Raw genomic sequence first — 456,096 nt, forward strand, 5'->3', positions numbered from 1 at the left:
GCCAACGCCACAGAAAGTGTGGCATTGGGGCCCCGTGCCGTGGCCAACGCATGGGGATGCGTGGCCGTGGGCGCCAACACCACGTGCGATGAAGAAGACACTGCAGCCTTTGGCAACCGCCGCTTGACCCAAGTTGCCTTGGGCAAAGCGGACGACGACGCCGTGGCCGTCAGCCAACTGCGGACCGCCGTGGAAACCTTGGGCGCTGGCGCCTCCATGGTGAACGGCTTGATCGTGGCGCCGAACTACCAGCTGAGCAGCGGTAACAACTACACCACCGTGGCCGGTGCCATCTACGATCTCGATGGGCGCGTTCACCAGCTGGAACAAAACCCTGGCGGCGGTGGTGGCACCCCCGGTCCACAGGGCCCCACCGGTCCGCAAGGCCCAGCAGGCAAGGACGGTAAGGACGGAGGAAGCAGCACCACGGTGGCCGGGGCCAACATCGAGGTCACTGACAACGGGGACGGCACCCAAACCGTTGGCTTGAAAGACAACGTTGGACTGTCCGAAAAGGGCTCGGTCCAGGTGGCCAAGGCCATCCACAACAGCGACGGCTTCACTGTCCAGGGCGGTCCATCGGTCACCAGATCCGGGATCAACGCCGGCAACCAGCGGGTAACCGGGGTGGCAGCGGGGGCGATCGCCGCAGGGTCCACGGACGCGATCAACGGTGGCCAATTGTGGGATTACCAGCGGCAGCAAGACGACCGCTGGAACCTGACGGACCGCCGTTTCCGCCAGCTCGACAAGCGGGTGAGCGGTATCTGCGCCATGGCCCAAGCCAACGCCCAGATGGCCACCTCGACGTCGGCCATCCATGGGGAGAACCGCAACCGCTTGGCCGTAGGCGTAGGTGGCTGCAGCGGCCAAGCCGCCATTTCCATCGGCTACACCCGCGACGTGACCACCCCACGCGGATCCCCATCGGCCTTCTCGATCGGGGTTTCCCGCAGCGGGCAGGACACGGCCGTGGGCGCAGCCTGGGCCATCGGTTGGTAACGAATATCAGCAGCGAAAAGGAGGTGATCGTGTCTCGGCAAGGGCCCTTCGGGGCCCTTGTTCGTGGCGTCAATTTATTGAAATTGTATCTATATACAATAACTTACGATTTACCAAGGCATTGGAAGCTGGTAGCATCTGCACCGCTAAGCAGTGTAGGAGCCGGACTGACAATCCCGCCTGCAGTGAATCGCCCAGGGTTCCGTAGACACCTCGCAGCCATAAACTATGGCTTAGGCGGAGGTGGTTATGAGCACGAAGCGGTACACCGATGAGTTCAAGATCGAGGCGGTCCGACAGATCGTTGAGTACGGCCGTCCGGTAGCGGAGGTTGCCGAGCGACTGGGCGTGTCGATCCATAGTCTTTACGGCTGGAAGCGGCAACAAGGCAAAGGCGATGTTGGCCGGCGTGTCGAGCAGGACCAGAACGCGGAAGTGCGCCGCCTCAAGGCTGAGCTACGCAGGGTCACTGAAGAGCGAGACATCCTAAAAAAAGCCGCCGCGTACTTTGCAAAGGGGTAAGAGCAAAGTACGCCTTCATGAAGCAACACGCAGATGAGTTCGGCCTCGCGGCGATGTGTCGGATGCTTGGCGTCCATCGCAGTGGCTACTACGCCTGGCTAAAAGAGCCGGCAAGCGCTCGCGACAAGGACGATCAGCGGTTGCTCGGCCTAATCAAGCACAGCTGGCTGGAAAGCGGCTCTGTGTATGGCCACCGCAAAGTGACCACAGATCTGCGCGAGCTTGGCGAGACGTGTAGTCGTCATCGCGTGGCACGCTTGATGAAGAGCGAGGGGCTGCGGGCAATGGTCGGCTACGGTCGGCGACCACGCCCATTGAGCGGCCCTGTTGGATCAGTCGCCAAGAACGTTCTGGCTCGCGGCTTCAAAGTCAGTGAGCCAAATCGCGCGTGGGTCACGGACATCACCTACATCCGCACGTACGACGGCTTCCTGTACTTGGCGGTAGTGCTTGATCTGTTTTCGCGTCAGGTCGTTGGATGGGCAACCCGACCAACTCAACATACGGACCTGGTTTTGCAGGCGCTATTGGCTGCAGTGTGGCGGCGCAAGCCAAGCCCCGGGCTTCTGCTTCACTCCGACCAGGGAACCCAGTTCACCAGCGAAGACTGGCAGAGCTTCCTGCGCGAGCACGACATCGTGTGCAGCATGAGTCGACGAGGAAACTGCCATGACAACGCAGCGATGGAGAGCTTCTTCCAGCTACTGAAGCGGGAGCGTATTAAGCGGAGGATCTACAGCAATCACGACGAGGCACGGGCCGACGTCTTCCAGTACATCGAGATGTTCTACAACCCAAAACGGCGGCACAGTTCCAACGACGGGCTGTCCCCGGTAGAGTTCGAGAAGCAGTACGCACTAAACGGCTGACGACTGTCTAGAAAACCCTGGGCGATTCAGACGCGCACTTGGCTTCTCGCACATTCATCGTCGGCTCAGCACCTACGATCGCTGACATCTCGATGGTTGGATATCTCTACTACGACGAAGAGACTCGTTTCGACCGCACCAGCTTTACGAACATCCAGAGTTGGGCGAAGCGCATTGCTGAGTTGCCAGGGTGGGCGCATCCATACGACTTGATGCCTCGGGCGATCACGGCAGATCAACCCACGGCCCAAGTCCCAGAGGCGGGTCGCTGAATCTACATTTCTGTTCTGTAAGGCGATTCAGTCGCCAGGCCTGAAGAAAGTTCTTTAAGATCAGGAGCCATCGAGATGGTAATGAAGTCACGCACTGCCAAGTCACTCGGTCTGATCTCAGTCCGGCGCTGGCGCCGGCTGCCGCCTCGCGCGACGCCGTTTGCCTTCGCTTTCTACATGTCCACCATCATGGCCCTGGTGATGTGCACGGCCATTGTCGGTACCGCCAACGAATTCGATGCTGAACTACCCATCAAGGTGCTTAGTGCGTATTCGCGAGCAATGCCAATTGCCTTCGTATCTTTATTAGCTGTCCGTCCGGTGGTCTTTTGGTTAGTGCGACACACAGTAAGGCAAAGCTGAGCACAATTGGATTCTATGCGATTAATAATAACGAACTGGAATATTCCCGGGTTCTTTAGCTACTTCTGAGTCGCGGCGGTCCTAGCAAAGATATTCATCCGCTCACAGGCTTAGATCGACGTGACGGTGCCCGCTTCTGCCGCATGAGTACCGGGCTTATCAGATGGAACTACGTCATTTACGTTGTTTTCTTGCCGTGGCCGAAGAACTCCATTTTGCTCGCGCGGCTGAGAAACTGCATATCGAACAGTCGCCGCTGTCGCGCGCCATCAAAGAGTTGGAGGAAGAACTGGGCGTGGTGCTGTTTGCACGCACCACGCGCAGCACCCGACTGACGCGCGCCGGCAAGCTGTTTCTGAAGCATGTGCCACGGGTCTTCATAGCGATACAGCAGGCACGCGACAGCGTGAAGGCAGCGGCCAATGGTTTCCACGGTCAGTTGCGTATCGCCTTATCCGACGGCATTACGCCGTCGCGCCTGCCGGCTCTGTTGGCGCTGTGCCGGCAGGAGGAACCGGAAGTCGAAATCCGACTGTCCGAGGTGCCGCTGTCGCAGCAGATCAAAGGACTGCATGACGACTTTTACGACGTGGGCTTCGCCCAGTCTGATGAGGTCGGCGACGGCATCGCGGCAGAAGCGGTTTGGAGCGATCCACTGATGGTGGCAGTGCCGGCACGGCATGACTTGCTCAAGTACAAGCGGATTCCGCTGGAGGAAGTGCTGCGCTTTCCGCTGGTACTGTGCGACCCGCAGGTGTGCGAAGGCCATGCGCGGCAAATTGAGCGCGTGCTGCGCCGGGTGGACATGGAGCCGCTAGTAGCTGAGCGGGTGGCTTCGTGCGACCTGATGATGGCGCTGGTATCGGCAGGTTTCGCTCTCGGCTTTACAGGCGCGGCCCACATCGCCGCCAGCCGGGAACCGGGCGTGGTGGCCCGGCCTCTGGCGGGGCGCTCGCCGCTGCTCACCACCTATTTGCTGCGTCCGGCAGGCGAACCGTCGGAGACGCTGGCGCACTTCATCGAGCGGGTGCAGGCCATCGAATCTCCCGAAGCCAGCGGGCCCGTGTCGGGCCGTCATTCCCATCGTGCGGAGGAACCCAAGCCATGAAGAAGACCATCCCGCTTCTGCTGGCCGTAGTCCTGACGGCCTGCGGCCAGTCCGAAACACCTCAACAGGCGAACCTGCCAACCGTCGAAGAACTGGCATCCAACCCGGAGCGGCTTAAAGAGCTGCGCCAGCAATGCCGGCAGGAACGCGCGAAGCTGGGCGACGAGCTATGCAACCGGGTCGCCGAGGCCACACGCAAGCGGTTCTATGGCGATGGCACGGTGCCCTATACGCCGCCGGAGAATCCGCCCAAGTTCTGATCGTAGGCGCTTCGCCACGAACATTCCGATTTCTTGCTCGACACGCCGCAACGCGCTATCGCTTGCGGCTTTCTTTTCGTCTTCGCCCCTGCGCGAAATCTTGCTTCTTACGCGACCTTTCTTCCGATAACGGTCTTTGACCGGCACCGACCCGGCACTGATCCTCAGGCTCTGCGGCACGTCCTTGTGCCGCGTGTGAGCGAGGAATCAGCGCAGGAGAAATCGGAGGCCAGTCATGCAAGGTCAGGGCGTGCTGTTCGGGCAGATCGCCGCTGTTTTCAGCATCGTGATCGCCGGCGTATGGAGTGCAACGCAATGGACAGCGGCAGCCCTCGGACATCAACTACGCCTTGGCTCGCCCTGGTTCGACTTCTTTGGCACGCCGGTATATCACCCCTGGCGGCTCTTTGAATGGTGGTTCTTCTTCGATGCCTACGCGCCGCATGTCTTCGACATAGGCGGTGCGATTGCGGGCGGCAGCGGTCTTCTTGCCGTGGTGGTCGCCATCGCCATGTCGGTATGGCGTTCGCGACAGTCGCGCCTCGTCACGACCTACGGCTCGGCGCGCTGGGCTGAAACCGCCGACATCCGCAAGGCTGGGCTGACCCAGCCGGCCGGAGTCTTCCTCGGCCTGCACCGCGACCAATACCTGCGCCACGAAGGGCCGGAACACGTCCTGACCTTTGCACCGACGCGCAGCGGCAAAGGCGTCGGCCTGGTGGTTCCCACCTTGTTGAGCTGGCCCGCGTCCGTAGTGGTTCACGACATCAAGGGCGAGAACTGGACTCTCACGGCCGGCTGGCGTTCGCGGTTCAGCCATTGCCTGCTGTTCAACCCCACCGATGCGAAGTCGGCCGCCTACAACCCGCTGCTGGAAGTTCGGCGCGGCGCGCATGAAGTGCGCGACGTGCAGAACGTGGCGGACATTCTGGTCGATCCCGATGGCGCGCTCGAACGCAGGAACCATTGGGAAAAGACCAGTCACGCGCTGCTGGTCGGCGCCATCCTGCATGTGCTCTACGCCGGCACCGACAAGACTTTGCGCGGGGTGGCTAATTTCCTGTCCGATCCAGCGTGCCCGTTCGAGCTGACGCTGCACCGGATGATGACGACCGCGCACCTGGGCGATGCGCCGCATCCCGTCGTCGCATCCGCCGCGCGCGAAGTGCTCAACAAGTCGGACAACGAACGCTCCGGCGTGTTGAGCACCGCCATGTCGTTTCTCGGCCTGTACCGCGATCCCACGGTGGCCGAGGTCACGTCACGTTGCGACTGGCGCATCGCCGACCTGATTTCTGCCGAGCATCCCGTATCGCTGTACCTGGTGGTGCCGCCTTCGGACATCAGCCGCACCAAGCCGCTGATCCGGCTGATCCTCAACCAGATCGGGCGGCGGCTCACCGAATCGCTTGACGGCTCCGATGGCATCGCCCGCCGCCACAAGCTGCTGCTGATGCTCGACGAGTTCCCTGCGCTCGGCCGCCTCGACTTCTTCGAGACGGCGCTTGCCTTCATGGCCGGCTACGGCATCCGCAGCTTCCTCATCGCGCAGTCGCTCAACCAGATCGACAAGGCGTATGGGCAGAACCATTCCATCCTCGACAACTGCCACGTCCGGGTGACGTTCGCCACCAACGACGAACGCACCGCCAAGCGCATCTCCGAAACGCTCGGCACCGCCACCGAACTGCGCGCGCAGCGCAACTACGCCGGCCATCGGCTTGCGCCGTGGCTCGGGCATCTCATGGTGTCGCGGCAGGAGACAGCTCGGCCGCTGCTCACCCCCGGCGAGGTGATGCAGCTTCCGCCCGATGAATCGGTGGTGATGGTGTCCAGCCTGCCGCCGATCAAGGCGAAGAAGCTGCGCTACTACGCCGACGCCAACTTCAAGCAGCGCGTATCGCCGCCGCCCGCGCTCGCGGCCGGGTGCTACGCCGATGCGCCGCCATCGCGCCCTGACGACTGGAGCGGCCTGGCGATTCCCGCCGTCCCCGCCGCACCGGCCACGGCATCCGCCGATGGCCTGGGCGGCACCGACGATGGCGGCCCGCGCCGGCAGCCGGAGCTGTCCGAGGTTGCCGAGTACCACCCCGAACAAGCGCCAGCCGCCAATGACCTGGCGCTGCTCGATGACGACGACGACCTGCCGCTGCCGCTTCCCGGCCAGCTCGATCCGGCCATGCAGCGCACGGCCCGGCTGGCTTCCCTCGACCCCAACGACGGAATCGAGCTATGAGCCAATACCGCCTCAATCTGTTCATCCAGCACGAGCACGCCAAGCGCCTGGAAGAACTGGCCGCCAAGAACGGCGTCTCGAAGTCCAGCATCGTCGCGGCGGCGTTGGCGTCCTGGCTGTCGCCGGACGCGGACGATCAGCGCGAAGCGGCCATTGCCAAGCGGCTGGATCGGCTGTCGCGGCAGACCGAGCGCCTGGAGCGCGACCAGAACATCCAGATCGAAACGCTGGCGCTGTTCGTCCGCTACTTCCTGACCGTGAGCACGCCGGTTCCCGAAGCGCATCAGGAGGCAGCACGCGCCCAGGGCAAGGCGCGCTTCGAGCAGTTCGTCGAACAGCTCGGCAGGCACCTGCTGCGCGGCCGCAGCCTCGTGCGCGACGTGGTGGAAGAACTGCACCCGGACACCGCGCGGATGGATGACGCGGCGGCGCTGGCCGAAGCCCAGGAGCGTGCCTCATGAGCGCCGTTCCGCAACTTCCGCCCGAGCCTCGTTCATCCGCGGCGGCTTCGCTGGATCGCCGCATCCAGATGCTGCGCACGGCAATGGGGCCGCTGATCGCCGCCGCGCTGGCAGACCCGGACGTGGTGGAAATCATGCTCAACCCAGACCGCACCCTATGGGTGGATCGGCTGTCTTCGGGCCGTGCGCCGCTGGGCGTGGAGCTGTCCGAGGCCGATGGCGAACGCATCATCCGCCTGGTCGCGGCCCACGTCGGCGCGGAAGTGCATCGCGGCCAGCCGCTGCTGACCGCCGAGTTGCCGGAGACGGGCGAACGCTTCGAGGGCATCTTGCCGCCGGCCGCGCCCGGCCCGGCGTTCGCGCTGCGCAAGCGCGCCGTGAACATCATCGGTCTGGATCAGTATGTCGCCGACGGCATCCTGACCGCTGGACAGGCCGAGTTACTGCGCCGCGCCGTGCGCGAGCGGCAGAACATCCTGATCGCCGGTGGCACAAGTACCGGCAAGACCACGCTGGCGAACGCGCTGCTGGCCGAGATCGCGGCCACCGGCGACCGCGTTCTGGTTCTCGAAGACACCATCGAGCTGCAATGCGCGGCCCGCGACCATGTGCCGCTGCGCACCCGCGCCGGCGTCGTGTCCATGACGGAGCTGGTGCGCGCCACCATGCGCCTGCGTCCTGATCGCGTGATCGTCGGCGAAGTGCGCGGCGGCGAAGCCCTCGACCTCATCAAGGTGTGGGGCACGGGGCATCCGGGCGGTATCGCCACGATCCACGCCGGTTCCGCGCTGGGCGCGCTGCTGCGCCTCGAACAGTTGATTCTCGAAGTCGCGGTGAACCCGCCGCGGGCGCTGATCGCCGAAGCGGTCAACGTCGTCATCCACATCGCTGGCCGTGGCCGCAAGCGCCACGTCGAAAGCATTGCCCGCCTCAATGGCTTCGACGCCGCCGGTTATCGCCTGGCGGACGCGATGGAAACGCCGTTTCCCGCGCTGGCGCCGCCTTCCTCCCCGTCCCCTGACCACTCTGGAGAACTGCCATGACGCAGATGAACGCTGTTGCTTTCCGTTTTTCCGTAAATCCGGCCTCAATCCTTGCGCGCCTGCGGCGCCTGGCCGCGCCGGCACACCACGGCCTGCTGCTGGCCGCCGTCATGCTGATGACGGCCGGCACGGCGAAGGCCGCCGGTTCCTCGATGCCGTGGGAAGGCCCGCTGCAATCCATCCTCGATTCCATCCAGGGGCCGGTCGCGCGCATCGTCGCGGTCATCATCATCATCGCTACGGGCCTGGCGCTGGCCTTCGGCGACACGTCGGGCGGCTTTCGCAAGCTCATCCAGATCGTGTTCGGGTTGAGCATCGCGTTCGCCGCGTCCTCGTTCTTCCTGTCGTTCTTCAGCTTCTCCGGCGGGGCGGTCGTATGAGCACGGCCAGCGACCTTCCGGGCTTCGAGGTGCCGCTGCACCGCTCGCTGACCGAACCGATCCTCATGGGCGGTGCGCCGCGCACGGTCGCCATTGCGAACGGCACGCTCGCCGCTGCCGTGGGCCTGGGCCTGCAACTGTGGATTCCGGGGCTGGTGCTCTGGCTCGTCGGCCATTCGCTGGCAGTGTGGGGCGCGCGCGTTGATCCGCAGTTCATGCAGGTCTTCGCCCGGCACATCAAGCACAAGCCGCTGCTGGACGTGTAGGGGGATGCCGCGATGCTGAACCTTGCTGAATACCGCCAGCGCCCGGCCTTGCTCGCCGACTGGCTGCCGTGGGCCGGGCTGGTCGCGCCCGGCGTCGTCTTGAACAAGGACGGCAGTTTCCAGCGCACGGCACGATTCCGTGGCCCCGATCTGGACAGCGCCACGCAAGGCGAGCTGATCGCCGCGTCTGCACGGCTCAACAACGCGCTTCGCCGGCTGGGTTCTGGCTGGGCCTTGTTCATCGAGGCAGAGCGCCAATCCGCCGCCGACTATCCGCATTCCGACTTCCCCGAACCGTTGTCCTGGCTCGTCGATGAAGAACGCCGCGCCGCGTTCGAGGAATCGGGCCATCACTTCGAGAGCGCCTATCACCTGACGGTGGCGTTCCTGCCGCCGGAGGAATCCCGCGCCCGCGCCGCCAAGCTGCTCTACGAGAACTCGCCCGGCGATGGCGTGGATTGGGACGGCCGCCTCGATGCCTTCGTGGCGGAAACCGATCGCGTGTTCGACCTGCTCGACGGCGTGATGCCGGAAATCGCCTGGCTGGACGACAGCCAGACGCTGACCTACCTGCACGCGACCGTCTCGACGCGGCGCTATCGCATCGGCGTCCCCGAAGTGCCTTTCCATCTGGACGCGCTGCTGGCCGACTCCGCGCTGGTCGGTGGCCTGGCGCCCATGCTGGGCGACCAGCACCTGCGCGTGGTGTCGGTGCGCGGCTTTCCGACCTCAACCTGGCCGGGCCTGCTGGACGACCTCAACCGCCTCGGCTTTGCCTATCGCTGGAGCACGCGCTTCCTGTGCATGGACAAGGCCGAGGCGGAAAAGGAGCTGGGCCGATTGCGCCGCCAGTGGTTCGCCAAGCGCAAAAACATCATCGCGCTGCTGCGCGAAACCATCTTCCAGCAGGAAAGTCCGCTGGTCGATACAGACGCCAGCAACAAGGCGGCCGACGCCGATGCCGCCTTGCAGGAGCTTGGCAGCGATCAGGTCGCCTTCGGCTACCTGACGGCGACCGTCACCGTCATGGATGCGGACGCCGCCGTGGCCAACGAGAAGCTGCGCATGGTGGAGCGCGTCATCCAGGGCCGGGGCTTCGTGACCATCCCTGAAACCTTGAACGCGGTCGATGCCTGGCTGTCGTCCATCCCCGGCAACGCCTACGCGAACGTGCGCCAGCCCATCGTCTCGACGCTGAACCTGGCGCACATGATGCCACTGTCGGCGGTGTGGGCCGGGCCGGAGAAGAACGACCACCTCGACGGCCCGCCGCTGATCGTCACCCGCACCGATGGCGCGACGCCGTTCCGGCTGGTGACGCACATTGGCGACGTGGGGCACACGCTGGTCGCTGGCCCCACCGGCATGGGCAAGTCGGTACTGCTGGCGACGCTGGCCTTGCAGTTCCGCCGCTACTTCGGCTCGCGGATCTTCGCCTTCGACATGGGCCGCTCCATGCGCGCCACCATCCTCGGCCTCGGCGGCGAGCACTACGACCTGGGCGCCGATGGCGACATCGCGTTCCAGCCGCTCGCCCGCATCGACCACGAGGGCTACCGCTCCTGGGCCGCCGAATGGGTGGAAGGCCGCCTGCTGCATGAGGGCGTGACCGTCGGCCCGGACGAGAAGGTGGCCATCTGGTCGGCGCTCGGCAGCCTCGCCGGTGCGCCGCAGGAACAGCGCACGATGACCGGGCTTTCCGTGCTGCTGCAATCGAACGCGCTGCGCCAGGCGCTTTCGCCCTACGTGCTCGGCGGCGCCCACGGCAAGCTGCTGGACGCCGACCACGACCGGCTGGGCATGGCCGACGTGCAGGGCTTCGAGATGGAAGAACTGATGCACAGCCCCGCCGCCGTGCAAGCGGTGCTGCGCTACCTGTTCGCCCGGTTCGATGAGCGTTTCGATGGCGCACCCACGCTGCTGATTCTCGATGAGGCGTGGCTGTTCCTCGATGAGCCGTCCTTTGCCGCCCGCATCCGGCAATGGCTCAAGACGCTGCGCAAGAAGAACGTCAGCGTCATCTTCGCCACGCAGTCGCTGGCCGACATCAAGGATTCGAGCATCGCGCCAGCGATCATCGAAAGCTGCGCGAGCAGGATTTTCTTACCTAACCCGCAGGCCACCGAGCCGCAGATTCGCACGATCTACGAGGGCTTCGGCCTCAACAGCCGGCAAATCGAAATCGTCGCCACCGCGCAGCCCAAGCGCGACTACTACTACCAATCGCGCCTCGGCAATCGCCTGTTCGACCTCGACCTGGGGCCGGCCGCGCTCGCGTTCGCGGGCGCATCCACGCCGCAAGACCAACGCGACATATACCGCGTGCTGACGCAGGCCGGCGCACCCGGCTTCGCCGGCGCGTGGCTGCGCCATCGCGGCCTTGATTGGGCCGCCGACCTGCTGCCGTCCGCACCGGCGGCCGCTTCGTTCCTCAACGCCCAACCACTGGAGGTTTCACCATGAAGACCAAGCCCCGTTTGCTGTCCGCCTCGCTCGCTGCCGCGCTGTCTGTCTCGCTGATGCTCGCACAGCCGGCGGCCGCCATCACTGCGTTCGATCCATCGAACTTCGTGCAGAACACGCTGACCGCCGTTCGCACGCTTGAGCAGATCAACAACCAAATCAACCAGCTCCAGAACGAAGCACAGATGCTAATGAACCAGGCGCGCAACCTGGCGCGTCTGGACTTCAACATCGTCAACCGCCTGCGCTCGACGCTCGCCACCACCGAACGCCTGATCGCCGAGGCGCAGGGGCTGGCCTACGACGTGACGAGCATGGATCGGGAGTTCGCGCGCCTGTATCCCGAGCAGTACGCCGCCACCGTCAGCGGCGACCGCATGGCGCATGACGCCCGCGAACGCTGGCAGAACAGCCTGAACGGCCTGCACACCGCCATGCGGATGCAAGCCCAGGTGTCGCAGAACCTGACCCAAGACGAAAGCGCGCTGGCCGATCTGGTCAGCCAGAGCCAGTCCGCCACCGGCGCGCTGCAAGCCATGCAGGCGACGAACCAGCTCCTTGCCTTGCAGGCCAAGCAGTCCATCCAGGCGCAGCAGCTCCAGATCACGCAAGACCGTGCGGCCTCGCTGGAACTGGCGCGGCAGGCGGCGGCCACCGAGCGCGCCCGCGAAGTGCGGCGGCGCTTCCTCGGCACCGGCACGCCATACACGCCGCAGCGCGTGGACTTCTACGGCAACTGACGGGAGACAGCCATGCGATGCGTCCTCGCCCTGTCGGCTTCGCTGCTGGCCCTGCTGCTGACCGCGTGCGGCCAGCAGCAGGCCGAAGACCTGGCCGATGCCTTGGCCGCCGATCCCGCGCGGCTCAAGGCGCTGCGCGCGCAATGCGCGGCCGACCGGCAGGCCGTGGGCGAGGACGCCTGCCGCGCTGCCGCCGAAGCGTTCCGGCGGCGCTTCTTCGCCGGCCAGACCGGGCCGGACGAATACCGGACGCTGGCCGATCTGCCGCCCATTCCGCCGAGCTTCGATGAACCCGCCGATGGCGGCGAAACGCCGGCTTCGCCTGCACCCGAGGACACGCCATGAACGACGTGACCATCATCGACCGCTTTCTGGATACGTTCTCGCGCTACATCGACTCCGGCTTCGGGCTGCTGCAAGGCGAAGTGGCGTTCCTGACCGCCACGCTCATCGTCATCGACATGACCATCGCCGGCCTGTATTGGGCCATGAGCCACGCCACCGGCCAGGGCGAAGACGTGATCGCCAAGCTGCTGCGCAAGGTGCTCTACGTCGGTGCCTTCGCCTACATCATCGGCAACTTCAACTGGCTGGCCGGCATCGTGTTCCGCTCGTTCGCCGGCCTGGGCCTGACGGCCACCGGCTCGGCCATCACGATGGAGAACTTCCTGCAACCGGGGCGGCTGGCGAAGACCGGCATCGACGCGGGTGCGCCGATTCTGGAGCAGATCGGCGACATGGCCGGGTTCCCCGAGGTGTTCGTGAACCTCGACCCCATCGTGGTGATGTTCCTCGCCTGGCTGGTGGTGATCCTCTGCTTCTTCGTGCTGGCGGTGCAGCTTTTCATCACGCTGATCGAGTTCAAGCTGACCACGCTCGCCGGCTTCGTGCTGGTGCCGTTCGCGCTCTGGAACAAGACGAGCTTCCTGGCTGAAAAGGTGCTCGGCAACGTGGTGTCGTCTGGCGTCAAGGTACTGGTGCTGGCCGTCATCGTCGGCATCGGTTCGGGCCTGTTCGCCGAGTTCCAGACCGTGCCGGATGAACCGTCCATCGACCATGCCCTGGTCGTGATGCTGGCCTCGCTCGCGCTGCTGGCTCTGGGCATCTTCGGGCCGGGCATCGCCACCGGCCTGGTGTCCGGTGCGCCACAGCTTGGCGCGGGCGCGATGGCCGGTGCCGCTGTCGGCGCTGTCGGCACGGGCGTTGCCATTGGTGCCGCCGCGACCGGCGTAGGCGGTGCCGTAGCCGCCGGGGCGCGTATGGCGCCGGCCGCCGCCAAGCTGGCCGGCAGCGGTGCGCGTGCCGCTGCCTCGACGGCCGGCAGTGCCCGGTCGGCGTTCCAGGCCGGTTCCGCCGCAGCCGGTGGCGGGGCCAAAGGCGCGATGGCGGGCCTGGGCAAAGTCGCCAAGACCGGCGCGCAGGCCGCCGGCCATAAGGCCGCCGCCGGGGCGCGTTCGCTCAAAGACCGGACAGCCGCCGCTTTCCGCGCCGACGGCGCGGCACCTGCTTCTGGCGGCGGTGCGGCAGCGACCAGCGGCGCCGCCCAAGGGAGCGCGGCCGAAGGCGATGCCCCGGCCGCCGCCGGGCAGAAGCAACCGGCCTGGGCCAGGCGCCTGCACCGCCGCCAGCAGATGACCCATGCCGCGACTACCACCGCCCACACGCTGCGCGGTGGCGATGGTGGCGGCTCAGGGCAAGGCCCGAGCCTGCGCGATTCCGATTCATAAGGAGAGACGACCATGCGATTCAAGCGACCGCAGGTGCGCTATGCCGATACGCCGCAGCCTGCCACCCCATACCAATCCGCCGCGCAGGTGTGGGACGAGCGTATCGGCTCGGCCCGCGTGCAGGCGAAGAACTGGCGGCTGATGGCCTTCGGCTGCCTGGTGCTGGCGCTGCTGATGGCTGGCGGCCTGGTCTGGCGTTCGGCGCAGTCCTTCGTGACGCCCTATGTGGTGGAAGTGGACAACGCCGGCCAGGTACGCGCAGTGGGTGAAGCGGCCACGCCGTACCGGCCCAACGACGCGCAGACGGCGCACCACATCGCGCGCTTCATCACGCTGGTTCGGTCGCTGTCCATCGACCCCATCGTGGTGCGGCAGAACTGGCTGGATGCCTACGACTACACCACCGACAGGGGCGCGGCCGTGCTCAACGACCACGCCCGCACCAACGACCCGTTCGCACGCATCGGCCGCGAGTCGGTGACGGTGCAGATCACCAGTGTCGTGCGCGCCAGCGACACGTCTTTCAACGTGCGCTGGACGGAACGCCGCTACGTCAATGGCGCGGCCGCCGGGCTGGAGCGGTGGACGGCCGTGGTGTCCATCGTGCTGCAAACCCCGCGCACCGAGGAACGTCTGCGCCACAACCCGCTTGGCATCTACGTCAACGGCCTGTCGTGGAGTCGCGAGCTGGATTCTTCCGAAGGAGCCAAGCCATGAACCTGCCTTTCCGCTTTTACGTTTTGTCGTTGTTGCTTCTTGCCCTGTCGGGCTGCGCCACGCAGGGCAAGCCGCCGCCGACCATTTCGCTCGATGAACCCGTGCAGGCGCAGCCGCTGCCCGAACCGCCCATGCCGGTCGAAGTGGTGGAGGTGCCAACGGTGCTGCCGATGCCGGCGCAGTTGAAGCCGCTGCCCGAGGTGGACGAAGCGCCGCCGGCGCCGGAGCCGGCTGACGAAACCGTGCGCGTATCGAAGGCCAACGCCGAGGCGCGCATCGCGCCCACGCGCGAGGGCTACGTCAACGCGATTCAGGTCTGGCCGTACACCGACGGCGCGCTGTATCAGGTCTATGCCGCGCCGGGGCGCGTGACCGTGATTTCGCTCCAGCCCGGCGAAGGACTGGTGACAGTCGCCGCCGGCGATACCGTGCGCTGGATCGTCGGCGACACGTCCAGCGGCAGCGGCGACGAACTGCGCATCAATGTGCTGGTGAAGCCGATCCGCTCCGGGTTGAAGACGAACCTGGTCATCACCACCAGCCGCCGGACGTACCTGCTGGAACTGACTTCGACCGAACGCGCCTGGATGGCGTCGGTGTCCTGGGACTACCCGAGAGATCGGATGCTGGCCTTGCAGCGCCAGGCGCAGGCCGCGCAGGCGACCGCGCCGGTCGATACCGGCCTGTCGCTGGAGCGCATCCGCTTCCGCTACGCGATCAGCGGCAGCAATCCGCCGTGGAAGCCGCTGCGCGCTTTCGACGACGGCGAGAAGGTCTATATCCAGTTCCCGCCGGGCATCGCCCAAGGCGAGCTGCCGCCGCTGTTCGTCATCGGCGCGCAGGGCGACGGGCAACTGGTGAACTACCGCTTCCGCTCCCCGTACTACATCGTCGATCGGCTGTTCGGTGCGGCTGAACTGCGTTTGGGCGGGGACGGTGGCGACGTGGTGCGCATCGAGCGCACGGATGGCACGCGGAGGAACTGACCATGAGCCAGGACGACACTCCCGACGTTGCCGTGCCGCAGGCGGGCAAGGTCGAACCCGAGACGGTGGCGCTGCGCGCCCAGCCTCGGCCGGTCACACGGCTGAACCGGCGCACGCTGGCCATCCTCGCCGGCGGCCTGTCGGTCGCCGTGCTGGGCGCGCTGATGTGGTCGCTGCAACCGCAGCGGCGCGGAGCCAACGCGCAGACCGAGCTTTACAACGTGGATCGCGTTTCACGCTCCGAAGGACTCGACCAGCTTCCGGCTGACTACTCGAAGCTGCCGCCGACGTTGCCGCCAGAGGTGCCCGAGCTGGGGCCGCCGCTGCCGGGCGACCTTGGGCCGGCCATCGTGAATTCGCAGCAGCCGGCCGTGGCCGCCTACGCCACACCCGGTCACGACCCGGCCGAGGCGGAACGCATGGCCCGCTTGAAGGAGGCCGAGGAAGCGGCTGCATCGTCGGTATTCTTCCGCACCGGCACCCAGCAGGCCGCGCCGGCGGCGCAGTCGCAGGTGGCCGCCGCGCCGGGCTTCGCCGCCAATGGGGACTTCGACCCGATGGCGGCCGGGCCGGCTTCGACGGCGGCCCAGCCTGCCGACCCCACCGCCGTGCAGAACCGGCAAGACCAGAAGGAGGCGTTCCAGCAAGCTGGAACCCCGAAAACCCGTAATTCCGGCAATCTGCAAATGCCCACATCGCCGTATCAGGTGATGGCGGGAACGGTGGTCGCCGGGGCGCTGGTCACGGGCATCAAGTCGGACTTGCCCGGCGACGTGATCGCCACAGTGACGGAGCCGGTCTATGACACGGCTACCGGGCGCTTCCTGCTGATTCCGCAAGGTTCGCGCATCCTCGGCCGCTACAACAGCCAGGTCAGCTACGGGCAGAGCCGCGTTCAAGTCGTCTGGAACCGGATCATCCTGCCCGACACGTCATCGCTCACGCTCGACAACCTGGCCGGCACCGACCCGGCCGGCTACGCGGGCCTGGAGGATGGCGTCGATTGGCATTGGGATCGCATCTTCGCCGGTGCGGTGCTGACCACGCTGCTGGGCGTCGGCGCCGAGCTGGCTGCACCCGAGAACCGCCAGGATGGCGACCGCATCATCATCGCCGGGCGCGACAGCGCGCAGGACAGTATCAATCAGGTCGGCCAGGAGATGACCCGGCGCAACCTCAACATCCAGCCCACCTTGACCGAGCGGCCGGGCCTGCCGGTTCGCATCATCGTCAACCGGGATCTGGTGCTGCGGCCGTACCAGCCGCTGTTCTTCAATCGGGGGACTTCACGATGAGCACGACCAAGAAGCTACGGCTCGGGCCGCTGCCCAAGACCGAGAGCGTCAAGCTGACCTTCGCCTGCCCGGCCAGCCTGAAAGCCGACCTCGACCGCTACGCCGCGCTGCACGCGCAGGCGTATGGCGAGACTGTCGATGCCGCGACGCTGATCCCGCACATGCTGGAGGCATTCATGGCTGGGGATCGGGGATTCAGGAAGGGAGGCGCGGGCAGAGCCGCGCCGCTCACGCCAAGCTGATAAGGCGGGTTTCCGCTGACAGTAGCAAGATCCATGAAGACCGCGTTTGATGCGCTGGCCTTCGGGCCGTCCGGTCCTATTGTCAATATGGCTTCATACTTATCTACAGCTGCTGTTTGAGGACTAAACCGCAGCGGCACCGCCATCGACAAAAAGTTCATGTCCAGCGATAAAACTGCTTTCGCTTGATGCCAGGAAGAGGACCGCTCGTGCTACCTCGTTCGGTTCCCCCAATCGCCCAAGCGGAACGCTTTTATTCAGCGCGTCTTCGACTCCCGGTTGTGAGTCGAGGTAGCTCCGTATCAGGCGTGTTTCTGTACCGCCAGGCGAGACCACGTTCACGCGGATGCCCCGCTCCTTAAGGTCATTTGTCCAGCTGCGGGCGAACGAGCGCACCGCTGCCTTGCTGGCGTTGTAAAGCGATTGGCCTGGCAAGCCTTTACTGCCGGCAATGGAGCCGTTAAGGACGACAGTACTTCCCTCCTTCATCAACGGTAGTGCTTTCTGCACAGTGAACACCATGCCTCTGACATTGACGTTGAAGATTGAGTCAAAATGCGCATCGTCTATCGCATCAAGTGGAGCAACTTCGTAAAAGCCCGCATTGGCGAACACGACATCGACTTTTTGGTGATCACGCTGGATCCGTTTGTAAAGCCGAGCGACGTCGGCCGAGTCGGTGACGTCACCTTGCACGCCCACCGCGCCATGGCCGATCTCTTTCACGGCCTCGGCGAGTAGTTCTTGGCGACGCCCTGTGACGTACACGTGGGCCCCTTCAATGGCGAAGAATTTCGCCGTTGCGAGGCCGATGCCGTCGCTGCCTCCCGTTATCACCACAACTTTGTTTTCGAAGCGTTTCATCATTTCCTGGTACCTTTTAGATAAGTGGAGGCTTGCTCCGATTATGATATGGAGGCATCCTCCACTTGACAAGCAAAAGAGGAAGAAATTTGAGTGATGAATCAGGCCTTCGGGCTGATGCGCAGAAGAACCGCGAACGTATCCTTTCCGCTGCCGAGGCGCTTTTCCTGGAAAAAGGAGCGAGTGTTCCGCTGGAGGAGGTGGCCAAGCGCGCAGGTGTTGGTATCGGTACGCTTTATCGTCGCTTTCCCACACGAAAGGCACTTTTTGCCGCTGCTAGCAATGAGCGTTTCCTGTCGCTAGCGGAGAGCAGTCGTGTGCGCGCCTCATATCTCACTTCAGGCGACGCGGTACGTGCTTATCTTGAAGAGTTTGCCAGGTACACGAGCACCTATCGGAGCCTTGCTGCGTCGATTGGGACTGTTATCCAGTGCGGGACACCCGGATGTAATGCGATTACCGCAGAAGGGCGGCGGCTACTTCAGCGTGGACAAGAGACAGGCAGCATCCGTAGCGATGTCACTTACGATGATTTTATCTACGTGGTAACTGCCATCTCCATCGCAATCGAGAATGACCACTCATCGAAATCGCGCATCGGACATCTGGTAGATTTATTTCTGAATGGCATCAGTACAGATTAGCCGCCGATATCCTTCGCCGTTGCTTCTGGCCATAGCTGCTTACCCGGGTAGTCACGCCCGGTGAATCCCAATCCGTTTTCGGCGCCTGCGACCCTGGGCCAAACAGTGCCACCGGCGAATATCGCCGATGGCACTGTTTGGTAACGCACGGACGGAGAATGCTTCAGTTGCTTTGGGTCGATGGGGGCTTCAATATTCCGGGCCGTGTCAGCCGAGGAAGCGCTCGAACCAGTCGAGCATCGGCTTCGGATTTTCAGGCAGGTAGTTGTAGCCATCAAAACGGCGGTGAGTGCCCTCAATCCAGAGCAGCTCTTTCTCGGTTGCCGGCATGGCATCGAAGATGGCCTGCACATCCGCTGGCGTCGTCAGCGCATCGTCGCGAACCTGCAGCAGCAGCGTCGGGATATCCACCGCTGAGGCGTAGGGCGGCATGTCCATGTCCTTCAGTTCCATGCTGGTCGCGCGGCGCAGGGCATCGGCCACTTCGGGCAGGGCATCCGGCATTCCCATGTGGCCGAGGATGGTGCGGTAGAAGGAGCTGAGCGAAATCGGCTGCGGCGCGACGATCGCTCGCACACCGTCGAACTCCTCGCGGTGCCTGGACATGCCGACCAGGGTCGCGTTCATGCCGCAGCAGCGGCTGAGCAGGCCGATCTTCATAGCCTTCAGGTCGGGTCGCGAGCGAACGTAGCGGAGCGAGCCGATCACGTCACGATACTCGCGGATGCCATTGCCGATCACACCACCGCTACCAGCGCCGCTCTGACCGAAGTTACGCAGGTCGTAAGCCAGGATGTTGTAGCCCGCCTCGTGCAGGTGCTTGTAGTCGGGCATAAAGTTGACTTCGATGTTGTTGCCGCTCGATTCCCACGCGTCGCTATAAGGCTTCAGGTGGCCGGGAAAGCCATAACGGTTGGCCCAGATCGGGTGGTTGGCGATGATCAAACGATCACTGTCGCCGGGAATGAACCAGCCTTCGAGTGTCACGCCGTCCATTGCCGGAAAGAAAACGTCCGAGAAGGCGATGCCATCGTCCGCCGGGGAGCGCAGGATTGGTGAGCGCGCCGGGTTCGCCATGGCGGAAACGAGGCCAGCGACGAGTTCGGCGCGGGTCGGGTGGGCTGCTGCAGTGTTTTTTACATGAGTCATGAGTGTTTCCTTGGAAGGCTCCGCCAGATGGATAGTTGGCTGAGTTCGATCATGCTATTCATTGCGGATAGTTTTGATAATGCGCTATAGTCGATACAGGTTGTACGGAAAACTGGACATTGGTTGCCAACATCGACGATTTAACCGTTTTTGTCGCCGTCGCAAGGGCGAGGGGCTTCCGCGAGGCTGGTCGTGTGCTCGGCGTCAGCCCGACGACGCTCAGCGAAACCGTGCGCCGCCTGGAAGAGCGTTTGGGCGTGCGCCTGCTGCACCGCACGACCCGCAGCGTCTCGCCGACCGAGGCCGGCGGGCGCCTGGTTCTGCAACTGGCTCCGCTCCTGGCGGAAGTGGATGCAGCGCTGGCCAGCCTCAATGACCTGCGCGACCGGCCGGCGGGCACATTGCGGCTCAATGTTCCGGTCGGAGTCGCACGGCTGGTGCTTCCGGGACTCCTGCCGGAGTTTCTGAGTGTTTACCCCGATATTCAGGTGGAGGTGATCGCCGATGACACCATCGTCGACGTGCTGGCAGCGGGTGCCGATGCAGGAATTCGCTATGACGAGAAACTCGAGCAGGACGTAATTGCGGTGCCAATTGGGCCGCGGGTGCAGCGGTTCGCGCTGGCGGCCGCGCCGGTTTATCTCGCATCGGCAGGTCATCCGAAGCATCCGCAGGATCTGCTGCAGCATCGATGCCTTCTCGGCCGGTTCGGTAACGGCGCGCTGTTAAGCCCGTGGGAACTTGAGTGCGGCGGTGAGACCATCCGGGTCGAGCCGAAAGGACCACTCATTGTCAGTGTCAGCGGTGCCATGGATCTGGCCGTCGACATGGCGGTGGCCGGCGCCGGGATCATCGGTCTGTTCGAGGAGTGGTTGCAGCCGTATCTCGAAGCAGGCCGTTTGGTGCCCGTTCTCCACGAATGGTGGTCCGCCTTCCCGGGGCCGTTTCTCTACTACTCGGGCCGACGCCTCGTGCCGCCGCCGTTGCGCGCATTCGTCGACTTCGTCAGGTCGGCGCAGCGGGGGCGCTCTGGCGAAGGCAACGTAGATCCGCAACGCAGTGGCTGAATTCCCTCGCTGACCATGGTGGCAAGTTGAGGGATTCAGTGCCTCTCGTAGGCGGTCAGGAGCTACTTTTGGACGGGTGCATCGAGTGGCCTTGACCCATCCCCTGAAAGCCGGACCAATCTAAAGTAGAGACTTCGACCACATGAATCCCGTGGCAAACGAGGAGTCAGGCGATAAGGAAGTCCCGTTTTACCGAGGATCAGATCGCGTGGAACAAGAGACGTAGCGATGCTTCTATAACGAGGAGCGCCCCCACAGTGCGCCGAATGGAAAACCCCTGCAGAACTTGCCCGAGAACACGCTAAGCAAACTTGCAGGCACCTAAAATGGGGAATTGCCAAATGAGTTTCACGGTCGTCAATGGTTTTGCGTTAGAACGCTGCATTTCAAGCATGGCCAAGTAAAGTGGGCTTGGGCACCGCTTGGCAATTGTCACCGCTACAGCGCGCCACGGTTTCCTTTCCCAAGGCTCTTATGCGGCTCCCAGCCCACAATTCCGCATCTCCTACAAGCTGCATGAAACAGAGCTAACCCATTGCCCCATATATGGTTTCAAGTCCCGCGTGATTCGCACGAAGGGCTTGACGCCGGCCATTTTTTGCTTCGCTTTGTCAATGGAGAACTGACCTCCGACGGCGCTCTGGCGCGTCTGCATGCTGTTGAGGCCACTTGTAGCAGCTGTGGTCTCACCTCGCTGCTAGCACCGGGCGAGGGCCTGACGGACTTGGAAGGCGCCGGTGTGATGGTGTGCCCACACTGCCAGAACCACCAAGCGGTGAGCCGGATGAGGTTGGAAGAGTTCATGAAGCGAATGGCCGGCACGAACGCTACAGCCACCGCTAACCCATCGTCTTCGGACGACGGGCAGGTCTTGTCAGAGTGAGGCCCTTGGCCTGCCAATCTGAACGCCTCGGATTTCCTAGGGCATGAATTGCCACGGTGGACACATTAAGGGCATGATGCGATCGCCCTTTGGCCTTTGCCCACAGAAACCATGACCGTTCCCCTGCCTTATGATCCATTTCTGCAGGCCTCATCAGAGCCATTGCTGGAGCTGGTGATTGTGCGTGTGGGCTGCGATTTGTTCGGTGTGGATGTCGAGTCGGCCGTGGAAATACGCGGACCAGAGACGCTGACCCGAACCCGGGACCGCCAGTTTGTAGTCTCGATCAGAGGGCAAGACGTCCCTGTGGTTGATCTGGGCTTGATCACCGGAGGCGATGCAGTCGGGACGGGTTGTCCAGCAATGCTGTTGGTTCAATCCGCGGTTCAGCTGTTCGCCCTTGCAGTGGACGAAGTCTTGGTCATCGAGAGCCTGTCTGCCTGGCGTGCCGAGCCTGCCGCTCACAGCGACCGATTCGCTGAGCTCTGCCCGCAGGGCGTGCAGCTGGGGAACGGCAAACGCGTCGCCGTCATTGACCCTGGTCGTGCCCTATCCATTCAGCAACGGCTGGAGATCGATTCAGGTTGATTGCCCAATGCTGCACGGTGCTGCCGCTTTCAGTTGCAACCGATTCGCGCGCGTTCCAAGTTCCACGCTTTGCGGTAATCTCTGGCTGACAACGCGATTCCGTGCATGGGGCGCTCGATGGAGAAATTCGACGGAGCAACGTGGTTCCCACTGGACAGGTTTGAAGTCGGCATTGACGCCGAAACAGCAGTGGTTGCACTCGGGCTTTACCAAGTTCGCAACGCGGCCGGTGACTCGACCATGTGCGGCTCGACGATGACTCCGACGCAAGCGGAGCGAATTGGCAATGCCCTTCTGATCGCCGCCAACCGTGCTCGCCTGACGATCCCGGGCTCAAGCAGCAGCCACTGATCCTCTTCTGTGTTGATGTGCCTGCTCGCGGAGGGCTTGGTGAACGACGAGGTCAGGGACGCATTTTTGCGTCTTCAAGAAGCAATGAATCGCATGCATATACGTGTTGCGGCGCTGGAAGCCGCCACAGTGCTCCTGCTTCGCACGAACGCCGGCAACGCCAACGTCGCAGACGAGTTTGAGCGCAGCATTCGGCACTACCTCCAAGGGATGGACCAGCACCGGGACCATGTCTTCGCGTTCGAGGAGATCGTCGAGCCATGGCTGGGCATCCTGAGGGAACCATTGGCTGGCATTCCCCCGTCTCCGAGCCGCTGAACTGCCAAAGCGGAGCGGCCATCGGGCGGCCGTAACCTCGGCCAATGCCATTGCCGCCTCGCCGCCTCACGGCGCAAGGCGCCGAGCTTTCGGCGCGCTTGCGGGTCTGAGGCCGCCATCCAGGCGGCCTCACCCACGGTGACTTCAGCGGCAACTTCGGTCAACCATGCCCTGCGAGCGACCATGCGTTCGCACTGGCCTTGGAAGGGCGGTTAGAACTCCTGCCAGTGCGCTGCGTCCGCAGATACCTGCCGTGCGGGACGAGCTGGCAATGCCTTCGGCGGGGTTGGCTTGCCCGCGTAGGCGGTTTGAGAAAGGCGGGAGCCGTCCACAGCACCTGGCTTGGCCAAGCTTGCACTGGCCGTGGCTGGCGTCTTTCCCTGCGCGCGTTCATTCACCTTGAAGACCGCGACGGCGGTTGCCAGCTGTACCGACTGGTCTTCCATGGATCGGGCAGCGGCGGTCGCTTCTTCCACCAACGCGGCGTTCTGCTGGGTCGTTTCGTCCATCTGAGAAACAGCCTGGTTCACTTGCTCGATGCCCGACGCCTGCTCCTGAGAGGCGGCAGATATCTCACCAATGACGTTGGACACGCGCTCAACCGAGCTGACAATCTCAGACATCGTCTGGCCAGCCTGGTCAACCAGCGCCGATCCTTGAGCGACCTTGGCCACAGAGTCCTCGATTAGCCCCTTGATCTCCTTGGCTGCAGAGGCAGAGCACTGTGCCAACGTGCGCACCTCGGAGGCCACCACGGCGAACCCTCGACCCTGGTCCCCGGCTCGAGCCGCCTCCACGGCCGCATTGAGTGCGAGGATGTTGGTCTGGAAAGCAATGCCATCGATCACGGAGATGATGTCCCCGATGCGGCGCGACGAGGCTTCGATACCCCCCATCGTCTCCACTACTTTCCCGACCACTCCACCGCCCTGCCCGGCCACGCGCGAGGCCCCACTGGCCAACTCGCTGGCCTGGCGTGCATGCTCGGCGTTTTGGTGCACGGTGGAGGTAAGCTCCTCCATGGACGCCGCCGTCTCTTCCAAGTTGGCCGCTTGTTGTTCGGTGCGTCGCGACAAGTCGCCATTGCCCGCGGCAATTTCCGTCGACGCGGTATTGATTGCCGTGGATGCCTGCTGGATGCGGGAGACGATATCGGTCAGCTGAGCCACGGTCGCGTTAGCGTCTTCGCTCATCGTCGCAAAGACGCCGCGGAAGTCGCCTTCCATGCGGTGGGTCAAGTCGCCAGAGGCAATGGCCTGAAGCAAGGTGGAGACGGCGCTGAGGCTGTGGTCAGCTGTCTCCATCAGACGGTTGAGGTCCGAAACCATCAATTCAAAGTCGTGCTGGAACGCAGACGTGTTACCGCGGGCGGAGAAGTCGCCGTCGGCAGCCGACACTGCCAACCGCTTGATCTCCGTGTTGATCGCCAGCAGACTTGCTTTGGCAGCGTCCATCGATTCGTGGAGCACGCCCGGGAGCCGGGCAGGCGTCGCGCGTCACGCCGCAGGTCACCGGCCGCATACTCGTTGAGCACTTGGATGGCATCCAGGATGGCCTCAAGGTGCTCGAACACCATTGTGTTCATGCCCTTGGCCAGCTCGCCGTAGACACCGGGCAGGTCCTCCGGAATCCGGTGCGAGATGTCTTCGGCCTCGTGAAGCTTGACCATGACCTTGGTGTCGTTCGAAAAACGCTCCAAGGTGGCAACCATTTGACGGAGGGAGAGCAGCATCTGGCCCGCCTCATCGCGGCTCTGGTAGTCGGTTCGCACGTTGAGGTCGCCATTGGCCACGCTGCGGATAGCGGGCAACGCCTCACCAATGGGCCGGGTGACCGAACGGCTGATCGCCCACCCCAGCACGCTTGCGACCAAGTACAGCACCGCCAAGACCAAGCCTGTGATCGACATCAGGTTGTTGAGGCTTGCTGCGTTGGTTGCGAGTTCAGCCTTCATGCCGCGAAGGCTGTATTCGCTGACTTTATCCATGGCGTCGAACAGCGCCACGCGCTTTGCCCTGGATTCTGTCACCGAGATCGTCTGCGCGGCCTCGGCATCGCCAGCGAGGAGCGCAGCGTGAAGCTGATCGTGGATGACAAAGTAATCGCTCAACGCAGCGCTGACCGGCTTGAACAACGCGGCATCTTCGCCATCGGCGAAGGACCGCAGGTATTGCTTCACCAGCTCGTTGATCTTGGCCTTGCCCGCCACGATCCGCTGTTCGTATTGCTTGACGGCCTCAGCGGAAGTGGCTTCGCTGACCTGGGAGGTTTCGTAGATGCGGAGATCGCCGAACTGCGCACGCATCTCTCCGATGGCATAGCTGCCAGGCGCCCAGACGGACTCAATCCTGGACAACTCCTGCTTCGAATGTGACGCGCGGACAATAGTGAAGATGCCCAACGCCAAGGTCATGCTGGTCGTTATGGCGAATGCCAGCATCAGTTTTTTGGAGATGCTTCCGACGTGGCTTCGTCGGCGCACAGGAAGAACACGGCGTCGCCGTGGCTTGAAGCACTCAACGCGCTATGAATGGAGATAAGCGCGGCGAAAGGAGACCTGACGAAGGCCTCCTGGTAACTGTGGCCTTTGATCTCGCTCGCCGTGGCCAACAGCGCGCGCTTGGCCTGCTCCGCTCGATCAGAAAGCGGCCGATTGCTGGAGTCGGGAAATCCAATGGCGAACGACGTATTCAGGAGCCAGTTCTTGAACGCTGTCTGCAGGACAACGATCTGGTCGCCGTCTTGAAAGTGACGGTGCTGAACGACAGTGCTTCTGATCATGCAAGTAGCGCGCATTGATGGGCAGCAGCGACGTTCGCTTCCAGCGTATCCACTGTAAAGAGGAAGTCTTGCGGTCCAATGCACTCCAAAGGGCGGATGCATGTTGCCAGTCAGCTAGCGCACGTGCGCGCCTGCCGGTTCGCCTCTGCAATCTTTGCCAAGCGCCTCGATCCAGGAATCGATCTGTTTGACGCCGTAGGGCTTGGACAAAACACCCCGATCCCGGTGCCGGCTGATCACATCGTTCGGATGAAGCGTGGAGGTAAAGAAGAAAGCGATGCCATCGCGCCGAAGTTCGTCTGCCAACTTGTATGCACTGCGCCGGGCGTCAGGGCTGGCGGGCACATCCAGAATGACGACGTCGACGTGCCCCGCTTGCGCTGCGCGCAAGGCTCCTGAGCTGAATTCCAAGCATTCGACGTCATAGCCGAGCTCTCTTAGTTCGACTCCAACCAACTCACAGATGGAGGTTTCAATGTCCACGAAGAGAACGTTCATGTGGATTGCCGTTCCACAAGGTCGGGTCAAATTTTCCACACGGTCAGCAGCTGGTTCAAGCTAGTTGGGACGACTTCTGCTTTCGGCAAAGCGCACAAGGAGATCCATCGCCGTTGAATTCATTGCGTCCGCATCGCCCCGCTGAGAGAAGCTGGCCCAGTCTGCCATCGCGATGCTCTGCAGCTGGCCCTCCTTGGCCAAAAACAGCCGCATAGGCCACCGCGGCAGCCGACGTTGCGAGACACGCCCGCGTGCCAACTCGATGAAGTTCAGGTGGCTGCGCACTTCGGATGCCCTGGCGTAGGCAACGCGAAGGCCATCCGGTGGACCCTCCAGGTAGGACAGGAACCGGGCCCCGTCGTACAAGGTCACCCCGGTCACGCCGGCCTGTCTGTTGAACCGCTCCGCGTCGGCTATCAACTCAACCAGCCGCCCAAGGCTAAGGTAGGGGCTGGCCTCACTCACAAAAACCACCGCACGGTTTGGCATGACACGCTCCTAAGATTGCTTCAGACCCAACAACCTGACGGGTCGGGAAGAGCAGCAAGTGCTACACGGCAACCTTTGATTTTGCCTTCCAGGCGCCTGTTTCCAGATCCTTCCGCAGCACCCAGTCCTTCGCCGGAATCTTTGCCCCACGGGCGGTCAGGTAGTCCGGCATGAATAGCATGATCTCCCCCCCTTGAATCAGACAGCTGGTCGAGAGGACCACGCCGTCACTGAGCTCGACCAAGCAGGTGGTTCTCTCGCCCAGTTCAGCCTGCTCGCCTGTCAGGGACGCGGTGGCCCCTGGGTAGATGTGGCTGTGAGTAAATTCCAACCGCATGGCATGCCCCTGTCGAATGCCTCAAATTCATGACTCCCCTGCTTCCACTGTGCAACGTGAATCGGGCGGCCTACAGAGGAAATCCGTTACCCATCACTGCGGAACGTCATCGAGACGATTGCCGACCAATGCGGCAAGCCGCTCCATCCCCGTTTCTGGGATGAATTTCCCTCCGAAGCGTTGGGAGAAATTCACCCAGTTCGACCTCATCAGTGCTTTGAGCTCGGCTTCTGAAATCCGCAGGAAGAGCAATGCATGCGCAGGGAACCGCAACTGCTGGATGGATCCCCGCGCCAGCTCAACGATTTCGGTATGCAGGGTGAAGGACTGGGTGTAAACGGAGCTCGCAGCCACCGCACTCGCTGTGCCTTCCAAATACGTTAAAAACCTGCTGCCGTCGAAGCATACAACTGCACGCGAGCCGCACTTGGCATTGAACTCTCGGCCTGCACGCATGACTTCGGGCAAGCGCTCCTCACCGATCTCTTCCACAGCCGCGCTTACGAACACCACCGCACACTTAGACATTACGGGCTACCTTTCACTCGGCACCAGTGCAAGCCGGCCAACGTGGATCAGCTGTGTACAAAACGCAGGCCAGCTTGAATTTCAGTTTTCAGTTGCGCTATTCCTGAACCTTTAAGAGTGCACCATGGCTAGCCCCGTCCCCGACTCAAGTTGGCTGCAAGAGCGATGACCTCGCTAGGGATCACTGCCCCGAGGTGCGCGAGAACCGCGGCTTGGACGACCTCTGTGTTGCAGAGGAAGAATATCCCGTCTCGCGGCCCAGCCGACGTCAGAGACCGGTTGACACTGATCACCGAAGCTGGCACATCGCTCACGAACACTTCGTGAAACTTCGACCCCGCAAAGCGCGCTTGGAGGGCTCTCCGACTTGCTTTCGTGTCCTGCCGTAGCTCCACACCGTATTTTCCAGACAATCCGATGCCACTGGCGGTAAATACGTAATGATTTTTAAACGAGGTCAACCACACCAGAATCGGTCCGCCCTCGGCGAGAACGCGTCTGTGAGCAAGCTTGCTACGTATCATCGGGCTGCTCGTTGTTGGCCTGATTGATCGATTCGTCCCTCTTGTGGCTCCGTGGGCGGCGCGAATTGCGAGCTACGAACGATGGACAGGATCAGTATCCGACAGCGGCAGCGGTGAGAGCAACGCCTGCGCGCCGCCCGTCATTCTGGCCGTCCGGGTAGATGGGCTCCACGCACCACAAACGGCCGATCTGTAAGCGAAACAAACCGAGCGGGCTGTGTAGGGCTTAAATCCTTTGGCGGCCCGACAGGCTCAGCCGAAGCGATCATTGCTCCGCCGATTCAGACCCCCGGTGCACGCAAGACAGACGCCAGCCACCGTGCGACTTGAAATAGCCGGTGTCGCCCGTCAACGAATAGCGGACTCCGGCCCAAATCGATGTCGCTACGGAGCTGTGCCAAGCGCGAGCCTTCTGGTAGGCGTAGTGAAACGAACGCATCATCTCGCTCTCCTGCGGCGCAACCATTCCCGGCAGGACGGCGCCTTGAAGAGCGCGATTACAAGCTGGAGCAGCGCCAGACCAGTTGCGGAAGCCAAGATAACCATAGCAAGAGACAAAAGTAGTTCCATGATGGGGTCCTACAGTCCCACGGGTTGGCAGCAAGTCATAGCGCGCGGGCCATTGGCGCTCAGCGGCCCCCTGTCCGCTTGGGGGTGAAGATCGCCGCAACCGCGTGACATCGGCGTGAAAGTCATCTGCCGATCGTTTGCCTATGAATCCACCCAAAGGTACCCCTGCATCGGCGCTCTACCCCAGCCAAGTCGAGTTGATTGAACGGTTCAGGCAATGTGCCTATTCCCATCAGTTAGCCTTGCCAATCTTTCGGAAGAATCATCCGACACTGGCCGCTACGTTACCGATGGGTCAACTCCCGCACGTTGACCGTTCGACACAGTTTCCCCGCCGCTTCTAAAATCAACCGAGTAGATGCGGCGCTGGTGCGCAATCGATCGCGGATGAGGCGCCAAGAAAAAGCCTCCGGCGGACATCTACGCCCGATCAGCTTTAGCCGCTGAGGCCAATGGCAGGCAGCAGCTAGCTTCAATTCCCTCTGCCGCACCACACCCTCACCCATCAGTTTCGATATCAAGACTTAGGCCTTTACCGCTGCATCCTGATTTGATCGCATGCAGGACCAGATGCAACAGCAAGCCAGACGAACCAAGGCCCTTCGCGTGTGACCGCGGTGATCTGCGCTTGAATGGGGATTCTCGCCCCCGTCCCCCGTTGCCGGGTGAGATGGCCTCGACGGCACACCCACGGTAACCAAAGCTCTTCGGGCCACCATCAGGGGCCCATGGGCATCCGGTGTCAGACTTCTTCCCGGAACACGTCGAATTTCTCGGCCAGCCACTGCTCCACGGTTTTCCCTTTGAGCTCTTGGGCCAAGTAGCTGGCGCACAACGAGCTGCCGTCCGAACGCAGGTTGGCCACCGTGTGCGCAGCCATGACTGCAGCCCCAAACAGGTGCCCCTGGGTGCGCCCGTTTTCCTCCCACCCTTTGGGCAGCGATTCAATGGCCGCCAAGGCTTCTTGCCCTGACAGGTATTGGATGCAAGTCAGGTAGGACCATTGGAGGCCCACTTCCTCGCGCAAGCGCCTGCCGGCGGCCTTCTCGTCCAATCGGCCCTCGGCACTGTCCAGCAGCACGTGGGCGGCCGCGATGGCTTTGCCTTGCGGCGAGAGCCGGCTCTTCTTCTTGGGGCACAGGCCGCGCATGATCAGGCCTTCTTGCCGGCCTTCTTGGCGACGGCTTTCTTCGCAAGTTTCTTGACGGCCTTCTGGGCGGCCTTCTTCACCGGCTTGCCCGCCTTCTTGACCACCTTGCCCGGTGCCTTCTTCGATGCGCCATGGGCCGGGGGAACTTCGCTCCGGGGTTGGCCTGAGCCCACGCCTTGCCCTCGGCGGACTTGGCCCACGCGGTGAAGGCCTTGGGGGCCAAATCCCGACCTGCCCACGTCTCACCGGTTGGGAGGCGATACTTCGGCGCGACCTTGCCCAGCTTGCGGCCCTTTCGGGGTCCCGGGGCAGCATTGGCGGCGTGCGCCGGCTTGGCGTCGATCGTTTCTCCGATGAGCTTGGCCACCTGCCGCCGCTGGGCCGGACTGAGGACCTTCGCATACTTCTGCAGGACCGCCAGGGCTTTGGGCACCTCGCCGTCGCGCTTCTCCACCAGTTTCTTCTGGGCTTAGAGCTGTTTGATTTCGGCGTTGAGGGATTTCAGGGTGGTCAGGGCCAAAGGAGCGCTCCGGTAGGGAATCCAACGGTTATAGCCCATCGTTCCTAGCATGGCCACCCGAACGGGCCCCATCTTGACACCCACCACCCTGGGGCGCGATAACTCCCTTGCCGCGAGGGGAAATGCCCCCGGCGTATTGCCTGCTTAGCTCAAGGCAACAGGTTCCCGATTCGATCGCACAAGCGACGACGGGATGGTTTTTCCTGTTTTTTGAGATCTAAGCATGCCCAAACTCCAACGGTTGAGAACCGAGGCTTTCCTCGCCCAGAAGGGCCGGTGCTGCTATTGCAGCCTGCCGATGTGGAACGCCTCTCCCGATGAACTAAGGCCGTTCGGCCTGAGCGCCAAAACGGCCACGCCGCTCCGTTGCACCGCTGAGCACCTGGTGGCCCAGCAAGAGGGCGGCAAGGACGTGGTAGGCAACATCGCTGCCGCCTGCTGGCTCTGCAACATGCGCCGGCACAAACGCAAGTCGCCGCCCTCCCCCGAGGCTTACCGCGCGTTCGTGCAGAAACGCTTGGCGAAGGGCAAGTGGCACCCGCCGAGCGTGGCCAAGTTGCGCCTCAAAACGCGTGGAACGCAACCACCCGACGGATGAGTTCCGCCACGCTCACGTGCTGCCGCTGCGCCTCGCGGCGGACGCGGTCGGCCAGGTCTCGGGAAGCCCGGATAGGCGGCAAGCGGTCGTCCCTGGGGCCGGCAACGGGAGAGCGCAGCAGTTGGGGGCGCGCCAGGTAGGCGGTGAGCCATTGGCGCACGGCTTCGCTCTCGCTCACCCGGCTGCTCTAGCGCGTGCGGCCAATGCCTGGCGCAAGGTTGAAGAAAGGGACACTTTCGGCAGCACGGCCGTCAAGGGAGGCTTGGACGTCAGCGTCACAGCCTCTGCCTCAGTCGGCCCACGGGGGCTGGGCGGAAGAAGCGCTCCAATCGTTTGGTCTCCAGCAACGCTTCCATGAAGGCCCCCATGGCGTGGGTATAAGCGTCCTCGCTGGCCGCCAACCGCAAGCTCAGCGCAAGCCGTTCCCACTTTCCGTTCGGTGCGCATGCGATGGCGAACAACCAGTGGTGCGTCCAGTCATCCTCCAACCGATCGGATGCAACGAAGAGCACCCGGTGATCACGCTGGAACGGCAGGAACGACAGCGCCTGGTCAACCGCATGGCGGTGGGCAGCCTGTAGCCGTGCCCTCTCCTCGCCGTCGGTGTCCAGTAACGCCGCGAACCCTTTGGGCAGGCGCAACGAAACGCGGTAGCCCGCCGCCCGGGCGTGGTGGCCCTCGCCTTCGCACAACCGCTGCTGCCCATCGAAATCCTGGCCCATAGCGAAGCGCCGCATGGCCTCCTCGGTCACTGGCCCACCGGGCTTCAACTGGGTCAACCACGCACCACCCCAGCGCAACGCGGCCAAGGGCGCCTCCAGCAGTTCTGCGAAGGCGAACCCATCGGCGAACACGTCCTCCCGGCAGAGGCAGGTGAGTTGCAGGTTCATGGGATCACCCTCATAGCCGTGCCCTACTATTAGGAACGGCTTTCGTTGCGCCAGGGAGAGTCGCATCCAAACGCAGGGCCTCTTGTTCCGTTTCCCATCTGCATAGGCGATCGCGTATTTCCGGACGTTGCTGTTCGAGCCACGCATCGGGACGTGGCTCTGCATTGACAAACTGCAACCAAGCCTTCGAACGCGGATTGGCCCCTGCCTGCAACAACAGGTCGAGCAGCTCCACGTTGCCCGCCAGATAGGCGAAATAGATAGGTGACCGCCTTATCTCGCCACAGTCGTAATCCGCGTCCGGATCTGCGCCAGCTTCGAGCAGCACGCGACAAACCTCGAGCCACCTTCGCCCATTTTCTTCCCATGGACTGTCCTGCATAACAGCAAGAATAAGTGGCGTTTTTCCATCTTTTCGCTCCCGAGCGTTCACATCAGCGCCATCTGCAATCAACTACTCAAGCTCCCTCAGCTGGAACCCTCCTTCGCGGTCGAATAGCTGAAAGATGGGTGGCATCCGGCGATGCCTTCTCCATTTACCCATGCGTTTCTCAATGACATAGCGGGGGATCAGGATTGGAGACAGCAGCGTCAATACAAGGAACTCCACGCGAACCTTCCAGATCGGCTCTTGAAATAGATTTGGTGGGTCACGCAAATCCTTTAACCATCCCCGCACACCCTTTTTTATACTTGCCACGAAATTCATGTCAGCCCCCATGGAATACATTTGTATCCCTTCAGATCCATGCAAGCAGAAAGGGACATCCTGTCCAGAGGGCTTTACTGACTAAAGCGGAAAAACGCTGGGGTTGCACGACAGTTTGCCAAACTGTCACCCTCCCCTTGCGCGTTTCCGCTACAGCGGAAAATCAGTGGGTCAGGAGGACGCATGGCCAACACCGACTTACTCGCTGCAATTCAACAGCGCAACCCCGCCCAGGTGGCCCTGGCGATCGGGCGCGGGGCCCAACCCAACGCGCAAGGCCTCAGTCAGGCGCTCCCAGGTTCCGTCGGGGGCGCAGGCGGTGGCGAACAGCCAGTGATGCGTCCAGTCGCCCCCCAAGCGATCGGACGCGACAAACAGCACCTGGTGATCCCGTTGGCATGCCAGCGACAACAACGCACGTCCAACGGCTCGAAGGTGGGCGAACCGCAGCAGGTCGCGTTGTTCCGCGTCAGCCATCGCCAACTCATCGATAAATCCCTCCGGCAGGCGAAACCCCACCCGGTAGCCCGCTGCACTTTCGTAATGAGCGGCGCCCTCCCACAATTGCTGAATCCCATCGAAGTCCTGGCCCAACGCGAAGCGCCGCATGGCTTGCTCGGTCACCTGTCCGCGCAACTTCAACACAGACAGGCACGAACCGCCCCAGCGAAGCCTGTCCAAAGGTGTCCCCAACAGCGCACTGAAAGAAATGCCGTGGGCGATGATGTCCTGGCGACAGAGGCACGAGAGATCAATCACCAGAGGCCTTCCTTCTTGCACGCCTCAGGGTATTGGCTGGAATGGCTGCAAGGACGTTCCAGAATGTTCTTCGAAAACTCATAAGCGCCAAGCGCGTAGTCGGCCTCCCAATCCACCAACTCCTTGTTGTCGCCTTTCAGGCAAACCGCCCATTGGTAGCGCTTAACCTCATCCTCTCCCCTCTGGAAGAGCTTGTAAGCCTCTATCTTCTCAGTGCCCGGCACGTTCATCCGGTAGAGCACCTTAAAATTGTCGGCTGCCGCCACACGCGCCTCGTTCAGCCTGCAAGTCAGCCCATCTTTTTCCCACGTTCCATCGGAGCATTCTTTGGGAACGCCCTCGTCGGCCACGGCAATGATCTCGGCAGCCATGGGCATCGCCTCCTCGATCGCCTGCGCCCTCTTGGTTACCGCATCCTTCTTTTCCAGCTTCTCCGTCAAAACGGCGATGGTGAAGAGGACGCAAAAAAGCGCCGACATCCCCAGGGTGAACTTACCAACCTCGCTCAGGATGTCCCACGCCCGGTCCCAACCCTTCATGCACCCTCCTTTCTGGAATACGTTTGTATTCCTTCTCCCCCATGCAAACAGAGAGCGGCGCGGTGTCCAGGGCTTCGGGACGGCTAAACTCAGAATGTGCGGCCTCTGGCCGACAGATTCAGAAGCCCGCATCCTCCACCGACCTTGAAGGCACCCATGCCCGTCTCTGATCCCCTCGCGTTCGACCTGCTGCGGGCGTTCGCGCAGTTGGAGTTTCGCCTCAAGAGCGACCCAGGCTTTCTTCGGGCCGGTCCCTACCGAATGGCCCAGGTGAACTGGCCTGCGGTGGATGAGGCGGTGTCACGGCTGGACGATCCACTCTTCTTCGATCGGGTGTCGGACAGCACGCGCGAGCAAATCCTCACACCTCCACGTGATCGCCCGATGGTCCAGGAGGTGGCGGTGATCAACGGCCTCAACCACGCTGTCTTCCAGCGCCTGCCCCTTCATCAATCCAATGCCCGCGCTTTGATCGAAGCGGCACGCCGCGTGCGCAACAACCTCTTCCACGGGGGCAAGGAGGAGCCGCATTTGGGCGATGATGACGAGTGGGCCGCCGCCGCACTGGACGTGGCCGAGTGCCCGCTTCACCTGCTGAACTATGGCACGCTTAGATCGGGGGTAGGCCCGTGGGGGAGATGGGACGCCCATGCTTTACCTGAAGACCGAATAGCTTGTCGCCGGCAGACACCGGCCGACCGGTAAGCTGCTGTGCGCGCGGCAGCAGATCCAAGAGCACGCATCATAGGATGATAAAGTCCGCCCCAGCTGGACAGCTGATCTGACATTGGAGTTGCAATGGACCTAGAAGTGATCGAAGCAGTGCTGCTGAAATGGGCTCGCCAAGAACCTATCATCGCGAAGATCCACTTGTTCGGGAGCCGGCTAAGAGGCGATCATCGCCCCGACAGCGACATTGACATCGCGGTGGAGCTTGATCTTTCAGCGGCACCAGGAGTCGACTTTAGCGATGGGTTCGCGACCTTCAGCCGATACTCCGAGCACTGGGAGGCCGAACTAGCGCAACGACTGCCCATCCCGGTTGACTTGGAGTTCTACCATGGCCCCGAGGAAACCCCGATCCTCCATGCGGGGCTCGAACGGTCGGGAAAGCTCATCTACGAAAAGTTTCGTTAGAACATCGCGCTCCGGAGCACCTAACGCCGCCGCCCCAGCCCCGACTTCCGCCCTGAGCCACGAGCGCTTCGATTCCACCATTTCACTATTTCGATGGAACCAAGCGCTCACCCGGGCTACTCAAAGAGACAACACCGGTTAAATGTCGTGCTGTTTGACAAAGCGAGATACCTTCTGCGCCTCAAGGTCTTTGTTCCAGGCCTTTGCAAAATCGTCTGGAACATCTAGGTTTGCCTCGTCGAACTTTACGGTAGCCGGCAATTCACGCCAGAACAGTTCAATAGACGCAGCAAAGTCATCGACGTGAACATCCGACACCTCCATGTCGGTGTCGTCGAACAAGTTCCATCCGTGAGAACTTGCTCGCAAGAACTCCGGGTAGCGCAGCTGGAGATCGTCCAATGACTTCCCCTCCCCGTGCTTGAACACATTGACGACCAACCGCATGGCATCAATGCGTGGGTAACAGGCGAGAGCAGAAAGGTCCAAGCCGATGGCTTCAAGCAACCTCTCCAGCTTCGCGCTATCCAGCTTCCAAAGAGTGAATCGCCCAGGGTTTTCTAGACAGTCGTCAGCCGTTTAGTGCGTACTGCTTCTCGAACTCTACCGGGGACAGCCCGTCGTTGGAACTGTGCCGCCGTTTTGGGTTGTAGAACATCTCGATGTACTGGAAGACGTCGGCCCGTGCCTCGTCGTGATTGCTGTAGATCCTCCGCTTAATACGCTCCCGCTTCAGTAGCTGGAAGAAGCTCTCCATCGCTGCGTTGTCATGGCAGTTTCCTCGTCGACTCATGCTGCACACGATGTCGTGCTCGCGCAGGAAGCTCTGCCAGTCTTCGCTGGTGAACTGGGTTCCCTGGTCGGAGTGAAGCAGAAGCCCGGGGCTTGGCTTGCGCCGCCACACTGCAGCCAATAGCGCCTGCAAAACCAGGTCCGTATGTTGAGTTGGTCGGGTTGCCCATCCAACGACCTGACGCGAAAACAGATCAAGCACTACCGCCAAGTACAGGAAGCCGTCGTACGTGCGGATGTAGGTGATGTCCGTGACCCACGCGCGATTTGGCTCACTGACTTTGAAGCCGCGAGCCAGAACGTTCTTGGCGACTGATCCAACAGGGCCGCTCAATGGGCGTGGTCGCCGACCGTAGCCGACCATTGCCCGCAGCCCCTCGCTCTTCATCAAGCGTGCCACGCGATGACGACTACACGTCTCGCCAAGCTCGCGCAGATCTGTGGTCACTTTGCGGTGGCCATACACAGAGCCGCTTTCCAGCCAGCTGTGCTTGATTAGGCCGAGCAACCGCTGATCGTCCTTGTCGCGAGCGCTTGCCGGCTCTTTTAGCCAGGCGTAGTAGCCACTGCGATGGACGCCAAGCATCCGACACATCGCCGCGAGGCCGAACTCATCTGCGTGTTGCTTCATGAAGGCGTACTTTGCTCTTACCCCTTTGCAAAGTACGCGGCGGCTTTTTTTAGGATGTCTCGCTCTTCAGTGACCCTGCGTAGCTCAGCCTTGAGGCGGCGCACTTCCGCGTTCTGGTCCTGCTCGACACGCCGGCCAACATCGCCTTTGCCTTGTTGCCGCTTCCAGCCGTAAAGACTATGGATCGACACGCCCAGTCGCTCGGCAACCTCCGCTACCGGACGGCCGTACTCAACGATCTGTCGGACCGCCTCGATCTTGAACTCATCGGTGTACCGCTTCGTGCTCATAACCACCTCCGCCTAAGCCATAGTTTATGGCTGCGAGGTGTCTACGGAACCCTGGGCGATTCAGCCTTCAGACGCGGCGGACTGCCATGTTTTCCGCTCTCGAAGTGCCCTTGCGGGCACCTCAAGACGGAGTTACCCCTGTGCCGCCAACAGCTTCCGGCGCACCATCCACAGGTTGGACAGCGCGAACAGGGTGAGCACCTGTGCCGTGTTCTTGATCAAGCCGAGATAGCGCACCTTGGTGTAGCCGAACTGCCGCTTGATCACCTGGAACGGATGCTCGACCTTCGCGCGCAGACTAGCCTTGCAGCGCTCCCAGCGCTCAACCTGTTCGAGCTCACGCGCGTTGCCAATGGGGAATTCAACCGGAGGATTGAAGAACGGGCTTGAAGGCTTGAGGATGAGCTACCTGGACCCGCAAACCGTCACGAGACCCCGATGGACTACCCTGACCTTGCCCCCCCCTGGAGGAAATCTCCGGTCCGTTCGCCCTTCTTTCGAAGGGCCCAAAATTCATCGCCGCCTGGCTTGCCAAGCGCACTGAGGAGCGCTACCGGGAGTTCACCCGTGCCGCGCTTGAGGGTCAGGTGTTCCCCGAGAACGCGGAGGCCATGACCTCGGAAGATTTTCTGGCCATGCTGCGGGCATTGGAGATGGACATCGAGGCCGAGAAGGCCACCGTCTATGGCCGCCTTGCCTGTTCAATCGCTACCGGCAAAACCGCAGGCCATCTCAAGCGCCACTTCATTAAGGCGCTGAGCGACCTGTCGTTTGGCCAGGTCGATCTTCTGCGACGCGCTTTAATCACCGAGCGTCACCACGTGTTTCCTGGCACCGGCGGGGGTAACCTGGACCCAAAAGAATTCCTTGGACTGCAGTCGAAAAGCAGCATCAATCGCCAGACCTTTGAACGCTGGGGCCTGATCGAAGAGAAAGGACTGAGCCTCGCAGGCCGACGGTTCGTGGAGGCTTGTTTTACCAGCGATGAGTTGGCGCCCTCCTCAGTGGGCTTTCAGGAATGGGCCAAGGGTCGCATCCACATCGTTTGCAACGAGATGGGCGCGCCGAGCTGCCACAGCGTCCTGGTCCAACTGACCGAAGATGGGCACCGCCGGGCCATCCATGTCCACAACAGCGCAGCACTTCGGGGACGCTCCAACCGCCTGCTGACACCCGGCCCCGTCATGGTGGTCCTTCTCACCGATAAACCCCAGCGTCTCGCCGACGAATGGACCACGGTGGAAGACACCATCCGAGGAAGAGTCCTGGCCGTGGTGGCCACGACCGATCCGAATGCGCCGTTGCCCGTCGCCATGACGGGCTTGGAACGCATAGATGCGTCACCGGACCGTGCCGCAGAAGCCGTGACGGCGATACTGGAGCGCTTTGAAGCAAAAGGGTTACGGGGCACCTGAGACCGCGATGTTAAACCCGATTCGACCGGTCATTGGAAGTGGCCGCCAACTTTATGGCGGCCAACGAGCACTACTTACAGACCAAACGAGGCTTCACGGACAGCGACTTGCATGCCGGACAGAAGAGCCCCAAGTTGATCTTCCGCTGAAAGTGATGACTGCACTTCTCGCAAACAAAAAGGTAAGGCGCCCCTGGAACGAAGCCGGGCATCACTTTCCTTCCTTGCGCTTGAAAATGACCTTTCCGCCAGCCTCGTATTCCACATCGTAGCCTTTGTAGATTGCGAGGATCAAAGAGAGACCAAGGCTTGCGGCGGTGATGATGCCGATGATCTCGACTCCAGTGACTGTCGCGACCGCCCCCAGGCTGAGCGTGCTGAGCCCAGCCGTTACTGGAGCGAGCCCAACTGCAGCAACGATTGCTGCAACACCGACGGCACCAAGCTTGGCGAACTTGCGCGTCTTCTTCAGGTCGTCTGCCAACTTGCCCACAACCACAATCTGCTGCGCCTTTGCATTCTTGGCCGCTTCCAGCTCATCCCGCGTCCTTACTGTCACGCTTGCCATAACGCCCCCTGTTGTTAGCAATACCAGTGATGGATACCCTGGGCAGGATAGCCGAAGGGAACACCGTGTTCCTAGCAGCAATGATGGTGCCCAACTGTCTCTCCAGCTGAGACACGAACTCAACGCATCCGCTGCCACGGGTCGTCCTTGGGAGCCTCCACCGTAACCTCGGCAACGTCGTCTTCAGCGCGCCATGCCTTCCCTTCGAGCACCATGGTGGGACCCCTGGAACGTGCGATGGCGGCCTCTTTGGCGGTCGGCGGGTTCCATGACCGATGCTCCTCTAGGTAGCGCTCCGTGGACGGCCTCAACGGCAGGCCACCGCTCGGCAATGGCAACGTCCGATCATGGCGTTCGTCTTGCTGACGGGCATAGGCGACTTGCTCGGGCTCCCCAAGCGCCTCTCGGTGGGCATCCAGCAAGCGATCGACAGCGTCCACGTCCCCGCGGGCATGGAGCGATTCGGTGTAAAGCGCTTGAAGCAACGGGTCACGCTCTTCGTGAATCTCTTCGCCTGTGTCTTCGCCTTGGAACAGCCCATCGTGGCGTGGGCGGGCGTCGACGGGGTCTGGGCGCAACCGACCGTGACTCGTTCTCATGCCCGCCTCCGCGCCAGCCCGCTGCCGTGAAGCAGCCCGCATGCGATCGAATAAACGACAAGAGCCAGCGTGGATGACAGGTATAGGTTGGAAGGATCCAACCAGACTTGGCTCACCACGTGCTGTAGCTGGTAAGCCAGCAGTGCCAAGCACGCGTAGAACACGGCCAAATGCCACATCAACGCAACCACGGATGGGGCGTCCTCTTGGCCGGCTTGGAACGCCTCCCAGCCCCTGCGTGCGCTGCGGGCTTTGGACGCGCACAGCCACGCGATTCCGAAGGTGATCGCAAACATGGCGAGCTCAAACAGCACGACCACCAGAATAACGGTCATGGGATCCTCCTCTGGGTTGGGAGCAGGCCATGGGCCTGCAGGTAAGCGTGGACTGCCTGTCGGGTCACGCCCAGGCGCTTGGCAATTGCAGGGCCGTTGTTCCCCTGCTCCAGGAGGCGCACCACCAGAGCGTGTTGGTCAGCCAGTGGGCGCCGGGGCTTTTGACGCAACCCCAGGTGGGCCAGATCGGCGCTCACCACGGGCGATGGAACGCCCAGGGCTTGGGCGATGGCGGCGCGGCCGTGTCCCTCTCGGACCATCCGGGCGACTTCGGAGCGGCGGTGGGCAACGGATGGCCGCTTCATGAGCTCAACCAGAAGCCCGCAAGCCGTGCCTTCGCAATACACGCCTCCACCAACGTGTTCGCTTTTGTGCATCCTTACGGCCCCACGCGCACGCGAGCGCTGTTGTTGTCCGACCGGGCATTGATGCCAATGGCACAAGGGCTTCCGCACGAATAATCGCCAATGCGCACCGGCGAAGCATCAAGCGGCACCACCCGGGTCTTCTTACCCTTCCCCACCAAGAAGACCCGATCACCTTCGCGCACATCCACATCGGCGTCTTGGACCACCGCGAGGACGCGCTGGCGGCGATCGGACAGATCGCGCACGTAGATCTCCACCGCACGCCGGCCGCTGAGGCCCTTTTGAACCGCGGTTCCGGCAGCCGCACCGATGACGCCACCGGTCACCCGGGCTGCATTGCGGTATTCCCGGTTCTTGACCTGGTTAGCAGCCCCATAACCAACGGCCGACCCGATGGCGGAGCCGGCGTTCAGACGCTGGTCGGACGTCAGTTGAACCGTGCGAACCATCAGGACCTCGCCCAGTCGGGCGTCCTGGACGGATAGGGCCTCGGACGAACCGTAACGGCGAGCGGAGGTGGAATCGGCGGCAAAGGCGGCCGGAGCAGACAACGCCAATGCAAGGGCCAGAACGATGGGTTTCAAGGTGCACCTCCATTTCGTGAGTAGGTTCACCTATGCATAGATCGATTCTGGGAATGCGCAAGGGGGGGGGGGCTTCGGAGCGCGGTTACACAGACTGCAGTCCGCGTCATTAAATTGACGGAAAAGCGACAAAATGAAGCATATGGACAGAGATTGATGCTCAGGCGATGATTCTGCCCACAACTCAAAACCAACAGGGAAATGTATGGCAAGGAAGAAGAGTTCATCGGCCGCAGGTGCCGCGATTTCGACCGGCGGCGGAGCCGTCGCTGGCGCAACTTCTGCGATCCTCGGCGTAACCAGTGGTGCAGCGGCCGGGACCGCCGGTGCAGCCGCCGTGACCTCCGGCTTGGCAACCGTCGGGAGCGTTGTGGGCGGTGGCATGCTTGCTGGACTGGGGGTGGTCGCGGCTGCACCAATTGCGGGTGGTGCGGCGATGTTCGGCGTCTACAAGCTCTACCAGCGCATGGCATCCAAGAAGTAACCGCTCTGCCTGGCCCACTGCCACAAGCGGTTTCCCTCTACGTCGCGCAGGCTTCGTCAATGTCTGCAAGTGGCCATCCAAGCTAGCAACCTTGGTGGCCGCTCTTACCAACTTGTGGCTCAAGCCCTTGGACCAAAAGGCCACGTTGACCTCAATGCCCCGCTGGCGCAGCCAGAGTGCGGCGTGACGCTCAAACCCGAGCGCACTGAGGCCGTTCATGCAGGGCTAGCAGCCGGCGGAGTGCGGTGCAGTCCGCGCCTACACGTTGGGATGCACGATGGGTTCGCGCATGCTCGATAGCACACGGATCGGAATTTCTGTTACTGCACGTAGATCAGACTGGCCATTTCTTCCCCTTTCTCTCTCGCCCCTCCGCGTCTGGCAAGGAATCTGAAACCGGCAAGCTCTCCTGTCGTGCAATGTTCCTGATCGACATTCAACCTGTGATGATGTGGGAACGCTCTCCCTCAACCTGCCAAACCGTCTACGGAACTGGCAAAATTGCAGGATCACTCACAGGGGGAAATTGGATGTCCGACACAACCTACAGCCACCGCATCCTCAAGACTTATGGCCTGCTGGTGGACTTCGAAGGTAAACCACGCCTCAAGAACGTTCCGTCGCCTCTAACCGGTCAAAAGAAGGCAAAGGAGACGATGGAAAAGTGGACGCAGCGAGTGCTGGGGGATGAGGTCAGCAAGGTCCGCGTCTACCGACCGGCACGCGTTAAAAGTGACACACTCATTGCCAGCCTTACAGACACGCACGACGCCAAGCTGGTGCGTGACATTGTTCGCGGCGCCGTTCGCAAGAAGAGCAAATCAGCGAAAGCAAAGATTGAAGAGATCAAGGTGGAGCACGCCGCCGAGCTTAGAAAGCGCGGAGCCACCGCGAGAGAACTTCGGAAGGCACACGAAGAAGACCTGTCGGGAAAGCTCGATGATATCTTGGCTGCGACGGCCTATCTGCCGTTAGACGACCTTCAGGACTTGGTGGTGGAACTGGGAGAGGACTTGAGCCCATCGGTCCGCAACTGGGCACTTGCCCTGGCTCCGGCCAAGGATGCTGACGAGGTTTCCGTCATCGACGTTCTCAAGCAGATGCTCCTGCGCATGGACGTGCTGTCGAAGAATAAATAACCAGAATTTGTCAGCCACTGTCGCGCACCCTGCTGCCTCCCGACAGGCGGGTGCGCGTTCAGTCGCTTGTTCACGAATCAAACTGCCAAGTTCAGGCGCGCCCCTCTTGCCTTGAAGCGCGATCGAGACCGGTCGTTGGCAGCATGTTTTTCGATCTCATGCAGATTGGCCGCCACGGACTGCCGCTGCTGCTCAACCTTCTGGAGCGGCTCTCGAACCAACTCGGGCACCTTCAGGAACTCCACCACCCGCTCGGCCGCCGCCGCGGCTCGGAAGAGCTCCCGGGGATCGTCCCGGAGGATTTGGATCCACGACTTCACGTAAGCCGCGTGCTGGGTGGGATCGTGGCCAATGCCCAGGCGTTCGCCCATCAGCATGGATGACACCTCCGCGACCAGTTCTTCCTTGGCGTAGTCGATGCTCCCAAAAGCCCCTTTCTGATCGCGGTTGAGGCGGGTGGGAAAGCCGGTCCAGTGGCCCAGTTCGTGCAACGCGGTGGCGTAGTAGCCGCTGGCCGAGTGAAAGGTGTTGCGCTGGGGCAAGTGGATGCTGTCGGTCATCGGACGGTAGAACGCTTGGTTGCCCCCGTCGTGGTGGATCTCGGCTCCGCTGTCTCTCAGCACCGCTTCGCAGGCCTGGTGAATGTCGGGCTCTGGGCGCGCGGCTGGCAGGACCAGTGCCGGCAACCCATCGATCTGCATCGCGTTGAACACGCGTGGGAAGAAGACCTTGGGGTGGGCCTTGGCGATGAGGTCGGGGTCCCCGCTCTTCTTGGCCTCCTCCACCCGCGACCAATCCCAATACTCAATCACGCTGGCCTTCTCGCCCTTGCGCACCTGAGCGCCCACGGCCGCGGCTTGCTTGTAAGTCATCCACCGGTTGTCCTGGGTGTCCCAGGCGCTCTGAAGGGCCCACAGGTGGAGCAGGTTTCCGCCCCGGTAGCTCTTGCCAGTCGTGGGGTTCATGGGCAACCCGAGGTCCACGCGGGCGTCCCAGGGTTTGAGAAAGGGACCGGTGCCCTCCTCCATCTGGCGGATCAAGCGCTCGACGACGTCGCGGGAATGGCGCTGAAGGAAGCTTTCGTTGGGGGTGGCATCGGACACGGGCAGGCTCTCCTGGAAGGCAAGGAAAGGCGCCTGTCGGCAACGCCAAGGGGGTTAGGCTGGAAACTTCAATCGTGAATGGTGACGGCGCGTCCCTGCTCCAACAGGTTCTCCAGCAAAGCCAAGGCCCGTTCGATGGTCAAAGCGGTGCCGGGGCCCCCGTCGCCCTCCTGGAGCTGCACGCGGATGCCCTCGGGGGTTCGTTGCACGGTGAAACGGGGGGACGCCGCCAGGGAGTCCTGGCGGTCCATGCTGTCGTCTACAAAGGCATCGGAAGGGGTCATGGTTTCAGCATGCGACAGGATACGGATTTGGCAAGTCCGGGCTGGACCGTTAGCGTCACCGACCAATCCATTGGCTAGAGCTGATACGGAAGATGGGAACACGGATTTGGCCCCGCCTTTACGACCGCCGTTGGCGCGCATCCCCATCTCCCACCTTTCCGCCACCTTGGGTTTCGATGCTTTCTCGGCCCGCCAACGGCTCACCGAACAGCGCACGAATCTCCAGTTCATTGATACGTTCCTGCAGCTGGAGTTGGATTGCCTTGGCTCTGGTGCGCCCTGCCTCCTCCCTCAACGCATCGGCATGGAGAGCTCCCATCTCAGCCGCCTGCTGCTGAGCGCTCAAGCGGTCGAATCGACGCTCCATCTCTTCCTGCCGAGCCCCTTGCTGTTCGAGGGTGGGCGTCACATCGGTTTCCCAAGGCTCCAAAGACTGAGAGCGCTCCTGCGCCACGCGCAGTGCTGTCACGGTCGCCGATGATCTCAACGGCAGATCGCCACAGGCCTCGCCGACGGTGGCTGCTCCGTTGATTCGCAGGCGCACGCATTCTTCCTGTTTGCCATTGATGCGACGGTTCGAGCGGGCGCCGTCGTCCAGGCCCATCTCTTTCAAGCCTCGCCAGAACTGGCGACCGGTGAGGAGATCGATGTCCGCCAGCCCTTGTCGGTAGCCCCAGTTTTTGTAGTTCTCGTAGACCTGCCGCATGGAAAGCGTGCACTCATCCGTCTCAATGCGCACCACGCGCTCGGCTTGAGCCCAAGCCATGACCTGGTCGCTGCCATGGCGGGCGGCCAGCTTCGCTGCGCGCACGGCTTCGGGCATGTCGGCGTCGGTGTCGGACAACGCCCTACCACGGGCCACGATGCGTCGGGCGCCTTCGAGCATCCAGTCCAGCACAAGCTGGCCTTCCTCTGCCAGGATGTTCTTGACCAGATCAGGGTCGTGCTGGTTGACCGGTACCGCCTTCTTCCAGTGCACGACGGTGAGGCGGCGCCACACCCCGTTGCTCTTGTCGCGGATGAAGGGGGCCGAATTGGACGTGATGATCCACTTGGCCGTGGAATGGTAGTTCGCCAGCTGCTTCTGGTTCTTCCGGTCGATGCCAATGCCATTGCCAGAGACCATCGTCTTGAACCGACCTTCGGCCCACTTCTCGCACTCCACTTCGTCCACCAGGATCAGGCTGGCGCCAATCATGGGTTCCAGGCTGAAGCGGTCGCCCAAAGTTTCAAGGTTGCAGCGGGCCACCTGACGGTGCATCGCTTCCACGATTTCCGCCAGGGTGGATTTGCCAGAACCTGCGACGCCGTGCCACCAGGCGGCCTGGCTGTAGACACCCGGCAACAGGGTCATGCCGCACTGCTCCTGGAGCAGGTCGATGACGCGCGGGTCGTCGTGGGCTTGGCGGAGGAACTTGGCGAATCGCGAGTCAGCCGGCAAAGGCTGGGGCTTGTATGCATGGCCCTGCCTGCCACCACAGGCCACCCTGACCGCGTGGGTCATGCCCAAGGCGGGATCAGGAGCGAGCACATGGAAACCGCCGGGAAGGATTTCCACGTAGCCGTCTGCCACCGGCACGATGGCCCGCTTGGCTTGGGCTGGCATGGGGTTTTTCTGGCGCAACCGAAGGGAAGCCATGTCCCAGCAGTCCTTGGCGAGCTTGGGGCTGCCCGCGAAATCGGCGTTGCGGTCGATCCAATCGGATGCCACACCCACACCTTCCGCGTCGCTGATCGCTTGCCAGTAGGTACCGTTCCAATGGTGTACGATCTCGCCGGTGCCGCTGGTGGCTTGGCACGCCCACAAGCGATCGACGCATTCGGTGGTGCGGCGGGCAAACAGGATGGGGAGCGACGGTGGCTTGCGCTGGCCCTCTCGATCAACCGAGTGGCGGTAGAGCTGCTTGTGCTCCTCTGCCTCCAGGTTGACCTTGCGGGCGGAGGCTTCCGCACCCAGGAAACGCGACGCTTCGAATGGCACGATGTTGCTTGGCTCTTCCGTCGTCGGGTTGACAGCCTTCCCTTTTGGGGACACATTGGTTGTAGACATTGTTGTTGGCTCCTCTCAAACCCTCGCCCTGGCCGGTGGGGGTTTGTCGTTGTGGGGGGACAGGCTTGCTCAGGCAGCGCGCGGGAGAGCGGTTTCCAAGGCGCGGCGAATGAACTCGCTCTCTGTCATCTCGTTTTCGGCCGCGGCGAGACGAAGGCGTTCGGCCAAGGGGCGTTTGATCCGAACGTGCTTTTTCACGCTGGCGCGGATGCTGTAAGTCGGCGGCGACGAGGGATGGGTGGCGGCGTTCACGGTGGCAACTCCGAAGGTGAAAGGTTTGGTGTGTCCCACATGGGGGACACTTCCACTCAACCACTCCAGGAGCTTTCCGCAACCCACGGTTTTTGACTAAACACGAAAACTGCGGAATCTCTCGCACTTTTTCCGGAAGCCCTGTTCTGCTGGCTTTCCCTTCCCTGCTGGTCTTCCATTAGCCAGCAGAAAGAGAAGACCAGCAGGAAGACCAGCAGCTACAAACCCTTGATTCCAAAAGCTTTGCATTCATAGAAAACCGTTCCGCTGGTCTGCTGGGTCAAAAAAGAATCGGTTTTGAAATTTGAGATACCAACACTTTCCATGCGATTTGGACGCATTTGCACAGGGGAGTTGAATCGAAAGCCAGCAAGCCAGCAGCGCACTTTTAGTCGCAGAAATCCCTTGGGATTCAACGACCTTGCACTACTGGTCTTCCTGCTGGCCTTCGATCGCTGCTGGCTAGTGGAAGACCAGCAGCCGGAAGTTCCTACTCATTTTCGGCCAAACACTCCAGTTGCTCGCGCTTGCGATCGGTCAAGAACGGATGCTGAAACTCCCTCCCGCTTTCCACCTCCGTCACCACCACGTGTTCTTCAATCGTAAGGGCGCCATGGTGCCAATCGATGGCATCCAACTCCGCCAAGGACAGTCGCGCGAATGCCTCCATTGCCTCGGACTGGGTCTGGGCAAAGACCTCAATCACCTTGCTCACCAAGTAGTCACCCCGGACGACGAATTCGTAAGTTCCCATCGGCTCCTCCTAATAGTTGAGGTGGTGGCGCATGGTTGGACAAGGCCAGTTGAGATCTTCGCGTTCGGAACCATCGGGGCTGATGACCTCCACAAAGCCGTAGATCTCCTCCAACTCGGTACGCCAGCCACCGGCATGAATGTCAGCCACTCCCATCGAGTTCAGAATCTCCAAGGCTGCCGCCTCTGAGTCCGCGTCGATTCGGATTTCCAATTCGGCCGTCGCGCGGCCCAAGACAACAACGTTCCAGCGATCAGCCATTGGAGCTCTCCTGGTTCGCCGTGGCCACCTGCCCTACCCGCTGGATGGCAAAGAACTTCCCGTGCAACGCACCGCTCGCCTGCGCTTGCTGAAGGTGATCGGCGGCGCGCTTGCCGTAAGTCACCACCAACGATCCCGACGGCGCTGCCGTGCCGGTGGTTCCGTCGGGACGCACAAACCTCAGCCTCCCACGGGTGAACAGGATCGCCGTCGCGTTGGGGTGGGAAAGCACGCAGTCGTGCATCCATCCCGTCTCCATGTTGACCGGCACCAGGGCGATACCGCCGCCGGGGTGGTTGGCCAGCTTGCTCAACCACTTCTCAATCCCTTTTCCGTAAGGCGGATTCATCCACACGAATGCCTGCTTGGGCCACGGCGTAGCCAAGCCGTCCTGGCTCGGCGGGATCATCCGGCTGGCCGTGGGTGCGGGCAGCCGCGACGGGTCTTCGGGCGTGCAAGGATCGAGGTCAAAGCCGCGCCTTCCCCCCAGCGCCCTGACGATGGCAGGCGGGGTATACCAATCGACGCTCGTGTGGGCCTTGTCGCTTGCCTTGTAGCAAACGGAGGTGAGCCGGGTGGGTTTAGCCGCTACGAGGCGCTTGGAGCGGGTTGCTGCGTTGAACGGCAGAACGTTGGACTTGGGCTGCATGAGGATTCTCCAGGCAAGGCTCCGTCAGCACGGCTGCGTTGCCGCGTTGAAGAATGGGTTTTGGGAGTTGGGCTTGAACCAGCCCGAGAGGCGCTGCTGGCGGCGGGTTACCACCAAGAGTTGTAGAACACGTCCCAACCGTCGTTGATCAATGCGCGGGCCTGCGCAATGAAGTCCAGATCTTCTTCAGCTCGATCGGGATCCGATTCACCGAAGAAGAAGCCTTGGGTATAAGGCAAATCATCGTTCAGCACAGCCTGTTCCAACGCATCAAGATCGTCCAATCCAAGGAATACGGGAACTTGGTTGAAATCGAAGGGATCAACCTGCCCCGTCCTAGCACTGTGCAACTTGAACATCCAACCATGAAGGTTCGGATGCTTTCGCCAGTAGAAAAATAGTTCTTGAGTGCGATCTCGCACATCAGTGCGGGTCTTGACCGCATACATATCGAGGCCCATCGGCTTGCTCCATCGCCCCGACCACCGAGGCGTTGGAGTAATCATCCGAACTGAGAGCCTCCATCGATACGGATATTGGAGGCCTCCAATATCCGTTAGCAGCCGTTACATTCGCCCATTGCGCTTGTCGGGCATCTTTGGAGGCGCCGGCTGCAGGCGTTCGTGCAGCGCTTGTTCGATCACCCCAGCTCGCGAGGCGTCGAGCTGCTGAGCCAGGTCCCGCAGACGGCTGGCCTGGGCTTGGGCTGCGTTGTTGAATGCGTCCACCCACTGGCGCTTGACGTCAGGGTTTTGCCAAGGCTGGGCGAAGGCCTCGGTCAGCGTGCAGACCCGAATCCCAAGCCCGATTTGCACGCCCAATGCTTGGAGCTGGCGAATTAACGCATCGCTGATGGGTTGGTCAGTCAGTGGCTCCAGGAAGAACTGCTTAGCCTTGGACCCTTTGGCCACCAGAAACGGCAGTTCTGCAGTTAGGAGGGTGTCGATCGCAACGCCCCGTTCGCTCAACGGCTTCCACAGGCCCTTAGCCTTGAGCTCGGCTGCCCAGGCCATCAACGGAACAAGGGTGGTCGAGCGCTTGCGAGTTCCCTTCACCGTGAACAGCGTCCCTTTTGGGGAGTGTTCCTTCAAGAGGTGTTGCAATTGGGCCGTGCTGATCGCCAACACCCCAGCGGCCTCATTGAAGCTCAACGCCACGTCCACCTTGGGCCGCTGTTTCGCTAGGCGCAAATGGTCTGCGATCTTCTTCTCCATCTGGCCCACGTTTTCGGTGCCAGAGAGCTTGCCGAGAAAGCGATCGATGGCGCGGCGGTAAGCATCAGCAGCAGTAAGGGCCATTAGTTCGGCTCGCTCCCCTTACGGCCGACCTTTGAAGAGCGCGCGGCAGCATTGCTGCTTCGCCGCCCGACCTTGCGCGCCGGCAGGGTGCGCAGCGCCTCCAGGTCGATTCCGTAATCTAGGACACCCAAAGCTGGCGTTCCTCCGGCACCGTTGAGCTTCTCACTCACCGTAAAGGGCCTGCTGTAAGTCGCGTGGTGTTCGTCGTCCAATTCGTGGCCGACGATTTGGGCTCGCATCTCAGAGGCCACACCGCTGCCCTGCATCTCCTGAATCACGGTCTTTCGGAGACTATGGAAACCACGTTTCGCTTTCGACCACCCACCACTGTGCTTTTGGAGGTAGTAGCTGAACGCCTTCGATATCCAGTTCCCCGCACCATTCTTCGCCTTACTGTCAGCCTGCGGAAACAATCGCCAGTCCCCGCTCTCCCTTCGTTCGGCGACGTAGTCCAAGAAACCAAGCTTGATCAGGTCGGGATGCAACGGGACGACCCGATTGGAAACATCGGTCTTCAATCGCTGATCCTCCCCCTCATCGGTAAACCGTATGCACGGGATTCCCTCCTCTTCCTTGACGTCGAGGGTAAACAGCTGCCCCACCTCACCTGCCCGGGCGCCCGTATACAGGCCCAACAAAGCCGCCCAGCGCGCTCCCGTTGAAAGCTGCTTGAAGCTATCAGGCGCGAAGAGTTGATGAACCTGATCCAAGGTAAAGGCTTGGAAGCCAAATTTTCTGCGCTTGCGCTTCTCCGCCATCGAAACGCTGACGTGACCTGCGGCGACATTGTCTCCCTTGAGCACGTAGCCTGAAGCCATTGCCCAAGTGAAGAATCCTCTCTTTCCTGCGAGGTAGCTCTGGCGATTGTTGAGCGTAGAACGCGTTAACCCGCGCTTGGCCAAATGGTCGTAGAAGCGGGCCATCTCAGGCCGCGTGATGGTGTGCAGCTCGCGCTCGGCGCCCAAGAACTCGATCAGCTCTGTCACGGGAAGCAGTTTGATGCCGACCGTTTTGACCTCGATGTCCTCGGCGGCGACTTTATCCTGCCAGATTCGCTTCGCATCGATCAGGCTGATGGTCTCAGATGGCAGGGGCTGCGCCGCCGCTGATTCCAACGGGTTTGGCCCAGCCGCCGCCGGAACTGCACCCGCATCACGGAAGTGGAACTTGCCGATTTCTTCCAGCGCCTCCATTGCTCGAGCATGGTCGGCCGCATCCGTGGTCCGAAGACGGAAGCCCGGCAAGTCAATTTCATAACGCCGGGAGCCGTTCTCCGCGACGCTGCGCAGAACATCCTCAACCGTGAGTCCCTTCTTGGTCATGCACCCATCCCTGATGGCATCGAATGCTTGAGCATAACGCTGCGCGATGGCCAAGGCAGCCACTCTTGCGCTATGCAGTTGGATGCCCAAGGGATGCTTGACGAAAGGTTTGCCGACGATACCGCGCATGTCCGTCGGAACGCGCATGCGAAACTGGTAACGACCTGTGGAAGAGCGAGTGAGATAGCTTGGTAATCGCATCGGAGTTGTGCCCCGATTTGTGCCCCAAGCCGCCCTTCAAGACCTTAAAAAATGTCGTTTAAAAACAAACACTTACTAAGGATTGGCGGAGAGAGTGGGATTCGAACCCACGGAAGGTTTAACCCTTCGCCGGTTTTCAAGACCGGTGCCTTAAACCGCTCGGCCATCTCTCCAATGGGGTCCCGGTCGCCCGGGCAGCGCCGTATTCTCGCACGTGAAGGGCATTTGCCCAAGACCACCTTGCCCCTGCCCTCCGCATCCGGCACGGTGGGGGCCTTCACCGCACTCGGAGCCGCCATGGCCCATCTCGATCTGGCCAACCTGCGCACCTGCCTGCTGGACGATACCCAGCTGGCCGCTGTGGCCCTGCACCGCACCTTCGCCGGGCACCTGCCGGTCAGCAGCGGGCATCTGGTGGTCTGCGATCCGTTGGTGCAGGCCGAGGCGCCGGCGCTGGCCGACTACACTGCCCCACAGGGCCGGCATCCGGTCGAGATCATCGTGCACAGCGGCCGCCCGGCGTTGGCCGTGGTCTGGTTCAAGCCACGCGAAGCTCTCACCGCGACCGCCCTGCACTGGCAGATGGCGCGCTGGACCACGCAGGACCTGACCGGACTGGATGAGGACAGCTTCATCGGCTACCCGGTCGACGCTGGCATCGGTTGCTTCATGGACACCGACACCCAGCAGGCGCTGCTGGCCCTGATCGAACAGGCCGATGGCGACGAAGACAGCGAGTGGTCGGATGCGCTGATCGACCACGATGGCCTGGATGAAGGCGCCGAATATCGCCCCTGGGGCGAGGACTCGCCGCACGGCCTGGTGGTGTTCACCAGCGGCTGGGGCGACGGTGTCTATCCCAGCTACTGGGCGCTGGATACGTCCGGCATTCCGGTCGCCCTGGTCACCGATTTCCTGTGCATCCAGGGCGGCGATGGGCGCGACGAGCGCGAGATTGCCGACCAGGCCTATCGCGACAACCTGCCAGCTGCGGAAGCCGAGGCGCTGGCGCGGCTGGTGGCTGCAGTAGAACGAGACGACGCGGAGGCATTGCAAACCCTGTTGGAGGATGCGCCGCAGCGCGCCAACCTGATCGAACCGGGCTGTGGCGGCACCGCCCTGTACGAGGCGATCCGCCTGGACCGTCCGCAGGCATTGCGGGTGCTGTTGCAGGGCGGCGCATTGCCGGCAATGCCCGAACGCCTGCACATGAGCAAGGTGACCAGCTATCTGGACTATGCGCGATTCCTGAAGAAGCCACGCAGCGCGGAGCTGATGGCGGTGCTGGAAGCGCCCGTCGTTGCAGCCGGACCGCCAGCGGCCGCACCGCGACGCCGTAGTTTCTGGGACCGGCTGTTCGGCCGGAACTGATCGGCGCCGGAATACAGCAACGCCGGGCATGGCCCGGCGCTACCTTCGCGCCTTCTCAGCCGGCATCCACCGCCAGCGCACCCAGTGCACTGGCCTTGATCCGCTCCTTGGCCTTTTCACAGGCGCCACCGCAATCCAGGCGCGAGGCCTCCAGCTGCGGCGGCAGGTGCTCGGCCAGGAAGTCGATGAACACGCGCACCGCCGGCAGCAGGCCGCGGCGCGAGGCGAACACGGCGTGGCACACGCCCTGCGGCAGCGACCAGTCCGGCAGCACCACTTCCAGCTCGCCATTACGCACGGCGTCGGCGCACACGGTTTCCGGCAGCATGGTGATGCCGAAACCGTCCTTCACCATGCTCTGCAGCAGCGGGAAGTCGAAGCCGGCCACGCGCGGCTGCAGGTCGACCCGGCGCACTTCGCCTTCCGGGCCATGCAGTTCCCAGCGCTGGCGGGCTTCGTCTTCGCTGATGCTGAGGGTGACGTGCTGGGTCAGCTCTTCCGGGTCCTTGGGGCGGCCGGCGCGGTCGAGGTACTTCGGGCTGGCCACCAGCAGTTCCTGCACCTGGCCGAAGCTGCGCATCACCAGGCTGCCGTCGTCGTCCAGGCGCGAACGCACGCGCAGGGCCACGTCGTAGCCTTCGTTGATGATGTCCACGCGGCGGTTGCTGATGTTCAGCTGCAGCCGCACCTTCGGATACTGCTCAAGGAACTTGGGCAGCAGCTTGGGCAGCTGCATCTGCGCCAGTGACACCGGCACGCTGGCGCGCACCACGCCGCGCGGTTCGGCGCTCAGGCGGTCCACCACTTCGCGGGCGGCCTGGGCCTCGGCCAGCATCGTCTGCGCATGGCGGTGCACGCTGGTGCCGACGTCGGTGACCGCGAAACGGCGCGTGGAGCGCTGCAGCAGGCGCACGCCCAGGTCGGTTTCGAGCTGGCTGATGCGGCGGCTCAGTCGCGACTTGGGGATGCCCAAAGCGCGCTCGGCGGCGGCGAATCCGCCGTGGTCGACCACCATCGCGAAGTAGTACAGGTCATTCAGGTCATGCATGCCCGAGTTCCATATCTAGAACAATACGTGGCATTCAATCATCTTTATTCCGCCCTTGCAACAACCTATCGTTCTCTCCGTCGGCGGGGCCACCCCGCCCCTTCCTCCCAGAACATAGGTGACTGCCATGAAGCTTCTGCATCTCGACGCCAGCGTGCTTGGCGACAACTCCGTCTCGCGCCAGCTGTCGGCCGCCGTGGTCGCCCGCCTCGCCAGCCAGATCGACGGCCTGCAGGTCGATTATCGCGATCTTGACGCCAATCCGGTACCGCACCTGCGCAGCAGCTCGCTGGCCAAGACCGACGCCGCTGAAGCGACCGATGCTGAACAGGTGATGCAGCAGTTCCTGGAGGCCGACATCGTGGTGATCGGCGCGCCGATGTACAACTTCAGCATCCCGTCCACGTTGAAGGCCTGGATCGACCGCGTGGCCGTGGCCGGCCGCACCTTCAAGTACACCGAGAACGGCCCGGTGGGCCTGGCCGGTGGCAAGCGGGTGATCATCGCCAGCAGCCGTGGCGGCATCTATACCGACTCGCCGGCCGACTTCCAGGAGCCGTTCCTGCGTCAGGTGTTCGCCTTCATGGGCATCAACGAAGTCGAGTTCGTGCGCGCCGAGGGCATCGCCTACTCGCCGCAGCACCGTGAAGACGCCATCGCCGGTGCGCTGGCGGCGCTGCCGTCGCACGACGTGGCCGAAGCCGTCGCGGCGTAACGCGTTCCAACGTTCGGCGCCCCTCTCTCCTCGTCTGGGCGCTGAACGCGGGCCGGGATCCCCTCCCCCTCCCGGCCCACCCTGGCGGCCCCGCTGTGCGGGGCCGTTTTCTTTTGCGGCGCGCTAGGCTGGGGGCATGAACTACATCGTGACGGCTGCGCACCGCAGCGAATTTCCGCACCCGATCATCCTGCGCCGCGGCCAGGCGCTGGTGGTGGGCGAACGTTATGAAGGCCCGGAGGGCTGGGACGACTGGTTCCTCTGCGAGGCCGAGGGACAGCAGCCCGGATTCGTGCCGACGCCGGTGATCGGCCGCGATGCGCAGGGTGGCGCGTTTGCCACGCAGGATTACTGCGCGCGCGAACTGGATGTGGACCCCGGGCAGACGCTGCGCGGGATGCGCACGCTCAATGGCTGGGCATGGTGCGTGCCGGAGAACGGCGAACCGGGATGGGTGCCGCTGGAGAAGCTGCGGCCCATAAAGGAGAGCCGAGCATAGGCTCGGCTCTACACAGATCTGTAGCGCCCGAGCCCATGCTCGGGCGGCGGCGCATTGCGCCGGCTATCAGCCAATGGTTTCCAGGCCACCCATGTACGGGCGCAGGGCCTCCGGCACGGTGATGCTGCCGTCGGCGTTCTGGTAGTTCTCCATCACCGCGATCATCGCGCGGCCAACGGCCACACCCGAGCCGTTCAGCGTGTGCGCCAGCTCCGGCTTGCCGGTGGCCGGGTTGCGCCAGCGCGCCTGCATGCGGCGGGCCTGGAAGTCACCACAGTTCGAGCACGAGGAAATCTCGCGGTAAGTTTCCTGCGACGGCAGCCAGACTTCCAGGTCGTAGGTCTTCACCGCCGAGAAGCCCATGTCGCCGGTGCACAGCAGCACCTTGCGGTACGGCAGGCCCAGCTTTTCCAGCACCACTTCGGCGCAGCGGGTCATGCGCTGGTGTTCGGCGTCGCTGTCTTCCGGGCGGCTGATCGAGACCAGCTCGACCTTCTCAAACTGATGCTGGCGGATCATGCCGCGCACGTCGCGGCCACCGCTGCCGGCCTCGGCACGGAAGCACATCGAGTGGGCGGTCATGCGCAGCGGCAGGCGCTCGGCGTCGACGATCTCGTCGCGCACGATGTTGGTCAGCGGCACTTCCGAGGTCGGGATCAGGTAACGCGTGGAGTCGCCCACGGCGGTCTTGAACAGGTCGTCCTCGAACTTCGGCAGCTGGCTGGTGCCGCGCAGCGAGTCGGCGTTGACCAGCAGCGGCACGTTGGTCTCCTCGTAGCCGTGCTCGCCGGTGTGCAGGTCGACCATGAACTGGGCCAGGGCGCGGTGCAGGCGCGCGATCGGGCCACGCAGCACGGTGAAGCGCGAGCCGGACAGCTTGGCCGCGGTCTCGCCGTCCAGCCAGCCGTTGCGGGCGCCCAGTTCGACGTGGTCGAGCACCTTGAAATCGAACTGGCGCGGGGTACCCCAGCGCGCCTGCTCGACGTTGTCGTTCTCGTCGGCACCGGCCGGCACGTCGTCGGCCGGCAGGTTCGGAATGCCCATCGAGATCGCTTCGATCTTCTCGCGCAGCTCGTCCAGCGCCACTTCCGAAGCCTTCAGCTCGTCGGCGAAGGCAGCGACCTCGGCCATGATGGCCGAGACGTCCTCGCCCTTGGCCTTGGCCTGGCCGATGGCCTTGGAACGGCTGTTGCGCAGGCTCTGCAGCTCCTGGGTCCGCACCTGGATGCGTTTGCGATCCGCCTCCAGGGACTCCAGGGCAGACACGTCGAGCTCGAAGCCGCGGCTGGTGCGCAGGCGTTCGGCGAGGTCGGCGGGCTGGTGGCGGAGCAGGGCTGGATCAAGCATGGCAGGTGTCGTGGTGGGTATCAGGGATGGGATTATCGCTTGTTATACGGATTTCTGCCGCCCGGTTCATTCCTGGCGTGGCAGAATCGGACTATTCCGTACTGGTCCGGTCCATGTCTGCACCCCGCTCGTCGTCCGCCAAGTCGTTCACTGTGCATATCCCGCGCAACGCCCTGAAGATCGCCGGCATCGCCTTCGGCGTGGGCGTGCTGTTGTTCGTGCTGGTCTGGTTGACCGGCCGCGACAAGGAGTTCTTCCGTGCCGATCCGGCCGCGCAGACCCCGCAGGAGACCGCGCAGGTGGAACCGCTGCCGGAACCGCTGGCCGCCGCCGCAGGCTCCAGCGACATGCCCGATGCCAAGCCGGCCCCGGTAGAGGACGACGCCCCGAAGCTGGTCGAAACCGCCCCGACGCCGCCGGCGCCCATCGCTGAACCGGCCCCGGCCACGCCGGCCCCTGCGCCAGCCGCCACCGGCAACAGCCAGCCGATGCCGATTGCCGGCCAGTCGCCGCCGCCGGCCTACCCGGCCGCGGCCCTGCGCGCGGGCGAGACCGGCAGCGTGGTGGTGCGCGTGGACGTGGATGCCACCGGCTACCCGAACAATGCCACGGTGATCCAGCGCAGCGGCTCACGCGAGCTCGACCGTGCCGCCACCGACGCCGTGCGCCGCTGGCGTTTCACCCCGGCGCAGAGCAACGGCCAGGCCGTACCGGGCAGCATTGAAGTGCCGTTCGACTTCAAGACCCAGTAACTGAACGTTTCCCGGCAGGCAACCTGAACCCTGCCGGTGACGTTGACGCAACGCTGACACTTCCCGCCACTGGCCCGCGCAACACTCTCCCCGTCGTCCATTGACGGAAGGAGTTTGCGATGACCGCCACCACCCACGAAGACCTTCATTCGCCGCAGCTGCAGCAAGACGCCAGCGAACAGCACAAGCCCACGTCGCCCTGGATGTGGATCGCGCTGATCGTGGCGATGTTTGCCGCCGCGCTGCTCTGGCTGCGTCACTCGAATCAGGAAGACGTGGCGCCGGCACCGGTCGGCGAGCGCATGCTGCCCGCCCCCGAGCAGGCGCCGGTGGCCGACGCGCAGGAGCCGGCGGCCCGCCAGGCCGCACCGGTCGGCAACCAGCGCAAAGCCGCCCCTGCGGTACGCAATCGCGAGGCGCGCCCGCTGGCAGGCAACATCAAGCCGACCTACCCCGCCGCCGCGCTGCGTAATGGCGTACAGGGCAGCGTGATCGCCAGCCTGAATGTCGATAGCCGCGGCCAGGTGACCAATGCCGCGATTGTTTCGCGCAGCGGCGAACGCAGCCGTGACCTTGATCGCGCGGTGCTGAGCGCCGTGCAGAACTGGAAGTTCCAGCCGGCGATGCATGAAGGCCGTGCAGTGGCCAGTGTGGTGCGGGTCCCGGTGGATTTCCGTACCGAACAGCGTTGATCGCGGACGAGGGGTTCGTGATGTTTAGACGGAGGCTTCGGCCTCCGTCCTTTTATCTGGAGAGGCGTGCCAACCAGGGTTGGCACCTGCCGGGTGATGTGAGCGTGCCAACCAGGGTTGGCACCTACCGGGTGATGTGAGCGTGCCAACCAAGGTTGGCACCTACCGGGCGATGTGAGCGTGCCAACCAAGGTTGGCACCTGCCGGGCGATGTGAGCGTGCCAACCAGGGTTGGCACCTACCGGGTGATGTGAGCGTGCCAACCAAGGTTGGCACCTACCGGGCGATGTGAGCGTGCCAACCAGGGTTGGCACCTACCGGGTGATGTGAGCGTGCCAACCAAGGTTGGCACCTACCGGGCGATGTGAGCGTGCCAACCAAGGTTGGCACCTACCGGGCGATGTGAGCGTGCCAACCAAGGTTGGCACCTACCGGAAAACGCGATCCGCCGATCAGGCCAGGTTGAAGCCGGCGCTGCGCGCCAGGCCATCGAAGTCCGGGAAGGACGTGGCGACGTTGGCGATGTCGTTGATGCGCACTTCGCCGTCGCTGATCTGGCCGGCAATGGCGAATGCCATGGCGATGCGATGGTCGCCGTGGCTTTCGATGGTGCCACTCCCCAGCCGAGCCCCGCCATGCAGGGTGGCGCCATCCTCGGTCTCGTCCACCTGCATGCCCAGCGCGCGCAGGCCAGTGGCCATCGCCGCAAGACGATCGGATTCCTTCACCCGCAGTTCGGCAGCACCGCTCACCACGGTCTGGCCTTCGGCGGCGGCGGCGGCCACGAACAGCGCCGGGAACTCGTCGATCATGTCCGGCACCAGTGCTTCGGGAATACGCGCGCCCTTCAGCGGAGCGTAGCGCACCACCAGATCGGCCACCGGCTCACCGCCCTGCTCGGCCGGATTCTCTTCGGTGATATCCGCCCCCATCAGGCGCAGCGCGTGCAGCAGGCCGGTGCGACGCGGGTTCAGGCCGACCTGCTTCAGGCGCAGCTCGGAGCCGGGAATGATGCTGGCGGCGACCAGGTAGAACGCCGCCGAGGAAAAATCGGCCGGCACTACGATGTCCGTGGCGCGCAGGCGCTGGCCGCCCCGCAGGCGCGCCTTGCCCGGCGAGAACTCGATGTCCACGCCGAACGCGGACAGCATGCGTTCGGTGTAGTCGCGGGTCGGGTGGGGTTCCACCACGCGGGTTTCGCCCTGCGCGTACAGGCCGGCCAGCAGCACGGCCGACTTGATCTGTGCGCTGGCCACCGGCGAGGCGAAGTCGATGCCATGCAGCGTCTGGCCGCCATGCACGTGCAGCGGCGGCGTGCCGTCGTCCTGGGTATCGATCCTTGCACCCATCTGCGACAGCGGGCCGGTGACACGGCGCATCGGGCGGCCGGACAGTGACTCATCGCCGATCAGCGTGCAGTCGAACGCCTGGCCCGCCAGCAGGCCGGCCAGCAGGCGCATGCCGGTACCGGCATTGCCGCAGTCCAGCGGTGCCTCCGGCGCTTTCAGGCCGTCGATACCCACACCATGCACGATGCGCTGCGACGGACTGGGAGTTTCGATGCGCACACCCAGCTGGCTGAAGATGCGCGCGGTGGCGCGGGTGTCCTCGCCTTCCAGGAAGCCTTCGATATGCGAAGTGCCATCGGCCAGCGCGGCGAACATCACCGAGCGGTGCGAGACCGACTTGTCGCCGGGAATGGTCAGGCTGCCCTGCAGCGGCTGGCCCTTGCGGGCGATCCAGTGTTGCGCGTTGCTCATCGTTCGATCGTTCCGTAAACGCCGGCAGCGCCGGCGATGCATCAGGGAGCGGCGGCCAGGGCCGTCACAGCAGTACTCAGGGCACGGCCACGGGGTAGGAACCCAGCACCTTGATCTGCGCCGAGTGCGCCTCCAGTTCGGCCAGCGCCGCCTGCATCGGCGCGTCGTCGATGTGGCCGGCCAGGTCGATGAAGAAGCCGTATTCCCACTTGCCGTGGTGCGACGGCCGCGACTCGATGCGGTTCATGCTGATGCCGTGGCGGGCGAACGGGCTGAGCACATCGAACAGCGCACCGGGCTTGTCATGGATGAACACCAGCACCGAGGTGCGGTCGTGACCGGAGGTCGGGAAGATGTTGCGGCCCACCACCAGGAAGCGGGTGGTGTTGTCGGCATCATTCTGGATCGGCTTGGTGACCACCTTCTTCAGGCCGTACACGTGGCCGGCACTCTCGCCGCCGATGGCCGCCGCGTCGTCGGCGTTGCGCGCGCGACGCGCACCCTCGGCATTGCTCGACACCGGAATCTTCTCGGCCTTCGGCAGGTTGGCGCGCAGCCACGCCGAGGTCTGCATGAACGACTGCGGATGCGCGTAGATGCGCTCGATGTCCTCGATGCGGCCGCTGCGCGACATCAGGAACTGCTGCACGCGCAGTTCCACTTCGCCACAGATCTTCAGGTTGGAGGTCAGGAACATGTCCAGGGTGATCTGGATGGTGCCCTGTCCCGAATTCTCCACCGGCACCACGCCGAAATCGGCGTTGCCTGCTTCCACTTCCTGGAACACTTCCTCGATGCTGGCCATCGGCAGGCCCAGCGCGGAGCGGCCGAAGTGCTTGAGCACGGCCTGCTGGCTGAAGGTGCCTTCCGGGCCGAGGTAGCCGATCTTCAGCGGCTCCTGCTGGGCCAGGCAGGCCGACATGATCTCGCGATAGACATGCACCAGCAGCTCGTCGCTGAGCGGGCCTTCATTGCGGTCCACCACCATGCGCAGCACCTGCGCTTCGCGCTCGGGGCGGTAGTAGTCGACAGCGGCGGCCAGCTTGCCCTTGGCCTTGCCGACCTGGTGGGCGAAGCGCGCGCGCTCGGCGATCAGGCTCTGGATGTCACGGTCGATCTGGTCGATCTTCGAGCGCACATCGGCCAGCGCCAGCGGTGCCAGGGTGGGTGCCGGGTTCGAGGCGGCCTTGGCCTTGCCCTTCGCCTTGCTGGGCGCGCTGTCCTTGGCCGGTTCGGCCTTCTTCGGCGCCTTCTTGCTGGATTTGCTGCTTGCCATCGGAATTCCTTGTTGCGGGACCCGCACCCGACGGTGCGCGCCGTTCATTGCTCAGCCGTGACGCTGCTGGAAATCGGCCATGAAGGCGACCAGCGCCTCGGCCCCGGCCAGCGGCATGGCGTTGTACAGCGAGGCACGGATGCCCCCGACCACCTTGTGTCCCTTCAGCGCCAGCAGGCCGGCAGCCTTGGCTTCGGCGACGAAGCGGGCATCAAGCCCGGCATCGGGCAGGAAGAACGGGATATTCATCCGCGAGCGTGCCGCATGCGCGACCTCGTTCCGGTAGAAGCCGCCGGAGCCATCAATGGCGCCGTACACCAGTGCCGCCTTGGCGGCATTGCGCCTGGCGAATTCGGCCACGCCGCCTTCGGCCAGCATCCACTTGAACACCAGGCCGGCCAGGTACCAGTTCCAGGTCGGCGGGGTGTTGAGCATCGAATCGCGGGCGACATGCGAGCGGTAATCGAAGATGTCCGCGCGCGGCTGGCCAGTACGCTCGAGCAGATCGCGGCGGACGATCATCACTGCGATGCCGACCGGGCCCAGGTTCTTCTGCGCGCCGGCATAGATCACACCGTAGCGGCGTACATCCAGCGGCTCGCTGGCGATGGATGAGCTGAAGTCCGCCACCAGCGGCACATCGCCGGTATCCGGCACATCACGGAACTCGACGCCGTGGATCGTCTCGTTGGCGGTGATGTGCACATAGGCGGCGTCGGGCGAGAGCTGCCAGTCGGCGCGGGGCGGCAGCGTGCGATAGCCGTCGGGCTCGCTGCTGGCGGCAATGTTGACGTCGACGTAGACGCCGGCCTGCTTGACCGCAGTCTTTCCCCAATGGCCACTGACCACGTAGTCGGCGCGCTGGCCGGGGCTGGCGAAGTTGAGCGGGATCAGCGCCTGCTGGGTGGTGGCGCCACCGGACAGGAACAGCACCGCGTAGTCGTCGGGGATATCGAGCAGGCGGCGCAGGTCGGCCTCGGCCTCGGCGGCCACGGACATGAATTCCGCGCCGCGATGGCTCATTTCCACGATCGAGGCACCACTACCGTGCCAGTCCAGCATTTCCGCCTGCGCCTGGCGCAGGACCGATTCCGGCAAGGTCGCAGGGCCGGCACTGAAGTTGAACGCGCGCGTCATGTCACACCTGTGGGGCAAGACCCCTAGTATGCCGCAGTGCACCAGCCTTGCGGCCTAGCGCGGCAAGGGAAATTTGGTTTCATTGGAATCCATTCGCCGCAGGCGTGGCGCCGGTAGTCGCCGACCTTGGTCGGCGTACGCCGTCAGGCGTCATGCCCGCCGAAAAAGCGTGCCGACCAAGGTCGGCACCCACCAAAGCCGTGTGCTGCCAGGCGTCAAGCCCGCCGACGGAGCGTGCCGATCAAGGTCGGCACCCACCAGGGCGCGGACCCAGCGGATTCAGATCAGCAGCAAAGCCCCGGTAGTCGCCGACCTTGGTCGGCGTACGCCGTCAGGCGTCATGCCCGCCGAAAAAGCGTGCCGACCAAGGTCGGCACCTACCAAAGCCGTGTGCTGCCAGGCGTCAAGCCCGCCGACGGAGCGTGCCGATCAAGGTCGGCACCCACCAGGGCGCGGACCCAGCGGATTCAGATCAGCGCGCGCCGAACCAGAGCAGCAGGCTGAGCAGTGCGGCCAGCAGCAGCGCACTCACCAGCAGCCACGGCCAGCGCCGGACCCTGCGCGGCGCGGCCGGCAGCACCGGCGCCTGCTCGGCCTCGTGGCTGGCGTCGTCCTCGGCGGGCAGCGGCCGCCGGCGCGGATCGTGCGGCACTTCCAGCACGAACCGGTGCTGGCCATCGAACACGACCTGGTCGCCGGCCTGCAGCCAGCAGTGGCGCACGGCCACGCCGTTGACCCGGGTACCGTCGGCGCTGCCCAGGTCGCGCAGCAGCACGCGCTCGCCGTGCACTTCCACGCGGGCATGCTGTTCGGCGAAGGCCGGGTCATCGATGGCGATGTCGGCCTCGTTGCCGCGGCCGATCAGGCGGGCCTGCGACAGGGTGAAACTGCGGCCATGGTGCAGGCCACCGACACCGCGCAGCAGTCGTTGCTGCTCGTCGCTGCCATCCTCGTTCTTCGGCGCAGGCGCCTGCAGCAGGCTCTCGACTTCGCCCTGCAGCACCATCTCCACGCCATCCACGTATACCGCATCGCCCGCGCGCAGCAGGGCCATCCGGCGCACCGGTCGACCATTGACGTGGATGCCGCGGATGCCATTGCCGACCTGCAGCCAGAGGCCGCGATCGTCCATGCAAAACTGGGCCAGCAGCAGGGCGCCGTGGCCGGCATCACCGAGCCGCACGCTGCCGTTGGCCTGGCGCACGATGCGCTGCACCCCGGGCCGCAGGGGCTGGTCGGGCTGTTGTTGCTGACTGAAGTGAACTAGCAGGTTCTGCACGCGGCGCAGCCTAGCAGGTTGGTCGCCAACGAAGAAGAACCCACGATGAGTGCTTGGCGCGGCGGCCCTTGATGCGCACAATGCTCGCCCTCTTTGATCATCCCCGCCCTGCGCCAGGAGCCTGCATGTCCACCATCGATGTCCGCCACGCCCACGCCCTGCCCGACGCACAGGCGCGCGCCGCGATCGAACAGGTCGCTGCCAAGCTGTCCGAGCGCTTCGGCCTGAAGTCGTCCTGGACCGCCGACGTCCTGAACTTCTCCGGCAGCGGTGTGGACGGTGCGATCGAACTGCAGCCGGGCGCCGTGCGCGTGACCGCCAAGCTCGGTTTCCTGCTGTCGGCGATGAAGGGCATGGTCGAAGGCGAGATCCAGCGCGTGCTGAAGGAAAAGCTGGGCTGAATCCTGGCGGCGGCCATCACGGCCGTGCAACGCTACCGCGCGCTACTCTCGGGGCAGGCCCAACTCCCACGGGAAGTGCGATGAACCACTACGAGAACGACGACCGCCGCAACGACGACGCCTCTTTCGGTGACCAGGCCGAGCGCTTCTCGCGCAAGCTCAGCGATTCGGCGCAACAGGTCTGGCTGGCCGGGCTGGGTGCGCTGGGGCGCGCGCAGGCCGAGGGCAGCCGCTTCTTCGACGGCCTGGTGAAGGAAGGCGAAGCCTGGGAAGCCCGCCGCCGTGAACGCAGCGGCGAACAGGGGCCGGGCTGGCGTGACAACGTCGAATCGTCCCTGGATGAAGCCCGCGAGAAGGCCTCGGGCACCTGGAACAAGGTCGAGAAGGCGTTCGATGACCAGGTGCAGGGCGTGCTCAAGCGGCTGCATGTGCCCACGGCCGACGAGGTGACCGCGCTGGAAGCCCGCATCGATGCCCTGCACGCGCGCCTAGCCAGGCTGGAAAACCGGGCGGCTTCGGGTGCAGATGCCCCCGCACCGGGCAGCCATCAATCGCCGGACAGCATTCCCTGAGCGCAATTGTTGCAATGCAATAAATTTTGATTGACAATCGCGAGCAACCCGCCAATCGCTTCGGCTGCCGTTTGTTCCCTCCCCTCACGGCTTCAGGATTGGCGGGTTTTTCGTGTCCGTCGTATACCGTTCTGCGCGCTCCATCACGCTTCCTGTCAGGAACATCCTGACCCAGCCGGGCACCGCGACCTTTACACTGTCGCTCTCCGCTTTCGCCCCTTCCGCCCTACTCCTGCATGCTCCCTTGGATCCTGGCCCTGCTGTCGGCCCTGCTTACCTGTTCCCTGGCCGTTGTCTATCTGTGGTGGATCAAGCGGCGGCAGAAGGAGATGCAACTCGGCCTGCAGGCTCTGGCAGGCATGCACTGGCGCGAATTCTCGGTTCTGGTCAAGCGCATGCTGCGCGAACAGCGCGGCCTGCGTGAGCTGATCGATCCGGCCGAAGATGCCCGCGAGCCGAGCAGCGACTTCCTGCTCAGCGATGGCCCCAATCAATGGCTGGTGTCGTGCAAGCACGGCCTGGCCTACCGCATCGGCACCGCCGCAGTGAACGAACTGGGTGCGGCCGCGCGCCTGGCCGGCGCCAAGGGTGGCGTGCTACTGACCGAAGGCCGGATGGAACGCGACGGGCGCAGCGCTGCCGAGAAGCAGGCGGTCGAGGTGCTGGACGGTCCACGCCTGTGGCCGCTGCTGCAGCCCTACCTGCCGGCGGAAATCGAAACCCGTGTGCGCGCCAGCGCCCGCCATGAAGCCCTGCGCCGGATCGCCATTGCCGCGCTCGGCGCGGTCACGCTGGGCCTGCTGGTGGGATTGAGCCTGCAAGGCTTGCATGTGCAGGACACCGCGCCTGTTGCCGAGGTGGCGGATACCCCCGCGCCGGTTGCGCCTGTGGTTGAAGCGGCACCCGAACCGGCGCCGGCCCCCGCCACCACGCCGCCGGCCGCTGCGCCTGCACCGGCCGCGCCCTCAGCCGACGCGCGCAGCAATCCCAACCCCGATGCCGCCACGCTGGAGCGCTTCCAGGCCGATCTGGCCCGCGCCCTGGCCGGCAAGCCCGGCATCGCCAGCGGTGTCTGGCTGACCCGGCAGACACTGGCGATCAACCGCACCGGCGAACTGGACGCGGTGTGGCCGCTGGTCTGCGAGGAAGTGCTGCACTACCCCGCGCTGCGCAACGTGCGCATCCAGCTCAACGCCCGCCCCGGCGTGGATGAGCCGGTGCGCTGGCGGCAGTGCGCCACGTACTGATGGGGCCGCATCCACGCGTGGCGTGGATTTACTGAACCCCGATGCGCGACCCCTTGGTAGATCCACGCCACGCGTGGATGCCTTTGCAGAGTTGAGCCACGCGCGAACAGCAGCCGAGCATGGGCTCGGCTCCACATGGCGCCTGCTCAGCCCAATGCCGCGAGATGGGCGATGTAACTGGAGCGCGATTCACCCGCCGCTCTGGCCTGCGCATCCAGCCTCGCCAGGATCCGGCGTGGCAGGCTGATATTGACCCGCTCGATGGTGTCGTCCAGCAGAGCCGGATCAATGCAGATGTACGCAAGAATCCAACAGATGTCCTTGGATGCCTCGGCGGCGATCTTCTGCGGCGCGGAAGGTGTCGGAATCGAGCGCCCCTCATCCAGGGCCACATCAATCCAGGCGAGCGCCGCCTCTTCCGCCGCAGTGAGCGCATCATCAAGCGTGTCGGCCGCTGAGAAGCACCCCGGCAGATCTGGAACGACCACACCCCACGCGGTGCGCTCATCGCCCGCCTCGATCAAGACTGGATATCGCATGGGCCCTCCTACGTCAGTCCTGCGAGCGTCCGCAACGCCTGAACCAGCCCTTTCCCCAGATCCTTCCTTGGGTGAGGAACGGTGATGATGTGAGGGTGCTGCGAGTGCACGAATACATGATGGGATCCGCGGATCCGGCGACAGATCCAACCTGCCGCTTCCAGATCCCGGATGAGGTCCCTGCTCTTCATGCAGGGATGATACACATCGTACACACGCCCCGACAGAGTTCAAGGCGACAGCCGTTTCGGCAGAGTAGATCCACGCCATGCGTGGATGGAATCCCTATCGCGCGCCCGGCGCGAAGCGCGCCACCAGGTCCCAGGCATCCCCCAGGAACACCTGGCGAACGCGGGTGATCGGCTGTTCGCCACGCCAGGTCAGGCGTTCGATCACCAGGCAGGCGGTACCGGGCTTCACATCCAGCAGCCTGGCGGTGGCAGTATCCGCGCCCCAGGCACTGATGCGATGCTGGGCACGGGTCCAGGACACGTTCTGCAGCAGCCAGCTGCCCGGGGCGGTGGTGCTGAAGTCGACCTCCAACACCTCGGGCACGCCCACCGGGCTGATCAGGCGGTGCTCCAGTGCCAGCGGGCGGCCATCGGCCAGGTGCAGGCAGCGCATCGCCAGCAGCATTTCGCTGCCGGCCAGCTCGACTTCGCCGGCATTGCCGGCATCGGCCAGGCGCAGGTCGCGCTGCAGCAGTCGATAGGCGTACTGATGTCCCCGCGAGCCGACTTCCATCGCGATATCGGGAATCTCCAGCGCCACCTGCTCCAGGTGCGGTGGCTGACGCGCCACGAACGAACCCGCGCGACGGCGGCGCTCGATCATGCCGCTCTCGGCCAGTGCGGTCAGCACCTTGTTCACCGTCATCCGCGAGCATCCGTACTGCTCCATCAACTCGTGCTCGTACGGAATCCGGAAGCCCGGCGCCCACTCTCCACTGAGGATGCGGCTTTCCAGATCGCTGCGGATACGCTGGTTGAGCGTGGCGGACTTGCTGGCCTTCACGTAATGGGGTCTCGGTGGCGGGAGGCGATCAGCCCAGCACGCCGCGCAGGGCGGCAGCGAAGGCGCTGGTGATCGCCTCGCGCTGCAGGTGGCGGCCCTCGGCCACGCACTGGCGGCCATGGCGCCAGACCGATCGCAGCGCGCCATTACGTGCGGCGAACACCCAGCTGTCAAGCCATGCGTCATCCTGTCGCGCCTGCAGCGCCGGGTGTGCGGCGTCCAGTTCAACCAGGTCGGCACTGGCGCCGACCTGCAGGCCGGCGGCCACGCCCAGCGCCTGTGCGCCACCGTGCAGTGCACCTTCAAACAGGAAACGACCGCTGCTGCGGGTGGCATCCGGCGCCAGCACGTTGCGCCCGCGCAGGGTAAGCCGCTGGCCGTACTCGAGCAGGCGCAGTTCTTCGGCCGCGTCGATCAGCACATTGGAATCGGAACCGACGCCGAAGCGCCCGCCCTCGCGCGCGAACGCCTGCATCGGGAACAGGCCGTCGCCCAGGTTGGCCTCGGTGATCGGGCACAGGCCGGCCACGGCCTGGCTGGCGACGATGGCCGCGCGCTCGTCATCAGTGATATGGGTGGCATGCACCAGGCACCAGCGCGCATCCACCGGCGCATGGTTGCACAGCCACTGCACCGGGCGCTGGCCGCTCCAGGCCAGGCAGGCCTCCACTTCGCGCACCTGCTCGGCGATATGGATGTGCACCGGGCCGTCGGTCAGCGGCAGCAACGCACTCAGTTCCTCGCCGATGACCGCACGCAGGCTGTGCGGTGCGATGCCGAGCACCGCGTCGGGCAGCGCGGCCAAGGCCGGCTTGGCGGCCTCCAGCAGCTGCGCGAAGCCGTCCACGTCGTGGATCAGGCGCCGCTGCGCTGGATTCGGCGCCGCCCCGCCGAAATCGGCATGTGCATAGAACACCGGCAGCAGGGTCAAGCCAATGCCGGTCTGGTCGGCGGCGGCGGCGATCCGCGCACTCATCTCGGCGCGGTTGGTATACGGCCGGCCGTCGGCATCGTGGTGCAGGTAATGGAATTCGCCGACGCGGGTGAAGCCGCTTTCCAGCATTTCCATGTAGGCCTGGGCGGCAATGGCCTGCACCGCGTCTGGGCGCAGGTGGGCCAGGAAACGGTACATCAGCTCGCGCCAGCTCCAGAAGCTGTCACCGTCGACGCCGCCGATCTCGGTCAGCCCGGCCATGCCGCGCTGGAAAGCATGGCTGTGCAGGTTGGGCAGGCCCGGCACCAGGATGCCGACCCGGGTGTCGCCCGCCTGCGCGCACTGCCCCGTGCTGATGGCCGCGATGCGACCGTCCTGCACCTGCAGGCGGACATCGCGGACCCAACCCTCGGCCAGCAGGGCGTGGGCGGCATGGAAACTGTGCGGGGAACGCGAATCGGACATGGCTGGACAACCCGAAATGGACGCCTATATTGTATAGACATATAAGCACAGCCGCGTTGTGGATGCCATGCACGTCGATACCCTCTGGTCCAACGTCCACCTGATCACCCTTGATGGCGAAGGGCTGGGTGTCATCCGCGATGGCGTCCTGGCCTGCGCCGACGGCCGCATCGTCCATGTCGGCGCGGCCGGCAGCGATGCCCACCTGCAGCCGACCACCCGCATCGACGGCGAAGGCCGTTGGATTTCGCCCGGCCTGATCGACTGCCATACCCACCTGGTCTACGCCGGCAACCGCGCCAACGAGTTCGAGCAGCGCCTGCAGGGCGTCAGCTATGCCGAGATCGCCCGTGCCGGCGGCGGCATCGTTTCCACCGTGCGCGCCACCCGTGCCGCCACGCCGGAACAGCTGGCCCGCGAAAGCCGGCCACGCCTGCTGGCGATGCGCGCCGAGGGCGTGACCACCCTCGAGATCAAGTCCGGCTACGGCCTGACCCTGCCCGACGAGCGCAAGCAGCTGCAGGTGGCGCGTGCGCTGGGCGAGGAATGCCGGGTCAACGTGGTGACCACCTTCCTCGGCGCGCACGCGGTTCCGCCAGGCCGCGAAGCACAGGAGTACACCGACGAAGTGTGCGAGGTGATGATTCCGGCCATCGCCGCCGAAGGCCTGGCCGAAGCGGTGGATGTGTTCTGCGAGAACATCGCCTTCTCGCCGGCGCAGGCGCGCCAGGTCTTTGAGGCGGCGCGCGCCAACGGGCTGTCGGTGAAGATCCACGCCGAGCAGCTGAGCAACCAGCATGGCGCCGAACTGGCGGCCCGCTTCGGGGCACTGTCGGCCGACCATATCGAACATCTGGACGACGCCGGCATCGCCGCGATGGCCGCTGCCGGTACCGTCGCCGTGCTGCTGCCCGGCGCCTTCTATTTCACCCGCGATACCACCCTGCCGCCGATCGCCGCGCTGCGTGCGGCCGGCGTACCGCTGGCGCTGGCCACCGACAGCAACCCGGGCACTTCGCCGCTGACCAGCCCGCTGCTGGCGATGAACATGGGCGCCACCCTGTTCCGCCTGACCGTGGACGAGTGCATCGCCGGCTTCACCCGTGAAGCGGCGCGCGCACTGGGCCATGGCGAGCGCATCGGCCGCCTGGCGGTGGGCATGGACTGCGACCTGGCGATCTGGGACATCGATGCCCCCGCCGACCTGGTCTATCGCATTGGATTCAACCCGCTGCACGCGCGCGTGGTGCGCGGACAGCCCGACCTGCCTGCCTCCTGGAGCAACACATGAGCAACACCCTGGTTCTTCGCCCCGGCCATGTCACTCTCGCCCAGTGGCGGCAGGTCTATCGCGGTGCGCCGCTTGCACTGGACCCGGCCGCGCTGCCGGTGGTGCGCGCCAGTGCGGCGGCGGTGGCCGCCATCGTCGCCAAGGGCGCGCCGGTGTATGGCATCAACACCGGCTTCGGCAAGCTGGCCAGCGTGCGCATCGAGCGCGAAGATCTGGCCACGCTGCAGCGGAACATCGTGCTCTCGCATGCCGCTGGCGTGGGCGAGCCGATGCCGGCCAGCGTGGTGCGCCTGATGATGGCGCTGAAGCTGGTCAGCTTGGCGCAGGGTGCTTCGGGCATCCGCGAGGAAACCCTGCTGCTGCTGGAAGCGATGCTGGTCAAGGGCGTGCTGCCGGTGGTGCCCGCGCAGGGCTCGGTGGGTGCCTCGGGTGACCTGGCGCCGCTCTCGCACCTGGCCAGCGTGATGCTGGGCGTAGGCGAAGCCTTCATCGGTGACGAGCGCCTACCGGCAGCCGACGCACTGGCACGTGCCGGCCTGCAGCCGATCGAACTGGGCGCGAAGGAAGGCCTGGCGCTGCTCAACGGCACCCAGTTCTCCACCGCCTATGCGTTGGCCGGCCTGTTCGAGATCGAGACCGTGTTCCAGGCCGCACTGGTGACCGGCGCGCTGTCGGTGGAAGCTGCCAAGGGTTCCGACACGCCCTTCGACCCCCGCATCCACGCCATCCGCGGCCAGCGCGGGCAGATCGCCACCGCCGCCACCCTGCGCACGCTGATGCAGGGCTCGGACATCCGTGAATCGCACCGTGACAACGACGTGCGCGTGCAGGATCCCTACTGCCTGCGCTGCCAGCCGCAGGTGATGGGCGCGGCGCTGGACATCCTGCGCCAGGCCGCTACCACGCTGGAAATCGAAGCCAACGGCGTGTCCGACAATCCGCTGGTGTTCACCGACACCGGCGAAGCGCTGTCCGGTGGCAACTTCCACGCCGAGCCGGTCGCCTTTGCCGCCGACATGCTGGCGATGGCGGTGTGCGAGATTGGCTCGATCAGCGAGCGCCGCCTGGCGATGCTGGTCGATCCGGCGCTGTCCGGCCTGCCCGCCTTCCTGACCCCGCGTCCCGGTTTGAATTCCGGTTTCATGATTCCGCAGGTGACTGCTGCTGCACTGGTCTCGGAAAACAAGCAGCGCGCCTACCCGGCCAGCGTTGACTCGATCCCGACCTCGGCCAACCAGGAAGACCATGTGTCGATGGCCGCGCATGGCGCACGCCGGCTGATGCAGATGGCCGAGAACGCCGCCAACGTGATCGGCATCGAGCTGCTGGCCGCTGCGCAGGGTTGCGACTTCCACGCCCCGCTGCGCTCCAGCGCCGCGCTGGAAACCGTGCGCGCCACCCTGCGTGCGCAGGTGCCGACGCTGGAAGAAGACCGCTACTTCCATCCGGACATGGTGACCGCCACGAATCTGGTGCGCAGCGGCGCGCTGGCGCAGGGCCTGACCGACCTGCTGCCAACCGTGGAACCGCAGGCATGAATACCCATCCCGAATGGCTGACGGTGCACGAGGGCGATGCCCCCCTCATCGTCAGCTTCCCGCATACCGGCAGCGAGCTGCCGCACGACCTGATCGGCGACTACCACTCACCGTGGCTGGCCCGCCGCGACGCAGACTGGTGGGTACACGACCTGTACGACTTCGTGCGTGGCATGGGCGCGACCACGGTGCGCTCGGCGATCTCGCGTTCGGTAATCGACCTCAACCGCGATCCCAGCGGCGTCTCGCTGTATCCGGGGCAGAACACCACCGGCCTGTGCCCGCTGACCACCTTCGACAACCAGCCGCTGTATCACGCCGGGCGCGAACCGGACGAAGCGGAAATCGCCCGTCGCCGCGACACGTATTTCCTGCCTTACCACGATGCGCTGGCGGCGCAGATCACGCGCCTGCGCGCACACCACAGTACCGTGGTGGTGTACGACGCGCACTCGATCCGCTCACACATCCCGCACCTGTTCGAAGGCGAGCTGCCGCAGTTCAACCTGGGTACCGCCGGCCCCTCCGGTGCACCGGACACCTCCTGCGACAACGCCTTGAGCGATGTGGTGGAGAACCTGCTGGCGCTCAGTGGCATGAGCCAGGTGCGCAACGGCCGCTTCAAGGGCGGCTGGATCACCCGCCACTACAGCAACATCCCGGGCGGCGTGCACAGCCTGCAGATGGAACTTGCCTGCCGCGGCTACATGCACGAGCCGCTGCCCGGCCAGGTGGACGAACACAGCTGGCCCACCCCGCTCGACCCCGCCCACGCCGCACCGCTGCGCCACACCCTGGCGCAGGTGCTCAACGCCTGTCTTGAATTCGCTACGAACCGGAGCGCCGCATGACCCGCAACGACCCGTCCCGCACCATTGCCGCGCCGACCGGCACCACGCTCAACGCCAAAAGCTGGCTGACCGAAGCGCCGCTGCGCATGCTGATGAACAACCTGCACCCGGACGTGGCCGAGCGCCCGCAGGAACTGGTGGTGTACGGCGGCATCGGCCGCGCCGCGCGCGACTGGGAAAGCTTCGATGCCATCGTCGAGACGCTCAAGCGCCTGGACGACGACCAGACCCTGCTGGTGCAGTCGGGCAAGCCGGTAGGCGTGTTCCGCACCCACGCCGACGCGCCGCGCGTGCTGATCGCAAATTCCAACCTGGTGCCGCGCTGGTCCAACTGGGACCACTTCAACGAGCTGGATAGGAAAGGCCTGGCCATGTACGGCCAGATGACCGCCGGCAGCTGGATCTACATCGGTGCGCAGGGCATCGTGCAGGGCACCTACGAGACCTTCGTGGAAATGGGGCGCCAGCATTTCGGCGGCGACCTGACCGGGAAGTGGCTGTTCACCGGTGGCCTCGGCGGCATGGGTGGTGCACAGCCGCTGGCTGCCGTGATGGCCGGCGCCTCCTGCCTGGCCGTTGAGTGCCGCAAGAGCAGCATCGACATGCGCCTGCGCACCGGCTACCTCGACACCTGGACCGATAATCTGGACGAAGCGCTGCGCCTGATCGACGAGTCGTGCAAGGCCGGCACGCCGAAGTCGGTGGGCCTGCTCGGCAACGTTGCCGATGTGCTGGCCGAACTGCTCAAGCGCGGCGTGAAGCCGGACCTGCTGACCGACCAGACCTCCGCGCACGACCCGGTGAACGGCTACCTGCCGCAGGGCTGGACGGTCGAACAGTGGGACGAGAAGCGTGTGAGTGCACCGAAGGAAGTGGAGAAGGCTGCGCGTGCATCGATGGCCAACCACATCCGCGCCATGCTCGGCTTCCACGCGCTGGGCGTGCCGACCGTGGACTACGGCAACAACCTGCGGCAGATGGCACTGGAAGAAGGCGTGGCCAATGCCTTCGATTTCCCGGGGTTCGTGCCGGCCTATATCCGTCCACTGTTCTGCCGCGGCATCGGCCCGTTCCGCTGGGCTGCACTGAGCGGTGATCCGGAAGACATCGCCAAGACCGATGCAAAGGTGAAGGAACTGATTCCGGACAACCCGCACCTGCACCGCTGGCTGGACATGGCCGCCGAGAAGATCAAGTTCCAGGGCCTGCCGGCACGCATCTGCTGGGTCGGCCTGGGTGATCGTGATCGACTCGGCCTGGCCTTCAATGAAATGGTGGCCAACGGCGAACTGAAGGCACCGGTGGTGATCGGTCGCGACCATCTGGACAGTGGCAGCGTCGCCTCGCCGAACCGCGAAACCGAAGCGATGGCCGACGGCTCCGATGCGGTGTCCGACTGGCCGCTGCTGAACGCCCTGCTCAACACCGCCAGCGGCGCGACGTGGGTGTCGCTGCACCACGGTGGCGGCGTCGGCATGGGCTTCTCGCAGCACGCCGGCATGGTGATTGTCTGTGATGGCACCGAAGCGGCGGCGAAGCGGATTGGCCGCGTGCTGTGGAACGACCCGGCCACTGGCGTGATGCGCCATGCCGATGCGGGGTATGGCATCGCGATCGACTGCGCGAGGGAAAAGGGACTGGATCTGCCGGGCATTCTCGGCTGATCGAGGTCTGGGTAGTGCCGGCCGCTGGCCGGCACCGCCCAAGCATTGCCCGTGCCGCCGGCCGCCGCCCGCCCCCCCCCTGGTGCGGGGACGCTCTGGTAGATGCCGACCTTGGTCGGCGCTCACTCCGCTACATCAGTGCCGAAGCGACCACCGATGCCTTTGCTCGAATACAGTCCGACGTATCAGCCTTGAGCGCTTCGATCAAGGAGACGACTTCTGCTGCACCCTTCGTCGAGGCCATGCTCTTCAAGTAAGCAATCAACATATTTCTGTGTAGATCACTGTTAAGCAATCTGCAGATGAAAGTCTCCAACCATTCTGGTGCCACGCGAAGCATGTACGGAGCTGATTGGACAAGCGCGGAAACCATGCTGTCGCCGTCACTTGCCTCGACAAGATGAAGAAGGCCCCACATGACGTCATGATGCGGAGTGTCATCGGCGAACATCGAGAAGAGAACTCCTAGCTCCCGACCGGAAAACTTCAGACCTGATAGCGCCTGAACCGTGCGGTCAAATACCGCAACCTCTTCTGAAGTGAGCATTTGCGAAGCCCGCAACAGCTCGTCCAGAAGTTGGCTCTTGATCAAAGCGTCGTTGGTGGCAGTTGGCACTGCTTGCACCTGTCCATCAATGGAGTGGCATTCGATTGTACGCGCGCACCAGGACAACTCTGATACTGGAGTGAAATGCCGCCGGGCGTCGATCGAATCGATGCTCAAGCCAGAGCCTGAAAGTTCGCCGCATGGGTGGAGCCGTCTAAATCCACTTAAGGCTATTACGTCGGTGTGGGCTGAGGCGCTCTTACATCTGATGCCTCATCAGTCGCAAAGAGCTGTTTACGACAGGTCATTGGGAACTCACGCATTCACATAGGTGCTCGCCCCGCTTGACCCAGTGCCCGCCGCTGACCAACATGCGCCATCACCGCTGATGGATCGCCGCGATGTACCGCACCTTTGTTGCTGCATTGCTCTGCGCCCTCTTCGTCGTTCCGATCGCTTCGGCGCGTGGCCTCACCCCTGACCTCTCCACTCAGCTCGACGCCCAGCTGCAGGCCAACCGCGACCGCTACGGCATCGCCGGCCAAGCGGTACTGGTCGCACACAACGGCCAGGTGCTCTACCAGGGCGCCAGCGGTGAACGTGATCCCGCTGCCCATGCCCCTGCCACCGTCGAGACCATCTTCGCCGCGCAGTCGATGGCCAAGCTGCTGACCAGCACGCTGGTGATGCAACTGGTCGATCAGGGCAAGGTGGATCTGGATGCGCCGGCCAGCCGCTACGTGCCGGGCCTGCCGATTGCATGGCAGGCGATCCACGTGCGTGATTTCCTCAACCACAGCTCCGGCATCGGCGAGTACTACGACCGGGTGGATAACCGCTGGGTGAGCAAGGGCTACCCCGGTGTAGCGCCTGGCCTTGCCGCTGCGCTGAAAGTCGCCGGCGCGGCACCGATGCAGTTCGCCACCGGCAGCCGCATGCAGTACACCCAGGCCAACTACCTGGTACTGACAGCGCTGCTGGAAGCACACTACCGCACGCCCTACCCGGCCATCGCGCGCGAACGCATCCTGCAGCCATTGAAGATGACCAGCACGTCATGGGGCATCGCCAACGTGCCGGTCGAGCGCGCGGCGGTGCCGTACATCGGCAAGGATGGCGCGTTGCAACCGGCCAATGAAGATCCCTGGCCCAACTACGGCTGGGGGCATGCCGACCTGCAGACCACCGTGGGCGACATGAACCGTTTCCTGCAGGCGCTGGCGACCGGCAAGCTGGTGCGCACGGCGACCCTGGAAAAACTCTGGCAGCCGCAGAAGCTGAGCGGTGGCGGCAGCAACTTCTTCTCCACCGGCTGGGACACCACCCGCAGCGACGGCTACACCCAGGTCGGCCACGATGGTGGCACCCGTGTACGTGCGCGATTGGCCTACAAGGGCACGCTGGCCAGCGGCTACTGGGTGTTCGTGTACCTGACCAATGGCAGCGCCCGCAATGTCTGGTCCAGCACGCTGGTGGAGAGCACGATGGCGGTGGTTGCGCCCGGGGAGTTTCCGCATGCGGTGTTGTCCGAGCGGCTGATCGGCTATGCGCTGGATGACAGCACCGATGCGAAACCGCAGATGCGTAGCTGGCTGCGCGACAGCAATGGCGTTCCCACCGGCGAACTGGAGCGTGCGATCAACGGTGATGGCTATGCCATCCGCGAGAGTCTTGGTGCCAACAAGGCACTGAAAGTGTTCGCGCTCAACGCCGAGCTGTATCCGGATTCGGCCAACGCGTGGGACAGCCTGGCCGGGTGCCATGCGGCATTGGGCGATAGGGAAGCGGCTGATCGGCTGTACGCGAAGGCCAAGAAGCTGGCGAAACCCTCGCCATAAACCCTGCTGTAGCGCCGAGCCCATGCTCGGCTGCTCTTCGTTGCGATGGCAGACAACCCGCGCTGCGCGCGATTAGCCGAGCGTGGGCTCGGCTCTACAGGAACACGGCGGGCGGCCATACGCCGCCGGCGGGTGACGCGGCGCTGCCGACCTGTTAACTTGCGCGCCACTTTCGTGGTTTACAGCATTCCCGCATGTCGCTTCCGTCGTACCGCCCTCACCCGTCGCTGCTGTTCCTGGCCGTTTCCCTTGGCCTCGCCTCCGCCGCCGCTGCAGCCCCGCAGGCCACCACGCTGGATGCCGTACAGGTCACCGCCGCCGGTACCAGCGCGCAGGCGCGCGAAGCGCTGAAGCGCATCCCCGGCGCCAGCAACGTCATCGACGTGGCCAAGGCCGACAGCCGACTATCCACCAGCGCCGATGTGCTGGCCTACCAGCCGGGTATCAGCGCGCAGTCGCCGGGTAATGAGGGCACCAAGATCTCGATCCGTGGCTCGGGCATCAACCGGGGCCCGGGCGCGCACGCCTCGGGCATTGCGGTGTCGATCGACGGCCTGCCACTGACCGGCCCGGGCGGCACGCCCTACGAGCTGCTGGAACCGCTGTGGCTGTCGCGCGTGGAAGTGCTGCGCGGCGCCAACGGCTTCGAGCGTGGCGCGCTGGCGCTGGGCGGTGCCATCGACTACGTCAGCCGCAGCGGTCGTGATTCGGCGGGCGTGCAGCTGCACTACGAAGCCGGCAGCCGTGGCTACCAGAAGCGCGGCATCAGCTGGGGCGGCGTCAGTGGTGATGTCGACTACTTCCTGGCCTACACCGATACCGAATTCGACGGTTACCAGCGTCATTCGCGCGGCGACGGCAAGGGTGCGATGGCCAACATCGGTTGGCAGATCACGCCCGACCTGCAGACACGCTTCTTCGTGCGCTACCGCGAAACAAATCACGAAACACCCGGTCGCCTGACCCGCGACCAGATCCGCAACGATCCGCACGCCGCGAACGCGGCCAACCTGGCCATCGATGCGCGCCGCCCGCAGCCGGGCAGTACCTGGGTGGGTAACGTCACCACGCTGCAGATCGATGAGGATTCCTCGCTGCAGGCCGGGCTGGTCTACCACACCTACCCGATGGACTTGAACGAGAGCCTGTACCGGCAGCAGCTGGACTACGCCAACCTCAACGCCACGCTGGACTACCGCCATCGCCACCAGCTGTTCGGCCTGGACAGCGAAACCACGGTCGGCCTGCGCGTCACCCACGATCTGGACGCCGATGTGCGCGAGTCGCTGCGCTTTGCCAGCAACGGCTTCGCTGCCGGCACGCGCACGCGTGACTTCCGCCACCACGGCACCGACAGCACGCTGCACGTCAGCAATACCCTCGCCTTCAATGACCGCCTGCGCATGCAGGCCGGGCTGGCACTGATCAACACCCGTCGCGATGTGCAGGTGACCTGGCCGAGCAGCGGTGGCCGCCTGCGCGACCACGACTGGGACCATGCGCCGCGACTGGGCTTCACCTGGCAGCACAGCGCCCAGACCCAGTGGTTCGGCAACCTCAGCCGCTCGGTGGAGGCGCCGCACCCGTGGTCGATGATCTGGGGCTCGAACCAGTACTTCGGGCCAGGCAATGGCCCGTCTACCGGCCGCCAGCGCGCTCCGGTGCCGATGCAGAACCAGACCGCCACCACGCTGGAACTGGGCGCGCGCGGTGACGCGGCGCTGGGCCGCTGGGAACTGACCGGCTACTACGCGCACGTGAACCACGAACTGCTGAGCGTTGAACTGCAACCGGTGCCGAACCTGTTCATCGCCGAGAACAACGCCAGCCCCACCGTTCACCGCGGCATCGAGGCCGGACTGGACAGCACGCTGTGGCAGGCTGCACCGGGCCGGCTGTCGCTGCGCCAGGCCTATACCTTCAGCGATTTCCGCTACCGCCACGACACGCGTTTCGGCAGCAACCGCCTGCCCGGCCTGCCGCGCCACGCCTACCAGGCCGAGCTGCGCTTCGATCATGCGTCCGGCCTGTACGCTGCGCTCAATACCGAATACGCCTCGCGCATCGCCGTCGACTACGCCAACAGCTACTGGGCCGACAGCCATGTGATCTTCGGCAGCCGCATCGGCTACGACGCACCCGGTGGCCGCTGGCAGGCCTGGGTGGAGATGCGCAACCTCGGCAACCGCCACTACGCCGCTACGGTCACGCCGGGTTACGACGACGCCGGCAAGGATGTCGCGCGCTCGACCCCGGGCGAAGGTCGTGGCGTCTATGCGGGCATGCGCTGGCGCTTTGACTGATTGCCGCAGGCGGCGCCGGGTGTGATCCGGCGCCGCCGTTCCAGTGTCAGCCGATACGCCAGGCCGGCAGGCGCTCGCTGCGCTTCCAGATGGAAGGCGCCAAGCCGATCAGCACCAGTGCCGCCAACCACTTCGGCGAGGTACTGAGCAGTGTCGAGGTGAGCGAGCCATCGACGGGGGCGGCCATTTCCTGCCACGGGTTGTAGCCCAGGTAGACGACGCTGCCAGCCCACCACAGCAACGCCAGACCGACACCCACCAGCAGCAGGGCCAGCGTGCGGCAGGTCCAGCGCTGCGAGGTAGTGCCCCATTCCCGCGACGCCGCGGTCAGCAGGCCCACCACCAGCAGCGACACCAGTGCCACCAGGCCGATATCGACCTTGGTTCCAATGCGCTCATAGGTACAGGCGCGGCACTGCGCCTCTTCCTCGGCGGTGGCGGCTTCGGCGCCATCGGCCTGCCCGGCTGCGGGCTGCGCCAGTGCTGCAAACGGCAACAACGCCGCCAGCAGCGTCACCATGATCCAACGAAACAACGTCCTGTTCCTGCGTGCAGCGACATCCATGCGCTCTTCCTCGTCAGTGGTTGTGTGTCCCAGTGGGCGTTCGGCCATCCAGCGCCCCTGTTTCAGATGCAGTACGACAAGCTCCCGATAGGTGACACCGCCGGGACACGAATCCCGGCCGACCGCGATCATAGCCCACTGTTCAGTGCAGCTGAAAACGGGGCGGGTCCAGGCGATATGAAGGAGCCAACCGCACTCCCCCCCTGATGACCTGCAGCAGATGGCTCGCACCCGGCACGCATTCCTGCGCGAGCCAGCCCAGTACGGCGAAAAACAGCAGCAGGCCGAGCAGCGGCCAGATCGTATGCGACACGCATACCCGCCACCATCCCTGTTCCTGCATGCCCTGCATGCGAGGCGATGGGCTGCCACCGCCCACATCCTGCGACAGTCCCTCCAGTACGTTGCCCAGCGCCAGCGGATCCAGATCCACACCAGCAGCAGGAACACGCCATAGGCCAGCAACACAGCCATCGGGTAGCGAAGCAACATCGCGTCGATGCCGGCCAGGCGCAGCAGGTACGAGGCAAGGAATCCGGCCGCACCGGTCAGGGAGACGATCAGCGCCATCTGCAGGCGTGGCCAACCCCGCTGCTGCAGGTACCGGCGCGCACGCACGACTTCGCTGCCGTGGTTTACGGGCAATTTCAGTGGACTGCGTGAAAAATGGCGCGAGCGCTTCATGCCGCCGCGAGGGGGCGGGAGGCAGCGCGGCAAGGGACCTCGGGAACCTGATACTGCATGCGGACATCCTTGCCGGGCACGCGTAGGCGGTGGTGGACGGATTCCAGCGCGATGGGCCGTGGGTCCATCACCCACAGGCCGCACTGGCGCCGGCCTTGTACCCGCGCGCCGGCGGCTGGATCATGACTTTCCGCTACGAAAAAGTATGCTCTACGGCATGCACGTCTCCCAGCTCACCCGCTCCACCGCCCTCGTGATGTTCGTTCCGATGATTGGCCTCGCCGGTTGGGGTTCGTGGTTTGGTAGCCGCTGCATCAGCGATGGCTGCCTCGGCGTCCTGGTGGCATGGCTTGCCGCCGTGGCCACCTTTGCGGTGCAGGCGTTGCTGGTGCTCCCGACGCATGCCTGGGCCCTCAAGCGGCAGGGATCCCCCGCCTCCCGCAGCTACCTGCGTTGGTTGGGCGCGTCGGCCATCGCTGCCTTCCTGCCCATCGGGCTCGGCTGGGGCTATCTGATGATCTTCCGATGACCTGCTGCGCGTCTCACGCACGCGGATAGCCGGATCAAGGACGCGCGGCCGCCTTCAGCAACTGCGCTGCCACCTGGTCGAACGGGGCGATGTCCTGCAGTGCGCGGCACATCGCAACCGCACCCTCCACACTCGCGATCACCAGGCTGGCCAGCTCGTTCGCAGCCGACTGTTCGTGGCCGTCGGCAATGAAGGCTGCGGCGAGATGCCCCTGCCAGCGCGCGAACACTTCGGCAGCGGCAACACGTGGCTGGCTGGGCACGGCCTCCACCGGCTCTTCCACTGCCGCGGCCAGCACCGGACAGCCCGCGCGGAACCCGGAACGCAGCAAGCGCTCACGCCACATCGCCAGGAACTGCTGCAGGCCCTGCACCGCCCCCCCCTTCAGCAGCTCCACCAGCAGCGCTTCTACCTTGTCGCCAGCCATGTGGGTGGCGCGCGCCAGCAACTCCTGTTTGCCGCCGGGAAAGTGGTGATAGGTGGAGCCCAGCGGTGCCTCGGCCAGCTTGGTCACCTCACGGATGCTGGTGGCATTGAGACCCACGCGCGCCAGCATCTGTGCCGCAGCATCAATCACGCGTTGTGGCGCATCAGAGGGACGCGGGCTCACGGCGGGCTCCTTGCTAAGACAGTCGTCATAGATTAGCGTACCGGCGATTCTATAACAGTCGTCATAACCATGAATCTCTGGTTCCGCCTGCTCCACCTGCTGCTGTACAGCCTGTTCCGGCCGAAGCTGGAGGCCCCGTTCGGGGTCTCGCGGCTGCAGTTCCGGGTGCTGCCCAACGATCTGGACAGCAACCTGCACATGACCAACGGTCGCTACTGGAACATCTTCGACCTGGGCCGGCTGGACCTGATCCTGCGCATGGGCCTGGGCCGGGTGGCGCTGCGCGAGAAGTGGGCACCGATCGTAGGCGCCGGCACCATCCAGTTCCGCCGCGAGCTGAAGCCGTTCCAGCGCTTCACCCTGGAAACGCGCCTGGTGGGCTGGGTCGGCTCGCGCGGCATCATGGAGCAGCGCGTGCTGATCGGCGCCGAGCAGAAGATCGCCACGCGCGCGCTGCTGGTCACCGGCATCTACGACCGGCGTGCGCGGCAGTTCCTGGGCATGCCGAAGATGATGGAAGCGATCGGCGTGGTCGCCCCGCCGTCGCCGCCGCTCAGTGCGGCCGCCGAAGCGTTGCTGGCCGCCGATGCGGCGTTGAAGCAGGACGACGCCTGAGCTTCAGGGGGCCGCCACCGGCACCGCGTGCGGTTCGCGCGACACGACCTGGGTGCGCCCTCCCACGTGCAGCACGTACTCGAAGGACTGCCGCATGCGGCTGTATGCGCCGCCATCCGGCACGCCGTAGTTGGCACCCACGCTGAGGGTATGCCGGCCCGGCGGCAACGGCTTGAGCATTACCCAATAGCCGTCGGCGGCGGCCAGCCGAGAGTGTTCGTCGCCAGCATCCATGCGGAAGCAGCCTTCACTGCGGACCCGATGCCTGCGCATGTCGCCCAGCGGTTGGCCGTCCAGCAGCACCACCGCGCTGATCAGGTAATCGTTGTTGACCGCCGCCCCCGCCTGCAGCTCCTTGCAGGACACAGCCTCATCCATCTGGTAGTGCGCCATGTTGATGATCGGCAGCAACAGGTACTTGCCAGCCGGCACCACGCATTCGCGATGTGGCCGGAAACGGCCATTGGTGCCGGCCAGGTTCCAGACCGGGCCTTCCTGGCCCAGATCACACACACGGCCATCCGGGTCGAGATAGGGCGCGCCGCCCTGGGCGTCGGCCCAGCGCCACCAGCGGGCGGTCCATTCGGCCAACGAAACGCCGCCCACCGGTTCACGCGTCAGCGGCGAAGGCACCGCCGTGTCTGCACTGAACGCCGGCACGGCGGCCAGCAGCAAGGCCATCGTTGCGCCACTGCGGCAAAGCCATCCCTGGATTCCCTTCCGCATCACCCACCCCATCGTCCCTGGCGGCCACGCGGCGTGGCCAGCTTCGGCGCCACTGTACCTTGGCGGGCTGGATCCTGTGCAGTGCGGGTACTGTGCCTACTCCAGCGCCATTGCGCGCTTGACCGCCGCCTCGGCCAACGGCGCCATCACCGCATAGCCCTTCGCGGTGGGATGCACGCCGTCGTCGGCCAGCTGCGGATCCAGCCCTCCGGCGGCATTGGCCATCGGCGTGTAGTAGTCCAGATAGACCAGCTGCTTCGCATCGGCATAGCGCTTCAATGCCGCGTTCAATGCGCGCACCTTGGGCGCAGGTGCCGTGCCCGGCAACCACGGGTAATCGCTGACCGGCAGCACCGATGCCAGCACCACGGCAATGCCATGTGCACGAGCCAGGTCCACCATCGCGTGCAGGTTGTCTTCGATCATCGCCTGCGTGGACGGGCCGGTGTTGCCGGCGATGTCGTTGGTGCCAGCCAGGATCACCACCACCCGCGGCTTGAGTGCCAGCACGTCCTGCGGGAAACGCACCAGCATCTGCGCCGTGGTCTGGCCGCTGATCCCGCGATTGAGCCAACCCTTGCCGGGAAAGAACGTCGCGCTGCCCTCCCTGCCCCAGCCTTCGGTGATCGAGTCACCGAAGAGCACCACGCGTGGTTGCCCCGGTACGGCGGCAGGCAGTCGCGCGTTGGCATCGCGGTAACGCTGCAGTTCCGGCCAATCGGCCAGGCGCTGCTGCATGAAGCGCACCTCGTCCGGGCGCAGTCGCTCGACAGGTTCCACCAACAACGGGTTGACGGCGGGCACGTCGGCCGCCATCCCATGGGCGCTCATCGCGCTACCGAGGGCAACCGCGGCCAGGCCAGCGGACAAGGAACGCATGGGGTCTCTCCGTTGAATGTCTGCGCCAGTCTAGCGCGCGGCCCCGCGCTCAGCGTGCCGCCGACCGCGCCGCCACGCCGGTCACCTTGGCCGGCATCCACATGCCTGGCGTCCAGCCACTGGCGGCCAGGATCGCCTTCGGGTTGTCCTGCTGGATCAGCGCACGCACCGCGTCACGCTTGTCCTCGGCCTGCAGGTAATAGGCCTTGGCGATGCGATAGCCCACCCAGTAGCCCAGATCATAGGGTTCCTGCGAACCGGGCCTGTAGTTGTACAGCCACGGCGACAGATCGGTGCTGTCCACATCCAGTGCGAAGGCGCTTTCGATATGTACTTCCCGGCCACGGGTCCAGGCCGCGTGGCGACCGTTGCCGACATTGCCGGAAATCAGCTCGCCGATGAACTCGGCGATGCCTTCGCCCAGTGAAACACGCAGCACCGTCGCATGCGAGTCGCCCGGCTCGACGTCGGTCAGGCCGGTCTGCTGGATGTGCACGTACTCGTGCGCGATCACGTGCACGAAGCGGTCCTGCACATTGGGATTCATGAAATCGGCTGCGCACAGCGCTTCCAGGCCGATGATCACCCCGCTCTTGGAGGTCAACCCGACCGGTCGGCCGCGGCCGACCGCGATGGTCACCGGCGGAAACGCGGCCTGCGGATAGATCGCCTGCAGGTTGCCGAACACCTGCACCAGGCGCTGCTTCACCGCCGGCAGCTCTGCAAGGCAACCGCGTCCCTGCGCATACACCCCGGGCTGGCTGGCAATGGCCTCGGCCATACGCTCGGGCGTGACCCGGCGCGCCTTCGCCAGTTCACCCAGGCCCGGACTGCCTTCGGCCAGGTAACCGGCCAGCTGGGCGATGCTGGGCTTGCCGCCGGTGCTGTCGTAGAGCGCGTAGAAGCGGCTGGCATCGGTGGTGAGGATCTGCGGCCCCGGCGGGGTTCCCGCCGACGCCACGCCGACCGCCCCGGCACAGGCCAGGGCAATCAGGCAACGCAGGAAACTGGACATCGCTCCGTCCTTGGTGGAGTGCATGCGAAGCGCGCAATCTATCACTCCGCCCCGGCCACCGCAGCGGGCACATGCAGGCCCTTCGGGGCTGTGCCAGACTCACTCAGGCACCTGCCATGGATGATGGAGCACCGCACGATGATGATCGTTCCCGCGTACTGGGCCGAAGCCCGCCTGCAGGCCCGTTTCCGTGGCCGGCCGATGGTCGTGCGCCGCTTCGGCTGGTCCGACGAGGGGCCTGCCCACGCCCAGGCCCACGCCGACGCACGTGCCCATGAAGCCCTCAACGCCATCATCGCCGGGCAGGTGCTGCCGCGTCGCGAAGTGCGCAGCAACTACGGTGTGGAGGGCGTGCCGATCCGCGAGCAGATCGTACAGCGCGATGGCGATGTCATCATCACCCGCAACAGCTATGGCGCGCTGTGCCTCAACAGCCCCGACGTGCTGTTCGCCGACATCGACCATGCGCAGCCACCGGCTGGATGCGTGATACCGGCCATCGTCGCTGCGCTCGTGTTGCTTGCCGGCGCCGTCATCGGCACCGTGCTCTGGCATTGGCTGGTGGGCCTGGTACTGGGCGTGGCGGCAGTGCTGCTGGTCAACGCGGCACTGCTGATGCGGCGGAAGCAGCGCCTGGCCGCTGCCGGCGGTGCTGAAGGGCTTGCGCTGAAGCGCGTGGACGCCTTCAGCGAGCAGCATCCCGATTGGCATCTGCGCGTCTACCGCACCCCGGCGGGGCTGCGCGTGCTGGCGATGCATGCCACGTTCTCACCCGAGGACGAGCAGCTCCAGGCATTCTTCAAGGCACTGGGCACCGACACCCTGTACGCGCGCATGTGCCGGCTGCAGCATTGCTTCCGTGCCCGACTGACACCGAAGCCGTGGCGCGTCGGCCTGCGTTATCGCATCAGGCCACCGGTGGCTGCGTGGTCAGCCGAACAGGCCAACAACCCGGACCGGTTGGCCTGGATTGCCGATTACGAAAAGAAGAGTGCCGGCTTCGCCGCCTGCGCCTACCTGCGCAGCTTCGGTGATACCACCCGGGTGCATGCCAAGGCCGAGCATGTGCGTGACCTGCATGACCGGCTGTCACGCGCGCAGGATCGCCTACCGCTGGCGTGAGAGTGGCAGACGCTCAATCAGCGCCCTGCACGAACGGCTGCCCTGCCAAGGTAGTGCCCAACTGCACCGCGATCTGCTGCCCGCCCTTCTCGAAGGTTGTCGCGCACTGCTTTCCGCCCTTCTGGCATCCGACTTCCGGAAAGCCCTCAAGTGACTCGGGGGCGCCCTGTGCCGGACTCGCCTGCCAACCTGCCGCATCCAGCAGGCGCTTGGCCTTGGCATAGGGCATGCCGGCGACGATGCCCAATTGCGTCAGCTCAGCAGGAAACGACTGGGCATGGGCCGTTGAAACCAGGGCCAACGACAACGTTGCAGCAAGAAGAATGGCTTTCATCGCAGTGACCTGAAACGAGCTATCAAGTTCAGCCTAGATCATTTGCGTGGCGTGCGAATGTGCCGGTAACACGTCGTTACCGAGTCTCCACAGTTGATTGCAGGGCATGTGCGATTGATCACATGGCGGAATCCCTGCCCCTGGCGCCACAGTCCAGCGACTCCATCGCGAGATCCCTGCGCAGCCGGTCATGCAACCAGCGAGTCTGGAAACGCCTGCGTGAGTCTTCCCCTTCCGGCAGCAGGGCAATCACCGCTTCGCTCAGTTCCGGGTGCCACTGCTCCTGCGCGTTGTCCAGGTCCTGCTGCTCGAAGACCACCGAGGGCAGGCGTTTCCAGGGCAGCATCATTACCTTCTGTGAGGTCGACACCAGCACCACATCCGGACGCCCCGGCCGGCTCACGACAACCGTCATCATCGGCACATCATCGGTCCAGAGCCCGGAGAAATGCCGGTCGACACGCGACTGCAGGCTCCGTCCGGACAGCGCCTTGCGCGCCCACGCGCGCTGCTGTGCGAACGAACAGGCATCCGTGTCCAAGCTGTGCAGCCCCGGGTCCAGGGACAGTATTTCGGCGCGATCCAGCCGCGAAGCGATCCGCTGCACCGCGGCCGCCCTGGTCAGCGGGGCGGTCTGCAGCGCGGTGTCGAGCGCCGCCATGGCGCCAAACGGCAGCAGCTCCGGCAATCGCGCCTTGCCGTCGGGCGTCTCCACCACCTGCACGCGGGTGGTCAGGCCATAGGCATCGCGCCGGATCACCCAGTGCTCTGATACCGAGCCCCAGCCGTACCAGTCGTATCTCACATCGACGCTCATCTGTGGCTGTGCCGCCATCGCCGCAGACGATGCGCACACCGCTGTCAGTCCCAACAACCAAATCTTCATGGAGCTGCCTTGCCTCTGGGGTTCCGACGAGCGGCAGCCGAGCATGGGCTCGGCTCTACAGAATGCAGGAAGGCCGCTCTGAGGCGGCCTTCCTGTTCCTTCACTTGGCGTTCTTCACGTAGGTATCGAACCAGTTCAGCATTTCCGCCACCAACTGTTCGTTCGATTCCAGCGCGGTGTACCAGTGGGGCTCGTTCGGCAGCATCACCAGCCGGGTGGTGCCGCCGTTGCCGCGGATCGCCTGGTACAGCTTGCGCGACTGGAACGGCTCGGTGCCCGGGTTGGCGTCGTCCTCGCCGTGGACCAGCAGCAGCGGCAGCTTGATCTTGTCGGCATAGAAGAACGGCGAGGCCTTCAGGTACACGTCCTGCGCCTGCCACACCGAGCGACGCTCGTTCTGGAAGCCGAACGGGGTAAAGGTCTTGTTGTACGAACCGCTGGTCGCCACGCCGGCCTTGAACAACCTGGTGTGCGCGATCAGGTTGGCGGTCATCAGGCCGCCGTGGCTGTGGCCGGTCACGCCGATGCGGTTGCGGTCAACCACGCCCATGTCCACGGCCTTGTCCACCGCCGCCTTGGCGTCGGCTTCCAGCTGCTCCAGGTAGGTGTCGTAGGCGTTCTTCGGATCGCCCACGATCGGGAACGAGGCGTTGTCGATGATCGCGTAGCCGGCCAGCAGCATCAGGCGGTACGGCTGCAGGCGGGTGAAGGTCTGCTGCGAACCGGACACCTGCCCCGCCTGCGCGGCGTTGGCGAAGTCGGCCGGATAGGCGTACAGGATCGCCGGCACGCGCTGGCCTTCCTTGTAGCCCGGCGGCGTGTACAGGGTGAACGACAGGTCCACGCCGTCGGCGCGCTTGTAGGTCACCAGCTGCTTCTTGATCTGGCGCACTTCCGGTGTCGGGTCGACCAGCTTGGTCAGTGCGGTCGCGGTGGACACGAACTGCGCCTCGCCGGCCTTCGCATCAGCCACCGCCTCACCCTGCTGGCGGACGAAGGCATTCGGCGGATCGATCACCGACTGATGCCAGGTCAGGTAGCGGCCCGGCGTGTTGCTGAAACCGAGGAACTGTTCGTAGGCGTCTGCACTGCTGCGGAACAGGCGCTCGCTCTTCAACGTGGCCAGGTCGAGGCGGTCGAGGAACGGACGGTCGCCCTGCGGCGAGGCACCGCGGCCGCTGAGGAACACATGGTTGCCCTCACGGCGCACCACCTGCGCGCCATTCGGCAGGCGGGTGAAGACCAGATTGCCAGGGTTGCCGTACAGCTCATCGCTGGACATGTCCCACAGCAGGCGGCCTTCCTTCTTCGGCTGGTCCACATCCACGATGCGGGTCTGCATCCAGTGACGATTCTCGTCGTTCTCGTACTGGAAGGCCACGGCCGGATCGGCGGTCCACGCGAAGCCTTCGAAGCGCTGCGCGGTGCGGGTGATTTCGGTCGGCTTGCCGTTGAACGGCGCCTTCAGCATCAGCACGCGATCGCGATGCGGCACGTTGACCTTCCAGTCGCCCTTGTCCAGCGCTTCGGCGTAGACCAGGGTAGCCGGATCGGTGGCGCGCCAGTCGAAACCGCGCGGGCCTTCCGGCACGCCGTGCACCGGCACGCGGTCGGCCAGCGGGAGGCTGGCGATCGGCGTGCTGCGGCCACTGCTGATATCCAGCACGGCCACGTCGTTGGCGAAACGCTGGTAGGTCACCGCGTGCGAATACGGTGCCTTGATCGATTCAGTCAGCACGTGCACGCCATCGGGCGCGGCGCTGACTTCGTTGAACAGTGCCGGCTGCCCGACCGGGCGCACGCTGCCTGCGGCGGTATCTACCACGGCCAACTGCGAGGCACCGTAGTAAGCGAACAGCTTTTCGTCGTGCACGCTGGTCAGCGTGTCGCGGGCCTCATAGGTGCTGCTCTCGCCACTGCTGCCCAGCGACTCCTGTGCATCCGGGCCGGTCGGTACGCCGCCGTTGGACGGTGCCGGGCCCTGGTTGGCCGGTACCAGTTTCACCAGCAGATTCTGGCTGCCGCCCAGCCACTGCACGGTGTAGCCGAAGATCGGGTTCAGCTGCACGTTCGGCACCTGCTTCACCTGCCCGGTGGCCGCATCGCCCACCCACAGCTGCACGCTGGTATCGACCGCATTCTGGAAGGCGAAATGGCTGCCATCGGCCGACCACAGCGCGCCGGTGGCACAGCCCTGCGGCAGGTTGACCTTGGTCTCCTTGCCGCTGCCGATGTCGACCAGGGTGAAGTCGGCCACGCAGGCCGGAATGCCGTAGCCACCGGGCGTGTCATGGCGGCTGCGGTTCTTCGGCTCCAGGCGCACGCCGGCCAGCTTCAGATAGGGCTGGGCGACGCGGCTGATCGAGGGATAGGTCTGCGCGGTGGTCAGCAGCAGGCGCTGGCCGCCCGGGGCCACGTTCGGCGCCGGCGGTGGCGGTGCCTTCAGCACCTTGAGCAGGTGTTCCGGCGGCTTGGCGTAGTCGGCCAAGGCCGGGCCAGCGGCCAACAGGCCGACGGTGGCAACGGCAACAGCCGCCGCCAGAGAGGTTCGACGGATCAGCATCCTTATCCCCTGGGTGTGAATGGGTACCCGGAATCGGGCATGGACCCGAATCTAGCACCGCAGGGGATGGGGTGAATGGGCCGGAAGGGCTAGAGGCCGGATGGGGCAAAGTGGGACACGCCCGGAGAGGCCGGCGATGGACCGGCATCTGCCAGGCGTGGTCTGTCGTCACTGCTGGGCGTGCAGGTCCCAGGCGGTCAGGTAATCGGGGTCGACCACGATCATGCCACTGTTCCGCATGCGGTATTCGCCTGGCTCGGCCCGCTGGTACTGGTCGAGCATGGGCGGCAGGTAGCGCTCATGGCCATCGTCTTCGTCGGCCAGCACCACGCCTTCGTCGGCGCTGATGCGCAGCACGGTGCCCGCGTACTGCTCCAGACCCTGCACTTGGCCGTCGCCACCATAGCGGGTGACACCCACCAGCACGACCTTGCCGATCATTTCCTCGGCCTTGGCATCATCCAGTGGGGGCAGCATGGCATTGAATTCGTCGTTCATCGGTGCACCTCCAAAGCCTGTGGGGATAGCGTGGGTTCGGCGGTCCCACGCTGCCAGCGTCGACGGCAACGCAGGAATCTCTCTCGGGGCGCAAGTAGCTGGATCGCAGGCCCGACCGGGCAACGCGGGGTGCGATGGGTGAAAGGTGTCTGGAACTTGGCTGGAACTGCGGCGGATGGCCATCTGCGCCGATGGCGGGACCGTGTCAGGTCAAGATCAACACCACGCGTTGCGTTGCATACACGGTGAAGCGTGACAGCTGCACTGTAGCGGCATGAGCGCCTCCTGTTGAAGGTCACACGCGGGTGCGTTGCTCCGTTGGAACGAATGCTGCCACTCCACGCGGAAGGAACAAGTGAAGATTGCAGGCGACCTGCAACAAGCGGTTCGCGCGGTACCCGTTCATTAAGCTGGCGCCCCGCTCTGCTGCGGCACGCCTGCCCTGGCAGGACGCTAGAATGCGTCCATGCGCACCGTACATGCCCTCCGCTACATCACCCCGTTACGGGAAGGCGGCTCCCTGCCCGCCGTGGTCGAGACCGACGACGACGGCATGGCCGTGCTGAAATTCCGTGGAGCCGGCCAAGGCCCGAAGGCGTTGATCGCCGAGCTGATCGCCGGCGAGATGGCACGCACGCTGGGCCTGCCGATTCCGGAAATCCTGTTCGTCGAGCTGGACCGCGAGTTCGCCCGCACCGAGCCCGACCCGGAAATCCAGGAGCTGATCCGCGCCAGCGAGGGCCTGAACCTGGGCCTGGACTATCTGCCCGGTGCAATCAATTACGACCCGGCCGCGATGCCTGTGGATGCCGAGCTGGCCTCGCGCATCGTCTGGTTCGATGCATTCACCAGCAACGTCGATCGCACCACCCGCAACCCCAACCTGATGGTATGGCATCGCAAGCTGTACCTGATCGACCACGGTGCGGCCATGTACTTCCACCACGACTGGGCCAGCGCCGGCGATGCCTGCGAGAAGCCGTTCGTACTGATCCGCGACCACGTGCTGCTGTCGTTCGCCAGCCGCATTGCCGAGGTGGACGCAGAACTGGCTGCGTGCCTGACCGATGCCGAAATCGAGCGCATCGTTGGCCTGGTGCCGGACAGCTGGCTGGTGGACGAACCGGCGTTCGACAGCCCACAGGCCTATCGCCAGGGCTATATCGACTATCTCAAGCACCGCCTGAAAGTGCGTGCGGTGTTCGTGCAGGAGGCCATCCGTGCCCACGCTGCACACGTATGACTATGCGGTCATCCGCGTCGTGCCGCGGGTGGAACGCGAGGAATTCATCAACGTCGGGGTGATCGTCTCCTGCCCTGGCGCGCGCCATCTGGAGGCGGCCATCGAAATCGATCCTGAGCGCCTGCGTGCCTTCGCGCCGGCGCTGGACCAGGACGCGCTGCAGCCATGGCTGGATGCAATCGTGGCCATCTGCCGTGGCGACGCCAGCGCCGGACCCATCGCAAAGCTGCCCGCGCGCGCCCGCTTTCATTTCCTCACCGCCAAGCGCAGCTCGGTTGTACAGATGTCGAGCACGCATGTCGGCCGCACTGCGGACCCGGCGGGTGTGGTGGAACACTTGATGACGAAGATGGTGCGGGTACCGGAATGAACGGCACCTGCCGCGTTCACAGTGGCAACCTTCGCGCGATGTAGTTGACCACATTACCGATCACATCCGGATCGACATTGGCCAGGCCAACGATCACGTAGCCCTGCGCCGGCAGCACCACGATGGCACTGTTCGATCCGGGCGCACCGCCTTCGTGGCCGTACTGATGCTCCCTGCCCTCGCCCTGAACCACGAAACCAAAGCCATACCAGCCCTTGTGGTTCTGCGCCGTAGTGGCCTGCTGCAGCAATGCAGGTGAAACCAGCTTCCCGCCTTGCAGTGCCTCGGCGAATTTCACCATATCGGCCACTGTGCTGTAGCCACCACCGGCCGACATGCCGCGCCAGGGCAGCGACTTCGTTTCACGGACCCATTGCCCATCGTGCTTCGTGTAAGCGACGGCACGCTTTGGAACGCTCGCTGTTTCCGGCTCGAAGCCGGTGCCGTTCATGCCCGCCGGGTGCAGGACGTGCTCCTCCACATATGCGTAGTACGACCGCCCCGATACCGCCTCGACGATGCGTCCCAATACGATGAAGCCATAGTTGGAGTAGCTGTCCTGGCTGCCTGGCGTGAACTGCGGCGCATCCCTGGCGAACCGCTGCACGTAGTCATCCAGCGTCTTCAGGGACGCGGAATACTGTTCGAAACCATCGCCAAAGAAGTCCCCCAGGCCACTGGTGTGTGACAGCAACTCGCGCACGGTCACGCTGCTGGCGACAGCCTTGTTCGGATAGTCCGGCAAGTGCTTGCCGATCGTGTCATCGAGACTGAGCCTGCCATCCTGCACCAGCTGCAGGATGGCCACGGCGGTGAACATCTTGTTGGAGGACGCAAGGCGGAACTGCGTCTCCACGCCCACTGCAATTCCAGTGCTGCGATCGGCATCACCACCGCGCCAGTCCAGCAGCACCTTCCCATTCTGTGCCACCTGCAACGCGCCCGACAGCGCGTCCTGTGCCCGCAGCGCCTCCAGCTTTGCTGTGACGTCGGCCATCAGGGCAGGCAATGCAACCCGTGCCGGCTTGTGCTTGTCCGGCGTTTCAGTGCCCTCGATCTGGAACTGCATCAGGTGCGACGGATTGGCCGGGTCCATGACGGCGGTCACCCACATCGCGCGTTCGTTCATCTGGCCCATCACCAGAAGCTTCGCTTGGCCGGGTGCACTCTCGGTTGATTCGAGTACGCGCAAGGGGCCTGTGCTTTCGCGGAACTCGAGATAGTCCTTGGGACCGCTGCCTTGCTTCTTCGCGTATCTATCGGCGAATGCCTGCAACCCCTCGAGGCTGCCCGCATTGAAGGCCGCAAGCCAGTCACCGATGGCGTCCTGCGCACGCGGATGTGCACGCACGCTGGAGGCGGCGCCCACTGCCGGAACAGCCCAAAGCGTCATCAGCACCGAACAGGCCAGTACTTTGCAGAGCAGCAGGCATCCAACAGCCTTCATGGCAGTTCCTTTGCGGGTATCCCTGGGCGCATCCTAGATCATGGAACCGCCCGCTGCATCCATGCCAGGGACCCTGCCGCAGCACCTCAGCCGTGACGATGAACGCCTCGATGCGATGCCAATCGCCCCGCTCATGCGGCAGCGATTCCACGCCCATGCCGATCTGGTACCTCACCGCATCCGGGCCGTCGCGCCAGTAGTACGGCGCGCCATTGCTCCAGCCGCAACAGGCGTAGCGCAATGCAGGCATGGCAAAGGTCTCGCGCAGATAGGCTTCCACCTTCACTGCCTGGGTACCTGGAACGCGGTAGTGGGCCTGCATGGGTTTGATGCAGGACGCGTCGTCCTGGCTGCAGCCGCTGTATTCCAGTCCCGCAGGCTTCCGGCCCATCGCCTGCAGGAAATCCTGGCATTCGATATCCGGTCGCGCCAGGCCATCCGCATGCCCCTGCGCTTCCCATGCGGCCAGCGCCTGCGCAGGCGTCTGCTGCGCAATCACGTTGGCGGCGAACAGCAAGGCCGCCAGCCCCAGCAGCAAGCGCGCGCTACGCAGCGGCAACCGGCCAATCGTCTCAGGGCGATCCTTCGCAGGCAGTCACAGGAATGCCAACCGATGCCGTGCTATCGCCGTGCCATCGTCTGCTCGCTGAAGCGTGCCACGCAGAAGTCCAGGAAACTGCGCAGCTTGGGCGTCAGCAGGCGGTCGCGCGGGTACACCAGGTTGATCCACGTCGATACCGGCACGTAGTCCGGCAGCACTTCCACCAGTTCACCACGCGCCAGCGCGGCGGCAAGCATTTCATGGGGCTGCAGGATCAACCCCAGCCCTCCGACTGCCGCGGTCAGCAGCGGCTCGGCCTGGTTGACCATGAAGCGGCTGGACACCGGCACGCTCAGCACGCTGCCGTCAGCATCGCGGAAGCTCCAGCGCGTGCGGATGATCGAATGCGCGAAGCCCAGGCACTCGTGCCGACTCAGATCGGCCGGATGGACAATGGCCGGGCGCGATGCGAGGTACGCCGGCGATGCACACAGCACCAGCGGATACGGCCCCAGCCGTCGCGCCACCAGCCCACTGTCGGCCAGATCACCGGTGCGGAACACAAGATCAAAGCCGTCCTCGACGATGTCCACCAGGCTGTTGGACAGGTTCAGATCAACCTGCACGTCCGGGTACTGCTGCAGGTAGGCCACCACCGCCGGCCCCAGTGCATGCACGCCGAAGGTGACCGGTGCGCTGACGCGCAGGCGCCCCATCGGCCGCCCGCGCGCTACTTCGGCCAGCTGCTCGGCGCCTTCCACCTCCTCCAGGATCACCCGCGCACGCGCCAGATAGGCCTGGCCGAAGTCGGTCAGGCTCTGCTTGCGCGTGGTGCGGTTGAGCAGGCGCACGCCCAGGTGTTGTTCCAGCGACTGCACGTGTTTGCCGACCAGCTGCGGCGACAGGCCCAGCGCGTCGGCGGCAGCGGCGAAGGAGCCAACCTCGGCCACTTTGACGAAGGTCCGCAGGGGAGCGATCAGGTCCATTGCAAACAATTGGTTTTCAATGAAACGCCAGATTACCCCTTATTCTGGAGGCAGGCCACGCGCACAGTAGCCTCCACCTTTCCGCCGGCCCCAGCGCCGGCCTTGCCCAGGAGCCCCCCATGAGCCAGGTTGTCCGCATCCACGAATATGGCAGCGCCGATGTGCTGCGCATCGACGACATCGATGTTCCCGCCCCCGCAGCCGACGAGGTCCAGATCCGGGTCAAGGCCATCGGCCTGAACCGTGCCGAGGTGATGTTCCGCAACGGCGCCTATCTGCAGGAGGCGCAGTTCCCCAGCCGGCTGGGCTATGAAGCGGCCGGCATGGTCGAGGCGGTCGGCAGTGCGGTGAGCGGATTCACTGCTGGCGATGCGGTGAGCGTGGTGCCGCCGCTGGACATCGCCCGCTGGGGCACCTACGGCGAGCTGGCCAACGTGCCGGCACGACTGGTGGTCAAGCACCCGCAGGCGCTGGGCTTCGAAACGGCGGCTGCGGTGTGGATGCAGTACGTCACCGCCTGGGGCGCACTGTTGGAGCAGGCGCAGCTGGCCGCCGGGGATTCCGTCATCATCACCGCTGCCAGCAGCAGCGTCGGCCTGGCCGCGATCCAGATCGCCAATGCAGTGGGTGCCACGCCGATTGCGGTGACCCGTGGCCCGGGCAAGCGCCAGGCCTTGCTCGATGCCGGTGCCGCCCATGTCATCGCCACCCAGGAACAGGACCTGGCAGCCGAAGTGGCGCGCATCACCGGCGGTGCCGGCGCCCGCGTGGTGTTCGACCCGATCGGTGGCCCGCAGTTCGTGCCGCTGACCGAGGCAATGGCCCGTGGCGGCATCCTGCTGGAATACGGCGCGCTGAGCAGCGAACCCACCCCGTTCCCGTTGTTCAACGTGCTGGGCAAGTCGCTGACGCTGAAGGGCTACCTGTACTCGGAAATCGTCTCCGACGATGCCGCGCTGGCACGTGCCAAAGCGTTCATCGTCGACGGCCTGGACAAGGGCACGCTGGCGCCGAAGATCGCGAAGGTGTTCCCCTTCGCACAGATCCAGGACGCCCACCGCTACCTGGAATCGAACGAACAGATCGGCAAAGTGGTGGTGACGCTGTAAACACCCTGCCGGCAGCGACGGACCCACTGCGGGCACGTCGCTGCCGCAGGCTCAGGCCATTGAAGGCCCGCGGTTCTCATGCTGGCGGCTTTCGAGGGTGAGCTGGTGCTCGCGCTGCCGGTTGTCACCGGCCAGATCATTCACCGTTTCCTCCATCGAGCGCGCCGGCTGTGCCGTATCCACACTGGCGCGCTCACCGGGAATCAACCCGGCAACCCACAGGCGATCTCCGGCCATCATCACCCGGTCGACGCGCGCGGCATCATCGATGCCGTTGCGCTTGGACTCCAGCACTGCCTGCATGACGTGCTCGTCGCCGATGGTGCCAGGTACCCCCTGGCGGATGCGCTCGAACAGCGCGGCGTCCCTGGGCGACAGCGATTCCATGCCATTGGGCTGCGGTGCGGGCTCCGGCGCGGCCGGACCAGCGACCGGTGCATTCGCCGCTGCCTGCTGCCGCGCCTGCACCTGCTCCGGCTGGAACTCCGCCCGCGTATAGGGCGGACGCTGCGGCGGCCAGTTCTCCGCGCGGTCGAACTCGGTGGTCGGCGCATGCTCGCGAGCGACGGCGGCATCGTTCAACTGCCGGCGCGCATCCGTGTCGATGACGCCGCCGGGGCGCAGCGGCAGGCCATAGTCCTGCTGGAAGTTGCGCATGGCCGCCTGCATGCCGGCATCAAACGTGCGCGCATCGCGCTCGGCACGTGGGTTCGGTTCGGTCAGGTACCCCAACGCCTCCAGCTGCCGGCGCATTTCGAACACCGGCTCGCCCTTCTCACCGGGGCCCAGGTTGCCGTCGGCCAGCGGCCCGGTCAGGTCGGTCACCGTCCGGCGCTTGAAGTCCGGATCGACCGCCAGCGTGTCGCTGCGCATGCGTTCCAGCAGCGCAGCGTCGATGCGGCCATTGGCCGGGCTGATACCCCGCTCGGTCTGGAAGCGGCGCACGGCCTGCTCGGTGGAGGCGCCGAAATCACCGTCGGGCTTGATCGCGGCATTGGCGTTGTTGCGGACGTCCAAGCGCTGCAGGTACTGCTGCGCTTCCAGCACGTGCTGGTTGGCGTCACCCCGGTGCAGGTCCATCGCCCCGGTGGGCGTCTGGGGGGTCGGCACCGGCATCTGGAAGCCTGGTTGCTGCACACGCTGGACCAGGCCGGCAACCTGGGATTCCCATTCAGTGGCCCGTGTGGCGATGGCGTCTGGATAGGGACTGCCGTTGTTCAGCTCACCGCCATTGACCGAGGCCCGCGCCTGCCGGTAGTCGGCATGGTTGGCGTTGACGTTGTCGGACAGCCGCGCACCAAACAGGCCGTCGCGCATCCCCACCACCAGCACCTTGGTGGCGATGTCTGCCTGGGCAGCCCGTTCCGGATGCTCGACCAGCTCGCGGCCGATCCCCAGCGCCTCGCCCAGCCGCTCGTAGTTGTTGACGTGGGTGAGGTGGGCAAAGCCCCGGCCGAAGTACTCCTCGCCGCCGAAGTAGCGCAGATCCACCGCCTGCTTCCTGCCCCAGTCTTCCTCGGGCGCGGCGAAATCACGCGATTCGTGCTGCGCCGTGGCCAGCACATAGGCAATCTGCCGATGGTCGGTAATGCCGTTGTCGATGCAGGTACGCACGATCATCTCGACCGACTGGTCCCGGGTCAGGCCGAAGCCCGACCCACCTTTTCCATAGCCTTCGCTCATCCTTCAGCTCTCCAGTTCCGGAACGCATCCATTCGTCGGGGGAAGACCTACTTCAGCAGGTCCGGTTCGGTCGGGGCCTCGCCCCTGCAGGTGTCATAGCGGCGCTGCAGCAACGTGCGCGTGCCGGTTCCGCGCAGCTGGATGACCTTGTCCTCGCGCTCGCACGGGCTGACCTTCGCGCGAAGCACGAACCGCCCATTGTCGATATGGTCGATGTCGCGCCCACCGATGGCCGCTTCCAACGCCTTGGCGCGCACATAGCGGTTGCGCTTGGCATCGAACAGGTAGAACGCATGCACCGGAACGTTGTAGACACCGCTGTTGTCCTGCCACACCTGCAGGTCCGGCACGCCATCACCATTGAAATCCGAAACGGTCAGCAGCACGGCGGTCGCACCCTGGGCACCGGTGCCGGCGCGGGTCAGGCGCGGCTGCACGTCCGTGACCACCACGTTGCGCCCACCACGGGTCACGCCCATGCTCCGCACCTGGCAGGTCGTCACGTTGTCGGTGCCGCTGCAATCGGTCACCTGGAAGACCACCTGCAGTGCCGGTGTGAGCCTGCCCTCGCCGGGCCGCAGGACGATCCTGCCCTGCTTGTCGGGCGCGGCATCGGCGGCATGCACAGCGGCCTGCGCCGGCGCCGGGGCCGCCTTGGCTTCCGCCACCAGCGCCGCCGCACCGCCGCCCTGCAACTGGCGGGCACGCAGCAGGGTCATGTGCGTGCGGCACTGCTGTGAATCCAGCTGGGCAACGGCCGTGCTGCCTTCCGGGCACCGGTTGTCGCGCTGGCGCAGCCATTGCCGCTGCAGATCGCGCAGCACCTGCTGATCACGGGCGGTCAGTGTGGAGCGCGCCGCGCTGTAGGCGGCATTGAGTGCATCGTCGTGCACCTTGAGTTCAGCGTCGGCACAACGGCGACGGGCGTCCAGCGCGGTGCCTGCGGCCGCCATGCAAGGCGCATGAGCGGGGCTCAGAGAGCGCGCATCGCCTGCGATCAGTTCGGCACCGCTGGGCACCTTGCGTGCCGCGGGCTGGGGCGACGCCTGCGCGCTTGTCCACAGGCAAGGGCCAAGCAGAAGCAGTCCTGCCAGCAACCGGGTGGCACGCCCCGGCAGGCGTTCGGAGTTCAGCATGCGTTTCCTTCCCTGGGGGCGTTGGCCGGCCCCGTCCTGTTCCGATGATGGATGCTGCCCGGTCGCCAGCGCAACTTCAGCGACCAGCGGTCACAGCCCGTAGGCCGCACTCAGGCCGGCAGCGCTATTTCGGCAGTGCGTAGGCCATCACGTAATCGCCATTCGGGGTTTCCATGAAATGGTGGCCGCCAGCCATGATCACCACGTACTGGCGCCCGCCCTGCGCGTACACCATCGGATTGGCCTGGCCACCCGCGGGCAGCTTGGCATGCCACAGCTCCTTGCCGGTCTTCAGGTCGATGGCGCGCAGCAGGTCGTCGGTGGCGGCGGCGATGAAGATCAGGCCGCTGGCGGTGACTACCGAACCGCCATTGTTCGGCGTGCCGATCTCGATGGGCAGGCCCGAACGGATGCCGAATGGTCCGTTGCCGCGCGCACTGCCGAACGGACGGTCCCACAGCAGCTTGCCGGTGCGCAGGTCGATGGCCCGGATGCCGCCATAGGGTGGCTGCTTGCACAGCAGACCAGTGAACGGCAGGCGCCAACCGGCGTTCACCTGGATGGCGTAGGGCGTGCCCACCTGTGGGTCGCCCGCGCCTTCGGCGCCGCCCTTGTCGAACCGGACCTTCTCGCGTGGCAGCCAGCCCAGCCTGTCGGCCTCGGCGCGTGGCACCAGCCGGTTGTAGTTGGGCATGTCGTTGTAGTTGGCCACGATCACGCCGCGGCGTGTATCGATGGACACACTTCCCCAATCCGAACCGCCGTTGTAGCCGGGATATTCGATGGAATGGCGATCACTGCTCGGCGGGGTGTAGAAGCCTTCGTAGTACGCCTTGCGGAACTGGATGCGGCAGATCAGCTGGTCGACCGGGGTGATGCCCCACATGTCGCGCTCGGTCAGGTCATGCTGCCGGCGCAGCGTGTGATACAGCGAGAACAGCTGCGTGGGTGAGCGTTGTTCCGGTTCGACACCGCCGACCGGCACCCTGCGCTCTTCGGCGGCGGTCAGCAGCTGGCCGTTGCGGCGGTCAAGGATGTAGAGATCACCCTGCTTGGTCGGCAGCAGGAGCGCTGGCACCTTGCCTGCCGCCGTCGGATAATCGATCAGGCTGGCCTGCGAACCCAGGTCGTAGTCCCACACATCCTTGCGCACCGCCTGGAAATGCCAGGCCGGCTTGCCGGTGGCCACATTGATCGCCACCAGCGACGTCGCGTAGCGGTTCTGGTTTTCCGTGCGTGAGCCACTCCAGTAATCGCCAGCGGAATTGCCCAGCGGCAGATAGACCAGCCCCAGCGCCTCATCACCGGTCGCGGTGGTCCACATGTTCGGCGTGCCGCGCGTGTAGGTCTGCTCATGCGGCGGCAGGCCGCTGCGTTCGGGCTGGTCCATGTCCCACGCCCAGCGCAGCTTGCCGGTGATCGCATCGTAGGCCTGGATCACGCCCGACGGCGCGTCGCGGCGCTGACCATCCAGCACCTGGTGGCCGGTGACGATCACCCCGCGCACGATGGCCGGTGGCGAGGTGATCGACACATAGCCCGGTGGCACCTCGCCCATGCCCAGAGTGATGTCGACCTGGCCGTTGTTGCCGAAATTCGCACAGGGGCGGCCACTGTCGGCATCCACCGCGATGATGCGCCCGTCCAGCGTGCCCTCGATGATGCGCGCCCAGCATGCCGGACGACTGCCCGGTGCAGCGCTGCGGGTGGCACTGGGCGGCGGTTCCGGCAACGCCAGATCAGCAGCGGCATCGGCCAATGCGGCATCGGCGAGGATCGGCGTGGCCGGTTGCTCGTAATAACTCACGCCACGGCAGGCGGCGGTGTATGGAATCGAAGCGTCCTTTACCTTCGGATCGAACCGCCACACTTCCTTGCCGCTGGCCGCATCCAGTGCGATCAGGCGGTTGCGAGCGGTGCACAGGTACAGACGGTCGCCGATCTTCAGTGGCGTGGTTTCCGCACCCCAGCGCTTCTTCGGCATATCGCCGGTGCGGAACTGCCAGGCCAGCTGCAGCGTGGCCACGTTGGCCGGGGTGATCTGCTGCAGCGGCGAATAGCGGGTGGCGGCATTGCTGCGCCCCCACGCCGGCCAGTCCCCTTCGGCAGGCTGGTCGGCCGGCTGCAGGCCGGTGGTGTCGCGGGTCGGTTCCAGCCCGACGCTGGCCGCGCCTTCCGGGAACGGCTGGTGCCCGTCCACTTCGCCGTGCGGCGCGAACGCCAATCCGAAGGCAGCGACGAACACCAGCATCAGCACGCCGGCCACGCTGCGCGACAGGCGCCTGGAAACCGGTTGGTGGAGGGTGGGCGCCAGCAGCGCCAGCACGATGCCAAGCGCGGTCACCAGGCCGAGCCGCGGTACCCAGCGCCAGTAGTCGCTGCCCGACTCCCACCAGGTCCACAACAGCGTACCGGCGAACACCAGCGCATACAGCAGCGCGCCGCTGCGGCGATTGCCGAACAACAGGAGGCCACTGGCCAGCAGGCCGGCCCCGGCGATGGCGTAGTACGCCGAGCCGCCCAGGCTGAGCAGCCATGCGCCGAGCCCGCCGATGACCAGGCCGAGCAGGACCAGCAGCAGCGACAGCACGGTAACGAGAGGATGCCGGGAGGCGCGGACGGGAGCAGGAGCGGACGGCGGCGTGGCGGACATCGTCGATCTCCGGGGGCAGCATGCGCCGTTATCCCACCGCCGACGTGAAGCGCGCGCGTATGTGCGGCATCCGGATACGACGACGCCGGCACAGGGCCGGCGTCGTCGCGTAGCTCAACCTTGCGGCAGGATCACTCCTGTGCGGCGTCCTCGCTGCTGGAAGCCGCCGGGGCGCCATCGGTCGTGGTCGTGGTCGGGGCAGGCACTGCCACCTCATCCTCGTCCTCGTCGATCGAGGCATCCATGCGCTCCACCGCCTGCAGCTTCTCGTCCTTGGACAGGCGGATCAGGGTCACGCCCTGGGTGTTGCGGCCGACGCGGCTGATTTCCGAGCCACGCGTACGCACCAGGGTGCCACCATCGGAGATCAGCAGGACTTCGTCGCTGGAGCCCATCAGCACTGCGGCGACCAGCTTGCCGTTGCGCTCGGTGGTCTGGATGCCGATCACGCCCTGCGTACCACGGCCCTTGCGCGGGTAGTCCGGCAGCGGGGTGCGCTTGCCGTAGCCGTTCTCGGTGGCGGTAAGGATGTACTGAATGCTGGCGTCGTCGGCGCCGTCGATCACCGCGTCGCCATTGGCAGCGGCTTCCTCGACACCGCTGTCGTCCTCGTTCTCGTCCTCGCTGCCACCGGCACTTTCGGCCACGATCAGGCTGACCACTTCCTCGCCGGCCGGCATCTTGATGCCGCGCACGCCGGTGGCGGTACGGCCCATCGAGCGGACCTTGTCTTCACCGAAGCGCACGGTCTTGCCGTTGGAGGCGAACAGCAGGATGTCACGCTCGCCATCGGTCAGGCCGACACCGACCAGCGCATCGCCCTCGTCCAGGTTGATCGCGATCTTGCCGCGGGCCAGGCGGAAGGCGAACTCGCTCAGCGGGGTCTTCTTGACCGTACCGTTCTTCGTGGCGAAGAACACGAACTGGCCATCGGCGTACTCGCGCACCGGCAGCACGGCCTGCACGCGTTCGCCCGGCTCCAGCGGGATCCAGTTGATGATCGGACGGCCGCGGGCGTTGGAACCGGCTTCGGGCAGCTGGTAAACCGGCAGCCAGAACACCTTGCCCGAGCTGGTGAAGGTCAGCAGCGTGTCGTGCGTGTTGACCAGCCACAGCTGTTCGATGAAATCCTCTTCCTTGGTCGCCGCCGCGCTGCGGCCACGGCCACCACGGCGCTGTGCGCGGTACACGCTCACCGGCTGCCGCTTCACGTAACCGGCATGCGACACGGTAACCACCACGTCTTCCGGCGCGATCAGGTCGAGGATGTCCAGGTCTTCTTCGCTGTGGCGGATTTCGGTACGACGTTCGTCGCCGAATTCGGCCTTGACGTTGACCAGCTCCTCGCGGATCACCTGCAGCAGGCGGTCGGGATCTTCCAGGATGTGGATCAGCCCGGCGATCACTTCCAGCAGCTGCTTGTACTCGTCGGTCAGGCGGTCCTGCTCCAGCCCGGTCAGGCGGTGCAGCCGCATCTCCAGGATCTGGGTGGCCTGGATCTCGGTCAGCTGGTAGCCGCCCTCGATCAGGCCCACGCCCTTGGGCAGGTCTTCAGGACGGGAGGCCTCGGCACCGGCCGCACCCAGCATCGCACCGACCAGGCCCGGCTCCCACACGCGGGCCAGCATGCGCTCGCGGGCTTCGTTCGGGTTCGGCGAGGTCTTGATCAGTTCGATCATCTCGTCGATGTTGGCCAACGCAACGGTCAGGCCTTCCAGCACGTGGGCACGGGCGCGCGCCTTGCGCAGCTCGAACACGGTGCGGCGGGTGACCACTTCGCGACGGTGGCGGACGAACGCCTCCAGCATCTGCTTGAGGTTCATCAACTGCGGGCGGCCATCGACCAGCGCCACCATGTTGATGCCGAACACCGATTCCATCTGCGTCTGCTGGTACAGGTTGTTCAGCACAACCTCGGCAGATTCACCGCGCTTGATCTCGATGTAGATGCGCATGCCGTCCTTGTCGGACTCATCGCGCAGCTCGCTGATGCCTTCGATCTTCTTTTCCTTGACCAGCTCGGCGATCTTCTCGATCAGACGCGCCTTGTTCACCTGGTAAGGAATTTCAGTGACGATGATCGATTCGCGGCCGTTGTCGGCCACTTCGATATCGGCCTTGGCACGGATGCGCACGCGGCCACGGCCGGTGCGGTAGCCGGCGACGATGCCGGCAGTGCCGTTGATGATGCCGGCAGTCGGGAAATCCGGGCCCGGGATGTATTCCATCAGGCCGTCGACATCGATGTCCGGGTTGTCGATCAGCGCGATGCAGGCGTTGATCGATTCGCTCAGGTTGTGCGGCGGAATGTTGGTCGCCATGCCCACCGCGATGCCAGCCGAACCATTGACCAGCAGGTTCGGGAACCGGGTCGGCATGACCGTCGGCTCCAGTTCCTTCTCATCGTAGTTGGGCTGGAAATCGACGGTTTCCTTGTCGATGTCCGCCATCAGCTCATGCGCCAGGCGCGACATGCGCGCCTCGGTGTATCGCATTGCTGCAGCGGAGTCGCCGTCGATCGAACCGAAGTTACCCTGGCCGTCGACCAGCATGTAGCGCAGCGAGAACGGCTGTGCCAAGCGCACCAGCGTGTCGTACACCGACTGATCGCCATGCGGGTGGTACTTACCGATGACGTCACCGACGATACGCGCCGACTTGAAGTAGGGCTTGTTGCTGTGCGCGTTGAGTTCGTTCATCGCGTACAGCACGCGGCGATGCACCGGCTTGAGGCCGTCGCGCGCATCCGGCAGCGCGCGGCCCACGATCACGCTCATGGCGTAATCGAGGTAGCTCTTGCGCATCTCGTCTTCCAGGTTGACCTGGATGATTTCCTTGGCGGTTTCTGCCATTCGGGTTCCGTTGTCTGGTAGCGGTCCAGTCCGGCGCAGCCCTCTGCGGGAGGGGGTCGCGCCGGAACCTCGATTCAACCTGTGGATACTACCACAACAGGCCGTTTTCCGCCTCCCTTTACGGGGATTTTACCGGCACAAATCAGGAACTTAGGGCCCCATACCGCCCCTGTAGAGCCGAGCCCATGCTCGGCTGCGCGAAATCAGTAGATCCGCGCCGTGCGTGGATGAGGCCTGCCTGGGGTCAGAGCCCTTTCCTGCGAAAAGGGATCCGACCCCGGGACCTTCCTGCCCGCCTCAGCCGCCGAAGGCGGTGCGCATGTTCCCGGCGGTCGGGTTCAGGATGACCCCGCGCTCGGTCACGATGGCGTCGATCAGCTCGCCCGGGGTGACGTCGAACACCGGGTTCCAGGCAGCAATGCCCTCGGCGACGGTACGGGTACCCCCCACGCCGTACAGCTCACCCGGGTCGCGCTGCTCGATCTCGATCTGGCTGCCGTCCACGGTCTCCATGTCCACGGTCGAGGACGGTGCGACCACCATGAACTTGACGCCGTGGTGGCGGGCGGCGATGGCCAGCTGGTAGGTGCCGATCTTGTTGGCGGTATCGCCATTGGCGCAGATGCGGTCCGCGCCCACGATCACCCATTGCACGGCGCCGGTCTTCATCAGGTGCGAGGCAGCCGAATCGGCGATCAGGGTGGCATCGATGCCGTCCTGCTGCAGTTCCCACACGGTCAGGCGTGCCCCCTGCAGCCACGGCCGGGTTTCGCCGGCGAACACGCGGGCGATGCGGTGCTGGGCCATGCCGGCGCGGATCACGCCCAGCGCGGTACCGAACCCCGCAGTGGCCAGCGAGCCGGTATTGCAGTGGGTCAACACGCCGCTGCCAGCCTCGATCAGGCCCGCGCCCAGTGCACCCATGTGGCGGTTGGCGGCCAGGTCTTCCTCGGCGATGGCCTGCGCTTCCGATTCCAGCAACGCCTTCCAGTCGGCGCCGGCGGCGTTCAGGCAACGGCGCATGCGCGCCAGCGCCCAGGCCAGGTTGACCGCAGTCGGGCGCGACGCATTGAGGCGCTGCAGGGCCGGTTCCAGCTGCTGCAGGGCGTGCGCACCATCGGCGGCCTGCACCTCGCGTGCAGCCAGCACGACACCCCAGGCAGCGGCAATGCCGATCGCCGGCGCGCCACGCACGGTCAATGCGTGGATGGCGCTGGCAACCTCGTCGCTGTCATGGCAGACCACGTGCTCGACCACGAACGGCAGCTTGCGCTGGTCCAGCAGTTGCAGGGCGTCGCCGGTCCACAGGATCGGGCGGATGTGGTCGTAACGGGCGTAGTCGATGTCAGAGGCAGTGTTCATGGGCCCATTGTAGGGCCACGCCCCGCAGGGTTGGAGCCTGCCCGGGCTCAATTCACCGAGAATTCGGCGCGGCAGCCGCCGTCCACCCAGATCCCGTTGCGGCTCCAGCCCCAGGTACTGCCTTCCTCGCAGGGCGTGCTGGACAGTTGCTCGGAGACCACGGCGCCAACCGAGATGCTGGCACCGCAGAAGCGCCGCTTCTTCGACTTCGATTCGCAGGTCAGGCGGCGCGGCATGTCGACGAAGCGGCCATCGTCATCGGCCACTTCGAAGTCACCCTGGCAGCCACGGCTGGTCCAGACTTCATTGCGCTTGTAGCCCCAGCCTTGCCCTTCGCGGCACGGCAACACCGACAACTGGCGCAGCAGGCGCACCGGCGCGCCATCGAGTCGTACCGGGCAACTCTGCGGACGGCCATTGGACTCGCAGCGCACCACACGGCGCACCAGGCGCTTGCCCGAGCTGTCAGCCGGCGGCGCCGCGCCCGCTGCGCGCCGGGCGCGGAACTCGGCACGGCAGCCCAGGGTGACCCACACACCACTGCGGTCAGTGCCCCACTCGCTGCCGCGGATGCAGCTGTTGCTGGACAGCTGGCGCACCAGGTCGACGCCGTTGGCAACCTCGATATCGCAGTGCACCCAACCCATGTCGCGTGATTCGCAGGTCACCACTTCATCGTCGTAGCCCACCTGCTGGGCCGACGCCGGCGACGGCAGCCAGGCACCCCAGAGCGCAATGGAGTACACCGGTGCAGCGACAACCGCGAACCACTTGACCAAAGCCTTCCCCAGCAGGAATGGATGAACTGGATGCCAGTGTCCGGCATTGGCCGTGATAAGAGCATCATCGTGCTTACCGACGCAAGCGCACCAAACCCGCGTTTCGTTCAGCCTGCGATGTTCAGCAACACGCGGGGATCACGCGTGGGCGAAGTCGTAGGCCAGCACATCGGCGATGCGTGGCGTGCGGTTCATCGCCATCAACAGGCGATCGACACCCACCGCCACGCCAGCACAGGCAGGCATCGACGGCAACGCCGACAGCAGTGCCTCGTCCACGGCTGGCTGCACCTGTCCACGTTCGTGGCGGCGCTGCTGGTCACGCTGGAACCGGGCGCGCTGCTCGTGGGCGTCGTTCAGTTCGTGATAGCCGTTGGCCAGTTCCACTGCACCCAGGTACAGCTCGAAACGCTCGGCCAGCGGCGGCGTGCCCGGACGGATGCGGGCCAGCGCGGCCTGGCTGGCCGGCCAGTCATGCACCACGGTCATCACCGCGTCATCGAACTGCGGCTGGATGTGGTGGGTCATCAACAGGTCCAGCCAGTCATCACGGGTCAACCCGACCGGGTCGATGTGCACGTCGCCAAGCGCAACGCGCAGCGCGGCTTCATCGGCCTCGAACGGATCCAGGCCCACGTGCTGCTGGAACAGCTCGCGGTAACTCAACACACGCAGCGTTGCACGGCGTCCGACCAGGGCCAGCGCCTGGCCGACCAACTCGGCGGTTTCCTCCATCAACCGGTGGTGGTCCCAGCCGACCCGATACCACTCCAGCATGGTGAATTCCGGGTTGTGGCGGCCGCCGGCCTCGCCGTTGCGGAACACCCGGCCCAGTTCGTAGCAGTCGCCCACACCGGCCGCCAGCAGGCGCTTGAGCGGATATTCCGGCGAAGTGCGCAGCCAGCGACGACGGCCACCGGCATCGACATGGCCGGTGAAATCGGTATGGAAGCTGTCGATGTTTGGCTCGGTGTTGCCTGCCACCGACAGGATCGGCGTTTCCACCTCCAGCACATCGCGCTCGGCGAAGAAGCGGCGCACCAGCGCGTTGAGCGTGGCGCGCTGCTGCAGCGCGCGCAGCAGGGCCTCGCTCACAGGATGCCCTCCGAGCGCGGATGGTCGAGCGGCAGGGTCAGCAGATCGCGGGTGTCGTCGATGTAGCCGCTGGCCAGGTACAGGCGGCGGGCCAGTTCGTTGTGGTGGTTCACCTCCAGGCGCAGGCGGCTGACACCACGCCCGCGAGCGCGCTGTTCACAGATGGCCAGCGCCTGCTTGCCGCGACCACGACCGCGCGCGCGATGACTCAGGTACAGCTCGTCCAGCAGCATGAAGTGGCCGCCCTGCTCCAGGCTGAAGCCCATCGCGATCACCGCGTAGCCGACCACCTCGCCCGCCTCGTCCAGCCACAGCAGCACTTCGCCATTGCGCGGATCGGCCAGCAGCGCGTCCACGCCGCGACGCACGCGCGCGTCATCGAAGTCGATCCTGTCTTCGGCGTAGAACTCGCGCATCAACGCGATCAACAGTTCTTCGTCGGCACGGGTGGCCAGGCGGAAATCCAGCGGGGCGGTCTGCATCGGTGTTCCTTTGTCTTTCATGCCGGGCGCCAGGCACCCGGCGGGGTCATCATTCGTGTTCGGCGAGGTAGGCCAGCAGGCGGTCTTCGTCCCACACCGGCACGCCCAGCGATTGCGCCTTGTCCAGCTTGGAGCCGGCCTCGGTACCGGCGACCACGAAGCTGGTCTTCTTCGACACACTGCCGGTGACCTTGGCACCCAGCGCTTCCAGGCGTTCCTTGGCGGCATCGCGGGTGAGCTGGGCCAGGGTGCCGGTCAGCACCACGGTCTGCCCATCCAGCGGGCCGGCCACGATCTCGGCCAGCGCCGGCGCCTTGGCCAGGATCTGCTGCATCGCCTTCTCGGCTGCCAGCAGCATCGCGCCATGGCCATCGGCATCGAGCCAGTCGGCCAGACCGCGCGCAGTGTCGTCCGGCAGGCCGGCGTTGACGAACTGGCCATGCTCGGCATCCAGCACCGCCTGGGCACCCGGCAAGGCAGCCACCAGCTTCTCCGCACGCAGGCGGGTGATGCCGGGGATTTCCGATTCGACCAGCAGTTGCGCCAGATCCAGGCCTTCGCGCAGCTTGGCACTGGGCGCGTGCACATCACTGATGCGCACCTGCCCGACCTGCAGCAGGTCGTCGATGGCCTGCTGGTTGCCCTGCTGCTCGAAGAAATGGCCGAGAGAACGCGCCACTTCGCCACCGATGTCCGGCACGCGCTTGAACAACGGCCATGGCAGGTGGCGGATCAGTTCCAGGTCACCGAACCACTGCGCCAGCGCCTTGGCCGTGCTCTCGCCGACGTGCTCGATGCCAAGCGCGAACAGCAGGCGCTCCAGCGTGGCTGCGCGACTGGCGTCGATTGCCGCGATCAGGTTGTCGGCCCATCTGGTGGCGATCTTCTTCGTGTTCCATTCGAAGCTGGCCGGCTGTGCCAGCGCCTGCGCGCGCCACGCCGGATCGTTGCCATCCAGCTTGAGCACCGCATTGAGCACCGCGCCGCTGCCTTCTGCCGGCAGGTGCAGCTTCAGCGCGGCGGCCAGTGCGGAAGGGTCCTCGGCATCCAGCACCAGCTTCAGGTGCAACAGCTGGTCGCGGTTGAGCCGGTACAGATCGGCCACGCTCCTGACGATGCCGGCGTCGACCAGGGTTTCGATGTACTTGTCGCCGAGGCCGTCGATATCCATCGCACGGCGCGAAGCGAAATGGGCAATGGCCTCCTTGCGCTGCGCAGGGCAGGACAGTTCGCCCGAACAGCGCCACGCAGCTGCACCTTCCTCGCGCACGATTTCCGAGCCGCACACCGGGCAGCGCGTCGGCATCTGCCAGGGCGAGGTGCCCTGTGGACGGCGGTCGAGGATGACGCTGACCACTTCCGGAATCACGTCGCCAGCACGTCGCACGATCACGCTGTCACCGACACGCACATCGAGACGCGCGATCTGATCGGCATTGTGCAACGTGGCATTGGACACGATCACGCCGGCCACAGCCACCGGTGCCAGCCGCGCGACCGGCGTGGCGGCACCGGTGCGGCCGATCTGGATCTCGATCGCCTCCACCGTTGTGCTCTGTTCCTGCGCCGGGAACTTGTGCGCGATGGCCCAGCGCGGTGCACGCGAGACAAAACCCATGGCCTGCTGGCCGGCGCGGTCATCCAGCTTGTAGACCACACCATCGATGTCGAACGGCAGGCCATCGCGACGCTCGCCGATGTCACGGTAGTAGCCGAGCAGGCCGTCGGCGCCTTGCACCACCTTGCACAACCCGCTGACCGGGAAGCCCCAGGCGCCGAGCTGGGCCAGCGTGCCCGAATGGGTGTCCGGCAGCTCGCCGCCCTGCACTTCACCGGTGCCGTAGGCGAAGAAACTCAGCCGGCGCTGCGCACTGATCTTCGGATCGAGCTGGCGCAGTGAACCCGCTGCCGCGTTGCGCGGGTTGGCCAGCACCTTGCCGCCCTGCTGGCGCGCACGTTCGTTGTAGGCCTCGAAATCGGCGCGGGCCATGTACACCTCGCCACGCACCTCCAGCACATCCGGCCAGTCCTTGCCGTGCAGGCGCTTGGGAACATCGCCGATTTCACGCAGGTTGGCGGTCACGTCCTCGCCGGTACTGCCATCACCGCGGGTTGCGCCGAGTACGAAATGACCGTCCTCGTAGCGCAGGCTGATCGCCAGGCCATCCATCTTCGGTTCGGCCGAGAACTGCAGGCTGCGGCGGCCCAGGCGCTCATCGATGCGGCGCACGAAGTCGGCCACTTCCTCATCGCTGAAGGCATTGGACAGCGACAGCATCGGCACCGCATGGCGCACTTCGGGGAAGCGGCCGGACGGACGTGCACCGACCTGTTGGGTCGGGCTGTCGGCACGGGCCAGTTCCGGGTGCTCGCGCTCCAACGCTTCCAGCTCGCGCACCATCCGGTCGTAGTCGACGTCGGGGATCTCCGGCGCGTCCAGCTCGTGGTAGGCGCGGTTGGCCTGGGCGATCTGCCGGCGGAGATCTTCGGCGCGTTCGGCGGGGCTGGGGCTCATCGGGATCCGGTGGTTCTGGGATGGCCGGGGATTCTACCGCGCCCGGCCGTCAGGCCCTGTAACGCCCCGCCTTTGCAGCGTCGAGCGTGCTCGACGGGCACTCCCCGCTCCGGTGCCAACCTTCTCTCTCATTCCGGTAGGTGCCAACCTTGGTTGGCACATCTGCATGGCTCGACGCCACAAAAAGCAGCTTGCCGCCCGCTCACGCCGGCGCTAGCGTGCGACGGCCCCATCGGAATCCTGCCCATGACCCTGCCTGACTCCCGTAGACGCTTCCTGCAGCTGGCCGGTGCCAGCCTTGCCGTCGCCGGCAGCGGCCTGCCGCTGCGTGGCCAGGCCCAATCCGCGGCCACCGTCGGTGCGGCCCCTGCCGAAGGCGCGGTACTACTGAACTTCAACGAATGCCCCTACGGCCCCTCCCCCGCTGCCCAGCAGGCGGCGCGCGACAGCATCGCAAGCTGCGGCCGCTACCGCTTCGCCCTGGCGGCACAGGTACGCGATGCCTTCATCGAGCAGGCCCGTATCCCGGCCGACCATGTGCGCCTCTATCCGGGCTCGAGCGAACCGTTGAACCGCGCCGCCACGTTGTGGACCGGCCCGCAGGCGGGACTGGTGGTGGCCGACCCCACCTTCGAGACCCTGGGCGAGGTCGCTGCCGCACATGGTGCACACGTGCAGAAGGTGCCGCTGCGCAATGACGGCGCACACGACCTGCGTGCGATGGTCGCAGCCGCGCATGCGCGCCCGACCGGGCTGCTGTACGTGTGCAATCCGAACAACCCGACCGGTTCGATCAGCCCACCGGATGAGCTCGCCTGGCTGCTGGCCCACAAGCCTGCTTCCACCCGCGTGCTGGTCGACGAGGCCTACCTGCAATACAGCGAGCAGCCCAGCCTGATCGCGCAGGTGGCGCAGCGCGACGATCTGATCGTGCTGCGTACATTCTCCAAGCTGTACGGCATGGCCGGCCTGCGCCTGGGCCTGGCGGCCGCACATCCCGAGCGTCTGCGCGAGCTGGCCAGCCCCGGCGACAACCCGCTACCGGTGCCCGCGCTGGCGGCGGCGCTGGCCAGCCTGCAGGATCCGCAGCTGATTCCGCAGCGTCGCCTGCAGAACGCCAAGGTGCGCCAGGCCACCATCGCATGGCTGGGCAAGCGTGGTTTCAGCTGCCTGCCGTCGGAAGCGAACTGCTTCGTGGTCGACGTGCAACGCGACGGCAGCACGTTCGCCAAGGCGATGGCCGACAACGGTGTGGTGATCGGGCGCAGCTGGCCGATCTGGCCGCAGCACGTGCGCGTGACCGTCGGCAGCGAGGACGAGATGGCCGCGTTCCGCCGCGCGTTTGCCAAGGTGGCCGGCGTACCGGCGTAGACCCCATCCACGCATGGCGTGGATCTACTGTTGTGGGTGCCGACCGTTGGTCGGGGTGGGTGCCGACTGTTGGTCGGGGTGGGTGCCGACCGTTGGTCGGCACGCCATGGCGCTCACCAGCGCGGGGTCTTGGTCAGCGGCGGCGCCTGGTGCTGGCGGTCGTAGGCGCGCAGTTCGTCACGGATGTGCGCGATGCGCTGGCGACCCAGGGCGTTGCGGCTGTCATCCAGCACCACGCCATCCAGCAGTTCGGCCATGCGCTGCACCGTCGGCAGCATCTTCTCCCAGGCATCCAGCGCGGTCAGCGGCGCCGGCAGGGTCAGGAAGAAGGCGATGGCCGGGGTTTCCATGGCACGGATGTTGGCCATGTCGAAGCTGCCTGGCTTCATGATGCTGGCCATCGAGAAGATCGGCCCGCGCTCGGGATGGCCTTCCACCAGACGGTGGAACACGTTCATGTGGCCGAACACCAGGCCGGTCTTCTCCGCCGCTACCACGATGTCTTCGCCGCGCAGCTGCTCGCCGGCCCGGGCGGCCACGAACAGCGAAACGATCTTGTCGAAATCCTGGGTGGCGCGCTTGCCGAGATCGCTGGCGCCCGGGTCGGTATCGCCCAGGCCGAGTTCGGCCTGTTCGCCTTCCGTGCCCATGCCCGGTTCGACGCGGCCATCGGCCACGACAACGCCATCCTCGCCCAATACCGGTTCGCGGCGCTCGCCGCTGGCCGGTTCCGCGCTTTCCACGCGGCGTCCCTGGGGCTTCTTCTTCGGACGGCCAAACAGGAAGATCGCGGCGATCAACAGCAGGCCGGCGGCCAGGATGCCGATGCGCAACAGTGCCGTGTCGGACATTCGATAGGTTCTCCGGCTAGTTCATTCAGGTAACTAGGATGGCACGTCAGGCCGCGCCCGCCAATCGCGCGGCTTCTTCCAGGTCCACGCTGACCAGGCGGCTGACGCCCGGTTCACGCATGGTCACGCCCGAGAGCTGGTGCGCGGCCTCCATCGTCGCCTTGTTGTGGCTGACGAACAGGAACTGCACCTTCTCGCTCATTTCCTTGACCATGTTGGCCAGCCGGCCGACGTTGGCTTCGTCCAGCGGCGCGTCCACCTCGTCCAGCAGGCAGAACGGCGCGGGGTTCAGCTGGAAGATGGCGAACACCAGCGCCACTGCCGTCATCGCCTTCTCGCCGCCGGACAGCAGCGAGATGCTGGACACGCGCTTGCCCGGCGGGCGCGCCATGATGGTCACACCGGTGTCGAGCAGGTCTTCACCGGTCAGCTCCAGGTAGGCGTGGCCGCCACCGAACAGGCGCGGGTACAGCGCCTGCACGCCAGCATTGACGCGGTCGAAGGTGTCCTTGAAACGGCCGCGGGTCTCGCGGTCGATCTTGCGGATGGCATCCTCGAGGGTTTCCAGCGCCGTAGTCAGGTCGGTGTGCTGCGAATCCAGGTAATCCGAGCGCTGCGAAGCCTCGCCGTACTCGTGGATGGCGGCCAGGTTGACCGGCTCCAGCCGGCGCATGCGTGCGTCGATCTGATGCACGGCCTGCTCCCAGTCGCCCAGGCGCGCATCCTCGGGGAGTGCGTTGAGCACGTCCTGCAGCACGAAACCGGCCTTCTCCACCGCGCCCTGCAGGGTGTCCGCGCTCAGCACCAGCGCCTGCTGGTCCAGCTTGCGCTGCGAAATACGCTCGCGCTGGGCCAGCGCCTGTTCGTCACGCTGGTGGCGGGTCTGCTCGTAATTGCGCAGCTCGGCGTCGATGCCGTCCAGCAACGTACGCGCTTCGGTCAGCACGCGATCCGCCCGCACGCGCTCTTCCAGTGCATTCTGGTGCTCGGCCTGCAACGATTCGACCGGCGAATCACCTTCGTCCAGCTGCGAGTGCAGCTCGCCCAGTCGCGAATCCAGCTGCCCACGCTGGGTGCCCATGCGCTCCAGCGCCTGGCTCAACGAGGCCAGCTGCGCACGCTGCGATTCCAGGGTCAGGGCCAGCGAATGCGAGCGCTCGCGCACTGCACGGGCAGCATCGCGGGCCAGGTCGCGCGCCTCGGTCAGCTGGCGGCGCTCGCCCTCCAGCCGCTGCCGGGTCGACTCCAGGTCACCCATGCTGCTGACCGCGTTCTCCAACCGCGAGCGCGCTTCGCGCGCCTGCGCGTTGTTGGCTTCAATCGTTTCCTGCAGTTGCTTCAGCTCGCCTTCGATGCGGTCGATGCGCGTGCGTGCAGCCTCTACCTTGCCCTGCTGCCCCTGCAGCTGGCCGGCCAGCTCGGAGACCGCGCGGTGGGCCTGGTACAGCGCACGCTGCGCGTCTTCGCGCTGCTGTTCAGCCGCCTGCAGCTGCTCGCGGAAACCGGCCAGCTGTTCTTCCAGCTCGGCCTCGCGGTCCTGCAGCTGCTCGATCTGCTCGCGCAGCTCGTTGATCTCGCGTTCGCGCAGCAGCGCGCCCTGCTGGGCTGCACCGGAGCGCGACACGCGCAGCCAGCCCTGGCCCAGGCGCTCGCCGCTCTGGGTGATGATCGAATCGCCTTCCGGAAGGCTGGACTGCAGGGCCTTCGCCTCGGACAGGTCGCGGGCACCATGCAGGTGCGCCAGCAGGCGACGGATCGCCGCCGGGCCACGCACGCGTGCGGCCAGCGACGTCGGTGCAGCCTTGACCTCGGCATCCGCGCTGGCGACCAGCGCAATGTGGCCGTCGCCGAGTTCGCCGAGGGCGTTGACCAGGCTGCCCGGGTCATCGACCAGCACGCCTTCGATCAGCTGGCCGAGCGCACTTTCCACCGCGTTTTCCCAACCGGCATCGACGTCCAGGCGTTCGCCGACACGTGCCGCCGAATCCAGCCCGCGCGCCTTCAGCCACGCGACGGCCGCGCCCTGCTCCTGGCCCAGCGCGGCCTGCTGCAGGGTTTCCAGCGAGGCCAGGCGACCGCGCAGGCCGTTGGCCTGCTTGCGCAGTTCGGCCAGTTCGTTCTGGCCATTGCGCTGCTGTTCCTGTACGGCCGCCACGCCCTGCTTGCGCAGCTCGACGTCTTCGCTCAGTTCATCCAGCGCGGCCTTCTGCGTGTCGTGCTGCAGGTGCAGCTGCTCGAAGGCCTCTTCCAGCGCGTCCACGTCCAGCCCGGCGCGCTCGGCGGCCAGGGCCTCGCGACGCCGGTCGGCGTCGAGGATCTGCTTGTCCAGGTAGTCCACGCGCGTGCGCTCGACATCACCGGCGCGCGACGCCTCCGAACTCTGCGAGGTGTGCTGCTCCCAGCGCTGCTGCCAACTGGCCAGCCGGTCTTCGGCCTCGCGCAGGCTTTCCTGCTTGATCTCGTTCTCTTCCTGCAGCGCCTCCAGCTGCGGGGTGGCGGCCTCCACTGCCTCGCGCAGCACCCTCAGTTTGGCCTCGTCGCCGCTGATGTGCTGGCCCAGTTCGGCCAGGGCCTGCTGGGTTTCATCGCGCGCCTTGTGCAGGCGCTGCGACAGCTCGCGCTGGTGCTGGATCTGCTGTTCCAGGCGCGCCAGCGTGCTGCCGACCTGGTAGACCGCGGCCTGCGCGGTGTTGAGCGCGTCGGCGGCCTCTTCGCGCCGCGCGCGCGAGGTCTCGATGCGGGCCTCGGCATCACGCTGGTCGGCGATCAGCTGCTGCAGCTTGGTCTCTTCCTGCGACAGGCCTTCGCGCAGCTTCGACAGGCGACCGTCGAGACCACGGAATTCCAGCGCCTTCCACTCGGCATCCTTGACCCGGCGCTCTTCCTGCAGGGCCTGGTACTGCTCGGCCTGCCTGGCCTGGCGCTTGAGGTGTTCGAGCTGCTTGCTGATCTCGTCGCGCAGGTCGCCCAGCCGGTCCAGGTTCTCGCGGGTGTGGCGGATGCGGGTCTCGGTCTCCTTGCGGCGCTCCTTGTACTTGGAGATGCCGGCTGCCTCTTCCAGGTACACGCGCAGGTCTTCCGGGCGCGCTTCGATGATCTGGCTGATCATGCCCTGCTCGATGATCGAGTAGCTGCGCGGGCCCAGGCCGGTGCCGAGGAACAGGTCGGTGATGTCGCGGCGGCGGCACTTGGTGCCGTTGAGGTAATAGTTGCTGGTGCCGTCGCGGCTGACCGTGCGCTTGACCGAGATTTCGTTGAACGAGGCGTATTCGCCGGAGATCGTGTGGTCGGAGTTGTCGAAGATCAGCTCGACGGTAGCCTGCGAGACCGGCTTGCGGGCATTGGACCCGGAGAAGATCACGTCGGTCAGCGAGTCGCCACGCAGGCGGCTGGCCGAACTCTCGCCCATGACCCAGCGCACGGCATCGATGATGTTCGACTTGCCGCAGCCATTGGGGCCCACCACGCCGGTCATGTTGGTCGGCAGGTGCAGGGTGGTCGGATCGACGAACGACTTGAAGCCGGACAGCTTGATCGTGGAAAGACGCATAGGGGTTCCGGACTGGGGCCGGCAAGCGGCCTGCGTTTACCCTCCAAGTCATTGATCCTGCTGGGATCGATGCCCGTGGAACGGGTGTGACGCCCTGAGTATACCGATGTGGCCGTGTTCTACGAATGGGCGTGGAACATTGTCCAGCCCCACCCCGTCGGCCGGACGTGGCCGCACGCCACGAAACGGAGCCATAAAACAAAACGGGCACCCTTGCGGGCGCCCGTTCTGCGGTGATGCCAGGCCTTGCGGCGTGGGATCAGGCTTCGGCGACGACGACGACCTTGACGGTGGTCTCGACGTCGGCGTGCAGGTGGATCAGCACGTCGTACTCGCCGATGTTGCGGAAGGCGCCTTCGCCCAGGATGACTTCGCTCTTGCTGACCGGCAGGCCGGCAGCGGTGAAGGCATCGGCGATTTCGCGGGCGCCGACCGAGCCGTACAGCTTGCCTTCGGTCGAAGCGTTGGCCGGGATGGTCACGCTCGCGCCGTCCAGCTTGGCCTTGCGGGCGTCAGCGTCGGCGTGGATGGCCTGGGCCTTGGCTTCGTATTCGGCGCGCTTGGCTTCGAACTCGGCCTTGTTGCTCTCGGTGGCCGGAACGGCCTTGCCCTGCGGCACGAGGAAGTTACGGCCGTAGCCCGGCTTCACGTCGACCAGGTCGCCCAGGTTGCCGAGGTTGGTGACTTTCTGCAGGAGGATCAGCTGCATGGTATTGCTCCAGATGAGTTATTCGTTAGCGAGGCGATGCCCCGCAACAAAGGCTGTCCGAATAGCTGGCACAGCGGGGGCGGCGCCGGGCCGCCCCGCCGGGCATCAGACGTCGTGGTTGTCGGTGTACGGGATCAGGGCCAGGAAGCGAGCGCGCTTGACGGCGGTCGCCAGCTGGCGCTGGTACTTCGACTTGGTACCGGTGACGCGGCTCGGCACGATCTTGCCGTTCTCGGTCAGGTACTGGCGCAGGGTGTTGAGATCCTTGTAGTCGATCTCCTTCACACCTTCAGCCGTGAACTTGCAGAACTTGCGGCGACGGAAGAACTTGGACATGGGAAGGCTCCTTAGGCGGCGGAAGCGGCGTCGTCGCCGGCTTCGTTGTCAGCGGTGGTGGTGGACTCGCCTTCTTCGTCGTCACGACGACGGCGCTCACCGCGCTCCGGCTTGTCACCCTTCTCGTCCTTGCTCTTCATGATCAGCGACTGCTCGGTGTCAGCCTCGTCACGCTTGATGACCAGGTTGCGCAGCACGGCGTCGTTGAAGCGGAAGCTTTCGGTCAGTTCGTTCAGAACGGCCTGGTCGGCTTCGATGTTCATCAGCACGTAGTGGGCCTTCACCAGGTTCTGGATCGGGTACGCCAGCTGGCGGCGGCCCCAGTCTTCCAGACGGTGGATGGTGCCGTTGCCGTTCTCGACCAGCGACTTGTAGCGCTCGATCATGGCCGGGACCTGCTCGCTCTGGTCCGGGTGGACCATGAACACGATTTCGTAATGACGACTCATGTTTTTTCTACCTTTCGGATGTGGCCTTGCGGCCGGACAGCCCCCCGCCGTTGAGACCGCGGTGGGGCAAGGATTCCCGCCGGGGAGGCAGGAAGCCGCGCATTATGCGGCAAGCGGCGCCACCGGGCAACCGGGCGCAAACCGGGCAACCTGAACGGGAGCGCCGGCCCATGTCCGGCACGTGCTCATTCCAGATCGACGTGAAGACGATGCTGGCCGCATTCCAGGCATTGGAACAGGCAGCCGACCATCATCCCGTCCCGGCTCAGATGCTCCAGCACCCAGTCGGCGTCGCGCGGATTGACCGCCGCCACGTCCGGCCGGACCTGGTCGAGGATCGGCAGCAGATCGTCGCTGCCGGCGTAGCCGAGGAAGGCGCAGGGCCGTTCGCAATGGCTCAACCAGACCGATTGCTGCCAGGAGGAGTAGCCCGGGGTGCGCTCGCAGACCTCCAGCAGCAGCTCACGGGCGATGGTCGGCGGCGGATCAGCCGGATCCGGGGATACCCCCTCGATATCGCTCCAGCCGGTGAACTCCCCCTCGTAACTGGCCGCAGCCCTGCCATCGGCGATACACCAGGGGCACAGGTAATCCGGGCGCAGGCGGGTGTAGAACGGTCCGCGATAGCGCAGTGCGCGCGCCTGGCCGCAGCAGTCGCAGATCCCCTCGACCTCTTCGAAGGAGAGCTCGTAGGCGTTGGGGTGATAGGTGAAAAGCGGTCGTTCCATCCGTGGGATCCCTGCCGAGCCCAGCGTGCCGACCAAGGTCGGCGCCCACCAGAGCGCGCCTGGTCAGCGCCGGGCCATGCCCGGTGGCCGGCCCTCAGGCCTTGTCGGCGTCGGTGGTGAAGCTCTCGCCGCAGCCACACTCGGCGGTGGCGTTCGGGTTGCTGAACGTGAAGGTCTCGCTCAGGCCGTGCTTGCCGAAGTCGATCACGGTGCCGTCCACCAGGGCCAGGCTCTTGGCGTCGACGTAGATCTTCACGCCCTCCTGCTCGAACACCGTGTCGCCCTCGCGCTCTTCGCGGGCCAGGTCGGTCACGTGGCCCCAGCCGGAGCAGCCGGTCTTGGTCACGCCGAAACGCAGGCCCAGCGCGCCGGGGGTCTGGGCGACGAAGCGCTGCACGCGCTCGAAGGCAATGGGGGTCAGGCTGACGGCCATGGGGCTACTCCAGAGGTACGGGGACATTATAAGGAGCCGTTGCCACGAAAAATGCCTCGCAAGCAGAACGCTGCAACCGGTAAACTCCCGTGTTCACAGATCGAGTCGATCAGCAGAGGATTCAAGTCATGACGGTGGTCAGCGTTGAACATGCGCTTGCCGGGAAGATCCCGGAAGGCGGCGAAGTCACGGTACGCGGATGGGTGCGCACGGTGCGCGGTTCAGCGAATCTGGCCTTCGTGAATGTGAGCGACGGCTCCTGCTTCGTCCCGATCCAGGTCGTGGCCGGCGACAGCTTGGCCAACTTCGATGAGATCAAGCGCCTGACCAGCGGCTGCTCGGTCATCGCCACCGGCACGCTGGTGAAGTCGCAGGGCAAGGGCCAGTCGTTCGAGATCCAGGCCAGCACGCTGGACGTGGTCGGCTGGGTCGAAGACCCGCTCACCTACCCGATCCAGCCCAAGCCGATGTCGCCGGAGTTCCTGCGCGAAGTGGCGCACCTGCGTCCGCGCACCAACCTGTTCGGCGCGGTCACCCGCATCCGCAACTGCCTGGCCCAGGCCGTGCACCGCTTCTTCCACGAGAACGGCTTCAACTGGATCAGCACCCCGATCATCACCACCTCCGACGCCGAAGGCGCCGGGCAGATGTTCCGTGTGTCCACCCTGGACATGGTGAACCTGCCGCGTGACGAGAAGGGCGCGATCGATTTCAGCCGCGACTTCTTCGGCAAGGAAACCTTCCTGACCGTGTCCGGCCAGCTGAACGTCGAGGCTTACTGCCTGGCGCTGAGCAAGGTCTACACCTTCGGCCCGACCTTCCGCGCCGAGAACAGCCACACCACCCGCCACCTGGCGGAGTTCTGGATGATCGAGCCGGAAATCGCCTTCGCCGACCTGGCCGAAGACGCGCGCCTGGCCGAAGAGTTCCTGAAGTACCTGTTCCGCGCAGTGCTGAACGAACGCAGCGACGACCTGGCCTTCATTGCCGAGCGCGTGGACAAGAACGCGATCACCAAGCTGGAAGACTTCATCAACGCACCGTTCGAGCGCATCGACTACACCGACGCGGTCAGCCTGCTGCAGAAGTCCGGCAGGAAGTTCGACTTCCCGGTCGAATGGGGCCTGGACCTGCAGACCGAGCACGAGCGCTGGCTGACCGAGGAACACGTCGGCCGCCCGGTGGTGGTGACCAACTATCCGGAGCACATCAAGGCCTTCTACATGCGCCTGAACGACGACGGCAAGACCGTTGCCGCGATGGACGTGCTGGCCCCGGGCATCGGCGAGATCATCGGCGGCAGCCAGCGCGAAGAGCGCCTGGACGTGCTGGACGCGCGCATGGCCCAGTTCGGCCTGGATCGCGAGCACTACAGCTGGTACCGCGATTTCCGCCGCTATGGTTCGGTGCCGCACGCCGGCTTCGGCCTGGGCTTCGAACGCCTGGTGGTGTACGTCTGCGGGCTGTCCAACATCCGCGATGCGATCCCGTACCCGCGCGCGCCGGGCAGCGCGGACTTCTAAGCCCCACACGACCACGGAGGTACCGCCCCCATGACCCTGTTCTTCGCCCTCTGTTTCGTCGGCGTTGCAGTGGCCGGGTTCAGTGCCTTCGTGATCTTCTGGCCGCTGACCCTGGTGCACGTGCGCGACCGCCATCCGGCGCTCGCCGCGCGCTTCGGCAGCGGCGCCTTCCTCAAGCCCGATGCCCTGGCCTGGCTGCTGCGACGCGACTATCGGCAGCAACCGGACCGCTCGCTGTCCGGGCTGGCGACACCGGCCTGGGTATCGCTGCTGACCCTGCTGGCCGGACTGGGCATGGCCGCCCTGCTCTGGCTGGCCTCGCTCTGGTAATACGCTCATGAATGACATCACCGCCTCGCGCGACAGCTGGTGGCTGGCCAGCCTCGGCAACACCCTCATCTGGGCGCGCCTGCGCGTTCGCCCGGCCGGCACCGCCGAAGTGCTCGACAGCGATGGCAACACGCTGAGCTACGACAGCGAAGACACCGCCCGTTCGCAGTTGTTCGACGCCGAGTTCGTCGAGTACGACGGCCTGGACGAGGAGGACGCACTGGTGCGCGGCTTCAGCCTGCACGAAGTGCAGCCGCCGCAGGCCGACAGCGACGAGGGTCTGCGTGGCCGCATGATCCAGTCACTCGGCGGGCGCGCCTGACCCCTGCATGTTCACCCCGCGCGCCTTCGCCGAGACCGACCTGCTCTGGCTGGACCGCCTGCTGGCGCGCGACCCGTTCGTTACCGTGCTCACCCCCGGCAGCGATGGCCTGCCGGAGCTGACCCGGATGCCGGTGCTGTACCGGCGTGACGGCGACCAGATCGAACTGCGCGGCCACTGGGCCCGCGCCAACCCGCAGTCGCGCCACAGCGGCGCGGCCAAGGTGCTGGTCGATGGACCGCACGGTTACGTCTCCGCCAGCTGGTATCCGGACAAGGAGCCCGCCGCGCGGGTACCCACCTGGAACTACGCTGCTGCCGAGCTGCGTGGCCAGCTGCAGACCTTCGACGATGCCGGCGCGCTGGCGGAGCTGGTCGGCGCGATCAGCGACCGCTTCGAAGCCAGCGTCGGCCAGGCCTGGCAGTTCGATGCCACGCGTGCCGAACATGGCCCGGAGCTGCGCGCCATCGTCGGCTTCCGTTTCCAGGTCGAACATGTGCAGATGAAGCTCAAGCTGAGCCAGAACCATCCCGACGCCAACCAGCGTGCGGTGATCGCCGAACTGGAACAGCTGGGCACCCCCTCTTCCACCGAGTTGGCGCAGTGGATGCGCTGGCACCGCGAACAGGCCGCCCGCAGCGACTGAACGCCGCAGATTCCCGCGACGACGCAGCCGGACGGCTGCGGCGCGCCCCCACCCGACGCCAGGGACCCGAACATGAAAGACATCCACAAGCTGCTGCAGAACAACCGCGACTGGGCCGACCGGATCGAGAAGGAAGACCCCGAGTTCTTCCACCAGCTGGCCAAGCAGCAGCACCCGGAATACCTGTGGATCGGCTGCTCCGATTCGCGCGTGCCGGCCAACCAGATCATCGGCATGGCCCCGGGCGAAGTGTTCGTGCACCGCAACGTCGCCAACGTGGTCGCGCACACCGACCTGAACTGCCTGAGCGTGGTGCAGTATGCGGTGGACCAGCTGAAGGTGAAGCACATCCTGATCGTTGGCCACTACGGCTGCGGCGGTGTGCATGCCTGCCTGCACAACACCCGCGTCGGCCTGGCCGACAACTGGCTGCGCCACGTCGGTGACGTGATGCAGAAGCACACTGGCATCCTCGATGCGATCGAGACCGATGAGCTCAAGCACGCGCGCCTGTGCGAACTGAACGTGATCGAGCAGGTGGCCAACCTGTGCCGCTCGACCATCGTGCAGGATGCGTGGGCCCGCGGCCAGAAGCTGATGGTGCATGGCTGGGTCTACAGCCTGAAGGACGGACGCGTGCGCGAGATGGGCATCGACGTCGGTTCGCAGGAAGAGCTGCAGCCTGCATATGAAAAGGCCCTGTCCTACATCCCGCGCAAGGGCAAGCGCGACTGATCCCTTACGGATGACCATCATGCTCGCTTCGCCGATCAACCTGCACGCCTGGATCGAAGAGAACCGCCACCTGCTGAAGCCGCCGGTGGGCAACAAGATGATCGACAACGGCGATTTCATCGTGATGGTGGTCGGCGGGCCGAATTCGCGCACCGACTATCACTACGACGAAGGCCCCGAGTGGTTCTACCAGCTCGAAGGCGAGATGGTGCTGAAGGTGCAGGAAGACGGCGCGGTGCGCGACATCCCGATCCGCGCCGGCGAGATCTTCCTGCTGCCGGCAAAGGTTCCGCACTCGCCGCGGCGCCCGCCCGGTGGCATCGGCCTGGTGGTCGAGCGCAAGCGCCTGCCGCACGAGATGGACGGCGTGATCTGGCACTGCGAGCGCTGCAACCACAAGCTGCACGAAGAGTTCTTCCCGCTGCAGAACATCGAGACCGACCTGCCCAAGGTGTTTGCGCGCTACCACGCCAGCCTGGAGCTGCGTACCTGCAGCCAGTGCGGGCACGTGGATCCGCTGCCGGTGCCGGCGGTGGGCTGAGCCCCTCGAACGGTAGTCGCCCACCTTGGTGGGCGCTTGCTCGCTCCCGCCCTGGTAGATGCCCACCTTGGTGGGCGCTTTCTTGTACGTGCGCCAACCAAGGTTGGCGACTACCGGATCACACGGCGCTGGTGCCGGGCCGGCTGCTACCGGGCCATGCCCCAGGCGCTACACTGGCGGTCCCGTTGCAGCCTGTTGCCCGACCATGTCCGACCTGCTCAGCCGCACCCACGCCATCGCCCTGGACGCCGCCGATCCGCTGCGCCCGCTGCGCAGTGAATTCCTGATTCCGCGCCATGAGGGCGGCGAGCAGACCTACTTCGTGGGCAACTCGCTGGGCCTGCAGCCGCGCGGCGCGCAGGCAGCGGTGCAGGAAGTGATGAAGCAGTGGGGCGAACTGGCGGTGGAAGGCCACTTCACCGGCCCGACGCAATGGCTGTCCTACCACCGCCTGGTGAGCGCGCAGCTGGCCCGCGTGGTTGGCGCGCTGCCCAGCGAAGTGGTGGCGATGAACACGCTGAGCGTAAACCTGCACCTGATGATGGTCAGCTTCTACCGGCCGACCACGCAGCGCCCGGTGATCCTGATGGAAGCCGGCGCGTTCCCGACCGATCGCCACGCGGTGGAAGCCCAGATCCGCTTCCATGGCTTCGACCCGGCCGAGTGCCTGGTGGAAGTGCAGCCGGACGAAGCCAACGGCACGATTTCACTGAACGCCATCGAGCGCGCCATGACCGAACACGGCCCGCGCCTGGCACTGGTGCTGTGGCCTGGCGTGCAGTACCGCACCGGCCAGGCCTTCGACCTCGATGCGATCACCCGCGCCGCCCGCCTGCAGGGCGCACGCATCGGCTTCGACCTGGCGCACTCGGTCGGCAACCTGCCGCTGCGCCTGCATGACGTGGCCCCCGATTTCGCCGTGTGGTGCCATTACAAGTACCTCAACAGCGGCCCGGGCGCAGTGGCTGGCGCCTTCGTGCACGAGCGCCACCACCGCGATACCACCCTGCCACGCTTTGCTGGCTGGTGGGGCCATGAGGAAGCCACCCGCTTCCAGATGGCGCCGCAGTTCACCCCGGCCATCGGCGCCGAGGGTTGGCAGCTGAGCAATCCACCGATTCTCGGCCTGGCACCGCTGCGTGCCTCGCTGGACCTGTTCGAGCGCGCCGGCATGGAGGCGCTGCGCAGCAAATCGCTGGCGCTCACCGGCATGCTCGAAGCACTGGTGCGCGCGCGCCTGCCGCAGGTGCTGGACATCATCACCCCGGCCGATCCGCAGCGCCGCGGCTGCCAGTTGTCGCTGCGCGTGATCGGTGGCCGCGAGCGTGGCCGCGCACTGTTCGAGCACCTGCGCGGCATCGGTGTGCTCGGCGACTGGCGCGAACCCGACGTGATCCGCATCTCGCCCACCCCGCTCTACAACCGCTACCTGGACGTGCACCACTTCGTCGAGGAAGTGGAAGCCTGGGCCGGCCTTTGAGCCGGTCCCTCCCCTGCTGCTGGACAGTTCGTTGATCGCACATGCTTCCCGCTCGTTGAGCATTATCGGTGCCGGCCTGGCCGGGTCCCTGCTGGCCATCCTGCTGTCGCGGCAAGGCTGGCGCATCACCCTGTACGAACGCCGCGGTGATCCGCGCGTGGCTGATTACGAGAGTGGCCGCTCGATCAACCTGGCATTGGCCGAGCGTGGGCGCAATGCGCTGCGCCAGGCGGGTGTGGAGGACGAAGTGATGGCACGCGCGGTGATGATGCGCGGCCGCATGGTGCACCCCCGCGACGGCGAACCGCAGCTGCAGCGCTATGGCCGTGATGACAGCGAAGTGATCTGGTCGATCCACCGCAGCGATCTGAACACCACGTTGCTGGAACTGGCCGAGCAGGCCGGCGCCACCGTGCACTTCCATCGGCGCCTGCACACCGTTGATTTCGACGCCGGTTACGCGCGTTTCATCGATGACCGCGACGACAGCCCGCACGACATCCGCTTCGACACCCTGATCGGTGCCGACGGCGCCGGTTCGGCCCTGCGCGCGGCGATGAACCGCCGTGCCCCGCTGGGCGAGGACATCGCCTTCCTCGACCACTCCTACAAGGAGCTGGAGATCCCACCGGCCGCCGACGGCAGCTTCCGCATCGAGCGCAATGCGCTGCACATCTGGCCACGCGGCCATTACATGTGCATCGCCCTGCCCAACCACGAAGGCACCTTCACCGTCACCCTGTTCCTTCCCAACCAGGGCGATCCCAGCTTCGCCACGGTCAACACCGGCGCGCAGGCCGAGGCGCTGTTCGCGCGGGAGTTCGCCGACACCCTGCCGCTGATCCCGAACCTGCGCGCGGACTGGGAACAGCACCCGCCGGGGCTGCTCGGCACGCTCACCCTGGAGCGCTGGCACCAGCACGGTCGCGCCGTACTGATCGGCGATGCCGCGCATGCGATGGTGCCGTTCCACGGCCAGGGCATGAACTGCGCGTTCGAGGACTGCGTTGCGCTGGCCCGGCACCTGATGGAAGCGGATGATCTGGAAGGCGCGTTCGCCGCGTTCGAAGCCGAGCGCAAGCCGAATGCACGTGCCATCCAGCAGATGGCGCTGGAGAACTACCTGGAGATGCGCGACCGTGTCGCCGATCCTGCGTTCCTGCTGCAGCGCGAACTGGAGCAGGAACTGCAGCGGCGCTGGCCGACCCGCTTCGTGCCGCATTACACGATGGTCACCTTCCTGCACACACCGTACGCCGAGGCGCTGCGCCGCACCGAACTGCAACGCGACATGCTGGTGGCCGCCACCACCGGTCACGATTCACTGGACAACATCGACTGGGCCGCGCTGGAAGCGCAGATCCACGCGCAGCTGCCGGTCCTGGAGGGCGCGCACTGATGGCCGACAGCTTCCTGTTCTACGACCTGGAAACCTTCGGCCAGGACCCGCGGCGCACGCGCATCTCGCAGTACGCCGCGATCCGTACCGATGCCGACCTCAACGAGATCGATACGCCGGTCAGCTTCTTCGTGCGCCCGGCCGATGACCTGCTGCCCTCACCGATGGCGACCCTGGTTACCGGCATCACCCCGCAGCAGGCCCTGGCCGAGGGCATCAGCGAGGCCGAGGCCTTCGACCGCATCAACGAACAGCTGTCGCGCCCCGGCACCTGCGCGCTGGGCTACAACACGCTGCGCTTCGACGATGAATTCGTCCGCTACGGGCTGTTCCGCAATTTCCACGACCCGTACGAGCGCGAGTGGCGCAACGGCAATTCGCGCTGGGACCTGCTGGACATGCTGCGCCTGATGCGCGCGATGCGCCCGGACGGCATCCAGTGGCCGCTGCGCGAGGACGGCGCCACCTCGTTCAAGCTTGAGCACCTGGCCGAGGCCAACAACGTGCGCGAGGGCGATGCGCACGAAGCGCTGTCCGACGTACGTGCCACCATCGGCATGGCACGCCTGTTCAAGCAGTCGCAGCCGCGCCTGTGGGAGTACGCGCTGAAGCTGCGTGACAAGCGCTTCGTCGGCGGCCTGCTGGACGTGGGCGCGATGAAGCCGGTACTGCACATTTCCATGCGCTACCCGGCCAGTCGCCTGTGCGCGGCGCCAGTACTGCCGCTGGCCGTGCACCCCATCATCAACAACCGGGTGATCGTGTTCGACCTGGAAGGCGAGATCGACGACCTGCTGGAACTGCCGGCCGAGGTGATCGCACAGCGCCTTTACCTGCGCGCCAGCGAGCTGCCCGAAGGCGTGGCGCGGGTGCCGCTGAAGGAAGTGCATCTGAACAAGGTGCCAGCGCTGATCGCCTGGAACCACCTGCGCGCCGATGACCACGCGCGCCTCGGCCTGGACGTGGCCGCGATCGAGGCCAAGGTGGAACGGCTGCGCGCGTTCGCCCCGCAGCTGGCCGAGAAGGCGCGCCAGGTCTACAACCAGCCCCGCGTCGCCACCGTGGCCGACGTCGATGCCTCGCTGTACGACGGTTTCCTCGGCAACGGCGACAAACCGCTGCTTGCGCTGGCACGCACCACCGCTCCCGAGCAGCTGGCCGCGCTGGAAGGCCGTTTCCGCGACCCGCGCCTGCCGGAGCTGCTGTTCCGCTACCGCGCGCGCAACCACCCCGACAGCCTCGCGCCGGCGGAACGCCAGCGCTGGCAGGATTACCGCCGCCAGCGCCTGCTCGGCGACGGCGGGCTGGGCGAACTCAACCTGCCCCAGTACCGGCAGCAGCTCGATGCACTGGCCGCCGAAGCGCCCGACGATGCGCGGCGCCAGGCCCTGCTGCAATCGCTGCGCGACTGGGGCCAGCACCTGCAGGAGACACTGTGAGCACCTACTTCTCGGACGCCAGTTTCAGGTTCCTGCGCAGCCTGGCGCGGCACAACGACAAGGCCTGGTTCAACGACCACCGCCAGCAGTATGAAGACCACGTAAGGCAGCCGTTCCTGCGCCTGCTGGGCGACCTGCAGCCGGCACTGGCCGAGGTCAGCGACCATTTCCGCGCCGATACGCGCGGCGTCGGTGGCTCGCTGTTCCGCATCCACCGCGACGCGCGCTTCTCCAACGACAAGTCACCGTACAAGACCTGGCAGGGCGCACGCCTGTTCCATGAGCGCCGCCGTGAAGTAGCCGCGCCTTCGTTCTACGTGCACCTGCAGCCGGGCGAGAGCTTCGTCGGTGCCGGCCTGTGGCATCCGGAACCGGAAACCCAGCGCCGCGTGCGCCACTTCATCCTCGACAACCCGGGCAGCTGGAAGGCCGCCGCGCACGCACCGGGCCTGCGCAAGCGCTTCGATTTCGAGGAGAGCGAAAAGCTGGTGCGTCCGCCGCGTGGCTTCCCCGCCGACTTCGAGTTCATCGACGACCTCAAGCACCGCAACTGGGTGATGTGGCGCTCGCTGGACGACGCCACCATGACCGGTCCGCGCCTGCTGTCCACGCTGGGCAAGGATCTGGCCGCGCTCGGCCCGTTCGTCGACTACCTGTGCGCGGCGCTGGACCTGGAATTCTGATGCCATTGGCACAGCAACGCCGCACGCTGGGCCGCACCGGCCTGGCGGTTTCGCCGGTGGGCCTGGGCTGTTCCGGCTTCTGGGGGCATCGCCGATTCCCGGAACAATCGGCCGCGAACGTGGTCGAGCATGCACTGGCACAGGGCGTGAACCTGTTGGACACCGGCCACAACTACTCCGGTTTCCACGCCGAGCCGCGGCTGGGCCGCATCCTGCGCACGTTGCTGAAACAATACCCGCGCGACGCGCTGGTGATTTCCAGCAAGGGCGGCACGCTGACCGGCCAGGCCGGCGTCAGCGGCGCCGAGCAACGCAATTTCTCGCCGGCAGCCATCATCGCCAGCTGCGAGGCTTCGCTGCGCAATCTCGGCCTGGATCACCTGGACATCTACCAGTTGCATGGCGCCAGCGAGCACGACATCAACGACGACCTGCTGGCCGCGCTGCAGCGCCTGCGCGAACGCGGGTTGATCCGGCACACCGGCATCAACACCCACTCGGCCTCGACCCTGCGCTGGATGATCGCCCATCCCGACGCCTTCGATGTGGTGCTGCTGGACTACAACGCCCTGCAGCAGGACCGCGAACCGCTGATCGACCAGTTGCAGGCGGTGGGCATCGGCGTGCTGGCCGGGACCGTGCTGGCGCAGGGCCACCTGCTGCCCGCGCGCCCGCGCCTGCCACGGCTGGCCGATGGCTGGTACCTGGCGCGCGCCTGGCTGAAGCCCAGCAGCCGCCAGCTGATGCGCAGTGCCCGCCAGATGCGCCGGGCAGTGGCCGCGATCCGCAGCCAACGCCCGGCCCAGACCGCCTTCGCCTATGCGCTGGGCCATCCCGGCGTGGCCAGTGGCATCCTTGGCACCACCCGTACCCGCAGCCTCGACGAGGTGCTGGCGACGCGGCTGGAAGCGCTGACCCCGGCCGAACGGCAACAGCTGGTCGATGCCTTCGGTGACGGCCGTGGCTCGCCCAGTCATTGAGTCTTCACCCGGCACTGCCGCCATTGCGGCAGTCTGGTCGGCATGAAGAAACTCACCGCACTCATTGTGCTGCTGGTCCTGGCCGTCGCGGCCTGGTGGTTCGGCGGCCCCTACATGACCGTCAATGGCCTGTCCAAGGCCATCGAGCAGCGCGACACCGCCCGCCTGGAGCGTTACGTCGACTTCCCCCGCGTGCGCAGCAGCCTGCGTGCGCAGCTCAACGACTACCTGGTGCGCCAGGCCGGCCCCGACGTGGCATCCAGCCCGTTCGGCGCCCTGCTCTATGGGCTGGGCGACCAGCTTGGCGGTGCCGCAGTGGAGACCATGGTGACCCCGACCGGGATCGGCGCGATGCTGCAGGGCCACGTGCTGTGGAAGCGTGGCCGCAATGAACTGCAGGGCGGCGATGCCTTCGGTGCGACCGAACCGGCGCGGCCGCTGAAGCATGCCGAGCATCATTTCGAGGCACTGGACCGATTCGTGATCGACGTCGATCGCGGCCCCGGCCAGCCACCGTTGAAGGTGGTGCTGGAGCCGCAGGGCCTGCGCTGGAAGGTGGTGGACCTGCAGCTGGGAATGTCGGGCAGCCCTTGATCGGACCCGTGGCCTGACGGCAGTGCCAACCAAGGTTGGCAACTACCGGGGCATGTGGCTGTGGTAGATGCCCACCTTGGTGGGCATGTGGCTGTGGTAGATGCCCACCTTGGTGGGCATGTGGCTCTGGTAGATGCCCACCTTGGTGGGCATGTGGCTCTGGTAGATGCCCACCTTGGTGGGCATGGGTCCTAGGCAGTGCCAACCAACGGTTGGCACCTACCGGTCGAGTCCGCCCTACCCCTCGTTGGCGACGCCGTGCGGCACGTGGCCGGCGGCCACATGCTCGCGGGCGCTGTCGATGTTGTGCTGCGAATCGTCGAAGAAGATGTCGGCACCGAAGGCCTGCAGGAACGGGCCCTTGTGACGGCCGCCCAGGAACAGTGCCTCGTCCAGGCGCACGCCCCACTCGCGCAGGGTGCGGATCACCCGCTCATGCGCCGGTGCCGAACGCGCGGTCACGAGCGCGGTACGGATCGGCGCGCTCTCGCCGGCCGGGAACACTTCCTGCAGCGTATGCAGGGCCGACAGGAAGCCACGGAAGGGACCGCCGCTGAGCGGCTCGCGGGCGCGCTCGCGCTCGTGGCGGCCAAACGCTTCCACGCCCTGCTCGCGCGAGATGCGCTCGCTCTCGTCACCGAAGATCACCGCGTCACCATCGAAGGCGATGCGCAGCTGGCCGGCCGGGCGACCAGTATCGATCTGGTCGGCGGCTGCCGCAGCGGTCTCGCCCGGCGGCTTGGGCAGGATGGTTGCCGCCGCGATGCCATGACGCAGCGCGCTGCGCACCGATTCGGGGTTGGCCGACAGGAACAGGTCGGTACCGAACGGCTTCACGTACGGCCAGGTCGGCTCGCCGGCGGTGAAGGTCGCGCGGATGATGCCCAGCCCATAGTGCTGGATCGAATTGAAGATGCGCAGGCCGGTATCGGCCGAGTTGCGCGACAGCAGGATCACCTCGACCCGCGGGTTCTCCGGGCTGGCGCCCTGGTTCAGCGCCAGCAGCTTGCGCACCACCGGGAAGGCCACGCCGGGGCCGAGGATATCGTCCTCGTGCTGGCGCTGGAATTCGGCGTAGGCCGCCACGCCATCACTTTCGAACAGCGCATGGCTTTCCTCGAGGTCGAACAGCGCGCGCGAGGTCACCGCGACGGTCAGCAAACGGGGGGAGTTGTCGCCCATCGGTGGGGGTCCTTCAAGCGGTCGGCGGGGCCGGCCGCCCATTGTCCTCAAAAAACGAACTGTTCGCTCAGGATCCTGTCTTCCAGGTTGTGCTCCGGGTCGAACAGCAGGGTCACGCGGCGGTCCTTCGACTCGCGGATGGTCACCTCGACCACGTCGCGGGTCTCGTGCGAATCCGCCGTGACGCTGACCGGGCGCTTGTACGGATCGAGCACGCGGAAGCGCACCTCGGTATCGGCCTTGAGGATCGCCCCGCGCCAGCGACGCGGCCGGTACGGGGCCAACGGCGTCAGCGCGATGGTGTGCGAGCCCAGCGGCAATACCGGGCCATGCGCGGAATAGTTGTAGGCGGTGCTGCCCGCCGGGGTGGCCACCAGCACGCCGTCACCGATCAGCTCGGCCACGCGTTCCTGGCCGTTGAGGTCGATGCCGATATGCGCGGCCTGCCGGGTCTGGCGCAGCAGCGAGACATCGTTGTAGGCCAGCGAACCGGTACTGGTGCCCGACTCGGTCAGCGCCACCATTTCCAGCGGGCGCAGGTTGGCCGGTTCGGCACGCGCAATGCGGGCCTGCACGTCGTCGTCGCCACGGTACTGGTTCATCAGGAAGCCGACGGTGCCCAGCTTCATGCCGAACACCGGCTTGCCCAGGTGCCCATGCCGGTGCAGGGTCTGCAGCATGAAGCCGTCGCCCCCCAGCGGACACAGCACGTCGGCCTGCTCCGGCGCGTGATCGCCATAACGCGAGACCATCGCGGCGCGGGCCATCTGTGCAGGTTCGGTGGCGCTGGCCAGGAAAGCGATGCGGGGGGTGTCGCTCATCGGTGGATCCGGGTGGGTGTGCCAGCAAGAGCATACCCGGTAGTGCCGGCCGCTGGCCGGCAGCTGCACCCGATTGTGGTCCATGCGGTTGCCGGCCAGCGGCCGGCACTACCCGGCAATGCAGAACGGCCCCGCTTTCGCGGGGCCGTTCCTCCAACTGCTGCAGATCAGGAGCCCCCCTGAGTCAGGGGGGCGCGCCAACGGCGCGGGGGTCTGGGAGCATGGTTGGCATGGGGCCCACGGTTTGCAGAGCAAACCGTGGGGCGCCAGCGCGAATGCGCTTACGCACCATGCGCGGCCAGCTGACCCAGGCGCTGCACCGCGACCGAAACGGTCGGGTAGTCCAGGGTCTTCTGCTCGGCCAGTTCGGCCAGCATCGCCAGGGTGAAGCGCAGGCTGCTGTCGTCGCGACCCATCCAGGCCGCCACCTTTGCTTCGGCACTGCTGCCCTTGGTACCCAGCACCTGGCCCGCCAGGTTGCGGTGGTTGGCGGCCAGCTCGTCGCGCAGCACGCCACGTGCCACCGCGTGCCAACGGCCATTGACCTCCAGCGCATCGACCTGCTCGAACAGCCACGGCAGCTGCAGGGCATCGCCCAGGCGGAAGTGGACCTTGGACACGTCCACCGGCTTCAGCTTGCGGGTACGGGCCAGTTCGATGATGTCGAACGCCGGCTCCAGGAAGTGCAGTTCGGCCAGCTGCTGCGCCAGCGCGGACGGCAGGCCCTTTTCCTTCCACTCGGCCACCAGGGCTTCGTAGGTCGGACGCTGCGAATCCGGCAGCACACCCGAGGCAACGCGGATGTCGTTGAACGGGCCCTGGTAGCGGTTGACCGCTTCGGTGATGCCGGGCATCGCGCCGGGGCGCGACAGCAGCCAGCGCACGAACGAGCGCTGCAGCTTCCAGATCACTTCCAGGGCGTCGATCTGCACCGACTCCGGCACCTTGCCGTCGAGGGCATCGATCTGCGCCCACAGCGCGCGTGCATCCAGCGTTTCACGGCTGATGGTGTAGGCCTTGGCAACCTCGGCGATGGAACGGCCGGTGTCTTCCTGCATGCGCATCAGGAAGGTGGCGCCCATGCGGTTGATGGTCTGGTTGGTCACGGCCGTGGCGATGATTTCGCGCTTCAGGCGGTGACGCTCCATTGCGTCGGCATACTTCTTCTGCAGCGGGGTCGGGAAGTAGCGCTGCAGTTCCTTGGACAGGTACGGATCTTCCGGGATGTCCGAATCCAGCAGCTGGGCGAATGCCACCAGCTTGGAGTAGGACAGCAGCACCGACAGTTCCGGACGGGTCAGGCCCTGGCCGCGCGCCTTGCGCTGCGACAGCTCGGCATCGGACGGCAGGAACTCGATCTGGCGATCAAGCAGGCCCTGCTGTTCCAGGGTACGGATGAAGTGCTGCTTGGAACCCAGGCGCTTGACCGCCATCCGCTCCATCAGGCTCAGCGCCTGGTTCTGGCGGTAGTTGTCGTTGAGCACCAGCTCGGCGACTTCATCGGTCATCGAGGCCAGCAGCTTGTTGCGCTGCTCGACGGTCAGCTTCTTGGCCCGCACCACATCGTTGAGCAGGATCTTGATGTTGACTTCATGGTCGGAGGTGTCGACACCGGCCGAGTTGTCGATGAAGTCGGTGTTGAGCAGCACGCCGGCCTGCGCGGCTTCGATGCGGCCCAGCTGGGTCATGCCCAGGTTGCCGCCCTCGCCCACGACCTTGCAGCGCAGCTCGCCACCGTTCACGCGCAGCGCGTTGTTGGCACGGTCGCCGACATCGCTGTGCTGCTCGCTGGCGGCCTTGACGTAGGTACCGATGCCGCCGTTCCACAGCAGGTCGACCGGTGCCTTCAGGATCGCGCTCATCAGTTCGTTGGGCGACAGCGCCTTGACGTTCTCGTCCAGGCCCAGCGCTTCACGCACCTGCGGGGTGATCTCGATCGACTTCAGGCTGCGCGGGTACACGCCGCCGCCCTTGCTGATCAACTTGGCATCGTAGTCCGCCCAGCTCGAACGCGGCACGGTGAACAGGCGCTCACGTTCGACGAACGTGGTGGCCGCGTCCGGGTTCGGGTCCAGGAAGATGTGGCGGTGATCGAACGCAGCCACCAGGCGGATGTGGCGCGACAGCAGCATGCCGTTGCCGAACACGTCGCCGGACATGTCGCCGACGCCGACCGCGGTGAAGTCCTGGCTCTGGCTGTCACGGCCCAGCGCACGGAAGTGGCGCTTGACCGACTCCCACGCACCGCGTGCGGTGATGCCCATGCCCTTGTGGTCGTAACCGACCGAACCACCGGAGGCAAACGCATCGCCCATCCAGAAGCCGTGCGCGATGGCCAGGCCGTTGGCGATGTCGGAGAAGGTCGCAGTGCCCTTGTCGGCGGCCACCACCAGGTACGGATCGTCCATGTCGTGGCGCACGACATCCACCGGCGGCACGATCTTGTTGTTGACGATGTTGTCGGTGATGTCCAGCAGGCCCTGGATGAACAGCTTGTAGCAGGCCACGCCGTTGGCGAAGATCGCATCACGGTCGCCGTTCACCGGCGGGGTCTTGGCGAAGAAGCCGCCCTTCGCGCCGACCGGCACGATGACGGTGTTCTTGACCATCTGTGCCTTGACCAGGCCCAGCACTTCGGTACGGAAGTCTTCGCGACGGTCCGACCAGCGCAGGCCACCACGGGCGACCGCGCCGAAGCGCAGGTGGGTACCTTCCACGCGCGGGCCGTAGACGAAGATCTCGCGGTACGGGCGCGGCTTCGGCAGGTCCGGCACCAGCGCCGAATCGAACTTGAAGCTGATGACATGGCCGTGCTGGCCGTTGGCATCGGTCTGGTAGTAGCTGGTACGCAGGGTCGCGTCGATCACGCCCATGAACGAGCGCAGGATGCGGTCCTCGTCCAGGCTGGACACGCGGTCCATCAGCTTCAGCAGCGCATCGCGCGCGGCCTGCATCTGCGCGTCGCGGTCACCCTTGCGGGCGTCGACCACGGTCTTGAGCACCTTCAAGGTGGCATCGTCACCGGCAGCCAGCACGTCGAAGTGGGCCTTCAGCTGGGCCTGGCCGGCGGCGATGTCGTCCTTGCTTTCGTGGCCGGTGGCCGGATCGAAGCGGGCTTCGAACAGCTCGACCAGCAGGCGGGCCAGCAGCGGGTAGCGCGCGAAGGTGCCTTCCACGTAGGCCTGGGAGAACGGCACGCCAGTCTGCAGCAGGTACTTGCAGTAGCCGCGCAGCATGGCGACCTGGCGCCAGTGCAGGCCGGCAGCCAGCACCAGGCGGTTGAAGCCGTCGTTCTCGGCATCGCCGTGCCAGACGCGGGCGAAGGTCTCGCCGAAGGCTTCATCGACACTGGCGGCATCGATCGCGCCGGCGGTCGACTCGACCTCGAAGTCCTGCACGTACACCGGGGCGTTGTCGACCGACAGGCGGTATGGACGCTCGGCGATCACGCGCAGGCCCATGTTTTCCATCATCGGCAGCGCGTCCGACAGCGGAATGTCGTCCAGCTGGCGATACAGCTTCAGGCGCAGGCCATCACCGCTTTCGCGCGGCACGGCCTGCAGGCTCAGGCGCAGGTCGTCCGGGCCGGTCAGGGCGTCGAGCTGGCTGACATCGTTGGCGGCAACCGCGGTGCTGTTGTCTTCGATGTAGCCGGCCGGCAGCGCCTTGCCGATACGGGCGGCGATGCGCAGGCCTTCGGTCTCGCCGTGGCGGGCCACCAGCGCTTCGCGCAGGTCGTCCTGCCAGTTGCGCAGCACCTGGGCCAGCTTCTGCTCCAGTTCGGCGGTATCGACGTCGAGCATCTCACCCGGCTTCGGGCGCACGATCAGGTGCACCTGGGCCAGCGGCGATTCGCCCAGCACCACCGAGCTGTCGACGTACTCGCCGTGCAGCGCGTCCTTCAGCATCGCTTCGATGCGCAGGCGCACGTCCGTGTTGAAGCGCTCACGCGGCAGGTAGACCAGCGCGGAGATGAAACGGCTGTACTTGTCGCGGCGCAGGAACAGGCGGCTGCGCACGCGCTCCTGCAGGCCCAGCACGCCCATCGCAGTGCGGAACAGTTCGTCCTCGCTGGACTGGAACAGTTCTTCGCGCGGCAGGGTTTCCAGGATGTGGCGCAGGGCCTTGCCACTGTGGCTGGCCGGGGCCAGGCCCGACTGCTTCATCACGTGCTCGTGGCGCTGGCGCACCAGCGGGATTTCCCACGGGCGGCGGTTGTAGGCGCTGGAGGTGAACAGGCCGAGGAAGCGCTGCTCGCCGATGATCTTGCCTTTGGCGTCGAATTCCAGCACGCCGATGTAATCCATGTAGCCAGCGCGATGCACGCGCGAACGGGCATTGGTCTTGGTCAGGATCAGCGCATCCTTCAGACCGGACGTGGTGTTCAGGCCCTGCGCGGCCAAGGTCTTGACCGGACGGGCGGCGGACTTGTCCTTGCCGCGCATCAGGCCCAGGCCGGTGTCGTTCAGCGGCGCCAGCACCTCTTCCTTGCCCTGCTTCTCGACGCGGTATTCGCGGTAGCCGAAGAAGGTGAAGTGGTTGTCGGCGGCCCAGCGCAGGAACTCCTGTGCTTCCTTGCGCGATGCGTCGTCGACCGGCAGCTGGCGGCTGCCGAGGTCGTCGGCCAGCGCCAGCGCCTTGTCCTTCATCGGCTGCCAGTCGCGCACGATCGCACGCACTTCGTCCAGCGCCTTGTTGATGGCCTGTTCGATGGCAGCCATGGCGTCGGCCGGCTGGCGGTCGATCTCCAGCAGCATCACCGACTCGGCATCGCCCTCGCCAACCTTGACCAGCTTGCCGGCCTTGTCGCGGGTGAAGCGCAGCACCGGGTGGCCCAGCACGTGGACACCCACGCCCTGCTCGGCCAGCGACATGGTGACGGTATCGACCAGGAACGGCATGTCGTCGTTGACGATCTGCAGCACGGTGTGCGGCGATTCCCAACCGTTGGCCTTCGCAGTCGGATTGAACACGCGGACGTTGGCCTTGCCGGCCTTGCGGGCACGGGCGAATTCCAGCGTCTCAGCCGCGAGCGCGGCCCACTCTTCAGCGCTGTGGTGCGGGAACTCGTCCGATTCCATGCGCTTGTAGAAGTCAGTGGCGAAGGCCACCGCTTCGGCCTGTGCGGCCGCGGGGTAGCGCTTGCGCAAGGCCGTGTACACCGGCTCCAGGGAGAAACCAGCGGTCACTGCGACCTCCGACTCTGCTGGTTTCGTCTTGTTTTTCACGGTCTTGGCTGCGGTTTTTTGCGGTTTCATGGCAGAGCGATGCGCTTGCTCAGTTGGGAAAATGAAATTGTAGCCCCACCGCACGAAAAGGCCTTGCTGCAGGACGGAATAAGCAGATTCGGGTTTGCTGCGGTTTAGACGCCTATTCAGTTCGCTCCGGTATGGAGCTGGCGCCTGCTTCAGCACTGCCGACAGGATCGGCAAAGCGTGTTACCGAAAGACACACGCGGCGACGCCGATTCGATTCCACAATCCTGAACTGGACGGTATAGTCCACCGCGTGAACCCGGCCTACCTCCCCGTTGCCCTCGACGCGCGCGATGAGCGCGTGTTCGATGCCGTGCGCAGACTGCTGGCCGAGCAGGGCATGCAGATGAGCATGGACGCAGTGGCCCAGCATGCCGGCTGCTCCAAGCAGACCCTGTACTCGCGCTACGGCAGCAAGCAGGAACTGCTGCGCCGGGTGATGCAGCGCCACGTCGGCCACGCCACCGGGGCCATGCTGCGTGCACTCCGCGGTGACGACCTGCGTGCCAGCCTTCTCCAGTTCGCCACCGACTTCCTGGAGCATTTCAACCAACCGCACGTAGGACAGGCCTGCCGGCTGATTGCAGCCGAGGCAGCCCAGTTTCCCGAAGAGGCGCGTACGCTGTACCGGCACGGTGCCGGCGCGCTGACGCTTCATCTTGCTGAATGGATTGAAACCGTTTGCATGCAAGGCCAGCTCCGGCATGACGACCCGCACTTCATGGCCGAACTGCTGCTGAGCATGATCGCCGGTCAGGATTTCGACAAACAGCGCTTCCATACCCCCCATCGTGATGACGCGCTCCTGCGTCGGCGCTGGGCAGAGTTCTCCGTCGACAGCTTCCTGCGCGCGTTCGCGCCACAGCCGTCGCCGGCCCCGTCTACAAACCAACCCCGGAGTTCCTCCTGATGACCGCCCCACTCCGCACCCTTGCCTTGACGTGCGCCGTTGCTGTCGCGCTGGCTGCCTGCAAGAAGCCGGAACAGCAGACGCCCCCGCCGCCGGAGGTGGGCGTGATCGACGCCAAGCCGCAGACCCTGCCGCTGCAGCGCGAGCTGGTCGGCCGCCTGTCGCCGTTCCGCAGCGCCGACGTCCGCGCACGCGTACCCGGCGTGCTGCTCAAGCGCGTTTACCAGGAAGGTTCGCAGGTCAAGCAGGGCCAGACCCTGTTCCTGATCGACCCGGCGCCGTTGCGTGCCTCGCTCAACGCCTCCGAGGCCCAGCTGGCTTCGGCCCGCGCCACCTACGCCAATGCCAAGGTCGCCGCCGATCGCGCGCGCTCGCTGGCGCCGCAGCAGTTCGTCTCCAAGTCCGACCTGGACAACGCCGAATCGGCCGAGCGCACCGCCCTGGCCGCCGTCAAGCAGGCCGAAGCGGCAGTGACCTCTTCGCGGATCAACCTGGGCTACGCCGAAGTGGCCGCGCCGATCAGTGGCGTGGCCAACAAGCAGCAGGTCACCGAGGGCGCGCTGGTCGGCCAGGGCGATGTGACCCTGCTGACCACCGTTGACCAGCTCGACCCGCTGTATGTGAACTTCTCGCTGAGCGTGGATGAGCTGACCCAGCTTCGCGCGCAGCAGGCCAAGGGCTCGCTGGCGCTGTCCGGCGACGGCAAGGCCACGGTCAACGTCAAGCTGGCCGACGGCAGCACCTATGGTGAGCCGGGCACGCTGGACTTCTCCTCGACCACGGTCGACCCGGCCACCGGTGCGGTGTCGCTGCGTGCGCTGCTGCCGAACCCCCAGCAGATCCTGCTGCCGGGCGCCTTCGTCAGCTTCCAGGCCAACCTGGGCGAGCGCAACAATGCCTACCTGGTGCCGCAGCAGGCGCTGCTGCGTGACACCACCGGCGGCTACGTGATGGTGGTCGGTGCCGACGGAAAGGTGGTGCGCAAGAACGTGAAGACCGATGGCGCGCAGAACGGCAACTGGCTGGTCAGCGACGGTCTGGCCGCCGGTGACAAGGTGATCGTGGCCGGCGTGCAGAAGGTCAAGGAAGGTGCACCGGCGGTGGCCAAGCCGTGGACCCCGGGGCAGGACGCCAACGGCAAGCCTGCCGCAGGCGGCGCCGCTCCGGCGGGCGCAGCACCGGCGGCAGGCAAGGCACCGGCCGACGCGGCCAAGCCGGAACAGGCCGATGCGGCCAAGCCGGCCGCCACCGATTCGAACAAGCAGTAACGGGAACCTTCCGTCATGCCTAAATTTTTCATCGAACATCCAGTCTTCGCCTGGGTGGTTGCGATCCTGATCTCGCTCAGCGGCGTGATCGCGATCCTCAACCTGGGCGTGGAGTCCTATCCCAACATCGCCCCGCCGCAGGTCACCGTCTCGGCGACCTACCCGGGCGCCAGCGCGGACACCACCGAGAAATCGGTCACCCAGGTGATCGAGCAGCAGCTGACCGGTATCGATCACCTGCTGTACTTCAGCTCCTCGTCGGCCTCCAACGGCCGCGCGCAGATCACCCTGACCTTCGAGACCGGTACCGATCCGGACATCGCCCAGGTGCAGGTGCAGAACAAGGTGTCGCTGGCCACGCCACGACTGCCTTCGGAAGTGACCCAGCAGGGCGTGGTGGTGGCCAAGGCCAATGCCGGCTTCCTGATGGTGGTGGCGCTGCAGTCCGATACCCCGACCATCAACCGTGACGCCCTGAACGACATCGTCGGCTCGCGCGTGCTCGACCAGGTCTCGCGTATCCCCGGCGTCGGCAGCACCCAGCAGTTCGGTTCCGAGTACGCCATGAACATCTGGCTGAACCCGGAGAAGATGCAGGGCTATGGCCTGTCGGCCAGCCAGGTACTGGCCGCGGTACGTGCGCAGAACGTGCAGTTCGCCGCCGGTGCGCTGGGTTCGGACCCGTCGCCGGAAGGCCAGCACTTCACCGCCACGGTCTCGGCCGAAGGCCGCTTCAGCTCGCCGCAGGAATTCGAGAACATCATCCTGCGCGCCAACGCCGATGGCTCGCGCGTGCTGCTCAAGGACATCGCCCGCGTCGCCTTCGGTGCCAACAACTACGGCTTCGACACCCAGTACAACGGCAAGCCGACCGGCGCCTTCGCCATCCAGCTGCTGCCGGGCGCCAACGCCCTGAACGTGGCCGAAGCGGTGCGCGCCAAGATGGACGAGCTGCAGCCCAGTTTCCCGTCCGGGGTGACCTGGTTCTCGCCGTACGACAGCACCACCTTCGTCAAGATCTCGATCCAGGAAGTGGTCAAGACCCTGTTTGAAGCGGTCCTGCTGGTGTTCCTGGTGATGCTGATCTTCCTGCAGAACTTCCGCGCCACACTGATCCCGACCCTGGTCATCCCCGTCGCCCTGCTCGGTACCTTCCTGGGCATGTGGATGATCGGCTTCACGATCAACCAGCTGACCCTGTTCGCGATGGTGCTGGCGATCGGCATCGTGGTCGACGATGCGATCGTGGTGATCGAGAACGTCGAACGCATCATGAGCGAGGAAGGCCTGGCGCCGAAGCCGGCCACGCAGAAGGCGATGACCCAGATCACCGGCGCGGTGGTGGCGATCACCGTCGTGCTGGCGGCGGTGTTCATCCCGTCCGCCCTGCAGGGCGGCGCCGCCGGTGAGATCTACAAGCAGTTCGCCCTGACCATCGCCATCTCGATGGCGTTCTCGGCGTTCCTGGCACTGGGCTTCACCCCGGCGCTGTGCGCGACCTTCCTCAAGCCGACGCACAACGACAACCCGAACATCGTCTACCGCACCTTCAACAAGTACTACGACAAGATCAGCCACACCTACGTGGGCCACATCACCTCGGCGGTGCGCCATGCGCCGCGCTGGATGATCCTGTTCGTGGTGCTGACCGCGCTGTGCGGCTTCCTGTTCACCCGCATGCCGGGCAGCTTCCTGCCGGAAGAAGACCAGGGCTATGCGCTGGCGATCGTGCAGCTGCCGCCGGGCTCGACCAAGGGCCAGACCAACGAAGTCTTCGCGCAGATGCGTGGCATCCTGGAAAAGCAGGATGGCTATGAAGGCATGCTGCAGGTGGCCGGCTTCAGCTTCGTCGGTTCCGGCGAGAACGTGGGCATGGGCTTCATCCGCCTGAAGCCGTGGGAGGAACGCAAGTTCACCGCGCCCGAGTTCATCCAGAACATGAACGGCGCGTTCTACGGCATCAAGGAAGCGCAGATCTTCGTGGTCAACCTGCCCACCGTGCAGGGCCTCGGCCAGTTCGGCGGCTTCGACATGTGGCTGCAGGACCGCAGTGGTGCCGGCTACGAACAGCTGACCCAGGCGCGCAACATCCTGCTGGGCAAGGCCGCGCAGAAGCCCGAAGCCCTGGTCGGCGTGCGTCCGAACGGGCTGGAGAACGCCCCGCAGCTGCAGCTGCACGTGGACCGCGTGCAGGCGCAGTCGATGGGCATGTCGGTGTCGGACGTGTACAGCACCATCCAGCTGATGCTGGCCCCGGTCTATGTCAACGACTTCTTCTACGAAGGCCGCATCAAGCGCGTGACCATGCAGGCCGATGGCCCGTACCGCACCGGCCAGGAGTCGCTGAAGAGCTTCTACAGCCCCTCCACCCTGACCCAGAACGCCGATGGCACCAACGCGATGATCCCGCTCAACACGGTGGTCAAGTCCGAATGGGTGTCGGCACCGCCGTCGCTGAGCCGCTACAACGGCTACTCGGCGATCAACATCGTCGGCTCGCAGGCCCCGGGCACCAGCTCGGGCGAAGCGATGCAGACCATGGAGAGCATCGTCAACGACGACCTGCCGGCCGGCTTCGGCTACGACTGGTCCGGCATGTCCTACCAGGAAATCCTGGCCGGCAATGCCGCCACGCTGCTGCTGGTGCTGTCCATCGTGGTGGTGTTCCTGTGCCTGGCCGCCCTGTATGAAAGCTGGTCGATCCCGGTGGCGGTGCTGCTGGTGGTGCCGCTGGGCGTGCTGGGCGCACTGGGCCTGTCGATGCTGCGCGGCCTGCCCAACGATCTGTTCTTCAAGATCGGCCTGATCACCGTGATCGGCCTGGCCGCGAAGAACGCGATCCTGATCGTGGAGTTCGCGGTGGAGCAGCGCGCAGCCGGCAAGAACCTGCGCGATGCCACCATCGAAGCGGCCCGCCTGCGCTTCCGCCCGATCCTGATGACCTCGTTCGCGTTCATCATGGGCGTGATCCCGATGGCGATCTCCACCGGCGCCGGCGCCAATTCCCGCCACGCCATCGGTACCGGCGTGATCGGCGGCATGCTGTTCGCCACCCTGCTCGGCCTGCTGATGATCCCGGTGTTCTTCGTGGTCGTGCGCCGCATGCTGGGCGACAAGCTGGATGAACCGTCCAAGGAGTTCATGGAACGCCAGCGCGACGCGGATGCTGCACACCGCCCGGATCGTTGATCCGGCAGTGCGCTGAAACGAAAAGGCCCCGGAGCGATCCGGGGCCTTTTTCTTGCCGCCTTTGAATTCATGCCAACCAAGGTTGGCATCTACCAGGGCAACGGCATGCCCGGTGGCCGCCAACCTTGGTGGGCGCCGTTCGAGTCACGTCTCAGCGCAACAGCGCGACCACCACGCACACTGCCACGATTACCAGTGCAGCCCACTGCATCGGCACGAAAAAGAAATGATGGGGCGCCACTTCGCCCTTCTGCCGGGGTGCCCGGTTGAGCCACAGGCCCAGCAGCACGTTCACCGCCGCGCCAATGCTGGCACCCAGCAACACCTGCGAGAGTGGGGTGTTGCCCTTGGGGCCTGCGTGCGGGAAGAAATACGCCAGCAGCAGGATCGCTGCGATCGGCGTGATCAGTGTCAGGATTCCCCAACCACGATAGATCATCTGTGCAGACCGTATGGAAACGGCCTGCATTGGAACAGATCCGGCATCGTTCGGCCAAGAGCACAGCGCATCCACGCGTGGCGTGGATCGACCGGCCGCGCCGCCCTTGCAGCGGCGCGGCCGTTGCGTCTCAGCGCAGCCCGGTTTCGTTGCGGGCGATCACCAGGCGCTGGATTTCCGAGGTGCCTTCATAGATCTCGGTGATCTTGGCATCACGGAAGTAACGCTCCAGCGGCATCTCCTTCGAATACCCCATGCCGCCGTGGATCTGCACCGCCTGGTGGGTGATCCACATCGCCGCTTCCGAGGCGGTGAGCTTGGCGATGGCGGCTTCGTTGCTGAAGCGCTTGCCCTGGCCCTTCACCCAAGCCGCGCGCAACGTCAGCAGCAGCGCTGCATCCAGCTTGCACTTCATGTCGGCAATCTTGGCCTGGGTCATCTGGAAGGTGCCGATGGCGGCACCGAAGGCCTTGCGCTCCTTCACGTACTCCAGGGTCGCTTCATAGGCGGCACGGGCGATGCCGATGGCCTGCGAGGCGATACCGATGCGGCCGGCATCGAGCACGCTCATGGCGATCTTGAAGCCCTCGCCCTCCTGGCCCAGCACGTCCTCGGCCTGCGCCACGTAATCGTTGAACTCGATCTCGCAGGTGGCCGAGGCGCGGATGCCCAGCTTGGGCTCGGTCTTGCCACGACCGAAACCGGCCTTGTCGGTATCGATGATGAAGGCGGTGATGCCGCGCGCGCCCTTGTCCGGCTCGCTCATCGCGAACAGCACGATGTACTTGGCCACCGGGCCGGAGGTGATCCAGCTCTTCTTGCCATTGATGACGAAGGTGCCGTCGGCCTGTTTCACCGCGCGGCAGCGCATGGCAGTGGCATCGGAACCGGACTGCGGCTCGGTCAGCGCGAACGCGCCGATGGCGGTGCCTTCGGCGATGGCACGCACGTAGGTCTGCTTCTGCTGCTCGGTACCGTGGGTGAGGATGCCGTTGCAGAACAGCGAGTTGTTGACCGACATGATGGTCGAGTGAGCGGCGTCGGCGGCGGCGACCTCCACCATCGCCAGCACGTACGCAACCGGGTCCATGCCCGCACCGCCGTACTCGGTCGGCACTTCGATGCCCATCAGGCCGTTCTCGCCCAGCAGGCGGATGTTGTCCAGCGGGAACTCGCCGGTGCGGTCATGGTGCTCCGCGCTGGGGGCGATCTTTTCCTGCGCGATGCGCCGCGCCACGTCCTGCAGCATCAACTGCTCTTCGGTAAAGCTGAAATCCACAACACCCTCCCGGGTACATGAAGTTATGGGCCGCATACGGCGCGCCCAGGTGCTCCGATTGTACCGGGGGCCGGCTGTTTCCGTACGCTGGCGACTTGACCGCGGCAGCCTCCTCGGCGAATATATCTCTATATCGCGATAGGTAGATATTTATGGATCTGGAAGACTGGTCGACCCGCCTGAAGGTGTTCGCCGATGCCACCCGCGTGCGCCTGCTGGCGCTGCTGGAGCAGGAGGAACTGACCGTGGCCGAACTGTCGGCAATCACCCGGCTGGCGCAGCCGCGCGTGTCCACCCACCTGGCGCGCCTGAAGGAAGCCGGCCTGGTCCGCGACCGCCGTGCCGGCGTGTCGGCCTACTACCGTTTCGACGAAGCCCAGCTGGACCCGGCGCAGCGTGCATTGTGGCATGCCTTGAGCAACGGAAGCGACGACCCGTTGCTGCGCCAGGATGCCGAGCGCGTGGCTGCAGTGCTGGCCCATCGCGCCTCTGACCAGAACTGGGCCGACAGCGTGGCCGGCGACATGGAGCGCCACTACTCTCCGGGCCGTACCTGGGAGGCGCTGGCGCGCACCGCCTTGCCGTTGCTGGAGACCGGCGACGTGCTGGACATCGCCTCCGGTGACGGCGTGCTGGCCGAACTGGTCGCCCCCCACGCCAAGCGCTACATCTGCATCGATACCAGCGCGCGCGTGGTCGCCGCTGCCAGCGAGCGTCTGCGCCGGCTGCCCAATGTGGAAGTCCGCGAGGGCGACATGCATGCCCTGCCGTTCAAGGACGGCAGCTTCGACCTGGTGGTGCTGATGCACGCGCTGACCTATGCCAGCAAGCCTGCGCAGGCCGTAACCGAAGCCGCACGCGTGCTGCGCCCGGGCGGCCGCCTGCTGCTGTGCAGCCTGGCCCGTCACGAGCACAAGGCAGCGGTGGAGGCCTATGGCCACGTCAACCTCGGCTTCAGCGACAAGGAGCTGCGCAAGTTCGTCGACAAGGCCGGCCTGCAGGTGTCCAGCCTGGAAACGGTCACCCGCGAGAAGCGTCCGCCGCACTTCGAAGTGATTTCGCTGATCGCCAACAAGCCCTGAGCCCGAGACCACCATGCCCGCCCTGCCCTGGTTGCATCCTGACCGTGCCAACGCCCTGCTCGACGCCCTGCGCGAGCGGATCCTGATCATCGACGGCGCGATGGGCACGATGATCCAGCGCCATGGTCTGCAGGAAGACGACTACCGCGGCGAGCGATTCGCCGGTGGCTATGACCATGCGCACGGTCCCGGCTGCGACCACGGCACGCCTGAAGGCCATGACCTGAAGGGCAACAACGACCTGCTGCTGCTGACCCGGCCGCAGGTCATCGCCGACATCCATACCGCATACCTGGACGCCGGGGCGGATCTGGTCGAGACCAACACCTTCAACGCCACTTCGGTCAGCCAGGCCGACTACCACCTCGAACACCTGGTGTACGAGCTGAACAAGGCCGGCGCCGCCGTTGCACGCGCCTGCTGCGATGCGGTGGCTGCGGCCACGCCGGGCAAGCCGCGCTTCGTGATCGGGGTGATCGGTCCCACCAGCCGCACCGCTTCGATCAGTCCCGACGTCAACGATCCGGGCTTCCGCAACACCAGCTTCGACGAGTTGCGCGACACCTATCGCGAAGCCATCGAGGGCCTGATCGATGGCGGCGCCGACACCCTCATGGTCGAGACCATCTTCGACACGCTCAATGCCAAGGCCGCGCTGTATGCGCTGGAGGAGGCCTTCGACGCGCGTGGTGCACGCCTGCCGGTGATGATCTCCGGCACCATCACCGACGCCTCCGGGCGCACCCTGTCCGGGCAGACCGCCGAGGCCTTCCATGCGTCACTGGCGCATGCGCGCCCGCTGTCGATCGGCTTGAACTGCGCGCTGGGCGCCGAGGCGATGCGCCCGCACGTGGAAACCCTCTCGCAGGTCGCCGACTGTTACGTCAGCGCGCACCCCAACGCGGGCCTGCCCAACGCCTTCGGCGAGTACGACGAAACGCCTGAAGAGATGGCCACCACCCTGCGCGGCTTCGCCGAGGATGGCCTGTTGAACCTGGTCGGCGGCTGCTGCGGCTCCACCCCCGACCACATCCGTGCGATCGCCCGCGCCGTGGCCGGGCTGCCGCCGCGCGCCCTGCCCGGTGTCCAGGAGCAGGCCGCATGAATGTCGCCGCCACCGTTCCACACTTCCCGCCCTCCTGCTGTTGAGCCGACGCCTGCCATGACGCCTGTCCGCCCTACCCGCCTGTCCGGCCTGGAACCCCTGGTCATCACTCCGGACCTGCTGTTCATCAACGTCGGCGAACGCACCAACGTCACCGGCAGTGCGCAGTTCCGCAAGCTCATCAAGGAAGGCCGCTACGAAGAAGCGGTGGACGTGGCCCGCCAGCAGGTCGCCAGCGGCGCGCAGATCCTCGACGTCAACATGGACGAGGGCCTGATCGATTCGGAAGCGGCGATGACCCGCTACCTCAACCTGATCATGTCCGAGCCGGACATCGCCCGCATCCCGGTCATGGTCGACTCCTCCAAGTGGAGCGTGATCGAAGCCGGGTTGAAGTGCCTGCAGGGCAAGAGCGTGGTCAATTCGATCTCGCTGAAGGAAGGCGAGGCGCTGTTCCGCGAACACGCGCGCAAGGTCCTGCGCTATGGCGCCGCCGCGGTGGTCATGGCCTTCGACGAAAGCGGGCAGGCCGATACCTGCGCGCGCAAGGTCGAGATCTGCACCCGCGCCTACCGCATCCTGGTCGACGAGATCGGCTTCCCGCCGCAGGACATCATCTTCGACCCGAACATCTTCGCCGTCGCCACCGGCATCGAAGAGCACGACAACTATGCGGTGGACTTCATCGAAGCCACCCGCATCATCAAGCAGACCCTGCCGCACTGCCACGTCTCCGGCGGCGTCTCCAACGTCTCGTTCTCGTTCCGCGGCAACGAAACGGTGCGCCAGGCCATCCACTCGGTGTTCCTCTACCACGCCATCGCCGCCGGCATGGACATGGGCATCGTCAACGCCGGCGCCATGCCGATCTACGACGAGCTGGAGCCTGAGCTGCGCGAGCGCGTCGAGGACGTGATCCTCAACCGCCGCAGCGATGCCACCGAGCGCCTGCTGGAGATCGCCGAGCGCTACAAGGGCAGCAAGGGCGCGGCGAAGACCGAGGACCTGGCCTGGCGCGGGAAGCCGGTGGCGCAGCGCCTGGCACATGCGCTGGTGCACGGCCTGGATGCCTTTGTCGAGGAAGACACCGAGCTGGCCCGGCAGGCCTCCAGCCGCCCGCTGGACGTGATCGAGGGTCCGCTGATGGACGGCATGAACATCGTGGGCGACCTGTTCGGTGCCGGCAAGATGTTCCTGCCGCAGGTGGTGAAATCCGCACGCGTGATGAAGAAGGCGGTGGCCTACCTGCTGCCGTACATCGAGGCGGAGAAGGCACGCAGCGGTGATACCGCCAAGAGCAATGGCAAGATCATCATGGCCACGGTGAAGGGCGATGTGCATGACATCGGCAAGAACATCGTCGGCGTGGTTCTGGCCTGCAACAACTTCGAGGTGGTCGACCTGGGCGTGATGGTGCCGGCGCAGAAGATCCTCGATGCCGCCCGCGAGCACAACGCCGACCTGGTCGGCCTGTCCGGACTGATCACCCCGTCGCTGGAGGAGATGAGCCACGTCGCCCGCGAGATGGAGCGCCAGGGCTTCGACCTGCCGCTGCTGATCGGCGGCGCCACCACCTCGCGCGCGCACACCGCGCTGAAGATCGACCCGCACTACAAAGCGCCTACGGTGTGGGTGAAGGACGCCTCGCGCGCGGTGGGCGTGGCCCAGTCGCTGATCTCACGCGACCTGCGCGAAGCCTTCGTCGCGGCCAACGAGGCCGACTATGCCGAGATCCGCGCCCGCCACCGCAACCGTGGCGACGCCAAGCGCCTGGTGACGCTGGAACATGCGCGCGCGCAGAAATTCCAGGGCGGCTGGGACAGCTACATGCCACCGGCACCGGAACACCCCGGCCTGCACGTATTCGACGACTACCCGCTGGACGAGCTGGTCGACTACATCGACTGGACGCCGTTCTTCCAGGCCTGGGAGCTGGCCGGCAAGTTCCCGGCCATCCTCACCGACGAGATCGTCGGCACCCAGGCCAGCGAGCTGTACCGCGATGCGCGCGCGATGCTCGAGCGCATCGTCGGCGAGAAGTGGCTGACGGCCAAGGCCGTGTTCGGCCTGTGGCCGGCCAACAGCATCGGCGACGACGTCCGCGTGCAGCACCCGCAGGGCGAAACCACCCTGCACTTCCTGCGCCAGCAGGTAGACAAGCCGGCCGAGCGCCCGGACTTCTGCCTGGCCGATTTCATCGCGCCCCTCGACAGTGGCAAGCAGGACTGGATCGGCGCGTTCGCAGTCACTGCCGGTATCGGCATCAACGCGCACGTCGCGCGCTTCGAGGCCGAGCATGACGACTACAACGCGATCCTGCTGAAAGCACTGGCCGACCGCCTCGCCGAGGCGCTGGCCGAGCGCCTGCACCAGCGCGTGCGTACCGAATTCTGGGGCCATGAGCGCGCCGAGGCGCTGGACAACGACGCCCTGATCGACGAGCAGTATCGCGGCATCCGGCCGGCGCCTGGCTATCCGGCCTGCCCGGAACACAGCGAGAAACGGCGCCTGTTCGACCTGCTGCAGGCCGAAGCAAACGCCGGCATGGAACTGACCGAGAGCTTCGCGATGTTGCCCACGGCCGCTGTCTCGGGCTACTACTTCAGCCATCCGCAGAGCCAGTACTTCGTGGTCGGCCGGCTCAGCCGCGAACAGGTCAGCGATTACGCCCGCCGCAAGGGCGTGGACCGCGCCCAGGCCGAACGCTGGCTGGCCTCCAACCTCGACTACGACCCCGAATGACACAAAAAGGGGACGGAGGGGATTAAGTCGCTTATGCACAAACGACTTAATTCCCTCCGTCCCCTTTTTTGCCTCATCATTCCGCGATGACCGTTCCCGTTGCACGCCTCTCCAGCTTCTACCTGTTCTACTACGCGGCACTGGGCGCGTTCACGCCGTACTGGAGCCTGTTCCTGACCGCGCGCGGCATGAGCGTGACGGCCATCAGCGTGATGATGGGCCTGTGGTACGCCACCCGCGTGATCGCGCCCAGCACCTGGACCTCGCTGGCGGCCGCATCGCCACGACCGATCCGCCTGCTGCGCGCGGGCTGCGTGCTGACCCTGCTCAGCTTCGCGGTATTCCTGCTGCCGCTGCCACAGCCGTGGATGTACCCGGCGATGGTGGTGTTCTGCTTCTTCTACAACGCGGTGATGCCGCAGTTCGAGTCGATCACCCTCACCCATCTGGGCAACGACAGCCATCGCTACGGGTTGATCCGGGTCTGGGGCTCGCTCGGCTTCATCGCCGTCGTGACCCTGTTCGGCTGGCTGATCGAAGATGACGGCACGGCCAGCCACGCCGGGCTGCTGCCGTGGATGATGCTGCCACTGTTCGCGCTGCTGGTCGCCTCGGCCTTCAGCAACCACTACGCGCGCGGCGTCGGCAAGACCGGCGGCGACGCCAGCGGCTTCTGGCAGATCGTGCGCCGACCGCCGGTGCTGGCGTTCTTCCTGGCCGCCTTCATGGAGCAACTGTCTTTCGGCCCGTACTACACGTTCTTTTCGGTCTACATGGACCATCACGGCTACCGCACCTCCACCCTGGGCCTGTTGTGGACCATCGGTGTGGTCTTCGAAGTGGGCGTGTTCTTCACCATCGGCCGCTTCTTCCGCCGCTATGACGCCAGCTGGATGCTGTTGATCGCGCTGGTCAGTTCCTGCCTGCGCTGGGCCGTGACCGCACTGTTCCCGGAAAACCTGCCGGTGATGCTGCTGGCGCAGAGCGCGCACGCGCTGGGCTTTGCGGCGTTCTTCGCAGCAGCGATGCAGATGCTGGCGACCTACTTCCCCGGTCGCCTCAATGGGCATGGCCAGGGGCTGCTGTACGGATTCTCGTCCGGTGTCGGCGGTGTGCTCGGCGCACTCATTGCCGGCCAACTGTGGAAGATCGACGATGGTCGCACCGCGTTCCTGGCCGGCAGCGGCTTCGCCCTGATTGGCGCCCTGCTCTGTTTCTTCGCACTGAGCCTGCCGCTCATACGTGCGCGACGGAACAGCCGCGTGCGCTGACCCCTGCCCGGCTCAGCGCTGCAACAGCACCTGTTGCAGCGAGGGCAGCAGCACCCGGTTGCCATGCGCACTGAGATGATCGCCATCGAAGAACAGCGGCCGCCCATCGCGCTGGGCTGGACATAACGCGTCGTCGCACAGCACCGGCATCGGGTCCCACAGCACGCCACCTGGCAGTCCATCGACCACCTGCTGCAGGCTGCCCAGCATGGGTGCCCGCAACGTTTCCATCGCGATGCGCGTGCTGTCCAGGCCGTTGCGGCAGACCTCGTTGCGGGCATTGAAGCGGTCCGAGCAGCGATAGGGCGGCGCTGGCAGCACTGGCTTGGGCGCCTCCAGCACGATGCGCACGCCACGCTCGGCCAGGGGTCTCCACTGCGCGACCGCCTCGGCCACTTCGGCGTCGCGTCCTGCCGCGGCCTCTGCCGTCAGTTCGCCCGCCAGCTGCGCCTGCGCATCGAACAGCACGAACTGATCGGAAAGGCGTGGCACGCGCAACGACACCAGCACCACGGCATCCCCCGGCTGCGCACGCCGCACGATATCGGCGAACACCGCGGCGTCGAAATCAGCGCAACCGGCACCGGCACCGCGCCACTTCTGCAGGCTCACCTGCGGGCATCCGCCGCGGCCATAGAGGGAGACCGCCGAGCCGGTTTCCAGGGCCAGTCGCTGCAGCAGCTCGATGTAAGCCATCGCATGCGAATCACCAGCAACGAACACCCGCTTCGGCGCGCCAACCGGTAGCGGGCGGTCGCAGTCTCCACGCGCAAAGGTGCGCGCACTACCGCCTTCGAAACGATGCTTGGCGACCACCAGTGCGCACTCGGGATAGTCACCGGCCACGCTCTTGCCATTGGGGTACCAATCGGCCGGATGCCGGCTGACCGTACTCAACGACAGCCGCGGCGCCTGCAGGTAGAGCACTGTCTGGATGCCGGCGGCGCACAGCAGTACGACCGCGCCGGCCAGCACCCAACGCCCGGGACGCAGGCGCTGCGCCAACGTGCCGCGGAACGGCTGTTCCACCCAGCGCCACGACAGCCATGACAGCAGCAGCACCAACGCCATCGCGGCGGTCATCTGCAAGGGTGTCTGCAGGCCCAAGGTCCAGCGCATCAGCACGAACACCGGCCAGTGCCACAGGTACAGCGAGTACGACAGCTGGCCGATACGGCGCATCGGGGCGCTGGCCAACAGGCGCGCCACCCATGCCTGCGGATGATGATGCAGCGCCCACAGCAGGCCCGCGGTGGCGAAGGCCGGCATCACGCCGTCAGGCCACGGTGACCGCCCGGCACGCGCGGACCACAACGCCCACCCCAGCAGGCCCAGCGCCACCATGGCCAGCAGGGAGAACACCGGCGCGGCGCGCTTCAGTGCCTGGCCGGTTGCCGGGTCCAGCGATTCGCGCACATGCAGCAGCTGGAACAGCAGCACGCCCACCCCCAGTTGCCAGAGGCGGGTGCTGGTGGCATAGAACGCCCACGATGGCGGCGCCTCGCGCAGACCCAGCACCGCCGCATGCAGCAGCGACGCCATGCTGACCAGGGCGAACAGGCCCAGGCTGATCCAGCGCCCGCGTGCACCGCGCGCCCAAGCCAGGAACAGCAGCGGGAACAGCAGGTAGAACTGCTCTTCCACGCCCAGCGACCAGGTGTGGGTGTAGGGATTGAATTCGGCCCTGGGTGCGAAATAGTCGTTGCCGATCGCTGCCAGCACCCAGTTGCTGAAGCCGAAGAACGCCATCAGTCCGGTCCTGTCACTGGCTTCGCTGAGCCAGGACTCGGGAATGAACAGCACGCTTGCCACGGCAGTCAGCAACAGGCAGGCCAACAGCGCCGGCGCGATGCGACGGATGCGGCGCGCATAGAAGCGCAGCATCGACTGCCCCAGCGACAGCGGCGGCAGCCGGTGTACCGACGCGCTGACCACGAAACCGGAGATGACGAAGAACACATCCACGCCGGTGAACCCGCCTGGCAACCAGGCCGGGTCCAGGTGGAACACGATGACGGCCAGCACGGCGATCGCGCGCAGGCCGTCAATGTGCGGCACGTAGCCACGGCTTGGATCAGCGGTCATCCCTTCCCCCACGGCCGCGACGGCAGCGCGCCCGCGGCGGTCACGCGTTTACCAGACCAGGTCGTCCGGCACCTGGTACTGCGGGTCCGCGTACGGATCTTCCTCGGCCGGCGCATTCGGATCGACCTTCAGCGCCACCGATGCGGCGAACACCGCCTCGCACTGCGCCAGCACCTCGGCGGTCACCAGCAGGTAGCGGCCATTGAGCTGGACCACACCCAGCTCGCCGGCGTTGAGCGCGGTCAGCTGTTCGGCGGTTACATAGATGCGCTTGATCTTGCCGCCGTAGGGGAAGTGGCGGGCAATGTCCGCCGCTTCGGCATTCAGGCCCTTGTCCTTCAGCAGTTCTTCCAGCTTGGCCTTGGCCTCGCGGCGCACACGCGCCTCTTCCTGCTTCAGGCGCTCGGTTTCGATGCGCTCTTCCTTTTCCTTCTGCGCGCGGATGGCGTAGGCCTTGGCCAGGTCCATCTCTTCTGCGCTGCGCGGCTTGCGCGGGCCCTGCTGGCCCGGGCCACGCGAATGGCCGGGCTTGCCCGGGCCGCCATGGCCAGGACCACGACGCTGGCCGGGCTTGTGCTCGCCCTTGCCAGCGCCCTGCGGCTTTCCATTGCCGTTGCCACCCTTGCCCTGCGGGCGGCCGTCACGGCGGGGGCCATCATTCTTGCGCTCTGGCTTGGGCGCAGGCTTGAAGCCCAGGCCCATCAGCTGGTCGCGGAGGGTATCGCTCATAGGATTCGGATCAGTAGTGCGGCGGCGGCGGTTCGCTCGCCGGATCGGAAGAATTCAGCGCGTTGCGGACCTTGCCCAGATCTTCCAGCAGCACGCGCAGCACGTCGGCGTTGCGCATGCCCTGCATGCGGGCATCGGCCAGCGCATCGCTCAGTTCGGCCAGCGCCTGTTCCTGGAAGGACACGCGCATTTCCAGTTCGACCAGGCGCGCTTCCAGCGCCTGCTCGCGTTCGGTTGGCAGCAGATCAGACATGCAGCGAGCGCCCCCGGCCAATGCCGTAATACGCCAGGCCCGCTGCTTCCACGTCCGCCGGCTCGTACAGGTTGCGGCCGTCGAACACCACCGCGTCCTTCAACTGCTCGCGCAGCGTCTGGAAATCGGGGCTGCGGAACTGCTTCCACTCGGTCACCACGACCAGTGCATCGGCGCCCTGCAGCGCCTCGTTGGCATTGCTGCAGAACACCAGGTCATCGCGTTCACCGAAGATGCGCTGCGCCTCATGCATCGCTTCCGGATCGTAGGCACGCACCGTCGCACCGCCTTCCCACAGTTGCGCCAGCAGGCGTCGGCTGGAGGCTTCGCGCATATCGTCGGTGTTTGGCTTGAATGCCAGGCCCCACACGGCAAAGGTCTTGCCACGCACGCCTTCGTCCTCGCCCTTGTCGTAATGGCGCTGGACCAGGGCGAACAGATGGCCCTTCTGCGCATCGTTGACCGCTTCCACGGCGTTCAGCAGTTTAGGCTCCAGGCCGGCCTGCTGCGCGGTGCGGGCCAGCGCCTGCACATCCTTGGGGAAGCACGAGCCACCATAGCCGGCGCCCGGGTAGATGAAATGCCAGCCGATGCGCGGATCCGAGCCGATGCCCTGGCGGACCTGCTCCACATCGGCGCCGACACGTTCGGCGATGTTGGCGATTTCGTTCATGAACGAGATCTTGGTCGCCAGCATCGCGTTGGCGGCGTACTTGGTCAGCTCGGCCGAACGCACGTCCATTTCCACCACGCGGTCGTGGTTGCGGTTGAACGGTGCATACAGGCGCCGCATCACCGCCACCGACTCGGCGCTGGTCGCACCGATGATGATGCGATCCGGACGCATGCAGTCGGCAACGGCGTCGCCTTCCTTCAGGAATTCCGGGTTGGACACCACGTCGAAGGCGATGTCGGCGCCACGTGCCGCCAGCTCTGCGGCAATGGCGGCACGGACCTTGTCGGCGGTGCCCACCGGCACCGTCGACTTGTTGACCACCACGGTCGGCACGCTCATGTGCTGGCCGATGGTGCGGGCCACGGCCAGCACGTACTGCAGATCAGCGCTGCCATCCTCGTCCGGCGGCGTGCCGACAGCGATGAACACGACCTGGCCGTGGCCGATCGCGGCTGCGGCATCGGTGGTGAACGTCAGCCGCGACGCGGCGTGATTGGCCTTCACCATCGGTTCCAGGCCCGGCTCATAGATCGGGATGATGCCCTGGTTGAGGCCATCGACCTTGGCCTGGTCGATATCGACGCAGACCACCTGGTGGCCGACATCGGCCAAGCAGGTACCGGTCACCAGCCCTACGTAACCGGTACCGAAAATCGCAACGCGCATGTCCGTGCTGGCTCCGTGGTCGCTTACGGCAGGACGCCCAGCAGCTCGACGTCGAACGTCAGAGTCGCGTTCGGGCCGATCGGGCCACCCGGGGTGCCGTTCTCACCGTAGGCGAGCTCGCCCGGGATCCAGAAGCGGTACTTCGAACCGACCGGCATCAGCGCGACGCCTTCGGTCCAGCCCTTGATCACCTGGTCCAGGCCGAACTCGGCCGGCTGACGACCATAGGAGCTGTCGAACACGGTGCCGTTGAGCAGCTTGCCTTCGTAGTTCACGCGCACCTTGCTGCTCGGCAGCGGACGCTCGCCGCTGCCCGGGCGGATGACCTGGTACTGCAGGCCCGACGGGGTGGTTACCACGCCCGGCTGGGTCTTGTTCTTGGCCAGGAACGCATTGCCTTCCTCGCGGTTGGTCTGCGCGGCAGCGGCGGCCTTGGCCTGCATTTCGGCCTGCTTGCTGCCCATGAACGCCTGGATGGTGGCGGTCGCGTCAGCTTCCGTCATCTTCGGCTGACCCTTGCTCAGGCCGGTGCTGATCGCGTCAAACAGCGAGGCGACATCGATGTCGTCCTTCAGCTGTGCCAGCGACGGGCCGACCGAGTAGGAACCGATCATCTGCGACACCTTGACGCGGTCGACCTTCGGCGGCTGCGAACCCGGCGCCATGCCCGGCACCTGCTGCCCGCTGCGGGCCATCACGACCTGGCGCAGTGCGGCATCGGTGGCCTTGGCCTGTTCCTGGGTGATCTGCGGCTGCAGGCCTTCGAACGAACGTTCCACGGCGGTGCGCAGCGCGGCCACATCAATCTCATCGGCGATCGGGGTGAACGACTTGGCGACGTCCAGGCCGATGGCGTAGCCGAGCTTCTGCTTGGGGGAATTCAAGGTTGCGGTCTCCTTGGCGGCTGCGGGGGCAGCCGGTTGTTGCGACAGAGCGACACCCGAAGTGCCCATCGCCAGAATCAGAACCGACGCCGCGGCGCCGCGCATTCCCATCTTCATTCGCTGCATTCCTGGAAGTGTCTGGGCGCCGACGTCGGCGCGAAAAGAAGCATTGTCGCACGCATGCCGTCGATGTCGAGGCATCCGTGCCGGATATCAATGCGTAGGAGCGACGGCCAGCGCCTTGTCGATGGCGGCGGTCAGCTGTGGATCGTCCGGCGCCACCTTGCTGGCGAACTGGGCGATGACCTTGCCATCGCGGCCGACCAGATATTTGTGGAAGTTCCAGCCCGGCGCCACGCCGGTGGCTGCGGTCAACCGCTGGTACAGCGGCGTGGCCTCCGCACCGACGACGTGCACCTTCTCGAACATCGGGAACTTGACGCCATAGGTAAGCGTGCAGAAATCCTGGATCTGCTTCTCGTCACCCGGTTCCTGGCCCTTGAAATCGTTGGACGGGAAACCCAGCACGGCAAAGCCGCGGCCGGCATAACGCTTCTGCAGCGCCTCCAGGCCTTCGTACTGGGGGGTATAGCCGCACTTGCTTGCGGTATTGACCACCAGCAGCACCTGCCCGTGGTAGCGCTGCTGCAGGTTGACCTGCTGCTTGCTTGCCAGCGGGCGATAGTCCAGGTCCAGCAGATCGGCCGCCAGCACATGGGCGGAACCGGCCAGGCCGGCCACCAGCAGGGTCAACAGGGACAGGCCGCGCAGTCGGCGCGGAACAACGGTCGGCAGGGGCATCGAGAGCAGTCCGCGGTAGCCATTCACAGGGCCGGCCGATAGCGGCCGGGAATCGGCCGAACTATAGCACCGGGCTCGGTTGCCCCTTGTTGCGGCGGGCGCCGGCGGCTTTGCGCGGCGTGGCCTTTCCCGGGAGGACCCACCCTCAACGGCGCAGGGATGACATAGCATGGACAACGCTGAATGGAAGGCAGGGCGTGATCGGCCCGCACGACAATTCCGTTTCCCTTTTCAATCAAGGGGATAAGGGGATATTTCAGCGGTTTGACCACCCCTGCCATCAGTTGGGCACGGCAAGGGGTTGCACGTGGGCGTGCCGGTGTTATAGTTGCATACAACACCAGTCACCTGAGACAGGGGGAGCCATGAACGCCCGGATCCGTCGCAACCTCACCGCACCCGCGGCCGCTGCCGTTTCGACCCTGATCGTGCTGGCCTGGCTGGCCATGCCAACCGCTCCCGCCTCCGCCGACAGTGCGCAGGATGCATCCGTTTCGCCGGCCGGGAACGCCGATCCCTCCCCCTCTCCCCCGCGTCGGCTGCACAGCTCCCTGTCCATGCCGTATTTCTCGTTCGCACAGCCGCTGACCCCACGGAGCTGAATATGAGCGACATCCAGTGGAGCGACGGCGCTCCCATCTACCGTCAGTTGAAGGAGCGCGTGATCGCCATGATGCTCGACGGAATCCTCAAGCCGGGCGATGCCCTGCCTTCGGTGCGCCAGGTGGCCGCCGACTACCAGCTCAACCCCATCACCGTTTCGCGCGCTTACCAGGAACTGGCCGATGAAGGCCTGGTCGAGAAGCGCCGCGGCCTGGGCATGTTCATGACCGAGCAGGCGGCCACGCAGCTGCGCAGCAGCGAGCGCGAGCGCTTTCTCAATGAAGAATGGCCGGCGGTGCTGGAGCGCATCCAGCGCCTGGGCCTGAGCCTCGACGAATTGCTGCCCCAGGGGAAAGTCTGATGAATAGCACTGCAAGTGAACCGGTCATCACCGCCCGAGGCCTGCGCAAGGCCTACAAGACCACCGTGGCCCTCGACAATGCCAGCTTCAGCATTCCGAGCGGGCGCATCGTCGGCCTGATCGGGCCCAACGGCGCCGGCAAGACCACCGCGCTGAAGGCCATCCTCGGCCTGACCTCGGTGGAAGGTGAGTTGAGCGTGCTCGGCCGCGACCCGCGGCAGCACCGCGACGCGCTGATGAACGACATCTGCTTCATTGCCGACGTCGCCGTGCTGCCGCGCTGGCTGAAGGTCCGTGAAGCGATCGATTTCGTCGCCGGTGTCCATCCGCGCTTCGACCGTGCCCGCTGCGAGCGTTTCCTGGCCAACACCAAGCTGCAGCCGAAGCAGCGCGTGCGCGAACTGTCCAAGGGCATGATCGTGCAGCTGCACCTGGCGCTGGTGATGGCCATCGATGCGCGCATCCTGGTGCTGGACGAGCCCACCCTGGGCCTGGACATCCTGTACCGCAAGGAGTTCTACCAGCGCCTGCTGGAAGATTATTTCGACGAACAGAAGACCATCATCGTCACCACCCACCAGGTGGAGGAGATCGAGCACATCCTCAGCGACGTCATGTTCATCCGTGATGGTCGCATCGTGCTCGATGCAGAAATGGACGATGTCGGCCAGCGCTACACCGAGCTTCTGGTCAACGCCGACCAGCTGGAGACCGCGCGTGCGCTGAAGCCGATCGACGAGCGCAGCCTGACGTTCGGCAAGACCGTAATGCTGTTCGACGGTGTGCCGCGCACCCAGCTCTCCACCCTTGGCGAGACCCGCAGCCCGGGCCTGGCCGATCTGTTCGTCGCCATCATGAAGGGGACCTACGCATGACTGCCGTCAACCACCCCGTCAGCCCGATGGGCACCCTGCGCTGGCTGCTCAAGCGCGAGTACTGGGAGAACCGTGGCGGTTTCCTGTATGCGCCGCTGATCGCCGGCCTGATCTCGCTGGTGATGAGCACCGTCGGCATCGCCTTCGGCCTGTTTGCACTGAACCGTGCAGCACGCAACGGCGCACTGCATGTCGACGGCGAGAGCGTGAACATCAACGGCCTGGACCTGGCCCTGCTGACCCGCGACATCAGCGCCAAGGACCTGGCCGACCTCGGCAACGGCCTCGACCTGACCCTGGTGCTCAGCTCGGCCTGGCCGTTCCTGGTGCTGGCCTTCGTGGTGTTCTTCTACTGCCTGGGCGCCCTGTACGACGACCGTCGCGACCGCAGCATCCTGTTCTGGAAGTCGCTGCCGCTGTCGGACACCCAGACCGTGCTGTCCAAGGTGATCAGCGCACTGGTCGTGGCCCCGCTGATCGCGGTGATCGCCGGCATCATCACCATGTTCGGCTTCATGCTGGTGATCAGCATCGTCGCGCTGATGCACGGTGGCAGCCCGATGACCCTGATCTGGGGCCCGGCCAGCCCGTTGACCCTGGCCGCCGGTCACCTGGCCTGGATTCCGGTCTACGCCCTGTGGGCCCTGCCCACCGCCGGCTGGCTGCTGCTGTGCTCGGCCTGGGCCCGTACCAAACCGTTCCTGTGGGCGGTGATGCTGCCGCTGTTCGCCGGCGTCATTGTCAGCACCACCAAGGTGATGCCGTTGATCGGCCTGACCACCGGCTGGTTCTGGCAGAACATCGTTGGCCGACTGCTGCTGGGCGGCGTGCCGGGCACCGACCTGGTGTATCGCCTCAGCGCCGAGGAAGGCACGCGTCGCGATCTCGAATCGGTGGTCAGCCTGATGTCGCCGGCCTCGCAGCTGAAGTCGCTGGCGATGCCGGAACTATGGATCGGTGCCGCCGTCGGTGTCGTGTTCATCGTCCTCGCCATCCGCCTGCGCAAGCGCGCCGGCGAGATCTGATTCCATCCACCCGGAGGCACCACCCATGCGTTCCCTGCTCGCCTGTTCTGCGTTGTTGCTGTTGCCTCTGTCGGCGCTGGCCGCCGATGCTCCGAACTGCAAGTTCACCGCCGCCCGCACGCTGAAGCTGGATGTGGCCGGCGCCAAGGCGGTGGTGCTGGAGGTGAACCAGCATGACCTGAAGGTCGTCGCCAGCAAGGGCGGTGGCCAGCTCGATGGCCGCGCCTGCGCCTCCAGCCAGGAATGGCTGGACCAGCTGGTACTGGACCAGCGCAGGGAAGGCGACAAGCTGGTCGTCAGCCTGCGCCGCGACGGCCGCCACAGCGGCATCAGCCTGGGCAACAGCTATGCGTGGCTCGACATCCGCGGCAGCGTGCCCGACAACCTGCCCCTGCAGCTCAAGGTCGGCTCCGGCGATGCCAGCGTGGACAACGCCCAATCGCTGAGCGTGGACGTCGGCTCGGGCGACGCGATCGTTCGCGGCACCCGCGGCAGCGTCCACGCAGCGGTGGGTTCGGGTGACCTGGACATCGACGGTGGCGGCTCGCTGAACCTGCTGTCGCTCGGCTCCGGCGACGTCAAGGCGCGCAACATCGGCGGCGATGCGGTCACCGGCACCGTCGGCTCCGGTGACCTGAAGATCAGCGATGTCCGCGGCAACGCCCGGCTGGACACGGTCGGTTCCGGCGACATCGGGTTCAAGCGCGTGCAAGGCAACGTCGAGGTCGGCGTGGTCGGCTCGGGCGATGTCGACCTGTCCGACATCGGCGGCAACGTGCACGTGCGCAGCCATGGTTCGGGCGACATCCAGGTCGACGGCGTGCGCGGCAGCCTGACCGTCGACCACAGCGGCAGCGGCGATGTCGGCCACCGCAACGTCGGCGGCACGGTCACCCTGCCCCGCAACAAGTAACCGCCACCGGACCAATTCGAGGGAGTTGCCATGAACCTGCTGCGCCTGCTGCCTGCCATCCTGCTGTGCCTGCCGCTGATCGCCTGCGGCGGCACTTCTTCCACGCCCGACAAGACCGTCGGCAAAAGCGTCGCCGAAGCCACCAGCGGCGTCGGCCAGACCGTCAAGGAGGCCATGGTTGATGCCCGCAAGGACATCACCCAGGGCAACATCAACATCTCCGCCGACAAGCAGCCGCGTGCGGAGATCACGCCGGATGGCCACCTGCTGATCGACGGCAAGGACGTGCCGGCCAACGAGGCCCAGCGACAGCGGTTGCTGGAGTACCGCGGCCACGTCGTCGCCATTGCGATGGACGGCATGGATGTCGGCCTGGCCGGCGCCAAGCTCGGCGCCAGCGCTGCCGGGGAGGCACTGAAGGGCATCTTCAGCGGCGACAGCGAAGGCATCGAGAAGCGGATCAATGCCGAGGCGGAGAAGATCGAAGCCCAGGCCAAGCGCATCTGCAACCGCTTGCCGGCGATGCTGGCCAGCCAGCAGGCACTGGCGCGCGAGCTGCCGGCGTTCAAGCCCTACGCAACGATGGACCAGAGTGACGTCGACGACTGCGGCAAGGACACCGTGGTCAAGCGCTAGGCCTGTGACAGATCAGCGCACCCGGCCGGCAGCGGTGCCCCGCTGCCGGCCGTCGTGCGCCGGCCGGCTTACAATGGCGGCCCCGGACGCCCCCGAACCGAATGCCATGAAGAAGTTGTTCCTGCTGCTGGCCGCCCTGCTCTGCCTGGGCCTGGTCGGCTGTGACAAGGATTACCGCAACCACCGCGCCGAGCGCGGCAAGCCAAAGATCTCCGTCAGCGAAGGCATGGTCACTGTGCGTCGCCCGCCGGCGCCGAACATCATCATCCTCGGCGATGGTTCGATGAAGGTGGACGAGATCCAGATTCCGCTGGACGAGGCACAGAAGCAGATGCTGCAGACCATGTTCGGCAAGCTGCAGGTGCTGCGCCAGAACACCCTGGTCGCCGCCCCGGCCGATCCCAACATGCAGCCGGTGAAGATCCAGCCGCCGGAAGGCATGGAAGTGATCCCGGCCGACCTGGTCCAGCGCATCCCCGAGTTCAAGGACTACACCGACACCTTCGGCAACATCGTCGCCGACCGTCGCTGAAAAAACGCCGCCCCCTGGGCGGCGTTTCCTCTTGTAGAACCGAGCCCATGCTCGGCCCAGGTCCAGGAAGCAGCCGAGCATGGGCTCGGCCCTACGACCGGCAGATCAACCGCCGCCGCCACCGCCCCCCGCGTGGATGCCACCGGCAGTCAAGGCGGCCGGGTCCAGCAGGCGGCGCAGCTCGGCTTCATCCAGGCCGCTGTCCTCCAGCGCGACATCCAGCACCGGACGCTGCTCCTTGTAGGCACGCTTGGCAATCGCCGCCGCCTTCTCGTAGCCGATGATCGGGTTCAGCGCGGTGACCAGGATCGGGTTGCGCGCCAATGCTTCGGCAACGCGATCCTCACGCACCTTCAGCCCGGCAATCGCGCTGTCGGCCAGCAGGCGAGACACATTGGCCAGCAGGCCAATGCCATCCAGCAGGTTCACCGCGATCAGCGGCAGGGTGACATTGAGCTGGAAGTTGCCGGTCTGCCCGGCCACGGTGATCGCGGTGTGGTGGCCGATCACCTGCGCGCAGGCCATCACCGTCGCTTCCGGAATCACCGGGTTGACCTTGCCCGGCATGATCGAGCTGCCCGGCTGCAGCGCCGGCAGTTCGATCTCGCCCAGCCCGGCCAGCGGACCGGCGTTCATCCAGCGAAGATCGTTGGCGATCTTGATCAGCGCCACCGCCAGTGCATTGAGCTGGCCCGACAGTTCCACCGCGTCATCCTGCGCGGCCAGGCCCTCGAACTTGTTCTCGGCGCTGTCGAACTTGAACCCGGTCTGCTGCTTCAACGCCTTGGCCACCTGCGCGCCGAAGCGCGGGTCGGCATTGATGCCGGTACCGATGGCGGTGCCGCCCAGCGGCAGCCGGCGCACACGCTTGAGGCTGTCTTCGATGCGTTCCTGTGCCGAGGCCAGCTGTGCCGACCATGCGCCGAACTCCTGCTCGAAGGTCAGCGGCATCGCATCCATCAGGTGCGTGCGGCCGGTCTTGACCACCTTGCGCAGGCTGCGGCCCTTCTTGTCGAGGGTCTTGCGCAGGTGCACCAGCGCCGGCAGCAGCTGCTCATGTGCCGCCAGTACCGCCGATACGCGCAACGCGGTCGGGATCACGTCATTGGAGCTCTGCCCCTGGTTGACGTGGTCATTGGGGTGCACCGCGGTCTTGCCCGCCTTGCCGGCACGGTTGGCCAGGGTGGCGATGACCTCGTTGGCATTCATGTTCGAGGACGTGCCAGAACCGGTCTGGTAGACGTCGATCGGGAACTGCGCGTCCCAGGTGCCGGCGGCCACTTCGGCGGCAGCGGTCTGGATGGCCTTGGCCACGTTCTTGGGCAGATGGCCCAGCTCGGCGTTGACGCCGGCGGCAGCGCCCTTGACCAGGCCCAGGGCACGGATGAAACCGCGCGGCATGCGCTGGCCCGACACCGGGAAATTCTGCACGGCACGCTGGGTCTGCGCGCCCCACAGGGCGTCGGCAGGCACCTGCAGCTCGCCCATGCTGTCGTGTTCGATTCTGAAACCCTTGCTTGCAGCTCTGCTCATTGCATCAACTCCGCACTACTTCAGTTGGGGAAAGGGAAGCGGCGGCTGGCAGGGTGTCGCTTCCCGGGCTGGCGGCTGCGCCAACGATACTCCCTTGCCCGCAGCGTGGGATGACGAGGACGGGCCAGATCGTTCCGTCCGCAGGGCCGTGTTGTAGAGCCGAGCCCATGCTCGGCTGCCCGCGGGGCGCCGGATTCTCCGAAGCAGCCGAGCGTGGGCTCGGCTCTACAGGGCACGCCCCGCCGGCACGTCGTAGAATATCGGCCCCGCCGCTCGTCCCAGCCCTGCCGACATGTCCGATTCCGCCCTGCTCGCCCTGTCCCCGCTCGATGGCCGCTATGCCGGCAAGGTCGACGCCCTGCGCCCGATCTTCTCCGAGTACGGCCTGATCAAGGCCCGCATCACGGTCGAGGTGGAATGGCTGCTGGCCCTGGCCGCCGAGCCGGGCATCGTCGAACTGGCCCCGTTCTCCGACGCTGCCATCGCCCGCCTGCGCGCGCTGGCCGCCAGCTTCAGCCCGGCCCAGGCCGCGCGCGTGAAGGAGATCGAGCGCACTACCAACCATGACGTCAAGGCGGTGGAGTACTTCATCAAGGAACAGCTGAAGGACGACGCCGAGCTGGCCCCGGCGCTGGAATTCGTGCATTTCGCCTGCACCAGCGAAGACATCAACAACCTCAGCTACGGCCTGATGCTGGAACAGGCGCGCCGCGAGGTGCTGTTGCCGACCCTGGACGGCATCGCCAGCACCCTGCGCACCCTGGCCCACGCCGAGGCTGGCCAGCCGATGCTGTCGCGCACCCACGGCCAGACCGCCTCGCCGACCACCCTGGGCAAGGAACTGGCCAACGTGGTCGCGCGCCTGGAGCGCCAGCGCCGGCAGATTGCCGCGGTCGAACTGACCGGCAAGATCAACGGCGCGGTGGGCAACTACAACGCCCACATCGCCAGCTACCCGGACGTGGACTGGCCAGCCTTCGCCGAGCGCTTCGTGACCGGCCTGGGCCTGGTGTTCAACCCGTACACCACGCAGATCGAGCCGCACGACAACATCGCCGAGATCGGTGATGCCGCACGCCGCGCCAACATCATCCTGATCGACCTGGCCCGTGACATCTGGGGCTACGTTTCGCTGGGCTACTTCAAGCAGCGCCTGAAGGAAGGCGAAGTTGGTTCGTCGACGATGCCGCACAAGGTCAACCCGATCGATTTCGAGAATGCGGAAGGCAACTTCGGCATCGCCAACGCGCTGTTCGAGCACTTCAGCGCGAAGCTGCCGATCAGCCGCTGGCAGCGTGACCTGACCGATTCCACCGTGCTGCGCGCACTGGGCACCGCGTTCGGCCACAGCCAGGTGGCACTGGATTCGCTGGCCAAGGGCCTGGGCAAGCTGGAAGTGAACCCGCAGCGCCTGGATGCCGATCTGGACGCGGCCTGGGAAGTGCTGGCCGAGGCCGTGCAGACGGTGATGCGCCGCCACGGCCTGCCGAACCCGTACGAGCAGCTGAAGGCGCTGACTCGCGGCCAGGGCATCACCGCCGAGTCGATGCGTGCGTTCGTGCAGGGGCTGGAGCTGCCGGCGGATGCGAAGCAGCGCCTGCTGGAGATGACCCCGGGCAGCTACACCGGCCTGGCTGAGTCGCTGGCGAAGAAGATTTAAGGGGATTCCTTTGCGGCGGCGGCCGCGGGCGCTGCCTGCGGCAGGCAACGGCAACGGCAACGGCAATAGCAATAGCAACGTCAAGAGCGGCTCTGGATTGCTGCTAGCTGGGTGGGGCGGGAGGGGCCAGCGGGACACGCCGTGAACCCATCCATGGGGGCTCGATGGCGCCATCCATGGCGCCAACGGTCCCGCTGGCCCCTCCCGCCCCACCTCTGGCAGATTCCCGGTGACGGATCGAAGAGCATTGGGTTGTCGGGACGGAATTTGAAAGAGGGACGCGGCTTCGCCGCGTCCGTCTTTGTTTGAGGGTCTTTTGTAGAGCCGAGCCCGTGCTCGGCTGCTTTTGGGCGTGGGCAACAGCAAGCCGAGCGTGGGCTCGGCTCTACAAGGGCATGAGCAAGCGCAGCGCGCGACCCGCTGTTGCCTTTGATCTTCTTCTTCCATTCCGTGGCGGGCCGCGCAGGAAACTGTCAGCGGCCGGGCGGGTGGGCTGCGCGGGGGTGTCCGCCGCATGGATGCGGCGGCCAAGCTTACAGGGACGTACTTGCAGCGTCCCCCGCGCAGCCCACCCGCCCGGCCAAACCCGGCTTTTGCTTTCAGCGACCAACCCAGACCCCGCCACGAGGGGCTCCGCCGTTGGCCGGACACCCCGCGACAAACCACCGCACGTGCGCAATCCCGACGAACGGCGGACAATGGAACCCTTGGCGGCTCGCCACGCCGCCCCTCCCGCTTTCCGCTGCAAGGATTCCCCCATGGCCGCCCGCAAGTCCTCCGCCCCCCTGATCGAAGTCACCGCCCGCCCTGGCCAGCCGCTCGGCATGGCGCCGGCCACCTTCCTGCGCGACTTCTGGCAGAAGCGCCCGCTGCTGATCCGCAATGCCTTCCCGGATTTCCAGACCCCGGTACAGCCGGAAGACCTGGCCGGGCTGGCCTGCGAGGAAGGTGTGCTGGCGCGCCTGATCGAGCACGACAAGGCCCAGGACGGCTGGCGCGTGCGCACCGGCCCGTTCCAGGAAGACGTGTTCCCCGCCCTGCCCGACCACGACTGGACCCTGCTGGTGCAGGACGTGGACAAGTGGGACCCGGACGTGCGCGCCCTGATCCAACACTTCAGCTTCCTGCCGCGCTGGCGCATGGATGACGTGATGATCAGCTTCGCCGCCACCGGCGGCTCGGTCGGCGCCCATGTCGACCAGTACGACGTGTTCCTGCTGCAGGCCCACGGCCACCGCCGCTGGCAGATCGATGCCAGCGAATCGATCAAGGGCAGGCAGCCGCCGCTGGGCTTCCGCCCGGACGTGGAGCTGAAGCTGCTGAAGGTGTTCAAGCCCACCCACGACTGGGTGCTGGCGCCGGGCGACATGCTGTACCTGCCGCCGAACGTGCCGCACCACGGCGTCGCCGAAGACCCCTGCCTGACCTTCTCGTTCGGCATGCGTGCGCCGTCTTCTGCCGAGCTGATCAGCGACTATCTGGACACCCTGATCGCCGATGCCGATGAGAACATCCGCTACCAGGATGCCGACCTGAAGGTGCCGGCCGACCCGAACGAAATCGACACGGTGGCGATGGCGCGGGTGATCACCGCCCTCAACGCCATCCGCATGAACGACCCGGACAAGCTGGGTGACTGGTTCGGCCGCTTCATCACCACCTACCGCGCCGCCGGCGAAGTAATGGCCCACCAGGCCGCGCCGGCCGCGGAGCAAGTGGTCGAAGCGCTGGCCTCGGGCATGCTGCTGCAGCGCCACCCGTGGGCCCGCCTGGCCTGGCGCCGGGCCAAGCGTGGCGCCAGCCTGTATGTCAGCGGCCAGGACTTCGCGCTGCCGGTGAAGGACGCGCAGCGCCTGGCCGGCGCCGAGCAGCTCGACGCCGCCGCCTATCGCGGCCTGTCCGACAAGGGCCGTGCCGTGGTCCAGCAGCTGCTGGTCGGGGGTGTGTTCCAGCTGATCGACCCGAATGAGGTGTACGAGGCCGAAGACGAGGAAGACAGCGAGGATGCCGTGGTGCTCGGCGAGGTCGTCGAAGGCCGCGACCGCGTCGAGGCGATCGACGCCGACGCGGTGTCCGACGATGTCCACTCCGTGACCGTGCACGACGACGGTATCGAGGTCATCGTCAACTTCGAGGACGACGACGAAGACGACAGCACCGGCCGGGCCTGAGCCATCGTCATGATCCGGGTCCAGCAGGTCAGCCACGCCGACGCCCACGTTGCCATCCACGACGTGCGCCAACGCGTGTTCGTGCAGGAACAGGGCATCGCCGCCGAGCTGGAACGCGATGCGCTGGACCCGGTCAGTGCCCATGTGCTGGCGCTGGACAGTGACGACCAGCCGGTCGGCACCGGCAGGCTGGCTCCGGACGGCCGCATCGGCCGCATGGCCGTGCTGGCCACCCATCGCAGCAACGGGGTCGGCGAGGCCCTGCTGGCGGCCCTGGTCGAAGCCGGGCGCCGGCTCGGCCTGGCCGAACTGCACCTGCACGCGCAGCTGCCCGCGCGCGATTTCTATGCACGCCAGGGCTTCCTGCCCGAGGGCGAGGTGTTCGAGGAAGCCGGCATCGGACAGCAGCAGATGCGCCGCCGGCTGGGCGTGGCCAGCGCCATCGACAGCCGCGCCGAGGCGGTGGCCATCACCACGGCCATCATCCACCGCGCCCGTCGCCAGCTGTGGCTGCACAGCCGCCAACTGGACCCGGGGCTGCTCGATGCGCCCCCGGTACAGTCCGCCCTGCGCCGCTTCGTCACCGCCCGCCACGACAAGCAGCTGCGGGTGATCGTGCACGACGCCGCCGCGATCGCGTCTGCCGGGTCGCCGCTGCTGGCGCTGGCCCAGCGCCTGCCCAGCGTGATCCAGTTCCGCGAGGTCAGCGATCCGGTCGACCGCGCGCTGGCCTCGGCCTGCCTGCTCAACGATGCGGGCGACTTCTACTTTCGTCTGATCGGCCATCGCCTCGACGGCGAGGCCGGCATCGCGCTGCCAGCACGTTCGCAGCCGTTCGAGCAGCAATTGCAGCGTGTCTGGGACCGTTCGCGCGTCTGCAGCGAACTGCGTGTGCTCGGCATCTGAGTCGGCACAGCCGACCGAACCTGTCTGGAACCGGCACCGGCGGACGCGGGATACCTGTGGTGGTGCCCCTTCGTGTCCGGTTGGGGGTACAATTTGGCTGTTTGAACGCGCCCGCGCAGGGCTAGTCATCTTCCTGCCGGGTCCTTCTGAAGCCATACCCCACAAAGCGAATCAACACCCTCCATCGTGGACAATCAACTGAAGCAGTTTGCGCAATCTTCGCAACTCGCCGGCGGCAACGCCTCCTATGTCGAGGACCTGTACGAGCAGTACCTGGTCTCCCCGGATAGTGTCGATCCCAAATGGAAAACCTACTTCGACGGCTTCAAGGGCCGCGAAGCAGGTGACATTCCGCACTCGGCCGTCATCTCCCACATTGCGGACGCGGCCAAGGATGCGCTGAAGGCCGGTACCGGTAACGGTGCAGGCGACGAGCGCGAGCGCAATGTCGGTCGTCTGATCACCGCCTACCGTTCGCGCGGCCACCTGGACGCCCGCCTCGATCCGCTGGGCCTGGCCGCACCGGTCAACACCCCGGATCTGGGCCTGCCGTTCCACAGCCTGTCCGATGCCGACCTCAACAGCGAGTTCAGCACCGGCGGCGTCGGCGGCCAGCCGCGCATGAAGCTGCGCGACCTGCTGGCACGCCTGAAGGCGACCTACACCGGCTCGATCGGTGCGGAGTTCATGCACATCTCCGAGGTCGAGCAGCGCCAGTGGATCTACAAGAAGCTGGAAGCGGCCGGTGGCAACTACCAGCTGGACGCTGACACCCAGCGCCGCACCCTGGAGCGCCTGACTGCGGCCGAAGGCCTGGAGCGCTACCTGCACACCAAGTACGTCGGCCAGAAGCGGTTCTCGCTGGAAGGCGGCGATTCGCTGATCCCGATGATGGACACCATCATCCGCAACGCCGGCAAGGATGGCGTCAAGGATGTGGTGATCGGCATGGCCCACCGTGGCCGCCTGAACGTGCTGGTCAACACCCTGGGCAAGAACCCGCGCAAGCTGTTCGACGAGTTCGAAGGCAAGTTCGAGCACGACGAGCACGCCTCGGCGGGCGACGTGAAGTACCACATGGGCTTCTCCGCCGACGTCGCCACCGATGGCGGCCCGGTGCACCTGGCGCTGGCGTTCAACCCGTCGCACCTGGAAATCGCCGACCCGGTCGTGGCCGGTTCCGTGCGTTCGCGCCAGGAGCGCCGCAAGGACACCGCGCGCAAGCAGGTCATGCCGATCCTGATCCACGGCGACGCGGCCTTCTCCGGCCAGGGCGTGGTCATGGAACTGTTCCAGATGTCGCAGGCCCGCGGCTTCGCCGTCGGCGGCACCGTGCACATCGTGGTCAACAACCAGGTCGGCTTCACCACCTCCAACCCGCTGGATACGCGTTCCACGCGCTATGCCACCGACGTGGCGAAGATGATCGCCGCGCCGGTGCTGCACGTGAACGGCGATGACCCGGAAGCAGTGGTGTTCGCCGCACAGCTGGCCTTCGAGTTCCGCCAGACGTTCGCCAAGGACGTGGTCATCGACCTGATGTGCTACCGCCGCTGGGGCCACAACGAGGCCGACGAACCGGCGATCACCCAGCCGCTGATGTACCAGGTGATCCGCAAGCACCCGACCACCCGCGAGATGTACGCCGAGCAGCTGGAAAAGGCGGGCGTGATCGCCGCCGGCGCCGGCAAGGCGATGGTCGATGCCTACCGCGAGAAGCTGGACGCCGGTGAAGTGACCACCGAGCTGGCCAAGGTCGAGAAGACCCCGCCGAGCAGCCCGCTGTTCGTCGATTGGCCGAAGCTGCTGGAAGGCAAGCTGTCCGACCCGGTCTCGACCAAGGTCGAGAAGAACAAGCTGGTCGAGCTGGCCAAGCTGATCAACACCATTCCCGATGAAGTGCAGCTGCACTCGCGCGTGGCCAAGGTCTACGACGACCGCCGCAAGATGGCCGCCGGCGAGATCCCGGGCGACTGGGGCTTTGCCGAGAACCTGGCCTACGCCACCCTGCTCGACGAAGGCCATGCACTGCGCCTGGTCGGCCAGGACGTGGGCCGCGGTACGTTCACGCATCGCCACGCGATCCTGCACGACCAGAAGACCGACAACTACTACATGCCGCTGCGGCAGCTGGTGGATTCGCCGGAGAAGGCCACCGTCATCGATTCGCTGCTGAGCGAAGAAGCGGTGATGGCCTACGAGTACGGCTTCTCCACCACCGATCCGAACACGCTGTGCATCTGGGAAGGCCAGTTCGGCGACTTCGCCAACGGTGCCCAGGTGGTGATCGACCAGTTCATCGCCGCCGGTGAAGCCAAGTGGGGCCGCATTTCCGGCCTGACCCTGCTGCTGCCGCATGGCTATGAAGGGCAAGGCCCGGAACACAGCTCGGCGCGCCTGGAGCGCTTCCTGCAGCTGTGCGCGCTGGAGAACATGCTGGTGGTCGTGCCGTCGACCCCGGCCCAGGCCTTCCACATGCTGCGTCGCCAGCTGCACATGACCACCCGCAAGCCGCTGGTGGTGATGTCGCCGAAGTCGCTGCTGCGCCACAAGCTGGCCGTGTCGACCCTGGACGAGCTGGCCAACGGCGAGTTCCAGCACCTGATCGGCGACGCCAACGCAGACGCCAAGAAGGTCAAGCGCGTGGTGCTGTGCTCGGGCAAGGTCTATTACGACCTGCTGGAGGACCAGATCAAGCGTGGCCAGGACGACGTGGCGATCATCCGCGTGGAGCAGCTGTATCCGTTCCCGCGTGCGCTGCTGGCGGCCGAACTGAAGAAGTACGGCAAGGCCACCGACGTGGTGTGGACGCAGGAAGAACCGCAGAACCAGGGCGCGTGGTACCAGATCCGCCACCATCTGCAGTTCTGCCTGGCCGATGGCCAGAACCTGCACTACGCCGGTCGCGCACGTTCGGCCTCGCCGGCTGCCGGTCACATGGCTGACCACGTCCGCGAGCAGCAGCAGCTGATCGCCGACGCACTGGTCAACCCGTTCAACGACACGTTCGCTGAATAATCCTCCCCCTATTTAGAAGACAAACCAGGAAGCTCCCGCAATGGCCACCGAAGTCAAAGCCCCGGTACTGCCCGAATCCGTCGCCGACGGCACCATCGCCACCTGGCACAAGAAGGTGGGCGACGCCGTCAAGCGCGACGAAAACCTGCTTGACCTGGAAACCGACAAGGTCGTCCTGGAAGTGCCGTCGCCGGTCGACGGCGTGCTGAAGGAAATCAAGTTCGCCGAAGGCTCGACCGTGACCTCCAGCCAGGTCGTGGCGATCATCGAGGAAGGCGCCGTTGCAGCTGCTCCGGCACCGACCGCCGAGGCCGCTCCGGCCGCCGCTCCGGCCGCTGCTCCGGCCGCCGCCGCTCCGGCTCCGGCCGCTGCCGTTGCGCCGGCCCCGGCCGCCAAGTCGGCCGCCGATGCGCTGCCGCCGGGCGCCCGCTTCACCGCCATCACTGAAGGCGTGAACCCGGCCGATGTCGACGGCACCGGCCGTCGCGGCGCGGTCACCAAGGAAGACATCGTCAACTTCGCCCGCAACGGCGGCGCCGGCAAGGCCGGTGGCGCACGCCCGGAAGAGCGCGTGCCGATGACCCGCATCCGCAAGCGCATCGCCGAGCGCCTGATGGAGTCGAAGAACTCCACCGCGATGCTGACCACCTTCAACGAAGTCGACCTGTCCAAGGTGTCGGCGGCGCGCAAGGAACTGCAGGACGAGTTCGTCAAGGCACACGGCATCAAGCTGGGCTTCATGAGCTTCTTCGTGAAGGCCGCCGCCAACGCGCTGCAGCGCTTCCCGCTGGTCAACGCCTCGATCGACGGCGACGACATCATCTATCACGGCTACTCGGACATCTCGATCGCCGTCTCGACCGAGAAGGGCCTGGTCACGCCGGTGCTGCGCAACGTCGAGCGCATGTCGTTCGCCGACATCGAGAAGACCATCGCCGACTACGCCAAGAAGGCCCGTGACGGCAAGCTGGGCCTGGAAGAACTGCAGGGCGGCACCTTCACCGTGACCAACGGCGGCACCTTCGGTTCGCTGCTGTCGACCCCGATCATCAACCCGCCGCAGAGCGCCATCCTGGGCATGCACGCCATCAAGGAGCGTCCGATCGCCCAGAACGGCCAGGTCGTGATCGCGCCGATGATGTACCTGGCGCTGTCGTACGACCACCGCATCATCGACGGCAAGGACTCGGTGCAGTTCCTGGTGGACATCAAGAACCAGCTGGAAAACCCGGGCCGCATGCTGTTCGGCCTGTAAGACACCTCCCGCCCCTCCGCGCCTGCGCGGAGGGGTTCTGGTAATGCATCAAGGAATAATTCAATGGCTGAACAATTCGACGTCGTCGTCATCGGTGCCGGCCCGGCCGGTTACCACGCTGCCATCCGCGCGGCCCAGCTGGGCCTGAAGACCGCCTGCATCGATGCAGCGCTGGGCAAGGACGGCAAGCCGGCCCTCGGCGGCACCTGCCTGCGCGTGGGCTGCATCCCGTCCAAGGCGCTGCTGGATTCCTCGCGCCAGTTCTGGAACATGGGCCACATCTTTGGCGACCACGGCATCAGCTTCAAGGATGCCAAGATCGACGTCGAGGCGATGGTTGGCCGCAAGGACAAGATCGTCAAGCAGTTCACCGGCGGCATCGGCATGCTGTTCAAGGCCAACAAGGTCGCCGCCTACTACGGCTTCGGTGAACTGCAGCCGGGCAACGTGGTCAAGGTCACCCAGCATGACGGTTCCATCGTCGAGCTGAAGGGCACCAACGTCATCATCGCGGCCGGTTCGGATTCGATCGAACTGCCGTTCGCCAAGTTCGACGGCGAGACCATCGTCGACAACGTTGGCGGCCTGGACTTCACCGAAGTGCCGAACCGCCTGGCCGTGATCGGCGCCGGCGTGATCGGCCTGGAACTGGGCAGCGTGTGGAAGCGCCTGGGCGCTGAAGTCACCATCCTGGAAGCCATGCCGGAGTTCCTGGCGGCTGCCGATGCCGAAGTGGCCAAGGCGGCTGCCAAGGAATTCAAGAAGCAGGGCCTGGACATCAAGCTCAATGCCAAGGTCTCCAAGACCGAGATCACCGGCAAGGGCAAGAAGAAGGAAGTCATCGTCACCTACACCGACGCGGAAGGCGAAAAGACCCTGACCGTGGACAAGCTGCTGGTGGCCGTTGGCCGTCGCGCCGCCACCAAGGGCCTGCTGGCCGAAGGCACCGGCGTCAAGATCAACGAGCGCGGCCAGATCGAAGTCGATGCGCACTGCCACACCGGCGTCAACGGTGTGTGGGCAGTCGGCGACTGCGTGCGCGGCCCGATGCTGGCGCACAAGGGCTTCGAGGAAGGCATCGCGGTGGCTGAGCTGATCGCCGGCCTGCCGGGCCACGTCAACTTCGACACCATCCCGTGGGTCATCTACACCGAACCGGAACTGGCCTGGGTCGGCAAGACCGAAGCGCAGCTGAAGGCCGAAGGCATTCCGTACAAGGCCGGCAGCTTCCCGTTCGCCGCCAACGGCCGTGCCGTGGCGATGATCGAGCCGGCAGGCTTCGTGAAGATCCTGGCCCATGCCGAAACCGATCGCATCCTCGGCATGCACCTGGTCGGCGCCAACGTCTCCGAGCTGGTGCACGAAGGCGTGCTGACCATGGAGTTCAGCGGTTCGGCCGATGACCTGGCCCGCATCTGCCACGCCCACCCGTCGCTGTCGGAAGTGGTCCACGACGCGGCGATGGCGGTCAGCAAGCGCGCCATCCACAAGGCGAACTGATCGGCATCATGGTAGGTGCCGACCGTTGGTCGGCACTCACCTGCAGACGAAAAACCCCGCTTCGGCGGGGTTTTTTGTTGCCCGTTTCCCTGTAGCGCCGAGCCCACGCTCGGCTGCCCTGCAAAGGCCGCCGGGCATGGGCTCGGCGCTACATCTTTCCAGCCGGCTTCTTCGGTGGATCCTCACAGACCCTGTGCTGTACCACCGTATCGCCGGCCTTCCATTGCTTGACCACCCGGCAGCGCGCCTCGGCTTTCGGCGCAGGGACCGCCGCTGCATTGGCTTCGTCAGCCGCAGCGCTCTGCTCGCGCTCCAGCCACGCCGACGGGGGTGCCGGGGGTGCGGCCAGCACCGGGCCTGGCAACAGGACCAGACCGGCCAGCAGCACCCTCCTCATGCGGGAACCGCCCGGCCGCCAAGCAACCGCGCCGGCAGCATGAACAGCGCGCGCAGGAAGGCGAACAACGCCGAGAAGGTGATGCCGACCAGGCGGAACGGCAGGCTCAGCAGCCACACGAACGGCCACGCGATCAGGGCGAGGATCGCCAGCGGCCAGCACAGCACGAACAGCAGGCACCACACACCGAGCGCGAACAGGGTCTTCATCACGGTCTCCTTGGGGCGGCACCCTGCCGCCTGCGGACACCTTGGCGCCCCGCCCTCGCCGCCGGCAAACGGTTTGCGACGAAACCCGGGCTGGGGGCGATGAAATCCGGTGCAGCTCCTGTAGAGCGCAGCCCACGCTCGGCTGCGCTTCGTTGCGATCACAGAAGACCCGCGCTGCGCGCGACAGCCGAGCGTGGGCTCGGCTCTACAGGAGCTGCACCGCGCCCGGGCGGCCATGGACCACCTGGAATCGCGCCGCGGTACGCACTGCGGCATCCGGGCGCAGCACGCTGTCGGCGAAGCGGAGCTCGGCGTCCACGGTCTGCCGGTTCAGCTGCAGCTTCCACCAGCCGCGGCGGTCGCCGTCGAAATAGCGGATATGCGGGTTCTGCGGAATCGATGGCCCGTAGTACGGCCCGTACGGCGTGTCGTCGCCGCCACTGCTGATCGCCGGGGCGATGAATTCGGTGGCCACGACCGGCGCGCTGGCCGCGTCGAAATCCAGCTTCAGGTCGTTGACGAAGGTGGAATGCCAGTCGCCGCCCAGCACGATGGCATTGCCCTGCCCGCCTGCCTGCATCGCCTGCAGCAGACGCCTGCGTGCGGCGGGATAGCCATCCCAGGCGTCGTTCCAGAAGCGCTCGCGTGGCGTGCCGCCGTCCAGCCGCAGCTGCGACATAAGCAGCTGCTGCACCACCACGTTCCAGCGCGTGCCCTGCGCGACGGCCATCGACTGCGTGAACCACGCTTCCTGCCCCGTGCCGAGCATGCTCATGCGCGGATCCAGCGCCGCTTCGCAGCGCGGTGACTCGCCCACACCGCAGGGATTGGCCGGGCGGAACTGGCGGCAGTCGAGCAGGGTCAGCTGTGCCAGATCGCCGTAACGCAGGCGCCGGTGCACGCGCAGGCCGCCATTGCCCGCAGGCGTGCTGCGCATCGGCAGGTGTTCGTAGAACGCGCGGTAGGCCGCCGCGCGGCGAACGATGAAGTCCTCGATCGACACGCCGGGCTTCTCCGGATGGATGCCCGAGTAGTCGTTCTGCACCTCGTGATCGTCCCAGATCACCGCGAAGCCGTGTGCGGCATGGGCCGCCTGTAGATCCGGGTCGAGCTTGTACAGCGCGTACTGGTCACGGTAGCGCTCCAGGCTCACCGTCTCGCCAGTGAAACGCGCCGCGTCCAGCGTGCTGCCACGCGCGTTCTGCAGCGGGCTGTACTCGTACAGGTAGTCGCCGGCATGCAGCACGAGGTCGACATCGCTCCGTGCGATATCACGCAGCACCGGATAGTAGCCACTGTTCCAGGCCTGGCAGGTGCACAGGGCCAGCCGCAGCTGCTGCAGCTGCGTGTCCGGTAGCGACGCGGTGCGGAAGTGGCCGACCGCGCTTTCCTCATCGCCATCGCAGGCGAAGCGGTAGTAGTAGTAGTCGCGGCCCGGGCGCAGGCCATTGACCTCCACGTGCACCGAATGGGCCAGCTCAGGCACCGCGGCTGCAGTACCCCGCTGCACCAGCCGGCGCATGCCGGCGTCTTCGGCCACGAACCAGCGCACCGGCACCGCCCGCGACGGCATGCCGCCGCCGTTGAGCGGGTCCGGCGCCAGCCGCGTCCACAACACGGCCCCCTGTGGATCCGGATCACCGGCGGCGACACCAAGGGTGAACGGATCACGCCCCAGCCGCGGCCGTGGGCCGGCCGTGGCCAGCCCCGGCATCGCCGCCAGCGCGATCGCCGCCCCCGTGCCCTGCCACGCCATGCGCAGCAGGCGACGACGGCGTTCCGGATCCACAGGCCCGCGCATCAGAAGCGCACGGTGGCGGTGGCCATCACCTGGCGCGGCGCGCCGACCTGCATGGTCGCCAGGCTGCGGGTCGGGTCGGCGGCGTAGGTGCCGTTGGTGTTGATCGAGGACAGGTAGCGCTTGTCGGTCAGGTTGGTCAGGTTCAGCGCCATGGTCAGGTTCTGCGCCGGGCCCAGCGCGCCGAAGTCATAGGCCACGGAGGCATTGACCAGCCAGTAGCTCGGCACCGACGCGTCGTTGGTATAGGTCACGTAGCGCTTGCCGACGTGGTTGGCCGACAGGCGCATGTCCCAGGGGCCCGGGGTCCAGGCCAGGGTGCTGGCGAACATCCATTCGGGGGTGTCGACGGTCTTCTTGCCGCGGGTCGGCACCACGCCATTGTTCACGTAGTCGTTGTCGTAGGTGCTGTCATTCCAGGACAGCGCGTTGGACCAGGCCAGGTCCTGCATCGGCTTCAGCTGCAGTGTCGCCTCGGCGCCGCGGCTGGTCACCGAACCGACGTTGGAGAACAGCGCCGGGCAGCCGAGGATGCCCACGCACTGGGCGATCGCCAGCAGGCGGTTGTCGAACTTGACGTCGTACACCGCAACCGAGGCTTCATAGCCCTTCCCGTAGCCGCGCCAGCCCAGCTCGAGGGTGCGCGACTGTTCCGGCTTCAGGTTCTGCGCGCTGGCATCGAACGCCGCCTGCGGCACGTTGAACGGGCTGCCCACGCCCAACGCGTAGGCGGCGATGTTCCTGGCGAACGAACCGAAGATCTCGTTGCCTTCGTTGAGCTTGAAGTTGAAACCCGCCTGAGGCAGCAGGCCCTTCTTCGAAGTCAGGCTGCTGTTGTTGGCATAGCTGCCCAGTGGCGTGCGCACGCGCGTGCGGGTGTGCGGCGACTTCGCACCGATGTCGATGGTCAGCCGGTCATCGAACAGGCGGAAGCGGTCCTGCACGTAGAACTGGCGGGTAATGGTGGTGTAGCGCTGGTGCCACACGCGCTGGTCCGGGTTGCGCAGGAAGAAGTCGTCGGTGACCGGGCCGTCGATGTAGTAGAAGTTGCGCTGCACGCTGTGGCCGTTGTCCTCGTACCAGAGGCCGGCTTCCAGGTCGTGGCCGCCGACGTTCCAGGTGAACGCCGAGGTCACGCCGGTACGGTCGATCGCGTACTCGGTGGTGCGGATCGAGATCGGAATCTCGCGACCGGTGCCCGGGTTGGACGGATTGGACGGGCTGAACCAGTGGCCCTGGCCACGGTTGCTGTGGTTGTAGACGTTGACCTTCAGCCGCATCGACTCGTTCAGGCCGAAATCGCCGGCGATGCTGGACAGGTCATCGTTGCGCAGGCCGTGGCCGGAGTAGTACGCATCCCAGGGGCTGTTGACGCCGCCCGTGAACCTGCCGCGCGCGGCGGCGACGGCACGATCCCAGTCCGGCGCGTAGTTGTCCCAGTCCCAGCCAAGGCGATCGATCATCTCCAGCGACAGGTCCTGGTAGTCCGCCTCGACGCGGCGCGAGGCGTTGAACAGCGCGGTGATCCTGCTGTCCGTTCCGAAATTGTAGGTGGCCTTGCCGTTGAACTGTTTCAGCTCCTGCGAGCCCTTGCCCTTCCACTTGTCGCCTTCGGAGTACACGCCGGACAGATAGGCCGCAAAGCCCTGGTGCTCACCGGTCTCCAGGCGCGCATAGCTGCGCCGCGCGCTGTCGCTGCCGAAGCCCTGCGCCAGCACCACGCCGTACTCGGTGGACGGATCGATCGAATAGAACTGGAACACGCCGCCGAGGTTGCTGGTGGACGGCGTACCCAGCGCGCCGATGCCGGTGGACACTTCGGCTCCGCCCAGGTTCTCGCTGATCACGGCACGGCTGATATGCAGGCCGTTGCTGTTGCCATAGGCCATGTTGCCCAGCGGGATGCCATCGAGCGTGTAGCCCAGGCGGCTCTGGTTGAAGCCACGCAAGCTGATGGTGGTGGACCATTCGTACGCGCCGGTGGCATCGGCCGACTCGAAGTGAACGCCCGGCTTGCTGGCCAGCAGCTTCAGTGGGTTCGCACCGGGCGGCAGGATCTTCATGTCCTCGGCGGTCACGCGCTGCACCTGGCGGGCTTCGCCGCGGCCGATCACCGAGATCGAATCGAGGGTAGTCGCCGACGGTGCGTCGGGGGCGGGTTTAGCGGCAGCGAGCGACGGGAGCGAAGCACAGACCAGCAGGGCCAGCAGATTGCGGCGATGCGAAGCGTGGGACGACATGGAGGTGGATTCCTTGGGCACGCTGGACGCCGAAGGGCGGCGTCGAAGAGCAGCAGCGGCGGAATCGTAGAAGCGGCGCGTTACATGTCATTTACACGCCACATGCGGAATTCTTGCGTTCCGAATGGTGTACCGCCCGGAAGGCGATTGCCGGCCAGCGGCCGGCATGGCCGTTACTCGAACGAGCCGACCGAATCGTGGGCCAGGTTGTCGAAGCGGGTGTACTCGCCGAAGAACTTCAGCTTGCACGAGCCGGTCGGGCCACCACGGTGCTTGCCGATGATGATCTCGGCCAGGCCCTTGTCCGGCGAGTTTTCCTTGTTGTAGTAGTCGTCGCGGTAGATGAACACGATCATGTCCGCGTCCTGCTCGATTGCGCCCGACTCGCGAAGGTCGGCCATCACCGGGCGCTTGTCGGTACGCGTTTCCAGCGAGCGGTTGAGCTGTGACAGCGCGATCACCGGCACATTCAATTCCTTGGCCAGGCCCTTCAACGAACGCGAGATCTCCGAGATTTCGGTCGCGCGGTTTTCGCTGTTGCCGGGCACGCTCATCAGCTGCAGGTAGTCGATCACGATCAGGCCGAGGTCATGCTCGCGCTTGAGGCGGCGGCACTTGGAGCGCAGCACTTCCGGCGACACGCCCGGCGTATCGTCGATGAAGATCTTGGTTTCCTTCAGCATCTTGATCGCGCTGGTGACGCGGCTCCAGTCCTCGTCTTCCAGCTGGCCGGTACGCAGGCGCTGCGCGTTGATGCGGCCATTGGAGGAAATCAGGCGCATCGCCAGCTGCGATGCCGACATTTCCATCGAGAACACCGCCACGCCCTTCTTCGACTTGATCGCCGCGTACTCGGCGATGTTCAGCGCGAAGGTGGTCTTGCCCATGGCCGGGCGCGCCGCGAGGATGATCAGATCGGTCGGCTGCAGGCCGGCGGTCATCGCATCGAAATCAGTGTACCCGGTCGGCAGGCCGGTGATGTTGCCGCCGTTCTCGAAGCGGTTGCGCAGCTCCTCGAATGCATCCTTCAGCGCACCGGGCATGGCCACGAAATCGGTGCGACCACGTGCGCCCTGTTCGGCAATGGCGAACACGCTCTTTTCCGCCGAGGCCAGCAGCTCGCTGCTGTCGCGGCCTTCGGGCTGGAAACCGTCGTTGACGATGTCGGTGCCCACCTGGATCAGCTGGCGCAACACTGCCTTGTCACGCACGATCTCGGCGTAGGCCACGATGTTGGCAGCCGACGGCGTGGTACTGGCCAGTTCGATCAGGTAGGCACCGTCGCCCACCAGTTCCATCTTGCCCTGCGACTCGAACCACTCGCCCAGGGTCACCGCATCGAACGGACGCTCGCGCTCGGAGAGCTCGCGGATCGCCCGATAGATCATCTGGTGGTCGCGACGGTAGAAGTCGCCTTCGGTCAGCTGGTCATTGACCCGGTCATACGCTTCGGGCGCCAGCATCAGCCCCCCCAGCACCGCCTGCTCGGCTTCCACCGAATGCGGCGGTACCCGCAACTGGTCGATGCGCGACTCGTCGCGATCGCGATCGAAGCCATCACCGCGCTCTCTGCGGTTGGAACGGAAGCCGGGACGAGCGGACATGCTGCGGTGTTTCCTGCAAAAGTGGGCCAGACGAGTGTAGGCATGCGCCGACCCCGGCGACCATGGACAAGCCTGTGGATAAGCCGTGGAGAAACGGGGGATATCCGCCGGTGCCTGGCCAGACTGGCGTGGGGGCGTCGCACTGCCTGCGACAGGCGCCATTGCGGCACCCGAGCGGAGCATTATCGCAGATCAGGCGCCACGGGTCGGAGCCCGTCGCTGCGCGTCAGGATCCGACCCCGGGCGTGGTTGGGGTCGGATCCCTCTGCGACGCAGGGAACTCCGACCCCGCAGGCGTCAATCGCCCTTGACGTGCACCGCGATCAGCGCCAGGAACCGGTCCACGTAGCCCTGCAGGAACTTCTGCGTGCCCTCGTTGTGGATCGTGCCGTCGGCATCGATCAGGCCCTCCTTGAAGTGGATGAACGCCTCGGGCTGCCCAAGCACATGCATGTCCAGGAAGGCCAGGGTGTTGCGCAGGTGCTGCTGGGCCACGGCGGTACCGATCTGGCCGATGGAGGCGCCGATCACCGCCGCCGGCTTGCCGGCAAACGCACTGTCACCGTAGGGACGCGAGCCGATATCGATGGCGTTCTTGAGCACGCCCGGCACCGACCGGTTGTATTCGGGGGTGACGAACAGCACCGCGTCGGCGGCGCGCACCTGGTCCTTCAGCCGGGTACCCTGCGCCGGATACTGCGCGTCGAAGTCCTGGTCATACAACGGCAGGTCGCCGATCTGCACGTACTGGAAGCGTGCGCGATCACCGGCGATCTTCTCCAGCGCATGGGCCAGCTTGCGGTTGCACGAGTCCTTGCGCAGGCTGCCGACGAACACGGCGATGGTGGGTACGGACATCGGGACATACTCCTCATGGTGCGGGAGGCCCAGCCTAGTCGCCGGGCCCGTGCAGGCCGGTGAAGATCAGCCGCCCACAATGCCTGCGCGCACCTGCCGCCAATGCGCCTGCCAGGCCTGGAACATCAGCACGTTCCACAGATGGGTATGCCACTTGCGCTGCCCTCCCAGGAACTGCTGCCACAGCGGCTGCACCGCCGCCGCCGACAGCACGCCCTCACGCTCCAGCCGCGCCGGCTGCAGCAGGTCCTCGGCCCAGGGCCGCAGGTCGCCTTTCAGCCAGTCACTGACCGGCGCGCCGAAACCGCGCTTGGGACGGTGCACCATCGAATGCGGCACGTAACGGCCCAGCACGCGCTTGAGCAGCACCTTGCTGGTGGTCTCGCTGCGCTTGAAGCCCAGCGGCAGCGACCAGGCGAACTCGGCCACCCGCCAGTCCAGCAGCGGTGCGCGCGCCTCCAGGCTGACCGCCATCGAGGTGCGGTCGACCTTGCACAACAGATCGTCCGGCAGGTAGGTCACGAAATCGGCCAGCATCATCGCGTCGGCCGGCGTACCCGCGCCGTGCAGCGGATCGGCCAGGTCGTAGAAGCTGCCGGCGGCCCGCGCGCCGGTCACCGCCGCGGCCGGGTCGCGCCAGCGCGAGATGCGGTTGCGGTAGACGTCGCCGATGCCACGCGCACCGGTCTCGGCCAGCAGCGCGGCCAGGCCGCCGGTGCGCGAGGCTTCGCCCTGCTGCTGCGCACGCGCGCCCATCCAGCGCCGCAGCGGCCCCGGCACGCGGCCGAGCATCTGCCAGTTGCGCAGCGCGCGTACATACCGGGTATAGCCGAAGAACAGCTCATCGCCACCGTCACCAGACAGCGCCACGGTCACGCCCTGCCGCGCCAGCCGGGCGACCAGCGCGGTCGGCACCTGCGACGCGTCGGCAAAAGGCTCATCGAACATCGCCGGCAACTGCGGCACCACCGCCAGCGCGTCGGCGCCGCTGACGTACAACTCGGTATGGTCACAGCCCAGGTGGGCCGCCAGCTCTCGGGCCAGCGGCGCCTCGTCATGTCCCGAATCGGTGAAGCCGATGCTGAAGCTGTGCACCGGCTGCCCGCTCTGGGCCTGCATCAGCGACGCCACCAGTGAGGAATCGGTGCCACCAGACAGGAATACGCCGACCGGCACGTCGGCCACCATGCGTAGCGCCACCGCGTCGCGCAGCAGCGTGTCCAGCTGTTCCTCGGCGTCCTCGATGCGGCCCTGGAAGGGTGCGGCCAGCGCCGCCTGCATGCGCGCGCGCGCATCCCAGTACGGCCGCTGTGCCTGTTCCGGACGATGCGCGGATGCGCCGGCAGCGACGGCCGCCGCGTCCAGGCGCAACACCCGGCCCGGCATCAGCTTGTAGCAGCGCTGGTGGATGCTGTGCGGCGCCGGGATGTAATCCAGCCGCAGCAGCAAGGTGAGCGCATCGCGGTCGATGTCGTTGTCGAACGCCGGGTGCTGCCAGAGCGCCTTCAGTTCCGAACCGAACACCAGCGTGTCGCCGGCCCAGCCGTAATACAGCGGCTTCTTGCCGACGCGGTCGCGGGCCAGCCACAGGCAGCGCTCCTGGCGGTCCCACAGCGCGATGGCGACCATGCCGTTGCAGCGCTGCAGGGTGTCTTCCACGCCCCATTGCAGGATCGCCGCCAGCAGTACTTCGGTATCGGAATGGCCGCGGAAGGCATGCCCCAGCGGCTCCAGTTCCTCGCGCAGGGCGGCGAAGTTGTAGACCTCGCCGTTGTAGGCCATCACGTAGCGGCCGTCGGCCGAGGCCATCGGCTGGTGGCCCAGCGGGGACAGGTCGAGGATGCTCAGGCGGCGATGCGCCAGCGCGATGCCCGCCTCGGCATCGACCCAGCTGCCGCCATCATCGGGCCCGCGGTGGTGCAGCGCCTGGCCCATGGCCAGGGCCTGCGCCTGCAGCGCCTCGGCCGACGCCAGCGGCGCCGGCAACAACATTCCCGCCAATCCACACATGCATCAGGGTTCCTGCGCCAGGTCGAGGGCGGCGCCAATCACCGCATTGTCGCTTGGAAGCCCGAACATTGCTGCCCCCGCCAGTGGCGTGTAGGTGTCGGCACCACAGACCCGGCGCAACGGCAGATGGCCGAACCCGGCCTCGACCAGCGCGGTGACCACGCCCTCGCCCACCCCGCCGCTGTGGCGGCCTTCATCCAGCACCAGCACCCGCCGTGCGCTGGCGGCCTGGGCAGCGATGAAACCGGCGTCCAGCGGTACCAGCCAGCGCAGGTCGACCACCCGCACCTGCCAGCCCAGCTGCTGCTCGATCGCCCGCGATGCGCGCAATGCCATCGGCACGCCGTTGCCATAGGTATAGATCACCAGATCGCCGGCCTCCGGCGCATAGACCCGGCCCTCCCCCGGCACCAGCGACTGGCCCTGTGCGGGGAAGTCGAACAGCCACTGGCCATCGCCGGCTTCGTGCAGGTCCTTGCTCATGTACAACGCGATCGGCTCCAGGAACACCGCCACGCGCCCATCCACCCGCGCCAGTGCGGCCAGCGTGCGCAGCATCATCACCGCATCGTCGCCACGCGACGGGCAGCCCACCACCAGCCCCGGGATGTCGCGCAACGCGGTGATCGAGTTGTCGTTGTGGAAGTGGCCACCGAAGCCCTTCTGGTACCCCAGCCCGGCCACCCGCACCAGCATCGGGTTGCGGTACTGGTCGTTGGAGAAGAACTGCAGCGAACACGCTTCGCCGCGCACCTGGTCGATGGCGTTGTGCAGATAGGCCAGGTACTGGATCTCCGGAATCGGCAGCATGCCCAGGTTGGCCAGGCCCTGAGCCATGCCCAGGATCATGGTCTCGTCCAGCAGGGTGTTGAACACCCGGCGTGGGCCGAAGCGGCGCAGCAGATCCTTGGTGACGGTGTAGACACCGCCCTTCTGTGCGACGTCCTCACCGAACAGCAGGCTCTGCGGATACTTCGCCAGCAGTTCCTGCAGGGCATGGTTGATCTGGATCGCGAGGTGGCGTGGCGCCTGCCGTTCGGGCAACGCCTCCGCACCGCCATACAGCGCTTCACGCGTTCCGGCGGGCACCTCGCGCCGTGCTTCGGCCTGCACCGCAGCCGGCGTATAGGGCGCAAGCGGCTCCATCACTTCCCGCAGCGACTGCAGCTTCGGCCGTCCTTCGGCATCGGCGGCGGCGGCCATGCAGCGCGCGCGCATCGTCTCGTAGGCCACCTCGATGGCGGCCGCATCCATCCAGCCCGATTCCATCGCGATCTGTGCCGAGCGCAGCAGCGGATCCTGCGCCTCGGCCGCGCACAGCTCCGGCAACGCGCGCCATTCCACCTCGAAGTCGGTGCCGGCGTGCCCCATCAGGCGCGTGGTGCGCAGATGCAGGAAGGTCGGCCGCCGCGTACGCCGGCAGTGCTCCACCGCCGCCTGCACCTGCGCATGGCCGGTGGCCAGGTCGAGGCCATCGGCGTAGAAATAGTCCAGCCCGGGCTGACCGCTGAAGCGTTCGGCGATCCAGCCTTCAGGCGTTTTCACCGAGATGCCCAGGCCATTGTCCTCGCAGACGAACAGGACCGGTGCCGGCAGCTTCTGGTAGGCCGACCACATCGCGGTGTTGAACGCGGTCTGCGCGGTGGCATGGTTGGCCGAGGCGTCGCCGAACGAGCACAGTACGATGCTGTCGGCCGGAATGGGCAGTTCGTGGCCCAGCCGCTTGCCGCTTTCGAGGGCCAGCGCGGTGCCCAGCGCTTTCGGAAGATGCGAGGCGATGGTCGAGGTCTGCGGCAGCACCCACAACGGTTTGCTGCCCCACACCTTGTGCCGCCCCCCGCTGGCCGGGTCATCGGCGCTGGCAGCAAAGGACAGCGCGGCATCGCGCAGCGGGTCGATCCCCGGCACCTGGCGTGAGCGCTCGGCCATGAAGGCACCGGAGCGATAGTGCAGGAATGCAGGATCCGTATGCCGGCAGGCCCGCGCCAGCAGCGCATTGCCTTCGTGGCCGGATGAACCGATGGTGTAGAAGACCTTGTTCTGCACGCGCAGCACGCGCGCCATCAGGTCCAGCTGGCGGCTGGCCAGCTGCGAATCGAACAGCTCGCCAAACGCGGCGGCGGTAAGCGTGCTGCCCGGCAGGATCGGCGCATCCGGCGCCGGGCGCGGGCGCGGGGTACCGCGCCAGCCACGCACCGCGTCGAGGAAATTGGCGTCGCACACGTCGGCGCGGTTGAGCACGCGCATGCGTGCGGGAATCGGATCTGGAACCACAGCGAACATCGAACACCCTCCGTGTCGTTGTTGCATTCCGCCCGGGGTTGGCCAGGCGCTACCCTGTGGGGATCACCTTGGTGAGAGTCATGCGGCCTCGAAGCGGGCGCGCACCTCGGCGGTCACCGCCGGCATCGGCAGGAAGCGCGGCTGCCCGCGCACGCGCTGCAACCAGGCGCGAACTTCCGGGAACGGCTGCAGGCTGATTCCACCCTCGCCTGCGACGTCGGTGTAGGCGAACAGCGCGATGTCGGCGATGCCGTACCCACTGCCGGTGAACCATTGCGCATCACGCAGGTGCTGCTCCATCACCGCCAGTGCAGCGGCGGCGCGCTCGTGCAGGCGTGGCAGTTCGGCGCGGCGCGGCGACCCAGGCGGGGTCCAGCCGCGGATGAAGCGCGCGACCGCTACGCACGGCTCGTGCGTGTACTGCTCGAAGAACATCCAGCTCAGTGCCTGCGCGCGCTCCCAGCCATCGGTGGGCAGGTAGGGCGTGCCTTCGGCCAGCCAGAAAAGGATCGCATTGGACTCGGTCAGCACGCGGCCATCGTCGCGGACGATCAACGGCACCTTGGCATTGGGATTGAGCGCGAGGAACTCAGGGGTGTGGGTCTGGCCGTGGGCACTGTCCACTTCCACCCAGCGGTAGCGGCTGCCGAGCTGCTCCAGCAGCAGGCGGACCTTGTGGCAATTGCCTGACACCGACATGCCGTGCACCGTCAACGGGACGCGCTCTTCCACCATTGCCTGCTCCCTCGGATCCGGCCGGCGGCCGGCTGCGTGCAGTCTGGCAAGCACGCCAGTGAATGCCAAGCGCGGGTGCAGCATGACTACACGGTAGTGCCGGCCGCTGGCCGGCATCCTCGATGCAGCTGGATCCAAGCGATTGCCGGCCAGCGGCCGGCACTACCAAGCCACGCTCAGCGCGCGCGTTGCCGCCACTGTTCGCGCGACTGGCCCCAGATCTGCATGGGCTTGTCGTTGTATGGCGCTGGCAACTCCCCCATGCGCAGCAGGGTGCTTCCCAGCTTGCGTGCCACGGCCCGCGAGTTGTCGTTGTTCTCGGCGATCGTGTGGATCACCTCAGCCCATCCCAGCGTATCGAACGCCCAGTCGATCGCCGCGACCGCCGCCTCCGGCGCATAGCCCCGGCCCCAGCTGGCATGGCGGATGCCCCAACCGACCTCGGTACCCGGCCAGTCCTGCGGCTGCCACGGTCCCATCCGCCCGATCCAGTCGCCGCTGGATTTCTCGATCACGCTGAACATCGAGAAGCCGAACAGCTGCCAGGCGCCGGCCAGGCTGCAGAAACCGCGCCAGGCCACCGAGGGTGGCTGCACGCCGCCCAGGGTACGCATCGTGGCCTCGTCGGCGCAGAACGCCAGGTACGGCTCGTAGTCCTCGCGAAGCAGCGGGCGCAGGATCAGCCGCTCGGTTTCGATGCGCAGGTCGAAGATGCTCATGCCGGCTCCATGTCGAAGGAGGCACCCATGATGGAGGATGGCTTCCCTGCGCGGATGAATATCGCCGGTCGCAATGAAACGGGCCGGCATGAGCCGGCCCGTCAGGTACTGCATGCTGCGCCGGGATTACTGGCGCGTGGCTGCGGCAGTGGCACCGGCGGCAGCGGTCTGCGTGACCAGCTGGCCATCGACCACCGGCAGGCGATCGCTGGCCGGCTTGTTGTCCATGCGCACGGTCTTCTCCGCGCCGTCATAGCGGTAGGTCACGTTGTAACCCTTCACCACGTCGTTGGTACCCATGGCAATGCGGTTGCCCGGCTTGCTGGCCATGCGCATGGTGCCGGTGGTGCCATCCTCATTGCGATAGGTCACGTTGTAGCCGGTGACGCGGCTCGACTCGGAGGTGGCGGTCTCGGTGTGGCACTGGCGCTCGGTGCGGTTGACCACACGGCCACCCACATGGCGCTTGTCGATCTGGTTGCCGATGAAGCCGCCGGCCACGGCACCGGCGGCGGTCGCGGCCTTCTTGCCGTTGCCGCCACCGACCTGGTTGCCGAGCAGGCCACCGACCACAGCGCCGACCACGGTGCCGCCGACGTTGCCATCACGTTCCGGCAGGCGTTCCTGCACCGTCACGTCCTGGCAGACCTCGTGCGGGGTCTGGGTGGTGGAGGTCTCGCGCACTGGATCGGTGCCGATCACAGTGGCGTAGGCCTTCTGCTTCTCGGTGATCGGGTCAACCTTCAGCACATCGGCATATTCAAGCCCGCGCGGCGCGGACGGGTCCAGCTTGTCACCACGTGCGCCGTCGTCAGAAGCGTTACCTTCAACGAGGCGCGATTCACCATTGGGGGTTCCGGCGCTGATGGAATCGGGCGACTTGTCACCACTCTTCATGAAGGCGGCGGTGGCGATGCCACCGACCAGCAGCGCGCCCGCTGCGACCAGGACAGTTGTAGTTGTGCTTTTCATGACCTGCTCCTTGCGGACCATCCGCAACGTTCTCGGGGCAGATTGCAGCATGCGCTGCCTGAACGGAATCTCCACATTTCCTGCTCATTCCGATAACCCATTCAGCATCGGGAAATGCTGGGCCCGTGGTAGCGTTTGCACATTCCCCACGAGGCTCCCCGCCATGGCCAACCCGATGCTGCTGCCGGTACTGCAATGGGCCCGCCGGCTGCGCTACCCCACCCTGTTCAAGCTCACCGCCGGCCTGTTCGTGCTGACCTTGTTCATCCCGGACCCGATCCCGTTCGTCGATGAGCTGGTGCTGGGCTTCGGCACGCTGCTGCTGGCCAACTGGAAGAGCCGCAACGCCGCAACACCTCCGCCGCTGGAACAGCGTTGAGCATCCTGGTTGACAGCCACTGCCATCTGGATGCCAGCGGGTTCGACCGTGACCGCGCTGCGGTGATCGAGCGTGCGCAGGCCGCGGGGGTGCGCCAGCAGGTGGTACCGGCGGTGACCGCGGCCAGCTGGCCGAAGCTGCGTGAGGTCTGCCAGCAGGCGCCGGGGCTGTACCCGGCCTACGGCCTGCATCCGATGTTCCTGGCCGATCACCAGCCCGGGCACCTGCCACTGCTGCGCGAGTGGATCGAGCGCGAACGCCCCTGTGCGATCGGCGAATGCGGCCTGGACTTCTTTGTCGAAGGGCTGGACGCCGACGCCCAGCAGGCGTATTTCATCGGCCAGCTGGAACTGGCCCGCGAATTCGAGTTGCCGGTGATCGTGCACGCGCGACGCGCGGTGGATGCGGTGATCGCCGCCATCCGCCGCGTCGGCGGCCTGCGCGGCGTGGTGCACAGCTTTTCCGGCAGCCCGGAACAGGCCGCGCAACTGCACAGGCAGGGCTTCCTGCTCGGCCTCGGTGGCCCACTGACCTACGATCGCGCGCAACGGCTGCAGCGGCTGGTGCGCGAGATGCCGCTGGAACAGTTGCTGCTGGAAACCGACGCGCCCGACCAGCCCGACGCCGGCATCCGCGGCCAGCGCAACGAGCCAGCGCGGCTGGCGACCATTGCCCGGCACGTGGCCGCACTGCGCGGGATGGAGCTGGAAGCCGTGGCCCAGGCCACGACGGAGAATGCGCGGCGATTGTTCGCGCTGCCGGCAATGTAACGGGTAGGTGCCGGCCGCTGGCCGGCACGATTCATCACACCTCGCTGGCCTCTACCGCATCCACCTTCACCTTCTTCGGCTCCAGCAGCATCTCCAGCGCCTTGCCAACCGCCGCGAAGGCGAACGCGCCGGTGATGTGGGTTGCCGCGCCCAGGCCGGCACCACAGTCCAGCTTCAACGCCGCATCGGCGCCCAGGTTCGGACGGATGCCGCAGACGCTGCCATCGGCCTGCGGGTACTTCACATTCTCCAGCGAATACACCGCCGGTACGCCGAAATAGCGCTTGGCGTTCTTCGGGAAGTTGAATTCGCTGCGCAGCTTCTTGCGGATCAGCGCCAGCATGGCGTCGTGCTCGGTGCGAGAGACATCGCGGATGCGCACCAGGGTCGGGTCGGTACGGCCACCGGCGGCACCGACGGTCAGCAACGGCAGCTTGCGGCGGCGGCACCATGCGATCGTCTCGACCTTGACCCGGAAGCTGTCGCAGGCATCGATCACCAGATCGAACCCCCGGTCCAGCAGCTCGGCCATGTTGGACACGGTCAGGAATGCCTGCACCGCGTCGACCCCGATGTCCGGATTGATCGCACGGCAACGCTCGGCCATCGCCTCGGCCTTGTTGCGGCCGTAGTTGCCTTCCATCGCCGGCAGCTGCCGGTTGGTGTTGGACACGCAGATATCGTCGGCATCGATCAGGGTCAGGTGGCCGACGGCCGAACGGGCCAGCGCCTCCACCACCCACGAGCCGACGCCGCCCATGCCGACCACCGCCACGCGGCTGCCCTGCAGGCGCTCGAGTGCACCCACGCCGTACAGCCGTTCGATGCCGGCGAAGCGTTGTTTGACCTGTTCGTTCATCGGGCTATTTTAACGTGCAGGTGCTGGCGCCCGCAGTACGCCGGCGTCGAACCCACCGTTGCACGCCCGGAGTGCCCGCATGAATGCCAGCCCGCCCCGCCGCCTGTCCAGCGCCCATCGCTACCTGTTCGTGCTCTGCCTGGGCCTGCTGATCGGCCTGATCGCCACGGTAATGGTCGGCCGCGCCCTGCAGGCGCGTCGCGATCCGTTCCCGGGCAGCCTGATGCAGGTGATGCAGCGGCAGTCACAGCTGCTGCAGCAGGCCCAGCTGCAGAACCGCTGCAGCCTGGCTGACAGCGTGCCGCGGCTGCAGGTGCTGCGCCTGCTGTCCAATGACCTGGACCAGGCGTTTCCCGGGCTGAAGGACAGTGCGCAGTTCCAGCAGCACGCCAGCCAGCTGCGCGGCAACCTCAACACGGCGCTGGCCTCACCCCCCGGCGACTGCAGGGCCCTCGCCCAGCTGGTGGAAACACTGCAGGCGGACTGCCGCGCCTGCCACCAGGATTTCCGCTGAGCCGCATTCATCCTGCAGCCGGGCAGCACGCACACGGTTGGCGCGTTGTTCACGTTCGAAAGGAGAGGATTCGTCCACCCTGCTGCACGACGCAGTACCACCCAACCCACCCGCCTTCACGGCCAGGAGACGCCCCATGAAGATCCAGCTCATCGCCGCCAGCGCCATCGCTACCCTCGCGCTGGCTGGCTGTGCCACCTCGCCCGGTTACAGCGGCGGTGGTTACAACAACGGCTACAACAACGGCGGCTACGGCAACAATGGCGGCTACAACCAGGGCCGTTGCGCTGACTGTGGCATCGTCACCCGCATCAACACCGTGCCCTCGGGCCGCACCGCGCCCAGCGCGACCGGCGCGATCCTCGGCGGCATCGTCGGCGCCGTGGCCGGCCATGAAATCTCCGACCACACCGGTGGCAGCCGTGGCAACAAGAACATCGCCGCCGCCGCAGGCGCGGTCGGTGGTGCCCTGGCCGGCAACCAGATCCAGAAGAACGTCACCAGCGATACCTATGACATCAGCGTGCGCATGGATGATGGCCGCACCATCGTGGTCAACCAGCGCGATCTCGGCGGCATCCGCGAGAACACCTACGTGCGCGTCGTCAATGGCAAGGTCATCCTGCGCTGACCTGCACCGGGCCAACGGCAAAGAAAAAGGCCCGCTTGCGCGGGCCTTTTTCATGCCGACGGGCGGCGGGTATTACACCGGCTGCACCTTGTCAGCCTGCAGGCCCTTCTGGCCCTGCACGACTTCGAAGCTCACAGTCTGGCCTTCCTTGAGGCTCTTGAAGCCCTGGGTCTCGATGGCGCGGAAGTGCACGAACACGTCCTCGCCATTCTGCCGGCTGATGAAGCCGAAGCCCTTCGCATCATTGAACCACTTTACGGTACCGGTCTCGCGCTCAGCCATCTCACTAACTCCCTTTGACTCTCTCTTGTTGTTGGAAACGCCCGGTGGGCGGCTGACAAGCAAGGGGGAAGCGAGGTGCATCGATGCAGCGGATCGGAAAGATCTTGCTTCATCAGGCCACGATCCACGGTGACCTTGCCAAGCTCAGCGACTGCAACTTAACCCGCCCAAAACGAAAAAGCAACTGGCAAAATCTTTCACTGTCAACCCCAAAACGGCCACCATACGGGACAGCATGGGACTCTCATTCATCTTATATCTGCTAGCGGTCATTTTTGTCCTGATCGGCATCGCCGGCATCATCCTGCCGGCCCTCCCGGGCATCCCGCTGGTGTTCATCGGGCTGCTGCTGGCGGCCTGGGCCGACGGCTTCGCCCACGTCGGCTGGCCCACCCTGGTCGCGCTGGGCGTGCTGACCCTGCTTTCACTGCTGGTGGACGTGCTGGCCACCGTGGTCGGCGCGCAGCGCGTCGGCGCCAGCCGCAAGGCCCTGTGGGGCACCTTCGTCGGCAGCATCGTCGGCCTGCTCTTCATGCCCATCGGCCTGTTTGCCGGACCGCTGGTCGGCGCCCTGCTCGGCGAGTACTGGCACACCCGCGAACTCGGCCGCTCGACCAAGGTGGGCCTGGCGACCTGGCTCGGCATCCTGCTCGGCCTGGCACTGAAACTGGCGGTGGTGATCGCGATGCTGGGCCTGTTCGCGTTCGCCTGGTTCTTCTGAGCCACCTAGCCTTCACGCCACGCGCACGCCGTGGCCGTGCATAAACGGTGGGGCTGGCCGCGATCCGGTGCAGCCGCCACACTGTGCGATTCCCGTATCCATCGAAGGGCCTGCTGCAATGACCCTCCCCACGCTGCTTCCCCGTCTGGCGCCGCTGGCGCTTGCCCTGGCCAGTGCACCGTTGGCTGCGCAGGAGTTCGCGCCCAGCGCCGACACCTCGCCGGCCGCCTGCGCGGCGATCACCACCGACGCGGCCCGCCTGGCCTGCTATGACCGCCTCTTCGGGCACACCCCGGAGGCCACCGCCGCCGCCGATGCCGCCGCCGAATCGGCTGCGCAGGCGCGCCGCGAGGAACGACAGACCGCGCGCGTGAGCCAGGGCGAGGAAAAGCTGCGCGAGCGGGTCAGCGACCTGTTCCGTCCGGCGGCACCGGACAGCGCGCTGGCCAATGCTGGCCGCGGTTCACTGCTGGACAGCCGCTGGGAGCTGGCCGAGGACTCCAAGCTGGGGCCCTTCCAGCTGCGTGCCTACAAGCCGGTGTACCTGCTGCCGGCGTTCTGGACCAGCGACCGCAACACCACGCCGCATTCGCCGAACCCGGCCAACAGCGTGACGACCCCGCAGGTACTCGACAGTACCGAGCTGAAGTTCCAGATCAGCTTCAAGACCAAGATCGCCGAGAACCTGTTCGGCGACAACGGCGACATCTGGGCTGGCTACACCCAGAGTTCGCGCTGGCAGGCCTACAACAGCGAGGATTCGCGCCCGTTCCGCGAAACCAACTACGAACCCGAAGTGATGATGGTGTTCCGCAACGGCTACTCGATCGGTGGCTGGCGCGGGCGCATGACCGGTATCAGCCTCAACCACCAGTCCAACGGACGGGCCGATCCGCTCTCGCGCAGCTGGAACCGGGTCATGCTCAACATCGGCCTGGATCGCGAGAACTGGGCGCTGGTGCTGCGCCCGTGGTACCGCATCCCGGAAAGCCGCAGCGAAGACAATAATCCGGACATCGAGGATTACATGGGCCGGGGTGACGCGACCCTGATCTGGAACCGCAACGGGCATGAAGTCGCGCTGATGGCGCGTCATTCGCTGCGCACCGGCAGCCGCTCCCACGGTGCACTGCAGCTGGATTACGGCTTTCCGATCAGCAATCTGCTGCGTGGCCATGTGCAGGTCTTCGACGGCTATGGCGAGAGCATGATCGACTACAACCACAAGGCCACCTATGTGGGCGTGGGCGTGTCGCTGCTGGAGTGGTTCTGATGGACGTGACGATCTGGCACAACCCGGCCTGCAGCAACTCGCGCGGCGCACTGAAGCTGATCCGCGATGCGGGCTTCGACCCGGTGGTGATCGAGTACCTGGGCACCCCACCCGACGCGGCCACGCTGCGCCAGGTGCTGGCCGAGTCGGCCCTGAGCGCGCGCGACCTGGTGCGCAGCAAGGAGACCCAGTTCGCCGAACTCGGGCTGGAAGATGCCGACGATGCCACCCTGCTGGCTGCGATGGCCGAACACCCGCGCCTGATCAACCGCCCCGTGGTGCGCACGCCCAAGGGCACACGGCTGTGCCGCCCGCCGGAAACGGTGCTGGAGATCCTGTAACGGAAAAGGGGACGGAGGGGATTAAGTCGTTTGTGCACAAACGACTTAATCCCCTCCGTCCCCTTTTCTGGTTACCGCCAGTCGGTGATGCCTTCGCGGCGGTAGGCCTCGGCGAACGCCGGGCGCGCCTTCATCGAGGTGGCATGTGCCTTGAGCGACGGCCAGGTGTCACTGGGCCTGGGCATGTTGCGCGACCAGCGCATCAGCATCACCAGCATGTAGTCGACCACGCAGGGCGTGGCGCCCAGCAGGTAGGGCCCATGCGCCAGCAGGTGCGTGGCCACATGCTGCCAGGCCGCTTCCAGGCGCTGTCGCGCCATCTCGCGACTGGCCTCCACGTTTGCCTCGCCCGCCACCTCGTGCGGATAGAACCAGGCGCGATAGGCCGGCTGCAACGTATTGGCACACCAGAACATCCAGCGGTAGGCATCGGCGCGCTGCGGCGTGCCCAGTGCCGGCAACAAACCGGCGTCCGGATGGCGGTCGGCCAGGTACAGGGCGATCGCCGCCGCTTCAGTCAGTACCAGGCCATCGATCAGCAGCGTCGGCACCACGCCGGCCGGATTCAGTGCCAGGTACTCCGCCGACTTGTGCTCGCGCGCGTCGAAATCCAGCAGCACCAACTCGTGCTCGATGCCGAGCTCGATCAGCAGCCAGTGCACCACCAGCGCGGCGGTGCTTGTCGAACCATACAGCGTGGTGCTCATGCGGCGGATCCTGTGCAGGTGGGCCGGCCGATTATGCGCCCGTGCGGGAGCCGTCGCTCAGCCGCAGCTGCTCATGCAGGTATCGCGGCGCTCGCCACAGGACATCATCGGCGCGCGCAGCGTGCAGTCATGCGTCTTCAGTTCGCAGGCACGGCGCAGGTCCGGGTTGTCCACGTCCTTGCAGCGCTTGTCCGGCGCCGGCACCATCCGCTGCTCGCAATTGCTCTGGCGGCTGCCGAGAGAGTCATTCTGCGCCATGCAGCTGCGATAGCCGGCCTGGCACTGCATGCGGCATTGCGCCGATGCAGGGAAATCCGCGCCTTCGTACGACGCCGGGGTGCTGCAGCCGGCCAGGGCCAGCAGCACGCCGGCCACGATGAAGCGATGCAGGGCCATGGACACGTCCTGTGCGAGGGTGTGCCGACCGTAGCAGAGCCAGGGCTACAGGCGTGTTAATCCTGCCTCCAGATACTGCAACGGCGCCACAGGGGCGCCGTTGTCCGGACCGAAGCGTGCGGGGATTACTCCACCACCACCGGAATCTTGCCGATGCGGGCCTGCCACTCGCGCGGGCCGGTCTTGTGCACCGATTCGCCGGCGGAGTCGACGGCCACGGTCACTGGCATGTCCTGCACGGTGAACTCGTAGATCGCCTCCATGCCCAGGTCAGCGAAACCGACCACCTTGGCCGCCTTGATCGCCTTGGACACCAGGTAGGCCGAGCCACCGACGGCCATCAGGTAGGCCGACTTGTGCTTCTTGATCGCCTCGATCGCGGCCGGGCCGCGCTCGGCCTTGCCGACCATGCCCAGCAGGCCGGTCTGTGCCAGCACCTGCTCGGTGAACTTGTCCATGCGGGTCGCCGTGGTCGGGCCGGCCGGGCCCACCACTTCGTCACGCACCGGATCGACCGGGCCGACGTAGTAGATGAAGCGGCCCTTCAGATCGACCGGCAGCTGCTCGCCCTTGTTGAGCATGTCGACCATGCGCTTGTGCGCGGCGTCGCGGCCGGTGAGCAGCTTGCCGTTGAGCAGCAGGGTCTGGCCCGGCTTCCAGCTGGCCACGTCTTCCGGGGTAATCGTATCCAGGTCCACCCGGGTGCCCTTGGATGCGTCGTAGGTCAGCTTCGGCCAGTCTTCCAGCGACGGCGGGTCCAGCATCACCGGGCCGCTGCCATCCAGGGTGAAGTGCGCATGGCGGGTGGCCGCGCAGTTCGGGATCATCGCCACCGGCAGGTTGGCCGCGTGGGTCGGGTAGTCGTTGATCTTGATGTCGAGCACGGTGGTCAGGCCACCCAGGCCCTGCGCACCGATGCCCAGCGCGTTGACCTTCTCGTACAGCTCCAGGCGCAGCTCCTCGATGCGGTTGGACGCACCACGGGCCTGCAGCTCGGTGATGTCGATCGGCTCCATCAGCGCTTCCTTGGCCAGCAGCATCGCCTTCTCGGCGGTGCCACCGATGCCGATGCCCAGCATGCCCGGCGGGCACCAGCCGGCGCCCATGGTCGGCACGGTCTTCAGCACCCAGTCGACAATCGAGTCGGACGGATTGAGCATGGCGAACTTGGTCTTCGCTTCCGAACCACCGCCCTTGGCGGCGACGATCACGTCGACTTTGTTGCCCGGCACCACCTTGACGTTGACCACGCCCGGGGTGTTGTCCCTGGTGTTGATGCGCTTGCCTGCCGGATCGGCCAGCACCGAGGCGCGCAGCTTGTTGTCCGGGTGCATGTAGGCGCGGCGCACGCCTTCATTGGCCATGTCTTCCACGCCCATGGTGGCGTCATCCCAACGCACGTCCATGCCGATTTCCAGGAAAACGGTGACGATGCCGGTGTCCTGGCAGATCGGGCGGTGGCCCTCGGCGCACATGCGCGAATTGATCAGGATCTGCGCCATCGCTTCCTTCGCGGCCGGCGACTCCTCGCGCTCGTAGGCGGCGGCAAGGTTCTTGATGTAGTCGACCGGGTGGTAGTACGAGATGTACTGCAGCGCGTCGGCGATGGACTGGATGAGGTCTTCCTGCTTGATCGATGTCACGTCTTGCTCGCTTGCTCGAGGCTGGCGGGGGTAATCCACCCATTTTACCCCCTCCCCCGGCCCCGGGGTGGTAGTGCCGGCCGCTGGCCGGCAAGATTCCCCCGACGCTCTGTCACGCCACGCGCCACTGCGGCGTCCTTGCCCACATGAACGCCGAAACCGCTTTCCAGACCCACCGCCCGCGCCTGATGGCGCTGGCCTACCGCCTGCTCGGCAGCCGCACCGACGCCGAAGACGTGGTCCAGGACGCCTGGCTGCGCTGGTCCGGCGCCGATCCTGCGGCCGTCCGCGATGCCGAGGCCTGGCTGGTCACCACCACCACCCGGCTCGGCCTGGACCGGCTGCGTGCGGCCAAGCGCGAGCGCGTCCACTACGTCGGCCCATGGCTGGCCGAACCGCTGGCGGTCACCCTGGAGCCGGACCCGGCGCCCGGTCCGGCCCAGCTGCATGCGCTGGCCGACGACGTCTCGGTCGCTTTCCTGACCCTGCTCGAACAGCTCGGCCCGGAGGAACGCGCCGCCTTCCTGCTGAAGGAGGCATTCGACCACGACTACCGTGAGATCGCCGAGCTGATCGGCCACAGCGAGGCCAACTGCCGGCAGCTGGTGCACCGTGCCCGGCAACGCCTGCAGGCCGGACGACCGCGCTTCAATGCCGATGCCAGCCAGCACCGGCAGCTGCTGGCGCGCTTCATGGAGGCCTCGCAGCGCGGCGACAGCGACGCGATCCAGGCCCTGCTGCACGCCAACGCGGTGCTGGTTTCCGACGGCGGTGGCGTGGTCACTGCGGCGGTGCGGCCGCTGCTGGGCGCCGAACGCATCGGCCGCCTGTTCTGGGCCATCGCCCGCCGCGGCGCGGTGCATCCCGCCCAGCTGGGCTACGTCAACGGCGAGCCGGCGATCCTTCGCTTTGTCGGTGATCGCTTGCACTCGGTCACCACCATCGAGGTGGTCGATGGCCGCATCGCCAACGTGTACAGCGTGTTGAATCCGGAAAAGCTGCCGGGTGTTGTCACGCGCGATGACGGTACGGCGTCCTGGTAGTGAAAGGCGGCCACCGTGGCCGCCGTGGAGCCGAAAATGTCCGACCACGCCTCTCCCCGCGTCCCCTACACCCGCCTGGCCGCCGAGGCCTTCAAGGGCCTGCTGGCCACCAGCCAGGCCGTGCATGACAGCTCGATCGATCCGACCCTGATGGAACTGGTGTTCCTGCGCGTGTCGCAGCTCAACGGCTGCGGCTACTGCATGGACATGCACGGCACCGCGCTGCGCAAGGGCGGCATCGAGCCGCGCAAGCTGGACACCCTGCCCGCCTGGCACGAAAGCCGCTTCTTCGATGCACGCGAGCGCGCGGCACTGGGCTGGGCCGAGGCGCTGACCCGGCTGACCGACGGCGCGCCGTCGCAGGCCGCGTTCGATGCCCTGGCACCGCACTTCGATGAGAAGGGCATCAGTGACCTGAGCATGGGCATCGCGGTGATCAATGCCTGGAACCGCCTCGGTGCGGGGTTGCTGCCGCCGCTGCCGGCCTGACCCACCCCGCCTTCGACAGTTCATCGGTGCTGCTGGTAGGTGTCGACCTTGGTCGGCACGGTGGATCCACGCAATGCGTGGATGCAGGAGGGTCAGATCCCTTCGCTTCGCGAAGGGATCTGACCCCGGTGCCGGCAACACGGCTGCACTGACTCCCCCTGCACGTATCACGCGCGCACAATACGCGCATGCCTGCCATCCCCCCCGTTGGCGCTGCCGCCGCGAAGAAACCCAGCCTGCGTCAGCGCTTCAAGGCGATGCGCAACCTGCCGCCGTTCCTGCGCATGGTCTGGCAGACCAGCCCCGCGCTCACCCTGGCCAGCCTGGGGCTGCGCCTGATCCGTGCGCTGCTGCCGGTGGCGATGCTGTACGTCGGCAAGCTGATCATCGACAGCGCCCTGCACCTGAGCCAGCACGACGCCGGTTTCCCGCCGCTGGGCGAGGCGCTGTCCAGCGGCATGCTCAATCCGCTGCTGGGCCTGCTGGCGCTGGAATTCGGCCTGGCCATCGCCTCGGACCTGCTCGGCCGGCTGGTCAGCTATGCCGACGCGCTGCTGTCGGAACTGTTCGCCAACGTCACCAGCATCCGGCTGATGGAACACGCGGCGACGCTGGATCTGGAGGACTTCGAGGACCCGGACCTGCAGGACAAGCTGGACCGCGCGAGGCGCCAGACCATGGGCCGGATGAACCTGATGAGCCAGCTGTTCGGCCAGGTGCAGGACGCGATCACCGTGGCCAGCCTCGCCGTCGGCCTGCTGGTCTACGCGCCGTGGCTGATCCTGCTGCTGGCGCTGGCACTGGTGCCGGCCTTCATCGGCGAATCGCACTTCAACGCGGCCGGTTACAGCCTCAACTTCCAATGGACGCCCGAGCGCCGCCAGCTCGACTACCTGCGCCAGCTCGGTGCCAGCGTGGAAACGGCCAAGGAAGTGAAGATCTACAACCTGCACCGCTTCCTGGTCGAGCGCTATCGGCGCCTGTCGGTGGCGCTGTTCCAGGCCAACCGTGCCCTGGCACGGCGCCGGGCGTTCTGGGGCACGCTGCTGGCTGCGCTGGGTACGCTGGGCTACTACACCGCCTACGCCTACATCGCCTGGCGCACGGTGCGCGGCGATTTCTCGATCGGCGACCTGACCTTCCTTGCCGGCAGCTTCCTGCGCCTGCGCCAGCTGCTGGAAGGCCTGCTGATCGGCTTCTCGCAGGTGGCCAGCCAGGCGCTGTACCTGGACGACCTGTTCTCGTTCTTCCAGATCGAGCCGGAAATCCGCTCGCGCGAAGGCGCCATACGCGTGCCGCAGCCGATCCGCCAGGGCTTCGTGTTCGAGAACGTCGGCTTCCGCTATCCCGATGCCGAACAGTGGGCGGTGCGCCACCTCGATTTCCAGCTGCAGGCCGGCGAAGTGCTGGCCCTGGTCGGCGAGAACGGCGCCGGCAAGACCACCCTGGTGAAGCTGCTGGCACGCCTGTACGAACCGGACGAGGGCCGCATCCTGCTCGATGGCCGCGACCTGCGCGACTACGACCTGGACGACCTGCGCGCCAACCTCGGGGTGATCTTCCAGGACTTCGTGCGCTACAACCTCAGCGCCGGCGAGAACATCGGCGTCGGCCAGGTCGAGGCCATGGACGACCGGGCGCGCATCGCCGACGCCGCGCGCCGCGGCATGGCCGAGGAAGTGATCGAGGAGCTGCCCGGTGGCTACGACCAGCTGATCGGCCGCCGTTTCAAGCAGGGCGTGGACCTGTCCGGTGGCCAGTGGCAGAAGATCGCCATTGCCCGCGCATGGATGCGCAATGCGCAGGTGATGATCCTGGATGAGCCAACGGCAGCACTGGATGCGCGCAGTGAGTTCGAGGTGTTCCAGCGGTTCAGGGAACTGGCGGATAATCGCACCGCCGTATTGATTTCCCACCGTTTTTCCTCGGTCCGCATGGCCGATCGCATCCTGGTGCTGGCCGATGGCCGGATCGAGGCCAGTGGCACCCACGCCCAGCTGATGGCACAGGGCGGCCGCTATGCCGAGCTGTTCGAGCTGCAGGCGGCGGGTTACCGCTGAGAACGCCTCTCGTTCCGCCCAATGAGAACCCGTCTCATTTGAGATAGAATTCCCCCGACGACTTTTGACAGATACGCCCATGTCCTCCGCTTTTGGCGCCGAAACGGTGCTTGAGGTCCGTCACTGGACCGACGCCTACTTCAGTTTCACCACCACCCGCGACAGCGGCTTCCGCTTCGAGAACGGCCAGTTCGTGATGATCGGCCTGGAAACCGAGGCACGGCCGCTGCTGCGTGCGTACTCCATCGCCAGCGCCAACTGGGAAGAGCATCTGGAGTTCTTCAGCATCAAGGTGCAGGACGGCCCGCTGACCTCGCGCCTGCAGCACATCAAGCCGGGCGACAAGGTGCTGGTCGGCAAGAAGCCCACCGGCACCCTGCTGATCAGCGACCTGCACCCGGGCAAGAACCTGTACCTGCTGGGCACGGGTACCGGCATGGCGCCGTGGCTGTCGGTCATCAAGGACCCGGAGACCTACGAGCGCTTCGAGAAGGTGATCCTCTGCCACGGCGTGCGCTACGAAAAGGATCTGGCCTACCGCGATTACTTCGAGAGGGAGCTGCGTGAGCACGAGTTCCTGGGCGAGATGATCGGCGACAAGCTGCTGTACTACCCGGCCGTCACCCGCGAGCCGTTCGCCAACCAGGGCCGCCTGACCTCGCTGATGGAAAGCGGCCAGATGCAGCGCACCCTCGGCCTGCCGGAGCTGAGCCCGGAAAACGACCGCGCGATGATCTGCGGCAGCCCGCAGATGCTGGCCGACCTGCGTGCTGTGCTCGATGCCCGCGGTTTCCAGGTTTCGCCGCGCATCGGCCAGCCGGGCCACTACGTGTTCGAGCGCGCGTTCGTCGAGAAATGATCCTGCAACGGTAGTGCCGGCCGCTGGCCGGCTCTTCCTGGCCTACGGGATTGCCGGCCAGCGGCCGGCACGACCTCACAGCAGCGCTTCAATCTCGCCGCGCAGCTGCTCCGGCCGGGTGGTGGGCGCATGCCGCGACACCACCCGCCCCTGGCGATCGACCAGGAACTTGCTGAAATTCCACTTGATGCGGGCACTGCCGAGCACGCCGCGCTTCTCCCGCGCGAGCCACCTCCAGAGCGGGTCGGCCCCATCGCCGTTGACCTCGATCTTTTCCGACAGCGGGAAGCTGACCGGATAGTCCAGCGAACAGAACTGGCGGATCTGTGCGGCATCACCGGGCTCCTGCGCGCCAAACTGGTTGCACGGGAAGCCGATCACCACCAGGCCGCGTTCGCGGTACGCCTGCCACAGCTGCTCCAGCCCGGTGTACTGAGGGGTGAAGCCACAGCGGCTGGCGACGTTCACCAGCAGCAACGGGTGGCCCTGGTACCGGGCCAGCGCCTGCGGCTGGCCGTCGAGGTCACGGAAGCTGAAATCGTAGGCAGTGGTCATGGCAGCGGGCCGTGGGCGGTGAATGCATGGTACCCGCGCCCGGCCCCGGCAACATGCCTTTTGACACAAGTGCAGTCGCCGCCGGCCGGGTTACCCTCGGGCCCTTGTTTGCCTTACCGGAGCTTCTACCTTGACCACTCGACTTGCCCTTGCCGTGGCCATGTCCCTCGGCCTTGCCCTGCCCGCCTTCTCGGCCGGCGCCGCCACCCCGGCTGCCAGCACCAATGCCCAGCAGGCCAACCCGTTCTTCGCCGAAAGCCCGCTGCCGCTGCACTTCCCGCAGTTCGACAAGATCAAGGACAGCGACTTCGCCCCGGCCTTCGACGCCGGCATGGCGCAGCAGCTGAAGGAAGTGGAGGCGATCGCCAACAACAAGGCCAAGCCGACCTTCGACAACACCATCATCGCGCTGGAAAAGAGCGGTGACATCCTCGACCGTGCGACCACCGTGTTCTTCAGCCTGGTCGGCGCCGATACCAACGACACCCGCAAGAAGCTGCAGGCCGACTACTCGGCGAAGTTTGCCGCGCACAGCGATGCGATCGCGCTGAACGGCAAGCTGTTCGCCCGCATCCAGGCGCTGTACGACACCCGCAGCCAGCTGGGCCTGGACGCCGAAGGCGTGCGCCTGGTCGAGAAGTACTACGACAATTACGTGCGCGCCGGCGCCAAGCTGTCCGAGGCCGACAAGGCCACGCTGAAGGACATGAATGCCGAACTGGCCAATCTGGGCACCAAGTTCAGCCAGAACGTGCAGTCGGAAGTGAACGCTTCGGCAATCACTGTCGACGACGTCAAGGAGCTGGCTGGCCTGTCCAAGGAGCAGATCGCCGCCGCCGCCGAAGCCGCCAAGGCCCGTGGCCTGGAAGGCAAGTACGTGATCACCCTGCTCAACACCACCGGCCAGCCGCCGCTGACCAACCTGGCCAACCGCGCCCTGCGCCAGAAGATCTACGAAGCCTCGACCACCCGCGGCAGCCGCGGCGGTGAGTTCGACAACACCGCGCTGGTCTCGCGCATCATGCAGCTGCGTGCCGACAAGGCCAAGCTGATGGGCTTCCCGAACTTCGCCGCCTACAACCTGACCAACCAGACCGCCAAGACCCCCGAAGCGGTCAACGCGATGCTGGGCAAGCTGGCTCCGGCCGCGGTGGCCAATGCCAAGCGCGAAGCCGCCGACCTGCAGGCGATGATCGACAAGGAGCAGAAGGCCGCGCGCAAGCCGACCTTCCAGCTGGAACCGTGGGACTGGGCCTTCTACAGCGAGAAGGTGCGCCAGGCCAAGTACAACTTCGACGAGTCGCAGCTGAAGCCGTACTTCGAACTGAAGAACGTGCTCGAGAACGGCGTCTTCTACGCCGCCGGCCAGGAATTCGGCCTGACCTTCAAGCAGCGCACCGACCTGCCGGTCTACCACGATGACGTCACCGTCTACGACGTGTTCGACGCCGATGGCAGCCAGCTGGCGATCTTCATCTTCGATCCGTATGCGCGCGCCTCCAAGCGCGGCGGTGCGTGGATGAACTCCTACGTCTCGCAGTCCAAGCTGACCGGCTTCAAGCCGGTGGTCGCCAATCACCTGAACATCCCGAAGCCGCCGGCCGGCCAGCCGACCCTGCTGACCTGGGATGAGGTGAACACCACCTTCCACGAGTTCGGCCACGCCCTGCACGGCATGTTCTCCAACGTGAAGTACCCTTACTTCTCGGGCACCTCGGTGCCGCGCGACTTCGTCGAGTTCCCCTCGCAGGTCAACGAGATGTGGGCCGACAACCCGGTCATCCTGAAGAACTACGCCAAGCACTACCAGAATGGTTCGGCGATGCCGCAGGCCCTGCTGGACAAGGTGATTGCCGCATCGAAGTTCAACCAGGGCTTTGCCACCACCGAATACCTGGGGGCGGCGATGCTGGACCAGAACTGGCACCAGATCGGCCCGGACCAGGTGCCGGCGGCCAAGGACGTGATGGCCTTCGAGCGCGCCGCGCTGGAGAGGGACGGCATCTACTACGCGCCGGTTCCGCCGCGCTACAAGACCCCGTACTTCAGCCACATCATGGGCGGCTACTCGGCCGGCTACTACGCCTACATCTGGTCGGAAGTGCTCGACGCCAACACCCAGAAGTGGTTCAAGGACAACGGCGGCCTGAGCCGCAAGAACGGCGACCACTTCCGCGCCACCCTGCTGTCCAAGGGCGGCAGCGTCGACGCGATGCAGCTGTTCCGCGATTTCGCCGGCCACGAGCCGCAGATCGAACCGCTGCTGGAAAAGCGTGGCCTGACCGGCGCCGGCAACTGATCGCCAGCGCTGTCGCCTGAAACGAAAACCGCCCGGGAGACCGGGCGGTTTTTTTTGTTGTGATTGGGGTCAGAGCCCTTTTCTGCGAAAAGGGATCTGACCCCGGGGTCTCCGACCCCGCGCTGGCATCATCGCGGCGCCACGTACCCACCCGGCACGCCTTCCGGCGACAGCACCAGCTGCCACAGCTGCGCGTGCCGGCAGCGGAAGGTGGCCATCGACCCGGCCAGGTAGAAGCGCCACATGCGCCGGAAGTGCTCGTCGTAGTGCGCATCCAGCCGCGGCCACGCTGCTTCCACGTTGCGCCGCCAGGCCTGCAGGGTCAGGTCGTAGTCGGTGCCGAAGTTGTGCCAGTCTTCCAGTACGAAGCGGCCTTCGAACGCCTTGGTGATCTGCACCGCCGACGGCAGCATCGAGTTGGGGAAGATGTAGCGTGCAATCCATGGATCGGTGCGATGCCGTGAGACGTTGGTGCCGATGGTATGCAACAGCAGCAGGCCACGTGGCGACAGGCAGCGCTTGGCCACTTCGAAGAAACCGGCGTAGTTCTTGTCACCGACGTGCTCGAACATGCCGATCGAGAAGATCGCATCGAACGGTTCGTCCAGTTCACGGTAATCCTGCAGGCGGATCTCGATCGGCAGGCCAGCGCACAACTGCCGCGCGAACTCGGCCTGCTCCTGCGATATGGTCACGCCGACGCCGCTGACACCGTAGCGCTCGGCGGCGAACTTCAGGGCTTCGCCCCAACCGCAGCCAATGTCCAGCACGCGCTGGCCCGGGCGCAGGCCCAGCTTGCGGCAGACAAGGTCGAGCTTGGCCTCCTGTGCGGCGTCGAGGTCGTCGGCGTCGCGCCAATAGCCACAGCTGTAGACCAGGCGCTGGCCGAGCATGGCCTGGTAGAGATCATTGCCGAGGTCGTAATGGCGGCGACCGACTTCGTAACTGCCCTGCCCCGCCTGCAGGTTGAACAGGCGCGCCTTCAGCGCGTCTGCCACTTCGCGCCAGCCGTGCACCCGTTCATCCAGGTGCGCCTGCATCAGGTGGACGAGGAATTCATCCAGGACATTGGCATCCCACCACCCCTCCATGTAGCTCTCGCCCAGGCCGAGCGAGCCGTGGCCCATGACCCGCGCGAAAAAGCGCGGGTCATGCACCTGGATGTCCTGTGGCTGGGTGCCGCCGATGCGGACCCCGGCTTCGTGGAGCAGGCCGGCGACCCGCTCCTGCAACCCTGTATCCACGCCACCTCCTCGACTGCGGTCAACCGCGTGCGAACAGCTCCACGTAGTCCTTGGCCACGTGCGGCAACAGCACCGCTGCCGGTACATCGGCGGTCTGGGTGCCGTCCGAGTATGGACCCACCTGGTACGGCGGGAAAACAAAGCGCAGCGCGGTGATCTGCCCCTTGTCGTCGGTCAGTGGCTGGAACTGGCTGAAATTGTCGGCCTGCGGGCCGGTTCCGTCGGCGATCATGCGCGATGCGTTGCGCAGCGATTCCTGCAGCTGGGCCGGGTCCATGTCCTCGCCACTGAGGCGGGTGGCCACGCGTTCGCGCAACTGGTCGGCGACGAAATCGCTGATCGCCTTCCAGCCCTTGGCATCGGCCACAAGCTTTTCGGCGCTGAGCATCTGCTGCTGCTGCGGCAGCCACACGAAGCGCGCCACCAGCGGTTCGCCGTGGGCGCCACCCGTGTAGCGGCTGCCGTCGGCACTGACCACCACCAGCTGCGGAGTTTCAAGCAGCTTCTCGAAGCTCAGCGACAGCTCGTAGGGCATGGTCGGCTTGTCGTTGCCCAGCCCGTCCAGCGCCTGCTGCAGGTCGCTGCGCGCACTCGTGGCATAGCTCTGCAGCGCGCGGGCCAGGCCCGGATAACGGTCGATACCGGCCGGGTAGCTGATGCCCACCACTTCGCGCTCGTTGTTCTCGATCACGTCGCGCAGATCCAGCGGCGCTTCCGTGGCCGGCGTTTCGCCCGCGGCCGTCGCCTCGGCGGCGGGCGCCGCGTCGGTCGCCGGTGCCGGCTCGCTTTCACGCTGGCAACCGGCCAGCAACAGCACGCCCACCACGCCGGCCAACACGCTGCCGCGCAGTGGCCGGTTGTTTCCAATCTTCATCGGGATCCCCTGTTCATGTTTGTACATCATCGCCTGCCATGGCTGAAGCGTGACCCGCTGGCGTTCAGCCAACGAGCAGGTCGTGGTACTCCTCGTGGCGCTGCAGGAAGGCCTCGGCGTAGGAACATGCCGGCACCACCTTGTATTTCTGCTCGCGGGCGAAACGCAGTGCCACGCGGGTCAGCTCACCGGCGATGCCACGGCCGGCGATCGGCTCGGGCACCTCGGTATGGGTGATGACCATGCGCCTGCGCTTGATCTGGTAATCGAGCACCGCCAGCTGTCCGCGCACACGTGCGGTGAAGCGGTGGTTGGCCAGGTCGTGCTCGACCTCATAGGCCAGACCGGGGGGCGTGACCGAAGCCATGGAACTGTCTCCTGCGGCGACTGCGTGGATGGTGCGCAGCCGGGCGCCATGATCGCGTGAAGCCTGAACAGGGGCAAGTCCAGTCCATTCACGTCAGTTTTCGCCCTCAAGCTGGAGGCGGGCCGGCCGCTATCGCCTATGGAGGGGTACGGCCAGGCTGGCACGACCCTTGCGACCGTTGACCATGCGCACCACCGTGGAGGCTCCCATGCACGCCAGCAATTCCCATTCCGATACCGACCGCGCCCTGCTGGAGGGCCTGCTGCAACTGGCGGTGGAAGGGCAGACCGAGGATCAGGATTTCCAGCGCATCGGCGAGGAAGTGTTCGCCCGCCTGCTGGATACCTACGGCCAGCAGACCGCAGCCTGACCCGGCCGGGGCGGATCGGACCCGATCCGCCCCGCTACCCGCATCAGCCGCCGCCGAGGCGGAAGGTCGGGTTGGAGAGTTCGCGCAGGAAGTGGGTGAAGATGCTCGGCTGCATGGCCAGCATGAAGATCACGCCAAACGCCGCACCTGCCAGGTGCGCGCTGTGGTTGATGCGGTCGCCACCGCGCCTGTCCATCCAGATGCTGTAGCCGACGTAGAACGCGGCATAGATGATCGCCGGTGCCGGGATGAAGAACACCAGGATGATCGACCACGGCTTGATCAGGATGAAGGCGAACAGCACCGCCGATACCGCCCCGGACGCCCCGAGGCTGAGGTAGTTCGGGTTCTTCTGGTTCTTCAGGTAGCTGGGCAGGATCGAGACCAGCAGCGCGCCGATGTAGAACGCCGGGTAGGTCAGGTAGCTGCCGGTCAGCTGCACCATCACGCTCTCGATGAATCCCCCGAAGAAGAACAGGGTGATCATGTTGAAGATCAGGTGCGACCAGTCGGCGTGGATGAAGCCATAGGTCACCAGCCGGTCGTACTGGCGGTGACGGTCGATGGCCGGCGGCCACAGGATCAGGCGGTCGGCCAGCTTGCGGTTGTTGAACGCCATCCACGACAGGATGGCGGTGATGGCGATCAACAGCAGATTGACGGGGGTCATGTCAGGCTCAGGCGCTACGGTAGTTGTCGACCATACGATAGCGTTTCGCGTACCAACCGAAGGCCAACGCCGCGACGAAGGCGAAGCCGGCGAAGAAGAACATCAGGAACGCCGCCTCGCTCAGGCCCGTGCCCGCGATCTGGTGGGTGACCGTGTCGTTGCGCACCGCTGCGTTGGACAGCAGCACCCACAGGTTGCCGATGGTGGTGGTCAGGTTCCAGAAGCTCATCACCACGCCCTTCATCGCCTGCGGTGCCTGGCTGTAGGCGAACTCCAGGCCGGTGGCCGAGACCAGCACCTCACCGAAGGTCAGCAGCGCGTACGGCAGCATCTGCCAGAAGATCGACATGGCGTTGCCGCCGTCCATCACCACCTGGATGCCACCCACCACGATCCAGGCCAGGCCACTGAAGGCGATGCCGGCGGTCATGCGGCGCAGCGCGGTCGGTTCGAAGCCGAAGCGGCGCAGGGCCGGATACAGCACCAGGTTGTTGAACGGAATCAGGATCATCACCAGCAGCGGGTTCAGCGCCTGCATCTGCGAGGCGGTGAACCAGCTTGGCATCTGCATCTGCTGGCCCTGCAGGACCCAGGTCGAGGCCTTCTGGTCGAACAGCGAGAAGAACGGCGTGGTCAGCGCGAAGATCACCAGCACGCGCAGTACCGAGCGCACGCCTTCCACGGCTTCGGCCGGATGCTGGCCACGGGCGCGGTCCAGCTGCAGCCAGGTGCCGCCACCGATGCCGGCAAGGATGGCCACCAGCGCCAGGCACAGGCAGATCACGATGCCCAGCGAACCGACCAGGCCGAACGAGGCCACCGCCAGCGCCAGGCCAAGCACGGCGATCACCAGGCCCGGACGGCCCTGGCCAGCCACGCGCGTGGTCAGCGCGGTACGCACCACGTTGGCGAACGAATGCGGGTCCTTCGGCGGCAGCGGCACCAGCACGTAGCGCCTGCGGCCCAGCCAGAACACGAAGGTAGCGATGAACATCAGGATGCCCGGGATGCCGAACGCCCACTGCGGGCCCCAGTTCTTCAGCACCAGCGGGATCAGCAGCGAGGCGAACAGCGAGCCGAAGTTGATGATCCAGTAGAAGGCGTCGAAGACGATCTTGGCCAGGTGCTTGTTGCTCTGGTCGAACTGGTCGCCCATGAACGAGGCCACCAGCGGCTTGATGCCGCCGGCACCGAGCGCGATCAGGCCCAGGCCGAGGAAGAAGCCCTCGCGGCTGTTCTCGAACAGCGCCAGGCACAGGTGGCCGGCGCAGTAGACCAGGCTGAACCAGAGAATGGTGTGGTACTTGCCGAAGAACCTGTCGGCCAGCCAGCCACCGAGCAGCGGGAAGAAATACACGCCGATCATGAAGCTGTGCATGATGTCCTTGGCTTCACCGGCACGGCCTTCGGCAGTGATTTCCTGCAGCAGCAGCGAGGTGATCAGGAACTGCACCAGGATGTTGCGCATCCCGTAGAAACTGAACCGCTCGCAGGCCTCATTGCCGATGATGTACGGAATCTGGCGCGGCATCTTTCCCTGGCCGGCGATGGGGGCGACTGCGTCGTGGCTCATCCTGTAAGGCATTCCTGCAAAGCGAAAGGCGCAAGGTTACCGGAACCGGGGCTTGCGAAGCACGCTGCAGGGCTGCATGACAACGGTGCCAATCCATGGCAGGCAGTGCAGGCCATGCCGGAAGTCACGGCACCTGCACGACAAAAGCGTAAACTTATCGTTATGCGCCCCCTCGCCCACGCCCGCCTCCTGCTCAGCTGCCTTGCGCTGTTGCTGGCGTTGCAGACGCAGGCACGACCACAGGCGCCGGCCGCCGTTGCCAGCGAGAGCGACCCCAGGCAGCTGACGGTCGCCGCGCTGGAGCTGCCCAGCCGCGATGACGCGCAATGGAAGCAGCGCCGCGAGCAGGTCGCACAGCTGCTGACCGAGCTGCAGCCGGACGTGATCTCGGTGCAGCAGGTGCTGCAGCAGCAGGGCCGCAACCCGGCCTGCTGGCTGGCCAGCCGGCTGCGCTACAGCTGCGACTTCGTTACCGCCGATCCGCCCAGCCAGCCGCTGCGGCATGGCAACGCCATGCTGACCCGGCTGCCGGTCAGCGAGGACGGCGTGACCCTGCTGCATCCTCCCGGCACCTTCAGCGCGGCCGGCATGATGCGGCTGAGGCTGGGCGAGGCGCTGGTCAACATCTATGTGGCGCGGCTGCGCCCGGACCCGGACGAGGCCAGCGCCCGCCAGCACCAGACCAGCGACCTGATGACCTGGATCGGCGCCACCGCCGAAGGCATGCCGAGCCTGATTGCCGGCGATTTCTCGGCCAGCACGGTGGAACTGGTGCGCAGCACGCCGGGGTTCCAGCCGGCCCGGCGCAATCCCGGCGGCCGTGCCGAGGCGCCGGCGGCCAGTGGGGGCGGCAGCAGCGGCCACGGCCTGGATGTGCTGTTCCAGGTCAAGCATTTCGGCGGCATCCGCCAGCAGCCGATCCTGCTGCCGGCCGACGGCGACCTGCCCGGCCTGCGTCTGGGTGTGATGGCGACCCTGCGCCTGCAGGGCGATACGGCCACTGCGGAATAGGTAGTGCCGGCCGCTGGCCGGCTCCCCCGGTACCGCACGGTTGCCGGCCTGCGGCCGGCACTATCGAACGACTGCTGCAACAGAAAAGGCCGGGGTCTCCCCCGGCCTTCTCATGTCATCCCGTCACGCGATCAGGCGATCGCTTCCTGGTAACGGCGCTCGACTTCGTTCCAGTCGATGACGTTGAAGAACGCGCCGATGTATTCCGGGCGGCGGTTCTGGTACTTCAGGTAGTACGCGTGTTCCCACACGTCCAGGCCGAGGATGGGGGTGTTGCCTTCCATCAGCGGGCTGTCCTGGTTGCCGGTGCTCTCGACCACGACCTTCTTGTCCGGGGTCACGCTCAGCCACGCCCAGCCACTGCCGAAACGGGTCAGCGCGGCCTTGGTGAAGGCATCCTTGAACTTGTCGAAACCGCCCAGGTCCTTGTCGATGGCCTTGGCCACGTCGCCCACCGGGTTGCCGCCGGCATTGGGGGCCATCACGGTCCAGAACAGCGAGTGGTTGGCATGGCCACCACCGTTGTTGCGCACCGGGCCCTGCAGGTTCTCCGGCAGCGACTTGAGCTTCTTCACCAGCTCTTCGACCGGCAGGTCAGCGTACTCGGTGCCTTCCAGCGCCGCGTTGACGTTGTTGATGTAGGTCTGGTGATGCTTGGTGTGATGGATTTCCATCGTCGCCGCATCGATATGCGGTTCCAGCGCGTCGTAGGCGTAGGACAGCTTGGGCAGGGTGTAGGCCATGATGCATCTCCTGATTGCGAGGGCACCCGACGATGTCGGGCGGTGCGCGGTGAATGATGGGGACAGACCGCCAGATTACCAAGGGGGATGTAAAGGAAATTGCGTCCTGCCAGTGAGCACGACGGCAATTGTTACGCAGCAGTGACGCAGCGCTCTCCTCATGCACCGTGCAGCGCACAGGCGCTACAGTGCGTGTACTACCCTCGCCCGCCCCTGCCCATGCGCAACCCCCGGCTGCTGATCACCGCCATCGCCCTGCTGCTGCTCGGCCTGGTCGCCAACCATTTCCTGCAAAGGCCGCCAGCGCCGCAGTTCGCGCCCGACCTGCAGGGCACGCCTGTCGCGCGCGCGCCGGCCACCGCCTCGCCCGGCAAGGACAGCGGACTTCCCGCGTTCCTGCCCGCCGAAGCGCGCGCGACCATCGCCCTGATCCAGCGTGGCGGTCCATTCCCGCACCGCCAAGACGGCAGTACCTTCGGCAACCGCGAGCAGCAACTGCCGCAGCGCGCGCGCGGCTACTACCGCGAATACACCGTCGACACCCCTGGCGCGCCTACGCGTGGCACGCGTCGCATCGTCACCGGCGGCGATCCGCCGGAAGCGTGGTACTACACCGACGACCATTACGCGTCATTCCGCAGCTTCGCCGTACCGGCCCAGGGAGCCCAGTGATGAGCCACGATGATTTCGGCCTTGGCCTGCATGACATCAACAACGCCGGCGTCTACGCCATCGACAGCGACGACATCGGCGCACTGGCCGCGGCGATGCGCGATGCCGGCCTGAAAGTGATCCGCATCGATCTGGAGGGCGTCGCGGACAAGCGCACCCTGCTCGCCCGGTTGGCCGCACAGCTGGATTTCCCGGCCGGTTTCGGCGGCAACTGGGATGCGCTGTCGGACAACCTGCGCGACCTGCAATGGCTGCCGGCCAATGGCTACGCGCTGTTCCTGGCCGACGTGGACGCGCTGCGCGCCGGTCCGCAGAAGGACTTCGACACCCTGCTGGACGTGATGGACGAGACCAGCCGTGACTGGGTCGGCCGCGACGTACCGTTCTGGGTGTTCCTGTCGCAGAGCGCGTAAGGTCACTGCCTTGGCCGGCATGCACTGACGCCTTGGCAGAGGCCGATCTTGGTCGGCGCTTCTGTGCCAACCAAGGTCGGCATCTACCAAAGCGCGGGCCGGCCAGCGCATCGGGCGCGGCCGAAGCTTTAGCGGCTCCCATTGTCTTCCTGCAGTTCCTTCTTGAACGGGATGTCCGGCGGCGGTCGTGCCACGGCCGGCTGGTCCTGCATGTTGGGGTTGGTCAGGCCACAGCCGCCACCGGCCTGCAGGATCGAAATGACGCAGGAGATCCTTGTGTTGGTGCCCGGCAATGGAATCTCCATCGCCTTGACGCCCTTGCGCACCCATTCGGCCAGCAGCGATTCCTGCGGCACCCAGTACTTGTCGAACGAGGTCGGCGTGTAGTCGTACGGCGGGCGCTTCAGCCAGGTGCCGGACTGCGCAATGCGCTCCTTGCTCCAGCCGTCGTTGGCACCGCCGGGCGCACCGCGCGCGGCATGGCCATCGCCCTCCTGGCCAGGCACGCGCACGCTGCCATCGGCATTGAACAGGCCGCTGCCCTTGCCGGCGGTACTGGCCTGGCGGATACCGTTGCTGCTGCCGTCGCGGTTGCGGCTGGAAGACCCCCAGTCATCGCCCTTGGCAGGCGTCGCCCAGTTGCCTGGATCAGGCGCCGGGCGCGCTCCCGCGTTTGCGGGTGTGCTGCTGGATGCTGACGGACGCGCGCTGCTGCTCGCCTGCGTCGCGCTGCCCTGGGCCGCAGTCGCGGGCGTCGCCGTGGCACTGCCACTGGAGGATGCCGGCGCTGCCACCGGTGCCGAGGCCACTTCACGTTCCCGCACCTGCACGTCGCGGCCAGTGGGCGCGCGTACGGCGGGCTCACGCCCGGCCACCGCCGCCATCCGCACCTGCGGATCGGCCACGGCCTGCACTTCACGTTCGCGCACCTGCACGTCCTGCTGCGGCACGCGCACCTGCACTTCCGCGCTGCGCAGCGGTTGGGGAGCGACCGGCGCGTCGACCGTACTGACTTCGCGTTCGCGCACCTGGATGTCACGCACCTGCGGCGTGCGCACGGCCAGTTCCGGGGTACGCACCGGGCTTGGTGTCGGCGGCGCCTGCACCGGCTGCACGCTGCGCTCGCGCACGGCGGGCGTGCTGTCACGCGGTACGACGCTGACTTCGGTGCGCGGCACACTGACCGGCGGCACCACGAAATCCGTGCTGGCCTGCGCCACTTCGGTGGCCTGGACGGGCGAAGGCGGCGGCGCGGCCACCGGCGCCGGCTCGGCGTCGGCTGGCGGTGGTGGAACGCTGGCGGTCGGCGCGGATGCCGGGGATGAGGCGGTGGTTTCGGCAGCCACCGGACGCGGCGCAGGGGCCGAGGCAGCGCCCGCCTCCTGGCCCGGCGCAACCCGACCTGCCGCCGCAGCCGCAGCCGCTTCGGCGCCCGGCTGATCGCCACCGCCTTCCTGCGACGCGCGGCCGACGAACTCCACCTGCACGCGCTCGCCCTCGGTGCCCTCTTCGTCCGGCGCGCTGGTACGGATCACCGCCACCCACAGCAACAGCACGAAGAACAGCAGATGCAGCAGTGCACTGACCAGTGCCGAGGTCCAGCGCATCCAGCGCTGGTCGCGCGGCGCGGCGTCCCAGTCCTGCCAGAACAATCGGCGCAGCGCCTGCCACGGCGACAGCCGCGGCGACTGGCCTGGCGGGCCCGGCAGCGGGCGCGGCAGGAAAACTGCGATCACCTCGCGGGCATGGAACGGCCGCGGCAGTGGCCCCAGCGAGCGCAGCCACAGCGCCCAGCCATAGGGCAGGCGCGTGGACTTCTCGAGGACGGCGCGGGGCTGCTGGCGCGCCAGCAGCAGATCAATGAGTTGCTCGGCCCGGGTCAGAGGCACGCGTCAGCGATCAGGCGACGTTGCCGCGCGGAATGTAAGGCGCGTGGCCGCTGTCATGATCGGTCGCGTCACGCACGGCGGTCACGCCCGGCACGCGGCCCATCAGGGTTTTTTCGATGCCCTGCTTGAGCGTCACATCGGCCATGCCGCAGCCCTGGCAGCCACCACCGAAGCGCAGCAGCACCACGCCGTCGGACGAGACTTCCTGCACGGCCACCTTGCCGCCATGCGAGGCCAGCTGCGGATTGACTTCGTTCTCCACCACCCAGTGCACGCGTTCGACCAGCGAGGCCGCATCACCCGGCGCTTCGCCCTTGATGCGCGGCGCCTTGATGGTCAGCTGCTGGGCACCGGCGGTGCCGGCGACGATGTCGATCTCGGCGCCATCGAGCCAGCCAACGCTGCCGGCGTCGACATAGAGGGTGAAACCATCGCAGTCCACCGCCCACTCGTCACCGAGCAGGTCGGTCGGTTCGGCGAATTCCAGCCGGGCATCGGCGCGCGGCGTACCGGGGTCGACCGCGCTCAGGCGCACGCCCATGCCGGGCACGCCCTCGCGTTCGATCAACTTGCGGAAATGGGTCTGGGCAGTGTCGGAGATCTGGATCATCAGGCTATTCTAGCCAAGTAAGCGTCAGCCGCTCATTCGGTTTATACACCGTCCGGCGCATTGTTCAGTCAACACGAGGTGGAGATTCCCATGGCCGACCTGATTCCACTGGCCCAGGCCCGTTGCGTGCCGCGCAAAGGCAGCGACCACAAGCTCGGCGAGGCCCGCCTGGCCGAACTGCTGCCGCAGGTTCCCGGCTGGGAGCTGAGCGAGGGTGACCAGGCCCTGTCGCGTACCTTCCGCTTCAAGGATTACTACGCCACCATGGCCTTCGTGAACGCGCTGGCCTGGATCGCCCACCGCGAGGACCACCACCCGGACCTGGGCGTGCACTACGACCGCGCGGTCGTGCGCTTCTCCACCCACGATGTGGGCGGGCTGAGCGAGAACGACTTCATCTGCGCGGCCAAGACTTCGGCCCTGACGGAGCAACTGCCATGAACGTACGTTTGCTGAGCCTGTCCCTGATCGCTGCGACCGGCCTGGCCGGCTGTGGCGCGTCCGAACCGCCGTCACCGCCACCGCCGCCGCCGACCGAAGTGGCCGCGGTGAAGACGCCGCCGCCGCAGTACCCGCTGGAACTGGCCTGCATGGGCGTGGGCGGCACCAGCACCTTCAAGGTGACCATCGGCACCGACGGCAAGCCGAGCGAGGTTGCGCTGTTGACCGGGGCCGGCAACCCGCAGCTGGACGAACTGGCCAAGACCGCCGTGCAGGGCTGGCAGTTCAAGGCCGCCACCCGTAACGGCCAACCGGTGCCGGCCACCATCCAGGTTCCTGTCAGCTTCAACCCGCCACAGCCGAAGCCGGACCAGTGCTTCGCCATCGAAGAACGCCTGCGCCGCGGCGGCTGATCGCACACACCCCGACGGGGCCTGCCGACGCCCGCCTCGCCCTCGCCGCCCCGGCCCTGCCCGGGGCGGCTGTCTGTTGACCAGGATCGCGTGGGTTGATGCTGCAGATTCCCCCTGAAAACATCTGGATCGCACTGGCGGTCACGCTTGCCGCAGGCCTGGCCACCGCGATCGGCAGCCTGCTGGTGCTGTTCTCGCGCCGCCCCAGCCCGCGCCTGCTGGCGTTCGGCCTGGCCTTTGCCGGTGGCGCGATGGTCTATGTGTCGCTGTCGGAGATCCTCAACAAGTCCATTGCGTCGTTTGCACTGGCGTATGGCGAGCGCACCGGCTTCACCTACGGCACCCTGGCCTTCCTGCTGGGCGTGATCGTGATCGTACTGATCGACCACTTCATTCCCAATCCGCATGACAGCCTGGACAAACAGGACCCTGCGTTCCGCGAGAACAGCCGCGAGTACCTGAAGCGGGTCGCGCTGCTGACCTCGGTTGCGATCACCGCACACAATTTCCCGGAAGGGCTGGCGACCTTCTTTGCCACGCTGGAAAGCCCATCGGTGGGCATGCCACTGGCCTTCGCCATCGCCATCCACAACATTCCCGAGGGCATCGCGATCGCGGTGCCGGTGTACTTCGCCACCCAGAACAAGTTCTACGCGTTCAGTGCCAGCCTGCTGTCCGGCCTGGCCGAGCCCGTGGGCGCAGCGCTTGGCTACTGGCTGCTGTCAGGATCGCTGTCGCACGCCACGTTCGGCTGGGTGTTCGGCCTGATCGCCGGCGTGATGGTGTTCCTGGCGCTGGATGAGCTGCTGCCGGCGGCCAAGCGCTATGCCAAGGGCCACGAGACGGTTTATGGACTGGTGGCCGGCATGGGCACGCTGGCGATCAGCCTGGTGCTGTTCAAGTGGTGAGGGGTTCCCGGCTCGCCCTGTAGAGTCCAGCCATGCTCGACTGGCTTTCCGCGCGGCCCGACCGAGGCGCAGTCGAGCGTGACTCGACGCTACAGGAGATCCTTACTTCAGCCGGTCCAGCGCCTCGACCAGCTCATCCGCCAGCGGCGCGTTCAATACGTATGGGCTCTTGCCGTCATCCAGCGCGAACTCCAGCGAGGCCGCATGCAGGAACAGGCGCTTCAGCCCGATCTGCTCACGAAGCCGCTTGTTGACCGCTGGATCGCCGTATTTGTCGTCACCGGCCACCGGATGCCCCAGATGCTGGGCGTGCACGCGGATCTGGTGGGTACGGCCGGTCTCGATGCGGACTTCGCAGTACGAATGGCCACCGCGGCGTTCCAGCACCCGGAAGTGGCTGATCGATTCCTTGCCGATCGCATTGACCTGCACATGGCGCTCGCCGCCCTGGCGCAGGCCCACGTGCAGCGGTGCGTCGACCGTCATCACGCCGTCGGGCATGCGCCCGGCCAGCAGGGTCAGGTAGCGCTTGCGGATGCCGGCGCCGTGGTCTTCACGCAGCAAGGCCTGCAGTTCGCTCAGCGCCGAGCGCTTCTTGGCCACGATCAGCAGGCCCGAGGTGTCGCGATCCAACCGGTGGACCAGCTCCAGGGTCTGCCCCGGGCGCAGCGCGCGCAGGGTCTCGATGGCGCCGAAGCTGATGCCGCTGCCGCCGTGGCTGGCCACGCCGGTCGGCTTGTTCAGGGCCAGCAGGCGGGCGTCCTCGAAGACGATGGCCTGCTCCAGGCGGCGCATGAACGCCTCCGGCGGACCGGCCCTGTCTCCTTCCTCAGTGAGACGGACCGGCGGCACGCGCACCTCGTCACCGGCCTCGAGCTTGCGTTCGGCCTTGGCGCGGCCACCGTTCACCCGAACCTGGCCACTGCGCACCAGCTTGTAGACCAGGCTGCGCGGGGCGCCCTTCAGCTGGCCGAGCAGGAAGTTGTCCAGGCGCTGGCCGGCGCGGTCGGCGGGAACGGTGATCATGCGCACGGAAGGCTTGTCGCCAGCGGGTTTGGTGGGGTCTTGGGCGGTCATCAGGCTGTTTATTCTGTTACACTCGGGGGGCGAGATAAGGGATTGATTTCGTTGGAAGTTACTCAGGGCCAGAAGCCCAGCTTCCGACGAATCCGGCACAGTGCGCGACCACCGCCCGCGGGGCGGCCATGTTAGCGGCTCACCGGCCTTCCCGGCCATCGCCGGATGCCTGACACGCAACCGTGCTGAACATGTCCCGCGTGGCGCTCCAGCCTGGCTGACAGCTGCCTGCGGCCTGTAACACCCCAAAACCCATAAGAGTGAAGCGCTCCCGCGGCCTGCCGTGGTGTCGTAGCGCTGGAAACCCAAGCCGCCCTCCCCGCGCTTGCGCGAATGGGCGGCGAACCGTGTCCAGAGGCGAAACCCCATGGCGTTCCGCGCGGTAGCCGCTTGCGAGGAACGCAACAATGAAGCGAATGCTGATCAACGCCACGCAGGCTGAAGAGCTGCGTGTTGCCATCGTGGATGGCCAGTCGTTGTATGACATCGACATCGAACAGCCGTCGAAGGAACAGAAGAAGTCCAACATCTACAAGGGCCGGATCTTCCGCATCGAGCCCTCGCTGGAAGCCGCCTTCGTCGAGTACGGCGGTGGCCGCCATGGCTTCCTGCCGCTGAAGGAAATCTCCCGCGACTACTTCCAGGCCGGTGTCGACCACAACAAGGCCGGCATCCGCGAGCTGCTGAAGGAAGGACAGGAGATCGTCGTCCAGGTCGACAAGGAAGAGCGTGGCAACAAGGGCGCCGCCCTGACCACGTTCATCTCGCTGGCCGGCCGCTACATGGTGCTGATGCCGAACTCGCCCAGCGCCGGCGGCGTTTCCCGTCGCATCGAGGGCGAAGACCGGGCCGCGCTGAAGGACGCCCTGGACAAGCTGAACATTCCCGACGACATGGGCGTGATCATCCGTACCGCCGGCGTCGGCCGCGATGCGGAAGAGCTGCAGTGGGACCTGGACTACCTGCTCAATGTCTGGCGCGCCATCGCCGAAGCCGCACTGAGCAAGCCGGCTCCGTTCCTGATCTACCAGGAATCGCGCCTGATCGTGCGCGCCCTGCGTGACTACCTGCGCGCCGACATCGGCGAGATCCTGGTGGACACCGAGGAGATGTACGAGCACGCCCGCGAGTTCATGCAGCAGGTGATGCCGCAGACCCTGCGCAAGCTCAAGCATTACAAGGACGACATCCCGCTGTTCAACCGCTTCCAGATCGAGTCGCAGATCGAGGGCGCCTACGAGCGCAACGTGCGCCTGCCGTCGGGCGGCTCGATCGTGGTCGACCAGACCGAAGCGCTGACCGCGGTCGACGTCAATTCCTCGCGCGCCACCAAGGGCAGCGACATCGAGGACACCGCGTTCCAGACCAACCTGGAAGCGGCCGAGGAAGTGGCCCGCCAGCTGCGCCTGCGCGACCTGGGCGGCCTGGTGGTGATCGACTTCATCGACATGGCCTCCAACAAGCACCAGCGCGAGGTCGAGAACCGCCTGGCCAACGCGCTGAAGTACGACCGTGCGCGCGTCCAGGTCGGCCGCATCTCGCGCTTCGGCCTGCTGGAAATGAGCCGCCAGCGCCTGCGCCCGAGCCTGGGTGAATCCAGCCAGATCGTCTGCCCGCGTTGCGACGGCCACGGCCGCATGCGCAGCGTCGAGTCGCTGTCGCTGTCGATCATCCGCGTTGCCGAAGAGCATGCGATGAAGGAAAACACCGGGCAGGTGCTGGTCCAGGCGCCGGTGGAGATCGCCAATTACCTGCTGAACGAAAAGCGCAGTGCCCTGCGCGAGATCGAGCAGCGCCACGAGGCGCCGATCGTGATCGTCGCCGACGAGCAGCTGCACACCCCGCACTACACCGTCACCCGCCTGCGCGAGAACGAGCTGGGTGAAGAGAGCAACAAGCCCAGTTACCAGCGCGGCACCCCGCGCAAGCTGCCGGTGCATGCCCTGACCAAGGGCCAGCTGAACATCCCGCCGCCGGCGGTGACCCAGGTCAAGCACACCTCCCCCGCCCCGGTGCGCGAGGAAGTGGAGCCGGCCGCAGCGGCACCGGCCCCGGTCGTGGCAGCGCCGGTTGCAGCGGCCCCGAGCGGCGGCGTGATCGGTTGGCTCAAGCGCGTGTTCGGTGGCGAACCGGCGCCGGCGCCGGCGCCGGCGGCTCCTGTTGCCCGCCAGCAGCAGGACGGCGGCCGCAAGGACCGCAACAAGGATCGCAACAAGGACCGCAAGGATCGCCGCGACGACAACCGTGGCAACGGCAACGCTCAGCAGCAGAAGGATGGCGGCAACCGCAAGGAGCGCGGTGAGCAGCGCAAGGACGGCCGCAACGGCAACAACGGCAATGCCCAGCAGCAGCCGCAGCAGGGCAGGCAGAAGGAGCCTCAGCAGAAGGACGGCCAGCAGCCGCATCAGCAGAACAGGCCGCGCAACGAGCAGCAGGGCCAGAACCAGAACCAGCAGCAGCCGAAGCTGAAGCAGCCCAAGCAGCCGCGCCAGCCGCAGGACGGTGACAAGCCGGCCGAGAAGCCGCAGCGCAGCACCGCCGAGGCACCGGCCGAGGCCGTGACCGCGGCTGCCGCCGTGGCCGCCACGGCGGTCGCCGCCAATGGGGTGACCGCTCAGGAAGCCACTGCGCCGGTGGCGCCGGTTGCGCCGGCCGCCTCCGCTCCGGCGGAAGCCACTGCACCGGCCGACACCACTGCCAACGCCGGCAACGAGGCCGAGGCGATTGCCGTGACCGGTGAAGAGGCTGCTGTCGACGCCAACGGCGAGCAGGCCGGTGAAGGCGCGACCCGCCGCCGCCGTGGCCGTCGTGGTGGCCGTCGCCGCCGTCGTGGTGGCGCCGAGAACGCTGCCGGCAGCGATGGCCTGGGCGATGATCAGGACGACGCGGACGACAGTGATGACACCGATGCCGCTGATGTCGCCGAGCAGAGCAACGACAGCGTCGCCGGGACCACTCCGGTCGCGGCCGCGCAGCCGGCCCGTTCGCAACCGGAATTCGATTTCGATGACGAAGTCGAACCGACCGCTGCCGAATCCGGAAAGCCGGTCCGTGCCGCCGCCGCTGTTGTCGCCGCGCCGGTCGCGGTGGTGAGCAGCGCCGTGGTCGATGCCGCTGCACCGGTGGTGGCCGAGGTACAGGCCCCGATCAATACCGTGGCCAAGGCCGAACCGGCATCTTCGCCGGTGCAGACCAGCATGCTCGATGCCATCGACGCGGCGACCCCGGCCCAGCCGGTGGTGGCTGCAGCACCGGCGGTCGAAGCCAAGCCGGTCGTGGTTGAGGCTGCCCCGGCCGTTGAAGCCACTCCGGTAGTCGAAGTGAAGCCGGTCGTGGAATCGAAGCCAGAGATCGCTGAAGCCGCTCCGGCGGTCGAAGCCGAGCCGCTGGCCGTTGAGGCCGCCCCGGTGGTGGAGGCCGCTCCCGCGGTTGAAGCCAAGCCGGTTGTCGAGACCGCACCGGTCGCCGAACAGCCAGTCGCTCCGGTGGCAGTTGAAGCCGCACCGGTGGAAGCTGCGGCCCCGGTCGCCGATGCGGTGGTGACGCCGTCGATCGATCCGGTCGCCGATGGTCACACCGATGCCGCCGCCCAGGCGGCCGAAGCCAAGGCCGACGAAGAAGACGAAGACGCCGCCAAGCGCACACCGCCGGCGAACTGATCGCGATCTGGTCGCGTGAAAAGGAACGGCGGGGATCGATGATCCCCGCCGTTTCTGTTTGTGCGCCGGGCGCGTGCAGCGCTCTGGTAGAGGCCAACCTTGGTTGGCGCCGTTGTTCGAGCGAACGCGGACACGTCCGTGCCAACCAAGGTTGGCACCTACCAGGACATCAGCGCGTCGGCGCGAACTGCAACCGGGTCCACACGCCGTAGTGGTCCGAGGCCCAGCGACCGCTGTCATCGGGCTGGTCGAACAGGAGCTTCGCTTCGCGCGCGACCATCCGGTCCTGCTGGAAGAAGATGTGGTCGATACGCGAAGGTGCCTGGTAATAGTGCCGGTTCAAGGTGCTGACCCCGGCCAGGTCGGTGTTGACGTGCACGCTGCCATAGCTGTCGCCGTAATGGCTGCGCAGCTCGCTCAGGTCACCTGCGTCCACCAGCGCATTGAAGTCGCCCGCGATCACCACCGGCGCGCCGGCCGAGGTAGCGGTGATGAAGCGCAGCAGGTCCTCGACCTGGGTACGGCGGATGCGCTGACCACTCTCGTCGTTGCGCTCGTTGAGATGCGTGGCGTAGACGTTCACCGGCGTGCCGTCGACGTCGATGCGCAGGTGGGCCACCGTGCGGTAGTCGTCCAATGGCAGCAGCAGATGGTCCCCCTGGGCGAGGATCGGCCGCCGGGTCAGCAACGCATTGCCGTAACGCTTCGGCGCACCCACCGGATCGGTGGACACGAATACGTACTTGTAGCCGAGTTGGCTGGCCAGCCACTGCGCCTGGTTGCGCACGTTGCGGCGCTGGATCACCTCCTGCAGCGCGATGGCATCGGGCTGCAGGCGCTTGAGTTCGGCCAGGATGGTACGGCGGCGGCTTGGCCAGTCTTCGCGGTCATGATGGAGGTTGAAGGTGACCATGCTCATGCCTGGCGCGCTGGCGATGTCCACCGCTGGCGATGCGACCTGCGGCACCGCCGCCAGCGTCAGCCCTGGCAATGCCAATGCAATGGCCAGCCCCAGGGCGCGCACCGTCGCACGCGCTCCCTCCCCTTGTTGCTTCATCGTTACTGCCCCTTGCGCTCGGCGCGGCGCACCGCGCCCGGTACATCGATCTCGACCCGTGCCGGCAGCTGGTGCACGTGCAGTTCCTTGTTGATCCATTCGGCCGCTTCGCCGTTGATGGTCGCCTCGCCCGGATCACCGGCGTACGGCCACGGCAACACCACGCCACCGACCGGTGGCACCAGGCCCGGCTGCACCTCCAGCACCAGCTGCTTGTCGCTGCGCTGCAGGCGGTAATTGAGCTGGCCCTGCGGCGTGCGAAGGCCCTGCACGGCGATGCCCTCGCCCTGCAGCCAGGCCGTCGGGATGCCGGCGGCCAACACCAGCGCATCGTCCATGTCACGACTGTAGGCGAACATGTCCAGGGCCGAGCGCACGAAGTCCGAGGCGACCCAGGCATGCGGCAGGTCACCGACGAAGAACGGCTTGCGCGGCGTGCGCGAGACCACTTCGGCCCACTGGTTCCAGGCCTGCGGCGCACGGTCCTTGAAGAAGAACTCGGTCGCCTGCCAGGCGCGATCGCGCCAGCCCAGGCGAACGAAGGCGGCCACGTTGCGCCATTCGTACGGCGTGTAGTCCTTCCACTCGCGCTTGCCATCGCGGCGGGCCACGAATTCCTTCCAGTAGCGCTCGAAGGTCGCCTCCAACGCCTGCTGCGGCAGCCGGCCCTGCTCGCCGCCCGGCGCCAGCGCGACGGTGGTCGAGGTCGCGTCGAAATCGCCCAGCTCGGCCGAGCCCGGCAGGTAGTCGATGTTGTGCTGCTGCATCGCCGACAGCAGTGACGCCTGCAGGTCATCACGGAACTGGTCACGCGACTCGGCGATCTGCATCGCTTCGACCTTGCCCAGCTGGGCCGCCAGCGATGCTGCGTCCTTGTAGCCGCGCAACGCCCAGAAATTATCCCAGTACGAATGCATCGGCTTGGCCGAATAGCCTTCGTGGCTGATCGAGGCCGGCATCATCCCGTAGAACGCCGGATTGCGCGCACGGTTCTCTTCGGTACGCTCGCTGGCACGCAGCTGCTCCATGTAGCTGTAGGCGCCCTGCACGTGCGGCCACATCAGCTCGGCGAAGGTGCTGTCGCCGGTATAGCGCCCATATTCGGCGATGCTGTAGATCAGCTCACCGTGGCTGTCGTTCTCCGGTACCGGGTCGCTGCCGCGCGCATCGACACAGCACGGCACCTTGCCGTTCTCGAACTGGTAAGGCGCATACCAGTTGATGTAGTCACGCACGGCATCGCTGCGCCCCATGCGCAGCAGGCCTTCGGAAATCATCGCGCCGTCGCGGATCCAGCTGCGCGCGTACGAGCGCGTGCCCGGCTGCAGGCGCGGGCCGACCCGCGAGATCAGCATGTGCGCCACGGCGGTGCGCAGGGTGTCGACCAGGGCCTGGCCTGCCGCCGGCACCTGCAGCGAGACCACGCCCAGCGCGTGCCGCCACTGTTCGGCCACCTGCGCCTGCGCCTTGGCCACGTCCAGCGCCTGCGGCGCCCAGCTCCCGGTCTGCGGCAGCACCACTGCCACTTCGCGGCTCTGCCCGGGTTCCAGCTTGATCGTATACAGCAGCGCACCGGACGCCATGCCGGTACTGTCCTTCACTGCCGTAGTGGCCGGATACTTTCCGGACGCAAGATGCATCGCATCGAGCTTGCCATCGAACGTGCTGGCGAAACGGGCATCGGGCACCTGCAGTGGATAGATGCGCGGCTCGCCGTTGATGCGTACCAGCTGTTCGCCCACGTCCAGCGCATCGATGCGGCTGAAGCCGCCGACGGTGTTGAGGAACTGGGTCGGCGGGTTGACCTGCCAGGGGCGGATCGCCAGCGCCAGGGTGTACTCGTGCGCCACCTTGTCCGGATTGCTCAGCCGGTAGCGGCCGATCAACTGCGCGCGCTCCGGCGTGCCCTGCACGAAGCTGGTCACCGCCAGGCCGGCCTTCTCGTGCACCCAGTCGACGTTGGCGATCGGAAGATAGTGGTCCTGCAGCGACTGGGTAGTGGCCACCTTCGACCAGTCCAGCAGCTTGCCGTCGAGGCGGATGAACGGCTCGATGCTGAAGCTGCCCTTGGCCGGCTCCAGCGCACCGTCCTCGCTGATCAGCGCCTGTTCCTGGCCGCCATCGAGGCCGAGCAGGGTCCAGTACGGCTGTTCGCCCACATACGCACGCGGCAGCGAACCGCGCGGCAGGTCGGCCGCCACCGAGGACAGGAAGGCGTTCGGCGTGGCGGCGAACGCCAGCGGCTTGAGCGTGATGTCACGGATGCCATAGCGCCAGTTCGGGCCATCGAGCAGATCGAAACGCACGTAGCGTGCGTCGGTGTCCGGCAGCGCCAGCCAGTCGCGGCCACCCGCACCGCCGGTCACCTCGCGCACAGTGCGCCAGTCCCGGCCATCTTCGGACGTCCGTACGGTGTAACGGTTGGCTTCCAGGTTCGGCAGCCAGTCGATCACCGCACCGCCGATCTCGCGGCTCTTGTGCAGGTCCAGGCTGATGGTCTGCTGCTTGACCCCGCCGCTGATCCAGAACGTATCGCCCTTGCCATCGATCATGCGGTCCTGCAGCGCGGTGGCGGTATCGGCGATGACCGATGGCACCAGTGCCGAATCATCCTGCGGTGGCAGGCCCTGCAGGGTCAGCTTGTCGAAGCACACCGTGCCGCGGCCACCGACCTTGCTGTAGATCGTGAACTCGACCGCGGCGCTGCGCGCCATCTCCTTCTCGGGCGACGGCCCCCACGCCTTGTCGATCTGGCGACGCCGGTATTCGACCGGTGTCCACGCCTTGGGGAAGCTGTAGCCCGGGCGGTTGACCCACCAGACGTTGTCGCCGCTGGCATCGATCAGCTTGAACTGCAGGTCGTTGGCCGGCGAATCACCACGCAGCTGGAAGCCGAAACGGTAGTTGACCGGGTAGTCGATGTTCAGCGCGCGGCGGATGCCGACGTAGCCGGAGACCTTGTGGAAATCATAGTCCAGGCACAGGGCACGGCCGCCGCCGGCGCCGCTGACCGGCCGCAGCGAACCACTGACCTGGTCGGACAGCACCAGTTTCCAGGCGCCGATATCGTCGAAGTCGTCCAGCACCTTCGGCGCCGGCAGTGCCGGTGGTGCGGCGATCGCCAGGGAGGTCCACAACAGTCCCAGTCCAACGGCGATCGCTCGCTTCATCCCTTGACGCTCCCCAGCAACAGACCTTGGATGTAGTACCGCTGCAGCACCAGGAACAGCGCCAGCACCGGAACCACGGTGACCACCGCGCCAGCCATCATCATTTCCACGTCCATGATGTGTTCGCGCGAGAGGGTGGCCAGCGCCACCGGCAAAGTGTAGTGCTCCTGGTCGGTCAACACGATCAGCGGCCACATGAAATCGTTCCATGCGCCCATGAAGGTGAAGATCGCCAGGGTCACCAGCACCGGCTTGAGCATCGGCAGCACGATCTGGAAGAAGATGCGCAGCTCCCCTGCCCCGTCGATGCGCGCCGCTTCCAGCAGTTCGTCCGGGATCGAACGTGCGTACTGGCGTACCAGGAAGATGCCGAACACGCTGGCCAGCGCCGGCACGATCACGCCGCCGAAGCTGTTGACCAGCCCCAGCTGCTTCATCAGCAGGAACAGTGGCAGCATCGCCACCTGCGCTGGAATCACCAGCGCCGCCATCAGTACCTGGAACAGGCGCTCGCGGCCGACGAAGTTGAGCTTGGCGAAAGCGTAACCGGCCATGGTGTTGAGCAGCAGCGAGCCGATCGTGATGCCCAGCGACACCAGCAGGCTGTTGGCAAAGTTGCCGCCCATGCCGGTGCGCGCGAACAGTTCATGGTAGTTGTGCGTGGTGATGCTCGAAGGCAGCAGCGGCGGCGGGAAATGGCTGGCCTCGCCCTGCGGCATGAACGAGACCGAGACCATCCACAGCAGCGGTGCCAGGCTGACCAGGGCCAGCACCAGCAACGCACCATTGATCATCCACGGGTACCAGCGCGACTGGCCGATTTCACGACTCATACCAACTGCCTCTTGCGGCCGAAACGCAGCATCACGGTGGTCACCGCCAGGATGATCAGGAACAGCAGGAACGCCACGGCGGAGGCGCGTCCCAGGTTCCACCACTTGAAGCCTTCCTCGAACATGAAATACAGCACGCTGACGGTGCTCTGCAGTGGGTCGCCGCGGGTCATCACGTAGGGTTCGGCGAACAGCTGGAAGTAGCCGGACACGGTAATCACCCCGACCACCAGCAGCACCGGGCCGAGCATCGGCAGGGTGATGTGCAGGAACTGCTTCCAGCGCGAGGCACCATCGATGCGCGCCGCTTCGTACAGGTCATGCGGGATCGCCTGCAGGCCGGCCAGGAAGATCACCATGTTGTAGCCGAAGTTCTTCCACACCGCGAACAGCATGATGGTCGGCATCGCCCAGTTGGGATCACCCAGCCAGTCGATCGGGCTGATGCCCAGATGGCCCAGGCCGTAGTTCACCAGGCCATAGCTGGTATGGAACAGGTAGCGCCAGATCACCGCCACCGCCACCAGCGTGGTCACCACCGGCGCGAACAGGGCCGTGCGGAACAGGGCCTTGAAGCGCGCGGCCGGTGCATTGAGCAGCATCGCCGCGCCCAACGACACGCCGATCGACAACGGCACGCCGATCAGCACGAAGTAGGTGGTGTTCCACAGCGACTTCCAGAACATCGGCGTCTGCAGCAGGTCGATGTAGTTGCCCAGGCCGACGAAGCGCAGGTTGCTGCTATCGGCCAGTGCATAGAGGTCGAAGTCGGTCACGCTCAGTGCAAGCGCCGAGGCGACCGGCAGGCCGAAGAACACGCCCAGCACGATCAGCGAGGGGCCGGCGAAGATCCAGCCGGCCAGCGAAGTACGTTTCATTGCGCGCTCCCGGCGGCCACGGCGCTGCTCGATTGCGGCGACGGCGCGCGCTCCTGCAGGCGTTGTTGTTCATGCATCCAGCGGCGCTTGGCCAGCACCTTGTCCACGCGCTGGTCCAGCTCTTCCACGGCCTTGTCCTGCGGCAGGCCACCGCGCACCACCTTCTCGGTGACGATGCGCATTTCCTGCACGATGCGCTCCCATTCGAGCACCTTCGGCGTCGGCCTGACCCGCTCCAGCTGATCGCGGAACGCGGCCGCCAGCGGGTCATTGGCCAGCGACGGCGTGTTCCACGCACTGCGGCGCGGCGGCAGGTCGCCAATGATCGAATGGAAGCGTGCCTGGATTTCCGGCCGCGACAGGAATTCGATCAGCTTCCAGGACGCCTCCTTCTGCTGCGACTTGCGGAAGATCACCAGGCTGGTACCACCGGCGATGCCCGCGCCCGGACCGTCCGGCCCCGGCAGCGCGGCGGTGCCCCACTGCCCTTCCAGTTCCTTCGGCTGCAGCTTCTTGAACTCGCGGATGTTCCAGGGGCCGGAGATGTAGAACACGTTGAAGCCGCGGAAGAATTCGTCCCAGACATTGGAGATCTGCGTCTCGGACATCTTCGGCGCCCAGCCCTGCTCGAACATGTTGGCGTAGAAGCCCAGCGTGCGGCGGAACCCCGGGCTGGAGAAATTGCCCCGGGTGTCGTCGTCACGCAGCAGCGGGTCGGGCTGCTGCAAGGCCAGCGACAGCTGCTGCTCGAACTCGTTGATCGGCATCAGCACCGCGTAGCGGCTCGGGCCCTGCATGCGCTTGATCGCCGCCATCTGCTCTTCCCATTCCTGCCACGTACGCGGCGGGTGGTCGTAGCCGGCCTTGGCCAGCAGGTCCTTGCGGTAGTAGATCAGGCGCGTATCGACGTACCACGGCACGCCGACCAGCCCGCCGTGGATCACGTTGGTATCCCAGATGCCCTGGAAGTAGTCCTTCGGGTCGACCACGGTGGAGCGCTGCACGAACGGCTGCAGCGGGGTCAGCGCGTCGAGTTCGGCGAACTCCGGCACCCAGGTGTTGCCAAGCTGGCACACGTCCGGCAGGCCGTCGGCGGCGAACGCGGTCAGCAGCTTCTCATGCGCGGCGGTCCACGGGATGTTCTGCACATCCACCTTGATGCCGGGGTTTTCGGCCTCGAATTCGTGGATCAGCTCGCTGACCACCTCGGCTTCGCGGCCCATCGCCCAGAAGCGCACGGTGGTGGTGCCCGGTTCGGTACGGGCGCAGCCGGCCACGGCCAACGCGGCCAGGGCAGGCAGCGCCCAGCGGCGCAGGCGGTCGATCCAGGTCGGCATCGGGCTACTTGCCCTGGCCTGTGGTGCGGTTGGCATTGTTCTTCTGTTCCTGCGCGGCAGCCGCGCGTGATTCGGCGATACCCACCGCGCGTGCTGCCGCGGCCTTTTCGTCTTTCTGCAGTTCCAGCGGCTGGAACGAGCCTTCCGGCGCCAGCCAGCCACCGCTGAACCCGGCCCGCTCCAGGCCCTTGCGGATGTACGGGTTCTTCTTCATCACTTCCCAGACGAAGTCATCGCGGTAGTTGGCGATCATGGTCAGGATCGGGCCCTGGTCGATGGCGATGTAGTCGCTGGCGACCCAGCCGCGATCGGGAACCAGACGACCGGTCTTGATCGGGATGTCGTAGTTGAAGCTGGGGTTGAACGAATCCAGGAAGCCGTAGCTGGAATAGATGTAGTCGCCAAAGCGCTTGTGCATCTCCAGCGTGGCCGGGATCACCTGCTCGGGGGCGAACACCACCGAGGCGATCGCAGCGGTCGGGGCGATGGTGCCGTCATCGAAGTTCTCGCGCAGGCCGGCGCCGCGCGAGGAGTAGTGGCGGAACTGGCGCTGCTCGCCGCGGTACTCCTGCGTGGTGTTCTGCGGACCATCGCTGGCGGTCAGGCCCCACACGTTCTCGCCATACTCCTTCCACTGCATCGGGTTGGCGATGGCATATTCGCGCTGGGCCAGCGCGGCCGACCGGCTGTTGAGGAAATAGGTGCTGCCGCGCTCGCGCATGTAGGCGTCCTGGATGTCGCGGAAGTCGATCCAGACGTGGCTGTACTGGTGGCCGAACAGCGGGCCGAAGGACAGGTATTCCTGGCCCTGGTAGACGCCCCAGTCGTTGTCGTAGGTACGCGTCCACACCGTCCACGCGTCCGGGCTGACCGGGTGCGTCGGCGAGCCCAGGGCGAGGATGTACACCATCATCGCCTCGTTGTAGCCCATCCAGTCGTGGTCGATGAAACCGCTCTCCGGGAACCAGCCCATCGAGATCAGCGGTGCACGCTGCTGCAGCCACGGCCAGTCGACCTTCTTGTACAACGTATCGGCGATCTGGCGGATTTCCTTCTCGCGCGGATCATCACCGTCGTAGTACGACTGCGCGAACAGCACGCCCATCATCAGCAGCGCGGTATCCACCGATGACAGCTCGACCCAGCTGTCGTAGCGGCGGCCTTCCTGCATGTCCAGGAAGTGGTAGTAGAAGCCCTTGTAACCGGCCTTGCCGGTGCGCTGCGGGCCCATCGGCACGTCGCGGAAGAACTTCAGCGTGGTCAGCGTGCGGTCGATCGCCTGGTTGCGGCTGACCCAGCCGTTCTCGATGCCGATCGGATAGGCGGTCAGCGCGAAGCCGACCGAGGCGATGCTGGCGAACGGCCGCGACGGGTAGCGGTCCGGGGTCAGCCCGTTGACCTCGTTGGTGGTGTCCCAGAAGAACTGGAAGGTGCGGCGCTCGATGTCATCGAACAGCGGCGGCAGCTCAGGCTTCATGGGCCGCGGCGGTGCATCGGCCTCGATCAGGATCACCGGCGGGCGCGGTTTGGCAGGTTCCTGCTGGGCCGGCTGGCAGGCGGCCACGGCCAGGCTCAGCGCTGCGGCGGACAACAGATGGCGTGCCTGCATGGCGCGGTTCCTCCGGTGGTCTGATCGATGGGAAAGCATACCGTCCAATGATCTGAAATCGTTTACAAGGTGTGTGCTTAAAAAACCACGAAAAACGTGGCCTGACACCGCGATCATTGCCCACGCCGCTGCCCCCTGGCCGGCAGCGGCGTGGGCAATGGACCGGCACGGGGCCGGCCATTGCCGTTTTCACCGATGCCGCCAGCGAGCCGGCGGCATCGGGTCATGCATCACCGCCCGGGCTTAGAAGCGGAAGCCCACTTCGGCCTTGACCTGGCGCGGAGTACCGACGATGTCGCCGGTCTCGTTGTAGCTCACCAGCAGCTTGCCGTCGCTCTTCACGTAGTTCAGGTTGGAGAAGTTGTCGAAGTTGAGCACGTTGATGATGTCGATACGCGCATACAACTCGGTATCGCCGGCCAGCTTGAAGGTCTTGGTCGCCTGCAGGTCAAGCGACCGGTAGCCGAAGATCTTGCCGCCGAGCAGGAAGCGGCCGTTGCCCCCCGGGTAGCCGGCGGCCGGGGTCGGCAGGCAGTTCGGGTTGCCGGCCTGTGCCACGCAGGACCAGTCGTTGCCCGCCACCGGGGTGGCCAAGGTCAGCTTGCCACCGAAGGTGATGCCCCAGAAGCCATCGTAGGAGCCCGTGACCACCAGACGGTGGCGCGGCGCGCCGTTGGACTTGATGTATGGGTATTCGCCGATGGTGCCGCGATCGAACGAGTAGTGCTCGTCGATGTTGCGGTTGTGGCGCGCAGTGGTCCAGGTATAGGCGATCGAGGTACCCCAGCCACTTTCCTTGGTGTACGGCTTCTGCGCCGACAGGAGGATCTGGGTAGCGCGGGTCTTGATGCCCTGCTGGCCAATGATCAGGCTGCCGAAGCCGGGGATGTTGCAACCCCACGGTTGGCCGTAGGTTGGCTTTTCGGCACCACACAGCATCTGGTTGTCGAAGAAGTTGCCGTTGCGGAAGCGATTGCCCAAGGTGTAGGCGAAGCCATCATAGGTCAGCGTGCGCGAGATGGTGGCGTCGGTCAGCCACTCCCCGATCTGGTTGCTCATGCCCAGGCTGAACTGGTCCGCGTAGGGCACCTTCAAGTTGTTGTTGAGCAGGTCCACTTCCAGGCCTTCGTTGCTGGTACTGCCCAGCAGGGCCTGCACGTTGCCGATGCCATTGAGCAGGTTCGGGTTCCAATCGAAGCACGGGTTCTGCCCGTACAGGCAGGCTCCGCTGCGCGGGTCGCGGAAGTACACGGTCGGCTGCGGCAGGGCCAGCTTGGTGGTTTCCAACGCCAGGTAGTCGAAAAGATCACGGTCGTAGGAACGACCGGCGCCACCATGGATCACATGCTGCTCGTCGGCATTGATGTCATACGAGAAGCCCAGCCGCGGCTGCCAGGCATCCTTGAATGCTTTGCGGTTGTGGCCGTTGCTGATGTAGTCGTTGATGTTCAGGCCGCTCAACGCGAGCGTCTGCGCGTAGCTCTGCCCGGCCGGGCCATGCGGATCCTGCGCATTGAGCGCGCTGACCACTTCCGGCGGGGTCACGAAGTCCAGGTAGGTCGGGTTCTTCTCGTAGTCCCAACGCAGGCCAAGGTTCAACTGCAGGTGGTCGTTGACCTGCCAATCGTCCTGAATGAACAAGCCAATCTGCGTGGTCTTCGAGCGTACTTCCGGCAACACGCCACTGACACCAGTAATCGGCTTGGTGAACTGCGCCTTGTACGGCGTATCAATGCCAAATTCCGGGTTGCCCACGGTGTAGTAGAACTGCGGGTTGATCTGCTGCGCGTCGGAGGCGTACAGATTGATCTTCTTGTACTTGGCGCCCATCTTGATGGTGTGGTCGCCAGCCCACTCCAAGCCGTCCAGGGTCAGGTTGTCTTCGATCGACCAGCCCTTCTGGCCCTTCACCTGCGAGGCGAAGGCGCTGGCACCACCGATTTCCACAATGGTGCGTTCCTGCGGGGTGTTGCCGTCGATGTCACGGCCATCCGGCGCGGTGTACACGTAGCCGTTGCCCAGGGTCAGCGGCAGCGGGTTGTTGAACGACTTCTCGTGGGTGACCATCAGCTCGTTGTAGAAGCGCTCACCGCTGTGATTCCAGCGCAGCGCGAAACGACGGTCTGTGTTGTCAGTGACCTTGCCATGCTCCTTGGAGGTCTGGTCACTGAACTGCTGCTGATTCTCGTCACGATCCTGGACTGTGAACTCGATGCGGTCGTTGTCGGTCGGCTCGACGTCGATCTTGGCGAAGATCAGGTCCTGCTTGAACGGCTGGCTGGCCGGGCCCAGGCCGGCGGCGGCCGCCGCCGGCAGCTGCGAGGCAGCACTGGTGACCGCGCCATTCGGGGCAATGGTCACTGGCAGATCGAAACGCTTGGCTTCGTAGGTCACGAAGAAGTGGGCCTTGTCCTTGATGATCGGACCGCCCAGCGCGAAGCCGTATTCCTTCTCCGCCGATTCTTCCTTGCTCTTTCCCGGCTGGCGTTCGGCCGGGGTCATCGCACGCATACTGTCGTTGGTGTAACGATAGAAGGTCTCGCCCTTGAACTCGTTTGTACCCGACTTGGTCGCAGCGGTGATCGCGGCGCTGGACACCTGGCCGTACTCGGCCTTGTAGTTGCCGCTGATGACCTTGTATTCACCGATGGCCAGCTGCGGGAACGGGTTGCCTGCGCTGCCGGACTGGCCGGCCACGCCGCCGCCCTTGACGTAGCTCTTCTGGCCCACACCGTCAATGTACACGTTGGTGCCGTCGGCGTTGGTCGCACCGCCGCGCAGCGAGGTGTTGCCCTTGGCGTCACGGGTGAAGATCATGCCCGGCACCGCGTCGGCGAACTCCAGGAAGTTGCGCGACACCTGCGGGGTGGTCTGGATCTGCTGCAGGCTGACGGTCTTGCCGACTTCGGAGGTGCGCACTTCCTGCAGCAGGGTCGGCGCGACGACGTTGACGGTGTCCAGGTTGGTGGCCGCGGTCGAACCGGGGGTGCTGCTGGCGGCACCGGCAAAGTTCAGCGTCGCGGTCGAGGCCACGGTGACGGTGACCTTCTGGGTCTGGCCGTTGGCGACCACGTCATAGGTACCCGGGTCCAGGCCCATCAGCGAGTAGCTGCCGTCGGCGCGGATGGTGCCACGGCGGACGGTACCGGTAGCCACGTTGGTGGCGGTCACTTCGGTACCTGCCTGGGCGCCGGCAACCTGGCCGCGCAGGCTGGCGTTGGCCGACTGCGCCATGACGTTGGGGGCGGCGGCCAGCATCAGGCAGCTGACCAGTGCGGTGCTCAGCAGCCGGCGCGCCGGCATGCGGAAGGTGGTATGCATCATCAACTCAATCTCCGGGTGGCGGTAACCGCTTGCGCGGTCCCTGCGATCAGTCAAAAAAAGAAGGAACGCCTCTGGCTTCAATGGCCGGATGGCGGAGTGGTGGAATCGCGAACTATCAAGCGGGGAACCAGGGTCTGCTTGTCCCCTGTCCCATCCGTGGAGGTGCCGTCCATCAACTGCATCAGACGCGTCATGGCCCGGTCGCCGAGCTCGGCGATGCTGACCTGCATGGTGGTCAGCGACGGGTGGACGAAACGCGCCAGTGGAATGTCATCGAAACCTGCCAGGGCAACATCGGCCGGCACACGGACACCAGCCTGCGTGAACGCATACAGGCAGCCCAGGGCCATCATGTCGTTGGCGGCGAACACGGCATCGGGCAGCGCTCCGGCTGCCAGCAACTCCTGACCGGCGCGATGGCCGGAAGCTTCGTCGAAATCACCGGGCAGCTCGATGCCTTCGGCGCCACTGCCAAACGCCACCAGCGCGTCACGGAAGCCGCGCAGGCGCTCGCGCGCGTCGAAGTTGAGGTCCGGGCCAGAAATGAAGGCAATGCGGCGGTGGCCGGCGTCCAGCAGGTGGCGGGTCATCGCCATCGCACCGGCGTGGTCGTCGATGCTCAGCACCGGATGGTCCTGCCCGGGCAGATAGGTGTTGATCAACACCGTCGGCAGCGACTGCGGCAGGTTGTCGGTCAGGAAGCCCGGGCTCTCGGCATAGGGCGAGAGCACCAGCAGGCCGTCGACGCGGCCGCGCATGGCACGCAGGGCGGCGCCCTGCTGTTCCTGGTCGCCGTGGTAGCTGGACACCAGCAGGTGCTGGCGGCGGTTGCGGGCCACGCCGTCGATGCCGCGCATCAGTTCGGAGAAGAATTCGCCGTACAGGTCAGGCAGCACCACGCCCACCGTATTGGTGCGGCGGCTGCTCAGGCTGCGGGCGGCGGCATGCGGGGTGTAGCGCAGCCGTGCGGCCACCTCCAGCACAAGCTGGCGGACCGGTTCGGCGACATTTTCATGCCCGTTGAGCGCGCGGGAAACCGTGGCCACGGAGACCCGGGCTTCGCGTGCGACGTCTTTGATTGTGATAGCTGCCTTGTTCACGAAGCCGCCCTCCACGGCTTGGACCTACCAGCATTGGCGCGGAATGTAAGCGTTTCCATCTGGGCTTGTAAACAGTCCGTTAGGCGAATGTCCCGAAATGGACATGAAAACCTGTCCGTGGCCAGGCCCTTGCGGACCCGCCAGGACAGTGCGGGACAAGGGCTCAGCCCTGTTCTGACGGGGTATGTGCGCGGATGGACAGCGCGTGGATATCGGTGTCCATCATCGACCCCAGCGCGGCATAGACCGCGCGATGCCGGGCCAACGGAGCCAGTCCGGCGAAGCGTTCACTCACCACATGGACGTTGAAATGGCCGCGCCCGTCGCGCGCGCCGGCATGGCCGGCATGGCGATGGCTGTCATCCTCGATCTCGAGCACGCTGGGTGCCAGCGCCTGCTGCAGCGCATCACGGATCCGCTCGATCCGTTCCGCGTTCACGGCAGGACCTTGCGGAACGGGCGTACCTGCACGCGGGTGTAGACGCCGGCAGCCACGTACGGGTCGGCATCGGCCCAGGCCTGGGCCTGCGGCAACGACTCGAACTGCGCGATCACCACCGAGCCGCTGAAACCGGCCGGGCCCGGGTCTTCACTGTCCACCGCCGGGCACGGGCCGGCCAGCAGCAGGCGTCCCTCGTCGCGCAGCGCGTGCAGCCGCGCCAGGTGTTCCGGCCGCGCCTGCAGCCGCTGCGCCAGCACATCCTGGCCGTCATACCCTTCGATCACATACCACACCGGCATTTCCTCGCTTGCGTTGTCGGGTCCGCAGATTCTAGCCAATGCAGCCCCCGCCCCGGTCCGGCTGGACACTGGCGCGGCAAAGGCTTACCCTAGACTCCATTGCACGTGGCTGGATGCAGCGGCCCGTCGGTTTTTGCGGCCAACGCAGCCCCCGACGACCGTCCCGCTGCTTCAAACCGGACCACCCGGCCGGGCCACGTAGACGACCTCCCCGTAGTTCTGTCGCTGCCGTTTACCGCGGCGCGTCCCGCTGTTTGATATGTGTGGAATCGCGCCGATCCCGGCGTGTCTGGCGCCTTGGGGCTCCGTGGCGTTGGCCCGGCGAACCCGGTGCCGCGACTGGTCCGTTGCAATCCTGATCTCCATTAGATGACTTCCGAACTCGCGCTCGACGCGAACCCGCCAACCCGGCCGCCCGCCCCCCAGCAGCAGGAAATGCCGCTGGCCGTGGTGCATGGGCAACCGGTCCTGCAGATTCCGCAGGACCTGTACATCCCGCCGGACGCGCTGGAAGTCATCCTGGATGCCTTTGAAGGCCCGCTGGACCTGCTGCTGTACCTGATCCGCCGCCAGAACCTGGATGTACTGGACATTCCCGTTGCCGAGATCACCCGGCAGTACGTGGAGTACATCACCGTGATGCGCGAGCTGCGCTTCGAGCTGGCGGCCGAATACCTGGTGATGGCCGCGATCCTGGCCGAGGTGAAGTCGCGGATGCTGCTGCCGCGCCCGGTCAGCGAGGAAGGCGATGAAGCCGACCCGCGCGCCGAACTGGTGCGCCGGCTGCAGGAGTACGAACGCTTCAAGCAGGCCGCCGAGAACATCGACGCCCTGCCCCGCCAGGACCGCGATACCACCGTGGCACATGCCTTCATGCCCGAACGTGCCACGGTGAAGCTGCCGCCGCCGGTGGACCTGAAGGAAATGCTGCTGGCCCTGCACGACGTGCTCAAGCGCGCCGAGCTGTTCAGCGGCCACGCCATCAAGCGTGAGGCACTGAGCGTGCGGCAACGCATGGGCGAAGTGCTGGGACGCCTGGAAGATGGCAAGTTCTATCGTTTTGAAGGGCTGTTCACCGCCGAAGAAGGCAAGCTGGGCGTGCTGGTCACGTTCCTGGCGGTGCTGGAGCTGGCCAAGGAACAGCTGCTGGACATCGTCCAGGAAGAACCGCTGGCGCCGATCTACGTGAAGTCGCTGGCGGCCGGCAACACCAATGCCCCGCTGCAGTTCAGCAGCGAGTTCGACGACAACGACGACGACGCCAATGCAGACGAGTGAGCGCTGACTGCCGATGGATCAATCGCTGATCAACCGCATTGTCGAGGGTGCCCTGCTGGCTTCCAGCCAGCCGCTCACCCTGGCCCAGCTGAAGGACCTGTTCCCGGAAGAGGAACCGGCACCGCCGGGCAGCATCGAACGTGCGCTGGAACGCCTGCGCGAGGCCTGCGAAGGCCGCGGCGTGGAACTGGTCGAGGTCGCCTCCGGCTTCCGCTACCAGGTCACCGGCGAAGTGCATGGCTGGATCAGCCGGCTGTGGACCGAACGCAAGACCCGCTACACCCGTGCCACCCTGGAAACCCTGGCGCTGATCGCCTACCGGCAGCCGATCACCCGCGGCGAGATCGAACAGGTGCGCGGCGTGGCGGTCAGCAGCAACATCATCCAGGCGCTGGAAGAACGCGAGTGGATCCGCGTGGTCGGCCACCGCGACGTGCCCGGCAAACCGGCGCTGTTCGGCACCACCAAGGGCTTCCTGGACTACTTCGGGCTGAAGCGGCTGGACGAACTGCCGCCGCTGTCGGAGCTGAAGGACCTGGGCGAGCTGGAACCGCAGCTTGCCCTGGACCGCGATGCGCCGGCCGTCGCCGGTGCCGAGGGTCCGGACATCTCGGCCGGCGCCGATGGCGCTGCCGCGAACGATGATGCCAGCCTGGCCGGCAGTGACACCCCCGATTCCGCCGATGCAGCCCCTGCGTCGGCCACCGATGAGCAAGCACCTTCGCCCCTCGATGATGGGCACCCCGATTCCGCGCCGGGCGAGCGCGCGGTGCCCCTGAACGAACGCGAAGACAACGCCGTCGCGATGACGACCGTGGCTGTTGACCAAGCCGATTCCGAACCAGAGGCCGACCTCGAAACCGTCGGCCGGAGCAAAACTGATGAGTGACACCCCCCGTAACAAGCTCTCGCTGAAGCGCGAAGCCACCTCCGAACAGTTCAAGCTGGAAGAACGCCTGCACAAGGTGCTCGCACAGGCCGGCCTCGGCTCGCGCCGCGCGCTGGAACAGCGCATCGCCGAAGGCCTGGTCAAGGTCAACGGTGAAGTCGCGCAGACCGGCATGTCGGTCAAGAGCGGCGACAAGATCGAACTGGATGGCCGCGGCTTCGTCGCCACCGCCCTGGCCGAGCCGTCGCGCGTGCTGGTCTACAACAAGCCGGAAGGCGAAGTGACCACCCGCGATGATCCGGAAGGCCGCCCGACCGTGTTCGAGTCGCTGCCGCCGCTGAAGGGCGCGCGCTGGATCGCCATCGGCCGCCTGGACATCAACACCACCGGCCTGCTGCTGGCCACCACCGACGGTGAGCTGGCCAACGCCATGATGCACCCGTCGTTCGAGGTCGAGCGCGAGTACGTGGTGCGCGTGCGTGCGCCGGAAGGCGAGGAAAAGGTCTCTGACGCCATCGTCGACCGCCTCACCCGTGGCGTCGCGCTGGAAGACGGCCCGGCCAAGTTCGATGAGATCGAACGCATCGGCGGCACCGATTCGCACGACTGGTTCCGCGTCGTGGTGAAGGAAGGCCGCAACCGCGAAGTGCGCCGGCTGTGGGAGTCGCAGGGCTGCCAGGTCAGCCGCCTGAAGCGCACCCGCTATGGCAAGGTGAGCCTGCCGCGCGAACTGGCCCGTGGCCATTCGGTGGAACTGGGCACCACGCAGGTTGAAGCCCTGCGCGCCCAGCTGAAGCTGGAAGAAGGCGCACCGTCGGCACTGACGCTGCAGCCGGTGATCGGCCAGCGCCGCGCGGCCAAGACCACCGTGCGCGTGCGCGAAGGTGGCCGTGGCAACGCCTACGTCAACGGCCACAACACCGCCGACGAAGGCCGCGAGCTGCGTCGTTTCGACAACGTCCGCGAAGACCGCGGCCGTGGTCGCGGCGGCAAGGGTGGCGGCTTCAAGGGCGGCCTGACGGTCAGCGGTGAAGCGGCAGCCAAGCAGTCGCAGAAGCCGTTCAAGCAGCGCGCGCCGAAGAATGATCGCTCGCTGCCGGAAGGCAACCCGGCCGCGTTCCGCACCTGGTACGTGCCGGATGGCGTGAGCACCGGCCCGAGCGGCCATCGCAACGCCGGTCCGGGCGCACGTGGCCCGGGTGCCCGTGGTCCGGGTGCAGGCGGCCAGGGCCGTCCGTACGGCAAGCCGAAGGGCCCGGGCGCAGGCGCCGGTGGCGGCCAGGGCCGTGGCGGTTTCGGTGGTGAAGGCCGTGGCGGCGCAGGTGGCCAGGGTCGTCCGGCCGGTGCGGGCAACCGCTCGCAGGGCCAGGGCAACAAGCACCCGTACGGTCATCCGGGCAACGCGCCGAGCTTCCCGTCCGACCACGCCACGCCGGGCTTCAACCCGTATGGCAGCCCGAAGCCGGCACACGGCGCCCGTCCGGGCGGTCGCGGTCCGGGCGGTGGCAACCACCGTGGCCCGGGTGGTAACCGTGGTCCCGGTGGTCCGGGTGGCAACCGAGGCCCGGGCGGCCCCGGTGGCAACCGCGGTCCCGGCGGCCCGCGCCGCAGCGGCCCGCGCGGCGGCTGATCGGCAGCCACGTTGAAATGCAGAACCCCGGCTCCGGCCGGGGTTTTTCTTTGAAAAGGGGACGGAGGGGATTAAGTCGCTTTCGCCCTTCGACGCACAGCGTGGCGAAAACGACTTAATCCCCTCCGTCCCCTTTTGCGTGGCGCTGGAACGCGGCGGGCGTGGTGCCGGTCATGCTGCGGAAAAAGGCGATGAACGGACTCTCGGCGGAAAAACCAGTGTCCTGCGCAACGTGCCCGATGCGATGGCCAAGCAGCAGCAGCTCCATGGCGCGCATCAGGCGCCATTGCTGGCGCCAGGCCTGGTAGCCCATGCCGGTGTCGCGTTGCATCAACCGGCCGACCGTGCGCACGCTCAGGCCCGCACGCGCAGCGAGCTCACCCAGTTCAGGCGGCAACTGCTCGGCCAGCGGCAGGCAGCGCGCGATGCGTGGATCGCGTGGCAGCGGCAGGTCCATCGGCGCCACCGGTGCGGCGGCGATCTCCAGCACGCACAACGCCAATTGATGGTGCGCGCGTGGCGCCCGCCAGTCATGGTCGAACGGCGCCTGCGCGATCGGTTCCAGCAATGCCTGCAGCAGGGGACCGACGCCGATGATCGCCGGCTGCTGCGGCAGCCGTGCCGACAACGTGGCATCGAAATACAGCGAGCGGTAGTCCACGGCCTGGCGCATCTGTGCGCGATGGCGCAGGCCGCCGGGAATCCATGCCGCGCGCGAGGGCGGCAGCAGGCTGATGCGGTCGCCGAAGGTCAGCCGCGTGCAGCCCCGCCGGGTGTACAGCAACTGCGCGCGCGCGTGCTGGTGCCAACCCGAATCATGATCGGCCAGCGACGACGCGATGCCCAGCACCGGTGCGCTCCAGGCATCCGCATCGAAGTGCGCATCCGGTTGCAGCCACGCCATGTCCGATTTCATCCATTTCCTGTCCAGACCGACAGAGTGCGCCACTCCGCCGGCCACCACAATACGCGGCCCTGTTTGCGGAGCACCCGCATGTCGCGTCGCCTGTTGTTGCTCACCATTGCGCTGCTGATGTTCCCCCAGTTGGCGCAGACCCTGTACAGCCCGGCCCTGGCCGACCTCGCCGGGCGCTTCGCACTGCCCCCCGGCGCCGCCAGCCAGGCCATGAGCCTGTACCTGTTCGGTTTTGCCGCCGGTGTCCTGCTATGGGGGCGGCTGGCCGACCATGTCGGTCGTCGCCCTGCCCTGCTCTGCGGCCTGGCCGTGTTCGTACTGGCCGCCTGCGGCGGCCTGCTGGCCAGCACGTTCGGCCAGGTCCTGCTGGCCCAGGCACTGGCCGCACTGGGTGCGGCGGCGGCCTCGGTGGTAACCCAGACCGTACTGCGCGATCACCTGAAGGGTCCGGCGTTGGCGCAGGCGTTCTCGTGGATCGGCATGGCGCTGGCCTTGAGCCCGGCGATCGGGCTGGCACTGGGTGTGCTGCTGGTGGACAGCCATGGCTATGCCGGCGTGCAGGCCGGCCTGCTGCTGATGGTCAGCCTGCTGATGCTCGGATGCGCAACGGGCCTGCGCGAGAGCCGCCCTGCGGAAGTCGCGCACACCCCCATGCTTCCACTGTTGTGGCAACTGCTGCGTGATCGCTGGATCTGGTCACAGGCGCTGCTGGTGATGGCGTTCAACGTGGCGATGTACAGCTGGTACGCGCTGGGCCCGTTCGTATTCGAACGCCTGCACTGGCCGCTGGCCTGGTTCGGTGCCAGCGGCGCGCTGCTGGCGCTCGGCTCGGCGCTGGGTGCATGGGGCAATGCTCGCCTGCTGCGCGCAGGCGTTGCCTCCGCCACGCGCATCCGGCTCGCCGCAGGGCTGGTGCTGGCCGGTGGGCTGTTGGCTGCCTTGCTGCACAATCAGCCGGCACTGGTCGCGGCGATGGTACCGGTGGTGGCCGGGTTCGGCCTGGCCATTCCCAATGTGCTGGGCCAGGCCCTGCGCGGATACCCGCACTGCCTGGGCAGCGCCGGCGCCCTGTTCGGCCTGCTCTACTACCTGTTGATCGGCGTGGCGATGGCCGTGGTCGGCGCACTGCAACTGCTGGCGCCGACACTCATCGTGTGCGGCGTGCTTGCCCTGTGGCTGCAGCGGCCGGCACGGCTCAGCGCCGGCTGATGGTGAAGGCGGCGCCGTCCACGCCCAGATCCCAGCCCTTGCCGGTGCCGGACAGGGCCAGCGAGATGTCGCCCTTGGTCATCACCTGCGCGTTGCTGGACTTCACGGCACCCGCATGCGCGCCAACCGAGGCATAGGTGCCCAGCAGCTCGTTGACGCTGACGGCGCCGGTGAAGCTGCCACGGCCATTGGTGATCTTCGACTTGCCCACGGTCAGGCCGCCGCCCTTCACTTCGATACGCACCGGCAGGCTGGTGCCGTTGCTGCAGCTGACCGTGCCGTTGCCGGAAGCGGTCTTGTAGATCAGTGACCAGCCGGACAGGTTGTAGCGCAGCTGGCAATCGAGGTTGCCGGCGGCGTGCGCGGCCGGGGCCAGCGTGGCAGCGGACAGGGCCAGCAGCAGGGCGAAGGGCTTGTTCATGGCAGGACTTCCAGTTCGGTCGGACTGCCGGCGAATCTAGCAGCGCGCGCGTGCACGCTGGATGCAGGCGCGCGCGCTGCGTGGCAGGCATTCAGCCGCCGTCGTGCTGTTTCAGGCCTGCTCGTCCAGATGGAAGGCATCAGCATCGAGCATCGCAGGGAAACGCGCGCGATGTGCAGCCAGTGCTTCGGCCGAAATGGTGGTGGTCACCACCTGTTCGCGTTCGCGGATCTCCACCTGCGGCTGGCCGAGGAAGTCGATCACCGCGCTGTCGCCGGCGTAGTGCAGCTGGTTGCCGTCCACGCCGACGCGGTTCACCGCCGCCACGAAGCACAGGTTCTCGATCGCCCGCGCACGCAGCAGGGTCTTCCATGCATAGGCGCGCGCCGACGGCCAGTTGGCGACGAAGATCTGCAGGTCGAAGTCCAGCTGCTGAGGACGCTCCACGTTGTAGCGGTTGCGGCAGAACACCGGGAAGCGCAGGTCGTAGCAGACCTGCGGATTGATCCGCCAGCCCTTCCATTCCACGCTCAGGCGCTCACGGCCGGCGGCATAGCGCTCGTGCTCACCGCCGTAACGGAACAGGTGGCGCTTGTCGTAGTACTGCAGGCCGCCCTCTGGCGTTGCGAACAGCAGGCGGTTGTAGACGCCGTTGCCCTCGCGCAGCTGCACGCTGCCGATCACTGCCGCGTTCAAGACCCTGGCCTGTTCGCGCACCCAGGCCACGGTCGGCCCGTCCATGCCTTCGGCCTGGGCGATGGCGTCGTTGGAGAAGCCACTGGTGAAGGTCTCCGGCAGGATCACCAGGTCGGTACTGCCGGCCAGCGGTGCCAGCAACGCACCGTAGTAGGCGCGGTTGCCGGCCGGGTCATGCCAGCGGGTGTCGCCCTGGACGAGGGAAATGCGCAGGTCCTGCATGTCCGTGTCTCCGCTCACAGAAGGCGCAGGCGTTCGATCGCCGCGTCCATGGTCGTTTCGTTCTTGGCAAAGCACAGGCGCACCAGGCGCTGGCCGGCCGGCGGAGTCTCATAGAACGGCGACAGCGGAATGGCGGTGACGCCCTTCTCGATGGTCAGCCACTTCACGAACTCATGGTCCGGCAGGTCGCTGATCGCCGAATAGTCGACCAGCTGGAAGTAGCCGCCCGGCACCGGCAGCGCCTTCAGGCGGGTACCGGCCAGCTGCTCGCGGAAGCGGTCGCGCTTGGCCTGGTAGAACGCGCCCAGTTCCAGGTGGTGTTCGGGTTCGTCGCGGATCATCGCGGCGAAGCCATGCTGCGCCGGGCCGAAGCTGGTGAAGGTGTTGTACTGGTGCACCTTGCGGAACTCGGCGGTCAGCGCCGGCGGGGCGATCGCATAGCCGATCTTCCAGCCGGTGCAGTGGTAGGTTTTGCCGAAGCTGGAGATGACGAACGCGCGCTCGCGCAGTTCCGGGTAGCGCAGCGCCGATTCATGGCGACGGCCGTCGTAGATGATGTGTTCGTACACCTCATCGGAGATCAGGTAGATCTGCGTGCCGCGCAGCAGTTCGGCCAGCGCCTGCATGTCCTGCGCCGACAGCATCGCGCCGGACGGATTGTGCGGGGTGTTGACGATCAGCATGCGGGTGCGCGGGGTGATCGCTGCGCGCACGCGGTCCCAATCGACCGCGAACGTCTGCGGATCCAGCGACACATGTACGGCCCTGGCACCGGCCAGGTCGATCGCCGGTTCGTAGCAGTCATACGCCGGGTCCAGCACGATCACTTCCTCGCCGGCACGCACCACGGCGTGGATGGCGTTGAAGATGGCCTCGGTGCCACCGCTGGTGACAGTGATCTCGCTGTCCGCATCGACCTGCGCGCCGTAGCAGTCCAGCACCTTCTGTGCGATGGCCTGGCGCAGCGGCGCCACGCCGGTCATCGGCGGGTACTGGTTCAGCCCGGCGGCCATCGCCCTGGCGGTCTCGTCGATCAGGCGCTGCGGCGCCGAAAAGTCCGGGAAACCCTGGCCCAGGTTGACCGCGCCGTGTTCGGCGGCGAGCTGGGACATCACGGTGAAGATCGTGGTACCGACCTTGGGCAGCTTGGTGGTGGGTTGCATCGGCCTGGGCTGTGGGGGAACAAGGGATCCGAGTTTACGCAATCCGCGCGTCGGTAGCGCCGGCCGCCGGCCGGCAACCTCGGCTGGCAGGTGGCGAAATTACCGGCCAGCGGCCGGCACTGCCATCGGCATTCACCGCTACAATTGCCGCCGCACTCCGGCATGAAGACCTTTGCCCCTTGAACACCCCTGCATTGCTGGCTGCCAGCGGCCTGAGCTTCTCCCGCAATGACGAGCCGGTGTTCGGCCCGCTGGACTTCCATGTGGACGCCGGCGAAGCCCTGCTGGTGCAGGGCGGCAATGGCGCCGGCAAGACCACCCTGCTGCGCGTGCTGGCCGGCCTGGCCCGGCCCGGTGCCGGCCAGGTGCGGATCGACGGCAAGCCGGCCAGCAATGCCGAGCGCGCGCGCTATGTCGCCTACCTCAGCCACCTGCCAGCGCTGAAACCGGACCTCGGCACGCTGGAAAACCTGCATTTCCTGTGCGGCCTGCACGGACGGCGTGCGCGGCAGATGCCCGGCAACGCGCTGGCCATCGTCGGCCTGGCCGGTTATGAGGACACCCTGGTACGGCATCTGTCGGCCGGACAGAAGCGGCGGCTGGCACTGGCGCGCATCTGGCTGTCGCCGGCACCGTTGTGGCTGCTGGACGAACCCTATGCCAACCTCGACCTGGAGGGCATCACCCTGGTCAACCGGATGATTTCGGCGCACCTGCGCGCCGGTGGCGCTGCGCTGGTCACCACCCACGGTGCCTATGCCGCACCGCCGGTGCGCACCCGCCAGCTCGACCTCGGCGGTGCCGCGTGATCGCGCCGGGCACCGAACCGGGCCTGTGGCAGACCGCAGGCGCCCTGCTCAGGCGCGACCTGCGCCTGCTCTGGCGCCGCCGCGGCGATGCGCTGCAACCGCTGCTGTTCGCGGTGCTGGTGGTGGTGCTGTTCGCCCTGGCCCAGGGCCGCGAACCACAGCTGTTGGCCGCCACCGCCGGTGCAGTGCTGTGGCTGGCCGTGCTGCTGGCCGGACAGCTGTCGCTGGATTCGCTGTTCCGTTCCGACGCCGAGGATGGCTCGCTGGAACAATGGCTGCTGGCGCCGGTGCCGCTGGCCTGGCTGGTGCTGGTGCGCGTGCTGCTGCATTGGGCCACCACTGCGCTGCCGCTGATCGTGGTCAGCCCGCTGCTGGCCGAAATGCTGCATCTGCCGCATGACCAGCTGCCGATGTTGCTGGCATCGTTGCTGCTGGGCACGCCGTTGCTGAGCCTGATCGGTGGCGTGGTCGCCGCGCTGACCGTAGGCATCCGACGCTCTGGTATTCTCGTGGCGCTGCTGTCGTTGCCGCTGTACGTGCCGGTGCTGGTGTTCGGCGCAGGCAGCCTGGCGGCAGCCGGACGCGGACAGGATCCGGTCGGTGCGCTGCTGATGCTGGGCGCCGGCCTGCTGGTCGCGCTGGTGCTGGCGCCGCTGGCCACTGCCGCTGCAATACGTATTTCTCTGAGTTGACCGAGCTGAGAGCCAATCCACCCCTGCTGGATAGCCGCCACGCATGAATCCGATTGTCCGCTGGTTCCACCAACTCGGTTCGCCCCCCACGTTCGACCGTTTCGCTGCCCGCTGGTCGCGGGTGTTCTACCTCGCGGCGGTGCCGGTGCTGCTGGTCGGCATGTGGCAGGCGCTGCTGGTGGTGCCACCGGAAGCCAAGCAGCTGGACAGCTTCCGCATCCTCTACATCCACGTGCCCAGTGCCTGGATGAGCCTGTTCGTCTTCGCGCTGATGGCGCTGTATGCGGCCATCGCACTGGTCTGGCGGATCAAGGTCTGCGAGATCCTGGCCATGGCCTGCGCGCCGATGGGCGCCGGCTTCACCCTGATCACCCTGTTGACCGGCAGCATCTGGGGCAAGGGCACCTGGGGCACCTGGTGGGACTGGGACCCGCGCATGACCAGCGAACTGGTACTGCTGTTCCTGTACCTGGGCGTGATCGGCCTGTACCACGCCATCGAGGACCGCCGCAGCGCCGCGCGCGCCGCTGGCCTGCTGGCCATTGTCGGTGTCAGCCTGCTGCCGGTGATCCGCTACTCGGTGGACTGGTGGGGCGGCCTGCACCAGCGCCAGTCGATCAACGTATTCGGTGAATCGGCGATCAGCAGCGCGATGATCGCGCCGCTGTGGTGGATGGTGATCGGCACCAAGTTCTGGTTCGCCGGTTCGGTGCTGGCCAAGGCCCGCGCCGACAATCTCGACCGCGAGGCCGGCAAGGCCTGGGTCGGCGGCCGCGTCGATGCCGGACGCCCGGCCCGGGAGGCCCAGCCATGACCCACCTGCCCTATGTGATCGGTGCCTACGCGGTGTTCGTGCTGGTGCTCGGCGCCGATGCCATCGGTTCGTGGCTGCGCCTGCGCGTGGCGCGCCGGCTGGCACTGGCCCGCCAGCAGCGCCAGCATACCCGCGCCGGCAGGCAGGACGCAGCGACGCCGTTGTCGACGGAGCTGGAACGATGACCCCGGTACAGCGCCGCCGCCTGGTGTGGGTGCTGCTGGCCCTGCTCGCCTCCGGCCTGGCCACCGCACTGGTGGCGATGGCACTGGAGCGCAACATCGCCTACCTGTACACGCCCTCGGAAGTGCTGCGCGGCGATGTCGATGCACAGTCGCGCTTCCGCCTCGGTGGCATGGTGGTGAAAGGTTCCTTCAACCGACCGGTCGGCTCGCTGGAGGCGCGCTTCGAGGTGACCGACGGCGACGCGCAGCTGGCGGTGACCACGTCGCGGATCCTGCCGGACATGTTCGCCGAAGGCACGGCGGTGGTCGCCAGCGGCCGCCTGCAGGACGGCACCTTTGTCGCCGACGAGGTGCTGGCCAAGCACGATGAGAAGTACGTGCCGAAGGAAGTGGCCGACAAGATGGGCGATGCCCATCGCAAGCACGACGTGCCGGTGACGGCACCCGAGGTGCGCTGAGTGCTGCCCGAACTGGGTCAGATCCTGCTGCTGTGCGCGTTGCTGGCCTCGCTGCTGCAGGCCGGCCTGCCGCTGGTCGGTGCGCAGCGCAACAATACGGCGTGGATGGCGGTGGCACGACCTGCCGCGTTCGCGCAGCTGCTGCTGGTCGCCGGCGCGTTCGCGGTACTGACCGCCGCGTTCGTGCAGCAGGACTTCTCGGTGCGCTACGTGGCCGAGAACTCCAATTCGCTGCTGCCGATGGTCTACCGCTACTCGGCGGTCTGGGGCGCGCACGAGGGCTCGCTGCTGATGTGGGCGCTGGTGCTGGCGCTGTGGACCGGCGCGGTGGCGTTGTTCTCGCGGCACTTGCCGGCACCGGTGCAGGCGCGCGTGCTGGCGGTGATGGGCGTGGTCAGCGTCGGCTTCCTCGCCTTCCTGATCTTCACCTCCAACCCGTTCCTGCGCCTGAACCCAGCACCGCTGGAAGGCCGCGACCTCAATCCGCTGCTGCAGGACCCGGGGCTGATCATCCATCCGCCCATGCTGTACCTGGGCTATGTCGGCTTTGCGGTGCCGTTCGCCTTCGCGGTTGCCGCACTGCTGGAAGGCCGCGTCGACGCACGCTGGCTGCGCTGGACGCGGCCATGGACCAACGTCGCCTGGGGCTTTTTGACCCTGGGCATCGCGCTGGGCAGCTGGTGGGCCTATTACGAGCTGGGCTGGGGCGGCTGGTGGTTCTGGGACCCGGTGGAGAACGCCAGCTTCATGCCATGGCTGGTCGGTGCGGCATTGATCCATTCGCAGGCCGTCACTGAAAAGCGCGGCACCTTCGGCAGCTGGACCCTGCTGCTGGCGATCGCCGCCTTCGCGCTGTCGCTGCTGGGCACGTTCCTGGTGCGCTCCGGCGTGCTGACCAGCGTGCATTCGTTCGCCGCCGATCCCTCGCGCGGCTTGTTCATCCTGGTGTTCCTGTCGGTGCTGGTCGGTGGCAGCCTGCTGCTGTACGCGCTGCGTGCCAGCCAGCTGAGCGTGGATGCCGAGGACCCACGCCGTGGCTTCACCGCCACCTCGCGCGAGACCCTGCTGCTGGCCAACAACCTGCTGCTGGCCACCGCCTGTGCGATGGTACTGCTCGGCACGCTGTACCCGCTGCTGGCCGATGCGCTGTCGCTGGGCAAGATCTCGGTCGGCCCGCCCTACTTCGGCAGCCTGTTCCTGCTGCTGATGGCGCCGATGATCCTGCTGCTGCCGTTCGGCCCGCTGGTGAAATGGCAGCGTGACCAGCCCTCGCGCGCCTTCGCGCTGCTGGCACCGTGGCTGGGCCTGGCGCTGCTGCTGGGCGCGCTGGCCTGGTGGCAGGCGCCGCAGAACGGGTGGAAGGCCGGCATCGGCGTGGCCGCTGCGGCCTGGGTCGCGCTCGGCACCGCACGCTTCGTCTGGCAGCGCCTGCGCGGCAATGGCCGCTTCACCGCCGAAATGCTCGGCATGATCGTCGCCCACGCCGGCATCGCCGTGTTCCTGGCCGGCGCGCTGCTGGTGGAGGCGCTGAACGTGCAGCGCGAAGTGGCGCTGGCACCAGGCCAGCAGCTGGTGGTCGGTCGCCACGAAGTGCGCTTCGAAGGCGTGGACCATCGCGAAGGCCCGAACTTCATCGCCGACCGCGGCCACCTGCGCGTGTTCCGCAACGGCCGCGAGCTGGCCCTGCTGCACCCGGAGAAGCGCCAGTACGCCAGCGGCGGCCAGGTGATGACCGAGGCCGGCATCGATGCACGCTTCAATGGTGACGTCTACGTGGCATTGGGCGAGCCGCTGGGCAACAATGCATGGGCGGTCCGGGTGCACATCAAGCCGTACGTGCGCTGGATCTGGCTGGGCGCGCTGTTGATGGCCCTGGGCGGATTCATCACCGCCGCCGATCGCCGTTTCCGTCGTCCGTAGGAGTTCCCATGTCCGAGTCCCCCACCCCGCGTCCCTCCCGCCCGCTGCCGCCGGTAGCCATCGTGATCGGCGTGCTGTTCTTCTTCGGCCTGCTCGGGCTGATGATCTACGGGGTGATGAAATCAGGCGATCCGCAGCGCGACGTACTGCCGTCGGCACTGATCGACAAACCGGCGCCGGCATTCGCGCTGCCGGTGCTGCACGACCCGGAAATGATCGTGCACAGCGACGACCTGCGCGGCGCGCCCTACCTGCTGAACGTGTGGGGCAGCTGGTGCGCGGCCTGCCGCGAAGAACACCCGGTGCTGACCCGCTTCGCGGAAAGCAAGCGTGTGCGCGTGATCGGCTACAACTGGAAGGACGACCCGACCGACGCGTTGCACTGGCTGGAACAGCTGGGCAACCCGTTCATGGTCGTGCTCAGCGATGTCGAGGGCCGCACCGCGATCGACTGGGGCGTGACCGCCGCACCGGAAACCTTCCTGGTCGATGGCAGCGGCATCGTGCGCTGGAAGTACAGCGGTGCGATGACCCAGCGCGTGGTCGACGAGAAGCTGATCCCGGCGCTGCAGAAGATCGAGAAGGCCCAGGGCAGTGCCGGCAACACCCTGCATACGGCGCCCTGAACCCATGCGCTGGCTGCTGGCGTTGCTGCTTCTGACGCTGCCGCTGCCCGCGCTGGCCCAGCAGCCGCTGCACGATCCGCAGCCGCTGCAGTTCCGCGATGACGCCGAGGAACACCGCTTCCATGACCTGGCCGCGCAGCTGCGCTGCGTGCAGTGCCAGAACCAGTCGCTGGCCGATTCCAACGCGCAGATCGCCCAGGACCTGCGCCGCGAGGTGCTGCAGCTGATGCAGCAGGGGCACGACGACGCACAGATCAAGCAGTTCCTGGTCGCGCGCTACGGTGAGTTCGTGCTCTATCAACCACCGTTGCAGCCGGGCACCTGGCTGCTGTGGGGTGGCCCCCTGCTGGTGCTCGGCGCCGGTGCACTGGTGGTGCTGGGCATCGTCCGCCGACGTGGACGCACCGTCGGCGCGGCGCCGGCCGGCAAGGCCGATGAAGGAGACGAATGGTGAACCATTGGCTGCCGATGCTGGCCGGGCTGGTCGCCGCGCTGATGGCAGCGCTGGTGCTGTGGCCACTGCGCCAGCGCGGTCGGCGCGGTTTCGTGGTCGGCGTGCTCGCGCTGGGCGTGGCCGGTGCCTGCCTGTATCTGCTGGTCGGTGACCCAAGGGCGGCACAGGTACAACCGACCCCGTCGGCAGCCACCCTGCGCGATGGCGTGCAGGCACTGCAGGACGCACTGGAGCGCGACCCGCAGCGTGCCGACGGCTGGGCATTGCTCGGCCGTTCGCAGGCCGAACTGGGCAACGCCGCAGCCGCGGCGGATGCCTTCGCGAGGGCCGCCGCATTGGCACCGGATGATCCGGGCGTGCTGGTGGAAGCCGCGCAGGCGCGCGCGCAGGCTGATGCCGGCAAGCAGTTCGATGACACCGCAATGGCCTGGTTGCAGCAGGCGCGCGCACAGGCTCCCGATGCCGAGCGCGCCAGCTGGCTGCTGGGCATCGCCCTGCGCCAGCGCGGAAAGAACGCCGAGGCCGCGGATGTGTGGAGCGGCCTGCTGCCACGACTGGAGCCGGGTGCCGCGCAGGCGCTGCAGGCACAGATCGCCCTCGCGCGCGAGGCCGCTGGCCAGGCGCCCGATGCTGGCGCTGCGGCGCCACCGGCGCTGCTGCAGGTGCGCGTGCAGCTGCCGGCACTGAAGAACGCCGAGTGGCCAGCCAGCACCCAGGTGTTCGTGCTCGCCCGTGCCGTCGGCGGCCCGCCGATGCCGGTGGCCGCTCGCAAGCTGCCGCTGAGCGGATTCCCGGACACGGTCGGGCTGGGCGACGGTGACAGCCCGATGCCGACCGCACCGCTGTCGGCCCATCGCGAAGTGGAAGTGGTGGCACGCATCTCGCGCAGCGGCAGCGCCAACCGCAGCGAGGACGACCTGCAGAGCGTTCCGGTGAAGGTAAGCCTGCCCCACGACGGTGTTGTGGAGCTGCGCTTCCCTTGACCTGTAGAGCCGAGCCGATGCTCGGCTGCCCGGCGCCGGCAACTCAACCGCAGCCGAGCATGGGCTCGGCTCTACAGTAGATCCACGCCATGCGTGGATGCGACGGTCCGGTCCGCGTCCATCCATCCATGGAAACCAGCGTGTCGCCAGCTCCACATGCGGCCCCGCTAGAATGCGTGCATGACCGAATTCATCCCGCCCGGCACCCGCTTCCACGCCCTGCCCTCGCCGTTCCCGTTCAAGCGCGGTGGCGCCCTGCATGGCGCACGCGTGGCCTACGAGACCTGGGGAACGCTGGCCGCTGACGCCGGCAATGCGATCCTGATCGTGACCGGCCTGTCGCCGGATGCGCATGCGGCGGCCAACGAGGCCAATCCGGCGCCGGGCTGGTGGGAAGCGATGGTTGGCCCCGGCAAACCCATCGATACCCGCCGCTGGTTCGTGGTCTGCGTGAATTCGCTGGGCAGCTGCAAGGGATCGACCGGCCCCGCCTCGATCAACCCGGCCAGCGGTGAGCCCTACCGCCTGGACTTCCCCGAGCTGTCGATCGAAGACGGCGCTCGCGCCGCGATCGAAGTCGTGCGTGCGCTGGGCATCGCGCAGCTGGCCTGCGTGGTCGGCAATTCCATGGGCGGGATGACCGCGCTGGCCGTGCTGATGCTGCACCCGGGCATCGCGCGCAGCCACGTCAACATTTCCGGCAGTGCGCAGGCGCTGCCGTTCTCGATCGCGATCCGCTCGCTGCAGCGCGAGGCCATCCGTCTCGACCCGCGCTGGAATGGCGGCCACTACGACGATGCCGAGTACCCCGAGTCCGGCATGCGCATGGCGCGCAAGCTGGGCGTGATTACCTACCGCTCGGCACTGGAATGGGATGGCCGCTTCGGCCGCGTGCGGCTGGATTCGGACCAGGCCGACGACGATCCGTTCGGGCTGGAATTCCAGGTGGAAAGCTATCTGGAAGGCCACGCACGGCGCTTCGTGCGTTTCTTCGATCCCAACTGCTATCTGTACCTGAGCCGTTCGATGGACTGGTTCGACCTGGCCGAGTACGCCGACGGCGACGTGCTGGCCGGGCTGGCGAAGATCCGGGTGGAGAAGGCACTGGCCATCGGCGCCAACACCGACATCCTGTTCCCGGTGCAGCAGCAGCAACAGGTCGCCGACGGCCTGCGTGCCGGCGGTGCCGATGCGCGCTTCATCGGCCTGGAATCGCCACAGGGCCATGATGCCTTCCTCGTCGATTTCGAGCGTTTCGGCCCGGCCGTGCGCGGCTTCCTCGACGCGCTGTAAGTGGCGTGGCGGCGTAACCTCGCGCTGGCCGCCTTCGGCGCGCTGACCGCCTTGATGATCAGCGGTGTGCTGCCGTTGTGGCTGGGTGGCTGGTGCCTGCTGGCCAGTGCGGTGTCGTTCGGCCTCTATGGCCATGACAAGCGCGCGGCGCAGCGAAAGCGATGGCGCATTCCCGAGCGCACCCTGCAGCTGCTGGCCTTCGCCGGAGGCTGGCCCGGCGCGCTGCTGGGCCAGGCGCTGTTCCGCCACAAGCATCGCAAAGCCGCATTCCAGTGGGTGTTCTGGCTGTGCGTGCTGGCCAACGTGGCCTCGATCGCGGTGATGCTGCGCGAGTTCTCCCATTGACCGGCCTGTAGAGCCGAGCCCATGCTCGGCTGGCTTGCTTCCGGAGCCGAGCATGGGCTCGGCTCTACAGTAGATCCACGCCATGCGTGGATGTGCCGACCAAGGTCGGCATCTACCGAAGCACTTCGCGCTCCAACACCCCGTCGCGCAACCGGTACTGCGCATCGACCACGCCTTCGGGCAGGTCGTCGTGGGTGATCATCAGCAGGCTGCGCCCGTCCAGCAACCCGGAAAGGTCCTGCAACAGCGCGCGTGCGGTATCCACGTCCAGGCCTTCGGTGGGTTCGTCGAGCAGCAGGATCGGCGCATTGCGCAGCAGCGCGCGCGCCAGCGCCAGGCGTCGTGCCTGGCCCGCCGACATCGTCGCACCGTTCTCGCCGACCCAGGCCTGCAGGCCACCGTTGTGCTCGGCCCAGTCGCCCAGGCGCACGCGACGAAGGACCGCCCACAACGCGGCATCACGGGCGTCGGGATCCCCCAGCCGCAGGTTCTCGGCCACGGTACCGGCAAACACCGGTGCGTTCTGCGGAAGCCAGGCCAGCTGGCGGTGCCACTCGGCCTGGGCGACGTCGCGCAGGTCGCGTCCGCCATAGGTGATTCGCCCCTGTTGCGGATCCCACAACCGCAGCAGCAGGCTGGACAGCGTGGTCTTGCCGCTGCCGCTGTCGCCACGGATCGCGATGCGTTCCCCCGGTGCCAGGGTCAGCTGCAGGCCGGACAACACCGGCCGCGCGGCACCTGGCCACTGGAAGTGCACGTCATCCCAATGCACGCGCGCCACCTGGGGTACCGGCTGCGGCGTCTGCGGATCCTCCACCGCCGGCGGTTGTTCGACGATGGCCTGCAGGCGGTCGGCAGCAATGCGCCCGGACTGCAGCGACTGCCAGGCCAGGCCCATGCCGGCCCAAAGTTCGATCAGCGCCACGGTCAGGAAGACGAGGCCTGCGGCCATTTCCGGCGCGATGTGCTGCTGTTCGGCGGCGTGCAGGGCCAACGCCAGCATCGCCACCAGGCCCAGCCCCGCCACCAGGCCGTGCAGGGTCGAGGCCGCGATCAGGCGCCAACGCCGACGACGATCACGCGAGGCCAGCTGCTTGGCGGCCACGCGTACCTTCAGCTGCCAAGCCGCATCGGCATGCAGCGCAGCCAGGTCACCGGCCCCCTCCAGCCCTTCGAATGCAGCGGTGCGCAACGCCGCGCGGTGCGCGGCACGATCGGCCTCTTCGTCATCGTGGCCACGCACGCCCAGCCACGGCACGCCGAAGGCGATCAGCAGCGCCAGCACCGCCAGCAGTACCGCCGCCGAGGGCAGGATCAGCGCTGCCGAGGCAACCGCCACCAGCGACAGCGCGCCCAGCGCCACCAGCGGCCCGATCGCACGCACCAGCAGCCCATCCACTTCGCCGATGTCCCCCAGCAGCCGCGCCAGCAGCTCGCCGGTGCGCGTGGCGCCCAATCGTGCCGGCGCCAGTGGCAGCGCGCGGCGGAAGAACCACACGCGCAGGTCGCGGGCGATGCGCAGCGTGGCATCGTGGCCGACCAGCTTTTCGAAGTAGCGCGACACGATGCGCGCCATGGTCAGGCCACGGATGCCGGCCGAGGGTGAGAAGAAGTTGAAGCCCTGGCCGAGGCCGGCCGCACCGGCCAGCGCGGCCGCCGTGAGGAAACCACCGGACAGGCCCAGCAGCGCCGTGCCGGCCAGCATCGTGGTCCACAGCAGCAGCAGGGTCAGCAACAGGCGCGGCCGGTGCCGTAGGAACACGGCGCGCAGCGAATCGGGCGAACGGCTCACGCGCGCACCGCCTGTGCCGGTTCCACCAGCCGGCCTTCCGGCAACAGCAGGCAACGGTCGGCCCACGCGATCACGGCCGGGCTGTGGGTGGCGACAACCACGCTGCGGCCACGTGCATAGGCGGCCAGGCTGCGCAGCAACGCCGCTTCGGTATCGGCATCGAGGAACGCGGTCGGTTCATCCAGCAGCAGCACCTGCGGGTCGCGCAGCAGCAGGCGGGCCAGGCCAATGCGGCGGGCTTCACCACCGGACAGGCCGAAGCCGCGTTCGCCGATCACCGTGTCCAGCCCCTGCGGCAGGCGCTGGGCAAACTGCAGGACCTGCGAAGCCTCGGCCACCGCGCGCAACCGCGCATCGCTGGCTGCGGGATCGGCCAGGCGCAGATTGTCGGCGATGCTGCCATGGAACAGGTACGGTCGCTGGCTGGCATAGGCCACCTGCACGCCGGGGCGCAGCTGCAGCTTGCCGGCACGCGGCGGCAACCAACCGGCCAGCGCCTCCAGCAGCGTGCTTTTGCCGGACCCGCTGGGACCGACCAGGGCCAGGCGCTGGCCCGGCTCCAGCAGCAGGTCCAGATCCCGCAGCACATCCTGCGGCGCCCCCAACGGGCGCAGTACCAGCCCTTGCGCCTGCAGTGGCGGCAAGGCGGCCTCGGCCGGCTCCACCGCCAGCGGCGCAACCTCGTTCTCGATCAGGCCCTGCTCGTCCGGCAGCGACTGCAGCAGGCGCTCCACTTCGGCGGCGGCGGCCAGTGCATTGGCGCGATCGTGGTAGTGCGCAGCCAGCCGTCGCAGCGGCGCATAGAACTCCGGCGCCAGCAGCAGGCAGAACAGGCCCGCACCCAGCGTCGGCACCGCTGCATGCAGCGACATCATGCCCAGATAGCTCAGGCCCAGGTACAGCGCCACCATCGCCACGCTCACCGAGGCGAAGAATTCCAGCACGGTGGACGACAGGAAGGCGATACGCAGCACCTTCAGGGTGCGCACGCGCACGCCTTCGGCGGCGGCCTCGATGCCGGCCAGTTCGGCTTCGCCACGGCCATACAGGCGCAGCAGGCCCAGGCCCTTGATGCGGTCGGCGAAGTGGCCGCTCATGCGCGCCAGCTCGCCCAGCTGCGCGCGCCCGGCGGCTTCAGCACCCCAGCCCACCAGCATCATGAAGAACGGCACCAGCGGCGCGGTGAACAGCAGGATCAGCGCCACCACCCAGTCCACCCAGGCGACAGCGGCCAGGATCAGCAGCGGCACCACCACCACTTCGGTGCGCACCGGCAGGAAGCCGCTGTAATAGCTCTCGATCGCATCACCGTGATGCAGCATCAGTTCGCCCAGTTCACCGGTGCGGCGCTGCCGCAGCCAGAGCGGGCCCTGGCCCAGCAGGCGTGCGAACACGCGTTCGCGCAGTGCCAGCCGGGCGGCGTCGGCCACGTCACCGGCGGCGGCCTGGGTGGCGCTGCCCAGCAGGGTGCGCAGCACCAGGATCACCGCCAATCCCGCCAGCACCGGCAGGCCAGAGGCCAGCGGCACGCGCTCCACCAGCACCTGCTGCACCAGCCAGGCGATGGCGGCAGCCTGCCCGATCAACAGCGCGCCGGACAGGCTGATGCACAGCGCGGCCAGGCGCTGGCGGCCCCGGGCGGAGCGTGCCAGGTCGGCCAGCCAGGCCGTGCGCACACGCCGCTGGCGGGCGGTTTCAGCTTCCGGGGACAGGCCGTCAGGGGTCGTTTCGGCAGCGCTCAAGAGGTCTTCACGGGCAGCGGGGGAGACACGGCATTGTAGGCGCAGGCAATAGCCCGCCCCTGCGGCCGGCGGTCGCAGTCTTCATCAGGTTGGCATACGATCAACCGGGGCACCTGTTCATACATTGATCTGGATCAAGGCTGTTTGAAGTAGTCGGTCACATCATTCACGTCGTAGACCACCCTTCCCGCCACCTGCAACGGCACTATCCAACGAGGTAGCCAGGCCATGATTGATCAGACAGTCGTAGAACTGTCGCGGCTGCAATTCGCGCTGACCGCGATGTACCACTTCCTATTCGTACCGCTCACCCTCGGCCTGTCCTTCATGGTGGCCATCATGGAGAGCGTGTACGTGATGACCGGCAAGGAGATCTGGCGCAGGATGACCCTGTTCTGGGGCGTCCTGTTCGGCATCAACTTCGCCATGGGCGTTGCCACCGGCATCGTCATGGAATTCCAGTTCGGCATGAACTGGTCCTACTACAGCCACTACGTGGGTGACATCTTCGGTGCGCCACTGGCGATCGAAGGCCTGATGGCGTTCTTCCTGGAAGCGACCTTCGTCGGCCTGTTCTTCTTCGGCTGGAACCGCCTGAGCAAGGTCAAGCACCTGATGGTGACCTGGCTGATGGCGCTGGGGACCAATCTGTCGGCGATCTGGATCCTGGTGGCCAATGGCTGGATGCAGAACCCGACCGGTGCGGTGTTCAACCCGGAAACCATGCGCATGGAAGTGGTCGACTTCATGGCGGTGGTGTTCAACCCGGTGGCGCAGGCCAAGTTCGTGCACACCGTCAGCGCCGGCTACGTGACCGGTGCGGTGTTCGTGATGGCGATCAGCGCCCTGTTCCTGCTGCGCAACAAGCACAAGGACCTGGCCCGTCGTTCGTTTGCGGTGGCCGCGGCGTTCGGCCTGCTGTCATCGCTGTCGGTGGTCGTGCTGGGTGACGAGAGCGGTTACGCCGCCAGCGAACACCAGAAGATGAAGCTGGCCGCGATCGAGGCGATGTGGGAGACCGAGCGTGCGCCGGCCGACTTCACCGCCTTCGGCATCCCCAACCAGGAGACTCACCAGAACGACTACGCGGTGAAGATCCCCTACCTGATGGGCCTGATCGCCACCCGCTCGTTGAACCAGCCGATTCCCGGCATCCTGGAACTGGTCGAGCGCGCCGAACACCGCGTGCGTGGCGGCCAGCTGGCCTACGGTGCATTGGAACGCCTGCGCGCCAACAAGAACGACGTTGAAGCGCGCGAGATGTTCGACCGCCACTGGCAGGACCTGGGCCACGGCCTGCTGCTCAAGCGCTATCGCGATGACATCCTCAACGCCACCCCGCAGGAGATCTCGCAGGCGGCGATGGACACGGTGCCGCGCGTGATGCCGTTGTTCTGGACCTTCCGCGTGATGGCCGGCCTGGGCTTCTACCTGATCGCCTTCTTCGCGCTGGCCTTCTACTACTCGTGCCGCAACAACTTCCAGGACAAGCGCTGGTTCCTCAAGCTGGCCCTGTGGACGCTGCCGGCGCCGTGGATCGCGATCGAGTGCGGCTGGTTCGTGGCCGAGTATGGTCGCCAGCCGTGGGCGGTCGATGGCGTGCTGCCGACCTTCTATGCGGCGTCGGGCCTGGCCCTGCATGAAATCGTGCTGACCCTGGCCGGCTTCACTGCCATCTACACCGCGCTGATCGTGGTCGAGATCAAGCTGATGCTCAAGGCGATCCGCAAGGGTCCGGACGAGGTGCTGCCGTCGCTGCAGTCGCCCCAGCCGCATGCTTCCCACAATGCCTCGGCGCCGGCCGCCGGCCAGGCCTGAGGCAGGAGAACCAAGATGGATTTCATTCTTCTGGACTACACCACGCTGCGCGTGATCTGGTGGCTGCTGCTCGGCATCCTGCTGATCGGTTTCGCCGTGATGGATGGTTTCGACCTGGGCGTGGGCACCCTGCTGCCCTTCGTCGCCCGCAACGACGCTGAGCGCCGGCTGGTGATCAATACCATTGGTCCGGTCTGGGAAGGCAACCAGGTGTGGCTGATCCTGGGCGGCGGCGCGATCTTCGCCGCCTGGCCGCCGCTCTACGCGGTCAGCTTCTCCGGGTTCTACCTGGCGATGTTCGTGATCCTGTTCGCCCTGATCCTGCGTCCGGTCGGCTTCAAGTTCCGCAGCAAGATGCCCAGCGAGCGCTGGCGCAACACCTGGGACTGGGCGCTGTTCATCGGTGGCTTCATACCGGCGCTGATCATGGGCGTGGCGGTGGGCAACGTAGTGCTGGGCGTGCCGTTCCACTTCGATGACAGCATGCGCATCTTCTACACCGGCTCGTTCTTCGGCCTGCTGATGCCCTTCGCACTGCTGGCCGGCCTGCTCAGCGTGTCGATGCTGGTCGCCCACGGTGCCGCCATGCTGGTGCTGAAGACCGACGGCCCGGTGGCCGAGCGTGCGGCCCGCTTCGGCAGCATCGCCGCGATCATCGCTTTCGTGCTCTTTGCGGTCGGCGGCGCCTGGGTGGCCTTCGGCCTGCCGGGTTACCAGATCACCTCGCAGGTGGTCACCGACGGCGCCACCAATCCGCTGCTGAAGACCGCCGAACTCGGCGCCGCCGGTGGCTGGATGCGCAACTACAGCACGATGCCGGCCACGATCCTGGCCCCGCTGCTCGGCCTGGCCGGCCTGCTCGCCAGTGCGGTGCTGCTGCGTGCCCGCCGCGGCGGCCTGGCCTTCATTGCCTCCGGTGCGGCCATCGCCGGCATCATCCTGACCGTCGGCTTCGCCATCTTCCCGTTCCTGCTGCCGTCCTCGAGCCAGCCCACCTCCAGCCTGACCGTGTGGGATGCCTCGTCCAGCCACCTGACCCTGTGGATCATGCTGCTGGCCACGGCGGTGTTCCTGCCGATCATCCTCGCCTACACCACCTGGGTGTACCGCGTGCTGAAGGGCAAGACCACCACCGAAGAGATGGGCAACAACCCGAACGCGTATTGATTGCTTGCACGTGTGCCGACCAACGGTCGGCACCTACCCGGAATGAAGGAGACTGATCATGTGGTATTTCGCCTGGATTCTCGGTGCCGGCCTCGCCTCGACGGTGGCCATCCTCAACGGCATGTGGTTCGAAGCCCGCGAGCAGAACCGCATCGAGAAAGAAAATCGTCGCTGAGCTGTAAAAAAACCTTGCCGCCTTGGCCTTCACACGGTATCTTAGGCGGCTCCTTCGGGGTGTAGCTCAGTCTGGTAGAGCGCTACGTTCGGGACGTAGAGGTCGCAGGTTCGAATCCTGTCTCCCCGACCACTTCGGTGGTCGCATTGAAGCCTGGTGAAGTCGTCCAGGCTTTTTTGTTCCCTGAAGTGGCACTGCTTCGGCAGTGTGAAGAAAATAGCATTCACCCCTTGCCGCCATCGGGGTGAATCGCTAGAATAGGCGGCTCCCTTCGGGGTGTAGCTCAGTCTGGTAGAGCGCTACGTTCGGGACGTAGAGGTCGCAGGTTCGAATCCTGTCTCCCCGACCACTTCGGTGGTCACCAAGAAGCCTGGAAGACATCACTGTCCTCCGGGTTTTTTTGTATCAGGCACCTGGCCGCCCGCATGACGGGACCTTGCCGGAGCCCGCACGTACAATGGCCGCGCTGCCGGCCCGCCAGCAGCCCCTCCCCCACCTGCCGCTTCGGCGTAGACCGATGCCGGCGCTGCATGCCATTGCCCCGGCGTGCGACACCTGCAAGGACCACCGATGAGTTCCTCCCCTTCCGATTCGCCGTCGCTGCTGCACGGCCGCGTCCTCGCATTCGCCGCGATCCTGCTGGCAGCGATCAACCTGCGCACCGCGGTCACCTCGATCACCCCGCTGCTGGACGTGCTCGGCCAGCAGTTCGGTTTCGGTACCACCATGACCGGCGTGCTGGGCATGCTGCCGACCGCGTCGTTCGCACTGTTCGGCGTGGTCACGCCGGCACTGGCGCGGCGCCTCGGGCTGGAGCGCACCACGCTGCTGGCGATGGTGATGGCGATGGCCGGCCTGCTGCTGCGTTCCAGCGCCGGCAACGTCGGCACGCTGCTGTTGGGTTCGGTGGTGGCACTGGCCGGCATGGGCATCGGCAACGTGGTGGTGCCGCCGCTGGTGAAGCGCTACTTCGCCAACAAGGTCGGCACCATGAGCACGCTCTACATCAGCGTGCTGCAGCTGGGCACGATGCTGCCGGCACTGCTGGCGGTGCCGGTGGCCAACGCCGCAGGCTGGCGCGTGTCGCTGGGCATGTGGGCGCTGCTGGCGCTGGCTGCCGCACTGCCGTGGCTGGTGCTGGCCACGCGCGCGCCGAAGCCCCAGTCCGACGCATCCGATCCGACCGCGCAGCCGCACGGCAAGGTCTGGCGCACGTCACTGGGCTGGAGCATGACGCTGATGTTCGGCATGACCTCGCTGATGACCTACTCGATGTTCACCTGGCTGCCGCGCATCGTGGTCGAGGCCGGTGGCACGCCCGCGTTCGGTGGCGTGATGGTCGCCGTGTTCTCGGCGCTGGGCCTGCTGCCATCGCTGGTCATTCCGTCGATGGCGGTGCGCATGCAGAACCCGTTCCCGCTGGTGCTGATTGGCTTCTTCTCGTTCGTGATCGCCTTCACCGGCCTGCTGCTGGCACCGATGAAGGCCCCCCTGCTGTGGGCCTGCCTGCTCGGCGTCGGCCCATCCACCTTCCCGCTGGCACTGACCCTGATCAACCTGCGCACCCGCACCCCGACCGGCTCGGCGGCGCTGTCCGGCTTCATGCAGGGCGTGGGCTACAGCTTCAGCTGCCTGGGCCCGTTCCTGGTCGGCTGGCTGCACACGGTCAGCGACGGCTGGACCCTCCCGTTCAGCTTCCTGTTCGGCTGCGCCGCCCTGATGCTGTGCGCTTCGTGGGTGGCCTGCAAGCCGCGCAAGCTGGAAGATCTCTGGTAAGCCACGTGGGGCCCGCAACCGGGCCCACCTACCATTCGTCAGCCCGTCTGCGCATTTTGACGCCGGGCTGACAATTCCGGGCGGATAGTGCCCACGAATGCCCATCCTTGCCGCGTGCCGGCATCGGGCATGGGGGCGGCAGCGCCGCCCGGGCCACCACTCGGTGTGCGGGGGACTTTCGTTTCAGACAAGACATCGCAGGTCGCTGTCCGGGTTGTATCCGTCTTCGCTGGGCGGGAATGCACGAAGGGAGTGACGCGGGCCACGGCCACGCCAAAAGCTGGCATGTGATGTGCGTCACATTTTTCAGGTTGTCTGGTTCGGAAGCCAAGGGGGTCCCCAATGGTTGTCCACCGCCGGCTGGCGCTCTGCGTCGGCCTCGCCTGCACCGCCCTGGCCTGGGCGAGCAGCGCTGCCCCGCCCGACCGCGAAGCAGCGTTGGCCGAGATCGGCCGCTATCGAGACCAGGCGCGTTGGCTGGACGCCCTGGGCGCGATCGAGCGCGCCAGCCAACAGCAACCCAACGACGACCTGCTGTTCAAGCTGCGCGTATTGACGCTGGGCGACATCGGCAACGCCTGGCGTGCGTGGGAGCTGTACCAGCAGCGCCCGCAACTGTTCGACGCTGCGCAGAAACAGCGCCTGGAAGGCGACTACCTGGCCAAGCTGGTGGTCTGGAGCCTGGCCTACAGCAGCAGCGAGGACAGCCGCCTGGAAGAAGCCGAATCGACCCTGGCCCGCATGCAGCGCTACCTCGGCGGCGAAGGCACCCCGCCCTCGCAGGCACCACTGCGGATCCGCATGGACCGGCTGATCCTGCTCAACCGGCTGGGCCGCCATGCACAGGTCCGCGAGGAAGCGCGGGCACTGCAGGCCGAAGGCCACACCCTGCCCGACTACGTGCTGCCCGCAGTGGGCGATTCGTTGATGGGCACCCTGCACCCTGAAGAGGCCATCCCGGTGCTGCAGGCGGCCGTCGCTGGCGACCCGACGCGCGACGCCTCGCATTCGGAACTGGCTTACGCCTACCTGGAAAGCGAGCAGCAGGAAAAAGCCATCGACCTGCTGCAGGCATGGCGCGACAAGGAGCCGGCGTGGCGCTGGAGCAACGGCAAGTCGCCGTACGCGAACTGGTCGCGCTACGAGGCCGATCTCAACCTGGCGATGGTGCGCGCCTACAGCGGCGACCTGCACACCGCGCAGCACGACCTGGAGTCGATGGTCGAGATCGCACCCGGCAACGGCGGGCTGCAGAGTGCGCTGGGCAGCGTCTACATGATGCGCGGCTGGCCACGCCGGGCGCTGCAGCGCCAGCAGATGGCACACGCGCTCGATCCGCGGGACATCGAACCGCGGCTGGGCATGGAAGAGGCCTATGTCGCCCTGCAGCGCGACGACCTGGCGCGGCCGCTGCACGATGACCTGGTCGCACGCTACCCCACCCAGCCGGCAGTCGAACGCATGGACCAGGCCTGGCGCGCGCATCGCGGCTGGCAGCTGAAGGCATGGACCGACATCGGCCGCAGCTCCGGGGGCGGCGGTACTTCGCCCCTGGGCAACAACGACCGCCACTACGGCGTGGACGTGGAGACGCCGATCCTTGATGACCGCTGGCGGTTGTTCGCCCTCGCCGACCGTCGCGTGACCGACTTCCAGGACCAGCGCATCGATCCCCTGTGGCTGGGTGCGGGCGTGCGTTACCGCTTCGGGCAGCTGGATGCGGAAGCGGCGGTCCTGCGCGCCAACGATCACATCGGCGACACCGGCCTGCGCGTCGGCGTCGGCTGGCAGTTCAACGATTCCTGGCACGCCGGCGTGGTGGTCGCACGCAATGACCCGGAGGCCTCGATGCAGGCGCGCGCGGCCGGCATCACCGCCGACAGCGTGAGCGCACAGGTGGACTACCGGCGCAGCGAGCTCACCCACTGGACGTTCGGCGCGAGCCGCTTCCGCTATGACGACGGCAACCACCGCGAGCTGTTCGGCACCAGCGTCCAACAGCGCCTGCTGACCCGCCCACGCTGGCTGGTCGATGGCCTGGCCAGTGCCTACACCAGTCGCGGCAGCCGCGATGATGCGCCCTACTTCAACCCGAAACGCGACCGCATGGTCGAGATCGGCCTGCGCATCGACCAGCAGCTGTGGCGGCACTACGAGCGCCACTTCCGGCACCGGCTGACCGTCTCGCTGGGCGACTACTGGCAGGACGGCTTCGGCAGCGCGTTGGTGCCGTCGGTGTCCTACATGCACGAGTGGCAGCTGGGCCCTGGCCGCGTGTTCGAGTATGGCGTGCGGTGGTCACGACCGGTCTACGACGGCCATCGCGAGCGCCATATCGGCTTCGAAGCCGCATTGCGCTGGGGAGACTGACATGGCCCGCTTCCTGCGACTGATCGTGCTCCTGCTGCTGGCCTGCGTGCCACCGGCGTTCGCGCAGCAGCCCCTGCATCTTGATGCGATCGACAACGGCCTGCTGATCCTCAGCTACCACGACATCCGCGACAAGGTGGCCGCCAAGGGTGATGCCGATTCCTATGCGGTGAGCACGCAGAACTTCGCCGCGCACCTGGACTGGCTGGGCGCGCACGGCTACCACCCGGTTTCGCTGTCGCAGCTGATCGAGGCCTCGCAGGGCCGCGCCACGCTGCCTCCCAAGCCGGTGCTGCTGACCTTCGACGATGGCCTGCGCAGCGTCTACGACAAGGCGTTCCCGCTGCTGCAGGCCTACCACTACCCGGCCCTGGTGGCGGTGATCACCGATTACGTGGACATGGCACCGGGCCGCACCATCGACTACGGCTACCGCCCGTTCGGCCACGATGACTTCGTGACCTGGGCGCAGCTGAAGCAGATGCACGACAGTGGCCTGATCGAAGTGGCCAGCCATACCGACGACCTGCACCACGGCGTGCTTGCCAATCCGCAGGGAAACTCCACGCCCGCCGTGGTCACCCGCATCTACACCCCGGCCACGCGCAGCTACGAGAGCGAGACACAGTATGAGCAGCGCCTGCGCACTGATCTTTCGCGCAGCGTGCAGCGCATCCAGCAGCACCTGGGCGTGCGCCCGCGCGCCATCGTCTGGCCATATGCCGCGTACAACCAGTTGAGCAACGACATCGCCGAGCAGCTGGGCATGCCGGTTTCGTTCGACCTGGAAGGCCGTAGCACGCCAGTGGCCAGCGACCTGCACGGGCTGGCACGATTGCTGGTGAGCAACAACCCGACCGTGGAAGGCCTGGCCTACGAACTGCGCCGAGACGTGGCGCTCGATGGCATCCGCGCCCTGCAGATCGATCTGGATGATATGTATGACCCGGATCCAGCGCAGCAGGCACGCAATCTCGATGCATTGATCGAGCGGGTCAAGCGCATCGCGCCGACCCATGTCTATCTGCAGGCCTTTGCCGACCCGGACGGCAACAACACCGCCGATGCGCTGTATTTCCCGAACCGGCACATGCCGATGCGGGCGGACCTGTTCAGCCGCGTCGCCTGGCAGCTGAAATCCCGCGCGGGCGTGAAGGTCTACGCGTGGTTGCCAGTGCTCGGCTTCGAACTGCCCGACCCGGAGCAGCGCAAGGTGCTGGCGATCCGCAATGGGGATGCCGACGGCATGTACCGGTTGGATTTCACCGACCCGAAGGCCAGGCAGATCATGCTCGACATCTACGAGGACCTGGCGGTCAATTCCTACTTCGAAGGCCTGCTGTTCCATGACGACGGCTACCTGCGCGACACCGAGCTGCCCGCCCTGGCGGCCGGCGAAGATGGCAGCGCACGTACCCAGGCACTGATCGACTTCACCCTGGCCCTGCGCAACAGCGCGCAGCGCTGGCGGCCGAAACTGGCAACGGTGCGCAACCTGTATGCCGAGCCGGTACTCCGCCCGCAGAGCGAAGCCTGGTTCGCGCAGCGCCTGGACCTGTTCAACAAGGCCTACGACCAGACGGCGCTGATGGCGATGCCGTGGATGGAAGGCAGCAGGCACCCCGAGCGCTGGCTCGACCAGTTGCTGGCCGCGGTACGCGCGCACGACCCGCAGCTTCAGCACACGCTGTTCGAGCTGCAGACCGTCGATTGGCGCAGCGGGCAGCCGATTCCCGCCGGGCGCCTGCGTGCGCAGATCCGCCAGTTGCAGGCGCAGGGCGTGCACCACTTCGCCTGGTACCCCGATGACTTCATCGCCGACCAGCCCTCCACCCGCGATGCCCGCGCGGCAATGTCCGCCGGCAACTTCCCGTACCCGGAGAAGTGACGTGGACATGCATCCGCTGCTGCAGGTCCTGTTCCAGTTCGCCTTCTACTACCCGATGGTGATGGCGTTCTTCTGGATGTCCGGTGGCCTGTACTACTACTTCCGGCGCGAGCGTCACTCACGTCCGCGCAACGATCCGCCCTTGATGATCGCCCCTCCCTTCGCGACCTTGCTGGTGCCCTGCCACAACGAAGCAGAAAACCTGGACGACACGCTCACTGCGGCGCTGGCCCAGCGCTACCCCGCCGATTACGAAGTGATCGCCATCGACGATGGCAGCAGCGATGACACCGGCGCACGGCTGGATGCGCTGGCGGCAAGGCATCCACGGCTTCGCGTGCTGCACCTGGACCGCAACCTGGGCAAGGCCAATGCGCTGCGCATGGGCGCACTGGCCGCACGCTCGGAGTACCTGGTGTGCATCGATGGCGATGCGATGCTGGAAGAGCATGCACTGCACTGGATGGTCTGGCACCTGGTCAGTGGCAACCGGGTCGGTGCGGTCACCGGCAACCCGCGCATCCGCAACCGCTCCACCCTGCTCGGACGCCTGCAAGTGGCGGAATTCTCCTCGATCATCGGCATGATCAAGCGGGCACAGCGCGTGTATGGCCGCATCTTCACCATCTCCGGCGTGATCGCCGGCTTCCGCCGCACTGCCCTGCACCAGGTCGGCTGGTGGTCGGATGACATGGTGACCGAGGACATCGACATCAGCTGGCGCCTGCAGCGCGCGCACTGGGACATCCGCTACGAACCCAATGCGCTGTGCTTCATCCTGATGCCGGAGACGCTCAAGGGCCTCTGGCGGCAGCGCCTGCGCTGGGCCCAGGGCGGCGTGGAAGTGATGCTGCGCCACGCGCGCTCGCTGCTGCACTGGAAAGAGCGGCGCATGTGGGGCGTGCTGCTGGAGTACGTGTTGAGCGTGGTCTGGGCCTACACGATGCTGTTCATCGTGCTGCTGTGGGCACTGGGCAAGTTCATCGAGCTGCCGCCGCAGCTGCATATCGCCAGCCTGCTGCCGGAGTGGCATGGCGTGATCCTGGCGCTGGTCTGCCTGCTGCAGTTCGCCAGCAGCCTGATCATCGACCGGCGTTACGAAACACAGATTGGACGCAATTACTTCTGGGTCATCTGGTACCCGATGGCGTACTGGCTGATCAGCCTTTCCACCACCCTGGTGGCGCTGCCCAAGACGCTGCTGCGCCGTGGCAGCAAGCGCGCCACCTGGACCAGCCCTGACCGGGGGATCCGATGAACGCGCAACGCCCGTCCAACCGCTTCGACTCGCGGATGATCCGCAAGCCGCATCGCCAGCCACACTTCCAGCGCACGGCCTGGGGCTTCGTCACCCTGGCGTTCTGGGGCTTCTACTTCTATCTGTGGGCCCCCCTGGTGACCCTGCTCTCGTGGTTGATCGGTGGCCAGCTGGCCTGGCGGCAGCTCTACGAACGGCAGAACCAGTTCGACCCGTACGTGCTGGTCGCGCTGCCATTGATGCTGCTGTGCGCCAGCGTGCTGCTGATCGCCTGGGCCGAGTACAACCGCGCCCGCTTCCGTGGCCGCGAACGCCGCCTGCCGCGGCCCCTGGCCAGCCTCAACGAAGTGGCCGCCGATCTGGGCGCCAGCACCGGGCTGGCCGAACGCCTGATGGGCTGCAAGGCCGCCACGCTGCACATGGATGATCACGCACGGCCGGTCGGCATCCGCCGCGAGGTGGTGTAACCCGACGACCTGGTAGCTGCCGACCTTGGTCGGCGCTTGGGCCTGGTGGGTGCCGGCCTTGGTCGGCACCGGGGTTTGCCGCGAAGAGCATCTACGCGCCGCGTGGATCCACTTATGTACGCGTCTGCCCTTCGCCGCGCACGACAAATCGTTCAACGGTGAGGGCTTCCAAGCCCATCGGGCCGTAGGCGTGCAGGCGCGTGGTGGAAATACCGATCTCACTGCCCAGGCCCAGCTGGCCACCATCGGAGAAGCGCGACGAAGCGTTGACCATCACCACCGCCGAGCGCAGCGCGTTGACGAAGCGCTCGGCGTGGCCGGTGTCCTCGGTGGCGATCACTTCGGTGTGGTCGGAGGTATAGGTGCGGATGTGCGCGATGGCTGCATCAAGATCATCGACCACGCGCACCGCCAGCACCAGATCGAGGAACTCGGCGGCGTAATCCTCCTCGGTCGCCGCCGTGCTGCCCGGCAGCAACGGCTGCGCCTGCGCATCGGCGCGCAGCTGCACCCCACGCTCACCCAGCGCCTGCGCCACGCGCGGCAGGAACGCGTCAGCCACGGCGCGGTGCACCAGCAGCGTCTCCAGCGAATTGCACGCCGCCGGCCGGCTGCACTTGCCGTCCACCAGCAGGTCGATGGCCTTGCCGAGGTCGGCGCTGGCGTCCACGAACAGGTGGCACACCCCCTTGTAATGCTTGATCACCGGCACGCGCGCGTGCTCGGCCACGAAACGGATCAGGCCTTCGCCGCCACGCGGAATGGCCAAGTCGATCAGCTCATGCAGCTGCAGCAGTTCCAGCATCGCCTCGCGGCGCAGGTCGGTGAGCACGGTCACCGCCGCCGGCGGTACGCCGTTGGCCTTCAATGCACCGGCCAGCGCCTGGGCGATGGCGGTATTGGAGTGGATCGCTTCGGAACCACCGCGCAGGATCACGCCATTGCCGGCCTTCAGGCACAGCGCGGCGGCTTCGGCCGTCACGTTCGGGCGCGCCTCATAGATCATCGCGATCACGCCCAGCGGCACGCGCACCTTCTGCACGCGGATGCCGTTGGGACGTACGTCGTCGCGCGTCACCTGGCCGACCGGGTCAGGCAGCGCGGCCACCTCGCGCACCGCCTCGGCCATCGCGAACAGCCGCGGCGGGTCCAGTGCGAGGCGGTCGAGCATGGCACTGCCAACGCCCTTGTCGCGCGCGGCGGCGAGGTCGCGTGCGTTGCCGGCCAGGATCAGTCCGGCATTTACTTCCAGGGCCTGCGCCATCGCCAGCAGCAGCATGCGTCGCGCCGCACTGTCCAGGCCGGCAACGATCTGCGCTGCATCACGGCAGGCGCGCGCCTGGGCTTCGATTTCGCTCATCGGGGTGTCCTTCAAACCGGTCATGGCAGCACCAGGTCGTCACGATGGACGACGCTACCACCGTAGTTGTAGCCCAGCACGGCCTGGATGTCGCGCGAATGATGGCCGGCGATCCGGCGCACGTCGTCGGCCGCGTACTGGCTGACGCCGCGGGCGACACAGACACGCCCCTGCGGTGCGATCCAGCACACCTGCACCATGTCGCCGCGGCGGAATGCCCCCTCGGCAGCGGTGATGCCGCCGGGCAGCAGCGAGGCGCCCTTCTCCCGCATCGCCTGTGCCGCACCGGCATCGACGACGATCGCGCCCTCGGCCAGCGGCGCGTGCCGCAGCCAGTGCTTGCGGGCAGCCTCGCGGCTGCGTGCGGCGTGGATGCGGGTGCCGAACAGGCGGTCCTGCGCCAGCGCGCGCACCACATCGCTGCTGCGGCCGTTGAACAGGTAGGTTTCGATGCCGAGGCGGCCCGCCTTGGCCGCCGCCTCCAGCTTGGTACGCATGCCGCCGGTGCCGGCGCGCGAGCCGGCGCCGCCGGCCATCGCCAGCACATCGTCACTCAGTTCCGGCACGTCGTGCAGTGGCCGCGCGTCGGCCACGGTGCGCGGATCTGCGCTGTACAGGCCGTCGATGTCGGTGGCGATGAACAGTGCATCGGCATCGACCAGCGCGGCCACGGTCGCGGCCAGGTTGTCGTTGTCACCGAGCTTGAGCTCGTCCACCGATACGGTGTCGTTCTCGTTGACCACCGGCAGCGCACCCAGCCGCAGCAGTTCGCTCAGCGTGGCGCGTGCATTGAGGTAGCGGCGGCGGTTGCGCAGGTCGTCGTGGGTCAGCAGCACCTGCGCCACCGGGCGCTCGAAGAAGCGCTGCCAGAGCCCGATCAGCTGCGCCTGGCCGAGCGCGGCCAGGGCCTGCCGCGCCGCCATCGCCGCACCGGGTTCATCGGCCCGCGGCAGGATCGCGCGCCCCGCCGCAACCGCGCCGGAGGAGACGATCACCACCTCGCGCCCAGCCAGTACGTTGGCGGATACAAACTGGGCCAGGCCCAGCGCGTGGCGTGGCGACAGGCCGCCACCATCGGCCGCCAGCAGGCTGCTGCCAACCTTCAGCACCGCACGCCGCCATGGCGGCAGCGCCTGTTGCGGGAACGGCGAAGCGACGGTGGCGGCGTGCAGGGTCATCGGTCAGGGCCTCAGCGGGTATTCCATTCGTGCACGGTCAGCTCGGAAGCGTGCATCGTCACCAGCGGATCGGTGGCGACGATCGCCTGCGCCTGTTCCAGGCTCTCGACGTTGCACAGCACATAGGCGCCACCGCTGCCATCGGCGAAACCACCGGTCAGCTGCAGCTTTCCCTGTGCCTGCAACGCCTCGAGGAAATCGCGGTGCGGCTGCACCGCCGCATCGTTGAAGTCCGGCCGGCGCATCGCCATCACCAGGTAGACAGTGTCCGCCATCAGGACAGCGCCTGCCAGCGTGCGCGCAGTTCGTCCAGGCGCAGATCGGCGGCCGAGCCCGGCGATACACGCGCAGCCAGGCTGCCTTCCGGGGTACGTCCCTGCCCTGCGCTGTCGGCACCGGCTGCAGCGGCCTTGTAGGCCTCGCGGAACGGCACACCGGCCACCGCCGCTTCCACGGCGACGTCGGTGGCATACATGCCCGAATCGATCGCTGCGCGCAGCCTGTCGTCACGCCACTCCAGATTGGCCAGCAGCGCCGGCAGCAGTTCCAGCGCGGCCAGGCCACGGCCGAAGCCGTGGAAGATGGCGCCCTTGGACGACTGCAGGTCACGGTGATAACCCGAAGGCAGCGACAGCAGCTGCTCGATCTCGGTGCGCGCGGCGGCGACGCTGGCGTGGGTCGCACGCATCAGCTCGATCACGTCCGGGTTGCGCTTGTTGGGCATGATCGAACTGCCGGTGGTGTACTGCGCCGGCAGCGCGACGAAGCCGAACTCGGCGCTGGTGAACAGCGACAGGTCCCAGGCGATGCGGCGCAGGTCCAGCGTAGCGCCACCGAGTGCTTCCAGCGCGGCCAGCTCGAACTTGCCGCGCGACAGCTGTGCGTAGATCGGCGAGATCTGCATGCGCGCGAAACCGAGCGCGGCCGTGGTGTGCTCGCGGTCCAGCGGCAGGTTCACCCCGTAGCCGGCGGCGGTGCCGAGCGGATTGGCGTCGACCAGCGCATGGGTGTCACGGGCGCGGATGGCGTTGTCGATGAAGGCCTCGGCCCATCCGGCCCACCACATGCCGGCCGAAGAGACCACGGCGCGCTGGATATGGGTATAGCCGGGAATCGGCAGGTCCTTCTCGGCCTGCGCACGGTCCAGCGCGATCTTGGCCACGTCGGTGCTGAGCCCGGCCACGCGCAGCAGCTTCTCCTTCAGCCACAGGCGGGTGGCGACCAGGATCTGGTCATTGCGGCTGCGGCCGGTGTGGATCTTGCGGCCAGCGTCGCCGAGGCGTTCGGTCAAACGCGCTTCGATTGCTGAGTGACCGTCTTCGTACTGCGTATCCAGCACGAAGCGGCCTTCACGGAAATCCTGCGCCAGCACGTCGAGCTCGCGCAGCAGGCCTGCCAGCTCGTCGGCGCTGAGGATGCCGATGTGCTGCAGGCCCTGCGCATGCGCGGCGCTGGCAGCGATGTCATGCAGGAAGAACTCGCGGTCGAGGATCACGTCGTCGCCGGCGAGGAAGGTCTGGATCTGGGCGTCGACAGCGACGCCGGGCTTCTGCCAAAGAAGGTCTGCCATGGGGGCTCCGGAAGGCGTGTTCAGTGCGGGATCGACGTCAGTTCGTCGATGCCCAGCGCAAGGTTGAGGTTCTGCATGGCCTGGGTGGCCGCGCCCTTGAGCAGGTTGTCCAGGGTCGCCACCACCACCACCCGCTTGCCGCCAGGGGCCAGGGTGAAGCCACCGACCTGGGCACCGTGGCGGCCGGCGATGCGGCTGACCCACGGCGCTTCATCCACCACTTCGATCAGGGGTTCGCCGGCATAGGCCTGCTGGAAGCGCTCGACGATCTGTTCGCGGGTCTGCACGCGGTTCAGCCACAGGTTGGCGGTCAGCGTGATGCCGCGGAAATGCGGCGCGACGTGCGGCATGAACTCGACGGCCACGCCCAGCTGCACCGACACCTCGCGCTCGTGCACGTGGTTGGTCAGCGCATACGGCATCAGGTTGTCGGCCAGCAGTTCGACGTTGTTCTTGTCCGACGGCGTGGTACCGGCACCGGAGTAGCCGGAGACACCGAAGCACTGCGGCGGGCCGGCCAGCAGGTCCAGCAGCGGATGCACCGCCAGCTGCATCGCCGTGGCATAGCAGCCCGGGTTGCTGATGTGCTTCTGGCCGTTGTAGCGGCCGCGGGTCAGCTCCGGCAGGCCGTAATACCAGCTGTTGTCGAAGCGGTAGTCGGCCGAGAGATCGACGATGACGGTGTCCGGCTTGGCGGCTTCAAGCGCGGCCACGAACGGTGCGGCCAGGCCGTTGGGCAGGGCCAGGATCACCGCGTCCACGGCTTTGGCGGCCACCGCGTCGGCATCCAGGTTCTCGTACTGCAGCTCGCCCTGGAATTCCGGGTGGTGGTCGGACAGGCGCTGCCCGGCGCGCTCGCGCGAGGAGACGAAGGCCAGTTCCAGGCGCGGATGGGCGGCCACCAGCTTGATCAGCTCGGCGCCGGTATGGCCGCGGGCCCCGACGATGCCCAGGGTGAAAGTCGAATCGTTCATGCGTGGCTGTCCAGGCGGTACTGCAGGTGGCGCTTCACGCCCTGCCATTCCGCATCGATGATGGAGAAGATGACGGTGTCGCGCGGCGTGCCGTCGGCGTGCCGCTTGTGGTTGCGCAGCACGCCATCCTGCTTGGCGCCGAGGCGTGCGATGGCGGCGCGCGAAGTGAAGTTGAACCAGCTGGTCTCGAACACGACGCTCAGGCACTGCAACCGCTCGAACGCGTGGCTGAGCAGCATCAGCTTGGTCTCGGTGTTGACCCCGGTGCGTTGCGCAGACTCGCCATACCAGGTGTAACCGATACTCAGGCGCGGCACGTCCGCTTGCAGATCGTAGTAGCGGGTGGTGCCGACAATCTGGTCGTTGGCATCGAACACCACGAACGGCAGCACCCTGCCTTCGGCCTGCGCCTGCAGCGCTGCCTGCACGTAGCTGGCCATGGTCTTCGCATCGGGCACCTGGGTGTACCAGAGCCTGGACAACGCGCCATCGCCAAGCGCGCCGCGCAGGCCATCGATATGCCCCATCTGCAGCGGCTCCAGCCGCGCATGGGTGCCCGCCAGCGTAGGGACCTTGGTCCAGTCGGCATGGTTCATGTGTTCAGCCCTGCAGGCTCGGCGCGCGCCGGGCGCAATGGTCGACATAGGTCTTGATCCGGTCGATGCCGTCGGCGCCGAACCAGAACACCTTCCAGTGGTCCTGCTTGTAGCAGCCGTCGGATTCAGCGTAATAGAAGTGGTTGATCGGATTGCCATGGCGCGAACGCCAGAACAGCTGCGGGGTTTCCTCCAGCATCACGTTCCAGACCGCGCGGCCCAGGCCCTCGCCCTGCGCATCGTCGAGCACGGCGAACTTGTCCAGGTACACGCCCTCGGCCTCGTCGGTGAGGATCACCGCGGTGCGGTAGTTCTCGCTGACGTAGGCGCGCAGCAGCTTCGTCTTTTCGAAGTACTCCGGCACCAGGGTGCGGCCGAAGCTGGATTCGATCAGGCCCTTCAGGCGCGGCAGGTCCAGCGCGTTCCAGGCGGTGGCGCGCAGCACCTTCTCGCCCTTGCGCACCAGCGTGCCCGACCCCTTGTGGGTGAACAGTTCCTTGGCCAGATCGGCCGGGCGCGTGATCGACACCGACGATTCCAGCGGCAGGCGATCGAGCAGATCCTTGATCTGTTCGATCTTCACCTTCATGCCGCCGTGGATCCACGGCTGCGCGATCAGGTGGTCGTACTCGGTGGACAGGTTGATCGAATCGATCACGTTGCCCTGCTCGTCCAGCAGGCCGCCAGTGCCGGTCAGGAAGATGATCTTGTATGGCTGCAGTTCCTGCACCAGCTCGTTGGCGGCGAAGTCGGCGTTGACGTTGAGGATCTGGCCGCCAGCGGTCTCGCCCAGGCTGGTGATGACCGGGATCGACCCGGCACGCAGGCTGGCCTCGATCGGTGCCAGGTTGACCTTCTTCACCTCGCCGACCAGGCCGTAGGTGTCCACGTCCAGGTACTGGGCCTCGAACACGCCGCCGGTGATCGAGGTGGCGCGCGCGCCGTTCTGCTGCAGCGCCTCGACCAGGCGCAGGTTGGACTGCTGGAACACCCGGCGCACGATCGCCAGCGCCTCCGGCGACGTCACGCGCAGGCCGTTGACGGTCTGCTTCTCGATGCCGGCGGCCGACAGTTCGGCATCCAGCTGCGGGCCGGCGCCGTGCAGCACGATCGGGGTCAGCCCGACTTCCTGCAGGAACGACAGCGAAGAGGTCAGCGCGTCGAGGTCGTCGCGCAGCACCGCGCCGCCGACCTTGACCACGGCGAAGCGCTTGGCGTCCAGCTGCGAGAAGCGCTTGAGGTACTGGCTGATCTCCTTCGCGCTGGCCATGCTGGAAAGCAGGCGCACGATGGTCTGGCGGGTCTGGCGGTGGGGCTGGAGGGCAGGAGACATTTCGGTTTCGTCACAGGCGGCGGTCGCCGCGTTGCAGTTCCACCCGGCCAGGGCCGGGCGGCGTTGTAGGGTCGATCAGGCGCCGGCGGCGATGATGCGATGCACGGCGTCGGTGTAGCGCTGCAGCTGCTCCAGCGTCACGAACTCATCAGCGGTGTGGGCCTGGGCGATGTCGCCCGGGCCGAACACCAGCGTGGTGTAGCCACCGGCGGAGAACAGCGAGGCCTCGGTCCAGAAGTCCACCGCGTTGCCGATCGGCAGCTCCAGCGCATCGGCCACATCGCGCGCCAGCAGGCGGCGGTTCTCGGCCTCGGCGATGTCACCGGCCGGCAGGCTGGGGCCACGGAACGTTTCGGTGAACACGGCGGCTTCCGGTTCGGCGAAACCGGCGAAGGTCGCCAGCAGGCCATCGATGTCCATCGACGGCAGCGGGCGGAACCCGAAGCGCACCTCAGCAGCCGGTGCGATCATGTTGGCCTTGATCCCGCCTTCGACGCGACCGATGTTGAAGCGCAGCCCGGTCAGCCCGCCGAAGCGGGCCGAGGCCAGCGATTCCACATGGTCCAGTGCACGGTTGCCCCAGCGCATGGCCTGGTGCAGCGCGCTGGCGGCCGCGTCCTGCTTGCCGGACGCATGGCCGGCGCGGCCGGCGAACTGCATCAGCACCGAGCTGATGCCACGATGCGCCAGCACCGCTTCACTCATGGTCGGCTCGGCCACCAGCACCGCTTCATACGGCAGGCCACGGGCCAGGAACGCGGCGATACAGCGCGGATCGTTGGCTTCCTCGTCGCTGGAGAACAGGAAGGCGGCATCGCCATCGCTGGCATTGGCCGCCGCCACCAGCGCAGCGGCGGCGCCCTTGATGTCACACACGCCCAGGCCGACCACGCGGTCGTCCAGGCGGCGCATCACATGCGGGTCGGCACTCCAGTGCGGCGAGTCCGGCACGGTGTCCAGGTGCACGTTGAACAGGTACTTCGGCGTCCCGCGCACGGCGTACAGGCTGACTGCGCCAGCGCCATGGTCGATCACCTCGACGTTGAAGCCGGGCAGGTTGTCGCGCAGGTAATCGAAGATGCCACCGGTGGTGATCGCACGCGGCGGGTTGCGGGTGTCGAAGGACACCAGGGCCTGCAGGTGATCGAGCGTCTGTTCAAGCATGTGTCTGAATATCCGTAGGGTTCGAAATCGGTAGTGCCGGCCGCTGGCCGGCTCCGCAATGATCCAGCCGTGCCACGAGCCGGCCAGCGGCCGGCACTACCCTCCATCGACGTTGCGAGGCGCCGGCCAGCGGCCGGCACCCCGTCACAGGTCAACCGCGATTGACCTGCGCATAGACAGTGGAGCTCATCCCGAACAGCTTGATGAAGCCTTCAGCCTCCTCCACGCCCCAGTCGGCCGACTGCGCGTAGGTGGCGCCCTTGGTGTTGAGCAGGTGCGGCGACTTCACGGCCACCGCATCGACGCGGCCACCACGGGTTTCCAGCACCACTTCGCCGTTGACCTTGGCCTGCGAGGACTTCAGGAAGGCTTCAATGTCGGTCTTCAGCGGGTCGTGGTAGAAGCCTTCGTACACCAGCTCCACCCACTTGCGTGCCACGTCCGGCTTGAAGCGGTTCTGCTGCTTGGTCAGCACCGCATCTTCCAGCGCACGGTGTGCGGCCAGCAGCGAAACCAGGCCCGGGGCCTCGAACACGATGCGGCCCTTCAGGCCGATCACGGTGTCGCCGGTGTAGACGCCGCGGCCCACGCCGTACGGGGCGAACAGCTTGTTGAGCTGGGCCAGGATCTGGTCGCCCGGCAGCGCCTTGCCGTCCAGTTCGACGGCTTCGCCTTCAACGAACTTCAGGGTCACGGTCAGGGCCTGCTCCGGCCACTCGCTGCGCGGTGCGCACCAGCCACGCGCGCCCTCGCCCGGAGCTTCCCACCGGTCGATCTCGCCGCCGGACATGGTCAGGCCCAGCAGGTTCTCGTTGATGGTGTAGGCCTGCTGCTTGGCGCGCACGCCGAAGCCACGCTCTTCCAGGTACTTCTGCTCGTAGGCGCGGGTCTGGGTGTGTTCCTTCTGGATCTCGCGGATCGGCGCGATGATCTGGTAGTCGCCCAGCGCCTTCACGGCCAGGTCGAAGCGGACCTGGTCGTTGCCCATGCCGGTGCAACCGTGGGCGATGATGTTGGTGCCCAGCTCGGCAGCACGCTTCAGCGCGGCATCGACGATCAGGTAGCGGTCCGAGACCAGCAGCGGGTACTGGCCCTGGTAGCCTTCGCCGGCCCACACGAACGGCTTGACGAAGCCTTCCCAGATGGCCGGGCCACCGTTGACGGTGAGGTGGCTCGCCACGCCCAGTTCGGCGGCGCGCTTCTCGATGAAGTCACGCTCTTCATCATCGACGCCGCCGGTGTCGGCGAACACGGTGTGCACGTTGTAGCCGCGCTCCTGCAGGTACGGCACGCAGAAGCTGGTATCCAGGCCGCCGGAGAAGGCGAGAACGACGTCTTTGTTGCTCATGGGGGTCAGGTCCACTTGGGGGATGGGAATTCGGTAGAGCCGACCGTTGGTCGGCTGGAATATTGGATGCGCCGCTGCGGGAGCAGCCGACCAACGGTCGGCTCTACCCCTTGTTCGATCTAGCGCCCGGCAACCGCCGCCATGATCGCCTTCTGCACGTGCAGGCGGTTCTCGGCTTCGTTGATGGCGATGCACTGCGGCGAATCCATCACCGCGTCGGTGGCCTTCACGTTGCGGCGCAGCGGCAGGCAGTGGCTGAACACACCATTGTTGGTCAGCGCCATCTTCCGCTCGTCCACGATGAAGTGCTTGAACTGGTCGCGGATCGGCTTCTCCGGTTCCCAGTTGCCGAAGAACGGCAGCGCGCCCCAGCTCTTGGCGTAGACCACGTCGGCGCCGGCGTAGGCGCTGTCGATGTCATGGCTGATCTTCAGCGAGCCGCCGCTCTCGGCCACGTTCTGCTCGGCCCAGCCCATGTAACGCTCGTCGAGGATGTAGTCGGCGGTCGGGCACAGCAGGGTCACGTCCATGCCCATGCGGGTGGCGATGGTCAGCGCCGAATTGGCAACGGCGGTGTTCAGCGGCTTGGGGTGGTAGGTCCAGGTCAGCACGTACTTCTTGCCACGCAGGTCCTGGGTGCCGAAGTGCTCCTGCAGGGCCATGATGTGGGCCAGCTCCTGGCACGGGTGGGTGATGGTCTCCATGTTGATGACCGGCACCGGCGAGTACCTGGCGAAGCTGTTGAGGACGATGTCCTGGCGGTCGTAGGCCCAGTCGATGAACTTGGGGAACGCACGCACGGCGATGATGTCGCAGTAACGACCCAGCACCTTGGCCACTTCAGCGATGTGCTCTTCGGTATCGCCGTCCATCACCGTGCCGAGGTTGAACTCGATCGGCCACGCATCCTTGCCCGGCTGCAGCACCACCGCGTGGGCACCGAGCTGGAACGCGCCCAGTTCGAAGCTGGTGCGGGTGCGCATGGACGGGTTGAAGAACACCAGCGCGATCGACTTGCCCTTGAGCTGGTCGCCGAGCTTGTTGCGCTTGAACAGCGCCGCCTGGGTCAACAGCGCGTCGAGATCGCTGCGGCTCCAGTCCTGGGTGTTCAGGAAGTGCTTGGGGGACATCATCTTTCCTTGCGTGGCGGCGCCGGTTTCGACGCGGTGGAAGGGAAAACAGGAATCAAAGGTGGAGCGGGAAGATTGCAGTTGCAGCTTTCAGAAGATGCACTTTTGAAGCGCGGAAACGAAAAAACCCAGCCGGCGGGCTGGGTTTTTTCGGACGAACAGCAAAAAGCTCCGGTTACCCAGCGAGGATGTGGGGTTCCGGTCGACGCGCACGCGAGGTCATGCCCGACGCCTGTCGGGCTGCGCTGCTGTCGTGCTGGAAGTCGGTGAGCTTCATGGTCAACCATCTTTGCATGCGGCCGAGGCCGGCGCAAGGGCCGGGGTCCCAGAATCAGGGATTGCTGGCCGTGCCCTGCTCCGGGCCGACCCAGGGCGTGATCGACACCCGGATCTTGAGCCGGTTGCCGGGGTCTTCCGGCAGCCGCGAACGGTACTTGGTGCCCTTGTAGACGTAATCCACGTCGTAGGCGATGGGCCGGCGGAATTCACGCCCCACCGGCACGATGCGGCAGTCGCGGGTCAGCATCGGGCCAGTGTTGGCCGGTGCCGGGGCCGGCGTCTCGGCTCCGGGCTCCTCAACGGCCTCTTCGTCGCTGCGCTTGAACATCGAGCGCACCGAGTCCCAGAAGCGGCTGATCCGGCCCTTGTCCTCGACCGGCTCCTCGCCGGTCACGTTCACCGGGGCCAGGGTTCGGGTCGACACCGGCTCGCAGTGCTCCTCGGTGCGGGTCGCGCGCAGGGTCTGGAACACCGGCTCCACGTTCAGCACCTGGGCGTAGTCGAACTTCACGTTCTCAACGATCACCACCCGGTTGCGGGGCTCGGCCTCCTGCGCCAGCACCACGGCGGGCAGCGCCGACAGGCAGGCCAGGGTCAGCAACGCGGTGGATTTCATTGGCGACGGGAGCAAGGACACGGCAATAGTGTAGGCAGTGGCGAGCGCAAGGGGCTGAACATTACCCGTCCACGCCGCTCCTGCCCACCCCACCCCGGGTGGCCCCGGCGTCCACCGGTGGCAACGGGTGCCCCCAAAGGGGGCCGACACGTTCTAAAATCACAGGCTTGTCCCCCAGCCACAGCCCCATGACCCTGCGCCTGCACAACAACCTGACTCGCCAGCTCGAACCGTTCACCCCGCTCGATCCGGCCTGTCCGACCCTGTATGTGTGCGGCCCGACGGTCTACAACTACGTGCACATCGGCAACGCCCGTGGCCCGGTGGTGTTCGGGGTGCTGGCCGACCTGCTGCGGCGCCGTTTCGGTGGCCTGCGCTACGCGCGCAACATCACCGACGTGGACGACAAGATCAACACCGCCGCGCGCGAGCAGGGCGTACCGATCAGCACCATCACCGACAGGTTCGCCGCCGCCTACCGTGAGGACATGGCCGCGCTGGGCGTGGTGCCGCCGGACATCGAGCCGGAGGTGACCGCGCACATTCCGCAGATCATCACCATGATCGAGCAGCTGATCGCCAACGGGCATGCCTACGCTGCCGAAGGCCACGTGCTGTTCGCGGTGGCCAGCTTCGATGGCTACGGCAAGCTCTCGCGCCGCGATCCGGACGAAATGCTGGCCGGCGCCCGTGTCGACGTGGCCCCGTACAAGCGTGATCCGGGTGATTTCGTGCTGTGGAAGCCGTCCAGCGACGACCTGCCCGGCTGGGCGTCGCCCTGGGGCCGTGGCCGCCCGGGCTGGCACATCGAGTGCTCGGCAATGGCCGCCGCCCACCTGGGCGAGACCATCGACATCCATGCCGGCGGCGTCGACCTGCAGTTCCCGCACCACGAGAACGAGCTTGCGCAGAGCGAGTGCGCCCACGGCGGCAAGATCTTCGCCCGCTTCTGGCTGCACAACGGCATGCTCAACTTCGGCGGCGCCAAGATGAGCAAGTCGCTGGGTAACATCGAGCGCGTGCACGACCTGGTGCGCCAGCACCCGCCGGAAGCACTGCGCCTGGCCCTGCTGTCGGCCCACTACCGGCAACCGCTGGACTGGTCCGATGGCCTGATCGAACAGTCGGTGCGCACCCTGGACCGCCTGTACGGCACCTTGCGCGAACTGGCTTCAGTCGAGGCGGTCGTTGCGATCCCGGCCACGGTCGAAGCGACCCTGGATGACGATCTGAACACCCCGCAGGCACTGGCCGAAGTGGCCCGCATCGCCGCCGATGCGCGTCGTGCCACCGATCCGGCCGAGCAGGCGCGCCTGAAGGGTGAACTGCTCGGCGCCGGACTGGCACTGGGCCTGCTGCAGGCCGATCCAGCGCAGTGGTTCGGCACTGCGGCCAGCGACGGCGGCGACGATGCCCGCATCCAGGGCCTGATCGATGAGCGTGCCGCTGCCAAGAAGGCGCGCGACTTCGCCCGTTCCGACGCCATCCGCGACCAGCTGGCCGCCGAAGGCATCGTGCTGGAAGACACCCCGCAGGGCGTGCGCTGGTCGCGCAAGCGCGGCTGACCCGCCCTGCCCCGTGGCCGGTACGCCGGCCACGCCCCCACCGTAGAGACTGTTGTGATCGACTCCCCGTTCCCGCTTGAACCCACCGCCGCCGAGGCACAGGCCGCCATCGCCGAGGAATTCGGCTTCTTCGGCGACTGGTCCGAGCGTTACCAGTACCTGATCGACCTCGGCCGCAAGCTGCCGGCCTTCCCGGAAGAATGGAAGACCGAAGAGCATCGCCTGCTCGGCTGCCAGTCGATGGTCTGGATCGTGCCCGAAGGCAACGCGCAGTCGCTGCGCTTCCATGCCATCAGTGATTCGGCGATTGTCTCCGGCCTGATCTTCCTGGCCCTGCGTGTGTACTCCGGGCGCTCGGCGCAGGAGATCCTGGCCACCGAGCCGAGCTACATCCAGGACATCGGCCTGGCCCGCCACCTCTCGCCGACCCGCAGCAACGGCGTGGCGGCGATGCTGGCCTTCATCCGCGAGACCGCGCAGGCCCAGCTGCAGCGCGACCCGTCGTGAGCGAGCCTGCCACAGCCGAAGACAGCGCGCTGGGCCTGCTGTCCCGGCCCGGTTTCGCCAGGCTGCTGGCGTACCGCATCTTCGCGATGCTGTCCTACCAGGTGGTCGCGGTCACCGTCGGCTGGCACATCTACGAAGTCACCCGCAATCCGTTCTCGCTGGGCCTGATCGGCCTGGCCGAGGTGCTGCCGTTCTTCTGCGTGGCGCCGTTCGCCGGTTACCTGGTGGATCACCTGCCGCGCCGCCGCCTGGGCATGGTCGCCTGTTGCGGACTGATCGCCACCGCACTGGTATTGACCAGCGTGGCCATGGGCTGGCTGCCGATCGACGGCGTGTGGCCGATCTACGCAGCCATTGCGCTGACCGGCATGGTCCGCGCCTTCCTGTCGCCGATCTACAACGCCCTGTTCGCCCGCGTACTGGCCCGTGACCAGTTCGCGCGTGGCGCCGGCCTGGGCGCGGTGGTATTCCAGGCCGGCATGATCGCCGGCCCGGCACTGGGCGGCGTGCTGGTCGGCTTCGGTGGCAAGGGCCTGTCCTACGCGGTGGCCACCGCCTTCGCGCTGGTGGCGATGGCCTGTCTGGCCACGCTGAAAGTGGAGGAGCCGGTGCACACCGGCCCTGCCGCGCCGATCTTCAAGAGCATCGCCGAAGGCGCGCGCTTCGTGGTCGGCAACCGGATCATGGTCGGCGCGATGGCGCTGGACATGTTCTCGGTGCTGCTGGGCGGCGTGGTGGCGATGCTGCCGGCGTTCCTGCACGAAATCCTGCACCACGGCCCGGAAGGCCTGGGCATCCTGCGCGCGATGCCGGCGCTGGGCTCGGTGTGCGTGGGCCTGTGGCTGGCCCGCCACCCGCTGCACCGCAATGCCGGCCGCGTGCTGCTGTTCGCGGTGGCCGGCTTCGGCCTGTGCGTGATCAGCTTCGGGCTGTCGCAGCACTTCTGGCTGTCGGCGCTGATCCTGCTGTTCTACGGCGCCTTCGATGGCGTCTCGGTGGTGATCCGCTCGACCATCCTGCAGCTGGCCACGCCGGAAGAAATGCGCGGTCGCGTATCGTCGATCAACGGTATCTTCATCAGTTCGTCCAACGAGCTGGGCGCGTTCTATGCCGGCACGATGGCGAAGCTGCTCGGCCTGGTACCGGCCGTGGTGCTGGGCGGGTTCGCGGTGCTGAGCGTGGCCGGGATCACCGCGTGGAAGAACCCGACGCTGCGGAAGTTGAATCTTCGCGACCTGCAGTGAGCCTGTAGAGCCGAGCCCATGCTCGGCTGCGTATTTCCGTGCGCCCACGCGCCGGGCCATGCCCGGCGGGCTCTTTCCGCGGCCGCGGTGGGGTGTCACATTTCTTTTCGCGCGAAAAGAAAAGTAACCAAAGAAACACGCCGCCATCCGCGAGCCGGCGCTGCGCGCCGGTGCCCTGTGCTCCTCGGTGAATCAGGGGACGACGCGGAGAGCCAGCCGACCAGCAGTCGGCTCTACAGGATAGAGCCGCCTCTTCGCCCCTGATTCCCCTGCGGTGCTCGGCTCGCTACAAGGCGGACTCAACAGCCGCGAGCGCACGCATGACCGCTCCTGATAGAGCCAAGCCATGCTTGGCTGCCTTTGCCTTTGCTTTTGCTTTTGCTCTTCCTTGCCCTCCGGCTTCGGCCTGAGCCGAGCGTGGGCTCGGCTCTACATCGGACCCACCCGCAGGCTCCACCCGATACCCGGAAGGCGCTCTACACAGCCAACTCGAACCCAACAAAAAACCCGGCCGAAGCCGGGTTTTCTGCATGACCAGACAACGATCAGGAATCAGTCGCCCTGCTGCTTCTGCAGATGCTCCCAACGCTCCTGGGCATCGATGGTGCGCTCGGCGGTCAGGCGCGCCTCCAGGCGCTCCAGGCCGATTTCTTCGCCGGTGTCGACGCAGTAACCGTAGTCGCCCGCTTCCAGGCGCTTCAGGGTGCTGTCGATCTTGCCGATCAGCTTGCGGTAGCGGTCGCGGGTACGCAGTTCCAGCGAGTTCTCGGTTTCGCGGGTCGCGCGCTCGGCTTCGTCGCCGATGTCACGCACTTCCTCGCGCAGGTTCTCGATGGTCTGCTTGGACTCTTCCACCAGGTCCGCGCGCCAGTTCTGCAGGCGCTGGCGGAAATACTCCTGCTGCAGCGGGCTCATGTATTCCTCTTCCGAGGACGGCTTGTAGCCAGCCGGCAGGATCGGGCGGCCGGTGGCCTCGTCGGTCTTGTATTCGACCACCTTGTACTTGCTGCGCGGGGCCGGTGCTGCCGAGCGGGCGGCGACGGCCACGGCAACCTTGCCGACAGGGCGCGACACGGTCTTCGGGGCGGAATCGGATTTCACGGCGGTTTTGGCAGGCGATTTCGAAACGGGCACGGGATTCTTGGATTGCGGGGCCTTCGAAGCGGCAGGAGCGGCGGCCGGGGCCGGCTTGGGGGCCGGTTGGGCTGCTGCCACTGCCACGGTCTTGGCCGGGACAGGCTTGGCCGGAGCCGGCTTGGCAGCAGGCTTCGGTGCGGACTTCACTACTGGGGCCGGGGCCGGCTTTACGGCCGGTGCGGCAACATTCTTGGCAACCTTCTTTGCAGCGGCAGGCGTGGCGACCGGCTTGGCCGCAGCGACCTTCTTTGCCGCCGGCTTGGCGACCGGCTTGGCTGCAGCCTTCTTCACCACCGCCTTCGGCGCCGGCTTGGCTGCTGCCTTCTTGACCACCGGCTTGGCGACGGTCTTCTTCACCGGCGCAGCCTTGCTGACGGCCTTTTTCACCGGCGCCTTCTTGCTGGCAGCGGCTGGCTTGGCCTTGGCGGGCGCAGCGGCTTTCTTCGCCACCGGCTTGGTTGCCTTGACCGGCGTTTTCTTTGCGGTGGCCTTCCTGGCCGCCGGTTGCGAGGACGCTGCCTTGGTCGCCGGCTTGCTCGCCGGCTTCTTGGCAACGGGCTTTGCCGCCAACTTCTTCACAACAGGCTTGGCGGTTTTCTTGGCGGCCGTTGCGGCCTTCTTTGCAGTTTTTTTAGCAGCCACGAAACGCTCTTCCTTGGATTCCCCGGGGCCCGGGAAAGCGGGCCTTTATAGCCTACCCGACCCGCAGCAGCAACCTCGGCACCCTGCTCCATTCAGTCCTGGAGCCAAGGCGCCCAATGGGCAGTCCGACGAACACGGACCGCCTTGCGCGGTACGGAACCTGGCCAGCACCCGACGGTGCTGGTACCGGTCGCAGGCCATCGGCGACATGCGACCAACGGCCCATCCTGCACAAATGCGGCCTTCATGCCAACTGGCATAAGATGACTGGGTGATCTCGCGCCTGCTCATCGCCCTGCTGCGCTTCTACAAGCGCTTCATCAGCCCCTTGCTGGGGCCCCGCTGCCGTTTCGTGCCGAGCTGTTCTGAATACGCGATGGACGCGATCTCGCGGCACGGCCCGCTGCGCGGCAGCTGGCTGGCTGCGCGCAGGCTGGGCCGCTGCCACCCGTTCCATCCCGGCGGCTTCGACCCCGTGCCCGAGTCCCCCAACGCCCCCTCTTGCCGTTGCACAGGAAAACATTGACATGTCCTCCACCCTCATCACCAATGCCCGCATGGTCAACGAAGGCCGCACCTTCGACGGCGACCTGCGCATCGAGAACGGCCGCATCGCGCAGATCGGCAACGGGCTGGCGCCGCGCGACGGCGAGCAGGTGGTGGACGCGGCCGGGCGCTGGCTGCTCCCGGGCATGATCGATGACCAGGTGCACTTCCGCGAACCGGGCCTGACCCACAAGGGCGACATCGCCAGCGAATCGGCGGCGGCCGTGGCCGGTGGCCTGACCAGCTTCATGGACATGCCCAACACCAACCCGCCGACGCTGGATTCGACCATCCTGGAAGCCAAGTACGAACTCGCGCGCGGCCGCGCCTGGGCCAACTACGGCTTCTACCACGGCGCCAGCAATGACAACCTGGACGCCATCCGTGCGCTGGACCCGAAGAAGGCGCCGGGCGTGAAGGTGTTCATGGGTGCTTCGACCGGCAACATGCTGGTCGACAACCCCGAAACGCTGGACGCGATCTTCCGCGAATGCCCGACCCCGATCATCACGCACTGCGAAGACACGCCGATGATCGATGCCAACCTGAAGGCCTTCCAGGAAAAGTACGGCGATGCGCTGACCCCGGACATGCACCCGGACATCCGCTCGCGCGAAGCCTGCATCAAGTCGACCCGCCTGGCGATGTCGCTGGCGCGCAAACACGGCACCCGCCTGCACGTGCTGCACATCTCCACCGCCGATGAACTGGCGCTGTTCGAGAAGGGCCCGCTGATCCGCGCCGATGGCAGCCGCAAGCAGATCACCGCTGAAACCTGCGTGCACTTCCTGCACTTCGCGCGCCCGGACTATGCGACCAAGGGCAACCTGATCAAGTGCAACCCGGCCATCAAGGAAGTGTCCGACCGCGAGGCGATCACCGCTGCGCTGGCCGACGACGTGCTGGACGTGCTGGCTACCGACCACGCGCCGCACACCTGGGAAGAGAAGCAGAAGCCCTACGCGCAGGCCCCCTCCGGCCTGCCACTGGTGCAGTACGCGCTGGTGGCCGCGCTGGAGCGCGTGCACGAAGGCAAGCTGACCCGCGAGCAGGTGGTGCAGAAGTTCGCCCACGCCCCGGCGCAGCTGTTCGACGTGGAAGAACGTGGTTTCCTGCGCGAAGGCTACTTCGCCGATCTGGTCCTGGTCGAAGACGTGCCGTTCACGGTCAAGCGCGAGGACGTGCTGTCCAAGTGCGGCTGGTCGCCGTTTGAGGGCACCACCTTCCGTTCGCGCGTCGCCTCCACCTGGGTCAACGGCCAGCTGGTGTGGGACGGCAGCAACCTGGTGGGCGAACCCGCCGGCCAGCGCATGACCTACGACCGCTGATGCGCTCGGCACTTCTGATCGGGTCGCTGCTGGCCGCGCCCCTGTTTTCCGTACCCGCGGCGCAGGCGCAGGATGGCATTGGCAGCCTGATCGACAGCCGCGTGGTGTTCCCGACCAGTGCATCGCAGGGCGCACTGGTGATCGGCAAGGTTCCCGCCGGCAGCCGCGTGCAGTACGCCGGTCGCCAGCTGCGGGTGAGCGGCTACGGCAGCGTGGTGTTCGGCATCGGCCGTGACGAGAAGGGCCCGCTGCGCGTGCAGGTGCAGCGCCCCGATGGTGGCAGCGAGACCGCGACCATTGCGGTGACGCCGCGCGACTGGCCCACAGAGCGGGTCAATGGTGTGCCGCCGAAGACGGTCAACCCGCCGCCGGCAATTGCCGAGCGGATCAAGCGCGAGCAGGCGCAGGTGACTGCCGCGCGTGCCCGCGATGACGACCGTACCGACTTCACCCAGACCTTCATCTGGCCGGTGCAGGGCCGCATCAGCGGCCGCTTCGGCAATGCGCGCGTGTACAACGGCCAGCCCGGTGCCGGTCATTCCGGCATGGACATCGCGGTGCCGACCGGCACGCCGGTGAAAGCACCGGCCGCCGGCATCGTCACCTTCGCCGGCCCGGACCTGTACCTGACCGGCGGCACGTTGCTGCTCGACCACGGCTTCGGGGTCAGCTCCAACTTCCTGCACCTCTCGCGCATCGACGTAAAGGTCGGCGACCGGGTTGAACAGGGCCAGGTGATCGCTGCGGTCGGCGCCACCGGCCGTGCCACCGGCCCGCACCTGCACTGGGGCATGAACTGGTTCGAGACCCGTATCGACCCGCTACTGGTGCTGGAGCGCAAGTAACGGTAGTGCCGGCCGCTGGCCGGCAACCTCATCCTCTTCCGCGCCCTGCTGGATGCCGGCCAGCGGCCGGCACTACCAGGTACGTTGGATCAACCGCGCGCGGCCCACCACACGCGCAGCAGGGTGCGCACCGGGGTGGCCTCGATCGGCTTGCCTGCGGCCTGTGCCGCCACCCGCGCACGCGCCAGGCTGGACCACACACGGCGCGGGCGCGGGCCGGGCACGCGGGTGCCCCACCCCTTCAACAGATGCTGCGCCCAGCGCTGTGCGGCATTGCTGGCGTCCTCGTCCAGCAGGCTGCGCGGCACACCCGCCACGCCAGCGTCCTGCAGGCGCTGCGCCAGGGTCTGCAGCTGCACCGCACGACCGGCGCCGGTGCGCGGCTTGTCAGCGAACAAGGCCGCCTCCACCGCGGCTACGGCCTCGGCGTAGTTCGCCAGCGCGCGCTCGGCGCCGGCCGCATCCAGCGCGACCGTGCGCGCTTCAACCAGATCTGGAAGTGCTTCGGCCAACTGGGCCCACGGTGCACGCACCGGCTCCAGCAGCCTGCCCAGCGGATGGCGCGAGCGATGTCCCGCCCAGCTGCGCAGCTCCTCGCCCCACCACGCCAGCTTGGCGTCGGCCGGCAGCGGATCGCCGCTGGTGTTGAGCATGTCGTCGAACTCCTGCAGCAGCGCGAACCACGCCACTGCAAGCTCGCGTTGCGATTCGGCCACGAACGGGGCGGCCACCGACCATTCCGGCCAACGGCTGCGCCACTTGTCGAGGAAACTGTCCAGCGCGGTACTGCTCACTACACCATTCCTTACGGCTGGGCCGGGGCTGCCGGCCGGGTCGGCCAGAGACTGGCCAGTTGCAGAAGTTCAGCGTTCTCGACCAGCACGTCGGCCTGCCAGGCCAGCGGATCGTCGCTGTGCAGGCGGTAGCCCCACAGGGCTGCCACCGACGGCATGGCCGCGGCCCGCGCGGCGATGATGTCGCGCTCGTCGTCACCCACGTACACGCAGTCTTCGGCGGCAACGCCAATGGCCTGCGCAGCGTGCAGCAGCGGCAGCGGGTGAGGTTTGCGCTCGGCCAGGCTGTCACCGCCGACCAGCACTGCGCAGCGCTGCTGCCAGCCGTGCTGCGGCAGGATCAGCCGCGCCAGGTACTCGGGCTTGTTGGTGACGATGCCCCATACGGTGCCGGCGTCATCCAGCGCGGCAAGCATGCCGGCCACGCCATCGAACAGCACCGCGTGTTGGCCGATCAGCGCTTCGTAGCGCTGCAGGAATTCCGGAATCAGTGCATCTCGCGCAGCGGCATCCAGGTCCGGGAAAGCGGCCCCGACCATCGCGCGCGAGCCCTTGGATACCACCGGGCGCAGCACCGCCGGATCGATCGGCGCACGACCACGCTCGGCCAGCATCGCGTTGCAGGTGGCGACGAAGTCCGGCGCGCTGTCCAGCAGGGTGCCGTCCAGGTCGAACAGCACCGCACGCGGGAAGCGGGCGGCGGTCATGCCGGCTTGACCGCGTAGGCCAGGTAGTTGATGTCGGTGCGGCTGCTCAGGCGGGCATGGTTGCGCCACGGCTCGTAGGCCATGCCGCTGACATCCACCAGCTGCAGGTCGGCCTCGCGCAGCCAGCGCGCCAGCTCGGCCGGCTTGATGAATTCCTGGTAGTGGTGCGTGCCCTTGGGCAGCAGGCGCGCCACGTACTCGGCGCCGACGATCGCCACCGCGAACGCGGCGGCGGTGCGGTTGATGGTCGACAGGAACAGGTGGCCGCCCGGCTTCAGCAGGCGCTTGCAGGCCTCGATGATCGCGCCCGGGTCCGGCACGTGCTCCAGCATTTCCATGCAGGTGACCACGTCGAAGCTGCCCGGCTGCTCGGCGGCCAGATCCTCGGCCGCCTGCACCCGGTAATCGACCTGGGCGCCGCTTTCCAGCGCATGCAGGCGCGCGACCTTGACCAGCTCCGGGGCCAGGTCGATGGCGGTGACGTCAGCACCGGCCTGGGCCAGCGCTTCGCTCAACAGGCCGCCACCGCAGCCGATGTCGAGCACGCGGGCGCCGCGCAGCGGCACGCGGTCAGCCACGTACTGCAGGCGCACCGGATTCAGCGCATGCAGCGGCTTCTGCGGGCCGTCAGCGTCCCACCAGCGGTTGGCCAGCGCAGCGAACTTGTCCAGCTCGGCCTGATCGAAATTTGAGGAAGCGTGGGGGGCAGTCATGGGGGATGTCCTTGCGGCGCCAGGGTTCAGGCGCGGATATGGCGGATGCGCTCGCGCCACTGGCGCGCGTTGGCGATGATGCCCGGCAGGTCCATGCCGACCAGCTCGCGCTGCACCAGCTTCGGCTTGCCGGCGATCCAGACATCGCTGACCTGCTGGCGGCCGGTGGCGTACACCAGCTGCGACAGCACGTTGTGCAGCGGCTGTGTTTCCAGCGCGGACAGATCAACGCAGACCAGGTCGGCCTGCTTGCCGACTTCGATCGAGCCGATGCGGTCGCCGAAGCCCAGCGCGCGTGCGCCACCCAGCGTGGACGCGCGCAGCGTGGTTGCCGCGTCCAGTGCAGTGGCGTCGTCGGCCACGGCCTTGGCCAGGATCGCCGCGGTGCGGTTCTCGCTGAACATGTCCAGGTCGTTGTTGCTGGCGCAGCCATCGGTACCGATTGCCAGGTTCACGCCTGCGCGCTGCAGGGCGCAGGCCGGGCAGAAACCGGAGGCCAGCTTCAGGTTGGATTCCGGGCAATGCACCACGCTGACGCCACGTTCGGCGCACAGGTGGATTTCCGCATCGGTCAGCTGGGTCATGTGCACCGCGATCAGGCGGTCGTTGACCAGGCCGAGCCGATCCAGCCGCGCCAGCGGGCGCTGGCCGTGCAGCCTGATCGAATCGTTGATTTCCTGCGCGGTCTCGTGGGTGTGCAGGTGCACCTGCATGTCGAGCTGGTCGGACAGCATCCGTACCCGCTCGAAGTTGGCATCATTGACCGTGTAAGGCGCATGCGGCGCGAACGCGGTGCCGATCAGCGGATCGGTGCGCCACTGGTCGTGCAGTTCACCGGCCTTGGCGAAGTACTCGTCGTCGGTCTTGGCCCAGGCGGTGGGGAAATCGATGATGACCGCGCCCACCAGCGCGCGGAAACCGTGTTTCTTGTAGACCGCGGCCTGCACGTCGCCGAAGAAGTAGTTCTCGTTGGCGCAGGTGGTGCCGCCGCGCAGCATCTCGGCGATGGCCAGGGTGGTACCGTCGGCAACGAATTCGGGGCCGATCACCGCCGCTTCCACCGGCCAGATGTGCTGCTGCAGCCAGGTCATCAGCGGCAGGTCGTCGGCAACGCCGCGCAGCAGGGTCATCGGGTTGTGCGTGTGCGCGTTGACCAGGCCCGGCATCAGCGCAGCCTCGGGTCGGCTCACCACCTGGGTGGCGCGGAAGCGTGCGCGCGCCTCGGCACGCGGCAGGATGGCCACGATCTCGCTGCCACGCACGGCAACGGCATGGTCTTCCAGCACCACCGCATGCGGCTCGATCGGAACGACGTAACCGGCTTCGATGAGCAGGTCGCAGGCTTCGGGGAGGTGCGGGCTATCGCTCATGCGGGCTCACTGGCTGTGGGGGCGGCGAGATACTTCTGGGGACACGCCCCTGAGTAAGGGGCTGCCGCGAAGCGGCGGGGTCTGGAGACCCGTGAAGCGGGGCCCATGATCTGCCGAAGCAGATCATGGGAGCGCCAGCGCGAATGTGCTGGCGCGTACCCGGCCAGCGGCCGGCACTACCGCAAGGTCGGCCTATGGCCGGAACCTTACTTGACGCGTGCGGAGTATTCGCCCGAACGGGTGTCGACGCGGATCACTTCGTCCTGGTTGACGAACAGCGGCACGCGGACCACGGCGCCGGTTTCCAGGGTGGCCGGCTTGCCGCCGCCGCCCGAGGTGTCGCCACGGACGCCCGGATCGGTTTCGGTGATCTTCAGTTCGACGAAGTTCGGCGGCTGCACGAAGATCGGCTCACCGTTCCACAGGGTGACCACGCAGGACTCTTCGCCCTTCAGCCACTTTTCGGCGCCGCCCATGCCGGCCTTGGTGGCCTGGACCTGCTCGAAGGATTCCGGGTCCATGAAGTGCCAGTACTCACCGTCGCTGTACATGAAGTTCATGTCGGTATCGACGACGTCGGCTGCATCCAGCGAGTCGGTCGACTTCATGGTCACTTCCTGGGTACGGCCGTCCTTGATCAGGCGGTACTTCACGCGGGTGAAGGCCTGGCCCTTGCCCGGCTTGACGTATTCGGTGTCGATGATGACGGCCGGTTGGTTGTTGACCAGGATCTTCATCCCGTTCTTGACGTCGTTCATGCCGTAGCTGGCCATGCGTAAACTCCTGAGTGGCAAAAACGCCGCGGGTGCGGCGAGCCGTTAGAATGGAAAGCCCACCGGGTGCCGGTGGGCGACTGTTTTTCTGCCCCCATGATAACCGCAGGCCCCCTCTCCATGCAGCTTTCCGCCTTCCCCCGGCCCCAGTCGCCAGGCGCGCCCGCGCGCTGGCAGCAGCTCTGGCGCCAGGCGCTGCGCGACCCGCACGCCCTGCTGGCCCGGCTGCAGCTGGACCCGGCCGCGCTGGGTGTCTCGGAGGCGGCCATTGCCCAGTTCGCGCTGCGCGTGCCGGAGGGCTTCGTGGCGCGCATGCGCGTGGGCGACGCGGCCGACCCGCTGCTGCGCCAGGTGCTGCCCGTCGACGAGGAAATGCGCCCGGCACCCGGGTTCAGTTTCGATGCGGTGGGTGATGGTGCCGCCAGGAAGGCCACCGGCGTCATCCAGAAGTACCGTGGACGCGCCCTGCTGGTCGCCACCGGCAGTTGCGCGATCAACTGCCGCTACTGCTTCCGCCGCCACTTCGACTATGCCGCGGAAAACGCCGCCAAGGGCGGCTGGCAGGAGGCCGTAGCGGCCATCGCGGCCGACCCGGACATCGACGAGGTCATCCTGTCCGGCGGCGACCCGCTGTCACTGGCCACGCACAAGCTGGCCGAGCTGACCGATGCGCTGCGCGCGATCCCGCACATCCGCCGCCTGCGCATCCACACCCGGCTGCCGATCGTGCTGCCGGAGCGCGTGGACGAGGAGCTGCTGGCCTGGCTGGGCAGCCTGCCGTGGCCGCTGGCGATCGTGGTCCACGCCAACCATGCCAATGAGTTCGACGCCAGCGTGGACGCTGCGATGAGCCGCCTGCGCGGCGTCGGCGCCCAGCTGCTGAACCAGGCCGTCCTGCTGCGCGGGGTCAACGACAGCGTGCAGGCCCTGCAGGACCTGAGCGAGCGCAGCTTCGCCGCCGGCGTGCTGCCCTATTACCTGCACCAGCTGGACCGGGTCGAGGGCGTGGCCCACTTCGAAGTGGACGACAGCCAGGCCAAGGCGCTGATTGCCGGCCTGACCGCACGCCTGTCCGGCTACCTGATCCCCAAGCTGGTGCGCGAACTGCCCGGCGACCCGAGCAAGCGCCCGCTGTAATTCCGCAGGGGGTCAGATCCCTTTTTCCTGCGGAAAAGGGATCTGACCCCGACACAACAACCGTCGGTCAGAGACCCGATTCGATCATCCGCACCACTTCGGTGGCGGTCACCGGGTGGCTCAGCCAGTAGCCCTGGCCAAGATCGCAGCCGCGCTGCACCAGCAGTTCGAACTGCGCCTGCTGCTCGATGCCTTCGGCCACCACCGTGATGCCCAGCGCGTGGGCCATGGCGATGATGGCCGTGGTCAGTGCCAGATCGTCGGGATCGCGCTGCATGTCGGCCACGAAACTCTTGTCGATCTTCACGCCGTCCACCGGCACCTGGCGCAGGTGGCTGAGACCGGAGAAGCCCGTTCCGAAATCATCCAGCCAGACCTTCACGCCAGTGCGGTGCAGCTTGTCCAGCAGCTGCGCGGCAACCATCTCGTCGCCGATCACTGCGGTTTCGGTCAGCTCCAGGTGCAGGCGCGAGGCCGGTAGCCCGGACTCATGCAGGCACTGTGCAACCAGCGCCGGCAGCTCGCCGCCGCGCAGCTGCCGCGGTGATACGTTCACCGACACGAACAGATCGTCGCCGCCCGCACCCCGTGGCCACTGCGAGGCTTCCATGCAGGCCGCACGCAGCACCTTCGGGCCGATGATCTCGATCAGCCCGCTCTGCTCGGCCACTTCGATGAACACCGACGGCGGAATCGTACCCAGGGTCGGATGCTGCCAGCGCAGCAGCACTTCGACGCCGACCATGCGGCGGTCGCGCATGCGGAAGATCGGCTGGTAGGCCAGGCGCAGCTCGCCGCGCTCCCAGGCCCCGCGCAGTTCCTGCTCCATGTGCACGCGGCGCTCGACCGCATGGTCCATCGCCCGGCTGTAATGGCGGTAGCAGTTCTTGCCGGCCATCTTCGCCTGGTACATGGCGATGTCGCCGTTCTTCAGCAGCGTGGTCGCATCGGCGGCATCGTCCGGGAACAGGGTCACGCCGATCGAGGTCCCCAGGAACAGCTCCCTGCCCTGTACCACCAGCGGCTTGCCCAGTTCGCGCACCAGCACCTCGGCCAGCAGCCGGGCGTTCGCGGCCACGTCGCCATCGCCGACCAGGATCACGAACTCGTCGCCGCCGAAGCGGGCCAGCAGCGCCTCATCGCCTCCCGCTTCGGCGACCGCGCGCCCGATGCGCTGTGCGAACTGCAACAGCGCTTCGTCACCGGCCTCATGGCCAAGGGTATCGTTGACGCGCTTGAAGTCGTCGATATCGGCGAACAGCAGGCCCAGCCGATGATTGGATGCGCGCGCCGCCATCAGGCGATGGTCCAGTGCTTCCCGGAACGCCAGCCGGTTGGTCAACCCGGTCAGCGCATCGGTATAGGCCATGCGCCGCACCTCGCGGTCATGGCGGGCGATGGAATCGCGCATCCGGGCAAAGCCGCGCACCAGCTCGCCGACCTCGTCATTGCGGGTGTTCTCGGCCAGCGGCGCCTGGTAGTCGCCAGCCTCGATGCGGCGTGCCGCAGCGGCCAGGTCCCGGATCGGCGCCACCAGGGTGCGCTGCACGTACAGGATCACCGCCACGCCGATCACCACCAGCAGGCCCAGCATCAGCAGCAGCCAGCCCAGGTGGCGGCTGCCGACCTGCTGCAGGCGCTCGCCGAGCGTGGCATTGGCTGCCTGTTCGCGCTGCTGCACCTCGTCCAGCGCCATGCCGACGCGGACGCCGCCGATGCGCTGGTTGCCGACCATGATCGGCATGGTGTTGTCGAGCACCTTGGGCGATTCCTGCACCACCAGCGCCTGCGCCACCGCGGCCTTGGGAGCGAGCGGGTCGGCCATCGGCTGGCCGAAGCCGGACACCTCGATCGAGCCGTCATGCACCAGCCGGCCACGGTCGTCGAACACCAGCACATAGCGCACGACCGGCTGCCGTGCGGTGCTGCGCACCAGCGCACCGACCTGGTCCAGGTCGCGGTAGTACAACGGGTTGGCCAGCGCGTCGGACAGCTCGCGCGCCATCGCTTCGCCGCGGCTGCGCACGCTGCGGTCGAACAGTTCATGGATGACGCCACCACTGAGGTTGCGCACCTCGCCCTGCATCGCCGCCTGCCGCCCCAGCAACACTGCCAGGATCGCCACCACCACGACCATCGCCCCGCCCATCGCGAGCAGGAACCGGGCCTGCATTCCCGAGCCGAGCCACTTCATTCCACTTCCATCCGCACGCGCGTCAATCCTTGTTTCAATTCATCCAGCCGCTGCTGCGCATGCGCATCGACGCGGTGGAAACCGGAAGTACCGAAAAACCGATGCAACGCCCCCTGCGCCTGCGGGTCACTGGCCGCCTGCAGCAGGACGTCCTGCAGCCGGTCACGCACCCGCGGGTCGAGGCCGGCGCGCACCATCTCCACCGCCCGCGGGTAGGGCCTGGTGCGCAGCAGCTCGCGGAAGTCGCGCCGGAATGCCGCCGGCATCCGTCGCTCGTCGTTCCAGTCCACGCTGCTCACCGCCCCCACGTCAACCACGCCCTTGTGCACGAACGTAGCGATGTTCAACTCGCTGCGCGCGAACACATACCCCACACTGTCCCGGCCCGGCATGTCCCACACGCCGGCCAGGATCTGCGGCGCGAGCCCCTCCTGCAGCAGCGTCATCACCGGCACCAGGTAGGCACTGGTGGACGCCGTGTTCTGCAACGCCAGGCGATGCCCACGCATATCCTGGATGCGCTGGACCGGACTGTCGCGGCGCACGAAGAACACGGTCTGGTACTCACGCACGCCATTGCGCTCGGTCAGCAACAACGGCCGCGCGCCACTGCGCTGGCCGAGTGCCACCGCCGTACCCGACGTTTCCGTGACCCAGTCGACCCGCCCCCGCCGCAGATAGCTGGCCATCTGCTGCGGGTCGCGCGCCATCAGGATCCGCCCCTCCTTGATGCCGACGTCATGCATGCGTGCCACCACATAGTCCAGCAACGGCTGCAGCTGCTCGTAATGGGCCTTGGGATCATCGCTGATCCGGCCCAGCACCAGCACCGGGTCCGGTGCTGCATGCACCGTCCCGGCCAGCAGGATCATGACCAGGCTCAGCAGTCCCCTCTGCACTGCCCTTCGCAGACCCGACACAGGCTTCATCCCCCCTGGGTATCCGGACAGACTACCCGAAAAAATGAGAACGTCGTCAGCTGTCCTTGTTGCCCGCTTGTGCCAGTCGCGCCATGCGCTGGGTGTCGGCCAGGATGCCGCGCAACAGGCGCACTTCCTGCTCGCTCGGCTCGCTGCGCAGGAACAGGCGGCGCAGCTTGCGCATCGCTGATTCCGGTGCGCGGCCCTTGTGGAAATCGATCTCGTCCAAGGTGTCGCCGAGCTGGGCGAAGAAGCTCTCCATCTGCTCATGGCTGGCGGCCTGTTCGCGGAAACCCGGCTCGGCGTCGGCGGCCGGCTGCGCGCCCAGCAGCTGCATGCGCGTTTCATAGGCCAGCACCTGCACCGCGGCTGCCAGGTTGAGCGAGCTGAACGCCGGGTCGGATGGAATATGCACCGCCGCATGGCAGAGCTGCAGTTCCTCGTTGGTCAGCCCGGTGCGCTCGCGACCGAACACCAGCGCCACCTCGGCGCCCTCGCCCGCCTTGGCCACCGCACGGGCGGCGGCATCGGCCGGCAGGTACTCCTCCAGCTGGACGCGGCGGGCACGGGCGGTGCAGCCCAGCACCAGTCGGCAATCGGCCACGGCCTCGGCCAGGGTGGCCACCACCGGGGCGTCCCCCAGCACGTCTTCGGCACCGGCCGAGCGGCGGAAAGCCTCCTCGTCCAGCGGTTTTTCGGGGGCGACCAGCACCAGGCGAGCCAGGCCCATGGTCTTCAGGGCACGGGCGGCAGCGCCCATGTTGCCGGGGTGCTGGGTACCGACCAGGACGAATCGGAGGCGGGTGGCGGCGGGAAACTGGGACATGAACAGGGAAAAGGTCGAGCTGGACGATGACCAATGGTAAACTGTGCGGCCGGCCACTGCGCCGGACCCGCTCTTTTCCCCCGCCAGTCCATCTCTTCTGCCTTTCCGGGAGCCCACGCCATGCAGAAACCCGCCGTCACCGTCATGGTCAAGGCCGCCCGCCTCGCCGGCAACGTCCTGTTGCGCAACATCAACAAGCTCGAGGCACTGAACGTGGTGCAGAAGGGCCGGATGGACTACGCCAGCGAAGTGGATGCGGACGCGGAAAAAGTCATCGTCAAGGAACTCAAGCGCGCTTACCCGGACTACGGCATCTTCGGCGAAGAAGGTGGCGTGCAGGGCGAGCGCCGCCAGATGTGGGTCATCGACCCGCTGGACGGCACCAGCAATTACCTGCGCGGCGTGCCGCACTACTGCGTGTCGATCGCCCTGGTCGAGAATGGCGAACCGACCGATGCGGTCATCTTCGACCCGCTGCGCAATGAACTGTTCACCGCAAGCCGTGGCGCTGGCGCCGTGCTGAACGACCGCCGCATCCGCGTGGCCGATCGCAAGGACCTGGAAGGCACGATGATCCACACCGGCTTCGCACCGCGCGAGCGCAGCCGTGCCAGCGCCCAGCTGAAGGCGGTTGACGCCCTGCTGGTGCACGGCGAGGACATCCGCCGCACCGGCTCGGCCGCACTGGACCTGGCCTACGTGGCCTGCGGCCGCGCCGACGCCTACTTCGAAGCCGGCGTGAAGGCGTGGGACATCGCCGCCGGCCTGCTGCTGGTCCGCGAGGCGGGTGGCAAGGTCTGCGACTTCAAGGGCGCGACCCTGGGCCGCATGGACAACCGTGGCCCGGAGACCCACCAGATCGTGGCCGGCAACCTGAAGGTGGCCGAGTCGCTGCAGAAGGTGCTGGTCAACACCGGCTATGCGGCGGAGTTCGACGCGAAGTTCTGAGGTTTCGCGTAATGCGGTTCATGGAGACGGCACCTGCGAGGGTGCCGTTTTCGTTTGTGCGCACGGAGAGTCGTTTCCGCGACCGCGGAGGGGTGTCACTTTCTTTGCTCGTGCAAAGAAAGTAACCAAAGAAACACGCCGCCAGGGCGCGAGCCGATGCTACGCATCGGTACCCTGCGCTCCTCGGCCCGTCGAGGGACGGTGCGGGAACTCGCTGCGCTCAGACACCCGCACCTCTTCGCCCTCGCCGGACCTGCGGTGCTCGGCTCGCTCAAGGCGGACCCAAGGTCAAATGCCACAGCTGCACCCAGTAAATCCACGCCACGTGTGGATGCTGTTGTTCTTGATCTTGATCTTGATCTTCCAGTCCGCCTTGAGCGAGCCGAGCATCGCAGGGGAATCAGGGGCGAAGAGGCGCCGGTGTCTGAGCGCAGCGAGTTCGGCGCCGTCCCCTGATTCGCCGAGAAGCACAGGGAACCGTCGCGCAGCGACGGCTCGCGCCCCGGCGGCGTGTTTCTTTGGTTACTTTCTTTGCACGAGCAAAGAAAGTGACACCTCCCCGCAGGCGCGGAAACGATCCGCCGGGCACGATCCGGCATCAGCAATGCATCGCGCAAACAAAAACGCCCGGCGCGGGGCCAGGCGTTCCTGCACTACCGTGGAGCGGTGGCTTACGCCGCCGTCGACGCCCGCAGCGCGGCGATGCGCTCTTCCAGCGGCGGATGGCTCATGAACAGCTTCTTGGCCGTCGAACCGGAAATGCCGAAGGCGGCAATCTGGGTCGGCAGCGTGCTCTGGCCGTGGTTGAGCTGCAGGCGCTCCAGCGCGGCGATCATCTTCTGGCGGCCCGCCAGCGAGGCACCACCCGCATCGGCACGGAACTCGCGATGGCGCGAGAACCACATCGAGATCATCGTGGCGAACAGGCCGAACACCATCTCCAGCACGAACACGATGATGTAGTAGGCGAAGCCGCGGCCGCCGCCTTCGCGGTTGCCCGACAGCGCGCTGTCGATGATGCCGCCGACCACGCGGGCCAGCACGATCACGAAGGTGTTCAACACGCCCTGCAGCAGTGCCATGGTGATCATGTCACCGTTGGCGACGTGGGCGATCTCGTGGCCCAGCACCGCTTCGGCCTCGTCTTCACTCATGTTGTGCAGCAGGCCGGTGGACACCGCCACCAGCGCGTTGTTGCGGTTGGCACCGGTGGCGAAGGCATTGATCTCCGGGCCGTCATAGACCGCCACCTCGGGCATGCCGATGCCGGCCGCCTTGGCCTGCCGCTCGACGGTGGCCAGCAGCCAGCGCTCAGTCTGGTTGCGCGGCTCGGTGATCACCACCGCACCGGTGGAGCGCTTGGCCATCCACTTGGACAGCAGCAGCGAGATGAAGGAGCCACCGAAGCCGAAGATCGCGGCCATGACCAGCAGGCCACTCATCTGGCTCGGATTGACCCCCAGCAACGACATCACGATGCTGGCGAGGATCAGGACCGCGAAGTTGGTCGCCAGGAACAGGGCAATGCGGGTAAACATGGGAAAATCCGGCTCGGAAGGGGTCGATACCAGTCAATTTGCGGTGTGGTCAGCTTGAATTCAAGCGCCAACCTGACCGACGATTCAGCCAGCATGACCTCCCCCATTTCCTGCGGCCGCTTCGCGCCCTCGCCGACCGGCCTGCTCCACCCCGGATCCCTGCTTGCCGCCTTCGGCAGCTGGCTGCTCGCCCGCCATCACGGCGGCCTGTGGCGGCTGCGCATTGAAGACGTCGATCCGCCGCGCACGGTGCCTGGCGCCGCGGAGGCACAACTGCAGGCGCTGGCCGCCTTCGGCCTCACCCATGACGGCCCGGTCCTGTGGCAGAGCGCGCGCGGGGAGGCCTACCAGGCCGCGCTCGACGTGCTGCTGGCCAGCGATCTGGCCTTTGTCTGCCACTGCAGCCGCAGCGAACTGGCCGCCAGCGGCGGCATCCACCACCGCTGCGTTGCGCGACAGCCACGACCGGACCCTGCCGTCCGCTTCCGCGTGCCACGCGGCAGCATCGTGCACTTCAATGATGGCCTGCGCGGGCCGCAGCACCAGGACGTGCATGCCGAGGTTGGCGACTTCGTGCTGCGCCGTGCAGATGGCTGCTGGGCCTACCAGTTGGCCGTGGTGGTCGATGACGCCGAACAGGGCGTGACCGAAGTGGTGCGCGGCGCCGACCTGCTCGATTCCACCGCGCGGCAGATCCTGCTGCAGCAGGCGCTGGGCCTGGCCGTGCCACGCTACTGGCACCTGCCGCTGCTGCTCGATGCACCGGGGCACAAACTGTCCAAGTCGCTGGCGTCGCTGCCGGTGGACAGCACGCGGCCGGTGCCGGTATTGCGCGCGCTCTGGCAGCTGCTGGGCCAGGCGCCTGCCGCACTGGACGGCGCCGATGACCGGGATGCGCTGCTGGAGGCTGCGCAACGGGCGTTCGACCCGGCGCGGCTGCCGCGGACCGACATCCTGTTGCCGGCCGGCGCACTTTCCGCGCCGATGTTGCAGAATCCCCCTTCCCCCACCTGATACCCGGACAGCACTCCATGACATCTCGCGTCGCACTGGTCACCGGCGGAACCGGCGGCATCGGTACCGCCATCTGCCAACGCCTGGCCGACCAGGGCCACCGGGTCGCCACCAACTACCGCGACGAGGCCAAGGCCCGCGCCTGGCAGCAGGCGATGACCGAGCGCGGCTACCACGTGGCGATCTTCCCGGGCGATGTCTCCGATCCGGACAGCGCCGAAGCACTCGTGCGCGCCGTCGAGGCCGAGCTGGGCCCGGTCGAGATCCTGGTCAACAACGCCGGCATCACCCGTGACACCACCTTCCACCGCATGCGCGCGGACCAGTGGCACGATGTGATCAACACCAATCTCAACTCGGTGTTCAACGTCACCCGGCCGGTCATCGAGGGCATGCGCCGCCGCGGCTGGGGCCGGGTCATCCAGATCAGCTCGATCAACGGCCTGAAGGGCCAGTACGGCCAGGCCAACTACGCTGCGGCCAAGGCCGGCATGCACGGCTTCACCATCTCGCTGGCCCGCGAGAACGCCGGCTTCGGCATCACTGTCAACACCATTTCGCCCGGCTACGTCGCCACCGACATGGTGATGGCGGTTCCGGAGGACGTGCGCGCCAAGATCATCGCCGACATCCCGACCGGACGCCTCGGCAAGCCGGAAGAAATCGCCTATGGCGTGTCCTTCCTGGTGGCCGAGGAAGCCTCGTGGATCACCGGCAGCAACCTGGACATCAACGGCGGCCACCACATGGGCTGGTGAGCCGCGCAGGGGGGCGCCGCGGCATGCACCGGCGGCCCCTGCCGATGGTCATGCTGCGCAGCACGCAAACCCTTGTTGCGCAACATGATCGCCCCTGAAAGCCAAGCCTGGCGGGGGCTGGAGCGGTTGCAACCGCTGCTGCACTGCGCCATGCTGCGCGTCTACTGTGACGAGTACCGCTTCATGGCTGCGACCCGCATCATCAAGAAGTATCCGAACCGCCGTCTCTACGACACCGAGATCTCCAGCTACATCACCATCGAGGACGTGCGCCAGCTGATCCTGGACGGTGAAGACTTCGAAGTCCGCGACGCCAAGAGCGGCGACGACCTCACTCGATCGGTCCTGCTGCAGATCATCGCCGACCAGGAACAGGACGGCGAACCGATGCTGTCCACCCAGCTGCTGAGCCAGCTGATCCGCTTCTACGGCGATTCCCTGCAGGGCTTCATGGGCAACTATCTGGAGCGCAGCATGCAGGTCTTCCTCGACCAGCAGCAGCAGTTCCGCCAGCAGATGGGCAACCTGCTGGGCCAGACCCCGTGGGCGATGATGAATCAGCTGACCGAGCGCAACCTGGAGTTGTGGCAGGAATTCCAGCGCAGCATGGGCAGCGGTTTCGGTGGCCCGCGCCCCGGCGGTACCGGAACGGGAACCGGCACCGGCAACAAGCCCGGCGAACCGGGCACCGGCACCGGCGGCAAGACCCGCCGCTGAACGGCAGCTACGGCTGATACGAAAACGGCGCGCCCCTGGCGCGCCGTTCTGTTTGGCATCGCGCCAACGATGCGTCAGCGTTTCGCCTTGCACCCCGTGCACACGCGCTCGACCTTGTAGCCCTTGGCCTTCAGCTTCTCGACCACGCCATCACTGCCCAGCAGGTGCAGCGTGCCGACCACCACCAGCGTACCGCCCTGCCCGGCCTGCAGGTACGGCTGCAGCTTCGGCACCCAGGCATCGTTGCGCCCGGTGTTGATGCGCTGGTACAGCTGCGGATACTGCTGGCGCATCTCCGCCGCCATCTTGGTCCACAGCAGGCGCTCGTCGCCGCGACGCCATGCATCATGCAGCAGCCGCGCCTGCTCATCGGCCTTGCCGGCCTGGTCCAGCGCTTCGGCCAGCATCTGCCGCTGCTCCTGCACCGTCATCCCGTCAAGCATGCCGATCTGGGTATCGATGTCCTCCAGGCCCGCCGTCTTGCGGCCGGTCTTCTGCGCACGCTCCATGAAGTGGCGGTCCAGGCCCAGCGCCGGGTCCAGGCCCAGTTTCTGCATCTGCCCGACCGAAATGCTCAGGCCGACAAACCAGGCCTTCATGCCCTGCATCTGCGCCAGCGGCAGCTGGTTCTGGGCAGCAAAGGCCTGCAGCTTCTGCCAGGTCGGCGCATCCAGATCACGCTTCAGCTCGCTGCCATCGGTGCGGGTCGCGGCCTGCACCATGCGGCTGGCCAGCTGCGGCGACTGCATGTCTTCCGGCGACAGCTCGAACACCACCCGCTGCGAGGCCTCGAACGCCTGCTCGACATCGGGCGACAGCGGGTAGTCCTGCGGCTTCAGCAGGTGGAACGACCCCAGCAGGTAGACGCGTGCATCGCCCGGGCCGGTGACTTTCCACAACAGCGGTACGGGCGGCTTGGCCGCCGCGGCGGTCGCGGCCGCAGCCGTGGTGCCCGGCGCATCGCGGGCAGTGGCCAGGGGTGCCATCGCGCACGCCGCCATCAGCAGCGCGGCACGGAACGGGTGTTTGATCGGCATGGTCAGCCTTCTCCTTCAGGCAGGTGGTACGCCTTCTCGCCCGCTTCCACGCGCAGGTCCAGCCGGTTTTCCGGTGGCGCCAGCGGACAGGTGGCGTAGGCGGTGAACGCGCACGGCGGGTTGTAGGCATGGTTGAAATCGATGCGCACGGTGCCGTCTGCGGCGGGCGCATCGGTATCCAGGTAGCGACCGGCCGGATAGCTGCCGCGGCCGCTGGTGCGGTCGGCGAAGATCAGGAACAGCGGCTGCCCGGGCGCACCGATCGCTTCCAGCCGCCAGCTGCGGCCATCGCGTTCGAACTCGACCGCGCCGGCATTGGGCATCTCGGTGGTCAGGCCGGTGATGTCGACGATCGGCAGGGTCTTGCCCGGCGGGTGCGCGATGAAGCGCGCCTGCACCTGCCAGTCCACGCCGCCCGGCCAGTACTGCAGGCCGGCAAAGTCACGCCGCGCAGGCGCATCGGCATGCTTGACCCGCAGCGCGTCCCGCGGCCCCCGGCGGATGATGCTGAGCTGGCCCTTGCCGCCATCGAAGGCCAGCAGCGTCGGTTGCGCGTCCTTGTCGGTGTCAACGCGGATGCGGCCGCGCACCGGCAGGCCATCATGACTGACATCGACACCGGCTTCAGGCGTGAACCACCACTGCGTCCCTTCGCGACGCAGCAGGCCCAGCTTGTCCGGGCCAACCGTCAGGCGGATGCCGTTGGTAGCGCCGCTGCCAACGAAATGCGATTTGTTCTGCAGCCAGTGCAGGCCCACCAGCGCCGTCCAGCCATCGGGCCGGGTCAGGTCCTGGTAGCGCGCTACACGCCATTGTTGCTGCGCGGCCGCGTGGGCCGGATCTTCAGCGGCCGTCGGCACCGGCGGTGTTGCCGGGCTGCAGGCGGCCAACACCACGGCGGCCAGCAGGCCCGCCATTCCCCGATAACGCATCGATGCTCCCCTCAACGTCCGCGCAGGAACCAGCGGTCGATCTCCGCCAGCGAAAAACGGGCCCAGGTCGGTCGGCCGTGGTTGCACTGGCCGGACCGTTCGGTGATTTCCATGTCGCGCAGCAGCGCGTTCATTTCCGGCAGGGTCAAGCGCCGGTTGGCACGCACCGCGCCGTGGCAGGCCATGGTCGACAGCAGTTCGTCGCGTGCACTGGCCACGCGGCGGCTCTGGCCATGCTCGCGCAGGTCGGTCAGCACGTCGCGCAGCAGCCCTTCCGGTTCGGCATGCGCCAACAATGCCGGAATACTCCGCACGTGCAGCGAACCGGGGCCGGCACGGGTCACCTCGAAGCCGAGCACCGCCAGGGTTTCAGCTTCGCTCTCGGCGGTGTCGGCCTCGCGCTCGCCCACTGCCAGCGTGATCGGCACCAGCAACGGCTGCGACTGCAGGCCGATGCCATCGTGCGCGTTCTTCAGGCGCTCGTAGCCGATGCGTTCGTGGGCCGCATGCATGTCGACCACGATCAGGCCTTCGGCGTTCTCGGCCAGGATGTAGATGCCATGCAGCTGCGCGATCGCATAGCCCAGCGGCGGCACGCCTGCGTCGGCACTGGTGACCGGCAGTCCGTTCTCGGTCGGCATCGGCGGCAGCGCAGCACCGCGCTCGGCGCCGGCCGGTGCGGCATACAGCGCGGCATAGGCAGCCGGTGCATCGGCCACCTGCAGGCCCAGCGGCTGCTGCGGGCGCCATCCGGAGAATCCGCCACCACCACCTCCCGAGCCGGCACCCGGCGCGGGCCCACGCACCAGCCCGAATCCCGACGCGCCTGCGCTCGATGCCATCGGCATGGCCGTGGCATCCACCGGCTGCGCAGCACCGGCACCGATCTCCTGCGCCGACATGCCGGCGCGGGTATCGGCCAGCGCATCCTTCAGCGTGCGGTAGACAAAATCATGGACCAGCCGCGAATCACGGAAGCGCACTTCGTGCTTGGCAGGGTGCACGTTGACGTCGACGCGGGTCGGATCCAGTTCCAGGAACAGCACATAGGCCGGCTGGCGGCCGTGGTACAGCACATCGCCGTAGGCCATCTTCACTGCGTGGGCGACGCTGCGGTCACGCACCGAGCGACCGTTGACGTACAGGTACTGCTGGTCGGCGCTCGCGCGCGAATAATGCGGCTGCGCGATCCAGCCATGCAGGCGCAGTCCGGCACCGCTGTGGTCCACGCGCACGGCCTGGTTGGCGAAATCCTCGCCCAGCGTTTCGGCAAGGCGTGTATCGGAATACAGATCGCCCGGCTTGTAACGACGCGAGGCCTTGCCGTTGTGCGACACGCGCAGCTCGACATCCGGCCGTGCCAGCGCCAGCGAACGCAGCCACTCTTCGATATGGCCCAGTTCGGTGCGCTCGGCGCGCAGGAACTTGCGCCGCGCCGGCACGTTGTAGAACAGCTCGCGCACTTCCACCGTGGTGCCCGGCGCGTGCGCGCGCGGGGTCACCTCGCCGATCTTGCCGCCTTCGATCTGCAACGCCGAACCGTGCTCGTCATGCGCGCGGCGCGAGGCCAGGGTGAAGCGGCTGACCGAGGCGATCGAAGGCAGCGCTTCACCGCGGAACCCCAGCGTTGCCACCGATTCCAGATCGTCCAGGTCGGCGATCTTGCTGGTGGCGTGGCGCGATACCGCCAGCGGCAGCTGCTCCGGTGCGATGCCGCTGCCATTGTCACGGATGCGGATCAGGCGCACACCGCCCTCTTCCAGATCGATGTCGACACGGTTGGCGCCGGCATCGATCGCGTTCTCGACCAGTTCCTTGACCACCGACGCGGGCCGTTCGACCACTTCGCCAGCGGCGATCTGGTTGATGAGGATCTCCGGCAACGGCCGGATCGGGCGCGGACCGGGCGCGCTCATGGGAGGTGATGGGCAGCAGACTTCATGGGTCGATGATAGCGGAGCTGCCGAGGATAGAGTCGAGCCATGCTCGACTGCGGGCTACCGACAAGGCCCAGTCGAGCGCGGCTCGACTCTACGGAAAGCAGTAACCCGCCTTCGGCGGCTTACTTGCTGCCGCCGGCCATGGTGCCGGCCGCGTCGATCTCGGCCTGGGCGCGGGCCGCATACAACGTCCCCGGCGGCGGCTGGCGGCTGAAGAAGGTGTGCACGCCATCCAGCACGGCGCCAGCGATCTTGCGCTGGTACGCCGGGTCCATCAGGCGGCGCTCTTCATCCGGATTGGAGATGAACGCGGTTTCCACCAGCATCGCCGGCATGTCCGAGGTGCGCAGCACCGCGAAGTTGGCGCGCTCGATGTTCGGCTTGTGGTTGTTGCCGATCCGCTTCAGGCCGCCCAGCACGTGGCCGGCCGCGTCTTCGGACGCCTTCATGTAGCCGCTCTGCGCCAGGTCCAGCAGCACGTTGGCCAGGGTGCCTTCGGTCTGCTGCAGGCGCACGCCACCGACCAGGTCGGCCGCGTTTTCCTTGTCCGCCAGCCAGCGGGCGCGCTGCGAAGAGGCGCCCTTGGTCGACAGCACGTAGACCGATGAGCCCGTGGCCGAGCGGTTTTCGGCCGCGTCGGCATGGATCGAGATGAAGATGTCCGCCTTGTTCGCGCGCGCCTTCTGCGCACGCATCGGCAGCGGAATGAACACGTCGCTGTCGCGCGTCAGGTAGGCCTTCAGGCCTGGCGTGGCGTTGACCTGGCGGGCCAGCTCGCGCGCCACTGCCAGAGTGACATCCTTCTCGCGCTTGCCGGTCGGGCCGATCGCACCCGGGTCCTGGCCGCCGTGTCCGGGATCGATCGCCACCACCAGGTGGCGCATGCCGGCCTGCATGCGGATACGCGACGCATCGCTGGGCATGACAGGACGCGGCGGTTCCACCGGCGTCGGTGCCGGTGTAGGCACGGTGGCCGGCGGCGTGGTCACCACCGCTGCGGTGCGCTGGCCGGCGAGGATCGCGGCCGGCGAGGACGACGGCGTGCTGCTGGCGGTGACACCGGCCGCAGCAACCTGGGCCGGCGCGGTGGTTGGTGCCGGGGTCGGCGTGGCCGGTGCGGCGGCAGTGGCGCTGGCCTGCTGCTGTACCTGTGCGGTCAGCAGGGCCGTGGCACGCGCGGCATCGGTGCGCGACTGCGCGCTCTCGGCCGGAGTCGGTACTGGTGCAGCTCCCGCCGCGGGCGCCTGCGGCTGCACGGCTGGCGTCGCCGCCGGGCGGCTGCTGGCCACGGCCGGGCCATCGCCCGGCCATTCGATCACCAGCTTGGATTCATTGCCCTCGCGCTGCATCTGCGGGCGGAACGGCGCCACCGATTCGGCGAGGTCGAAAACGACGCGGAACGTGCCCGGGACCGGCTGTCCGGTACGCACCGCCGTGACCACGCCCTGCGCGGCCGGCATCTTCAGGTTGCGTATGGCGCTGGAGTCGGGGAAATCGACCACCAGGCGGTTCGGGCCGGCCAGCGACAGGGTCTTGTAGCCGCCACTGCCGACCAGCGAGATCTCGGCACGGGTGCCGGTAGCGCCGGTGTTCAGCAGGACCTGTCGGACTTCACCCGCCCACGCACTGACGCTCGCCAGACCCAGTCCGACGGCGGCACAGATGGCGATGAGACGGTTCCCCGGGCGCATGGCTCAGGATTCAATCACCGCGCTGAACGGAATGCAACACCTTTTTCCTTAATAATCCGTAACCTGCCGGTCTTTGTTCTCGTCAGCCGACAGAAATGGCCTGCAAGTCGCCCCCTTGCGGCAGCCGTTCCAGCCATTCACGTCCTACGTCGCTGGCCCCAGTGAGACGGACGCGTCGTCCCTGCCCGTCGATCTCCAGCGCCACCACCAGGTCGGTCGGCGGCAGCGCGCCGGCGCCCCGTTCCGGCCATTCGACCAGCCACAGCACCGCGCTGCCCTCGTCCAGGCCGAGGAAATCCAGCTCACCGGCCTGGCCGATGCGATACAGGTCCAGGTGCCACGCCTCACCGCCACTGGCCAGCGGATAGCGCTCGACCAGGGTGTAGGTGGGGCTGCGGATCGCGCCCTGCACGCCCAGCGCGCGCAGCAGCGCGCGGGCCGTGGTGGACTTGCCGGCACCCAGGTCGCCGCGCAGTTCGATCAGCGCCTGCGGCGGCCGGGTGGCCGCCAGCCACTGCCCGAGCAGTTCGGTGGCGTCGCTGTCGGCAAGGAAGAATTCGGTCATGGGGAGAGGTCCGGGTTGGCCAGTCGCCGCAGCGGCGCCAGCAGATCAGTAGGAAGCAGGCCGCGCGCGCCATCGGCGGCAGCTGCATCGCCCGCCAGCGCATGCAGCAGCGCGCCCGCGGCCGCGGCATCGAAGGCCGCAAGGCCCTGCGCGCGCAGGCTGGCGATGATGCCGGTGAGCAGGTCGCCCATGCCTCCCACGGCCATCCCTGGGTTACCGGCAGCGATCAACCGGGGCGTTTGCCCAGGCGCTGCCACGATGCTGCCAGCGCCCTTCAGCACCACCACGGCATGGAAGCGCTCGGCCAGCATGTGCGCACAGGTGTAGCGGTCGGCCTGGATTTCAGCCGTGCTGCAGCCGAGCAGGCGCGCGGCCTCGCCCGGGTGCGGTGTGAGAATGGCATCGGGCAACGCGCGCGGATCCTGCGCCAGCAGGTTCAGGGCGTCAGCATCGACCACCAATGGCTTGTTGCTGGCCAGCACCCGCGCAAACAAGGCGCGTGCCCATTCGTCCTGGCCCAGACCGGGCCCGATCGCCACCACCTTCGCCTTGTCCAGCAGCGCCGGCAGCACATCGCCATCTTCCAGTGCATGGGTCATGGCCTCGGGCAACCGGGCCAGCAGTGGACCGACGTGGTCGCGGCGGGTGCCCAGGCTCAACAGCCCCGCACCCGCGCGCAAGGCGGCTTCGGCCGCCATCGCGATGGCACCGCCGCTGCCATGGTCGCCGCCGACGCACAGCACGTGCCCGGATTCGCCCTTGTGGGTATTGGCGCGGCGCGGTGGCAACAGGGCCCGCAACCGCACCTGCGTCCAGTGCTCCGCAGCGGGTACCACGCCTTGCCAGGCCGCCGCGGGCAACAGCAGGGGCGCCAGGACCTTCTGCCCGCAATGATCCAGCGCATCGCCGGAATACAGCCCGCGATGCGCCACGATGAACTGCAGGGTCAGTGCAGCGCGCACTGCTACGCCCGGCACCGCCCCACGGTCGGCATCGACGCCACTGGGAACATCCAGCGCCAGCACCGGCGCAGTCTGCGCGTTGAGCGCGGTAATCAACGCCTGCGCCGTACCCTCCGGCGCGCGATCAAAGCCCAGCCCGAACAGGGCATCGACCCAGACGTCGGCCTCGGGCAGCATGCCGTCGAAATCGGTGATGGTGCCGCCGCCGGACCTGAATTCAGATGCTGCACGCTGTGCCAGCGCGGTCGAGGGCGGCCTGCCCGGCAGGGCGATCACTGTCACCCCGCGCCCGGCCTGCAGCGCGTGACGGGCCAGCACATGGCCATCGCCCCCATTGTTGCCAGCGCCGACCACCACGCCGATCCGCCGCGCCTGCGGCCAATGCTGCAGCAGGCACTGCCAGGCGGCCTGGCCGGCCTGCGCCATCAGGCCCCAGCCGCCGTCGGCGGCCAACGCCGAGGCCTGCGCATCAAGCGCACGCGCGGCAGCGGAATCGAACAGATCGGCAAGGTTGGCCATGCAGGGATTTTATACTGGTGCACATGTCCCCCGCCCCCACCCCTGTCGATCCGGTCCAGGCCGTGCAGCGCATCCGCGACCTAGCGCGTGCGCATGGCTTCCAGCGCTGCGGCATCGCTGGTATCGAACTGGGCGAGGATGAAGCGCACCTGGCCGACTGGCTGGGCCAGGGCCTGTACGGCACGATGGACTGGATGGCGCGCCACGGCACCTTGCGCGCGCGACCGGCCGAGCTGCTGCCCGGCACCGTGCGCGTGATTTCAGTGGGCATGGACTACAGCCACAAGGACGACACCGAAGCCTGGGCGACCCTGGCCGACCCGGGCCGCGCCTACGTGGCGCGCTACGCGCTGGGCCGCGACTATCACAAGCTGATGCGCAACCGCCTGCAGAAGCTGGCGACGCAGATCAACGATGAAGTAGCGCCACTGGGCTACCGCGTGTTCGTCGATTCCGCCCCCGTGCTGGAACGCGCACTGGCGCGCAACGCCGGCCTCGGCTGGATCGGCAAGCACACCTGCCTGATCGACCGCCATGGCGGTTCATGGTTCTTCATCGGCGAGATCTACATCGACATCCCGTTGCCGATCGACACGCCGGCCACGGCGCACTGCGGCACCTGCACGCGTTGCATCGATGTCTGCCCGACCCAGGCCATCACCGGCCCGCAGCGGCTGGACGCGCGGCGCTGCATTTCCTACCTCACCATCGAGCACGACGGCGCCATTCCCGAAGACATGCGTCCGTTGATCGGCAACCGCATCTACGGCTGCGACGACTGCCAGCTGGTCTGCCCCTGGAACAAGTTCGCCAAGCGCACCGACGAAGCCGATTTCCGCGCGCGCAACAACCTCGATACCGCGCGCCTGGACCAGCTGTTCGCCTGGGACGAGGCCGAGTTCCTGCGCCGCACCGAGGGCAGCCCGATCCGCCGCAGCGGGCACGAGCGCTGGCTGCGCAACATCGCCGTGGCACTGGGCAACGCACCGTCCTCGGCCGAAGCATTGGCCGCATTGCAGACCCGCGTCGATGATCCCTCGCCGCTGGTGCGTGAACACGTGCAGTGGGCGCTGGGCCAGCACACGGCGCGCTGACGTGCGATCCTGAGCCCCCGCTCCACCCGCAGCACGCCGTTCCCATGCAGCCACGCAACAACGACATTTTCACCCCCAGCCAGCTCAACACCCTGGCCCGCGACCTGCTGGAAGGCAGTTTCCCGGCGATCTGGGTCGAGGCCGAACTGGGCAGCGTGGCGCGTCCTGCCTCCGGTCACCTGTATTTCACCCTGAAGGACGCGCGTGCGCAGCTGCGTGCCGCAATGTTCCGGATGAAGGCGCAGTACCTGAAGTTCGTGCCGCGCGAAGGCATGCGCGTGCTGGTGCGCGGCAAGGTGACCCTGTACGACGCCCGTGGCGAGTACCAGATGGTGCTGGACCACATGGAGGAGGCGGGCGAAGGCGCACTGCGCCGCGCCTTCGAGGAACTGAAGGCACGGCTGGAGGCCGAGGGCCTGTTCGACCCGGCGCGCAAACGGCCACTGCCGGCGCATGTACAACGTCTGGCAGTGATCACCTCGCCGACCGGCGCCGCCGTGCGCGATGTGCTGAGCGTGCTCGGCCGCCGTTTCCCGCTGCTGGAAGTCGACCTGCTGCCGACCCTGGTGCAGGGCAGCAGCGCCGCCGCGCAGATCACCCGCCTGCTGCAGGCGGCCGATGCCAGTGGTCGCTACGACGTGATCCTGCTGACCCGCGGCGGCGGTTCGCTGGAAGACCTGTGGGCCTTCAATGACGAAGCCCTGGCCCGTGCGATCGCCGCCAGCCACACCCCAGTGGTTTCGGCGGTCGGCCACGAAACCGACTTCAGCCTCAGCGACTTCGCCGCCGACCTGCGTGCACCGACGCCTTCGGTGGCAGCTGAACTGCTGGTACCCGACCAGCGCGAACTGGCACTGCGCCTGCGCCGCACGGCCGCGCGCATGGTGCAGCTGCAACGGCATGCGATGCAGCAGGCGATGCAGCGCGCCGACCGCGCCCTGCTGCGCCTGAACGCCCAGAGCCCGCAGGCGCGGCTGGACTTGTTGCGCCGACGCCAGCTGGATCTGGGCCGGCGCCTGCATGCTGCGTTCAACCAGCAGCAGGAGCGTCGCGCCGCGCGCCTGCGTCATGCGGCGGCAGTGCTGCGCGGGCACCATCCGCAGCGCCAGCTCGATGCGATGCAGCGCCGTCTGGCTGCCCTGCGCGGGCGGCCGCAGGCCGCGATGCAGCGCCTGCTGGAGCGCGATGCACTGCGACTGCGCGGACTGGCGCGTTCACTTGAAGCAGTCAGCCCGCTGGCGACCGTGGCGCGTGGCTACAGCATCCTGACCCGCAGCGATGACGGTACGCTGGTGCGAAAGCTTGATCAGGTACAGTCCGGTGACGCCCTGCAGGCCCGCGTCGGCGACGGCGTGATCGACGTACAGGTCAAGTAAGGGGCGTTCGGCAGGGCTGCGCCCTGCACCTGCGGTAGTGCCGGCCGCTGGCCGGCAACCTCAACAGCAACAGCAACAGCAAAAGCGGCTCTGGATTGCTGATGGTTTGGCGGGGCGGTGTGGCTGTGCAGGACACGCCGTAAACCCCGCTGCGCGGTCCGGCCCAGCCGCCGGCGGCTGTGCGTTCGGGCGCTTGCGAAGCAGTGCTTCGCAAGCAAAGCGCCCTCACCCTTGGGGGCTCGATGGCGCCAACGGTCCTGCACAGCCACACCGCCCCACCTCTGACAGATTCCGATGACTGTTGGTAGGTGTCGAGCTTGGTCGACACGGTAGATCCTGTCAGATATCGAATCAATTCGGGGTCAGATCCGTTTTCCTACGGAAAACGGATCTGACCCCAAGAGCATTTCCGACAGACCGCAGCAAACTGTCGAAGGCGGGGTGGGTCCGGTTGCGGGAGTGTCCGCGGCATGGATGCCGCGGCCAAGCCCCCATGGAAGGGTTTACGGCGTCTCCCGCAACCGGACCCACCCCGCCATCCCTCAGGAAACCCGCTTCCGCTGTTGCTGCTGCCGGCCAGCGGCCGGCACTACCTACCGCGGGTGCAGGGCTGCAAGCCCTGCCGCCCCTCCCCCTACTTTGCCTGCTCGCAGAACTTCTGCCGGTACTCGAGCGCCTTCGGCATCAGCGCCTGCAGGTTCTGGATGCGGGTACCCGGGTTCGGGTGGGTGGAGGCGAACTCCGGCGGCGCCTGGCCGCCACTGGCCTGGCCCATGCGCTGCCACAGCGGCACCGCCTCGCGGGGATCGAAGCAGGCCGCTGCGGCCAGCATCAGCCCCACTTCATCGGCCTGCGTCTCGTGGCTGCGCGCATAGGGCAGCAGGTAGCCGTAGCCCATCGCCGACATCATCATCTGTTGCTGCTGCGCATCCATGCCGCTGGCGGCACCAGCCATCTGCCCGATCTGGGTCAGCTTCTGCTGCGCCATCCGCTGTGCACCATGGCGTAGAAGCGCATGGGCGATCTCATGGCCCATCACCACCGCCATCGCGTCACGCGTACGCGCCACCGGCACCAGGCCGGTGTAGACCGCCATCTTGCCACCCGGCAGGCAGAACGCATTGGCCTGCTCGGACGGGATCACATTCACTTCCCACTGGAAATCCCGCGCGAAATGCGCCGGCTGCACGCCGTGCTCCTGTGCCAGCGCGGTCTCCACCACGTCCACCTTGGCGATCAGGCGCTGGGCGATGTCGCGCACATCACGCGCGATCGGCGCATTCGGATCCATCGGCCGTTCCTGCGACAGGATCTGCTGGTAGGCCTGCAGCCCGAGCGCGGTCTCCTGGCGCGCATCCAGGCTGCTGTCGATCATCACCTTCTCGCCGGTGTAGGGATCGACCGTGCGATTGGAGAACCAGTAGAACACCGCATAGCCCGCTGCCAGCAGCAGCACCCACCAGCGGATGTTGCCGAACAGGCCGCGCCGCTGCGGGCCTTGCGGCGAGCGGGAAAAGGGATCGTTGCGCATCGGTGTCTTCCAGCAGGCCCCGCCGGCCGGCGGGCACGGCGCAATCTTAGTGCGCGGACGCCAGCAGCGGGTGAAGCCCGATGCTCAGATGCCCCGCACCAGACGGAAGCCGATGCGCGCGTTGGTGGTGTCCGAGTCCTGCGATTGCCGCCAGGCCGCACGGGTCTGCTCGGGCGCATTGGCCCAGTTGCCGCCCCGGATCACCCGCGACCGGCAGCCCGGGTTGAACCAGGCGACACCATCGGACGGCGCACGCCGGTAGCTGGCATGCCAGCAGTCGGCCACCCACTCGCTGAGATTGCCAGCCATGTCGTGCAGGCCGAAGGCATTGGCCTGGAAACTGGCCACCGGCGCGGGCCCCCACCAGCCATCGCCATAGCCGACGAAGGCGTTGTGCCAGTGCCGCCCCGAGGGCGAGACATCCTTGCTGCCGGTGAAGTTGCCAGCGCCGGGCGGCGGCGTGCCGGCGTCGCCCCACGGATAACGGCCACTGCTGCCGGCACGCAGCGCGTACTCGAATTCGGCCTCGCTCGGCAGCCGGTAGCTGCGTCCTGTCTGCTCGGACAGCCACGCCGCGTAGTTTTCGGCATCACGCACGCTCACATGCATCACCGGCGAATTGCCCAGTGCGCGCGCGCCATCGTAATCGGAACGCCAGTCCACACCGCTGCGGCGGATGAAATTGCCGCTGCGCTCGTCATAGACCACCGAGTGGCCGCGCCGGGTCGCACGCGGCCGCGCATTGGTCGACTTCACATAGCGCTCGAAATCACTGACCGTGATCTCGGTGATCGCCATCGCAAACCCGCGGTCGAAGCGCACATAATGCGAGGGCCGCTCGGCATCGCTGGCACCGGGCTCGGCATCACCCGCGCCCATCTGGAAGCCACCATGCGGCACCACGATCATTTGCGGGCCGCGCCCGCCATCGCGCATGGCGTCGCTGAACACCTGCCCGGGACGGAAGCTGCCGTAATGGGTGGCCAGGTCGATGCGTTCGCGCAACTGGGCCACCACCGCATCCCCTGGCAAGGCGATGCGCAGGGCCTCGGCCAGCTTCTCGCGCGCCGGCTTCAGGCCCTGTGGCGTCGCCAGTTCGCGAAGGCCATCATCGCGCAGCTGCAGCAGTGCCGCCGCGCGTATCTGTTCGATACGTTCGAAGGCATCGGCAATGGCCGGTGACGAATCACGGACCTTGCTGGCTTCGGCCAGCCAGGTGCCGGCGCTGGCAAAGTCACGCACCCGCGCCGCGTCCTCGGCACGGCGGATCAGGCCACTCTCGGCCGCCGCCAGGCCCTGCCGTGCCCGGCTGTTGTGTTCATCCAGGGCCAGCGCTTCACGGAAGTTGCCGATCGCTCCGTCACCGTCCTCACCGATCCGCCCCGAACGCAGGTCTTCCTCGCCGGCACGGTTGTAGGCCACCACGCGCTGGGCGAGCTCCACCCGTCCCTGCAGCGCGCGAACCTTCTCATCCTTCGGCGCCAGGGTCAGCAGCACCAGTGCCTGGCGGCTGGCCTCGGCCAGCGCCTCGCGCTGCTGCAGCGGCCGGACCAGCAGGGCATCGGCCTGCTGCTGAAGGCGCTGGCGGGCGCGCTGCAGGCCGTTGCGGGCCTGGCGGTCATCCGGGTCTTCCTCCTGCACCGCCAGCCACAGCGGAACCGCCGCGTCGGCGTCCTCGTACAGGCGCCCTTCGGCGAACGCCTTCTCGGCCGCGCGACGCAGCTGGGCCAGGCTGCGCCCCTGCCGATCGACCCGCGGTGGCGTCCACCGCTGCACATCCTCGGCGGCATCCTCACCGGCGATGGTGACGCTGCCCTGCGCCGCCTCCGGCGTCGCGTCCGCCTGCATGCCTTGCTGCGGCCGTGCGTCTTCGCCAGCAGCCGGTCCCGGCTCCGGCGTCGCCGAGGGCGACGGCGTGCAGCCGGCCAGGGCCAGGGCGGTGCACAGCACGGACGACAGCGGAAAACGCAAGCAGGATCTCCTTCGGCACGGATGCGGACCGACGTTAGGCTATTCTCCCCTGCCTGAGCAAACCCGAGTAGTAGGCCCTGACCCGTGGCAATCTGGATCACCACCCCCGCCGAGCTGGATCCGTACTTCCAGCAGCGTCCGGCCCGCATCGGCCTGGACACCGAATTCATCCGTGAACGCACCTTCTGGCCGCAGTTGGCCCTGGTGCAGATGGCGGTCGGGCAGGACATCCTGCTGATCGACCCCCTGATTCCCGGCATGACCGAGGCGCTGGCGCCGTGGCTGGCCGATGAATCGATCGTCAAGGTGATGCACAGCGCCAGCGAAGACCTGGTCGCCTTCAAGTGGGCCTGCGGCGTGTTGCCACGTCCGCTGTTCGACACCCAGATCGGCGCCTCGCTGGCCGGCATCGGTGGCGGTATGGGCTACCAGAAGCTGGTCGCGGAAATCACCGGCGTGGCGCTGGCCAAGGGCGAAACCCGTTCGGACTGGATGCGCCGCCCGTTGTCCGACTCGCAGCTGCAGTACGCCGCCGACGATGTCGAGCACCTGTTCGCGCTGCATGACGCCATCGATGCCAGGTTGCAGGCGCTGGGCCGCCAGCAGTGGCTGCACGACGACGGCGAGCGCCTGCTGGCCAGCGTCGCCAATGACGAAGACCGTTGGCCGCACCTGGCGATGCGCTCGGCGCAGTTCCTCGACACGGCCGCACAGCATCGGCTGCTGCGTCTGCTGCGCTGGCGCGATGTGCAGGCACGCAGCAGCGACCGCCCGCGCAGCTGGATCCTGGACAACGAACTGGCCGCCACGCTGGCACGCACGCCACCGGCCGATGCCGCCGCACTGGGCAAGCTGTTCGAACAGTTCCCGAAGGCACCGCGCAAGCTCGCGGGCGCTGTGTGGCAGGCGCTGGATACGCCGCTGGCCGATGAGGCCGAAGCACCGCTGGCGCTGCCGGCCAACGACAGCAACAAGCAGGCACTGAAGAAGCTGCAGGACGCGGTTGCCGAGCGCAGCCGCGAACTGGGCCTGCCGGATGGCGTATTGGCCTCACGCAAGCACCTGGAAAGCTATCTGGAACGCCGCCAGTGGCCGGCCGCACTGGCCGGCTGGCGCCAGCAGGAACTGGAATCGCAGCTCCAGGCGCTGCTGCCGGCACGCTGAAGCACCGGGCGCGGCGCCGGATTGCATTCCCGCCGCCGTCGAACGCAACAAGAAGGGCGACCCGGATCACCGGGCCGCCCTGCGCACTCCAGCAGTGCGAGGGTGGGACCGCCCACCCTCGCGGCAATGCCTTACCAGTTCATGTTCAACGAGACACCGACGGTGCGCGGTTCGTTGTAGACCGCGGCCATGTAGTTCTCGATCACACCCTTGAGGTTCTTCTCGTTGGTGATGTTGCGCGCGAACAGCGCCACTTCATAGGCACCGTAGTTGCCCGAGTAGCCGATCTTCAGGCCGCCCTCGAAATCACCCTTGGAGTTGAACTCCTTGCTGTCGTACAGCACGAAGCTGGTGTAGCCCTGCTTGTTCCAGTCGGTGGACACGAACATGGTGCCCGCGTCGCTGACCGGGAAGTCGTAGCGGGCGGCCAGGTTGACGTTGTACTTCGGCGCGTTCGGCAGCGGGTTGCCGTCGATCTGCGCGAAGGTGTTGGCACCGACCTTGATGGTCGGGTCATTCACCGTGCACACCACCTTGCCGTTGAGGCCGCAGACCTGCGCGTAGACGCGCTTGTCCTTGATCTCGCTGTGCAGCAGGCTGACGCCGGCGCTCAGGGTCAGGTTCGGGATCGGGCGCAGCTCCATGTCCGCTTCGAAACCGTAGGCCTTGGCCTTGTCGGCATTGAACAGTACGCCGTTGCCGTCCGAATCGTTGCCGTTGAGCTGGATGTCATTGACGGTGTAGGTGAATGCAGTCGCGTTCAGGCGCAGGCGGTTGTCCCACAGGCTGCTCTTGACGCCGGCTTCCCAGGACAGGATGGTCTCGGAATCGGCGGTGGTGAAGTCGGCATTGAACACCGCCGAACGGCCCTGGATGGTCGGGCCGCGGAAGCCGCGTGCGACCTTCGCATAGACGCTCACGTCCGGCGTGATCTGGTACATCGCGCTCAGATCCCAGCTCGGGGTGGTGTCGGACATCTTGACGTCGGTGCGGCCCTTGTAGGTCACCACGCCGGCGGCGGTGTCAGCGGTCTTCAGCAGGCGGGTGTGCTTCTCGTCCTTGGTCTGGCGCAGGCCGGCCGTGACGGTGAACTTGTCGGTGAAGGCGTAGCTCAGCTGGCCGAAACCGGCCCACGAGGTGTTCTTGTTGCGCAGTCGCACCCAGTTGTTCGGGTTGCGGGCCGCACCCTGCAGGAACCACGCACGCTGGTAGAAGTCGGTGGTGTCGCTGCCGTTGAAGTAGAACGCACCGGCCTGCCACTGCAGGGCGCTGTCGTCATGGCTGGCCAGGCGGAATTCCTGGGTCCACTGGTCCAGGTCGCGGATGCGGCCCATCGACTGGCCGTAGCCGTTCGGCACGCCGTTCACCGGGAAGTTCACCGCCGCGCCGCCGTCGGTGTCACCACGGCTGTAGCCGGAGGTGGTCTCATAGGCGGTGATCGAGGTGAAGTCGATCGCGCCGAAGTCGTAGCGTGCCTTCACCGAGCCGCCGTAGGTCTTGTAGGCCTGCGGGTTGTTGTCGGCTTCGTCGTAGGCGACCTGGTCGCGCGGCACGTCGGTCTTGTTCGAGCCCTTGGTCAGCGCACCACGCAGGAACAGGGTCGAGGTGCCTTCGTAATCACGGGCGTGGGCCGAGGCCAGGATCGAGAACTGGTCGCTCGGGGTCAGCAGCAGCTGCGCGCGCACGTTGCGGTCATCGAAGCCGCCCATGGCGTTCTTCTTCGGGCTGACCGTGCCGTCAGCGCTCGGGCCCTTGTAGGTGTTGTCGACGTAGTCGTCGCGGTGCTGGTACAGCGCCGACACGCGGAACGAGGCGATGTCGTTGATCGGGCCGCCAAAGCCGCCGTCGATCGACACGCTGTTGTAGGTCGCATAGCTGGCGCTGACGCGGCCGGTGTAGTCCTGGGTCGGCTTCAGCGTGTCGAACTTGATGATGCCGGCGGTGGTGTTGCGGCCGAACAGCGAGCCCTGCGGGCCGCGCAGCACTTCCACCTGGTCCACGTCGTAGACCGGGTTGGACTTCAGCACCACGTGCTCCAGCACCACGTCGTCCTGGATGATCGACACCGGCTGCGAGGCACCCAGGTAGAAGTCGATGTTGCCCAGGCCGCGGATATAGAAGCGCGGGAAGATGCGGCCGGTGGTGGTTTCCGCATACAGGCTCGGCACGCGGCCGGACAGCGCCAGCAGGGTGTCGTCGCCGCCGGCGGTGAAGTCGCGCATGCGCTCGCCCTGCACCACGCCCACCGAGACCGGCACTTCCTGCAGGTTCTGCTCGCGGTGCTCGGCGGTCACGGTGATCGTGTCCAGGCCCGTCGGGGTCGGCGCGCTGTCCTGCGCGGCGGCACCAAAGCTGCCGACCAGGGCCAGGCCGGCACAGGCCAGCGCCAGCGGATGGCGGCGGAAGGAAACGAAGGAAGACGACATACCCGACAGGCGGCGGGAATCGGAATGGGAGGGCATGGAATGCTCTGAGGAGGCGTCCGTGCGGCCTGCGCGAGCCGGGCGGCAAAAAGGAGGAGAACTGCGCAAGCCGCCATTATCCCCCAAATTGTTACGATTTCGTTGCGCGGCATCCGGGCCCGACAAACCGGACGGTTTCGGCACAGTGCACGCCTTCATGCCACGCCGTCCGGCACATCCCGGGTCGGCTTGGCAAGGCGCAGCCAGTTGGCTACACTGAAGCCCTGCCGTGGGGCCATAGCTCAGCTGGGAGAGCGCGTCGTTCGCAATGACGAGGTCAGGAGTTCGATCCTCCTTGGCTCCACCACTCATTAAGAAGACCCGCCGATCGTCGCGATCTGCGGGTTTTTTCTTGCATCGATCACGAGTCAGGCAGGTTCCTGATCCCCGTCCTTGCGGCGTGGACCACGCGAATGCGTATCACGCACCTGCTGATCGCGCTGCCCCGGCCGCTGCTTTGCCACGTCCTCCTGCGCCCTGTCCTGACGGCTTTCCTGTACGCCCTGTTTCGGATCGCCAGGGTCTTTGTCGCGCTCGCTCATCGAAGTCTCCTGTGCCGGCGAAGGCCGATCAGGACTTCACGCTAGAGGCTGCGCAGTGATCCGCAGGTCAGGCCCGCGCGAACAGCGTGTGCAGTTCCGCTTGCCGCCGCAGCTCACGGCTCTGCAGAATCCGGACCAACATGCCCAGCCAGTCCGTGATGCCACCTCCCGCCCAGCACGCCGCGCGTACGCTGCCAATGCGCCTCGATCCAGCGGACGGCAGCATCCAGCTCGGCCACCTGACGACGTTGATCTGCCCCACCCTGTCACTGGAGGAGGCGCGCATCGCCTTCGCCACGCTGATGCATGGCGAGCGCGATGCCGGCACCGGCTATCACTGGCTCAGCCTGCACCGGGTCAGTCTGGGCGGTGCGCCCGCCGGCATCAGCCTGTGCTTCCACGGGCAACAGCTCGACATGGTGACGATCGGCGTCGATCTGCCGGGTGCGACACTGGAAGACGGCTGGCCGACCCAGGTCGCGATCGATGCCGAAGTCGCTTTCATGCGTCGCACCTTGGCCACGGCTCTGGGGCGCAAACTGGCAGGTGGCCGCGCCCGGTTCGAGTGGGGCGAGGCATGGGCCCGGTTCGACCCGAAAGGCTTCATGGCCAGCAGCGGTATCCGCTACACGCCGCGCTCATGACGCCGCTCAGGTACGGGTGATCGACACTCCACCTTCAACACGCATCGCGGTACCGGTAACGAAACTGCTTTCATCGCTGGCCAGGAACAGCGCCGCGTTGGCGATCTCCTCCGGCTCGGCCATGCGCTTGAGTGCGTGCAGCGAGCGCACGAAGTCGCGGGCATCGCCGGTGGGTGCGGCCTGCCGGCCCATCTCGGTATCGGTACCGCCAGGCAGCAGCACGTTGCTGCGTACGCCACGCGCGCCGTACTCGGCGGCGATCACCTGGCTCAGGCCGATCAGTCCGGCCTTGCTCGACGCGTAGGCGGCCATGCCCGGGAAGCCCACGGTATGGCCGACAAAGGTACCGACAAACACCAGCGAGCCACCCCCGCGTGCCAGCAATGCCGGCAACTGCGCGCGTGCGGCATGGAAGGCGGCGTCGAGATTGGTGGCCATCACCTCGCGCCACGCATCCGCCGGGAACTCTGCTGCCGGCACGCCGGGGCCGAGCATCCCGGCATTGTTGAGCGCGATGTCCAGGCCTCCGAATGACTGCTGGGCCAGATCGACCAACGCCTGCGCCGTGCCCGGCTCGGCCACGTCGGCGGCATGCACCACCACCTCGCCGCCGCCGACGCGGATCTGCTCGGCCAGTGCGTGCAGCGGTTGCGGCCGACGCGCATTGAGCACCAGCGTTGCCCCTTCGGCGGCGAAGCGCAGCGCACTGGCGCGGCCAATGCCGGCGCTGGCACCGGTGATGAGGGCGATCTTGTTGTTCAGGCGCATGAGAGTGGTACCGGTTGTGGAGTGGCCGCCACGATGCCGCGCCTCCGGCCCACCAACACTCCGTTTCCGGGCCTCGCGGCCAGGTGCAGGAAACGGAGTTTCCGCAGAACCGGCACGTGCCAGAATCCGCCCATGGACAGCACCGCCGCCACCGCCCTCGACGCCCGCGTCGAACGGGTCTGCCGCCATCTGCAGGCCAGCCTCGACGAGCCCTCGCTGCAGGAGCTGGCCGACATCGCCGGCTGCAGCCCGACGCGCCTGCATCGCCTGTTCAAACAGGCCACCGGGCTGACCCCCAAGCAGTACGCTGCCGCGCTGCGCGCCGACCGCCTGCGCACCGGGCTGGAACAGCAGGAGCGCATCACCGATGCCTTCCACGATGCTGGCTTCGGCTCCAGCGGGCGCTTCTACGAGAACGCACCGAAGTTGCTGGGCATGACTCCCAAGCAATGGCGCGCAGGTGGTCGCGGCGAAGTCATCCACTTCGCGCTTGCCGAAAGCTCACTGGGCAGCGTGCTGGTGGCCAGCAGCGCCACCGGCGTGGTCGCGATCCTGCTCGGCGACGATCCGGAGGCGCTGCTGCAGTCACTGCAGCAACGCTTCCGCCAGGCCGAACTGGTCGGTGCCGACCACGGCTATGAGCAACTGGTGGCACAGGTGGTGGGCCTGGTCGAGGATCCCTCGCGAGGCGCCACACTGCCGCTGGATATCCGCGGCACCGCCTTCCAGCAGCGGGTATGGCAGGCACTGCAGCAGATTCCGCGCGGCCAGACCGCGTCGTATGCGGATATTGCCGCGCATATCGGTGCACCACGCTCGAGTCGTGCGGTGGCACGTGCCTGCGCGAGCAATCCATTGGCGGTCGCCGTGCCCTGCCACCGCGTGGTGCGCCGCGACGGTGACCTGTCCGGCTATGCCTGGGGCGTTGCGCGCAAGCGCGAACTGCTGCGCCGGGAAAAGGTCGCCAACGGCTGACGCCACCCGATAGCCGCCGACCTTGGTCGGCACACCCAGCTTCCGGTAGTGGCCGACCTTGGTCGGCACACCCACCAAGCACTCAATCCAGCTTCACCACCAGCTTGCCGAAGTTGCGCCCCTGCAACAGCCCGAAGAACGCCTCCGGCGCCTTCTCCAGACCTTCCACCACATCCTCGCGGTACTGGATGCGGCCCTCGCGCAGCCACTGCGGCATCTCGCGTTCGAAGTCCGGCCACAGGTGGTTGAAGTCGTGCACGATGAAACCACGCACGGTCAGGCGCTGGCGCAGGATCTGGCTGAACAGTGACGGCAGCCGATCCGGGCCAGGCTGCTCGACGCCCCGCTCGTTGTAGGTAGCGATGGTGCCGCAGACCGGAATGCGGGCGAAGTCGTTGAGCAGCGGCAGCACCGCATCCAGCACATGGCCGCCGACATTCTCGAAGTACACGTCGATGCCCGCAGGCACTGCCGCGCGCAGCTGGTCCGCAAAATCAGCCACGCGATGATCCAGCGCCACGTCCACGCCCAACGTCTGCAGATAGGCACGCTTGGCCTCGCCACCGGCGATGGCGACCACGCGCGCGCCCTGCAGCTTGGCCAGCTGCGCCACGGTCGCGCCCACCGGCCCGGTCGCGGCGGCTACCACCAACGTCTCGCCCGGCTTCAGACGGGCGATTTCATGCAGGCTGGAATAGGCGGTGAAACCGGGCATGCCATATACCCCCAGCGCCGTACTGAGCGGCAGCCCGGCCGGATCCAGACGACGCCCCAGCGCCTTGGCCGGCAGCACCGCGTGGGTCTGCCAGCCCCCCGGCGCCAGCACCAGCTCGCCTGCGGTTACGCCCTCGGCCTTGGATTGCAGCACCTCGGCCACGGTCTGGCCTTCCATCACCGCCCCTACCGCCACCGGCGCGGCATACGACGGGCCCTCGTCCATGCGTCCTCGCATGTACGGGTCCAACGAAAGGTAGCGGTTGCGCAGCAGCACTTCGCCCTCGGCCAGGGCCGGCAGCGCAACCTGTTCCAGGCGGAAATTGGCTGCACTTGGCGCCCCCTGCGGACGCGAGGCAAGCACGATGCGGGACGCGGTGGAGCAATCGGACATGGCCAGGTCTCTGCTGTTGCCAGCATCGGGAAAGGACTGCCGACACTACGCTGCGGCGATCCCCGATGGCGGCCACGAAAACAGCGTTCCATTGCCCGGACCCGCGCGGGTCCGGCGCACCCCTTGCCCTTGCAGCTTTGGCGAACGCGGCGACCTGCTGATTTCCACCGCAGACGACAATCGATGGGGCACGCCCCGCCCCACAACGGAGGATCAAGCACTTGCGAGCGCGCAGAGGGCAATGTGAAGAAATCTTGGCAAAACGCTTGCCGAAGGCAGCCGACCTCCGTAATATACGCGTCCTTGGCAGCGACCTCGCTGCAACGAAACATGTGGCCGAGTAGCTCAGTTGGTAGAGCAGGGGATTGAAAATCCCCGTGTCGGCGGTTCGATTCCGTCTTCGGCCACCACTTTCGAAGGCCTGCAGAAATGCGGGTCTTTTTTTTCCGGAAACCGCACTCACCGCGGTAGCCACACAATTTGGCCGAGTAGCTCAGTTGGTAGAGCAGGGGATTGAAAATCCCCGTGTCGGCGGTTCGATTCCGTCTTCGGCCACCATCTTCAGAGACCTGCAGAAATGCAGGTCTTTTTTTATTCGCGCTTCGCGCAAGCGGCGACCACCGTGGCCCGGTTGACGAAACATTTACACCGGCACGGGCCGCGGCACCTACGCTCCAGACTCCTGCCTGGAGCCTGCCGATGCATCTGCGCCCCGCCCTGCTCGCCTGCCTGCTGCTGGCCGCCTTCCCGGTGATCGCCACTGAACCGGTGCGCGCGGTCGAGCACCTGGACATTGATCGCTACGCGGGCCAATGGCACGAGATCGCGCATCTTCCAGTCTCGTTCCAGAAGCAGTGCGTGGGCGACATCACCGCCAACTATGGCCTGCGCCGCGACGGCCGCATCAGCGTCACCAATGCCTGCCGCAAGGGTGACGGCGAGCGCGTGGTCGCCGAAGGCGTGGCACGCCCGGTGGCCGGCCATCCCGGGCAACTGCAGGTGCGCTTCGTCCCCGACTGGCTGAGCTGGGCGCCCATGGTCTGGGCCGACTACTGGGTGCTGGCGCTGGACCCGGACTATCAATGGGCCCTGGTCGGCGAACCCGGCCGCAAGTATCTGTGGATCCTCTCGCGCCTGCCGGAGATGGAGCGCGATCGGTTCGAACAGTTGAAAGCCAAGGCCGAGTCGATGGGGTACGACCTCGGGCCACTGCGCCTGATGGCCCCGCTGCGCGATCCCGCGGCCGACTGAACCGCTTCGCATCCGGCGCATCGTGCGCGCGCCATCCGGCGTTGTGCATGCCCGACCGCCATCTTCACGCGCTACCCTCTGCGGACGGGTCGCTCCGGGCGATCCATAAAACCATACGCCGTAGTATGCTTACCCCAACGCACCCCCTCCAGAGGACTTGCGCCCATGCTCCACCGCTTCCGTACCGCCTTGATCGTCCTGTGCACCCTCGCCCTTGTTGCCTGCAGCAACGGCATCGTCAAGCGTGTTTCGGAACCGGCGGCCAGCCTGCAGCAGCTGACCGTGCGTGCCGACGGCAACTGGACCGTGGCCCTGCGCCTGCAGAACTTCAGCTCGATGCCGATGACCTTCGATGATGTCTCACTGGCGCTGACCGTCGGCGACAGCGATGCCGGCACCCTGCAGGTCAAGCCCGGCATCTCCATCGGCGGCACCTCCGCCGATGTCATCAATGTCGACCTCGTGCCCAGCTCGACCGCGCGCCTGGTGGTGGCCGACGCGCTGGCCAGCAACCGCACCCTGGCCTACGCCCTGAAGGGAACGGTGGCGGCCACGCCGCAGGAAAAGAAGCAGCGCAGCTTCGACATCAGCAGCCGCAGCACCCTCAACCAGGCCCCCGGCCTGCCCGGCGTGCTGCGCTGAACCCGCCTTTCGTCGCGGCGCCCGGCGCCGCTCCCCTCTGCCCTGATCAAATCGAGACGTACCGATGAGCAGCTACACCGCCCCGCTTTCCGACCTCCGTTTCGCCCTGCACGACGTGCTCAAGGTCGAACCCCTGTTCGCCCGCCTGGGCTTCACCGACGCCACCGCCGACGTGGTCGATGCCGTGCTGGAGGAAGCCGGCCGCTTCAGCGCCACCGTGCTGGCCCCGCTCAACAGCGTCGGCGACGAGATCGGCTGCGTACTCGACCAGGCCACCGGTGAAGTGACCACCCCGCCCGGCTTCAAGCAGGCCTACGACCAGTTCGTCGATGGCGGCTGGACCGGCCTGACCGCCTCGCCGGAGCTGGGCGGCCAGGGCCTGCCGCACACCCTGGGGGTGCCGCTCAACGAAATGATCAACGCCGCCAACCTGGCGTGGGGCAACTTCCCGCTGCTCTCGCACGGCGCCATTGAAGCGCTGAAGCAGCACGGCGAGGCGTGGCAGCACGACGCCTTCCTCAAGCCGCTGATCGAAGGCCGCTGGACCGGCACGATGTGCCTGACCGAGCCGCACTGCGGCACCGACCTGGGCCTGCTCAAGACCAAGGCCGAGCCGAACGCCGACGGCAGCTACTCGATCACCGGCACCAAGATCTTCATCACCGCCGGGGAGCACGACCTGACCGGGAACATCGTGCACCTGGTGCTGGCCAAGCTGCCCGACGCCCCTCCGGGCGCCAAGGGCATCTCGCTGTTCGTCACCCCGAAGTTCAAGGTCGACCGCGATGGCAACGTCGGCGAGCGCAATGCACTGCGCTGTGGCTCGATCGAACACAAGATGGGCATCAAGGGGTCGGTCACCTGCGTGATGAACTTCGATGGTGCGCAGGGTTACCTGGTCGGCCAGCCGCACAAGGGCCTGCAGGCCATGTTCACCATGATGAACACCGCGCGCCTGGGTGTCGGCCTGCAGGGCATCGGCCTGTCCGAGCGCGCCTACCAGAACGCACTGAAGTACAGCCGTGAGCGCCTGCAGTCGCGCGCCCTGAGCGGCGCCAGGTTCCCGGACAAGCCGGCCGACCCGATCCTGGTCCACCCGGATGTGCGTCGCATGCTGCTGACCGTGAAGTCGCTGGTCGAAGGCAGCCGCCTGCTGGCGCTGCATGCCGCCACCCTGATCGACATCGCCCACCACGCCCAGGATGCCGCCGAGCGCGAGCGCGCCGACACCCTGGTGAGCTTCCTGACCCCGATCTCCAAGGCCTGCCAGACCGAATGGGGCATCGAGAACACCTACAACGCCCTGCAGTGCTTCGGTGGCCACGGCTACATCCGCGAGCACGGCATGGAGCAGCTGGCCCGAGATGCACGCATCACCACGCTGTATGAAGGCACCACCGGCATCCAGGCGCTGGACCTGATCGGCCGCAAGACCGCATCCAGCCAGGGCGCCGGCCTGAAGCTGATGCTGGCCGAGATCGAAGCCTTCGCCAAGGAACACGAGGGCAACGAAGCGCTGTCCGAGTTCATCGGCCCGCTGCGCGCCAAGGCCGCCGAATGGGGCAAGCTGACGATGGACGTGCTGCAGCGCGCGGCCGCCAATCCCGACGAACTGGGCGCGGCCAGCTACGACTACCTGTTCTATTCGGGTTACGTGGTGCTGGCCTACTGGTGGGCCCGCAGCGTGGCCGCCGCCGATGCCAGCGCGCACGGCGCCGCCTTCGCCCAGGGCAAGCGCGAGACCGCACGGTTCTACTTCGCCCGCGTGCTGCCGCGCACCCTCAGCCACGCCGCCGCGATCCAGGCCGGCGCCGCGCCGCTGATGGCCATGGACGACGAGCGCTTCGGCGCCTGAGCCGGGCTTCGCCCGGCACCTGTGGTGCCGGCCGCTGGCCGGCAACCGCAACAGCCGGCTTCCTGCGGGATGGCGAGGTGGGTCCAATTGCGGGGGACGGCGCACGCCACCGGACCCACCCCGCCTTCGACAGATTTCCGCTGCTGTAGATCCACGCCACGCGTGGATGAGAACCCCTGAAATCCTTCTGGAGAAGAGCCCCCTTTTGTTAAAGGGGGCGCGCCGACAGGCGCGGGGATTAGGAAGAATGCGCGGGCAACCCAGCGCGCCGACGGCGGGCTGGGTTGCTAAAGGGGGCGCACCGACAGGTGCGGGGGATAGGAGGAATGCGCGGACCTGAATCATTGCGATTTGGGTTTCGCCCTCCGGGCGATACCCAAATCGCAATGATTCAGGTATAAGCTGTTCTCCCGATGGAGACAGACACTACACGCTTGGGTCTGATCGAAGCCGGAGCTCCGTTTTCTGCTCCGGGCGCCGAAGCATCGCCCAACGCCACGACGCTGCATCGCCCCGGTTCGGTCCGGCTGCTCTCACTTGATGCCCACGGACGCGTACTGGACTGGATCACCTGGCAGGATGCGGCCTGCCTCTACGCCCGCGAGGCGGTGGCCTGGACGCTCGGCGACCCCTGCCTGCACATCCACGGCGGCACCAACCGCTTCAGCGGCCTGCAGAGCGGCATGGACCTGCACCCGATCATCGCCGCCCGCGGCCACGCCCGCTCCCGTGCGATCGACCCGACGCCGAACCTGACCAACCAGGCCCTTTTCGCCCGCGACGCCCATCTGTGCATGTACTGCGGCCAGCAGTTCAGCCGCCCCACGCTCACCCGCGATCACGTCATGCCGCTGTCCAAGGGCGGCCTGGACTGCTGGGAAAACGTGGTCACCGCCTGCTTCCACTGCAATTCGCGCAAGAGCGACCGCACCCCGCAGCAGGCCGGCATGCCCCTGCTGGCAGTGCCCTACCGGCCCAGCTGGATCGAGCACCTGATCCTGTCCAACCGCAACATCCTGGCCGACCAGATGGCCTTCCTGAAGGCGCAATTGCCCAAGCGCTCGAAACTGAGCACCTGAACGCCTGAAAATGCAACCCTCACCGTCCTGTCACGGACGGCGGCGTTTGCTTGCCCCACCCCCGTTTGAGGGCGAAAATGGGCGTTCAGAAAAAGTGCGAACATGATGATCGACTCTGCCCGCTATCCCCGCCTCGCGCGCATCCAGACGCCGGATGACCTGCGCACGTTCGACGAATCCGAATTGAGGGCGGTTGCCGACGAACTGCGCGCCTACCTCATTGAATCGGTGGGCAAGAGTGGCGGCCACTTCGCCGCCGGCCTGGGCGTGATCGAGCTCACCGTGGCCCTGCACTACCTGTACCAGACACCGCACGACCAGCTGGTCTGGGACGTCGGCCATCAGACTTACCCGCACAAGATCCTGACCGGCCGCCGCGACGAGATCCACACCGTCAAGCAGAAGGACGGCATCGCGCCGTTCCCGAAGCGCGAGGAAAGCGAGTACGACACTTTTGGTGTCGGCCACTCCTCGACCTCGATCTCGGCCGCACTGGGCATGGCCATCGCCCGCCAGTCCGAAGGCGACGACCGCAAGATCGTGGCGGTGATCGGTGACGGCGCGATGACCGCCGGCATGGCGTTCGAAGCGCTGATGCACGCTGGCGGCATGGAGCCGGAGCCAAACCTGCTGGTGATCCTCAACGACAACAACATGTCGATCTCCGAGGCCGTGGGCGGCCTGACCAAGATGCTGGGCCGCGCCACCGGCAGCCGCACGCTCAACGCGCTGCGCGAAGGCGGCAAGAAGATTCTCGGTGACAAGAAGAACAATCCGGCACGCTTCGTGAAACGCTGGGAAGAACACTGGAAGGGCATGTTCGTGCCTTCCACGATGTTTGAGGAAATGGGCTTCCACTACACCGGCCCGATCGACGGCCACGACATGCCCGCCCTGCTGTCCACGCTGAAGACGCTGCGCGCCTCCAAGGGCCCGAAGCTGCTGCATGTGATGACCACCAAGGGCAAGGGTTACGAGCCGGCCGAGGGCGACCAGATCGGTTACCACGCCGTGGGCCCGTTCGATCCGGACAAGGGCCTGGTGGCCAAGGCCGGGGCCAAGAAGCCGACGTACACCGATGTATTCAGCGACTGGCTGTGCGATGCCGCCGCCGCCGAGCCGCGCCTGTACGGCATCACCCCGGCGATGCGCGAAGGCTCCGGCCTGGTGCGTTTCAGCAAGGAATACCCGCAGCGCTATTTCGACGTGGCGATTGCCGAACAGCATGCGGTCACCCTCGCCGCCGGCATGGCCACACAGGGTGGCAAGCCGGTGGTGGCGATCTACTCGACCTTCCTGCAGCGCGCGTACGACCAGCTGGTACATGACGTGGCCATCCAGGACCTGGACGTGCTGTTCGCGATTGACCGCGCCGGCGTGGTCGGCCCGGACGGTGCGACCCATGCCGGCAACCTCGACCTGAGCTTCCTGCGCTGCGTGCCGAACCTGGTGGTGATGGCACCGTCCAACGAAGCCGAGTGCCGGCAGATGCTCAGCACCGGCCTGCAGCACCCGGGCCCGGCCGCCGTGCGCTACCCGCGCGGCACCGGCACTGGCGTTGCAGCCGGCACCGACCTGTCGACCCTGCCGATCGGCAAGGGCGAACTGCGCCTGCAGGGCAGCCGCATTGCCCTGCTCGCCTTCGGCAGCACCGTGGCCGCCGCCGAGCAGGTCGGTCGCGAACTGGGCCTGAGCGTGGTCAACATGCGTTTCATCAAGCCGCTGGACCGCGAGCTGGTGCTGGCTGTCGCCGCCCAGCATGAGGGCCTGGTGACGATCGAAGACAACGTGGTGGCCGGTGGCGCCGGCTCCGGTGTTGGTGAACTGCTCAATGCCGAAGGCGTGCTGCGTCCGATCCTGCACCTGGGGCTGCCCGACAGCTACCAGCACCATGCCAGCCGCGAAGACCTGCTGGCCGAAGCCGGCATCGACGCCGCCGGCATCCGCGCTGCTGTGCTCAAGCGCTGGCCGCAGCTCGCCGCAGGTACCCCGCCGCTCAGCGCGGCAGGCTGAGGCCGATCACCACCCGGTAGATCCACACAGGGCGCAATGGGCGCGGACAGCGTCCGCACCCTCCAGGCTTGAAACGCGTAGATCCACGCCATGCGTGGATGATGGAATTCCGGGTGCCTGCCTTGGCAGGCACCCGCGCTCAGCCGTAACTGACCGCTTCGACGAACGCGCCGCTGGCTTCCACGCGCACGGCCGCACGCTGACCGGTGTCGACAAAGTGCAGGCGGGCCAGAGTCTCGGCGAAGTCGTAGGCGCGGGCGCCATCGCGGAACTCGATCGGCTCCGGCCGGTCCGGATGCAGCACGCGCCACTGGCGCTGTTCGCATTGCAGGCGGATCAACATGCAGCTCACTCCTTGAGACAGCGTATCGACGGCGGAGGGATGCCCATGCCGGTTATGGCACACGGCACCGCTGGAATTCAGGGCATGCAACATGCCCGGATCGCAGACAATACGGCGTTCAAAATGTGAGCTGTATCAGATTATTCTGATTTTCATGGGCTGAACCCGTAAAGGTCAGTTCACCTGGAACTGCGCCCGGCAGCCATCACTCACCCAAATGCCGCGGCGATCCCAGCCCCAGCTCTGGCCTTCGATGCAGGCGCTGCGCGAGTCCTGGCGGATCAGGCGCACGCCCCGGCGGATGCGCGCATCGCAGTACTCCTGCCGATGTCCATTGGAATGGCAGGTGACCACATCGCCGCCGCCCCATCCGTTGCCATTGCCATTGCCCCAGCCGCCACCATTGCCACCCCAGCCGCCACCGCGGCGATATTCACCGACGAATTCGGCACGGCACCCCTGCGTGACCCAGACGCCGTTGCGCGACTGGCCCCAGGTCTCACCTTCCACACAGGGCGAACCGGACAACTGGCGGATCAACCGCGCGCGGCCGTCCAGGCGGCACTCATTGCTGCGATTCTTGACCGACTCGCAGCGCACGATGCCACTGCCATCGCGGCCACCATAGCGGTCGTCGTCATAGCCGTAGCCATAGCTCTGCGCCTGGGCGCCGCCGGCCGCCGCCAGCATCGGCAACAGGGTGCAGGCCAGGGTGCGCCAAGTGAGTGCCTTGCCCATCGAGATCTCCAGATGAATACGATGGCGCAAGCATCCGGGATTCACGGCCCGGCGCACAGAGGGGAGCGCAACGGCAGTTTTTCCCCATTCAAACAACGCAACCGGACCTGACTGCGTCACGGTTGCTGGCGTCACTCTCCGACGTGAAGCGCGTCTACCGTATTGCCAAGCGCCTCGACCCGCACCGTGCTGCGCTGGCCGGTGCGGCGGTGATGCTCCAGGGCCAGCGCGGCGGCGGCGTCAAAGGCGTCGGCGCCACGTGCGTAGCGGGTGGCCTCGCGTGCCTGCGGGTGCAGTACGGACCAGCGCTGGGCAGTGCATTGGACGGTGATGACCATGGGGAGGCTCCTGCGGATAGAGGGTGCGGTGGCAGGCAGACGTGCCGCTCGCCGTTACACCATCAGGCTAGCGACCGCCTCCGGAATGGCCTATCAGATTTGTACGAAAAGTCCGCGCCAGTGCGTCAGAACCCCGCCCTCATCACATCCCTGAGTCCGTTTAGCTCGTTCATTCCGTGATCCTTGTCACGGAGTCAGCTGGGCTTCACACTACCATCATCAACAGGGGCCCCTTCCACATGCGCACCTTCTTCTCGCACCAGCGTTCGACGTTGCTGAAGTTCTATTTCGTGGCCAGCTATCTGATTCTGATCGAAGAGTTGGTCCGCGCCGCCGTGCACTGAGCGCTTGCTGACGGGCTATTTGCGACAGAATATGTTGCTTTACGCACGGAGCTCGCGCATGAAGGTGCTTCTTCTGATTCCAGCGCTGCTGGTTCTGGCCGCATGCGCGAGCCCGGACAATGCAGCCCCGCGTGCCGACGGCAAGCCTTCGACCACCATGCCCAAGGTAGGCGGCGATCGCGACGCGCACGGCTGCATCGGCTCGGCCGGCTACCAGTGGTGCGAACACAGCCAGCGCTGCGAGCGGCCCTGGGAGCTGGCACAGGCACACGGCTTGGCCAACAGCGCCGAGGCGATCGACGCGTACTGCGCCACGCCCGCCAGCCCGGCGCGCAAGTGAGCACGACCCGTCATGGCTGAGCTGAGTCCCCTGCCCGACCTCGCCCGTGGCCGGTATCGCCACTTCAAGGGCGGCGAATACGAAGTGATCGACATCGTCCGCAGCAGCGAGACGCTGGAACCATTGGTGCTGTACCGCGCACTCTACGGCGAAGGTGGCCTGTGGGTACGCCCCTACCCGATGTTCGTCGAGCAGGTCCCAGGCAAACACGGCCCGCAGGCGCGTTTCGCACGCATCGACGATTGATCCGGCTCCCACCGGGCGGTGGCCGATGGTCGCGCCGGTGACGCGATCCGGCTGCGCTACAATCATACCGTCCAGTCGGTTTCTTCCCATCATGTCCTCGCCCCCTCCCCGCTCGCGGCGCAAAGCGCCCGACAGCGTGCGCCAGTCATTGCTGCACGCCACCATTGCCGTGATTGGCCAGCACGGGCTGGCGGCACTGACCGTGCAGGATGTCGCGCGCGTGGCCGGGGTCAGCAAGGGCGCGTTGTTCCACCATTTCAGCAGCAAGCAGGCACTGGTCGATGAAGCCATCGGCGCACTCATCGGCGAATTCGAGGCGCGTGTGCGCGCGCTCCTGCAGGACGGCACGCCCGGCCACGGCTGCTTCAGCCGCGCCTATGTGCGGGCCAACTTCGAGCACCTGCTGCAGCAGGAACAGGACAACGACATCGGCCTGACCCTGGGCAACCTGATGGAGCCGGCCCTGCTGGCGCACTGGCGCGACTGGAAGCGCGCGATGCTGGCCGAGTTCCCCGGCGAAGCCGGCGATCCGCGCCTGTACGCGGCACGCTGCGCGGCCGATGGCTATTGGGCCACCGCCTATGGTCGGCCGCTGGACGAAGCAGAGCGCCTCAATGCGCTGGCGATGGCCGAGCAGGCCCTCAAGCTGTGCGACCCGCAGTGACCCGGAGCCCGCGATGAACCCCTATATCTACCTGGCCGCCGCCATCGTGCTGGAAGTGATTGCCACGTCGCTGCTGAAGGCCTCGGACGGCATGAGCCGGCTGTGGCCGACACTGGGCGCGCTGGTCGGCTACGGGCTGTGCTTCTACCTGCTGTCGGTCACCATGAAGTCGGTGCCGACCGGCATCGCCTATGCGATCTGGTCCGGCGTCGGCATCGTGCTGATCTCGCTGATCGGCCTGGTGGTGTTCAAGCAGCGGCTGGATGCAGCTGCGCTGGCCGGCATCGCGCTGATCTGCGCCGGCGTGCTGGTGATCAACCTGTTCTCGCGCAGCAGCGCGCACTGAACACGCTGCTGCGCGACAGGTGCTAGCTGACCTTCTTCGCCACGCTCATGCCGATCAGGAACAGCACCACGGCAATGATGATGCCGGCCCAGAACAGGAACTTGGCGATGCCCACAGCGGCACCGGCGATGCCGCCGAAGCCCAGCACGCCGGCGATGATGCCGATGATGGCGAAAATGATGGCCCACTTGATCATGTCAGTCCTTACCCCGCAGGGAACGCAAACGGTGTGATCAGGCTAGGCCGCAGCCGATGCGGCAATCGTGAAAAGGCCGCGTGTGCGGCGTGAATCAGCGCGGCCGGAAGCGCAGCAGCGCCACCGCGAAGGCCAGGAACACGCTTCCCACCAGCCGCTCGAACCAGCGCCGTGCGAATGGCTTTGCAAGCCAACGACGCAGGCCGTGGCCACCGGCGGCGTACATCACGTACCAGAACAGTTCGCAGGCCGCGAAGGTCGCCACCAGCACGCTGTACTGCACGGCCTGGCTACGCGACGGATCAACGAACTGCGGCAGGAACGCCGCGGCGAACAACAACAGTTTGGGGTTGCTCAGGCCAACCCACAGGCCGCCACGGAATACCGTCGCTGCGCCATGTACCGGCGCCAGTGTGACCTCGGCAGCATCGGCCACCGCGGGTGCCGGGCGGCAACTGTCACGCCACGCCTTGATGCCAAGCCAGGCCAGGTAGGCCACACCGAGATAGCGCAGCACTTCGAACAGCATCGGCGAGGAGTGCAGCAACGCGCTCAGGCCCGCAGCGGATGCGGCCAGCACCAGCAGCATCGCCAGCAGGCAGCCGGCCATGGCCGGCACGCTGCCACGGAACCCCAGCCCGACGCTGCGCCCGAGGATGTGCAGCATGTTCGGCCCGGGCGTCCCGCACAGCACGAAGACCGTGGCCAGGAACCACCACCAGGTATGCAGGGCCATTGCCGGTTTCCACTTCAGAAGACGGCACCAGCATAGGGCACCCATGCAGGACGCGGCACATACAGCGGGCGGTGGATGCGACGGTTACAGATGCCGGCGCCCGTGCACGGCAGCGCCACTGCCATCTGTGCTGCAATGGCCGTCTCTGGCTTGGAGCAGTGCATGAAGACCCTTGGCCTGATCGGCGGCATGAGCTGGGAAAGCTCGGCGCAGTACTACCGGCTCATCAACGAGGCGGTGCGGCATCGCCTCGGTGGCGCGCATTCGGCGCAACTGCTGCTGTGGTCGGTGGATTTCGCCGGCATCAAGCAGCTGCAGCACGACGGCCAATGGGATCTGCTGGGCAACCACATGCTCGATGCTGCACGGCGGCTGCAGGCCGGTGGCGCCGAGCTGCTGGTGATCTGCACCAACACCATGCACACGCTGGCCGGCCGGATCGAAGCCGGATGCCCGCTGCCCCTGCTGCATATCGCCGACCCGACCGCCGCGGCGATCCTGCAGGCCGGCATCCGCAAGGTGGGACTGCTCGGCACCGCCTTCACCATGGAGCAGGCGTTCTACCGCGACCGGCTGCAGGACCGCTTCGGGCTGGAGGTACTGGTTCCGGAGGCCGATGATCGCCGCAGCGTGCACGACATCATCTACCAGGAGCTGATCTGCGGCGTGGTCAGCGAGCATTCGCGGCAGGCATACGCCGGCGTGATCGCGCGCCTGGTTGCACGCGGCGCCGAAGCGATCATCCTCGGCTGTACCGAAATCATGTTGCTGGTCCGCGCCGAGGACAGCCCGGTGCCGCTGTTCGACACCACCACCCTGCACGCCCTGGCGGCGGTGGATGCGGCACTGGCCTGACCCTGCGCGCTGTCAGTCTTCGCCCTGCACTTCCAGTGCGGTGATCAACCAGTCGACCACGGCCTGCGAATCACACAGGAAGAAGATGGCATCGCCCGAACGCGCCTCGGTCAGCAGCCGATAGACGGTAATCGCCACTGCCGACTGGTTGGCGATGAACACCTCCGGGCTGCGCGGTCCCTCGCTGTGGCCGGCCACGGCATGCAGCGCCTTGCGCGCAGCCACGGTGGCGGGCGGGTCCGCGCTGCGGGCCAGTTCCGGCCCGCGCAGGCCCCACGCAATGAACACATGCTTGCCCTTGAACGTGGTGTCCAGGACACGCACCTGCCCGGCCTCTGCGCCAGCCGAGCGATGAATGACGGTACTGCTGATCAACGCAACCCCCTGTGGTCGTCGTGGTCCGCGCATCCTCCTCCACACGCCGGCTGCACGCCAGTGACGGCAGCCACAGGCTGGGCCGGCAAGCGTGGGAGAGATCTAAGAAGGTGTAAGCCGATGCGATCGGATGTGCCGCGATGATAAGGGATGTAAGGCTCTGCATGGGCCGGTGCACACTACTAAATCCCCACTGAGCCAACGCCGGAACGATCCGTTCCGATGGCCCCGGGCTGGTCCATTCTTGCGGCCCATTCCCCTGCCGAGGCCCCCCATGACCCATCGCCTGCTGCTGCCGATTGCCCTCCCCACCCTGGCCCTGCTGCTGGCCGCCACCACGGTGGCCGCCCAGGATTACGACAGCGATCCCATTGCGCCGCTGCGCTGCGAATCGCAGTTCAACAAGACCCAGCAGTGCCCGATCGAAGGCCGCATGCGCCTGGCCAGGCAGCTGTCGGTCACCCGCTGCGTAGAGGACCAGAACTGGGGCCAGAGCCGCCGCATGCTCTGGGTCACCGACGGCTGTCGCGCCGAGTTCGTGGCCGACGGACAGGGACGCGGCCGCTGGCCGGGGCGCGGCCGGGACCGTGACCGCGATGACGATGGCGAGCGCCTGGTCTGCGAGTCCTACGAGCAGAAGGACAAGGAATGCCGCATCCGTGTGCGCCACGAGGTACGCCTGGTCAAGCAGAAGTCGGTGACACCGTGCGTCGAGGATCGCAACTGGGGCTGGGACCGCCGCGGCGTGTGGGTCAGCGACGGCTGCCGTGCCGAGTTCCGTGTGTATTGACTGCCGACCACACGCTGGCTGTGGCGGATGCGCAGACACGGCCGACGCGATCGATAGACTGGGCGCACCCAGCCCAGGAGCCTTCGATGGTGCCGCCCGATCCCTCCTCGACGATGTTGCACATCCGCGAGGCAATGCCCGCCGACGTTTCCGCGTTGATCGCGCTCGACAGCGTTGCGGTCCACGATCCGCAACGCGCACGGCAGATCAGCGACTGGCAGGCCCGTGGTGGCATGCACGTGGCCGAATGGGCCGGTCAGCTGGCCGGTTACCTGGTCATCCACCATCACTTCTTCGGCGAAGCCTTCGTCGAGATGCTGATGGTGGCGCGCGAACAACGCAGCCAGGGCGTCGGCGCCGCCCTGCTGCGCCATGCCATCGCGCTGCACCGCCACGGCAGGCTGTTCACTTCGACCAATGCTTCCAATACCGGCATGCAACGCCTGCTCGCCGCTTCGGGTTTCATCGACAGCGGCATCGTGCACGGATTGGACGAAGGCGATCCGGAGCTGCTCTACCGCTTTGCCGGCAGCTGATCGAGATACGTGGTCACCTTTGCATCCAGCAGGTCCATCAACAGCGGATCCATGCAGCGATAGTCGTCGGGGATATCCAGGCAATGCAGGCGCTTGTATTCCAGCAGGCGCGCATAGGCGGCCTGCAGGCGATGCTGGTGCTTGGCCTCCATCACGAAGATGACATCGGCCCAGCGGATATCCGCCGGGCCGATGGGGCGTCGTGCATGCGGACTGGTGCCGGCCGACAGCGCAGCGAAGCCGGGTCGCCGTCGCCACATGGCTTCGGCGGTCGGGCTGCGCAGCTGGTTGCGGCTGCAGACGAACAGCAGCTTGATCATTCCTGTTCCTGCAGTTGGCGGGCGCTGAGGACCGGATAGGTGAAGCCCAGCTGGCGTGCGCGCGCGAGCTTGGCATCGCGCGTATACAGCAGCTTCCAGTTCTTCTCGGGCTTGTAGCTGTAGGCGGTCGTGGCGCGGTCGCCACCACGGTTGCGAGCCTGGCTGCGACGCCAGGCACGGTTTCTTGCAGAATCCATGATGTGTTCTCGTGAGTACCGGGTTCAGCAGCCGCGGTAGTACGAGTGGCGCGCAGCATACACCGCACGCACAAAAAAGCCCACGCATCGCTGCGCGGGCTTCTTGATTCATCACAGTGGTCGGGACGGCCGGATTCGAACCGACGACCCTCTGCCCCCCAGGCAGATGCGCTACCAGGCTGCGCTACGCCCCGACTGATGCTGCGATGTGCCCGCCACTGCGGCGGGCCGTGAAGTATAGCGGATTACGATGTAAATGGGATCAGCGGCGCAGCAACTGCAGCACTTCTTCCAACTCCATGCGCACCTGCTTGATGATCTGGTTGCTCAGCGCCGATTCCTCGCGGGCATCGGGGCCGTCCAGACGCAGGCGTGCACCACCGATCGTGTAGCCCTGTTCGTACAGCAGGCTGCGGATCTGCCGCACCATCAGCACGTCGTGGCGCTGGTAGTAGCGGCGGTTGCCTCGGCGCTTGGCCGGCTCAAGGCTGGGAAACTCGGTTTCCCAGTAGCGCAGGACATGCGGCTTGACGTCGCACAGCTCGCTGACTTCACCGATGGTGAAGTAGCGCTTGGCCGGGATCGGCGGTAGTTCGCGGTTACTGCCCGGATCCAGCATAAGCTTCCACCCTCTCCTTGAGCTTCTGGCCCGGACGGAAGGTGACCACCGTACGGGCGGAAATCGGAATTTCCTCGCCGGTCTTGGGGTTGCGACCCGGGCGCTGGTTCTTGCGCCGCAGATCGAAATTGCCGAAGCCCGACAGCTTCACCTGACGTCCCTGTTCCAATGCTTCACGCAGCACATCGAAAAACGCGTCGACGAATTCCTTGGCTTCCCGCTTGTTCAGACCGACTTCGTCGAACAGCTTTTCCGCCATCTCCGCCTTGGTCAATGCCATTGCCTGCTACCCCCGAGTGCTGCCCGCTCAGCCGCGGATCCGGGCGTGGTGTTCACGCTCGATGGCAGTGACCGCCTCGGCCACCACCGCATCCACGTCGCGGTCCGTCAGAGTGCGCGACTTGTCCTGCAAAATCAAGCCCATAGCGAGACTCTTGAATCCCGGCTCGACGCCCTGGCCGACGTAACGGTCGAACAGGTTCAGGTCGCGCAGCAGCGGGCCGGCGGCCTGGCGGACGGTGGCCGCCAGATCGGCCCAGGCCACCTGTTCAGGCACCAGGAACGCCAGGTCGCGACGCACCGCCGGGAAGCGCGACAGCTCGCCGGCGCGCGGCAGTCGGCGGGCGGTCAGCGGCTCCAGGTCCAGCTCGAAGGCGTAGACGTCGGCTTCGATATCCATCGCCCGGGTCAGGCGCGGGTGGATCTGGCCGATCCAGCCGATCGCCACGCCATCGCGGAACACCTCGGCCGAACGCGCCGGGTGGCCGTAGGCGCGGACGGACGGGCGGAACTCCAGCTGCGCGCCACTGGCGGCCGCCAGCGATTCCAGGTCGCCCTTCAGGTCATGGAAGTCGACCTTGCGGGTCGGCAGGCCCCACTGCACCGCCTGCGCCTCACCGCAGACCGCAGCGGCCACGCGCGGGGTTTCCAGCGGTGCCGGCTGGCCGTCTCCGGCCTGCTGGGCGAACACGCGGCCGAGCTCGAACAGACGCACGCGGCCCAACTGGCGGGCGGCGTTGCGGCCCAACGTGGCGACCAGGCCCGGCAGCAGCGACGGGCGCATCACCGCCAGTTCGGCCGACAGCGGGTTGGCCAGCGGCACCAGGCCGTCGCGCAGCTGCCACTGGGTCAGCAGCGCGTCGTCGACGAAGGCGAAATTGACGGTTTCCTGCTGGTCACGGGCGATCAGCTGGCGGCGCACGCTCAGCGCGTCCAGCTGGGTCTCGCTCGGCATCGCCACGCGCGAGGCACCGCCCGGCAGCGTGGTCGGGATCTGCTCGTAACCGTGGATGCGGGCCAGCTCTTCGATCAGGTCTTCTTCGATGGCGATGTCGAAGCGGCGGCTCGGCGCGACCACCTGCCAGCCGTCGGCGGCGGCGACCACGTCCATGCCCAGCGCGCGCAGGATGCGCTCGACTTCCGCATCGTCGATGGTGATGCCGAGCACGCGGGTGATGCGGGCGCGGCGCAGCACGATGGTCGCCGGCTGCGGCAGATCGGCTTCACGCACGGCCTCGGTGACCGGTGCCGGGGTACCGCCGGCCAGGTCCAGCACCAGGCGGGTGGCGTACTCGATCGCGGTGCGCGGCAGCGCCGGATCGACGCCGCGCTCGAAGCGATGGCCGGCATCGGTGTGCAGGCCAAGCTTGCGGCCACGACCCATGATCGCGGCCGGCGCGAAGTGCGCCGCTTCCAGGAACACGGCGGTGGTCGCGTCGGTGACGCGGGTGTCGAAGCCGCCCATCAGGCCGGCCAGGCCGACCGCGCGGTCAGCGTCGGTGACCACCAGGAAGCTGTCGTCCAGCGCAGCATCGCGGCCGTCCAGCAGCTTCAGCGTCTCGCCCGCGCGCGAACGGCGTACGGCGATGCTGCCCTGCAGGGTGCCCAGGTCGTAGGCGTGCATCGGCTGGCCCAGCTCCAGCATCACATACTGGGTGATGTCGACCAGCAGCGAGACCGGACGCACGCCACTGCGGCGCAGGCGCTCGGCCATCCACAACGGGGTCTTGGCGGCAGCATTGACGCCTTCGATGACACGGCCCAGGTAACGCGGCGCTTCGGCGCCGGCGTCGAGCTGGATGCCCAGCTCACGGCTGCCGACTGCCGGAATGGCGTCGGCAGCGAAGTCCAGCACTTCACTGCGGGTGGCGGCGGCGACGTCGTAGGCGATGCCGCGCAGGCTGAAGCAGTCGGCGCGGTTCGGGGTCAGCTTGATCTCGATGCTGGCATCCGGCAGGCCCAGGTACTCGACCAGGGTCTGGCCGACCGGTGCGTCGTCGGGCAGTTCCAGCAGGCCGGAAGCATCGTTGTCCAGGCCCAGTTCCTTGGCCGAGCACAGCATGCCGTTGGACTCGACGCCACGCAGCTTGGCCGGCTTGATCTTCAGCTCGCCGATCTGCGCACCGACCATCGCCAGCGGCGCGACCAGGCCCGGGCGCGCGTTCGGGGCGCCGCACACGATCTGCAGCAGTTCGCCCTGCCCGGCATCAACCCTGCACACCTGCAGGCGATCCGCTTCCGGATGGCGCACCGCATCGACGATGCGTGCCACGACCACGTGGTCGAGGCCTTCGCCCAGCGCGGTCACGTCTTCCACTTCCAGGCCGATGGCGGTCAGCACTGCACTCAGTTCATCGCGCGAAGCGCCGGTCGGGACGTGGCTGCGCAGCCAGTTTTCGGAGAATTTCATGGTGTCATCCTGGTGGGCCCGGCGCATGCGCCTGGGCCTGCGAATTTGGGAGCAGCCGAGCATGGCTCGGCCCTACACGGTTGCGGCTTACGCGAACTGTTTCAGGAACCGCACGTCGTTCTCGAAGAACGCACGCAGGTCGTTGACGCCGTAGCGCAGCATTGCAAAGCGCTCCACGCCCATGCCGAAGGCGAAGCCGGTGTAGCGCTCCGGATCGATGCCGACGTTGCGCAGCACGTTCGGATGGACCATGCCGCAGCCCAGCACTTCCAGCCAGCGGGTGCTGCCATCGGGCTGCTGCCAGGCGATGTCCACTTCCGCGCCCGGCTCAACGAACGGGAAATAGCTGGGGCGGAAGCGCATTTCGAAATCGCGCTCGAAGAAGGCGCGCACGAACTCGGCCAGCGTGCCCTTCAGGTCGGCGAAGGTCGAATGCTCGTCCACCAGCAGGCCTTCCACCTGATGGAACATCGGCGAATGGGTCTGGTCGCTGTCGCTGCGGTACACCTTGCCGGCGGCGATCATGCGCAGCGGCGGCGCGTGGTCACCCATGTAGCGCACCTGCACGCCGGAGGTGTGCGTGCGCAGCAGGCGGCCGTCGCCGAAGTAGAAGGTGTCGTGCATGGCGCGCGCCGGATGGTGCGGCGGGAAGTTCAGCGCCTCGAAGTTGTGCCAGTCGTCCTCGATCTCCGGCCCTTCCGACAGCTCGTAGCCCAGCCGGCCGAAGATGCCGGTGATGCGCTCCAGGGTGCGGGTGATCGGATGCAGGCCGGCGCGGTCGCCGTTGCGACCCGGCAGGGTGATGTCGATGGCTTCGGCGGCCAGGCGTGCATCCAGTGCCGCATCTTCCAGCAGCGCCTTGCGCTCGCCGAGCGCGCGGGTCAGCGCGTCGCGGGCCTGGTTGATCGCTTCACCGGCGGCCTTGCGCTCGTCGGCCGGCAGGGCGCCGAGCTGCTTGAGCTGCGAGGTGATGCTGCCACTCTTGCCAAGCAGGGCCACGCGCAGCTGTTCCAGCACGTCGGGGCTCTGTGCGGCGGCCACATCGGCCAGCGCCTGGGTGGTGAGGGATTGGATGTCGCTCATGGGGGGCCGGAACTCCAGTCGATCTGCCATCGCGATGCGCGAAGGGCCGACCCCTGTCGCCACCGCCGTCCCCGCGCTGCCGCCATGGCCTCGCCGGGACCCAAAAAAGAATGGGGAAGGACTTGCGCCCTTCCCCATGCATTGCCTTGACCTGACACCGTTCCGGATGAACGGTTACGGCATCGGGAAGGACTTATGCCGCCAGCGCGCCCTTGGCCTTTTCGGCCAGCGCAGCAAAACCGGCTGCGTCGTGCACGGCGATGTCAGCCAGGACCTTGCGGTCCAGGGTGATGCCGGCCTTCAGCAGACCGTTCATGAAGCGGCTGTAGCTCAGGCCGTTGATGCGGGCAGCCGCATTGATACGGGTGATCCACAGCGAACGGAAGTTGCGCTTCTTCTGCTTACGGCCGATGTAGGCGTACTGCTGTGCCTTGATGACCGCCTGCTTGGCGACGCGGAAGACCTTGCGGCGGGCGTTGTAATAGCCCTTGGCGAGATCCAGAATCTTCTTGTGGCGGCGACGCGCCTGTACGCCACGCTTAACTCGTGCCATTTTTCAGTTCCTCAGAGGTAAGGGAGCATGCGGTCCAGACGGCCTGCGTCTTCTGCACGGACATGGCCCGTCTGACGCAGATTACGCTTACGCTTGGTCGCTTTCTTCGTGAGGATGTGGCTACGGTTGGCGTGGCCGCACTTGTACTTGCCCGAGGCGGTCTTGCGGAAACGCTTGGCCGCTGCCCGGTTGGTCTTGATCTTGGGCATTGCAATGTCCTTGATGGGATTTGACCCTGGTTTCTGACTGATCTGGCGGCGGCCTGGGCCGCTCTTTCCGTCCTGCCATGATCGGCGTACGACCCGTCCTGGGTGGGTCGAGCCGGGCATGATACAGGCAAAACCGCCCTGCCACCAGCCCCAGCACCTCTTGCGCCGGCATTTCACCGGCATTCTGCAAAAGCAAAGGGACGCCAGTGGCGTCCCCTTACCCTGAACCATTCAGCCAGGCGCCCCGGAAGGCGGCCCGTCAGGCCTCAGGTCTTCTTCTTCGGCGCGATCATCATGACCATCTGACGCCCTTCCAGGCGCGGACGGGATTCAATGACGATGTCCTCGCCCAGATCGGTCTCGATCCGGTTGGCCATTTCGCGACCCAGTTCCTGGTGGCTCATTTCACGGCCACGGAAACGGATGTTGACCTTGATCTTGTCGCCTTCTTCAAGGAACCCGCGCATCTTGCGCAGCTTGATCTGGTAGTCGCCCTCGTCCGTGACCGGACGGAACTTCACTTCCTTGATCTCGACCTGCTTGGTCTTCTTCTTGGCCTCGCTGGCCTTCTTCTGCGCTTCGAACTTGAACTTGCCGAAGTCCATGATCTTGCAGACCGGCGGATCGGCCTGCGGCTGGATTTCGACCAGGTCCAGGCCTTCATCTTCGGCCATGGACAGCGCTTCGTCGCGCGACAACACGCCGATCATTTCTCCGTCACTGCCGATCACGCGGACGCGCGGCACACGGATTTCCTGATTCTTGCGGTTCTGTTTGTTGTCAGGGGTGCTGATATTACGTTCTCCCAAGGGTATCGAACCGGTCCGGGTGCCTGTGCCCCCGGACCGGACCTTTGCTTACGCGCCCTCGGCCTGGAGCCGCTCGATGAAGGCCTGCAGGCTCATGCTGCCCAGGTCTTCGCCAGAACGCGTACGCACCGCCACAGCCCCATTTTCCTTCTCGCGGTCACCAATGACCAGCAGGTAGGGCACGCGCTGCAACGTATGCTCGCGGATTTTATAGCCGATCTTCTCGTTACGCAAATCCGAGCTGACGCGGAAGCCTTGCTCCGCAAGGGTTTTGGTCACGCCCGAGACGTAGTCGGCCTGGGCGTCGGTGATGTTGGCCACCACCACCTGGGTCGGCGCCAGCCAGGCCGGGAACTGGCCGGCGTGGTGCTCGATCAGGATGCCCAGGAAGCGCTCCATCGAGCCGACGATGGCGCGGTGCAGCATGACCGGATGCTTCTTCTGGCTGTTCTCATCCACGTACTCGGCGCCCAGGCGGCCCGGCATCATGAAGTCGACCTGCATGGTGCCCAGCTGCCAGGTACGGCCGATGGCATCCTTCAGGTGGTACTCGATCTTCGGGCCGTAGAAGGCGCCCTCGCCCGGCAGCTCCTGCCATTCCACGCCACAGGCGGACAGCGCCGAACGCAGTGCGCCCTCGGCCTTGTCCCAGGTGGCGTCGTCGCCCAGGCGCGATTCCGGACGCAGCGCGATCTTGATCTGGATCTCGTCGAAGCCGAAGTGCTGGTAGACCGCCAGCGCCTGCTGGTGGAACGCGGTCACTTCCGATTCGATCTGGCTCTCGGTGCAGAACACGTGGCCATCGTCCTGGGTGAAACCACGCACGCGCAGGATGCCGTGCAGCGCGCCGGACGGCTCGTTGCGGTGGCAGGAACCGAACTCACCGTAGCGGATCGGCAGGTCGCGGTAGCTGTGCAGGCCCTGGTTGAACACCTGGATGTGGCCCGGGCAGTTCATCGGCTTGACCGCGTAGGTGCGCTTCTCCGACTCGGTGAAGAACATGTTGTCCTGGTAGTTGTCCCAGTGGCCGGACTTCTTCCACAGGCTCACGTCCAGGATCTGCGGGCAGCGCACTTCGCCGTAGCCGCTGCTGCGGTAGACCTTGCGCATGTACTGCTCGACCACCTGCCACAACGCCCAGCCCTTCGGGTGCCAGAACACCAGGCCCGGCGCCTCTTCCTGCAGGTGGAACAGGTCCTGCTGCTTGCCGATGCGGCGGTGGTCGCGCATCTCGGCCTCCTCGATGCGCTTGATGTACGCCTCGAGCTGCTTCTTGTCGGCCCAGGCGGTGCCGTAGATGCGCTGCAGCTGTTCGTTCTGCGCATCGCCGCGCCAGTAGGCGCCGGAGATGCGGGTCAGCTTGAAGGCCTTCAGGAAGCGCGTGTTCGGCACGTGCGGGCCGCGGCACATGTCCACGTATTCCTGGTGGTAGTACATGCCCATCGCCTGGATGTCGTCGGACATGTCCTCGATCAGGCGCAGCTTGTAGTCCTCGCCACGGGCCTTGAAGATCTCGATCACTTCGGCGCGCGGCGTCATCTTCTTGATGACGTCGTAATCCTGGGCGATCAGCTCACCCATGCGCTTCTCGATCGCGGCCATGTCGTCCGGGGTGAACGGGCGCTCGGAATAGATGTCGTAGTAGAAGCCCTCGGCGATCACCGGGCCGATCACCATCTTCACGTCCGGGTACAGCTGCTTGACGGCGTGGCCGACCAGATGGGCGCAGGAGTGGCGGATGATCTCCACGCCCTCCTCGTCCTTGGCGGTGATGATGCGCAGGCTGGCATCGTGGTCGATGACGTCACTGGCATCGACCAGCACGCCGTCGACCGAGCCGGCGATGGTGGCCTTGGCCAGGCCGGCACCGATCGACTGGGCGACGTCCATGACGCTGACGGGGTTTTCGAACTCGCGGCGGCTGCCGTCGGGAAGGGTAATGTTGATCATCGCATTGGCTTCGTGCGGGGCCCGCTGGGCGGGCTGGAAAGCGTTCCCGGGCCATTGCCCGGGCAATAAAAAAGCGCCGCGAGGGCGCCTGGAACACAGGGCCTTCGGGGGCAGGTCAACAGTGGGCGGTGGTAGTGCTCATGTCGCACGCTCGGCCGGCGCTGGGCGCGGGCCACCTTGTTCCAGTCAGGGTTCTGCGACGATCTTAAACCAGCACACCGGAAAGCCCAAGGCCTACCGTACGGTCCGCTGAATGGCCCTCGCTGGCGGCGTGAAAACGCAATGATTACCATGTCCGCGCAGCCCGCCCCGTGCCAGCCTGCCCGCTTCCCCCCAGGACCTCGTGATGCGCCACCCGCTCCGACCGGCTCCCGCCGGCCCCGCCCGTGCCCCGCGTTCGCTGGCCCGCTGCCATGGCGGCCGCCCGCAATGATCACCGTCGGCCTTTCCACGCTGGGCTTCTGCAGCCTGGGCATGCTGGCAGCGATGTTCTCGGCACTGGCCTTCTATGCCGCCTCGCCGCACTGCCGCTGGCCCCGCCTGCGCCGCGCCGGCCGCCTCGGCCGCGAGATCGGCCTGGTCGCCGCGGCTGCCGCATTGTGGCTGTGGATGGCCGAACTCGGCTTTGCCGCTGGCCTGGTGGCGATGCTGTGCACCTGGATGCTGGCCGCGATGCTGCTGCCGGCACTGGCCGCCTGGCATCGCCCGGGCACGGAGTCGCCCTGATGTGGCCGCGCGCCTTCGCCGGCATCGTGGCCGGCTTCTTGCTGGCCGCCGCCGCGACCGGGCTGGTGACGTGGTTGCCGCCGGGCCCCTGGCAGAACGCGCTGGTGCCCAGCCTGATCACGTTCATCCCGCTGTGGATGCTGGCTGCCCTGTGGGCGTTCAGCTTCCGCAGCGCGCTGCGCGCCTGGGTGACACTGGCCGGCAGCGCTACGGCCGGCTTCGCCGTGCTGACGCTGCTGCGCCTGACCGGCGCGGTGCAATGAGACTCCCCCCATGAAGTTCAGCTCGCAGACCCTGCGTACGTTCACCACCCTGCACACCTGGGTCGGACTGGTTGCCGGCTTCGGCCTGTTCGTGGCCTTCTACGCGGGTGCGCTGACCCTGTTCCACCACGACCTGCCGCTGTGGCAGACGCCCGGTGCAGCCACCGCGTTGCCGGCGGGCCTGGACGATGCGCAGTACCTGCTGGAAGACGTGCTGGCGGCACACCCGGAAGCCCGCCGCCACGTCGGCATGACGTTCCCCGGCGCCGAACATCCGCAACCCCTGGCCTACTGGCAGGCCGACGACGGCAGCTGGCGCTATGCCTGGCCGGGCCAGATCGCCGGCAGCCCGACGCCGCCACAGACCGGGCTGGCCGAACTGGTCAACGAACTGCACTACAGCCTCGGACTGCCGGTGGCCGGCATCTACGTGATGGGCATCGTCAGCCTGCTGTATGGCATGGCGCTGCTGAGCGGCCTGGTGATCCACCTGCCGAAGCTGTTCGGCGACCTGTTCGCGCTGCGTCCGGGCCGCAACCTGAAACAACTGTGGCAGGACGCGCACAACGTGATCGGCGTGCTCAGCCTGCCCTTCCACCTGATGTTCGCGGTCACGGGCGCCCTGCTGTGCCTGGTGTTCGTGCAGATGGCCCTGCTCAATCCACTGATCTACGACGGCAAGGCCCTGCAGGCGGTACCGACTGCAATGGACACCGCGCCGGTGCGCGACGCCAGTGGCATCCCGGCACCGCCGGGCAGCCTGCGCCTGCTGCATGCGCGCGCGCTTGAAGTAGCCCGCGCACAGGGCGTGGCCAACTTCGAGCCGGCCTACCTGAAGCTGGCCAACGCCGGCGATGCCAACGCCACGATCGAGATCACGGGCGAATCCACCGGCACACTCGGGCCGCTCGGTTCGGTGGCCCTGGACGTGGCCACCGGCAACGTCCTGGCCTCCCAGCTGCCGGGCCAGCGCGATGCCAACCACGCCACGCTCAGCGCCGCCTATGCCCTGCACTTCGGCGAGTTCGGCAACGGCGTGGTGGTCTGGCTGTACTTCCTGCTCGGCCTCGGCGGTGCGTTCCTGTTCTACTCCGGCAACCTGTTGTGGATCGAGTCGCGGCGCAAGCGTCGCCAGCCGCAACAGCCACGCGCCGGTGTGAACATGGCGCGGGCCACGGTCGGCGTGTGCATCGGCCTGTGCGTGGCGATCTCGGTCGCTTTCATCACCGCGCTGGTGCTGGAGCGGTTGGCACCGTCGGCGGTCGACCATGGCATCCGCTGGGCCTGCTTCGGCAGCTGGGCAGCCTGTGCGCTGTGGGCCGCACTGCGCCGCCCCGCGCAGGCGGCGCGCGAGCTGCTGTGGACCGCAGCGCTCAGCACTGCACTGGTGCCGGTCCTGCACGGCGCACTCAATGGTGACTGGCTGTGGCGCGCCGCCGCGCGTGGCCATTGGCCGCTGTTCTGGGTCGATGCCATCGCGCTGGCCATGGCCTTCGGCTTCGCTCGCCTGGCCGTCGCCAGCCAGCGCCGCGCCCGCAACGGCGACCCCAACAGCGTCTGGGCCAACTAAGCCTTCACCGGGCATGGCCCGGCGCTACCGCTGCGGGTGTTCTTCGCCCGGGTAACGACTCACTTCGATCAGGTTGCCATCCGGGTCGCGGAAGTACACCGATTCGATCGGTCCCAGCGCACCGGTACGTGTGGCCGGCCCCTCCTCCACCGCGATGGCCTGCGCCTGCAGGTGCGCCAGCACATCGACCATTGCCGTATGCGTGACCAGGCACAGATCGGCACTGCCCGGCGTGGGTCGCAGCGCATGCGGCTGCAGTGGCGCGCTGGCCGGATGCAGGTTGATCTTCTGCTGGCCGAACTGCAGCGCGGTACGGCCAGCGCCGAAGCGCACGACCTGCATGCCGAGCACGCGCTGGTAGAAGTCACAGCTGCGTTCGATGTCGGCGACGGTGAGGACCAGATGGTCCAGGCGTTCGAGATGGATCATGCCCAAAGCGTAGCGCCGCCGGCGTCGTCGCAATGTGCGGTGACGGGCCGATGGCGTTGCCGCCTGGCGCCGGGCATGGCCCGGCGCCACCAGTGACTCAATCGCCGATGCGCGCCTTCTGCCACGGGCCGAGCATCGCGTTGAGCAGGCTGGCCTGCTCGTCGTCGCCGGTCAGCTCCCACATGAACACCCCGGCCAGGCCCTGCTCACGGGCGAACCGGGCACGCAGGCCGATCGAGCGCGGGTCTTCATAGCTGATGAAGATCTTCTGCACGGCGTTGTACAGCCACGGGCTCTGCGCCTGCGGCTGCCAGTGCTTCACCCAACCCGGCTGGTCGAGATAGCGCGCCTTGATCACCCGCCAGTCGCCGGCGTCGGCCGGTGCGCTGTAGGGCTGATACAGGCCATCCGGCGCATCGCCGGTGACCTTGAAGCCGCGCCCATAGAACGGCACGCCCAGCACCAGCTTGTCGGCCGGCACACCGTGCTCGCGGTAGTACTGCACCGCGCCGGCCACGTTGTTCCAGCGCCGCAGCTCCGGCGCCAGCGGATCGGCCTGCACTTCATGCAGGGGCGCATTGAAGGTCGACACCGATGAGAAGCCGGTGCCCATGTCATAGCTCATCAGGTTGATGAAATCGAACACCTTGGCCAGCGCCGGCAGGTCGTAGCTCGCCGCCGGATCATAGGGGCCATCGGTCTGCAGGCGACCGGCGGCCAGCGCGGCGGTCAGCAGCATTGGCTGCCCCACCTTGCGCCCGTGCGCGTCGAGTGCCACGCGGAACGCCTGCGCGAGCCTGGTCAGGTTGGCGCGATCCTGCGGGCGATGCGCCAGCTCCTTCGGCCCGCCACTGACCGGGAACTCCCAGTCGATATCCACACCATCGAAGCTGCCGGCATGGTGATCGAAGAACAGTGCCATGCATGAGTCCACCAGGCGCTTGCGGCTGGCCTCGGTCAACGCTGCATCGGAGAACCCACCCGCACCCCAGCCACCGATCGAAATCAGCGTGCGCAGGTGCGGATGCGCCTTTTTGAGCTCGGCCAGCGCGGCGAAGTTCTTCGGCGCTTCCGCGCCGACCGCGCAGCGGCCGTCCTCGATGGTGGAGAACGCATAGAACAGATGGGTCAGGCGCTCGGCGGGAATGCTCGACACCGGATAGCGCTCGGCCGAGCCGCCGGGGTAGTAGGCACCGAAGATCGGCGGCGGCGCCGGCGCAGCGCGCGCAGCGATGGGCACGGCACCGGCAATCAGCACGGCAAGGACGGCCACGGTCTGGCGGAACATGGGATCTCCCGGTTCGAAGGCGCCGCCACGTTAGCAAACCGATGTGGCTGCGGGACGGTTGTCGCGGCATGTCGTCCCGTGGACAGGCGTGATCCGCGCAACCGTGACAGAACGATGGCCACGTGGCGGCGCTCACGCACTGCAGCAGGACATGCAGCGACCTGGATGAGCGGCACTGCATGACATCAAGGCAAAGAAAAAGCGGGCCGAAGCCCGCTTTTTCATTTGCGAAAGCGTGAGGACCGACGGTCCTCACCCACCGCACAATCAGCAGTACCGATTACTCGGCGCTGACGGCGTCGCCTTCTTCCACGGCCTTCATCGACAGGCGGATACGGCCCTGCTTGTCGACTTCCAGCACCTTGACCTTGACCACATCGCCTTCCTTCAGCACGTCGCCGACCTTCTCGACGCGATCGCTGGAGATCTGCGACACGTGGACCAGACCGTCCTTGCCCGGCAGGATCGTGACGAACGCACCGAAGTCCATGATCTTGGCGACCTTGCCTTCGTAGATGCGGCCGGGCTCGACGTCCGAGGTGATCTGCTCGATGCGGGCCTTGGCGGCCTGGGCAGCGATGGCATTGACCGAAGCGATGACGATGGTGCCGTCATCCTGGATGTCGATCTGGGTGCCGGTTTCCTTGGTGATGGCCTGGATGGTCGAGCCACCCTTGCCGATCACTTCGCGGATCTTGTCCGGGTGGATCTTGATGGTCAGCAGGCGCGGCGCGTAGTCGGACAGCTCTTCACGCGGAGCGGTCAGGCCGTGGGCCATTTCGCCCAGGATGTGCAGACGACCAGCCTTGGCCTGCTGCAGAGCCTGCTTCATGATCTCTTCGGTGATGCCTTCGATCTTGATGTCCATCTGCAGGGCGGAAATGCCCTCAGCGGTACCGGCCACCTTGAAGTCCATGTCGCCCAGGTGATCTTCGTCACCCAGAATGTCGGACAGGACGACGAAGCGCTCGCCTTCCTTGACCAGGCCCATGGCGATACCGGCCACCGGCGCCTTCACCGGCACGCCGGCGTCCATCAGGGCCAGCGACGAGCCGCAGACCGATGCCATCGACGAGGAACCGTTCGACTCGGTGATTTCCGAGACGACGCGGATGGTGTACGGGAAGGATTCCAGCGACGGCATGACAGCCAGCACGCCGCGCTTGGCCAGGCGACCGTGGCCGATTTCGCGGCGCTTCGGGCCCATCATGCGGCCGCACTCACCCACCGAGAACGGAGGGAAGTTGTAGTGGAACAGGAAGTTTTCCTTGTACTCACCGGCAACGGCGTCAATGACCTGGCCGTCACGGGCGGTGCCCAGGGTGATGGTCACGATGGCCTGGGTTTCGCCACGGGTGAACAGCGAGGAACCGTGGGTACGCGGCAGCACGCCGGTCTTCACGGTGATCGGGCGGACGGTGTCCAGCGCACGGCCGTCGATACGGACCTTGGTGTCCAGCACCGAGTCACGCATGGTGCGGTATTCCAGCTCGCCGAATTCCTTCGACAGCTCGGCCGGGTTCCAGCCTTCAGCGGCCACGCGGCCAGCCAGGGCTTCGAACACGTCCTTCTTGATCGCCGAGATGGCGTCGCGGCGCTGCAGCTTGTCACGCACCTGGAAGGCTTCGCCCAGGCGCGGGCCGATGGCTTCCTTCAGGGCGGAGATCAGCGCTTCGTTCTTGGCCGGGGCTTCCCAGGTCGACGGCTTGGTGCCGGCTTCGACGGTCAGCTCGTTGATCGCGTTGATGACCTTCTGCATTTCGCGGTGACCGAAGGTCACGGCGCCCAGCATCACTTCTTCGGACAGCAGCGCGGCTTCGGATTCAACCATCAGCACGGCGTTGGAGGTACCGGCGACGACCAGCTCCAGCTGCGAGTCAGCCAGTTCGCTGACGGTCGGGTTCAGGATGTACTCGCCGTTCTTGTAACCGACCTTGGCCGCGCCGATCGGACCCATGAACGGGGTACCAGCCAGGGCCAGGGCAGCCGAAGCACCGATCAGGGCCGGGATGTCACCGTCCACGTCCGGGTTCAGCGACATCACCGTGGCGATGATCTGCACTTCGTTCTTGTAGTCTTCCGGGAACAGCGGGCGGATCGGACGGTCGATCAGACGCGAGATCAGGGTTTCCTTCTCGGTCGCACGGCCTTCGCGCTTGAAGAAACCACCCGGGATACGGCCACCGGCGTAGAACTTTTCCTGATAATCGACGGTCAGCGGGAAGAAGTCCTGGCCTTCGCGCGCGCTCTTGGCGGCGACGGCGGTGACCAGCAGTACGGTGTCGTCCATCTTGACGATGACGGCGCCGCTGGCCTGACGGGCGACTTCGCCGGTCTCAAGCGTGACGGTGTGCTTGCCGTACTGGAAGGTTTTGGTGATTTTTGCCACGGAGGGTGTCCTTGGGGATGCTGTCTGCGAATTTGGACCGTCGGCGACCCTTGCCGCCAGCGGGTGGCCGGATCGTTCCGGCCTGAATCGGGGATTGCGGTACTACAAAACAAAACCGCGGCGCATCGCTGCGCCGCGGGGGATTCGTTGCTTAGCGACGCAGGCCAAGCTTCTCGATCAGGGCCTTGTAGCGCTCGACGTCCTTCTTCTTCAGGTAGTCGAGCAGGCTGCGACGGCGGTTGACCATCTGCAGCAGGCCGCGGCGGCTGTGGTGGTCCTTCTTGTGGGTCTTGAAGTGGCCGGTCAGCAGTTCGATGCGGGCGGTCAGCAGTGCAACCTGGACTTCCGGGGAGCCGGTGTCAGCCGCGCTGCGCTTGTTGTCTTCAATGACCTTCTGGGTGTCGATCGACATTTCTTTTTTCTCTGTGATGCGTGGCCGGCAGGAACGCGCTTCGCGCACCGCCAGGCTCGCCGTGGACTACGAGGATGAAACCTGCGCGAGGCAGGTTGCCGGAAAACGGCCGCGAAATTGTAACGGCCGGGGGCGTCCGGGACAAGGACCGGGGCTGAACCGGCAGGCCCCGGTCAGAGGTTGAAACGGCGCTGCGGTGCCAGCAGGCCACTCTCGTCGACCTGGCCCAGGCCCTGGACAGCATCGTCCGGACCGAACACGGCCACCAGGCCGCGCGGCCAGGACAGGTCGCGCTGGCGCTGGCCCACGCAGAACCGGTGGGCCTGGTCGGCGTCCAGGTCGACCCTCGGGTATTCAGCCAGGCCGGCCGCCAGCGGCAGCAGCAACGCGTCCATGCCAGCCTCGTCACCGGCCTCGACCATCGCCCGCAGCTGGTCCAGGGTGACCATGGCAGGCTCGCGGAACGGCTCGACCCAGAGCCGGCGCAGCGCGCTGATGTGGGCGCCACAGCCCAGGCGTTCGCCGAGGTCGCGGGCCAGGCTGCGGATATAGGTGCCGGAACCACAGGTCACGCGCAGCCGCAGCCGTTCCGGCTGCTGCTCCAGCACCTCGATGGCGTGTACCTGCACCTCGCGCTCGGGCGCTTCGATGACGTCACCGCGGCGGGCCTTCACATACAGCGGTTCACCGCCCTGCTTCAGCGCCGAATAGATCGGGGCACGCTGGCGGATGGTGCCGGTCAGCGGCGCCAGCGCAGCCTGCAGGGCCTGGGCACTGATCGCCGGCACCGGGCGCTGCAGCAGCACCTGGCCTTCGGCATCGTCGGTATCGGTGGTCTGGCCGAGCACGATCTCGGCGTCGTAGGCCTTGGCCGAACCCAGCAGCAGGCCGGCGATCTTGGTCGCCTCGCCGAAACACAGCGGCAGCAGGCCGGTGGCCAGCGGGTCGAGGCTGCCGGTATGGCCGCCCTTCTCGGCGCGGAACAGGCGGCGCGCCACCTGCAGGGCGGCGTTGGAGCTCATGCCGGTCGACTTGTCGAGCAGCAGGATGCCATCCAGGCGACGGAACTGAATTCGGGTCATGACAGGAAAGTGTTGGGACGGGCCATGCTCGGCTGCCGCAGCGCGGCCTGCATCAGACATCGCGCAGCCGGAATGCAGCAACGCCGGGCATGCCCGGCGTCGCGCGGTTATTCTTCGTCGCTCTCGCGACGCTTCTCGGCGGCCAGCGTATCGGGCAGGTCGCGCAGGATGTTGTCGATGTGCTCACCACGGTCGACCGAGTCATCGTAGTGGAAATGCAGCTCCGGCACGTGGCGCAGCTTCATCGCGCGGGCCAGGTCCATGCGCAGGCGGTAGCCCAGTTCCTTCAGGCCGGCCACGGCTTCAGCCGAACGTTCCGGCATCAGCGCGGTGACGAACACCTTGGCATGGGCCATGTCGCGGGTGATTTCCACGTCGGACACGCTCACCGAGGGCAACCCGTGCTCGCGCACGGCGTTGTGCACCAGGGTGCCGAGTTCACGGCGCAGCTGGGCGGAGACACGGTCGGTTCGATGGAAAGTCTTGGGCACGAGGAGCTCTTGGTTCAGTTGTCGCCCGACCAACGGTCGGGCACTACCTTTGATTCGATTGTCGCCCGACCAACGGTCGGGCGCTACAGGTACATGGTGGGGCCCGACCGTTGGCCGGGCCACCTTGCAGCATTACAGGGTGCGCGGCACTTCGATACGTTCGAAGCACTCGATCTGGTCACCCGGCTTGACGTCGTTGTAGGCCTTCACCGCGATACCGCATTCGGTACCGTTGCGGACTTCCTCGACGTTCTCCTTGAAGCGACGCAGCGATTCCAGCTCGCCCTCGAAGATCACCACGCTGTCGCGCAGGACGCGGATCGGCTTGTTGCGCTTGACCACACCCTCGATGACCATGCAGCCGGCGACGGCACCCAGCTTCGAGCTGCGGAAGACGTCGCGGACCTCGGCGATACCGATGATCTCTTCGCGGATCTCCACGCCCAGCAGACCGGAGGCCACCTGCTTCACCTGGTCGATCACGTCATAGATGATCGAGAAGTAACGCAGGTCGACACCATTGGATTCGATGATGCGACGGGCCGAAGCGTCCGCACGCACGTTGAAGCCGATGACGGTGGCCTTCGAAGCGGCGGCCGAGTTGGCGTCCGACTCGGTGATGCCACCCACGCCGGAGTGGATCACGTTGATGCGGATGTCTTCGTTGGACAGCGCGACCAGTGCCTGGCTCAGCGCCTGCACCGAACCCTGCACGTCGGCCTTGATGACCAGGTTGAGGACCTGCTGGCCCTCGCCCTTGCCCAGGGTCGCCATGATGTCTTCCATGCGGCTGCCAGCGGTGGCCACCAGGCGCGATTCACGGCGCTTGGTCTCGCGCTGCTGGGCAACGTCCTTGGCCAGGCGCTCGTCCTCGACGACCACGAAGTCGTCACCAGCTTCCGGCACGCCGGACAGGCCCAGGACCTGCACCGGGATGGACGGGCCGGCGAACTCCGGCTGCTTGCCGGTTTCGTCGAACAGCGCACGCACGCGGCCGTACTGGATGCCGCACACCAGGTAGTCGCCCTTCTTCAGACGGCCCTGCTGCACCAGCACCGTCGCGACCGGGCCGCGGCCCTTGTCCAGCGACGATTCGATCACCACGCCCGAGGCGCGGCCTTCATCGACCGCCTTCAGTTCCAGCAGTTCGGCCTGGATCGAGATGGCGTCCAGCAGGTCGTCGATGCCCAGGCCGGTCTTGGCCGAGATCTCCACCATCTGGGTGTCACCACCGAAGTCTTCGGCCACGACCTGCTCGGACAGCAGTTCGTTCTTGACCCGCATCGGATCCGCGTCGGACTTGTCGATCTTGTTGATCGCCACGATCAGCGGCACACCCGCCGAACGGGCGTGCTGGATCGCTTCCTTGGTCTGCGGCATGACGCCGTCGTCGGCGGCCACGACCAGCACCACGATGTCGGTCAGCTTAGCGCCGCGCGCACGCATCGAGGTGAAGGCGGCGTGGCCCGGGGTGTCCAGGAAGCTGATCACGCCCTTCGGCGTATCGACGTGGTAAGCGCCGATGTGCTGGGTGATGCCACCCGCTTCGCCGGTGGCGACCTTGGTGCGGCGGATGTAATCCAGCAGCGAGGTCTTGCCGTGGTCGACGTGGCCCATGATGGTGACCACCGGCGGACGCTGGGTGGCTTCGCCCTGGTTTTCACCGGTCGAGGCCAGCAGTGCGTCTTCGGCGTCGTTGTCGTTGGCGCGGATCGCCTTGTGGCCGAGTTCTTCGGTCACCAGCGCGGCGGTGTCGTGGTCGATGGACTGGGTGATGGTCGCCATCACGCCCATCTTGAACAGCGCCTTGACCACCTCGCCGCCCTTCAGCGCCAGCTTCTGCGCCAGGTCGGCCACGGTGATGGTGTCGCCGATCGCCACTTCACGCACCACCGGTGCGGTCGGACGCTCGAAGGCGTGCGGGCCGGCATTGTTGCCACCGCGCGACATGTCGCGACGGCCACCGGCCTGGTTGCGACCGCCCGGACGACCCCGGGTGTTGCTGTTGTTGCTGTTGCCACGACGCGCACGGTCGGCTGCCGACAGGTGCATCTGGCCGGCGAAACGGTCACCCGGGCCACGCTCGTTGCGCGGCGCGCTGCGGTTGTTGCGATCGTCGTTGCGCGGCGGCGGCGGTGCACCACGCGGCGCAGCCGGGGCTGCGGCCGGGGTGCGCGGCGGGCGCGGCGCGGTTTCGTCGATCGGAGCACGCTTGGGCTTGCTGGCAGCCAGCGTCTCGGCCGCCTTGGCGGCAGCCGCAGCTTCCTCGGCGGCCTTCTTTTCGGCCTCGGCGCGTTCCTTGGCGGCGGCCTCTTCCTCACGGGCACGGACGATGGCTTCGTCGCGCAGACGATCCTTCTCGGCCAGGGCCTGCTGTTCGGCAAGGTTGCGGGCACGCGACTCTTCCAGCTTGCGCAGGATGTCGGCGCGCTCCTCGTCCGGGGTCATGGCGCGAGCACCATCCTTGACGTAGGTACGCTTCTGGCGCACCTCGACATTCACGGTCGTCTTGCTGCGACCGGAATTGACCGTCACTTCCTGCTGCTTCCGGCGGTTGAGCGTGATCTTCTTCGCAGACTGATCGGTCTCTTCCGGGGCCTGCTCGGGCTTGCCGTGCGAACGACGAAGGAAGCCCAGGAGCTTCACCTTCTCGGAGCTGGTCACGACCTGGTCGGGACCGCTGAACTTCATGCCGGCACCGGCCAGCTGTTCCAGCAGTTTTTCGACCGGCGTGTTGACCAGTTCGGCAAGCTTGCGGATGGTGGTTTGCTGCGACATTCGGATCCTATGATCTTGTGGGCGCCCCCCCGCATGTGGAGGTGGCGCGGATTCTACGCCCTGAGCGGCTCAGGGCCCTGTTCATTGCCGGCTCATTCGCCGCGTTCCAGTCGGGCGATCTCCTCGGCACGGGCGGCCAGGATCAGCGCAGCGGCGCGCGCCTGATCCAGTCCTTCGATGCCGAAGTCCATGACCTCGTCGGCGGCCAGGTCGGACAGATCCTCGCTGGTACGCACGCCGTGGCCGGCCAGCGCGTATGCGGTGGCTTCGTCCATGCCCTTCAGGGACAGCAGGTCCTGCGCCGGCTGGCCGTCTTCAAGGCCTTCCTCGACTGCCAGGGCCTCATTGAGCAGCGCATCGCGGGCACGAGCGCGCAGCTCTTCGACGATGTCCTCGTCGAAACCTTCCACGGCCAGCAGTTCGCCGACCGGGACATATGCGATTTCCTCGACGGTGCCGAAGCCTTCGCTGACCAGGATGCCGGCGATTTCCTCGTCCACTTCCAGCTTGTCCATGAACAGCTGGCGGGCCGCAGCCTGCTCGGCTTCCGACTTGGCGGTGACCTGGTCCTGGGTCATCACGTTGAGCTGCCAGCCGGTCAGGCGGCTGGCCAGGCGCACGTTCTGGCCGCCCTTGCCGATCGCCTGGGCCAGGCGGTCTTCGGCAACGGCCAGGTCCATCGAGTGCTTGTCTTCATCGACGATGATCGACTGCACTTCGGCCGGCGCCATCGCGTTGATGACGAAGTTGGCCGGGTTGTCGTTCCACAGCACGATGTCCACGCGCTCGCCATTGAGCTCGTTGGACACGGCCTGCACGCGCGAACCGCGCATGCCGATGCAGGCGCCGATCGGATCGGTGCGCTGGTCGTGGGCAAGCACGGCGATCTTGGCGCGGTCGCCCGGGTCACGTGCACAGGCCTTGATTTCCACCAGGCCCTGGCCGACTTCCGGCACTTCCAGCTTGAACAGCTCGATCATGAATTCCGGGGCGGCACGGCTGATGAACAGCTGCGGGCCACGCGGCTCCGAGCGCACTTCGGCCAGGTAGCCGCGCACGCGGTCACCGGCGCGCAGCACGTCGCGCGGGATGCCCTTGTCCTTCGGGATGAAGCCTTCGGCGTTGCCACCGAGGTCGACATAGATGTTGCCGCGCTCGGCGCGCTTGACCACGCCGGTGATCAGCTCACCCACGCGATCCTTCCACGCATCCACGACCTGCTGGCGCTCGGCTTCGCGCACGCGCTGGACGATGACCTGCTTGGCGGCCTGGGCAGCGATGCGGCCGAAATCCGGGTTCTCGATCTGCTCTTCGATGTAGTCGCCGACCTCGACGCCTTCGGCTTCATCGACGGCATCCATCAGGCGAATCTGGCGGTCCGGCGATTCCATGACCACGTCATCGGCCACCACTTCCCAGCGGCGGAAGGTTTCGTAGCTGCCGTCCTTGTGGTCGATGACCACGCGGGTCAGCACTTCCTCGTCGGGATAGCGCTTCTTCGCTGCCGAGGCCAGGGCGGCCTCGATGGCATCGAAGATCACTTCACGCGGCACGCCCTTCTCGTTGGCGACTGCGTCGACTACCAGCAACAGTTCCTTGCTCATTGGCTCACTCCGCGCGCGGCTTCTTTGCCGCCGGCTCGTTGGAAGAAGAATTCGTGTTCGGCTTCGGACGCTTCGGTGCCGGACCGGTCGGCTTGCTCGGGGCCAGCCCCAGCGCCACCCAGTCGGGCATGATCCGTGCCTTGTCGATGTTGTCGGCCGACACGACCACTTCGGCCTTGTCGACGATGAAAGTGATGGTCCCCGCCGCCTCGTCGGTCGCCTCGATACGACCCTGCAGGCGACGACGGTTGTCCTGCGGCAGCTTCAGCGTGACCTTGGCCGATTCGCCGAGGTGACGGCCGAACTGCTCCAGGCTGAACAGCGGACGGTCGACGCCCGGCGAGGACACTTCCAGCGTGTAATTGCCGCTGATCGGGTCCTCGACGTCCAGCTGCGCCGACACTTCGCGGCTGACCCGCTCGCAGTCGTCGACATTGATGATGCGCTCGGGCTGTTCAGCCAGCGGCACGTCGATGTAAAGGCGCAGGGTCGCACCGCCGGGGGCCGGCAGATACTCAACGCCCAGCAGCTCCAGGCCCAGCGACACAACGGTCGGGGCGAGCAGATTCGCGATGTCGGTTGCCTTGTCGCTCACAGCCTGCCTTGATCTCTATGGTTGGGTGCCGGCCTTGGCCGGCGTGGAAACGTGACGCCCCGGAAACGACAAAGGGCCCGTTGGGCCCCTTTTCCGGAAAGACTCCGGTGACTGGATTCCGGTTGCAACCTGCATTGCCTGCCGGTTGCGGCTCTCCTTCCGGGTCCGGACTCCCGCTGGGAGGCCGCCTTCAGGGGTACTGCTAGGCCGCTGATGATAGCGACTGCACCGCACTGGTGCAAGGTGCGGACCCGGGTCAGATCCCTTTTCCCGTGGATAAGGGATCTGACCCCGATCACACAGAAACAACGCAGACCCCAAAGAAAAACGCCCTCGAAGCAGGACTTCGAAGGCGATCTCTTTACTTGGTAGCGGGGGCAGGATTTGAACCTGCGACCTTCGGGTTATGAGCCCGACGAGCTGCCAGACTGCTCCACCCCGCATCAGAAGCGGAATCATGAGGCATTGCTGCGACAAATGCAAGCTTTCCCTCATTCATCGAAACGGTTGGCGCCGATCCGACGTTGGTAGCGGGGGCAGGATTTGAACCTGCGACCTTCGGGTTATGAGCCCGACGAGCTGCCAGACTGCTCCACCCCGCACCGGAAGTGTTTGAACTGCTGCCCTGCTCTTTCGAGGAGGGCTACCGCAACGATGTTCTGGCTGAACCGCTGCAGTGACAACTCAGGCTGCGCATATTACACGAATCGCGCAGCTTTGTGTCAACTTTCATGCAAGATGCGCAAATGCCTGCTGGCACCAGACCATGATCGGGTTCCAGGCCAGGCCCAGCGCGAGCAGCGCCAGGGCATTCACGCCCAGCACCACGCCCAGCACGCGGTCGTTGCTGCGCGGCATGGCCTCGCCCACCGGCTCATCGAAGTACATGACCTTGATGACGCGCAGGTAGTAGAAGCAGCCGACCACGGCGCACAGCACGCCGAGGATGGCCAGCCACAGCAGGCCGCCGTTGACGGCCGCGCCCAGCACCGCCAGCTTGGTCCAGAAGCCCAGGAACGGCGGGATGCCGGCCAGCGACGCCATGATGCACAGCACCAGGCCGGCCATCCACGGGTTGCGGGCGTTCAGGCCCTTGAAGTCCTCGATGTTCTCGGCTTCAAAGCCGGCACGCGACAGCGCGATGATCGCGCCGAAGGCGGCGGTGGACATGATCGCGTAGGCCAGTGCGTAGAACAGCGCGGCGGCGTAGCCCTGCGAACCGCCACCGGCGATGCCCATCAGCAGGAAGCCGATGTGCGAGACGGTGGAGAACGCCAGCATGCGCTTGAGGTTGCTCTGCGCGATGGCCATCAGGTTGCCGATGACCAGCGATACCGCGGCCAGGCCGGCAATCAGCAGCTGCAGTTCGGTCGACAGCGGACCCACGCCCATTTCCAGCAGGCGGTAGGCCATGCCGAACGCGGCCAGCTTCGGCGCCGAGCTGATGAACAGTGCGATCGGTGCCGGGGCACCCTGGTACACGTCCGGCAGCCACATGTGGAACGGCGCGGCACCCAGCTTGAAGGCGACGCCGGCGATCATGAACACCGCACCGGTGATCAGCAGCACGCGCTCTTCCGAGTGCGGGATGGCCTCGCGGATCACATCCAGGTGCAGGCTGCCGGTGGCGCCGTAGATCAGCGACATGCCGTAGAGCAGCAGGCCCGAGGCCAGCGAACCCAGCACGATGTACTTCATCGCCGCTTCCGACGCCAGGCCGCTTTCGCGGTTGCTGGCGACCAGGGCGTAGGAGCACAGCGCCAGCAGTTCCAGGCCCAGGTAGACCATCAGCAGGCTGCCGGCCGAGACCAGGATCATCATGCCGGCGGTACCGAACAGGATCAGCACCGGGATCTCGCCCTGGAACAGGTCGCGATCACGCAGGTAGCGCCAGCCGTAGACCAGGGTCAGGCCGCTGAGCAGCACGATCCCGGTCTTCATCACGTCCGCGGCGGTATCGCGCACGAACATGCCATGGAAGACCTCGCCCTGCCCGCCCACGCCGGTGGCCAGCATGAACAGCACCACGGCCAGCGCAGCGAGCGAGAACAGGTGGGTGACGATCTTGTTCCGGTTGCTGACGAACAGGTCGAGGATCATCAGGGCGAAGGCGCTGCCGATCAGCACCAGCTCGGGAGCGAGCGGTGGCAGGTCAGCGGCGGTCAATGGCAGCAGCGGCGAGGTGGTCATCATCAAATCCTGGAATTACAGCAGCTTGCTGGATGCGATCTGCATCGCCAGCTTCGCGATCGAGGGCTCCATCAGGTCGGTCAGCGGCTTGGGGTAGATGCCCAGGGCCAGCACGCCGATGGCGAACACGCCCAGCACCAGCCATTCGCGGCCGTTGATGTCCTTCAGTTCGGCAACATGGCTGTTGGCCACTTCACCGAAGAAGATGCGCTTGTACAGCCACAGGGTGTAGGCGGCGCCGATGATCAGGGTGGTGGCCGCGCCCAGGGCGATCCACGGATTACGCTGGAAGGCCGAGAGGATGACCATGAACTCGCCAACGAAACCGCTGGTACCCGGCAGGCCCGCGTTGGCCATGAAGAACAGCATCGCGAAGGTGGCGAACCACGGCATCACGTTGACCACGCCGCCGTAATCGGCGATGCGGCGGCTGTGCATGCGGTCGTACAGCACGCCGACGCAGGAGAACATCGCGCCGGACACGAAGCCGTGCGAGATCATCTGCACCATGGCGCCCTGCAGGCCCAGGCGAGCGGCATCGGCGTTGCCGGCTTCGCGCACCAGCCACAGGGCGATGAAGGTGCCCAGGGTGACAAAGCCCATGTGCGCGATCGACGAATAGGCGATCAGCTTCTTCATGTCGTCCTGCACCAGGGCGACCAGGCCGACGTAGATCACGGCGATCAGCGACAGCGCGATCACCAGCCAGGCCCATTCCTGCGACGCGTCCGGGACGATCGGCAGGTTGAAGCGCAGGAAGCCGTAGCCACCGATCTTCAGGGCGATCGCGGCCAGGATCACCGAACCGGCGGTCGGCGCTTCCACGTGGGCGTCCGGCAGCCAGGTGTGGACCGGGAACATCGGCACCTTGACCGCGAAGGCGATCAGGAAGGCGAAGAAGATCCAGGTCTGCTCCTTGGCCGACAGCGGCAGCGCGTACAGGTCGGCCAGCTGGAAGCTGCCGCCCTTCATGTACAGGTAGATCAGCGCCACCAGCATCAGCACCGAGCCGAGGAAGGTGTACAGGAAGAACTTCAGCGCGGCGTAGATGCGGCGCGGACCGCCCCAGACACCGATGATCAGGAACATCGGGATCAGCATCGCTTCGAAGAACACGTAGAACAGCATTGCGTCCGTCGCGGCGAAGATGCCGACGGTGACACCTTCCAGGATCAGGAAGGCCGCCACGTACTGGTTCACGCGCTTGTCGATGGCGCTCCAGGCGCCGATCAGGGCAAGCACGCTGACCAGGGTGGTCAGCAGGATCAGCGCCACGGCAATGCCGTCCACGCCCAGGTTGTAGCCGATCTTGTACGCCGGGATCCAGGCATGGGTCTCGACGAACTGCAGACCATCGACGCCTGCGTTGTAGCCGCTCAGCAGCGAGAGGCTCGCCACGAAGGTCAGCACCGCTACGCCCAGCGACGCCCAGCGGGCGGTCTGCGCATCACGGATCGCAAGGATCAGGGCACCACCGATGATCGGCAGCCAGATGAGGACACTGAGTAGAGGCCAGTTCGACACGTCTTCTTATTCCGTACAGGTCATCAACGCAGGTAATGCATCAGCACGCCCAGCAGGGCAATCAGGCCGATGATCATCGCGAAGGCGTAGTGATAGAGGAAACCGGATTGGGTACGACGCAGCACGCCGGCTGCGACGTCCACAACACGTGCCGAGAGATTGACCACGCCGTCGACGATGTTGCTGTCGATCCAGCGCGAGACCTTGCCCAGCTTGACGCTGCCACCGGCAAAGCCATCGATCCACAGCTTGTCGAAGCCGTACTTGTTTTCAAGCACCGACACCAGCGGAGCAAAGGTCTTGCGGGCCTTGCCCGACAGGTCCGGCTTCCACAGGTAGAACAGTGCGGCCAGCAGGAAGCCCGCAACGGTCAGCATGAACGCCGGAGCCATCATGCCATGCAGCGCGAAGGCGACCGGGCCATGGAACTCCTCACCCAGGAAGCCGATGGTGTTCTTAGCCGGATCGTAGAAGTCGACGATGCCGGTGAAGAACGTGTGCGCCTGGCCCTTGATGGCATCGTGCGCGTGGTTGCCGGCCCAGTCGGTGCCGTACAGCATCGGGCCGATGCTGAAGAAACCGATGGCGATCGACGGGATGGCCAGCAGGATCAGCGGCAGGGTCACCACCCACGGGGTTTCGTGCGGCTCGTGCGGACCGTGGCCATGGCCGTGGTCGTCGTGGCCATCACCATGGTGTGCATCGCCGTGGTGGGCGTCGGCGGCGTGGTGATCGTCATGGCCGTGGCCGTGATCGTCATGCGCGTCGCGGAAACGCTCCTTGCCGTGGAAGGTCAGGAACAGCAGGCGGAAGCTGTAGAAGCTGGTGACGATCACGCCACCCAGCACCGCCCAGTAGCCATAGGTGGCCACCCAGCTGTTGGACAGGTGCGCGTGCAGCTCGGCCGCCTCGATGATGGTGTCCTTCGAGTAGAAGCCGGAGAAGAACGGCGTGCCGACCAGCGCCAGGGTACCGATCCACATGGTGATGAAGGTGATCGGCATGTACTTGCGCAGGCCGCCCATCTTGCGCATGTCCTGCTCGTGGTGCATCGCGATGATGACCGAGCCGGCGCCCAGGAACAGCAGGGCCTTGAAGAAGGCGTGGGTCATCAGGTGGAACACGGCAGCCGAATAGGCCGACACGCCCAGTGCAACCGTCATGTAGCCCAGCTGCGACAGGGTCGAGTACGCGACCACGCGCTTGATGTCGTTCTGCACGATGCCGATCAGGCCAGTGAAGAACGCGGTGGTGGCGCCGATGAACAGCACGAAGTTCAGCGCGGTCTGCGACAGCTCGAACAGCGGCGACATGCGGGTGACCATGAAGATACCGGCGGTCACCATCGTCGCGGCGTGGATCAGTGCCGAGATCGGGGTCGGGCCTTCCATCGAGTCCGGCAGCCACACGTGCAGCGGGACCTGGGCCGACTTGCCCATGGCACCGATGAACAGGCAGATGCAGATGACGGTGGCGATCGACCAGATCACCGGCTCGTTCAGCAGCTGCATGCCCAGCAGCGTGCCGTCCCAGATCTGCAGCTGGGCGCGCGGGTCGGCCAGCATGCCGGCCTGCGAGAACACCTGCGAGTAGTCCAGGGTGCCGAACACCCACAGCACGCCGGCGATGCCCAGCAGGAAGCCGAAGTCACCGACGCGATTGACCAGGAACGCCTTCATGTTGGCGAAGATCGCGGTCGGGCGCTTGAACCAGAAGCCGATCAGCAGGTACGACACCAGGCCCACCGCTTCCCAGCCGAAGAACAGCTGCAGGAAGTTGTTGCTCATCACCAGGGTGAGCATCGAGAAGGTGAACAGCGAGATGTAGCTGAAGAACCGCTGGTAGCCCGGATCGTCCTGCATGTAGCCGATCGTGTAGATGTGGACCAGCAGCGACACGAAGGTCACCACCACCATCATCATCGCGGTCAGCTTGTCGACCATGAAGCCGACGTGGGCCGAGTACTGGCCGACTTCGAAGAACGTGTAGATGTTCTGGTTGAACGGCTGCGCCCCACCCCACAGCAGCTGGTAGAGCGTATACATCGACAGGCCGCAGGCCACCGCGACGCCGAGGATGGTGATGGTCTGCGCGCCAAAGCGCTTGACCTGGCGACCGAACAGGCCGGCGATGATGCTGCCGAACAGCGGTGCGAGCACCACTGCGATCAACAGACTCTTGGAGAGAGTGATTTCCATCTGTGGATCAGCCCTTCAACGAATCGACTTCGCCGACATTGATCGTGCGGCGTGTACGGAACAGGGTCACCAGGATCGCCAGGCCGATGGCGGCTTCCGCGGCGGCGACGGTCAGGATGAAGAACACGAACAGCTGGCCGGACGGATCGCCCAGCTGACGCGAGAAGCCGACGAAGTTGATGTTCACCGACAGCAGCATCAGCTCGATCGACATCAGCAGGACGATGACGTTCTTCCGGTTGAGGAAGATACCGGCCAGGCTGATGGCGAACAGCACCGCGCCCAGCGCGAGGATATGGCCAAGGGTGATCACGGCTGGGTCTCCTCGCCGGCGACCGGCTTGCTGTTGCTGTGCACGACCGGTGCTTCGGCACCCATCTTGACCATGCGCAGGCGCTGGCCGGCCTTGACCATGGTCTGCTGGCCCGGGTTCTGGCTCTTCACGCCGGTACGGCGACGCAGGGTCAGCATCACGGCGGCAACCACGGCCACGGTCAGGATGACAGCGGCGAACTCGAACGGCAGCAGGTACTCGGTGAACAGCGTGCGTGCCAGCCAGGTGATGTTGGAGCTGTCGGCGGCGACCGCAGCGGCGTTGTCGGCCGGGAACGGCGTGACCGAACGCGCCTTGACCCCGATCAGGATCAGCATCTGCGCCAGCATCGCGACCGCGACAATCAGGCCGACCGGCAGGTAGCGCACCCAGCCCTCACGCAGCTTGGTGGGGTCGATGTCCAGCATCATCACCACGAACAGGAACAGCACCATCACCGCACCGACGTAGACCAGCACCAGCGCCACACCGAGGAACTCGGCGCCCACCAGCAGCCACACGCAGGCGATGGAGAAGAAGGTCAGCACCAGGCAGAGCACGGCGTGAACCGGGTTGCGCACGCTGATCACCGCACCGGCCGAAACCGTTGCCGCGATGGCGAACACCCAGAAAGCGATATTTACCCAATCCATCTCTCGACCTCAGCGGTAAGCGGCATCGGCGGCGCGACGCTCGGCGATCTCGTTTTCGAGACGGTCGCCCAGGGCCAGCAGCTGCGGCTTGGTAACGATGTTTTCGCCACGATTCTCGAAGTGGTACTCGAGGATGTGGGTTTCGACGATCGAGTCCACCGGGCAGCTTTCCTCACAGAAGCCACAGAAGATGCACTTGAACAGGTCGATGTCATAACGCGTGGTGCGGCGGGTGCCGTCCTCGCGCTTGGCCGAGTCGATGGTGATGGCCAGCGCCGGGCACACCGCTTCGCACAGCTTGCAGGCGATGCAGCGCTCTTCGCCGTTGGGATAACGGCGCAGCGCATGCAGGCCACGGAAGCGCGGCGACTGCGGGAACTTCTCCATCGGGTACATCATCGTGTACTTCGGCTTGAAGCTGTACTTCAGCGTCAGCCAGAGGCCCGCCAGCAGTTCGAGCAGCAGCAGGCTCTTGAAGTAATGGGTAATCCTGTTCATCACTTTAGACGCCCTTTTGAATCACGCCGAAGAACACCATGACGGCGGTAACCGCGATCCACAGAATGGCCAGCGGGATGAAGACCTTCCAGCCCAGGCGCATGATCTGGTCGTAGCGGAAGCGCGGGAAGCTGGCACGGAACCAGATGTAGGCACTGGCGAAGAAGAACACCTTGACGAACAGCCACGGCGCGCCCCCCTTCCAGATCCAGTCGACCAGCGGCGAGACATCGCCGAAGTTGACCCAGCCCTGGACCGGGCTCAGCCAGCCGCCGAGGAAGAAGATCGAGATCAGGAAGCTGATCAGGATCATGTTCGCGTATTCGGCCAGGAAGAACAGGGCGAAGGCACCGCCGGAGTATTCGACCATGTGGCCGGCGACGATTTCCGATTCGCCTTCCACCACGTCGAACGGCGCGCGGTTGGTTTCAGCCACGCCCGAGACCCAGTAGATGACGAACAGCGGGAACAGCGGCAGCAGGAACCAGTCGAAGAAGCCGGAACTGCCGGCCTGCGCCATCACGATGTTGCTCAGGTTCAGGCTGCCCGAGGCGATCATCACGCCGACCAGGGCGAAGCCCATGGCGATTTCGTAGCTGATCATCTGCGCCGAGGCGCGCATCGCACCCAGGAACGCATACTTCGAGTTGGACGCCCAACCGGCCAGGATGATGCCGTAGATGCCCAGCGAGGTCATCGCCAGCAGGTACAGCAGGCCGGCGTTGGCGTTGGACAGCACGATCTGCGAATCGAAGGGCACCACCGACCAGGCCGCGAAGGCCGGGGCCAGGGTGATCAGCGGGGCCAGCAGATAGATCGCCTTGTTGGCGCTGCTCGGCTGGACCACTTCCTTGAACAGCAGCTTGAAGACGTCGGCGAAGGCCTGGAAGATGCCCATGCCCACGTACATCGGGCCGTGGCGGACGTGCATCCAGCCGATCAGCTTGCGTTCCCAGACCACGTAGAAGGCCACCGAGATGATCACCGGAACGGCGATCACCAGGATCTTCAGGATGATCCAGATCAGCGCGCCGATGTCACCGAGGCCCAGCAGCCACTGGTGCAGCGGGTCGACCGCGTTCAACAGCAATTCGTTCATGCAGCCACCACCGATACGCGAGCGGCACCCAGCGGCGCGGTCGCGCCGTGGCCCGATTCAATCCAGACCGAACCCGCAGCGACGCGGGCGTCGACCACCACCGGCAGGGTGGCCTTGCCGGCATCGGTGCCGACCTTGGCCATCTGCCCTTCCTGCAGCTGCAGGCGAGCGGCATCTTCAGCGTTCAGCACGATGCGCGGGGCGTTGTTGAGCGGATGCGACTGCAGCGCCGGGGCGCGACGGACCACCGCATCGGTGCGGTAGATCGCGGCGGTCGAAGCCACTTCCAGGCCTTCGCCGGCAACCACCGGCTGCGCCGAAGCGGCAACGGTGACCGACACCGGGGCCAGGCTGGCGCGCAGGCCGGCCAGGTCGGTGAAGTCGAAACCGGCCACGGCCAGCTCGCCGCCCAGGGCGCGCAGCACGCGCCAGCCTTCACGGGCCTCGCCCGGCAGCTTGCCGCCGGCACGGGCCGACTGCTCGCGACCATCAAGGTTGGTCAGGGTGGCGTCGATTTCCGGCAGCGCACCGATCGGCAGGATCACGTCGGCGACGTCGCGGGTCGAGGCACAGGCGAACTGGCTGAAAGCCACCACCTGGGCACCGGCCAGCGCCTTGCGCGCGGCAGGGGCATCGGCGAAGTCCAGGCCCGGCTCCAGGCCGTACACCACATAGGCCTGGCGCGGCTGCGCCAGCATCGCGGCGACGTCCTTGCCAGCCGGCAGCACACCGGCGCGGGTCAGGCCAACGGCGTTGGCGCCCTGCGGGATGCGGCACAGCTTGGCACCGGTGGCGGCGGCGAACTCACGCGCAGCAGCGCGGATCGCGGCAGCCTGCGGGTGGCTTTCGGCGATGCCACCGACGATCAGCACGGTGTTGTTGCCGCCCTGCACTGCCGAACGCAGCTCGGCGTTGGCCAGCGCGTCGACGAACTTGGACGGTGCGACGATCTGCTTGCCGGCGATGCTGAAGGCGAAGTCGAAGTCCACCGGGTTGACGACATGGATCTTCGCGCCCTTGGTGGTCTGCGCCTTGCGCAGGCGGGCGTGCAGCAGCGGCAGTTCGTGGCGGATGTTGCTGCCCAGAACGACGATGCGGTCAGCGCCTTCGATTTCGGCCAGCGGCAGGCCGAACACTTCGGCGGTTGCGGCGTCGGAGAAATCGCGGTTGTTGATGCGGTGGTCGATGTTGCCCGTGCCCAGGCCCTTGGCCAGGCGGGCCAGCAACGCGCCTTCCTCGTTGGAGGTGGACGGGTGCACCAGCACGCCCAGGTTGTCGCCCTGGTTCGCCTTGAGGATCTCGGCGGCCGCGGCCAGGCCTTCGGCCCAGCTCACTTCCTTCCACTCGCCATTGACCTTGCGCAGCGGCTTGACCGCACGGTCTTCGCTGTACAGGCCCTGGTGCGAGTAGCGGTCACGGTCGGACAGCCAGCACTCGTTCACGGCTTCGTTGTCGCGCGGCACGGTGCGCAGCACTTCACCGCGACGCACGTGCAGGAACAGGTTCGAACCCATCGCGTCGTGGTAGCCCAGCGATTCGCGCGCGGTCAGTTCCCACGGACGGGCGCGGAACTGGAACACCTTGTTGGTCAGCGCGCCGACCGGGCAGACGTCGACGACGTTGCCGGACAGCTCGGTGGTCAGCGGCTTGCCGTCAAAGGTACCGATCTGCAGGTTCTCACCGCGGTACATGCCACCCAGTTCGTAGGTACCGGCAACGTCGGCGGTGAAGCGGACGCAGCGGGTGCACTGGATGCAGCGGGTCATCTCGGTAGCGACCAGCGGGCCCATGTCCTCGTCCGGCACCACGCGCTTGCGCTCGTTGAAGCGGCTGACCGAACGGCCATAGCCCAACGATACGTCCTGCAGCTCGCACTCGCCGCCCTGATCGCAGATCGGGCAGTCCAGCGGGTGGTTGATGAGCAGGAACTCCATCACCGAGCGCTGGAACTTCAGTGCCTTTTCGCTGCGGGTGGCGACCTTCATGCCGTCCATCACCGGGGTGGCGCAGGCCGGCGCCGGCTTCGGCGACTTCTCCACGTCCACCAGGCACATGCGGCAGTTGGCGGCGATCGGCAGCTTCTCGTGGTAGCAGAAGCGCGGAATCGGAATACCGGCCTTGTCGGCCGCCTGGATGATCATCGAACCCTTGGGCACGACCAGCGACTTGCCATCGATCTCGATGGTCACGTGATCCGGTGGCACGTTCGGGTTTACGGGTTGCGCGCTCATGCGGCGGCTGCCTCCACCTTCTTGCCGTCAACCATCGAATGACCGTTGACGATGTAGTACTCGAATTCGTCCCAGAACTGGCGCAGGAAGCCCTGGATGGGCCATGCAGCCGCTTCACCGAACGCACAGATGGTGTGGCCTTCGATCTGCCCGGCCACCGCCTTCAGCTGGTGCAGGTCTTCCATCGTGGCCTTGCCGGCGACGATGCGCTCCAGCACGCGGTGCATCCAGCCGGTACCTTCACGGCACGGGGTGCACTGGCCGCAGGATTCCTTGTGGAAGAACTGGCTGATGCGGCAGGCGAACTTGACGCAGCAGACGCTGTCGTCGAGCACCACGATCGCGCCCGAACCCAGGCCGGAGCCCAGTGCACGGATGGTGTCGTAGTCCATCGGCAGGTCCTCCAGCTCGGCCGCGGTCAGCACCGGCATCGACACGCCGCCCGGGATCGCGCCCTTCAGCGTGCGGCCCGGACGCAGGCCACCGGCCATTTCCAGCAGGTCGTGGAATTTGGTGCCGAGCGGCACTTCGAAGTTGCCGCCGTTCTGCACGCAGCCGGACACCGAGAAGCACTTCGGACCGCCGTTGGCGGTCAGGCTCAGGCCCTTGAACCACTCCGGACCGTTGCGGATGATCGCCGGCACCGAACCGTAGGTTTCGGTGTTGTTGATCGTCGACGGCTTGCCATACAGGCCGAAATTGGCCGGGAACGGCGGCTTGTAGCGCGGCTGGCCCTTCTTGCCCTCCAGCGATTCCATCAGCGCGGTTTCTTCGCCGCAGATGTAGGCGCCGGCGCCCAGCGCACCGTAGATGTCGATGTCCACGCCGCTGCCGAGGATGTTCTTGCCCAGCCAGCCGTTCGCATAGGCGTCGGCCAGGGCCTGCTCGAAGTGCTCGAACGGCTCGTGGTGGAACTCACCGCGCAGGTAGTTGTAACCCACGGTCGAACCGGTGGCGTAGCAGGCGATCGCCATGCCTTCCACCACCGAATGCGGGTTGTAGCGCAGGATGTCGCGGTCCTTGCAGGTGCCCGGCTCGGATTCGTCCGAGTTGCAGAGGATGTACTTCTGCATGTTGCCCTTGGGCATGAAGGACCACTTCAGGCCGGTCGGGAAGCCTGCGCCACCGCGGCCGCGCAGGCCCGAGGCCTTGACCATCTCGATGACCTGCTCCGGCGGGATCTTCTCTTCGAGGATCTTGCGCAGGGCGGCGTAGCCACCGGTCTTCAGGTAGCTTTCGTACGACCACGGGGTGTCGTAATGCAGGGTGGTGTAGACCACCTGGTGCGGCAGCGGCGCGGGGCCGACCGGACCCTTGGATTCGTGGTGATGTGCCATGCCCTTACTCCAGCCCGTCCAGCAGCTCGTCGACCTTTTCCAGGGTCAGACGCTCATGGTAGTGACCGTTGATGACCATCATCGGCGCGCCGCCACAACCGGCCAGGCACTCTTCCTCGCGCTTGAGGTAGACGCGGCCGTCCGGGGTCGATTCACCGTGCTTGATGCCCAGCTTCTTCTCGCAATGGCGGACGATGTCCTCGGCGCCATTGAGCCAGCAGCTGATGTTGGTGCAGATGGCCACGTTGTTGCGGCCCACCTTCTCGGTCTCGAACATCGAGTAGAAGCTGGCGACCTCGTAGGCCCACACCGGCGGCAGGTCGAGGTACTTGGCGACGGCGGCGATCAGCTCGTCGGTCAGCCAGCCCTGGTTCTGCTCCTGGGCCGCATGCAGGCCCTGCAGCACGGCAGAGCGCTTGCGGTCCGGCGGGAACTTGGACAGCCAGTGATCGATGTGAGCGCGGGTCTTGTCGCTCAGCACCACCATCGGGTCGACGTCGCGCGCCGCCTCGAAATTACCTGTCGCCTTCATCGGCCGACCTCAGCGAAATGCATAACGTGAAATTCCAGAAACTGCGGCGCCGGCTTGCGCCGGCTGCCTGCAGCGGGCGTTGGCGTGGCGGACGGCATTACCGGTCAACCTCGCCGAACACCAGGTCATAGGTACCGATCATCGCCACCACGTCGGCCAGCATGTGGCCGCGCACGATCGAATCGATCGAGGACAGGTGGGCGAAGCCCGGTGCGCGCAGGTGCACGCGGAAGGGCTTGTTGGCGCCATCGGAGACCAGGTAGCAGCCGAATTCGCCCTTGGGCGCTTCCACGGCCGCATAGGTTTCACCCGCCGGTACGCAATAGCCTTCGCTGAACAGCTTGAAGTGGTGGATCAGCGCTTCCATGTCGTCCTTCATATCCTCGCGCTTGGGCGGAGCGACCTTGAAGTTCTTGACCATGACCGGGCCGGGGTTGGCCTTCAGCCACGCCACGCACTGCTTGATGATGCGGTTGGATTCGCGCATTTCGGCGACGCGGACCAGGTAGCGGTCGTAGCAGTCGCCTTCCTTGCCCAGCGGGATGTCGAAATCGACAGCATCGTACTTGGCGTACGGGCGCTTCTTGCGCAGGTCCCAGGCCACGCCCGAGCCACGCAGCATCACGCCGGTCATGCCCCACTGGTGCGCCAGTTCAGGAGTGACCACGCCGATGCCGACGGTACGCTGCTTCCAGATGCGGTTGTCGGTCAGCAGGGTTTCGTATTCGTCGACGCGCTTGGGGAACTCGACGGTGAAGTTCTCCAGGAAGTCCAGCAGCGAGCCTTCGCGCGAAGCATTGAGCTGCTTCAGCGCCTTGCCCTTGTGCCAGCGCGATTCCTTGTACTTCGGCATGTGGTCCGGCAGGTCGCGGTAGACACCGCCCGGGCGGTAGTACGCCGCGTGCATGCGCGCGCCGGAGACCGCTTCATAGCAGTCCATCAGCTCTTCGCGCTCACGGAAGGCATACAGCATCACGGCCATCGCACCCAGGTCGAGCGCGTTGGAGCCCAGCCACATCAGGTGGTTGAGGATGCGGGTGATCTCGTCGTACATGGTGCGGATGTACTGCGCACGCTCCGGCGCCTCGATGCCCATCAGGGTCTCGATCGCGCGCACGTAGGCGTGCTCGTTGCACATCATCGACACGTAGTCGAGGCGATCCATGTAGCCGATCGACTGGTTGAACGGCTTGGACTCGGCCAGCTTCTCGGTGCCACGGTGCAGCAGACCCACGTGCGGGTCGGCACGCATGATGGTTTCGCCGTCCATTTCCAGGATCAGGCGCAGCACACCGTGAGCGGCCGGATGCTGCGGGCCGAAGTTCATGGTGTAGTTGCGGATTTCCTGCCGGCTTTCGGCGGCGTTGCTGGCGAACGCTTCGCCGGCCTGGTGTACGTGGCTCACTTCACTGCCTCCTGCGCGCGCTCACCGGCTGCGGTCTGCAGACGGGCGTCGTCACGGATCACGCGCGGCACGCCGACACGCGGCTCCACCGAGGTGACCGGTTCGTAGATCACGCGTTTCTTTTCTTCGTCGTAGCGGACTTCGACATTGCCGATCAGCGGGAAGTCCTTGCGGAACGGATGGCCGACGAAACCGTAGTCGGTCAGGATCCGGCGCAGGTCCGGGTGGCCTTCGAAGATCACGCCGTACAGGTCGAACGCTTCGCGCTCGAACCAGTTCAGGCCCGGCCACACGCTGGTCAGCGAGGACACCACCGGCAGCGCTTCGTCAGGGGCGAAGCAGCGCAGGTGCATCATCAGGTTGTGCTGGTACGAGCGCAGCTGGGCGACCACGGCGAAACGCTGGGTCGGCATGTGCTGCGGGCGGGCACCGTCGGCACCGTTTTCCTCGGTGGGGAACTCGCCCCACGCGAAGCGGCCCTGGGCCTTGCCTTCGACGCCACGGCTGAAGCCCTGCGAGGACACGTCGGCGGTGTCCCATTCGTCGGAACCATAACCGAGGTAGTCGACGCCGCACAGATCCACGGCCTGCTCGAAACCAAACTCGTCACGCAGCGCCAGGGCGGTGGCGTGCCACTCGGCGGCAGGCACTTCCAGCGTCACTTCGCCGCGGGGTTCGACCACGATGACCTTCGCACCAGCGAAACGTGCGGAGAGTCGGTCGATGAAGGATGCTTGCTCTGCCATGGGGGCTTGGCGCGCTCTTGTCAGGTGAAGGGGTCAGCGGGCGATGGTCTGTGTACGCCAGATCTTCTTCTGCAGCTGCAGGATCCCGTACACCAGCGCCTCGGCGGTCGGCGGGCAGCCCGGGACGTAGACGTCCACCGGCACCACGCGATCACAGCCGCGCACGACAGAATAGGAGTAGTGGTAATAGCCACCGCCGTTGGCGCAGCTACCCATCGAGATGACCCACTTCGGGTCCGGCATCTGGTCGTAGACCTTGCGCAGCGCCGGGGCCATCTTGTTGACCAGGGTACCGGCCACGATCATCACGTCGGACTGACGCGGCGACGGGCGGAACACCACGCCGTAACGGTCAAGGTCCAGGCGCGCGGCGCCGGCGTGCATCATCTCGACCGCGCAGCAGGCCAGGCCGAAGGTCATCGGCCACATCGAGCCGGTGCGCGCCCAGTTCAGCAGTGCGTCGACGCTGGTGGTGACGAAGCCCTTTTCCAGCAGCGGGTTGTCGCCTTCCGGCCGCAGGATGTCATCAACCCGGCCTTCCGGCGACGGGTTGTTCATGAGGCCATCGAGAGTCTGAATCACTCCCATTCCAGCGCTCCCTTCTTCCAGACGTAAATGAAACCGAGGAACAGCATGCCGACGAACAGGCCCATGGTGATGAGCGAACGGGCGCCCAGCTCCATGAAGACCTGGGTCCACGGCACGATGAAGATGATTTCCAGGTCGAAGACGATGAACTGGATCGCGATCAGGTAGTAGCGCACGTCGAACTTCATGCGCGCGTCTTCGAAGGCCTCGAAGCCGCACTCGTACGGCGACAGCTTTTCCAGATCGGGGCGGCGGGGACCGAGGAATCGACCAACCAGCATCAGCGTAATGCCGATACCGGTGGCAACGATCAGAAACAGCAGAGAAGGCAAATATTCGGCCAGCACAGCGATTCTCTCTTGCCTCTGCCGCCGCGCCTGCAGGCGCTTTGGCATGGGGGAGTGGACGGGAACCTGCCTGGCGCCTTGCGCGCCAGACGAACCCGCTTTACTTACAAATGGTGCCCAAGAGGGGACTCGAACCCCTACGACTTGCGTCGCTACCACCTCAAGGTAGTGCGTCTACCAATTCCGCCACCTGGGCAAACGATCACATCAGACTATCTTCCCGATGCGCCGCGTATTGTAACCGGCTTCAGTGTTTCTGGGAGCCTTCCGAAGGCTTTTCTTCACCAGAAACCGAAGATTCCGCCTGAGCCGGCACATTCGCCGCCGGAACCGGGGCGGCCGGGACCGGATCGGCCTTCGGAACGGCCGGCAGTTCGCCCGCCGGAGCCGCCGGCGCGCTGGCCGCCGGGGCGGACATCAGGCCCAGGTCCTGGTCGGCCGCCGGACGGGTGCCGTGACCGGCATACCAGGCCATGAAGAGACTGATGCCGAAGAACACGACGGCCAGCCACTTGGTCGACTTGGACAGGAAGTTCGAGGCGCCACGCGCACCGAACACCGTGCCCGAGGCGCCGGCGCCAAAGCCCGAACCCGCCGCCGCACCCGAGCCACGCTGCATCAGGATCAGCGCGATCATGGCCACAGCGACCAGCACGTAGACGACATTGAGGATCAACATCAGCATTGGAAACCGCCCTCGGACAATACTTCTAGGATTAGTTCGCGGCCGCCGCCCGTGCGATGGCCAGGAAGTCCGCGGCCACCAGGGAGGCGCCGCCGACCAGCCCACCATCGACATCCGGCTGCGCGAACAGTTCCCCGGCATTGTCGGGCTTCACGCTACCGCCGTAAACAATGGGCAGTGAATCAGCAATTCTAGCATCGAAGCGCGCAACTTCGCCACGGATGAACGCGTGCACCTGCTGTGCCTGCTCCTTTGTAGCGGTACGGCCGGTACCGATGGCCCAGACCGGCTCGTAGGCGACCACGGCCTTGGCAAAGCCGGCCGCGCCGACCAGTTCCAGCACCGGCGCCAGCTGGCTGGCGATGACCGCTTCGGTCTGTCCGGCCTCGCGCTGCTCCAGGGTCTCGCCCACGCACAGCACCGGCACCAGGCCGGCATGCTGGGCGGCGGCGAACTTGCGCGCGACCAGCTCGCTGCTTTCATGGTGATACTGGCGGCGCTCGGAATGGCCGACCAGGCCATAGCGGGCCCCGACCTCGACCAGCATGGCCGCGCAGACCTCGCCGGTATAGGCGCCCTTCTCGTTGCTGCTCACGTCCTGCGCGCCGAAGGCCAGGCTGGTCTCGCCGAAGTCCTCGACCAGCTCGCCCAGGTACGGCAGCGGCGGCAGGATCACCACGTCCACCCCCTCCAGCGGCAGCCCGGCGGCCACCTGCCCCAGCAGTTCATTGGCGAATTGACGGCTGCCATGCAGCTTCCAGTTTCCGGCGACGATCTTGCGGCGCATGAGCGGGTGGCTCCTGTGTGAAGTCAGCCGGTCATGATACCCGTTGCGGCAAAAATCCGTTTCCTTGTAAGCGGTTACATGGATTTTCAGCCAACGGCGCAGCCCCTCGTGGCGGAGGGGGGGGGCGGGGTTTGGTTGGTCGCGGAGAGCCCGGCTCGATCTGGGGCTTGGCCGGGCGGGTGGGACTGCGCAGGGGGCGCTGCAAGCACGTCCATGTAAGCTCGATCGCCGCTTGCTCGTGTGCGCTGTCCTGCGCACACGGCAAGACCGGGATTGGGCGTCCTGCCCAACCCGCCCGAGGCATGCCTCGGGCCCATGCGGCTCACGCCCCTGCGCAGCCCCACCCGCCCGGCCTCTGACACAGTCCGGCGGTTCCGCCCGCCACGGGAAGAAAAAAGAAGAGCAAGAGCAAAGACAAAAGCTGCATTCCGGGTTGATGCTGGCTGGACCAACCCCCTACCCCACTTCGATCCGAGAGATCTCATCCACGCATGGCGTGGATCTACCGTGTCGAGCAAGGTCGACACCCACCAACCGTCACCGGGAAACTGTCGAAGGCGGGGAGGTGTCGGATGGCGGGGTGTCCGCGGCGTGGATGCCGTGGCCAAGCCCCCAGGGATGGGTTTACGGCGTCCCCGCCATCCGACACCTCCCCGCCTCCCCACGGAACACCCCAGAGCCGCTTTGGCTTTGGACTTGCCGGCCAGCGGCCGGCACTACCGCGGGTGCAGGGTGCAACCCTGCAAAGAAAAAGGCCGCCTTTCGGCGGCCTCACTTTTCTTTACTTCAGCTTGATCTCGCGCAGGCGTTCCTCGAGGAAGCCGTGGGCGGTGATCGCCTCCGGATACCGGCTCGGGTTCTCCGGGGTGATGCACGAGGGCAGCACGTCGATCAGGAAGTCCGGGTTCGGGTGGAGGAAGAACGGCACCGAGTAGCGCGGCTGGCGCGCCAGGTCACCCGGGGGGTTGACCACGCGGTGGATGGTCGACGGATACACGTGGTTGGTCAGGCGCTGCAGCATGTCGCCGATGTTGACCACGATCGTGTCCGCATCTGACGTAAATGGCACCCACTCGCCGTCATGCGACTGCACTTCCAGGCCTGCGGCACTGGCGCCGACCAGCAGGGTGATGAAGTTGATGTCGCCATGGGCACCGGCACGCACGTTCGGGATGTCGTCAGTGGTGATCGGCGGGTAGTGGATCGGGCGCAGGATCGAGTTGCCGAAGTTGGTCTTGTCGGCGAAGAAGTCTTCCGGCAGGCCAATGTGCAGGGCCAACGCGGACAACACGCGCGACCCCAGGTTGTCCAGCGCCTGATACAGGCCGTAACCGCGCTCACGGAAACCTTCGACCTCGGCCGGCCACAGGTTCGGCGCCATCACGTCCCGGTACTTGGAATCGTCGGCGATCTCGCGGCCGATGTGCCAGAACTCCTTCAGGTCGAAATGCTTGGAGCCCTTGGCGGTTTCCACGCCGAACGGGGTGTAGCCGCGGGCGCCGCCGCTGCCGGCCACGTGGTACTTGCGCTTGACCTCTTCCGGCAGGGCGAAGAAAGCCTTGAAGGCATCGTAGGCCGCGTCGATGTCGGCCTGCGGGATGCCGTGGTTACGGATGCCCGCGAATCCCCATTGGCGGTAGGCCGCGCCCAGCTCGGCCACGAAGGCCTCGCGGTCGCTGTCGAAACGGGTGATGTCGAGGGTGGGGATCTGGCTCACAGCGGTTCCTGGCTTGTCGTTGGGTCTGAGGGGGCCAACGCATTCATGGCCCGCCTGAACATTGTGACAGATCGCCCGGGGGACGCCACTCGATACACGGAAACAAACCGATACAATGCGCGACCCGCGCGCGGAGCAACGCTTCCGTCACGTTGGCCCCGCCCCTCCCCTGCACCCCCTGAACCTGCCCCACCATGCCCGCAGCTGCCCCTGCCGCCCCTGCCATTGAAGGTTCCGCCCGGCGCTGGCGGCGGCTGGCCTGGTGGTCGCTGTTCATCGTCGGCAATGCGGTACTGGCCGCGGCGATTGCGCTGGGCAATGTACCGCTGCGTGACAATCCGGGCGGCGGCGCCGGCCTGGCCTATCTGGCGGTCGCCCTGCCCGGCCACCTGCTCGCGTTCGGTGCGCTGGCCGGCCTGCTGCCGCTGCTGCTGGGCCTGTGGCCACGCAGCGCGCGTACGCTGAGCATCAGCGCGGCCGTGCTGCAGGGCCTGTGGCTGTGCCTGCTGCTGGTCGACGCCAAGGTCTTCACCCTGTACCGCTTCCACCTCAATGCCATGGTCGTGAACATGGTGTTCGGCGGCGCCCTGCAGGACCAGGTTGCCCTGTCCTGGAAGACCTGGCTGCAGGTCGGCCTGCTGGTTGCCGCGGTCTTCACCGCCGAGGGCCTGCTGGCCTGGGCGTGCTGGAAACTGCTGCCGGCCGCGCCGCGCCGTCGACGGGTGCTGCAGGCCTGGGCGGTGGTCGCGCTGCTGATGGCCGGCGGCCAGGTCGCCACGGCCTACTACGACGCCCGCGGCGACCGTGATGTGATCGCGCAGTGGAACTACCTGCCGTGGGCGCAGCCGATCACGGCCAAGAGCTTCATGCGGCGCCTGGGCGTGGTCAGCCAACAGCACGCCGGCCTGCCCGACCCGCGCCATGCGCAGCTGCTGTACCCGCTGCATCCGCTGCGCTGCCAGAGCCCACATCGTCCCAACGTACTGATGGTGGTACTGGAGTCGCTGCGCCACGATGTGCTGACACCGCAGCTGATGCCCAACACGTCGACGCTGGCGCAGGATGCGCGCGTCTTCGACCACCATTTCAGCACCGGCAATGCCACCCGCTACGGCCTGTTCGGGCTGCTCTACGGCCTGCCCGGCGGCTATTGGCCGAGCATGCTTGACGAGCAGCGTGGCTCGCAGCTGTTCCAGGTGCTGGGCCAGCAGGGCTACGACCTGCACCTGTACGGCAGTGCGCCGTTGTACAGCCCGGAGTTCGATCGCACGGTGTTCGCCGATGTCCGCGACCAGCTGCACCAGGGGCCGGCAGCGCTGAAGTCAGACGGCCGCGACCGCGCGATCATCAGTGCGCTGCAGCAGGACATCCGCGCCAGCCAGGCCGCGCAGCGCCCGTGGTTCGGCTTCGTGTTCCTCGACTCCACCCATGCGCCCTACCACATGCCCGAGGGCTATCCGGCGGTGGCCACACCGATGGCCGCCGATATCGATTTCCTCAAATTCGGCCCGGAGCATGACCCGACGCCGGAACTCAACCGCTACCGCACCGCCGTGCACTATGCCGACAGCCTGATCGGCTCGCTGCTGGACGACCTGCGCGCACAGGGCCTGGCCGAGGACACCATCGTGCTGGTCACCGGTGACCATGCCGAAGAGTTCAACGACCTCAAGCTGAACTACTGGGGCCACAACGGCAACTTCTCCGACTATCAGCTTGAATCGCCCAGGGTTCCGTAGACACCTCGCAGCCATAAACTATGGCTTAGGCGGAGGTGGTTATGAGCACGAAGCGGTACACCGATGAGTTCAAGATCGAGGCGGTCCGACAGATCGTTGAGTACGGCCGTCCGGTAGCGGAGGTTGCCGAGCGACTGGGCGTGTCGATCCATAGTCTTTACGGCTGGAAGCGGCAACAAGGCAAAGGCGATGTTGGCCGGCGTGTCGAGCAGGACCAGAACGCGGAAGTGCGCCGCCTCAAGGCTGAGCTACGCAGGGTCACTGAAGAGCGAGACATCCTAAAAAAAGCCGCCGCGTACTTTGCAAAGGGGTAAGAGCAAAGTACGCCTTCATGAAGCAACACGCAGATGAGTTCGGCCTCGCGGCGATGTGTCGGATGCTTGGCGTCCATCGCAGTGGCTACTACGCCTGGCTAAAAGAGCCGGCAAGCGCTCGCGACAAGGACGATCAGCGGTTGCTCGGCCTAATCAAGCACAGCTGGCTGGAAAGCGGCTCTGTGTATGGCCACCGCAAAGTGACCACAGATCTGCGCGAGCTTGGCGAGACGTGTAGTCGTCATCGCGTGGCACGCTTGATGAAGAGCGAGGGGCTGCGGGCAATGGTCGGCTACGGTCGGCGACCACGCCCATTGAGCGGCCCTGTTGGATCAGTCGCCAAGAACGTTCTGGCTCGCGGCTTCAAAGTCAGTGAGCCAAATCGCGCGTGGGTCACGGACATCACCTACATCCGCACGTACGACGGCTTCCTGTACTTGGCGGTAGTGCTTGATCTGTTTTCGCGTCAGGTCGTTGGATGGGCAACCCGACCAACTCAACATACGGACCTGGTTTTGCAGGCGCTATTGGCTGCAGTGTGGCGGCGCAAGCCAAGCCCCGGGCTTCTGCTTCACTCCGACCAGGGAACCCAGTTCACCAGCGAAGACTGGCAGAGCTTCCTGCGCGAGCACGACATCGTGTGCAGCATGAGTCGACGAGGAAACTGCCATGACAACGCAGCGATGGAGAGCTTCTTCCAGCTACTGAAGCGGGAGCGTATTAAGCGGAGGATCTACAGCAATCACGACGAGGCACGGGCCGACGTCTTCCAGTACATCGAGATGTTCTACAACCCAAAACGGCGGCACAGTTCCAACGACGGGCTGTCCCCGGTAGAGTTCGAGAAGCAGTACGCACTAAACGGCTGACGACTGTCTAGAAAACCCTGGGCGATTCAGCTGCAGGTCCCGTTCGTGCTGCATTGGCCGGGCAAGGCCGCTGGCCACGACGCACGCACCAGCTCGCACGAAGACTGGGTGCCGACACTGATGCGCCACGCACTGGGTTGCGAGAACGCACTGGCCGATTACAGCACCGGCCAGGACCTGCTGGCCGAGCCGCAGGGCACGCGTGCGCTGGTGGTCGAAAGCTGGTCGCAGCGCGCGGTGCGCCATGGCGATGCCATCTATGTGTTCGACAAGTTCGGCAACGCCACCGCCCTGGACCTGCGCTACCGGCCGCTGCCACAGCAGGCGCCCGATGCGGCCGCCGTACGCACTGCATGGGAAGCGCTGACCCGCTTCCGCAACCGCTGACCCTCAAGGACCGATCCTGCATGAACCGTCCGCTGCGCATCCTGCACACTGAAGCCGCCAAGGGAATGGGCGGGCAGGAGATCTACATCTTCCGCCACATGCAGGTGATGCGCGCGCGTGGCCACGAGGTGGCGCTGCTGTGCCAGCCCGAAGCGCGACTGGCCCAGCTGGCACGCGATGATGGTTTCACCGTGCATACCCTGCGCATGGGTGGCCTGCTGCGCCTGCTGCGCGGCATCTGGTCGGTCTCGCGCCTGGTGCGCCGCGAACGCTATGACGTGGTCAACACCACCAGCCGCCGTGACGCACTGATCGCCGCCGCCGGTGCACGCCTGGGCGGCACGCCGCTGGTGGTGCGCTCGCGCCACCTGATGAGCCCGGTCAACTCGCTGCTGACCTATACCGGCCTGCCGCACCGGGTGCTGACCGTCAGCAGCTTCGTCAAGCAGTTGCTGGCCGCGCGCGGCATTCCGGCCGAACACATCGGTATCGTGCCGCCCATCGCGGTCCCGCCGCGCTGGAGCGAAATCCGCAAGGACGACCCCTGGCAATGCCTGCAGGAGGTACGCGCGGACGTGCGCGCCGAACTCGGCTTCGGCGAACAGGACATCGTGGTCGGTTGCGTGGCGGTGCTGCGCGAACCCAAGGGTCATGCCGACCTGCTGCAGGCGATGGTACCGCTGTGCAAGACGCACCCGAACCTGCACCTGGTGGTGGTCGGCGATGGCCAGCCGGTCATGGACCGGCTGCAGGCGCTGCGCGACGAGCACGGGCTGCAGCAGCAGGTCCATCTGCTCGGCTATCGCGATGGCGCATGCCGGCTGATGGCTGGCTTCGACATCTTCGCGCTGGCATCGCACAAGGAAGCGGCCGGTACCGTCTTCCTGGAGGCCGCCTATGTCGGGGTGCCGATCGTGGCCACGCGGGTGGGTGGCGTGCCGGAGATGGTGGTGGATGGCAGCAATGCGATCCTCACCCGGCTGGGCGACAATGCAGCCCTGACAGGCGCCCTGCGCCTGCTGGTGGACGATCCGGAACGGCGGCGGCAGATGGGCCGCGCCGGGTGGGACTGGATGCGCAGCGCGCACCGGTTCACTCCCGACGGCCACGGTGAGACCACCGAACACTATTACCACCAGTGGCTGAAGGAGCTGGGACATGGCTGATGCCCGAACCGTACCGGTGCTGATGCACCACCACGTCAGTCCGTCGCCGGGCATGATCACCGTGTCACCGGAGAATTTCGAAAGCCAGATCGCGTGGCTGGCCGGCAACGGCTGGACGTCGCTGACACTGGACCAGTACGCCGGCTTCCTGGCCGGCAAGCCGGTGCCGCGCAAGTCGATCGTGATCACCTTCGACGATGGCTACCTGGACAACTGGGTGTATGCGCACCCGATCCTGCAGAAGTACGGCTTGCACGCGGTGGTGTTCGTGGTCACCGGCTGGATGGGCGAAGGCCCGGAGCGGCCCCACGCCGGGCTTGCCGGGGCAACGTTGCCTGCCACGCCGGACCATCGCGGCTGCGAAGCGGCGATCTACGAGCAGAACCGCAGCGACGACGTGATGATGCGCTGGAGCGAAGCGCGCGCGGCCATCGCCGCCGGCACCTTCGAAGTGCATTGCCACACCCATACCCACACCCGCTGGCTGCGCCGCGACGACCTGGACCGCGCACAGCGCCGTGCCGGCCTGAGCCACCACCTGGCAGTCTCGCGCGACGTCCTGCAGGACAAGCTTGGCGAGGTGTCCGATACGCTGTGCTGGCCCTACGGCGATTTCGACCAGGACCACATCGAGGTGGCGCGCGAGCACGGCTTCCGCTACCTGCATACCACCCACCCGTTCGGACGCAATGTGGTGGGCGGCGACCCGGAGCGCATCTATCGTTTCGCGATCCGCAACCGCCCGGCCAGCTGGCTGCGAAAACGCATCGCACAGAGCTACAACCCGCTGATCGCACCGCTGTTCAATGGCTTCAAGGCACGCCAGAAGAAGATGGTGCCGGGGCCGTAGGCAACCCACCGCCCTGCCCCTTCAACGAAAACGCCCCGGCATTCCGGGGCGTTTTCGTTGGGGGGATGTGCAGCGGCCTCAGGCGGCGGCTTCACGTACCGCCGCGGACAGTCGATCCAGCGTGTCCTGCATCAGCGTCGCATCATCGGCCTCGACCGTGACCCGCACCACCGGCTCGGTACCGGACGGGCGCAGGAACGCACGGCCACGGCCGGCCACCGACTGCTGCGCGACAGCCAGCGCGGCCTGCACGCTGCCGGCCTGCACCGTGGCCTTGGCCGAGACATTGCCCAGCCGCACGTTGACCGTCTTCTGCGGCACCCGCACCAGTCCTTCCAGCGCCTGGCGCAGGGTCTGCCCGCTGTTGCGCAATGCCACCAGCACCTGCAGCGCGCTGACGATGCCGTCGCCGGTGGTGGCCCGATCCAGGCACAGCAGGTGGCCGGAGGCTTCACCGCCGAGCACGCCGCCGCCTTCCATCAGCGCCTGGTGCACGTAGCGATCGCCGACATTGCTGCGCACGAACGGAATCTGCAGGTCGGCAAATGCCTTCTCGATGCCGTAGTTGCTCATCAGCGTGCCGACCACCGGGCCGCGCAGGCGGCCTTCGGCTTTCCATGCACGGGCCAGGATATACAGCAGGTCATCGCCGTCGACCGGGTTGCCCTGGTCGTCGGCCATCAGCACGCGGTCGCCATCCCCATCGAAGGCGATGCCGAGATCGGCGCGGGTTTCGCGGACCTTGGCCGCCAGGTTGTCGATGTGGGTGGAACCCACGCCGGCGTTGATGTTGACGCCGTTGGGCTCGGCACCAATGCCGATCACCTCGGCGCCCAGTTCACGGAACAGCAGCGGCGCGATCTGGTAGGTGGCGCCGTGCGCGCAGTCCAGCACCAGGCGCACGCCACGCAGGTCGAACGCGCGCGGCACGCTGGCCTTGCAGAACTCGATGTAGCGGCCGACCGCTTCGCGCGCACGCGACGCCTTGCCCAGCTTTTCCGATTCGGCGGTGGTGAACGGGATGTCCAGCGCCGCTTCCAGGGCCAGCTCGGTGGCATCGTCGAGCTTCTCGCCCTGGGCGGAGAAGAACTTGATGCCGTTGTCGTAGTGCGGGTTGTGCGAGGCGCTGATGACGATGCCAGCGTCCACGCCAAGCGTACGGGTCAGGAACGCCACCGCCGGGGTCGGCATCGGCCCCAGCAACTGCACGTCCGCACCGGCGGCGACCAGGCCGGCTTCCAGTGCCGCTTCGAACATGTAACCGGAGATGCGGGTGTCCTTGCCGATCACCACGATCGGCCGGCGCCCGTCCTGGCCGCGCTGGTCGACCAGGACACGGCCCAGGGCGTTGCCCAGGCGCAGCACGAAGTCGGCCGAGATCACGCCCTGGCCGACCCGTCCACGGATGCCATCAGTACCGAAGTACTTGCGGCCTCCCATCAAGCCACCTCCGGCGCCGGCTGACGGCCCAGCATTGCCAGCAGATCGGACAGGCGGTCGCGCATTTCGCGACGGTCGCAGATCTGGTCGATGGCGCCGTGCTCCAGCAGGAATTCCGAGCGCTGGAAGCCTTCCGGCAGCTTCTCGCGCACGGTCTGCTCGATCACGCGCGGGCCGGCGAAGCCGATCAGCGCCTGCGGCTCGGCGATGTTGATGTCACCCAGCATCGCGAAGGAAGCCGACACGCCGCCGGTGGTCGGATGGGTCAGCACCGAGATGTACGGCAGGCCGGCTTCACGCAGCTTGCCCAGCGCGGCCGAGGTCTTGGCCATCTGCATCAGCGAGAACAGGCCTTCCTGCATGCGGGCGCCACCGCTCTGCGAGAAGCACACGTAGGGCGCACCGATCTCGACCGCGGTTTCCGCGGCCAGTGCGAAACGCTCGCCGACCACCGAGCCCATCGAGCCGCCCATGAAGGCGAAGTCGAACGACGATGCCACCAGCGCACGGCCCTTGAGCAGGCCGCGCATGGCGATCAGCGCGTCGTACTCGCCGGTGTTCTTCTGCGCGATCTTGATGCGCTCGCTGTACTTCTTCTGGTCCTTGAACTTGAGCAGGTCGGTCGGCCCCAGGCGCGCACCGATCTCGGTGGTGCTGTCGGCATCGAACAGGGCGGCCAGGCGCGCACGCGCACGGATCGCCATGTGATGGCCGCACTTCGGGCAGACTTCCAGGTTCTCTTCCAGTTCCGGACGGTACAACGCGCTGCCGCAGTTGCTGCACTTTTCCCACAGGCCCTCGGGGACACTGCGCTTCTTGCTGGGGGTGTTGTCGGTGCGGATGCCGGACGGCATCAACTTGCTGAGCCAACTCATGCGGGAGGACACTTCCGTTCAGGGCGGCCCGGGGGCCGCAAAGGCGGACAGTCTAGCTCCGCTTTCCCCGCCCGTGCACCCCCTTGCCAGCCACGGGGCAGCCGGAAAAAACCATGCTGGGACGTACGTTTAGGTGCTGGGGCGGTGCCCGCCGCTGGCCGGCAGCCCTTGCGTGCAGACCGATGGGTAGTGCCGGCCGCTGGCCGGCAGCCCTTGCACGCGAGCCCTCAGGAGGATGCCGGCCAGCGGCCGGCACTACCGTTACGCGTCCAGCGCCTGCCGCAGCGGGGCGAGGAAGGTCCGGGCGTGCTGCGCGGCCTCTTCCGCCGAGCCCGCTTCGGCCAGCGCCGCCACCAGCGCGCTGCCCACCACCACGCCGTCGGCCTGCCGGGCCATGGCCGCGGCACTGGCGGCATCCTTGATGCCGAAGCCCGCCACCACCGGCACCGACGCACGCGCGCGCAACGCCTGCAGGCGGGCACTGGCGGCATCGCTGTCCAGGCGCTCGGACGCGCCGGTGACACCGGCAAAGCTGACGTAGTAGAGATAGCCACGGGCCAGCGCCAGCAGCTTGTCGGCTCGCGCCTCGCTGGTGGTCGGCGACGCCAGCAGTACCAGCGCAAGGCCGGCTGCGTCGAACGCCTGCTGGGCGTCGCCCGCTTCTTCCGGCGGCAGGTCGACCAGCAGCACGCCGTCCACGCCGGCGTCGACGGCGGCCTTGGCGAAGGCCGCGTAACCGTGGATCTCCACCGGGTTCAGGTAGCCCATCAGCACCACGGGGGTCTGCGCATCGCGCTCGCGGAACTGCGCCACGGCCTGCAGGACGTAGCGGCTGCCGGCGCCGCGCGCCAGCGCGCGCTCGGAGCTGCGCTGGATGGTCGGGCCATCGGCCATCGGGTCGGAGAACGGCACGCCCAGTTCAATCACGTCGGCGCCGGCGTCGACCAGTGCGTGCATGACCGGCACGGTGGCCTCCAGCGAGGGATCACCGGCCGTGACGAAGGGGATCAGCGCCTTGCGCTGCTGTTCGCGCAGACGCTGGAAACAGGCATCGAGTCGGGATACGGACATTTCAGGCACATCCTTCAATCAGTTCAATCGCATCGCTGGTTCCCCAGTACATCTGGGTGACCCGCCCTTCAAACAGTTCCACGCGGATACCCAGGTCCGAACCCGGGTCCTGCCAGGTGAGGTACTCGCCCTGGTCACCGTCGTAGGCATGCGGGCTGGATACCGGCGGCTTCGGGAACTGGGCCATGGCCTGGGCGCGGGTCATGCCGACACGCAGGCCGAACGGACCGGGCTGCTGGGTCGGCGCCCCGCTGTCCGGATCCAGGCCGAGATCGAAACGGACGACGCGATCTTCATCGGTCATCATCGACACGCCGGGCGGCAGCCCCTTGCCGTCGTAGTACTCGCAACTGCCGCCGATGGCTTCGACCGCCCCTTGCGCGGTCCACGGCCCGAGTGCCTTCAGATCGCTCATGTGCTGGCCGATCAGCACCTCGCCGGCATGGTCCAGCGCCACCGAGACCACCGCAGGCGCGCCATCGCTGTCCATATCTTCCGTGGACGGCGGATCGACGATCGGCGCACGTGCCATCGGGTCGAGGTCATCATTCGCGGCCGCCTGCTGTGCCGGCTGCGTGGTGGCCTTGGCGGCCGGTGCCAGCAGCGGCGGCTCCGGCGGCTGGCACGCGGCCAACCCCAGCGCCAGCAGCAGCACGCCACTGTTGCGCAGCAGCGCGCTCACAGCACCAGCCCTTCGCGCGCGGCGATGGTATGCACATCCTTGTCGCCACGGCCGGACAGATTGCACAGCACGATCTGGTCACGCGGACGCTCACGCGCCAGCTTGATCGCCTGCGCCAGCGCATGGCTGGACTCCAGCGCCGGCAGGATGCCCTCGGTATGCGCCAGCAGGTGGAAGGCCTGCAGTGCTTCTTCATCGGTGATGCCGAGGTAGCGCGCGCGGCCGGTATCGGCCAGGAATGCGTGTTCGGGGCCGACGCCCGGATAGTCCAGGCCGGCCGACACCGAATGGGTCTCGATGATCTGGCCGTCGTCGTCGCACAGTACATAGGTGCGGTTGCCATGCAGCACGCCCGGGCGACCGGCGGCGATCGATGCAGCATGGCGACCGGTGCTGATGCCATCACCTGCGGCCTCGGCGCCGACGATCTCGACCTGGCGGTCGTTGAGGAAGGCATGGAACAGGCCGATGGCATTGCTGCCGCCGCCGACGCAGGCAGTGATCGCATCGGGCAGGCGGCCGTACTCGGCCAGCATCTGCTCGCGTGCCTCGCGGCCGACGATGGCGTTGAAGTCGCGCACCATGCGCGGGTAGGGATCCGGACCGGCGACCGTACCGATGATGTAGAAGGTGTCCTGCACATTGGTCACCCAGTCGCGCATCGCTTCGTTGAGCGCGTCCTTCAAGGTGGCCGAACCGGAGGTGACCGGCACCACCGTCGCGCCGAGCAGCTTCATGCGGTAGACGTTGATCTTCTGCCGCTCGATGTCGGTGGCGCCCATGTACACCACGCATTCCAGGCCCAACCGCGCGGCAACCGTGGCGCTGGCCACGCCGTGCTGGCCGGCACCGGTCTCGGCGATGATGCGCTTCTTGCCCATCCGCGCCGCCAGCAGCGCCTGGCCGATGGTGTTGTTGATCTTGTGCGCGCCGGTGTGGTTCAGGTCTTCGCGCTTGAGCAGGATCTGCGCGCCGCCGACATGGTCGCTCAGCCGCTGGGCGTGGTAGATCGGGCTCGGCCGGCCCACGTAGTGGGCCAGGTCGCGGTCGTAGGCGGCCTGGAATGCCGGATCCTGGCGGGCCTGGTCATAGGCCTGGGCGAGTTCCTGCAGCGGGCCGACCAGGGTTTCGGCAACGAAGCTGCCACCGTAGCGGCCGAAATGGCCCTGGGCATCCGGGAAGGCGTGGTAGTCGGCAATGGGGGAGGCAGACATGGAAGCGACCGCTGGTTCGAGACAGGTGGATACTCTAGCGCACGGGTCGTGACCGGAAAATGGATATTATCTGGCATATACCGTCAGGAAATCTCACATGAGCCGTTCGCTGTTGCCACCGCTCAATGCGCTGCGCGCGTTCGAGGCCACCGCCCGCCTGGGCGGGGTTGGCCGCGCCGCGCAGGACCTGCACGTGACCCACGGCGCGGTCAGCCGCCAGCTGAAGCTGCTGGAAGACCACCTCGGCCTGGCGCTGTTCCAGCGGGCCGGTCGCGGCCTGCGCCTGACCGCTGCGGGCACGCGCCTGCAGGCAGCGTGCAGCGAGGCCTTCAGCGGCATCGAAGACTGCGTGCGCGAACTGCGCCGGCCGACGGCGGCCCCGGCGCTGGTGCTGGGCTGCAGCGGCAGCGTGCTGGCGCGCTGGATGATTCCGCGCCTGCCCGCACTGCAGGCCGCCCTGCCCGGCGTACGCCTGCAGTGGTCGGCGCTGGATGGCAGCTTCACCGAGGCGCAGGCCGCACTGGACGCGGTGCTGCTGCTGGCGCAGGGGCCGTGGCCCCGGGGCTGGCAGGTGCGTGAGCTGGCGCCGGAACGGGTCGGCGTGGTGGTGGCCCCCTCGCATCCGGCCGCGCAGCGACTGCGGCATGTGCCGCCTTCGGCGCTGCTGCAGGAGACGCTGCTGCACACCAGCTCACGGCCGCAGGCATGGCCGGCGTGGGCGCAAGCGCACGATCTGGACACCTCGAAGCTGCAGCTGGGTACTGCCTTCGAACACCTGTACTACCTGCTGGAGGCAGCGGTGGCCGGGCTGGGCCCGGCGATCGCACCCGAGCCACTGGTGGCCGAGGACCTGGCCGCCGGGCGACTGGTCGCGCCGTGGGGGTTTGCCGCCACCGGTGGCTTCTGGGTGCTGGCGCGACCGGATGGACCGGCAGATGGGCGCGTGGATGCGCTGGCCGACTGGCTGGGCCAGCAACTGCGCTGACAACAAAAAGGGGACGGAGGGAATTAAGTCGCAAGTGGCACAAACGACTTAATCCCCTCCGTCCCCTTTTTTGTCCCCTTTTTTCAGCTGGCAGTCGGGGTGGCCAGTCGCTGCTGCAGGTCTTCGCGCAGGCGCGACAGCTCGACTTCGGCCTGCTGCCGCTGCTGCATTCCTTCGCGATGGATGCTGCGCACTTCCTCGACCGTGGCGATCAACTGGTCGTGCACGTGGCGCAGCGTGGCCACGTCGATCACGCCGCGCTGGTTGCTGCGCGCGGTATCCACCGAGGCCTGGCGCAGCAGGTCGGCGTTGCGGCGCATCAGCTCGTTGGTGGCATCGTCGATGGCGGTGGACAGCTCGACCGCGGCCTTCTGCTCACCCAGCGAAAGCTGGATGGCGAACTGGCGCTTCCACGACGGGATGGTGATCTCGCGCACCGTGTTGAACTTCTCGATCAGCTGCAGCGCGTTGGCCTGGATCAGGCGGATCATCGGCAGCGACTGGTCGGCCGCATGCTGCATCAGCTGCAGGTCGGACACGCGCTTTTCGAGGAGGCGGATCGCGTTGTCGACTTCGCTCTGGCGGATGCGCTGCTGCGGATCCTCACTGCCCTGCCCGGCCTGCTGCTCGGCCTGCAGTTCGGCCAGGCGCTGCTTGCCGGCCGCAGCATACAGGCCCAGCGCATGGCGTTCTTCGCGGACGATGTCATGCATGCGGTCGAACTCGCCCACGCGCTTGCCCATCAACGCCTGCTGCACACCGACATCACCCAGCAGCTGCTCGATCTGCGCATTGGTGTCGCTGAACTTCTGCACCAGCTCGCCCTTGGATACGCGCAGGCGGTCGATCAGGCCACCGATCACCGGCACCTTCGACCGCTGCGCGAAGCCGTCCAGCTTCAGGCTGCGTGCGATGCGCACCACTTCGCCCAGTTTCTCGCCGCTGGCATCGAGGTCACGATTGCGCACCTGGTCCAGCAACTGGCTGGAAAACGCCGCGGTGCGCGTGGCCGCTTCGCGACCGAAGACCTGCAGGTTGCCCGGGCGCAGGTCATCCAGCTCCAGACGGATCTCGGCGATGCGCGGCAGATCCTCGCGGACCAGGCCAAGCGCCTGCAATGCGCCTTCATCGAGCGGAACGGCGGTAGTCGTGCCGGGCACGAGGGCACCGGGGGTCTGGCTGTCCTGGGTCATCGGGCAGTCTCCTTGCAGTTGGGTAAGCGGCAGCGGCGGCCGGCTCAAGGCAGTCTAGCCTGAGCCGCCGCGACCTCGTCATCGATCTGTGCGTGCAGCGTGGCGGCCTTCGCCGCCAATGTGGCGCCGGCCGCGGCCTGGCCCGCCGCGGCGGCCTGCCGCCAGGCTGGCAACAGGACGTCATGGATGCGCGCGAAGCGTTGCAGCAGCACGTTGTCCTGGTCCTGCAGGAGCTGCCACTGGCCGGCCTCGAGACGGCGCAGCGTGGCCAGCCGGCGCAGGTGATCGAGCCGTTGCGACAGCGCGGCCTGGCCGGCGGTATCCAGCGACGCCAGCCGCACCGCTGCCAGCTCGACCCAGGCGTCCAGCGCTGCGGCCGCCGCTGAATGTCCGGCGATGGCCATGGCCCGCAGCTGCAGCTGCTGCTGCAGCTGCTGGGCCTGCTCGCGCGCCTGCAGGGCCAGCAGGCCCAGCTGCGACTGCAGCGCACGTCCTTCCGCCTCGCGATCGACATCGCGCCCCAGCAGGCGGCCCCACCAGCCCGCCTGCTGCCGGATCTGCGCCGGGTTATCGGCCTGCAGGGCCAGCGCGATGCGTGCCAGTGCGGCCACCAGCCCTGCGCCCGCGCCCGGCGGCAACGGTGTTTCGCGCCGCGCCAGCGCCTGCAGCAACGGCGCACCATAGTCGGCCAGCGCGGCGACATCGGCCGTGTCCGGCAAGCTCGGTGGCGGCAGTGGCGCCTGCATGGTCACGGCAGCGGCGGCGGCTTCGGTGTCGTCGCTGGAATCTCCTCACCGTCGTCCGGCGGCAACGACTCGCCGTAGAAGTGACGCATCAGCGCCTCATCCAGCGCGCGCTCCTCCGGCGTCGTGGCACGGCGCACACGCGCACGCTGCGCCACCGCACTGTTCGGCACCCCACGCTCGACCTGCTGCCGCGCCCAGCCGGCGAACGCGGCCAGGGTCTGCGACACCTGTGCCTGCTGCGCCTGCGATGCCGCCAACAGTTCCACCAACGGTGCCAGGCCAGCCTGCAGGTCGTCGGCCAGGACCGTCGTCGGCACACTGGCGGCTGCCGCGACCGGCACCGGCGCGGCGGCCGGACGTGTTTCAGAAAGACGATGCAGGGCCTCCAGCAACGCCGGCCACGGTGCCGGGTCGGCAACGGCAATCGCTTCCGGCGCCGGCGGCGGAAGCTGCAGGGCGGTGGCGATGTCGGCCAGCTGCGCGACCACGCGCCCGCCGACATCGCTGTCGTCGGCCCCCATGGCCTTGTTGCGCAGGAAGTCGCGCTTGATCTGCGTCCAGCGTTGCGCCTGCGTGTCGTCCAGCACGCCGCGCAGCTCGGCCAGCTTCAACAGGTTTTCTTCGGCGCCGGTGGTCAGCAGCTGTGCCTCGCCCAGGTAGTGGTCGGAGATCAACTGCTCCAGCTCATCCTCGTTCATCACCGGCGAGATCTTCTCGGCGAGCTTGTTCATGTTGCGGTAGCTACCCTGCAGCCGGAACGGCGGCTCGGTGCGGTAGCGGTCGTCCTGCGCGGCACTGGCGATGTACTGCTGGTTGACGCGGTAGACCACGTCGCGCACGCGCAGCATGCGCTGCAGGGTGGCGGTGATTTCGTTGATCTCCGCGCTGCTGTAGGCGTGGCTCAGGCCGTTGGTCGAGACCTCCTTGCCCATCGCCCGGTCGACCAGCGTGTACAGGTCAGCCATGTCGCGCGTAGCCAGCGGCGCCAGCACCGGGTTGGAAGTCAGGCTGTTCTCGATGTAGCTGAGGGTAAAGGCCGCCTCCATGCCACCGAGCACATCACCCAGGTTGTAGATGTCGGCACGGTTGGCCAGCATGTCCGGAATCTTGAACACCTCGCCGGACTCGGTGTACGGATTGCCGGCCATCACCACGCAGAATTTCTTGCCGCGCATGTCGTAGGTGCGGGTGCGACCGCGCCACACACCCTCGATACGGCGGGTGCCATCGCACAGCGAGATGAACTTCTGCAGGAACTCCGGATGGGTGTGCTGGATGTCGTCCACATACAGCATGGTGTTGTTGCCCATTTCCAGCGCCAGGTTGAGCTTCTCCAGCTCCTGCCGCGAGGTCGCGTCCGGTGCCTGGGCGGGGTCCAGCGACCGCACCTCGTGACCCAGCGCCGGGCCGTTGATCTTCATGAAGACCAGGCCCAGGCGGTGCGCCACGTATTCCATCAGCGTGGTCTTGCCGTAGCCGGGCGGCGAAATCATCATCAGCAGGCCCATCAGGTCGCTGCGCTTGTTCTCGCCGACCGTGCCCATCTGCTTGGCCAGGTTGTCACCGATCACGCCCAGGTAGACATCATTGATCAGCTTGTTGCGTACGAACGAGGACAGCGGCCGCGCCTTGAACTCGGAAAGCCGCAGGGTCTCGCGCTCGCGGCCGATGATGCCCTGGCGCAGCGCCTGGTAGGCATGGAACGCTGGCACGAAATGACGCAGGTGCTGCTTCAGGCGCGCCAGGAAATCATCCAGCGATACCACCAGCGTGCCGTTGCTGATGCGTGCGTGTTCACCCAGCAGGCCACTGACCTCCGCCTGCAGCGCGGCGTCGCTGGCACGGGTACGCAGCTGGCGCTGCACCAGCAGCAGTGCTGCAGCCTCGTCGACGTAGCCGGCATGCGGGGCATGCGCCGGCATCCGCGCCAGCGCCCGCAGCCACTGACCGGCCAGCGCCCAGCGCGTGGCCAGCGGATCCTGGCTGCGCTGCAGGGCGCGTTCGACCGCCTCGCGTTGCCCGGCCTGTTCCAGCTGCCGAGCCAGTGCCTCCAGCAGCGCTACCGCATGGCGGCTGCCGCTGAACACCGGTTCGCCGGCCGCCAGTTCCTCGCCCAGATAAGCGGCCGCGGCCTCTGCGGCATCGGCATCGAACGGCAACGCGTGGGATTGCGCATACGCCAGCAGTGCCTCGGCCATTTCCGCACGCAACGCCAGGCGCCCTTCGTCGGACCCCAGCAGGCGTGCCAGCGCTTCAGCACCCATCTGGCGGGCCGGCCATTGCGCCACCGCTTCGCGCCGCTGCTCGGCAGCCCAGAACAGCACCGCCAGCGCACGCACCCGCGGTGCATGCCGCAGGCTGCCGGCCGCCTGCTGCAAGGGCAGCAACGCACGCAGGATCAGCGCGGCATCATGGTCATGGATGCCGCGCTCGTAGCCTTCGCGGTAGCGCGGTGCGGCAAACGCACGCACGCGCTGGTCCAGTGCTTCGGGCGTGGCGACGTCGTGCTGCAGCGTGGCCAGGTCAAGCCCGTCGCTCCCCTCCTGCGCGGCCATCAACAGGCTGCCGGCAAGATACTCGCCGCGATACAGTGCAGGTGATTCGGAGTCCAGGGTGACCGGCCAGAACGACTTCAGCGCATCCAGCTCCGGATCGTGCAGGGTCTCCAGGAAGTCGGTGCCGGTCAGATGGATCGCCAGCGTGTCACCACGCGGCAGCAGGGTCAGGTCCAGCGCCTGGGTGTTGACGCTGAAGCGATGGCGCGGCCCCAGCCGCACCACGTTGCCGCCCGCCTCGTACAGATCACTGCGGTCACGCAGCTGGCGCACCGCCTGGTCACGCACGCCCTTCAGGCGCGCTTCGATGTCGTCGGCCTTGACGTTGTCATGCAACGCGCGCAGGCGTTCGGCCAGCTCACGCAGCTTGAGGATCAGCGGATCGCCGGCAAAGAACGCATTGAGCTCATCGGCGGTGGCGAAGCGCTCGGTGCGCTTGGCCAGGCCATCGAGGATGCGGCTGGCCGCATCCAGCACCGAACGTGCCTTGCGCTGGCGGTCATCCAGCAGCGCCTGCTTGTGCGTTTCGAAGGCTTCAACCAGCTCTTCGCGCTTGCTCAGGATGTCGCCGAGGAACTGCTCGTGTTCGCCGAACTGGCTCTCCAGCTCCTCCAGCTGCACCAGCAGGCGCGACAGCTGCTCGTCGGAACGCTCCGGGTCCGTGGCCAGCGCCAGCGCGCTGGTGATCGACTGCGAGAACAGCGCGAACTGCGCGGCGAACTGCGCCACGGCCTCGGCTGAGCCGAGCGACCTGCGGCGCTGATCGGCACGCGCGCGGGCCTGGTTGAGGCGGCCGTACAGCACCGAAATGGACTCGACCACGCGGGTGCGGGCGGTGGCATCGTCCACCTTCAGGCCGGCCATCAGTTCAGACAGCATATCCAGATCGGCCGCCATCCCGCGCAGCCCCTCCAGCTGCTCATCCAGCTGGCGGGCACTCTGCGCCTGCTGCGCAGCTTCATCCAGCGCCTGCAGGCGCGTGGTCAGCGGCACCAGCGCGGCATCGCCGGCGAGGAAGTCACCCGTGGCGGCGCCGACATGATCCTGCGCCTCCACCAGCTCGGCCGTCATCGTCTCGATGCGCGCGGTGTCGATGTAGCGCAGCTCGCGGATGGTCAGCAGCCGTCCGCGCAATGCGGTGATCGCATTGAGGGCCTCGACGAAGGCCTGCACCTCGCTCCAGTTCTGCGGCTGCAGCCGGCCCAGCAGCGCCTTGTGCGCGGCCTCTGCCTCGACCATCGCCTGCGCCGACTGCTGGCGGATCGACTGCACCTTCTCGTACTCGTCCAGCACCGATTCGCCGGTGGCGCTGATCTGCCGCAGCAGCGCCTCGGCGCCATCGCAGGCCGCGTCGCCCAGCCAGTGGTGGGCATCGAACAGGCGCCGGGTGTCGGCCACCAGGCGCTGGTAGCGCTGCACCGACACGTCCTGGCCATCGATCTCGCGCGCCAGGTTGAACAGGTTGGAGATGCCCCGCACCAGTTCGGCGTTGCCGATGCGTCCCATGAAGGTGTTGCCGGGTGGCCGGCTTGCAGCAAACTCGTCACTGCTGAACGGGGTCTGCCAGACCTGCATCGGATGGATGCGGGTCGGTTCGCTGCCTTCGGCATGGAACAGCACCATGCGCCCGTCCTGCATCAAGGCGTAGCCATGGCCGAACACCGGGTTCTGCAACACGCGCTGGATGGTGTTGTAGACGAACAGCGCCGAGCGCCCACCTTCGCGCTCATAGAAGATGTACAGCACGTCCTCACCATTCGGTGAACGGATGCTGCGCTTGAACTGCATGCCGGCCATCGAGGCGTCGAACGCCTTGTGCTCGCCGCCCTGCAGGTAATAGCCACCCGGGAAGATCACGCCGTGGTCTTCGGGCAGCTGCACGCAGGCCTGCACGATCGCATCGTTGCGCACGATGCCGCCGGTCAGCGTGTTGTAGATCAGCCCGCGCCACTCCGTCTCGCGGTACGGCAGCACCTTCAGCAGCACCAGCGAGCCGACCCGGGCGAATTCGAACTGGGCGTCGTCCAGCGACTGCGTGCTGTCCTCCACCGGTTCGCTGTAGATGCCCTGTCCGGTCTCGGTGTTGTTCTCGACCTTGATCGTGAGGTCGCCGCCGGTGGTCTCCACGAACAGGGTATCGAGGATGTTCAGGTGCGAATGGCGGCCATTGACCGCCAGGTCGCGGGTCGCCCGGGTCCATTCGAAGTCGAACGGCGGCGGCAGTGCGATATCGCGCTCACCGCGCGCATCCAGATAGGTCAGTTCGCCATCGCGCGACAGCGCCCAGCGGAACACGCGCACGTCGCTGCTGCGCTCACCGATCTGGAACGACGCCAGCAGCTTGTCCCCCACCACGATCAGCTGCAGCAGGCGCGCGTGCTTGTAGTAGGCGTACAGCTCGTTGAAGTCGTGCACGAAGCCGGGCTGGTCGAGGAAGCTGCCCTTCAGCTCCAGCGCCGCCACATCGTAGCCGTCGCTGCCCTGCACCAGCCGGTACAGGCCGAACACGTCCTCGATGCGGGTCTGGGTCTTCAGCCCGATGAATACGTTGTAGCCGAACAGCAGGCGGTCCGGCCCGACCTGCACGATGTCACGGCCGACGCAGTTGTTTTCGCTGCGGATGCGGAAGCGACCGACCACCTCCAGGCGGCTGTCGCCGAACTCGGCCAGGCGCTGGCGGTTGAGCGTTTCGGCCAGGCCCTGCAGGCGCTGGCCCTGCTCGGCCAGGCGGCGGCGCAGGACTTCATAGGCACCGCCCTGGGCAACGGCCTGGTCGACGGTAGTGCCGCCGGCCTCCGGTGCAGTGGATTCGGCGGACGGATGGGTATCAGACATCAGCAGGCTTCCGGCTCACGGGCGGACGGCCGCGGTTGCGGCCGGCGCGGGCGGGCGATGGCCGCAGCAGCCATCGCCCGATGCATCAACGGGCGCTGTCGACCACGGTGGCCGACACGGTCGGCACCGCTTCGGCATCCTCGGCGATCTGGCGCGGCGCCGGTTCGGCCACGGCCACGGCCACGCCCAGGTAGCGCTGCATCAGCTCCTGCACGATCGGGCTCTTGCCGGCAAAGCCTTCGATCGACTTGCCCAGCGACACCGCCTTGACCAGGTTCTCGAACATGCCGCCGTCGCCACCGACCAGATCGATATCGGCGTTGCGCAGCGCGCTGGCGATGACGTTGGCATTCTCGCGCGAGACTTCCTTGCCGGCTTCGATCGAGGCCAGCGCCTGCTTCAGGCTGTTGTCCAGCATCATGCGGAACTCTTCGTGGCCACGTGCCTGGTCGCTCAGCGAAGCGATCGCTTCGAACTTGCGCACCAGGCCTTCGGCCTCGGCCAGCAGCTTCTTCTGCACCACGCCGGCTTCGGCGTTGCCCAGCGATTCGGTGGCGGTGGCACGGGCCAGGCCCATCTTCTCCTCACCCTGCGCCTGCGCCTGCAGGGTCTCGGCCAGCACGCGGGCTTCGTTGCTGCCCTGCTTCAGGCTGGCTTCGGCCTTGGCTTCGATCACGCGGGCCTCGGCGATGCCGACCTTCTCGATGGCCAGTGCCGAAGCTTCACGCACCTGCGCTTCGGCCAGGCCCGGTGCGGCCTGCTCGGCGCGCAGCGCGTCGGCCAGCAGGCGCTTGGCTTCGGCCTGCTTGCCGGCTGCTTCGTGTTCGGCCTGGGCCAGCGTGGTCAGTTCCACTGCGCGGTGCTTGGAAGCGGTCTCGCGTGCCTGCGCTTCCTTTACCTCGCGCACCAGCGATTCCTGTGCCTTGGCCTCGGCTTCCAGGATCAGCACCTGCTTCTGGCGGTCGGCCTCGGAGACCTCGCGCACTTCCTTGATGCGCTCTTCCTCCTGCGCCACGGTCTTGTCGATGGAGATGCGTTCGCGGGTGATGTTGGCCACGTCCATCTTGCCCTGCTCGACCACCTTGTCGCGCTCCACGCCCTGCAGCTGCACTTCGCGGTCGGTGGTGACCTGCTCAAGCTGGCGTGCGCGCTCGACGCGCTCGGCCTCGATGGCCACGGCGCGCTGGCGGTTCTGCTCGGCCACTTCCACTTCGCGCAGGCGGTTCTGGTCGCGGATCTCGATCAGCTGCTGTGCTTCGATGCGGGCGTTCTCGGACAGCTGGCGCTGCTCTTCCTGCACCTTGGCGGTCTCGGCCTCCTCGCGCGCGCGGATGGTCTCGATCTCGCGCTTCTGGCGTGCTTCGGCTTCGGCCTGCTGGCGTTCCAGCGCCAGCAGCGCTTCACGCGCTTCCACGTTCTTCTTGGTGATGGCGAGCTTCTCGTTCTGCTCCAGCTCGTTGGTCACCACGTTCTGCGCGGCGGTCAGCTCGGTGATCTTGCGGATACCCTGCGCGTCAAGGATGTTGAACTGGTCCAGCAGCGCCTTCGGGGTCTGCTCCAGGTAATCGATCGCCACGTCTTCCAGCACATAGCCGTTGAGGTCGTTGCCGATCACCGCGATGATCTCGTCGCGGAACTCCTGGCGCTTCTCGAACAGTTCGGTGAAGTCGAACTTCTTGCCGACCGTCTTCAACGCTTCGGAGAACTTGGCGTTGAACAGCTCATCGACGGCATGCTTGTCCGACGCACGGTCGGCACCGATGGCCTTGGCCACGCGCAGCACGTCGGCCTGGGTCTCGTTCACCCGCAGGTAGAAGGCCACGGCGATGTCGGCACGCATGTTGTCGCGGCAGATCAGGCCTTCCTTGCCACGGCGGTCGATCTGCAGGGTGATCAGGCTGATCCGCATCAGCTCGGCGCGGTACAGCACCGGGATGATCAGCGCACCGGTGAAGTGCACCTTGGGCGTGGAGCTCATGTCGTTGACGATCAGGGCCACGCCCTGGTCGACCTTGCGGTAGAAGGCCTTGAACAGCCCGGCCACGCCCAGCAGCAGGACGAGCAGGCCGCCGGCGACGGCCAGGAACGGTAAGAGGGATGCCAACGTCATTGATGAGTCTCCTTGTTGCCCGGAAGCAGGTTGTCCTGGAAATCGAGGGCGATCGCATCGGCGCGGACCACCCGGTAATAGTGTTGTTCGGCCATGTGCTCAACCAGCACGATGCGCTCGCCACGCTGCAGTTCGATGTCGCTGCGGATCTGCAGCACCAGCCCGGCGCCGCCATCATCGACCGTGGCATGACCGCTGCGTGCGTCCACCTTCGGCGACGCGACCACGCCGGCCCGGCCGAGCAGCGATGCCTGCGGCACCGGCCGCAGGCGCAGCAGGAAGCGCCGGACCGGGCGCAGGATCAGCGCGATGAGCGGTACCGCTGGCAGCGGTGCCAGCACCGCCACGAGCGTACCCAGGCCCCAGCGCAGCAGGTCCGGCAGCGGCAGCAGTACGAACAGATGGATGAAATAGGTGATGAGCCAGCCGAACAGGCTCAGCAGGGTGACCACCACCATGATCGGGACGCCACCCAGGCCCCAGCGCGCCAGCATGGCTGACAGGCCACTGAGGTCGGTCCCCGCCTCGAGCGCGCCATCGGCGCCGAGATTGCCAAAACCGTCATCGACCAGGCCGAACGCCGCAACCGCCCAATACATCACCGACACCAACAGCAGAATGCTGTACGGCAGCGTCGGGTAACCGAGTACGACGGTGAGAAACTCCTGCATCGCTTGCCTTCCTGGGCTGTGGGCGGCGGCCGCCCGTTCGGGGCGCGCCGCGCGCGTCCCGTCGATCCCCGCGCCAGCCCTCATGGCAGGCGCGCTTGGGACCATCCTATGTGAAGAATGCGTGCAGGCTCAAATCCAGGTCCAAATCACGGCAAATAATGACGCCAATCACTCGAGAACCGTGCAATCGGCGCGGCGCACTTCCTCGACGAAGGTGCGCATCTTGTAGCCGTCCTTGATGCCCGGCTCCAGTTCGATGCCACTGGAGACATCCACGCCCCACGGCAGGGTACCCAGCACCGCGTCGTAGACGTTTTCCGGGTTCAGGCCGCCGGCCAGCAGGAACGGGCGATGCAGGCCGGTCGGGATCCGGCCCCAGTCAAAGGCCACGCCGGTGCCGCCACCGCCGCCCGGCGCGTGGCTGTCGAACAGGAAGCCGGCGGCGCTGGGATAGCGCAGCTGCAGGGTGCGGGCGTTGATCTCTTCACGGCCGCCCATGGCGATCGCCTTCAGGTACGGCATGTTGAAGCTGCGGCAGAAGCTCTCGTCTTCCTCGCCGTGGAACTGCAGCAGGGTCGGTCGTACCGTGCGCAGCACCTCGCGCACTTCTTCCTTGCTGTTGTTGCGGAACAACGCCACCACGTCGACCATGGGCGCGATCGCCTGGCGCATCGCGCGTGCCTCGGCTGGAGCGACCCGGCGGCTGCTTTCACGGGCGAAGATGAAACCCACCGCGTCCACGCCCAGCTCACCGGCCAGGCGGACGTCGCCGGCCCGGGTCATGCCACAGAACTTGATGCGCGTGCGGTAGTAGGAGCGGCTCATAGCGTGACCTCGGCGGGCAGATGCCAGTTGTCGGGGTACAGGGGCCCGAGGAACACCAGGCCCTGCGGCGGTGCGGTGGGACCGGCTACGGTGCGATCGCGCCCGGCCAGCAGTTCGGCGATCCATTCCACCGGCTTCTCGCCACTGCCCACCAGGATCAGCGATCCGACGATATTGCGGACCATGTGATGAAGGAATGCATTGCCCTGCACGGCGACCTCGATCACCTCGCCCTGGCGGCTGACCTGCAGCGACTGCAGTTCACGCCGTGCATGCAGCGCCTGGCACTGCACCGAGCGGAACGCGCTGAAGTCGTTCTCGCCTAGCAGGGCCTGGCCGGCGGCATGCATCAGGCCCGCGTCCAGCGCACGGCGCTCCCAGCTGAGGGTCTGCCGCTGCAGCGCCGGCCGCACTTCGCGGTTGAGCAGGCGATAACGGTAACGGCGTGCCCGCGCCGAGAAGCGGGCGTGGAAATCATCGGCCACGGGCACGCACCAGCGCACCGCGATCGAGCGCGGCAGGCGGGTGGTGGTGCCCAGCATCCAGGCGCGCGGATCGCGCACCACGTCGGTGTCGAAATGCACGACCTGGCACTGGCCGTGCACGCCGGCATCGGTGCGGCCGGCACAGACCACCTGCAGCGGCGCATCGGCCACCGACGACAGGGCCTGCTCAAGGCTGGCCTGCACGCTGGGACCACCCTCGCCCAGGTTCTGCCAGCCCCTGAAATCGCTGCCGTCGTACTCGACGCCAAGCGCGTAACGCATGTGCTACCTCGATGTTGCGGGAGGGGCGGCGCTCAGGCCGGATCGCGTTCGGACCAGACCGCCAGTTCGTTGCCACCGGGCTCGACGAACTGGAAGCGGCTGCCACCGGGGAAAGAAAACACCGGCCGTACGATCTCACCGCCAGCGTCGCGCACCGCTGCCTCGATGGGCGCCAGCTGGTCGGCATACAGCACCAGCAGCGGCGCGCCGCTGTCACTGGCCCGTTGCGGCTGGCCGCGGAAGAAGCCGCCCTGCAGGCGGCCATCGTCGAAGGCGGTGTAGTCGCTGCCATAGTCGACGAACGACCACCCGAACACCTTTTCGAAGAAGGCGCGGCTGTCGGCCGGGTCACTGGAGGCGAATTCAACGTAGTCGATACGGCGCTCGCGGCTCATGGCACGGTCCTTGTCGGCGGGTTCGGTCACGGCAGGCGGGCCAGCAGTTCGCGAGCCTGGGCCTGGCAGTGCAGGTCGCCGCCCTCGGCCACTTCCAGCAGCAACGTCCGTGCGGTCTGCGCATCGCCCAGGTCGAGGTAGGCGATGGCCAGTTCCAGGCGTTCCTGCCCGGCGCGCGGCGCCCAGCCGGCATCGCTGGCCGGCGCGGCAGTACCGTCTTCATGCGCGGCCGCGGCCAGCGCGTCGTGCGGCGCCGCGCTCGAATCCCCGCCGTCATGATGCTCGGCCGGCAGGTCGAACACGCCGCGGAACTGCGGCTGCTGTTCGGCGTGCAGCGCGTAGTCCGGTACTGCGATCTCGTCAGGGACCGCCTGCGCGGGCGGCTCATCCTGCACGGGGGTGTCCTGCATGGCCACCGGCTCGTCCCAGCGCGGCAGGTCGGTCACGGCCCCGGGCAGCTCCACCACTTCGTCATCGCGCAGCGTCTGCGCCTGCCAGTCAGTCTGGGCGGCGACGTCGGCGACCGCTTCGGCAGCCACGTCATCCTGCACCTCGGCTTCGGTCGCCCAGGCAGGCATCGCCGGTTCCTGGCGGCCACTGTCGGACACCGCCGTCGACCACGAAGACTGCTCGGCCAGCGTATCCAGCGCCGCGCCGGCCGGTACCGCAGCGGCCAGGCCGGCGGCGTCGCCTTCCTCGCGCAGCGGCGGCAGTGGCGACGGCTTGCGACGACGCAGCAGCCAGGCCGCGCCGGCCGCCAGCAACAGCACCGGCAGACCCAGCCAGTACCACGGCGTTGCCGCATCGCGGGCATCCGGTGCCTGCGCCAGGCGCTGCTGCGCCGCGGCCAGGTCGTTGTCCTTCATCGCGATCAGCGACTGCTGCTGTTCCTTGAGTTTTTCCAGGTCGGCCACCCGCTGCTTCAGCTCGCCGATCTCGGCATCGCGGGTCGCGATGTCCTCGCGTGCCTGGCGCAGTTGTTCGTTGCCCAGCATGTCACCCTCGCTGCCGGCTGCAGTGCCGGTGGTTGTGCCCGCGTGCGCGGCGTCGGAGGCCAGCGCCGGAGCGATTTCAAGTCGTGCCCCAGTGGCCGCAGCCGGGGAAGAAGCCTTCGTGGTTCCCGCCGTGGCGACCGGGGCGACAGTACCCGCCGGTTGCGGCACGGTGCGCGCCTGACGCCACTGTGCGGCATGCTCGCGCACCAGCGCGGCGGCCTCGGCGGCATCGACCGCCGCCAGTGCATCGCTGCCGGGCATACGCAGCACGGCGCCCTGCCTGAGCAGGTTGACGTTGCCACGGATGAAGGCCTCCGGGTTGGCCCGCAGCAGCGCAATCATTGCGCGGTCGCGGCTGACCTGGTTGCCGCGGGCCACCACGCTGGCGATCTGCGACAAGGTCTGCCCACGCTGGACGGTAACGCTGCCATCGGCTGCCGGTGCGGCAGCGGGTGCAGCCACTGCACGCGGGCGAGCCGGTGCGGGTGCCGGCGTGGTGGCGGTGGACGGCGCAGGCGCGCTCACGCTCTCCGCGGCGGCGGGCGCCGGGGCGGCCTCACGGGCGATGGTGTTGGAGAGCGTACCTGCGGGTGCAACGATTTCCGGCTCGGCCACGGCCAGTGCGCTGGACGGTGCATCGACCAGCGCCGAGTACTCGCGCACCAGGCGGCCCTGGCCCCAGTCCGCCTCGATCAGGAAGCTCAGCGACGGGGTCTCGACCGGCGTCTGCGAGGTCACCCGCACCACTGCCCTGCCCTGCGCATTGCGGGTCAGTTCGAACTGCAGTTCGCCGACCAGCCCGGTCGGCCGCTGCAGGCCGACGCGCTCGAAGGTGACCGGTGAGGCCAACGCGACACGCAGGTTCTCCAGCTCGGACGGATCGGCCGAGACCACCGGGATTTCGGCCAGCAGGGGCTGGCCCGGCTTGGACAGGACACGGATGTCGCCCAAGCCCAGGGCAAGCGCCGAACTGCTGGCCAGGGCCAGCAGCGCGGTGGAAAGATAGAGGAGGGGGCGCTTTGCGCCCCTGGCCCGTTTATTCATGGCGACACTATAAAGCGTGCGGACCGCGGTCCGCACCCACCCATGGGGACCTTCGGTAGTGCCGGCCGCTGGCCGGCAGACACGCACGTGCCATCACGGCAATGCCGGCCAGCGGCCGGCACTACCGGTGAGGCAACCGCTGTGATCAGCGCTGCTCGGCGGCGACCAGCTCGGCCAGCTGCACGGCATTCAGGGCGGCGCCCTTGCGCACGTTGTCCGATACGATCCACAGGTTCAGGCCGCGCGGGTGCGACAGGTCCTCACGGATGCGGCCGACGTACACCGCGTCGGTGCCCGAGGCGTGGGTGACAGGGGTCGGGTAGCCACCGGCCTCGTGACGGTCCACCACTTCGATGCCCGGCGACTGCTCCAGCAGCGCACGTGCTTCGGCCACGGTGACCTTGTCGCGGGTTTCGATCGCCACCGACTCGGAATGGCCGTAGAACACCGGCACGCGCACTGCGGTCGGGTTCACCAGGATGCTGTCGTCGCCGAGGATCTTGCGGGTCTCCCAGATCAGCTTCATTTCTTCCTTGGTGAAGCCGTTGTCCTGGAAGTCGTCGATGTGCGGGATCAGGTTGAAGGCGATCTGCACCGGGAAGCGCTGCGGATCGATCTCCTGGAAGCTCAGCAGCTGGCCGGTCTGCTTGCCCAGCTCCTCGGTGGCCGAACGACCACCGCCGGACACCGACTGGTAGGTGGAGACGTTGATGCGCTCGATGCCGTACTTGCGGTGCAGCGGCGCCAGCGCCACCAGCATCTGCATGGTCGAGCAGTTCGGATTGGCGATGATGCCGCGCGGACGGTTGGCGACCTGTTCCGGGTTGACTTCGGACACCACCAGCGGCACGTCATCGTCGTAACGGAAGGCCGAGGAGTTGTCGATCACCACCGCACCTGCGGCGGCGAACTTCGGTGCGTATTCCTTGGACACGCTGCCACCGGCCGAGAACAGCGCGATCTCGACGCCGGCCGGATCGAAGGTGGCCAGGTCCTGGACCGTGACCTTCTGGCCGTTGAACTCGATCTCGCCACCGGCCGAACGCTCGGAGGCCAGGACGCTCAGGGTACCGACCGGGAAATCACGCTCGGCCAGGATCGACAACATGGTCTCGCCGACGGCGCCGGTGGCACCGACGACGGCGACGTGGAAACTGCGCTGTGCATTGCTCATGGGGGAACTCTCACGAAAACGGGAATGGGGAAAAACACGCACGACAGCTGGGTTCGGGGAACCTCCTCAAGCGGGGCGCGCGGAGGTTCCCTATCGTTTCCCGGTTTTTTTGCCCAGCGTCACGCGCGCGGCCATCGCCGCGTCAGCGTTGATCGCGCTCGGCATCCGCGACGGGCCGCCGTCCAGGCCGAGCCCGGCAAGCAGATTATCCACGGCCAGCTGTACCATCGCCGTGCGCGTGGCCAGCGAGGCGCTGCCGATATGCGGAGTGAGCACGACGTTGCGCAGCGCCAGCAGTTCCGGGCGTACCGTTGGCTCGCCTTCGTACACATCCAGACCCGCCGCAGCCAGGCGACCGTTGGCCAGCGCATCGGCCAGCGCGATCTCATCGACCAGGCCACCGCGGGCGATATTCACCAGCGTCGCCGACGGCTTCATCTTCGCCAGTGCGGCGGCATCGATCAGATGATGCGAGGCCGGCGTGTACGGCAGCACCAGCAGCAGGTGGTCGGACTGTGCCAGCAGCGTATCCAGGTCCACATAGGTCGCGCCCACTTCCGCCTCGGTCGCCGCCGGCAGCTGCGACCGGTTGTGGTACAGCACCTTCATGCCGAAACCGTGCGCGCCGCGACGGGCGATGCCCTGGCCGATGCGGCCCATGCCAAGGATGCCCAGCGTGCTGCCGTGGATATCGGCACCGAGCATGGTCTGGAACGACCACTGCTGCCACTGCCCTTCGCGCAGCCAGCGCTCGGACTCGGTGATGCGGCGCGCGGTGGCCATCAGCAGGGCGAAACCGAGATCGGCGGTGGTTTCGGTCAGGACGTCCGGTGTGTTGCTGGCCAGGATGCCGGCCGCGCTGAGCGCGTCGACGTCCAGGTTGTTGTAGCCCACCCCGACATTGGCGATCACCTGCAGCTGCGCGGCGCCGGCCACCTGGGCCGCGCCGATGCGCTCGTTGAGCGTGATGATCGCGCCGTCGGCGCTGGCCAGTTGTCCGGCGATCTGGTCCGGCGCCCAGGCGGTGACGGTGTCGGTGCAGCGCAGCTGCACGCGATCGCGCAGCGGCGCGATGGCCGCGTCGATCAGCGGCTGGCTCACCCACACGGTCGGCCGCGTGTCAGCCATCGATCTGCCCGGGAATGCGCGGGGTGATCGTGCCGACATCGCCGCACTGCGCGCGGTGGCGCAGCGCCTGGTCCATCAGCACCATCGCTACCATCGCCTCGGCGATCGGGGTGGCGCGGATGCCGACGCAGGGGTCGTGGCGGCCGGTGGTGACCACCTCGACCACGTTGCCGGACGTATCCAGCGACGGGCCCGGCAGGCGCAGGCTGGAGGTCGGCTTCAACGCGATCGAGGCGACCACCGGCTGGCCGGTGGAAATGCCACCGAGGATGCCACCCGCATGATTGCTGGCGAAGCCCTGCGGGGTAAGCAGGTCGCGGTGTTCGGTGCCCTTCTGCGCGGCGCTGGCGAAACCGTCGCCGATCTCCACGCCCTTCACCGCGTTGATGCTCATCAACGCGGCAGCCAGTTCACCGTCGAGTTTGCCGTAGATCGGCTCACCCCAGCCCGGCGGCACATTGTCGGCGACCACGTCCACGCGCGCGCCGACCGAATCTCCGGACTTGCGCAGCGCGTCCATGTACGCCTCCAGTTCGGGCACCTGTGCAGCGTGCGGCCAGAAGAACGGGTTGTCTTCCACCGCCGACCAGTCGAAACCGGCCGGGGTGATGTCGCCCAGCTGCGACAGGTAGCCACGCACGGTGACGCCGAAGCGCTCGGCCAGCCACTTCTTGGCGACCACGCCAGCGGCCACGCGCATGGTGGTCTCGCGTGCCGAGGAACGGCCGCCACCGCGCGGGTCGCGGATGCCGTACTTGTGCCAGTAGCTGTAGTCGGCATGGCCCGGCCGGAACTGCTGGCCGATGTTGGCGTAATCCTTGCTGCGCTGGTCGGTGTTGCGGATCAGCAGCGCGATCGGGGTGCCGGTGGTCAGGCCCTCGTACACGCCGGACAGGATCTCGACCTCGTCGGCCTCGCGCCGCGCCGAAGTATGCCGGCTCTTGCCGGTGGCGCGGCGCTGCAGGTCGTGGGCGAATTCGGCCGCGTCCAGCGCCAGCCCCGGCGGGCAGCCATCGATCACGCAGCCGATGGCCGGCCCGTGCGACTCGCCGAACGTGGTGACGGTGAACAGCTTGCCGAACGAATTGGAGCTCACGGGCGCTGCGCCGCCAGTTCGGTGATGCGTGCGCTGTGGGCGATCAGCTCGCGGCATTCAACCGCGAAGATACCCATCTGGCCGACCTTGAATTCGATCCAGGCGAAATCGACTTCCGGCAGCAGCTTGACCAGATGCTGCTCGGATTCGCCCACTTCACAGATCAGCAGGCCGTCCTCGCTCAGGTGCAGCGGGGCATCGCGCAGGATCTTCAGCACCAGGTCCAGGCCGTCGTCGCCGGCACGCAGGCCCATCTCCGGCTCGTAGGAGTATTCCTGCGGCAGGGCATCGGTCTCGTCGTTGGTGACGTATGGCGGATTGGTGACGATCAGGTCGTAGTGGCGGCCGGACAGGCCGTTGAACAGGTCCGACTTGATCAGGGTGACGTTGTGCGCCTGCAGGCGCTCCTTGTTTTCTTCGGCCAGCGACAGTGCATCGTCGCTCAGGTCGACGCCGTCCACCTGCCAGTTCGGGTAGTAGTGGCCCATGGCGATGGCGATGCAGCCCGAACCGGTGCACAGGTCCAGTGCACGGTACACGTCGCGGCCGGCCAGCCACGGCTCGAAGCCGCATTCGATCAGTTCGGCGATCGGCGAGCGCGGTACCAGGGCGCGCTTGTCGCTCTTGAAGCTCAATCCTGCAAACCAGGCCTCACCGGTCAGGTAGGCGGCCGGGATGCGTTCATCGATGCGGCGCTGGAACAGCTCCAGCACGCGCAGCTTTTCGGCCTGCAGCAGGCGCGCCTGGCCGTAGGCCGGGCCGAGGTCGTGCGGCAGGTGCAGGCTGTGCAGCACCAGCTGGGTGGCCTCGTCCAGCGCGTTGTCGTAGCTGTGCCCGAAGGTCAGCCCGGCTTCGTTGAAACGGCTGGTGCCGTAGCGGATCAGATCGATGATCGTGTGGAGTTCGGCGGCCGTTTCAGCGGTCATGGCGGTACTGCGGGCAAAGTGGCCCCCGATTATAGGGGCTGGCGCCCGTGGCGGCATCCGTTGCGGCGGAAACGATTCGGGCCACAGCCGGTATGATGGGGCCCACTTCGCGCGGGAGCCCCCATGTTCAATCGCAACGCCGGCATCATCCTGCTGATCGCCCTGGCGGCGGGTCTCGGCCTGCTGGCCGCCCAGCAGGTGTTCGCGCCGAAGCCGCCGGCCAATGCCCCGGCCACCGAAGCGATCACGCTGTACCCGCAGCCGCGCGAACTGCCTGACTTCAACCTGGCCCAGTCCGACGGCACCCGCCTGATCCCGGGCGAACTGAAGGGCCACTGGACCCTGGTGTTCCTGGGCTTCACCTTCTGCCCGGACGTCTGCCCGACCACGCTGGCCGCGCTGGCCGGCGCGCAGAACCAGTGGGAAGCCCTGCCCGACAGCCTGCGCCCACGCGTGCTGTTCATCTCGGTCGACCCCGACCGCGACAGCGCCACCCGGCTGGGCGAGTACGTGCACGGCTTCCACAAGGACACCCTGGCCGCCACCGCTGACGTTCCCTCGCTGGAGCGCTTCGCCACCTCGTTGGGCTTCGTGTTCCAGAAGGTGCCGGGCAAGCATTTCGACGAGAACCCCGAGGATTACACGGTCGAGCATTCGGCCAGCCTGGCCGTGCTCGACCCGCAGGGCCGCCTCGCCGGCCTGGTACGCCCCCCGTTCAACGCGCCGGCGATCGCCCGCGACCTGCAGAAGCTGACCGAGAAAACCGCCCCATGAGCCTCACCACCGCCCTGACGTATGCCCTGCCCCACCGCCTGCTGTCCTCGATGGCGCGTTCGCTGGCGTACTCGGACGATCCGCGCGTGTCGCGCTGGCTGATCGACACGGTCACCCGCAAGTTCAACGTCAACCTGGACGAAGCGGCCAACCCGGACCCGCGCAGCTATGCGACCTTCAACCAGTTCTTCACCCGTGCGCTGAAGCCGGGCGCACGCGTGGCCGATGCCGATCCGCGCAGCCTGGTGATGCCGGCCGACGGCCGCATCAGCCAGCTCGGCAGGATCGAGGCCGGCCGCATTTTCCAGGCCAAGGGCCAGTCATTCACCGCTGCCGAACTGCTGGGCAGTGACGAGGACGCCAAGCCATACAACGATGGCCTCTACGCCACGGTGTACCTGTCGCCGCGCGATTACCACCGCGTGCACATGCCGTGGACCGGCACCCTGCGTGAGACCGTGCACGTGCCGGGGCGCCTGTTCAGCGTTGGTCCGGCGGCAGTGAACGGCGTACCGCGCCTGTTCGCCCGCAACGAGCGCCTGGTCTGCCACTTCGACACCAGCTTCGGCCCGATGGTCAGCGTGATGGTCGGTGCACTGCTGGTGTCCGGCGTGGAAACCGTGTGGAGCGGCGAGGAGATTCCGCACTACGGCGACCGCATCACCCGCAAGGACTACCGCGGCCAGGGCATCAGGCTGGAGCGTTTCGCCGAGATGGCACGCTTCAACTACGGCTCGACCGTGATCGTGCTGCTGCCGCCGGGCGTGGCCGAATTCGCCCCGCAGCTGGGCGCCGAAAGCCCGGTACAGCTGGGCCAGGCCCTGGCGAAGCTGCGCTGATAAAAAGGGGACGGAGGGGATTAAGTCGTTTATGCATAAACGACTTAATCCCCTCCGTCCCCTTTTCCACAACGGGATGCCGGCCAGCGGCCGGCACTACCGGTACGCGCGTTACTGCAGGGCCGGGGCCGGGCCGACGTCCATGCCGTCGTAGTCTTCCACGCCCTTCTCCGCGGCCAGCGCTGCGAATTCCTGGTTGCGACGGTCCAGCGAGGCTTCGTCGTGGATCTCCACGCGCTCCACATGCAGCACGTGGAACGGCGCGTCCCCCTCTTCCGGATCTTGTTCGAACAGTTCCACGAAGGTGTAGCCCTGCGCCTGCAGGTGCTCTGCCAGTGCCTGCAACGGCTCAGCAGTGGAGTGCACGAAGAAGTACCCCCACAGCAACGGGCCGTTGATGTCCCAGTCGGTGTTTTCGCGGAGGTTGGCGAACAGGTTGCGGGTGTCTTCGAGATCCATGCGGGTTCCAGGGGTCGGGGGAATTACTTGTCGCAGCCCTGCAGCTTCAGCGTCTGGCCGTGACGCAGGCTGTAGGCCGGGGCCTTCAGGCCGTTGGCGCGGGCCAGGGTCGGCACGTCGCACTGGAACTTCGCCGCGATGGCGCCCAGGGTCTCGCCCTTGCCCACCTTGTGGCTGCGCACCGGCTTCGGGCGCGCGGCCGGCGCCGGGCGAGGCGTCGCCACCGCCGCCACCGGCGTGGTCGGCACACTGGTGGAGGCCGCAGCGTCGGCCACCGGCACCACGCCGCCCACGGCGACGCTGCCGGTGTAGCTGGCCGCGGTCGGGCGCTTGATCGCCGCGTTCAGATCGGCGGTGATCAGGGTGCGGGCCAGGTCGGCACGCGGGCCACTGACGCAGTTGCGCTGGTACAGCCCGGCGATGCGGGTGGTGGCGTTGATCAGGGTGCCGGCCGGAATCCAGCCATCGGCTTCATAGCGCGGGTTGAGGTTGCGCAGCGCGCGCATGTAGCCATCACGGGTGCCGTGGCTGCCCAGGCAGATGGTCAGTTCATAGATGGTGGTGGACTTGGCCAGGCGCAGCGTGGCCGGCTGCGCGCTGATCTTCGGGAACTCCACGCCATACTGCTGCGGGTGCAGGAAGATCCAGGCCGCGGCAATCACCATCGGCACATAGTCCTTGGTCTCGCCCGGGAACTGGTTGTAGACACTGTCGGTCCAGAAGCTCTGGCCGGCGCTCTGCTTGAACACGCGTGCGGCACGGCCTTCGCCACCGTTGTAGGCGGCCACCGACATTTCCACGTTGTTGTTCAGTTCGCGCAGGCGTTCGTTGAGGTAGCTGGCGCTGGCCTCGGCGGCGCTGCGCGCATCGAAGCGCGTGTCGAAGCCGGTGCCATCCGGGCCGAGGCCGAAGCGACGGCCAGTGGCCGGCATGAACTGCATCAGGCCGGCGGCGCCGGCACGCGAGGAGGCGTGCACGCGGCCGTTGGATTCCTTGGCCATGATGCCGAACAGCAGCGCCTCGGGCAGGCCACGCTTCTCCCACTCCGGCCACATCACCGCGCGCAGGTTCTGGTAGTTCTCGTAGCTGGTCAGCAGCGCAGGACGCATGTCGGTCAGCCAGCGACGGATGCCGGCCTGCACCGCCGGGTTGTACTCGACCATGCTGTCGAAGGCGTGCCGCTTGTCGTTCAGCAGCGCGGCAGCGCGCGCGGCCTCGGGCACATCCGCGGTCAGCGGGCCGATGTGATCCGGGTCGGCTTCCAGGCGGTCACCCCCCTCGTCGGCCACGTCATCGCTGGCAGCGGCATCGGCGTCGTGCTTGAGCAGGCGCTTGTAGCTGGCCAGCAGGGTGCCCATCTGGCAGCCCTTCTGCTTCACGCAGTCGTTGAGGACATCTTCCATGTCCTCCAGCGCGGCGTCGGCCTCGTTGCTGCCCTTGGGGTCGGCATTGGCGACCAGCAGCAGGGCGTCGCTGTAGCGCTTTTCGGCGACGGTCATGCGCTGCTGCAGCGCATCCACCTTCACCTTGTCCCGGGCCGAAACCCGCTGCGCATGGGCGTCGGGCGCCAGGGAAACCAGGCCGGCCAGGGCCAGCAGCGGCCAACCGCGGGAAATCAGGACAGGAACGGGCATTGATGGCACTGTGTGCGAAACAGGCAGGCAGAGTAGCGGCGCCGCCAAGGTCCGGGCAAGCCGACCTTCGGACCGTCACTGCCGGCGGTTAACATTGGGCTATTCATCACAAGGGCTGGACCATGGATCCGATTCTGCTCGGCAAAGGCATTACCGACGATATTGCCGTCACCCTGCTGCCGAAACTCGGCAACCGCCACGGCCTGGTGGCCGGCGCCACCGGTACCGGCAAGACCGTGACCCTGATGACGCTGGCCGAGGGCTTCTCGCGACTGGGCGTGCCGGTGTTCCTGGCCGATGTGAAGGGCGATGTCTCCGGCCTGGCCGTGCCCGGCAGCGGCGCCGAGAACCTGCTCCAGCGTGCCGCCGAGATCGGCGTGGCCGACTATGCGCCGGCCGCCAGCCCCACCCTCTTCTGGGACCTGTACGGCAAGCTGGGCCACCCGGTGCGCACCACCGTCAGCGAAATGGGTCCGACCCTGCTGGCGCGCATCCTCGAGTTGAACGACACCCAGTCCGGCGTGCTCGACATCGTGTTCAAGCTGGCCGACGACCGCGGCCTGCTGCTGCTGGACATGGACGACCTGCGCGCCCTGCTCGGCCTCGTCGCCGAGGAGCGCAAGGACATCTCCACCGAGTACGGCCTGGTCAGCGCGCAGTCGATCGCCGCGATCCAGCGTTCGGTGCTGCGCCTGGCGCAGGACGGTGGCGAGCACTTCTTCGGCGAACCTGCGCTGGAGCTGGCCGACATCATGCGCGTCAACCACGACGGCCGCGGCATGATCGGCATCCTCGCCGCCGACCAGCTGGTACTCAAGCCCAAGCTGTACTCCACCTTCCTGCTGTGGCTGCTGTCGGAGCTGTTCGAGCAGCTGCCGGAAGTGGGCGACCTGGACAAGCCGAAGCTGGTCTTCATCTTCGACGAGGCACACCTGCTGTTCGACGATGCGCCGCCATCGCTGGTGCAGCGCATCGAGCAGGTGGTGCGCCTGATCCGCTCCAAGGGCGTGGGCGTGTATTTCTGCTCGCAGTTCCCCGACGACGTGCCAGGCAACATCCTCGGCCAGCTCGGCAACCGCGTGCAGCACGCACTGCGCGCGTTCACCCCGCGCGACCAGAAGGCGGTGAAGACCGCGGCCGAAACCTTCGTGCCGAACCCGAAGCTGGACGTGGCCAAGGTACTGAGCCAGCTCGGCACTGGTGAGGCCCTGGTCTCCACGCTGCAGGACAAGGGCATCCCGATGCCGGTGCAGCAGACCATGATCGCGCCGCCACGCTGCCGGATGGGGCCGATCACCGAAGCCGAGCGCGCCCAGGTGCGTGCCGGCAGCCCGGTCGGCAGTCGCTACGACACCGCGATCAACCGCGAATCGGCCGCCGAACTGCTGGCCCAGCGTGCACAGAAGACTGTCGAACAGGCGCAGGCGCCGGCCGCGCGCAGCCGCGAGCAGGACGAAGCGCAGGAAGGCGGTTTCGGCCAGGCGATCAAGGATGCGATCTTCGGCACCAAGCGCCGCCAGGGCATGATCGAGACGATGGCCAAGCAGACCACGCGCACCGTCGGCACCAAGCTGGGCAACCAGATCGTGCGCGGCATCCTGGGTGGCATCTTCGGCGGAAAGCGTTGATCTGCCACGGCCGGGGTCAGAGCCCTTTCCGCTGGAAAGGGATCTGACCCCAGGGTCGGATCCCCCCGCCAGGGATGGCTCCGACCCCACTCCCCGTTCGTCATCCAGAAAAGAAGTCGTATTGCATGTCGCGTTGGCGCCCCCCCGCAGAAAAAAGCACGGCACTGATCACTGCCTCCGGGCATGCCCGGCTGAAGGCCGAACTGGATGAGCTGTGGCGCGTGCGCCGCCCGGAGGTGGTGAAGGCACTGGCCGCGGCCGCCGCGGAAGGTGACCGCTCCGAGAACGCTGAATACACCTATCGCAAGAAGCAGCTGGGCGAGATCGACCGTCGCGTGCGCTACCTGACCAAGCGGCTGGAATCACTGCGCGTGGTCGACACCACGCCGACCGACCCGCTGGCGGTGTTCTTCGGCGCATGGGTGGAACTGGAGAATGTGGACAGTGGCGAGACCAGCCGCTATCGCATTGTCGGGCCGGATGAGACCGATGCCGGGCTGGGCTGGATCAGCATCGATTCGCCGTTGGCGCGGGCGCTGCTGAAGAAGCGACTGGATGATGAATTCTCGGTGGAGCTGCCCGGCGGGCAATTCACCTTTGCGGTGATCGGGGTGGAGTACGCGCCGTTGTAGAGTCGAGTCATGCCCGACCTCGCTGCCGTTGTAGAGCCGAGCCCATGCTCGTCTGATGGGCAAACGCAGCCGAGCATGGGCTCGGCTCTACAACGGCGGCGGGTATGTGCGCCCTGCGCGCAACGGGCGGAAATACCCGGCATTGCGATAGAAGGCGGAATCCTGCACGCCGTGCCAGCCAGGAATACCCGCCAACGGCAGGGGCCGCAGCTGCAGCGGATCGGTCACTGCCCTGCCTTCGGCAATGGCCGCAGTCACCGCGTCAACGCAGGCAGCATCGGCATCACCCTGCACCACCACGCACTTGCCCACCAGCAATCGCCCCGGCAGCAGTGCCTGTTCCATCAACGCGTGCCCGAATACCGTGGCAATGGCGATGTCACCGCTCTGCCAGCGCGTTGGCTCGAACAACGCAGGCCAGTCATGCCCATCCCACGCGCGCAGCAACGTGACATCCCCCACACGCACGATCACGCCGGTTTCGTCGAACTGGGTCAAGGCGGCCTGCGCGCGGTTGCGCTGGCCGGGTGGCATGGCTTCGATATGCCGGCACTGCTGCACGTTGAGTGCCCGCTTGAGCTGCGGGTGGGAGGCCCACACCAGCGCGTTGAACAGGTCGTGCCAGTTGTCGGCACGGGTGGCGATCCGCCCCTGCGCGATGCGGGCCTCGTAGTGCAGGCCATCGGCCAGCAACGCGGCATCCTGTTCGACCAGCTGCCAACCCGGCAGGGACAGGCGTGCGTCAAGTGCCGCGATGGACGGCCAGTGGGAGCCAACCAGCAGATCACGGAAATCCTGCAGCCCGGCAAACAGCGGCTGCGCGAACACCTGCGGATCGATCGCCGCACGTGGCGGCGGTACGAAGCGACGGACGCCGCCCCCGTCACTGGCGGCGGTCGTCGCTGCGGTCACAGCATCTTGAGGTCGAATGCCGGGCGGGTAGCGGCGGGCAGCGCGTCACCGTACAGGTCGTGCTCGTCGCTCTCGGTGATTTCCACGTCGACGAAGTCGCCCACGCGCAGCGGCACCTGGTCGGCGTTCTGGATGTGCACCAGTCCGTCGATCTCCGGCGCATCGGCCCTGGAACGGGCCACGGCGATATCGCCTTCGATGGCGTCGACCAGGCACTGCTGCACGGTGCCGATCTTGGCCTCCAGGCGTGCGGCGGAGATCTGCGCCTGCTTCTCCATGAAGCGGGCCAGACGCTCCTGCTTCACTTCCTCCGGCACAGCATCGGGCAGATCGTTGGCGGTGGCCCCCTCGACCGGCGAATAGGCGAACGCGCCCACGCGATCCAGCTGCGCTTCGTCGAGGAACGACAGCAGTTCTTCGAACTCGGACTCGGTCTCGCCCGGGAAGCCGACGATGAAGGTCGAACGCACGGTGATGTCCGGCGCGATACGGCGCCAGTTCTGCACGCGCTCCAGGGTCTTCTCGACCGCACCGGGGCGCTTCATCAGGCGCAGGATGCGCGGACTCGCATGCTGGAACGGGATGTCCAGGTACGGCAGGATGCGGTTCTCGGCCATCAGCGGCACCACTTCGTCCACGTGCGGATACGGGTAGACGTAGTGCATGCGCACCCACGCATCCAGCTCGGACAGGCCTTCGCACAGCGCCTTCAGGCGGGTCTGGTAGGCCTTGTCGCGCCACATCTTCTCGGCGTACTTCACGTCCACGCCGTAGGCAGAGGTGTCCTGCGAAACCACCAGCAGCTCACGCACGCCACCACGCACCAGGCGCTCGGCTTCGCGCAGCACCTCATCCACCGGGCGCGAGACCAGCTTGCCGCGCATCGACGGAATGATGCAGAAGCTGCACTTGTGGTTGCAGCCTTCGGAAATCTTCAGGTAGGCGTAATGGCGCGGGGTCAGCTTGATGCCGTAGTCGGGCACCAGGTCCACGAACGGATCGTGCTTGGGCGGCAGTGCTTCATGCACCGCTTCCATCACGCTCTGGTAATCCTGCGGGCCGGACACCGCCAGCACGTTGGGGTACGCCTCGCGGATCTGCTCAGGGCGCTTGCCCAGGCAGCCGGTGACGATGACCTTGCCGTTCTGGTTCATCGCCTCGCCAATGGCATCCAGCGACTCGGTCACTGCCGAATCGATGAAGCCACAGGTGTTGACCACCACCACGTCGGCCGAATCGTAGGACGGGACGATGTCGTAGCCTTCCGAGCGGAGCTGGGTGAGGATGCGCTCGGAATCGACGAGGGCCTTCGGGCAGCCAAGGCTGACGAAGCCGACTTTGGGGTTCAGCTGGGACATGGAATCGCGGGACTCTGGGGGCCTGGGCCCCTGCCGGCATGGCAGGGGTTCCTGGGGGCCGGGGCCTGAAAGGGCGCCAGTATACCGGGCTTCGGGCCAGCGCCCTGAATCGCCGCTGCCGCCTGCGGCGCCTGGCCCGTGAAGGGTCAGTACCCGGTCATATCCAGCACCACTGCAACCGCCCGGTCTCAGCCAGCGGCTGCTTCAATGGGCAGCGCTTCTTCCACCTCGATCGCCTCGAACCGGTACAGTGCCCCGAACTTCAAGGCATACGCATCCAGCGGCGATACCGGGATCACCATCTGCGGAAGAAGGTTCTCGCCCTCCGGCCGGAAATGCAGATTGACCACCCCCGACTGCTCCACTGCGCGGGTCAGCAGGACAAGACGTGCGTTGAACTTCATGTTGGATCTCCAAAAAAAGGGCCGCATCCACCGGCGGCCCGAACGGTTTTCATGCAGGGCACCCACCGCGACGGGCAGGTGCACGGGTCACCACACGCCCATGCGCACGCGCAGGCGTCCGGCTTCGTCATAGACCCGCCAGTTGCCATCGCTGTACTCGGTACGACGCCCGCCACCGGGGGCACTGACACTGAACGCGTCGGCCACCACATCGAAACGCGAGACCTGGCCGCTGGACGCCAGTTGCACGCCCCCTACCCGGCCATCTGCACGGACGTTGACCGACCACTGCGCGGAAGACTCGGTGCCTCCGGCCGACCAGGTGGGCGGGGCGGTTGCTGCCGCGTCCACCTGGCTGAGCATCGGGCGGAACATCCAGAAATAGGGCGTGTTTCCACCGGTGCCGATCACGATCACGCGAAAGCGAGCGAAGGTCGCCGTGGCGGGCGCCTTGGTGATCAGGAACGTGCGCGTCAAGCGGTCGAGCGTGATCGGGGTTCCGGTATCGCTCCTCACGCCCGGGCTGTGCACCAGCCCCTGGTGATTGCCGGCCGCATCGAAGAACGTCATCTCCAGCTTGGCTTCCACGCGATGGGTATTGATCCAGGCGGACGCGCAATAGGTCTTGCCGCCTTCGATGGCGATGTCGTACTCGGTTCCCCACCATGCCATTTCGCCTGCTGCGACGACGCCGGGCGTCACCGCGCCCAGCCCGAAGATCCCCTGCGGATGCCAGTTGTCATCGCCGGTGGGGTTGCCCAGTTCGGTCCACCGCCCGTTCGGATTACTGCCCCAGCCCCACCCCGAGCGCTGCCAGAAGGGGAACGTGGTGTTCATCAGCAGGTTGCCACCGGCGCCCAGATTCTTGACCTGCGCCTGCATGCTGGTGACCACGGCTGCATCCGCCTTGCCACCCAGTGAGGCCTGCACGCCATCGATCCGCCCGGACAGCGCGGTCAGTTGCGTACCCTGCTGGCTGACCTGGCTGTTCAGCTGCGAGAAGCCGCTGGCCGATACATCGCCCACCTGGGTCTTGAGCTGGGTCAGGTCACGCGCGGTGGTGTCCAGCTTGGTGCCCTGCTGGCTTACCGAGGTGCTCAGCCCCGTGATGGCCGAGGCATTGGCATCGTTGGCCACCTGGTCGGTGATGTCATAGACCTGGACGCTGTCCACCCGCACCTGACCGTTGTCGGGATGAACATAGAGGTTCAAGCGCCAGGCATCGATGCCGCTGTTGAAGGCATCGAAGTCGAACGATCGGGTCTCGAACGCCTCCACCGCGAACACGGCACGCAGATCCTGGTAGGACTGCTGGCCTGCCGCATTCTTGCGATACATCCGCACCAGCAGATTGTTGGCGCCGCCAGCACCGCAGGCGCGGACGATCACCCGCAGGCGGCGCGCGCCGTTGATCGGCACCCATTTGCCACCGTTGGCCTGCAGGGTCGGATTCACGTTCGTGTAGCGGTTGAGCAGCACACCTGGGCGTCCGTCGCCGTTGACCGTACTCCACACCGCCCCATTGGCCGCCGCCGATGCCGTCCACCCCCCCAGCCCTTCGGCGAAGTCGGGATTGGGCAGCAGGCCGCTTCCGGTGTTGAGCACGCCCTTCAGCCCGCTGGACAGGTCGGTGAGCTGCTGCGCCTGCGCGTCGACCTTCGTGCCCTGCTGATCGACTTTGGTGGTCAGCGCGGTCACCGCGGTGGCCGTGGCAGCGGCGCTCTGCTGCGCGGCGTAGGCGTCGGTGACATCGATCATGCGGATGTCGTCCACCTGCACGCGCACGCCCACTTCGCGCGCACCACTTCCTCCCGGAATGCTGACCAGCATCCGCCACTTCGCCGCAGGCGCGGCGGTGTCCAGGTAACCGCTGACCTTGGTCCAGCCATCCTTGCGCAGCGAGGCCAGTGCGTAAGCCTGCAAGGGCCACGAATTCTCCGCATTGGCTTCGTTGGTGGTCTGCCAGCCCACCCGGATGGAACCACCGGTCGGCTGGATACTGTCCGGATGCAGGCGGGCGTAGTACTCCACATAGATGCGGCGATTGCCGGTGATGGGGGTCCACTGCCCGAGGTACAGGTCCGCATTGGTGTTCGGACTGGTGTTGGCCGCAACGTTCACATCCAGACCGCGCTCACCGGTCCGGCGAGCATCGGCGCGGGCGGTGTAGATCGTGCCCGCCGCACTGCCCAGCAGCTGGCCATCCTGGAACGTTTCGAACGCACCCAGCGGGAACAGGCTGTCGCTGCCATTGAGGACCGACTGCACGTCCGACTGCAGCTTGAGCACACTGGACGCACTGCTGGTGACACGATCGCCCAGCTGCACCACGTCGCTGCGCAGGTTGGCGATGGCCGTCGCGTTGCCGGCGATGTCCTGCGCATCGGTGATGTCGTAGAACTCGATCCGGTCGAACAGCACCTTGCCGCCGGCGTTGGTCAGATGCACCTGCGGCATGATCTCGTTGCGATCCTGCGCGGCAGACCATTCGGCCGTGTAGGTTTTCCAGGACGCATCGGACAGGTTCAGCGTCACGTCGGCATGGCTTTCGCCTGTACCCGTGGTTCGCACGCGCAACCGGCAGACCAGGGTCGCCGTGGCTTCATCAAAGGCGCGAGCCACCATCACCAGTCGGTACCGGCGCGACCGCCCCGCAACCACCGGCAACCACCGCGCGTCGTTGGCCGTGATGAAGGGGTTCTGCCCGGCCTGCGGCCCATGCGTCATCAGCAACGCATCACCACTCTGGCCCGATGCCTTCACCCACTCCACGGTGTTGGCCGACACGGTACGGGTCAGCGTCCACCAGGCGGCACTGCCAGCAAAGTTACTGTTGCGCAGCACGTTGTCGCTGCTGGTCACCGAGGTGTCGACCCGCGCGGCCAGGCTGGTCAGGCTGTCGGCGGCGGACACCAGGTCGGTACCGAGCTTGCTGACGTCGGTGCGCAGCCCGGTCAATGCGTCCGCATTGCTCCGCGCCGTACGATCGAGCATCGACGAATCCTGCGATCCGGTCGGCACGCCATTGAGCACGGTGACGGTCATTTCCACCCACATGCCAGTACGGCCGGTCTCCGGCAAGGGCGACAGGATCTGCCTGCCACCGCCGGCACCACTCCTGCGCCGCCCGATCATCACCAGCATCCGCGACCCCGACAGGGCCGCCAGGTTTTCCTGTGACAGGCCCGCGTCCAGCAGGCGGGTGCGCAGGCCACTGGTGTCGCTGTTGCTGGCACTACTGATCGCCCCCACTGCATCGGACGTATAGGCAATGAAGTACTGGTTGTCCTTCAGCGTCTGGTCGTACCAGGTGTTGAAGCGGGCCGACTCGCTCTGCAGATTGCCATGGGTATCGAACACCGCCGTATCGGTGATGCTGTTGTCCGCATTGATGATGCCCACCCGCAGCCCCCGGTTGGCGCCCATGCCCGGCACGATGCTGCCATTGGCACGGTACACACCCGATGCACGGGGGCCACCGGTGGGCCAGGCGAGGATATGTGCGTTGGCGATGATGTTGTAGGCCACCATGTTGCCGATGCCCGAGGCCAGCCGGGTGACGTCCTCGGCGGCACTGCTCAGCTTGCCATCGATCTGTTCCACCCTGGTCGACAGGCCACTGACCGCCGCAGCGTTCGCGTCGACATCGGTCACATCCTCCACCCACAGATCGTCCAGCCACAACGTGCCGGCCGTGCCATTGCGATTGATCGTGACCTTGATGCCCTGCACCGTGCCGGTAGGCGGCAACGTCACGAAGGTCTCGGTCTTGACCCAGTCCACCGATTTCGGGAACGACTGCGTGGCGCCGCCCATCAGGTTGCCGTTGTGGTCGGCGACGCGCAGCTTGGTATTGTCGGCGGTGCCGTCGAAGTCCTCGCTGGTCCGCGTCCAGCACGACACCCGATAGCGCCGGCCGGCGGTCAGGGTGATGACGCGCCCCTCATTGACCGCGGCGCTGACCACCGTATTGCTTCCGCCCGCATAGGGCTCCGCCTTCCAGCACAGGCTGTTGCCGCGGCCCTCGCGCACCACCGATGCTGCGGTGGTGTTGAAGAACGTCCAGCCGGTGCCAGCGCCCAGGTTGAAGTCGCCATTGAGCGCGAGGTTGCTGCCCGCGCCCATCACCGCTTCCATGCGACTCTTCAGCTGCACCAGGTCCTGGCTGCTGCTGGTAACCCGGCCATCGAGCTGCCCGACTTCGGTCTTCAACGCATTGAAGGCGCTGGATCCGATCTTGTCCCCCATCGTGGCATCGAGGCTGTCCACGCGCCGCCCCAGCGCGGTGTCAGCGGTCACCATCGCCTGCTGCAGGCTGCTGACACTGGCACTGGTGGCCAGCGCGCCGGTGCCTGCCGGCATCCGTGCCTGGAGTGCCTGGATCGACTGCGCGTTGACCTGGTCGCCACTCAGCCGTGCGGTCTTCTCGGCCGCGATCAGGCCCTGGCTGACCCCTGCCAGGTCACCGCCCTCGTAGCTGCCGCGCAACTGCACGGCCAGCGACTCGCGCCGGCCCGCTTCGCTGCTGTCTGCTGCGACGCGTGCAGTGGCTTCGTCCTGCAGCATGGCCACCGACGCACCCGGCGTCGGGCGACCGATCGCCACCCAGTCCAGCAGGAAGTAGTCGGCATCGGTCTGCGCCTTGGACAGATCCAGGCGGATCTGGTCGACGATGGTCCCGTTCCATGGAATGTTGTCCACGTCCAGCGTCGCGATGCCGTTGCTGTCATAGCTTGGCTCCGCGAACTGCACCATGCGTGCGTTGTCCCACGACTGGCCGGGACCATTCCACAGCAGGCGCCCGTCCCAGGCAGGACTGCCCACCTTGCGGATGCGCAGCTTGACGAAGCGGTGCGCCGCGCCCTGGACATCCTGGCCGCGCGGGCTCGTCACGAAGGCGTCGCTGGCATGGTTGGCCGGGCGCAGCCAGCCCTCCACCAGCGTTGGACTGCCGCCATTCGCGCCCCAACCTTCCACGCTGCTGTCGAAGTACCAGATGCGCTTGCTGTCGAACTGCACGCCACTGCCTGCCGACAGCTGGCTCACCATGCGGGTCAGGTTCTCCACATCCGACCGGCGCTCGCTGGTTTCGCGGGTCACCGCCGTGGTCAGCTCGGTGCGGGTATTCAGATCGCCGGCAGCACGGTCCAGCACTTCGCGCGCCAGGCCATCGGTGTTCGCCTTGAGCGCCTGCGCCTGCTGGTCCAGCCGTTCGGCCTGGCCGGCAAGTCGTTGGGCGCTGGCGGTGATCTGGTCCTGCAGGCGCAGCGATTCGCTACGCAGCGCCTCGGCTGCACGGGTGGCGGCGGCCAGGTCGCTGTCGATGCGGGCGTTGATTTCCTTGCCCAGGTCCTGCTTGACCGATTCGACCACACCGCCGATTCCCTCCAGCGTCTGCCCGGTATTGCGCCCCAGCGAGCGTCGCAGGTAGCGGGCACCGACGGACAGCACGCCAGCGGTGTTGCGACTGCGGCACGCAAACGTCCAGCTGCCCGCCTCTGGCAATACGGCTTCGATTGCGGAGGTGAAGAAGCCACCGGCATCGCCCAGCGGGGTCATGTGCTCCCACAGCGGGTTGTCGATACTGCCGGCGGTATAGCGGATTTCCACGCCGGCGAAATCAGCCGACTGCACGGTGTCGCCGGAGAAGCCCCACACATACCGGCGCACGCCACCGCTGAGCTCTTCGATGTCGAACAGATCGACCAGGACCGGCGGCGCATCGGCACCCAGCGTGGTGTACTGGGTGGACACGGCAACGCCGGCACGGCCATCGGGGCTGTACGGACGAACGACCACCGGATAGGTACCCGCTCCGGGAATCGCCCAGCTCGCTGATCGCGTGCTGGTGCGTGCCACTTCCTCCAGCGCGGCATTGCCGTCTGGATCGGACAGGACCCGCGTTTCGCCGGTGGGTCCACTGATATCGAAGCTGGCCTGCAGTTCGGTATGCACGCTGCCACCCCGGCTGACCTGGCGCTCGACCACCTTCAGATTGCTGGCCACCGGCCGGGTCTGCAGCGAGGATTCATTCGACGGCGGCACATACTGCCCGGTCCGCACGTAGTGCCAGAACTCGGGCCCCTCCTGCACCACCTCCACAGCGGCGCCCTTCAGGTCACCTTCCGGGCGGATGCCGGTCACGCGCACGCGGGTACCCGGCGTCTGCTTGAAGTCGTAGATCCAGATCGTGTCGTGTGCAGGATTGCCGTCGTTGTGGCCCGGCAGCGGTGCATCTGCCGGCCACGGATCGGCCAGCACCAGCCTGTCACTTGGCTCAGCGCCCGGAACCACGCGCAGTACGCGGTAGACACGCTCGCCTGGAATACGCAGGCCGATGAACGCACTGCCCAGCGAAGGTGCCGGGACCGTCTCGTCCAGTTGCAGCGTGGCAACGCCTGCAGCGTCGACGGCGGCATCGATCAGGCGGCCACCGAAGCCCCACTGGGTAAGGTCGTGCTGCAACGCCAGCACCGACAACCGCGAGTAGGCCAGGTGTTCGATGTCGGTGCTGTAGCTGATCGACTTGTATTGATAGACGCTCTGCGCCAGATGCCAACGCGCCAGCATCGCGGCATGGGCTTCGGAGCTGACGCCCTCACCGGTGATCTTGGCCGGATTGAGCATCACCTCCACGCCCGGCGCCGGCACGCGCAGCGTCGCCGCCTTCCAGGTGCGGCGGTCCAGGTAGCTGTACTCGATGCCGTCGGCAGCGTTGGCCAGGGTGTAATCGACCTGGAACTGGCCCTTCTTGATCGTGGCCATGTTGACCACGCCGGACAGGGGCTGCTCATCGGCCGCCCAGGCCACGCCCAGCCGGCCCTTGGCCCAGGTCACCTGGCCGAAGCCGGCCAGCGCGATGGCGTCGAGCACTGCCTGGTGGCTGCGCACCTCGGTCAGCCAGTAGTCGTAGCCCAGCGCGTTGTCCGCGCAGTGCAGCATGAAGGCTTTCAGGCTTTCGATATCGATGCGCCGGTCGGCCATGCCCAGGCCGGCGATGCGCTTGCCGTTCTCATCATGGATGCCACGCGCGTAGGCCAGGATCTGTGCGCCCGGGTTGCTGGTTTCCTCGGTCACCCAGCCGGCCGCTTCCCCCTTCCACACCGGAATCGGTCGCGCGTGGGCCACGCAGCGGATCTCATCCGGGGTGCCATTGAGCTGGCCGGACGCCTTCATCTGCAGGCCGATGGCAGGAATTCCGGCATGGCTGGCGTCGTCGCGCTGCACGCTGACCAGCGTGGTCCAGGTGAAATTCGCCTGCGCGCCACTGCCATCGGTGTTCTGCCCGGCCACGCGTACGCGCACGTCGTACTGGCCCAGCTCCACGTCGCGGCCGTAGCTGACGCGGCGCGCCTTCTGCGTGCGTCCCACGACGCTGTAATTGCCGAACGACTGCCAGGCATCGGAGCCGACCGGCCGGTACTGGATCTGGATCTGCTCGCGGTTGTCCTTGTCCTTGCCCTTGGACGTGGTATCCCACAGCCGGAACTCGATGTTCACCTGCAGGCGCAGAGAGTCAGCGGAGCTGGTGCGTTCCACCCACGGGCTGGCCACGTGCTTGGCATCGCTGCCGGTATCGAGCAGCTGCGCGCCTTCAATCACATCCGCGTTGCTGTACAGCGGAATCGCTTCGTCGGGCATCTGCGGGAAGCCGCGAAACCAGGTGCGCACGCCTTCGTAGCTGGACAGCGCCGAATCACCGTTCTGCAGGGCCTCCACCCGGCCAACGTTGATGCCCGGGCTGAGGGTCAGGCCGACGTACTGCTCATCGCCCTCGAACCAGGTATAGGGGCGGCTGATCAGGTCCGGAGCGAGGCGCGTGGAACCGAACAGCAGGCCCAGCGGTTCATAGGCGCGCACACGGTTGCGCGGCGCTGCCAGGGAATACGCCGTGTCGGCGACACCGCCACCGCCACCTGCACGGGGAGGCTTCGGGCCCAGCACCTTGTTGATCAGCACGCTGCCGGCAACATAGACCGCCGACGCCAGCGCGGTGCCGTAGGTGGCGCTGAGCCCCGCAACGGCGCCTGCGCCCCACGCGGAACCGGCCACCAGCGTGCCGATGCCGAAGGTGAAATAGGTCAGCGCGATCATCGCCACCAGCGGAATCACCGCCTTGCCCACCACGCTGCGCACTTCGATCAACTGGCCATGGCGCGGTCGCGTGTGCATCCACTGCTCGCGCGGCACCTCCAGCCCGTCAACGCAGACCTGCCATGCGCGGCCATCGAGCCCGTCTACATGGCGCATGAGGAATGCGTACAGGCTTTCACCCGGGCGCAGTTCGACCGGCACGTTGCGCTGGCCATCCAGCAGCACCGGGTGCGGGGTGATGATGAGGCGGCCGTCGACCGCCGGTTGTGGTGTCAGTTCCATGCGTAGTATCCCTCGATCCTCAGCCCAAATCCGGGCAGGTCACGAACGCGGTGCAGCACGCTGCAGCCGTTCGTTTCGTTGCTGTGCAAGACCCAGCCCTCATGAGCCAGGAAAAAGAAAACCCCGGCGTGGCCGGGGTTGTGTTGTCCGCGTTCGATCATCAGTACCAGGTCGCCGTCCTGTGGAGGGCCCTCGCGAGGTACCGCCTGCGCGCGCGACAATGCGCCCAGCTCGGCCGAGCCGCGCCGCCCGCGCGGCCGGCGTCCGGGCAGTGCCACTTCACGGGCGAACAGCGCCCGCTGCACCTGCATCACCAGGTCGGCGCAGTCGCACGCTGCTTCGTCATAGGGGATGCCCACCCATCGCTCGACGTCGACCAGGCGCATCAGAAGATTCCCGGCAGCGTGAACGGATTGGCATGCAGCAGCACGGCCTGCTGGCGCATCAGGAAGTCGACACCACACTGGGCACTGACCGTGCGCGTGTTGACCGACACCTGGGTCATCGGCAGGTCGTACTCGGCCTCGATGGCATCCGGATCGGCGCGATCGGTCAGCATCAACCGAGCGGTCACCATCTCTCCGGGGGCAAGCCCTTCCAGGTCCTCGGTGAGTGCGCGGCCGATGTTGTCGATCACCAGCTGCGCGCGCGGTGCCTGTCCACTGACATCGTCGGGAAGCTGGAAGCCGAACGGTGCGGCAATGAACTCCTTGCCGTTGCTGGTCCAGTTGACGTTGTCGTTGACGATCCGCAACACCTCCGGCATCGACGGCGCCGACACTTCCAACAGCATCAGCGGTCCCTGGGTGTCGGCCAGGCGCTGGCGGCGCTCATGGAAGGAACTCATCGCATGTACTCCAGTACAAGATCGCGCTTGGAGAAGCGGAACCGGGTGTTCAGTGGCACCAGGCGGCCGATGCCCTGCGGGAAGCGGGCGCTGATCGGCTGCCCGGTCCGCGGGTGCTCCATCGTGAACCAGCCGACGCGACCGACATCGTGCAGGTACCACGCTTCGAATGCCTCGGCGTCAGCCGCGGTGCGGAACTGCACCGAGGCGTACACGTTCTTCATCACCCGGCTGTTGAGCGCGCGCATCTTGCTGGGGCCGCGCTCCATCTCGGTCCGCTCTTCCGAAGCGACGATCTCCTCGCCGTAATCCGCAAAGCGGATTTCTGCATATTCTGGCCAACTGCTCATCCCACTGCCTCCGTCCATCCGTATCGGGCCCGTCCAATGGCGCCCAGCTCACCACCGTTGAGGCTGTCGCCCACGATGTCGATCACCAGCCGCCGTACTTCGCTGCCATCGGGCATGCGCTGCCGCTCTTCCCGGGTGTTGACCCGGCTTTCGCCGTAGTTGTTGATTTCCACATTCATCCCACCCTCGCCGGCACGGGCAATCGGTACCTGCACATAACCCCCGCTATCACCACCGGACAGGCCATTGCCGGTTCGCAGCGAAGTGCGCAGGGCGAAGAATGCCGATGGGCCGCCGAGCGCAGCCATGTCTTCCTGGCTGAGCACGCCCTCGCCCTTGTGGACGATGCCGGCCGGCTCGTACTTGCCCCCTGGGCCTGTATAGCCGCCGATGGAAAAGCCGGTGATCTTCGGTCCGAACATCTGCCCGATCGAACTGATCAGCCCACTGACCATCTGTTTGGCTGCCACGCGCGCCAGATCGGCGATGATCGAGTCGGCGAGGTCGGAGAAGGACAGCTTTCCGGTCTGGGCAAACTTGACCAGACTGTCTTCCAACCCGCCCAATGCATTACTGAAGACGCCGTGGCTCAACTCGGCGGCATTGGCCGCGGCATCGGCATAGTCCTCGAACGCCCGCATTGCGCCGTTCTTCCAATCGGACTGGTATGCCTTCTTGTTCTCCTGGAACTCTGCCTCGCGTTGCAGTGACTGTTCATGGAATGCATCGAGCTCGGCCAGCCGGGCTCTGTAGCGCTCCGACTCGATGACCTTGCCGTCCTCACCACGCGACTCGTCGTCCAGCGCGCGCTTTCGATTGTCCCGATCCTCATCCAGAGCGGAACGGCGTTGCATGCGATCCACGCTCGCTGCGCCATGGCCGATGCCGAACAGCGCCTGGTCGTTGCCGCGCTGCTGTGTATGCGCCGCCTGCTGGAGTTCCCGCTGCAGCTTCAGCAGATCCTGCTGGGCCTTCTTCGACGCTTCAGCGGCTGCCGCTTCCTTGGCCAGGGCCACCGCGGCGTCCAGCGAGGCCTTCACCCGCAGTTGCTTCTGCTCGCTGAGCTTCTTCTCGGCATGCTCCATCTCGTCAAGGAGGGTGACCTGCAGCTTTTCCGCCTCTGTCATCCCTTCCTTCAGCTTCTGCCGCACCCGGTCCTGGGCGATCTGCTTCTCGATGCGATCCATCAGCCCGGCGTACGCATCAGCCTGCTCGTGCACGCCCCTGACCGACTGCTGGGCGGCCTGCTGCTGTTCGCGGAACTGGGCCTTGCGTTCGATGTCGGCCTTCTTGCGCGCGGCATCCCTGTTGAACTCTGCGCGCTGGGCCGGGTCCATCTTGTCCGGGCCGCCCCTTGCGTTGATCTCCGCGCCGCGTTCAGCCATCCAGGCCGCGTACTCGCCACGGGTCAGCCGGATCCACTCGACCTCGTCCCGCCACGCCTCTCCGCGCATGGCGCCCAGCATGCCGTTGAAGGCATCGGTCGCCTTCAATGCGTTCCATTGCGTCGCACCCAGAGACGCGATGAGCTGGTCAAGCGTCTGGTTGTCCACGTTCTGGATGGCCGCGGCAATCGCATTGAACAGCTTCTCGTCGAGGGCGCCCCTGATCGTTTCTTTCAGGCCCCGGAACTTCTCCTGGACCGGCGCGACCTCCGCCTGGAACGCTTCCAGGTTCGCCCTGGCCTTCTCCAGCTCGGCGTAGTCCGAGGCTGCACTCAGGCCCGCCCCTTCCCGTCCCGATCGCTGGCCATGACTCACTCGGCCTTCCCAATGGACGACCGAGCCCTGCAGCGCCTTCTCGCGTGCCTCCAGCTCGCGCAGCGCCCTGGCCTGCTCATGCAGCGTGGCGACCGCCTGCTCCAGGGGCAGCGTGCCCGCGCCCATGCCCAGGCCGGCCTGGTCCATCGAGAACGACATCTGCTGCAGCGACTGCATCTGCTCCTTGTACTCGCTGCGCGCACGTTCGGACGCCTTGACCATGTCCAGGTACGCTTCGCCCAGCTTCTGCACCGACGCGATGGCGATGCCCCATGGGCCACCGGCGGCCGTCAGCAGGCCGCTACCAAGCTCCTTCAAGCCGCTGCCGAGCACATCGCCGCCGACGTTGGCCTTTGCCTTTGTCGCGGCCTTGCCCGTTGCGCCCTCCGGTGCCGCATGCACGCGCGCCAGCGCGGCGGCCGTCCGCTCGGCCTCCGCGCGCAGTGTCTTGAGATTCTGCGTTGCCAGGCGGCTGGCCTCCGCCATTGCGGTACGGAAGCCCGTCGTGTTGACCCGCAGTACTACGTCTAGATTCTGGTTAGTGGACGCCATACGCGTTCCTCCAAGAATGATGAGGGGCCCCGCAGGGCCCCAGGTTCGATTGCATGCCACGCATCGGAGAAGCAATGCCCTGCCCCGCCCGGAATCACGCCGCAGCGTTGCGCCGCGATGCGCTGCCGAACAGTTCCAGCAGCTGCTGCGAGCGCTCCTTTGCCGCCCTCTCCGGCGACGCACGCGGTCGCACCAGCAGGAAGTCGTCGGCAGTGGTCGTATTGCCGTGCACCTGCGCCAGCACACTGGTCAGCTGGGCGAGCATCCCCTGCAGGGGCTGGTCCAACGGCTCCAGGCGTGCGAACGCATACATCTCCGAGAGCTGGCGGGAGGTCACTCCCGCCAGCAGGTGGTCCGGATGCGGGAGGCCCAGCCTCCACGCGATCCGGAACTGAAGCCGGCGCTCAGGCCGGCGGATCAGTTTTTTTCCAGCTCTCCCACGGCCGCATCGCCGAGCGCATTGAGCGTCTGCGCGACACGGAACACGCGATCCAGCGCCGCGGCCGATTTCGTGCCCAGCTGGGCCACCTCGTGGTCGGAGAACAGGCGCTCGCCCATTTCATCGACCAGGCACAGGCCGACGAATCGCGCGCGGAAGTCATCCACCTTGGGCGTGTCACCGCCATAGGTCTCCTGCTCCCAGCGATCACGGTCACGCGCCGACATCATCGCCACGCGCACGCTGCCGCCCCATTCGGGTACGGCGACGTCCTCGTGCCGGCGATCCTGCGCGTCCAGGATCTGCTGCTTGCCCAGCAGCATCACGGGGTGCCGCCAGCGGCCACGGTTACCAGCGCGAACTCACGCGGCAGCAGGTCCGCAGTGAACGTCAGCACCTGGTTGGTGCCCGGGGCCACGTTGAAGGCGGCGACCTTGGCGACGAAGGTAGCGGCATCGCCGGTGGGCAGCACCATCAGGAAGTGCAGGTCGGCATCCGGATCGGCGTCGCGCAGGATCTCCTGGCCTGCCGAGCTGCCGACCGGCCAGCGGTGGCCGGACACCTGCACGGCCTGGCCGCCGGACAGACCCGCGATGTTCTCCATCTGCTTGGAACGCAGGTTGGTGGCATCAAGTGTGTTGGCCTGGCCGCGGCCGAACGGGAAGGCGGTCAGGCCGTCGATTTCGGTATAGCCGGCCGGATTGTTCGGCGCGGTCGGGGCGGTACCGGCCTTCACGTACAGCGCGGAGTCCTGGGCGGAAATGGCTTGATTGATGGACATGGTGTTGAATCTCCTGGAAATGAAAAAGCCGCCTTGCGGCGGCTGGGGTTCGGGGTGATCAGGCTCGGGGCTGCCTGCAGTGGGTCATCGTGGCTGGCCCGTCACAGCCACCGGTTGCGCGTTGCGATCCGCAACACGCGGACAACAAAAAAGCCCCCGGCTCGCGCCGGAGGCTTGTATGTCATCGTGGCTGAAAGCTTAGGCTGTGGGTGTGCACCGGTCAATGCAGAAACAGCCCTCTGCACCGCCTTGGGAACGCACTGCCGCAAACCCGCAGCCGCCCGATCCGGCACAGCCGCTGACGCCGCGCTAACCGGCGCAGCGCCGACAATGCAGCTCTGTTCCCAGCAACGAGGAAGATGACGATGGCCGAGTGGATCACCCTGGATACGCATCACGGCCCGGTACGGGCCTGGCAGGCCCTGCCGGACGGCACCGCGCGCGGCGGCCTGGTGGTGGTGCAGGAAATCTTCGGCGCCAATCCGCACATCCGCAGCGTGGCCGAGCGCTTCGCAGCCGAAGGCTATGCGGTGCTGGCGCCCTCGTTCTTCGACCTGGTCGACGGCCCCGACGCCGACCCGGATGCGCTGCCCTACGACGCCGAGGGCGTGAAGCAGGGCCTGGAACGGGTCGGCGCGCTGGGCATGGAACGGGCGCTGGAGGTCGTGCGCGCGGCGGCCACCCGGCTGGCGCCCTACGGCAAGGTCGGCACCGTCGGCTACTGCTGGGGCGGCACGGTGGCGATGCTGTCCGCACTGCGCCTGGCGTTGCCGTCGGTCAGCTACTACGGTGCGCGCAACGTGCAGTTCCTCGACGAGGCGCCCAAGGCCCCGGTGATCTTCCACTTCGGCGCCCAGGACCGCAGCATCCCGCCGGAAGCGGTCCAGGCCCACCGCGAGAAGCTGCCGCAGATGGCCACCTACGTCTATCCGGCCGATCACGCCTTCAACCGGGAGGTCGGACATGCGTATGATCCAGACAGCGCCGCCCTGGCGCTGCAACGCACCCTGGACTTCTTCTCGGAGCATCTTGGATGAGCGAATTCGAACTCGATTCACGCCTGGCCACCGATAGCGTGCTGGTGGCGGAAGGACCGTTGTCGCAAGTGCGGCTGATGAACGACGAACGATTCCCCTGGCTGGTGCTGGTACCGCGCCTGGCCGGGGTGACCGAGTGGATCGAGCTGGACGGCGAGCAGCAGGACAAGCTGCGCACCGAGCTCAACCGCGCCTGCAAGGCCCTGAAGGGCGCAGACGGGGTGGAGAAGATCAACATCGGGGCGCTGGGCAACATCGTGCGCCAGCTGCACTTCCATGTCATCGGCCGCCATGACGGTGATCCGGCCTGGCCGGGCCCGGTCTGGGGCAGTGGCCCGGCGCACCGCTACGAGCCGGCGGCGCTGGACCAGCATGTCGCCTACTGGAAGGAACGGCTAGGATATCCGGCCCAGTCCTGAGCCTTCGCCGACCCGATGCGATTCAACCTCGTTGCCGCCGTCCTGCTGATCCTGATCGGCCTGTTCATGCTCGCCAGCAATCTCGGCTGGACGCACCTGAACCTGTCCAAGCTGCTGTTGACCTGGTGGCCGGTGGCCCTGGTTGGTGTCGGCATCGCGATGCTGTTCGGTCGCGGCAAATAAGGAAGGCGGCGCATTGCGCCGCCTTCCCTCATGTAGAGCCGAGCCATGCTCGGCTTCAATGCAGGGCAGCCGAGCATGGCTCGGCTCTACAAATCGCCTGCAATCGTCAGGTCCGCGGCAGGGTCACGCCGGTCTGGCCTTGGTACTTGCCGCCACGGTCGCGGTAGGACGTCTCGCAGACGTCATCGGCGGCCGCCTGGAAGAACAGCATCTGTGCCACGCCTTCGTTGGCGTAGATGCGCGCCGGCAGCGGCGTGGTGTTGCTGAATTCCAGGGTGACGTGGCCTTCCCATTCCGGCTCCAGCGGCGTCACGTTGACGATGATGCCGCAGCGCGCGTAGGTGCTCTTGCCCAGGCACACCACCAGGGTATCGCGCGGGATGCGGAAGTACTCGACGGTACGCGCCAGCGCGAAGCTGTTCGGCGGGATGATGCATTCGTCGGCGGTGATGTCGACGAAGCTGCCCGAGTCGAAGTGCTTGGGATCGACGATCGTCGAGTTGATGTTGGTGAACACCTTGAACTCGCGCGAGCAGCGCACGTCGTAGCCATAGCTGGACGTGCCATAGCTGACGATGCGCTGGCCGTTGGCCTGCTTCACCTGCCCGGCCTCGAACGGCTCGATCATGCCGTGCTGCTCGGACATGCGGCGGATCCAACGGTCACTCTTGATGCTCATGCTTTGTCCTGGGGTACGAGGGGGCGCGAGGATTCTAGCAGGGGCCCGGCCTCGGCCGGCGGCCCCTGCCCCGGCCCTTACAGCAGCGACGACAGGATCGGGATCGAAGCCCGCGGGCGCTTGCCCACTTCCTCGATCAGGCGCTGTGCGGCATGGCGGTAGGCCTGGGCCGGCGCCGAATCCGGCTGGGCGACGGTGATCGGGGTGCCTGCATCGCCCTGTTCACGGATGCCGATCTGCAGGGGCAGAGAGCCCAGCAGCGGCACGCCGTACTGCGCGGCCATGCGCTCGCCGCCGCCCTCGCCGAACAGGTGCTCGATGTGCCCGCAACTGCTGCAGGTGTGCACCGCCATGTTCTCGACGATGCCCAGCACCGGCACCTCGACCTTCTCGAACATCTTCAGCGCTTTCTTCGCGTCCAGCGTGGCGATGTCCTGCGGCGTGGTGACGATCACCGCACCGGCCAGCGGAATCTTCTGGGTCAGGGTCAGCTGGATGTCACCGGTGCCCGGCGGCAGGTCGATCAGCAGGAAATCCAGGTCGTCCCACAGGGTGTCGTTGAACAGCTGGGTCATCGCCGAGGTGGCCATCGGGCCCCGCCAGATCATCGGCGTGTCCTCTTCGATCAGGTAGCCGATCGACATGGTGTCCACGCCAAAGGCACGCAACGGCTCGATGCTCTTGTTGTCCGGGCTTTCCGGGCGACCGGACAGGCCCAGCATGGCCGGCACGCTCGGCCCGTAGATGTCCGCATCGAGCACGCCCACGCGCGCACCGAGCTGCTGCAGCGCCACGGCCAGGTTCACCGAGGTGGTGGACTTGCCGACGCCGCCCTTGCCCGAACCGACCGCGATCACGTTGCGGATGCGGGCATGCGGCGTAAGTCCCTTCTGGACCTGGCTGACATGGGGACGGCGGGGAGAACTGTTCACAACGGGCACCGGCGGGGTCAGGGGGATAACCCGACATCATACAAGCTGGATGCAAGCTGACTGAAATTCAGGAATGCGACAGATTCGTGCACAGATTGTTAAGTTCATGTTACGTTCGATGAGCACTGTTTTGAGCTGCGGAGCCGGATATTCCAGCCCGCGCGATGGCGCATGCGCAGTGCCGTTTTTGTTTTTGCTCTCCAATGGAATTACATGAAACACGTCAGCAATACCGCACGTCGCAACACGCTCGCCGTCGCCCTGATGTCCGCTCTGATGGCCGCCGCCCCGGCAATGGCCCAGGACAAGGCGACCAACCTGGACAAGATCACCGTCACCGGTTCGCTGATCCCGCAGACCCAGGTCGAAACCCAGACCCCGGTGATGTCCATCACCGCCGAAGACATCCAGACCCGCGGCTTCAGCAGCGTTGCTGAAGTGCTGCAGCAGTCGTCGCTGACCACCGGCGGCCTGCAGGGTGGACAGACCTCGGGTGCGTTCACCCAGGGCGCCGAAGCCGCCGGCATGTTCGGCCTGAACCCGGGCTACACCAAGTACCTGATCAACGGCCGCCCGATGCTCTCGTATCCGGCGCTGTACAACGGCAGCGAGTCGTTCAACAACATCAGCGGCATTCCGATCGACATCGTCGAGCGCATCGAGGTCCTGCCGGGCGGCCAGTCGTCGCTGTACGGCTCGGACGCGATCGCCGGCGTGGTCAACATCATCCTGAAGGAACGCATGGACGGCGGCACGATGTCGATCCGTGGCGGCACCTACACCGAAGGTGGTGGCAGCAACATCCGCTTCAGCGCCGCCAAGGGCTTCAATGCATTCGACGACCGCTTCCACGCGCTGGTCAACGTGCAGATCGAAAACGGCAGCCCGATCTGGGGCTACCAGCGTGACATCACCAAGCAGAACAACCCGGTCGGCTACACCGCACAGCTGCCGTCGAACGACTTTGCCGTCATCGGCAACGCCGACAACAAGCTGTACATGATGGACCCGACCCGCTGCGCCAACGTCGCAGGCCTGTACGACGGCACCACCACCGTCGGCAAGCGTGCATCGGGCGAATCGTGCGGCTCGGTGTACAGCGCCGGCTACAAGACCCTGAAGAACGGCAAGAACAGCGGCCAGTTCTACTCGTCGATGACCTTCGACGTGAACGACAACTTCCAGCTGTTCGCCGATGTGCTGTACAGCAAGGAAAAGACCGAGTTCACCTCCGGCTCCAGCGCCCTGTGGTGGGGCACCAAGTCGGTGATGGGCGGTTTCTACGACCAGGGCCTGGGCAAGGTCGTGAACCTGCAGCGCGCCTTCGCACCGGAAGAAATCGGCCCGGGCCACTACAACAACATCCTGAACTCCGATGAGAGCCGTTCCTACCAGGTCACCTTGGGTGGCAAGGGCATGGTCGGCGACTGGGACTACAGCGCCAGCTTCACCCGCGGCGAATACCGCCTGGACCAGAACCGCTTCGCGCGCTGGAAGGACAAGATCGAAGGCTTCTTCGGCGACACCGTGCTGGGCCCGCGCCTGGGTACCACCGCTGATGGCTTCGCCATCTACAACCCGGACTACGCCGCGTTCTACTCGCCGATCACCCCGGACCAGTTCGCCAGCTTCACCGGCTATGGCACCCACCGCAGCAAGACCTGGCAGAACCTGGGTCGCGTGCAGGTGACCAACGGGTCGCTGTTCTCCCTGCCGGGCGGCGACGCCGGCCTGGCCGTGGTGCTGGAAGGTGGCAGCGAAGGTTGGGATTACTCGCCCGACCAGGCCTTCGTCGATGGTAACGCCTGGGGTGCCACCGCCGTGGCCGGTGCCGGCCACCGCAGCAACTACGCGGTGACCAGCGAACTGCGCATGCCGGTGTTCGAGTCGCTGACCATCAGCGCCTCGGGCCGCTACGACGCCTTCAAGATCGCCGACAAGACCGTTGACAAGGCCACCTACAGCATCGGCCTGGAATACCGCCCGGTTGAGAGCCTGCTGCTGCGCGGCAAGTACGGCACCGCATTCCGTGCGCCGACCCTGTCCGATGCCTTCCAGGGCATGAGCGGCTCGTTCGCCTCCGGCCAGAACGACTACTACCGCTGCAGCCAGATGGGCTACGCGCTGCGTGACGAAGCCTGCTCGTTCTACAAGACCACCTCGGTGTACAGCGAAAAGTCCGGCAACCCGGACCTGAAGCCGATCACCGCCGACGTGTGGAGCGCGGGCGTGGTGTGGGCCCCGGTGAGCAACTTCTCGCTGTCGGTCGACTACTACAACTGGAAGATCAAGAACGAGGTCAAGACCCTGAGCACCGACCAGCTGCTGCTGGCCGAGTACCAGTGCCGCAACGGCCTGCCGAACAACACCTCGGCCAGCTGCCAGAACGTGACCGACTGGGTGTCCCGCGACGCCGGTGGCAACCTGGCCCGCGTGTACACCCCGAAGCTCAACGTGGCCAGCCAGAACCTGGAAGCGGTGACCGTCGGCGCCAAGTACCAGCAGGACCTGGGCCGCTTCGGTTCGCTGATGTTCTCGGGCAACTACACCAACATGCTGAAGCGTGAAGTGGTGCCGCTGCCGGGCGCACAGAAGCTGGATCTGCTGAGCGATCCGTACAACATGTGGTACTACGACAACTTCGCCAAGGTGCGCGGCGATGTGTCGGTGGGCTGGGCCATCTCCAAGTTCACCACCACCCTGTACGCCAACTACGTCGGCAGCACCCCGAACTACCTGGCCTACACCGGCCGCAGCTATGACTACGTCCACTCCTCCGGCGCCAAGGCCGGCAAGTGGGGCTCGTACACCACCTACAACATGAGCCTGAACTACCAGGCGCAGGACGATCTGACCCTGTCGCTGATGGTCAACAACGTGTTCAACAAGCTGCCGGAAGGCCAGCGCTACAACTACCCGGGCAACGAATCGACCCCGTTCAACGACGGCTTCTACAGCGTCTACGGCCGTCAGATCTCGGCCCAGGTCAAGTACGACTTCTGATCCCGTCGTATTCCGGACTGCGTGTCTGGACCAGGCCCCGCTTCGGCGGGGCCTTTTTTTGTCCGTCGCACAGCACGGCCACATCCCGTTCACGGTTCAGACACGTTTGACATGAACCGAAACAAATCAATACATATCAATGAGATGAAGGAGAAATGGGCGCTCCTGTCACTGCAAGGTGCGCACATCACCCACAGCTTCATGACTCCCTCGTGAACGTTTGACAGGCTCGGTTAATGTCGTGTTAATCTCGGGTCATCGGCACGTGAAGCCGGTACCAGCGCCGGGTGGCAGCACGCTGCCGACCCCGGGCAAGGGGCACACGGAGACGCCGACAAGGACCTGTCCCGGTGTACGACGCAATCATTCGATTCAAGGGGATTTCAGATGATCAATCGCAAGTCGCTCAGCAAGCATCCGCTGAGCTTCGCCCTCGCCTCCGCCGTGCTGCTCGCTGCGGCCGCCCCGGCGATCGCACAGGACGCCTCGGGCTCGACGCAGACCACCGAAGAGGCATCCAAGTCCAAGGCCACCAATCTGGATACGGTGACCGTCACCGGCTCGCGCATCAGCCGCGACGTGTTCAACTCGGTCTCGCCGGTGCAGGTCGTCACCCGTGAAGAAACCACCCTGGCCGGCTTCAACTCGACCACGGCGGCCCTGCAGAGCACCGCGGTCACCGCCGGTGCGGCGCAGATCAACAACGCCTATGGCGGCTACGTCACCGACGGTGGCCCGGGCGCCAACACCCTGGGCCTGCGCGGCCTCGGCCCGACCCGCACCCTGATCCTGCTCAATGGCCGCCGCGTGTCGCCGGCCGGTACCCGCGGCTCGGTGGGCTCGACCGACCTGAACGTGCTGCCGAACTCGATCGTCGACCGCGTCGAAATCCTGAAGGACGGTGCGTCCTCGATCTACGGCTCCGACGCCGTTGCCGGCGTAATCAACATCATCACCAAGAAGAAGGTCGATGGCGTCAGCTTCGAAGCACAGCACAACGCCACCGATGGCGGCGGCGGTGAAGAGCGCCGTTACTCCATCATGTTCGGTGCCACCGGCGAGCGCTCGCACTTCTCCGGCTCCTATGAGTACTACACCCGCAACGAGCTGACCCTGGCCGACCGCAGCTGGGCCGGTGGCTGCCCGACCGACATGTACCGCGACATCGACGCGGGCGACTATTGGGGCAGCGGCGACTTCATCGACCCGCTGACCGGCAAGCCGAAGTGCTGGTCGCTCGATGCCGGCGGCACCACGCTGAACACCATCGGCACCAACACCCGTACCGGTGTTGCGGCCCCGGGCGGCGCCGGCACCCGCTTCAACCGCTGGCGCCCGAATGCGGCCATCACCACCGGCCTGGTGGGCTACGAAGGCGTGGACCTGAACACCCGCGACACCTTCGATCCGGCCATGCGCAACCAGTCGCTGATCTCGCCGACCAAGACCCACACCCTGTACCTGCAGGGTGGCTTCGACCTCAACGCACTGGGCGATGCCGAGCTGTACTACGAGTTCCTGGGCAACAAGCGCAAGTCGACCCAGACCGGCTATCGCCAGCTGACCCTGGACTATGCCGTGGGCAGCCCGCTGATCCCGGCCAACCTGCGTGACAGCGTTGCCGGTGCTCCGACCGACCAGACCAGCGGCAAGAACCTGGGCGTGCGTGCGTTCATCGGTTTCGGCAACGACACCAACAAGCAGAACGTCGACTTCCTGCGCTTCAATGCCGGCCTGCGTGGCCACCTGAGCTCGGAGTGGAACTATGACTTCAACGTCATGCACTCGCGCAGCGACGCCGACTACACCTTCGAGAGCTTCCTGACCAGCCGCCTGCGCCAGAGCCTGGACGTGGTCTCCAACGGTGCCGGTGGCTATGTCTGCCGGGACGGTTCCAACGGCTGCATCGCCGCGCCGGCGCTGAACACCAACACCATCGGTGGCAAGCTGCCGCAGGACTGGAAGGACTGGGTGTTCGTGCCGGTCACCGGCAACACGCTGTACAAGGAAACGACGGTCAACTTCAACGTCAACGGCCCGCTGTTCGACATGCCGTACGGTTCGGCCGGTGGTGCATTCGGCGTCGAGTACCGCAAGGCACGCATCGACGACACCCCGTCGCCGTACTCGATCAATGCCGACCTGTACAACCTGACCAACGCCACTCCGACCCGCGGTTCGGACTCGGTGTTCGAAGCCTACGGCGAACTGGAACTGCCGCTGCTGTCCGGCGTCACCGCTGCCGAGGAACTGACGGTCAACCTGTCCGGCCGCTACACCGACTACAAGTCCTACGGCTCGGATGAGACCTACAAGATCGGCGCGCTGTGGACCCCGGTGAAGTGGCTGTCGTTCCGTGCGTCGTACGGCACCTCCTACCGCGCACCGGCGCTGTTCGAACAGTTCCTGGGCGGCACCACCGGCTTCCTGAGCAGCAGTGCCGACCCCTGCAACGAGTATGGTGATCGCAACCCGAGCTCGCCGCGTTACCAGAACTGCGCATCGCTGGGCCTGGCACCGGACTACCTGGCCACCCAGGGCGTGACCGTGGTCACCCAGGGTGGTGCCGAGGCCGGCCTGGAAGCCGAAACCTCCAAGGCCAAGACCCTGGGCGTGGTGATCCAGCCGGAATTCGGCAGCGGCTTCGGTGACCTGTCCTTCGCCGCCGACTACTTCGACATCGAAGTGAAGAACGGCGTCGACAGCGCGGGCGGCGCGAACATCCTGTCGCGCTGCTACGACAGCGGCAGTGCCGACTTCTCCTCCGGTTCGGGTCTGTGCCGCCTGGTGGCCCGCAACCCGGTCAACAACCAACTGGTGGTGACCAACGGCTTCATCAACCTGTCCACCGACAAGGTCCGTGGCCTGGACTTCACCACCCGCTATGTCCGCGAAATCGGCCCGGGCACCCTGCGCACCACGCTGCAGTTCACCCACTACCTGGAACAGGCCAGCAAGGTCTTCTCCGACGATCCGCTGGTGGACTACAACGGCATGCTGTCGCGTCCGGAAAACACCGCCTCGCTGGACCTGAGCTACAAGTGGAAGAACTGGCAGGTGCGTTACGGCCTGGACTGGATCGACAAGATGGACAGCTACGCGTACTACGAGGAGCGCAACCCGGGTGACTTCGATCCGGCCACCTCGGCGTACAAGCTGTACACCCCGAACTACTTCCTGCAGGCCATCTCGGTGAAGTATGAAGCGGACAAGTGGTCGGTCACCGGTGGCGTGCGCAACTTCGCCGACCGCAAGCCGCCGACCATCTCGCAGGGTGTCTACAGCACCGTCGGCAACGCGCTGCTGTACAGCGGCTTCGACTACTTCGGTCGCAGCTACTTCCTGAACATCACGCGTTCGTTCTGATCCTGCTCCCTGCAACCGCCGCCCTTCGGGGCGGCGGTTCCATTTCAGGCACCGGATTCTCCGCAGGCCGGTGCCAACGCATTCCGAGGTTGCAATGAAGCGAGCCCTGCTGCTGGCGGCCCTGGCCAGCCTTTCACCGTTGCTGCACGCCAAGCCTGTGGCGCCCACCATCGAACAGATGGCCGCCTTCCCGGCCATCTCCAGCCTGTCGTTGTCACCAGACGGAAAACACATCGCCGGCCTTCGCGCCGATGGCGAGGAGCGCGTGATCGTGGTTTGGCGGACCGATGCACTGGACAAGCCACCCACGGTGATCGGCGCCAACCGCATGAAGTTCCAGAGCGTGTCGTTCATCAAGAACGGACAGCTGGCCGTCGTGCTGTGGCAACCCTACGACCTGCGCGCCGACCGGGTGACCAAGACCTTCGTCAGCAAGTTCTTCATCACCGACATCGAAGGCAAGCAGTGGAAGGAGCCGATCACGCCGCCGCGCGCCTCCAGTCGCAATGAAGAGCTCGAGCAGGCACTGGCCAACGCCACGGTGCTCGACACCCTGCCCAACGATCCCGACCACATCCTGGTGGTCAACGGTTCGGGCAGCAGTTCCGGTGACGTCTACAAGGTCGACCTGCGCAACTTCACCTCCCAGCGCATCCAGAAGACCGAAGAGCGCGTGGCGGGCTATATCACCGACCTGGACAGTGAACTGCGGGCACGCCTGCGGCAGGACGTCGACGGTACCGGCGCCTACGTCGCCACCGAGTTCCGCTCGCCTGCCAACGGTGCCTGGGAGGAGCATTTCCGCTCCTACGTGAAGAACCGCGACGTCAACCAGGTGATCGGCTTTGCCGATGATCCGAACATCGCGTTCGTACTCAGCAATGTCGGCCGCGACAAATCAATCGTCTACGAGTACGACATCACGGCCCGCAAGCAGAAGGAAGTGCTGTTCGAGCACAAACTGTTCAACGCCGGCTCGATGCTGATCAACCGCCACCGGAGCGGTGCGGTACCCTTCGGCGAGATCATGGGAATCGGCTACGCCGGTCCGCGCGGCGACGACATCCAGTGGACCTCTCCGCGCATGAAGGCCCTGGACCAGGGGCTGCGCCAGGCGCTTGGCATCCGCCAGGAGCCGCTGGCGATGGTCGATACCGCGAACGGCCAGCGCTACACCGCCAACTACGATACAGGCCTGAGCTACCGCATCGTCGACTACACCGCCGATCTTTCCAATGTGCTGGTGGCTACCTCCGGCCCTTCCAACCCGCCCGAGTATCACCTGCTGCACGACGGCAAGCTGACCCTGCTGGCCAAGACCTATCCGCAGATCCAGCCAGCCGCGCTGGGCACCACCCGGCTGGTCTACTACAAGGCACGCGACGGGCTGGACATTCCGGCATTCCTGACCACGCCCAGCACCGAGCTGTGCGGTGCCGGCCCGTGGAAAGCCGTGGTGCATCCGCACGGCGGCCCGTGGGCACGCGATGGCATGGACTTCGACGGCTCGATGTGGGTACCGCTGATGGCATCACGCTGCATGGCGGTCCTGCGCCCGCAGTTCCGCGGCTCGGCCGACTGGGGCCGCAAGCTGTGGATGGCCGGTGATGCCGAATGGGGCCAGAAGATGCAGGACGACAAGGACGATGGCGCGCAGTGGATGATCGACCAGAAGATCGCCCAGCCCGGCCACATCGCCATGTTCGGCTTCTCCTATGGCGGCTACTCGGCGTTCGCGGCTTCGGTGCGTCCCAATGGCCTGTACAAGTGCGCCATCGCCGGTGCCGGCGTTTCGGACATCAAGAAGATCTGGTCGCGCTTCTATACCAACCCGTTCTTCCGCCAGGCCCAGGCGCCGACCGTGGCCGGCCTCAACCCGGTCGACAAGGCCGGTGAAATGAAGATTCCATTGATGGTCTACCACGGTGACCGCGACCGCACGGTGCCGATCGAGCAGTCGGAGTGGTTCGTGAACAAGGCCAGGGGTTCGGGGCAGCCGGTCGAGTTCCACGCCATCGCCGACTACGCGCATGGTCCCGCCTGGACCCGCGCGATCATGGGTGACCAGCTCAGGCTGATCGACGACTACCTGGGCAAGGGCTGCGGCGGCGGCGGCCTGTAAGCCGCACCGCTTCCTGCAAGGGCGTCCACGGGGCGCCCTTGCACGTTCTGGCCCTTGCGCCCGGACATGACCTTCGACACCCTTGCAGGCCAGGCCGGCGGCGTATCGTTCGGCCCACGGCCGTACCTGCGGCTTCTCCCTGACTCACTCGGCCTGGAGGCCAAGAATAGTGATGACGCGCACTCCCAAGATCGTCCTGCTCAGCCTGGCCGTGTCGGCCGTGCTGGCCGGCTGCGGCAAGAACGAAACCCCGGCCAAGGATGCCGCGACCCCCGCCCCGGCCACCGCCGAAGCCACCACCTACAAGCTGGACGACAGCAAGCTGCCGGCCTACAACGCCTTCCAGCCGAGCGACCTGGACACCACCAAGGACGCGTGCACCGCCTTCGGCGACTACGTCAACAGCAAGTGGCTGGCCGCCAATGAAATCCCGGGCGACCGCACCAGCTGGGGCGCGTTCACCATCCTCGACGAACGTTCGGTGGCCGTGCAGCACCAGCTGGCCGAACAGGTTGCGCAGGTCAAGAATCCGAACCACATCGAGAAGATCGTCGGCGACCTGTGGGCCACCGGCATGGACGAAGCCAAGATCAACGCCCAGGGCATCGAGCCGCTGAAGGCCGACCTGGCTGCGATCGACGGCCTGCAGGACAAGGCGGCCATCGCCAACTACCTGCGCACCAGCGCCGCCAAGGGTGACAACCTCCTGTTCGGCTTCGGCGCTGAAGCCGACTTCAAGAACTCCGGCGTGAACATGGCCTATGCCAGCCAGGGCGGCCTGGGCCTGCCGGATACCACCTACTACACCGATGCCAAGAACGCCGACAAGCTGAAGGCCTATCAGGCGCATGTCGCCAAGGTGCTGGAGCTGTCCGGCGTGGCCGCGGCCGATGCAGCCAAGCAGGCCGAGGACGTGGTCAAGTTCGAAACCCGCCTGGCCAAGGCCTCCAAGTCGCGCGTGGAGCTGTCGCGCAACGTCGAGCTGTACTACAACCCGGTCACCCTGGCCGACGCCGACAAGCTGACCCCGAACTTCAGCTGGACCGAGTTCTTCAAGTCGCAGGGCGTGGCCGCGCCGGAGAAGTTCTCGCTGGCCATGCCGGCCTTCCATGAGGAAGTGAGCAAGTCGCTGGCCGACACCGATCCGTCGGTGTGGCGCGCCTACCTGCGCTTCCACACCGTGGACAGCGCCTCGCCGTACCTGGCCGATGCCTTCGTGCAGGAGAACTACGAGTTCTACGGCAAGACCCTCAACGGCCAGAAGGAGCAGAAGCCGCGCTGGAAGCGTGTGCTGGGCACCATCGAAAACGATGCCGGTGAAGCCTTCGGCCAGCTGTACGTGAAGGTTGCCTTCTCGCCGGAAGCGAAGGCGAAGATGGAAGAACTGGTGAAGAACCTGGCCGCCTCGCTGAAGGACCGCATCCAGGGCCTGAGCTGGATGAGCGAGGAAACCAAGGCCAAGGCCATCGCCAAGTGGGAAACCTTCACCCCGAAGATCGGTTACCCGGACAAGTGGCGCGACTGGTCGGGCCTGCAGACCCAGCGCGACAGCTACCTGGGCAACGTGCGCGCGGCCAACGAGTTCAACTACAAGTTCAACCTGTCCAAGATCGGCAAGCCGGTGGACAAGACCGAGTGGGGCATGACCCCGCAGACCGTCAACGCCTACTACAACCCGCTGCAGAACGAGATCGTGTTCCCGGCCGCCATCCTGCAGCCGCCGTTCTTCGATCCGAAGGCCGACGACGCGCTGAACTACGGCGGCATCGGTGCGGTGATCGGCCATGAGATGACCCACGGTTACGACGACCAGGGCGCACGCTTCGGGCCGACCGGCAACATGGAAGACTGGTGGACCCCGGCCGACAAGAAGAACTTCGAAGGCCTCACCGGCAAGCTGGTCAAGCAGTTCGACCAGTACAAGGTCGACGGCCAGGCAGTGAACGGCCACCTGACCCTGGGCGAGAACATCGCCGACCTGGGCGGCCTGGCCACCGCCTACGACGCCCTGCAGAAGGCCACCGCCGGCAAGGAAGATGCGAAGGTCGACGGCTTCACCCGCGACCAGCGCTTCTTCTTCAACTGGGCCACCGTGTGGCGCACCAAGTACACCCCGGAAAACGCCAAGGTCCGCCTGGCCACCGACCCGCACGCCCCGGCGCAGTTCCGTGCCATGGGTGCGCCGTCGAACCTGCCGACCTTCGCTGCCGCGTTCCAGTGCAAGGCCGGTTCGCCGATGGCCCGCACCGGCGAGCAGCAGGTGGTGATCTGGTAAGCCACGGCTGACGCTGCGGCAGACCTGCAAAGGCCCGGGAATCCCGGGCCTTTGTTTTTCACAGCGCCCGTCATCCACGCATGGCCCAGGCCGTTGGTAGATGCCGACCCTGGTCGGCGCACGGCCCAGCGGCGCCACCGTGACGCGTGCATGCCGCGCCCATGCACGGCTTGCTATAGTGCGCGCGCCCTCAATCCATCACGGATTCGTTCCACATGCCCAATTTCCGTCCGCTTGCCATCGCCCTGGGCATCAGCCTGGCGACGCTGGTCCCGACCCACGATGCGTTCGCCGCCAAGAAGAAGGCCGCGCGCGCCCCGGCCGTCAGCGCCCAGTGCAGCGACTTCTACGACGCCACCAACGCAGGCTGGCTGAAGGCCAACCCGGTGCCGCAGACCGGTGCCACCACCGCGCTCGGCCAGCTGGTCGAGCGCAGCCGCCAGCAGCAGCGTGAACTGCTCGACGCCGCGATGAAGTCGCCGCAGGGCAACGTGCAGAAGCTGCTGGGCGACTTCTGGGCCAGCGGCCTGGACGAAGCCGCCGTGGAAGCGGACGGCTCCAACCCGATCGCGCCGCTGCTGACCCGCATCAACGCCATCAAGAAGGCCAAGGATGTGCCGGCCTCGATCGCCGCACTGCACCAGGTGGGCATCCCGGTGGCCTTCAACTTCGGCCCGGACGTCGACCTGAAGGCACTGGACCGCCACATCGGTTACTTCATGCAGGGCGGCATGGGCCTGCCGGACCCGGCGTTCTATACCCGCACCGACGCCGATACCGTGGCGCTGATGGGGCGCTACCGCAACTACGTCAAGCAGATCCTGGCGCTGACCGGCACCCCGGCGGCCAGGCTCGATGCCGAATCGCAGGCGGTGATCGCGCTGGAGACCGAGCTGGCGCGCAATGCGCAGTCGCTGGCCGGCATCAACAACCCGTTCAACAACTACGCGCCGATCTCCACCAAGGAGCTCAACAGCCGTTACCGCAACCTGCAGCTGGACGCGTTCCTGAAGGCACAGGGCGTGGACGACGACCTGGTCTCGCTGGCCGACCCGGGCCTGTTCAAGCAGCTCGATGGCATGGTCACCAAGCTCAAGCCGGACCAGTGGAAGGCCTACCTGCGCTGGCGCGTGGGCGACTCGATGGCACCGTACCTGTCCAAGGCCTACCGCGACGCGGAGTTTGAATTCCGTGGCCGCGTGCTGCGTGGCGAAACGCTGCCGCCGCAGCGCTGGGAAGACGTGCTGGAGGCGATCAACGTGGCCGCCGGCCCGATGGTCGGCCGCGAATATGCGGCCCGTTACCTGTCGGCCGAAGACCGTCGCCAGGCGGCGTGGATCGTCGACAAGCTGCGCGAAGTGCAGATCGAGGCGGTCAAGAACAACAGCTGGATGAGCGCCGAAGCCAAGACCGAAGCGCAGGCCAAGCTGGCTGCGCTGAAGATCGAGATCGGCACCCCGTTGCGCGACCTCGACTACAGCGTGCAGCCGATGGGCCGCGGTTCGTTCGGCGGCAACATGCTGATCGCGTCGACCTGGCGCCACCGCGAGGAAATGAAGCGCATCGGCAAGGGCAACGCCGACCGCCGCTGGGACGTGCTGCCGCAGCAGCCGTCGCTGGCCTACGACCTGGCACAGAACCGCCTGATCGTTACCGCGGCGATCCTGCAGGGCCCGGTGTTCAATGCCAAGGCCGACGCCGCCGACAAGTTCGGCAGCTTCGGTGGCCTGGTCGGCCATGAGCTGACCCGTGCGATCGACGCCAAGGGTGCACTGGTCGACGCCAAGGGCGAACTGCGCAGCTGGTGGACCCCGGCCGACAAGACCGCCTGGACCCTGCTTGGCAACCGCGTGGCCGCGCAGTACAGCGCCTACGATTTCCCGGGCGTGAAGGGTGCCAAGGTCAACGGCACGCTCACCCAGGAAGAGAACCTGGCCGACATCGCCGGTCTGGAACTGGCCTGGGCGGCCTATACCGCGCAGGAGCCGAAGGCCAAGCCGGCACAGCAGCAGGGCTTCTTCCGCGCCTGGTCGGCGTTGTGGGCACAGCAGCTGTCGCCGAACGAGGCCGTGCGCCGCCTGACCGCCGACATCCGCGCGCCGGGCCTGTGGCGCAGCAACGGCACGCTGGCCAACCTGCCGGCATTCGGTGCCACCTTCAGCTGCAAGGCCGGCCAGCCGATGCAGCGCAGCGAAGCCGACCAGATCAAGGTCTGGCGCTGAGCCACGCGCACTACCCGTAGTACAGGGGGCGCCTTCGGGCGCCCTTTTTTGCGAGTGCAGCACGATCCCGGGTTAACACCGCGCGTGCTATCGCTGCGGCTTCGTCCATCGCGGAGCCCCGACATGGCACACAAGAACACGATCTGCCTCTGGTACGACAACGGCGCGCTCGAGGCCGCCACCTTCTACGCCAGCATCCTGCCCGACAGCGCGGTGATCGCCGTGCATCACGCCCCCGGCGACTTTCCGGATGGCAAGGAAGGCAACGTGCTGACGGTCGAGTTCACGGTCTGCGGCATTCCCTGCGTCGGCCTCAACGGCGGCACCGCGTTCAAGCACAGCGAAGCGTTTTCCTTCCAGATCCAGACCGAGGACCAGGCCGAGACCGACCGCCTGTGGGATGCGATCGTCGGCAACGGTGGACAGGAAAGCCAATGCGGCTGGTGCAAGGATCGCTGGGGCATCTCCTGGCAGATCAGCCCGCGCATGTTGATCGAAGCCGTGACCAGCAAGGACAAGGCATTGGCCAAGCGAGCCTTCAACGCGATGATGCCGATGAAGAAGATCGACATCGCCACCATCGAAGCGGCAATCAAAAAAGGGGACGGAGGGGATTAAGTCGTTTCTCCCCATGCCCCGTGTGCAGATGCAGATTGCGACTTAATCCCCTCCGTCCCCTTTTTGCGAGGTGTTGATGTCCTGGGATGCGATCGTCGTTGGTGGCGGCCACAACGGCCTGGTCTGCGCGGCCTATCTGGCGCGCGCTGGAAAGAAGGTGCTGGTGCTGGAACGTCGTGGCGTTCTCGGCGGTGCCGCAGTCACCGAGGAATTCCATCCCGGCTTCCGCAACTCGGTGGCGTCGTACACGGTGTCCCTGCTGCAGCCGAAGGTGATCGACGACCTGCAACTGCATGCGCATGGGCTGCGCATCATCAATCGCCCGGTCAACAACTTCCTGCCGATGGAGGATGGTCGTTATCTGCTGTCGGCACCGGGCCGCACCCAGGCAGAGGTCGCGAAGTTCTCCGAGCGGGATGCGCAGCGGCTACCCGAATACGAAGCGCGCCTGGAGATCTTCGCCGATGTGCTGCGCGCGTGGGCCCTGCGCGCGCCACCGGATGCCGGCGTTGCCGGTGGTTGGCGCGCGTTGCCTGCGCTGTGGCAGATGGGCCGTCTTGGTCGTGAACTGGCCACGCTGGATGCCTCGCTGCGGCAGGAGCTGCTGGACCTGTTCACGCTGTCGGCAGCCGAGTATCTGGATCGCTGGTTCGAAAGCGAACCGATCAAGGCGCTGTTCGGCTTCGATGGCATCGTCGGCAACTACGCAAGCCCCTATACACCGGGCAGTGCCTACGTACTGCTGCACCACGTATTCGGCCAGTGCAATGGCGTGAAGGGTGCGTGGGGCCATGCGATCGGCGGCATGGGCGCGATCAGCCAGGCGATTGCAGCCTCGGCACGCGAGGCCGGAGCGGAACTGCGCGTGGAGGCCGGCGTGCAGCGCGTGCGAATCGAACAGGGCCGCGCGGTGGGCGTCGAACTGGCCAACGGCGAGATCCTGCGCGCACGCACGGTGGTTGCCAACGTCAATCCGAAACTGCTGTACGAACAATTGCTGGAACCGGCACAGGTACCCAACGCGACACGCGAACGCATGGCGAACTGGCGCTGCGGTTCCGGCACGTTCCGGATGAACGTGGCGCTGTCGCGGCTGCCGGAGTTCCGCGCCCTGCCCGGGCCCGGCGATCACCTCAGCGCCGGCATCATCATGGCACCCAGCCTGGATTACATGGACCGCGCCTGGCTGGATGCGCGCCGCGACGGTTGGGCGCGCGAACCGATCGTGGAAATGCTGATTCCGAGCACGCTGGACGATTCGCTGGCGCCGCCCGGGCAGCACGTGGCCAGCCTGTTCTGCCAGCATGTGGCGCCGGTGTTGCCTGAAGGCCGCCATTGGGACGATCACCGGGAGACCGTGGCCGACCTGATGATCGCCACCGTCGAACGGCATGCGCCCGGCTTCACCGCCAGCGTGCTCGGTCGGCAGGTGCTGTCGCCGCTGGATCTGGAACGCACCTTCGGCCTGGTCGGCGGCGACATCTTCCACGGCGCACTGAGCGCCAACCAGCTGTTCTCGGCACGGCCGATGGTCGGCCAGGCCGGCTATCGTGGCGCCCTGCCCGGGCTGTACCTGTGCGGTTCGGGCACACACCCCGGCGGTGGCGTCACCGGTGCACCGGGGCACAACGCGGCGCAGGTGGTGTTGCAGGATCTGTAGAGGCGTGCCGACCAACGGTCGGCACCTGCAGCGTCAAATGATCCTTCGGATCATTTGACGCTGCGCAGATGGTTCGGGCGCTTCGGTGGGCCGGGCGGGCGGCGCTTGAACGGCGGCTGCCCGCGCCAGTAGCGGATCAGCAACCAGCCGAACAGCATGCCGCCGAGGTGCGCGAAGTGGGCCACGCCCGGCTGCCAGCCGGTCATGCCCAGCACCAGCTCGCCCACACCGAACAGGATCACGAAAGTGCGCGCCTTCATCGGGATCGGCGGGAACAGCAGCATCACCCGCTGGTTCGGGAACAGCATGCCGTAGGCCAGCAGCAGGCCGAACACGCCGCCGGAGGCGCCCAGCACCGTGGCAGGGTTTTCCAGCAGCGTACCCACCAGCAGCTGGCAGACACCGGCACCGGCCACGCACACCAGGTAGTACAGCAGGAAGCGCTTCTCGCCCCAGGTCTGCTCCAGCGGCGCGCCGAACATGAAGACCGCCAGCATGTTGAAGAACAGATGGCCGAAGCTGCCATGCAGGAAACCGTAAGTCAGCAGCTGCCAAGGCTGGAAGTTGCCACCCGGCGAGAACGCGTCGAAGCCCTGCTGCAACGGTTGCAGCATGAACGGCTCGAAGGTCTGCATGCCGAGCAGGAACGGCTGCTGCAGCAGGAACAGGATCGCGTTGGCGATCAGCAGGGCCTTGGTGACGGTTGGCAGTCGCGGGAACATGGGAGCACCGGCATGGAACGGCCTCCATCATAGCCGCAGCATCGTGTCTTGTTGGCGACCCGCAGGTCCGGCCTGTTCAGTCGCCAGCGGTGCTCAGCCCGGGCCCCACACCGCTGCGTCCAGCGCCGCCGCCGGATCGGTCGCCGGCATCCGCACCCGGCCGTTCTCCACCCGCACACCCTCGGCGCGCAACCGTTGTGACTGCTCGCGCCAGCCGGCCGACCCTTCTTCCATGGCAATGCGCCCGTCCGAGCGCAGCACGCGGTGCCAGGGCAGGTCCGGGTCGTCGTTCTGGCCCAGGATGCGTGCGGTCAGGCGTGCACGCCCAGGCAGGCCCGCGCGCATCGCCACCTGGCCGTAGCCCATCACCTGCCCCGCCGGGATTGCGCGGATCACCGCCAGGATGCGCGCACGCGCCTGCTCCGGCGTCAGCGCCGCAGGCGGGTCACCAGCAGAACGCCGATCAGCACCAGCACGGTGCCGGCGATCTGCGCCGGCCCCATCGGTTCGTCGAGCAGCCATAGGCTCATCACGATGGTGGAAACAGGGCCCAGCATACCGACCTGCGCGGCCAGCGACGAACCCACGCGCTGCACCGCCAGCATGATCGCCAGCACCGGCAGCACCGTGCACACGGTGGCATTGACCAACGACAGCCACTGCACCGGCGCCGGTGCCTGCCACAGCAGCGGCAGCGGATGGGTCACCGCGAAATGCAGCAGCACCAGCACGCTGGCCACGCAGCTGGCATAGGCGGTCAGCCGCACCGCACCGATGCGCGCGACCACCTGCCCACTGCCGAACAGGTACAGCGCATAGCTGAGGGCACTGCCCAGCACCAGCAGGCTGCCGACGATGATCTGCCCACCCTCGCGCTGCAGATCGTGGCCGAAGGCCAGCAGCACGCCGAGGTAGCTCAGCACCAGCGCACCGATCTGCCAGCGGCCCGGCCGCTGGCGCGCCAGCAGCACGTTGATCAGCAGTACCAAGGTCGGGTTCAAGTACAGGATCAGCCGCTCCAGGGTCACGCTGATGTACTGCAGTCCCTGGAAGTCGAGCAGGCTGGACAGGTAGTAGCCGGTGAAGCCCAGCCACAGCACGCGGGCACGGTCGGCCCAGGACAACGGCTCGGCCCGGCGCGCGGCCCACGCTGCCATCAACGCGAACAGGGGCAGCGCCATCAGCATGCGCAGGGCGAGCAGCGTGGTGGCATCGACGCCGTGGCGCAGGCCGAGCTTGACGATGATCGCCTTGCCCGACGCGGCGATGGCGCCGATCGCGGCCAGGCCGATGCCGCCCAGCGCAATGCGTGGGGAAGCAGTGGCGATGCGGGAAGCGGGAGTGGACATCAGGACGACGGCGGGCCGCGCAGAGCGGCCCGGTAAGGCGTGGGGGACGCTCATTGTCGCATGGGGGCGCCCGCTGCCCTGTAGAGCCGAGCCTGCGCTCGGCGTCGCCAGGCCGGGGCGAAAGGCTGCCGAGCAGGGCTCGGCCCCACAACATCCCGGCTCAGCGCATCAGCACCACTTCTTCGGCCGAGGTCGGGTGGATCGCCACGGTGTCGTCGAACTGGGCCTTGGTCGCGCCCATCTTCACCGCCACCGCAAAGCCCTGCAGGATCTCGTCGGCCGCTTCGCCCAGCAGGTGGATGCCTACCACGCGTTCTTCCGGACCGGCACAGACCATCTTGAACAGGCTGCGCTGGGTACCATTGGCCAGCGCCTGCAGCATCGGGCGGAAGCGGCTGTGGTAGACGCTCACCTGGTCGAAACGCCGGCGCGCTTCTTCCTCGCTCATGCCCACCGCGCCCAGCGGCGGATGCGAGAACACCACGCTGGCCACGTTCTCGTAATCCATTTTGGACTGCGGGCGCCCCCCGAACAGGCGGTCCATCAGCCGCCGCGAAGCGGCCACCGCCACCGGGGTCAGGCCGACCTTGCCGGCGATGTCACCGACCGCGTGCACGCTCGGCACGCGGGTGGTCTGCCACTCGTCCACCTGCACCTGCTCGTGCTCGCCGATGTCGATGCCGAGCGCTTCCAGACCCAGGCCACGGCTGTTGCCGCGGCGGCCGGCAGCGAAGAACACCGCATCGAACACACTGTCGATCGGGCCGTCATGGCCGAACGCCCGCACGCGCTCGCCATCGCGCTGCAGTTCGCGCAGGCGATAGTCGAAATGGATCCGCACGCCCTGCTGTTTCAGGTTCTCGGCCAGCTGATCGGTCAGCTCGTAATCGAAGCGCTCCAGCAGGCGCTTGCCGCGCACCAGCAGGCTCACGCGGCTGCCGAGCGCCTGCAGCAGGCCAGCCAGCTCCACCGCGATGTAACCACCACCGATGATCGCCACCTCGGCCGGCGCCGCACGCAGGTCGAAGAAATCGTCGGAGACCAGGCCCAGCTCCGCGCCGGGAATATCCGGACGCAGTGGATGCGCGCCAGTGGCGATCAGGATGTGTTCGGCGCTGTAGTGCACGCCATCACTGCAGGCCACGGTGTGCGCATCAAGCAGATGGCCACGTGCCGGAATGCGCACCACGCCGGTTTCGTCCAGGCGCTTGTGGTAGCTGGTGTGGATGTTGCTGATGTAGGCCTGGCGATGGATCACCAGTTCCTTCCACGACAGCGCCGGGCGTGCCTCGACATCGAAGCCCATCGCATTGGCCAGGCCGATGCGCTCGTGCAGGTCGGCCGCCAGCCACATCGCCTTCTTCGGCACGCAGCCGACATTGACACAGGTTCCGCCCAGTTCGCCGGGTTCCAGCATTGCCACGCGCTTGCCATGCTGCGCGGCGCGGATCGCACCGGCCAGGCCGGCGGAGCCGCCGCCAAGGACGATCAGGTCGTAATCATAGGATGCAGTGCTCATCGGAATCGCTCGGGTCGGTAAGGGGCAGGATCGATCGCTGGCGTGTGGCCGCAGACGAGATCGGCGATCCGCTGGCCGATGCCGGCGCTCATGCTGACGCCGAGCATGCCATGCCCCGCTGCAGGCCAGACGTGAGGATGCGCGGGCGCGCGGCCGATCAGCACAGCGCGTGCGCGCTCATCGCTCACCCCTGCTTCGTCCTGCGCCGCATCGGTGGCCACTGCCGGTAGGTCATTGCACGCCACAGCCATTCCATCGGACCAAAGCGGAAGCGCGCCAGCCACGCGTGCGAAACAGCCACCTGCACGGCAAACAACAGCAGCGCGAACAGCAGCTGCACGCTGCGCGGCATCATCTCGAACCTGCCCAGGCCGTAGTGGTAGAAGGTCCAGGTACACAGCAGCGACTGGCCAAGATAGTGGGTCAACGCCATGCGCCCCACCGGCGCCAGCCACGCCAGCCGCGTGCGCCAGTGCACGATCCACGCCAGGTAGCCCAGGCACATCGGCAGCCCGCCAACCGTGACCAGGGCCATCGCCGCGGTCACCGGCAGGTTGTAGGCGCCGGGTGCAAGGTAGGGTTTCCAGGCAACCCCCAGCAGCGTGACCAGCAGCCCCAGCGGCAGTGCGATCCAGCGCAGCGACGCGTACAGCCGCGGGAAGCGCTCCGGCGTCGCCAGCGCGCCACTGCCGGCGAACCAGCTGCCGAGCAGGAACATGCCCAGCACTTCCGGGCCGCTGATCAGCAACGCGCCCATCGAGGTGCCGAACTCGCTCAGGCGCTGCACAGTGGCCTGCGCCCAGCTGCCCTGCCCGTACACCTGCCGCTGCAGGTCGATGCTCTGCTGCGCCTCGGCAAGCATGCCCTGCACCTCTTCGGCCGAAGCCATCGACACCATCGCACCCACCAGCAGCATCATCGCTACACCGCCGAGGTAGACGATCACGCCCATCCACGGCAGCCAGCTGCGCGGCGCCTCGCGGCAGGCCAGCAAGGGCAACGAGACCAGCGCATACATCACCAGGATGTCGCCGGACCAGACCAGCAGTGCATGGCACAGGCCGATCAGCAGCAGGCCGGCGCTGCGGCGCAGGTAGAACGGGGTGAAGTCGCGCCCGGCCACCTCGGCGCGTTGTGCCATCACCGCAAAGCCGGCACCGAACAGCAGCGAGAACAGGGTGAAGAACTTGCCCTGCACGAACACATAGACGAAGGCGTCGGCCCAGTAATCGATGCCCCGCCAGTGCACGTCAATGCCGGTGAAGGCCAGGTCCAGCGGGCCGCTGAAAGCCTCGATGTTCATCAGCAGGATGCCCAGCAGCGCAGCACCACGCAGCACGTCCAGCACGGCGATGCGTTCGCCGGAAGCCACCGGCTGCAGGGAAGGAGAAGCGGCGTTCACGGGGCGTCCGTCAGGCAGGTCCGCCATTATGCCGCCGGCCCGTGCACCATGGATGGCCGCGGCGTGTTCCAGAAACGCAACGGCCCGCCGAAGCGGGCCATTGCTGCCATCACGATCGCGCTGCGATCAGTGCTGGTGACCGCCGTCGCCGTGGACGTGGCCGTGGTCCAGCTCTTCCTTGCCGGCTTCGCGCACGTCGACGATTTCGACGTCGAAGTGCAGGTCCTTGCCAGCCATCGGATGGTTCAGGTCAACGTCGACGACGCTCATGCCGACCTTCTGCACGGTCACCGCACGCGGGCCGAAGTTGGTCTGCAGCACGACCTGCTGGCCCGGCGCCAGCTTGGTATTGCCGAAGTGCTTCTTCGGCACGCGCTGGGACAGGCCCTCACGACGCTCGCCGTAGGCATCGGCCGCCTTGACGTCGACGTTGAAGGTCGCGCCGGCTTCCTTGTCCATCATGGCGTTTTCCAGGCCCGGGATGATGTTGCCGTGACCGATCAGGATCGCCAGCGGCTCGCCGCGGTCCTTGGACGATTCGATCGGCTCCTGGCCGACTTCGGAAACGGTGTAGTGGAAGCGGACAACGCGGTCTTTTTCGATCTTCATGCGCAACTCTGTCTGGATCTGCCGGAGGCAGGCGGGTTGGGGCGGGTTGTCGCCCGGCGGGGACGCCGCCATCATGACGGCCAATCCAAGGTGGCGCATTATCCGGAGATCATGCACATCACGCCAGTTTCGTCCGGCCAGCGCCGGTTTCTCGCCCCGGCCCTGCTGCTGGCCCTGCCCCTGTTGATGACCGCCTGTGGCGGTGGCAAGGCCACCCGCCCGGCCCCGCCCCCGCCCACGGCGAACTGGCCAAAGACCGTGCCGGACAACCCCGAGGCTGCCAACTCGGTGCTGATGCGCGCCATCAGCCTGGTCGGCACGCCCTACCGCTATGGCGGCAACACCCCGGATTCGGGCTTCGACTGCAGCGGCCTGGTCGCTTATGTCTATCGCGAGATGCTGGACCTGCGGCTGCCGCGCACCTCCCGCGACCTGGCGGCGGTGCAGGGCCCGAAGATCGACCCGCAGCGCCTGGCCACCGGCGACCTGGTGTTCTTCGGCAGCCGCGGCAGCGTCACCCACGTCGGTATTTATGTAGGTGAAGGGCGTTTCGTGCATGCGCCGAGCACCGGCGGCACCGTGCGCCTGGACTCGCTCAGCGGTCCCTACTGGAAGGACCACTACACAGGGGCGAAACGCGTCCTTCGCTAAAATGAACAGGCGATATATTCAAAACTGTGACGAACATCACTGTGCAACTAACGAATTACTAACGGAATTTTTAACTTATCCGCGCTTTTACAGGGCATGATGCCCCATCGTTTTTTTCCTGTGACCGACGCGTGACGACTGACGACCTGAAAAGCGAAGGCCAGACTTCCGTATCTTCACGTAGTGCCTGCCCGCTGTTGCTTGGCCTGGCACTGTGTCTGACCAGCCTTCCGGCCTGGTCGCAGACTGCTCCGAACCGTTCCGATGTGACCCCGGCCCCGGTGGCCGAGAGCACCGCCCGACCGGCCGCCAAGGCCGAGGCTGCCGCTCCGCAGCGCAGCCGCGTCGATGCCGCCGCCAGTGCCACGCTGGCCGCCCTGCTGCCGCACCTGGCCGCCAACGACACCATTCCGCTGATGGACCGCTCGGCCGTGGTGGCCGGCGACCTCAGCCGCCTGCTCGCCAACTACGACACCAGCAGCGCCGCCAATGGCAGCGTCGTCGGCACCGCCGCCGACAACGGCAAGGTGCAGTCGCTGCTGCGCCGCGCGATGACCCTGCTGGGCACCCCGTACCGTTGGGGTGGCAGCAACCCGGACAGCGGTTTCGACTGCAGCGGCCTGGTCGGTTATGTGTTCCGTTCGGCCCTGGGCATCGAACTTCCGCGCGTCTCGCGCGAGATGGCCCACGATGACAATGCCGAACTGATCAACGACCGCACCGCGCTGGCCGCGGGTGATCTGGTGTTCTTCGGCCGCAAGGGCCGCGTCGACCACGTCGGCATCTACGTCGGCGATGGCCGTTTCCTGCATGCGCCGAGCTCGGGCAAGGACGTCCGCGTGGACACCCTGCTCAGTGGCTACTGGGGCAACAAGTTCATGCAGGCCCGCCGGGTCGACCTCTGACCGGCTGGCGTCACAGCGCCGCCTGATACGCAAAGCAAAGCCGCTGCCCTGCAGCGGCTTTTTTGTTGGGCCCGCGTAATGGTGGGTAGCTGCCGACCTTGGTCGGCACCGCCTCCATCCACGCATGGCGTGGATCTACCACGGTCGGCAGCGCGTCAGCCATCTCCCAAACGAAAGGCCCGCCGGTCAGGGCGGGCCTTTCATCTCCACGCAACCTCAGCTGCGTGGCGGTGTCGGGTCAGGATCGTCCACGCCCACATTGCTGGACGGATTGTCATACACCGCCTGGTCCAGCAGCCCGGTTTCCTTGGCCACGATCACCGGCACCAGCATCTGGCCGGTCACATTCGTCATCGTGCGCATCATGTCGAGGATGCGGTCGATGGCATACAGATAGCCGATGGTCTCCAGCGGCAGGTTGGCTGCGCTCAGCACCACCGTGGCCATGATCACCGCGGTACCCGGCACGCCGGCCGTACCGAAGCTGCCCAGCACCGAGGCGATCAGCACCACCACGTACTGCTCCGGGGTCAACGGCACACCGCTGTACTGCGCGATGAACACCGCGCACAGCGCCGGATAGATCGCGCCGCAGCCATCCATCTTGATGCTGGCGCCCAGCGGCACCGCGAACGAACCGTAGTCCTTGTTCACGCCCAGGTTGTGGGTGATCGAACGCAGCGCCACCGGCATCGCGGCGAAGCTGGACGAGCTGACGAAGGCCACCTGCATGCCCGGCGCCGCGCCGCGGAAGAACTTCAGCGGGTTCAGGCCGTGCGCCAGCAGCAGCGCGCTGTAGACCACCACGATGTGCAGGGCGCAGGCCACGTACAGGGCCAGCACGAAATGGCCCAGCGGCAGCAGCTTCTCGAAGCCATAGCTGCCGACCAGGCCGGCGATCAGGCCGAAGGTACCGATCGGGGTGACTTCCAGCACGAAGCGGGTCACCTGGATCATGATGTCGCTCATCTGGCCGACCAGCTTGCGCGCCTCGGTCACCTTCTCGCCCAGCTTGACGATGGCAAAGCCCACCAGGCCTGCGAAGAAGATCACCGGCAGGATCGAGCCGCGACCGGCCGCCAGCACAGTCTCACCGGCCGCATTGACCTTGGTACCGATGCCGGACAGCGCGTAGAAGACATTGGCCGGCACCACGTCCAGCAGCACCTGCACCACACTGGGCACTTCGCGCGGCACGTAGTTGCTGGCCATTGTCAGCTGCAGCCCGCCGGCACCGGGCTGCAGCACGGTCCCCACGCCCAGCCCAACGCATACCGCCAGCGCCGCGGTGATCACGAACCACAGGAAGGTGCGGCCACTGAGCGCGGCGACCGACTTCTGCCCGTGCAGCGACGAGATTGCGTTGATGACCGCGAAGAACACCAGCGGCACGGCGATCATCTTGATCAGGGTGACGTACAGCTCACCGAGCGGGCCGAACCACGTTTCCGCGGCCGGGCCAAGCGCCCAGCCGGCCAGCGCGCCGAGCACGAAGCCACCGACCACGCGCTGCCAGAATGGAATCCGCAGCCAGGCAGAGACCAGCTTCATAGGCAATCCAGAGGGGAAGGAAGGGATGCTGGCACGATAGCCCAAGGCGGCCCGCAGAACGACCGCCCGGCCGGCAAATCAGTGTGTCATCGGCGTGCCTTGCAGGGGCGGGCATAATGAACGTCCCGTTACAGTTTGTGAGATCCCAGCGTCCATGCGCCGTTCCGTCTCCCTGTTGGCCGCCTGCGCCACCACCCTGCTGCTGGGCGCCTGCGCCAGCACCACCCCCGCCTCTGCCCCGGCCGGCCTGAAGGTCGCCGTCGACCCGGTCGCCCATCCGGCCGGCGAGACCCCGCAATGGTGGTACCGCAGTGGCGCCGCCCAGGCCGCCGCCAACGGCGCGATGTCCGGCAAGGCGAAGAACGTCATCCTGTTCCTCGGCGACGGCATGAGCCTGACCACCGTGGCCGCCTCGCGCATCTACGAAGGCCAGCAGAAGGGTGGCTCGGGCGAGGAGAACCTGCTGTCCTGGGAGCGCTTCCCGGCCACGGCGTTCAGCAAGACCTACAACACCGATTCGCAGACGCCGGATTCGGCCGGCACCATGACCGCCATCACCACCGGCGTGAAGACCCACATGGGCGCGATCGGTGTCAGCGCCGGCAGCCGCACCGACTGCGCCGACAGCCTGTCCAAGGGCCTGCTGACCTGGCTGCAGCTGGCCGACAGCGCCGGCCTGGCCACCGGTGTGGTGTCCACCGCGCGCCTGACCCATGCCACCCCCGCCGCCACCTATGCGCACTCGCCCGAGCGCAACTGGGAAAACGACACCGACCTGACTGAAGCGGCCAAGGCTGCAGGCTGCAAGGACATCGCACAGCAGCTGCTGTCGACCTCGCGTTATGGGCGCGGCCCGCTGGTCGCTCTCGGCGGCGGTCGCGGTGAATTCACCACCGTGGAAGAGCGCGATCCGGAATACGACGACAAGGTCGGCCAGCGCCTGGATGGCCGCAGCCTGGTGCAGGAATGGCAGCAGGCGCACCCGCAGGGTGCCTACGTGTGGAACAGCAAGCAGCTGGCGGCGGCCGCCAATGCGCCGGCCATCCTCGGCCTGTTCGAACCGGACCACATGCGCTACGAATACGAGCGCCCGCAGGATCCGGGCGGTGAGCCGAGCCTGGCCGAACTGACGGCTGCAGCGATCAGGAATCTGGCCAGGCACCAGGAAGGCTACGTGCTGATGATCGAAGGCGCGCGCATCGACCACGCCAACCACAGCGGCAACGCCTTCCGTGCACTGACCGAGACCGTGGCGCTGTCCGACGCGGTGCGCGTGGCCAACGAGCTGACCTCGGCCGACGACACCCTGATCATCGTCACCGCCGACCACTCGCATACGCTGAACTTCGTCGGCTACCCGGCACGTGGCAATCCGATCTTGGGCAAGGTGAAGGACAAGGGCGGCGAAGATGGTGCCGGCAAGCTGGACTACGCGCTGGACGGCACCGGCCAGCCGTACACCACGCTGAGCTATGCCAACGGCCCGGGCCATACCGGCAGCAGCAACCAGCAGCCGGCCGGCCCGAAGCGTTACCCGCACAACCCGAGCAGCTTCGAACCGGCCAACGGCCGCCCGAACCTGCGCGAGGTCGACACCGAGCATCCGGACTACATGCAGGAAGCACTGGTGCCGATGAAGTCCGAATCGCACGGTGGTGAGGATGTCGGCATCTGGGCGCGTGGCCCGGGCAGCAAGGCGATCCGCGGCACGCTGGAACAGAACGCGATCTACCACATGATCGTGCAGGCCACCCCGGCCCTGCGCGAGCGCCTGTGCCAGGCCGGCACCTGCGATGACAAGGGCGTGCCGGTGCAGCTGCCGGCACCGACGGCCTTCGAGCGCAAGGCCGAGGCCAAGTGATCGTGCGGCAGGCCCGCCTCGACCGCGGCCGCTTCGCGCGGTCGCTGGTCCTGCTCGGCGTACTGGCCGGTTCCAGCGCGCTGGCGCAGGCGCCGGCCTGCAAGCTGCTGACCGACGAACACGGGTTGTGGCCGCTGCCCAACTGCGAGGTGGTCGATCACCGGCCGAAGATCAGCGCCGATGCGCTGAAGGACCTGAACTACGACGACCACGGCCTGGCCGTGGTGTATGCCGACCAGGGCTTCCACTACGTCGACCGCAAGGGCCGCAGCCTGCCTGTGCTGACCTGGGACAACGGCCCGGAAACACCGCAGGAAGGCCTGCTGCGCGGCCGCGTCGGCAACCGCGTCGGCTACTTCGACCTGACGTTCCGCCAGGTGGTGCCCGGCACCTACGATTTCGGGTGGCCGTTCCAGGATGGCGTGGCCGAGGTCTGCAACGGCTGTCGGCGCGGCACGCCGGATGCCGATGGCCACACGCCGATGGAAGGCGGAGAGTGGTTCCGCATCGACCGCGCGGGCCGTCGGGTGAAGTAGGTTTTTCGGCAGGGCTGCGCCCTGCACCTGCTACACGCCAGAGCAATAGCAACGGCCACGGCCGAAGCAACAGCAACAGCGTGCGTTCCGTGGGATGGCGGGGCACTGTGGGTTTGCGGGGACGCCGTAAACCCGTCCCTGGGGGCTTGGTCGCCGCATCCATGCGGCTCACACCCCGCAAACCCACAGTGCCCCGCCTTCGACAGTTTTCCGGCGGCTGTTGGTAGGTGTCGACCTTGGTCGACACATCTGTCAGATATCGAAATAAATCGGGGTCAGATCCGTTTTCCGCAGGAAAACGGATCTGACCCCATCGGCACGTCCAACAGTTCGCAGGAAACTGTCGAAGGCGGGGTGGGTCCGGTTGCGGGGGCGTGAGCCGCATGGATGCGGCGACCGAGCTTACATGGACGTACTTGCAGCGGCCCCCGCAACCGGACCCACCCCGCCCACCCTCAGGAAACCAGCTTCTGCTGTTGCTGTTGCCGTTGCTCTGGATCGTAGCGGGTGCAGGGCGCAGCCCTGCCGAGCAACCCTATACTTGCCGCCGTGACTGCCTTCCCTGCCCTCGTTCCGCTGGATGCGCCACTGCTGGTGGGCTACAGCGGCGGTGTCGACTCGACCGTGCTGCTGCACTGGCTGTGGCGCTGCGCCAAGGCCTCCGGCACGGCGCTGCGCGCGGTGCACGTGCACCATGGCCTGCACCCCGATGCGGACGACTGGGTGCTGCATTGCCAGCAGCAATGCGCAGCGCTGGGCATCGAACTGGCCGTGCATCGCGTGCAGATCGACCCCACATCGGGCCTGGGCCTGGAAGGCGCAGCACGGCAGGCGCGACGCGCCGCGTTCGCCACCGAACTGCGCGACGGCGAAACACTGGCGCTGGCGCAGCACCTGGACGACCAGGCCGAGACCTTCCTGCTGCGTGCCCTGCGTGGCTCCGGCGTCGATGGTCTTGCCGCGATGTCCGCAGACAGCCGCGTAGGCGAACACCGTGTGTGGCGACCGCTGCTGGCGGTGCCGCGCCGTGCGCTGCTCGATTATGCGCACCAGCACGCGCTGCGCTGGGTTGAAGACCCCAGCAACGCCGACGACCACGCCGATCGCAATTTCCTGCGCCTGCAGGTGCTGCCGTTGCTGCGCCAGCGCTGGCCGCACGCCGCCGCGGCATTGGCGGGCAGCGCCCTGCATTGCCGGCAGACCCGCGAACTGCTGGACGAGGAGGACGCCGAGCTGATCGTGCATCTGGAGGTGGCACCGCGTGTGCTGTCGCTGCAGCTGCTGCGCCAGGTGTCACCGGGCCGCGCCGCGCGCGTGCTGCGTGCCTGGGTGATCGGCCATGGGGCCGCCCCACTGCCGGCCACGGTGCTGCAGCAGGCGCTGGACGAGCTGCTGCCAGCCAGCAACGATCGCCAGGCGCGGGTGCGCTGGCACGATCATGCCATCCAGCAATGGCGCGATCATGCCTATCTCCTGCCCGCGCAACTGCCGGCGCTTCCCCATGATTGGCAGGCCGGATGGGATGGACGCGCGCCATTGGCGCTGCCCGATGGCGGTCAGCTGCACCTGCACGGCGCCGAGGCCTTCGAACGGCCGCTCCAGGTCCGTGCGCGTGTGGGCGGCGAACGCATCCTGCTGCCCG

General features: G+C 66.4%; 421 protein-coding genes, 10 tRNA genes and 4 pseudogenes (2 of these 435 only partly in view). 188 read left to right on the plus strand and 247 right to left on the minus strand.

The annotated features are described in order from the left end of the window. The 19 genes from ACT6SE_RS12840 to ACT6SE_RS12930 form a co-directional block, all read left to right on the plus strand. On the plus strand, positions 1–1,002 hold the 3' portion of the coding sequence (locus tag ACT6SE_RS12840) for an adhesin (protein ID WP_012480678.1). Its footprint begins 759 nt before the window's first position; only the last 1,002 of its 1,761 coding nucleotides appear in the window; its start codon lies beyond the left edge, outside the window; it ends in the stop codon at positions 1,000–1,002. Positions 1,003–1,251: 249 nt separating this feature from the next. Then, positions 1,252–2,393, plus strand: a protein-coding gene (locus ACT6SE_RS12845) for an IS3-like element ISStma9 family transposase (RefSeq protein WP_087944428.1) whose coding sequence is annotated in 2 segments (ribosomal slippage) — positions 1,252–1,489 and positions 1,489–2,393 — 1,143 coding nt in all. Because the reading frame shifts where the segments join, the coding sequence is not laid out codon by codon here. 38 nt (positions 2,394–2,431) lie between these two features. Continuing rightward, the gene (locus ACT6SE_RS12850; RefSeq protein ID WP_444811005.1) at positions 2,432–2,665 is read left to right on the plus strand and encodes a glutathione binding-like protein; all 234 of its coding nucleotides are present in this window, start codon (positions 2,432–2,434) and stop codon (positions 2,663–2,665) included. Positions 2,666–2,746: 81 nt separating this feature from the next. Beyond that, positions 2,747–3,028, plus strand: coding sequence for a DUF2798 domain-containing protein (locus ACT6SE_RS12855; protein WP_164085232.1), 282 nt, complete (start codon positions 2,747–2,749; stop codon positions 3,026–3,028). Between the two features lie 163 nt (positions 3,029–3,191). After that, positions 3,192–4,136 (plus strand): LysR family transcriptional regulator, encoded by a 945-nt coding sequence (locus ACT6SE_RS12860; protein WP_444811006.1) that lies wholly within the window; start codon positions 3,192–3,194, stop codon positions 4,134–4,136. Further along, a complete protein-coding gene (locus ACT6SE_RS12865) occupies positions 4,133–4,396 on the plus strand; it encodes an EexN family lipoprotein (RefSeq protein ID WP_046428966.1) in 264 nt (87 codons plus the stop codon). Before ACT6SE_RS12860 ends, ACT6SE_RS12865 begins: the two co-directional genes overlap by 4 nt. A 235-nt stretch (positions 4,397–4,631) precedes the next feature. After that, positions 4,632–6,632: a conjugal transfer protein TraG gene (locus ACT6SE_RS12870; protein WP_046428969.1), complete on the plus strand. Its 2,001-nt coding sequence runs from the start codon at positions 4,632–4,634 to the stop codon at positions 6,630–6,632. Next, a complete protein-coding gene (locus ACT6SE_RS12875) occupies positions 6,629–7,093 on the plus strand; it encodes a ribbon-helix-helix protein, CopG family (RefSeq protein ID WP_046428972.1) in 465 nt (154 codons plus the stop codon). Before ACT6SE_RS12870 ends, ACT6SE_RS12875 begins: the two co-directional genes overlap by 4 nt. Before the next feature lie 68 nt (positions 7,094–7,161). Further along, positions 7,162–8,136, plus strand: coding sequence for a P-type conjugative transfer ATPase TrbB (trbB, locus tag ACT6SE_RS12880; RefSeq protein WP_425524230.1), 975 nt, complete (start codon positions 7,162–7,164; stop codon positions 8,134–8,136). Next, on the plus strand, positions 8,133–8,516 hold the full coding sequence (locus ACT6SE_RS12885) for a TrbC/VirB2 family protein (RefSeq protein WP_033482754.1): 384 nt from the start codon (positions 8,133–8,135) through the stop codon (positions 8,514–8,516). Before trbB ends, ACT6SE_RS12885 begins: the two co-directional genes overlap by 4 nt. Beyond that, the gene (locus tag ACT6SE_RS12890; protein WP_003487982.1) at positions 8,513–8,782 is read left to right on the plus strand and encodes a VirB3 family type IV secretion system protein; all 270 of its coding nucleotides are present in this window, start codon (positions 8,513–8,515) and stop codon (positions 8,780–8,782) included. Before ACT6SE_RS12885 ends, ACT6SE_RS12890 begins: the two co-directional genes overlap by 4 nt. Before the next feature lie 12 nt (positions 8,783–8,794). Further along, positions 8,795–11,245: a conjugal transfer protein TrbE gene (trbE, locus tag ACT6SE_RS12895; protein WP_046428981.1), complete on the plus strand. Its 2,451-nt coding sequence runs from the start codon at positions 8,795–8,797 to the stop codon at positions 11,243–11,245. Further along, positions 11,242–11,985, plus strand: a complete 744-nt coding sequence (trbJ, locus tag ACT6SE_RS12900; protein ID WP_444811007.1) for a P-type conjugative transfer protein TrbJ — start codon at positions 11,242–11,244, stop codon at positions 11,983–11,985. The genes trbE and trbJ overlap by 4 nt, the downstream gene beginning before the upstream one ends. A gap of 12 nt (positions 11,986–11,997) precedes the next feature. Next, positions 11,998–12,330, plus strand: a complete 333-nt coding sequence (locus ACT6SE_RS12905) for a hypothetical protein (RefSeq protein WP_046428986.1) — start codon at positions 11,998–12,000, stop codon at positions 12,328–12,330. Then, a complete protein-coding gene (gene trbL / locus ACT6SE_RS12910; RefSeq protein ID WP_046428989.1) occupies positions 12,327–13,712 on the plus strand; it encodes a P-type conjugative transfer protein TrbL in 1,386 nt (461 codons plus the stop codon). Before ACT6SE_RS12905 ends, trbL begins: the two co-directional genes overlap by 4 nt. Positions 13,713–13,724: 12 nt before the next feature. Then, positions 13,725–14,429 carry a conjugal transfer protein TrbF gene (gene trbF / locus ACT6SE_RS12915; RefSeq protein ID WP_046428992.1) on the plus strand — a complete coding sequence of 235 codons (705 nt, stop codon included), beginning with the start codon at positions 13,725–13,727 and terminating at the stop codon, positions 14,427–14,429. Further along, positions 14,426–15,415, plus strand: a complete 990-nt coding sequence (trbG, locus tag ACT6SE_RS12920) for a P-type conjugative transfer protein TrbG (protein ID WP_046428993.1) — start codon at positions 14,426–14,428, stop codon at positions 15,413–15,415. The genes trbF and trbG overlap by 4 nt, the downstream gene beginning before the upstream one ends. Positions 15,416–15,417: 2 nt before the next feature. Then, positions 15,418–16,710 (plus strand): TrbI/VirB10 family protein, encoded by a 1,293-nt coding sequence (locus ACT6SE_RS12925; protein ID WP_046428995.1) that lies wholly within the window; start codon positions 15,418–15,420, stop codon positions 16,708–16,710. Then, positions 16,707–16,952: a DUF2274 domain-containing protein gene (locus ACT6SE_RS12930; protein WP_046428996.1), complete on the plus strand. Its 246-nt coding sequence runs from the start codon at positions 16,707–16,709 to the stop codon at positions 16,950–16,952. The genes ACT6SE_RS12925 and ACT6SE_RS12930 overlap by 4 nt, the downstream gene beginning before the upstream one ends. Positions 16,953–17,075: 123 nt before the next feature. Here ACT6SE_RS12930 and ACT6SE_RS12935 read toward each other — a convergent pair whose 3' ends face one another. Further along, positions 17,076–17,819, minus strand: a complete 744-nt coding sequence (locus ACT6SE_RS12935; protein ID WP_080342713.1) for an SDR family NAD(P)-dependent oxidoreductase — start codon at positions 17,817–17,819, stop codon at positions 17,076–17,078. A gap of 86 nt (positions 17,820–17,905) precedes the next feature. Between ACT6SE_RS12935 and ACT6SE_RS12940 the strand changes: the two genes are divergently transcribed. Then, entirely contained in the window at positions 17,906–18,460 is a 555-nt protein-coding gene (locus ACT6SE_RS12940; protein ID WP_197612657.1) for a TetR/AcrR family transcriptional regulator, read from the plus strand. Between the two features lie 207 nt (positions 18,461–18,667). On the opposite strand, the gene ACT6SE_RS12945 is transcribed toward ACT6SE_RS12940, so the two are convergent. Next, positions 18,668–19,609: an alpha/beta hydrolase family protein gene (locus tag ACT6SE_RS12945; protein ID WP_046428999.1), complete on the minus strand. Its 942-nt coding sequence runs from the start codon at positions 19,607–19,609 to the stop codon at positions 18,668–18,670. Positions 19,610–19,728: 119 nt separating this feature from the next. Here ACT6SE_RS12945 and ACT6SE_RS12950 point away from each other — a divergent pair, with 119 nt between their 5' ends. From ACT6SE_RS12950 to ACT6SE_RS12965, 4 genes are all read left to right on the plus strand, one after another. After that, the gene (locus ACT6SE_RS12950; RefSeq protein ID WP_164085234.1) at positions 19,729–20,676 is read left to right on the plus strand and encodes a LysR family transcriptional regulator; all 948 of its coding nucleotides are present in this window, start codon (positions 19,729–19,731) and stop codon (positions 20,674–20,676) included. A gap of 994 nt (positions 20,677–21,670) precedes the next feature. Continuing rightward, complete coding sequence (locus tag ACT6SE_RS12955; RefSeq protein WP_046272126.1) at positions 21,671–22,147, plus strand: chemotaxis protein CheW; 477 nt, start codon at positions 21,671–21,673, stop codon at positions 22,145–22,147. Between the two features lie 117 nt (positions 22,148–22,264). Next, on the plus strand, positions 22,265–22,498 hold the full coding sequence (locus ACT6SE_RS12960) for a hypothetical protein (RefSeq protein ID WP_125892000.1): 234 nt from the start codon (positions 22,265–22,267) through the stop codon (positions 22,496–22,498). Positions 22,499–22,537: 39 nt separating this feature from the next. Then, on the plus strand, positions 22,538–22,816 hold the full coding sequence (locus tag ACT6SE_RS12965) for a hypothetical protein (RefSeq protein ID WP_125892001.1): 279 nt from the start codon (positions 22,538–22,540) through the stop codon (positions 22,814–22,816). Positions 22,817–23,028: 212 nt separating this feature from the next. On the opposite strand, the pseudogene ACT6SE_RS12970 reads toward ACT6SE_RS12965, so the two are convergent. The 7 genes and pseudogenes from ACT6SE_RS12970 to ACT6SE_RS13000 form a co-directional block, all read right to left on the minus strand. Next, positions 23,029–25,256 (minus strand): annotated as a pseudogene (locus ACT6SE_RS12970) (methyl-accepting chemotaxis protein). Next, positions 25,256–25,597, minus strand: coding sequence for a hypothetical protein (locus ACT6SE_RS12975; RefSeq protein ID WP_125892003.1), 342 nt, complete (start codon positions 25,595–25,597; stop codon positions 25,256–25,258). The pseudogene ACT6SE_RS12970 and the gene ACT6SE_RS12975 overlap by 1 nt, the downstream one beginning before the upstream one ends. A gap of 114 nt (positions 25,598–25,711) precedes the next feature. Next, positions 25,712–26,095, minus strand: coding sequence for a response regulator (locus tag ACT6SE_RS12980; RefSeq protein WP_046429004.1), 384 nt, complete (start codon positions 26,093–26,095; stop codon positions 25,712–25,714). 60 nt (positions 26,096–26,155) lie between these two features. Further along, positions 26,156–26,584 carry a BLUF domain-containing protein gene (locus tag ACT6SE_RS12985; protein WP_164072174.1) on the minus strand — a complete coding sequence of 143 codons (429 nt, stop codon included), beginning with the start codon at positions 26,582–26,584 and terminating at the stop codon, positions 26,156–26,158. A 61-nt stretch (positions 26,585–26,645) separates the two neighbouring features. Further along, complete coding sequence (locus ACT6SE_RS12990; RefSeq protein WP_049452609.1) at positions 26,646–26,921, minus strand: hypothetical protein; 276 nt, start codon at positions 26,919–26,921, stop codon at positions 26,646–26,648. A gap of 93 nt (positions 26,922–27,014) precedes the next feature. Beyond that, positions 27,015–27,449, minus strand: coding sequence for a BLUF domain-containing protein (locus ACT6SE_RS12995; protein ID WP_006375649.1), 435 nt, complete (start codon positions 27,447–27,449; stop codon positions 27,015–27,017). A 1,836-nt stretch (positions 27,450–29,285) separates the two neighbouring features. Continuing rightward, on the minus strand, positions 29,286–29,693 hold the full coding sequence (locus ACT6SE_RS13000) for a hypothetical protein (protein ID WP_061478942.1): 408 nt from the start codon (positions 29,691–29,693) through the stop codon (positions 29,286–29,288). A 743-nt stretch (positions 29,694–30,436) separates the two neighbouring features. Here ACT6SE_RS13000 and ACT6SE_RS13005 point away from each other — a divergent pair. Next, a complete protein-coding gene (locus ACT6SE_RS13005) occupies positions 30,437–30,811 on the plus strand; it encodes an HNH endonuclease (RefSeq protein ID WP_082783308.1) in 375 nt (124 codons plus the stop codon). Here the strand turns inward: ACT6SE_RS13005 and ACT6SE_RS13010 are convergent. The 5 genes from ACT6SE_RS13010 to ACT6SE_RS13030 form a co-directional block, all read right to left on the minus strand. Further along, entirely contained in the window at positions 30,777–30,989 is a 213-nt protein-coding gene (locus tag ACT6SE_RS13010; RefSeq protein WP_049462733.1) for a ribbon-helix-helix protein, CopG family, read from the minus strand. The genes ACT6SE_RS13005 and ACT6SE_RS13010 overlap by 35 nt on opposite strands. 97 nt (positions 30,990–31,086) lie before the next feature. After that, positions 31,087–31,701, minus strand: coding sequence for a relaxase domain-containing protein (locus tag ACT6SE_RS13015; RefSeq protein ID WP_157805966.1), 615 nt, complete (start codon positions 31,699–31,701; stop codon positions 31,087–31,089). 10 nt (positions 31,702–31,711) lie between these two features. Next, a complete protein-coding gene (locus ACT6SE_RS13020) occupies positions 31,712–32,155 on the minus strand; it encodes an ankyrin repeat domain-containing protein (protein ID WP_444811008.1) in 444 nt (147 codons plus the stop codon). Positions 32,156–32,608: 453 nt separating this feature from the next. After that, a complete protein-coding gene (locus tag ACT6SE_RS13025; protein WP_061478945.1) occupies positions 32,609–33,169 on the minus strand; it encodes a hypothetical protein in 561 nt (186 codons plus the stop codon). Continuing rightward, positions 33,166–33,708, minus strand: a complete 543-nt coding sequence (locus tag ACT6SE_RS13030; RefSeq protein WP_061478946.1) for a hypothetical protein — start codon at positions 33,706–33,708, stop codon at positions 33,166–33,168. Before ACT6SE_RS13030 ends, ACT6SE_RS13025 begins: the two co-directional genes overlap by 4 nt. Before the next feature lie 156 nt (positions 33,709–33,864). On the opposite strand from ACT6SE_RS13030, the gene ACT6SE_RS13035 reads away from it, so the two are divergent. Then, the gene (locus ACT6SE_RS13035) at positions 33,865–34,413 is read left to right on the plus strand and encodes a hypothetical protein (protein ID WP_061478947.1); all 549 of its coding nucleotides are present in this window, start codon (positions 33,865–33,867) and stop codon (positions 34,411–34,413) included. 93 nt (positions 34,414–34,506) lie between these two features. Further along, positions 34,507–34,845: a nucleotidyltransferase domain-containing protein gene (locus ACT6SE_RS13040; protein WP_046272133.1), complete on the plus strand. Its 339-nt coding sequence runs from the start codon at positions 34,507–34,509 to the stop codon at positions 34,843–34,845. A 138-nt stretch (positions 34,846–34,983) separates the two neighbouring features. Here ACT6SE_RS13040 and ACT6SE_RS13045 read toward each other — a convergent pair whose 3' ends face one another. The 3 genes and pseudogenes from ACT6SE_RS13045 to ACT6SE_RS13055 all read right to left on the minus strand — a co-directional run. Next, complete coding sequence (locus ACT6SE_RS13045; protein WP_444811009.1) at positions 34,984–35,352, minus strand: hypothetical protein; 369 nt, start codon at positions 35,350–35,352, stop codon at positions 34,984–34,986. Positions 35,353–35,416: 64 nt separating this feature from the next. After that, a protein-coding gene (locus ACT6SE_RS13050) for an IS3-like element ISStma9 family transposase (RefSeq protein ID WP_087944428.1) occupies positions 35,417–36,558 on the minus strand; the annotation gives its coding sequence in 2 pieces (ribosomal slippage) (positions 35,417–36,321 and positions 36,321–36,558; 1,143 coding nt in all). A 132-nt stretch (positions 36,559–36,690) separates the two neighbouring features. After that, positions 36,691–36,912, minus strand: a pseudogene (locus tag ACT6SE_RS13055) (transposase); the annotation flags it as partial. Between the two features lie 233 nt (positions 36,913–37,145). Here ACT6SE_RS13055 and ACT6SE_RS13060 point away from each other — a divergent pair. Next, positions 37,146–37,973, plus strand: coding sequence for a hypothetical protein (locus ACT6SE_RS13060; protein WP_197595679.1), 828 nt, complete (start codon positions 37,146–37,148; stop codon positions 37,971–37,973). Positions 37,974–38,183: 210 nt separating this feature from the next. Here the strand turns inward: ACT6SE_RS13060 and ACT6SE_RS13065 are convergent, their stop codons facing one another. Further along, positions 38,184–38,540 (minus strand): hypothetical protein, encoded by a 357-nt coding sequence (locus ACT6SE_RS13065; RefSeq protein WP_006375896.1) that lies wholly within the window; start codon positions 38,538–38,540, stop codon positions 38,184–38,186. Between the two features lie 347 nt (positions 38,541–38,887). Between ACT6SE_RS13065 and ACT6SE_RS13070 the strand changes: the two genes are divergently transcribed. Next, complete coding sequence (locus tag ACT6SE_RS13070) at positions 38,888–39,169, plus strand: hypothetical protein (protein WP_046431413.1); 282 nt, start codon at positions 38,888–38,890, stop codon at positions 39,167–39,169. Here ACT6SE_RS13070 and ACT6SE_RS13075 read toward each other — a convergent pair. Beyond that, positions 39,136–39,474 carry a hypothetical protein gene (locus tag ACT6SE_RS13075; RefSeq protein ID WP_032971199.1) on the minus strand — a complete coding sequence of 113 codons (339 nt, stop codon included), beginning with the start codon at positions 39,472–39,474 and terminating at the stop codon, positions 39,136–39,138. The genes ACT6SE_RS13070 and ACT6SE_RS13075 overlap by 34 nt on opposite strands. Before the next feature lie 379 nt (positions 39,475–39,853). Continuing rightward, positions 39,854–40,426 carry a hypothetical protein gene (locus ACT6SE_RS13080; protein ID WP_061478954.1) on the minus strand — a complete coding sequence of 191 codons (573 nt, stop codon included), beginning with the start codon at positions 40,424–40,426 and terminating at the stop codon, positions 39,854–39,856. A gap of 205 nt (positions 40,427–40,631) precedes the next feature. Here ACT6SE_RS13080 and ACT6SE_RS13085 point away from each other — a divergent pair, with 205 nt between their 5' ends. Together ACT6SE_RS13085 and ACT6SE_RS13090 are read left to right on the plus strand one after the other, a co-directional pair. Beyond that, entirely contained in the window at positions 40,632–40,910 is a 279-nt protein-coding gene (locus tag ACT6SE_RS13085) for a hypothetical protein (RefSeq protein ID WP_006375898.1), read from the plus strand. A gap of 419 nt (positions 40,911–41,329) precedes the next feature. Further along, positions 41,330–42,049 (plus strand): hypothetical protein, encoded by a 720-nt coding sequence (locus ACT6SE_RS13090; RefSeq protein ID WP_024956731.1) that lies wholly within the window; start codon positions 41,330–41,332, stop codon positions 42,047–42,049. Between the two features lie 77 nt (positions 42,050–42,126). Here the strand turns inward: ACT6SE_RS13090 and ACT6SE_RS13095 are convergent, their stop codons facing one another. From ACT6SE_RS13095 to ACT6SE_RS13145, 11 genes are all read right to left on the minus strand, one after another. Further along, positions 42,127–43,152: an ArdC family protein gene (locus tag ACT6SE_RS13095; RefSeq protein ID WP_006375900.1), complete on the minus strand. Its 1,026-nt coding sequence runs from the start codon at positions 43,150–43,152 to the stop codon at positions 42,127–42,129. A 68-nt stretch (positions 43,153–43,220) separates the two neighbouring features. Next, a complete protein-coding gene (locus ACT6SE_RS13100; RefSeq protein ID WP_024956732.1) occupies positions 43,221–43,436 on the minus strand; it encodes a hypothetical protein in 216 nt (71 codons plus the stop codon). Between the two features lie 118 nt (positions 43,437–43,554). Continuing rightward, positions 43,555–45,486 (minus strand): DNA primase family protein, encoded by a 1,932-nt coding sequence (locus ACT6SE_RS13105; protein WP_444811010.1) that lies wholly within the window; start codon positions 45,484–45,486, stop codon positions 43,555–43,557. A gap of 69 nt (positions 45,487–45,555) precedes the next feature. Then, entirely contained in the window at positions 45,556–45,738 is a 183-nt protein-coding gene (locus tag ACT6SE_RS13110; protein WP_141098938.1) for a ribbon-helix-helix protein, CopG family, read from the minus strand. Positions 45,739–46,228: 490 nt separating this feature from the next. Further along, the gene (locus ACT6SE_RS13115) at positions 46,229–46,492 is read right to left on the minus strand and encodes a hypothetical protein (RefSeq protein WP_006375902.1); all 264 of its coding nucleotides are present in this window, start codon (positions 46,490–46,492) and stop codon (positions 46,229–46,231) included. 9 nt (positions 46,493–46,501) lie between these two features. Continuing rightward, positions 46,502–46,753, minus strand: a complete 252-nt coding sequence (locus ACT6SE_RS13120; RefSeq protein ID WP_006375905.1) for a hypothetical protein — start codon at positions 46,751–46,753, stop codon at positions 46,502–46,504. Beyond that, positions 46,746–47,402 (minus strand): DNA N-6-adenine-methyltransferase, encoded by a 657-nt coding sequence (locus tag ACT6SE_RS13125; protein WP_049400621.1) that lies wholly within the window; start codon positions 47,400–47,402, stop codon positions 46,746–46,748. Before ACT6SE_RS13125 ends, ACT6SE_RS13120 begins: the two co-directional genes overlap by 8 nt. A gap of 107 nt (positions 47,403–47,509) precedes the next feature. Next, positions 47,510–47,863 (minus strand): hypothetical protein, encoded by a 354-nt coding sequence (locus ACT6SE_RS13130; protein WP_012480712.1) that lies wholly within the window; start codon positions 47,861–47,863, stop codon positions 47,510–47,512. A gap of 105 nt (positions 47,864–47,968) precedes the next feature. Beyond that, the gene (locus ACT6SE_RS13135) at positions 47,969–48,700 is read right to left on the minus strand and encodes a hypothetical protein (RefSeq protein ID WP_006375976.1); all 732 of its coding nucleotides are present in this window, start codon (positions 48,698–48,700) and stop codon (positions 47,969–47,971) included. Next, the gene (locus ACT6SE_RS13140) at positions 48,700–50,223 is read right to left on the minus strand and encodes a site-specific integrase (RefSeq protein ID WP_012480713.1); all 1,524 of its coding nucleotides are present in this window, start codon (positions 50,221–50,223) and stop codon (positions 48,700–48,702) included. The genes ACT6SE_RS13135 and ACT6SE_RS13140 overlap by 1 nt, the downstream gene beginning before the upstream one ends. A gap of 83 nt (positions 50,224–50,306) precedes the next feature. Further along, positions 50,307–50,396: transfer RNA gene (locus tag ACT6SE_RS13145), tRNA-Ser, on the minus strand. Between the two features lie 124 nt (positions 50,397–50,520). Here ACT6SE_RS13145 and ACT6SE_RS13150 point away from each other — a divergent pair. Then, entirely contained in the window at positions 50,521–51,594 is a 1,074-nt protein-coding gene (locus ACT6SE_RS13150; RefSeq protein ID WP_046431423.1) for a DUF4241 domain-containing protein, read from the plus strand. A 55-nt stretch (positions 51,595–51,649) separates the two neighbouring features. On the opposite strand, the gene ACT6SE_RS13155 is transcribed toward ACT6SE_RS13150, so the two are convergent. Further along, entirely contained in the window at positions 51,650–52,642 is a 993-nt protein-coding gene (locus tag ACT6SE_RS13155) for a LysR family transcriptional regulator (RefSeq protein ID WP_005410175.1), read from the minus strand. 127 nt (positions 52,643–52,769) lie between these two features. Here ACT6SE_RS13155 and ACT6SE_RS13160 point away from each other — a divergent pair, with 127 nt between their 5' ends. Both ACT6SE_RS13160 and ACT6SE_RS13165 read left to right on the plus strand, forming a co-directional pair. Further along, positions 52,770–53,357, plus strand: a complete 588-nt coding sequence (locus ACT6SE_RS13160) for an FMN-dependent NADH-azoreductase (protein ID WP_032957392.1) — start codon at positions 52,770–52,772, stop codon at positions 53,355–53,357. 136 nt (positions 53,358–53,493) lie between these two features. After that, positions 53,494–53,856, plus strand: a complete 363-nt coding sequence (locus ACT6SE_RS13165; protein ID WP_046431427.1) for a variant SH3 domain-containing protein — start codon at positions 53,494–53,496, stop codon at positions 53,854–53,856. A 66-nt stretch (positions 53,857–53,922) separates the two neighbouring features. On the opposite strand, the gene serS is transcribed toward ACT6SE_RS13165, so the two are convergent. Beyond that, on the minus strand, positions 53,923–55,203 hold the full coding sequence (serS, locus tag ACT6SE_RS13170; protein WP_014647612.1) for a serine--tRNA ligase: 1,281 nt from the start codon (positions 55,201–55,203) through the stop codon (positions 53,923–53,925). A gap of 113 nt (positions 55,204–55,316) precedes the next feature. Between serS and ACT6SE_RS13175 the strand changes: the two genes are divergently transcribed. Then, the gene (locus tag ACT6SE_RS13175; protein WP_046431430.1) at positions 55,317–55,955 is read left to right on the plus strand and encodes an energy transducer TonB; all 639 of its coding nucleotides are present in this window, start codon (positions 55,317–55,319) and stop codon (positions 55,953–55,955) included. Between the two features lie 119 nt (positions 55,956–56,074). Beyond that, positions 56,075–56,647, plus strand: coding sequence for an energy transducer TonB (locus ACT6SE_RS13180; protein WP_046431429.1), 573 nt, complete (start codon positions 56,075–56,077; stop codon positions 56,645–56,647). Between the two features lie 452 nt (positions 56,648–57,099). On the opposite strand, the gene aroA is transcribed toward ACT6SE_RS13180, so the two are convergent. The 4 genes from aroA to ACT6SE_RS13200 form a co-directional block, all read right to left on the minus strand. After that, positions 57,100–58,407, minus strand: a complete 1,308-nt coding sequence (gene aroA, locus ACT6SE_RS13185; RefSeq protein ID WP_032961653.1) for a 3-phosphoshikimate 1-carboxyvinyltransferase — start codon at positions 58,405–58,407, stop codon at positions 57,100–57,102. A 76-nt stretch (positions 58,408–58,483) separates the two neighbouring features. Next, positions 58,484–59,683 (minus strand): prephenate dehydratase, encoded by a 1,200-nt coding sequence (gene pheA, locus ACT6SE_RS13190; RefSeq protein ID WP_014647616.1) that lies wholly within the window; start codon positions 59,681–59,683, stop codon positions 58,484–58,486. A 51-nt stretch (positions 59,684–59,734) separates the two neighbouring features. Next, entirely contained in the window at positions 59,735–60,820 is a 1,086-nt protein-coding gene (serC, locus tag ACT6SE_RS13195) for a 3-phosphoserine/phosphohydroxythreonine transaminase (protein ID WP_014647617.1), read from the minus strand. A 472-nt stretch (positions 60,821–61,292) separates the two neighbouring features. After that, complete coding sequence (locus ACT6SE_RS13200) at positions 61,293–62,099, minus strand: FHA domain-containing protein (protein ID WP_032961655.1); 807 nt, start codon at positions 62,097–62,099, stop codon at positions 61,293–61,295. A 125-nt stretch (positions 62,100–62,224) separates the two neighbouring features. Here ACT6SE_RS13200 and ACT6SE_RS13205 point away from each other — a divergent pair, with 125 nt between their 5' ends. From ACT6SE_RS13205 to ACT6SE_RS13215, 3 genes are all read left to right on the plus strand, one after another. Continuing rightward, on the plus strand, positions 62,225–62,500 hold the full coding sequence (locus ACT6SE_RS13205; RefSeq protein ID WP_005417302.1) for a polyhydroxyalkanoic acid system family protein: 276 nt from the start codon (positions 62,225–62,227) through the stop codon (positions 62,498–62,500). 80 nt (positions 62,501–62,580) lie between these two features. Next, positions 62,581–63,072 carry a phasin family protein gene (locus ACT6SE_RS13210; protein ID WP_014647619.1) on the plus strand — a complete coding sequence of 164 codons (492 nt, stop codon included), beginning with the start codon at positions 62,581–62,583 and terminating at the stop codon, positions 63,070–63,072. A gap of 236 nt (positions 63,073–63,308) precedes the next feature. Further along, the gene (locus ACT6SE_RS13215; protein ID WP_046431437.1) at positions 63,309–64,319 is read left to right on the plus strand and encodes a restriction endonuclease; all 1,011 of its coding nucleotides are present in this window, start codon (positions 63,309–63,311) and stop codon (positions 64,317–64,319) included. Positions 64,320–64,465: 146 nt separating this feature from the next. Here the strand turns inward: ACT6SE_RS13215 and ACT6SE_RS13220 are convergent, their stop codons facing one another. The 4 genes from ACT6SE_RS13220 to ACT6SE_RS13235 all read right to left on the minus strand — a co-directional run bounded on the left by ACT6SE_RS13220 (position 64,466) and on the right by ACT6SE_RS13235 (position 67,271). Continuing rightward, positions 64,466–64,858: a type II toxin-antitoxin system HicB family antitoxin gene (locus ACT6SE_RS13220; RefSeq protein WP_046431440.1), complete on the minus strand. Its 393-nt coding sequence runs from the start codon at positions 64,856–64,858 to the stop codon at positions 64,466–64,468. 8 nt (positions 64,859–64,866) lie between these two features. Beyond that, entirely contained in the window at positions 64,867–65,049 is a 183-nt protein-coding gene (locus tag ACT6SE_RS13225; RefSeq protein ID WP_080342765.1) for a type II toxin-antitoxin system HicA family toxin, read from the minus strand. Between the two features lie 94 nt (positions 65,050–65,143). Further along, complete coding sequence (hutC, locus tag ACT6SE_RS13230; RefSeq protein ID WP_032957259.1) at positions 65,144–65,872, minus strand: histidine utilization repressor; 729 nt, start codon at positions 65,870–65,872, stop codon at positions 65,144–65,146. Positions 65,873–65,900: 28 nt separating this feature from the next. Beyond that, positions 65,901–67,271 carry a formimidoylglutamate deiminase gene (locus ACT6SE_RS13235; protein ID WP_046431443.1) on the minus strand — a complete coding sequence of 457 codons (1,371 nt, stop codon included), beginning with the start codon at positions 67,269–67,271 and terminating at the stop codon, positions 65,901–65,903. Positions 67,272–67,338: 67 nt separating this feature from the next. Between ACT6SE_RS13235 and hutI the strand changes: the two genes are divergently transcribed. From hutI to hutU, 4 genes are read left to right on the plus strand one after another with little or no spacing between them, the layout of a single operon-like run. After that, positions 67,339–68,562, plus strand: a complete 1,224-nt coding sequence (gene hutI / locus ACT6SE_RS13240) for an imidazolonepropionase (RefSeq protein WP_046431452.1) — start codon at positions 67,339–67,341, stop codon at positions 68,560–68,562. Further along, the gene (hutH, locus tag ACT6SE_RS13245) at positions 68,559–70,100 is read left to right on the plus strand and encodes a histidine ammonia-lyase (protein ID WP_046431447.1); all 1,542 of its coding nucleotides are present in this window, start codon (positions 68,559–68,561) and stop codon (positions 70,098–70,100) included. Before hutI ends, hutH begins: the two co-directional genes overlap by 4 nt. Continuing rightward, positions 70,097–70,951, plus strand: a complete 855-nt coding sequence (hutG, locus tag ACT6SE_RS13250; RefSeq protein ID WP_049420801.1) for an N-formylglutamate deformylase — start codon at positions 70,097–70,099, stop codon at positions 70,949–70,951. The genes hutH and hutG overlap by 4 nt, the downstream gene beginning before the upstream one ends. Beyond that, entirely contained in the window at positions 70,948–72,615 is a 1,668-nt protein-coding gene (hutU, locus tag ACT6SE_RS13255) for a urocanate hydratase (RefSeq protein WP_046431458.1), read from the plus strand. Before hutG ends, hutU begins: the two co-directional genes overlap by 4 nt. A gap of 130 nt (positions 72,616–72,745) precedes the next feature. Here hutU and ACT6SE_RS13260 read toward each other — a convergent pair whose 3' ends face one another. After that, positions 72,746–73,339, minus strand: a complete 594-nt coding sequence (locus ACT6SE_RS13260; protein ID WP_141098640.1) for an Imm30 family immunity protein — start codon at positions 73,337–73,339, stop codon at positions 72,746–72,748. A gap of 224 nt (positions 73,340–73,563) precedes the next feature. On the opposite strand from ACT6SE_RS13260, the gene ACT6SE_RS13265 reads away from it, so the two are divergent. Both ACT6SE_RS13265 and ACT6SE_RS13270 read left to right on the plus strand, forming a co-directional pair. Continuing rightward, complete coding sequence (locus tag ACT6SE_RS13265; protein ID WP_046431466.1) at positions 73,564–75,000, plus strand: serine hydrolase domain-containing protein; 1,437 nt, start codon at positions 73,564–73,566, stop codon at positions 74,998–75,000. Between the two features lie 194 nt (positions 75,001–75,194). Then, positions 75,195–77,303: a TonB-dependent receptor family protein gene (locus ACT6SE_RS13270; protein WP_046431468.1), complete on the plus strand. Its 2,109-nt coding sequence runs from the start codon at positions 75,195–75,197 to the stop codon at positions 77,301–77,303. Between the two features lie 46 nt (positions 77,304–77,349). Here ACT6SE_RS13270 and ACT6SE_RS13275 read toward each other — a convergent pair whose 3' ends face one another. Both ACT6SE_RS13275 and ACT6SE_RS13280 read right to left on the minus strand, forming a co-directional pair. Beyond that, positions 77,350–77,868, minus strand: a complete 519-nt coding sequence (locus ACT6SE_RS13275) for a hypothetical protein (protein WP_046431472.1) — start codon at positions 77,866–77,868, stop codon at positions 77,350–77,352. 142 nt (positions 77,869–78,010) lie between these two features. Next, the gene (locus ACT6SE_RS13280; RefSeq protein WP_414616828.1) at positions 78,011–78,301 is read right to left on the minus strand and encodes a hypothetical protein; all 291 of its coding nucleotides are present in this window, start codon (positions 78,299–78,301) and stop codon (positions 78,011–78,013) included. Between the two features lie 456 nt (positions 78,302–78,757). On the opposite strand from ACT6SE_RS13280, the gene ACT6SE_RS13285 reads away from it, so the two are divergent. Next, a complete protein-coding gene (locus tag ACT6SE_RS13285) occupies positions 78,758–79,081 on the plus strand; it encodes a hypothetical protein (protein ID WP_014647632.1) in 324 nt (107 codons plus the stop codon). Between the two features lie 34 nt (positions 79,082–79,115). On the opposite strand, the gene ACT6SE_RS13290 is transcribed toward ACT6SE_RS13285, so the two are convergent. Then, entirely contained in the window at positions 79,116–79,691 is a 576-nt protein-coding gene (locus tag ACT6SE_RS13290) for a TetR/AcrR family transcriptional regulator (RefSeq protein ID WP_046431475.1), read from the minus strand. 69 nt (positions 79,692–79,760) lie between these two features. On the opposite strand from ACT6SE_RS13290, the gene ACT6SE_RS13295 reads away from it, so the two are divergent. Next, complete coding sequence (locus tag ACT6SE_RS13295; RefSeq protein WP_046431478.1) at positions 79,761–80,306, plus strand: thioesterase family protein; 546 nt, start codon at positions 79,761–79,763, stop codon at positions 80,304–80,306. A 3-nt stretch (positions 80,307–80,309) separates the two neighbouring features. On the opposite strand, the gene ACT6SE_RS13300 is transcribed toward ACT6SE_RS13295, so the two are convergent. The 3 genes from ACT6SE_RS13300 to ACT6SE_RS13310 form a co-directional block, all read right to left on the minus strand. Beyond that, complete coding sequence (locus ACT6SE_RS13300) at positions 80,310–80,987, minus strand: hypothetical protein (protein WP_046431481.1); 678 nt, start codon at positions 80,985–80,987, stop codon at positions 80,310–80,312. Positions 80,988–81,128: 141 nt separating this feature from the next. Beyond that, complete coding sequence (locus ACT6SE_RS13305; protein ID WP_014647636.1) at positions 81,129–81,911, minus strand: SGNH/GDSL hydrolase family protein; 783 nt, start codon at positions 81,909–81,911, stop codon at positions 81,129–81,131. 49 nt (positions 81,912–81,960) lie between these two features. After that, positions 81,961–82,926, minus strand: coding sequence for a DUF2268 domain-containing putative Zn-dependent protease (locus tag ACT6SE_RS13310; protein WP_046431484.1), 966 nt, complete (start codon positions 82,924–82,926; stop codon positions 81,961–81,963). 138 nt (positions 82,927–83,064) lie between these two features. Here ACT6SE_RS13310 and ACT6SE_RS13315 point away from each other — a divergent pair, with 138 nt between their 5' ends. Continuing rightward, positions 83,065–84,048, plus strand: a complete 984-nt coding sequence (locus tag ACT6SE_RS13315; RefSeq protein ID WP_049420803.1) for a membrane protein — start codon at positions 83,065–83,067, stop codon at positions 84,046–84,048. Between the two features lie 13 nt (positions 84,049–84,061). Here ACT6SE_RS13315 and ACT6SE_RS13320 read toward each other — a convergent pair whose 3' ends face one another. From ACT6SE_RS13320 to ACT6SE_RS13335, 4 genes are all read right to left on the minus strand, one after another. Next, positions 84,062–84,382, minus strand: a complete 321-nt coding sequence (locus ACT6SE_RS13320; RefSeq protein ID WP_041863592.1) for a hypothetical protein — start codon at positions 84,380–84,382, stop codon at positions 84,062–84,064. 118 nt (positions 84,383–84,500) lie between these two features. Further along, positions 84,501–85,268, minus strand: a complete 768-nt coding sequence (locus ACT6SE_RS13325) for a hypothetical protein (RefSeq protein ID WP_046431487.1) — start codon at positions 85,266–85,268, stop codon at positions 84,501–84,503. A 100-nt stretch (positions 85,269–85,368) separates the two neighbouring features. Continuing rightward, a complete protein-coding gene (locus tag ACT6SE_RS13330; protein ID WP_046431490.1) occupies positions 85,369–87,831 on the minus strand; it encodes a S9 family peptidase in 2,463 nt (820 codons plus the stop codon). A 168-nt stretch (positions 87,832–87,999) separates the two neighbouring features. Then, positions 88,000–88,329, minus strand: coding sequence for a hypothetical protein (locus tag ACT6SE_RS13335; protein ID WP_014647641.1), 330 nt, complete (start codon positions 88,327–88,329; stop codon positions 88,000–88,002). Positions 88,330–88,795: 466 nt separating this feature from the next. On the opposite strand from ACT6SE_RS13335, the gene ACT6SE_RS13340 reads away from it, so the two are divergent. Both ACT6SE_RS13340 and ACT6SE_RS13345 read left to right on the plus strand, forming a co-directional pair. Then, positions 88,796–89,572 (plus strand): HipA family kinase, encoded by a 777-nt coding sequence (locus tag ACT6SE_RS13340; protein WP_046431494.1) that lies wholly within the window; start codon positions 88,796–88,798, stop codon positions 89,570–89,572. After that, positions 89,550–89,942, plus strand: coding sequence for a DUF3037 domain-containing protein (locus ACT6SE_RS13345; protein WP_014647643.1), 393 nt, complete (start codon positions 89,550–89,552; stop codon positions 89,940–89,942). The genes ACT6SE_RS13340 and ACT6SE_RS13345 overlap by 23 nt, the downstream gene beginning before the upstream one ends. Positions 89,943–89,958: 16 nt before the next feature. Here ACT6SE_RS13345 and ACT6SE_RS13350 read toward each other — a convergent pair whose 3' ends face one another. The 3 genes from ACT6SE_RS13350 to ACT6SE_RS13360 all read right to left on the minus strand — a co-directional run bounded on the left by ACT6SE_RS13350 (position 89,959) and on the right by ACT6SE_RS13360 (position 92,916). Continuing rightward, a complete protein-coding gene (locus ACT6SE_RS13350; protein ID WP_235319616.1) occupies positions 89,959–91,335 on the minus strand; it encodes a serine hydrolase domain-containing protein in 1,377 nt (458 codons plus the stop codon). Then, positions 91,256–91,927 carry a DUF4952 domain-containing protein gene (locus ACT6SE_RS13355; protein ID WP_230548518.1) on the minus strand — a complete coding sequence of 224 codons (672 nt, stop codon included), beginning with the start codon at positions 91,925–91,927 and terminating at the stop codon, positions 91,256–91,258. Before ACT6SE_RS13355 ends, ACT6SE_RS13350 begins: the two co-directional genes overlap by 80 nt. A gap of 83 nt (positions 91,928–92,010) precedes the next feature. Further along, the gene (locus ACT6SE_RS13360; RefSeq protein WP_046431500.1) at positions 92,011–92,916 is read right to left on the minus strand and encodes a LysR family transcriptional regulator; all 906 of its coding nucleotides are present in this window, start codon (positions 92,914–92,916) and stop codon (positions 92,011–92,013) included. A gap of 119 nt (positions 92,917–93,035) precedes the next feature. Here ACT6SE_RS13360 and ACT6SE_RS13365 point away from each other — a divergent pair, with 119 nt between their 5' ends. Beyond that, positions 93,036–94,025: a zinc-dependent alcohol dehydrogenase family protein gene (locus ACT6SE_RS13365; protein ID WP_046431502.1), complete on the plus strand. Its 990-nt coding sequence runs from the start codon at positions 93,036–93,038 to the stop codon at positions 94,023–94,025. A 51-nt stretch (positions 94,026–94,076) separates the two neighbouring features. Here ACT6SE_RS13365 and ACT6SE_RS13370 read toward each other — a convergent pair whose 3' ends face one another. The 9 genes from ACT6SE_RS13370 to ligA form a co-directional block, all read right to left on the minus strand. Further along, on the minus strand, positions 94,077–95,708 hold the full coding sequence (locus ACT6SE_RS13370) for a peptidoglycan-binding domain-containing protein (protein WP_046431503.1): 1,632 nt from the start codon (positions 95,706–95,708) through the stop codon (positions 94,077–94,079). A 47-nt stretch (positions 95,709–95,755) separates the two neighbouring features. Further along, on the minus strand, positions 95,756–96,844 hold the full coding sequence (locus tag ACT6SE_RS13375; protein WP_046431505.1) for a lysozyme inhibitor LprI family protein: 1,089 nt from the start codon (positions 96,842–96,844) through the stop codon (positions 95,756–95,758). A 124-nt stretch (positions 96,845–96,968) separates the two neighbouring features. Continuing rightward, positions 96,969–99,497, minus strand: a complete 2,529-nt coding sequence (locus ACT6SE_RS13380) for a membrane-bound PQQ-dependent dehydrogenase, glucose/quinate/shikimate family (protein ID WP_046431508.1) — start codon at positions 99,495–99,497, stop codon at positions 96,969–96,971. Between the two features lie 131 nt (positions 99,498–99,628). Continuing rightward, positions 99,629–102,349, minus strand: a complete 2,721-nt coding sequence (gene gyrA / locus ACT6SE_RS13385) for a DNA gyrase subunit A (protein ID WP_046431511.1) — start codon at positions 102,347–102,349, stop codon at positions 99,629–99,631. Positions 102,350–102,646: 297 nt separating this feature from the next. After that, positions 102,647–103,711, minus strand: coding sequence for an S-methyl-5-thioribose-1-phosphate isomerase (gene mtnA, locus ACT6SE_RS13390; RefSeq protein WP_014647652.1), 1,065 nt, complete (start codon positions 103,709–103,711; stop codon positions 102,647–102,649). A 47-nt stretch (positions 103,712–103,758) separates the two neighbouring features. Next, positions 103,759–104,490, minus strand: coding sequence for a DUF3011 domain-containing protein (locus tag ACT6SE_RS13395; RefSeq protein WP_014647653.1), 732 nt, complete (start codon positions 104,488–104,490; stop codon positions 103,759–103,761). Positions 104,491–104,628: 138 nt separating this feature from the next. After that, complete coding sequence (gene epmA / locus ACT6SE_RS13400) at positions 104,629–105,585, minus strand: EF-P lysine aminoacylase EpmA (protein WP_014647654.1); 957 nt, start codon at positions 105,583–105,585, stop codon at positions 104,629–104,631. After that, entirely contained in the window at positions 105,582–106,067 is a 486-nt protein-coding gene (locus ACT6SE_RS13405) for a GNAT family N-acetyltransferase (RefSeq protein ID WP_046431515.1), read from the minus strand. The genes epmA and ACT6SE_RS13405 overlap by 4 nt, the downstream gene beginning before the upstream one ends. Before the next feature lie 49 nt (positions 106,068–106,116). Then, positions 106,117–108,588 (minus strand): NAD-dependent DNA ligase LigA, encoded by a 2,472-nt coding sequence (gene ligA / locus ACT6SE_RS13410; RefSeq protein ID WP_172412180.1) that lies wholly within the window; start codon positions 108,586–108,588, stop codon positions 106,117–106,119. 240 nt (positions 108,589–108,828) lie between these two features. Here ligA and ACT6SE_RS13415 point away from each other — a divergent pair, with 240 nt between their 5' ends. Then, positions 108,829–109,953: a pyridoxal phosphate-dependent aminotransferase gene (locus tag ACT6SE_RS13415; RefSeq protein WP_049420860.1), complete on the plus strand. Its 1,125-nt coding sequence runs from the start codon at positions 108,829–108,831 to the stop codon at positions 109,951–109,953. Positions 109,954–110,066: 113 nt separating this feature from the next. Here ACT6SE_RS13415 and zipA read toward each other — a convergent pair whose 3' ends face one another. The 7 genes from zipA to ACT6SE_RS13450 form a co-directional block, all read right to left on the minus strand. Next, positions 110,067–110,804, minus strand: coding sequence for a cell division protein ZipA (zipA, locus tag ACT6SE_RS13420; protein ID WP_014647658.1), 738 nt, complete (start codon positions 110,802–110,804; stop codon positions 110,067–110,069). 46 nt (positions 110,805–110,850) lie between these two features. Further along, positions 110,851–114,354, minus strand: a complete 3,504-nt coding sequence (gene smc, locus ACT6SE_RS13425) for a chromosome segregation protein SMC (RefSeq protein ID WP_046431536.1) — start codon at positions 114,352–114,354, stop codon at positions 110,851–110,853. A gap of 259 nt (positions 114,355–114,613) precedes the next feature. After that, positions 114,614–115,063 (minus strand): 50S ribosomal protein L9, encoded by a 450-nt coding sequence (rplI, locus tag ACT6SE_RS13430; protein ID WP_014647660.1) that lies wholly within the window; start codon positions 115,061–115,063, stop codon positions 114,614–114,616. A 105-nt stretch (positions 115,064–115,168) separates the two neighbouring features. Continuing rightward, entirely contained in the window at positions 115,169–115,399 is a 231-nt protein-coding gene (rpsR, locus tag ACT6SE_RS13435) for a 30S ribosomal protein S18 (protein WP_002804494.1), read from the minus strand. A gap of 11 nt (positions 115,400–115,410) precedes the next feature. Then, positions 115,411–115,848, minus strand: coding sequence for a 30S ribosomal protein S6 (rpsF, locus tag ACT6SE_RS13440; RefSeq protein WP_006452997.1), 438 nt, complete (start codon positions 115,846–115,848; stop codon positions 115,411–115,413). Between the two features lie 185 nt (positions 115,849–116,033). Further along, positions 116,034–116,576, minus strand: a complete 543-nt coding sequence (locus tag ACT6SE_RS13445; protein WP_046431540.1) for a CbrC family protein — start codon at positions 116,574–116,576, stop codon at positions 116,034–116,036. Positions 116,577–116,670: 94 nt separating this feature from the next. Further along, positions 116,671–117,009 carry a HesB/IscA family protein gene (locus ACT6SE_RS13450; RefSeq protein ID WP_046431542.1) on the minus strand — a complete coding sequence of 113 codons (339 nt, stop codon included), beginning with the start codon at positions 117,007–117,009 and terminating at the stop codon, positions 116,671–116,673. A gap of 128 nt (positions 117,010–117,137) precedes the next feature. On the opposite strand from ACT6SE_RS13450, the gene asnS reads away from it, so the two are divergent. The 12 genes from asnS to ACT6SE_RS13510 all read left to right on the plus strand — a co-directional run bounded on the left by asnS (position 117,138) and on the right by ACT6SE_RS13510 (position 127,681). Then, positions 117,138–118,532 carry an asparagine--tRNA ligase gene (gene asnS / locus ACT6SE_RS13455; protein ID WP_046431544.1) on the plus strand — a complete coding sequence of 465 codons (1,395 nt, stop codon included), beginning with the start codon at positions 117,138–117,140 and terminating at the stop codon, positions 118,530–118,532. A 30-nt stretch (positions 118,533–118,562) separates the two neighbouring features. Continuing rightward, the gene (locus ACT6SE_RS13460) at positions 118,563–118,862 is read left to right on the plus strand and encodes a hypothetical protein (RefSeq protein ID WP_005410232.1); all 300 of its coding nucleotides are present in this window, start codon (positions 118,563–118,565) and stop codon (positions 118,860–118,862) included. Between the two features lie 7 nt (positions 118,863–118,869). Continuing rightward, positions 118,870–119,184, plus strand: a complete 315-nt coding sequence (locus ACT6SE_RS13465; RefSeq protein ID WP_006453002.1) for a hypothetical protein — start codon at positions 118,870–118,872, stop codon at positions 119,182–119,184. Positions 119,185–119,191: 7 nt separating this feature from the next. Continuing rightward, positions 119,192–119,830, plus strand: a complete 639-nt coding sequence (locus ACT6SE_RS13470; protein WP_014647665.1) for an FMN-binding negative transcriptional regulator — start codon at positions 119,192–119,194, stop codon at positions 119,828–119,830. 72 nt (positions 119,831–119,902) lie between these two features. Further along, positions 119,903–120,565, plus strand: a complete 663-nt coding sequence (gene can / locus ACT6SE_RS13475) for a carbonate dehydratase (RefSeq protein ID WP_010480460.1) — start codon at positions 119,903–119,905, stop codon at positions 120,563–120,565. A gap of 19 nt (positions 120,566–120,584) precedes the next feature. Then, complete coding sequence (locus ACT6SE_RS13480) at positions 120,585–121,106, plus strand: 3-hydroxyanthranilate 3,4-dioxygenase (protein WP_041864228.1); 522 nt, start codon at positions 120,585–120,587, stop codon at positions 121,104–121,106. Between the two features lie 205 nt (positions 121,107–121,311). Further along, positions 121,312–122,586, plus strand: a complete 1,275-nt coding sequence (gene kynU / locus ACT6SE_RS13485; protein ID WP_014647667.1) for a kynureninase — start codon at positions 121,312–121,314, stop codon at positions 122,584–122,586. A gap of 31 nt (positions 122,587–122,617) precedes the next feature. After that, positions 122,618–123,985, plus strand: a complete 1,368-nt coding sequence (locus tag ACT6SE_RS13490) for an FAD-dependent oxidoreductase (protein WP_014647668.1) — start codon at positions 122,618–122,620, stop codon at positions 123,983–123,985. After that, positions 123,985–125,424 carry an exodeoxyribonuclease I gene (gene sbcB / locus ACT6SE_RS13495; RefSeq protein WP_046431546.1) on the plus strand — a complete coding sequence of 480 codons (1,440 nt, stop codon included), beginning with the start codon at positions 123,985–123,987 and terminating at the stop codon, positions 125,422–125,424. Before ACT6SE_RS13490 ends, sbcB begins: the two co-directional genes overlap by 1 nt. After that, positions 125,421–126,107: a DUF2461 domain-containing protein gene (locus tag ACT6SE_RS13500; protein ID WP_046431548.1), complete on the plus strand. Its 687-nt coding sequence runs from the start codon at positions 125,421–125,423 to the stop codon at positions 126,105–126,107. The genes sbcB and ACT6SE_RS13500 overlap by 4 nt, the downstream gene beginning before the upstream one ends. Further along, positions 126,107–127,087 (plus strand): aldo/keto reductase, encoded by a 981-nt coding sequence (locus tag ACT6SE_RS13505; protein ID WP_046431551.1) that lies wholly within the window; start codon positions 126,107–126,109, stop codon positions 127,085–127,087. The genes ACT6SE_RS13500 and ACT6SE_RS13505 overlap by 1 nt, the downstream gene beginning before the upstream one ends. Positions 127,088–127,129: 42 nt before the next feature. Further along, positions 127,130–127,681 (plus strand): DUF2939 domain-containing protein, encoded by a 552-nt coding sequence (locus ACT6SE_RS13510; RefSeq protein ID WP_014647672.1) that lies wholly within the window; start codon positions 127,130–127,132, stop codon positions 127,679–127,681. A gap of 42 nt (positions 127,682–127,723) precedes the next feature. On the opposite strand, the gene ACT6SE_RS13515 is transcribed toward ACT6SE_RS13510, so the two are convergent. The 4 genes from ACT6SE_RS13515 to ACT6SE_RS13530 all read right to left on the minus strand — a co-directional run bounded on the left by ACT6SE_RS13515 (position 127,724) and on the right by ACT6SE_RS13530 (position 134,942). Then, entirely contained in the window at positions 127,724–127,867 is a 144-nt protein-coding gene (locus ACT6SE_RS13515) for a hypothetical protein (RefSeq protein WP_153643646.1), read from the minus strand. A 51-nt stretch (positions 127,868–127,918) separates the two neighbouring features. Then, on the minus strand, positions 127,919–128,863 hold the full coding sequence (locus ACT6SE_RS13520) for a 5'-nucleotidase (protein ID WP_005410242.1): 945 nt from the start codon (positions 128,861–128,863) through the stop codon (positions 127,919–127,921). Between the two features lie 47 nt (positions 128,864–128,910). Next, positions 128,911–129,684 carry an NAD kinase gene (locus ACT6SE_RS13525; protein ID WP_032962058.1) on the minus strand — a complete coding sequence of 258 codons (774 nt, stop codon included), beginning with the start codon at positions 129,682–129,684 and terminating at the stop codon, positions 128,911–128,913. Between the two features lie 281 nt (positions 129,685–129,965). Beyond that, on the minus strand, positions 129,966–134,942 hold the full coding sequence (locus ACT6SE_RS13530; protein ID WP_046431556.1) for an NAD-glutamate dehydrogenase: 4,977 nt from the start codon (positions 134,940–134,942) through the stop codon (positions 129,966–129,968). A gap of 250 nt (positions 134,943–135,192) precedes the next feature. Between ACT6SE_RS13530 and ACT6SE_RS13535 the strand changes: the two genes are divergently transcribed. The 3 genes from ACT6SE_RS13535 to ACT6SE_RS13545 are packed head-to-tail and all read left to right on the plus strand — an operon-like array spanning position 135,193 to position 140,306. Next, positions 135,193–135,849 carry a TetR/AcrR family transcriptional regulator gene (locus tag ACT6SE_RS13535; protein WP_046431559.1) on the plus strand — a complete coding sequence of 219 codons (657 nt, stop codon included), beginning with the start codon at positions 135,193–135,195 and terminating at the stop codon, positions 135,847–135,849. Further along, the gene (locus ACT6SE_RS13540) at positions 135,849–137,117 is read left to right on the plus strand and encodes an efflux RND transporter periplasmic adaptor subunit (protein ID WP_046431561.1); all 1,269 of its coding nucleotides are present in this window, start codon (positions 135,849–135,851) and stop codon (positions 137,115–137,117) included. The genes ACT6SE_RS13535 and ACT6SE_RS13540 overlap by 1 nt, the downstream gene beginning before the upstream one ends. A gap of 15 nt (positions 137,118–137,132) precedes the next feature. Continuing rightward, a complete protein-coding gene (locus ACT6SE_RS13545; protein WP_046431562.1) occupies positions 137,133–140,306 on the plus strand; it encodes a multidrug efflux RND transporter permease subunit in 3,174 nt (1,057 codons plus the stop codon). A 151-nt stretch (positions 140,307–140,457) separates the two neighbouring features. On the opposite strand, the gene ACT6SE_RS13550 is transcribed toward ACT6SE_RS13545, so the two are convergent. Further along, positions 140,458–140,745 (minus strand): hypothetical protein, encoded by a 288-nt coding sequence (locus ACT6SE_RS13550; protein ID WP_046431564.1) that lies wholly within the window; start codon positions 140,743–140,745, stop codon positions 140,458–140,460. A 130-nt stretch (positions 140,746–140,875) separates the two neighbouring features. Next, positions 140,876–142,024, minus strand: a complete 1,149-nt coding sequence (locus tag ACT6SE_RS13555; RefSeq protein ID WP_014647680.1) for an acyl-CoA dehydrogenase family protein — start codon at positions 142,022–142,024, stop codon at positions 140,876–140,878. Between the two features lie 152 nt (positions 142,025–142,176). Here ACT6SE_RS13555 and ACT6SE_RS13560 point away from each other — a divergent pair, with 152 nt between their 5' ends. The 4 genes from ACT6SE_RS13560 to ACT6SE_RS13575 all read left to right on the plus strand — a co-directional run bounded on the left by ACT6SE_RS13560 (position 142,177) and on the right by ACT6SE_RS13575 (position 148,224). Continuing rightward, entirely contained in the window at positions 142,177–143,106 is a 930-nt protein-coding gene (locus ACT6SE_RS13560; protein WP_014037755.1) for an ArsR/SmtB family transcription factor, read from the plus strand. Positions 143,107–143,119: 13 nt separating this feature from the next. After that, positions 143,120–144,211, plus strand: a complete 1,092-nt coding sequence (locus ACT6SE_RS13565) for a homocysteine S-methyltransferase family protein (RefSeq protein WP_014647681.1) — start codon at positions 143,120–143,122, stop codon at positions 144,209–144,211. A 57-nt stretch (positions 144,212–144,268) separates the two neighbouring features. Continuing rightward, entirely contained in the window at positions 144,269–146,953 is a 2,685-nt protein-coding gene (metH, locus tag ACT6SE_RS13570; protein WP_046431567.1) for a methionine synthase, read from the plus strand. Between the two features lie 86 nt (positions 146,954–147,039). Next, positions 147,040–148,224, plus strand: a complete 1,185-nt coding sequence (locus ACT6SE_RS13575; protein WP_046431568.1) for an MFS transporter — start codon at positions 147,040–147,042, stop codon at positions 148,222–148,224. A gap of 12 nt (positions 148,225–148,236) precedes the next feature. Here ACT6SE_RS13575 and ACT6SE_RS13580 read toward each other — a convergent pair whose 3' ends face one another. The 6 genes from ACT6SE_RS13580 to ACT6SE_RS13605 form a co-directional block, all read right to left on the minus strand. Continuing rightward, complete coding sequence (locus ACT6SE_RS13580) at positions 148,237–150,309, minus strand: acyltransferase family protein (protein WP_046431570.1); 2,073 nt, start codon at positions 150,307–150,309, stop codon at positions 148,237–148,239. Between the two features lie 48 nt (positions 150,310–150,357). Then, positions 150,358–151,038, minus strand: a complete 681-nt coding sequence (locus ACT6SE_RS13585; RefSeq protein ID WP_046431573.1) for a DUF2058 domain-containing protein — start codon at positions 151,036–151,038, stop codon at positions 150,358–150,360. A gap of 10 nt (positions 151,039–151,048) precedes the next feature. Further along, the gene (locus tag ACT6SE_RS13590; RefSeq protein ID WP_005410256.1) at positions 151,049–151,291 is read right to left on the minus strand and encodes a SlyX family protein; all 243 of its coding nucleotides are present in this window, start codon (positions 151,289–151,291) and stop codon (positions 151,049–151,051) included. Further along, positions 151,284–152,633 (minus strand): UDP-glucose dehydrogenase family protein, encoded by a 1,350-nt coding sequence (locus ACT6SE_RS13595; protein WP_032962083.1) that lies wholly within the window; start codon positions 152,631–152,633, stop codon positions 151,284–151,286. The genes ACT6SE_RS13590 and ACT6SE_RS13595 overlap by 8 nt, the downstream gene beginning before the upstream one ends. Before the next feature lie 23 nt (positions 152,634–152,656). Beyond that, positions 152,657–153,634, minus strand: coding sequence for an FKBP-type peptidyl-prolyl cis-trans isomerase N-terminal domain-containing protein (locus ACT6SE_RS13600; protein WP_032962085.1), 978 nt, complete (start codon positions 153,632–153,634; stop codon positions 152,657–152,659). Between the two features lie 96 nt (positions 153,635–153,730). After that, on the minus strand, positions 153,731–154,318 hold the full coding sequence (locus tag ACT6SE_RS13605; RefSeq protein ID WP_046431575.1) for a glutathione peroxidase: 588 nt from the start codon (positions 154,316–154,318) through the stop codon (positions 153,731–153,733). Positions 154,319–154,683: 365 nt separating this feature from the next. On the opposite strand from ACT6SE_RS13605, the gene ACT6SE_RS13610 reads away from it, so the two are divergent. From ACT6SE_RS13610 to ACT6SE_RS13640, 7 genes are all read left to right on the plus strand, one after another. Continuing rightward, entirely contained in the window at positions 154,684–154,920 is a 237-nt protein-coding gene (locus ACT6SE_RS13610) for a hypothetical protein (protein ID WP_014647690.1), read from the plus strand. A 2-nt stretch (positions 154,921–154,922) separates the two neighbouring features. Then, the gene (locus tag ACT6SE_RS13615) at positions 154,923–155,282 is read left to right on the plus strand and encodes a GntR family transcriptional regulator (protein WP_005410261.1); all 360 of its coding nucleotides are present in this window, start codon (positions 154,923–154,925) and stop codon (positions 155,280–155,282) included. Continuing rightward, positions 155,282–156,157, plus strand: coding sequence for an ABC transporter ATP-binding protein (locus tag ACT6SE_RS13620; protein ID WP_014647691.1), 876 nt, complete (start codon positions 155,282–155,284; stop codon positions 156,155–156,157). Before ACT6SE_RS13615 ends, ACT6SE_RS13620 begins: the two co-directional genes overlap by 1 nt. Continuing rightward, positions 156,154–157,182 carry an ABC-2 transporter permease gene (locus tag ACT6SE_RS13625; protein ID WP_046431579.1) on the plus strand — a complete coding sequence of 343 codons (1,029 nt, stop codon included), beginning with the start codon at positions 156,154–156,156 and terminating at the stop codon, positions 157,180–157,182. The genes ACT6SE_RS13620 and ACT6SE_RS13625 overlap by 4 nt, the downstream gene beginning before the upstream one ends. A 25-nt stretch (positions 157,183–157,207) precedes the next feature. Further along, entirely contained in the window at positions 157,208–158,095 is an 888-nt protein-coding gene (locus ACT6SE_RS13630; RefSeq protein WP_046431582.1) for a GIN domain-containing protein, read from the plus strand. 30 nt (positions 158,096–158,125) lie between these two features. Next, positions 158,126–158,731 carry a hypothetical protein gene (locus ACT6SE_RS13635; RefSeq protein WP_014647694.1) on the plus strand — a complete coding sequence of 202 codons (606 nt, stop codon included), beginning with the start codon at positions 158,126–158,128 and terminating at the stop codon, positions 158,729–158,731. Positions 158,732–158,837: 106 nt separating this feature from the next. Next, entirely contained in the window at positions 158,838–159,263 is a 426-nt protein-coding gene (locus ACT6SE_RS13640; RefSeq protein WP_014647695.1) for a hypothetical protein, read from the plus strand. A 105-nt stretch (positions 159,264–159,368) separates the two neighbouring features. On the opposite strand, the gene ACT6SE_RS13645 is transcribed toward ACT6SE_RS13640, so the two are convergent. Next, the gene (locus ACT6SE_RS13645; protein WP_032962093.1) at positions 159,369–160,796 is read right to left on the minus strand and encodes a class II fumarate hydratase; all 1,428 of its coding nucleotides are present in this window, start codon (positions 160,794–160,796) and stop codon (positions 159,369–159,371) included. A gap of 292 nt (positions 160,797–161,088) precedes the next feature. Here ACT6SE_RS13645 and purB point away from each other — a divergent pair, with 292 nt between their 5' ends. The 6 genes from purB to lpdA all read left to right on the plus strand — a co-directional run bounded on the left by purB (position 161,089) and on the right by lpdA (position 171,306). Continuing rightward, positions 161,089–162,456: an adenylosuccinate lyase gene (gene purB, locus ACT6SE_RS13650; protein WP_014647697.1), complete on the plus strand. Its 1,368-nt coding sequence runs from the start codon at positions 161,089–161,091 to the stop codon at positions 162,454–162,456. A 758-nt stretch (positions 162,457–163,214) separates the two neighbouring features. Beyond that, positions 163,215–164,627: a ribosomal protein uL16 3-hydroxylase gene (locus tag ACT6SE_RS13655; protein ID WP_049420425.1), complete on the plus strand. Its 1,413-nt coding sequence runs from the start codon at positions 163,215–163,217 to the stop codon at positions 164,625–164,627. Positions 164,628–164,636: 9 nt separating this feature from the next. Then, entirely contained in the window at positions 164,637–165,533 is an 897-nt protein-coding gene (locus tag ACT6SE_RS13660; protein ID WP_046431594.1) for a GNAT family N-acetyltransferase, read from the plus strand. Positions 165,534–165,719: 186 nt separating this feature from the next. Continuing rightward, positions 165,720–168,551, plus strand: a complete 2,832-nt coding sequence (locus ACT6SE_RS13665) for a 2-oxoglutarate dehydrogenase E1 component (RefSeq protein ID WP_014647701.1) — start codon at positions 165,720–165,722, stop codon at positions 168,549–168,551. Positions 168,552–168,591: 40 nt separating this feature from the next. Next, positions 168,592–169,806 carry a dihydrolipoyllysine-residue succinyltransferase gene (gene sucB / locus ACT6SE_RS13670; RefSeq protein ID WP_049420423.1) on the plus strand — a complete coding sequence of 405 codons (1,215 nt, stop codon included), beginning with the start codon at positions 168,592–168,594 and terminating at the stop codon, positions 169,804–169,806. Positions 169,807–169,869: 63 nt separating this feature from the next. Further along, entirely contained in the window at positions 169,870–171,306 is a 1,437-nt protein-coding gene (gene lpdA / locus ACT6SE_RS13675; RefSeq protein WP_014647703.1) for a dihydrolipoyl dehydrogenase, read from the plus strand. A 148-nt stretch (positions 171,307–171,454) separates the two neighbouring features. Here the strand turns inward: lpdA and ACT6SE_RS13680 are convergent, their stop codons facing one another. The 11 genes from ACT6SE_RS13680 to ACT6SE_RS13730 all read right to left on the minus strand — a co-directional run bounded on the left by ACT6SE_RS13680 (position 171,455) and on the right by ACT6SE_RS13730 (position 185,131). Beyond that, the gene (locus tag ACT6SE_RS13680) at positions 171,455–171,703 is read right to left on the minus strand and encodes a hypothetical protein (RefSeq protein WP_046431600.1); all 249 of its coding nucleotides are present in this window, start codon (positions 171,701–171,703) and stop codon (positions 171,455–171,457) included. Continuing rightward, positions 171,700–171,912: a hypothetical protein gene (locus ACT6SE_RS13685; protein WP_014647705.1), complete on the minus strand. Its 213-nt coding sequence runs from the start codon at positions 171,910–171,912 to the stop codon at positions 171,700–171,702. The genes ACT6SE_RS13680 and ACT6SE_RS13685 overlap by 4 nt, the downstream gene beginning before the upstream one ends. Before the next feature lie 205 nt (positions 171,913–172,117). Continuing rightward, positions 172,118–173,713 carry an alkaline phosphatase D family protein gene (locus tag ACT6SE_RS13690; RefSeq protein ID WP_444811011.1) on the minus strand — a complete coding sequence of 532 codons (1,596 nt, stop codon included), beginning with the start codon at positions 173,711–173,713 and terminating at the stop codon, positions 172,118–172,120. Beyond that, complete coding sequence (locus ACT6SE_RS13695; RefSeq protein ID WP_046431605.1) at positions 173,713–175,950, minus strand: TonB-dependent receptor family protein; 2,238 nt, start codon at positions 175,948–175,950, stop codon at positions 173,713–173,715. Before ACT6SE_RS13695 ends, ACT6SE_RS13690 begins: the two co-directional genes overlap by 1 nt. Positions 175,951–176,123: 173 nt before the next feature. Then, positions 176,124–177,554 carry a replicative DNA helicase gene (locus ACT6SE_RS13700; protein ID WP_014647708.1) on the minus strand — a complete coding sequence of 477 codons (1,431 nt, stop codon included), beginning with the start codon at positions 177,552–177,554 and terminating at the stop codon, positions 176,124–176,126. Between the two features lie 297 nt (positions 177,555–177,851). Continuing rightward, positions 177,852–178,412 carry an NADPH-dependent FMN reductase gene (locus ACT6SE_RS13705; protein WP_014647710.1) on the minus strand — a complete coding sequence of 187 codons (561 nt, stop codon included), beginning with the start codon at positions 178,410–178,412 and terminating at the stop codon, positions 177,852–177,854. Positions 178,413–178,478: 66 nt separating this feature from the next. After that, positions 178,479–180,422, minus strand: coding sequence for an asparagine synthase (glutamine-hydrolyzing) (asnB, locus tag ACT6SE_RS13710; RefSeq protein WP_444811012.1), 1,944 nt, complete (start codon positions 180,420–180,422; stop codon positions 178,479–178,481). A gap of 3 nt (positions 180,423–180,425) precedes the next feature. Beyond that, positions 180,426–182,705, minus strand: a complete 2,280-nt coding sequence (locus tag ACT6SE_RS13715; protein ID WP_046431612.1) for a thiamine pyrophosphate-dependent enzyme — start codon at positions 182,703–182,705, stop codon at positions 180,426–180,428. Between the two features lie 78 nt (positions 182,706–182,783). Next, complete coding sequence (locus tag ACT6SE_RS13720) at positions 182,784–183,440, minus strand: glutathione S-transferase family protein (RefSeq protein ID WP_046431688.1); 657 nt, start codon at positions 183,438–183,440, stop codon at positions 182,784–182,786. A gap of 176 nt (positions 183,441–183,616) precedes the next feature. Then, a complete protein-coding gene (locus tag ACT6SE_RS13725; RefSeq protein ID WP_032958898.1) occupies positions 183,617–184,159 on the minus strand; it encodes a GNAT family N-acetyltransferase in 543 nt (180 codons plus the stop codon). 126 nt (positions 184,160–184,285) lie between these two features. Continuing rightward, positions 184,286–185,131 carry a glycine zipper 2TM domain-containing protein gene (locus ACT6SE_RS13730; protein WP_046431690.1) on the minus strand — a complete coding sequence of 282 codons (846 nt, stop codon included), beginning with the start codon at positions 185,129–185,131 and terminating at the stop codon, positions 184,286–184,288. 163 nt (positions 185,132–185,294) lie between these two features. On the opposite strand from ACT6SE_RS13730, the gene ACT6SE_RS13735 reads away from it, so the two are divergent. Next, the gene (locus ACT6SE_RS13735) at positions 185,295–185,510 is read left to right on the plus strand and encodes a DUF6116 family protein (RefSeq protein WP_014647716.1); all 216 of its coding nucleotides are present in this window, start codon (positions 185,295–185,297) and stop codon (positions 185,508–185,510) included. After that, positions 185,507–186,280, plus strand: a complete 774-nt coding sequence (locus ACT6SE_RS13740; protein WP_046431615.1) for a TatD family hydrolase — start codon at positions 185,507–185,509, stop codon at positions 186,278–186,280. Before ACT6SE_RS13735 ends, ACT6SE_RS13740 begins: the two co-directional genes overlap by 4 nt. Before the next feature lie 34 nt (positions 186,281–186,314). On the opposite strand, the gene ACT6SE_RS13745 is transcribed toward ACT6SE_RS13740, so the two are convergent. Then, positions 186,315–187,139: a tRNA threonylcarbamoyladenosine dehydratase gene (locus ACT6SE_RS13745; RefSeq protein ID WP_046431617.1), complete on the minus strand. Its 825-nt coding sequence runs from the start codon at positions 187,137–187,139 to the stop codon at positions 186,315–186,317. 79 nt (positions 187,140–187,218) lie between these two features. Between ACT6SE_RS13745 and ACT6SE_RS13750 the strand changes: the two genes are divergently transcribed. Together ACT6SE_RS13750 and ACT6SE_RS13755 are read left to right on the plus strand one after the other, a co-directional pair. Further along, the gene (locus ACT6SE_RS13750; RefSeq protein WP_014647719.1) at positions 187,219–187,653 is read left to right on the plus strand and encodes a cytochrome c; all 435 of its coding nucleotides are present in this window, start codon (positions 187,219–187,221) and stop codon (positions 187,651–187,653) included. A gap of 136 nt (positions 187,654–187,789) precedes the next feature. After that, positions 187,790–188,284 carry a glycine zipper 2TM domain-containing protein gene (locus ACT6SE_RS13755; protein ID WP_005417545.1) on the plus strand — a complete coding sequence of 165 codons (495 nt, stop codon included), beginning with the start codon at positions 187,790–187,792 and terminating at the stop codon, positions 188,282–188,284. Between the two features lie 72 nt (positions 188,285–188,356). Here the strand turns inward: ACT6SE_RS13755 and ACT6SE_RS13760 are convergent, their stop codons facing one another. Then, positions 188,357–188,566 (minus strand): cold-shock protein, encoded by a 210-nt coding sequence (locus ACT6SE_RS13760; RefSeq protein ID WP_014647720.1) that lies wholly within the window; start codon positions 188,564–188,566, stop codon positions 188,357–188,359. Between the two features lie 235 nt (positions 188,567–188,801). Here ACT6SE_RS13760 and ACT6SE_RS13765 point away from each other — a divergent pair, with 235 nt between their 5' ends. The 3 genes from ACT6SE_RS13765 to arsC all read left to right on the plus strand — a co-directional run bounded on the left by ACT6SE_RS13765 (position 188,802) and on the right by arsC (position 190,901). Beyond that, positions 188,802–189,287, plus strand: coding sequence for a DUF456 domain-containing protein (locus ACT6SE_RS13765; protein WP_046431620.1), 486 nt, complete (start codon positions 188,802–188,804; stop codon positions 189,285–189,287). 118 nt (positions 189,288–189,405) lie between these two features. Continuing rightward, positions 189,406–190,560: a phospholipase A gene (locus tag ACT6SE_RS13770; RefSeq protein WP_032958894.1), complete on the plus strand. Its 1,155-nt coding sequence runs from the start codon at positions 189,406–189,408 to the stop codon at positions 190,558–190,560. Beyond that, positions 190,560–190,901: an arsenate reductase (glutaredoxin) gene (gene arsC, locus ACT6SE_RS13775; protein ID WP_014647723.1), complete on the plus strand. Its 342-nt coding sequence runs from the start codon at positions 190,560–190,562 to the stop codon at positions 190,899–190,901. The genes ACT6SE_RS13770 and arsC overlap by 1 nt, the downstream gene beginning before the upstream one ends. Before the next feature lie 71 nt (positions 190,902–190,972). Here arsC and ACT6SE_RS13780 read toward each other — a convergent pair whose 3' ends face one another. The 3 genes from ACT6SE_RS13780 to ACT6SE_RS13790 form a co-directional block, all read right to left on the minus strand. Then, complete coding sequence (locus tag ACT6SE_RS13780; RefSeq protein ID WP_014647724.1) at positions 190,973–191,608, minus strand: glutathione S-transferase family protein; 636 nt, start codon at positions 191,606–191,608, stop codon at positions 190,973–190,975. 57 nt (positions 191,609–191,665) lie between these two features. Beyond that, on the minus strand, positions 191,666–192,004 hold the full coding sequence (locus ACT6SE_RS13785) for a hypothetical protein (RefSeq protein WP_046431623.1): 339 nt from the start codon (positions 192,002–192,004) through the stop codon (positions 191,666–191,668). A 125-nt stretch (positions 192,005–192,129) separates the two neighbouring features. After that, entirely contained in the window at positions 192,130–193,647 is a 1,518-nt protein-coding gene (locus ACT6SE_RS13790) for a fumarate hydratase (RefSeq protein WP_014647726.1), read from the minus strand. Positions 193,648–193,793: 146 nt separating this feature from the next. On the opposite strand from ACT6SE_RS13790, the gene ACT6SE_RS13795 reads away from it, so the two are divergent. The 4 genes from ACT6SE_RS13795 to ACT6SE_RS13810 all read left to right on the plus strand — a co-directional run bounded on the left by ACT6SE_RS13795 (position 193,794) and on the right by ACT6SE_RS13810 (position 198,098). Beyond that, positions 193,794–194,690 carry an RNA polymerase sigma-70 factor gene (locus tag ACT6SE_RS13795; protein WP_046431625.1) on the plus strand — a complete coding sequence of 299 codons (897 nt, stop codon included), beginning with the start codon at positions 193,794–193,796 and terminating at the stop codon, positions 194,688–194,690. Between the two features lie 36 nt (positions 194,691–194,726). Beyond that, positions 194,727–195,179 (plus strand): carboxymuconolactone decarboxylase family protein, encoded by a 453-nt coding sequence (locus ACT6SE_RS13800; protein WP_046431628.1) that lies wholly within the window; start codon positions 194,727–194,729, stop codon positions 195,177–195,179. Positions 195,180–195,367: 188 nt separating this feature from the next. Beyond that, positions 195,368–197,239 carry an ABC transporter ATP-binding protein gene (locus tag ACT6SE_RS13805; protein WP_046431631.1) on the plus strand — a complete coding sequence of 624 codons (1,872 nt, stop codon included), beginning with the start codon at positions 195,368–195,370 and terminating at the stop codon, positions 197,237–197,239. A gap of 79 nt (positions 197,240–197,318) precedes the next feature. Further along, positions 197,319–198,098, plus strand: a complete 780-nt coding sequence (locus ACT6SE_RS13810; RefSeq protein WP_014647730.1) for a ferredoxin--NADP reductase — start codon at positions 197,319–197,321, stop codon at positions 198,096–198,098. 75 nt (positions 198,099–198,173) lie between these two features. Here ACT6SE_RS13810 and ACT6SE_RS13815 read toward each other — a convergent pair whose 3' ends face one another. Continuing rightward, positions 198,174–198,653, minus strand: a complete 480-nt coding sequence (locus ACT6SE_RS13815; protein ID WP_046431634.1) for a glutathione peroxidase — start codon at positions 198,651–198,653, stop codon at positions 198,174–198,176. 130 nt (positions 198,654–198,783) lie between these two features. Here ACT6SE_RS13815 and ACT6SE_RS13820 point away from each other — a divergent pair, with 130 nt between their 5' ends. Next, positions 198,784–200,952: a M3 family metallopeptidase gene (locus ACT6SE_RS13820; protein WP_046431637.1), complete on the plus strand. Its 2,169-nt coding sequence runs from the start codon at positions 198,784–198,786 to the stop codon at positions 200,950–200,952. A 128-nt stretch (positions 200,953–201,080) separates the two neighbouring features. Here ACT6SE_RS13820 and cfa read toward each other — a convergent pair whose 3' ends face one another. From cfa to ACT6SE_RS13835, 3 genes are read right to left on the minus strand one after another with little or no spacing between them, the layout of a single operon-like run. Beyond that, positions 201,081–202,196 carry a cyclopropane fatty acyl phospholipid synthase gene (gene cfa / locus ACT6SE_RS13825; protein ID WP_046431639.1) on the minus strand — a complete coding sequence of 372 codons (1,116 nt, stop codon included), beginning with the start codon at positions 202,194–202,196 and terminating at the stop codon, positions 201,081–201,083. Positions 202,197–202,215: 19 nt separating this feature from the next. Next, on the minus strand, positions 202,216–203,097 hold the full coding sequence (locus ACT6SE_RS13830; protein WP_046431642.1) for a DUF3298 and DUF4163 domain-containing protein: 882 nt from the start codon (positions 203,095–203,097) through the stop codon (positions 202,216–202,218). 37 nt (positions 203,098–203,134) lie between these two features. Next, positions 203,135–203,437, minus strand: coding sequence for a GNAT family N-acetyltransferase (locus ACT6SE_RS13835; RefSeq protein WP_006455911.1), 303 nt, complete (start codon positions 203,435–203,437; stop codon positions 203,135–203,137). A gap of 208 nt (positions 203,438–203,645) precedes the next feature. Between ACT6SE_RS13835 and ACT6SE_RS13840 the strand changes: the two genes are divergently transcribed. Further along, positions 203,646–203,807, plus strand: coding sequence for a hypothetical protein (locus ACT6SE_RS13840; RefSeq protein ID WP_014037806.1), 162 nt, complete (start codon positions 203,646–203,648; stop codon positions 203,805–203,807). 43 nt (positions 203,808–203,850) lie between these two features. Here the strand turns inward: ACT6SE_RS13840 and ACT6SE_RS13845 are convergent, their stop codons facing one another. Both ACT6SE_RS13845 and ACT6SE_RS13850 read right to left on the minus strand, forming a co-directional pair. Next, positions 203,851–204,477: a rhomboid family intramembrane serine protease gene (locus ACT6SE_RS13845; RefSeq protein ID WP_014647735.1), complete on the minus strand. Its 627-nt coding sequence runs from the start codon at positions 204,475–204,477 to the stop codon at positions 203,851–203,853. 7 nt (positions 204,478–204,484) lie between these two features. Further along, positions 204,485–206,050 carry a POT-type proton-dependent oligopeptide transporter gene (locus ACT6SE_RS13850; RefSeq protein WP_014647736.1) on the minus strand — a complete coding sequence of 522 codons (1,566 nt, stop codon included), beginning with the start codon at positions 206,048–206,050 and terminating at the stop codon, positions 204,485–204,487. Between the two features lie 162 nt (positions 206,051–206,212). Between ACT6SE_RS13850 and ACT6SE_RS13855 the strand changes: the two genes are divergently transcribed. Next, entirely contained in the window at positions 206,213–207,061 is an 849-nt protein-coding gene (locus tag ACT6SE_RS13855) for an endonuclease/exonuclease/phosphatase family protein (protein ID WP_046431652.1), read from the plus strand. 131 nt (positions 207,062–207,192) lie between these two features. Here the strand turns inward: ACT6SE_RS13855 and ACT6SE_RS13860 are convergent, their stop codons facing one another. Next, positions 207,193–207,804 (minus strand): superoxide dismutase, encoded by a 612-nt coding sequence (locus ACT6SE_RS13860; RefSeq protein WP_005410310.1) that lies wholly within the window; start codon positions 207,802–207,804, stop codon positions 207,193–207,195. 219 nt (positions 207,805–208,023) lie between these two features. Between ACT6SE_RS13860 and ACT6SE_RS13865 the strand changes: the two genes are divergently transcribed. Further along, on the plus strand, positions 208,024–208,476 hold the full coding sequence (locus tag ACT6SE_RS13865; protein ID WP_046431655.1) for a ribonuclease domain-containing protein: 453 nt from the start codon (positions 208,024–208,026) through the stop codon (positions 208,474–208,476). Continuing rightward, positions 208,476–208,889: a barstar family protein gene (locus ACT6SE_RS13870; protein ID WP_014647739.1), complete on the plus strand. Its 414-nt coding sequence runs from the start codon at positions 208,476–208,478 to the stop codon at positions 208,887–208,889. The genes ACT6SE_RS13865 and ACT6SE_RS13870 overlap by 1 nt, the downstream gene beginning before the upstream one ends. Positions 208,890–209,017: 128 nt before the next feature. Here ACT6SE_RS13870 and ACT6SE_RS13875 read toward each other — a convergent pair whose 3' ends face one another. Further along, complete coding sequence (locus ACT6SE_RS13875; RefSeq protein ID WP_046431658.1) at positions 209,018–210,778, minus strand: hypothetical protein; 1,761 nt, start codon at positions 210,776–210,778, stop codon at positions 209,018–209,020. A 10-nt stretch (positions 210,779–210,788) separates the two neighbouring features. Further along, positions 210,789–211,388 carry an NfuA family Fe-S biogenesis protein gene (locus ACT6SE_RS13880; RefSeq protein WP_014037813.1) on the minus strand — a complete coding sequence of 200 codons (600 nt, stop codon included), beginning with the start codon at positions 211,386–211,388 and terminating at the stop codon, positions 210,789–210,791. 90 nt (positions 211,389–211,478) lie between these two features. On the opposite strand from ACT6SE_RS13880, the gene ACT6SE_RS13885 reads away from it, so the two are divergent. The 3 genes from ACT6SE_RS13885 to zupT all read left to right on the plus strand — a co-directional run bounded on the left by ACT6SE_RS13885 (position 211,479) and on the right by zupT (position 213,150). Further along, positions 211,479–211,829 (plus strand): 4a-hydroxytetrahydrobiopterin dehydratase, encoded by a 351-nt coding sequence (locus ACT6SE_RS13885; RefSeq protein ID WP_014647741.1) that lies wholly within the window; start codon positions 211,479–211,481, stop codon positions 211,827–211,829. After that, a complete protein-coding gene (locus tag ACT6SE_RS13890; RefSeq protein WP_014647742.1) occupies positions 211,826–212,242 on the plus strand; it encodes an energy transducer TonB in 417 nt (138 codons plus the stop codon). The genes ACT6SE_RS13885 and ACT6SE_RS13890 overlap by 4 nt, the downstream gene beginning before the upstream one ends. A 98-nt stretch (positions 212,243–212,340) precedes the next feature. Continuing rightward, a complete protein-coding gene (gene zupT, locus ACT6SE_RS13895) occupies positions 212,341–213,150 on the plus strand; it encodes a zinc transporter ZupT (RefSeq protein ID WP_014647743.1) in 810 nt (269 codons plus the stop codon). 102 nt (positions 213,151–213,252) lie between these two features. On the opposite strand, the gene ACT6SE_RS13900 is transcribed toward zupT, so the two are convergent. Next, a complete protein-coding gene (locus ACT6SE_RS13900) occupies positions 213,253–214,227 on the minus strand; it encodes an RluA family pseudouridine synthase (protein ID WP_046431662.1) in 975 nt (324 codons plus the stop codon). Positions 214,228–214,634: 407 nt separating this feature from the next. Here ACT6SE_RS13900 and rne point away from each other — a divergent pair, with 407 nt between their 5' ends. Beyond that, on the plus strand, positions 214,635–217,886 hold the full coding sequence (gene rne, locus ACT6SE_RS13905; RefSeq protein WP_046431665.1) for a ribonuclease E: 3,252 nt from the start codon (positions 214,635–214,637) through the stop codon (positions 217,884–217,886). A 169-nt stretch (positions 217,887–218,055) separates the two neighbouring features. On the opposite strand, the gene ACT6SE_RS13910 is transcribed toward rne, so the two are convergent. The 10 genes from ACT6SE_RS13910 to ACT6SE_RS13955 form a co-directional block, all read right to left on the minus strand. Continuing rightward, the gene (locus tag ACT6SE_RS13910; RefSeq protein ID WP_032960121.1) at positions 218,056–218,943 is read right to left on the minus strand and encodes an endonuclease/exonuclease/phosphatase family protein; all 888 of its coding nucleotides are present in this window, start codon (positions 218,941–218,943) and stop codon (positions 218,056–218,058) included. Positions 218,944–218,945: 2 nt separating this feature from the next. Then, positions 218,946–222,113 carry a discoidin domain-containing protein gene (locus tag ACT6SE_RS13915; RefSeq protein ID WP_046431668.1) on the minus strand — a complete coding sequence of 1,056 codons (3,168 nt, stop codon included), beginning with the start codon at positions 222,111–222,113 and terminating at the stop codon, positions 218,946–218,948. Next, positions 222,110–222,946: a carbohydrate ABC transporter permease gene (locus tag ACT6SE_RS13920; RefSeq protein ID WP_006456347.1), complete on the minus strand. Its 837-nt coding sequence runs from the start codon at positions 222,944–222,946 to the stop codon at positions 222,110–222,112. The genes ACT6SE_RS13915 and ACT6SE_RS13920 overlap by 4 nt, the downstream gene beginning before the upstream one ends. Beyond that, the gene (locus ACT6SE_RS13925; RefSeq protein WP_005410323.1) at positions 222,943–223,824 is read right to left on the minus strand and encodes a carbohydrate ABC transporter permease; all 882 of its coding nucleotides are present in this window, start codon (positions 223,822–223,824) and stop codon (positions 222,943–222,945) included. Before ACT6SE_RS13925 ends, ACT6SE_RS13920 begins: the two co-directional genes overlap by 4 nt. Further along, entirely contained in the window at positions 223,821–225,161 is a 1,341-nt protein-coding gene (locus ACT6SE_RS13930; protein WP_088375480.1) for a sugar ABC transporter substrate-binding protein, read from the minus strand. Before ACT6SE_RS13930 ends, ACT6SE_RS13925 begins: the two co-directional genes overlap by 4 nt. A gap of 4 nt (positions 225,162–225,165) precedes the next feature. Further along, positions 225,166–226,770, minus strand: a complete 1,605-nt coding sequence (locus ACT6SE_RS13935; RefSeq protein WP_014647750.1) for a glucoamylase family protein — start codon at positions 226,768–226,770, stop codon at positions 225,166–225,168. Positions 226,771–227,013: 243 nt separating this feature from the next. Continuing rightward, entirely contained in the window at positions 227,014–230,094 is a 3,081-nt protein-coding gene (locus ACT6SE_RS13940; protein WP_046431674.1) for a TonB-dependent receptor, read from the minus strand. A gap of 77 nt (positions 230,095–230,171) precedes the next feature. Continuing rightward, the gene (locus ACT6SE_RS13945; RefSeq protein WP_014647752.1) at positions 230,172–231,209 is read right to left on the minus strand and encodes a LacI family DNA-binding transcriptional regulator; all 1,038 of its coding nucleotides are present in this window, start codon (positions 231,207–231,209) and stop codon (positions 230,172–230,174) included. Positions 231,210–231,357: 148 nt separating this feature from the next. Next, positions 231,358–231,633, minus strand: coding sequence for a BolA family protein (locus ACT6SE_RS13950; RefSeq protein WP_014647753.1), 276 nt, complete (start codon positions 231,631–231,633; stop codon positions 231,358–231,360). Next, complete coding sequence (locus tag ACT6SE_RS13955; protein WP_014037825.1) at positions 231,630–231,929, minus strand: YciI family protein; 300 nt, start codon at positions 231,927–231,929, stop codon at positions 231,630–231,632. Before ACT6SE_RS13955 ends, ACT6SE_RS13950 begins: the two co-directional genes overlap by 4 nt. A gap of 375 nt (positions 231,930–232,304) precedes the next feature. Between ACT6SE_RS13955 and ACT6SE_RS13960 the strand changes: the two genes are divergently transcribed. From ACT6SE_RS13960 to ACT6SE_RS13970, 3 genes are read left to right on the plus strand one after another with little or no spacing between them, the layout of a single operon-like run. Then, positions 232,305–233,213: a segregation and condensation protein A gene (locus ACT6SE_RS13960; protein WP_014647754.1), complete on the plus strand. Its 909-nt coding sequence runs from the start codon at positions 232,305–232,307 to the stop codon at positions 233,211–233,213. Between the two features lie 13 nt (positions 233,214–233,226). Continuing rightward, positions 233,227–234,102, plus strand: a complete 876-nt coding sequence (gene scpB, locus ACT6SE_RS13965) for an SMC-Scp complex subunit ScpB (protein WP_014647755.1) — start codon at positions 233,227–233,229, stop codon at positions 234,100–234,102. Continuing rightward, positions 234,095–235,732, plus strand: coding sequence for a pseudouridine synthase (locus ACT6SE_RS13970; RefSeq protein WP_046431677.1), 1,638 nt, complete (start codon positions 234,095–234,097; stop codon positions 235,730–235,732). The genes scpB and ACT6SE_RS13970 overlap by 8 nt, the downstream gene beginning before the upstream one ends. 115 nt (positions 235,733–235,847) lie before the next feature. Here ACT6SE_RS13970 and ACT6SE_RS13975 read toward each other — a convergent pair whose 3' ends face one another. Beyond that, positions 235,848–236,636 (minus strand): AraC family transcriptional regulator, encoded by a 789-nt coding sequence (locus ACT6SE_RS13975; RefSeq protein WP_069116916.1) that lies wholly within the window; start codon positions 236,634–236,636, stop codon positions 235,848–235,850. A gap of 90 nt (positions 236,637–236,726) precedes the next feature. On the opposite strand from ACT6SE_RS13975, the gene ACT6SE_RS13980 reads away from it, so the two are divergent. Next, positions 236,727–237,857 carry an MFS transporter gene (locus ACT6SE_RS13980; RefSeq protein WP_032960096.1) on the plus strand — a complete coding sequence of 377 codons (1,131 nt, stop codon included), beginning with the start codon at positions 236,727–236,729 and terminating at the stop codon, positions 237,855–237,857. Here the strand turns inward: ACT6SE_RS13980 and ACT6SE_RS13985 are convergent. The 3 genes from ACT6SE_RS13985 to ACT6SE_RS13995 all read right to left on the minus strand — a co-directional run bounded on the left by ACT6SE_RS13985 (position 237,844) and on the right by ACT6SE_RS13995 (position 240,359). Beyond that, positions 237,844–238,278 (minus strand): hypothetical protein, encoded by a 435-nt coding sequence (locus ACT6SE_RS13985; RefSeq protein ID WP_014037831.1) that lies wholly within the window; start codon positions 238,276–238,278, stop codon positions 237,844–237,846. The two genes, ACT6SE_RS13980 and ACT6SE_RS13985, sit on opposite strands and share 14 nt — an antisense overlap. A 111-nt stretch (positions 238,279–238,389) precedes the next feature. Then, positions 238,390–239,196 (minus strand): amidohydrolase, encoded by an 807-nt coding sequence (locus ACT6SE_RS13990; protein ID WP_014647759.1) that lies wholly within the window; start codon positions 239,194–239,196, stop codon positions 238,390–238,392. Positions 239,197–239,210: 14 nt separating this feature from the next. Then, a complete protein-coding gene (locus ACT6SE_RS13995) occupies positions 239,211–240,359 on the minus strand; it encodes a pyridoxal phosphate-dependent aminotransferase (RefSeq protein WP_088375482.1) in 1,149 nt (382 codons plus the stop codon). 11 nt (positions 240,360–240,370) lie between these two features. Between ACT6SE_RS13995 and ccmA the strand changes: the two genes are divergently transcribed. The 11 genes from ccmA to ACT6SE_RS14050 all read left to right on the plus strand — a co-directional run bounded on the left by ccmA (position 240,371) and on the right by ACT6SE_RS14050 (position 248,938). After that, positions 240,371–241,168 (plus strand): heme ABC exporter ATP-binding protein CcmA, encoded by a 798-nt coding sequence (gene ccmA / locus ACT6SE_RS14000; RefSeq protein ID WP_414616944.1) that lies wholly within the window; start codon positions 240,371–240,373, stop codon positions 241,166–241,168. Then, a complete protein-coding gene (ccmB, locus tag ACT6SE_RS14005; protein WP_014647762.1) occupies positions 241,165–241,860 on the plus strand; it encodes a heme exporter protein CcmB in 696 nt (231 codons plus the stop codon). The genes ccmA and ccmB overlap by 4 nt, the downstream gene beginning before the upstream one ends. A gap of 43 nt (positions 241,861–241,903) precedes the next feature. After that, positions 241,904–242,674, plus strand: a complete 771-nt coding sequence (gene ccmC, locus ACT6SE_RS14010) for a heme ABC transporter permease CcmC (RefSeq protein WP_032960090.1) — start codon at positions 241,904–241,906, stop codon at positions 242,672–242,674. After that, positions 242,671–242,859, plus strand: a complete 189-nt coding sequence (locus tag ACT6SE_RS14015) for a heme exporter protein CcmD (RefSeq protein ID WP_046431684.1) — start codon at positions 242,671–242,673, stop codon at positions 242,857–242,859. The genes ccmC and ACT6SE_RS14015 overlap by 4 nt, the downstream gene beginning before the upstream one ends. Then, positions 242,856–243,317 carry a cytochrome c maturation protein CcmE gene (ccmE, locus tag ACT6SE_RS14020; RefSeq protein WP_014647764.1) on the plus strand — a complete coding sequence of 154 codons (462 nt, stop codon included), beginning with the start codon at positions 242,856–242,858 and terminating at the stop codon, positions 243,315–243,317. The genes ACT6SE_RS14015 and ccmE overlap by 4 nt, the downstream gene beginning before the upstream one ends. Continuing rightward, entirely contained in the window at positions 243,318–245,237 is a 1,920-nt protein-coding gene (locus tag ACT6SE_RS14025; RefSeq protein ID WP_049420105.1) for a heme lyase CcmF/NrfE family subunit, read from the plus strand. Positions 245,238–245,245: 8 nt separating this feature from the next. Beyond that, positions 245,246–245,863, plus strand: coding sequence for a DsbE family thiol:disulfide interchange protein (locus tag ACT6SE_RS14030; protein WP_014647766.1), 618 nt, complete (start codon positions 245,246–245,248; stop codon positions 245,861–245,863). Positions 245,864–245,867: 4 nt separating this feature from the next. After that, positions 245,868–246,317: a cytochrome c-type biogenesis protein gene (locus ACT6SE_RS14035; RefSeq protein WP_046431702.1), complete on the plus strand. Its 450-nt coding sequence runs from the start codon at positions 245,868–245,870 to the stop codon at positions 246,315–246,317. Further along, entirely contained in the window at positions 246,311–247,300 is a 990-nt protein-coding gene (locus tag ACT6SE_RS14040; protein ID WP_046431705.1) for a tetratricopeptide repeat protein, read from the plus strand. Before ACT6SE_RS14035 ends, ACT6SE_RS14040 begins: the two co-directional genes overlap by 7 nt. A gap of 180 nt (positions 247,301–247,480) precedes the next feature. Then, positions 247,481–248,593 carry a homoserine O-acetyltransferase MetX gene (gene metX / locus ACT6SE_RS14045; RefSeq protein ID WP_046431707.1) on the plus strand — a complete coding sequence of 371 codons (1,113 nt, stop codon included), beginning with the start codon at positions 247,481–247,483 and terminating at the stop codon, positions 248,591–248,593. Continuing rightward, positions 248,594–248,938, plus strand: a complete 345-nt coding sequence (locus ACT6SE_RS14050) for a DUF1294 domain-containing protein (RefSeq protein WP_014647770.1) — start codon at positions 248,594–248,596, stop codon at positions 248,936–248,938. It begins immediately after the preceding gene. Between the two features lie 112 nt (positions 248,939–249,050). Here ACT6SE_RS14050 and cydC read toward each other — a convergent pair whose 3' ends face one another. Further along, positions 249,051–250,730, minus strand: a complete 1,680-nt coding sequence (cydC, locus tag ACT6SE_RS14055; protein ID WP_046431711.1) for a thiol reductant ABC exporter subunit CydC — start codon at positions 250,728–250,730, stop codon at positions 249,051–249,053. Further along, complete coding sequence (gene cydD, locus ACT6SE_RS14060) at positions 250,727–252,472, minus strand: thiol reductant ABC exporter subunit CydD (protein ID WP_014647772.1); 1,746 nt, start codon at positions 252,470–252,472, stop codon at positions 250,727–250,729. Before cydD ends, cydC begins: the two co-directional genes overlap by 4 nt. Positions 252,473–252,700: 228 nt before the next feature. On the opposite strand from cydD, the gene ACT6SE_RS14065 reads away from it, so the two are divergent. The 10 genes from ACT6SE_RS14065 to pgaD all read left to right on the plus strand — a co-directional run bounded on the left by ACT6SE_RS14065 (position 252,701) and on the right by pgaD (position 263,391). Continuing rightward, on the plus strand, positions 252,701–254,290 hold the full coding sequence (locus tag ACT6SE_RS14065) for a cytochrome ubiquinol oxidase subunit I (RefSeq protein WP_005410352.1): 1,590 nt from the start codon (positions 252,701–252,703) through the stop codon (positions 254,288–254,290). 15 nt (positions 254,291–254,305) lie between these two features. Beyond that, entirely contained in the window at positions 254,306–255,457 is a 1,152-nt protein-coding gene (cydB, locus tag ACT6SE_RS14070; RefSeq protein WP_014647773.1) for a cytochrome d ubiquinol oxidase subunit II, read from the plus strand. 58 nt (positions 255,458–255,515) lie between these two features. After that, entirely contained in the window at positions 255,516–255,632 is a 117-nt protein-coding gene (gene cydX / locus ACT6SE_RS14075) for a cytochrome bd-I oxidase subunit CydX (RefSeq protein ID WP_005410354.1), read from the plus strand. Positions 255,633–255,687: 55 nt separating this feature from the next. Further along, a tRNA-Pro gene (locus ACT6SE_RS14080) sits at positions 255,688–255,764 on the plus strand. Positions 255,765–255,904: 140 nt separating this feature from the next. Then, a tRNA-Pro gene (locus ACT6SE_RS14085) sits at positions 255,905–255,981 on the plus strand. Between the two features lie 221 nt (positions 255,982–256,202). Continuing rightward, on the plus strand, positions 256,203–257,408 hold the full coding sequence (locus ACT6SE_RS14090; protein ID WP_046431717.1) for a CynX/NimT family MFS transporter: 1,206 nt from the start codon (positions 256,203–256,205) through the stop codon (positions 257,406–257,408). A gap of 342 nt (positions 257,409–257,750) precedes the next feature. Next, on the plus strand, positions 257,751–259,778 hold the full coding sequence (pgaA, locus tag ACT6SE_RS14095; RefSeq protein WP_046431720.1) for a poly-beta-1,6 N-acetyl-D-glucosamine export porin PgaA: 2,028 nt from the start codon (positions 257,751–257,753) through the stop codon (positions 259,776–259,778). Between the two features lies 1 nt (position 259,779). After that, complete coding sequence (gene pgaB / locus ACT6SE_RS14100; protein WP_046431722.1) at positions 259,780–261,666, plus strand: poly-beta-1,6-N-acetyl-D-glucosamine N-deacetylase PgaB; 1,887 nt, start codon at positions 259,780–259,782, stop codon at positions 261,664–261,666. Positions 261,667–261,673: 7 nt separating this feature from the next. Further along, a complete protein-coding gene (gene pgaC / locus ACT6SE_RS14105) occupies positions 261,674–262,924 on the plus strand; it encodes a poly-beta-1,6-N-acetyl-D-glucosamine synthase (RefSeq protein ID WP_153643664.1) in 1,251 nt (416 codons plus the stop codon). Continuing rightward, positions 262,921–263,391 (plus strand): poly-beta-1,6-N-acetyl-D-glucosamine biosynthesis protein PgaD, encoded by a 471-nt coding sequence (pgaD, locus tag ACT6SE_RS14110; protein ID WP_014647778.1) that lies wholly within the window; start codon positions 262,921–262,923, stop codon positions 263,389–263,391. Before pgaC ends, pgaD begins: the two co-directional genes overlap by 4 nt. Positions 263,392–263,503: 112 nt before the next feature. On the opposite strand, the gene ACT6SE_RS14115 is transcribed toward pgaD, so the two are convergent. The 11 genes from ACT6SE_RS14115 to ACT6SE_RS14165 all read right to left on the minus strand — a co-directional run bounded on the left by ACT6SE_RS14115 (position 263,504) and on the right by ACT6SE_RS14165 (position 274,939). Then, complete coding sequence (locus ACT6SE_RS14115) at positions 263,504–264,775, minus strand: glutamate-5-semialdehyde dehydrogenase (protein WP_046431726.1); 1,272 nt, start codon at positions 264,773–264,775, stop codon at positions 263,504–263,506. Next, a complete protein-coding gene (gene proB / locus ACT6SE_RS14120; protein ID WP_014647780.1) occupies positions 264,772–265,929 on the minus strand; it encodes a glutamate 5-kinase in 1,158 nt (385 codons plus the stop codon). The genes ACT6SE_RS14115 and proB overlap by 4 nt, the downstream gene beginning before the upstream one ends. 11 nt (positions 265,930–265,940) lie before the next feature. After that, positions 265,941–266,204, minus strand: coding sequence for a YciI family protein (locus tag ACT6SE_RS14125; protein WP_046431729.1), 264 nt, complete (start codon positions 266,202–266,204; stop codon positions 265,941–265,943). Beyond that, a complete protein-coding gene (gene argH / locus ACT6SE_RS14130) occupies positions 266,204–267,499 on the minus strand; it encodes an argininosuccinate lyase (protein ID WP_014647782.1) in 1,296 nt (431 codons plus the stop codon). The genes ACT6SE_RS14125 and argH overlap by 1 nt, the downstream gene beginning before the upstream one ends. A 20-nt stretch (positions 267,500–267,519) precedes the next feature. Continuing rightward, positions 267,520–268,473, minus strand: a complete 954-nt coding sequence (argC, locus tag ACT6SE_RS14135) for an N-acetyl-gamma-glutamyl-phosphate reductase (RefSeq protein WP_046431732.1) — start codon at positions 268,471–268,473, stop codon at positions 267,520–267,522. Continuing rightward, positions 268,470–269,069, minus strand: coding sequence for a GNAT family N-acetyltransferase (locus tag ACT6SE_RS14140; protein WP_046431734.1), 600 nt, complete (start codon positions 269,067–269,069; stop codon positions 268,470–268,472). The genes argC and ACT6SE_RS14140 overlap by 4 nt, the downstream gene beginning before the upstream one ends. Positions 269,070–269,073: 4 nt before the next feature. Next, positions 269,074–270,402 carry an acetylglutamate kinase gene (locus tag ACT6SE_RS14145; protein ID WP_046431735.1) on the minus strand — a complete coding sequence of 443 codons (1,329 nt, stop codon included), beginning with the start codon at positions 270,400–270,402 and terminating at the stop codon, positions 269,074–269,076. Positions 270,403–270,477: 75 nt separating this feature from the next. Continuing rightward, a complete protein-coding gene (locus ACT6SE_RS14150) occupies positions 270,478–271,566 on the minus strand; it encodes an acetylornithine deacetylase (protein WP_014647786.1) in 1,089 nt (362 codons plus the stop codon). 151 nt (positions 271,567–271,717) lie between these two features. Further along, on the minus strand, positions 271,718–272,914 hold the full coding sequence (locus tag ACT6SE_RS14155; protein WP_014647787.1) for an argininosuccinate synthase: 1,197 nt from the start codon (positions 272,912–272,914) through the stop codon (positions 271,718–271,720). Positions 272,915–273,033: 119 nt separating this feature from the next. Next, a complete protein-coding gene (locus ACT6SE_RS14160; RefSeq protein WP_014647788.1) occupies positions 273,034–274,044 on the minus strand; it encodes an N-acetylornithine carbamoyltransferase in 1,011 nt (336 codons plus the stop codon). A 331-nt stretch (positions 274,045–274,375) separates the two neighbouring features. Next, positions 274,376–274,939 carry a hypothetical protein gene (locus ACT6SE_RS14165; protein ID WP_014647790.1) on the minus strand — a complete coding sequence of 188 codons (564 nt, stop codon included), beginning with the start codon at positions 274,937–274,939 and terminating at the stop codon, positions 274,376–274,378. A gap of 188 nt (positions 274,940–275,127) precedes the next feature. Here ACT6SE_RS14165 and cysS point away from each other — a divergent pair, with 188 nt between their 5' ends. The 3 genes from cysS to ACT6SE_RS14180 are packed head-to-tail and all read left to right on the plus strand — an operon-like array spanning position 275,128 to position 278,255. After that, a complete protein-coding gene (gene cysS, locus ACT6SE_RS14170) occupies positions 275,128–276,504 on the plus strand; it encodes a cysteine--tRNA ligase (protein ID WP_014647791.1) in 1,377 nt (458 codons plus the stop codon). 54 nt (positions 276,505–276,558) lie between these two features. Continuing rightward, positions 276,559–277,011, plus strand: coding sequence for a SufE family protein (locus tag ACT6SE_RS14175; RefSeq protein WP_032956126.1), 453 nt, complete (start codon positions 276,559–276,561; stop codon positions 277,009–277,011). Further along, positions 277,008–278,255, plus strand: coding sequence for an MFS transporter (locus tag ACT6SE_RS14180; RefSeq protein ID WP_032956128.1), 1,248 nt, complete (start codon positions 277,008–277,010; stop codon positions 278,253–278,255). The genes ACT6SE_RS14175 and ACT6SE_RS14180 overlap by 4 nt, the downstream gene beginning before the upstream one ends. 552 nt (positions 278,256–278,807) lie before the next feature. On the opposite strand, the gene dksA is transcribed toward ACT6SE_RS14180, so the two are convergent. Continuing rightward, on the minus strand, positions 278,808–280,034 hold the full coding sequence (gene dksA, locus ACT6SE_RS14185; RefSeq protein WP_014647794.1) for an RNA polymerase-binding protein DksA: 1,227 nt from the start codon (positions 280,032–280,034) through the stop codon (positions 278,808–278,810). A 271-nt stretch (positions 280,035–280,305) separates the two neighbouring features. Between dksA and yidD the strand changes: the two genes are divergently transcribed. The 3 genes from yidD to ACT6SE_RS14200 are packed head-to-tail and all read left to right on the plus strand — an operon-like array spanning position 280,306 to position 282,753. Next, positions 280,306–280,560: a membrane protein insertion efficiency factor YidD gene (gene yidD / locus ACT6SE_RS14190; RefSeq protein ID WP_014037867.1), complete on the plus strand. Its 255-nt coding sequence runs from the start codon at positions 280,306–280,308 to the stop codon at positions 280,558–280,560. A gap of 1 nt (position 280,561) precedes the next feature. Beyond that, positions 280,562–281,908 (plus strand): dihydroorotase, encoded by a 1,347-nt coding sequence (locus tag ACT6SE_RS14195; protein WP_014647796.1) that lies wholly within the window; start codon positions 280,562–280,564, stop codon positions 281,906–281,908. Then, the gene (locus ACT6SE_RS14200; protein ID WP_153643659.1) at positions 281,908–282,753 is read left to right on the plus strand and encodes a M23 family metallopeptidase; all 846 of its coding nucleotides are present in this window, start codon (positions 281,908–281,910) and stop codon (positions 282,751–282,753) included. Before ACT6SE_RS14195 ends, ACT6SE_RS14200 begins: the two co-directional genes overlap by 1 nt. Before the next feature lie 89 nt (positions 282,754–282,842). Here the strand turns inward: ACT6SE_RS14200 and ACT6SE_RS14205 are convergent, their stop codons facing one another. The 5 genes from ACT6SE_RS14205 to efp form a co-directional block, all read right to left on the minus strand. Beyond that, positions 282,843–283,547: a squalene/phytoene synthase family protein gene (locus tag ACT6SE_RS14205; protein ID WP_032956133.1), complete on the minus strand. Its 705-nt coding sequence runs from the start codon at positions 283,545–283,547 to the stop codon at positions 282,843–282,845. A gap of 11 nt (positions 283,548–283,558) precedes the next feature. After that, entirely contained in the window at positions 283,559–284,254 is a 696-nt protein-coding gene (locus tag ACT6SE_RS14210) for a phosphoglycolate phosphatase (protein ID WP_014647799.1), read from the minus strand. Next, a complete protein-coding gene (ubiG, locus tag ACT6SE_RS14215; protein ID WP_014647800.1) occupies positions 284,251–284,967 on the minus strand; it encodes a bifunctional 2-polyprenyl-6-hydroxyphenol methylase/3-demethylubiquinol 3-O-methyltransferase UbiG in 717 nt (238 codons plus the stop codon). Before ubiG ends, ACT6SE_RS14210 begins: the two co-directional genes overlap by 4 nt. A gap of 26 nt (positions 284,968–284,993) precedes the next feature. Then, entirely contained in the window at positions 284,994–286,337 is a 1,344-nt protein-coding gene (locus ACT6SE_RS14220; RefSeq protein WP_014647801.1) for a TRZ/ATZ family hydrolase, read from the minus strand. A gap of 206 nt (positions 286,338–286,543) precedes the next feature. Beyond that, positions 286,544–287,110, minus strand: a complete 567-nt coding sequence (gene efp, locus ACT6SE_RS14225) for an elongation factor P (protein ID WP_005410381.1) — start codon at positions 287,108–287,110, stop codon at positions 286,544–286,546. A 96-nt stretch (positions 287,111–287,206) separates the two neighbouring features. On the opposite strand from efp, the gene epmB reads away from it, so the two are divergent. Continuing rightward, the gene (gene epmB, locus ACT6SE_RS14230; protein ID WP_087948696.1) at positions 287,207–288,247 is read left to right on the plus strand and encodes an EF-P beta-lysylation protein EpmB; all 1,041 of its coding nucleotides are present in this window, start codon (positions 287,207–287,209) and stop codon (positions 288,245–288,247) included. Between the two features lie 67 nt (positions 288,248–288,314). Here the strand turns inward: epmB and ACT6SE_RS14235 are convergent, their stop codons facing one another. From ACT6SE_RS14235 to ACT6SE_RS14245, 3 genes are all read right to left on the minus strand, one after another. Beyond that, positions 288,315–290,441, minus strand: a complete 2,127-nt coding sequence (locus ACT6SE_RS14235; protein WP_014647803.1) for a putative bifunctional diguanylate cyclase/phosphodiesterase — start codon at positions 290,439–290,441, stop codon at positions 288,315–288,317. Next, on the minus strand, positions 290,438–291,313 hold the full coding sequence (locus ACT6SE_RS14240) for a phosphate/phosphite/phosphonate ABC transporter substrate-binding protein (protein WP_444811013.1): 876 nt from the start codon (positions 291,311–291,313) through the stop codon (positions 290,438–290,440). Before ACT6SE_RS14240 ends, ACT6SE_RS14235 begins: the two co-directional genes overlap by 4 nt. A 103-nt stretch (positions 291,314–291,416) precedes the next feature. Then, the gene (locus ACT6SE_RS14245) at positions 291,417–292,187 is read right to left on the minus strand and encodes an RNA methyltransferase (RefSeq protein ID WP_032956141.1); all 771 of its coding nucleotides are present in this window, start codon (positions 292,185–292,187) and stop codon (positions 291,417–291,419) included. A gap of 120 nt (positions 292,188–292,307) precedes the next feature. Here ACT6SE_RS14245 and ACT6SE_RS14250 point away from each other — a divergent pair, with 120 nt between their 5' ends. Continuing rightward, complete coding sequence (locus ACT6SE_RS14250; protein WP_005417749.1) at positions 292,308–293,135, plus strand: inositol monophosphatase family protein; 828 nt, start codon at positions 292,308–292,310, stop codon at positions 293,133–293,135. Positions 293,136–293,806: 671 nt separating this feature from the next. Here ACT6SE_RS14250 and htpX read toward each other — a convergent pair. After that, complete coding sequence (gene htpX, locus ACT6SE_RS14255; protein WP_014647806.1) at positions 293,807–294,673, minus strand: protease HtpX; 867 nt, start codon at positions 294,671–294,673, stop codon at positions 293,807–293,809. A 93-nt stretch (positions 294,674–294,766) separates the two neighbouring features. On the opposite strand from htpX, the gene gluQRS reads away from it, so the two are divergent. The 3 genes from gluQRS (at position 294,767) to phaR (ending at position 297,162) form a co-directional block, all read left to right on the plus strand. Then, on the plus strand, positions 294,767–295,687 hold the full coding sequence (gene gluQRS / locus ACT6SE_RS14260; RefSeq protein ID WP_041863637.1) for a tRNA glutamyl-Q(34) synthetase GluQRS: 921 nt from the start codon (positions 294,767–294,769) through the stop codon (positions 295,685–295,687). A gap of 17 nt (positions 295,688–295,704) precedes the next feature. Further along, positions 295,705–296,445 carry a beta-ketoacyl-ACP reductase gene (locus ACT6SE_RS14265; protein WP_014647808.1) on the plus strand — a complete coding sequence of 247 codons (741 nt, stop codon included), beginning with the start codon at positions 295,705–295,707 and terminating at the stop codon, positions 296,443–296,445. A 183-nt stretch (positions 296,446–296,628) separates the two neighbouring features. Continuing rightward, entirely contained in the window at positions 296,629–297,162 is a 534-nt protein-coding gene (phaR, locus tag ACT6SE_RS14270; protein WP_041864232.1) for a polyhydroxyalkanoate synthesis repressor PhaR, read from the plus strand. Positions 297,163–297,236: 74 nt separating this feature from the next. On the opposite strand, the gene ACT6SE_RS14275 is transcribed toward phaR, so the two are convergent. The 6 genes from ACT6SE_RS14275 to ACT6SE_RS14300 all read right to left on the minus strand — a co-directional run bounded on the left by ACT6SE_RS14275 (position 297,237) and on the right by ACT6SE_RS14300 (position 304,808). Then, positions 297,237–298,199, minus strand: coding sequence for a TraB/GumN family protein (locus ACT6SE_RS14275; protein ID WP_046431744.1), 963 nt, complete (start codon positions 298,197–298,199; stop codon positions 297,237–297,239). Between the two features lie 2 nt (positions 298,200–298,201). Continuing rightward, on the minus strand, positions 298,202–299,131 hold the full coding sequence (locus tag ACT6SE_RS14280; RefSeq protein ID WP_046431746.1) for a DUF1684 domain-containing protein: 930 nt from the start codon (positions 299,129–299,131) through the stop codon (positions 298,202–298,204). A gap of 11 nt (positions 299,132–299,142) precedes the next feature. Further along, positions 299,143–301,047, minus strand: coding sequence for a DNA mismatch repair endonuclease MutL (gene mutL / locus ACT6SE_RS14285; RefSeq protein WP_046431747.1), 1,905 nt, complete (start codon positions 301,045–301,047; stop codon positions 299,143–299,145). Positions 301,048–301,193: 146 nt separating this feature from the next. Then, the gene (locus tag ACT6SE_RS14290; RefSeq protein WP_046431749.1) at positions 301,194–302,762 is read right to left on the minus strand and encodes an N-acetylmuramoyl-L-alanine amidase; all 1,569 of its coding nucleotides are present in this window, start codon (positions 302,760–302,762) and stop codon (positions 301,194–301,196) included. 82 nt (positions 302,763–302,844) lie between these two features. Further along, complete coding sequence (tsaE, locus tag ACT6SE_RS14295; protein ID WP_014647814.1) at positions 302,845–303,327, minus strand: tRNA (adenosine(37)-N6)-threonylcarbamoyltransferase complex ATPase subunit type 1 TsaE; 483 nt, start codon at positions 303,325–303,327, stop codon at positions 302,845–302,847. Beyond that, positions 303,324–304,808, minus strand: a complete 1,485-nt coding sequence (locus ACT6SE_RS14300; RefSeq protein WP_046431751.1) for a bifunctional ADP-dependent NAD(P)H-hydrate dehydratase/NAD(P)H-hydrate epimerase — start codon at positions 304,806–304,808, stop codon at positions 303,324–303,326. The genes tsaE and ACT6SE_RS14300 overlap by 4 nt, the downstream gene beginning before the upstream one ends. Positions 304,809–304,831: 23 nt before the next feature. On the opposite strand from ACT6SE_RS14300, the gene queG reads away from it, so the two are divergent. Beyond that, entirely contained in the window at positions 304,832–305,902 is a 1,071-nt protein-coding gene (gene queG / locus ACT6SE_RS14305; RefSeq protein ID WP_046431754.1) for a tRNA epoxyqueuosine(34) reductase QueG, read from the plus strand. Between the two features lie 44 nt (positions 305,903–305,946). Next, entirely contained in the window at positions 305,947–307,278 is a 1,332-nt protein-coding gene (gene xseA / locus ACT6SE_RS14310) for an exodeoxyribonuclease VII large subunit (protein WP_046431756.1), read from the plus strand. Between the two features lie 634 nt (positions 307,279–307,912). Here the strand turns inward: xseA and ACT6SE_RS14315 are convergent. Together ACT6SE_RS14315 and ACT6SE_RS14320 are read right to left on the minus strand one after the other, a co-directional pair. Next, a complete protein-coding gene (locus ACT6SE_RS14315; protein WP_005417787.1) occupies positions 307,913–308,809 on the minus strand; it encodes a M48 family metallopeptidase in 897 nt (298 codons plus the stop codon). 84 nt (positions 308,810–308,893) lie between these two features. Further along, positions 308,894–310,780, minus strand: coding sequence for a formylglycine-generating enzyme family protein (locus ACT6SE_RS14320; protein ID WP_014647818.1), 1,887 nt, complete (start codon positions 310,778–310,780; stop codon positions 308,894–308,896). An 84-nt stretch (positions 310,781–310,864) separates the two neighbouring features. Between ACT6SE_RS14320 and rnd the strand changes: the two genes are divergently transcribed. After that, entirely contained in the window at positions 310,865–311,944 is a 1,080-nt protein-coding gene (gene rnd / locus ACT6SE_RS14325) for a ribonuclease D (RefSeq protein WP_046431761.1), read from the plus strand. Between the two features lie 131 nt (positions 311,945–312,075). On the opposite strand, the gene ACT6SE_RS14330 is transcribed toward rnd, so the two are convergent. Next, positions 312,076–314,406, minus strand: coding sequence for a TonB-dependent receptor (locus tag ACT6SE_RS14330; protein ID WP_046431763.1), 2,331 nt, complete (start codon positions 314,404–314,406; stop codon positions 312,076–312,078). Between the two features lie 231 nt (positions 314,407–314,637). Between ACT6SE_RS14330 and ACT6SE_RS14335 the strand changes: the two genes are divergently transcribed. Continuing rightward, positions 314,638–314,713: transfer RNA gene (locus tag ACT6SE_RS14335), tRNA-Ala, on the plus strand. A 61-nt stretch (positions 314,714–314,774) separates the two neighbouring features. On the opposite strand, the gene ACT6SE_RS14340 is transcribed toward ACT6SE_RS14335, so the two are convergent. Further along, positions 314,775–314,948 carry a hypothetical protein gene (locus ACT6SE_RS14340; RefSeq protein WP_006457496.1) on the minus strand — a complete coding sequence of 58 codons (174 nt, stop codon included), beginning with the start codon at positions 314,946–314,948 and terminating at the stop codon, positions 314,775–314,777. Between the two features lie 158 nt (positions 314,949–315,106). Between ACT6SE_RS14340 and ACT6SE_RS14345 the strand changes: the two genes are divergently transcribed. Next, positions 315,107–315,592 (plus strand): hypothetical protein, encoded by a 486-nt coding sequence (locus tag ACT6SE_RS14345; RefSeq protein WP_046431792.1) that lies wholly within the window; start codon positions 315,107–315,109, stop codon positions 315,590–315,592. 6 nt (positions 315,593–315,598) lie between these two features. On the opposite strand, the gene ACT6SE_RS14350 is transcribed toward ACT6SE_RS14345, so the two are convergent. Beyond that, a complete protein-coding gene (locus ACT6SE_RS14350) occupies positions 315,599–316,360 on the minus strand; it encodes an SDR family oxidoreductase (RefSeq protein WP_046431764.1) in 762 nt (253 codons plus the stop codon). Between the two features lie 132 nt (positions 316,361–316,492). Here ACT6SE_RS14350 and ACT6SE_RS14355 point away from each other — a divergent pair, with 132 nt between their 5' ends. Continuing rightward, positions 316,493–317,335, plus strand: a complete 843-nt coding sequence (locus ACT6SE_RS14355; protein WP_046431766.1) for a bifunctional transcriptional activator/DNA repair enzyme AdaA — start codon at positions 316,493–316,495, stop codon at positions 317,333–317,335. A gap of 82 nt (positions 317,336–317,417) precedes the next feature. Here ACT6SE_RS14355 and ACT6SE_RS14360 read toward each other — a convergent pair whose 3' ends face one another. Then, positions 317,418–318,443 (minus strand): NADP-dependent oxidoreductase, encoded by a 1,026-nt coding sequence (locus ACT6SE_RS14360; RefSeq protein WP_046431768.1) that lies wholly within the window; start codon positions 318,441–318,443, stop codon positions 317,418–317,420. A 334-nt stretch (positions 318,444–318,777) separates the two neighbouring features. On the opposite strand from ACT6SE_RS14360, the gene ACT6SE_RS14365 reads away from it, so the two are divergent. From ACT6SE_RS14365 to dxs, 7 genes are all read left to right on the plus strand, one after another. Beyond that, positions 318,778–318,853: transfer RNA gene (locus ACT6SE_RS14365), tRNA-Phe, on the plus strand. Between the two features lie 72 nt (positions 318,854–318,925). After that, a tRNA-Phe gene (locus ACT6SE_RS14370) sits at positions 318,926–319,001 on the plus strand. 141 nt (positions 319,002–319,142) lie between these two features. Continuing rightward, positions 319,143–319,694 (plus strand): lipocalin family protein, encoded by a 552-nt coding sequence (locus ACT6SE_RS14375; protein ID WP_046431769.1) that lies wholly within the window; start codon positions 319,143–319,145, stop codon positions 319,692–319,694. Positions 319,695–319,859: 165 nt separating this feature from the next. After that, positions 319,860–320,336, plus strand: a complete 477-nt coding sequence (locus ACT6SE_RS14380; RefSeq protein WP_014647826.1) for an LEA type 2 family protein — start codon at positions 319,860–319,862, stop codon at positions 320,334–320,336. A 64-nt stretch (positions 320,337–320,400) separates the two neighbouring features. Continuing rightward, positions 320,401–322,191 (plus strand): acyl-CoA dehydrogenase C-terminal domain-containing protein, encoded by a 1,791-nt coding sequence (locus tag ACT6SE_RS14385; protein WP_046431771.1) that lies wholly within the window; start codon positions 320,401–320,403, stop codon positions 322,189–322,191. 413 nt (positions 322,192–322,604) lie between these two features. Next, entirely contained in the window at positions 322,605–323,270 is a 666-nt protein-coding gene (locus tag ACT6SE_RS14390; RefSeq protein WP_032956174.1) for an HNH endonuclease, read from the plus strand. A gap of 105 nt (positions 323,271–323,375) precedes the next feature. Continuing rightward, positions 323,376–325,283, plus strand: coding sequence for a 1-deoxy-D-xylulose-5-phosphate synthase (dxs, locus tag ACT6SE_RS14395; protein WP_032956193.1), 1,908 nt, complete (start codon positions 323,376–323,378; stop codon positions 325,281–325,283). Positions 325,284–325,422: 139 nt separating this feature from the next. On the opposite strand, the gene ACT6SE_RS14400 is transcribed toward dxs, so the two are convergent. From ACT6SE_RS14400 to ACT6SE_RS14410, 3 genes are all read right to left on the minus strand, one after another. Then, the gene (locus tag ACT6SE_RS14400) at positions 325,423–325,626 is read right to left on the minus strand and encodes a hypothetical protein (RefSeq protein ID WP_005417823.1); all 204 of its coding nucleotides are present in this window, start codon (positions 325,624–325,626) and stop codon (positions 325,423–325,425) included. A gap of 174 nt (positions 325,627–325,800) precedes the next feature. Further along, on the minus strand, positions 325,801–326,364 hold the full coding sequence (locus ACT6SE_RS14405; protein WP_032956176.1) for a DUF3011 domain-containing protein: 564 nt from the start codon (positions 326,362–326,364) through the stop codon (positions 325,801–325,803). A 131-nt stretch (positions 326,365–326,495) separates the two neighbouring features. Further along, complete coding sequence (locus tag ACT6SE_RS14410) at positions 326,496–326,702, minus strand: hypothetical protein (RefSeq protein WP_046431774.1); 207 nt, start codon at positions 326,700–326,702, stop codon at positions 326,496–326,498. A 402-nt stretch (positions 326,703–327,104) separates the two neighbouring features. On the opposite strand from ACT6SE_RS14410, the gene ACT6SE_RS14415 reads away from it, so the two are divergent. The 4 genes from ACT6SE_RS14415 to ACT6SE_RS14430 all read left to right on the plus strand — a co-directional run bounded on the left by ACT6SE_RS14415 (position 327,105) and on the right by ACT6SE_RS14430 (position 328,642). Then, a complete protein-coding gene (locus ACT6SE_RS14415) occupies positions 327,105–327,386 on the plus strand; it encodes a hypothetical protein (RefSeq protein ID WP_014647838.1) in 282 nt (93 codons plus the stop codon). Between the two features lie 12 nt (positions 327,387–327,398). Next, entirely contained in the window at positions 327,399–327,632 is a 234-nt protein-coding gene (locus tag ACT6SE_RS14420) for a DUF1653 domain-containing protein (RefSeq protein WP_014647839.1), read from the plus strand. A gap of 91 nt (positions 327,633–327,723) precedes the next feature. Then, positions 327,724–328,296, plus strand: a complete 573-nt coding sequence (locus tag ACT6SE_RS14425) for a TetR/AcrR family transcriptional regulator (RefSeq protein WP_046431777.1) — start codon at positions 327,724–327,726, stop codon at positions 328,294–328,296. A gap of 13 nt (positions 328,297–328,309) precedes the next feature. Beyond that, positions 328,310–328,642 (plus strand): SMR family transporter, encoded by a 333-nt coding sequence (locus ACT6SE_RS14430; RefSeq protein WP_014647841.1) that lies wholly within the window; start codon positions 328,310–328,312, stop codon positions 328,640–328,642. 22 nt (positions 328,643–328,664) lie between these two features. On the opposite strand, the gene ACT6SE_RS14435 is transcribed toward ACT6SE_RS14430, so the two are convergent. Both ACT6SE_RS14435 and ACT6SE_RS14440 read right to left on the minus strand, forming a co-directional pair. After that, the gene (locus tag ACT6SE_RS14435) at positions 328,665–328,838 is read right to left on the minus strand and encodes a DUF1328 domain-containing protein (protein WP_005417836.1); all 174 of its coding nucleotides are present in this window, start codon (positions 328,836–328,838) and stop codon (positions 328,665–328,667) included. Positions 328,839–328,932: 94 nt separating this feature from the next. Further along, positions 328,933–329,574 carry a LysE family translocator gene (locus tag ACT6SE_RS14440; protein ID WP_014647842.1) on the minus strand — a complete coding sequence of 214 codons (642 nt, stop codon included), beginning with the start codon at positions 329,572–329,574 and terminating at the stop codon, positions 328,933–328,935. A 162-nt stretch (positions 329,575–329,736) separates the two neighbouring features. On the opposite strand from ACT6SE_RS14440, the gene ACT6SE_RS14445 reads away from it, so the two are divergent. Then, the gene (locus ACT6SE_RS14445; protein WP_032956186.1) at positions 329,737–330,429 is read left to right on the plus strand and encodes an aspartate/glutamate racemase family protein; all 693 of its coding nucleotides are present in this window, start codon (positions 329,737–329,739) and stop codon (positions 330,427–330,429) included. Positions 330,430–330,441: 12 nt separating this feature from the next. Here ACT6SE_RS14445 and ACT6SE_RS14450 read toward each other — a convergent pair whose 3' ends face one another. Further along, a complete protein-coding gene (locus ACT6SE_RS14450; protein ID WP_032956187.1) occupies positions 330,442–330,837 on the minus strand; it encodes a hypothetical protein in 396 nt (131 codons plus the stop codon). Positions 330,838–331,078: 241 nt separating this feature from the next. Between ACT6SE_RS14450 and ACT6SE_RS14455 the strand changes: the two genes are divergently transcribed. Both ACT6SE_RS14455 and ACT6SE_RS14460 read left to right on the plus strand, forming a co-directional pair. Further along, positions 331,079–331,594: a DUF3011 domain-containing protein gene (locus ACT6SE_RS14455; protein WP_046431780.1), complete on the plus strand. Its 516-nt coding sequence runs from the start codon at positions 331,079–331,081 to the stop codon at positions 331,592–331,594. Positions 331,595–331,680: 86 nt separating this feature from the next. After that, positions 331,681–332,130, plus strand: coding sequence for a GNAT family N-acetyltransferase (locus tag ACT6SE_RS14460; RefSeq protein WP_046431782.1), 450 nt, complete (start codon positions 331,681–331,683; stop codon positions 332,128–332,130). Here ACT6SE_RS14460 and ACT6SE_RS14465 read toward each other — a convergent pair. The 11 genes from ACT6SE_RS14465 to thrS form a co-directional block, all read right to left on the minus strand. Further along, complete coding sequence (locus tag ACT6SE_RS14465) at positions 332,109–332,450, minus strand: low molecular weight protein tyrosine phosphatase family protein (protein ID WP_046431784.1); 342 nt, start codon at positions 332,448–332,450, stop codon at positions 332,109–332,111. The genes ACT6SE_RS14460 and ACT6SE_RS14465 overlap by 22 nt on opposite strands. Beyond that, complete coding sequence (locus ACT6SE_RS14470) at positions 332,447–332,647, minus strand: hypothetical protein (protein WP_014647847.1); 201 nt, start codon at positions 332,645–332,647, stop codon at positions 332,447–332,449. Before ACT6SE_RS14470 ends, ACT6SE_RS14465 begins: the two co-directional genes overlap by 4 nt. 117 nt (positions 332,648–332,764) lie before the next feature. After that, a tRNA-Pro gene (locus ACT6SE_RS14475) sits at positions 332,765–332,841 on the minus strand. A gap of 68 nt (positions 332,842–332,909) precedes the next feature. Beyond that, entirely contained in the window at positions 332,910–333,266 is a 357-nt protein-coding gene (locus ACT6SE_RS14480) for a MerR family transcriptional regulator (RefSeq protein WP_005410431.1), read from the minus strand. Continuing rightward, on the minus strand, positions 333,247–333,546 hold the full coding sequence (locus ACT6SE_RS14485; protein ID WP_005410432.1) for an integration host factor subunit alpha: 300 nt from the start codon (positions 333,544–333,546) through the stop codon (positions 333,247–333,249). Before ACT6SE_RS14485 ends, ACT6SE_RS14480 begins: the two co-directional genes overlap by 20 nt. Before the next feature lie 27 nt (positions 333,547–333,573). After that, on the minus strand, positions 333,574–335,955 hold the full coding sequence (gene pheT / locus ACT6SE_RS14490; RefSeq protein ID WP_046431787.1) for a phenylalanine--tRNA ligase subunit beta: 2,382 nt from the start codon (positions 335,953–335,955) through the stop codon (positions 333,574–333,576). An 87-nt stretch (positions 335,956–336,042) separates the two neighbouring features. Continuing rightward, complete coding sequence (locus ACT6SE_RS14495) at positions 336,043–337,038, minus strand: phenylalanine--tRNA ligase subunit alpha (RefSeq protein WP_005417865.1); 996 nt, start codon at positions 337,036–337,038, stop codon at positions 336,043–336,045. A gap of 193 nt (positions 337,039–337,231) precedes the next feature. Beyond that, complete coding sequence (gene rplT, locus ACT6SE_RS14500) at positions 337,232–337,591, minus strand: 50S ribosomal protein L20 (RefSeq protein WP_005410435.1); 360 nt, start codon at positions 337,589–337,591, stop codon at positions 337,232–337,234. Between the two features lie 11 nt (positions 337,592–337,602). Beyond that, positions 337,603–337,800, minus strand: coding sequence for a 50S ribosomal protein L35 (gene rpmI, locus ACT6SE_RS14505; RefSeq protein WP_005410436.1), 198 nt, complete (start codon positions 337,798–337,800; stop codon positions 337,603–337,605). Between the two features lie 266 nt (positions 337,801–338,066). After that, a complete protein-coding gene (gene infC, locus ACT6SE_RS14510; protein ID WP_079222586.1) occupies positions 338,067–338,609 on the minus strand; it encodes a translation initiation factor IF-3 in 543 nt (180 codons plus the stop codon). 48 nt (positions 338,610–338,657) lie between these two features. Then, entirely contained in the window at positions 338,658–340,559 is a 1,902-nt protein-coding gene (thrS, locus tag ACT6SE_RS14515) for a threonine--tRNA ligase (RefSeq protein ID WP_032957627.1), read from the minus strand. A gap of 429 nt (positions 340,560–340,988) precedes the next feature. Between thrS and ACT6SE_RS14520 the strand changes: the two genes are divergently transcribed. Genes ACT6SE_RS14520 through ACT6SE_RS14530 form a run of 3 tightly spaced genes read left to right on the plus strand, consistent with a single transcriptional unit; the run spans position 340,989 to position 343,118 of the window. Next, entirely contained in the window at positions 340,989–341,285 is a 297-nt protein-coding gene (locus ACT6SE_RS14520) for a hypothetical protein (RefSeq protein ID WP_014647850.1), read from the plus strand. Beyond that, a complete protein-coding gene (locus ACT6SE_RS14525; protein ID WP_046431798.1) occupies positions 341,285–341,548 on the plus strand; it encodes a hypothetical protein in 264 nt (87 codons plus the stop codon). The genes ACT6SE_RS14520 and ACT6SE_RS14525 overlap by 1 nt, the downstream gene beginning before the upstream one ends. A 10-nt stretch (positions 341,549–341,558) precedes the next feature. After that, complete coding sequence (locus ACT6SE_RS14530) at positions 341,559–343,118, plus strand: PepSY-associated TM helix domain-containing protein (protein ID WP_032957459.1); 1,560 nt, start codon at positions 341,559–341,561, stop codon at positions 343,116–343,118. Positions 343,119–343,142: 24 nt separating this feature from the next. On the opposite strand, the gene ACT6SE_RS14535 is transcribed toward ACT6SE_RS14530, so the two are convergent. From ACT6SE_RS14535 to ACT6SE_RS14675, 29 genes are all read right to left on the minus strand, one after another. Beyond that, positions 343,143–343,547 (minus strand): VOC family protein, encoded by a 405-nt coding sequence (locus ACT6SE_RS14535; RefSeq protein ID WP_041863657.1) that lies wholly within the window; start codon positions 343,545–343,547, stop codon positions 343,143–343,145. Positions 343,548–343,644: 97 nt separating this feature from the next. Continuing rightward, the gene (locus ACT6SE_RS14540) at positions 343,645–344,835 is read right to left on the minus strand and encodes a glycoside hydrolase family 18 protein (protein WP_046431800.1); all 1,191 of its coding nucleotides are present in this window, start codon (positions 344,833–344,835) and stop codon (positions 343,645–343,647) included. A gap of 280 nt (positions 344,836–345,115) precedes the next feature. Then, the gene (gene pnp, locus ACT6SE_RS14545) at positions 345,116–347,224 is read right to left on the minus strand and encodes a polyribonucleotide nucleotidyltransferase (protein WP_046431803.1); all 2,109 of its coding nucleotides are present in this window, start codon (positions 347,222–347,224) and stop codon (positions 345,116–345,118) included. 151 nt (positions 347,225–347,375) lie between these two features. After that, positions 347,376–347,636, minus strand: coding sequence for a 30S ribosomal protein S15 (gene rpsO / locus ACT6SE_RS14550; protein WP_005417886.1), 261 nt, complete (start codon positions 347,634–347,636; stop codon positions 347,376–347,378). A 173-nt stretch (positions 347,637–347,809) separates the two neighbouring features. Next, entirely contained in the window at positions 347,810–348,718 is a 909-nt protein-coding gene (gene truB, locus ACT6SE_RS14555) for a tRNA pseudouridine(55) synthase TruB (protein WP_014647857.1), read from the minus strand. A 107-nt stretch (positions 348,719–348,825) separates the two neighbouring features. Further along, the gene (rbfA, locus tag ACT6SE_RS14560; protein ID WP_005410447.1) at positions 348,826–349,209 is read right to left on the minus strand and encodes a 30S ribosome-binding factor RbfA; all 384 of its coding nucleotides are present in this window, start codon (positions 349,207–349,209) and stop codon (positions 348,826–348,828) included. A 132-nt stretch (positions 349,210–349,341) separates the two neighbouring features. Then, complete coding sequence (gene infB / locus ACT6SE_RS14565) at positions 349,342–351,987, minus strand: translation initiation factor IF-2 (RefSeq protein WP_014647858.1); 2,646 nt, start codon at positions 351,985–351,987, stop codon at positions 349,342–349,344. Between the two features lie 92 nt (positions 351,988–352,079). Further along, on the minus strand, positions 352,080–353,591 hold the full coding sequence (nusA, locus tag ACT6SE_RS14570; protein ID WP_014647859.1) for a transcription termination factor NusA: 1,512 nt from the start codon (positions 353,589–353,591) through the stop codon (positions 352,080–352,082). A gap of 4 nt (positions 353,592–353,595) precedes the next feature. Continuing rightward, the gene (gene rimP, locus ACT6SE_RS14575) at positions 353,596–354,186 is read right to left on the minus strand and encodes a ribosome maturation factor RimP (RefSeq protein ID WP_014647860.1); all 591 of its coding nucleotides are present in this window, start codon (positions 354,184–354,186) and stop codon (positions 353,596–353,598) included. A gap of 366 nt (positions 354,187–354,552) precedes the next feature. Continuing rightward, positions 354,553–354,629, minus strand: a tRNA-Met gene (locus ACT6SE_RS14580). Positions 354,630–354,711: 82 nt separating this feature from the next. Then, positions 354,712–354,788 (minus strand) — tRNA-Met (locus ACT6SE_RS14585). 127 nt (positions 354,789–354,915) lie between these two features. Beyond that, positions 354,916–356,376: an NADH-quinone oxidoreductase subunit NuoN gene (nuoN, locus tag ACT6SE_RS14590; RefSeq protein WP_032957446.1), complete on the minus strand. Its 1,461-nt coding sequence runs from the start codon at positions 356,374–356,376 to the stop codon at positions 354,916–354,918. Positions 356,377–356,391: 15 nt separating this feature from the next. After that, complete coding sequence (locus ACT6SE_RS14595) at positions 356,392–357,900, minus strand: NADH-quinone oxidoreductase subunit M (protein ID WP_019660580.1); 1,509 nt, start codon at positions 357,898–357,900, stop codon at positions 356,392–356,394. A 23-nt stretch (positions 357,901–357,923) separates the two neighbouring features. After that, a complete protein-coding gene (nuoL, locus tag ACT6SE_RS14600; protein ID WP_046431809.1) occupies positions 357,924–360,098 on the minus strand; it encodes an NADH-quinone oxidoreductase subunit L in 2,175 nt (724 codons plus the stop codon). 7 nt (positions 360,099–360,105) lie between these two features. Next, entirely contained in the window at positions 360,106–360,411 is a 306-nt protein-coding gene (gene nuoK, locus ACT6SE_RS14605) for an NADH-quinone oxidoreductase subunit NuoK (protein ID WP_005417921.1), read from the minus strand. Continuing rightward, on the minus strand, positions 360,408–361,064 hold the full coding sequence (locus ACT6SE_RS14610) for an NADH-quinone oxidoreductase subunit J (RefSeq protein WP_014647864.1): 657 nt from the start codon (positions 361,062–361,064) through the stop codon (positions 360,408–360,410). The genes nuoK and ACT6SE_RS14610 overlap by 4 nt, the downstream gene beginning before the upstream one ends. Before the next feature lie 9 nt (positions 361,065–361,073). Beyond that, positions 361,074–361,562, minus strand: coding sequence for an NADH-quinone oxidoreductase subunit NuoI (gene nuoI, locus ACT6SE_RS14615; protein WP_005410456.1), 489 nt, complete (start codon positions 361,560–361,562; stop codon positions 361,074–361,076). 4 nt (positions 361,563–361,566) lie between these two features. Further along, a complete protein-coding gene (nuoH, locus tag ACT6SE_RS14620) occupies positions 361,567–362,661 on the minus strand; it encodes an NADH-quinone oxidoreductase subunit NuoH (protein WP_014037948.1) in 1,095 nt (364 codons plus the stop codon). Next, a complete protein-coding gene (nuoG, locus tag ACT6SE_RS14625; RefSeq protein ID WP_014647865.1) occupies positions 362,658–364,892 on the minus strand; it encodes an NADH-quinone oxidoreductase subunit NuoG in 2,235 nt (744 codons plus the stop codon). Before nuoG ends, nuoH begins: the two co-directional genes overlap by 4 nt. After that, positions 364,889–366,229 carry an NADH-quinone oxidoreductase subunit NuoF gene (nuoF, locus tag ACT6SE_RS14630; RefSeq protein ID WP_014647866.1) on the minus strand — a complete coding sequence of 447 codons (1,341 nt, stop codon included), beginning with the start codon at positions 366,227–366,229 and terminating at the stop codon, positions 364,889–364,891. The genes nuoG and nuoF overlap by 4 nt, the downstream gene beginning before the upstream one ends. 4 nt (positions 366,230–366,233) lie before the next feature. After that, the gene (gene nuoE, locus ACT6SE_RS14635; RefSeq protein WP_014647867.1) at positions 366,234–366,761 is read right to left on the minus strand and encodes an NADH-quinone oxidoreductase subunit NuoE; all 528 of its coding nucleotides are present in this window, start codon (positions 366,759–366,761) and stop codon (positions 366,234–366,236) included. Between the two features lie 97 nt (positions 366,762–366,858). Further along, the gene (locus tag ACT6SE_RS14640) at positions 366,859–368,166 is read right to left on the minus strand and encodes an NADH-quinone oxidoreductase subunit D (RefSeq protein WP_014647868.1); all 1,308 of its coding nucleotides are present in this window, start codon (positions 368,164–368,166) and stop codon (positions 366,859–366,861) included. Then, positions 368,163–368,912 (minus strand): NADH-quinone oxidoreductase subunit C, encoded by a 750-nt coding sequence (locus tag ACT6SE_RS14645; protein ID WP_014647869.1) that lies wholly within the window; start codon positions 368,910–368,912, stop codon positions 368,163–368,165. Before ACT6SE_RS14645 ends, ACT6SE_RS14640 begins: the two co-directional genes overlap by 4 nt. Before the next feature lie 33 nt (positions 368,913–368,945). Continuing rightward, a complete protein-coding gene (locus tag ACT6SE_RS14650) occupies positions 368,946–369,500 on the minus strand; it encodes a NuoB/complex I 20 kDa subunit family protein (protein WP_005417936.1) in 555 nt (184 codons plus the stop codon). Then, the gene (locus ACT6SE_RS14655; protein WP_008265012.1) at positions 369,491–369,847 is read right to left on the minus strand and encodes an NADH-quinone oxidoreductase subunit A; all 357 of its coding nucleotides are present in this window, start codon (positions 369,845–369,847) and stop codon (positions 369,491–369,493) included. The genes ACT6SE_RS14650 and ACT6SE_RS14655 overlap by 10 nt, the downstream gene beginning before the upstream one ends. A gap of 111 nt (positions 369,848–369,958) precedes the next feature. Further along, positions 369,959–370,043 (minus strand) — tRNA-Leu (locus ACT6SE_RS14660). Between the two features lie 51 nt (positions 370,044–370,094). Next, positions 370,095–370,532 carry a preprotein translocase subunit SecG gene (gene secG, locus ACT6SE_RS14665; RefSeq protein ID WP_014647871.1) on the minus strand — a complete coding sequence of 146 codons (438 nt, stop codon included), beginning with the start codon at positions 370,530–370,532 and terminating at the stop codon, positions 370,095–370,097. A gap of 31 nt (positions 370,533–370,563) precedes the next feature. After that, entirely contained in the window at positions 370,564–371,319 is a 756-nt protein-coding gene (gene tpiA / locus ACT6SE_RS14670; protein ID WP_014647872.1) for a triose-phosphate isomerase, read from the minus strand. 781 nt (positions 371,320–372,100) lie between these two features. Beyond that, positions 372,101–373,036 carry an isopenicillin N synthase family dioxygenase gene (locus ACT6SE_RS14675; RefSeq protein WP_032956201.1) on the minus strand — a complete coding sequence of 312 codons (936 nt, stop codon included), beginning with the start codon at positions 373,034–373,036 and terminating at the stop codon, positions 372,101–372,103. 194 nt (positions 373,037–373,230) lie between these two features. On the opposite strand from ACT6SE_RS14675, the gene ACT6SE_RS14680 reads away from it, so the two are divergent. The 5 genes and pseudogenes from ACT6SE_RS14680 (at position 373,231) to ACT6SE_RS14700 (ending at position 378,361) form a co-directional block, all read left to right on the plus strand. After that, a complete protein-coding gene (locus ACT6SE_RS14680) occupies positions 373,231–374,775 on the plus strand; it encodes a DUF3413 domain-containing protein (protein WP_444811014.1) in 1,545 nt (514 codons plus the stop codon). A 41-nt stretch (positions 374,776–374,816) separates the two neighbouring features. Further along, a protein-coding gene (locus ACT6SE_RS14685) for an IS3-like element ISStma9 family transposase (protein WP_087944428.1) occupies positions 374,817–375,958 on the plus strand; the annotation gives its coding sequence in 2 pieces (ribosomal slippage) (positions 374,817–375,054 and positions 375,054–375,958; 1,143 coding nt in all). A 27-nt stretch (positions 375,959–375,985) separates the two neighbouring features. Then, positions 375,986–376,345: pseudogene (locus ACT6SE_RS14690) on the plus strand (hypothetical protein); the annotation flags it as partial. A 20-nt stretch (positions 376,346–376,365) separates the two neighbouring features. Next, positions 376,366–377,511, plus strand: a complete 1,146-nt coding sequence (locus ACT6SE_RS14695) for a glycosyltransferase family 4 protein (protein ID WP_014647875.1) — start codon at positions 376,366–376,368, stop codon at positions 377,509–377,511. Next, positions 377,504–378,361, plus strand: a complete 858-nt coding sequence (locus ACT6SE_RS14700; protein ID WP_444811015.1) for a polysaccharide deacetylase family protein — start codon at positions 377,504–377,506, stop codon at positions 378,359–378,361. The genes ACT6SE_RS14695 and ACT6SE_RS14700 overlap by 8 nt, the downstream gene beginning before the upstream one ends. Before the next feature lie 78 nt (positions 378,362–378,439). Here the strand turns inward: ACT6SE_RS14700 and glmM are convergent, their stop codons facing one another. The 5 genes from glmM to trpB form a co-directional block, all read right to left on the minus strand. After that, a complete protein-coding gene (glmM, locus tag ACT6SE_RS14705; RefSeq protein WP_046431825.1) occupies positions 378,440–379,801 on the minus strand; it encodes a phosphoglucosamine mutase in 1,362 nt (453 codons plus the stop codon). Next, the gene (gene accD, locus ACT6SE_RS14710; RefSeq protein WP_005410473.1) at positions 379,801–380,676 is read right to left on the minus strand and encodes an acetyl-CoA carboxylase, carboxyltransferase subunit beta; all 876 of its coding nucleotides are present in this window, start codon (positions 380,674–380,676) and stop codon (positions 379,801–379,803) included. The genes glmM and accD overlap by 1 nt, the downstream gene beginning before the upstream one ends. A 261-nt stretch (positions 380,677–380,937) precedes the next feature. After that, positions 380,938–381,747, minus strand: a complete 810-nt coding sequence (gene trpA / locus ACT6SE_RS14715) for a tryptophan synthase subunit alpha (RefSeq protein ID WP_046431828.1) — start codon at positions 381,745–381,747, stop codon at positions 380,938–380,940. A 1-nt stretch (position 381,748) separates the two neighbouring features. Then, positions 381,749–382,429: a hypothetical protein gene (locus ACT6SE_RS14720; RefSeq protein ID WP_014647879.1), complete on the minus strand. Its 681-nt coding sequence runs from the start codon at positions 382,427–382,429 to the stop codon at positions 381,749–381,751. Further along, a complete protein-coding gene (gene trpB / locus ACT6SE_RS14725; protein WP_014647880.1) occupies positions 382,426–383,643 on the minus strand; it encodes a tryptophan synthase subunit beta in 1,218 nt (405 codons plus the stop codon). The genes ACT6SE_RS14720 and trpB overlap by 4 nt, the downstream gene beginning before the upstream one ends. A gap of 97 nt (positions 383,644–383,740) precedes the next feature. Between trpB and ACT6SE_RS14730 the strand changes: the two genes are divergently transcribed. Beyond that, entirely contained in the window at positions 383,741–384,628 is an 888-nt protein-coding gene (locus ACT6SE_RS14730; protein WP_032957497.1) for a LysR family transcriptional regulator, read from the plus strand. A gap of 83 nt (positions 384,629–384,711) precedes the next feature. On the opposite strand, the gene ACT6SE_RS14735 is transcribed toward ACT6SE_RS14730, so the two are convergent. The 13 genes from ACT6SE_RS14735 to prmB form a co-directional block, all read right to left on the minus strand. Beyond that, positions 384,712–385,821: a toxic anion resistance protein gene (locus ACT6SE_RS14735; protein ID WP_014647882.1), complete on the minus strand. Its 1,110-nt coding sequence runs from the start codon at positions 385,819–385,821 to the stop codon at positions 384,712–384,714. Positions 385,822–385,865: 44 nt separating this feature from the next. Then, positions 385,866–386,567, minus strand: a complete 702-nt coding sequence (locus ACT6SE_RS14740; RefSeq protein WP_153643435.1) for a hypothetical protein — start codon at positions 386,565–386,567, stop codon at positions 385,866–385,868. Positions 386,568–386,569: 2 nt separating this feature from the next. Further along, positions 386,570–391,957 (minus strand): DNA repair ATPase, encoded by a 5,388-nt coding sequence (locus ACT6SE_RS14745; protein WP_088375487.1) that lies wholly within the window; start codon positions 391,955–391,957, stop codon positions 386,570–386,572. A gap of 85 nt (positions 391,958–392,042) precedes the next feature. Then, on the minus strand, positions 392,043–394,067 hold the full coding sequence (locus tag ACT6SE_RS14750) for a hypothetical protein (RefSeq protein WP_444811016.1): 2,025 nt from the start codon (positions 394,065–394,067) through the stop codon (positions 392,043–392,045). Next, on the minus strand, positions 394,064–394,738 hold the full coding sequence (locus ACT6SE_RS14755; RefSeq protein WP_014647886.1) for a hypothetical protein: 675 nt from the start codon (positions 394,736–394,738) through the stop codon (positions 394,064–394,066). Before ACT6SE_RS14755 ends, ACT6SE_RS14750 begins: the two co-directional genes overlap by 4 nt. Before the next feature lie 168 nt (positions 394,739–394,906). Further along, positions 394,907–395,563 carry a phosphoribosylanthranilate isomerase gene (locus ACT6SE_RS14760; protein ID WP_014647887.1) on the minus strand — a complete coding sequence of 219 codons (657 nt, stop codon included), beginning with the start codon at positions 395,561–395,563 and terminating at the stop codon, positions 394,907–394,909. Next, on the minus strand, positions 395,560–396,330 hold the full coding sequence (truA, locus tag ACT6SE_RS14765) for a tRNA pseudouridine(38-40) synthase TruA (protein ID WP_014647888.1): 771 nt from the start codon (positions 396,328–396,330) through the stop codon (positions 395,560–395,562). Before truA ends, ACT6SE_RS14760 begins: the two co-directional genes overlap by 4 nt. Positions 396,331–396,362: 32 nt before the next feature. After that, positions 396,363–396,725, minus strand: coding sequence for a VOC family protein (locus tag ACT6SE_RS14770; protein ID WP_014647889.1), 363 nt, complete (start codon positions 396,723–396,725; stop codon positions 396,363–396,365). A 26-nt stretch (positions 396,726–396,751) separates the two neighbouring features. Then, positions 396,752–398,764 carry a FimV/HubP family polar landmark protein gene (locus ACT6SE_RS14775; protein WP_046431834.1) on the minus strand — a complete coding sequence of 671 codons (2,013 nt, stop codon included), beginning with the start codon at positions 398,762–398,764 and terminating at the stop codon, positions 396,752–396,754. 145 nt (positions 398,765–398,909) lie between these two features. Further along, a complete protein-coding gene (locus ACT6SE_RS14780; RefSeq protein ID WP_014647891.1) occupies positions 398,910–399,938 on the minus strand; it encodes an aspartate-semialdehyde dehydrogenase in 1,029 nt (342 codons plus the stop codon). A gap of 90 nt (positions 399,939–400,028) precedes the next feature. Then, a complete protein-coding gene (locus ACT6SE_RS14785) occupies positions 400,029–401,066 on the minus strand; it encodes a 2-hydroxyacid dehydrogenase (protein WP_046431836.1) in 1,038 nt (345 codons plus the stop codon). Beyond that, positions 401,059–402,162 carry a chorismate synthase gene (gene aroC, locus ACT6SE_RS14790; protein ID WP_014647893.1) on the minus strand — a complete coding sequence of 368 codons (1,104 nt, stop codon included), beginning with the start codon at positions 402,160–402,162 and terminating at the stop codon, positions 401,059–401,061. Before aroC ends, ACT6SE_RS14785 begins: the two co-directional genes overlap by 8 nt. Further along, positions 402,159–403,088 carry a 50S ribosomal protein L3 N(5)-glutamine methyltransferase gene (gene prmB, locus ACT6SE_RS14795; RefSeq protein ID WP_014647894.1) on the minus strand — a complete coding sequence of 310 codons (930 nt, stop codon included), beginning with the start codon at positions 403,086–403,088 and terminating at the stop codon, positions 402,159–402,161. The genes aroC and prmB overlap by 4 nt, the downstream gene beginning before the upstream one ends. A gap of 123 nt (positions 403,089–403,211) precedes the next feature. On the opposite strand from prmB, the gene ACT6SE_RS14800 reads away from it, so the two are divergent. Next, on the plus strand, positions 403,212–403,862 hold the full coding sequence (locus ACT6SE_RS14800; protein WP_014647895.1) for an SCO family protein: 651 nt from the start codon (positions 403,212–403,214) through the stop codon (positions 403,860–403,862). Further along, entirely contained in the window at positions 403,859–404,701 is an 843-nt protein-coding gene (gene asd / locus ACT6SE_RS14805) for an archaetidylserine decarboxylase (RefSeq protein ID WP_014647896.1), read from the plus strand. Before ACT6SE_RS14800 ends, asd begins: the two co-directional genes overlap by 4 nt. 111 nt (positions 404,702–404,812) lie before the next feature. On the opposite strand, the gene ACT6SE_RS14810 is transcribed toward asd, so the two are convergent. Both ACT6SE_RS14810 and ACT6SE_RS14815 read right to left on the minus strand, forming a co-directional pair. After that, positions 404,813–405,160 carry a ribonuclease E inhibitor RraB gene (locus ACT6SE_RS14810; protein ID WP_046431838.1) on the minus strand — a complete coding sequence of 116 codons (348 nt, stop codon included), beginning with the start codon at positions 405,158–405,160 and terminating at the stop codon, positions 404,813–404,815. Between the two features lie 23 nt (positions 405,161–405,183). After that, positions 405,184–406,794, minus strand: a complete 1,611-nt coding sequence (locus ACT6SE_RS14815; protein ID WP_014647898.1) for a transglycosylase SLT domain-containing protein — start codon at positions 406,792–406,794, stop codon at positions 405,184–405,186. A gap of 122 nt (positions 406,795–406,916) precedes the next feature. Here ACT6SE_RS14815 and ACT6SE_RS14820 point away from each other — a divergent pair, with 122 nt between their 5' ends. Together ACT6SE_RS14820 and greB are read left to right on the plus strand one after the other, a co-directional pair. Continuing rightward, the gene (locus tag ACT6SE_RS14820; protein WP_046431840.1) at positions 406,917–408,422 is read left to right on the plus strand and encodes a helicase HerA-like domain-containing protein; all 1,506 of its coding nucleotides are present in this window, start codon (positions 406,917–406,919) and stop codon (positions 408,420–408,422) included. Between the two features lie 125 nt (positions 408,423–408,547). Further along, entirely contained in the window at positions 408,548–409,054 is a 507-nt protein-coding gene (greB, locus tag ACT6SE_RS14825) for a transcription elongation factor GreB (RefSeq protein ID WP_014647900.1), read from the plus strand. 87 nt (positions 409,055–409,141) lie between these two features. On the opposite strand, the gene ACT6SE_RS14830 is transcribed toward greB, so the two are convergent. From ACT6SE_RS14830 to ACT6SE_RS14880, 11 genes are all read right to left on the minus strand, one after another. After that, entirely contained in the window at positions 409,142–409,966 is an 825-nt protein-coding gene (locus ACT6SE_RS14830; RefSeq protein WP_046431842.1) for a DUF3025 domain-containing protein, read from the minus strand. Further along, on the minus strand, positions 409,963–411,324 hold the full coding sequence (gene rimO, locus ACT6SE_RS14835; protein WP_046431844.1) for a 30S ribosomal protein S12 methylthiotransferase RimO: 1,362 nt from the start codon (positions 411,322–411,324) through the stop codon (positions 409,963–409,965). Before rimO ends, ACT6SE_RS14830 begins: the two co-directional genes overlap by 4 nt. A 188-nt stretch (positions 411,325–411,512) precedes the next feature. Beyond that, on the minus strand, positions 411,513–411,728 hold the full coding sequence (locus ACT6SE_RS14840) for a hypothetical protein (RefSeq protein WP_041863666.1): 216 nt from the start codon (positions 411,726–411,728) through the stop codon (positions 411,513–411,515). Between the two features lie 87 nt (positions 411,729–411,815). Next, the gene (locus ACT6SE_RS14845) at positions 411,816–420,104 is read right to left on the minus strand and encodes a host specificity factor TipJ family phage tail protein (protein WP_444811017.1); all 8,289 of its coding nucleotides are present in this window, start codon (positions 420,102–420,104) and stop codon (positions 411,816–411,818) included. Further along, positions 420,095–420,490 carry a hypothetical protein gene (locus ACT6SE_RS14850; protein WP_014647904.1) on the minus strand — a complete coding sequence of 132 codons (396 nt, stop codon included), beginning with the start codon at positions 420,488–420,490 and terminating at the stop codon, positions 420,095–420,097. The genes ACT6SE_RS14845 and ACT6SE_RS14850 overlap by 10 nt, the downstream gene beginning before the upstream one ends. Continuing rightward, a complete protein-coding gene (locus ACT6SE_RS14855) occupies positions 420,490–420,951 on the minus strand; it encodes a DUF1833 family protein (protein ID WP_014647905.1) in 462 nt (153 codons plus the stop codon). Before ACT6SE_RS14855 ends, ACT6SE_RS14850 begins: the two co-directional genes overlap by 1 nt. Continuing rightward, positions 420,948–421,301, minus strand: a complete 354-nt coding sequence (locus tag ACT6SE_RS14860; RefSeq protein ID WP_014647906.1) for a hypothetical protein — start codon at positions 421,299–421,301, stop codon at positions 420,948–420,950. The genes ACT6SE_RS14855 and ACT6SE_RS14860 overlap by 4 nt, the downstream gene beginning before the upstream one ends. Next, positions 421,298–423,613: a phage tail tape measure protein gene (locus tag ACT6SE_RS14865; RefSeq protein ID WP_219626730.1), complete on the minus strand. Its 2,316-nt coding sequence runs from the start codon at positions 423,611–423,613 to the stop codon at positions 421,298–421,300. The genes ACT6SE_RS14860 and ACT6SE_RS14865 overlap by 4 nt, the downstream gene beginning before the upstream one ends. Before the next feature lie 94 nt (positions 423,614–423,707). Next, positions 423,708–423,950 (minus strand): phage tail assembly protein T, encoded by a 243-nt coding sequence (locus ACT6SE_RS14870; RefSeq protein WP_227864145.1) that lies wholly within the window; start codon positions 423,948–423,950, stop codon positions 423,708–423,710. A gap of 80 nt (positions 423,951–424,030) precedes the next feature. Then, a complete protein-coding gene (locus ACT6SE_RS14875) occupies positions 424,031–424,375 on the minus strand; it encodes a hypothetical protein (protein ID WP_014647908.1) in 345 nt (114 codons plus the stop codon). Then, positions 424,375–424,833 (minus strand): hypothetical protein, encoded by a 459-nt coding sequence (locus tag ACT6SE_RS14880; protein ID WP_014037992.1) that lies wholly within the window; start codon positions 424,831–424,833, stop codon positions 424,375–424,377. Before ACT6SE_RS14880 ends, ACT6SE_RS14875 begins: the two co-directional genes overlap by 1 nt. A 365-nt stretch (positions 424,834–425,198) precedes the next feature. Here ACT6SE_RS14880 and ACT6SE_RS14885 point away from each other — a divergent pair, with 365 nt between their 5' ends. The 3 genes from ACT6SE_RS14885 to ACT6SE_RS14895 are packed head-to-tail and all read left to right on the plus strand — an operon-like array spanning position 425,199 to position 426,472. Continuing rightward, positions 425,199–425,870: a dienelactone hydrolase family protein gene (locus tag ACT6SE_RS14885; RefSeq protein ID WP_046431849.1), complete on the plus strand. Its 672-nt coding sequence runs from the start codon at positions 425,199–425,201 to the stop codon at positions 425,868–425,870. Further along, positions 425,867–426,289, plus strand: coding sequence for an HIT domain-containing protein (locus ACT6SE_RS14890; RefSeq protein WP_014647910.1), 423 nt, complete (start codon positions 425,867–425,869; stop codon positions 426,287–426,289). The genes ACT6SE_RS14885 and ACT6SE_RS14890 overlap by 4 nt, the downstream gene beginning before the upstream one ends. Positions 426,290–426,304: 15 nt before the next feature. Continuing rightward, positions 426,305–426,472, plus strand: coding sequence for a LiaI-LiaF-like domain-containing protein (locus ACT6SE_RS14895; RefSeq protein ID WP_005418011.1), 168 nt, complete (start codon positions 426,305–426,307; stop codon positions 426,470–426,472). A 106-nt stretch (positions 426,473–426,578) separates the two neighbouring features. On the opposite strand, the gene dcd is transcribed toward ACT6SE_RS14895, so the two are convergent. Then, complete coding sequence (gene dcd / locus ACT6SE_RS14900) at positions 426,579–427,151, minus strand: dCTP deaminase (protein ID WP_014037995.1); 573 nt, start codon at positions 427,149–427,151, stop codon at positions 426,579–426,581. A gap of 77 nt (positions 427,152–427,228) precedes the next feature. Next, positions 427,229–428,083: an iron-sulfur cluster carrier protein ApbC gene (apbC, locus tag ACT6SE_RS14905; RefSeq protein ID WP_042359268.1), complete on the minus strand. Its 855-nt coding sequence runs from the start codon at positions 428,081–428,083 to the stop codon at positions 427,229–427,231. 213 nt (positions 428,084–428,296) lie between these two features. On the opposite strand from apbC, the gene ACT6SE_RS14910 reads away from it, so the two are divergent. The 7 genes from ACT6SE_RS14910 to ACT6SE_RS14940 all read left to right on the plus strand — a co-directional run bounded on the left by ACT6SE_RS14910 (position 428,297) and on the right by ACT6SE_RS14940 (position 443,349). Then, positions 428,297–431,086: a TonB-dependent receptor plug domain-containing protein gene (locus tag ACT6SE_RS14910; RefSeq protein WP_046431852.1), complete on the plus strand. Its 2,790-nt coding sequence runs from the start codon at positions 428,297–428,299 to the stop codon at positions 431,084–431,086. Positions 431,087–431,473: 387 nt separating this feature from the next. After that, positions 431,474–434,452, plus strand: coding sequence for a TonB-dependent receptor plug domain-containing protein (locus ACT6SE_RS14915; protein WP_014647913.1), 2,979 nt, complete (start codon positions 431,474–431,476; stop codon positions 434,450–434,452). Positions 434,453–434,546: 94 nt separating this feature from the next. After that, a complete protein-coding gene (locus ACT6SE_RS14920; protein ID WP_014647914.1) occupies positions 434,547–436,574 on the plus strand; it encodes an alpha/beta hydrolase family protein in 2,028 nt (675 codons plus the stop codon). Between the two features lie 172 nt (positions 436,575–436,746). Next, positions 436,747–438,849 (plus strand): M13 family metallopeptidase, encoded by a 2,103-nt coding sequence (locus ACT6SE_RS14925; protein WP_032957470.1) that lies wholly within the window; start codon positions 436,747–436,749, stop codon positions 438,847–438,849. 215 nt (positions 438,850–439,064) lie between these two features. Next, positions 439,065–441,071 (plus strand): M13 family metallopeptidase, encoded by a 2,007-nt coding sequence (locus tag ACT6SE_RS14930; protein ID WP_032957468.1) that lies wholly within the window; start codon positions 439,065–439,067, stop codon positions 441,069–441,071. A gap of 123 nt (positions 441,072–441,194) precedes the next feature. Then, positions 441,195–441,689, plus strand: a complete 495-nt coding sequence (locus tag ACT6SE_RS14935; protein ID WP_014647917.1) for a VOC family protein — start codon at positions 441,195–441,197, stop codon at positions 441,687–441,689. 76 nt (positions 441,690–441,765) lie between these two features. Next, positions 441,766–443,349 (plus strand): phytoene desaturase family protein, encoded by a 1,584-nt coding sequence (locus ACT6SE_RS14940; RefSeq protein ID WP_014647918.1) that lies wholly within the window; start codon positions 441,766–441,768, stop codon positions 443,347–443,349. A gap of 50 nt (positions 443,350–443,399) precedes the next feature. On the opposite strand, the gene ACT6SE_RS14945 is transcribed toward ACT6SE_RS14940, so the two are convergent. The 7 genes and pseudogenes from ACT6SE_RS14945 to ACT6SE_RS14975 all read right to left on the minus strand — a co-directional run bounded on the left by ACT6SE_RS14945 (position 443,400) and on the right by ACT6SE_RS14975 (position 448,950). Then, positions 443,400–444,071: a rhomboid family intramembrane serine protease gene (locus ACT6SE_RS14945; RefSeq protein ID WP_014647919.1), complete on the minus strand. Its 672-nt coding sequence runs from the start codon at positions 444,069–444,071 to the stop codon at positions 443,400–443,402. A 93-nt stretch (positions 444,072–444,164) separates the two neighbouring features. Beyond that, entirely contained in the window at positions 444,165–444,593 is a 429-nt protein-coding gene (locus ACT6SE_RS14950) for an MGMT family protein (protein WP_401730001.1), read from the minus strand. Next, complete coding sequence (locus ACT6SE_RS14955; RefSeq protein WP_014647921.1) at positions 444,500–445,420, minus strand: DMT family transporter; 921 nt, start codon at positions 445,418–445,420, stop codon at positions 444,500–444,502. The genes ACT6SE_RS14950 and ACT6SE_RS14955 overlap by 94 nt, the downstream gene beginning before the upstream one ends. A 160-nt stretch (positions 445,421–445,580) precedes the next feature. Beyond that, entirely contained in the window at positions 445,581–446,939 is a 1,359-nt protein-coding gene (gene gorA / locus ACT6SE_RS14960) for a glutathione-disulfide reductase (protein ID WP_014647922.1), read from the minus strand. Further along, positions 446,936–447,088, minus strand: a pseudogene (locus tag ACT6SE_RS14965) (amino acid dehydrogenase); the annotation flags it as partial. The pseudogene ACT6SE_RS14965 and the gene gorA, both read right to left, overlap by 4 nt. 35 nt (positions 447,089–447,123) lie before the next feature. Next, on the minus strand, positions 447,124–448,368 hold the full coding sequence (locus ACT6SE_RS14970; protein ID WP_041863671.1) for a DUF418 domain-containing protein: 1,245 nt from the start codon (positions 448,366–448,368) through the stop codon (positions 447,124–447,126). Positions 448,369–448,467: 99 nt separating this feature from the next. Next, positions 448,468–448,950 (minus strand): FKBP-type peptidyl-prolyl cis-trans isomerase, encoded by a 483-nt coding sequence (locus ACT6SE_RS14975; protein ID WP_014647924.1) that lies wholly within the window; start codon positions 448,948–448,950, stop codon positions 448,468–448,470. Between the two features lie 111 nt (positions 448,951–449,061). Between ACT6SE_RS14975 and ACT6SE_RS14980 the strand changes: the two genes are divergently transcribed. Both ACT6SE_RS14980 and ACT6SE_RS14985 read left to right on the plus strand, forming a co-directional pair. Beyond that, entirely contained in the window at positions 449,062–449,601 is a 540-nt protein-coding gene (locus ACT6SE_RS14980; RefSeq protein WP_026347086.1) for a C40 family peptidase, read from the plus strand. Positions 449,602–449,732: 131 nt separating this feature from the next. After that, positions 449,733–450,506, plus strand: a complete 774-nt coding sequence (locus ACT6SE_RS14985) for a C40 family peptidase (protein WP_046431862.1) — start codon at positions 449,733–449,735, stop codon at positions 450,504–450,506. A gap of 10 nt (positions 450,507–450,516) precedes the next feature. Here the strand turns inward: ACT6SE_RS14985 and ACT6SE_RS14990 are convergent, their stop codons facing one another. Continuing rightward, a complete protein-coding gene (locus ACT6SE_RS14990) occupies positions 450,517–450,669 on the minus strand; it encodes a hypothetical protein (RefSeq protein ID WP_153643432.1) in 153 nt (50 codons plus the stop codon). A 53-nt stretch (positions 450,670–450,722) separates the two neighbouring features. Then, positions 450,723–452,057 (minus strand): dicarboxylate/amino acid:cation symporter, encoded by a 1,335-nt coding sequence (locus ACT6SE_RS14995; protein WP_014647927.1) that lies wholly within the window; start codon positions 452,055–452,057, stop codon positions 450,723–450,725. A gap of 154 nt (positions 452,058–452,211) precedes the next feature. Between ACT6SE_RS14995 and ACT6SE_RS15000 the strand changes: the two genes are divergently transcribed. From ACT6SE_RS15000 to tilS, 3 genes are all read left to right on the plus strand, one after another. Next, positions 452,212–453,918: an alkaline phosphatase gene (locus tag ACT6SE_RS15000; protein ID WP_046431863.1), complete on the plus strand. Its 1,707-nt coding sequence runs from the start codon at positions 452,212–452,214 to the stop codon at positions 453,916–453,918. After that, positions 453,915–454,454: a WG repeat-containing protein gene (locus ACT6SE_RS15005; RefSeq protein ID WP_032960809.1), complete on the plus strand. Its 540-nt coding sequence runs from the start codon at positions 453,915–453,917 to the stop codon at positions 454,452–454,454. The genes ACT6SE_RS15000 and ACT6SE_RS15005 overlap by 4 nt, the downstream gene beginning before the upstream one ends. Before the next feature lie 549 nt (positions 454,455–455,003). Next, a protein-coding gene (gene tilS, locus ACT6SE_RS15010) for a tRNA lysidine(34) synthetase TilS (protein WP_235319619.1) crosses the window boundary here: on the plus strand, positions 455,004–456,096 show its 5' portion. 194 nt of this gene lie beyond the right edge of the window; the window shows 1,093 of its 1,287 coding nt (coding positions 1–1,093); the start codon lies at positions 455,004–455,006; its stop codon lies off the right edge, out of view.

It is taken from the genome of Stenotrophomonas sp. LC732, from assembly GCF_052446685.1.
GTDB lineage: Bacteria > Pseudomonadota > Gammaproteobacteria > Xanthomonadales > Xanthomonadaceae > Stenotrophomonas > Stenotrophomonas muris.

Coding starts and splice junctions, on each gene's coding strand:
- ACT6SE_RS13160 (WP_032957392.1), top strand. CDS start 52,770: ATGAAGCTTCTGCATCTCGACGCCAGCGTGCTTGGCGACAACTCCGTC.
- asd (WP_014647896.1), top strand. CDS start 403,859: ATGAGCCTCACCACCGCCCTGACGTATGCCCTGCCCCACCGCCTGCTG.
- ACT6SE_RS14760 (WP_014647887.1), bottom strand. CDS start 395,563: ATGAGCCGCTCCTACTACCGCACGCGCATCAAGTTCTGTGGCATGACC.
- ACT6SE_RS14440 (WP_014647842.1), bottom strand. CDS start 329,574: ATGGCCCTGCATACCTGGTGGTGGTTCCTGGCCACGGTCTTCGTGCTG.
- ACT6SE_RS13075 (WP_032971199.1), bottom strand. CDS start 39,474: ATGACCGTTATTCTGGTGGTCGTGCTGTTTGAGCTCGCCATGTTTGCG.
- ACT6SE_RS14115 (WP_046431726.1), bottom strand. CDS start 264,775: ATGACCGGTTTGAAGGACACCCCGATGAGCGAAATCGAAGCCCAGGCG.
- ACT6SE_RS14275 (WP_046431744.1), bottom strand. CDS start 298,199: ATGCCGATCAAACACCCGTTCCGTGCCGCGCTGCTGATGGCGGCGTGC.
- ACT6SE_RS13150 (WP_046431423.1), top strand. CDS start 50,521: ATGGCCCATCTCGATCTGGCCAACCTGCGCACCTGCCTGCTGGACGAT.
- ACT6SE_RS13575 (WP_046431568.1), top strand. CDS start 147,040: ATGACCGTTCCCGTTGCACGCCTCTCCAGCTTCTACCTGTTCTACTAC.
- ACT6SE_RS14680 (WP_444811014.1), top strand. CDS start 373,231: ATGCCCGCAGCTGCCCCTGCCGCCCCTGCCATTGAAGGTTCCGCCCGG.
- ACT6SE_RS13765 (WP_046431620.1), top strand. CDS start 188,802: ATGGGACTCTCATTCATCTTATATCTGCTAGCGGTCATTTTTGTCCTG.
- epmB (WP_087948696.1), top strand. CDS start 287,207: ATGATAACCGCAGGCCCCCTCTCCATGCAGCTTTCCGCCTTCCCCCGG.
- ACT6SE_RS13850 (WP_014647736.1), bottom strand. CDS start 206,050: ATGAGCCACGACGCAGTCGCCCCCATCGCCGGCCAGGGAAAGATGCCG.
- ACT6SE_RS14040 (WP_046431705.1), top strand. CDS start 246,311: ATGGTGAACCATTGGCTGCCGATGCTGGCCGGGCTGGTCGCCGCGCTG.
- xseA (WP_046431756.1), top strand. CDS start 305,947: ATGCAGCCACGCAACAACGACATTTTCACCCCCAGCCAGCTCAACACC.
- ACT6SE_RS13590 (WP_005410256.1), bottom strand. CDS start 151,291: ATGTCTGATCTGCTGCCAACCGAACGCGAGCAGGCGCTGGAAGCGCGC.
- ACT6SE_RS14355 (WP_046431766.1), top strand. CDS start 316,493: ATGGACAGCACCGCCGCCACCGCCCTCGACGCCCGCGTCGAACGGGTC.
- gluQRS (WP_041863637.1), top strand. CDS start 294,767: ATGACCTCCCCCATTTCCTGCGGCCGCTTCGCGCCCTCGCCGACCGGC.
- ACT6SE_RS14145 (WP_046431735.1), bottom strand. CDS start 270,402: ATGTCTCCTGCCCTCCAGCCCCACCGCCAGACCCGCCAGACCATCGTG.
- ACT6SE_RS13370 (WP_046431503.1), bottom strand. CDS start 95,708: ATGAGCGAAGGCTATGGAAAAGGTGGGTCGGGCTTCGGCCTGACCCGG.
- sucB (WP_049420423.1), top strand. CDS start 168,592: ATGGCCACCGAAGTCAAAGCCCCGGTACTGCCCGAATCCGTCGCCGAC.
- ACT6SE_RS13680 (WP_046431600.1), bottom strand. CDS start 171,703: ATGAGGAGGGTGCTGCTGGCCGGTCTGGTCCTGTTGCCAGGCCCGGTG.
- ACT6SE_RS14990 (WP_153643432.1), bottom strand. CDS start 450,669: ATGGCTGACGCGCTGCCGACCGTGGTAGATCCACGCCATGCGTGGATG.
- ACT6SE_RS13310 (WP_046431484.1), bottom strand. CDS start 82,926: ATGTCCAGTTTCCTGCGTTGCCTGATTGCCCTGGCCTGTGCCGGGGCG.
- ACT6SE_RS13630 (WP_046431582.1), top strand. CDS start 157,208: ATGCGTTCCCTGCTCGCCTGTTCTGCGTTGTTGCTGTTGCCTCTGTCG.
- aroA (WP_032961653.1), bottom strand. CDS start 58,407: ATGAGCAACGCGCAACACTGGATCGCCCGCAAGGGCCAGCCGCTGCAG.
- ACT6SE_RS13220 (WP_046431440.1), bottom strand. CDS start 64,858: ATGCGATATCCAGTCTTGATCGAGGCGGGCGATGAGCGCACCGCGTGG.
- ACT6SE_RS13735 (WP_014647716.1), top strand. CDS start 185,295: ATGGCCAACCCGATGCTGCTGCCGGTACTGCAATGGGCCCGCCGGCTG.
- ACT6SE_RS14340 (WP_006457496.1), bottom strand. CDS start 314,948: ATGAGCGAGCGCGACAAAGACCCTGGCGATCCGAAACAGGGCGTACAG.
- ACT6SE_RS14360 (WP_046431768.1), bottom strand. CDS start 318,443: ATGTCCGATTGCTCCACCGCGTCCCGCATCGTGCTTGCCTCGCGTCCG.
- ACT6SE_RS13305 (WP_014647636.1), bottom strand. CDS start 81,911: ATGCGTTCCTTGTCCGCTGGCCTGGCCGCGGTTGCCCTCGGTAGCGCG.
- ACT6SE_RS14455 (WP_046431780.1), top strand. CDS start 331,079: ATGACCCATCGCCTGCTGCTGCCGATTGCCCTCCCCACCCTGGCCCTG.
- ACT6SE_RS13275 (WP_046431472.1), bottom strand. CDS start 77,868: ATGGATGTCGCTGCACGCAGGAACAGGACGTTGTTTCGTTGGATCATG.
- rne (WP_046431665.1), top strand. CDS start 214,635: ATGAAGCGAATGCTGATCAACGCCACGCAGGCTGAAGAGCTGCGTGTT.
- ACT6SE_RS13770 (WP_032958894.1), top strand. CDS start 189,406: ATGACCCTCCCCACGCTGCTTCCCCGTCTGGCGCCGCTGGCGCTTGCC.
- ACT6SE_RS13785 (WP_046431623.1), bottom strand. CDS start 192,004: ATGGCCCTGCATCGCTTCATCGTGGCCGGCGTGCTGCTGGCCCTGGCC.
- ACT6SE_RS14290 (WP_046431749.1), bottom strand. CDS start 302,762: ATGCGCCCGGGGAACCGTCTCATCGCCATCTGTGCCGCCGTCGGACTG.
- ACT6SE_RS14300 (WP_046431751.1), bottom strand. CDS start 304,808: ATGGCCAACCTTGCCGATCTGTTCGATTCCGCTGCCGCGCGTGCGCTT.
- ACT6SE_RS14485 (WP_005410432.1), bottom strand. CDS start 333,546: ATGGCATTGACCAAGGCGGAGATGGCGGAAAAGCTGTTCGACGAAGTC.
- ACT6SE_RS13090 (WP_024956731.1), top strand. CDS start 41,330: ATGTTCCTGATCGACATTCAACCTGTGATGATGTGGGAACGCTCTCCC.
- argC (WP_046431732.1), bottom strand. CDS start 268,473: ATGAACGATTCGACTTTCACCCTGGGCATCGTCGGGGCCCGCGGCCAT.
- cysS (WP_014647791.1), top strand. CDS start 275,128: ATGACCCTGCGCCTGCACAACAACCTGACTCGCCAGCTCGAACCGTTC.
- ACT6SE_RS13335 (WP_014647641.1), bottom strand. CDS start 88,329: ATGAACGACGAATTCAATGCCATGCTGCCCCCACTGGATGATGCCAAG.
- ACT6SE_RS13645 (WP_032962093.1), bottom strand. CDS start 160,796: ATGAGCAGAGCTGCAAGCAAGGGTTTCAGAATCGAACACGACAGCATG.
- ACT6SE_RS13545 (WP_046431562.1), top strand. CDS start 137,133: ATGCCTAAATTTTTCATCGAACATCCAGTCTTCGCCTGGGTGGTTGCG.
- ACT6SE_RS14035 (WP_046431702.1), top strand. CDS start 245,868: ATGCGCTGGCTGCTGGCGTTGCTGCTTCTGACGCTGCCGCTGCCCGCG.
- ACT6SE_RS13315 (WP_049420803.1), top strand. CDS start 83,065: ATGATGATCGTTCCCGCGTACTGGGCCGAAGCCCGCCTGCAGGCCCGT.
- ACT6SE_RS13715 (WP_046431612.1), bottom strand. CDS start 182,705: ATGTTCGCTGTGGTTCCAGATCCGATTCCCGCACGCATGCGCGTGCTC.
- asnS (WP_046431544.1), top strand. CDS start 117,138: ATGACGGTGGTCAGCGTTGAACATGCGCTTGCCGGGAAGATCCCGGAA.
- ACT6SE_RS14975 (WP_014647924.1), bottom strand. CDS start 448,950: ATGAAGATCGAAAAAGACCGCGTTGTCCGCTTCCACTACACCGTTTCC.
- ACT6SE_RS13960 (WP_014647754.1), top strand. CDS start 232,305: ATGACTTCCGAACTCGCGCTCGACGCGAACCCGCCAACCCGGCCGCCC.
- ACT6SE_RS13760 (WP_014647720.1), bottom strand. CDS start 188,566: ATGGCTGAGCGCGAGACCGGTACCGTAAAGTGGTTCAATGATGCGAAG.
- nuoE (WP_014647867.1), bottom strand. CDS start 366,761: ATGAAGGCGACAGGTAATTTCGAGGCGGCGCGCGACGTCGACCCGATG.
- ACT6SE_RS13870 (WP_014647739.1), top strand. CDS start 208,476: ATGAGCCACGATGATTTCGGCCTTGGCCTGCATGACATCAACAACGCC.
- ACT6SE_RS13550 (WP_046431564.1), bottom strand. CDS start 140,745: ATGATCTATCGTGGTTGGGGAATCCTGACACTGATCACGCCGATCGCA.
- ACT6SE_RS13205 (WP_005417302.1), top strand. CDS start 62,225: ATGTCCACCATCGATGTCCGCCACGCCCACGCCCTGCCCGACGCACAG.
- ACT6SE_RS13325 (WP_046431487.1), bottom strand. CDS start 85,268: ATGAAGATTTGGTTGTTGGGACTGACAGCGGTGTGCGCATCGTCTGCG.
- ACT6SE_RS14065 (WP_005410352.1), top strand. CDS start 252,701: ATGATTGATCAGACAGTCGTAGAACTGTCGCGGCTGCAATTCGCGCTG.
- ACT6SE_RS12870 (WP_046428969.1), top strand. CDS start 4,632: ATGCAAGGTCAGGGCGTGCTGTTCGGGCAGATCGCCGCTGTTTTCAGC.
- ACT6SE_RS13155 (WP_005410175.1), bottom strand. CDS start 52,642: ATGCATGACCTGAATGACCTGTACTACTTCGCGATGGTGGTCGACCAC.
- ACT6SE_RS13450 (WP_046431542.1), bottom strand. CDS start 117,009: ATGGCCGTCAGCCTGACCCCCATTGCCTTCGAGCGCGTGCAGCGCTTC.
- ACT6SE_RS14890 (WP_014647910.1), top strand. CDS start 425,867: ATGAGCGAATTCGAACTCGATTCACGCCTGGCCACCGATAGCGTGCTG.
- ACT6SE_RS12960 (WP_125892000.1), top strand. CDS start 22,265: ATGGAGAAATTCGACGGAGCAACGTGGTTCCCACTGGACAGGTTTGAA.
- ACT6SE_RS13285 (WP_014647632.1), top strand. CDS start 78,758: ATGCTCTACGGCATGCACGTCTCCCAGCTCACCCGCTCCACCGCCCTC.
- ACT6SE_RS14410 (WP_046431774.1), bottom strand. CDS start 326,702: ATGGTCATCACCGTCCAATGCACTGCCCAGCGCTGGTCCGTACTGCAC.
- ACT6SE_RS13180 (WP_046431429.1), top strand. CDS start 56,075: ATGACCGCCACCACCCACGAAGACCTTCATTCGCCGCAGCTGCAGCAA.
- ACT6SE_RS13525 (WP_032962058.1), bottom strand. CDS start 129,684: ATGAGCGACACCCCCCGCATCGCTTTCCTGGCCAGCGCCACCGAACCT.
- ACT6SE_RS13725 (WP_032958898.1), bottom strand. CDS start 184,159: ATGAGCATCTTCGACCTGCGCATCGAAACCGAGCGGCTGATCCTGCGC.
- ACT6SE_RS14775 (WP_046431834.1), bottom strand. CDS start 398,764: ATGAATAAACGGGCCAGGGGCGCAAAGCGCCCCCTCCTCTATCTTTCC.
- ACT6SE_RS13505 (WP_046431551.1), top strand. CDS start 126,107: ATGCCATTGGCACAGCAACGCCGCACGCTGGGCCGCACCGGCCTGGCG.
- ACT6SE_RS13980 (WP_032960096.1), top strand. CDS start 236,727: ATGTCGCGTCGCCTGTTGTTGCTCACCATTGCGCTGCTGATGTTCCCC.
- ACT6SE_RS13540 (WP_046431561.1), top strand. CDS start 135,849: ATGACCGCCCCACTCCGCACCCTTGCCTTGACGTGCGCCGTTGCTGTC.
- thrS (WP_032957627.1), bottom strand. CDS start 340,559: ATGATCAACATTACCCTTCCCGACGGCAGCCGCCGCGAGTTCGAAAAC.
- ACT6SE_RS13065 (WP_006375896.1), bottom strand. CDS start 38,540: ATGGCAAGCGTGACAGTAAGGACGCGGGATGAGCTGGAAGCGGCCAAG.
- ACT6SE_RS13125 (WP_049400621.1), bottom strand. CDS start 47,402: ATGCAGCCCAAGTCCAACGTTCTGCCGTTCAACGCAGCAACCCGCTCC.
- ACT6SE_RS13360 (WP_046431500.1), bottom strand. CDS start 92,916: ATGGACCTGATCGCTCCCCTGCGGACCTTCGTCAAAGTGGCCGAGGTT.
- ccmE (WP_014647764.1), top strand. CDS start 242,856: ATGACCCCGGTACAGCGCCGCCGCCTGGTGTGGGTGCTGCTGGCCCTG.
- ACT6SE_RS13845 (WP_014647735.1), bottom strand. CDS start 204,477: ATGACCCCCGTCAATCTGCTGTTGATCGCCATCACCGCCATCCTGTCG.
- ACT6SE_RS12990 (WP_049452609.1), bottom strand. CDS start 26,921: ATGCGGTTGGAATTTACTCACAGCCACATCTACCCAGGGGCCACCGCG.
- ACT6SE_RS14030 (WP_014647766.1), top strand. CDS start 245,246: ATGTCCGAGTCCCCCACCCCGCGTCCCTCCCGCCCGCTGCCGCCGGTA.
- ACT6SE_RS14950 (WP_401730001.1), bottom strand. CDS start 444,593: ATGGCTGCTCGACGAACCGATGGGGCCGGCGCAGATCGCCGGCACCGT.
- ACT6SE_RS14910 (WP_046431852.1), top strand. CDS start 428,297: ATGAAACACGTCAGCAATACCGCACGTCGCAACACGCTCGCCGTCGCC.
- asnB (WP_444811012.1), bottom strand. CDS start 180,422: ATGTGTGGATTGGCGGGAATGTTGTTGCCGGCGCCGCTGGCGTCGGCC.
- trbF (WP_046428992.1), top strand. CDS start 13,725: ATGCGATTCAAGCGACCGCAGGTGCGCTATGCCGATACGCCGCAGCCT.
- ACT6SE_RS14345 (WP_046431792.1), top strand. CDS start 315,107: ATGCCACCTCCCGCCCAGCACGCCGCGCGTACGCTGCCAATGCGCCTC.
- ACT6SE_RS14895 (WP_005418011.1), top strand. CDS start 426,305: ATGCGATTCAACCTCGTTGCCGCCGTCCTGCTGATCCTGATCGGCCTG.
- ACT6SE_RS14880 (WP_014037992.1), bottom strand. CDS start 424,833: ATGTCCATCAATCAAGCCATTTCCGCCCAGGACTCCGCGCTGTACGTG.
- tpiA (WP_014647872.1), bottom strand. CDS start 371,319: ATGCGCCGCAAGATCGTCGCCGGAAACTGGAAGCTGCATGGCAGCCGT.
- ACT6SE_RS14920 (WP_014647914.1), top strand. CDS start 434,547: ATGAAGCGAGCCCTGCTGCTGGCGGCCCTGGCCAGCCTTTCACCGTTG.
- ACT6SE_RS13330 (WP_046431490.1), bottom strand. CDS start 87,831: ATGCTGATCCGTCGAACCTCTCTGGCGGCGGCTGTTGCCGTTGCCACC.
- trbE (WP_046428981.1), top strand. CDS start 8,795: ATGCTGAACCTTGCTGAATACCGCCAGCGCCCGGCCTTGCTCGCCGAC.
- ACT6SE_RS14445 (WP_032956186.1), top strand. CDS start 329,737: ATGAAGACCCTTGGCCTGATCGGCGGCATGAGCTGGGAAAGCTCGGCG.
- glmM (WP_046431825.1), bottom strand. CDS start 379,801: ATGGGAGGCCGCAAGTACTTCGGTACTGATGGCATCCGTGGACGGGTC.
- ACT6SE_RS14155 (WP_014647787.1), bottom strand. CDS start 272,914: ATGAGCAACAAAGACGTCGTTCTCGCCTTCTCCGGCGGCCTGGATACC.
- pheA (WP_014647616.1), bottom strand. CDS start 59,683: ATGGCAAGCAGCAAATCCAGCAAGAAGGCGCCGAAGAAGGCCGAACCG.
- ACT6SE_RS13600 (WP_032962085.1), bottom strand. CDS start 153,634: ATGAAGATGGGAATGCGCGGCGCCGCGGCGTCGGTTCTGATTCTGGCG.
- pgaA (WP_046431720.1), top strand. CDS start 257,751: ATGGTTGTCCACCGCCGGCTGGCGCTCTGCGTCGGCCTCGCCTGCACC.
- ACT6SE_RS12875 (WP_046428972.1), top strand. CDS start 6,629: ATGAGCCAATACCGCCTCAATCTGTTCATCCAGCACGAGCACGCCAAG.
- trpA (WP_046431828.1), bottom strand. CDS start 381,747: ATGTCCGTATCCCGACTCGATGCCTGTTTCCAGCGTCTGCGCGAACAG.
- cydX (WP_005410354.1), top strand. CDS start 255,516: ATGTGGTATTTCGCCTGGATTCTCGGTGCCGGCCTCGCCTCGACGGTG.
- ACT6SE_RS12905 (WP_046428986.1), top strand. CDS start 11,998: ATGCGATGCGTCCTCGCCCTGTCGGCTTCGCTGCTGGCCCTGCTGCTG.
- htpX (WP_014647806.1), bottom strand. CDS start 294,673: ATGTTTACCCGCATTGCCCTGTTCCTGGCGACCAACTTCGCGGTCCTG.
- ACT6SE_RS14820 (WP_046431840.1), top strand. CDS start 406,917: ATGGATCCGATTCTGCTCGGCAAAGGCATTACCGACGATATTGCCGTC.
- ACT6SE_RS13320 (WP_041863592.1), bottom strand. CDS start 84,382: ATGAAAGCCATTCTTCTTGCTGCAACGTTGTCGTTGGCCCTGGTTTCA.
- gyrA (WP_046431511.1), bottom strand. CDS start 102,349: ATGGCAGAAACCGCCAAGGAAATCATCCAGGTCAACCTGGAAGACGAG.
- ACT6SE_RS13115 (WP_006375902.1), bottom strand. CDS start 46,492: ATGGGAACTTACGAATTCGTCGTCCGGGGTGACTACTTGGTGAGCAAG.
- ACT6SE_RS13480 (WP_041864228.1), top strand. CDS start 120,585: ATGCTCGCTTCGCCGATCAACCTGCACGCCTGGATCGAAGAGAACCGC.
- ACT6SE_RS13700 (WP_014647708.1), bottom strand. CDS start 177,554: ATGTCCGCTCGTCCCGGCTTCCGTTCCAACCGCAGAGAGCGCGGTGAT.
- nusA (WP_014647859.1), bottom strand. CDS start 353,591: ATGAGCAAGGAACTGTTGCTGGTAGTCGACGCAGTCGCCAACGAGAAG.
- ACT6SE_RS14780 (WP_014647891.1), bottom strand. CDS start 399,938: ATGAGCAATGCACAGCGCAGTTTCCACGTCGCCGTCGTCGGTGCCACC.
- ACT6SE_RS12890 (WP_003487982.1), top strand. CDS start 8,513: ATGAGCACGGCCAGCGACCTTCCGGGCTTCGAGGTGCCGCTGCACCGC.
- rpsR (WP_002804494.1), bottom strand. CDS start 115,399: ATGTCCAAGTTCTTCCGTCGCCGCAAGTTCTGCAAGTTCACGGCTGAA.
- pgaC (WP_153643664.1), top strand. CDS start 261,674: ATGCATCCGCTGCTGCAGGTCCTGTTCCAGTTCGCCTTCTACTACCCG.
- ACT6SE_RS13130 (WP_012480712.1), bottom strand. CDS start 47,863: ATGGGCCTCGATATGTATGCGGTCAAGACCCGCACTGATGTGCGAGAT.
- ACT6SE_RS13015 (WP_157805966.1), bottom strand. CDS start 31,701: ATGAACCTGCAACTCACCTGCCTCTGCCGGGAGGACGTGTTCGCCGAT.
- ACT6SE_RS14430 (WP_014647841.1), top strand. CDS start 328,310: ATGAACCCCTATATCTACCTGGCCGCCGCCATCGTGCTGGAAGTGATT.
- ACT6SE_RS13610 (WP_014647690.1), top strand. CDS start 154,684: ATGAACGCCCGGATCCGTCGCAACCTCACCGCACCCGCGGCCGCTGCC.
- ACT6SE_RS13520 (WP_005410242.1), bottom strand. CDS start 128,863: ATGGGCGACAACTCCCCCCGTTTGCTGACCGTCGCGGTGACCTCGCGC.
- ACT6SE_RS13935 (WP_014647750.1), bottom strand. CDS start 226,770: ATGCAGGCACGCCATCTGTTGTCCGCCGCAGCGCTGAGCCTGGCCGTG.
- ACT6SE_RS15000 (WP_046431863.1), top strand. CDS start 452,212: ATGCGCCGTTCCGTCTCCCTGTTGGCCGCCTGCGCCACCACCCTGCTG.
- metH (WP_046431567.1), top strand. CDS start 144,269: ATGACGCCTGTCCGCCCTACCCGCCTGTCCGGCCTGGAACCCCTGGTC.
- ACT6SE_RS13350 (WP_235319616.1), bottom strand. CDS start 91,335: ATGACGCTTTGGGCTGTTCCGGCAGTGGGCGCCGCCTCCAGCGTGCGT.
- zipA (WP_014647658.1), bottom strand. CDS start 110,804: ATGTCCGACACGGCACTGTTGCGCATCGGCATCCTGGCCGCCGGCCTG.
- ACT6SE_RS14695 (WP_014647875.1), top strand. CDS start 376,366: ATGAACCGTCCGCTGCGCATCCTGCACACTGAAGCCGCCAAGGGAATG.
- ACT6SE_RS14815 (WP_014647898.1), bottom strand. CDS start 406,794: ATGCCCGTTCCTGTCCTGATTTCCCGCGGTTGGCCGCTGCTGGCCCTG.
- ACT6SE_RS14995 (WP_014647927.1), bottom strand. CDS start 452,057: ATGAAGCTGGTCTCTGCCTGGCTGCGGATTCCATTCTGGCAGCGCGTG.
- ACT6SE_RS14945 (WP_014647919.1), bottom strand. CDS start 444,071: ATGTTCCCGCGACTGCCAACCGTCACCAAGGCCCTGCTGATCGCCAAC.
- ubiG (WP_014647800.1), bottom strand. CDS start 284,967: ATGACTGCCCCCCACGCTTCCTCAAATTTCGATCAGGCCGAGCTGGAC.
- ACT6SE_RS13970 (WP_046431677.1), top strand. CDS start 234,095: ATGAGTGACACCCCCCGTAACAAGCTCTCGCTGAAGCGCGAAGCCACC.
- ACT6SE_RS14955 (WP_014647921.1), bottom strand. CDS start 445,420: ATGTCCACTCCCGCTTCCCGCATCGCCACTGCTTCCCCACGCATTGCG.
- ACT6SE_RS13780 (WP_014647724.1), bottom strand. CDS start 191,608: ATGAGCACCACGCTGTATGGTTCGACAAGCACCGCCGCGCTGGTGGTG.
- ACT6SE_RS14530 (WP_032957459.1), top strand. CDS start 341,559: ATGAAGTTCAGCTCGCAGACCCTGCGTACGTTCACCACCCTGCACACC.
- accD (WP_005410473.1), bottom strand. CDS start 380,676: ATGAGTTGGCTCAGCAAGTTGATGCCGTCCGGCATCCGCACCGACAAC.
- ACT6SE_RS14745 (WP_088375487.1), bottom strand. CDS start 391,957: ATGTCTGATACCCATCCGTCCGCCGAATCCACTGCACCGGAGGCCGGC.
- ACT6SE_RS14650 (WP_005417936.1), bottom strand. CDS start 369,500: ATGGGAGTGATTCAGACTCTCGATGGCCTCATGAACAACCCGTCGCCG.
- ACT6SE_RS13515 (WP_153643646.1), bottom strand. CDS start 127,867: ATGCCCACCAAGGTGGGCATCTACCAGAGCCACATGCCCACCAAGGTG.
- ACT6SE_RS13865 (WP_046431655.1), top strand. CDS start 208,024: ATGCGCAACCCCCGGCTGCTGATCACCGCCATCGCCCTGCTGCTGCTC.
- ACT6SE_RS14925 (WP_032957470.1), top strand. CDS start 436,747: ATGACGCGCACTCCCAAGATCGTCCTGCTCAGCCTGGCCGTGTCGGCC.
- ACT6SE_RS14280 (WP_046431746.1), bottom strand. CDS start 299,131: ATGCGTTATCGGGGAATGGCGGGCCTGCTGGCCGCCGTGGTGTTGGCC.
- ACT6SE_RS13810 (WP_014647730.1), top strand. CDS start 197,319: ATGTCCTCCGCTTTTGGCGCCGAAACGGTGCTTGAGGTCCGTCACTGG.
- ACT6SE_RS13165 (WP_046431427.1), top strand. CDS start 53,494: ATGAACTACATCGTGACGGCTGCGCACCGCAGCGAATTTCCGCACCCG.
- kynU (WP_014647667.1), top strand. CDS start 121,312: ATGTCCGACCTGCTCAGCCGCACCCACGCCATCGCCCTGGACGCCGCC.
- ACT6SE_RS14470 (WP_014647847.1), bottom strand. CDS start 332,647: ATGGATTCTGCAAGAAACCGTGCCTGGCGTCGCAGCCAGGCTCGCAAC.
- ACT6SE_RS14970 (WP_041863671.1), bottom strand. CDS start 448,368: ATGGCGGACCTGCCTGACGGACGCCCCGTGAACGCCGCTTCTCCTTCC.
- ACT6SE_RS13915 (WP_046431668.1), bottom strand. CDS start 222,113: ATGAAGCGAGCGATCGCCGTTGGACTGGGACTGTTGTGGACCTCCCTG.
- nuoN (WP_032957446.1), bottom strand. CDS start 356,376: ATGACCACCTCGCCGCTGCTGCCATTGACCGCCGCTGACCTGCCACCG.
- ACT6SE_RS13805 (WP_046431631.1), top strand. CDS start 195,368: ATGCCTGCCATCCCCCCCGTTGGCGCTGCCGCCGCGAAGAAACCCAGC.
- ACT6SE_RS13910 (WP_032960121.1), bottom strand. CDS start 218,943: ATGAAGCAACAAGGGGAGGGAGCGCGTGCGACGGTGCGCGCCCTGGGG.
- ACT6SE_RS13705 (WP_014647710.1), bottom strand. CDS start 178,412: ATGTCCGTACCCACCATCGCCGTGTTCGTCGGCAGCCTGCGCAAGGAC.
- ACT6SE_RS14860 (WP_014647906.1), bottom strand. CDS start 421,301: ATGAGCAGTTGGCCAGAATATGCAGAAATCCGCTTTGCGGATTACGGC.
- ACT6SE_RS14875 (WP_014647908.1), bottom strand. CDS start 424,375: ATGCTGCTGGGCAAGCAGCAGATCCTGGACGCGCAGGATCGCCGGCAC.
- ACT6SE_RS14390 (WP_032956174.1), top strand. CDS start 322,605: ATGGAGACAGACACTACACGCTTGGGTCTGATCGAAGCCGGAGCTCCG.
- rpsO (WP_005417886.1), bottom strand. CDS start 347,636: ATGTCGATCGACACCCAGAAGGTCATTGAAGACAACAAGCGCAGCGCG.
- ACT6SE_RS14200 (WP_153643659.1), top strand. CDS start 281,908: ATGCGCTCGGCACTTCTGATCGGGTCGCTGCTGGCCGCGCCCCTGTTT.
- rplT (WP_005410435.1), bottom strand. CDS start 337,591: ATGGCACGAGTTAAGCGTGGCGTACAGGCGCGTCGCCGCCACAAGAAG.
- ACT6SE_RS13265 (WP_046431466.1), top strand. CDS start 73,564: ATGTACCGCACCTTTGTTGCTGCATTGCTCTGCGCCCTCTTCGTCGTT.
- ACT6SE_RS13140 (WP_012480713.1), bottom strand. CDS start 50,223: ATGCGATTACCAAGCTATCTCACTCGCTCTTCCACAGGTCGTTACCAG.
- ACT6SE_RS14935 (WP_014647917.1), top strand. CDS start 441,195: ATGGCACACAAGAACACGATCTGCCTCTGGTACGACAACGGCGCGCTC.
- ACT6SE_RS13100 (WP_024956732.1), bottom strand. CDS start 43,436: ATGACCCCTTCCGATGCCTTTGTAGACGACAGCATGGACCGCCAGGAC.
- pgaD (WP_014647778.1), top strand. CDS start 262,921: ATGAACGCGCAACGCCCGTCCAACCGCTTCGACTCGCGGATGATCCGC.
- ACT6SE_RS12925 (WP_046428995.1), top strand. CDS start 15,418: ATGAGCCAGGACGACACTCCCGACGTTGCCGTGCCGCAGGCGGGCAAG.
- nuoH (WP_014037948.1), bottom strand. CDS start 362,661: ATGAACGAATTGCTGTTGAACGCGGTCGACCCGCTGCACCAGTGGCTG.
- ACT6SE_RS13415 (WP_049420860.1), top strand. CDS start 108,829: ATGACCCTGCCTGACTCCCGTAGACGCTTCCTGCAGCTGGCCGGTGCC.
- ACT6SE_RS14425 (WP_046431777.1), top strand. CDS start 327,724: ATGTCCTCGCCCCCTCCCCGCTCGCGGCGCAAAGCGCCCGACAGCGTG.
- ACT6SE_RS13655 (WP_049420425.1), top strand. CDS start 163,215: ATGGCCGCCCGCAAGTCCTCCGCCCCCCTGATCGAAGTCACCGCCCGC.
- ACT6SE_RS14740 (WP_153643435.1), bottom strand. CDS start 386,567: ATGCAGGCGCCACTGCCGCCACCGAGCTTGCCGGACACGGCCGATGTC.
- ACT6SE_RS13625 (WP_046431579.1), top strand. CDS start 156,154: ATGACTGCCGTCAACCACCCCGTCAGCCCGATGGGCACCCTGCGCTGG.
- ACT6SE_RS13885 (WP_014647741.1), top strand. CDS start 211,479: ATGGCCGACCTGATTCCACTGGCCCAGGCCCGTTGCGTGCCGCGCAAA.
- ACT6SE_RS13530 (WP_046431556.1), bottom strand. CDS start 134,942: ATGAAACCGCAAAAAACCGCAGCCAAGACCGTGAAAAACAAGACGAAA.
- ACT6SE_RS13135 (WP_006375976.1), bottom strand. CDS start 48,700: ATGGCCCTTACTGCTGCTGATGCTTACCGCCGCGCCATCGATCGCTTT.
- ACT6SE_RS13380 (WP_046431508.1), bottom strand. CDS start 99,497: ATGTCCGCCACGCCGCCGTCCGCTCCTGCTCCCGTCCGCGCCTCCCGG.
- hutI (WP_046431452.1), top strand. CDS start 67,339: ATGCACGTCGATACCCTCTGGTCCAACGTCCACCTGATCACCCTTGAT.
- ACT6SE_RS14160 (WP_014647788.1), bottom strand. CDS start 274,044: ATGTCCCCCAAGCACTTCCTGAACACCCAGGACTGGAGCCGCAGCGAT.
- trbL (WP_046428989.1), top strand. CDS start 12,327: ATGAACGACGTGACCATCATCGACCGCTTTCTGGATACGTTCTCGCGC.
- ACT6SE_RS14405 (WP_032956176.1), bottom strand. CDS start 326,364: ATGGGCAAGGCACTCACTTGGCGCACCCTGGCCTGCACCCTGTTGCCG.
- ACT6SE_RS14330 (WP_046431763.1), bottom strand. CDS start 314,406: ATGCCCTCCCATTCCGATTCCCGCCGCCTGTCGGGTATGTCGTCTTCC.
- ACT6SE_RS14150 (WP_014647786.1), bottom strand. CDS start 271,566: ATGCTTGAACAGACGCTCGATCACCTGCAGGCCCTGGTGTCCTTCGAC.
- ACT6SE_RS14090 (WP_046431717.1), top strand. CDS start 256,203: ATGAGTTCCTCCCCTTCCGATTCGCCGTCGCTGCTGCACGGCCGCGTC.
- ACT6SE_RS14845 (WP_444811017.1), bottom strand. CDS start 420,104: ATGGAACTGACACCACAACCGGCGGTCGACGGCCGCCTCATCATCACC.
- ACT6SE_RS14930 (WP_032957468.1), top strand. CDS start 439,065: ATGCCCAATTTCCGTCCGCTTGCCATCGCCCTGGGCATCAGCCTGGCG.
- ACT6SE_RS13635 (WP_014647694.1), top strand. CDS start 158,126: ATGAACCTGCTGCGCCTGCTGCCTGCCATCCTGCTGTGCCTGCCGCTG.
- gorA (WP_014647922.1), bottom strand. CDS start 446,939: ATGAGCACTGCATCCTATGATTACGACCTGATCGTCCTTGGCGGCGGC.
- ACT6SE_RS14195 (WP_014647796.1), top strand. CDS start 280,562: ATGTCCTCCACCCTCATCACCAATGCCCGCATGGTCAACGAAGGCCGC.
- trbB (WP_425524230.1), top strand. CDS start 7,162: ATGCTGCGCACGGCAATGGGGCCGCTGATCGCCGCCGCGCTGGCAGAC.
- ACT6SE_RS13445 (WP_046431540.1), bottom strand. CDS start 116,576: ATGGAACGACCGCTTTTCACCTATCACCCCAACGCCTACGAGCTCTCC.
- ACT6SE_RS14850 (WP_014647904.1), bottom strand. CDS start 420,490: ATGCGCCTGGTCGACGTCGAGCGATGGGTGGGCATCCCCTATGACGAA.
- ACT6SE_RS14415 (WP_014647838.1), top strand. CDS start 327,105: ATGAAGGTGCTTCTTCTGATTCCAGCGCTGCTGGTTCTGGCCGCATGC.
- ACT6SE_RS14385 (WP_046431771.1), top strand. CDS start 320,401: ATGAGCAGCTACACCGCCCCGCTTTCCGACCTCCGTTTCGCCCTGCAC.
- ACT6SE_RS14810 (WP_046431838.1), bottom strand. CDS start 405,160: ATGGATCTCGAAGACACCCGCAACCTGTTCGCCAACCTCCGCGAAAAC.
- ACT6SE_RS14495 (WP_005417865.1), bottom strand. CDS start 337,038: ATGAGCGACATCCAATCCCTCACCACCCAGGCGCTGGCCGATGTGGCC.
- ACT6SE_RS14520 (WP_014647850.1), top strand. CDS start 340,989: ATGATCACCGTCGGCCTTTCCACGCTGGGCTTCTGCAGCCTGGGCATG.
- ACT6SE_RS14435 (WP_005417836.1), bottom strand. CDS start 328,838: ATGATCAAGTGGGCCATCATTTTCGCCATCATCGGCATCATCGCCGGC.
- ACT6SE_RS13105 (WP_444811010.1), bottom strand. CDS start 45,486: ATGTCTACAACCAATGTGTCCCCAAAAGGGAAGGCTGTCAACCCGACG.
- ACT6SE_RS13640 (WP_014647695.1), top strand. CDS start 158,838: ATGAAGAAGTTGTTCCTGCTGCTGGCCGCCCTGCTCTGCCTGGGCCTG.
- ACT6SE_RS13925 (WP_005410323.1), bottom strand. CDS start 223,824: ATGAAACGTACTTCGCTGGCCGGCTGGATCTTCGCCGGCCCCTCGCTG.
- ACT6SE_RS14750 (WP_444811016.1), bottom strand. CDS start 394,067: ATGACGTTGGCATCCCTCTTACCGTTCCTGGCCGTCGCCGGCGGCCTG.
- ACT6SE_RS14420 (WP_014647839.1), top strand. CDS start 327,399: ATGGCTGAGCTGAGTCCCCTGCCCGACCTCGCCCGTGGCCGGTATCGC.
- ACT6SE_RS13175 (WP_046431430.1), top strand. CDS start 55,317: ATGTCTGCACCCCGCTCGTCGTCCGCCAAGTCGTTCACTGTGCATATC.
- nuoF (WP_014647866.1), bottom strand. CDS start 366,229: ATGGCACATCACCACGAATCCAAGGGTCCGGTCGGCCCCGCGCCGCTG.
- ACT6SE_RS14940 (WP_014647918.1), top strand. CDS start 441,766: ATGTCCTGGGATGCGATCGTCGTTGGTGGCGGCCACAACGGCCTGGTC.
- rpmI (WP_005410436.1), bottom strand. CDS start 337,800: ATGCCCAAGATCAAGACCAACCGGGCAGCGGCCAAGCGTTTCCGCAAG.
- ACT6SE_RS13210 (WP_014647619.1), top strand. CDS start 62,581: ATGAACCACTACGAGAACGACGACCGCCGCAACGACGACGCCTCTTTC.
- mutL (WP_046431747.1), bottom strand. CDS start 301,047: ATGAGCGCGCCCGGTCCGCGCCCGATCCGGCCGTTGCCGGAGATCCTC.
- ACT6SE_RS13730 (WP_046431690.1), bottom strand. CDS start 185,131: ATGAAAAGCACAACTACAACTGTCCTGGTCGCAGCGGGCGCGCTGCTG.
- ACT6SE_RS13405 (WP_046431515.1), bottom strand. CDS start 106,067: ATGCAGACCGCCCCGCTGGATTTCCGCCTGGCCACCCGTGCCGACGAA.
- ACT6SE_RS14350 (WP_046431764.1), bottom strand. CDS start 316,360: ATGCGCCTGAACAACAAGATCGCCCTCATCACCGGTGCCAGCGCCGGC.
- ACT6SE_RS13340 (WP_046431494.1), top strand. CDS start 88,796: ATGCGCACCGTACATGCCCTCCGCTACATCACCCCGTTACGGGAAGGC.
- ACT6SE_RS13860 (WP_005410310.1), bottom strand. CDS start 207,804: ATGGCCTACACCCTGCCCAAGCTGTCCTACGCCTACGACGCGCTGGAA.
- ACT6SE_RS13365 (WP_046431502.1), top strand. CDS start 93,036: ATGAGCCAGGTTGTCCGCATCCACGAATATGGCAGCGCCGATGTGCTG.
- ACT6SE_RS14250 (WP_005417749.1), top strand. CDS start 292,308: ATGCAGAAACCCGCCGTCACCGTCATGGTCAAGGCCGCCCGCCTCGCC.
- ACT6SE_RS13595 (WP_032962083.1), bottom strand. CDS start 152,633: ATGCGCGTTGCGATTTTCGGTACCGGTTACGTAGGGCTGGTGACCGGT.
- ACT6SE_RS13695 (WP_046431605.1), bottom strand. CDS start 175,950: ATGTCGTCCCACGCTTCGCATCGCCGCAATCTGCTGGCCCTGCTGGTC.
- ACT6SE_RS12860 (WP_444811006.1), top strand. CDS start 3,192: ATGGAACTACGTCATTTACGTTGTTTTCTTGCCGTGGCCGAAGAACTC.
- ACT6SE_RS14465 (WP_046431784.1), bottom strand. CDS start 332,450: ATGATCAAGCTGCTGTTCGTCTGCAGCCGCAACCAGCTGCGCAGCCCG.
- ACT6SE_RS14525 (WP_046431798.1), top strand. CDS start 341,285: ATGTGGCCGCGCGCCTTCGCCGGCATCGTGGCCGGCTTCTTGCTGGCC.
- serC (WP_014647617.1), bottom strand. CDS start 60,820: ATGACGCGCGCGTTCAACTTCAGTGCCGGCCCTGCGACCTTGCCGGAA.
- ACT6SE_RS13375 (WP_046431505.1), bottom strand. CDS start 96,844: ATGCTGAACTCCGAACGCCTGCCGGGGCGTGCCACCCGGTTGCTGGCA.
- phaR (WP_041864232.1), top strand. CDS start 296,629: ATGGCTGCGACCCGCATCATCAAGAAGTATCCGAACCGCCGTCTCTAC.
- trbJ (WP_444811007.1), top strand. CDS start 11,242: ATGAAGACCAAGCCCCGTTTGCTGTCCGCCTCGCTCGCTGCCGCGCTG.
- ACT6SE_RS14220 (WP_014647801.1), bottom strand. CDS start 286,337: ATGAGCGATAGCCCGCACCTCCCCGAAGCCTGCGACCTGCTCATCGAA.
- ACT6SE_RS13270 (WP_046431468.1), top strand. CDS start 75,195: ATGTCGCTTCCGTCGTACCGCCCTCACCCGTCGCTGCTGTTCCTGGCC.
- efp (WP_005410381.1), bottom strand. CDS start 287,110: ATGGCCAGCTACGGCATGAACGACGTCAAGAACGGGATGAAGATCCTG.
- ACT6SE_RS13030 (WP_061478946.1), bottom strand. CDS start 33,708: ATGAAGGGTTGGGACCGGGCGTGGGACATCCTGAGCGAGGTTGGTAAG.
- ACT6SE_RS13995 (WP_088375482.1), bottom strand. CDS start 240,359: ATGCAACCCACCACCAAGCTGCCCAAGGTCGGTACCACGATCTTCACC.
- ACT6SE_RS13835 (WP_006455911.1), bottom strand. CDS start 203,437: ATGGCTTCGGTCACGCCCCCCGGTCTGGCCTATGAGGTCGAGCACGAC.
- ACT6SE_RS13035 (WP_061478947.1), top strand. CDS start 33,865: ATGCCCGTCTCTGATCCCCTCGCGTTCGACCTGCTGCGGGCGTTCGCG.
- ACT6SE_RS13560 (WP_014037755.1), top strand. CDS start 142,177: ATGGATCTGGAAGACTGGTCGACCCGCCTGAAGGTGTTCGCCGATGCC.
- ACT6SE_RS12885 (WP_033482754.1), top strand. CDS start 8,133: ATGACGCAGATGAACGCTGTTGCTTTCCGTTTTTCCGTAAATCCGGCC.
- ACT6SE_RS14125 (WP_046431729.1), bottom strand. CDS start 266,204: ATGGCGGACACTGTCTACCTGGTGATGGCGATGCGCCGGCCGGACTTC.
- ACT6SE_RS13720 (WP_046431688.1), bottom strand. CDS start 183,440: ATGGTGGAAGAGCGCGTCCCGTTGACGGTGCACGGCATGTCGGTGTCA.
- ACT6SE_RS12855 (WP_164085232.1), top strand. CDS start 2,747: ATGAAGTCACGCACTGCCAAGTCACTCGGTCTGATCTCAGTCCGGCGC.
- ACT6SE_RS13745 (WP_046431617.1), bottom strand. CDS start 187,139: ATGAACGAACAGGTCAAACAACGCTTCGCCGGCATCGAACGGCTGTAC.
- tsaE (WP_014647814.1), bottom strand. CDS start 303,327: ATGACCGAATTCTTCCTTGCCGACAGCGACGCCACCGAACTGCTCGGG.
- dxs (WP_032956193.1), top strand. CDS start 323,376: ATGATCGACTCTGCCCGCTATCCCCGCCTCGCGCGCATCCAGACGCCG.
- ACT6SE_RS13795 (WP_046431625.1), top strand. CDS start 193,794: ATGAACGCCGAAACCGCTTTCCAGACCCACCGCCCGCGCCTGATGGCG.
- ACT6SE_RS14400 (WP_005417823.1), bottom strand. CDS start 325,626: ATGTTGATCCGCCTGCAATGCGAACAGCGCCAGTGGCGCGTGCTGCAT.
- zupT (WP_014647743.1), top strand. CDS start 212,341: ATGCTGCAGATTCCCCCTGAAAACATCTGGATCGCACTGGCGGTCACG.
- ACT6SE_RS13465 (WP_006453002.1), top strand. CDS start 118,870: ATGAATGACATCACCGCCTCGCGCGACAGCTGGTGGCTGGCCAGCCTC.
- ACT6SE_RS14800 (WP_014647895.1), top strand. CDS start 403,212: ATGTTCAATCGCAACGCCGGCATCATCCTGCTGATCGCCCTGGCGGCG.
- ACT6SE_RS13615 (WP_005410261.1), top strand. CDS start 154,923: ATGAGCGACATCCAGTGGAGCGACGGCGCTCCCATCTACCGTCAGTTG.
- secG (WP_014647871.1), bottom strand. CDS start 370,532: ATGCTGATGTTGATCCTCAATGTCGTCTACGTGCTGGTCGCTGTGGCC.
- ACT6SE_RS14645 (WP_014647869.1), bottom strand. CDS start 368,912: ATGGCAGAGCAAGCATCCTTCATCGACCGACTCTCCGCACGTTTCGCT.
- ACT6SE_RS13855 (WP_046431652.1), top strand. CDS start 206,213: ATGCGCCCCCTCGCCCACGCCCGCCTCCTGCTCAGCTGCCTTGCGCTG.
- ACT6SE_RS14240 (WP_444811013.1), bottom strand. CDS start 291,313: ATGATCCTGCTGGCCGGGACGGTGCATGCAGCACCGGACCCGGTGCTG.
- ACT6SE_RS13225 (WP_080342765.1), bottom strand. CDS start 65,049: ATGAAGAGCAGGGACCTCATCCGGGATCTGGAAGCGGCAGGTTGGATC.
- ACT6SE_RS12935 (WP_080342713.1), bottom strand. CDS start 17,819: ATGATGAAACGCTTCGAAAACAAAGTTGTGGTGATAACGGGAGGCAGC.
- ACT6SE_RS14915 (WP_014647913.1), top strand. CDS start 431,474: ATGATCAATCGCAAGTCGCTCAGCAAGCATCCGCTGAGCTTCGCCCTC.
- ACT6SE_RS14450 (WP_032956187.1), bottom strand. CDS start 330,837: ATGCGCGGACCACGACGACCACAGGGGGTTGCGTTGATCAGCAGTACC.
- ACT6SE_RS13510 (WP_014647672.1), top strand. CDS start 127,130: ATGAAGAAACTCACCGCACTCATTGTGCTGCTGGTCCTGGCCGTCGCG.
- ACT6SE_RS14015 (WP_046431684.1), top strand. CDS start 242,671: ATGACCCACCTGCCCTATGTGATCGGTGCCTACGCGGTGTTCGTGCTG.
- ACT6SE_RS13460 (WP_005410232.1), top strand. CDS start 118,563: ATGACCCTGTTCTTCGCCCTCTGTTTCGTCGGCGTTGCAGTGGCCGGG.
- ACT6SE_RS13800 (WP_046431628.1), top strand. CDS start 194,727: ATGTCCGACCACGCCTCTCCCCGCGTCCCCTACACCCGCCTGGCCGCC.
- pgaB (WP_046431722.1), top strand. CDS start 259,780: ATGGCCCGCTTCCTGCGACTGATCGTGCTCCTGCTGCTGGCCTGCGTG.
- arsC (WP_014647723.1), top strand. CDS start 190,560: ATGGACGTGACGATCTGGCACAACCCGGCCTGCAGCAACTCGCGCGGC.
- rpsF (WP_006452997.1), bottom strand. CDS start 115,848: ATGAGTCGTCATTACGAAATCGTGTTCATGGTCCACCCGGACCAGAGC.
- ACT6SE_RS13005 (WP_082783308.1), top strand. CDS start 30,437: ATGCCCAAACTCCAACGGTTGAGAACCGAGGCTTTCCTCGCCCAGAAG.
- prmB (WP_014647894.1), bottom strand. CDS start 403,088: ATGACCGCTGAAACGGCCGCCGAACTCCACACGATCATCGATCTGATC.
- ACT6SE_RS13085 (WP_006375898.1), top strand. CDS start 40,632: ATGGCAAGGAAGAAGAGTTCATCGGCCGCAGGTGCCGCGATTTCGACC.
- ACT6SE_RS14755 (WP_014647886.1), bottom strand. CDS start 394,738: ATGCAGGAGTTTCTCACCGTCGTACTCGGTTACCCGACGCTGCCGTAC.
- ACT6SE_RS13840 (WP_014037806.1), top strand. CDS start 203,646: ATGCACGCCAGCAATTCCCATTCCGATACCGACCGCGCCCTGCTGGAG.
- ACT6SE_RS13565 (WP_014647681.1), top strand. CDS start 143,120: ATGCCCGCCCTGCCCTGGTTGCATCCTGACCGTGCCAACGCCCTGCTC.
- ACT6SE_RS13000 (WP_061478942.1), bottom strand. CDS start 29,693: ATGCGCGGCCTGTGCCCCAAGAAGAAGAGCCGGCTCTCGCCGCAAGGC.
- queG (WP_046431754.1), top strand. CDS start 304,832: ATGTCCCCCGCCCCCACCCCTGTCGATCCGGTCCAGGCCGTGCAGCGC.
- ACT6SE_RS13755 (WP_005417545.1), top strand. CDS start 187,790: ATGAAGATCCAGCTCATCGCCGCCAGCGCCATCGCTACCCTCGCGCTG.
- greB (WP_014647900.1), top strand. CDS start 408,548: ATGTCGCGTTGGCGCCCCCCCGCAGAAAAAAGCACGGCACTGATCACT.
- ACT6SE_RS14535 (WP_041863657.1), bottom strand. CDS start 343,547: ATGATCCATCTCGAACGCCTGGACCATCTGGTCCTCACCGTCGCCGAC.
- ACT6SE_RS14610 (WP_014647864.1), bottom strand. CDS start 361,064: ATGGATTGGGTAAATATCGCTTTCTGGGTGTTCGCCATCGCGGCAACG.
- ACT6SE_RS14770 (WP_014647889.1), bottom strand. CDS start 396,725: ATGAGCCGCGAGCGCCGTATCGACTACGTTGAATTCGCCTCCAGTGAC.
- purB (WP_014647697.1), top strand. CDS start 161,089: ATGTCCGATTCCGCCCTGCTCGCCCTGTCCCCGCTCGATGGCCGCTAT.
- ACT6SE_RS12995 (WP_006375649.1), bottom strand. CDS start 27,449: ATGTCTAAGTGTGCGGTGGTGTTCGTAAGCGCGGCTGTGGAAGAGATC.
- lpdA (WP_014647703.1), top strand. CDS start 169,870: ATGGCTGAACAATTCGACGTCGTCGTCATCGGTGCCGGCCCGGCCGGT.
- ACT6SE_RS13295 (WP_046431478.1), top strand. CDS start 79,761: ATGAATCTCTGGTTCCGCCTGCTCCACCTGCTGCTGTACAGCCTGTTC.
- ACT6SE_RS14375 (WP_046431769.1), top strand. CDS start 319,143: ATGCATCTGCGCCCCGCCCTGCTCGCCTGCCTGCTGCTGGCCGCCTTC.
- truB (WP_014647857.1), bottom strand. CDS start 348,718: ATGACCCGAATTCAGTTCCGTCGCCTGGATGGCATCCTGCTGCTCGAC.
- ACT6SE_RS13990 (WP_014647759.1), bottom strand. CDS start 239,196: ATGCAGGACCTGCGCATTTCCCTCGTCCAGGGCGACACCCGCTGGCAT.
- nuoG (WP_014647865.1), bottom strand. CDS start 364,892: ATGAGCGCGCAACCCGTAAACCCGAACGTGCCACCGGATCACGTGACC.
- ACT6SE_RS13750 (WP_014647719.1), top strand. CDS start 187,219: ATGAATGCCAGCCCGCCCCGCCGCCTGTCCAGCGCCCATCGCTACCTG.
- ACT6SE_RS13815 (WP_046431634.1), bottom strand. CDS start 198,653: ATGACCACTGCCTACGATTTCAGCTTCCGTGACCTCGACGGCCAGCCG.
- ACT6SE_RS13660 (WP_046431594.1), top strand. CDS start 164,637: ATGATCCGGGTCCAGCAGGTCAGCCACGCCGACGCCCACGTTGCCATC.
- ACT6SE_RS13040 (WP_046272133.1), top strand. CDS start 34,507: ATGGACCTAGAAGTGATCGAAGCAGTGCTGCTGAAATGGGCTCGCCAA.
- ACT6SE_RS14245 (WP_032956141.1), bottom strand. CDS start 292,187: ATGTCCCAGTTTCCCGCCGCCACCCGCCTCCGATTCGTCCTGGTCGGT.
- ccmC (WP_032960090.1), top strand. CDS start 241,904: ATGAATCCGATTGTCCGCTGGTTCCACCAACTCGGTTCGCCCCCCACG.
- metX (WP_046431707.1), top strand. CDS start 247,481: ATGACCGAATTCATCCCGCCCGGCACCCGCTTCCACGCCCTGCCCTCG.
- scpB (WP_014647755.1), top strand. CDS start 233,227: ATGGATCAATCGCTGATCAACCGCATTGTCGAGGGTGCCCTGCTGGCT.
- ACT6SE_RS13920 (WP_006456347.1), bottom strand. CDS start 222,946: ATGAGTCGTGAAATCGGCCAGTCGCGCTGGTACCCGTGGATGATCAAT.
- ACT6SE_RS13830 (WP_046431642.1), bottom strand. CDS start 203,097: ATGTACAAACATGAACAGGGGATCCCGATGAAGATTGGAAACAACCGG.
- ACT6SE_RS12865 (WP_046428966.1), top strand. CDS start 4,133: ATGAAGAAGACCATCCCGCTTCTGCTGGCCGTAGTCCTGACGGCCTGC.
- cydB (WP_014647773.1), top strand. CDS start 254,306: ATGGATTTCATTCTTCTGGACTACACCACGCTGCGCGTGATCTGGTGG.
- ACT6SE_RS14165 (WP_014647790.1), bottom strand. CDS start 274,939: ATGAAATCCACCGCGTTGCTGACCCTGGCCTGCCTGTCGGCGCTGCCC.
- infB (WP_014647858.1), bottom strand. CDS start 351,987: ATGTCGCAGCAAACCACCATCCGCAAGCTTGCCGAACTGGTCAACACG.
- ACT6SE_RS14855 (WP_014647905.1), bottom strand. CDS start 420,951: ATGAGTTCCTTCCATGAGCGCCGCCAGCGCCTGGCCGACACCCAGGGA.
- ACT6SE_RS14700 (WP_444811015.1), top strand. CDS start 377,504: ATGGCTGATGCCCGAACCGTACCGGTGCTGATGCACCACCACGTCAGT.
- ACT6SE_RS14210 (WP_014647799.1), bottom strand. CDS start 284,254: ATGACCGCCGCCCGCTTCCCGCGTGCGGTGCTGTTCGACCTGGACGGC.
- hutH (WP_046431447.1), top strand. CDS start 68,559: ATGAGCAACACCCTGGTTCTTCGCCCCGGCCATGTCACTCTCGCCCAG.
- serS (WP_014647612.1), bottom strand. CDS start 55,203: ATGCTTGATCCAGCCCTGCTCCGCCACCAGCCCGCCGACCTCGCCGAA.
- ACT6SE_RS14235 (WP_014647803.1), bottom strand. CDS start 290,441: ATGAAGTGGCTCGGCTCGGGAATGCAGGCCCGGTTCCTGCTCGCGATG.
- ACT6SE_RS13985 (WP_014037831.1), bottom strand. CDS start 238,278: ATGAACAAGCCCTTCGCCCTGCTGCTGGCCCTGTCCGCTGCCACGCTG.
- truA (WP_014647888.1), bottom strand. CDS start 396,330: ATGCGTTACGCGCTTGGCGTCGAGTACGACGGCAGCGATTTCAGGGGC.
- ACT6SE_RS12955 (WP_046272126.1), top strand. CDS start 21,671: ATGACCGTTCCCCTGCCTTATGATCCATTTCTGCAGGCCTCATCAGAG.
- ACT6SE_RS12975 (WP_125892003.1), bottom strand. CDS start 25,597: ATGATCAGAAGCACTGTCGTTCAGCACCGTCACTTTCAAGACGGCGAC.
- ACT6SE_RS14460 (WP_046431782.1), top strand. CDS start 331,681: ATGGTGCCGCCCGATCCCTCCTCGACGATGTTGCACATCCGCGAGGCA.
- ACT6SE_RS14265 (WP_014647808.1), top strand. CDS start 295,705: ATGACATCTCGCGTCGCACTGGTCACCGGCGGAACCGGCGGCATCGGT.
- ACT6SE_RS13900 (WP_046431662.1), bottom strand. CDS start 214,227: ATGACCGCCCAAGACCCCACCAAACCCGCTGGCGACAAGCCTTCCGTG.
- ACT6SE_RS14380 (WP_014647826.1), top strand. CDS start 319,860: ATGCTCCACCGCTTCCGTACCGCCTTGATCGTCCTGTGCACCCTCGCC.
- proB (WP_014647780.1), bottom strand. CDS start 265,929: ATGACCCTGCACGCCGCCACCGTCGCTTCGCCGTTCCCGCAACAGGCG.
- ACT6SE_RS13620 (WP_014647691.1), top strand. CDS start 155,282: ATGAATAGCACTGCAAGTGAACCGGTCATCACCGCCCGAGGCCTGCGC.
- ACT6SE_RS14480 (WP_005410431.1), bottom strand. CDS start 333,266: ATGCTGGATCCGGGCAGTAACCGCGAACTACCGCCGATCCCGGCCAAG.
- ACT6SE_RS13470 (WP_014647665.1), top strand. CDS start 119,192: ATGTTCACCCCGCGCGCCTTCGCCGAGACCGACCTGCTCTGGCTGGAC.
- mtnA (WP_014647652.1), bottom strand. CDS start 103,711: ATGAACACTGCCTCTGACATCGACTACGCCCGTTACGACCACATCCGC.
- ACT6SE_RS13235 (WP_046431443.1), bottom strand. CDS start 67,271: ATGTCCGATTCGCGTTCCCCGCACAGTTTCCATGCCGCCCACGCCCTG.
- ACT6SE_RS14315 (WP_005417787.1), bottom strand. CDS start 308,809: ATGCGCAACGATCCCTTTTCCCGCTCGCCGCAAGGCCCGCAGCGGCGC.
- ACT6SE_RS12945 (WP_046428999.1), bottom strand. CDS start 19,609: ATGACTCATGTAAAAAACACTGCAGCAGCCCACCCGACCCGCGCCGAA.
- ACT6SE_RS13880 (WP_014037813.1), bottom strand. CDS start 211,388: ATGATCCAGATCTCCGACACTGCCCAGACCCATTTCCGCAAGTTGATC.
- ACT6SE_RS13940 (WP_046431674.1), bottom strand. CDS start 230,094: ATGATGCATACCACCTTCCGCATGCCGGCGCGCCGGCTGCTGAGCACC.
- ACT6SE_RS14140 (WP_046431734.1), bottom strand. CDS start 269,069: ATGAACCATGCCGACTGGACCAAGGTCCCTACGCTGGCGGGCACCCAT.
- ACT6SE_RS13930 (WP_088375480.1), bottom strand. CDS start 225,161: ATGCCGACCTGGATCGACCGCCTGCGCCGCTGGGCGCTGCCTGCCCTG.
- nuoI (WP_005410456.1), bottom strand. CDS start 361,562: ATGAACAGGATTACCCATTACTTCAAGAGCCTGCTGCTGCTCGAACTG.
- trbG (WP_046428993.1), top strand. CDS start 14,426: ATGAACCTGCCTTTCCGCTTTTACGTTTTGTCGTTGTTGCTTCTTGCC.
- ACT6SE_RS14735 (WP_014647882.1), bottom strand. CDS start 385,821: ATGACCCAGGACAGCCAGACCCCCGGTGCCCTCGTGCCCGGCACGACT.
- ACT6SE_RS14885 (WP_046431849.1), top strand. CDS start 425,199: ATGGCCGAGTGGATCACCCTGGATACGCATCACGGCCCGGTACGGGCC.
- ACT6SE_RS13120 (WP_006375905.1), bottom strand. CDS start 46,753: ATGGCTGATCGCTGGAACGTTGTTGTCTTGGGCCGCGCGACGGCCGAA.
- ACT6SE_RS13690 (WP_444811011.1), bottom strand. CDS start 173,713: ATGCGCGGGCCTGTGGATCCGGAACGCCGTCGTCGCCTGCTGCGCATG.
- rimO (WP_046431844.1), bottom strand. CDS start 411,324: ATGTCCCAGCTGAACCCCAAAGTCGGCTTCGTCAGCCTTGGCTGCCCG.
- ACT6SE_RS13605 (WP_046431575.1), bottom strand. CDS start 154,318: ATGCCCCTGCCGACCGTTGTTCCGCGCCGACTGCGCGGCCTGTCCCTG.
- ACT6SE_RS12980 (WP_046429004.1), bottom strand. CDS start 26,095: ATGAACGTTCTCTTCGTGGACATTGAAACCTCCATCTGTGAGTTGGTT.
- smc (WP_046431536.1), bottom strand. CDS start 114,354: ATGCGTCTTTCCACGATCAAGCTGTCCGGCTTCAAGTCGTTCGTCGAT.
- rplI (WP_014647660.1), bottom strand. CDS start 115,063: ATGCAGCTGATCCTCCTGCAGAAAGTCACCAACCTCGGCAACCTGGGC.
- ACT6SE_RS13585 (WP_046431573.1), bottom strand. CDS start 151,038: ATGAGCGATACCCTCCGCGACCAGCTGATGGGCCTGGGCTTCAAGCCT.
- ACT6SE_RS13890 (WP_014647742.1), top strand. CDS start 211,826: ATGAACGTACGTTTGCTGAGCCTGTCCCTGATCGCTGCGACCGGCCTG.
- nuoL (WP_046431809.1), bottom strand. CDS start 360,098: ATGGAAATCACTCTCTCCAAGAGTCTGTTGATCGCAGTGGTGCTCGCA.
- ACT6SE_RS12930 (WP_046428996.1), top strand. CDS start 16,707: ATGAGCACGACCAAGAAGCTACGGCTCGGGCCGCTGCCCAAGACCGAG.
- ACT6SE_RS14730 (WP_032957497.1), top strand. CDS start 383,741: ATGAGCCGTTCGCTGTTGCCACCGCTCAATGCGCTGCGCGCGTTCGAG.
- dcd (WP_014037995.1), bottom strand. CDS start 427,151: ATGAGCATCAAGAGTGACCGTTGGATCCGCCGCATGTCCGAGCAGCAC.
- argH (WP_014647782.1), bottom strand. CDS start 267,499: ATGGCAGACCTTCTTTGGCAGAAGCCCGGCGTCGCTGTCGACGCCCAG.
- ACT6SE_RS13975 (WP_069116916.1), bottom strand. CDS start 236,636: ATGGCGTGGCTGCAACCGGATGCGCACTTCGATGCGGATGCCTGGAGC.
- ACT6SE_RS14840 (WP_041863666.1), bottom strand. CDS start 411,728: ATGAAGTTCAACGCACGTCTTGTCCTGCTGACCCGCGCAGTGGAGCAG.
- ACT6SE_RS14785 (WP_046431836.1), bottom strand. CDS start 401,066: ATGGCTGACACGCGGCCGACCGTGTGGGTGAGCCAGCCGCTGATCGAC.
- hutG (WP_049420801.1), top strand. CDS start 70,097: ATGAATACCCATCCCGAATGGCTGACGGTGCACGAGGGCGATGCCCCC.
- ACT6SE_RS13300 (WP_046431481.1), bottom strand. CDS start 80,987: ATGGCCTTGCTGCTGGCCGCCGTGCCGGCGTTCAGTGCAGACACGGCG.
- ACT6SE_RS13215 (WP_046431437.1), top strand. CDS start 63,309: ATGCTCCCTTGGATCCTGGCCCTGCTGTCGGCCCTGCTTACCTGTTCC.
- hutU (WP_046431458.1), top strand. CDS start 70,948: ATGACCCGCAACGACCCGTCCCGCACCATTGCCGCGCCGACCGGCACC.
- ACT6SE_RS13580 (WP_046431570.1), bottom strand. CDS start 150,309: ATGACCGCTGATCCAAGCCGTGGCTACGTGCCGCACATTGACGGCCTG.
- ACT6SE_RS14980 (WP_026347086.1), top strand. CDS start 449,062: ATGCACATCACGCCAGTTTCGTCCGGCCAGCGCCGGTTTCTCGCCCCG.
- pheT (WP_046431787.1), bottom strand. CDS start 335,955: ATGAAATTCTCCGAAAACTGGCTGCGCAGCCACGTCCCGACCGGCGCT.
- trpB (WP_014647880.1), bottom strand. CDS start 383,643: ATGTCTGCCTCCCCCATTGCCGACTACCACGCCTTCCCGGATGCCCAG.
- ACT6SE_RS14865 (WP_219626730.1), bottom strand. CDS start 423,613: ATGGCGTCCACTAACCAGAATCTAGACGTAGTACTGCGGGTCAACACG.
- ACT6SE_RS14540 (WP_046431800.1), bottom strand. CDS start 344,835: ATGTTCCGCCAGACCGTGGCCGTCCTTGCCGTGCTGATTGCCGGTGCC.
- sbcB (WP_046431546.1), top strand. CDS start 123,985: ATGGCCGACAGCTTCCTGTTCTACGACCTGGAAACCTTCGGCCAGGAC.
- ACT6SE_RS13070 (WP_046431413.1), top strand. CDS start 38,888: ATGGCGTTCGTCTTGCTGACGGGCATAGGCGACTTGCTCGGGCTCCCC.
- ACT6SE_RS12985 (WP_164072174.1), bottom strand. CDS start 26,584: ATGCCAAACCGTGCGGTGGTTTTTGTGAGTGAGGCCAGCCCCTACCTT.
- ACT6SE_RS13685 (WP_014647705.1), bottom strand. CDS start 171,912: ATGAAGACCCTGTTCGCGCTCGGTGTGTGGTGCCTGCTGTTCGTGCTG.
- can (WP_010480460.1), top strand. CDS start 119,903: ATGAAAGACATCCACAAGCTGCTGCAGAACAACCGCGACTGGGCCGAC.